The following is a 451,116-nucleotide window of genomic DNA, read 5'->3' as shown; positions in this document are numbered from 1 at the left end:
TGCGCGTAGTTTAATGTGTTCGTCCTTACGCAGCACGAAGAATGGGATAATGCAGGTGCCGACCAGCAAGACAACAAGTGTCAGAAAACTCGGTCCGAATTGTTCAACCCGTACCATGGCGATGAGAACGGAGACCGTTGTCGCAGAAGCAAGCACATCCATGATCATGTGCAAGGCACCGCGCAGGCCAGCGCTGTAGCTGTGATGCGGTTGAAGAGTCTTCAGTGTCATCTTGGGGTGCCCAATCAATCTGTGTTGTTTCGCAAAGACTTGCCCGTGGGTTCTGCGCAGCGGGGACTTCGCACTCAAAGCTCCGCCAAAAGTCATAGGCAGCGCAGCATACCTGGGTGAGGCAAATGTCCTGATTTTCCCTAAGCTCGCAAAAGCGAGGCTGGATATACGCCCATGATCTCGTTGGCGCAAACACCTTTGGGTTGTTGGGTTGGGGTATACAGGGAAGACTTTGTCGAACGGGGCGAAGATGGCGAAAATTCGCCAAGAGTACCGCGCGCGACTTCTGTTAATCTTTATTACCCGAGGCATTTGTTAACGAATGAAGGGGCTGGAATGACTCAGGCCGTGACTGCGCCTCTTGACACTGCATCTTTCAAGTGTAGTGAGCGCCTTTGTTTTGTCGGGTGGACATAAGATGCGGTTATATATTGCCGACGATAATGCTGATTTTGCGGAGTTCTGCTCTGAAGTCGCCATTTTGGAAGGGTGGTCTGTGACCATTTGCCAAAATGGGGTGGAACTGCTTGCAAAAGTCCGGGAAGAGCGCGGCCCTGCGCTGCTTTTGGTGGATATCCAGATGCCGGTGATGGACGGTATCGAAGTTATTCAGTCGCTCAACAAAATCGATCGCGATTTGCGTATTCGCTTCATTACGGGTGGGCCGAGTGCTTCCGCGCATGCCGCTCAGTTGATTGCTGGCGCGCGCGCCTTGAACGTGGGCGAAGTCCTCAGCAAGCCGCTGTCTTTGCAGGACTTGCGAGGCGTGCTGAAGACCGAGATCGAAGATCAAAACGGTATCTTTGCAAAGGCGTCTTAAGAGTACCGCTCCGCTAAAGTTCTTTAACTGCGATAGACCAGCACTGAGCAGGCAGCATGGCGCACCACCCGCGCCGCGGTTGATCCAAGCAAATAATCCGAGAAATCAGGCTTGTGAGAGGCCATGACAATGCAGCCGATTTCATTGTCTGCCGCATATTCCACAATCGTACGGTAGCTGTGCCCGGTCACAATCACGGGTTTCACCTCTGGATGTGCTGCGGTCTTTTCTTCAAGCAGGGTTTTGGCGGTGTCAAAACCCTGTTGCAGCATCTTCTCTCCCAATGCGGCTTTGGCCATGCTGTGGGGCGCTTCGTAGACATGAAGCGCAATGATCTCACCACCCGGTTTGCTGAGCGCCTTCGCTGCGGTCAGAGTTTCCGGCGAAATGTCGTGGTTGAGTGCCATGGGCACGAGGATTTTGTCGTACATCGTCATCTCCTTTGCGCTGCCCCAAAAGACTGGCGTAGGTGCCTAATCCCAGGGAGCCAGTATCACTTTTGGCGCGGCGACGCGTCCGGTGTGTAACGCTTCAAAGGTGACTGGGCCGCTTTCCAGTGGCCGTTCCTCAAACCATTCCAACGCGCCGAGTTCGCCAGCAAAAAGAGCCTGTGCTGTGTCGCGGAAATCCTGCATGGAATAGGTGTAGGTCCCGATGAATGTCACTTCCTGAAGCGTCATGCGCCGGATGTCCAATCCGCCTGCATCGTCTCCTAATCCGATATGCGTGATGACCCCGCCGGGTTCAACGTGGGTTGATGCCGCAGCCCGCGTGGCCGCGATGCCAACTGCGTCCACCACGAGGGGTGCGGTCCGATCTGGTTTTGCGAGTATGCGTGCATCGCAGTGTGCGCTCAGGAATTCTGCGCGCTCGGGGTTGGGCTCGATAATGTCCACCGTAGGTAGCCCTTGGGCGCGCAGGCATAGGCAGCTCGCCAAGCCAATCGCACCGCCGCCAAGCACAAGAGCGCGTGGCTCCATTGCCGGATGAAGGGCTTCGAGCCCCAACCGCGCGGCGTGCCAGCCCACCGCCAAAGGCTCTGCCAGAGAGGCCTTTGGCAAAGCAATGTCATCCGGCACGGTGACAAGATTGCTCGGCGGGATGGCGACAAATTGAGCGAAGGCCCCCTCACGCGGGGGCATTGAGATGATCTGCCGCTGAGGGCAGAGGTTTTCCCGGCCGGTGTGGCACGCGGCACAGTCGCCACATGACACTAGCGGATTGATTGTGACCCTCCGACCTTTCTCAGGCCCTTCTTCAATCACGCCTGCTGCCTCATGGCCAAGTATCAGCGGGGCTGGGCGGCGGCTGTCATGGCCAAGGAATGCGTGCATGTCAGAGCCGCAGATCCCGACGGCTTCCACACGGACCAGCACATCCCTTTCCTGCATCGCGGGCATGGGGACGTCTTGAAAGCGGAGGGTGTGGGGCGCGTCGTAGATCAGGGCTTTCATTTTGCGGTATATCCTCCGTCGACCATCAGGACCTGTCCGGTAGTATAGGCGGAAGCGTCTGAGCAAAGAAACAAAAGCGGGCCGTCGATGTCAGTGAGCTTGCCGTTACGACCGATGCAGGTTTGAGCGGCGTTGCGGGCTGCGCGGTCGGGATCGTCAAACACCGGCTGAGTGAGCTCCGTGGGGAAGAAGCCAGGGCCGATGGCATTGGCGGTGATACCGTGGGGCGACCAGGCCTCCGCCATGGCGCGCGTAAGCTGGGCGATACCTGCTTTGCTTGCGCCATAGGCGATCCCACCGGGGAAGGCGCGGGTGGTCTGTAAGGAGGCAAAGGTGACGATGCGCCCCCAGCCCTTGGCTTTCATGGCAGGCGCAAAGGTCTGGCTGAGGAAGAAAGGGGCGGTAAGGTTTAGGTTCAGCGTGACGTCCCAGCCTTCCGGGGTCACCTCGTCTGCGGGCTGGCGCGTGTTGATCCCTGCGGCGTGTATGAGGATGTCAGGCGGCCCGAAGGGGGCTGAAACGGCTGTTCTGAGTTTGGAGAGATTGTTCCGGTTTGTGATGTCAAAGGCGACAAACCCAGCTTGTTCTCCGATCTCTTCTACCAATGTCAGCAGCTCTGTTTTACGACGGGCAACACCAATCACGTTTGCCCCTGCAGCTGCGAGGGCAAGTGCTACGCGGCGGCCAAGGCCGGAGCTGGCGCCCGTGATGCAGGCGGTTTTGCCTGTCAAATCAAAGAGCGCGCGCGGGTCATCCATTGGCAGAGAGGTCGAAGTTCTCACCGGGGAAGTATTTGGCAAGGCGGGCGTCTGCGGCACGGGCGTGACCTTCCATGCCTTCAAGGCGGGAAATGCGCGCGGTGGCTTCTGCCACTGGCCGCGACCCCTCGCGGGTGGCGCGCTGCCAAGTCACGATCTTCATATATTTGTGCACAGAGAGTCCGCCGGTGTAGCTGGCGGCGCGGGACGTGGGCAGCACATGGTTGGTGCCTGCGGCCTTGTCACCGTAAGAAACGGTGGTTTCTTCGCCTAAGAACAGCGAGCCGTAGCAGGTCAGGCGGTCGAGCCACCAATCGGGGTCAGCGGCCTGCACGGTGAGGTGCTCGGGGGCGTATTCATCCGAGGTTGCGGCCATGTCTTCGCGATTTTCACAGAGGATAACTTCAGCATAGTCGCGCCATGCCGCTGTGGCGTTGTCGCGGTTCACCTCGGGTAGGGTGGCGATCAGATCGGGCACACGGGTGAGCACCTCTTCGGCCAAGGTGCGGTCATCGGTGACCAGCCAGACCGGAGAGTTGTAGCCATGCTCTGCCTGGCTGACGAGATCCGTGGCGACGATATGAGGATCAGCGGTGCCATCCGCGAGGATGAGGCTGTCGGTGGGGCCTGCGATCATGTCGATGCCAACGCGGCCAAAGAGTATGCGTTTGGCTTCGGCCACAAACTGGTTGCCGGGGCCGACGAGGATATTGGCTTTGGGCAGGCCAAATAGGCCAAAGGTCATCGCCGCCACCCCCTGCACGCCACCCATGGCAAGAATGCGGTCTGCGCCGCAGATATAGGCCGCATAGGCAATGGCTGGAGCAACACCGACCCCGGGCTGGGGCGGGGAGCAGGCGGTGATGTGACGGCAACCGGCGACTTTGGCAGTGGTGACTGTCATGATGGCGCTGGCGATATGGCTGTAGCGCCCGCCGGGCACGTAGCACCCTGCGGCGTCGACGGGGATGGCTTTTTGACCGGTGATGAAGCCAGGGATCAGCTCCGTTTCAAAATTTTGCACCGTGCCTTTCTGCATCTCAGCAAAGCGGCGCACGTTGTCATAGGCAAAGAGGATGTCATCCTTGAGTTTGTCCGGCACCAGTTCTGCTGCTTGGTCTATGTCATCTTGAGTCATCAGAGTTGGGCCGTCGTATTGATCAAACTTGGCCGCATACTCCAGCGCCTTTGCATCGCCGCCGGCCTCAATATCATTCAGGATCGTTTTCACGGTTTCATGCACGTCAGAGGCATCGGATTTGGGGGTCAGCGTTGCTTTCTTCAGATAGGTGCGAGCCATTGATGGGATCCTCATGAGCGGGAAAGTTCGTTGTTTTCGCGTTGGTTGTGTCTGATGGAGGAGAAGAGCGCCAAGCCGATCATCATCACCCCGACGCCGCCGGTGATCATCTCGGGAACATGCCAGAGCGATTGCATGAACATGATCAGGGCGAGAGCGAAGATGGAGTAAAAGGCGCCGTGTTCGAGGTAGCGGAAGTGCTGCAGAGTGCCTTTCTCCACGAGCATGATCGTCATGGAGCGCACATACATCGCGCCGATGCCAAGGCCGATGGCGATCAGGATGATGTTGGAGGTCAGCGCAAAGGCCCCGATCACGCCGTCAAAGGAGAAGCTCGCGTCGAGGACCTCAAGGTACATGAACGCGCCAAAGCCGCCTTTTGCTCCGGCGTTGATCATGGCTTTGTTGGAGTTGTCGAGGAATGTGCCGAGCCCGTCCACCATGGTGAAGACCAAGAGGCCCATGATGGCGGAAAAGAGGAAGTTTGTGCGTTTGTATTCCGGCAGAGCCATGGAGATCGAAACGACGATCACCAGAACCAGCGCGATTTCAAAGCCGCGGACGGAGCCGCATTTTTTGAGGCGACATTCCAGACCTTTGAGCCAGTCCACGGATTTGTCCTCATCCACGAAAAACGTGAGGGACACCATCATCAAGAATGTCCCGCCAAAGGCCGCGATAGAGCTGTGGGACTGATGCATGATGTGGCTGTATTGCTCTGGTGCGATCAGGGCGAGGCGCAGGGCTTCGAGGGGCGTGAGCCAGGCAAAAACGGTGACGATCAGGAGCGGGAAGACGATCCGCATGCCGAAGACGGCGATGAGGATGCCCCAAGTGAGGAAGCGGCGCTGCCAAACCGGGGTCATGTCTTCTAGCTTGTTTGCGTTGACGATGGCGTTGTCAAACGAGAGCGCGATTTCCAAAGCTGCGAGCACAGCACCGATCAACAGGAAAGAGATTATCCCGTTGATGGTGCCCTCGGTTTCCCAGCCCAGCCATGCGGAGAGGAACAAGCCCACTACGGTGACAATCAGCGCCCACTTCAGATAAGCCAAAGGAGATTTCTGTGCCTGCATGGTTATTGCCCGTAAATGAAGTTGGGCAGCCAGAGGGCGATTTGCGGGAAGAGGAAGATCAGGGTGAGGCCAATCAGCTGGATCACCATGAACTGCATCATGCCGAAGTAGATGTCCCGCAGGTCCCACTCCGGAACGACGCCTTTGAGGAAGTAGGCCGAGAGCGCCACGGGTGGACTGAGCCAGGCGGTTTGCAGGTTCACGGCGACGAGGATGGCGAACCAGACCAGTAGGTCATTGGTGTTTTCAAAACCGAGGTCCAGTGAGGTGACCGTGGGGATCAGGATCGGCACGATGATAAGCACGATAGGCACCCATTCCAGAGGCCAGCCCAGCAGGAAGATCAGCGCCATGATCAGCATCAGGATCAGAACAGGGCTCATGTCGAGGGACAGGAGCAGCTCGGTCAGCATCTTGGGGGTGCCAAGGTTGGAGAACACCGCGCCAAAGAAGTTGGAGGCTGCCACGAGGAACATGATGAGCACGGTGATCTCAAGACTTTTGAGCAGCGCATCGTAAAGTCCCGGAAGGGTGAATTTGCGATAGAGCACGGAGAGCACGATGGCCCCAAAGGCCCCACAGGCGGATGCTTCGGCAGGGGTGGCCCAGCCCGCCAGAATGGAGCCAAGCGCAAAGGCGATCAGCACCGTAGGCGGCACAAGACCCATGAAGAATTCATACCAAAGCTCTGAAAAGTAAAAGCCACCGGGGCGTGCTTTGTTGAGCCAGCCATAGACGGCGAACATCACGCCGACCCAAGCGCAGGGCACCACAAGCGCGCCAAGCGGGAAACCGAAACCTTCAATCAGCCCGCGCGTGATGAGCCAGATCAGGAAGACCAGTGAGGCCATCACCAACACCACTTCAAGCAGGTAGTAGGGTGAGGTTTCCGGCTGTTCTTCGGGCGGCAGAATAGGGCCGAGATCTGGGTTGAGCCAGCAACGACCCAAGGAATAAAGGAGATACAGTCCGGCGAGCATGATCCCGGGTATGATGGCTGCGCGGAAGAGGTCTGTGACCGGCACTTCGAGCACCGGCCCCATCACGATCAGCATGATGGACGGGGGGATCAGAATGCCAAGCGTGCCGCCTGCGGTGATGGTGCCTGCTGCAAGGCGCACGTCGTAGCCGGATTTGTTCATCGTGCGCGCCGCCATAATGCCGAGAATGGTGACCGAGGCACCAACGATGCCGGTGGCTGCGGCAAAGATGGTGGAGACAAACAGGACGGCGATGAAGAGCGCGCCGCGGGTGCGGCTCATCATCATCTGAACCGCTTGGAACAGGCGCTCCATCAGACCGGCTTGCTCCATTACGATGCCCATGAAGATGAAGAGCGGTACTGCGACCAGTTGATCAGACAGCATCACGGAGTTGGTTTGCAGCGTCATCAGGAAGGTCGCGAGTTTGAAATTCGCGCCCCATGTGCCGAAGACAAAACCGAGGAAGATCAGGGTAAATGAAATTGGAAAGCCCACGAAGATCGCAAACAGCATCACTGCGAGCATGATCAGACCAATGGTGGGTTTTGCGATGCCGGGACCTTTGCCAAACACGCTTTCCCAAACATCGCCGAGTGGCAGGACATCGGGAAAGAACACGCCCACGGTGACTGTTGCGAGGGCGATGACGTAGAAGGGTAGGATGCGCAGGAAGGCGCGCTCCCGCTCTTTGCCCATCTGGTGAAACGCGCGGAAGAGTTCGGGGAAACCTTGCAAAAATAGAAGCGCGGCACCGACGGGCATGGCAAGGCGTGCAGGCCAGAGAATGGGAGCCCATGTGCTGTCCGCTGCGGTCTCGTTCACGAGGAAGGCCTTGAGCCAATACTCGGTCGACACCCATGTGAAGAACAACATCGCAGGCAGGTAGAACGCCATGTAGAGCGTCGCGTCGACGGTGGCCTGTGTCTTGGGAGACCATGTGCGGTAAAGAAAATCAGCGCGGATATGTACCCCACGCAGGAGGGCGTAACCCGCGGCGGCCATGAAGAGCACCCCACCGATCATGCGGCTGATGTCATACACCCAAAGCGTTGGACCAAGGCCCCAGGCGGTGGCGACGTCGTGCATGCCATTTTGGGTGAGGATCGCGAACATATTGCGCGAGAAAACCTCAAACACGATGGCCAGGATCAGCGGTATCATCAGCAGACAAATCAGACGGCCCGCCCACATGTTGAGAATGTCAATGGCGGCTGTGATCGGCCTTTGCCATGGGGTCATGTCTTCGGGTGTTTCGCCCGGCTGCTCTGTTCGTCTTTCGGCAATCAACTCGTCTGTGATGTCGAGTTCGTCCGGAATCACCTCTTCGGCCATGAGACCCGCCCTTGTTGGAAGTTCTGGATTTCTGAATGCTGTGGAAAGCCCCGAGCGTGGTCAGGGCTTTCCGGTCGCGTGTGGCCAGCCTTACTTCAGGCTGTCAGCAAAGGCCTTGCCGAGGTTCGCATTGGAGGTCTGTGCCCCCGCCCAGAATGGGACGGCGATTTCTGCAAAGTCCTTTTGGGACTGCCAGACTTCTGCGAAGAACTCATTTTCCGCAGCAGCCGCTTCCAGAGAGGCTTGGGCGGCGTTCATGTATTCGGTGAAGTAATCTGTTGGCGTGTCGTGCAGCTGCACGCCGTGGTTTTCGGTCAGATCCTTCAGCGCCTTGCCGTTTTCATAGATGCGGTAGGACATCGCTTTGGAGAGTGAGGCGTTAGCCGCAACTTCCAGCGCTTTCTTTTCGCCATCAGTCAGCCCGTCATAGACGTCGCCGTTGATGTAAAGGTCGGCGTTCACAACAACCTGGTGCAGACCTTGCAGGTAGTAGTGCTTCAGCACCTTCTGGAAGCCAAAGACGGAGTCAGGCTTGGGGCAGCACCATTCGGCCGCATCAATTGTGCCTTTCTCAAGGGCAGGCAGGATGTCCCCGCCGCCCATCGCCACGGCGGCAACGCCAATGTCGCTATAGGCTTTGCCAACCATGCCGGGAGGCGCGCGGAAGCGCAGTTTGCGGAAGTCGTCCATGGAGGCAATCGGCTCGGGGAACCATCCCAGTGCTTCTGGTCCAACCGGCTGAAGCATGAAGCCCTTCACATTCACGCCCATCTCGTCCCACAGGCGGTCATAGAGCTCTTTGCCCCCGCCGTATTGGAACCAGGACATGAAGGCGATGTTATCAAGGCCGACACCAGCGCCCGCGATGGGAGCACCAAAGAGGTTGGCCGCAGGGTGCTTGCCGCCCCAGTAGTGGGTCCAGGCAAATCCGCCTTCGATCAGGCCGCTGTCAACCGCATCCAGTGTTTCACGCACGCCAACCACGGCGCCTGCAGGCAATACTTCGATTTTGACCGATCCATCGGTCAGCGCGGCGACATCTGCGGCAAATTCATTCAGCATATGCACTTCATCCGCCTGCGCCGGGATCACGGATTGGACCCGGATCACGGTTTCAGCGACCGCCGCCGAGGCGGTTAGGGCGAGGGTAGCGACCCCCACCGCAACGGATTTCAACTTGAACATCATGTTTCCTCCCTAGATGTGTGCCTTCTGGACGTGTTTTTGTCTCACCAGGGCCGAAGGCACTAACCTGGTGTTGTCTTTGGTGGCATGTTGCCCTTCCTCTTCCGAATTCTGGTCATGGGGCAGCGTCCTCCAAAATGAGGTCGCTGGCTTTCTCGCCAATCATGATGGCGGGCGCATTGGTGTTGCCGCTGACAATGCGGGGCATGATGGAGGCGTCTGCAACGCGCAGGCCGTCGACCCCAATCACCCGCAGACGCGCGTCAACCACGGCCATGGGGTCCGTGCCCATTTTGCAGGTGCCTGTGGGGTGATAAATTGTGACGGCGGTGTTGCGCGCCCAATCCAATGTGCCGGCCTCATCGTCATATGCAATTTCGCGGCCCGGTGCGTATTCTTCGGTAATTTGCGATTTCAGCGGCTCGGTCTGCGCTATTTTGCGTGCGATCTGAATGCCCTTTACGATGGTGTGGCAATCGGTGTCGGTCGCAAGGTAGTTCGGATGGATCTCGGGGTGATCATCGATATTGGCGGATTTCAGTTCCAGATGTCCGGCACTTTCCGGGCGCAGTTGCAGCACCGAGGCTGTGAAGGCGGAGAACTTGTGAGCACCCGCGGCGGGGCTGTCTGCGCTAAACGGTTGAATGTGAAACTGGATGTCCGGCGTCTCAAGATGTTCAGCGGTTTTGAGAAACCCCGTGCCAAGGCTTGCGGCCATGGTCATCGGGCCGCGCTGGGTGGCTGCGTATTGCAGGGCGATGGCGGCTTGCTTGAGGATATTGCTGGTCTCAACATTGATGGTGCTGAGGCGGGTTTTGAAGACGGGGCGTGCCTGCAGATGATCCTGCAGGTTTTTGCCGACCCCTTTCAGCGCAGCTTCGGGCGAGATGCCGTGGGGTGCGAGCGCATCCGGGTCTCCAATACCGGAAAGCATCAGTATCTGGGGTGAGCCAATGGCCCCAGCGCTGAGGATGACCTCGCCGCGCGCGGTTATGTCTTGCGGCTTGCCCTTCAGGCGCGCCCGCACGCCGGTGGCGCGGCCATTTTGAACGAGGATCTTTTCGGTCTGTGCCTCGGTGAGTATCTCGAGGTTGTGTCGGTGGCGCGCAGGCGCGAGGTAGGCAACTGCCGAGGAGCACCGTCGCCCACCTCGCATAGTGAGCTGAAAGTAGCCCACACCTTCTTGATCTGAGCCGTTGTAGTCGGGGTTGCGCCGATAGCCTGCAGCTTCCGCCGCATCGACCCAAAGATCGACAACCTCCCGTGTGAGGCGGGAGTTTTGCACAGACAGAGGCCCGTTTGTGCCGCGCAGGCCGGAGCAATCTTCACCTTCCCAGCGCTCGGAGCGTTTAAAATAGGGCAGCACATCATCCCATGCCCAACCGGTGCAGCCGAGCTGCGCCCATCCGTCATAGTCCTGCGCCTGACCGCGAACATAGAGCAATCCGTTGATGGAGCTGGAGCCACCCAGCACCCGTCCGCGCGGCCATGGAATGGAGCGTCCCGCGATGCCGGGATCGGGTTGTGTCTGATAACGCCAGTCGGTGTATGGGTTCCCCATGGTGCGGAAATAACCGACGGGGATATGGATCCATGGGTTGCTGTCGCGCGGGCCAGCCTCCAGCAGCGCGACGGTGTACCGTCCATCTGCTGACAGCCTGTTGGCAAGGACACATCCGGCCGAGCCGGCGCCCACTACAACGTAGTCAAACTCCAATTTTCCTCCCAAAATTCAAAAAATGAGACTTTTTGTCTTGTTTTTTGCTCAATTGTTGACGCTACAGTGATTCACTCATAAATCAAAACCTTTCTTACCCAAGGGAAAGATGACCGAGACTGACCGCATACCGACCAATCTGCGCACGCTGATGATCCTCGAGATCCTCGGGCGTAGCGATCAGGCGATGACTGCGACGGAGATCAATGCCGCGCTTGGCCTGCCCAAGCAGACTGTGCATCGCCTTTGTGCAACGCTGGAGCAGAACGGATTTCTAACCCGCCAAGGCAACTCGCGCCGCTTTCAGGTGGCGCGCCGATTGCGCGAGCTTGGGGCAGGGTTGCTCTATAATTCTCGCGACCACATCGCCCGGCGGCAGATCCTTTTGGATGTGGCGCATCAGATCGGTGAGACGGTGAACTATGTGGTGCCGGAAGATGCGGGTATGAGCTATCTGGATCGCGTGGAAACCGATTGGGCGTTTCGCATTCAGCTGCCGATTGGCACCCATGTGCCATTTCACTGCACCGCAAGTGGGAAAAGCTTTCTGGCGAGTCTGGCCCCTGCTGCCCGCAAGAGATTTGTTGCGACGCTGACCTTGGAAGGCATGACTGAGGCAACACATACGTCGCAGGAAAGTCTGCTCGAGGAACTCGCATTGATCGCGCGGCAGGGCTACGCACTGGATCAAGAAGAGTTTTTGGAAGGTATGGTGGCATTGGCCGTGCCGGTGAAAGATCCGGCTGGACGGTTTGTCTCCGCCCTAGCATTTCATGGGCCGACGCAGCGGGTCAAACTTTCGGAAGCTGTGGAGCGGGTTGATGTGCTGCACGCTGCGGCCAAGCGGCTGAGCGCAGCGCTTTTTGAGCAATCGTAATTTTCCGGCGTGCTGTCTCAGCGGCGACCGCTCAATCGTTGGCGTTGGTGGCTGGATCTGTGGGCGTGTTTTGAGCGAACTTTTGAATGATTGGTTTCCACCCTTCCGGCACCGCGGCATTGCCTGACAGAACATCAGAGAGTTCTCCTGTCTGGGCTTCCAATTCTGCGGCGAGGGCTTCGAGATCTTTCTCTCCATTGTCCAATAGCGCCTGCAGAACCTTGGTGTAGCTCTGGTCGGAAACAAGATTACCATTCTGGAGTGGGGCAGGAGGTTCAACCTCTTGGTTCGGATGTGGACGCAGATCGGTGAATAAAGTCTCGACCGGGCGGCGCAGCGCTGCTGCGATGAGTGTCTGATGTTCCGGCGTTGCCGGGCTTTCCCCGCTCAGGATGTTTTGCAGATCTGAAGGATGGATGCCGAGGATGGAGGACAGGTCATCAGGGCTGAGACCTTCGCTCTGCGCGATGGCGTCCAGCCCAATTCCCCAGCGGGTGATGTCATCAGAAGCTTCAAAGAAGCGATGACCAATCTGGGCCATGCGCGCATAGGCGCTTTCGGAGAGAAGACCGGAGATGATGCCCAGAAAGGAAATGAAAAACGGATTGAGTGATCCCGGGTCGATCCCCGTTGAGAGCGTGATTTGCCCCGCTTTGGCAAACACAAGGATGACGAAGGCGCTCATACAGCCAACCAGAGGCAACATGGCAAGGCTGCGTATGCTCAGTTTGTCGCTGCCAAGCAGTTTCCAGGTCATGGTAATGACGCTGCCCAAAATGCCCATCGACATGGTCAAAACCATCACCATGACCGGGCGTGGCAGGTAGATCAGATAGGTGTAGCCCCAGCGGTAAAAGAACCCGACTGCCGTGATGTGCTGGCTGAGCGGGTGCTCGTTTCGGATTGTCGTGGCTTTTTTGTAGAGGTTTTCGCGATATGCCATGAGATCGGAGGTCTCTATGTCGAGCCGCATGCCATAGAGGCGATCATTCTGTTCATCGAGATTTTCGATTTCCCGGCAGAACCTATTGGTGATTGAGTTCGCATCTTTGCCGTCTCTCTGGCACTCGGCTTGGGCCATGTGGAACAGGTCAGTCTCAACAAACTCCCAAAGCGCGAGTGAGGCGTAGTAGTCGATGGATTGCGGAGAGGTTGCGCTATGAAAATCGATATATGAGACCCAATCATCAGAAGTCGCGAAATTCGCTGACCTTTGGTTGGCGTTAAATTCAAGGTTTTCGTAGTGATCCACCTCATCCAGCTGTCGCCAGATCGTTTCCTGCTGCATGACGACCTGCTGTTCGGCCAAGGCGATATCCTGAAAGGTGCCTTCAATCCCTGCGGCGACAAATTCATCATGAAGTAGGATTGTGCTGAGGCTGCCCACGACCATCCAAATGGTGAAAGCATAGAGCACGAGAAGCCAAGTGATCGCGAGGCAGGTCCCGATAAAGGCACGCGCCATTTCCGCGATATTCAGGACGCCTTCTTGGGAAGGTGTTATCCGCCGCAACACATTGGCAAATCCACTCATAAGAGAACCGCAACAAACCAATCAACAAAACGATCCCGTCAATATAGCACAAACGCCGCAATCTCACGACTGATCTATTTAACTGTAGGTTTGCGCCGTCTCGAGAGGGTGTGCCGAGAAGCGTTGCGCCCTCTCGAAGGTAGGTGTTGCGTGGAGTGGTCTCGAACAAAATAGGGGCCCGCCATCTCAGGCGAGCCCCTATATTGCCAAACGGTTTGACCCAGCGCTCAGGCGCCGACCATGCCGACAATCTCATATGTTTTCTTCAGGATCGGTGCGGCGAGCTCGCGGGCTTGGCCTGCGCCGTGGGCAAGGATTTTGTCGATCTCTGCTTGATCCTGCATGAGACGCGCCATCTCGGTGGAGATCGGAGCGAGCTTCTCAACAGCCAGTTCTGAAAGCATCGGTTTAAACTCCGAGAACTGCTTGCCGCCGACCTCTGCGAGCACCTGTGCAACGGACTGTTCTGACAGGGCAGCGTAGATGTTCACAAGGTTGCGGGCCTCTGGACGATCCTCCAGACCTTCGGCTTCAGAAGGCAGGCCTTCCGGATCGGTTTTGGCCTTGCGGATCTTTTTGGCGATGGTGTCCGCGTCATCGGTCATGTTGATGCGGGAGGCATCTGACGGGTCAGATTTGGACATCTTTTTGGAGCCATCGCGCAGAGACATGACGCGGGTAGCCGCGCCTTCGATCACTGGTTCAGTGACCGGGAAGAAGTCCACGCCATAGTCGTGGTTGAACTTGATCGCCACATCACGGGTCAGCTCAAGGTGCTGCTTCTGATCTTCGCCCACCGGTACGTGGGTGGCGTGGTAGATCAGAATGTCCGCCGCCATCAGGGCAGGGTAGGCAAACAGGCCCAGCGAGGCGTTCTGCTGGTTTTTGCCTGCCTTGTCTTTCCACTGCGTCATGCGCTGCATCCAGCCCATACGGGCGACGCAGTTGAAGACCCAGGCAAGCTGTGCGTGCTCAGGTGCGGCCGACTGATTGAACAGAATGGATTTCTGTGGGTCGATGCCGGCGGCGATAAAGCCTGCACAGAGCTCGCGGGTCGCATGGCGCAGCTTCTCAGGATCTTGCCAGACGGTGATCGCGTGTAGGTCAACCATGCAGTAGACGGTCTCATGCGTACCGGCCTCTTGCATGTCGACAAAGCGCTTCATCGCGCCAAGATAATTGCCCAGCGTCAGGCCGCCCGAGGGTTGGATCCCGGAAAAGACGCGTGGGGTAAAGGTGGAGGACGTTTGGACCGCCTCGTTCATAGGAATACTCCGTCTGGATTTGTTAACGCGCTTGGCTTACCTACGAGGTCAAACCCCGTCAAGAATTACGGGCAAGGAGTACAGGCATGTCACATCCCGACGATCAAAGCCCCATCAACCCGCTGCCGCCAGTTGTGACGGCATTGTTCCTCATTCTGGCGGGGGTGGAGGCCGTGTTGTGGCTGGGCTCGCAAGGGATTGTGGGCGGGCCAACGGCGGTGGGGTGGCGTCTGGAAACGATCCAGCGCTATGCGTTTTCGGCTGAAATCTTCGATTGGATGATGAACATTGGTAACTGGCCACTGGAGCATGTTGTGCGCTTTGTCAGCTATCTGTTTGTGCATGGCAACTTCACCCATGCGCTGTTTGGCGGTGTGTTGCTGCTGGCTATGGGAAAGATGGTCGGCGAGGTGTTTTCTGGCTGGGCGACCTTAGCAATTTTTGTGATCTCCGGGGCCGTGGGCGCGCTGGGCTACGCGGTGATTTTGGACAGTTCAGTCCCTTTGCTTGGTAGCTATCCCGGTGTTTATGGCCTGATCGGAGCGTTCACATTCTTGATGTGGACACGGCTTGGTGCTGTGGGTGCGCCGCAGGCTCGTGCCTTTTCCCTGATCGGCATGTTGGTGGCGATCCAGCTGGTGTTCGGGCTGATTTTTGGCGGTGCCCCCGACTGGGTTGCGGATGTGATCGGATTTGGTGCGGGATTCACGATGTCTTTTGCGCTGACGCCGGGGGGCTGGCAGCGGATAGTTGAGAAAATCCGCCGCCAGTGAAACTCTTTTAGGTTGCGCTTTCGTTTTCCAAATTGCGCACGGCTAGGCCGAGCGCAATGGCGCTGATCCCGTTGGACAGCATTTCGACAGCCAGAAGCAGGCCCAGCAGCACAGATGCGGTTTGCGGGAAGTTGTTGAGCACCATCAGGCCCAGTACCATCGAGATGGCGCCTGACAGAACCAGTGCCAGCCGGGCGTTGCCCTGGAAACTCACCAGCCCAAAGACCAGTTTGAAGGCGCCTGAAACGAGAAACAGGATGCCCGCGATCAGGGTCAGCGACAGCAGCCCGCGCAAGGGCTCACCAACGATGTGCACACCCACAGCAGCCGCTACAACACCAAGCAGCCCCCCGACTATTTTTGCGCCCGTTGAGTCTGCGCGAAAAGCTGCAAATATTTGCAACAATCCCATCAGGACAAAGCTCCAACCCACAAACAGGGTGGCTGTCAGTGAGGCAGCAAAAGGATATGCCAGCGCGACAATGCCAAGAACAATGGCCAGCGCGCCAACGATCATCAAAAGGATCGACGTCTTCATTTCGCTCTCCATAAATTAATCAATGGAGCGATCTAAAGGCGAGTGGTGCGGTTTAAGCAACCGTTAATCGTTAGTTTTGATGCCTGTTGCGGCGGGAAGCATTTCGCAGATCCTTGAGATCGAAGGCTCCAATCACACGGCCGATCAGGAAATAGACCAGAGATCCGAGCAGGATCAGGGTCAATAGCGCAAGATAGCGCCAGCCAGCGGTGCCAAGCCAAGGCGAGAGCACAACAGCCAGCCACCAGAGGGCGCCGCCCATAGCAGCAGATGCAGCGCATATGCGCCAGAGCCGCCGCCTTAGGCGGGTGTCAAAGCGTGCCACGCCGCCAAAGCTGCGCGCGCCCAGGGCCAGTTGCAGAACCATGATCCATGAGGCGACCGTGGTTGCAATCGCGGGTGCGAGCCACTGCAGGTAGGGCGCCAAACCGATTGCGATGCCCGCGTTGATGACCATGGCCCAAACCGCATAGTGGAAGGGGCGCTTGGTGTCTTCACGGGCAAAAAACAGGGGCTGCAGAAGCTTTTGCAGAACAAAAGCGGGAAGACCAACGGCGTAGATGGCAAGAGCGGTTGCGATGGCTGCGCTGTCGTCCGCGCTTGTCGCCCCGCGTTCAAAAAGGACCGACACCAGCGGCAGTGGCACCACCAGAAACGCCACCGCGCAAGGGATTGTCAGGAACATGGAGAATTCGCCTGCGCGGGAAAACGCGTTGCGGGCGCCATCGGAATCGTTGGCTTTCAGGCGGCGGGATAGGTCGGGCAACAAGACGATGCCCACCGCAATGCCGATCACGCCAAGAGGGAGCTGATAAAGCCGATCTGCGGCATAGAGCCAGCCCACCGAACCGGTGAAATCAGACGCAACGCGCTGTCCCACCAGAAGATTGATTTGAACCACTCCGCTGGCCAAGGCGGCGGGGACTGCCACCCGCACCATTTCCGACATCTCCGGTGTGTAGCGCGGAAGTTTGAGGCGAATGTTGAAGCCAGCCTTGCGAGAGGCGATCCAGACCAAGCCCAGCTGCAAAATACCGCCAGCCGGGATCGACCAGATCAGCCAGTTGATCACCGGACCGCCGACCCAATGCCCGATCACAAGCGCCGGGATCATCACTATGTTGAGCAGCGCAGGCGCAGCCGCGGCGGCGGCAAAGCGGCCTGAGGCGTTCAGAACGCCGGAAAACAAAGCGGCAAGCGACAGGCACACAATGTAAGGAAAGACGATGCGACCGTAGCCCACGGTGAGGTCAAAACGCTCATCGCCAGAAAACCCATCGGCGGTCAGCCATACCATTGCGGGCATGAAAATCATGGCTGTGGCCGTCAGAGTGAGGACAGCCGTGCTCAGCAGGCTCAGCGCGTCGCTGGCAAAACCTTCGGGATCCTCGCCGCCTTCGTAGCGCTTGGAGAACATCGGCACAAACGCGGCGTTGAACGCGCCTTCGGCAAAGAAGCGGCGAAACATATTGGGCAGACGAAAGGCTGCCACAAAGGCGTCCATCACCGGACCGGGGCCGATGTAGCTGAGCAGGAGAATTTCACGGGCAAACCCCAAAATGCGGCTTGCCAAGGTCCAGAACCCGACGGTCAGAAACCCGCGCAGGAGGCGGATCGGCTTCATGCGTTGGCCCTCTCAGCGCCTTTTTTGATGGCGTCTCGCAACTTCTTCTCAAGACCCTTCTGTTTGCCATCCGTGTGGAACTTCAGACCAAACATGTCTTTGACATAGAAGGTGTCGACGACCTGCTCGCCATAGGTCGCAATGACAGCTGAGGCAATGTAGACGTTGGCGTTGGCCAAGGTGCGGGTGAGATCAAACAAAAGGCCAGCACGGTCGCGCGTGTCGACCTCGATAATCGTATAGATCTCAGAGCCTTCGTTGTCGAAGTTAATTGTTGTTGGGACGTTGAAGGCGCGCTCGCGTTTCTTGATGACGTCACGCGATTTGATGGCTTCTGTTGTGACCACTTCACCGGCCAGAGTCTTTTCGATCATCTGCCGCAGACGTGGCAAACGGCCTGCTTCGTAGGGCTTGTCTTCAGCGTCCTGAATCCAGAACGCAGCAGTGGCGTAGCCGTCTTTAGAGGTGAAGGTGCGGGCATCCACGATGTTGGCGCCCACAAGCGCCAGTGCGCCACACATGCGGGAGAAAATCCCCGGGTGATCCGCCATGGCAAAGCAAACGCGAGTGGCGTCGCGGTCCTCATCAGGGTGCAGGTCTATGCGGACTTCATCATCCGGAATGTCGCGCAGCAGCTCTGCGAAGACTTTATGCGCGGTGATGTGCAGGCCCTGCCAATACGGTTCGTAGTGACGGCCGGTTTCTTTCTTAAGCTCCTTGGATGGCCAATCCGCCAGCTCCTGCCGCAGCAGCTTCTTCGCTTGCGCGCCGCGGTTTTCGCGTGTGATGGATTCCATGCCGTCCTCAAGAACAAGCTTGGTCTGCCCATAAAGCGCGCGGATCAGCACCGCCTTCCAGTTGTTCCATGTGTCCGGGCCAACACCACGGATGTCACAGACCGTCAGGACAGTCAGCAGGTTCAGCCGGTCGACGGTCTTCACGGCCTTGGCAAAATCACGAACGGTACGTGGATCGGCGATGTCGCGTTTTTGGGCCATATCCGACATCAACAGGTGATAGCGCACCAGCCATTCGACGGTTTCGCTTTCCGCCTTGTTGAGGCCCAGCCCCGGAGCCACTTTGCGCGCAATTTGTGCACCCAGTACTGAATGGTCGATGTCACGGCCTTTGCCGATGTCATGCAGCAGCATGGCGACCATCAGAACCTTGCGGTTGATGCCGGTTTTCAGGATTTCGGAGCTGAGCGGCAGCTCCTGTTGCAGCTCTTCGCGTTCGATCTCGGCGAAGTTTGAGATCACCTGAATGGTGTGCTCATCCACGGTATAGGAGTGATACATGTTGAACTGCATCATCGCTACGATGGGTTCGAACTCCGGAATGAAAGCAGACAGAACGCCAAGCTCGTTCATCCGGCGCAGCGCGCGCTCCGGATTGCCGTGCTTGAGCAGCAGGCCGAGGAAAATTCGCTGTGCTTCCTTGTCTGAACGGACTTTATCATCAATCAGGTGCAGATTGGCTGTGACCAGCCGCATCGCGTCCGGATGGATCAACATGCCGGTCCGCAATCCTTCCTCAAAGATCCGCAGCAAATTCAGCGGATCTGCAAGAAAGGCTTTCTCATCAGGCACATCCAGACGGTTGTGGGTCACGACATACCCCGCCTTCACGCGAGGGCGGCGGCGGAAAATGCGCTCCAGAAGCGGTTCGCCCTTGGCGTGAATCGCTTCCAGTTTGGTCAGCAGAATGCGGGTGAGATCGCCGACCGAAGTGGTGTGGCGGAAATAGTCCTGCATGAAATGCTCAACCGCTCGTCGACCACCTTTGTCCTGATAGCCCATGAACTCCGCGACCTCTACCTGAATGTCGAAGGTGAGTTGCTCCACCGGGCGCCCTGCGAGAAGGTGGAGATGCCCGCGCACGGCCCAAAGGAAATCATCTGCGGCAACAAAGCGCTTCAGCTCATCTTTGCGCAGAACATCCTTGGCCACGAGTTCGGAGACATCGGTGATGCGGTAGACGTATTTCACGATCCAGAACAGCGATTGCAGGTCGCGCAGACCGCCTTTGCCTTCTTTGACGTTGGGCTCCACCACATAGCGCTGGCCTTGCTTCACATGGCGGGCATCCCGTTCATCCAGCTTGGCTTCGATGAATTCTCGTTCGGTGCCTTTGAAGAGCTCCTCTTCAAGGCGTGTGTTGAGTTCTTGTGAAAGCGGCTCGTAGCCGCGCAGGAAGCGGTTCTCCAAAAGCGCCGTGCGGATTGTGAAATCTTCACGTCCCAAGCGGAGACAGTCTTTCACAGTGCGGGAGCTGTGGCCGACTTTCAGGCGCAAATCCCATAGGATGTAGAGCATCGACTCGATCACGCTCTCCGCCCAAGGCGTGATCTTGTAGGGCGTCAAAAACAGCAGATCGACGTCTGATTGGGGGGCCATTTCACCGCGCCCATAGCCGCCCACGGCAAAGAGCGCGATACGCTCTGCTTCGGTTGGGGTGGCAAGGGGGTGAAAGCGTTTTGTGGCCGCGTGAAAGGCCGCTGCCACAAGGCAATCTGTGAGCCAAGTGTAGGAGCGGGTCATCGCCCGCGCAGCGCGCGGACTTGCACGGAAAGCCGTCGCGATCTGTGCCATGGCAGCTTTGCGGCGGGCCATCAGAAGGCCCACCAGCTCTTTGCGCAGCTCTGTTTCCTTGCCTTCCTGTTTCAGGATGTCGGCAAGAGCCTCAGCAACTTCGGAGCGATTGAAGATTTCATCTGCGTCGCAGATCAGCCCCGCCTCTGGCGGAGCTGGAAAGATGTCGCTGACGTCAGAGGCCAGCGCCTGCAAATCTTGTTGGGGCAGGGTCAATGATTACCACCTTTTTGTCGCGGATTGTGGCCACTGCCAGCCCGCGTTCGTTTGTTCCGTCTGTCCGCAGGCGGAAGATGCCGTTCACACCTTGAAAGCCTGCGCCCTGCGTAAGGGCTGAGGAGGTTAGCGCATTGGCATTGCCGGATTTGACCAGCGCACCAATGGCTGCGATGCCGTCATAGGCAAGCCCGCCAATCGGATGGGGCAGCCCGCCATAGGCCTGTGCATAACGGCTCTGGAACTGGTCTGTCAAAGCAGGATCGGGCAGGGCAAACCAACCGCCTTGCACACCCGGCAGTTCAAGCGTTTGCGCGGGGATGTCCCAGCGGGTGAGGCCGATGAATTGCGTGGTTTCTGAGCTCAAGCCGGATTCGGGCAAAAGCTGTGTGAGCAGAGGCAAGGCGCCGGAGGTGTTTGATGTCAAAAACAGCGCATCCGCCAGATTTTGCTCTGCAGTGAGTTTGATTTGGCTCACAGCAGCGATCACGCCTTCCTGAGAAAACTCATAACCAACAGCACCAGCAGAGCGCGCGCCCTGTGCGGCGATGGCGTTGCTGATGGCGGTATTGCCAAGCTGTCCCGCGCTGTTTTGGGAATAGACGGACATGATGCCGTCTTTGCCATTTGCGCGCGCGAAAGCCACGAGGCGATTGGCGGTGTTGTCAAAAGTCGGGCCCAACACGAAGAGGTTGCCACCCGCGATGGTGGTGTTGTTGGAGAACGACAGAACGTTGATGTTCTGTGACGCAACGGCGGTCGCAGCGGCGTTCGCGGCTTCACCAAAGACCGGGCCAAGAATAATTTTGGCACCTTCGTCGACGGCTTTGAGTGCGGAAGCCTGCGCAGTGGCAGGATCACCCGCAGTCTGATAGACACGCAGGTCGATTTGCACGCCTTCCAAATCCGCGATTGCCAGCTTCGCTGCGTTTTCAAGGCTTTGTGCCAAAAGCGCATCGCCAGAGTTGCTGGACCCTGCAGGCACGAGCAGAGCCACCGGAACCGGAGCCGTGGTCGAAATGCGTTGGCCGGTGTTCAGGCTGGATGGATCACATGCTGCCACAGCAAGAACCGCTGCACTGAGCGCGGCCCCTTTCACAAAGCGCGTGGCAGGTTTAAGAAAAGACAAAATCGGCAAAGCTCCACTCCCGTTGGGGTCGCGCCCGTGATTGCGCCCGGGCGGCGTTGGTGCGAATAATAAACGAGTGGAAAGGCGGGTCTACCCATGAAATTTCAATCGGTTAAATTGCAGCCGGGGTTGTACTTTGTCGCCACACCTATCGGGGCGGCACGCGACATCACCCTGCGCGCGCTGGATATTCTGGCCTCTGCGGATGTGATCGCTGCAGAAGACACAAGGTCGATGAAAAAGCTCTTGGAAATTCACGGGGTGGCGCTGAATGGGCGTCCGCTTTTGTCTTATCACGATCACTCGGGCGAGGGCGCACGCGCCAAGCTTCTGGCGCATCTGGAGGCAGGCCGGTCTGTGGCTTATGCCTCCGAGGCGGGTACGCCGCTTATTGCCGATCCGGGCTATCACTTGTCTGTGGCGGCGGCCGAGGCCGGGCATCTGGTGACCAGTGCGCCGGGACCGAGCGCCATCATCACAGCTCTCTCTCTCGCAGGGTTGCCGACAGATTCGTTCTTCTTCGCCGGTTTTTTGCCCAACGCCAAGAAAGCGCGGCAGACCGCCTTGGAGGCCCTGCGCGAGGTGCCCGGCACATTGGTGTTCTACGAATCTCCCAAACGTGTCGCTGCAATGGTAGCCGATGCAGCCGAAGTTTTGGGCGGGACGCGGCCCGCGGCCGTGGCGCGGGAGTTGACCAAAAAGTTCGAAGAGGTGCTGCGCGGCAGCCTGTCAGACTTGTCCTCTGATTTGCCTGAGCGACAGATCAAGGGCGAGATTGTCGTTTTGATTGATCGCCAACGTGGGGAAGCGGCCAGCGAGGACGATGTTGAAAGCGCGCTCAAAGATGCGCTTGAGGCCATGTCTGTGCGCGATGCGGCGGATACAGTCGCCAAAGCCTATGGCATCAATCGGCGTAAAGTTTACCAATTGGCGTTGAAGCTGCAGAAAGCTGAGTAAAAATAGATGTGACCTAGCGGTTTGGGCGCATGAGGTTTGGTATGAGTGATGGGCATAGAGAAGATGCCGGACGCCGCAACTATCTGGCGGGGCAAGCAGCAGAAGACGTGGTCTCTCGCCATTATCTTTCGCTCGGAGTGACCTTAGTGGAACATCGCTGGCGGGGAAAAGCTGGCGAGATTGACCTGATCTTTCGCGACGGCGATGCGCTTGTTTTTGTGGAGGTCAAGAAAAGTCATTCGTTTGATGCTGCGGCAGCGCGCCTTTTGCCAACCCAAGTTCGACGCTTGAGGACGGCGGCGGAAGAGTTTGCGGGAAGAGAACCGGCTGGCCTATTGACCGAGATGCGCTTTGACGTTGCGCTCGTGGATGGCCAGGGGGATGTTCACATCCTTGAAAATGCGCTGTGGGAGATGTGAGCCCCCATTGCAAGCCGCCGGTGCATGGGCCATGTAGTTTGGGCAAATCAAGAGGTCTTTGACATGAAAATTGCCTTCCAGATGGATCCGATCACCGGCGTGGATATCAATGCGGACAGCTCTTTCCGTATCGCTGAAGAAGCGCAGGCGCGCGGTCATGAGCTGTTTTACTACTCCCCTGATCATCTGGCCTATGAAGAAGGCGAAATTACAGCGCGCGGACATTCGATGGTGGTGCGCCGCGAAGAGGGCAATCATGTGGATCTCGGCCCGTTTGAACGCGTAAATCTGGCAGATTTCGATGTGGTCTGGCTGCGTCAGGATCCGCCGTTTGACATGCATTACATCACCAGCACCCATCTGCTGGATCGGCTGGCGGGCAAAGCTTTGGTGGTGAATGATCCCTTCTGGGTGCGCAACTATCCAGAGAAGCTGCTGGTGCTGGACTTCCCAGTGCTGACACCCCCCACGACAATTGCTCGGGATCTGGAAACCATTAAGGAATTCAAAGCCAAGCATGGCGATGTGATCCTGAAGCCGCTTTATGGCAATGGCGGTGCAGGGGTGTTCCGCCTGGACGCCAACGACCGCAATCTCACGTCGCTGCATGAGCTGTTCACCGGGTTTAGTCGGGAACCTCTGATCGTTCAGAAGTTCCTGCCTGACGTGAGCAATGGCGACAAACGTGTGATCCTTGTGAACGGGGAACCTGTCGGTGCCATCAACCGCGTGCCGGCTGCGGGGGAAACCCGCTCCAATATGCATGTGGGCGGGCGGCCAGAGAAGATTGGTCTGACTGAGCGTGATTTGGAAATCTGCGCCGCGATTGGTCCACTCCTGCGCGAAAAAGGGCAGATTTTTGTCGGGATCGATGTGATTGGGGACTACCTCACAGAGATCAACGTCACCTCGCCAACGGGTATTCAGGAGTTGGAGCGCTTTGACGGGGTGAACATTGCCGAGAAGATCTGGGAAGCGATTGAAGGCAAATTGGCCTAGACTCACAGAATGGGCGCGCTTCTCTTGGCTTTGATGGAGAGGTATCAGCTCAGCCACAGAATTTGATCTTTGCGAGGCTCAGCGACTGCTGGGCCTTGTTTCTTTGATCAGCTGTCAGGCGCGGTTGACAGGCGGAAGCTTATAGCCTCTGCGAGGTGCGGGCGCCTTATGGTGTCGCAGCTGTCGAGATCGGCAATGGTGCGCGCCACCCGCAAGACCCTATGGTAGCCGCGGGCCGAAAGGCCAAAGCGCTCCGCCACTTGAGAGAGCAATTGCCGCCCTTCCGCATCCAGAGTGGCGATCTCTTCGAGCTGTTGACCGTGAATATCGGCGTTTGCACGGATGGTGCTATCCTCACCAAAACGATGAATTTGTCGCTCTCTGGCTTGTGCAACACGCGCGGCCACAGTTTGCGAGGTGTCGCCGTCTGCGGGCAGGTCAAGATCGCGGTAAGCCACAGGCGGCACTTCGATCCTCAGATCCAACCGGTCCAGCAACGGGCCGGACAGACGCCCCAGATAATCCTGTCCGCAATCGGGCACGCGTGCGCAGGCTTGGGAAGGATCAAACATATGACCACAGCGGCAAGGATTGGCCGCCGCAATCAGCATGAATTTGCAAGGGTATGTCACATGAGCGTTTGCGCGGGCGATCATGACTTGCCCGGTTTCTATCGGCTGGCGCAGGGTTTCGAGTACGGCACGGGAGAATTCCGGCATCTCATCCATGAACAAAACGCCATTGTGGGCGAGCGAGATTTCTCCGGGGCTGGCGCGGCGCCCACCGCCGACAATGGCCGCCATGGAGGCAGTGTGATGCGGCTCGCGGAACGGGCGGCTGCGTGAAATGCCCCCCTGATCCAGCAGGCCCGCGATGGAATGAATCATCGAGGTTTCCAAAGCCTCTGCCGGACTGAGCGGAGGCAAAATCGTGGGCAAGCGCGCAGCCAGCATGGATTTTCCGGACCCCGGCGCGCCCACCATAAAGAGATGGTGGCGTCCCGCCGCTGCGATTTCCAAAGCGCGTTTCGCGCGTTCCTGCCCTTTGACATCCCTAAGGTCGAGGGAGCTTTGGGGGGCATGCACTTCACCAGGCTCTGAGGGCTGAAGCGGCGACTGCCCGCTATAGTGCCGCACAACATCTGCAAGTGTCGCGGCCCCAATGACCTGCGTCGCGGCAACCCAAGCGGCTTCCGGGCTGGAAGCAGCTGGGCAGAGCAGGGTGCGATCATCCTCGGCGGCGCTCATCGCAGCCGGCAGCGCGCCTGTGACCCCGACGAGCGAGCCGTCCAGCGACAGCTCTCCCAAGCTGACAGTGCTTTCGGAGGCGTCTTCTGGGATGATCCCGAGCGCCGCAAGTAATGCCACCGCGATCGGCAGGTCAAAATGGCTGCCTTCTTTGGGTAGATCGGCGGGAGAAAGATTGATGGTGATGCGCTTTGACGGCAAAGCAATTGCCATGGCGGCAAGTGCAGAGCGGACCCGGTCTCGCGCTTCAGATACCGCCTTGTCCGGCAACCCGACAATTGAGAAGGCTGGAAGCCCCGGCGTGAGGGCGCATTGCACCTCGACCTGATGGGCGTCAACCCCTTCAAACGCCACCGTATATGCGCGCGCAACCATGGCACACCCCGCCACCAAAACAATAAACGAAACCTAAAGAATTGGTAGCGGGGGATGGTTAGCGAAAGGTTAATTGCCCTCTAAAGCAGGGCCATGAAGGCGGGCCACGCCTCTGGGTCGGCGACAGTTTTGTCGCGGCAGAAGGCGTTGCAGAAGCCAAAGATGCGGCCTTCCATTTCCATGAAATGGGTGACGGGTTTGCCGGAATAGGGGCAGTTGGCATTCTCAGCACTAGTGGCTGCCACAGCCACAGCCTTGCGGGGCGCTGGGCCGGGCCAAGGGCGGGGTGGGTAGTCTTTGGCATACCAAGGCAGCGTTTGCCCGTGCACGAGCCCCATGGCGCGCCACCGGCGGAATGCGGGATCGGAGAGATGGGCAGCAACATAGGCCTGCGCCGCGTCGCCAACGGGGAGATTGTAGCCTGCAATGCGCCCGGCAACCGGCGCAAAGAACGCATCCGCTGCACTATAGCTGCCGCAGAGCCATGGGCCGTCTTCTCCGTATGATGTGCGAGCGTGTTCCCAGATGGTTTCAAGGCGCGCAAGATCTGCCAGGACCGCTTCTGAGGGGCGGGCATCTTCATAGGAAATGCGCAGGTTCATCGGGCAGTCGTTGCGCAAGGGGAAGAAACCGGAGTGCATCTCTGCGGCCAAATTGCGTGCCGTCGCGCGCGCACCGGGGTCGGTGGGCCAGATCCTGGCGTCCGGATGTCGGGTTGCCAGTTCCTCGGCGATAGCAAGGCTGTCTGAGACGACCGCACCTTCGGGGAATTTGACCGCTGGTACCGTGCGCGCCGGGGCGATTTTAGTGAGCTGCTCAGCCACCGATTGGTTGGAAAAGTCCACAAGCGTAGTGTTGCGGGCGATGCCGAATTTTTCGAACAGAAGCCAGCCGCGCAGGGACCACGAGGAATAGGCGTAATCGCCAAGATAAAGATCATACGTCATGGCGGTAGGCTAGCAATTGGTGATTAATCGTCAAAGCGAAACATTTTGACGATATCCATCACAGTAATTGATTTATTTGCTGCGTGGCCCAGCCGGTGTCTGCGATTTTGAAAGAGGTGACGGAGAGATTGTCGATCCGATGGGCAAAGGCCTCTTCGGCTGTCAGGAGCTCTGCACGCTGCACTTGGGTGAGGATCACGCCAAAGTGCACAACCACAATCAGCTTGCCACCGCGATGCGTGTCGATCAAGTGGTCTATGGCGGGATTTACACGCGCGCAGACCTCGTTCCAGCTTTCGCCATTTGGCGGTCGCACATCGCCAGGGTTTTCCCAATAGGCGCGGGCGAGGGCGGCATCCTCGGCTTCGATCTCTTTGAAATTCTTGAGTTCCCAGTCGCCAAAGTGGATTTCTCGCAGCTTCGGGTCATGTGGAAGGCGGGTGCGACTGCCCTGAATGGCGTCTGCTGTGGCAACGCACCGCTGCAGATCAGAGCTGATCACCAGACCGTCTTCGGGCAGGTGGTTTGAGAGCCGGGAAAGAGCGTCGGTATCGGAAAGATCTGCGGGCAGGTCTGACCAGCCCACCATGGATTTCGCATGGGTTGGTCCATGGCGCACAAGATGCAATTCGGTCATGGCAATTTCCCCTTCAAGACCATGGGCAGTCCGGCCACCACCAGAACCGCAAGGTCTGCCTGTCGTGCAAGTGCTTGATTGAGCGAGCCTTGGGCGTTGCGAAATTGGCGCGCGAGTTTGTTTTCCGGGACCACATCAAGGCCCACTTCGTTAGAGACCACCACCACCCGTGCAGCACAGTCTGTGAGCGCATTCAGGAGTTTGCCTTGCTCCGCCACAAGATCGCTTTCTGCCAGCAAGTGATTGGAGAGCCACATGGTCGCGCAATCCAGAAGCACGACAGACTCCGCTGGCAGGTCTTTAAGCGCTTCGGCTGTTTCATGAGGCGCTTCAATGGTTTGCCAGTCAGGGCCGCGCTGAAGCAGATGTTTTTCAACCTTGGCTTCCATCTCTCCATCAAATGCCTGCGCCGTGGCGAGATAGATACGGGGCTGCCCGGTATCCATTACCAATTGTTCTGCAAAGACAGATTTTCCTGACGCTGCGCCGCCAAGAATAAGGCTCAGTTTGGGCAGCATTAATGGTCCTTTCGACTGGTTGGCGCGCACCCTGCGGGAAACAGCGGGCGAGGGCAAGTCGGAAAGCGGATGAGGCAAAACCACACAGCCAAGATCGCTTGCATCCCCGGATCAGAGGCGTATTGGTTAATCTATGAAGTATATGGTGAAAGCGGGTGCTCTGGCGTTTGCGTTGGCAGGTGCTGCAGCAGAGGCGGAACAGCTGGATCTCAGCCTCCTCAAAGGGGTTGATGTGGTGTTCCTTGGCGAAGTGCATGACAATCCGGTGCATCATGGCACCCAAGCGCAGGCCACATTGTCGATTGGCCCCAAGGCGATTGTGTTTGAAATGCTGACGCCATTTCAGGCTGCCGTGGTGGCGCCGGATCTCTTGGACAATGCTGAGGCGCTGGAAGAGGCCTTGGGGTGGGATGAGAGCGGTTGGCCCGATTTTTCAATGTACTACCCGATATTTGCGGTTTCTGAAGGGGCGCGCATCTATGGCGCGCAAGTACCGCGAGAGGTGGTGCGCCGGGTGTTGTCTGACGGTGATTTCAGCGCTGCAGTGGGCGGTGAGGCCGACCTTTATGGCCTGACAGCCCCCTTGCCAGAGGCGCAGCAGGCAGAACGCGAAAAGATGCAGATGGCGGCGCATTGTGATGCTTTGCCGGAAGAGATGTTGCCGATCATGGTGACCGCGCAGCGGGTGCGGGATGCGCGACTTGCGCAAGCGACCACGCAGGCACTCCGAGACACCGGTGGGCCGGTTGTGGTGATCAGCGGCAATGGCCATGTGCGCAACGACTGGGGGGCACCTTCGCTGATGGATCCGAGCATTTCCGTGGTGACCTTTGGGCAGCTTGAGGCGGAGCCTGAGGGTGTACCGCCCTATGATGCCTGGATTGTCACCGAAGCGGCGGAGCGCGAAGATCCCTGTGCGGCCTTCAAATGAGCTTGCTGCGCTATTCGGCGGCTTGAGTCTGTGAGCGCGGCGGCCTAACTTGAGCCAACCCGGCATCAGAAAGGCCTGCTAAATGCTGACAGACAAACGTATTCTTCTGATCATCGCAGGTGGAATCGCGGCTTATAAATCGCTTGAGCTGATCCGGCGGCTGCGTGAGCGCGGGGCTTGGGTGACCCCGGTGCTCACCCGCGCCGCAGAAGAATTTGTGACGCCATTGTCGGTGTCCTCACTGGCAGGAGAGAAGGCCTATCGGGATCTTTTTGATCTGACCGATGAAGCGGACATGGGGCATATACAACTGTCCCGCTCGGCAGATCTGATCGTGGTCGCACCCGGCACAGCCGATCTGATGGCAAAAATGGCGCAGGGTATGGCCAATGATCTGGCCTCCACGCTGCTGCTCGCGACAGACACGCCGGTGCTTGTCGCACCCGCGATGAATGTCCGGATGTGGGATCACCCGGCGACACAACGCAATCTGAGGCAGCTGAAGGCTGATGGGATTGCCTTTGTCGGCCCCAATGACGGGGATATGGCCTGTGGGGAGTTTGGCCCCGGCCGCATGGCTGAGCCGATGGAAATTGTGCAGGCAGTTCAGGAGGTTCTGGCCGAGGGGCCGCTGCAGGGACGGCGTATTTTGGTGACCTCAGGGCCGACGCATGAGCCGATTGATCCGGTGCGCTACATTGCGAACCGCTCGTCTGGTGCGCAGGGCAGTGCGATCGCGCAGGCGCTCATAAAATTGGGGGCGGAGGTGATCTTTGTCACCGGCCCGGCGGATGCGGCGCGGCCAGAAGGCGCGACGTTGATCGAGGTTGAAACGGCGCAGGAGATGCTGGCGGCTGTGCAGAAAAACCTGTCGGTTGATGCGGCCGTATTCTGTGCGGCGGTGGCGGATTGGCGGGTGGCAAGCGCTTCTGACAGCAAGATAAAAAAGACCAAAGGCGGATTGCCTGTGCTGGAGTTCGCGGAGAACCCGGACATTCTCGCAACCGTCAGCCAAATGGGCGACGGGCGGCCACCGTTGGTAGTGGGGTTTGCGGCGGAAACCGATGATGTGATCGAAAACGCCACCGCCAAACGTATCCGAAAGGGATGTGACTGGATTGTCGCCAATGACGTGAGCCCAGCGACCGGGATTATGGGCGGCAGCGAAAATGCTGTGACCTTGATTTCTGATGTGGGATCAGAGGCTTGGCCGCGTATGGGTAAAGTTGAGGTGGCCGAGAAACTGGCTGCTCGGATAGCGGAAACACTGGTTGGCTGAGGCGCGGCCTCCGGCGGGGATATTTGAAGAATGAGAAGAGCATGGGACGCGTGAACATTAAGCTGAAGTGGCTTGAGGGGGCGGATCAATCTGTTGGCCTGCCGTCTTATGAAACTGCTGGGGCGGCCGGTGCGGATGTGCGGGCGAACTTTCCGCCTGAACAACGCGCAGGGCTGCGGCTTGCACCGGGATTGCGTGCTCTGATTCCAACGGGGCTTTCTCTCGAAATACCAGAGGGTTATGAGGTGCAGATGCGGCCGCGATCCGGACTTGCGCTGAAGCAGGGCCTGACATTGCCAAACTCGCCTGGAACAATTGACAGTGACTATCGCGGCCCGCTTGGGGTGATCGTGCTGAACGCTGGGCTGGAAACCATTGAGATCAGCCATGGCATGCGCATTGCGCAGATGGTGGTCGCGCCGGTGGTTGTTGCGGATTTTGAATTAGATCAAGAGCTTAGTGAGACTGAGCGCGGCACGGGTGGCTTTGGCTCCACCGGGGTGAGCTGATGCTGCTGGTTCTGGCGATGGCGGCGGTGCTTTGGGGGATTGGCCTTTTGATGGGTGCTCCGAAGTCTGCCCGTTGGAGCATGATTTTTGTTTTATATCTGGCGGTTATTGGCGTGCAGGTGGTGTTCCCAGCTGACCATCCGCTCGCGATTGCCACCGGTGGCAGCCTTGCCATGTGGTTGATGATCGGCGGTGCGGTGGCGCTGGTGCTGGCCTATTCCACAATGTTGCAAAAACTGCGCGCGAAAGCCGAGGCTCGGGCTACCGAGACAGCACAGGAAGAAGCGGCGCAGGAGCTGTTTTCCGACACTGAACTCAACCGCTATGCGCGCCATATTGTGCTGCGCGAAATTGGTGGGCTGGGGCAGAAAAAACTCAAAGATGCCAAGATCTTGGTGATTGGGGCGGGAGGGCTTGGATCGCCGGTTCTGCTGTATCTTGCAGCGGCGGGCGTGGGGCGTATTGGGGTGGTGGATGACGATGTGGTCGATAACTCCAATCTGCAGCGACAGGTGATCCACAAGGATGAGGCCATTGGTACGCCCAAGGTGCTATCGGCAGCGGAGGCGATGGTGGCGCAAAACCCCTTTGTGCAGGTGGTGCCTTATCCGCGCAGGCTGAGCGTTGACGATGCGGAGGAGATCATCGGCGAGTATGATCTTGTCTTGGATGGCACGGACAATTTTGACACCCGTTATCTGGTGAATGAAGTCTGTGTGGAGCAGGGCAAGCCTCTGATTTCCGGAGCTTTGTCGCAGTGGGAAGGGCAGCTCAGCGTGTTTGATACAGCCCGGAAAACGCCGTGCTATCAGTGCATTTTCCCAGAAGCGCCTGCACCGGAGCTGGCACCGAGCTGCGCCGAAGCGGGGGTGATTGGTCCGCTGCCCGGGGTGGTGGGCACCATGATGGCAGCGGAGGCGATCAAGGTCATTACCGGAGCGGGAGCGGCGTTGCGCGGTGAGATGATGATCTATGATGCGCTGTGGGGAGAGACCCGCAAAATCACCCTCAATCGCCGCGCGGATTGCCCGACTTGCGGGGCGCGTTAACCTTTGAAATCCACGTCGGTATCGCGTCTGTATCACGGCAATAACGCGTCGGTGTCATTTTCGGCACAAAATCAGCGTTAACCATTGTGGCAAACGGCCTGTGTGCCAGCCGTGGCGGGAGATTGCGGCCCCGGCATGCGGTGCTAAGATCGCGACCAAAGGAGATTCCCATATGACCAATCCGCTGTTGTCCACCTGGGACACACCATTTGCGCTCGCGCCGTTTGACAAGATTTCCGACGCTGATTTTGCGCCCGCCTTTGAGGAGGCTTTGCTGGCGCATAAAGCTGACGTGGCGGCGATTGCCGATAACGCCGAGGTGCCGACATTTGCCAATACGATTGAGGCGATGGAAGCCGCGGGCGAAGGGCTTGATAAGGTGCTCTCTGTGTTCTTCACTGTGGCGGGTGCGGACAGCAATCCAGCGCGCGAGGCTTTGCAGCGGGAGTTCTCGCCAAAACTGGCGGCGCATAGTGCGGAGATTTCCGCAAACAAGGCGCTCTTTGGTCGGATCAAGACAATCTGGGAAGCGCGCGACACGCTGGACCTCACAGAGGAGCAGCAGCGGGTGTTGATGCTGACCCATCGCGGCTTTGTGCGGGGTGGTGCAGCGCTTGAGGGCGCTGAGGATGCGCGCATGAAAGAGATCAAATCTCGATTGGCTGTTCTGGGGACAGAGTTCACCCAGAACCTGTTGGCGGATGAGCGCGAGTGGTTCATGTCGTTGGCCGAAGCGGATCTGGAAGGGCTGCCCGACTTTGTGGTGGATGCGGCGCGCGCGGCTGGCGAGGAGAAAGAGGTAGGCGGGCCCGTTGTGACGCTGTCGCGTTCGTTGATTGTGCCGTTCCTGCAGTTTTCACCGCGCCGCGATCTTCGGGAGAAAGCCTTTGAGGCCTGGGCTGCGCGCGGGGCCAATGGCGGTGCAACTGACAACCGTGAGATTGCTGCGGAGATCCTGTCGCTGCGTGAGGAACGCGCCAAGCTTTTGGGCTACGCGAGCTTTGCGGATTATAAGCTTGAGACCGAGATGGCAAAGACGCCCGGTGCGGTGCGGGATCTGTTGATGGCGGTTTGGGAGCCAGCCAAGGCGCGCGCGGAGGCGGATGCGGCTGTGCTGACAGAGATGATGCATGCGGATGGTGTGAATGGTGATCTGGCTCCTTGGGACTGGCGCTACTATGCGGAGAAGCGGCGCAAGGCGGAGCATGATCTGGATGAGGCGGCGCTCAAGCCCTACCTGCAGCTTGATCGGATGATCGAGGCAAGCTTTGCCTGTGCAACCCGCCTGTTTGGGTTGGAGTTCAAAGAGCTGGATGTGCCGCTTTATCACGAAGACTGCCGGGCCTGGGATGTGACACGAGACGGCGAACATGTGGCGGTGTTCATCGGCGATTACTTTGCGCGCGGGAGCAAACGCTCCGGGGCCTGGTGTTCTGCGATGCGGGCGCAGGCGAAATTCCCCGAGGTACAGGCGCCTGTGGTGATCAATGTCTGCAATTTTGCAAAGGGTGATCCGGCGCTCCTGAGCTATGATGATGCGCGCACGCTGTTCCATGAGTTCGGCCATGCGCTGCACCAGATGCTGTCCAATGTGACCTATGAGAGCATTTCAGGCACCTCCGTGGCTCGGGATTTTGTGGAGTTGCCCAGCCAGCTTTACGAACATTGGCTCGAGGTGCCAGAGGTGCTGGCGGAATATGCCACGCATGCAGAGACCGGTGCAGCGATGCCCAAAGAGATGCTGGAAAAAGTGTTGGGGGCGGCGAATTTCGATCAGGGGTTTGCCACGGTGGAATATGTCGCCTCGGCCCTGGTGGATCTGGCGTTCCACGAGGGGGCTGCGCCAAAGGATCCGATGGCCAAGCAATCCGAGGTTCTGGCAGAGCTGGGCATGCCCGCGGCGATCACCATGCGCCACGCCACACCACATTTCGCCCATGTCTTCGCCGGGGACGGCTACAGCTCCGGGTATTATAGTTACATGTGGTCAGAGGTGATGGATGCGGATGCGTTTGAAGCCTTTGAGGAGGCCGGAAGCGCCTTTGATTCTGACACAGCCAAAGCGCTGGAAACGCATATCCTTTCCACCGGGGGATCGGTGGATGCGGGACAGCTTTATGAGCGGTTCCGGGGGCGTTTGCCTGGCGTCGAAGCTCTTTTGAAAGGGCGCGGGCTCACCGCCTAAGGCCATTTAATAAAAGCAAAAAGACCCGCGCTGGCAGAGGCTGGCGCGGGTCTTTTTATTGGCGAGGTAAGCCAAGTTGGAGACACTAGCCAATCACGCTGTGGCCGCGATTTTGCATACAGCGGATCAGTACGTCACGGCGGGTGTGGTCGCGCTCCGAAGCGGCTTCGGCAGAGCCGACAAGACCGCCCACGGCGGCGCCAACCACGGCACCTTCGAGTGCATCATCCGCATCAGCCGCGCCGATCAGCCCGCCGACAACTGCGCCGGTGGCGGCATATTCCGTGCCGGTGCCGTCTTTGAATGTCGCGGCCTGGGTGTGGCATTCTGCGTAGTCGTCATTGAAATTTGCGTTGCGGGTGCCGTCCACGGTCAGAGGACGGTCCACTGGCGCCGTGCAGGCGCCAAGCGCCATGGCAGAGCACAGGCAGGCGATCAATGCATTGTGGGACAGTTTGCGGTTGGTCATCATTCATTCCTTTTTTGAAAATCGGTTCGTCTTGATGGCGGCTACCTAAGAGGAGTCGTTTTTCAATTCAAGAGGAAAGTTTTATGTTTTACGTAAAAGATTGCATGTTTAGCTTAATTGAATTACTGAGGGGCAATAACTTTGGGAGCAAAACATGAAATTAGTCGCCCGCCTCGCCATGCTGATCACCCTTGTTTACTTCACCTTCGGGTGGTCGGTTTTGTGGATCGGCGCCTTTATGGGGCATGCAGAGATGCTGGCGGACACGTTTGATCTGCCGCTTGATATGGCGGTGCCGCCGCATTGGGCGCTGATTGTGGGAATGACGATGATGTGGCCTGCGCTGTTCAGCCTTGGGTTGGGGTTTTGGGCGCTGGACCGGATTTTGATGCTGCGCGATCCGCAGGATTTCGCCCGCATGGGGCAACATCTGCGGTTGTGTGCCTGGGCGTTTTTGGGGTTCTGGTTGCTCAACGCGCTTAATGTCGCGATGCAACCCGTGGTTTTGAGCGCCCATCTGGCAGCGGCGCTGCGGCCTGAGATTGAGTATATCGACATTGATATCGACGTGGTTTTCCTGGTGCTTGCGGCGGTTTTCTTTGCGATCAGCCGATCTCTCAATCAGGCGCAAGAAATTGCTGACGAGAACAGCCAGTTCCTGTAGGAGGCCGCATGCCCATACGCATCAACCTCGATCTTGAACTGGTCAAACGCAAAATGACCTCGCGCGAACTGGCGCAAGCAATTGGTTTGACGGAAACCAACCTGAGCCTGCTGAAATCGGGCAAGGTGAAGGGCATCCGGTTTAATACGCTGGAGGCGATCTGCGCGCATCTGGGCTGCCAGCCTGGCGATATTCTGGAGTATGTGCCTGAGGATGAGTAGGGGCCTTAGGGGCGCTGCCCTCGCCCCAACGGGTTGGGGCTTCACCCCGGATATTTGACGAATGAGAAAAGCCCGGGCGGTGTAGCCCGGGCTTTCTGTTTTATTGGTGATGCTTAGCAGATGCGCGTCAGATGCTCTGGTCGTAGTCGCCAACACCGGGCTCGGTGCGGATCACCGCGTCGATGTCGGCAAAGATGGCGCGCATTTCTGCTTCGCTTTCGGCGCTTTCAATCACCACCACAAGGTTCGGGGTATTTGAAGAGGCGCGCACAAGGCCCCAGCTGCCGTTGTCGAGAATGACGCGGGCGCCGTTGACGGTGACCACCTCTTTGATGGCGCGGCCAGCGACGGTTTCACCAGCCTCATGTTTGGCAACAAGCTTCTCCACCAGACGTTCAAGAATGTCGTATTTCTCGGTGTCAGCCGCATAGGGCGACATGGTGGGGGTGGACCAGGTTTTGGGCAGGGCCTTGCGCAGGTCAGACATCTTCATATCCGGGTTGCGGTCGAGCATTTTGCAAACCTCAACGGCGACGCGCATGCCGCAGTCATAGCCACGGCCAATTGGCTCGGCGAGGAAGTAGTGGCCGGATTTTTCAAAGCCCGCAAGCGCGCCGAGTTCATGTACACGGCGTTTCATGTGGCTGTGGCCGGTTTTCCAGTAGTCGGTTTTGGCACCGGTGGCGAGCAGATCAGGGTCCGCCGCGTAAAGGCCGGTGGATTTTACGTCAGCCACAAAGGTTGCGTTGGGATAGATCTTGCCCAGATCTTTGGCCATGATCACGCCAACCTTGTCGGCAAAGATCTCTTCGCCTTCGTCATCCACCACCCCGCAGCGGTCGCCGTCGCCGTCAAAACCTAGCGCCAGATCTGCGCCGGAGGCTTTCACGCTGTCTGACATGTCGTGCAGCATCAGCATGGCTTCGGGGTTGGGATTGTAGTTGGGGAAGGTGTAGTCAAGCTCACAATGGCTTTCGACCACTTCAACGCCGATGCGTTTGAAGATTTCCGGCGCAAAGGCGGCGGCGGTGCCGTTGCCGGTCGCGCAGACCACTTTCAGTGGGCGGGACATTTTGAAATCGCCCACCAGATCGTCGATATAGGCCTCGCGCACACCGTCCACGACCTCATGTTTGCCGCCCTCATGGGCGTCAAAATCACCATTGAGTACGATGTCGCGCAGCTCGGCCATCTCATCCGGGCCATGGGTCAGAGGCTTTTCAAAGCCCATTTTCACGCCGGTCCAGCCATTGGGGTTGTGGGAGGCGGTCACCATCGCGACGGCAGGTGTGTTCAGATGAAACTGCGCAAAATAGGCCATGGGCGAAAGCGCGGGGCCGATGTCTTTGACATGGATGCCTGCTTTCATGAGGCCCACGATCAGCGCCATTTTGATGGCCACGGAGTAGTCGCGATAGTCGTTGCCCACAGCGATCACCGGCTCGATCCCGCGACGGCGCATTTGGGTGCCCAGACCAAAGCCAAGCGCGGTCATGCCGGGCAGGTTGATCTCCTCGGGGAATTGCCAGCGCGCGTCATATTCGCGAAAGCCGGTGGGCTTGATCATCGGGTCGCGCAGAAATTCCCAAGTGTTGGGGCGCACATCGGCAATCGGTTTCATCATTTCAAAGTCTCTCTAACAAAATGTGGTCCGTGGTCGTCAAAAAGGGGCGATCATACGATCAGATCGAGATCGGGTTGGCCTTTGCCAAAGCATCAAATTGCATCAGGGAGGTGACAAGCGCGCCCATTTGATCCAGCGGGATCATATTGGGGCCGTCAGAAGGGGCGGTGTCCGGATTTTCATGCGTTTCGATGAAAACAGCAGCGGTTCCGATACTCACTGCGGCGCGGGCCATCACCGGTGCGAACTCACGCTGGCCGCCGGAGCTGCCGCCCTGACCGCCGGGTTGTTGCACGGAGTGGGTGGCATCCATCACCACGGGATAGCCGGTTTTGGCCATCTGCGGCAGCGAGCGCATGTCGGCCACAAGGGTGTTGTAGCCAAAGGAGGTGCCGCGTTCGGTCAGCAGGATGTTTGTGTTTCCGGTGCTCTCGATCTTGGTGACAATGTTGCCCATTTCCCAAGGGGCGAGGAACTGGCCCTTTTTGACATTGACGGCCGCACCGGTGTTGCCCGCTGCCAGTAGCATGTCTGTTTGGCGGCAGAGAAACGCGGGAATTTGCAGAATGTCCACGGCCTCAGCCGCGATGGCGCATTGTTCCTCGGTGTGAACATCGGTCAGCACGGGCACGCCAAAATCCTTGCGGATGCCATCCAGCACGGCGAGGCCTGCCTCAATGCCCATGCCGCGAATGCCGGAAAGGGAGGTGCGGTTGGCCTTGTCGTAGCTGGCCTTGAAGACATACTGCGCGCCGGCAGCTTCGCAGGCTTCTTTCATAGTGCCGGCGATCATCTCAGCGTGGTCTTTGCTCTCCAGCTGGCAGGGGCCTGCGATGACGGTCAGCGGGAGATCATTGCCGATGGTGAGATTGCCGACGTTTACATGTTTCATCACGAAGATACCTGTTCTCTGAGGATGGACGCTGTGAGCGAGATCATCAGATAGATGCCTGAAAAGATCAGGAAGGCCAAGATCGTGTTTTCAAACTTGCGTGGATAAGACGGGTCCTCTGAGGCGACAGGTACAACAGATGTGGTGAGGTAGCGCACCTGGCGGTTTGCCTCGAGCTCCGTCTGCTTGAGAGTTTGCAGCGCGGATTGCATCAATAGGTCGGCGGTGGCCAGATCAGCCTGCGCCATCTGGATTTGCGCGGTCTGCTGGGCCAGAGAGCTTTCGCCTTGTGTGGCCTCGGTCATCTCGCTTTGCAGCCGTGCCAAAAGCGCATTGAGGCGGCGGATGTCACCGCGCACACCGTCGACACGTGCCTGATTGGGGCGGGCATTGTCTTCAAGAGCGGCGAGTTGCAGCTCTTTTTCCTGCAGCTGGATCTGCACGTTGGAGATTTGCTGGCGCAGGGAGGCGATCACCCCTTCGGGGTCAAGGATGGTGGTTTCCTGCAGGCCAACCATGGCCGCCTGAGCCTCGCGCCGTTCGGCTTTGGCCTGCTCAAGGCTGGCGCGGGCATCGCGCAACTGGTCTTCGCGCTTGCGCTGGGAAAGGTCATCAACCCGTTGTTCCGCATAACCAATCAGCGCTTCGGCAAAGCGGGCGGAGGTTTGCGGATCAGGGGTGGCGATCTCCATGCGGATCACGCCCTCGGTGGGGTCGTAGCCGATTTTGACGTATTTTTTGTAGAGCTTATACGCTTCCTCATTGGAGGCGTCTGTGTCCAACCGTTGGATCGGATCGACATTTTGCTCGCTGAAGGTGGCCTTGAAGCCTTCATCGGCATCCAGCCGCAGCATCGCGTCTTTGGAGGCGAGGTAGCTTTGTGTGGCGATGCTGTCCTGATTGGTGGCAAATTGCGTGCCTGACAGCAGCCCGCCAATACCGCCTGAGCCGCCTGCGGCGTCGGCCTGCAAAATCAGGAACTCGGATTTGGTGGAATACATCGGTGTTGCCACCGAATAGAAATACCAGCCAGCAAACAGCGTTGGCAGAAACACAAAAGCGGAAAGGCGCGCCAGCAAGAGCAGCATACGCTTGCGGCGACGGCGCGCGATGTCTTTCTGGATTTCCCCAATTTCCAGCGCCCGCATTTCTGAGGGCGACATGGTTTCGGTGGAAGGCAGATTGGATTTGCCGACAGGCATGGTTTGCGGGAGCTGAACACGGCCACCGGCAGGAGCTTTCTCGCCCTTGGAGGTGGGCATCAGATCGAGCATGTTGGTGCGCTGGAACGGATCAATGCCAGCGTTGCGCAACACACGCACGGCGTCATAATCCGAGGTGGCGGGCAATTCGTTCTTTTGCGCCATACGGCGGGCCATGCGCAACTGACGGCCTGTCAGACCTTCGCGTTTGATGGCGTCGATTTCTGCTTCTGCGCCCTGTGGCGTGGGCTGCTCGGGCGCGGCTTGTGATGTGGGGACGGCGGCGCCGTTGTCGGGGGCGGATTGTGCGGCGCCTGCCGGATGCATTCCCTTTTTCACCACCTGAACCGGCGGGCGCGTGGGGGCAGCCCCCGGCGCGGCGTTGTGCGGGGCGCCACCTGCTGCGGGGACATCCAGGGACTCTGACCGGCGGATGCGGAATTTCTTAGCCTTGGGTTTGGTAGTCATAGAGCTGTTTTGCCTCTTCCAAGGTGTCGAACATATAGAGCTTGCCATTCAGCAGCACGGCGGCTGAGCGTGCAAATTTTTCCAGCACCTGGGGCTGGTGTGACACGATCACAATTGTGGTGGTGCGCAGGCGTTCGCGCAGCACATCACCGGCTTTCTTGTTGAATTCCACATCGGTTGACGAGGGCATGCCCTCGTCGATCAGATACATATCAAAATCCAGCGCGAGCATCAGCGCGAATGTGAAGCGCGAGCGCATGCCGGAGGAGTAGGTCCCCAGCGGTTGGTCAAAATACTCACCCAGATTGCAGAGCCAGCGGCAGAAGGCCTCCACATAGTCCGGATCAAGACCGTAAAGGCGCGCGATATAGCGGCTGTTTTCCACGGCGGTGTGTTTGTTGACCACGCCGCCCATAAACCCAAGTGGGAAGGAGATGCGGCATTCGCGGCGGATCACACCCTCATCGGGTTTCTCCAAACCGGCCATCATATTGATCAGAGTGGTTTTGCCGGTGCCATTGGGCGCGAGAATGCCGAGAGAATTGCCCAACTCCACGCGAAAAGACACCTGCTCAAGGATGACCTTGCGCTGCGTGCCCGTCCAAAAGGACTTACTCACGTTGTCGAACTCGAGCATCGACTGCTCCCGGTACTGCTCAAATGTGCGTATACTTGGGTAAGTGTAGCGCATGATTGTTAACGCTCTGTCGGCGATTTGCTCCAATATGGAGGATTGTGATGTCTATTAGCAACTATCTGCGGCAAGAATTGGGCAATAAACACATAAAACTGCAGCGGATTTCGCACAGTTGTGAAGGCACGCCAGCGTGGGCCGACAGCAGGATGAAAAAATACCGGCGCCGCGAGGGGCAGCGCCGGTAGATCGTCTTGATGGAAGCGGGCTTTAGGCGACCGCTTGCCAGATGGAGCCTGCTATCAGCGCGCCAAGCATGGCATAGCCGAAATAGGCGGCAAAGACGCGGGGTTTGACCAACGCCCAGACGGCAATGGCGGCAGGGATGCAGCTGACGCCGCCCGCAATCACAAAGGACATCGCCGCTCCGTTGGACATGCCTTGCTCCACCAAACCGGCGACCAGCGGCACGGCGGCGTAGCCGTTGAGGTAAGCCGGTGCGCCGACCAGAGCGCCGAGAAGGATTGGCATGAAACCCTCGCCGCCCAGAATGCCTGCGATCCATTCCGCCGGGACATAGTGGATCATCAACGCCTCAATCACATAGGCCAGCAGCAGCCATTTCAGCAAAAAGAGGCCGTTTTTAAGCGTGGTTTCACGAAAGGTCACACGGCGGTCGGCGTCTTGCCAGAACTTCCACTCGGGCTTTCCGGAGAAGGGCTTTTGTACGCCACAACAGCCACCTACCTGAGGCTTTTCGCGCAGAGGATCTGTAAACACGGGCGTGGATTTTAACACCATGGTGCCAAAGCCGCCCAGCAGCCCGAGCCCAATGGCTGAGAGCGCTTTGGCTATGGCAAATTCATAGCCCAGCGTGCCGGAGGTGATGGCAAACATGGCCGGATCCATCAGCGGGGAGGCCAGCCAGAAGGCCATAACGGCAGACAGCGGCGCGCCAACGGCCAAGAGCGCTGCGATGAAGGGGATCACCTCACAAGAGCAGAAAGGCGACAGGCCTCCGAGCAGGGCTGCGAAGAAAATCATGCGGGTCTCGCGCCCTTCAAAGGCTTTGGCGAGAAGGTTCTCCGCCCCGGTTGCCTTCAGATAGCCAATGGCAAATACCGCAAACAGAATGAAAGGCGCGGTGTGCAGCAGCGCATCCTTGGTGAAGGTCACTGTTGGCAGGAATTGCGGCCAATCCAAGAGAGCAACCAAGAGCAGGATCATCGCGCTGGCGGCCCAGGCGGCGTCGATCCGCGCCAACTGGCGCCGCAGCGGAGAGGGTGTTTGCGTGAGGTCAGCCATGGGGGTGGTCCTTATCTGGGCTGGGGCTGTCGGCGCAGCATTCTTTCAGAAGGAACGCCGAAAGATCGCGCACCGCGTCATAGGCGACAGCGGCACAAATGATTGAACGGCCTTGCTTTTCCTGGGTCACAAGCCCGGCTTGGGCGAGGATTTTCATATGATGGGTCAGGGTGGAGCCGGTGACGCCGGTGCGTTTGCCAAGCTCGCCAATGGACAGGCCATCCGTGCCTGCGCGCACCAAGCAGCGCAGAACGGCCAGCCGTTGCTCAGAGCCAAGGGCGGCAAAGGTGGAGGCGGCAATCTCTAGAGAGATATCGGAGGGATCAGTGTGTTTCATATTTCTAAAAATATCGAAATAAAACCTTCGTGCAAGGTTTATTTCGAATATTGTCGAAATAAATCGCAACGGTTATCCCTAAACCTATGCAATTGATTGAAGATATTCGGGCCTGCCAAATCTGCGCAGAACGCTTTGCCAAGACTGCCACCGCGCATGAGCCGCGCCCGGTGGCCTGGTTTCAGCCCGGCGCACGCATTTTGGTTGTCGGTCAGGCTCCGGGGGCGCGGGTCCATGAAAGTGGCAAGCCCTTTACCGATCCCTCAGGTGATCGCCTGCGCGACTGGATGGGGATTGGGGCGGACGTTTTTTACGACCAATCAAAGGTGGCGATTGTGCCGATGGCGTTCTGCTTTCCAGGCTACAACGCCAAAGGCAGCGATCTGCCGCCACCGCCCATATGCGCGAAAACATGGCGGCAACAGGTGATGGATGCGCTGGGAGAGGTGCCGCTGACGCTGGTGATCGGCGGCTATGCGCAGAAGTGGCATCTGGGTGTGAAAACCGGCGTGACCGACACGGTGACGCAGTGGCGCGACCATGCGCCGGACGTCTACCCCTTGCCTCATCCCTCCTGGCGCAATACGGCATGGCTGAAGAAACATCCGTGGTTTGCTGAGGAGCTGTTGCCCAGCCTGCAGGCCCGTATCAAGGAGGCTCTGGCGTGAGCGACATGACCCCACTGGATCAGGCCCACATGGCCATGGAAGCGGCCCCGCAGGATGACGGGGCGCGGCTGAGGTTCTATGAACGGCTGGCGGATGCAGAGCTGTTCCTCCTTTTGGAAAAAGAGCCTGAAGGGGACCGCATCGCTCCGGAAATCTTTGAAACCTCGGATGCGCGCTTTGTGCTGGTGTTTGACACCGAAGAGCGTCTGGCGGAATTTGTTGGCCGCGTGGCCCCTTATGCGGCGCTCTCAGGTCGGATCATTGCAACAATGCTGGCAGATCAAGGCATTGGACTGGCCGTGAACCCGGAGGTGGCGCCGTCGTCCATCTTGATTCCGGGAGAGGCGCTTGGCTGGTTGTCTGACACGTTGACCCATGCGCCGGATGAGGTGGAGGCCAAAGTGGAGAGCTTTGCGCCGCCAGCAGGCTTGCCGGAACATCTGATCACCGCTTTGGACATGAAGCTGTCCACGGCTGCGGGGCTCGCCAAAATGGCCTATTTGGTTGGCACCACCTATGAGAATGGCAGCCGATCCCACATGCTTGGGTTTGTGGACACGCTGCCCGGCTCAGAAGGGGCGTTGGCCAAAGCTGTGAATGAAGCGCTGACGTTCTCTGGTATCGAAGCCGGATCGCTGGATGTGGGCTTTTTTGCCGCCAAAGACCCTGTGGCGGCACAGCTCGCCAAATCCGGTCTGCGGTTTGATTTGCCCGAACCGCCAAAAGCGCAGGAATATAAACCGGTTGCGCCGGGAAGCGACCCGGACGCGCCGCCACGCCTGCGCTAAACGCGCCTTTCCTCTTGCCGAAAGTATCCCGGGGTGAATGCCACAGCTTGCTGTGGCAGAGGGGCTGGCCCCTTTACCGCCGGTATAAATCTGCGCTCAGTACCCGGCTGCGCGATCCACGAGGTGCAGAAACGGCTCGCCAGCTTCGCCGCGCCGAATGTTTTCCACCACCACCTGACTGGCGGTTTCCGTGCGGGTTTCTGAGGCAATGTGGGGAGTGACCGTCACATTGGGATGGGCCCAATAGGGGTGATCCGCGGGCAGGGGTTCTATGCGAAAAACATCGAGGGTGGCGTGAGCGATATGGCCGCTATGGAGGGCGGCCAGCAGGGCCTCGTCGTCAATCAGTTGGCCGCGCCCGGGGTTCACGATCATCGCGCCTGCGGGCATTTGCGCGAGACGTTTGGCGTCCAACAGATTTTCCGTGGCAGGAGTCTTGGGCAGAAGCAGCACAAGAATCTCGGCGCGGGAAAGCGCTGCGGAAAGGCCATCCTCACCTGCGAGACATGTCACGCCTTTCACGTCCTTGGGGCGGCGGCTCCAGCCAGCGACATCAAAGCCCAATTGGCTGAGCGTGCTGGCGCAGGCGCTGCCCAATTCCCCTAAGCCCAAGACCGCTACACGACGGTTTTGCGCCAGCGGGGGAATGTGCGGCTCCCAGGTGCCGTCTTGGCCAAGAATGTTGCGATCCATGCCAAGATGATAGCGCATCACATGGCCAACGACCCATTCGACCATGCCCTGTGTCATGCCCGGATCCACCATGCGGGCGAGGGGCGCTTTGAGTGTGGGGTTGCCCACCACGTTTTCGACACCCGCCCAGAGATTCAGCACGGCCTTCAGCCGCGTGTAAGGTGTGAAATCCTGCACCGCGCTGTTGGGGGCATAAATGATGTAGTCGACCTCTTCTGGCGGAAATTCCGTGCGCAGATCGGCTTTGATGCCAGCGGCCGCGAGCCCGGACTTGAGGTGGGGCTCATAGGCCGCCCAACGGTCAGCTTTGGCAGCGAAGAGAACGTTGATCATGTGGCAAACACTCCGGACATGTCGGCAAAACCTTTGATTTCGATCGGGTTGCCGAACGGATCGGTGAAGAACATGGTGCTCTGTTCCCCCGGCTCTCCGGCAAAACGGGTGAAGGGCGCCAGCACAAAATCGACGCCCGCCTCGGTCAGTTTGGTGGCCAATGTATCCCACTCGGCTTTGGGCAGAATCACACCGAGGTGGGGCATGGGCACGAGATGCTCGCCCACATGGCCCGTGGCCGCCGTGGCAAAGGGTTCGCCAAGATGCAGCGAGAGCTGATGGCCAAAGAAGTTATAGTCCACCCAGGTTTCGGTGCTGCGTCCTTCTGCACAGCCGAGCAGACTGCCATAGAAAGCGCGCGCCTGATCAAGGTCGCGGACGTTATAGGCCAGATGAAAAATGCTCATTTGAGGCGCTCCTTTGCGCAAAAGAATAGGGATCTGGCCTCTGGGTAAAAGATGAAAGAGGCTTAGGGTAGCTTGTTTTTCTTTCTTCAGACATAAGGTTTTCTATGGATGTTAGATTTGTGGAAACCTTGCTTGCGGCTGTGGAAGAAGGCTCGCTTGCGGGGGCGGCGCGGCGGCTTGGGATCACGGCGGCGGCTGTGTCACAAAGGGTGGCCGCGCTTGAGGCTGAGCTGTCGGTACCTTTGTTGGTGCGGGCGGGGCGGCAGATGGCACCGACGCCGGATTGTGAGGCGTTGCTGGCGGATCTACGCCAGATGGTGGCGCTGCATGCTGGTTTGGCGGGGAAGCTGAATGCCGAGCAGCTGCGTGGCACGTTGCGGCTCGGGGCGGTGTCCACAGCGCTGAGTGATTTTGGCCCGCAGCTTGTCAGCGCGTTGGAAGTGCAGGCGCCGGAGGTGGCGCTGTCGCTGATCCCGGCGCCATCAGATGAAATTTACGGGAAGTTTGTCGAGGGGCATCTGGATGCGGCGCTGATCGTAGCACCGCCCTTCGCGTTGCCCAAAACCATGACGTTTGAGCGGCTTGCGCGCCAACCTGTCGGGCTTTTGCAGCCGCGCGATGCGCAAAAACCACTGCCCTATGTTCTTTATAAGCGCTCGGCTTGGGGTGGTGCCTTGTGTTGGCAGGCGCTGCAAGCCCATGATCCGGCTCCGCGCATTCTGTGCGAAATGGATGCGGTCGAGATCATCGCGCAGATGGTGGCGGATGGGTTGGGGCAGGCGGTTTTGCCAAAATGGGCTGGGCTTGCCCGCTATCAGGAGGAGCTGGCTTTTGTGCCGTTGGGGGCGGTTTACCGTGACGTTGGCCTGTTGACATGGCGCAGAGATGCACGCCGCCCGGTGATCGCCCTCATGCGCGATATTTTGCGGCAGAAGCCTTAGACTTGGGGGCGGAGTGTTAGCGCGGGCGGTGGACGTGGGCGCTTTGGATCAGGCCAAAGCCCACCATCAAAACCAGCATCGCAGAGCCGCCATAGCTCACCAGAGGCAGCGGCACGCCTACAACAGGTGCAAGGCCCATGACCATGGACATATTCACCGCGAAGAACAGGAAGAATGCCCCGGCGATGCCAAGCGTCAGAAGGGCGGCGTAGCGGTCGCGGTTGGAAATGGCGGAGGCAATGCAGAAGACAATGATCAACCCATAGATCGACAGTAGGGTGACCGCGCCGACATAGCCGAACTCTTCGGCCAGCGTTGTAAAGATAAAGTCCGTGTGCTTTTCCGGCAGGAAGTTCAGGCGGCTCTGGGTGCCTTGCATAAAGCCGCGTCCAGTCCAGCCGCCGGAGCCTAGGGCAATTTTGGATTGGGTGATGTGATAGCCAGCCCCCAAAGGGTCCTGAGATGGGTCTAGAAACGTGTCAATGCGGCGGTATTGGTAGTCTTTCAAAAGTTGCCAAGGGGTGCCGCGGGATTGGAAGACGGCCACAACCACCCCCACAGCCATGCCGATCACGGTGACAAAATAGCCCCAATGCACACCGGCAAGGAACATCACTATGGCGCCGCCGGTGATCAGCAGCAGTGAGGTGCCAAGGTCTGGTTGGCGCAGAACAAACGCCGTGGGTAACAGGATCAGGAACACCGGCAGGATTACCCAGATCAGGCGTGAGGTCTTTTCGGTGGGTAGCCAGTCATAGTAGGCGGCAAGACACATCACGAGGGTGATTTTCATAAGTTCGGAGGGCTGAAGTCGCATAAAACCAAGGTCGATCCAGCGCTGGGCGCCCATGCCGACGCTGCCCATCACCTCCACCGCGACCAGAAGGATCAGGCTGACAAGATAGGCAAATCCGGACACGGACCGCCAGAACCAGATCGGCACCATGGCGACGGTGAACATCACCGCAACGCCGAGCACATAGCGTTTCATCTGAGGTTCTGCCCATGGGTGGAAAGAGCCTCCAGCCACGGAATAAAGCATCAGAAAACCTGCGCCCGCGACGGTGGTCACAAGCAGGAACAGCGCCCAGTTCAGATGCAGAATCTTGCGAAACCCGGTGGGCACATGTTTGACGTTATACTCTAGATAGCTCATGTCCGTGCGCGTTCCTGATCAGGCCCGATTGCGGCGGGTGATTTCCCGACCTGGTGCGAGTTTTTGCAGCTTTTCCTGCTGCGCTTCGATCTTATCGCGGTCTTTTGCCGGATAAGCGGCGAGCGGCGGGGTGCCATTATAGAGCGCCTGCAGGGTGATGTCGCGCGCGATGGGGGCTGCGGCTTTGGACCCGCCTCCGCCGTGTTCAACCACCACCGCCACGGCAATGCGTGGGTTCTCATAAGGCGCAAAGTTCACAAACAGCGCATGGTCGCGGCGGTTCCACGGCAGGTCTTCGTTGCGGGTCACGCCGCGGGCCCGTTCGGCTGCGGTGATGTTGCGGACCTGCGAGGTGCCGGTCTTGCCTGCCATGCGATATTGATCTTCGATGATGCGGCTGCCGTAAGCGGTGCCGCGGCGGTTGTTTGAAACCGCATACATGCCGCGCTGCACCTCTTTGAGGTGTACGGGATTTACCTCAATGTCTGGCGCCTCAGCCGCGGGTTGCTCCACACCGTTCACGGATTTCACCAGACGGGGCGAGAGCGCCTTGCCGGTGGCCAGACGGGAGGTCATCACAGCAAGCTGTAGCGGTGATGTCAGCACAAAGCCCTGACCGATTGAGGCGTTGACCGTGTCGCCGACCACCCAATCCGCGCCGCGCACAGAGGACTTCCAGTCGCGGGTCGGGTTGAGGCCGCGCGCCACACCGGAGAGGGGCAGATCATATTTCTCCCCCAATCCGAATTTGGCGGCGACTTCAGAAATCTTGTCGATGCCGACCTGAACGGCGAGGTCATAGAAATAGACGTCACAGCTTTCGCGCAGCGCTTGGGAGAGGTTCACGTGCCCGTGGCCTGCGCGTTTCCAGCAGTGGAAGCGCCGGTTGGAGACAGACAAATGCCCGGGGCACCAGACGGTTTCTTCCGGCCCGACGATGCCCGCTTCCAGAGCGGCCAGCGCCGTGATCATCTTGAAGGTGGAGCCGGGCGGGTAGGTGCCTTGCACGGATTTAGCCGCCAGCGGGCGGTATTCGTTGTTGGTGAGCAGGCCATAGTCGGCCACCGAAATACCCTGCACGAAGAGATTGGGGTCAAACGTTGGGGCCGAGGCAACCGCCAGCAGATCACCGGTCTGGCAGTCCATCACCACCGCAGCTGCGCTTTCTTCGCCAAGGCGGGCCTGAGCATAGGACTGCAGATCCTGATCGATGGTCAGCTGGACGTCGTCACCCTGTTCGCCTTCGCGCCGGTCCAACTCGCGCATGACGCGGCCCACGGCGTTGACTTCGACCCGCTTTGTTCCGGCAGCGCCACGCAGATCGTCCTCCATGCGGCCTTCAAGGCCGACCTTGCCAATCTGAAAGCGCGGGATGCGCAGGAGTTGGTCCGGGTTGTCGATCTTGGAAAGGTCATAGTCCGAGATCGGGCCAACATATCCGAGCACATGGGCCAGATCGCCTTTTAGCGGGTAGTAGCGCGACAAACCCACCTCTGGCGTGATGCCGGGCAGGGCGGGTGTGTTGACGGCGACGCGGGACAGCTCTTCCCAGCTGACGCGATCGGCAATCGTGACCGGCAGGAAGGGCGGGGAGCGGCGCATTTCGGTCATGGCGCGGTCAAGCTCGTCCGGATCGAGCTCCACCAGCGTGGCCAATTTGGCGATCACGCGGTCCACGTCGTCTGTGTCTTCTGGCACGAGGATGATACGATAGGAGGGCTCGTTTCGGGCCAGCAGGATGCCGTTGCGGTCAAAGATCTCGCCGCGTGCAGGTGGGATCAGGCGGATGTTGATGCGGTTTTCTTCGGCGAGCAGACGGTATTCATCAGCCTGATCAAGTTGCAAATGGCGCATGCGGAAGCCAAGGCCGGTCATGAAGGCGGCCATGCTGCCGCCCAAAAGCAGGGAGCGGCGGGAAAACCGGGTGTGGACTTCGTTGATCTCGGTTGGCGTTTTGCGCATCAGTTTGCCCCTAATCCGCCATCCTGCGCATGGGTGCGTCGGATGCCGAAGAGAAAGTGCGAGAGCACCACAATAACGGGATATACGGCGATGTTCATGATCACCTGCATGAGCATAAGTCCGAGTGAAGGCTGCGGCAACAGCATGACCGCCCCGATCACGCGATATCCAACAGCGATCAGCAACATAAAGGCGGCCGCCGTGAGCCACTCATAGGCAAAGGTGGCCTCGCGCAGGCGGAAGGCGCGGCTGCGCTGCGCTTCGACGGTCAGAACCATAATTGCGGCCGCAAGCCCCGGGGGGCGTAGCAGCAGGAAGTCCGCGAGCAAAAACACCAGCGCCACAAGCCATGTGGGGGTGTAATCGGGCTGGCGCACAGACCAGACGAGGGTGAGCACAACCAGAAAGTCAGGACCTGCCCAGCGGCGCGGTGTGGTTTCAAGAGGCAGGAGCTGTGCAAAGATCAGGGTCAGGCACAACAGCGCAAAGACACCGCGCATCACCCATTTGCGGGATTGCGCGGCATCAGCCATCGGTCTCCTCCACGAAGACTTCCGGCGTCAGCGGAGAGATGAGCGTGCCAGTGGTGTCCGGCGTTTCCTGACCGTGGTGGCGCAGCACCCGCAGGAATTCGAGCCGCTCATAATCTGCCGCAAGCCGCACACGCAGGCGACCGCTTGGATCTGTTGCCACCTGTCCAATCAGCAGACCCCCGGGAAAGACCCCGCCATCGCCGGAAGTCACAACCCGGTCGCCGGGGCGCACCAGATCAGGGGTTTCCAGAAAATCCACATGTGGTGCAACGGAGTTGTCACCCACGATCAGGGCGGTTTGGCCTGAAGGCTGGATGCGGGCGGGGATGCGGCTGGAGCTGTCGGTCAAAAGCATCACGCGGGAGGACGACCGCCCCACACCGGAGATGCGGCCCACAAGGCCAATCCCGTCCATTGCGGCCCAGCCATCTACGATGCCGTCCCGTGCGCCGATGTTCAGAAGGACGGACTGCCGAAATGGCGAGCCGCTGTCGGCCAGCACGACGCCGGTCACATAGGTGAGCTGAGGATCAAGGCGCACGTTGTTGAGATCCAACAAGCGCGCGTTTTCCTGACGCAGCTGGATGGCGGCTTCTTTCCAGGCTTTCATCTGCTGAAGTTCGCGCCGCAGTTCGCGGTTTTGCTCTGCAATGCGCTGATAGCTCTGGAAGTTGCGCAGCAGGTTCACGGTGCCGGTGACAGGGGCCATAGCCCAGTCGAAATTGGGTACAACAGCATCGGTGATTTGTGCGCGGAAACGCTCTACGCGCGGGCTGTCGATGCGCCAGACCAGAAAGATGCCCAGCAGGAGCAGCAGGATGACACCCAGAATGAGCCGCCGAAGCGGTGCGGAAAAATCCTCGCCCTGATTGCGGTCTCTGGCCAAGATGCCTCCGATGCCTTGGGATCAGCCCTATGCTACACCGCCGGTCGGCATAGGCCAAACCGGCAGATGCTTTGCAAAAGATCAGCTGTCGTAGTCGATCGCGTGGCGCAGCTGTTTTTCGTATTCCAGCGCTTTGCCGGTGCCCATGGCCACACAGTTGAGGCTTTCATCGGCGATGGACACGGCCAGGCCGGTTTGTTCGCGCAGTGCAAGATCCAGGTCCCCCAGCAGCGCGCCGCCGCCGGTGAGCATAACGCCACGGTCCACAATGTCGGCTGCGAGATCAGGCGGGGTGGCTTCGAGAGCGGTCATGACTGCCTCGCAGATTTGCTGTACCGGTTCAGCCAAGGCCTCAGCAACCTGTGCCTGACTGATTTCGGTCTCTTTTGGGACGCCGTTGAGAAGGTCACGGCCCCGAATTTGCATGGACGCACCGCGGCCATCGTCAGGCATACGCGCTGTGCCGATGGAGGTTTTGATGCGTTCTGCTGTGCTTTCACCGATCAGCAGGTTCTGCTGGCGGCGCAGGTAGTTGATGATGGCTTCGTCCATGCGGTCACCACCCACGCGCACGGAGCGCGCGTAAACGATGTCGCCCAGCGACAGAACGGCCACCTCGGTGGTGCCGCCGCCGATGTCGACGACCATGTTGCCGGTTGGATCGGTGATCGGCATGCCCGCACCAATCGCTGCGGCAATTGGCTCTGCAATCAGGCCGGCGCGGCGCGCGCCTGCGGAGAGCACGGATTGACGGATCGCGCGCTTTTCAACCGGAGTGGCGCCATGTGGCACGCAGACGATGATCTTGGGCTTGGAGAAGGTGGAACGGCGATGCACCTTGCGGATGAAGTGCTTGATCATCTCTTCGGCGGTGTCAAAATCTGCAATCACACCGTCACGCATCGGGCGGATGGCCTCAATGCTGCCTGGCGTGCGGCCCAGCATCAGCTTGGCATCTTCACCCACGGCGAGGACTTTCTTCACGCCGTCCTTGACGTGATAGGCCACCACAGAGGGTTCACTGAGAATGACGCCTTTTCCTTTGACATAGACCAGCGTGTTCGCCGTCCCAAGGTCGATAGCCATGTCAGATGTAAACAGGCCGCCCAAATTTCCCAGCATATGATTTCGTTCCCCAGAAATTCCCTTCGTGCGCGACTCTCTTACGGAGCGCAGGCGCCTTCTTATAGGAAGTGGTTACGCTTTATTAAAGGCCTCGGTTGAAGCAAAGGCGACATTCTGCCGTGGAAGCGGGCCGTGTGCCGGTCTGATTGGCAGGGGTGGCCGAGATTTGCGACTCGGGTTTCAGGGTTCGGGGCTCTGGCTGGCGGCAAGGAAGGCCCTGCCGCCAGATGAGAGGATGCGCCCTATGGTGTGGCTTCTGCGCCTTGGTGGGCCTCATAGCCCGCTTCGAGCTCGCTCCTCAGAAAGTCCCCGAAATTGAGCGACTCAAATTTGGCGGGACCTGTACCGGGAAGCGGTGCGATGTTGGTGGATACATGCGGGTCAAAGAAGAAGGGCACCGAGTAGCGCTCGCGGCCTGAGGTGTTGATCACCCGGTGGGGCGTGGACAGGAGTTTGCCGTTTGACATCCGGTGCAGCATATCTCCGACATTGACCACAAAGGCGTTTTCCATCGGCGGGGCGTCGACCCAGTTTCCTGCAGGTGTCTGGACCTGCAAGCCCCCCACATCGTCCTGCGCCAGAAGGGTCAGGCAGCCGAAGTCTTTATGCGGGGCAGAGCCATATAGATCCTCTGGCGCCTGCGGTGGTTGTGGAGGGTAATGCAAGAGGCGCAGCCATAGAGTTGGGGTATCAAAGGCCGCGAGAATCCTGCGATCTGTCACGCCGATGGCCTCCAGTGTCAGCGCCATGAGTTTCTGGCCAAGGGCCGTCATCGCGGCGGCATAGGCTTCACAAGCCTCGCGAAAACCTGCGAGCTCCGGCCATTGGTTCGGGCCGGACAGGTAGACGTCCGGATCAGCCTCAGCATCTTCGCGCATCATCATGAAAGACGCCGATTGATTGGGTTTTGTCACCTCGGCCAGATCGGAATTGACATCGGTGGATGTGTTGATCGCGATATAGCCGCGATGGCTGTGGTTCAGCGTAATGGCCTGTTTTTGCGCCTCAGGCAGCGCGTGAAACCGCTCTGAAGCGGCAAAAACAGCGGCGCGCAACACGGGATCAATGCCATGGTTGATCACATAGCCAAAGCCGGTTTCGCCGTAAGCTTTGGCAAAATCGGCAGCAAGTTTGCGCGTGTCACCACCGGCGACCAATGGCGCAAGATCAAGGACGGGAATTTCCGTGAATTCAGTCATCTGAAAGCTCCATTCTGTTGTGTTTTAAGACATGAGAATGGGGCGCAGCTATCCGGCAAAGCGCTTTCTGCGGTGGGCGCTGTGCCGTTCCAGAACGACGAGATGAAGAAATTCAGACATGCGGGGACTACCCCTGAGACCTGGAACAATCAAGCGGTGTTGTTGGTGGGGTTGCCTGCGCTGGAACAGGTCGCTTTGGTTGTAACGCAAAGACCTGCCGGAGTGGGGCTCCGGCAGGTGAGGGGCGCGCAAAAGGCACCTTGCGGCTAAGGAAAAGGCGTTCTCAGCAGAACATGCCGTAGACATCCAGATCGGGGGTGTCGGTGACGCCGGTTAGGGTCAGCGTGTTGCCTGCGCCAAAGTCAATCACAGCGTTACCGTCTTCGATTGTGACGTTGTTTGCGAAGGCTGACAGTGGGTTTTCTCCGCTTCTCCAGAGACTGGCGCTGAGCACGAGCGTGTCTTCACCGACGGTGAAGTCGCTGATGGTGTCGTCGCCTTTGGCAAATATGAAGACATCGGCACCTGTGCCTCCTGTCATCACGTCATCACCAGCACCGCCAACCAGATAGTCGCGACCGGATCCGCCATCCAGATTGTCATCGCCGCGACCGCCCATCAGGAAGTCATTCCCGCCGCCGCCAAGCAGCATGTCATCGCCTTTACCGCCGTTGAGGTAGTCAAAGCCATCCTGCCCGATTACCGTGTCATCGCCGCGACCGGTGAAGACCATGTTCCAAGACCCGGTTGTTGTGAGGGTGTCGTCACCTCTTGTGCCATAGGCGAAGCCGGATACGGCGACTGCCGGTGCAGGCTCTGGAATTGGTTCCGGTTCTGGCACAGGTTCAGGCTGCGGCTCTGGTGTCGGCTGTGGCGCAGGTTCCGGCGCAGGTTCCGGAGCTGGCTCAGGCGCGGGTTCAGGTTCGGGCGCTGGCTCAGGCGTTGGTTCCGGTTCCGGCACAGGTTCAGGAGTGGGCTCCGGCTGCGGTTCTGGTTCCGGAGAAGGTTCTGGCGTGGGCTCGGGTGTGGGTTCCGGTTTAGGCGCAGGAGTTGGTTCTGGGGTAGGTTCGGGTGCGGGAGTGGTCTCTGGCTCGACGGATCCCGATGTGTCGCCGTCCGTGCGGGCAAAATTCTGTGTCACGACCACAGCGTCATAGCCGCGAAAATTACCGCGTTCGATGCCGATGCCGATTTCGGTGAAGTCCGGATTCATAATATTTGCGCGGTGCCCCGGGCTGTTCATCAGCCCCTCGTGAACCTGCCGCACATCATCCTCGATACTTGGGGCGCCGCGTTCGGATTGCCAGCCGATGTTCTCTGCTGTCCCCCAAGTGCCTTCCAGAGGGTATCCTGTTGCATCGATGCGATCCGTGACGTTGGACCCATTTTCACCTGCGTGCGAAAACGTACCTGTCTCCATCATCCATTTCGTATGATCTTCGCTGGATTCATTTAGTAGCGTGTTCAGACGCAACGGATTCAATCCGGCTTTTGCGCGTTCCTCGTTGATCAGTTCGAGCATTTGTCGCTCAAAGCTACTTGCCTGTCCCATGTGCAGTCCTTTCTCTTTGCATGGTTCTGGCGAGAGGTGACTGGCAGAGATGCATTGGCGCAACTTCAAGCAAAAAAGCGCTTATATTTCAGTGTGTTTTTGCCAAATTTCGGTGTTTTGTGTGCAAGAAAATGCTGAGAGCGGAAGTTCTCTCAAATTGAAGGAATTTGGCTGGTTGTCAGAGTGATTGCTGGCCGCTTTTATGATCGCCTGCCTTGCGACAGCTGGCTTTGAGGCATTGCTGAGGGCTGTCTCTGGGCAAAGCCTGGCGCGTCGTCTAAAGAGGGCGTCATGCTGTCTTACCAACATATTTACCACGCCGGAAATCTGGCAGATGTGCAAAAGCACGCGCTGCTGGCTGCGATGCTCGACTATATGGGGCAAAAGCCAAAACCCATGAGCTATCTGGAAACCCATGCGGGGCGCGGGGTCTATCAACTTAACGCTGAGGCGGCGGTGAAGACCGGAGAAGCCGAAGCCGGGATCGGACGCGCGGAAGACTGGTTTGGCGCAGATCATCCCTACATGCGGGCGCTGGCGGCAGTTCGGGCCAAGCATGGCGCGCAGGCGTATCCCGGCTCGCCCGCACTGGCAGCAGCACTGACACGGGCAGAGGATACGCTGCAGTTTTGCGAGCTGCATCCTCAGGAAGCCGAGGCCCTGCGCGGTGCGATGCGCGGCAGCGGTGCGAAGGTGCATCAAAAGGACGGCTATGAGACCGTCATCGGGATTTGCCCGCCGACACCCCGTCGCGGCGTTCTTTTGATTGATCCCAGTTATGAGATCAAAAGCGATTACAAGACCTTACCCAATATGGTCGCGCATGTGCACCGGAAGTGGAACGTGGGCGTGATCGCGCTCTGGTATCCGATTTTGCGCGACGGTTTGCACAAGCCGATGATCACAGCGCTCAAAGGCAAGAACTTTCCCAAGGTCCTGCATCACGAAGTCAGCTTTCCGGCGGCGCGCGAGGGACACCGGATGATTGGGTCTGGTATGTTCATTTTGAACGCGCCCTATGGTCTTGAGCAAGAAGCCGCCCATTTGACGGCGCGTTTTGCCGAGATCAATTCGTAAGAATCTACAAGCCGACAGCCTCTTCTGCGTCAAGTAATACAACTATTTGGCGTGCGTTTCTTGTGGTTTGGTTGATTTGGTGGGCGAAAATATGCGTCTAGTGGTTGTATTCCTTACCTCAGCCTCCAGATAATTCGTTTGACAATCAGAAGCTTATCAACGACTCTCCCGCGCGTTGCACCTGCCTGATTTTTTTGAACTTTTTCTTGAAATCTCCGTTTCTTGGTTTGCGGGTGCGTTTTATTTAGGGAGTTCAGAGCGATGCCATTATCGCCGCTTAAGACCGTCAGGGCGCTATCGACGGTCGCAGCAGTTCTAACAACAGTTGCAACAGCTGTATCAGCGCAAGATAAACCTAATATTCTGGTCATCTGGGGTGACGATATCGGTCAGTCCAATATCTCCGCCTATACCATGGGCATGATGGGCTACCGCACGCCCAACATCGACCGTGTGGCGAACGAAGGTATGATCTTCACAGACTACTATGGCGAGCAATCCTGTACCGCCGGTCGTGCGTCCTACATCATGGGCCAATCCGTGTTCCGCACCGGTTTGTCCAAAGTTGGCCTGCCGGGCGCCGAGCTTGGCATGCAGGAAGAAGATCCAACCATTGCGGGCCTGCTGAAATCTGAGGGTTACCTGACCGGTCAGTTCGGCAAGAACCACCTTGGCGACAAGGATGAGCACCTGCCGACAAACCACGGGTTTGATGAGTTTTTTGGCAACCTCTACCACCTGAATGCCGAAGAAGAGCCTGAGAACGTCGACTATCCGGGCGACACCGTGCTGCCGGACGGCCGCACTTTCCGCGAAGCCTTTGGCCCGCGTGGTGTGATCAAGTCCTCTGCGGATGGCGAAATTGAAGACACCGGCCCGCTGACCAAGAAGCGTATGGAAACCGTTGATGAGGAAACGCTGGCGGCTGCCATCGACTTCATCAAGCGCGCCAATGATCAGGGCAAACCTTTCTACGTTTGGTGGAACGGTACACGTATGCACTTCCGCACACACGTGCAGGACACCATGCGCGAGAAAGCCAACCAGATCACCGGTAAAACGCTGGATGAATATTCTGCTGGCATGATCGAACACGACATGCATGTTGGCCAACTGCTGGACCTGCTGGACGAGCTGGGCATCGCAGACAACACCATCGTGCATTACTCCACCGACAACGGCCCACACTACAACACCTGGCCGGATGCAGCCTCCACTCCGTTCTTTGGTGAGAAAAACACCAACTATGAAGGTGGCTGGCGTGTGCCATCCATGGTGCGTTGGCCTGGCAAAATCGAAGCGGGTTCTGTGAGCAACGAAATCGTGCACCACATGGACTGGTTCCCAACCCTGCTGGCGGCCGCTGGTCGTCCGGACATCAAGGAAGAGCTGAAAGCCGGCGGCGTTCAGGCGATTGGTCGTGAGTACAAGGTGCATCTGGATGGCTACAACATCCTGCCGATGCTGACCGGTGAAACCACCGAAAGCCCACGTAACGAGATCTTCTATTTCTCTGACGATGGTGACCTAACCGCGCTGCGCTATCAGGACTGGAAGTTCATCTTCATGGAGCAGAAAGAGTACAAGACCCTGCGTGCATGGATCGAACCTTTCACTGTGCTGCGTCTGCCGCTGATCATGAACCTGCGTCGTGATCCATATGAGCGCGCGTATCAGACTTCCAACACCTACTATGACTGGCTGCTGGACCGTGCGTATTTCCTCGTGCCTGCGCAGCAGTATGTGGCTCAGTTCCTGGCCACCTTCCAGGAGTTCCCGCCACGTCAGAAAGCGGCGAGCTTCAGTCTGGATCAGGTGATGGAAAAAATGTCCTCGCCAATCGGCGACTGATCCTGAGGTGATCAGAGTTTGACAAACCGCCATCCCGCCCTTGCGGGGTGGCACCATGATTATCACTAATTTTTCGTTGGAGTGATTGGGTAATGCGACAGCTTGCGCATATGGCCGCCTTTGTTGTGAGTGGCGTTGGAGTAACCTCTGGAATGGCGCTGGCAGATCCTTTGCCGTCGTGGAACGACACCGACGCCAAGGCGCGCATTATTTCCTTTGTTGAGGCCGTGACGGATCCGGCTTCCGAAGAGTATGTCACGCCGGCAGACCGCATTGCGACCTTTGACAATGACGGCACGCTTTGGGCGGAACAGCCGGTTTATTTCCAGCTGATCTTTGCTGTTGATCAGGTGGCCAAGCTTGCAGAGCAAGACCCCTCTATTCTCACGACTGATGCGCTGCGTGCGGCGGCGGCAGGTGATTATAAGGCGCTGGCGGCCACGGGCAAAGAAGGCCTTTTGGAGGTGCTGGCTGCGTCTCATTCCGAAGTGTCGCTTTATCAGTTCAAGCAGGATGTGGCTGCCTGGTTGGAAGAGGCGCGCCATCCAAAGACCGGCTTGCGCTATGATCAGATGACCTATCAGCCGATGGTGGAGCTGCTGCGCTATCTGCGCGATGAGGGGTTTGCCACATATATTGTGTCCGGCGGCGGTATCCAGTTCATGCGGGTCTTTGCCGAAGACGCTTATGGCATCCCTCCACAGCAGGTTATCGGCAGCTCCATCACCTCGACATACGAGGTTGTTGATGGCGTCCCACTGATCATGAAGGGCGCGGATCTGTTCTTCAATGATGACAAGGCAGGCAAGCCGGTCGGCATCAGCCATCATATTGGCAAGCAGCCCATTCTCGCAGGGGGCAATTCGGACGGCGATTTTGAGATGCTGGAGTTCACCACGGCGGGCGAGGGCGCGCGGCTGGGGCTTTATGTGCATCACACCGATGCGGAGCGTGAATGGGCTTATGACCGTGAGGGGCACATCGGGGTTCTGAACCGTGGGCTGGATGAAGGCCCAGAGCGCGGCTGGCTGATCGTGGACATGGCGCAGGACTGGTCCAGAATTTTCACAGCAACCCCGGCTGAGTGAGAAACCCCATGACCCCAAGAGAGCAGATTGAGCGCCTTGCCGCCCAGATGGGTGAAAGCATCATCGGGCAGCGTGATGTGATTGACCGGTTGTTGATTGGCCTTCTGGCCAACGGCAACCTGTTGCTGGAAGGCCTGCCGGGGCTCGCAAAAACGCGCGCGGTCAAGGCTTTGGCGAAGAACTTGGAATGCGACTATGCACGTATCCAGTTCACGCCAGACCTGTTGCCCGCGGATGTGACCGGCACAGAGATGTATTTCCAAAGCGAAGGCGGTGGGCAGTTCAAATTCCAGCCCGGGCCGATTTTTGCCAATCTGGTGCTGGCGGATGAGATCAACCGCGCCCCGGCAAAGGTGCAGGCCGCGCTCTTGGAAGCCATGGAAGAGCGACAGGTGACGGTTGCGGGCACAAGCCATAAGATGGCACCGCTGTTCATGGTTCTGGCGACCCAGAACCCTGTGGAGCAGGAGGGGACATATCCGCTCCCGGAAGCGCAGATGGACCGTTTCCTGATGCATGTGCGCATTGATTACCCTCCGCTGGAGGATGAGGTGCAGGTGATCCGCCTTGTGCGTGCCGAAGAGCAGGCGGCATTGGCTGAAACTCAGGCAGAAAAGACCGCAACTGCGATCGAGCCGATGTCGCAAGAGGTGGTCTTTGCCGCACGCCGAGAGATTGCAACGCTGCACTGTGCCGAGGCCATGGAAACCTATATGGCGACCATCGTGCAGGCCACACGGATGCCTGCAGATTTTGATGGCGACCTCGCGAAGTGGATCGACATCGGTGCGAGCCCGCGGGCCTCGCTGGCGCTGGACCGCTGCGCGCGGGTGCATGCCTGGCTCGCAGGTCGGGACTATGTTGATCCCGAAGATGTGCGTGCGATTGCCCCGGATGTGCTGCGCCACCGTTTGGCGCTGAGCTATGAGGCGCAGGGCAACGGGATTTCCGCCGATCAGGTGAGTGCACGGGTGCTGTCTGTGGTGGCTTTGCCATGACGGGGGCGCACCGCCAATGAACCGCCGCGCCAGCATATCACGTATGGGGCTTGCACCCGCAGCTGCTCCATCAACCGACAGCTGGGATTTGCGGGTGCATGTGACCTTGCCACATTTGCAGGGCTTTCGCGAAGCCGCACGGGCGATTTCTTTCCTGCCCAGACAGCCTGCGCGCTCAGCCCTGCAGGGGCGGCATCGGGCGCGCATCCGGGGGAGGGGGCTCGATTTTGAGGAATTGCGCAACTACCTGCCCGGTGATGATGTGCGTGCCATTGACTGGAAGGTCACAGCGCGGGCTGGCGCACCCTATGTGCGGGTTTACAATGAGGAGCGCGACCGTCCGACGCTGATTGTGGTGGATCAGCGCATGTCGATGTTTTTTGGCACGGTGCGGAACACCAAATCCGTCACCGCGGCGGAGACCGCGGCGATTGTGGCCCATCGCGTGATCTCGCAAGGAGACCGGCTGGGCGGCATTGTGTTTGGCGATCAATGTGTTGAAGAGCTGCGCCCGGGACGAGGAGCGTCGGCGCTCACCCGGTTTTTAAGCGTGCTCACACATGCCAACCAGCGTTTGCGCGCGGATGCGGCCAAAGTGCAGCCCATGGCCATGAACGCTGTTCTGCGGGCCGCCGCAAAGCTTGCAACACGCGATCATCTGGTGATTGTGATCAGCGATTTTGATGCGGCGGATGCCGAGACCGAGCGTCACCTTGGCGCAATTGCACGGCACAATGATGTTGTTCTGGCGCTGGTGACAGACCCGACCGCCGATAAGCTGCCCGAGCAGGGCGCCGTGACCGGCACAGACGGGCAGCAGCAGGCGCGATTGGATATGGCGGCTGCGGATGTGCGCGCCGGTGTCCTGTCTGTGGCGGCGGACCGGACAGAGCTTGTGGAAAGTTGGCAGCGCAAGATGAAGCTTTCTGTGCTTCCGGTGACGACGGAACATGAAACCCTGCCTCAGATCGTTTACCTCATGGGAGGCACGCGGCCATGAGCGAGAACGCGGAGGCCAACACGCCGGTGCAGGCGGACGGCCTTGTGGGATTGATCAATCAGTTGGCGGAGGTGCCTGAGCCTGCCCCGGTTTCGATGATCCCGCAAACGGTCGGTTGGGCCGTGCTGGCAGGCGCGTTGGGGCTTGCCTTGCTGGGGTGGGGCTGGCGGGTCTGGCGACGCTATCAGGCCAATGCTTACCGACGTGAGGCGCTCGCAGCTTTGGACGCTGCGGCCACTGACGCGGCAGCGATCTCAACGATTTTGAAACGTGCTGCGCTGACCGCCTATGGGCGCGCACCTGTGGCGGCCCTGAGCGGGGATGACTGGCTGCGCTTTCTGGACAAAACCGGGGGTGCTGCCGAAGACGGGTTTGCCGAAGGGGCCGGGCGTATTTTGGCGGCTGCCGCATATCGTCCCGAGCCGGTGGCCGCAGGTCCTGATCTACAGGCCTTGGCGCGGCACTGGATACGGAACCACCCCACAGCAGAGGCGTTGGGAGGGGACCATGTTTGAGCTGGCCCATCCATTTGCCCTTCTGCTTTGGCCATTGCCGCTATTGGTGCGTTGGCTGGCTGCGCCGTATCATCAGCGGGAGTCTGCTGTGCGCCTGCCTTTCTTTGAGGCTTTGGCGCGGGCGGCAGGTGTGTCCCTGCGTGACGGGGCCATGGTTGTGGCCCATAAGCGTTGGGCCTTGGTTGCGGGCTTTGTGATGTGGACCCTCGTCGTAGGGGCGTTGAGCGGACCGATGCGGCTTGGCCCGCCGCAGGAAATCACCAAAGCCACGCGCGATGTGATCCTGGCCATTGATATCTCCGGCTCTATGGACACGGTTGATTTTCCCGGCGAAGAAGGTGCGGCGCAGCAAAGGTTTGCTGCAGTGCAGGATGTGGTTGGCGCGTTTTTGGAAGGGCGTGAGGGCGACCGCGTGGCGTTGATCGTGTTTGGCTCGCGCGCCTATGTGCAGGCACCTTTGACCGAAGATTTGGCGACTGTTTCTGCAATGCTGGCGCAAACTGAGGTGGGGATGGCAGGGCCTCACACGGCGCTGGGCGATGCCATCGGGCTGGCGATACGCACCTTTGAGGCCAGCGAAATTGAGGAACGCCTGCTTATTCTCTTGTCTGACGGGAATGACACCGCAAGCCGGATGAGCCCGGTCAACGCAGCGGAGATCGCCAAGGAGAACGGCGTGCGCATGTTCGCCATCGGTGTGGGAGATCCCGACGCCAGCGGTGAGGATCAACTCGATATGGGCCAGCTCTCCGATCTGGCGGAGCGCACTGGCGGACAGGCGTTTTTTGCTTCGGATGCTGAAGCGCTTGATCAGATTTATGCGGAAATTGACGCGCTCACGCCTCGTGAAGAAGACAGGATCAGCTGGCGGCAAAAGGAGCCTCTGGCACATTACCTGCTGCTGGCTGCGGTCTGCGTGGGGCTGGCGTTGTTGATGTCGGCAGCGATGCGGATGCCGCGAAAGGATGCGGCATGAGTGGATCGGTGTTCTGGGTCTATCTAGAGGCGTTTCATTTTCTGCGCGGCTGGGTGTTTGTGGCGGCTGTGCCTGTTCTGTGGATCTGGTGTCAGATGCGGCGCAGGCAAGGGACAAATGCAAATGATGCGGGCTGGATAGCGCCCCATTTGGCGCAAGCGCTGACTGTGCCCGGCACAACGCGTCGAGGAGTGCAGCCCATTGATGTGATTGCACTGGTGATGCTGCTGTTGATCACGGCGGCGGCCGGGCCAAGCTGGACACGCGCTCCAGCGCCATTTGCCGCGCAGACCGCTCCGTTGGTGATTGCCTTGCAAGTGTCACCGTCAATGGAAGCGACGGATGTGGCACCTGACCGGCTTGAGCGTGCCAAACAGAAAGCACGGGATTTGCTGGAGCTGCGGGCCGGCGCACGCACGGCTTTGGTGGCCTTTGGTGGCAGCGCCCATGTGGTGGTACCCATGAGCGAGGACCCCGGTGTGATGCAGCCATATCTTGAAGGGCTGCGACCGGATGTGATGCCAATTGAAGGGCAGGATGTGCTGGCGGGCTTTGACGTGGCGCAGAAGCTTTTGGCGCGGGAGGCCGCGGCTGGCGGGGTTGTGTTCCTGTTGGATGCGCTGTCCGCAGCAGATGCCGCCAGCCTTGAGGAGGCATGGCGCGCGGGTGGTGCGGCAGAGCAGGCGGATGCGGATGCGGGCGCAACGGTAGCGTCAATGAGTTTTCTCTATCTGCTCCCAGATGGAAGCAGTTTGCCGGTCGGGCCGGACGGCAGTTTTGCCCAAGGAGTGACCCCAGACGGGCGCGATGTGGCGGCGATTGAGCGCTCTCTGGCGTCTGCCTACCAGCGCGCGCAGCTAAGCAATGCTGCGCAGCCTTGGGAAGATCGCGGACCTTGGCTTGCCTGGCCCGCAGCGCTGTTGCTTCTGGTCTGGTTCCGGCGGGGGATGGCCGTGCGCTGGGCGGCACAGATGGTGCTGGCCTTGTGGTTTGTTATGCCAACAGAGGCGCAGGCGGAAGGCTGGCGTGACTGGTTCTTAACAGCGGATCAGCAGGGCTGGATCGCATATCAGCGCAAGGACTATGAAACGGCCGCATCGCGGTTTGCAGATCCCTACATGCGCGGAGTGGCACTCTATCGCGGCGGGCAATATGAAACCGCTGCGCAGGAGATGGCCCGAATTGAGACGGCGGATGCCGCTTTCATCGAAGGCATGGCGCGGCTTAAGTCGCGGGGATACCGCGATGGGGTGCGTGCCTTTGAGCGGGCTTTGCAGATTGATCCGGACCACGCGGGCGCACAGCAAAACTTGCCGATCGCCAAGGACATCGTGGCCTATGTGGAAACCGCACAGGCGCAATCGGACACCGGTGAGGAGTCCGGCATCGGCGCAGATGATGTGGTCTTTGACAACGAAAGCGGGCAGGGCGCTGAGACCCAGATTGAGGCCTCAGAAGAGGAGGCCGCAGGCGGGCATCTGTCAGCCGAGCAATGGATGCGCACGGTGGACACGCGCACCGAGGACTTTCTACGACAGCGGTTTCGTCTCGAAGCTGCGCAACGAACTGGAGACTAGAAACAGTGCGGTTTTGGGGATGCGTTATTGGGATTTGGGTGGCTTTGGCAGGGGCAGGACTGACGCAGGACAAACCTCAGCTCGATGTGGTGTTTGACGACACAGAAGCGATCCCCGGACAACCGCTGACCCTCAGGCTGACCGTTCTGGTGCCGACTTTCATGCCGGAGCCTCCTGTCTGGCCGGATTTGGAAAGCCCGAACTTGATGGTGCGGCTGCCGGAGAAAGCGAGCTCTCCCACCAGCAAAACGGTGAACGGAGAGACCTGGTCCGGCATTTCGCGGCGCTATCAGATCACTCCCATGGTGCCGGGCAGTTTCCGGATTGCGCCGGGCACGGTGCAGGTGACCTACCGCGATGAGACTGGCGGCGAGCTGTTGCAGGAAGTGCTGCCGGTGCCGGAAATCTCGGTCGTGGGCATCTTGCCTGAAGGGGCCGAAGGGCTTGATCCGTTTATTGCAGCTCAGGAGCTGAGCCTCACCCAAACCATTTATGGGGAAACCGAAGGCCTTGACGCTGGGGCGAGCTTTAGTCGTGTTCTGACGGCCAAAATCAAGGGTGTGTCTCCGATTTTTGTGCCGCCACTGACGTCGCAAGAAGCACCAGACGGGCTGCGGGCCTATCCGGAGAATCCTGTGGTGGAAGACAAAGAAGATCGCGGCATCCTCTCAGGAACGCGCAGTGAGAAGACCGTCTATGTTGCGGAGAACGCGGTCGATGGGATGCTGCCTGAGATCACTATTCGGTGGTATAATCTGGCATCCAACACCATCGAGGAAGCAACGGTGCCAGCTGTTAACGTGCAGGCAGATGCGCCTGCAGGAAGTGTGAATGTCCTTGGCGAAGATGCACGCGCCAACGTTGACCCGCGCGTGTTGGTGGGGGCAGGTCTCCTCATGGTGGTTCTCGCGATGCTATGGTTTTCGCGCGGCTGGATTGCGGCAAAGCGCGCGGGGTTGATTGCCCGCTGGCAGGTCTCTGAAGCCTATGCTTGGAAGCGGTTGCTCTTCGCGGTGCATGCCCGAGATCTTGGCGCTGCTCGTCGGGCCTTTGACATCTGGCGGGTGCGGGCAGGTACGGGCGCACATGAGCTGGACAGCCCGGTGGAGACGGCGTTTTTGGGTTTGGGCAGCGGGTTCTTTGGTCAGCAGGCCTCCGCTGAGCTGGGGCCGCAGTGGCGCGCCTTGGAGACAGACCTGAAACAACTGAGACGCGCGTTGCATGGGCAACGTCCTTTAAAGTACCAAGCTTTGGCAGCACTTAATCCGGTGTCTGCAGCCAGGAAGTAAAGAGAACTCTATGATCTATTGGCTCCGGGCGCTGCGCGCCTTGTGCACCGATATGGCCGCCATCTGTGTGGCTTACCTCGTTCTGAGCTCTGCGGGGCTTGCGCAGCAGGGGGATAGCTCTGCGGCGGAGGGTGCCTATGCACCAGCCTATGTCGGCTCGCAGCGTTGTGTTTCCTGTCATGAGGATGAGGCTGAGGCCTGGCGCAAGTCTCACCATGCGCAAGCCTGGCGGATGCCGAGCGATGAGGTGTTGATCGGGGCCTTTCAGGGCGAAGTGTTTGAACATGACGGAATGCGCGCCCAGTTTGACACCAAAGACGGCGCGCGGGTTGTCACGGTGGTTGAGAAAGACGGGGTGGAAACCGTCTACACGCTACATTCGGTGGGCGGCACGGAGCCATTGCAGCATCTGATCCTCGAGACCGGTCGCGGGCGGCTGCAGAGTTTTGACGTGGTTTGGGATGTCGAGGTGCAACGCTGGTACCACCTTTACCCCGATCAGGATTTGCCCCCCAAAGACGCGTATCACTGGTCCGGGGCTTACAAGAACTGGAACGCACGCTGCGCGGAATGCCACGCCACCGGATTTGAAAAGAACTACGACTTTCAGCGCAAACGCTATGCGTCCACGCAAATCGAGATTGGTGTCGGCTGTGAGGCTTGTCATGGCCCCGGCCAAGCGCATCTGGATCTTGTGGCAAACCAGCCGACGCAGGACTACGCGGTGGCTTTGACGGATTGGGGCTTTACCGCAGATATGGCCGTGCCGGAGCAGGCGATGGAGCAATGCGCCGGGTGCCACTCACGTCGCGAAGCCTTTGGCGACGGCAATCCATTGCCGGGCACAGCTTTTGCCGATGCCTACAATCTCGCGCTGTTGCGGCCCGGATTGTATCACGCAGACGGCCAAATTCAGGATGAAGTCTACGTCTACGGCTCCTTCTTGCAGTCTAAGATGCATCAGAAGGGGGTGACCTGCGCGAATTGTCATGCGCCCCATGATGCAGAGGTGATCGCAGAGGGGGACGCGGTGTGTACGCAGTGCCATTCCGAGGCAGGAAATCCGGATTTTCCAAGCCTGCGTTTGGCGGCCTATGACACAGCAGAGCACACCCACCATCCGGAAGGCAGCGCAGGCGCGCAATGTGTCAATTGCCACATGATGGATCAGGTTTATATGGGCAATGACTGGCGGCGGGATCATAACTTCCGCGTACCGCGCCCGGATGTGTCCGCACGCCTCGGGACGCCGGATGTCTGCACAAGATGCCATGAAGAACAGGAGCCCGCGTGGGCAGCGGCGCAGATCGAAGCGTGGTTCCCGGAAGGCCGCTGGCGTGAGGTGCATTACGGTGACATTCTGGCCAGCGGACGGGCCGATCCGCGCGCGGCGGCCGATGATCTCTTGGCCTTGGCGCAGGATGCGACGCAGGCTGATCTGGTGCGCGCAACGGCGCTTTGGCTTTTGGGACCTGGAGCCACAAGCCTGAAGCTGCAGGATATTGCCGCCTTTATGGGGGATGATGACCCGCAGGTGCGCATCGGCGCGCTTGAGGCGCTGAAATCCCGCGCGGCGGTGGCGGCGGCGCCGTATCTGATCCAAGGCTTGCAGGATGAGGTGCAGGCGGTGCGGGTGGCTGCGGCACGCGCAATCATGAGCCAGCCTGCACATCGCTTGCCAGACAGCCTGCGGAGCCATATGCGCCAAGCATTCCAAACCTTTGGCGCCATGATCCGCAATCAGATGGATTTTGCAGAGGCGCATTTGCAAATGGCCGGATACGCGATGGTTGCGGGGGACATGCGGTCTGCCGCGGGGGCATTGACCGAAGCGGTGCGGATCAATCCGCAGAACATTCAGGCGTGGCAGACTTTGGTGCGTTTGACCGCTGAGCTGCAGGGACGCGCGGCGGCCAAATCCACGCTGGACCGCGCCTTGGAGTGGAACCCGGGAGACCTCACCTTGTTGTCTTTCGCGAAGCAATTCTGAGCAGGTTTTTTGCATCTGTCTGCCCGACAGTAGAAATCAACAGGTTTTCAGCGGGTTATTTATGTGCTCCCATTGTTTCGTGACGCTCGGATGATTATCAATGTCTGTTAACGAACGGGAGGGCAGTAATGCACGACGGCAGTGTGCTGGCGATCATCGCCATTTTACCTTTTCTGGGCGCTTTGCTGCCCGGGGTGATGATCCGGGCCGGGCGCAATGCATGCGCCAGTTTTGCTGCGGTGCCCACGGCCTTTGCGCTTCTTCTGCTTCTGACCCAAGCGCCTGCTGTGATGCGCGGCGAGGTGGTGACAACCTCCATTGAGTGGCTGCCGCAGCTGGGTCTGTCGGCGTCGTTCTTTCTGGATGGGTTGGGCCTGCTGTTTGCAATGATGATCCTCGGGGTCGGGCTGTTGATCACGCTCTATGCGCGGTTCTATCTGTCCGGCGATGATCCGATGGGGCAGTTTTACACCTATCTGCTGTTGTTTCAGGGCGCGATGCTGGGCATCGTTTTGTCTGACAACATCTTGCTTTTGCTGGTTTTCTGGGAGCTGACGAGCCTCTCTTCCTTCTTGCTCATTGGGTATTGGAAACATCTGCCCGAAGGCCGTCAGGGCGCGCGCATGGCGCTCACCGTTACCGGGGCAGGCGGGTTGGCGATGATTGGCGGCATGCTGATCCTCGGAAATATTGCGGGCAGCTTCAATCTCACCGACATTCTGGCGCAGGGGGATGCGATCAAGGCGAGCGAATGGTATCTGCCCGCTCTGATCCTGATCCTGATTGGCGCGTTTACAAAATCAGCCCAGTTCCCGTTCCACTTCTGGCTGCCACACGCGATGGCCGCGCCTACGCCGGTTTCGGCATATCTGCACAGCGCGACGATGGTAAAGGCCGGTGTGTTCCTGATGGCGCGCATGTGGCCTGCGCTGGCAGGAACCGAGGCTTGGTTCTACATCGTGGCGACCACGGGTTTGATCACCATGGTGCTTGGCGCGCTGATTGCGCTTTTCAAAGACGATCTGAAGGCGCTTTTGGCGTTTTCGACCGTGAGCCACCTTGGCCTTTTGACCATGCTTTTGGGCTTTGGCACCAAAGCTGCGGCGATTGCGGCCGTGTTTCACATCATCAACCATCTGACCTTCAAAGCCGCATTGTTTATGACAGCGGGTATCGTGGACCATGAGGCCCATACCCGTGACATCAAGCGCTTGGGCGGTTTGGCAAAGCTGATGCCAATCACCGCAGTCATTGGCACCATCACCGCGCTCTCTATGGCGGGGCTGATCCCTCTGAATGGCTTCATCTCCAAAGAGATGATGCTGGAAGAAGCGGCACACACGAAGTGGTTTGAGAACCCCTGGCTTGTGCCTGTGCTGGCAACGGTTGGGGCTTGCCTGTCGGTGGCCTATTCCTTCCGCTTTGTCTTTCACGTGTTTGGTGGGCCGGTGCGGGATGATTATCCTGCGAAACCACATGATCCGCCTTTCGGGCTCTACGCCTCTCCAGCATTGCTGACGGTTCTGGTGGTGGCGCTGGGGCTGATGCCACATCTTGCCGAACCACTGGTGACCGTGGCGGCCAATGCGGTCACGGGCTATGACACCCATCCTCATCTGAAGCTCTGGCACGGCGTGACGCCTGCGCTTTACATGTCGGCCATTGCCTTTGTGGTTGGGGCGATCCTACTCTACCTGCATGGCGGGTTGGAGCGGATCTGGAACGCGATGCCACGGCCTGAAGCGAAGGTGATATTTGACCGGCTGCTGGCGGGCGCTGTTCGGATTGCCCAAGCGGTTGTCTTCAGCATGCACAATGGCGCCATGAGCCGCTATCTGGCGATCATGGTCGTTGTGACCATTGGGCTTGGGTACCACGCATATGCCACTGGGGGCATGTTGCCGCCGACGCGTGACATGCTGCCTGTGCCACCTCTGGTGTTTGTCGCCTGGGCTGGCTTGGTCGTGGCGACCTTCCTCGTGGTCACTCAACACCATAACCGCTTCCGGGCGCTGGTGTTTATCTCGGTCATTGGTCTGTCGATTTCGTCCGGCTTCGTCTATCTCTCTGCACCTGATCTGGCGCTGACGCAGATTTCGGTGGAGACGGTGACCATCCTTCTTTTGTTGCTGGCGCTCTACTTCCTGCCCAAGGAAACCCCGCGTGAGAGCAGCGCGGCGCGCAAGCTGCGTGATGGCGCTATTGCGATCACCGGCGGGCTGGCAGTCGCCGCGCTGGCGATGGTCTATCTGACCCGCGATTTCAGCTCGATCTCAGCATATCATTTGGCCAATTCCTATAAGGGCGGGGGCGGCACCAATGTGGTGAACGTGATCCTTGTGGATTTCCGGGGGTATGACACCTATGGCGAGATCATCGTGCTGGGGATCGCCGGTCTGACGATCTACGCGCTGATGGACTCCCTGCTGCGGGGGCCAGCCGCCAAAAAGCTGCGCGACCGCGTGTTTGCACCGGATCGGTCGCGGGATCGCCACCCGCTGATGATGGTGGTGGCCACACGGGCGATGCTGCCGATTGCGATGATGGTCGGGATCTATATCTTCCTGCGCGGGCACAATCAGCCTGGTGGTGGCTTTATCGCCGGGCTCGTGATCTCCATTGCGCTTTTGATGCAGTATATGGCCTCAGGCTTTGCCTGGGCGCAAATGCGGCAGCGCACGGAATACCACACATTGATTGGCTGGGGCGTTCTGATTGCCGGTTTGACCGGTGCGGGGGCGTGGCTTGCGGGCAAACCCTTCCTGACAAGCGCATACGGCTATCTGCATTTCCCACCAATTGAGGAATTTGAATGGGCCACCGCCATTGCCTTTGACCTTGGGGTGTTCCTCGCCGTGCTCGGCGCGGTGATGCTGATGCTCTACAGCCTGTCGCGGATTGCGCGCTTTGCCGGTGAAACGGTGAACATCAACCCGATGGACCACGACCCATCCGCAGCACGGGTGGCCGAAAAAGCAGACCAAGAACCCGCAAAGGGAGGGCAGTGACATGGAGATGATCGTGGCCAGCACCATTGGTGTTTTGACCGCAGGCGGGATCTATTTGATTTTGCGCCTCCGCGCTTTTCCCGTGATCCTTGGCATTTCGCTGCTGTCTTATGCGGTGAATATCTTCCTGTTCTCAACGGGCCGCTTGGCAACCAACGCGCCGCCCATCCTCAACAAATACGGGGATGCAACTTATACCGATCCGCTGCCTCAAGCGCTGGTGCTGACCGCCATTGTGATCAGCTTTGGTATGACAGCGGTTTTGGTGATGATTGCCCTTGGAGCTTACTTGGAAGCGGACAGCGACGAGATGGCGCTGATCGACGAGGAGGCCCCGCCGGATGCCGAGTTTGAGGTGGAAGCTGCGGCTGCAGAGGCCGCTGCCAAGTCCAGTGCATTGGACCTGTCTGACGAGGAAGAACTAAAAGGGTTGGGCGTATGAACCACTGGATTATTGCGCCGGTCATCCTCCCTGCGTTGCTGGCCCCGATCATTGCGTTTGTGATGCGGCATGACATCGTGCTGGCGCGTAGTTTTTCCGCTGCCGGTGCGCTGGCGCTGTTGCTGATTTCCATTGGGCTGACGATGTTGGCCGCTGGCGGCGACACGCATGTCTACTATCTTGGCGATTGGCCCGCGCCGTTTGGCATTGTGCTTGTGCTTGACCAACTGTCCGCCCTGATGGTGCTGCTGACCAGCATTCTGGCGATCTGTGTGTTGGGGCATATGATGGCCACAGGTCGGGATCAGCGTGGTCGGCATTTCCATGCGCTGTTTCAGTTCCAGCTCATGGGGGTGTGCGGCGCGTTTCTGACAGGGGATGCCTTCAACCTCTTTGTGTTCTTTGAGGTTCTATTGATCGCCTCCTATGGGTTGATGATCCACGGCGGCGGGCGCGTGCGTTTGCGTGCGGGGCTGCAGTATGTGGTGATGAACCTTGCTGGCTCAACCCTGTTCCTCTTTGCTTTGGGCGCGCTTTATGCCGCGACTGGCACGCTGAACCTCGCCGACCTTGCGGTCAAAGTGCGCGAAATGCCCATCGAGGAAGCGGCCCTGCTGCGGGTTGCCGCCGTGCTGCTGCTCATGGTTTTTGCCATCAAAGCCGCGCTCTTTCCGGTGCATTTCTGGCTTCCGGGCACCTATTCGAACGCGCCTGCACCCGTGGCGGCGCTGTTTGCGATTATGACCAAAGTGGGCGCCTATGCGATTATCCGCATGTACACGCTGGTGTTCGGCCCTGACGTGGCCGCCACACAAGAGCTGATCACAAACCTGCTGGTGATCGCTGCGACGCTGACACTGGCAGTGGGGGCAATCGGCGCACTGGCGGCCAAACGCTTTATGCCGATGCTGTCCTTTGCGGTGATCGGCTCGATGGGGACGCTGACCTTTGCCATCGCAGGCATGACCCCGGAGGCCACCACCGCTGCGCTTTACTATCTGGTGCATTCGACGTTCTCCGCAGCCGCCTTGTTCCTGTTGGCAGATCTGGTGATCCGGCGGCGCGGCAATGATGCGCTGTCGCCGCAGTTTGCCACAGAGCGGCACGGGCTGTTCTCTGCCCTTTTCTTTGCAGGCGCCATTGCAATGACCGGCATGCCGCCGCTCAGCGGGTTCTTCGGGAAACTGCTGGTTCTGGATGCGGTGCGCGAGGCGCCTTGGATGACGGTGGCCTGGGTCGCGATCTTGGCCGGCTCGCTGGTGACCATCGTTGGTTTTGCCCGCGCGGGCAGCACGCTGTTCTGGAAGGCGCGCCAGCCCAAGGAAGGCGATGTGGCCCTTCATATGGCGGTGAGAAGCGACCAGTCTCCGCTCAATGCGCAGAAACTCACCTCGATCTTTGTGATGCTTCTGATGATGGGGCTGCTGGTCGCCACCTCCGGGCGGGTAGCAACCTATCTGGAGGGCGCGGCATCGCAACTTTATGACATGAACGGATATGTCGAAGCGGTGCTTCAGCCAAGCGAGGAGGTGCTGAAATGATGCGCAGACTGCTCCCCCACCCATTTTTCAGCCTGACGCTGGCCATCGTTTGGCTGATGCTGGTGAACAAGGTCACGGTGGGCAACTTGATCCTTGGCGGCTTCTTTGGCGTCGTGGTGCCAATCATCACCGCGCCTTATTGGCCGGGGCGCCCGGACATCCGCAAACCGTTCCATGTGACAGCCTATTTCGCCGTGGTGCTGTGGGACATTGTGGTGGCCAACTTTCAGGTGGCCTTCATCATTCTGTTCAAACGCGACAAAGACATTCATTCGCGCTGGGTCTGCGTGCCGCTGGATATGACCTCACCAGAGGCGATCACGGTTCTGGCTGGTACAATCACCATGACCCCAGGCACTGTATCCGCGATGCTGAGCGCGGACAGCAGCAGCCTGCTGGTGCATTGCCTTCACACGGATGATCCAGGCGCGGTGCGCGACCACATCAAACACCGCTATGAGCGTCGACTGAAGGAGATTTTCCGATGATCACAGCTGCGCTTTATTTCGCCTTTACCTGCTTTGGTCTGGGGCTGCTGCTTTGCCTCTGGCGCGTTGCACGTGGGCCGTCCGCGGCGGATCGCATCCTCGCGCTGGATACGATGGTGATCAACATGATCGCGGTCCTGATCCTTTACGGCATTCTGCGCGGAACCGCGATCTACTATGAGGCAGCGATGCTTGTGGCAATGGTTGGCTTTGTCTCCACCGTGGCCTACTGCCGCTTCGTGCTGCGCGGCGATATTATTGAGTGAGGAGAGAGCGAGATGTTGGCTGAAATTCTGGTATCCTTTTTCCTCGTTCTGGCAGGCTTCTTTGGTCTGGTGGGCAGCTTCGGTCTGATCAAACTGCGAGACAGCATGCAGCGGCTACATGCGCCCACAAAGGCGACGACATTGGGGGTGGGCGGTGTGCTCGTGGCCTCGATGCTCTACTTCCTTTTGGTGAAAGGGCAGGTGTCCTTTCATGAGCTGTTGATCACGCTCTTCCTATTCATAACAGCCCCGGTGGCGGCGCATTTTGTGGCGAAAGCCTATATTCAAGCATCCTTGAAACCCGAAGATTTGCCGGATTGCGACGGTGAATATGGTTGGGCGTTGTTTGATGATCCGCCCAGTGCCTTTGATCAGGACTGATATAGGCGCTCAGGCCATTCCCGGATGAAAGCAAGCGTGCAAGCTCTTTTGCACGCTTATTTTTTGCCGAACTCAACGGAACTCTTTTGAAAACCTTGCCCCTCGCGCAGGGGCGTGTTTCTATTGTTCGAATTCTGTTTCGATCAGCGTGCAACTGTAAATAGCGCTGCTCGCAATATCATTTTGGGAATATCACATGACCTTTCTACAGTTTTTGCGCACGGCATCCGTGGCTTTGCCGATGACTCTGGCTGCTTCTGCAACATTTGCGCAGGACGCCCCGGCCCCGAAAGTGGCCGTCGCGGCAGCCTACATTGAAGAGTTGGCAGATCAGGCGATTTTCATCGGCAAAGGGGAAGCGGTCGACAAGGTGGATCTGGTCGCGCGGGTCAGCGGCTTTGTCGACAAGATCCACGTGCGCGACGGCGATGAGGTCGCAGCTGGTGATCTCTTGTTTGAGATCGAGCCGGAGGTCTATCAGGCGGCTTTGACAGCGCGGCAGGCGGATTTGGCGCAAGCTGAAGCGAATTTGCGCCTGTCTGAGGTTGAGCTTGTCCGGAAAACCGAACTGTTTGAGCGCGATGTGGGCACAGAAGCAGATCGTGACGTGGCGCTGGCCAACAATGAGGTGGCCAAAGCGCAGGTAGCGATTGCAAAGGCCGCGATTGAGCAGGCGCAGCTGGATGTGGATTACACCAAGGTTCACGCCCCGTTTGAAGGCCGTGTTGGCCGTGTGGCCGTCAGCGTGGGCGAATTGGTTGGTTCGGGGTCAGTGCCACTGATCAACATTGTGCGCACCGCGCCGATTTATGCGGAATTCTCTTTGACGGAGAAGCAACTGGTCAGCGTGATGGAGCGCCACGACGCTGAGGTCGCTGAGCTGGCGGATGAGGGCAAGGCACCGGATGTGTTTGCCATTCTGCCCAATGGTGACGAGTTGGACGAGGTCGGCCGGATTGTCTTTGCCGACAACCGGATTGACCCAACCACCGGCACCATCACTCTGCGGGCGAAGTTTGAGAACCAGCGCGGGCTGTTGCTTGACGGAGCCTTCCTCAATCTGCGCATTGCCAGCGCGGAACCTTCAAAGGTTCTGATGATCCCGCAAGCCGCTGTGCAGCGTGATCAACGCGGAGATTTTGTGTTGGTTGTTGGCCAACAGAAGACAGTTGAGCAGCGCTATCTCACGTTGGGACGTCAGGTCGAGGCTGCGGTTGTTGTCGAAGACGGAATGCGTGAAGGCGAAACCGTGATTGTCGAAGGTCTGCAGCGCGTGCGCCCCGGTGTCGAGGTCGATGCGGTTCTGGCGGGCCAGCCGACAGAGGAGCAATAAGCCGTGTTTTCAACGATCTTTATTAAGCGCCCCAAAATGGCGTTTGTGATCTCATTGGTCCTCACAATCATGGGGGCCATTGGGTATAGCGCGCTGCCGGTTGAACAGTTTCCCGACATCACGCCGCCGGTTGTGAATGTCTCGGCCAACTACACCGGCGCAAACTCCGAAACTGTGGAAAACACGGTTGCTGCGCCGATTGAGGCGCAGGTGAACGGTGTGGATGACATGATCTACATGTCCTCAGACAGCACCGACACCGGGTCTTACAACCTGGCGATCACCTTTGAGGTGGGCACCGATCCAGACATTGCCTCTGTGAACGTGCAAAACCGCGTGGCGCAGGCCACATCTCAGTTGCCGACCGAGGTGACAGACAGCGGCGTCGTGACCCAGAAATCCTCCACCAACATGCTGTTGATTGTGACGCTGAACTCACCCAACGGCACCTATGACGAGGTGTTTCTGTCCAACTATGCCTCCATCAACATTCGCGACGCGCTGGCCCGTGTGAAAGGTGTTGGCCGTGCAGATGTGATGACCAACTTTGAATATGCGATGCGGATGTGGATGGATCCAGACCGTATGGCAAGCCTTGGCCTGACACCTGCCGATCTGGTAGCGGCCATTCGCGAGCAGAACCTTGAGGTCTCCGCCGGTCAAATCGGCACGCCGCCGATCAGATCCGGGCAGCAGTTTCAATATACCATCAAATCCAAAGGCCGCCTGACCACGGTGAAGGAGTTTGAGGACATTGTGCTGCGCACCGGCGATGCTGGCAGCATCGTGCGCATCAAAGATGTTGCGGAAGTGGAGCTTGGGTCCAGCAACTACAACGCATCGGGCCGTGCAGACGGCAACCCGGCAACCGTTCTGGCGGTCTATCAGGCGCCGGGCGAAAACGCGCTGGCGGTGGCAGAGCAAGTGATTGCCGAAATGGATCGCCTGTCACGTGCCTTCCCGGATGATGTGACCTATGAGATCCCCTATGACAGTACGCTGTTTGTGGAGCAGTCTCTCAATGATGTGGTCTCCACGCTGATCCTCACCTTCATTCTTGTGATCTCCGTGGTGTTCATCTTCCTTGGCAACTTGCGGGCCACAATGATCCCTGCGATTGCCATCCCGGTGTCGCTGATTGGGGCTTTTGCCTTCCTTCTGGCCTTTGGCATGTCACTCAACACGATTTCGCTGTTTGCGCTGGTGCTGGCAATCGGGATCGTGGTGGACGACGCCATTGTGGTTGTCGAAAACGTCGAGCGCCTCATCGCCGAGGAAGGGCTGCCCGCGGCAGAAGCCACCCGCAAAGCCATGGGGCAGATCACCGGACCGGTGATTGCCACCACGCTGGTGCTGCTGGCGGTGTTTGTGCCGGTGACCTTCATGCCCGGCATTACCGGGCGCCTCTACACGCAGTTTGCTGTCACAATCTCTGTGGCCGTGGTGATCTCGTCAATCAACGCGTTGACGCTCTCTCCTGCGCTGTGTGCGCTGATCTTGAAGCCGCGTAATCCAGAAGGGCCCAAAGGGTTGCTGAAGGTCTTTGAGAGCGGTGTTGACGGTGCGCGCAACGGCTATGTCAGCATCGTTCGGCGGTTGGTGCGTATCCCGCTGATCGCGGTGGCGATCCTTGTGGCGCTTGGCCTGAGTTCTGGCACATTGATGAAGTCGCTGCCAGCCGGGTTTATCCCGCTGGAAGATAACGGCACCTTGTTTGTGGATGTTCAGCTGCCGGATGCGGCGTCGCTCGAACGCACAGAGAATGTGGCCTCTCGTCTCAATGAAAAGCTCATGGCGATCCCCGGCGTTGTCGGCTCTGTTCAGGTGAACGGCTTCAGCTTGCTGACCGGTTCTGGCTCCAATGGGGCGATGATCATTCTGAACCTCGCGCCTTGGGATGATCGCCAGACCGACGAGCTGAGTGCCGATGGGATTTTGCAGAAGGTCTACGGCATTGCCAATCAGGAGATCGCCGCAAGCGTGATCGCCTTCAACCCACCGCCGATTTCCGGCCTTGGCCTGAGCGCGGGTGTGGAGATGAAGGTGCAGCAGACCGGTGGTGGCACCGCGCAGGACCTGGCCTCTGCGGTTGGCTCTCTGATCTATGCCGCCAACCAACGCGATGAAATGGCGCAGAGCTATTCGACGTTCCGTGCCAATGTGCCCAAGGTCTATGTCGATCTGGACCGTGAAAAAGCCAAGTCTCTGAACGTGGCGATCTCGGATGTATTCATGACATTGCAGGGTTACATGGGGTCGATTTATGTGAATGACTTCAACCTCTTTGGTCGTGTCTACCGCGTGATGATCCAGGCGGATGGCGACTATCGCTCGCAGGTCGAAGACATCAATTCGCTTTATGTGCGCTCCCAAACTGGAGACATGGTGCCTATGGGCACGCTGGTCACGGTCAGAAACGAGCTCGGACCGGTTGCGCTGAACCGCTACAACATGTTCCGGGCGGCAACTGTTACGGGTGTGCCTAAAGAAGGCCTGTCGACCGGTGACGCGATCCGAGTTCTGGAAGAAGAGGCCAAGACGGCACTGCCCCCGGGGTATTCCTATGAATGGACCGGCACAGCGCAGCAGCAGCAATCGTCTGGTGGTCTGGTGATCCTGATCCTCATTATGGCGGTGGTGTTTGGATATCTCTTCCTTGTGGCCCAATACGAGAGTTGGACCATGCCGGTGGGCATTCTGCTCTCGGTCACGGTCGCCCTGTTTGGGGCTTTGGCTGCGGTGGCGGTCTCTGGTGGAGATGTGAACCTCTACACCCAGATCGGGATGATCATGCTGATCGGGATGGCCTCCAAAAACGCCATTCTGATCGTGGAGTTCGCCATGGAGCGGCGTGCCGCGGGGCTGACCATTCGGGAGGCGGCGATTGAAGCGGCCAGCCAGCGTTTCCGCGCGGTGATGATGACGGCGCTATCGTTCCTGCTGGGCGTTGTGCCTCTGCTTGCCGCAAGCGGGGCCGGGGCAGCCAGCCAGAAAGCCATCGGTGTGGCGGTCTTTGGCGGGATGCTGGCGGCCACGGTGATTGGCGTGGTGATCGTGCCGATCCTTTATGTGCTGCTGCAGGGCATGCGCGAATGGATCAAGGGGTTTGGCAAGAAGAGCGAGCCAAGCGAAGCCGCGTAAAACCCCCGTTTGGAAAGATCAAAGGGCCGGAGTTTTTCCGGCCCTTTTTTGTTTGAACTACGCGGCTTCGGCGCGCTTCAGATGACGTGAAACCAGGTCTTCATGCCTGCGGCCTGGTGTGAAAGCATGTGGCAGTGAAACAGCCATTTCCCCGGCGTTTCAGCGACAAAGGCGATTTCGCGAGTTTCACGGGGCTGCACCAGAAGCGTGTCTTTGTGCGGACCAAAGCCGCCGTCGGGCAAGACCTCTTGGAAATGGGTGCCGTGCAGGTGCATCGCGTGGGCAAAGGCGGTTTCGTTCACGATGGGGATGCGTATGAGCTCCCCTTGCCGCAACTCTGCGAGAGGGGCTGTGGGCATGCCCACAACGCCGTTGAACGCCCAGACCTTGCCTTGCTGCACCAAGTCGCGGGTGGACATTTCCTGGCCTTCCCAGGTGGCGCTTTCCATGCGGCCCATCGCGCCGCCGGACATGATCAGTGGGATCTCTCTCGCGCCTGAGAGATCTGTCAGATACCGCATTGGATTGGCTGGCAAAGGCTGGATGGGTGGCCTGGGATCTGATCTGCGGCCTGAAAGGGGAATGTCGTGCAGCAGGTATCCTGTGTCACGCTCGACAAAGACAATTTGAAGGGCCTGTGCCTCAGATGAGGTGATGTCCACAATCACGTCTGCGCGCTCTGCCGGGCCAAACACCAGCGTATCCAAATCCTCGGGCGCGCGCAGGGGCATGCCGTCTCTTGCCACGACTTTTCCGACGGCACCCTTCAAGGCGATGGTCATAATCCGGTCGGTGGCGACATTGACAAACCTCAGCCGTACACGCGCGTTTTCCTCCACAGAGGCGGGCGACGGTGTGAGGTGGGAATGCACATAATTCCCCATGCGGCCAGCGTGGGTCCAATCATGCATGGCGCCGAAATCTTCGGTGATCTGCGCGGTTTCATCCAGCCGCCAGTCGTCCAGAACCACCACGATGTCATGGTCCACATCGGGCGGGGTTTGCTCCTCAACAACAATCACGCCGTAAAGGCCGCGCGCGACCTGCACGGTGGAGTGATTGTGGGAGTGATACCAATAGGTTCCGGCGTCTTTCAGCGGGAAGGCATAGTCAAAGGTTTCGCCAGTTTGCACCGCTTGTTGCGTGAAGCCCGGCACACCATCCATGGCGTTGGGTAGGCGCAAACCATGCCAGTGAATGGAGGTCGGATCGGGCAGGCTGTTGCGCAGTGTTTGCTGCAGTGTGTCTCCCTGCTTAAAACGCAGCAGCGGGCCAGGGACAGTGCCGTCAAACCCCCAAACCTGCGTTTCCGGATAATCACCAAATTCAGCATCGATCAATTGCACCGAAGCGACCTTGGCTTCGAGTACGTTGACTGAGGCCTGCGCGAGGGTAGGAGCGAGGTAGAGCGCCGCTGTGCTTTTCAGGAAGTGCCGTCTTGTGAGTGTCATCGTCCGCTCCGCTGTTTGGGGGGGGCCGGTTCAGGCGTGTTTCAACCAGACTACGTGAAAGCGGGCCATCGGGGCCACAAAAAGGGCTGTGGGCTTGTGAGCGCTGCGGTTGGGGCGATGGTGGGCAAAGAGAAGGGCCGGAGATTTCTCCAGCCCTTCGTGTTGGTTTTGGTGCGTTTGCTTAGAGCAGGATGCGGAAGCGGGCGAAGCCGTCCGGGCCTTCTCCAGCGGCCTCAATAGAGACCCCTTCGACGCTGTCGCTGTACTCGGCAGCTTTCGGCCCGGTGTCAAACAGCACCGAGGTGTCAGGCAGGGGCGCGAAGGTCCAGTTGGCGTCGGCGCGGGGGCTGATGGTGCCTTTTTCGAGGATGTAGCGCACGATCACGTCGCGGTTGGTGTCGGGGCCTTCAAAAACGATGGTGTCACCCATCGCACCGGGGAATTTGCCGCCACCGCCTGCGCGGTAATTGTTGGTGGCGATGATGAATTCCGCATTCATATCAAGCGGTTTGCCGTCAAACATCAGATTCACGATGCGGTTGGCATCGGCGTTGATCAGCGTGCCTTTGGGATCAAACTTTGAGGGTTGGGACAGGTCGATCTGATAGGTGACGCCGTCCATCACATCAAAGTTGTAGGACGGGAAATCCGGGTTCAGAAGCACCTGATCGGCTTTGCCCGGTTCCACCTGATTGAAGATCCCGGCAGAGCGCTCAAGCCAATCTTTGACCTCCTTACCGGTTACTTTCACGGCGCGGGCGGTGTTGGGATAGAGGTAGAGGTCGGAGACGTTTTTGATCGCCACATCGCCCTTGGCCACGTCTGTGTAATACTCCGGGCCACCGCGGCCGCCAGCCTTGAAGGGCGCGGCGGCGGAGAGGATGGGAAGGCCCTCATATTCGGTGCCTTTCATCATCTGCTCGATGTACCAGAGCTGCGCGATCGAGACGATTTGCACCGAGGGATCATCGGCCACGAGCGCGAAGTAGCTGTGCAGCGGGGCATCTGTTTTACCAACCGCGCGGCGTACATAGGCGAGCGTTTCGTCATGCTCTTTTTGTACGGATTTCAATACGTTCTGCTGACTTTCCACCAACGCGGTGATGGAGCGGTCTTCGTTGCGTTTGGAGATCGGGCGGGCCTCGGTGCTGTGGCTGACGATGCGCCAAGAGCTGCCGTCGCGTTCCAGCATGAGGTCGATCAGACCGAGGTGGGAGCCCCAGAAACCACCCATGGCAGCGGGCTTGCCCATGAGGGTGCCGGCGGCGACGTCGACGCCTGCCATGCCCTCATAAGCCGAGGAGGGGAAGACGCGGTGGTGGTGGCCGGTGAGCACGGCGTCGATGCCATCAACGGCGGCCAGAGGGACGGAGGCGTTTTCCATTCCGTCAGAGTGATCAGCTGCGCCGATGCCGGAGTGGCTGAGGGCGATGATGATGTCGGCGCCTTCTTCTTTCATTTGCGGAACAAAGGCTTGCGCGGTTTCAACGATGTCGCGGGCCTGGACATTTCCCTCAAGATGACGGCGATCCCAGTTCATGACTTGGGGTGGGGTGAAGCCGATGACGCCAACTTTGATCTGGTGTTTCTCACCTGCGCCGTCGGTGATTTCGCGCTCCAGAATGGCGTAGGGTTTGAAGAGGGTTTTGTCCTCCCGGGCGGTCGCCCCTTGCTCCAGAGAGATGTTGGAAAGCACCGTTTCAAAGCCCGCGCCAGCCATGGATTTCATAAGGAAATCAATGCCGTAATTGAATTCATGGTTGCCGATTGTGGCGGCGTCAAACCCTACTGCGTTCATGGCGGTGATGATGGGGTGGCTGTCGCCTTCTTTCATGCCACGTTCATAGGCGATGTAGTCGCCCATGGGGTTGCCCTGCAGGAAATCGCCGTTGTCGATCAGGAGCGAATTGGTGGCCTCGTCGCGGATCTCTTTGATCAGGGAGGCGGTGCGCGCAAGGCCTACTGTGTCGCGCGGTTTGTCGGCGTAGTAGTCATAAGGGAAGACATGCACATGCAGGTCTGTGGTTTCCATGATCCGCAGATGTGCTTGATTTGTTGAGGCTTTTGCCGAGAACGGATGCAGCGCGATGAAGCCTGCAGTGGCACCGAGGAAATGACGGCGGGACAGGGTGAATTGAGACATGGGACCCTCGCTGTTGGAAATGAATCAGGCCCGCCGGTTGGCAGTGAAGGCGGGTTCGGAAGGCAATCAATGGGATGACTGTAACAGCAATTTGACCGGGTGGATAAACTTCTGCGACGGCGGCGGATGTCCGCGCGTTAACACTTAAATTTGCGGCGGATTCCACGTCGGTATCGCGTCGGTAATGCGGCTGTATTGCGGAGGTGCGATTTTCGGGCGGCGCAGATTAACGCGGCGTACGGCGCAACGGGGGCCGCACGCAACAAAAATGCGCCATGTGGGGAGGAGTTAAAAACGGACTTGTTGCGGGTGCTGAGCGCCGCCAAAGGCTGTCAAAACCCGCGAAATGATCCCCATGGTAGGGCGCGTGTTGGGCGGTGAGTTGTGAGAGAGCGCGGTCCAATGAAACAACAAGGCTTGCCTCCGGTCAAAGAGGCCAGCCCCCTCCCTTGGGGAGGGTCGGGGGCTGGTCGGCTTCGTCGTCCGTGAAAGGGTGGCGACCACGTGCTTCTGGTTTTCAGAAGGACGCTTTACAGTCTAGTTCACGTATTGCTGTTGCCGGTGAAGCGCGCGGCGTCGGCAGCGGCGCGGCGGATGGCGTTGGATTTGTGGACGGTCTCCATATATTCGGCCTCGGGGTCGCTGTCATAGACAACGCCGCCGCCAGCCTGAATGTAGAGCTTCTGATCTTTCACGATGGCGGTTCGCAGCGCGATACAGATGTCCATGTCGCCACCGGAGCTGAAGTAGCCCACACCGCCGCCATAGATGCCGCGTTTTTCCGGCTCCAGTTCGTCGATGATTTCCATGGCGCGCACCTTGGGGGCACCGGAGACGGTGCCTGCGGGCATGCCAGCAAAGAAAGCATCAAGGGCGTCTTTGTCCTCGGCCAGTTCGCCGACGACGTTGGAGACGATGTGCATCACGTGGCTGTATCGCTCGATGATGAATTTCTCGGTGGGGCGCACGGTGCCGACCTTGGCCACGCGGCCGGTGTCGTTGCGGCCCAGATCAAGCAGCATGAGGTGCTCGGCCAGCTCTTTCTTGTCGGCCAGCAGATCTTCCTCAAGCGCCTTGTCCTCTTCCGGTGTGGCGCCACGGGGGCGGGTGCCTGCGATCGGGCGGATGGTGACTTCGTCGCCAAAAACCCGCACGAGGATTTCGGGGCTCGCGCCGACCACCTGAAAACCGCCGAAGTTGAAGTAGAACATGAACGGCGACGGGTTGGTGCGACGCAGGGAGCGGTAGAGCGCAAAGGGTGGCTGCGGAAATTCCTGTGTCCAGCGTTGGGCCGGGACCACCTGAAAGATGTCGCCTGCGCGGATGTAGTCCTTGGCCTTCTCCACGGCGGCCATGTAGCCTTCTTTGGTGAAGTTGGAGACCGGGGGGGAGACCTCATGGGCATCGCCCAGATCGCGCGCGGCCTGTGGCATCGCACGTTCGAGATCACGTACCGCATCCATCACGCGTTCGGCGGCCTGTGCGTAGGCTGCTTTGGCGGATTGGCCATCGCTGACCCATGCGGGGGAGACCACGGTGACCTCGCCTTTCACGCCATCCAGCACGGCGACCACGGAGGGGCGCAGCATGCAGGCATCGGGCAGGCCAAGCGGATCAGGGTTGATGCTGGGCAGGTGCTCGACCAACCGGATCATATCGTAGCCGAGATAGCCAAAGAGACCGGCGGAGGCCTGTGGCAGGTCTTCGGGCAGGTCGATGCGGCTTTCCTCAATGAGGGCGCGCAGGTTGGTGAGCGGGTCACCCTCCTGCGGCGCAAAGCCATCGGGATCAAACCTCGCGCTGCGGTTGATGCGGCTTTCGGTGCCGTGGCACTGCCAGATTAGATCGGGTTTCATGCCGATGATGGAATAGCGCCCGCGCACTTCGCCGCCCGTGACCGACTCCAGCATAAAGGCGTCTTTATGCGCGCCGGTGAGTTTCAGCATCAGGGACACAGGGGTGTCCAGATCGGCGGCAAGCCGGGTGTAGACAACTTGATTTTTGCCCGCTTCATAGGCGGCGGCAAACTCGTCAAAGCTCGGGGTCAGGTCCACCTTGGCGGCCTTTCTTATTGGAACTGCGCGTGCACTGCGTTGAGTGCCTGCTGATTGATTTCTGCCGGGTACATCGCCTGCAGCGCTTCGGCATAGGCCTGGAACATGTCCTGGGACACGCCGCTGGCCAGCTGCTCGGTGATGCGCGCCTTGAGGGTGGCGATTTCAGGATCAGAGGTGTCTGGCATGGTGACGGCGTTCAGGCGCACGAGGATCACGCCGTTGGCGCTTTCCAGCGCGCGCAGCTCGCCGGGCTCCATCTCAAAGACATCATTGAGGAAGGTCGCCGGGGTGCCGGGAATGAAGCCGCCGCGATCCATACCGGTTTCCTCCACAGCGGTGAAGCCGAAGGAGGCAAATTCGGTGCCTTCAGACAGGCGTGGCATCAGGCGCTCCACCAGCGCGTTCAGCGCCTCGGCAGTGCGTTCGGCGACAACCGCAGCAGCGGCTTCGTCTTTCACGTCTGCCAGCGGGGCCGGGTGGGCCTCGGTTTCACCCTCAAGACGCAGGGCATAGATGCCGCCGTCCTCAAGCACTTCGACCTGTGGGAAATCGCTGTCGGTCACGGCCGCAGCGGTGGCGCGGAAGCCTTCATAGCCTGCGAGCGGGTGGTCAACAGCGGCGTGCCAGTCAACCGAGCCCAGTTGCATGTCGGTTTCATCGGCCACCTCTTCGAGGGTGGCGCCACCGGCCAGCAGGTCGTCGATGTCGCTGATTTGGGCGTCGATCAGGCGGCGGGCGCGGTCGGCGGCCAGCTCATCACGCAGCACGACGCTGGCCTCTTCAAAGCTGGTGCTTTGGGCGGGCAGGATGCCGTTGACGCGGAACAGGGCCGGGCCGAGGTCGGATTGCACTGGACCGGCGATGCCGCCTGCCGGGGTCAGGAACACGGCTTCGCCTGCGGCGCTGAGTTCGGCTTTGGTCACGTCGCCCAGATCCACATCAGAGAGCTGAAGGCCGCGGCCTTCGACCAGCGCCTCAAAGGTGGTGGTGCCTGCGGTGATCTCTGCCAGGGCGGCTTCGGCGGCGGCCTGATCGCCAAACGCCAGACGCTCCACCAGACGGCGCTCCGGGCGGTTGAACTCGGCGTCGCGCTCTTCATAGAGCGCCTGTAGCGCGGTTTCGTCGATTTCGACCTGATCGATGATCATGTCCGGGCTGAGCCATGCATAGGTGATCTGACGGGTGGCCGGGACCATGAAGCTGTCCTGGTTGGCGTCATAATAGGCGGCGATGTCGGCGTCTGCGGGTGTTTCGACCGGGCGGGTCAGGTTGTCACCGGTGAGCTGCGCCCATGTGAAGTCGCGCTCTTCGGCGATGTAGGTGATAACCGCATCAGCGTAGGCGTCAGACATGTTGAGGCCAGAGACAATCGCGCCTTGCAGCAGGCTGCGGGCGGTGTCTTCGCGCACGCTGTCTTCAAATTCGGACTCGCTCATGCCGGCCTGATCGATGGCGAAGGTGTAGGCGTCGCGGTCAAAAGAGCCGTCAAGGCCCTGAAACGCGGGGATGTTGAGCAGCTCGTCGCGTAGGTTCTCGTCGCCGATGGAGAGTCCGAGGCGGTCGTTTTCTGCATCCAGCGAGCGGGTGGTGGCGAGGCGGGAGAGCACGAGGCGGTCGATGCCGAAGGCCTGCGCCTGCACAAATGGCAGGGACTGGCCGGTCTGGGCCTCAAGCGCGCGCAGCTCTTCCTGCAGGGCGCGGGCGTAGTCATCGACAGAGATGTCTTTGTCGCCCACGGAGCCGACAGAATGCACGGTGCCCGTCAGGCTGGTTGCGCCAAAGCCACCCAAGCCCAGAATGAGCAGGCCCATGAGAATCCAGACCGCTGTTTTAGAGGTTTTGCTCTGCGCCATGTCGGTTGTCCGCCCTGTGATCGTTCAAGTTTCTGAGGGCAAGGTCTACGCGGTTGGGGCAGGGGGGGCAAGCCACATTGGCCTGCCCGGAGGTGCAGAGTGCGCGCTCAGTAGGCGACCGTGGCGAGGCGGTCAAAAAGCACGCCGATTTGGTCGCGATCGACATTGGCAAAGGCGATGCGCAGGGTGCGGGCGGCGTCTGGATCTTCCTCGGGCATGAACATGGTGCCGGGCAGCGTGAGGATGGCGTGATCGCGCACAAGTCTTTGGGCGAGCTCGTCACTAGCCAAATCGAACGGATGTTCGAAATAGGCAAAATATGCGCCCACTGCACGTAGTTTCCAGCCAATTTTGTCGATTTTTGGCAGGTTGTCGGTGATGGCGGCACGGCGATCAAGGATCTCCTCACGCTCTTCTGACAGCCAATCGGACAGGTTTTGCATGCCCCAGAGGGCCGCATGCTGGCCAAGCTGGTTGGGACAGATGGCAACGGTGTCGAGAAACTTCTCGGCCTCCGCCAAAAGTGGGGTGCTGCTGACCATAGCGCCCACACGATGGCCGGTGAGACGGTAGGCTTTGGAGAAAGAATAGAGGTGGATCAGCGTGTCCGCCCAATCGGGGTCAGAAAACAGATCATGCGGCGCGCCGTCACGAGAATCAAAGTCGCGATAGGTTTCATCCACGATCAGACGCAGCCCATGGGCCTTGGCGAGATCATACATCCCCCGCACTAGGGAAGCAGGATACTCCACGCCGCCCGGATTGTTGGGGGTGACCAGCACAATGGCGCGCGTGCGCGGTGTAATCAGCGGGGCGGCCTGTGCCACATCGGGGAGAAGATCTGCGCCTGTTTTGAGCGGCACAGCGGTGACGCCCTGCATGTCGAGCCACATTTTATGGTTGAAATACCAAGGGGTTGGAGTGATAACTTCATCCCCTTCGCTGGCAATTGCGGCGAGCGCTGCGCTGAAAGCCTGATTGCAGCCCGAGGTGATTGCCACCTGATCTGGTGCAATTACTGCGCCATAGGCCGCGCTCCACTGGCTGGCCACTTCTGCGCGCAACTCTGGCAGGCCCAGCACCGGGCCGTAGAGATGGGCCTCCGCCACGTTCAGTGCCGTATCGGCAATGTGGCGGCGCAGCGGCTCTGGCGGCGGGGCAACGGGCGCAGCCTGGCTGACGTTGATGAGCGGTTTGTCATCTGAGAAAACCACGCCCTCAAGCCAGCGACGGGCCTCCATAACGGGCGGGGCAAAGGTGGCGTTGGTGCGAGACACGGTCATGGCGGCATCCTGAAATCTGTGGTGAGGCCGACCTATGTGCGAGAGGCGGGAGGATCAGCGGCTTTCCTGCAGAAAAGCCGCCAATGCAATGATGTGCAAGCAGATGTTTGCCTGAGCGCGTGCGACAGTCAGTATCGGCAGCTTTATGGGCGAAGTGGCCTTCCTCTTGCCCAAAATATCCCGGGGGAGTCTCATCTGTGATGGGGCGGGGGCAGCGCCCCCTTTCACACGCCCCCCCAGACACAGGGCGGCAGATCCTCAAAGATCAGTCGGTGCCGCGATACGGCTCAACATATTGCAGGGCCATATCCCACGGGAAGAAGATCCATGTGTCCTGGCTGACACCGGTGATGAAAGTGTCGACCTGTGGCTCGCCCTGCGGCTTTGCATAAACAGTGGCGAAATGCGCCTTGGGGTAGGTTTCGCGCACCAACTCAAGGGTTTTGCCGGAATCCACCAGATCGTCGATGATCAGCACGCCTTCGCCGTCGCCCATCAACTCGGCATCTGGGGCTTTCAGGATTTCGGCCTCGCGGCGCTGGTCGGCTTTGCCGCCGCCGGAGTGGTAGGATTTCACGGAAATCGTGTCGACCACACGGATGTCGAGCTCGCGCGCCACAATCATTGCAGGCGCCATGCCACCACGGGTGATCGCGACAATTGCGCGCCATGCGCCATCATCAGGGCCTTTGCCGTCCAGACGCCACGCCAATGCCCGGCTGTCGCGGTGGATTTGATCCCAGCTGATGTGGAAACCTTTTTCGTGTGGCAGACGCTCGCTCATGGTGGACTCACCCCTTTGTCGCAGATTTCGGGTCTTCTAGCAGAAGCGCTTTGTTGCGCAAACTGTTTGATGGTGCGGGCTATGGCGTGACGACATAGCCGCCATTTTGCACGGAGATGCGCGGGGGCTGCGCGGTTTGGGCAAAGGCATGGTAGGCGGGGGCGAGGCTTTGCCAGTAGTCATGCCAGCGGTGGTTTTCGGTTTTTTGCATACGCGCCTCGGTGGGGCGGAAGGGAAAGGCGTGTACCGGCACAAAGGCTTGCCCGCCGTTCAAAGCGGCCTCCACGGTGACGTAGATTTCCTCGATCATCGGATCGGTCATGGCGTAGCAGCCGATGGAGACACAGTCGCCATGCACCATGAGGTAGCTGCCGGTGCGCCCCTGCGCGCGGTCATAGGTGTTGGGGAAGCCGAGGTTGAAGGAGAGGTGAAAACGGCTGTTCGGGTTGAGCGCGGCTTTGCCCACGCGGTAGAACCCTTCCGGCGATTGCCGATCACCTTCCTTGAGCTTGGGGCCAAGCGCGCCTGAGTGGTTGCAGATCGGGTAGGTTTTAAAGAGCTGATAGGGGCCGGCGTCTGATTGCAGCCAGAGTTCGAGCTCTTGTTCTTCTTTGAAGATGCGAATGTAGCTGGGCGCGCCCAGATGGCTTCCGGCCTCGGCCATGGCGGCAGCGAGGCGCGGCGTCTGGTAGCGGCGGATTTCGGAAATGCCGGAGCGGGGGGAGCGCAGATCCGGTTGACTGCCTGGCGCAGGTATCAGTGAGAGGATCTGGGGTTTGAAGTGCAGGGCAAGCAACGCAAGGGCGCTGCATGCCACAAAGATTGCAAGCAGGCGGCGCATCAGAGCGCTGCGATTTTCACGCCCAGGGCTGCGAGAAGCCCGCCAAAGATGCGGTCGATCCAGTGTTTCAGGCCGACATAGACTTCGCGGGTTTTGCGCAGTGAAAACAGGCGCGCCACCACGGTGTTCCAGAGGAATTCACCAAGGAAGATGCAGATCAGCAGAAGCACCATAGCCAGGGTGGTGGTGCCCGCAGGTACGGTGCCCACAAAGACCGCGCCGAAGAAGACGGCAGGCTTTGGGTTGGCAAGCTGGGTCCAGATGCCAAGACGGAAGGCTGACCAGAGCGTGGGCAAGGCGGCTGCGTCTTCGGTGTCTTCCAAAGGCACATCTGCAGTGCGCCACATCTTGATGGCGGTCCAGATCAGGAAGGCGGCGCCACCGATTTTCAGGGCGGTCAGCAGGAAGGGGGCGTATTCAAACAGAAGCGCCAGACCAAAGAGCGCGGCGCTGGCCCAGAAGACCGCGCCAAGGCCAATGCCTGCGGCCAGCGCGGCACCGGTTTTCAGACCGTCGCGCAGACCGACGCGGGCCGCCATGAGAACAGCGGGGCCGGGGCTGATGGCGGCCATGAGGCAGAGCGAGATGGTCGCGATAAAGGCAGTCAGGCTCATTTGCGGCCCACCACTGCGTCGATGTCAGGAGCGTCGACGGCCTTCATGCCAACCACATGATAGCCCGCATCCACGTGCAGGTTTTCACCGGTCACGCCGCTGCCCAGATCAGAGAGCAGATAAAGCGCGGAGTTGCCCACATCCTCAATGGAGACATTGCGGCGCAGGGGCGAGTTGAGCTCGTTCCATTTCAGGATGTAGCGGAAATCGCCAATGCCGGAGGCCGCGAGGGTTTTGATCGGCCCGGCAGAGATCGCGTTGACGCGGATGCCGTCTTTGCCGAGGTCTTCGGCGAGATATTTGACAGAGGCTTCCAGCGCGGCTTTGGCCACGCCCATGACGTTGTAGTGCGGCATCACCTGCTCAGCGCCATAATAGGTGAGGGTGAGGGCGGAGCCGCCCTCCTTCATGAGTTTCTCAGCGCGCTGCATCACCGAGGTGAAGGAGTAGACCGAGATGTCCATGGTCATCAGGAAGTTGTCTTTGGAGGTGTCGACATAGCGGCCGCGCAGCTCGTTTTTGTCCGAAAAGCCGATGGCGTGCACGATGAAGTCGAGCTTGCCCCATTTGGCTTCGATCTCGGCAAAGGCGGCATCGATGGAAGCCGCATCGGAGACGTCGCAATCAATCAGCGTGTCCACGCCCAGCTGTTCTGCCAGAGGGGCCACACGTTTTTTGAACGCGTCTCCCATGTAGGAAAAGGCCAGTTCCGCGCCTGCGTCGGCGCAGGCTTTGGCGATGCCCCAAGCGATGGATTTGTCGTTGGCCAGGCCCATTATCAGGCCACGTTTGCCCGCCATGAGGTGATTTGACATACCGCACTCCCAGTCCCAATTCGTTATTGCTGACCTTTAGGCGATTGCCCATGGTGCATCAAGAGCTTCACAAAGCATCTAATCGGCACCATATGCGGTGTGGCCCAAGGCGAGCGGAGAGGGAATATGACTGATCGTACCGGGATATTTGCGGGGGATGACCCGTTTGAGATTGCGCGGTCCTGGCTGAAAGAGGCCGAGAAGAGCGAGCCCAATGATCCGAATGCGATTGCGCTGTCGACGGTGGACGCCAGCGGGATGCCCAATGCGCGTATGGTGCTGCTCAAAGACATCGAGGATGCGGCCTTTGTGTTTTACACAAATTACGGCAGCGCCAAGGCGCAGGAAATCGACAGTGCGGGGGCGGCGGCCTTTGTGATGCACTGGAAATCCCTGCGCCGTCAGATTCGGGTCCGAGGACACGTATCGCGCGAAGAGGGGCCTCAGGCGGATGCCTACTTTGAGTCGCGCAGTATGAAGAGCCGACTGGGGGCCTGGGCCTCAAATCAATCCCAACCGCTCAATTCTCGCGCAGAATTGATGGCAAAAGTGGCAAAAGTGACCGCAACCCATGGTCCGAGCCCCAAACGCCCTGATTTTTGGGGTGGTTACCGCATCATACCGACCGAAATCGAGTTTTGGGCGGATGGGGCGTTTCGCCTGCATGATCGCTTCCGCTGGACCCGTGAAGCTCCTGAAAAACAGTGGGAAATTGCCCGTCTCAACCCGTGATGAATTTTTGCCGCATCTGGCAAGCGCATGAAATGCAAGATATTTTTGAGCTTGCCGATTTGGTCCTGATGCAGCAATGATGAACCTCATCATGGGGATGATACAAACTAAGGTTGAGGCATTGAGTACTCTAGAGAAAGACACCACACGTATCTTTGGCGTGGTGAAATGGTTCGATCCGGTAAAAGGATTCGGCTTTATCGTATCTGACGATGGTGGTCCGGATATTTTGCTTCATGCGAACGTTCTGCGCAATTTTGGTCAAAGCTCTGTCGCCGACAATTCGGTGATCGAAGTTTCGATTCAGGTCACCAACCGCGGCGCACAGGCCGTTGAGGTGCATAAGATCGAAGCCCCCGAAACCGAAACCCCCGTTGCCCTGGCAGATTTCGAAGGCATGGACCTGAGCGAGATTCGCTCCACGCCTCTGGAGCCGGCACGTGTGAAATGGTTCGACAAGGGCAAGGGCTTTGGGTTCGCCAATGTTTTTGGCAATTCTGAAGACATCTTTCTGCATATCGAGGTGCTGCGCCGCTCCGGCCTGGCAGACCTCCAGCCAGGTGAAGCCTTGGCGTTGCGGGTGATCGACGGTAAACGTGGTCGCATGGCAACCGAGGTATTGGCGTGGGAAAACGCAGCGTTAGAGCTCTCCTAAGACCAACTGGCGCCGGACGTAGGGTCGGCGCCGTTTTGATCGCATTGGCAGTGGCTGGCATGATGCCAGAGCGGGCCGATGCACAGAGTGCCTGTCGAGAAGACACCCTTTGGCTGAAAGGGGACTGGGGACAGGCGCGATTCTCCGTAGAAGTGGCAGATACGTTTGATGAACGTGCGGTGGGGCTGATGAATCGCCGCACCATGCCTGCGAGTGCGGGCATGATTTTCATTTATGAGCAGACCGGCCCGGTGGCGTTCTGGATGAAGAACACGCTGATTCCTCTCGATATGCTGTTTGCGGATGAGACAGGTGTCATTCAGCACATCCATCACGAGGCGATTCCTCTGGATGAGACCCCGATTCCGGGCGGAGAGGCCATTCGTTACGTCTTGGAAATCAATGGCGGAATGGCAAAATCTCTAGGAATTACAAAGGGAAGCGTGATGCGGCACCCAAATTTTTTACAAGAAATCGCAAAGTGGCGTTGTTAGGGGTTTTCATTCCCGAACAGTGGGGGTAAACGGTGCTCCACGGTCCGGGGCGTAGCGCAGTCTGGTAGCGCACCTGTTTTGGGTACAGGGGGTCGCAAGTTCGAATCTTGCCGTCCCGACCATGTTTCCTCTGAGAGGAAAAGAAAAAAGGCGTCACCTTCGGGTGGCGCCTTTTTCTATTTGAGGCCTGTGGGGACCGTGCTGCCTGTGGCCTGCAATCCCGGGCGCGAAGCCTGCTGTTGCCGCCCCTTGAAGCGCAGGGCGCTTTGCCTAAGCTCCGACACATGTCTGTTTCAGAGATTTTACCCGCGCTTTATTTTACCGCCTGTCTGGCGGTGATCGGATTTCAATTTGCGCTGCTCTTTGGCGCACCCTGGGGGCGGATCACACAGGGTGGTCAGCATGAGGGCGCTTTGCCTCTGTCCGGGCGGATTGCGGCGGCGGTCTCTGTGGTGATTCTGCTGGGGATGGCGGTGGCCATCACCTCCGCTGCGGGCTGGCGGCCCCAGTGGCCAATCTGGACAAGCTGGGTTGCGCTGGGCGTGCAGGGGCTTTCCTGTCTGGCCAATTGGATCACACCGTCCGCGCCAGAGCGGCGGCTTTGGGGACCAATCACCTCGGCGATGCTGGGGATGGCCGCCGTGATTGTGTGGATGCAGTAAAACCCGACAGATTTCATCTGTTGAGCATCAAAGCCGCTCCCAATGCGCCGAGTGCAACGGCGCTGAGACGATCCAGAGGCCGCTTGATGGCGGGGTAGCCGTCGCGCACCTTCTGGCGGCTGAGGCGCTTAGCGCGCCGTGCTGGCGGTGGACGCGGCGGCGTAAGGAGATCAAGCCGCACAGCGGCTGGCCGATGTTGTGATCTTTGCGCGCGTTGAGGCTCAGCTGCCCTCAGGTGGCACGGCGCGTTGGTAAAGGTGCCATGTGGTGTGGCCCAGGATCGGCAGGGTGACAATCAGGCCGAGAAAGGCTGGGAGCAGCGAGAGCAGCATGGTGGCGGAGATAAGGGCCGCCCATGTGAGCATCACAAGCGGATTTTCCGTGACTGTACGCACCGAGGTCAGCATGGCTGTGACAAAATTGGTCTCTCGGTCCAGCAGCATGGGCATGGCCACCACAGTGACAGCAAAGAGCGCGGCAGAGAGACCCGCGCCGACACAGGTGCCCACGGCCAGAAAGGTCCAGCCCTCCGGCGTGAAGAAGACCGTTGTCAGAAAGCCGTTGAGGTCTGAAAACGAGGCGTTTTTGAGGATGATCGCCAGCCACAGCCGCACCTGATAGACCCAGACCCAGAAGATGAAGAGGGTGACAAAGGCCATCCATCCCATCTCGCGTTTGCGCTGATGGGCCATGACGGTGAGGATGTCTGACCAGCCAAAGGGCTCACCCTTTTGCCGGCGGCGGGAGATCTCATAGAGGCCTGCGGCTGCGAAAGGCGCGACCAGCGGGAAGCCGACAATGGCGGGGATGATCAGCCAGATCTGGTTGAGCCAGAGCAGGCACCAGACCATCAGCAGGCCAAAGCACACGTAAAACAGCCCGAAGAAGCCGCTGAGGGCCGGGTGGGCGCAAAAATCGGCGTAGCCAGCTTTGAGCGCGGCGGTGATGTCGGCTGCGGTCACCTTGTTGACTTTGAGCACGCTCTGCGGGCGCGGTGCCAGATTGCCCGGCGGGGTGGGGCCTGCGGTTTTGGACGTCATGACACACTCCTCCCAAAGCTTGCCTTTGTGCCGGGTGATCTGGGGACCGCTCCGGCAGTGGCGCGGTGATCCTCCCAGTTGCGCGCCTATAGGACGAGTGTGCATGAGGGGGGCGTTTGGGGCAAGGGTTGGGGGAGGATAGTCACACACTCCCCCCATCCCCCAAAAACAAAAAAGGCGCTGCGGATGCAGCGCCTTTCTCACCATAACGTGGCAGCCTTAGAGCAGTGCCAGATCTACGGCGCTTTCGCGGCCGTCGCGGCCTGCGCGCAGCTCGTAGCTGACTTTCTGATTGTCAGCCAAACCGGTCAGCCCGGAACGCTCTACTGCAGAAATGTGCACGAACACATCTTTGCCGCCTTCGTCCGGTGCAATGAAGCCGAAGCCTTTGGTGGTGTTGAACCATTTGACGGTGCCTGTGGCCATCGTCGTCTCTCCTGATCTTATGCTGTCCACGGAATGCAACAGCGCGGCTTGGTCACATGATCGAATGACTGAGCCAGATAGCGGAGCAGAAGGTCGAAGATGAAAACTTAGCACGTCCATCTGAAGGGGGTATCGGCGTATTGCAAGGATTTTCGTGTAACAAGCCAATGAAAACAGGGTCTTTTTAGTGATATTTTGCCGCCTGTCGGCATCTTTGCGCTCAAAAGTAGGAAAATTTCCCTCATTGGTTGTGGGTCTGTATTTTGGGCGGCTGCGTAAAAAATGCACAAGCACTGGGGAGGTGCTGTATAAATTTGACCGCTCGGTAAAAAATGATTGATTGATAAAAAAGCCTGTGCCAGCCTGATTGCGTAGCCAAATAGGTGTCTGGGGAGGTTTTATGTCCAACACACTGTTCAGCAACGGCATCCAAGCAGGGCGTTTGAACTCTGCGGAATTGGCCGAAAATTTTGGGGATTTGCACCCCCGGTTTGACGATCACGAGGCGCTTGTCGCAGCGGATCGCTGTTATTTCTGTCACGACGCGCCCTGCATGACGGCCTGTCCGACAGACATCGATATTCCACTGTTCATTCGCCAGATCGCCACCGGCACGCCGGAAGCGGCGGCGAAGACGATTTTGGATCAGAACATTCTGGGCGGCATGTGCGCCCGTGTGTGCCCAACCGAAACGCTCTGCGAGCAGGTCTGTGTGCGCGAGACAGCGGAAGGCAACCCGGTGGAGATCGGCCGCCTGCAGCGGTATGCGACAGATGTGCTTGTGGATGCAGGTGTGCATCCGTTTGAGCGCGCAGCCTCTACAGGTAAGAAAGTGGCGGTTGTGGGCGCGGGGCCGGCGGGCCTGTCGGCGGCGCACCGTCTGGCGATGCATGGCCATGACGTGACCGTTTATGATGCGCGCAACAAAGCGGGTGGTCTGAACGAGTTTGGCATCGCGGCCTATAAGTCTGTCGACAGCTTTGCGGAGCGCGAAGTGGACTGGCTGCTGAAAATCGGTGGTATCACCATTGAAACCGGCAAGAAGCTGGGCGAGGGGCTGTCGCTGGAGGGTCTGAAGGCCGAGTTTGACGCGGTGTTCCTTGGCATTGGTCTGGGCGGCGTGAACGCGCTGGGTGTGGATGGCGAAGACAAAGACGGCGTGGATGATGCGGTCGACTTCATCGCGGAGCTGCGTCAGGCCAAAGACCTCACCCAGATGGAAATCGGGCGTGATGTTGTGGTGATCGGCGGCGGGATGACAGCGGTGGATGCAGCAGTGCAGGCCAAGCTGTTGGGTGCGCTGAACGTGAGCCTTGTCTATCGCCGTGGCAAAGACCGGATGAATGCCTCTGAATTTGAGCAGGATCTGGCGGCCTCCAAAGGCGTGCGGATCATCACCAATGCCTCGCCCAAAGCGGTGATCGGCAATGGTGCGGTGCGCGAGATCGAGTTTGAATACACCGACAATGACCTGAAGCCGACCGGCCAAAGCGTGCGACTGGTGGCGGATCAGGTGTTCAAGGCGATTGGTCAGACACTGGAAGGCGACGGCCTGCCAGCGCTGGAATGGGGTAAGATCAAAGTTGATGAGACCGGTCGGACCTCTGTTGAGGGCATCTGGGCCGGGGGCGACTGTGCCACGGGCGGCGATGACCTGACCGTGACCGCCGTAGCCGAGGGCCGCGATGCGGCCGAAGACATTCACGCTGCACTGTCGGCGTAAGGTAGGAGATAAGCGATATGGCCAATCTCGAAAGTGATTTTGTAGGGATCAAATCCCCAAACCCGTTCTGGCTCGCATCCGCGCCGCCAACGGATAAGGAATACAACGTGCGCCGCGCCTTTGAAGCGGGCTGGGGTGGCGTTGTCTGGAAGACGCTGGGGGCGGAAGGCCCGCCGGTGGTGAACGTCAACGGCCCGCGCTATGGCGCGATCCACGGTGCGGACCGCCGTCTGTTGGGGCTCAACAACATCGAGCTGATCACCGACCGTCCGCTGGAGGTGAACCTTGAGGAAATGGCGCGGGTGAAGCGGGACTATCCGGACCACGCGCTGATCGCGAGCGTGATGGTGCCGTGCGAGGAGGATGAGTGGAAGCGCATCCTGCCGATGATCGCGGAAACCGGCTGTGACGGCTTTGAGCTGAACTTTGGCTGCCCGCACGGGATGGCTGAGCGTGGCATGGGCTCCGCTGTGGGGCAGGTGCCGGACTACATCGAGATGGTGTCGCGCTGGTGTAAAGAGGCCACCGACCTGCCGGTGATTGTGAAGCTGACGCCCAACATCACCAATATTCTCTACCCGGCCGAAGCGGCGCTGCGCGGTGGGGCGGATGCGGTGAGCCTGATCAACACGATCAACTCCATCACCTCGGTGAACCTTGATGCGATGAGCCCGGAGCCGATGATTGACGGCAAAGGCACCCACGGCGGCTATTGCGGCCCGGCGGTGAAGCCGATTGCGCTCAATATGGTGGCAGAGATCGCCCGCAACCCTGAGACGGCAAAGCTGCCGATTTCCGGCATTGGCGGCGTGACCACATGGCGCGATGCGGCGGAGTTCATGGCGCTGGGCGCGGGCAACGTGCAGGTTTGTACGGCGGCGATGACCTATGGCTTTAAGATCGTTCAGGAAATGATCTCTGGTCTGTCCCAGTGGATGGATGAGAAGGGCTACACCTCCACCGCGGATTTTGTCGGCATGGCGACACCGAATGTCACCGACTGGCAGTATCTGAACCTCAATCACGTGACCAAAGCGGTGATCAATCAGGATGATTGTATCAAATGTGGTCGCTGCTATGCGGCCTGTGAAGACACCAGCCACCAGGCGATCGAGATGTCTGAGGACCGTGTGTTCACCGTGAAGGATGATGAATGCGTGGCCTGTAACCTTTGCGTCAACGTGTGTCCGGTGGAGAACTGCATCACCATGCGCACGCTGGATGCGGGTGAGATGGATGAGCGTACAAACACGCCGGTTGCTGCGGAGTATGGCAACTGGACCAGCCATCCGAACAACCCGACCGCGACGGCTGCTGAGTAAGGCGTCACGACCATATTAAAAAGAAGCGCCGCTGCAGGAGATGCAGCGGCGTTTTGCGTTTGGTGTGAAGGATTTGCGCGGGCGGCGTGCGGCCTCAGACCGAGAGGAGTTTGCGAAACATCTGGTCGAGGAAAGCGTCTGCGCCGTCGAGCACATTGGTTTCGCCTTCGGTCAGCACCCGCACCTGCGCGTCAAAATCGGCGTAGTGCTGCGTGGTGGCCCAGATCGAAAACAACAGGTGGCGCGGCTCGACCTGAGCCAGACGGCCCTCTGCCACCCATTTGCGGATCAGGGTGGTTTTGCTGTCAAAGAGCGGTTTCAGACCGGTTTGCAGATGCGGCGCCATACGCGGAGCGCCTTGCAGGATTTCATTGGCAAAGAGGCGGCTTTCCCGTGGGAATTCGCGGCTCATTTCCAGCTTGCGGTGGACGTAGCTCATGATCTCTTCGAGCGGGTCACCTTCGGCGTCCATATCCTCAAGCGGATCAAGCCAGGTTTCCATCAACTGGTTGAGCAGGGTGACGTGAATGTCTTCTTTGCCGCTGAAATAATAGAGAATATTGGGCTTTGACAGACCGGCCTCATCGGCAATCAGATCGAGCGTTGCGCCGCGATAGCCGTGGCTGGAGAACACTTCGAGCGCGGCATCGAGGATGCGTTTGCGATTGCGTTGCTGGATGCGGCTGGGTTTGCGCGTTTGGGCCTCAGGCATTCGTGATGTTCCATTGCTCTTTGCAAGTGAGGCTACTGGAGGGCGCGGGCGCGGTCCAGTAGCGCAAAGGTTTTGCCGTGCGATTGGTCAGGAAATGGTGCCGATACCGCGCAAAATGATGGCTTTTATGGTGTTTTTTGCCTCTTCCCATTGCGCGTCCGAGAGCGGCGCGCCGTGGTTGAGGGTTTCGATCTGATGGCCGAAGTCGGCATAATGCTGGGTTGTGGCCCAGAGCATATAGAGCAGTTGGCGCGGATCGATTGGCTGCATGCGCCCCTCGGCAATCCAGCGTTCAATCACCTTGATTCTGCCGTTGGTCCAGTCGGTGAGCGTGGTTTCCAGATAATCCTGAATAACTGGCGCGCCGTGCATCACTTCGCTGGCCCAGACCTTGGAGCCGTCCGGGTGGCGGCGGGAGATTTCCATCTTGGCATCAATATAGGCGCCAATGCCGTCTTCGGGCCCTTCGGCGTTGTCAAAGGAATCGGCCGCCTGAAGCCAGATTTCAAAGATGTTCTGAACCACCTGCCGATAGAGTAACTCCTTGGTAGGAAAGTAATAATGCAGGTTTGCCTTGGGCAGACCGGCCACATCGGCAATCAGCTGCATGGTGGCGCCGCCAAAACCCGCCTCGGCAAAGACTTTTTCTGCTGCTGATAAAATCAGCGTTTCCGCCTCTTTGCGACGCAGTTTTTTGCTGTTGGTTGTACGTGTGGAGGTCATGAATGGGGCCTTGAGAAATTTCTTGACCGAATGGTCAGGCTGTGGTGCTCTGAAATTGACCATACGGTCAGGATGGCAGTGAAAGCAAGAGCCCCGCCAGTGAGGGACCGACCCGCAAGGGTCAGGAACCCGGGCCGAAAATAGGGAGTGAAATCATGAGTGCACCCGGTGAAAACCTGAAGGTGAATGGCGACCGTCTTTGGGACAGTCTGATGGAAATGGCCAAGATTGGCCCCGGTGTGGCCGGGGGCAACAACCGCCAGACGCTGACCGATGAAGACGCCGAAGGCCGCGCGTTGTTCCAGACATGGTGTGAGGATGTGGGCTGCACCATGGGGCTTGATACCATGGGCAATATGTTTGCCACATACCCGGGCACGGATCCTGAGGCACTGCCGGTCTATGTGGGCAGTCACCTCGACACCCAGCCCACGGGGGGCAAATATGACGGTGTGCTTGGGGTGCTGGGCGGTCTGGAGCTGCTGCGCACGATGAAAGACCTTGGCATCAAGACCAAACACCCGATTGTTGTGACCAACTGGACCAATGAGGAAGGCACGCGGTTTGCGCCGGCGATGCTGTCGTCGGGCGTGTTTGCGGGCGTTCACACGCAGGACTGGGCTTACGACCGCGAAGATGCGGAAGGCAAGAAATTTGGCGATGAGCTGGCGCGGATCGGCTGGCGTGGCGATGAGGAAGTGGGCGCGCGCAAGATGCACGCGATGTTTGAGCTGCACATCGAGCAGGGGCCTATTCTGGAAGCCGAAGGCAAGGACATCGGGGTTGTCACCCATGGTCAGGGCCTGAGCTGGACCCAGGTGACGATTGAAGGCAAAGACGCGCACACCGGCTCCACCCCGATGCCGATGCGCAAGAACGCGGGCCTTGGCATGGCGCGGATTTTGGACAAGGTGGATGAGATCGCCTTTTCCTATGCGCCCCATGCGGTGGGCGCGGCAGGCCATATCGATGTCTACCCGAACTCGCGCAATGTGATCCCCGGCAAGGTGGTCTTTACCGTGGATTTCCGCAGCCCCGAGCTGTCGGTGATTGAGGACATGGAAGCCCGCCTGAAGGTGGAAGGCCAGAAAATTGCCGATGACATGGGCCTCACGATCTCCTTTGAGAAGGTGGGCGGCTTTGATCCGGTGAAGTTTGATGAGGGCTGCGTGACGGCTGTACGCAATGCGGCGGAGCGGCTGGGCTATAGCCATACCAATATTATCTCCGGTGCGGGCCATGATGCCTGCTGGATCAATCAGGTGGCGCCAACAGCCATGGTGATGTGCCCCTGTGTGGATGGTCTGAGCCACAATGAGGCCGAAGAGATCTCCAAAGACTGGGCGGCAGCGGGCGCGGATGTGCTGTTGCATGCAGTGCTCGAGACCGCGGAGATCGTGGAATAAGCACGGAAGTGCCGGGGGCGCTGTCTCCGGCCACCAAAAACGTGCGGGGGCACTCTCCGCACAGTGATTTGAGTGGGGGCCAGCCCCCACGCACAGGATAGGTGGGGGCCAGCCCCCACACCCCCGGGATATTTCCCGCAAGAGGAAGCCGGGGGGAATTGAGCGCATCATGCGCGGGTTATTCAGGGAGTGAAGACATGGCGACGAAAGTCATTAAAAACGGCACCGTTGTGACGGCGGATCTGTCTTACGAGGCGGATGTTCTGATTGAGAACGGCGTGATCATCGAGATTGGCAAAGGCCTCAAAGGCGACGAGGAGCTGGATGCGACCGGCTGCTACGTGATGCCGGGCGGGATTGACCCGCATGTGCATTTGGAAATGCCGTTTATGGGCACTTATTCCAGCGATGATTTTGAGAGCGGCACGCGCGCCGGTTTGGCAGGCGGTACCACGATGGTGGTGGATTTCTGTTTGCCCAATCAAGGCGAGAGCCTGCTGGACGCGATCAAACGCTGGGACAACAAATCCACCCGCGCGAACTGTGACTACTCTTTCCACATGGCGGTGACCTGGTGGGGCGAGCAGGTCTTCAATGACATGAAGACCGTGATCGAGCAGCGCGGCATCAACACCTTCAAGCACTTCCTCGCCTATAAAGGCGCGTTGATGGTGAATGACGATGAGCTGTTTGCCTCTTTCAACCGTCTAGCGGAGCTGGGCGGGATTGCCATGGTGCACGCCGAAAACGGCGATGTGGTGGCGGAGATGACCGCCAAGCTGCTGGCCGAAGGCAATGTGGGGCCGGAATGCCATGCCTATTCGCGCCCGACACAGGTCGAGGGCGAAGCCACTAACCGCGCGATCATGATTGCCGATATGGCCGGTGTGCCGCTTTATGTGGTGCACACCTCCTGTGAAGAGGCACATGAGGCGATCCGGCGCGCGCGGATGCAGGGCAAGCGTGTTTGGGGCGAGCCGCTCATTCAGCATCTGACGCTGGATGAGAGCGAATATTTCAACCCGGATTGGGACCATGCCGCACGTCGGGTGATGTCGCCTCCGTTCCGCAACCAAAAGCATCAGGACAGCCTCTGGGCCGGTCTGCAATCGGGCAGCCTGAGTGTGGTGGCCACCGACCATTGTGCCTTCACCACCGAGCAGAAACGCTATGGCGTGGGCGATTTCTCCAAGATCCCGAACGGCACCGGCGGGCTTGAGGACCGGATGCCGATGCTCTGGACACATGGTGTGGAAACCGGCCGCCTGACGCCAAATGAGTTTGTCGCCGTGACCTCTACCAATATTGCGAAAATCCTGAACTGCTATCCCAAGAAAGGCGCGGTTCTGGTGGGTGCGGATGCGGACCTTGTGGTCTGGGATCCGGCCAAGACCAAGACGATTTCCGCAAGCAGCCAGCAGAGCGCGATCGATTACAACGTCTTTGAAGGGCAAGAGGTCAAAGGTCTGCCGCGCTTTACCCTGACACGGGGCCATGTGGCGGTGCATGACGGCGAGATCCGCACGCAGGAAGGCCATGGCAAGTTTGTCGAGCGTGAAGCCAACACCACGGTCAACAAGGCGCTGAGCACCTGGAAAGAATTGAGCGCGCCGCGCCCGGTGGAGCGCAGCGGCATTCCGGCCACGGGCGTGTGATGCGCTTAGGCGGGCACCAGATCCTCAAGCTCGGGCAGGAGGCGCACGCTTTCCTGTTCGTGCGGGTCGGTGCGCGCGATGATGGCCACAGCCTCCACCGTGCCGGTGTTGATCGGCAGGTGGGGCACGCCCGCAGGGATATAGACCAGATCGCCCGGATCGGTTTCCATATAGTGCTCAAGCTTTTCGCCCCAGTACATCGCGGCAGAGCCTTCCATCACATAGATCGCCGTTTCATGGCTTTCATGCAGATGGGCTTTGGCGCGACCGCCGGGCGGGATGCGCAGGATGTGCATGCAGATGCCCTGAGCACCGGTGGTTTCGCGGGCAATGCCCTCAAAATAGCTGAACCCCTGTTTGCCGGCATAGGTGCCGCCTGGGCGCAGCTTTTGGCATTTGGTGGGCATGGAAGAAGATGTCATGGGGGCGTGCTCCCGAAAAAGGCAATAATGATATGACTATGACAGATGGGGAGAACGGTGTGTCAACCGTGATCAGCGCCAAGAACCTGAGCCTGACCTTTGAGACCAACGATGGTCCGGTGCATGCGCTCAAGGATGTGAACCTTGATATCAAAAAGGGGGATTTTGTCTCTTTCATCGGGCCTTCGGGCTGCGGGAAGACCACGTTTCTGCGCTGTATGGCCGATCTGGAACAGCCCACGGCGGGGGAGATCACCGTCAATGGGGTGAGCCCTGAAGAGGCGCGCAAGAGCCGCGCCTATGGCTATGTGTTCCAGCATGCGGGGCTTTATCCGTGGCGCACCATTGGCGGCAACATTCGCCTGCCGCTGGAGATCATGGGCGTGGACAAGGCCGAGCAGGACAAGTCCGTGAAAGAGGTGCTGGAGCTGGTGCATCTGGAGGGCTTTGAGAAGAAGTTCCCCTGGCAGCTCTCCGGCGGGATGCAGCAGCGGGCCAGCATTGCGCGCGCGCTGGCGTTTCACGCCGATATCCTGTTGATGGATGAGCCGTTTGGGGCGCTTGATGAGATTGTGCGCGATCACCTGAATGAGCAGCTTTTGGAGCTGTGGGCGCGTACCAATAAGACCATTGGTTTTGTGACGCACTCCATTCCTGAGGCGGTCTATCTGTCGACTAAGATTGTGGTGATGAGCCCGCGTCCGGGGCGCATTCATGATGTGATTGAGAGCACGTTGCCCAAAGAGCGGCCGCTCGACATTCGCGACAGCCCAGAGTTCATCGAGATTTCCCATCGTGTGCGCGATGGCCTGCGGGCGGGGCATGAAAATGACTGAGCTTCACATCAGACGGGCGACGCCTGAGGATGTCGGGGCCATGGCGCAGATTGTCTGTGACTGGGAGGCCGCGACGGAGTGGATGACCTCGCCTTACGGGCCGGAGGAAATCTCCGGGTTTATCCGTGAGGCCATGCCTGAGCGGGAGATGTGGGTCGCGGGGGAACCGATTGAGGGCTATCTCTCCTATGATCCCAAAGCCACCCGTGTCGGCGGGCTCTATTGCCGCAAGAGCGGGCAGGGGCTGGGCAAAGCGCTGATGGACAAGGTGAAAGAGGGGCGTGATTTCCTCTGGCTCACCACCCATGAGCCAAACCTGAAAGCGCAGAAGTTCTACAAACGCGAAGGGTTTGTCGAGGTGAGCCGCCATGATGCGGAGCCGCCAAACACGGTGCGCGAAGTGCGGATGGAGTGGCAGCGATGAGAAATCTTCTTCCGATTTTGACCGTACTGGCCGCGATTGTGGGCATCTGGTGGCTGGCGGTGGCGCCGATGAATGTGCGCCCGGCGCTGGATATTGCCGAACGGGGCGGCGCGGTTGTGGTGCCGGAAGGCTCGGTGGAACGCCGCGATGTGTCGGTCTTTAAGCTGATGCTCGACAACCCGTCGCTGGTGGCTGCGGGCTATGATCTGAAACGTCCACGACTGCCGACACCGGCGCAGGTGGGCAAGGAGCTGTGGAAGACCACAGGCGCGATGATGGCCAAAGGGCGGACCTGGTCCAAACGCTCGCTGATCTATCACGCCTGGGTCACCTTGCAGTCCACGCTCTGGGGCTTCCTACTGGGCACCACCGTGGGCATTCTAGGCGCAGTAGCAATTGTCTACAGCCGTGTGGTGGACATGAGCGTGATGCCTTGGGCGATCATCAGCCAGACCGTGCCGATTGTGGCGCTGGCGCCGATGATCATTGTGGTTTCCAATCAGGTTGGCATTGAAGGGCGCGGAGTGCCCAAGGCGATCATCTCGGCTTACCTGTGTTTCTTCCCGGTGCTGGTGTCCATGGTCAAAGGCTTGCGCTCTCCGACGGGCGAGCAGCTGGATCTCTTAAAAACCTATAACACCAGTGGGTTGCAGAGCTTTCTGAAGCTGCGCCTGCCGGCAAGTGTGCCTTATCTTTTCACCGCGCTGAAGGTAGGCATTGCCGCCGCTTTGGTGGGTACGATTGTGGGCGAGCTGCCAACCGGTGCGATCAGTGGGTTGGGTGCGCGCATCCTGATCGGGGATCAGTTTGGCACGCCGCTGGCGATCTGGTCGGCGCTGGTCTGTGCCGCTGTGCTGGCCGGTATTCTGGTCACCTTGATTGACATCACCCAGCGGGTCACGCTGCGCAAGATGGGGTTCAACTCATGATCTGGATTGTTGCAATGCTGGTGTTTTGGGCGGCTGCCTGGCGCACCAATGTTTGGCTCGCAAACTCGGCTTATGCAGGTATGACGGCGGTGCGCATCTCGGTGCCGGTGCTGTTTGGGATCACCATTCTGGTGCTCTGGGAATGCCTTGTGCGCGGCTTTGGGGTCAGCCAGGTGATCCTGCCGCCGCCCAGCCAGGTGATGGTGGTATTTGCCCAATCCACGGACCTTCTGTGGGTGGATTTTGTACAGACCGTTGTGAAAGGCGCTTTGCGTGGCTTTCTGATGGGGGCGGCGGCGGCCTTTGTTGCGGCGCTGCTGATTGACCGGAGCGCGTTTCTGACCCGTGGTCTGCTGCCGATCGGCAATTTTGTCGCCGCTTTGCCGATTGTTGGCGTGGCCCCAATTCTGGTGAACTGGTTCGGCTTTGACTGGCACTCCAAAGCGGCCGTTGTGGTGGTGATGGTGTTCTTTCCCATTCTGGTGAACACCGTGCAGGGCTTGCGCGCCACGGACGCGATGCAGCGGGATCTGATGCGCACCTATGCGGCGGGTTATTTCCAGACGTTACTGAAGCTGCGTATTCCTGCCGCACTGCCTTTTATTTTCAATGGGTTGAAGATTGCCACAACCCTTGCTTTGATCGGTGCCATTGTTGCGGAGTATTTTGGTTCGCCCACGCGGGGCATGGGGTTTCGTATCTCGACCGGCGTTGGCAGTCTTTCAATAGATTTGGTCTGGGCTGAGATTTTTGTCTCAGCACTTGTGGGCAGCGCCTTTTACGGGGTTGTCGCATGGATCGAAAAACGGGTGACCTTCTGGCACCCATCACAAAGAGGTTGAACAACAACCCAAATGATATTCAACAAGGAGAAACTTGCATGAAACTCTCGACTTCCTCTCTTACGGCTGCGGCCTTTTCCCTGCTGGGGTCTGCCGCACTGGCCGCAGATGATGTGACCCTTCAGCTGAAATGGGTGACCCAATCCCAATTTGCGGGCTACTATGTGGCGCTGGAAAACGGGTTTTACTCGGACGAAGACCTGAATGTGACCATCAAGCCGGGTGGCCCGGACATTGCGCCAACACAGGTACTGGCCGGTGGCGGCGCGGACGTGACCGTGGAGTGGATGCCTGCGGCGCTGGCGGCCCGTGAAAAAGGCTTGCCGATGGTGAACATCGCGCAGCCGTTCAAATCCTCGGGTATGATGCTGACCTGCCGCAAGGATGCGGGCGTGGCGACCACCGATGATTTTGCCGGCAAGACGCTGGGCGTTTGGTTCTTTGGCAACGAGTTCCCCTTCCTGAGCTGGATGTCGCAGCTGGAGCTGAGCACCGATGGCGGCGACGCCGGTGTTGAGGTGCTCAAGCAGGGCTTTAACGTGGATCCGATCCTGAACGGTCAGGCGGCCTGTGTGTCCACCATGACCTACAATGAATACTGGCAGGTGATTGATGCGGGCCTGACCCCGGATGATCTGACCACGTTCAAATACGAAGATCAGGGTGTGGCGACGCTGGAAGACGGGCTTTATGCGCTGGAAGAGAACCTTGCCGATCCGGCCTTTGAGGACAAGATGGTGCGTTTTGTGCGCGCGTCCATGAAGGGCTGGAAGTGGGCCGAGGAGAATCCTGAAGACGCGGCGATGATCGTGCTGGAGTATGACGAAACCGGTGCACAGACCGAAGAGCATCAGGTGCGTATGATGGGCGAGATTGCCAAGCTGACCGCGGGCTCCAACGGCGCGCTTGATCCGGCGGACTATGAGCGCACGGTGGCAAGTCTGATGTCTGGTGGCTCTGATCCGGTGATCACCGCGACCCCAGAAGGCGCCTGGACCCACGCCATCACCGACAAAGCGCTGAAGTGATTGATTCCAGAGCGTTGTGAATGAGGAAGGCCGGGGTGACCCCGGCCTTTTTTGCGTTTTATGGGATCGTCCTGAAAGTCTGAAGCGCTTGGTCTCCGCCTAGGCGCAGGAGGCGAAGCCGACCAGCCCCACCTCATCTTTACGGGCCCTCCCCAAGGGAGGGGGCTTCACCCCCACCCAGGGTCGGGGGCTGGTCTATGTGACCCGTTACAGTCGTTGTAGAGTTGTGGGGCGATGATCTAGCGGATGCGTCTGAGCAGATATTTGGGCAGGCGGAGCAGCAGACGGCGGGCGAGCTCGGGGTATTCCACCTGACCGGCCAGCAGCTGCATATACATCATCCGCATGGTGCCGGAGCGGCGGAAGCTGGCCATAAGCGTCTTCTGCCAGCGTGGGCCAAAGATCACATGGCGCAGGGCGCGGGCGATGCGCAGGTTGCGGTGCATGTCCTTGAGCGCTTTTTTATAGCGGACCAGTGCGGTGTCCGGCACCTGTGCCGCAAGAGCGTCGCAGGCGGCCTGTGCAGCGAGTTGGCCGCTTTTCATGGCGAAAGCGATGCCCTCACCGGTGATCGGATCCACCAGCCCGGCGGCGTCTCCGGCCAGCAGCACAGAGGCGCGCCCGGGGTGGGGGCGAAAATCGCCAAAAGGCAGGTGGTGGCCTTTGACCTTCGCAGCATCGGTCGGCAGGCCCAAGGTGGTGAGATAGGCGGCCATCTGCGCCTTCATATCCGGGTTCTCAGCCCTCAGACCGCCGATGCCCACGGTGGTGGAGCCCTGTTTGGGGAAGGACCAGCCATAGCCCCACTGGGCGGCTGCAAAATCAATGCGCAGGGGCTGGGTTTGCGGGTCTTGCAACGCCAGCGGGGCCTCGATTTCAAGCCCAAAGCCGATGGTCTGGGTGTCAAAAGCCGCGCCAAAGAGGTGTTTGGCGACAATCGAGCTGACTCCATCCGCGCCGATCAGCACGCGGCAGGTCAGGGTCTCGCCATCGCGGAAGGTCACGGAGCTGTCGGTGAGCGTCGCCACAGGACGGCCGGTGAAATCCTGCGCGCCCGCAGCCAGCGCATGGCCAAACATCTGCGCGTCAATGTCCAGCCGCATGGTCAGATGCAGGGGCGGGATGCCTTCGAGCTTGGCCAGCTCTTTGCCCTCATACCAGAGGGCGCAGTTGTGGCGGGTGACCGCTTGGGACAGGTCAGGCTCTTGCCCAAAAATCTCGCGGAAATAGCTGCGGCTGCGCTCTGTGAAGAGGCCGCCACAGAGTTTGCTGCGTGGAAAACGCGACTTGTCCACCAAGGCCACCCGCAAGCCTTGTCCGGCAGCCCAAGCGGCCGCCGCACTGCCTGCCGGACCGGCACCAATGATGATGATGTCAAACTCTGTCATGCTTTATCCCTCGGTTTGCTTCTATCAGCTTTTCCCTCCGAGGCCAGATGGATACGGTGGCGCAGCAAGTGAAAGGACCAGCCCATGACCGAAGAGAAACAGCCCGCAGGCGAAGCGACATTGCGGGTGCTGGCGATGCCGGCGGATGTGAATGTGAATGGGGACATCTTTGGCGGCTGGGTGTTAAGCCAGATGGACATCGCGAGCGGGATCATCGCGGCGCAGCGGGCCAAGGGCCGTGTGACCACGGTGGCGGTGGATGCGATGAAATTTATCCGGCCGGTCGGGGTGGGGGATATCCTTTGTGTCTGGGCCTGGGTCGAGCGGGTTGGCCGCAGCTCTATGGCGATCAAGATTGAAGCCTGGGCGGTGCGTCACCGGCAGGGGATTTCGGAAAAGGTGACGGAGGCGGTCTTTACCTATGTGGCGATTGACGAGGATGGCAATCCACGGCCTGTGCCTGAAGAGGAGACATCTTGGCCGGGTGCCTGAGTGGCGCTTCCATCTGAGACATGGGCGTTTGCCGCGTGAAGGCGGGGTGGCAACGGGCGGCGCACGGTGGATTGGCCGCGCGTTAAAGGCTTGGCGCTGACATGGGCGCAAAGGAGAGCGCCATGTCAGAAGAGATCCGCCCGCCACATCGGCCCAGCCGCCGCGCCGCCCAAAGCGCGGTGATCAAAGGCACCAAGGCGCAGCGACAGGCGCGGGCGGCATTAGGGCGGAACCTCTTGATGCTGACCACGGAAAGCTGGGTCACCTCGGCCCTGCGGGAGGCGGTGCCGGAGGCGTGGCATCATCTGGAGCAGGATCTGGAGGTTCAGGAGCGCAAGGAAAAGGTGACGCTGTACCTCGATAAATCCGTGGCGCGGTTTTATCGGGCGATGGGCAAAGGCTATCAGGCGCGCATCAATCGGCTGTTGGCGACCTGGGCGCAGATGAAGATCGCCGAAGAGCTGCATATTGATGCGGCGATGGACGAGCAAAGCGGCAGTACAGAGGCGGTGCAAAGCCAGCTGTTGGGGCCGCAGTCAGCTGGGCCGGAAACGAACGCGCCGTGAGTGGTGGCGAAATCAGGCTTTGTGCAGCGTGATCTCTTCGCGTTCGTCTTCGGAGCGGCGCAGGGCACAGGCCAGATAGGTCAGGGCAAACACCGCCAGCGGGAAGCCCAGAGAAAAGCCGAAATAGGTGGCGATGCCGGTCCAGACACCTGCTCCCAGCACAAACACCTGGATCAGGCCAATAATGAAACCTGCGATACTTCCGGGTATGAAAACTGCGAGTGCCATGGGGTGTCCTATCACGGTGTGCCTCGTCATTATTTCGGTTAAATAGGGCGGAAGTAGGGCCTGGCAAGGGCTTTGATTTTTCCGGTCGGCGCAAATTTGCCCAAGTTTTAGGAGCGTCAGATTTTCCTTATTTTACGCAATGGGTTGGCGGATGAGCGGATTGTTGCAGCCCAGGTGTCGATCAGCGTGGCGGCGGCTGCAGTCAGGGTTGCGGCGGTAAAAAGGCCGGTGGCGATCCAGCCAAAATGCCAGAGCTGCCCGGCGAGTTGGTCTTCGGCATAAGAGGCCGCAAACTGGAGCTGACCGTATTTTGCGGCCCCAAAGGCAAGCGCTGTGGCGAGCAGGAAAGCGACAGTCAGCGGGAGCGTGTTGAGGCGCAGGCCCGCCAAGGTGGCCAGCAGCAGGCCAAGGGGCGCGCCAATCAGTAGGGTCTGCTGGCTCCACCACGGATGGGCGCCGAGCGGGCGGGCCACATCGACAAGGATGAGCACGGCCATGAGGAGGGTGGCGGCGAGGGCAGGGATCAGGTGGCGCATGGTGTGTCTCCAATGTTGGTATGGAGTTGGGGATGCGCGGGGATGCGGGGAAGGGTTGTTACAGAGGGATGGCGGGGGTGTGATGGGGTGTGTTTTGGGGCGCGGGCGCGTGGTGCGCAGTACCACCAGCCTTTTTTTAAATATTAAAAGTCATGATATGTTTGGCGAGTGGCTAGTTAAGAGTGATCTATTTTTATGGTTGATAGCAAGACGAATGAGCAAAAACTCGATGCGGACCGGCTAACTCAAGAAGAGATTGGACTGCGCAAGTACGAAGCTAAAATCAGCCTATTGAAGGTTGTTTGGGGCACTGCGGCGGTGGGGATTTTAAGTGTTTTGGTTCCCGGCGCAATTGAGTTTTGGAGCGTGAACCTTGAAAAACAACGGCTTAGAGCACAAGCTGAATTCGAAAGAGAAAAATTTCAATACGAGACACGACGCGCTTTCATGGACACGGCTCTCAATCAGGATATCGAGCTACGTTTGAGATTCGCAAGCTACCTTTCTAAGACTCTCAGTACAGGACAAAGTACGCCTTGGCATAGATATGAAGAGCACTTGGAGAAGCAGAGAAGTGAAAAAAAACTACAAATTCACGAACTGGAGAGGCAACTACGTAAGTTAATCGCCTTAGATGCCCTATCCGTTAGTCAGCAGATCGAGCTAGCGGAACTAGAGCGAAAGCTTGAATGGTCCCATAAAGAAATTGGATATGTTGAGCGAAATCGAAGTGTAGTGAAGTCAAAGGGGGAGCAAGAATCTGTAGAAACTAGTGGCTCTGGCAATTCCTCGATCCTTACACCAAAGTCGGAGAGCTGCCGGAAGAAATATTCAAAAGCAAATGCAATTTGGCACTGCATCGCTAGTGAGGAATTGGGTGTCAGAGAAGTCGCTGGCCCCCAAAATAACCCCAGAATAATGGGATACGCGCAATTTCTAGATTTGGATTACACCGGCGATGACATTCCATGGAGTGGGCTATTTGTTGCATGGGTCGTTGCTCAATCCGGCAAAGGGAAGTTACCCAACATCCCACTTGGAAATCGCAGCTGGCTTGAGTTTGGTAGTTCAACCGATGATCCGCAGGTTGGTGATATCGCCATTTTCTGGAGAGAAAATCGCCAAAGTTGGAAAGGTCATGTTGGGTTTTATGTGGGGCACGACGAGACACACTATCATATTCTTGGGGGAAACCAAAGTAATGGGGTTAATATAAGGCGTTACCCGCGGAGTCGTTTACTCGAATTCCGAGCCGTTCGAGATTGAGATTAAACCATTGTTCGTGCGGAGTATCGGTTACACAAATGAGTTTTAGACAGAATAGGGTGCGCGGTTGCCGCGCACCTTTGTTGTTTTTTGTTTTGGTCAATCAGCGTTTTTGTGCCGTCTCACCGGGGCGCGTACGGGTTATTGGCTGCGCCAAAACCCTGGCACGCGCTGTAAGTGTTTGACTGCGTCAAACACTTACCTTGTAAATTTCTTATGCTTGAGGCGCTTGGGTTCCAGGGCGTCTGGACCCAGACGGCGTTTTTTGTCTTCTTCGTAGTCTTCGAAGTTGCCTTCGAACCATTCCACGTGGGCGTCGCCTTCGAAGGCGAGGATGTGGGTACAGATGCGGTCGAGGAAGAAGCGGTCGTGGGAGATGACCACGGCGCAGCCGGCGAAATCTACCAGCGCGTCTTCGAGCGCGCGGAGGGTTTCCACGTCCAGGTCGTTGGTGGGTTCGTCGAGCAGAAGTACGTTGCCGCCTTCTTTCAAGAGACGCGCCATGTGCACACGGTTGCGTTCCCCACCGGACAGCAGGTTCAGGGGTTTCTGCTGATCGCCGCCTTTGAAGTTGAACGAGGAGCAATAGGCGCGGGAGTTGACCTGCGCATCACCAAGCTCGATGATTTCGGCGCCGCCGGAGATCGCTTCCCAGACGGTGTCTTTGTCGTTCAGATCATCGCGGGACTGGTCCACATAGCTGAGCTTCACGGTGTCACCGTATTCCACGGTGCCCTCATCTGGCTGTTCCTGACCGGTGAGCATCTTGAAGAGCGTGGATTTACCGGCGCCGTTAGGGCCGATCACGCCAACAATACCACCCGGAGGCAGGGAGAATTCGAGGTTTTCAATGAGCTGCTTGTCGCCAAAGTGCTTGGACAGCCCGTTGACCTCGATGACCTTGGAGCCAAGGCGCGGGCCGTTTGGAATGACGATCTGCGCACGGGTGATTTTCTCGCGCTCAGACTGGCTGGCCAGATCGTTATAAGCGGCGATACGCGCTTTGGATTTGGCCTGACGGGCTTTCTGGCCCTGACGCATCCACTCAAGTTCGCGCTCCAGCGTTTTCTGCTTGGATTTGTCTTCGCGGGCTTCCTGCTCCAGACGTTTGGCCTTTTGCTCCAGCCATGCGGAGTAGTTGCCCTCGTAAGGGATGCCGCGGCCACGGTCGAGTTCGAGGATCCAGCCGGTGATGTCATCCAGGAAGTAACGGTCGTGAGTGACGCAGAGGATGGTGCCTTTGTAGTCGATCAGGTGCTGTTGCAGCCAGGCGATGGTTTCCGCATCCAGGTGGTTGGTCGGTTCGTCCAAGAGCAGCATGTCGGGTGCTTCCAGCAGCAGTTTGCAGAGCGCGACACGGCGTTTCTCACCACCGGAGAGATCGGCGATATTGGCGTCATCGGGCGGGCAGCGCAGGGCCTCCATGGAGATGTCGACTTGGCTGTCCAGATCCCAGAGGTTTTCGCTGTCGATGGCGTCCTGAAGGACGGTCATCTCTTCCATCAGCTCGTCGGTGTAGTTTTCCGCCATTTCGATGGCGATGGCGTTGAACCGATCAACCTTGTCTTTCTTTTCCTTCACACCCAGCATGACGTTTTCACGCACGGAGAGGCTTTCATCCAGCTGCGGCTCCTGTGGCAGGTAGCCCACTTTGGCACCCTCGGCGGACCACGCCTCACCGGTGAAGTCTTTGTCGAGACCGGCCATGATCTTCATCAGGGTGGATTTACCGGCGCCGTTGACGCCGACCACACCGATTTTCACGCCCGGAAGGAAGGACAGGTGGATGTTTTCAAAACATTTTTTACCACCGGGGTAGGTCTTGGACACACCCTGCATGTGGTAGACATATTGATAAGATGCCATGGGAGCCGACTCCGTTCGCCAAAATCACGTTAGAGCGTGTGATAGCGGAGGGCGGGGGCGGGGGCAATCGCTAGTCATCGCCGAAAGGAACCACCTCAACTTCGCCGAGCTTATTCCGAGCTGTTTCAAGTACCACTGAGTGCATGCTGCCTCTGTTTAAGTCGTCGGGCATGAATTGTTTGTGGCGTTCATTCACCCACTCTTGGTCGGCCCGAAAGCCATCATTGAAGATGTAGTTCCAAAATTCACTAAGTAGTTGATGCCTTTCGACGCGGTGAGGATCTCTGTTGGGAAAAGAAAGTTTGTCGAAGCCTAGCGTCTCAAGAAGCCCTATTTGTCTTGTGTTCCCAAGACACAATGCTCGAAACTCTTTAGATGATTGATGCTTTAGAATAATTAGCCCCGCCAACATCCAGTTTGACAAGGCGCCACCCCAAGCTGTGTCGAAAGGGTGTAGTACTGAACAATGCGAATAGAGCCTTTCAATATCCCTAAGTGAGAGACTTTGGTTTAATCGAGGTAACTCCAGATAGACGTCAAGTGCTTCGGCCAATGGGTTGCCTGCTAAACCCATCTCTTCTTTTGCATTTTTCGAAAACTGCAATAAAGGTTTTAAACCAACGTGTTTATTGGCGTTGTTAAGGCGCATGCTGAGAGTGATGAATTTACCGAGATAACCTTCGGCATTCGAGCCAGAGCCATATCGTGACCTCACTGAATTTGCGAGTTCCAGTAGGTTGGTTCCCAAGACAAAATGCACACCATCTACGTTGAAGAAATGCTTGATTATTTCCAACACCGAGAGTGCGTAGTCGGGGCGACAGCGGTCTAATTCGTCAATGACGATGACCAGCTTTTGAGTTGGCGACCCTTGCTCATCAGGGGCAGTAAGCTGGACAAGCGCGCTCCGGAAAGCTTCCATTGCGGCGCGTTTGCCGTCTTCTTTTTTCCAAAAGTCATCCAGCGATTTGGCGATGTCGCCGCCTTCCTCTGAGAGCTTGTCGCCAATGTCATTGAGAGCGCCATCCTCGTCTCCGGTCAAAGAGATTGCTTTGCCCACAAGTGCAGCGGTGCCGAGCCGGAGCGCGGCTTTGCCTAGGAAAGGCGCGGCGTTCTTTGCGATGCGCCACGCTTTGGCTGATTTGCTTTCTGGGTCACGTTCGATGCGCTCCGAGATTGCGCTGGTCAATGCAATCAATGGATCATCGAGATAATCGTGTTGAAACGCATCAAAATAGACCGTCTGCGTGGTGTTGCCCTCGCGCTTGAGATGCTGACCAACCCAGCATTTCAGGAACACCGATTTGCCGGAGCCCCAAGCACCGTCCAGCGCGATGACCAGCGGGTCGTCTATGCGCTCGACAAGATCGGAGAGTTTGTCGCCCGTGGCCTTGCGACCAAGCTTATCGTGTTCTTCAAAGCCGTCTTCGTAAAGCTTGATCTTGGGTTCGGGAATGTAGAGGCGCGCCATGGGGAAATCCTTGGGGTAATCGCCTTATAGGTGCGTTTGGATTTCCCGATTGTCCAGCGTTATCCGCCTCTACTCAAACTCCACCAGCCGTTTGCTCTCGCCAGCGCTCATGTAAAAATACTCGGTCAGCGTGCGGCCGTCGGGCAGGCGTTCGTGCTCAACGGAGAGGCGCTCTGTGCCGTCAAAACGGGCGGCGGGGCCTGCGGGGCAGGTGGTGCGGAAGTTTTTCAGGGTAAAGCCGCCCTTGCGGTGGGTCTTGGTGGCCAGCGCAAAGGGGCCGATCTTGCCGCCACAGCTTTTCTGAACAAAGGCGATCACCTGTTTCACGCTGTAGCCCTCATGCAGCATCACACCGCGCACGTCCGGTGACTGCGTGGTGATCGTGTAGCCCACAAATTTCTTGTCCTGCGCCAGTGCCGGTGTGGCGGCGGCCAGAAGGGTGAGCGCGGCTAGGGCGGCTTTGGGTGTCATGCTGTGCCTCAGTTTTTTCGCCGACGTTAGTGGCTGTGCGCGGCCAGCGCAATACGGGGGGCTTCACGGAGGCGACAGGGGCGCGCGGGTGCGCCGGGCGGGCTTGACAGCCGGGGCGGGAAAAGGTCAGGAGGCGGGGTGCCTTACGGATTGCCATATGTCGCGCGCGGCCAGCGCATTGGCCTGCTGGGGGGATCGTTTGATCCGCCGCATGCGGGGCATGTGCATATCACGCTGGAGGCGATGAAACGCTTCGAGCTGGATCAGGTCTGGTGGCTGGTGAGCCCGGGAAACCCCTTGAAGGCGCGCGGCCCGGCAGGGCTTGGGCGGCGTTTGTTTGCGGCGCAGGCTCTGATGCAGCATCCACGGGTTTTTGTGAGCGATTTTGAGACGCAGGCGGGCACGCGCTACACAGCTGAAACCATTGCCAGATTGCAGCAGGCCGTGCCGCAGGCGCAGTTTGTCTGGCTGATGGGCGCGGATAATCTGGCACAGTTTCATCGCTGGAAAGACTGGCAGGAGATCATGGCGCGGGTGCCGGTGGGCGTGCTGGCGCGGCCCGGAGACCGGATTGAAGCGCGCACTGCCAAGGCGGCGCAGGTGTTTCGCAAGGCGCGCCTGAAGCCGCGTGAAAACCGGCTGTTGAGTCGTTCAGCGGCGCCGGCCTGGGGCTTTGCCAATGTGCCGATGCGCGCGATCAGCTCCACTGAACTGCGCAAAAATGGTGCTTGGCCAGAGGCTTAAGCGTTAGTTCAAAACCCATCTTTCTGCCCGAGCCTCTGTAAGCAACTGTTAACGCAACTTTCCTACGGTGAGCGCAACAGGACAGGGCTGTCTTGTGCTCAAAACCGTCTGATCCCTTGGTGCGCAAAAGCGCCGTGGCGCGCAGATGAGTGCGGTCACTCACCCGCCAAAAAGGCACAGATGCCCCCCTGAGACTATGGCAATGACCTCTCTGGCAGAGGCAAACTGGGGGCCGCTTAGCGGATCGAGGCAATGGCCTATTTGGTAAACTTTCTGACGCGTCTGCTCGACCGTTTCTTGGGATTTTCGATCATGGGGCGGCTGCTGCTGCCCATTGTCGGCTGTATCGTGGTTTTCTTCACCAGCTCCACCGTGTGGTGGATGAATTTGCAAACCAGCACCTTGCAGCACGCGTTTGAAAGCGAAGTGGTGATGGCGCAGACCTTTGTTGCGCCACCTGTGGCTGCGGCAGTTTGGGATTTCAACACCGATGGCGCGGAAGGCGCAATCGCGGGCATCGTTGAGATTGAAGACGCGATGTTTGCCAAAGTCTTTGTCGATGGTGAGATCTTTGCGGAGATCGCCTTGGACGGGGCGGACACTTCCGGCTGGGACGAGGGCGTTGCCGAGGTTCTGGCGCTGGAAGCAGAAAGCGCCCGCCTGTCTGTTGGGGACGTTGAATACATCAAATTCCCGGTGCACCACAGCGATGGCACGCTGGTGGGCGAAATGGTGATGGGCTTTGACCACAGCCGGGTCGTGGCCGTTGTGAACCAGCTCTACATGCAGTCGCTGGTTGTGGGGCTCGCCATGGTACTGGTGATGGCCTTTATCGTTTACATCATCGCGGCCAGTGTGACTCTGCCGCTGGGTGGCATCATCGAGCGCATCGACAGCCTGCGGGAAGGCGACACCGAGGGCGAGGTGCCGAGCGATCGACGCAAGGATGAGCTGGGCCGTCTGGCGCGTGCGGTGGTGGAATTTGTGCAGACCATCAAGGCGAACAAGACCCTGGAAGAGCAATCCCGCAACACCGCACGGGAGCAGACCGAGGTGGTTGGCGAGTTGGCGGATGGTCTGAACCATCTGGCGCAGGGCCTGCTGAGTCACCGGATCACGGCGGAAGTTGGCGAAGATTATGAAATGCTGCGCGCGGATTTCAACAAAACCGCGGAAGCGCTGGATGATGTGATTGGCCGGGTTCTGGCAACGATCTCCCAGATCGAGGAAGAGACCGGCTCGATGGCGGAGGGCACGCACAACCTCTCCAAACGCACGGAGAGCCAGGCGGCGACGCTTGAGGAAACCGCGGCGGCGATCAGCCAGATCACCGAAAGCGTGCAGAACGCCACCAACCAGACCAAATCGGTTGAGGCCACGGTGGATGCCACCAAAGCCGAAGCGCTGCGCGGCGGAGACATTGTGAAACGTGCGGTTGACGCGATGCAGGACATCGAAGATTCCGCAGGCAAGATCTCCGAAATCAACCGCGTGATCGAAGACATCTCCTTCCAGACCAACCTGCTGGCGTTGAACGCCGGCGTGGAGGCGGCACGTGCCGGGGACAGTGGCCGTGGCTTTGCGGTTGTGGCCTCAGAGGTGCGCTCGCTGGCGCTGCGTTCGGCCACCAGTGCGAATGAAATCAAGGAGCTGATCGACAACTCCACCGACAAGGTGCAGGTTGGTGTGGATCTCGTGGATGCGGCCGGTAAGGCGATTGAAGAGATCATCAAGAAGATCGAAGACGTGAGCAAACTGGCGGTGCAGATTGCCGAAGGCTCGCGGGATCAGTCCACCGCGATCACCGAGATCAACTCCGGTGTGATGGATCTGGATCGGGTGACCCAGCAGAATGCAAGCCTTGTGGAGCGCTCCAGCGCGCAGGGCCGGGCGCTGCAGGCGGCGGCCGGGGAATTGGCCGAGCTGGTTGCGAGCTTCCGCCCGTCCTCTATTGAGGCGCGGCAGGAAGCCTCTGACACGGACGACTGGGACGAAGATGAGAGCGACCTGAGCTTCCGCCAGTCCGCCTGATCGTTCAAAAAAATCAAAGACCGGAACGCGCCCATGTGTTCCGGTCTTTTTTTGCTCATTGCAGACAATTTCAAACAAATTAACCTCTCTGGGCGACTCTTATGGTAGCTTGGATTCGCGAGAGTCTTTTGGCCCCAAGGGGATGGGAGCGACGTCATGAGTAAGTCAGTTCAACACTTCTTTGCATTGGTTCTGCTGTCTGTGGTCGTGCTGAGTGCGACCAGTTGGTTGGGGGTTTGACCCCACCCACCTGCTTTACGGAAAAGCGCCCTTTTAAAAGGGTTTAGCGCATGGCGTTGAGGTCGCTGCGGCCTGTGTGAACGCTGGAAATCTGGGCCAAAGGGATAAACCGGATGTCGGTCACAAAGGCGGACGCCGTGGTTTGCGCCTTCGCCTCACCGGCCCAATCTTTCAGGCTTTTGTCGACCGCCCAGAGATTTGCAAAAAGGTAGCCAGCGACCTGAGGTAGCGGGGCGTCTTCTGCGGTGACCGCCAGCAACAGATGATCCCCCGCGAACCACCGCAGCCGGTCTGGATGCCACTCAAAGGCATAGCGCGCTGCGCGCTCTGCCGCATCAAACCCCAAAGGCACTTTGCGGTCATGGAGTTGGCCGTCCACAAACCACGCGAGATTGATGGTTGTGGTGTCCTGTCCCAGAAATTCGATGTCGATTTCGTCGTGGCGCGCGCCGCAGTAGGGGCCGGTGTAGGTGAAGAAGCCGGTCACGACACCGCCGCCCTTGGCAGGCCGGATGGTGGCCTCATAGCGCCCGTAGTGGCTGAGGGATGTGTGGCGGATGGAGCCGCCGGAAAAACGGTTTTCGCGGGCCGCTTGCGGCGTCAGCGTCAGATGAAGGCCCTTGTTAAAGGCGACATTTGCGCGGGACCAATCGGTGTCAAACATGGGATGTGAAAAGGCATAGTGCGCCACTTGCCAGTCGGGCGGCGCGGCGGCCTCAAAGCGGGCCTGAAACCCGTTGGCTGGGTCGCCCGGTGGCTCGGCTGCGTGTAGCGAGGTGGAGGCCAGCGACATCAGCAAGGCTCCGAGCGAAACAGAAGAGCAGGTGGCTCTGCGGGCTTGCAGGGAAGGCGTTGCGGTTGATGAGGCAGCATATGCGCCGCTGAGACGCGATGCGGCTTTGAGCCACGCATACAGTTGCCCCCAGATCCGCACCCCGTCTCCACCCCGCATTAAGGTTAATAATCGTTAACCTTAATATATCCGAGGGGGCGCCGGTGCTTGGCAAGGGAAATTTACATTTATGGTTAATTTGAGGGGGCAGGTTGAGGACGCGGTCGTGCAGCGTGTGCGATCGCAGCCGAAGGTTCAAGCCCGTGGCTGTGGTTGCCTTGTCAGCTTTCTGGTCGTCAAATAGGGGGTGAGCTACCTCGCGCTGCCTAGGACGACAGCGAGCAAGGGCAGGGGGACGTTACGGTCTATCCGTTTGACCCACCTGCATGCGCCTTAGGGGCATGTTTTGGCACGGATTTCCACACGCCGGTTCAGAGGGGAACTCCCCGGCAGGCTGTCCAGCGGTTGGCTTTCCCCCATTGAAATGACCTCTTTGATCCGGCTGCCATCCGCCATGGAGGCCCTGAGGGAGGCGGCCACCACCTCTGCGCGTTTGAGCGCCAAGGCCTGATTGGCGTTTGCGCCGCCGCTGGTGTCAGAATGGCCGATCAGGCGCAGACAGGCGGTTTGCATCGGCGCTGCATTGAGGACCGCGGCCAGGGCGGCCAGTTGCAAGCGCGCGTCACCATCCAGCGCGGTGCCTCCTTTTGCGAAGAAAATATGGCTCTCCAGAATGTCCGCTGACAGCTCTGTTGTCACAACGCGCTGCGGCTGCGCATCGGGCGCATCGGCGCATTGATCCGCACGCACACCATATTCCCGCATGATTTGTGCGCAAATCTCTGACTCACTCATCGCCAGAACAGGTGAGCAAAACCCAATCGCCGCCAACAGGCAGACATAACCAAACAACCGCATAACGAGCACTCCTTGGATAAATTGTCCCGACAAGTCGTTGAATTTTTGTAAATCCTCGAAATAGGTGCCGCATGCGGTGAAATTACATATGTTTATGTTTTGTTCACGCCTCTTGGGCAGTATGGACCCTGTTGTTTGTTTGTATGGGTGCGCTGCATGGTTGCAGAAGGTCAATTGGCCAACCGGCACACGTGGATTGACGCGATGCGTCTCTTTGCCGGGCTTTCAATGGTTGGATTACATGTCACGGCGGATGCCCATGGGCAGCCGTTTCCGGATGCGACGCCGTCAGAACGGGTTGCCCCGATGTTGATCCGTGCGGTGCTCTATACTGCGCGCACTGAGCTCTTTCTGATGATCTCGATCTTCCTGCTGTTGATGGCGCTTGAGTGCCGTCCGCGCGGCTATGGTGCGACCATAAAGGAACAGGCGCGCAGGCTGCTGGTGCCGTTCGTTTTCTGGACAGTCTTCTTTGCGTTTTATGGGCTGATCAAAGCTGACGCGCTGGGGTATTTTTCGCCCGAATGGGCGGAGCTTGCGGCCTGGCAAAGCTGGGTTGGTTTTCTGCTGCTGGGCAATGTGAAGTATCACATGCATTTCATCCCAACGCTGTTTGCGCTTTTGTTGTTTTACCCAGCCTACCGCGCGGCGGAAAAAGCACCGATTTTTGGCCTGTTCGCAGTGGTGTTTTTGCTGATGAAACAGGTGCTTGACCCGGTGATCTTCAAGATGTTCTGGGGCGCGGATATCCTGCCTTACATCGTGCGACTGGCCAAAGTGGCGACCTATACCGGCTATGGGCTTGCGGCGGCCGCGATTTTGGGGCTCTGGCGGCGGTCCGAAGCGCCTGAGCGCGAGGAGTGGCTTGGGCCGGTGCTGCTTTTTGCTGTGGGGCTTTTTGCGTTCAAACTGGTGGCGATTTCCGATGTTATCGTCACAGGGCAATGGGATTTTGCCTATGCGCCGGGCTTTTGGGCCGACTATCTGATGCCGATTGCGCTGCTGTTTATATGTATGTGCCTGGGGCACAGGGCTTGGCCAAGTTGGATTTCCAAGGTCGCGAAATACACCTTTGGCATCTACCTGTGTCACCCGATCTTTCTCGACCTCGCAGAAGTTGCATTGAAAGACAGCCACCTGCCACCCATCGCGTTGATCGGGGTGGAGTTCCTGTGGACCTTGCCGATGACTCTTGGGTTTGTCTGGCTGCTTGGCCGCTCCCGATGGCTGGGATGGACCATTGGTCTGGGTCGATTTCCCCAAATCTCGCGTGCTGCGCGCTCACAACCGATTTGATCAAGGAGGCAAACATGCTCACCACAAGCGAAGACCTTGGCATGATTTCCGTGATGAAAGTGGCCACAAGCCGTTTGACATCAGCCGATTTTGCCGCCCTGCGAAAGGCACAGATGGCGGCGGAAGAGCGCGGGCGTTTTGCCCATCTGGTGGATCTAAGCGGGGTGCGCCGCGCCGCTGTCTCCGGCCTCGCAGCGCTTTTGGAGTTTCAGAGCGCGACCAAATCCAACGGCAGCATTGCCTTTTTCGGCGCGCAACCCGCTGTGAAAGCCGAGATCCACAAGCTTGGCATTGCGCCACTTCTGAGCCTGTTTGACACGCGCAAGGAGGCCTTGGCCCATCCCGCGTTTCGTGCCTGCCAGTTGGCCGGTGTCAAATCGGTGCTGCTTGTTGCGGGCGCTGGCAGCCGGATGGCGCCAATTTCACATGACACGCCAAAACCGCTGGTGGATCTGCTTGGGCAGCCGGTGATTGAACATGTGATGCGGCATTTGGAGAGTTTTGGCCTGCGGGATTTTATCCTCAACCCGGGTCATCTGGGGCCGCAGTTTCATACCCGTTTCAAAACCACTGCCCACCGCAGCATCCAGTTCTTTAACGAGGGGCAGTTTGTCAATCGGCGCTGGCAGCCTGCGCCGCTCGGTTCTGCTGGCACACTTTTGGCGTTGCAGGCGCAATGCGCTGCATTTGAAGAGGATTTCTTTGTTTTCTGCGGGGATGCGATCATCAATATTGATCTTGCAGAGATGATGGCGCAGCACCGCGCAAGCGGGGCGGAGGTCACGGTGGCGGCCACGTCTGTGCCGCATGAGGAGGTGCATAAATACGGGATCATTGAAGCAGATGCGCGCGGGCGCATCACGCATTTTGTGGAAAAGCCTGCGTCGGAGCAAACGCAATCACGGCTGGCAAGCACTGGCATCTATGTCATGAAACCCAGCGCGCTGCGCCATCTCAGCTCCCGTTTTACCTTACCTGATGCGTCTATGCAGGGGCTTGATATCGCGCAGCATCTTTTGCCGGAAATCTTGAAATCAGGCGCAGCGCTGCAGGTGTATGAGGCCCCATTTGACTGGGTCGATATCGGCTGCCCCAAGGACTATTTCGCCGCTGTCTCCAAAGCGTTGCGCGGCTTGATCGCGGGCGTCTCTCCTGAGGCCCAAGAGGTGCGGCGCCATGTCTGGCTGGCGCCGGGGGCGGAGCTGTCTGCGCGCGCGGTGGTGGTGGGGCCTTGTTATATCGGCCCCGGTGCAAAGGTTTTGGCAGGCGCGAAACTTGACGGGCCCACGGTGGTCGGCGCGGGCGCCAGGGTCGCTCCCCGCGCGCTGGTACAGCGCTCGATCCTGATGCCGAACACTGCCGTCGCCCTGGGGACCTGGCTCAGCGACATGATTGTTTCGGCCGATTGGGCCATCGACCACCGCTTTGCAGATGGCGGCACAACAAGCGCTGTGCCGATGGAAGGGGTTACCCACGCCGAAGTCGCGCAAGCCCCTGTCGACTTGCCGCGTGTCGGGAGCTTGTGATGAGACTGTGGTCCGGTTCGGTCTTATGCGCCGCGGTGCTGAGTTGTCTCTTGTGGGGCGCATTTGCGCAGCCCGCCAGCGCGCAGTCAGGCGTAGGTGTCTCAAATCCAGCACTCACGCAGGATCGGTTCTGGCTGTTGTGGGAGAGGGTCAAATTTGCTGGACGCCATTGTCCGAACGGTGCGCAATGCGTTGAACTCAAAAGCTATTCCAGCCGCCCCCTGACCACCAACAACACCGGCTTCATTTACCGGTTGTTCGGATTGCAAGGTGGCCTGCACAAAGCTGCCGAGCTGCCAAAAGATCACGCCGAGGCTCCCAACATATGTCGCAAAAATCAGATCGAGGCGGCGCTTGGATTTGATCCCATGGCCTTGCCCAAATCTGAGAAGGGCGAGGTTTTGCGCGGCGTTGACGCGCTGCATCTTGATTTGACCGGGCTGAAAGCCCCCCCCGGGTTTTCGGCAGACTTCGGGCCTTCGCTGCACACGACGTTTGTGCGCAAGCTGCAGGCCGCGGGGATAGAGGTGGTCGATAAAGACGCGCTTCCTTCGCTTGACGGGCAGCCCACACTGAACCTCTATTTCTCGTTTTCTGATCCGGAGGACCTGTGTGACTACCAATACTCGGTGTTTGCCTCTCTTTCTCAGGATGTTCTGCTGACCCGCGATCCGCGCATCAAGGTCGCCGCTGGCGTCTGGTCCTTTTCCACAGGCTCCTCCGCGCGTGATCACAGCGGCACTGAACGGGATGCCATTTTGCGCGTGGCAGAGGCCTTTGTGCGCGACCATCAGAAGGTCAATGGCCGCTGAGCCCCAAGAGACGATGCACAAAGCTGCATCCAGTCGCTTGCGCCAAACAAAATGATCCAAATGAAGGTGTAAGGCCCTGATGACGCGCCCGTATTTCACAGCTTTTGAGAGGCGCAAACCGCCAGCGTTTGCCCCGATGTCCGCCCGCCAGCGCGCGATCTGGCATTTTTTGGCAGGCTGCGCTGTTGCCGCCGGAGCCTATTATCTGCAGTGGCGCTGGAGCGCGTCTTTAAACGCGGATGCGCTGGGGTTCTCGGTGCTGGTGGTCGCGGCCGAAACACTGTTTTTTCTGGGAACCCTGCTGTTTTATTTTGATTTCTGGGACGAAGGGGACACGCCCGCTCGGCCCTATGATAGTGCGGCGTTTGAGGCGGCATCAGGTGCTCCTGCGCCGCAAAGCGTGGATATCTTCATCACGACCTATGATGAGGATGTGGCCGTTGTGGCCCCATCGATATCGGATGCAAAGGCGGTCGTCGCGCCCGAGGATATACGCGTGCAGGTCTGGTTGCTGGACGATGGGGATCGGGCCGACATGGCGCAATTGGCCAAGCACCACGGCATCGGGTATTTTTCGCGACGTGAAAATCTGGGATTCAAAGCGGGCAACCTGCGCAATGGGCTGCTGCGCACATCGGGCGACTTTGTGGTCATCTGCGATGCGGACACGCGGCTGTTGCCGGGCTTTCTTCAAAACACGCTGGGCTATTTTTCTGATCCGCAGGTCGCCTGGGTGCAGACGCCTCATTGGTTTTATGATGTGCCGCCGGGGGAGAGCTGGTCTGACTGGATTGTCAGGCGCATAGGAGGCTCCCCTGCACATCGCTTGGTCACGCTGGCCGCAGCTGTGCTGACCTGGATCACCGGGCGCGGCCGGATTGGGGCAGACCCTTTCCTCGCAGATCCCACTGTGTTTTTTGACGTCATTCAACGCAGGCGCAACCGGAACAACGCCGCATTTTGTTGCGGGGCAGCCTCAATCCACCGGCGCGAAGCGGTTTTTGCCGGGGCGATAAAGCGCAAATCGGCTGCGGTGGGGCGGTTGCAAACACGTTTGATGCAGCCCGTGGCGACATGCCTGCGCGCGCTGCCTTTACAGCCATACCGGTTTCACGTGTCAGAGGACCTTTATACCTCGATCCTGCTGCATGAGGATGCGGCGGCAGGGTGGAAAAGTGTTTACCACCCGCAGGTTGAGGCGCGGATGTTGTCGCCCATGAGCCTGACCGCCTGGGCCGCGCAGCGCCTGAAATATGCGGGCGGCACTTTTGATATTGCGGCGCATGACAACCCGATTTTCCGGCGTGGCCTGAGCTGGCGTCAGAAGCTGCACTACGGTGCGACCTTCTGGTCCTACCTCAATGTCCTCTGGGCGCCGATACTCCTGCTTGCGCCGATGGTTTCCCTGACCACCGCTGTGACGCCGGTGAAAGCCTATTCCCTTGACTTTTTTATGCATTTCCTGCCCGCGGTGGTGCTGGGGGAACTGGCGATGTTGGCGGCCTGCAAAGGGTACCCTGTCGGGCCCGGGCGGGTGCTTGGCGTTGCCACGCTCCCTGTGCATTGGCATGCGCTCATTTGCGTGCTGCACGGGCAAAAGCCGCGATTTGCACCCACGCCCAAATTGCCGCTGGTTGGCGGCGGGCTGCGGCATGTTTTGCCCCATCTCGTGCTGCTTGCCCTGATGAGCGGGGCCGCGGCTGTTGGTATTGTGCGCACCGCGCTCGGCCACACGGGCTTCAGCGCGCCGCTGTTGTGGGTCAACCTGTTTTGGCTGGGGGTCAATATGATGTTGATTGCGCGACTGGTGCCGATGGCCTGGTGGACCCCGCCAGCGGCGCGCCACGCCGAAGAAACGCAGATAGAACCGGAGGCCGCCCATGGCGCATGTCAGCTTGCAACCTGAGAAGACCCGCAATTCCAACCGTATGAGCTGGGCCTTTGTGGTCGGGCTCTTGGCCACGGCGGCGCTTGCGGTTGGGACCGATGGCTGGGGGCAGGTGATGCGGCAGAACACGCTCGCCACGCTGTCAGAGGAACTGCGCCATGTGCCGCAGCCGGCCCGCGGGTTGACCGCACAGGACTGGCAGGATGCTGAAACCGCTTGGCGGTATTTTCAAGCCAATTTCCGCGCAGAAACCGGATTTGTCGATGCGGTTGACGGCCACCCCAATGCGACGATGTGGGATCAGGGATCTCATTTGCTGGCGCTGATGGCGGCAGAGGGGCTTGGGCTGCTCTCACGGGAGGATTTCCTGACGCGCAGTGAGGCCTTGATGGCAGGGCTTGAGCGATTGCCGCTGTTTGAGGGCCGTTTGCCCAACAAGGCTTATGACACGCGCAGCCTGGTGATGGTGGATTACGCCAATACCCCGGTGGCGGAGGGTGTCGGCTGGTCGGCGTTGGATGTGGCGCGCATGTTGATGGCCCTGCGGGTGTTTGAAATCAGCGAGCCGGCTTATGGGCCGCGCATTCGAGCACTGCTGGCGCAATGGGATTTGAACGCGATGACGGTTGATGGGCGACTTTGGGGTGCCACCCGAGAGGAGGGCGTGACGCAATACACGCAGGAGGGGCGCATCGGTTATGAGCAATATGGCGCGCGTGCGGCGGCGCTTTGGGGATTGGATGCGCTTGAAGCCAGCACAGCCCGCCCGATCCTGACCTGGGAAACGGTCAGCGGGGTGGAGGTTGCGGCAGACAGGCGGCGCGCAACCAGCTTTGGCGCGATCACGCCGGTTCTGAGTGAACCCTATCTTTTGCAAGCGTTCGAGGTCGGGCTGAACAGTGAATCACGCCTGCTGGCGAGCCTGGTCTATGCCGCTCAGGAAGCGCGCCATGCGCAGACGGGGGCGGCGACGATGGTGTCAGAAGATCACATCGATCAGGAGCCACATTTTCTCTATGGCGCGGTTTATGGCAACGGGCGTGATTGGGCTGTGGTTGCAGAAGACGGCAGCCTGCATGACGATCTGCGCACCGTGAGCCTGAAGGCGACCATTGGCTGGGATGCGCTTTATGGCACGGCTTACACGGAGAACCTGAGGGATGAGTTGTCGGATCTGGCCGGGCCAACGGGCTGGATGGCGGGCCGATATGAAGCTGATGGGCGCGTCAACACTACTTTGACACTCAACACCAATGCCGTGGTTCTGGAAGCGCTTCACTATAAGTTCAAGGGGCCTCTGCTGCGTTGAGGGCCGCGGGCAGGGGCGAAATGGTCGGTGTCTAGGCTGACAAAAGGCCCCGATTTGAGAGGGAGCATACCCTCATAGAGGTGGGGCGCAGCTTTGCGCGTCGCCAGATATAGCTGGTGTGCAGGCGGTGAGCGTGCAGGCGTGATCCCTCGAACTGTGCTACGGTGATCAGAGGTTTGCTTTGGCTTTTGCTCCTGCCCGTCAGAAGCTCTGAAGGACTGTCTTTGCCGATCCCGACAGAATGTCAGTGAATGAGCGCTCCGGCACTGTCACCTCGATCGCGGCGTGGGTGCCGCTGGGCAGGTCTTCCAATGTGCTTTGAAGCAAATGGTCGGTTTTCTGCGGGCGCAGTTCCAGTTCCACTTGTGCCAGCGTGGCGGCGTCTTGCACGGGCGTGATCTGCTTGATCTGACCCGATATTTGCGCCTGGAGTTTCCCCATGTCCAGCAGGCGGACGGGCAGATGGTCGCCCGCTTTCAACTGAGCAGCCTGTTCTTCCGGGAGCGTGATTGCCGCATGAAATACCTTGTTTTGCGGCTGGTGAATTTGCGCGAGCGTCAACGCGGTGTCTGAGGCCTTTTCTGGTGACAGCTGTCGCAGACGCAGCAGCTGGCCGGTGCCGGGAGAAATCAGCCAAGGTGCGTCGATCAGGGCGGACAGCGCGGTCAGCTCCGCTTCGATTGTCAGCGCGTCCTGCTCCAGACGCTGCACCTCATTTAAAACAGTTTTTCTTTGGGTTTCCTGCAGGAGGGCCAGATCAAACTCCAATTCACGAATGGAGGCCTCAAGCGCTTCTTTCTCAATCGCGGCGCGCAGTTTGAGCACGCCTTGTGCCGACGGTTTGGCCAGGGCTGCGCGGGCCAGCAGCTCCTGCACCGCCAAGGCACTTTTGCGGCGCAGGCTATCGCGGCGCTGTTGCAGCTTGTCCCGGGCCAGACGGTTGAGGCGATGGGTGTTGTGACACCGTGCCAAAGCGCTTTCCTTGCGCAGATCCAGAGGCAGATCAGCCTCCGCTGAAAGCGCCTCCGTGGATGTGGCGGGTGCTTCGGAGACGGGCGTGCCGGTATTTTCCTGAAGCAAGCACCAGCGGTGCTGTCGGTTCAGCGCCAGTTGATTTGAGAGCTCTATACTATGCTGGGCCATTGCGTCCCGATCATATCGGGCAAGCTTTTGCCCCTTGGAGACGTCATCGCCATCCTGTGCCAACACGCTTTGCAGGACGGCGCCTGCGGGCAGGACCACCGGGAGCGTGCGGGCCTGGCTGACAAAGGTGCCAGTGTAGCGCTGTGTCGGCGTGATGGTGATGTGCTGGGAGAGGGACCAGGCACTGACCCCGAGCAGGGCGCAGGAGGCCGTGGCCCAGCCCAGCCAGACCAGCGGCATCCGGTGAAAACGGCGCGGCGGTTTGAGATCAACGCTGGCGGGGCGCATCTTGGCTCACCTTGCGAGAGGACAGCAGTCGCGGATCATAGGTTTTGATGGCCACAAGCAGGATGCCGCCGCCATCAGAGGCGCTGCTTTCCACATCGAGCGAGTCGCGCATGATCTTGGCCAGCGGGGACAGGCGCTCCCCGTCCACCGAGGTGTCTGCGGCGGTTTTGGCTTTCTGGATCGCACCAGAAGAAAGCGCGAGGCGGCTGTCGATCATCCGGATCTGGCATTTGCCCACGAAATGTTTGAACTCAAAGGATAAGCTGTCTGCCTCTGTATGTGTCTCAATCCCTGATTGGCAGGCCAGACTGAGCATTTCATTGGCCACCATACAGACAGCGCGGCGGTTGGCCTCGTCCCCCTCGCGGCGGAAATGGCTGCAGATCCAGCCATCCAGCGCCTCTTCGCTTTCAAGGCTGCGGGGGGTGACAAAGCGGTGCCAGCCGGAGGCCTGCCTTTCGCGAATGTCTGAGGTGGCGGCAAATTCGATGATCCGCCCGTTTTGCATCATCAAGAGCTGGTCACATTGTTCCAGCAATTGCCGGTTTTCGGTGATCATCAGCGTGATATGGCCAAGGCGCGCATCAGATTTCAGGCGCTGGCCCAAGGCCACCAACAGGCTTTCGCTGGCGCCATCTTCGGGGCGGTCGAGCAGATAGAGGCCGGGCCGCAGCGCCAGCGCGCGCGCAAGTGCCAGCGCCTTTTGTTCGGTGCAGGACAGCTGTGTGACGTCGCTGGCGTTTTGGATGCGATCCACAGTATCGGCGGTGAAGACCAGATTTTGCAGCGCTTTTCGCGCGCGCTGCAACTGCAGATCGCCAATGAAACAGCTGAGATTGTTCGCGCCGCCGCCGGGGACCGAAAGCGGTATTGGCCCCACCAAGGCAGAGGATAGGGCACGAGCCTCTGTCTGGCGCGCCCAAAGCCCTGTGCCCTGTAACGCGACATGGCCTTCCACCAAGAGCCCCTCAAGATCATGAGGGGCATGCAGCGCGCGCAGCAGCAGGGATTTGCCGGAAAAACTGTCCCCAGACAGGCCAATGATCGTGCCCGGCTCTGCGCGGAAGGAGACGTCGGACAAAAGGGGCGTGCCATCCGGCGTGCGCACAGAGAGATGGCTGACGATCAAAGCTGTGTCGTCTCCTTCAGCGTCTGCGGAATAGGGCGCAGGCAATTGGCGCACCTCGGCCGCGCGGTGCTGCAACTCGGGATCGGCGCGGGATATCTGGCGAAAGAAAGCGGCGAAAGCGTCCGCTGACCAGCAGGTTACGAGGGCGATGGTGGCGATTGCCGCGACGTTGAGCACATCTTGGGCCACAAGCCAGGAGGCCATGGCAAAGCCACCGATCAGGCCGCACAACGCGAGCGCGCTTTGTGTGGCGTCCAGAAAGGCGCTGTCTCCCCGCGCGGCATTGGCGAGATCAACCGCGCGCTGATCACGCCCGGACAGAAAGGCGACCGCCTCCTGCGGTAGAAATTCCCACATCGACTCAGAGCGCATTTTTTGCGCAACGACCCCGCAGAACAGCCAACTGAGCGCGGCAGTCAGCACAAAAGGCACCGCCAAATAGGGGGAAAACACAGCAAAGATGGCGCAGGCAAACAGCCCGACAACCGCCCGCCCGGTCACGGCATGGCGCAGCCGCATATAGCGGTATCCGGCCAAGGCGCGGCTGTGACCCACTTCAAAGATGATCATCCCCAAAAGCGGCACGACAGCCCCCACGGCCAGCAGGGCCGCCAGAAGTGTCTGCCCGTTCAGTGCAACCTGCTCATAAAAAAACACCACAAAGATCGCGACCGAGAGCAAACACAGGCCGCTGCCCAGAGAAAACAGGATGGAGATCGCCGTGGCCCACATCGGGGTGGCGCGATCCTGAAAAGGCACCGGCTGCGCATCGGTGGGGCCAGCAGACCGTCTGGACGCTTCCATAGCGTTTTGAGGGGGGGAGATATCGGACATAACCAAGGAAACCTTCACAACACGTCTTTGTTTTAGCGCGCAGAAGTTAACAAAAGCATTGCATGGTAAGGTGTTTTCAATTTTATGTTCTTATTTTGTTCAAATTGGTAATTGGCGGTGTTGGTTGCCAATTGTTAATAGCTTTGTCGTTTCATGGTTGCATTCCGTTTGGAGTGTGTTTGATGAAGAGTGCTGTTGGTTCTGGCAAGCGGTCGCCGCTACGGGGCGTTGTTATATTCTTTGCTGCCGTGCTTGTGCTGAGCGGGGCCGGATATTCGGTTGGGATATCTGCGCGCAAGGTGTTTCTGGCGCAGGAAGAAGAGATCATTCCGATCATTGCCGGCGGTGAGCTGGATGACATTCCTGCGCTGATGCGGGGGAACTTGCCAAGCGTGACAAGCAGCATGCTCACGGATGTGCCACGTCGCACAAAACCGCCCCGAATGTGTGAAATGCCCGCGGATTATTTTGACACTTTGGAGCGCGGCCTGAACGTGCCGCATGGCTATGATAAACACAACGCATATGTGCGTAAGTATCGGGCAAGGCGTGGTTTTCTGAATGAACGGGAGCTACGCGCGGCGCGCGTGGCCTGGCACTATTTTGAGAAATTCACACAGGAGACCACGGGGCTTGCCAATTCGGTTGGCAACTACCCTTCCACCACACTTTGGGACACGGCCTCTTACATGGCGGGATTGGTGTCTGCCTATGAGCTGTGCCTGATTGAGAAGCCGGAGTTTGATCGCCGGATCACCCAGCTTCTGACAACGGTGAAGGGGCTCGAGCTGTTTCGCAAAGAGCTGCCCAATAAAGTGTATCATACCAAGACCGGCGCGAAGGTGGATTATACGAATAAGCCGGGTGAAATCGGGTTTTCTGCCTTGGATATAGGGCGGTTTCTTGTGTGGCTTCGTATTTGCAAGAATCGCTATCCTTATTTGGCAAATACAATTGATTCCGTATTGCTGAAATGGGATTTTCGTAATGCCATTGACTCTGAAGGGTTAATGTTTGGCGCTTATATCGATAAGGAAACCGATGAGACGGTGTATGCCCAAGAAGGGCGCCTTGGTTATGAGGAATATGCGGCCAAGGGATTTGCGCTCTGGGGGTTTCAGCCGCGTCTGGCCCATCGGGCGGAGCCGTTTCTGACAGCCTCGATTTTTGGCATTCAGGTGCCCTATGACGGGCGTGACCCGCGGGTGTTTCATTCCCAAAACTATGTGGTGACGGAATCCTACCTGCAAGACGGGCTGGAGCTGGGGTTTGACATGCCCCATGACGACAGCAGCCCGGAATGGGTGCACACGGATGGCTGGCGGGCGGAGTTTGCCGACCGGATCTATCAGGTGCAGGAAAACCGCTGGCGGCAGACCGGGTTTATGACGGCGCGCTCTGAGCACAATGTCAAAGGCCCGCCGTATTTCACCTATGATACCATCTTCTCGGATGGCTACCCATGGAACACGGTGACGCCGCGCGGCGACTATGTGCCGGATCACTCCGCCGTGGCCGCAAAGGCGGCGCTGGGCCTCTGGGCGTTGTGGGAAACCGAATATACCGATGTGCTCTATGAGGCGATCATCGAGCTCTATGATCCGGAAAACGGCATGTATGAAGGGCTTTATGAGCGTGGGCAGGGGCGTGTGGCGATCTATACGGCCAACAACAACGGCATCATTCTCACCTCCCTGCTGCACAAGGTGCAGGGCACCATTCTGACCCCTTACACCGGCGACACCGAGGTCTGGTACACTGCGTTCCGCGATCAGGACATCCGGCTGTTGCGGAATTACCCGGACCCTCCACAGAAAGACGACTGGCTCCCGGTGCTGCGTCATTCCGTTCAAGAGAAGGCTGATTACTGATGCGATATTTTGTTCAAACCCTCGCCGCAGCGGTTGGCGCTGCGCTCTTGGCGGCCACATCAGTGGGCGCACAGACGGTTGGCGTGCCTGAGCGTGGAGAGGAGGCCTTTGCCTCGGAAAATGCGATCTTGGATACCTCCATTCCCTTTGCCATTGGCGCGCGGGAGGCGCGGCAGGCTTTGCGCGGGGCGTTTGGCTGGCCCAGCTTTCAGGAAGGCTTGGTGGAAGGGGTCTATTTCCGGTTTGATCCGGATGGCTACGCCCGGTTTGCGCCAACGCCCCGACTGGATGTGGATGTCTTTGAGGTGATTTGCCGCCCGCGCACCTATGCCTGCGCGGCGCGAAAAGAGGGGCTTGAGGCCTTTCTGACGGATCGCGGGCAGCTGCAGGTCAAGCTTGAGAACGCGCTGGCCGGAGATCAGTTTTTTGTTTCAGAAGGGGTGTCTGAAATTCAGGTGCCTGAGCGGATTTTGCAGCCCTTGGATGTCCCGCTTGAGTTGCTTTTGGGATCGGGCGGCGAGCTGATCGTGCGCCGCGGGGGATCTGAGGTGTCGCGTGTGTCACTCAAAGGGTTTTCGGCGGTCACCGCCTATCTGCGCTGGATCGCGGCGCAGCAGGATTATTCTGTTTTGCCAAGGGGCTGGCCGGTGCCAAATGCCGACGGGGCAGGGGGCGCGGGGTCGATGACACAACCTGCCGCCTGGAATTCACCCATGCCGCAGCCACAGATGCTTGCGCCCGAATATGCCAGTGCGCTTGCTGCTGGAATTGCCCCTGCGACTACGGCGAGCCCGGTGACGTTGGCTGCGCCCAACGCCACGACCCAGCCACAAGCCACGTCTGCTCCGATGGCCGACACGGTCAGCGGGCAAGAGCTGCGCACGGAGCTTGAAACGCTCAAACAGATCATTTTGCAGGCGCAGCTTGGGCGGGCAGCAGAGGTGCCTGATGCGACCTCGCTACCGGCATTCCCACCGCAGGCTGCGATGCCCGTGAGTGGGGCAGGGGGCAAGCAAGCAGAGCCCAGTCTGGCGCAACTGCTTGCGGCGGTTGAGGGGCTGCAGACCCAATTGGATGGGCTGCAACAAGAGCCGTCTCTTCCGGTTACTGGGGGGGGAGCTGGTACTGGGGCGCCAGCCTCTCCAGTGCTGAGCGCGCAGCCTGAGGTGATGCCGCAAAGCCCTGCCGTTCCGCCTCAGTCTGACAATCGGGCGGATACGGTGAAAAAGTTGGACTATCTGATTTCCGATCTGGGACTGGATCCGCAAGCCGCGTTGCGGGTGCTGCAGATGGCGGCCAAAGACACGGCTCAAGGCGTAGGAGCGCATCCGACCACTCCGGTTGCTGCTGAAACGCTCAGCACCCCCGCGCCGCTGACGCCGGAGCCTGCTGGCAAACCGGTGCTCTACCAGAATGAGTTGGTGGATCAGATACTTGCTGAACTTGAAACAGATATGATGGCCGCGACCGGTGGTGGCGAACCTGCGGAACCATCCGTCAGTCAAGTGACTGTAGAGGACTACATTTTGCTTTCGCGCTACTTCAAATCAGCGGTTCTGCCGGAACTTGAAGTCATGGCCGCGCAGCAAAACCCCTAGGGGGAGCGCAGTGACGCAGAGCACGACAGGATGGGCTGTGAGGCGTTGAGGGCATCGCGCTCAAATCCGGCGGCGGTTTGATAGGCGCGCATAAAATCGGCGCGCTCCTTGGGAGAGATCACTGTGTCGATGTCATCAAACTGCCCGCCGCATAGCTGGTCGATATGTTTGAGGAGTCCAAAGGGGCCGTCTGCGCGGTTGCGCAAAACCAGCTTGGTCACGGGATCACAAAGTTTGTTGTTGTAGTCGGCAAGCGCGGCGGGGGTGACGCCGAGATTGCACAGGCTTTTGCCAAGTTCTCGCGCGTCGATGATGGCCTGCGTCGCCCCGTTTGAGCCGGTCGGATACATCGCGTGGGCCGCGTCGCCCAAAAGTGCCACGCGATTTTGGTGCCAATGCGGCAAGGGATTGCGATCTATCATCGGGTTCTCAAAGGCGGTGGGCGCGGCAGCGATCAGGGCAGGGACATCCAGCCAATCATATTTCCAGTCTGCAAAATGCTCCAAAAATTGCGCCGGGGACACCGGCGAAAACCAGCTGTCTTTGGGCCAGTTCGCATCGCCATCAAGGGTGATTTCAGCGATCCAACTCATCTCGGCCAGCCCGGTTTGCGCATCCGCTGCGGAGATCGGATAGAGCACAACCCGTTTGTCGTGTTTCCCCAGCCCGATGAAGGAGGCCTTTGTGCGCAAGGGCTTTGCCAGACTGGTGCCCCGCCACATGAGAACACCGCCCCATTGAACCCCACCGTCCTCGGGATGCATTTGCGCGCGGACCTTGGAATGGATGCCGTCAGCACCGATCAAAAGCGCAGCTTTGGTCTCGCCCGTAAATCCGCTGCGAGTCTGCCACTGGGCCGTAACATCTTCTTCTGATTGGGAATATCCGAGCACGCGGCGATCGGTGATCAAGGCCCCAGGCCCTGCCTTGGCCAGAAAGGCGTCGCGCAGCATCATATGAAACCGTCCGCGATGTACTGCATATTGCGGCCAGAGATAACCCGCAGCCTCGCCGCGGGGTTCGCTGTAAATGTCTTTGCCGTTCAGACCCACCAAGGCCCATTCGGTGATGCGCAGGCCAATGGCGTCAAGATCGCGCAGTATAAAGCCGAGCTCAAGCAACTCGCGCACGGCGTTGGGTTGCAGATTGATGCCAACGCCCAGCGGGCGGATGGTCTCCACCGCTTCGAGCACCACCACCGGCTGGCCGATCTTATGCAGGGTCAAGGCGGTGACCAGTCCGCCGATGCCGCCGCCGGCGATGACAATTGGTAGATCAGAGGCTGTTGGCATGGCGCTTCCCGATTGTTTGCGCCACAGTAGCAGCGGGGCGGTGTCTGACAAATCCCAAAGACCTTGCCTTGCGGGGGGCGCATTCGGTATCCCCATGAAAAGACGGTGAATTGTCAATGGAACCCCATGCGGCGTAACGCTCTGCTTTCTGGTGTCAAACACGCTGCCTGCGCGGCGATTCTGGCGCTTACGCCTGCCGGGGCGCAGGCCGGAGAGGTCTCAGTCTTTGCGGCCGCCAGTTTAGCGGAGGTCTTGAAAGACCTGGGGGATGCCTTTGAAGCTGTGAGCGGACATGAGGTGGTTTTGACGCTGGCAGGGTCTTCGGCGCTGGCGCGGCAGATTGAGTATGGGGCGCCTGCGGATGTGTTCGTCTCCGCCAATGCGGCTTGGGTGACGCATTTGGAGGACCGCGCTGTGTTGGTGCAGGGGCAGACAAAAACATTATTTGGCAATGACTTGGCTTTGGTTGTTGCTGCGGATGATCCGGTCGCGCCGGTTGAAATATCTGACGTCGACTTTGACGCTTTGCTGGCGGACGGGCGGTTGGCGATGGCCTTGGTGGAGGCTGTGCCTGCCGGGATATATGGGCGCCAAGCGCTTGAAAACATGGGGCTTTGGTGGGATGTGGCACCGAAGGTGGCGCAGGTGGATAATGTGCGTTCGTCCCTTGCGTTGGTGGCGCTGGGCGAGGCGCGGGCTGGGGTTGTCTATGTGACGGACGCTTTGGCGGAAGAGCGGGTCCGCGTTTTGTCGGTCTTTCCGTCGGAATTACATGATCCGATTGTGTATCCTGCGGCTGTTGTGGCGGGGCAGGATCGTCCTGAAGTGATTGAATTTATGGAGTTTTGGCAAGGCGAAGCCGCGAAAGCCGCCTTTGTCGAGCGGGGCTTTCGGGTGCTGGAGGGCGGTGAGTGACGGAGTGGCTGGGGCCAGAGGAGTGGGCTGCGGTGGCGCTGTCGCTGAAAGTGGCGTTTTGGGCCACGTTGGGCGCGCTGATTCCCGGTGTTTTTGTGGCCTATGCGCTGGCGCGCTGGCAATTTTACGGCAAGCAATTACTCAATGTTTTTGTACACTTACCGCTTGTCCTCCCACCTGTTGCAACAGGGTATCTGTTGCTTGTGACCTTTGGCACCCAAGGGGCCTTGGGCGCGGCGCTCAAAGAGGTCGGGATCGTCTTTGCCTTCCGTTGGACCGGGGCGGCGCTGGCTGCGGCAGTTATGGCGTTTCCGTTACTGGTGCGTTCGATCCGGCTGTCGATTGAGGCGGTGGACCCGAAATTGGAGCAGGCCGCCGCCACGTTGGGCGCAAACCGTTTCTGGGTGTTCACAACTGTGACATTGCCGTTGATTTTGCCGGGCATATTGGCTGGGATGGTGCTGGCCTTTGCCAAAGCCATGGGCGAGTTCGGCGCGACCATCACCTTTGTCTCCAATATCCCCGGACAAACCCGCACCGTGCCCTCGGCAATCTATGCGTTCCTGCAGGTGCCGGGCGGAGAAACGGCGGCGATCCGGCTGGTTATTGTGGCCATTGTGGTGGCCATGGGCGCATTGATCCTGTCGGAAGTTCTGGCGCGGCGGATTGCGCGGAAAGTGGGGCAGGCATGAGCCTATCTGTGGAGATAAAACAGCACTTTCAGGGGTTTGACCTCGACGTGCAGTTTGAGGCCCCGCCGGGTTTGACGGTGCTGTTTGGCAGCTCAGGATCGGGCAAAACATCGGTGATCAATGCGGTGGCTGGGCTGAGTCGCCCAAGCCATGCGCGCATCACGGCTGCGGGGCGCAGGCTGGTGGACAGCGACGCAGGCCTGTGGACGCCACCGCACAAACGCGCCGTGGGTTACGTCTTTCAAGAGGGGCGTTTGTTCCCGCATCTGAATGTCCGCAGCAATCTGCTGTACGGGGCGGGCTATGCCAAAGAGCGGGCCGAGGTGGCGGGTTTTGATCAGGTGGTGGAGATCCTTGGGATCGGGTCGCTTTTGGAGCGGCGTCCTGCGGCGCTTTCCGGGGGGGAAAAACAGCGGGTGGCGATTGGCCGGGCGCTGTTGGCGCGCCCTGAAATGATCCTCGCAGATGAGCCGCTGGCCGCTTTGGATGAGCCACGCAAAGCGGAGATCCTGCCGTATTTTGAAGGACTGCGCGACGAATTTTCGCTGCCAATACTGTATGTTAGCCACTCCATTGCGGAGGTTGCGCGGCTGGCGACAACGGTGATTGCGATGGAGCAGGGGCGCGTTGTGCGGGTTGGACCTGCGGCGGAGGTGCTGTCGGATCCGAGCTTTACGCCGTTGGGCGTGCGGGCCGTGGGGGCTGTGCTGGAAGCAGAGGTTGCAGTCCATCATGCGGACGGGTTGACGGAACTCAGCGCCAATGGGGTGCCATTGCTGTTGCCAAAGGTAGCGCATCCGGTGGGGCATTCGGTGCGCGTGCGGGTTGCTGCACATGATGTGATCCTGTCGCGAGAGGAACCTAAAGGCTTGTCTGCGCTCAATATTATCGCGGGAACCGTGCAATCTGTGCGGGCCGGAGGCGGGCCGGGGGCCATTGTCTCGGTGGACACAAAAGCCGGGCGTGTGCTGGCGCGCATCACCCGCCGCTCTGCCGAGGCGCTGGCGTTGCGCGAAGGTGTTGCGTGCTATGCGGTGATCAAGTCGGTCTCGGTCGCGCCACAGGACATTGGCACGCGGTAACCCGGTTTTTTCGGCTTTTGAGTCGCTTTCTTAACGTGGACCCCCTGACCAAAAAGCGCCTTCGGTATCGCGTCGGTATCCCTACGGTATTGCGTCGGTGTTAAGAGGCGTCACACAGCCAGAGCGTGTGGTTAACGCGGCGCACGGCAACCGTGCCTTAAAGCACGCCGATTTCGGCCAAGGCGCGGTTTAAGTCGTCAGGCAGCACGTCGTCGTTTTCCCGGCCTTCCGGCAGATCGGCTGGGGCGTCTTCGGGCTTCAGATAGCGCCAGCCCTGAAACGGGCGTTTGAGTGCGGCCTGCGTGAGGTGGACCTGCGGGTCCAGCACAATGGCGCAGCGGCGGATGCCATCTGATCCAATCACTTCGTCCAGCCGTATGATCTTCTGACGGCACTGGATCGCCCCTTTGATCACCCAATAAATTGATCCGCCGTTGAGGATTTCAGCCTCCCGTTTAGGCCACATGCGGGTGACGTGACGGGGCAGCCCATCGGGAAAACGATGCGCATTTGCCTCTTGCCAAGCGGCCAGAGTTTCGGGAGTTTCCGACCCGACGGATAGTTTTACAAGATGGACTGATTTATCCACAGCTTTCCCACAGGGTTATGCACGGAGCCTACATTATATAGTGGGTTCATTAACCTTCAACCCCAAAATCATGTGGCTTTTCTTTGCTTGGGACTCTATTTGCCCGTTGCCACCATACACGGGTTTGTTATAGGTTAAGAAACCCTGAACATCATAGCAGAACAGTCGAGGACGCCACGATGAGCCGTTTCGCCGCCCCTATTGCCGAGCAAATCTGGGATATGAAGTATCGTTTCAAAGAGGCGGATGGCACGCCGATTGATTTGTCGGTGGAGGACAGCTGGCGGCGGATCGCGCGTGACCTTGCGCGCGTGGAAAAAGACCCGGCCAAGTGGGAAGACAAATTTTACGCTGCGCTGGAAGACTTTAAGTATCTGCCAGCTGGCCGCATCACCGCAGGAGCAGGCACCGCGCGTCAGGTGACACTGTTCAACTGCTTTGTGATGGGCACGGTTCCTGACAGCATGTCCGGCATCTTTGATATGCTCAAAGAGGCGGCGCTGACAATGCAGCAGGGCGGCGGCATCGGCTATGACTTCTCCACCATCCGTCCGCGCGGCGCGGATGTGAAAGGCGTGGCGGCGGATGCTTCTGGCCCGCTGTCCTTCATGGATGTTTGGGATGCGATGTGCCGCACCATCATGAGCGCGGGCAGCCGCCGCGGCGCGATGATGGCGACCATGCGCTGTGACCACCCTGATATTGAGCATTTCATCACCGCGAAGTCCGATCCGGCGCGTCTGCGGATGTTCAACATGTCCGTGCTGGTGACCGATGCGTTTATGGAAGCGGTGAAGGCGGATGGTCCCTGGGAGCTGGTCTTCAAAGACCGCGTGTATCACACGGTTCAGGCGCGTGATCTGTGGAACAAGATCATGCAGAGCACCTATGATTATGCCGAGCCGGGCGTGATCTTCATCGACCGCATCAACCAGCGCAACAACCTGAGCTATGTGGAAGAGATCGCGGCGACCAACCCGTGCGGGGAGCAGCCGCTGCCGCCTTATGGGGCGTGCCTTCTGGGCTCGATCAACCTTGCGCGTCTGGTGACCGATCCGTTTGAGAAGGCGGCCGAGCTGAATGAGGCGGCGCTGACCGAGCTGGTGGCGACCGCTGTGCGGATGATGGACAATGTGGTGGATGCTTCCAAGTTCCCGCTGGAGCAGCAGGCGCAGGAAGCCCAAGCCAAGCGCCGCATTGGCCTTGGCGTGACCGGTTTGGCAGATGCGCTTTTGATGCTGGGTTTGAAATACGGTACCGAAGAAGCCGCAGCTCAGACCGAAGCCTGGATGAAAGCGATTGCGCGGGCGTCCTATCTGGCCTCTGTGGAGCTGGCAAAAGAGAAGGGGGCCTTCCCGCTCTTTGACAAAGAGAAATACCTCGCCGGCGGCATGGTGCAGGATTTGGACGAGGATGTGAAAGCGGCGATTGCAGAGCATGGCATCCGCAACGCACTGCTGACCTCGATTGCGCCGACCGGCACCATCAGCCTTTATGCGGGCAACGTCAGCTCGGGCATCGAGCCGGTGTTTGCCTATGCCTACACCCGCAAAGTTCTGCAGAAAGACGGCTCCCGCACCGAGGAAGAAGTTGTTGATTATGCTGTGCAATTGTGGCGCGACAAGTTTGGCGACAAAGAGCTGCCGGACTACTTCGTGAACGCGCAAACTCTGGAGCCAGCGGCGCATGTGCGCATGCAGGCGGCGGCGCAGAAGTGGATCGACAGCTCGATCTCCAAGACCATCAACTGCCCCGAAGACATCAGCTTTGATGCGTTCAAAGACGTCTACATGCAGGCGTGGGACACCGGCTGTAAGGGCTGCACCACGTATCGTCCGAACGATGTGACCGGCTCGGTTCTGACTGTATCAGAAAGCGACGAGAAAGCACCGGGCGAACAGCCTGCCGATCACGTGGCCGACAGCGGTGAAGTGATCTATATGAGCGAGCCGCTGGAGCGTCCGCAGAGCCTTGAAGGCGCGACCTACAAGCTCAAGTGGCCCGATAGCGAGCACGCGATTTACCTGACCGTGAACGATGTGATCATCAACGGCCACCGCCGCCCGTTTGAGGTGTTCATCAACTCCAAGAACATGGAGCACTACGCCTGGACCCTGGCGCTGACCCGGATGATTTCAGCGGTGTTCCGTCGCGGTGGCGATGTGTCCTTCGTCGTCGAAGAGCTCAAAGCGGTGTTTGATCCGCGCGGCGGCGCCTGGATGGAAGGCAAATACATCCCCTCCATTCTCGCAGCCATCGGCGGCGTGCTGGAACGCCACATGATCGCGATCGGCTTCATCGAAGGCGAAGGCATGGGACTGAAGTCTGACCCGAAGGCCGAGGTTGTGGCGGTGGGCGAAACCCCACGCGGCAAGGCTTGCCCGAGCTGCGGAGACTTCTCGCTACAGATGGTAGAAGGCTGCATGACCTGCACCAGCTGCGGGTACAGCAAGTGCGGGTGAGGGCGCTGGGGTAGAGGTTTCACCGCCTCCGTGATCCCAAAGTTTAAGGCGGCGCGTATTGCGCCGCCTTTCTTTTTGCCTATTCGATTTTCCCGTTCTGAGGCAGAAGCATGTCAGTTAGACAAAATCAAAATTGTAGATCTCAAAGCTGTCGATTTCCCCATCCAGATAGGATCTCAGAAGTGTGGCGCTGTCATTGGCGCTGCGGACCTGACTGGCACCCAATGTGAAGGGTTCGTTGTTGTTCATCAGACCCACTGGATCGTCATTGAGGATCGGCTCCTCGTTGAAGCCGAGGAACACAAAGTCATCGCCGTTTTTCTCAAACAGGGTCATGCCGTTCACGTCGCTGACCTGATAGACCAGCGTGAAGGCCTCACCAGCGGTCACGGTTCCGGCAGCTGTTTCAATGAGATAGCTCTCTGTGGCGCTTTGATGCCGGATCAGGATCGAACCGTCGCCATCCACCAGCGCTGTCAGGTGGTCACCGTTGTCAAACCCGCGAGAATCGCGCGAGAAGAGCGCCTGCCAAGAGGCGTCGTTCACATTGGTTCCGCTGTCCGTTCCATCCAGCGCGTCAATCGTAAAGGTGATCTGGATCTGGGCGGTTTTGACCAGATAGGGCGCGATATTGGCAATTTCGACGTAGTCGTTGACGCCGTCCAGTTGCACCGCTCCCATTTCAACCTGCGCCCCGCGCTGCAGCAGTGCTGTATTGGCATTGGCAGATCCGTCAAACCCCGGCAGGTTTTCATCGTCAAACAGCCATTGGCCGAGCAGGGACGCCGGGGGCGGGGCCTGGGTCACATCGATTGTCACAGTGGCGGTGTCGCTGCCACCGTTGCCGTCTGAGACGCGGTAAACAAAGCTGTCCTGACCAAAGAAGTTGTCATCAGGCACATAGGTGAACCGTCCGTCGGACTGCAGCACAAGAACGCCGTTGCTGACATCGGTTTCAAGGCCGACCGACAGCGGGTCGTCCTCCGCGTCACTGTCAGCACCCGCGCCATTGTCCTCAAGCACGTTGCCCTGCACGGATTGATCTTCCTCCGTTTCAAAACTGTCGTCCGCAGCCACGGGTGCCGTGTTGAGCGCGGCGAGACCGTCAAAAATTTCAAACCGGTCAATGGCGCCCTCAAAGAAGTTCAGCAGCGGATCAGCGGTGCTATCGCCACTGATCACTTGGCTTGCGCCCAGGGTCCAAGGCTCTTCATTGCCGATCAGGCCCACCGGATCGCCCCTTTTCACTGGGTCGGTGTTGGTCGCAACCAAGCTTGGGGTCGCGCCGTCGACGCCGACCAGAAGCTGCAAGCCTTCGGTGGGATCAAAGATATAGGCGATGGAAGCGGCGACGCCCGCAGTGATCGTGCCTGCTTCGGTTTGCAGATAATAGCTTTGTGACCCGCTTTGGTGGCGGACAAGCAGAGAGCCATCACCGTCCACCAGCGCGGTGATGTGCCCGCCTCCGTTAAATCCGCTAGAGTCGCGGGAAAAGAGCGTCTGATAGCTGGTGTCTTTGATGCGGCGGCCGCTGTCTTCCCCGTCCAAAGCGCTGACGGTGAAGTCCATTTCTATTCGGCCGGAACTGAGGGTTTCATAAGGCAGAATACTCTCGATTTCCACGTAGTCACCAACACCATCCAACAAAGCCGCGCCAGCAGGGGCGGACACGTCATCGCGCAATTGCGCCGTGTTGTTGTTGACGGTGCTGTCCAGGCCCTCGTTGCTTGGGTCATCAAACAGCCACCGCCCGATTGATCCCCCGCCAGAAGAGGGCGGCTGAACAGTGACCGTGACGGTTGCTGCGTCTGTGCCGCCGTTGCCGTCGTCTATGGTGTAGGTGAAACTGTCTGATCCGCTGAAGCCGTCGTTGGGGGTGTAGCGGATGGTGCCGTCGCTGTTGATCTCGGTGGTGCCGTTGGCTGCGTCGCCCACCTCGGAGATGGTCAGCGTGTCGCCCTCCACATCGCTGTCGTTGTCGCGCACGGCGATGTCGATGGCGGCGGCTGCGCCGGTGCTGGCGCTGTCATCTGCGGCCACAGGCGCATCATTCACGCCGGTCACGGAGATGGTGACGGTGGCGGTATCTGTGCCGCCATTGCCGTCTGAGACGGTGTAGGCGAAGCTGTCGGTGGCGCTGTCGCCCACGCCAAGGCTTTCAAAGGCGCCGTTTGGATCATAGTCAAAGGTGCCGTCGCCGTTATCGGTGACCGCACCGAGAGTGCCTGTGGTGTCAAGCGCGCTCACGGTGAGCGTATCACCATCCACATCGGCGTCATTGCCGAGAACGGAGGCGGTGACAAAGCCCGTGTCCTCATTGGTCTCAAACCCGGCCCCGCTGTCATCGGTGGCAACCGGCTGATCGTTGGCGCCAGTGATGGTGAGGGTTGCGGTGTTGGCGGTGCTGTCGCTGCCGTCGGAGACGTCATAGGCGACGGTGACCTCAAAGCTCTCATCCTGTGCGAGGTCTTCGAACTGGCCGTCATCCAGGGTGAGCTTGCCGCTGTCCGGATCGAGGCTGGTGCCGAGCACGCGGCCGTCTTCGGTGGTGATCAGGACATTCTCCACCGTCAGCGGATCGCCATTGGGATCGGAGACAAAGGCCGGATCGAGCAGATCGACCATGCGGCCGGTCTCATCTTCGCCAAAGCCGGCGGTGATCGCGGCGACCTGCGGCGGCTGCTGGGGATCGGGGGCGACAGTGACCGCGACGGTTGCTGTGTCTGTGCCGCCGTTGCCGTCGTCTATGGTGTAGGTGAAACTGTCTGATCCGCTGAAGCCGTCGTTGGGGGTGTAGCGGATGGTGCCGTCGCTGTTGATCTCGGTGGTGCCGTTGGCTGCGTCGCCCACCTCGGAGATGGTCAGCGTGTCGCCCTCCACATCGCTGTCGTTGTCGCGCACGGCGATGTCGATGGCGGCGGCTGCGCCGGTGCTGGCGCTGTCATCTGCGGCCACAGGCGCATCATTCACGCCGGTCACGGAGATGGTGACGGTGGCGGTATCTGTGCCGCCATTGCCGTCTGAGACGGTGTAGGCGAAGCTGTCGGTGGCGCTGTCGCCCACGCCAAGGCTTTCAAAGGCGCCGTTTGGATCATAGTCAAAGGTGCCGTCGCCGTTATCGGTGACCGCACCGAGAGTGCCTGTGGTGTCAAGCGCGCTCACGGTGAGCGTATCACCATCCACATCGGCGTCATTGCCGAGAACGGAGGCGGTGACAAAGCCCGTGTCCTCATTGGTCTCAAACCCGGCCCCGCTGTCATCATTTGAGGTCGGCGCCAGATTCGCGTCTCCAAAGACAATGTCATCCAAGATGATGCCATCCCCGTCGCCGCCCGCATTCAGAACCACGATCCGCGCAATCGGGACGTCAGAGGAGAGGCCGCAGAAAATGCGATTGTTTGCGCCTGATCCGATGATCCCATCAGACGCCTGTGTAACGGTGTCTTCAAACAGCACTATTCCTGATGCTGACAGAAATTGGATGGTGGTCGGCGTGGTTGGGTCGTTGTTGCTGGCCCCCAGATTGCCAATCCAAAGCCCTGCGACTTCGGTAGGTTCGTCAAACACGATTTCGAAATTGTCATCACCGTTGTCAAAGCCGATGGCGCTGGAGGAGGTCTGGAAGATTGAGGCGGAAATGCCGTTGGGCGCTGAGTTGACGTTTACGCTTCCGGTGACCAGTCCGAGAGATGTCGGGTCGATCACGTTGATGTCGCGCGCGACAATGGTCACCCCGTCAAATTCGGTTCCGCTCAGGGTGTCCTGCGCATTAAACTCATCAAAGGTGAGCGTGGTTGCGTTGCCGATGTTCATTTGGAATTCGGCAAAATCGCGGAATGCTTGCTGGTCTCCGACCTCGACGGAAACAGTGGCTGTGTCTGTGCCGCCGTTGCCGTCTGACACGGTGTAGGTGAAGCTGTCGGTCCCCGTGAAACTGTCATTGGGTGTATAACGAATGGTGCCGTCTGGGGTGAGTTCGGTGGTGCCATTGCTGGCGTTGCCGACCCCAGAGACTGTCAGTGCGTCACCATCAATGTCTGCGTCATTGCCCAGCACATCAAGTTCGACAGCCGCGCCTGTGCCGGTTTGGGCGGTGTCGTTTGCAGCAAGCGGGGCATCGTTTGCTCCTGTGATGGTGATGGTGGCGGAGTTGCCAACTGTGTCACCGCCATCGGTCACATCGTAGGACACCGAAATGTCAAACGTTTCTCCCTGTGCAAGGTCCTCAAACTGCCCGTCGCCCAGCACCAGCAAGCCGGTTTCCGGATTGACACTGTTGCCGACGGTGCGCCCATCCTCTGTGGTGATCTGAACATTCTCCACGTCCAGATCGTCGCCATTGGGATCAGAGACAAAAGCCGGGTCGAGCAAATCGACCAGACGCCCGGTCTCGTCCTCACCAAAACTCGCGGTGATCGGTGCGGCGACAGGCGGCTCCGGTGGGGGCGGCCCGTTTTCAATGATTGTCGCCGTTCCGACGGTCCCCGCGTTTCCGCTGGCGAGATCAGCGGTTGGCGTGATGGCCAATGTGAAGGTTTCATCCAGTTCGTCGATCAGATCCGCCACAATCGGCACACTCACAAAGGCGCGGGTTTGGCCTTCGGTGAAGGAAATCACGCCGTTTTGTGGGGCGTAGTCCGCATTCGCTGTGGCGGTGTCAGCGTTGGTCTGAAACGCGAAGCTCAGATCTTTGTCGGCCGGGCGTGACAAGGAGATATCAAACACCGCAATGGCGCCGCCCGGAAGGTTTTCGATGACCTCAGGAGAAGACACAAACAGCGCGAGGTTGTTGCCGGTGCCGTCGTCATCGAGGATCCAGCCTGTGGTGCGGATCACCGGCGCGTCGCCTGCGAGCGCGGCGCCGCTGGGGTCAAAGAGCTCGAGCACCACGGCTTCATCGGTCTCATCCACCGCATCCGCATCGATGCGGTAGCTGATGGTTTTGGAGGTCTCGCCGGGGGCAAATGTGAGGGTGTTTTCCAGGGAGCCGTAGGCATCGGTCTGCCCGGTGCTGGAGCCGCTGGAGCCAACCCCGCCGGTGCCCGCCAGCAGTCGGAAATCCACGGTGACCTCATCAGCCGAGGGCCCGTCCAGAGAGACGGTCCAGCTCAGGAAGTTGGGGTCCACGCCGGAGGTGGCTTCAAAATTGGAGGCCGCGCTGACGTTGATGGTGGGGGCGCTGCCGCCCGCATCATCGTCAAAGATCTCCGCAGACCCGAGGGAGACATTGGCCACCGGGGCGGGCTTGGTGAAGTCCAGGGTGAAGAGCTCGGACGGCTCGATCTTGGTGTCGCCAAAGACCGGCACGGTGACCGAGGCGGAGGTCTGCCCGGCGGCAAAGGTGAGGGTGCCGGAGGTGGCGGCGTAATCCTCACCGGCCAGGGCGGAGCCGTCGATTGTGGTGTAATCAACGGTGAAGCTTTCCGGCGCCGGGCGCGACAGGGAGATGTCAAAGGAGGCTTGCGTCTGGCCGCTGTCCCCTTCGAGCACCACCGGGCGAGAGACAAACAGCGCGAGGTTGTTGCCGGTGCCGTCGTCATCAAGGATCCAGCCTGTGGTGCGGATCACCGGCGCGTCGCCTGCGAGCGCGGCGCCGCTGGGGTCAAAGAGCTCGAGCACCACGGCTTCATCGGTCTCATCCACCGCATCCGCATCGATGCGGTAGCTGATGGTTTTGGAGGTCTCGCCGGGGGCAAATGTGAGGGTGTTTTCCAGGGAGCCGTAGGCATCGGTCTGCCCGGTGCTGGAGCCGCTGGAGCCAACCCCGCCGGTGCCCGCCAGCAGTCGGAAATCCACGGTGACCTCATCAGCAGAGGGCCCGTCCAGAGAGACAGTCCAATTGAGAAAATTAGGATCAACACCAGATGTTTCCTCAAGGTTGGAAACAGCTTCAACCGAAATAAACATTTCGAAATACCCTGAAATACAAATTAACCAAAACTAAGCTGAAGGTTGTGGTCAGGTTGCCGTATCGTCAAGGGGGTGTTTTTTGTTGGGTGGGTAGCTGTTTGATTTTAATGAAATATTAATAAATGACCAAGAGGCCCGACTAATTGAATGGCAGTCAAATGCTGAAAATACAGGCGAATTCGTTGAGCGGCTTTTGATGAATGGCAATAGTTTCAATAGGTAAGGGTGTTTTCTTTTTGAGAATCACATTGCCTGTTTCCATCAAATTGCTCTCTCTCTCAGTGTTTTCTTTTCTCCAATTCGAAAATTGCAGAATTAACCAATTCGTTAAAGCAAAAAGAGCCGCAGGTTCTCTGCGGCCCTTTGTGTGGACGGTCTGCTTTAACCCGTCTGCAAATCTCAGGCGGTTGCGGTTTGCTCGTCGGATTGATGCAGGCCGACCACCAGCAGCACGGTCAGGCCGAGGACGGTGTAGTACCAGAACTCAAGGCCGGTGAAGCCCAGCAGCATGGGGGCGGCGACAAAGACCACGCCGACAAGGCCGTCGACGGCGAGGTGGACGCTGTAGGGCAGCACGCGGATGAGGCCGAGGTGGTGGTCGGTCAGAACGGTCAGAACAAAGGCGGCGATGCCGGTCAGGACCGAAAGCCAGAAGGCCAGCGGGGCGGTCTCGCCCAAGCCAAACAGAAACGGCATGGCGATCAGGCCGAAGGCCACAGGGTAGTCGAGATATGCATGGATGTTTTTGGTGATGAAGCGTGGAAACATGGGTATGTCTTTCTCTCTTTTTGGCGCTGATCATCAGCGGCGATAAGGAGAGGTTAGACGCAGATTTCAGCCTGATGAATGCTCGGAAGTTCGTCTGTATGTGCAGATCGTTCAAGCATGCGAATGATCTGCTCTTTCCGTTCGGCGGAACTCGGCCGGGGTGACGCCGATCTCCTTTTTGAAGGCGCGGGTGAAGGCTGAGTCCGAGGCATAGCCTGCGCTTTCGGCGGCGTCGGTCAGTGAGGCGTCGCCCTGTTTGAGCACGTTTTTGGCAATTTCCATGCGCCAGCCGGTGACATACTCCATGGGCGGCATCTGCATCTGCTCGCGAAATTGCACGGCAAAGCCGGTGCGGGACATGCCTGCGGCATGGGCGAGTGTCTCGACGGTCCAACTGTCTGCGGGGGCTTTGTGGAAGGCATCCAGCGCCTTGCTCAGATGTTTGTCGGAAAAGCCTCCCAGCGCGGAGTCCTGTGCGGCATCGCTTTCAAGATAGCTGCGCACAGCCTGCGCCCAAATGGCCTCCGACATTTTGAGGGCAATCAGATCGCCGCCCATCTTGTGTCCGCCGGCTTCCTCGCCGATTACCCGCAGGGTGGCCTCCATGAACCGCCCGGCGGTTTCGCCATAGTTGGTGAGGTGAATGTAGGGGGGCAGCCGCTCCATCAGGATGTGGCGGGATTTGGGATCAAAGGCGAAGTGGCCGCAGATCAGCTGGGTCTCGCTTTGCGGCTCCTCGCCGCCGTAGACCAGAACGCCCGATCCATCAAAGCCGGAGCGCTCCAGCACCGTATCGAGCGGCATGACCGTGTGCTCGGGATCGTGCCCGCAGTAGAGATCATGTGATGCGCCATGGGGGATGATGACCAGATCCCCCTGATTGAGGGCGATGGGCTCCGCGACACCGTTGACCCGCACGAGACAGGCGCCGCGATGGGCAAAGTGAAACCGGGCCACGTTTTCATAGCTTGGCACGGCCACGCCCCAGGGCTTGGTGAAGGAGGTGCGGAAGTAGAGCGTTCCGCGCATGGAGAGTTTGTTGAGGATGTCACTGAGCAGATCAAGCATGTGTCCACCATAGAGGTGCCAGCGCTTCTGTACAGACAACTGAACGATCTGCATGAAACTTAGGACGTTCAAGCATATATCGCGCAGCTTGCTTCCGATTACTCCTGTTTTATCGCAACACCCTATGGAGTTCTCAAGATGAAGAAACTGATTTCCGCACTCGCCGTGGCTCTGGCCATGACCGGGGTTCAAGCCGCTGCGCAGGACGTTGCCGAGATGAGCGACCTGGAATATGCGCATGTTGCCTATACGGCGGACAACATCGACATTCGCTATGCCCATCTGGCGCTGGCGCTGTCGACCAACCCTGAGATCCACGAATTTGCAAACACCATGATCCGCGACCATACGGCGGTGAATGAAGCAGCGCTGGGGCTGCTGGACAAGCTTGGTGCAACGGCGCAGGACAATGCCTTCAGCCAGACTTTGAATGCCAATGCCGAAGAGATCATCGCCGGCTTTGTGAAGTTGCGCGGGGCTGAATTTGACGCGGCTTATGCGGCCAATGAGCTGGCTTACCACAAGGCGGTGAACGAGCTGGTGGAGAACACCATGATCCCCAATATCGACAATGCCGAGGTGAAGGCGCTGTTTGAGCAGGGGCTTGAGATCTTCAAGGCGCATGAGGTGCATGCGGAGATGATGGTGAAGGCGCTGCGGTGATGGGACGTGCGTTGTCACGCCGCGCCTTGATGGGAGGAGCGGTCGCGTCAGCGGCCGCTCTGACGTTCCTCCGTGCAAAGACCACGGCGGCCAAACCCATGGTCCATGAGGTGCGGATCACCTCCTTTACCTTTGAGCCGGAGCATCTGGAGGTGTCGGTGGGCGACATCATCCGCTGGACCAACGAAGATTTGGCACCGCATACGGCAACCGCGCTGGAGTTTGGCTGGGACACCGCCGAAATTGAGAAAGGCGCATCCGCGCAGGTGACCGTGACGGAGGGGATGGAGACCGCCTATTTCTGCGTCTTTCATCCGCATATGACCGGCACACTTTCAATTTCCTGATCCGCTGCCAAGGCGCTCGCCTGAGGCGCAAAAGAAAGCCCGCGCCGAAGGAGGTCTCCGGCGCGGGTTTGTTTTTCGTTTCAGACCCTTATCAGGCGAAGTAGACGCCGGATTCTGCCATTGGCAGCTCTGCGATCAGCTGACTGTCATCTGTTAGAGCGGCAATCGCATTGGCCAGCGCTGGTGCGGAGGGCGGGGTGCCCGGCTCACCAATGCCGGTCGGCGCTTCGGCTGAGGCGATGATGTGGGTTTCAATCGCCTTGATGTCGGAAATCCGCAGGGGCTCGTAATCCGGGAAGTTGGATTGCTCCACCGCGCCGCCATCCAGCGTGATCTGGTCGCGCATGGCGTGGCCGATGCCGTAGCCGATGCCGCCTTCGATCTGCGCGCGCACGGTGTCCGGGTTGACGGCGATGCCGCAATCCACGGCGGCGGTGACTTTCTCGATCACGATGCCGTCGTCGTTGTTGCCCGAAATTTCCACCACTTCTGCCACGTAGGAGCCGAAGGATTTGTGCACGGCGATGCCCTGGGTGCGACCGGCAGGCGCATTGCCCCAGCCCGCTTTTTCCGCCGCCAGTTTCAGCACAGCCGCCTTGCGGGCAGCGTCGCCTTCACCGGTCAGATAGGACAGGCGGAAGTCGACCGGATCCTGACCGGCGGCTTTCGCTGCCAGATCCATCATCACTTCCATCACATAGGCCGTGTGGGTGTGGCCCACAGAGCGCCACCACAGAACGCTGGTCGCCTTTTGGGTGTCGGTCAGGCCGACAAACTGGCCGGGGATGGTGTAGGGGCTGTCTGCCACGCCCTCAACCGAGGAGTGGTCGATGCCGTCATGCACCAGCGCCGCTTCAAAGGCGGTGCCTTTGATGACCGACTGGCCTGCGATCTGGTGATCCCAGCCAACAATTGTCCCGGCATCGTCCAGACCCACGCGCACTTTGTGGCCAAAGGCCGGGCGGTAGTAGCCGCTGCGGATGTCGTCTTCACGGTCCCAAACCAGTTTCAACGGGCGGGAGCGATCGGTCATCACAAACGACAGGCCTGCTTCGACCTGATAGTCGGCATCAGGGGTCGCGCGACGGCCAAAGGAGCCACCGGCCAGCATGCTGTTGATCTCGATCTGCTCAGGTGGCAGTTGGAAGATCTGCTGATAGGCCATGTGGGTGCCTGTTGGCATTTGTGCGCCGTCATGCAGCACGATTTTGCCCTCAGAGGTCTGCTCGATGGTGCAGTTCAGCGGCTCCATCGGGGCATGGGCCAGAAGCGGGAAGTAGAAGGTTTTCTCTACCACCGTGGCCGCGCCATCAACGGCGGCTTGCACCGCAGAGCGTTTGGCTTTGTTGACGTTGTAGGTTGGCTCAGCATCGAGCGCCGCCATGATCTCGTCTTTGATTTCCGCAGAGGAGCGGCTCTCAGCGGCGGAATTGTCCCACTCCACCTCGATGGCGTTGCGGGCCTGCATGGCCGCCCAGGTGTTTTCGGCATAGACCGCGACACCGTGTTTGGTGGGAAGGGCCTGCGCCATGATGAAGCCTTTGACGTCTTTGGCTGCGCTGTCATCAAAGCTTGCCACAACACCGCCTTTTTGCGGGGTGCGTTTGATCATCACAACCATCTGGTTGTCCAGATGCACGTCCATGGCGAATTGGGCCTGACCGTTGACCTTGATCGGGCTGTCCAGACGGCGGGTTGCGTCATTGCCGATGAGTTTCCACTCAGAAGCGTCGCGCAGGCGTGGCTTTGCTGGCACGTCCATTTCGGCAGCAGCGGCCACAAAATCGCCCATGGAGGCGGAGTTGCCACCACCGGTCACCATGCCATCCACGATGTCCAGAGAGGCGCCATCCACACCCCATTCTTTGGCGGCGGCGGAGATCAGCATCTCGCGCGCAGCGGCACCGGCGTTGCGGTATTGCATCCAGGAGTTGGCCATGGCGGTGGAGCCGCCGGTGCCCTGGAAGGGGCCGAACAGCAGGTTGTTGTAGACCTGCGGATCAGAGGGCGCGAATTCATAGGTGATCTGATCCATGGTCACGCCAAGCTCTTCGGCGATCAGGGTGGTCAGACCGGTGGCCGGGCCTTGGCCAAATTCGACGTGTTTGATGAGCGCGATTGCGCGGCCATCGGCGCCGATTTTCACAAACGGGTTGAGCGCCGCGTCCGCAGAGCTGGAAGCGGCCATAACGCCTTTTGCATTGGCACCGATGTAAAGTGCTGCGCCTGCGGCGGCGGCGGATTTCAGAAAGCCGCGACGAGAAAGATGAGCAGTCATTGTCTTATGCCTCCAGAATTTCGGCTGCACGCTGCACACCGGCGCGGATGCGCTGGTAGGTGGCACAGCGGCAGGCGTTGCCATACATGTAATCGTCGATCTCTTCGGCGGTGGGCTTGGCGTTTTCGCGCAGAAGGCCCACGGCGTTCATGATCTGGCCGGATTGGCAGTAGCCGCATTGCACAACGTCAAGTTCCAGCCATGCCTGCTGCACAGCCGCGCCAACTTTGTCTTCTTCCATCTTTTCGATGGTGGTGATTTCGGCGTCTTCCACATCTTCGATGTAGGTCTGGCAGGAGCGCACAGGCTCGCCGTTCATGTGCACGGTGCAGGCGCCGCAGGAGGCCACGCCGCAGCCAAATTTGGTGCCGGTCAGTTTCAGCTCATCGCGGATCACCCACAGCAGCGGAGTGCCCGGTTCGGCTTCGACCTCATGGGTCTTGCCGTTCAATTTCAGTGAGATTGCCATAGCTATCAGGTCTCCCTCTGGCTCAGTTATCAGTCTTTTGGTTGTTCAAACTCTGCAAATAGCTCTGCATAGTCCGGGTGCCACCGCGACAGGGCGGTTTTCAAGGATGTCCCCCAAGGCCCAGGTCACGCGGCGCATGTCGCGTGCATGGGATACGTCGTTGTCCGGGCAAAGGATGTAAAAATCCCCTACCGTCATGCGCGTTATCAAATGATCTACGGTTTGCTCAGATGTCCAAGCGCCGGCCGGTTTTTCGGGGATATGGCGCGAAATCATGCCGGTGTAGGTGAAGCCGGGCACAAACAGATGGGCAGAAATCGGCGCACCGGCTTCGCGCAGCTCATGGGCGAGGCTTTCGGTGGCAACTTTCACGCCCGCCTTGGAGACGTTGTAGGCAGGGTTGCCCGGTGGTGTGGTGATGCCCTGTTTGGAGCCTGTGTTGATCACAACAGCGGGGCGGTTTGCGGCCACCATGCGGGGCAGGAAGGCCTGCACGCCGTTGATCACCCCAAAGAGGTTGACCTCCAGCGTTTTGCGCCAGGCCTCGGCGTGATCCCAACTGCTGCTTGGCAGGCCGATGCCTGCGTTGTTCATCAAGACAGCCACGTCGCCGAGCGCAAAGGCCGCGTCTGCAAGGGCCTGCACGGCGGTTGCATCGCTCACGTCTGTGGGCAGGGTGGTGACCTCGGCGCCTTCGGCTAGCAGATCGCCGATGGCTTCCGCCGCCTGAGAGAGCGCCTCGCCCGGCAGGTCCGCCAACAGCACGCTCAGGCCATCCCGCGCAAAGCGCTCCGCAGCGGCGAAGCCGACGCCGCTTGCGCCACCGGTGACAACGGCCCAGCCGCCTGCCTGAAGTGCGTCTTGATACATGGTGTCTCTCGTTCCTGCGTCAGAGCTGCGATAAAAGGCGCTGAAGTGGCATGAGTTTCGTGAGCGGGAAAAGTGATGTTCGCGCTCACAAGATAGCACAGGGCGGGGCAAAGAGGTTGCCTGTTTCTCCAAATGATCTGCCTAATCCTCCAGAGCGGCGGCTTTTGTGTATTTTTCTGCAGCGTGACAGCCCTATATTTGTGGGGCAAAGGAGGCCCCGATGATCACAAAAGATTTTGTGCAGGACGTTTTTGACCATGTGGCGGAACAGGGCGCATTGGGCGTTGGCTGTGTCACCGGGGTGGACGGGCTGTTTGCCTTTGCGGACCCGAATGTGAGCGATTGTACGCCGGGATTTTATGAGCCGATCATGTGTCTGGTGTTGCAGGGCACCAAGGAAGCGCAGATTGGCGGGCGGGTGATCCGCTACACCGCGGGGGACACGCTGGTGGTCAGCCATGCGGTGCATGTGGAGTCTGCGGTGATACAGGCCAGTGCCGAGGCGCCTTATGTGGCGCTGGCACTGAAGCTCGATCTGGCGCTGGCGCGCAGTCTTTATGATGAGATTGGCGGGATCGGGGAACCGAGCAAAGAGCTGCATTCGATGAATGTGGACAAGGGCGATGGGGCGCTGGTGGATGCGGTGGTCCGGCTTTATCAGCTGTCGCGTGATCCGGTCGAGGCGCGGGCATTGGCGCCACTGGTGCTGAAAGAAATCCACTTCCGCCTGCTGCGGGCCCGGCATGGCGCGATGCTGCGCCAGCTGTTGCGCCATGAAAGCGCGGCGAGCCGGATTTCCAAGACCATTGCCTATATCCGCGCAAACTTCAAAACCCAGATCCCGGTGGCGGATCTGGCGGCGGAATCCGGCATGAGCGCATCGGCGTTTCATGAGCATTTCAAGGCCGTCACTTCGACCACGCCGCTGCAGTACCAAAAAGAGCTGCGCCTGATGGAGGCGCGGCGTCTGCTGTCGATCGGCAGTCTGTCGGTGGCGGCGACCGCTTATGATGTGGGGTATGAAAGCCCGACACAGTTTAGTCGCGAATACTCCCGCAAGTTTGGCATCTCCCCAAGTGATCAGCGCAGTTCAGCAGCGGTGGCGGTCTGAGGCGGCTTTCAGCGGCCACAGGTCTTTGAAAAACCTGAAAAACACGCAGTTCGTGTCGGAAAAGCGCTTGCGGTGGCGGTTTTGCTTTCCCACTCTCCACGTAGAGGTTGAGGAGAGGGAGCCACAGGATGAAGACGCGGACCAAGGTTGTTGTGATTGGGGGCGGCATTGCGGGCTGCTCGACGCTCTATCACCTCACGCAGGAGGGCTGGAGCGATGTGATGCTTCTGGAGCGCGATGAGCTGACCTCCGGCACCACATGGCACTCTGCCGCGCAGGTCACCAATTTTGGCATGACGCAGACCATGGTCGGCCTGAAGAGCCATTCGATACGGCTTTATCAGGAGCTGGCCAATGACCCTGAGTATCCGATCAACTATCACCACGGCGACGGTGGCATCCGGCTGGCCAACACTGAAGCGCAGATGGAGGGATACCGCCATTTTGCCTCCATGGCGCGGGGAATGGATGTCGATTTTGAGGTGATTGATGCGGAGGAATGCGCGCGGCGGCATCCGCTGATTTCCACAGACAACCTGCTGGGCGGGCTTTGGGACCCGATGGACGGGGACATTGATCCAGCGCAGCTCTGTCAGGCGCTGGCGCGACGGGCGCGGCTTGCCGGGGCAGAGGTGCATCGGCACACGCCTGTAACCGCGCTGCGGCAGCTCAAAGATGACACCTGGGAGGTGGAGACCCCCAAGGGCACGATCCACGCCGACATTGTGGTGAACGCCTGTGGCTACCGCGTGAATGAGGTGGGCGCGATGATGGGGGTGCACCATCCGGTGGCCTCCATGGAGCATCAGTATTTCTTGACCGAGGAGATCCCGGCCATTCGGGATGCGGGGCACCGGATGCCGCTGCTGCGCTGCCCGATCAGCGATTATTACTGCCGTCAGGAAAAGAACGGCCTGTTGCTCGGATTTTATGAGCAGGACTGCAAGACCTGGGGCATGGATGGGATTGATCCGAATTTCACCAACGCCCTGTGTCCGGATGATCTCGACCGGGTGACGGACGTGTTGGAGGGCGCCTTTGCGCGGATGCCTGCGCTTATGGAGGCGGGGATCCATACGGTGATCAACGGGCCGATCACCTATACGATTGATGGCGCGCCGCTGGTGGGGCCGATCCCGGGCAAGCGCAACGCCTATTGCATCATTGGCCTGCGGGCCGGGCTGGGCGAGGGCGGTGGCCATGGCTGGCTGCTGGCACAGCAGATCGTGCATGGAGAAGCCTGCTATGACACCTGGGTGATCGATCCGCGCCGGTTCACGGGGCACGGTAATGTGGAGCTTACCGCGCTGAAGGCGATTGAGGATTACCAGAACGAGTTCCGCTTTCACTTCCCCCATGAACATCGCCCGGCGGGGCGGCCGATCAAGACCACGCCTTTGACGCCGGTGCTGGCCGCAGAGGGGGCTGAATTTGGCGTGGTGAACGGCTGGGAGCGGGTGGACTACATCAAGCCGACGTCGGATTTTGAGGAAAGCCACAGCTTTGGGTTTTCCGAGGTCGAGCCGCTTGTGGCCAAGGAGGTGGCGGCTGTGGCAAGCGGCGTCGGCCTGACCGAGGTGAGCGGGTTCAACCGGTTTGAGATCACCGGGGCGGATGCGCAGAGCTTTCTGGACCGGATGATCTGTGGCCGTCTGCCGCGCAAAGAGGGGCGTGTCGGGCTGGGCTATCTGCTGAACGACAAGGGCATGCTGAAGAGCGAGGCCACGGTGGCCAATCTGCCTGCGAGCGCCACGGGGCCTGCGCGGATCTGGTATGGCTCTGCGGCGGCGGCGGAGTATCACGATATGGACTGGTTACGCAGCCATATCGGCGCTGATGAGGATGTACAGATCCGCTCGCTGACCAATGATTTCACCATCCTTGTGTTGGCAGGCCCCAAGGCGCGGGACGTGCTTGCGGCGGCGGCGCGCGGCGATTGGTCAGCGGAAGGCTTCCCGTGGTTATCTGTGCGCGAGACCTTTGTGGGCATCGCGCCTGCGGTGGTGATGTCTGTGAGCTTTTCCGGGGAGTTGGCCTATGAACTTCATGTGCCAAACAATCAGCTTTATGCGGCCTATCTGGCGCTGCGCAAAGCAGGCGAGGCGCATGGGCTGAGCCTGTTTGGCAGCCGCGCGGTGGAGGCGATGCGGCTTGAGAAAGGCTATCTGCATTGGAAGGCGGAGATCCTCACCGAGTTTGATCCCTTTGAGGCCGGTCTGGCGCGGTTTGTGACTTTGGACAAAGGGGCGTTTGTGGGGCGTGACGCCTTGGTGGCGCGACAGGCGGAGGGGCCGCAGCGGCGGTTGGTGACATTGAAGATCGACACAGATGCGCTGCCTGCCCATGGCGGGGCGTCACTGATGGCCGAAGGCAAAGTTGTTGGCACTGTCACCTCTGGCGCATGGGGGCACCGCGTGGGGATGAACCTTGCCATGGCCTATGTGCTGCCGGAGCTGGCGGAGGTTGGTACGCGGATGCAAGCGGACCTTTGCGGTGGGCTTTACGACGCCGAAGTGATCACGCCGTCCCCCTATGATCCGGAGCTGACCAAGGTGCGCAGTTGAGGCGTCAGCCGCTGTTTTTGAGCACATCAGCGGCGCGCAGCAAAAGGTCCTGATTGCCGGAGACAATGTCGCGCCGTGTGGTGAGATGCAGAAAGTCAGGGCGTGCGCCGAGGCCTTCAAGTGGGAGGCCGTCATTGTCGCCCACCCGCAGCGCCCGGCGCACGGCGATATTGGCCTCCACACCGGCAGCAAGCGGCGGCATGGGCGACGCACCCGCAGCCTGCGCGAAGCGGTCGATTTGGTCCAGTGACCAGACATTGGCCCCACCCGCGCCCGTGGTGGGATCAAGGCCGATGATCTTGCCGATCTTGTTGTCCTCAAACCCGGCGGCAAAATAATCGGTGGTAGAGTAGCTGAGCGCGTCGATGATGGCGACCACGGGGCCGGTGTAGCTGCCTTCCAAGCCCTGCCAGTGGGCGTCTTCGACGAGCTGGAAGCCTTGCGAAAACATCTGACCTGTTTCCAGAACCATGTCGAGCGAGCGTTTCCAGCGGTGGAAAAACTCTGCGCCGCCTGAGAGTTTGCGGGTCGCGGGCGTGGCGAGGAAGGTGTTGCGGCTGAAGCTGACAGGTTTGTCGGTGAGCAGGCGCAGGAGCGCTTCGCCTGCGGGGATGGTGCCGCCGGGGTTGGCACGGACATCCACGATCAGGCCGGATTGCGGCATCTGTGCCAGTATGTTGGCCATATTCTCCACAAAGGCGCGGATGTTGTTTGTGTGAAACGAAAAAATCCGCAGCACACCGTAGCTCTCCCCACTAGGCAGGGTGAGGATGGAGGGACGGATGCCGGGGGCGGCCTGCGTGGCCCCCTGCAGCTCATCCACGCGCAGGCCGGTGTCTGCGGCGGTCAGGCCCAACACCTGACTGCGGGCGCGCAGCGGGCGGGAGAAGAGCGCCTGAAGCCCCTGGTTGATCACATCGGTGCCTGCGTCGAGCCCCAGCAGGGGCGCGCCACCCGCGGTGGCCCCTTCTGCCACGCCGCCTTGTGCGCCCGCACCCCCCGCAGGCGCGCTTGGGGCGATGACCACTTGCCACTGAAAGGTGGCGTTGCGCTGTGCGCCGGTGCCGTCGATGAATGTGAGCGTGACCCAATCCTCATCGGGCGGTTGGGCATAGGCCATAGGGCGCAGGGTGAGCGCGCGCAGGGCAAGCGCGATGCGGGCCCAGGGGTTGGAGCCATTGGTCTGCCAGGAGAAATTCTCGATGAACGTGCGGATCGGGACGCCGTTCCAATGGGTGATCTCGACACCGATGTTGAAGTGGGGATCATCTGGCGCATTGATCAACTTGGTGACAATCAGCTTGCGCCGCTGATCCTCATAGCAGCTTTCCAGCACAAAGGGCAGGAAGGCGATCATCTGGTTCCATGGGGCGGGCATGCGCACGGTGGTGTGGCGGTCCCGCAGGCTGGTGAAGATGCTCAGCAGACGGCGGAAGAAAGCGTGGGAAGAGAAATAGGCATCGGCATCATCTGCGAGCAGTTCAAGCTCGCGCACGGGGTTGATCGCCATGGAGCCGACCTTTTGCGGCAGATGCACGTAGTAGTCGCCCAAAACCTCGCGTAGGCGGTTGGCAATGTCACGGCGCTCATCGGCGGGGATAGGCGTGTCCTGATTGCGGATGGCCCAGAGGGCAAGGGGCGGATTGTCAGAGGGTTGTGGCATCAGGCGTCTCCCGGACCGGACAGGGCGAACTCGCCGATGGAGCCTTCCACATGGGGGTCCTGACCGGTGAGTTGCGCAAAAAGCGCGGCGTTGCCAAGGCCGAGGCCGCAGGGTGAGAGGCCCATGGCGGTGGCGGCGAGGTAGAAGGCCATATAAGCCGCGCCGGTGGTTTTGAGCTGTGTGGCGTAGGCCATGCCGGAATATTTCCACTGCATGCGCTGAAAGCGGCTGCCAAAGGTCAGCACTGCATCTGGGGCAGAGGTCATGGCCATGGCGGTGAGCGCATCATTGGCCAGCGCAGCGCAAGAGGCGTCCCAGTCGCGCAGCAAGAGGAGCTCGTGGCTGGCTGCCGCATAAAAGTAGAACCCGGGGCGCAGGCCGGCGACGTTTTGTGCGGTGATGTAGATTTCAGACTCATAGGCGCCACCACCGGAAGGATAGGGGCGGGAGGTGAAGCTGCCGAGGTCGGTTTCAAAATGTGATCGGATGCGGGCGGTGCGGTAGAGAAAGACGCCGAGTTCCGCCAACGTCAGAGCGCGGCGCATGCGTGGGCGGCGCGAGCTGCGCAGCTCCATCGCTTGTGCCAGCGGCAGGTCGGTGGCTGAAAGCGTGGCCAGATCCGCTGCCATCAGCGGAACGCGGCCAAGGTTTTCCGGCTCCGGATGCAGGGCAGGCTGGGCGTAGATGTCGTCTTTGAACTGGAAGGTTGCGCCGATGGGATCATGGGTAAACCCCATGCGAGAGCGGGCGTGAAAGGCGAGATCCTGCGGCTCCCACTGGCGCAGAGTGTCGTCGTGATCCTCCGCCAGTTTGCCATCCTCATCCACCGCGCCGATGATGCCCGCGACAGACAACATCGCGCAGATGGTGTCGCGCTGGCCGGTCGGGATGCGCCCCTGAGACAGGCCTGCGGCGGTTGCGCCTTCGGTGAAGAGGGCGAGGAGTTTGGAGCCGGTGACGGTGTCGGTGCGCAGGCTGGCGCGATAGCCTGAGAGCGGGCGCTCCAAGATCAGAGTGTCGCCTTCGCGCCGGATGTTTGTGAAACGCGACAGCCGGTAGGGGGTCTCCGGATCCGGTTCAGGCTGCAGCGGGGGAAGCACATATTGCTGGATCGGCCAGATGGTGATGACGGCCTCGTCGCGCTCCTCTGAGCCGTAGCGCAGACATCCCATAGCGCCGAGGGTCAGGAGCGCGCTTTGCAGCACGTCCTCGGCCATGGATTGACCTGCGCCACGCGCCTCAATGCTGGCCTTGGCGATCGCCGCTGTTGGCGTGCCATCCGGATCTGACAGCAGTGCGCGCAGGGTCTCCACGAAGTCGGGCGCATTCACCAAGTGCGGCGTAAGCGCAGTGTCCAGCAGCGTCGCTAAGTCTTGATCCTGAGGGGGATCTAACCAGAGGTGCATGGCGGCTTCCTTTCTTAGAGGAACATCGCAATGGGGTTGAGCTGCTCTTCGGTCAAAGCGCGCTCCATCCGGCCCATTTTGACCGGCACGTCATAAAGACGACCGGGGGCGTAGCGCGCCCAGAAATGGCGCAGGCCGGGGGCGAAGACACGCACCACCGGAAGGCCAATATCGGCGCGGGTTTGGTTGATCACCAAGACCTCATGGCCCGCATGTTCGACACGTGAGATGGCGTCGCGCAGCGTGTCGGTGATGCGGGGGGCGGAGATCTGTGGATAGTCTGCGAGCTTGCGCGCTGCGCCGGTCGGCACGAGGTACGGCTGGTTTTCATAGGTGGCGGTTTGCCACCAGTTCAGGCTGTCGGGATCGTCAAAGGCATAATGCGTGCGCCCGTCCACGCCGACGCTGAGCACGGCGGGCATGAACTGGTTCATTTCGGTGAGCGCGCGCAGGATACCCACGCGGGCGTCCAGATGTGCACCAAAGCCCATGACAATGTCCTCCGTCGGCCCGCCGACGCGGCGGTTGATGGCGACAAATGAGGGGATGCCAAGGTCGGTGGTGATGTCGAGCACATGGAACTCGCGCTTGTGCTGGGCGTAAAAGGCGCGGTTCTCGGCCACAAAGGCATCATCCAGACCGGTAAGATCAACCTCGGCCATGGGCAGGCGGTTGTACCACCAGATGGCCACGGAATCCCGCTCAACAAGCTCCATCAGCCCCTGAAGAAAAGCATCCTCATAGCTGGAACCCGCCGCCGCGCCGTTGCTGTCCGCCCAAGAGGTGAAACGGTTATTGGGCGCGGGGTAGGAGTAAAACAACATCGAGGTGGGCAGGTATTTCATGCGCTCCTCGGTGACGGACCAGACCGGGGTCCAGTCGACCACCTCATTTGCGGTTTGCTTTTCCGGGACGATCTGGAACTGGCTGCCGCGGGCGTTCCATTCCGCGCGATCCTGATACTGCTTGTCGGAATAGAGCATCAGATCATTGGGGTGCAGCGCACTGTCGCCAAGCATTTCAAGGGAGGCAGGCACGCGCAGTTCCTCCCCGCGATACTTGCCGGAGTAGCGCTCCAGTGCCTCACAGAGCGCGGAGGTGCGGGCCTGCTGATCGGTGCGCCCTTTGCCGGAGGACACCGAGCGCAGGTTCTGTTTGAGACCCCAGAGACCGTTGGGTTTGACCGCCAGATTGTTGCCCGCAGAATAGGTGCGCAGCGGGGTGACGCCATTGTAGGGGGAGGGGGTGAGCTCTTTGATGACGCCGGTGAGCGGGCTGATGTGGATGGCGTATCTCTCGAACGTTTGCGCGGCACTGGCGGCGCGTTCACCATTCTCGACCCCATCGGCGGCGTCACGGTCCTCAAACTGTTGCGGAGCGCCGCCCACCAACCCAAGGCTGGGGGTGCCGCAACAAGCACATTGCGGACGTTTGAGCAGGCGGTGCGGTTTGCGCTCCAGCGTGAGCGGCATAAGCTGGTTGAGTACGCCTGCAACTTCGGGGTTCTGACCGGACACGATGTAGCGCATCAGCTGGGTCGTGGCCGAGGCAAGCGCTTGTGCATAAAAGGCATCTGACTGCACCACAGGGCGCGGAGGCGCGCCTTTGATGGCCATGCGGCCCGCGAGCATCATCTCGACATCGCGGTTTTCCAGAAGGCGGCTTTCAAGACATTCCCAACATCCTGTTGTGCCAGGGATGAAGAGCGGCCCGACAAGCGGCGTCAACCCCCATGGGCGCACCAGAAGCCAGGGTTGACCGCTGGCCTGAAGCCGCGCGTTGAGCGGGCGCAGGGTTTCGTCGAGGTAGTCTTCGACCACAACAAGCGTGATGCGCCCGGCCTCCTGATCCACGGAAAGGCCCGCGGATTGCGCCCAGGCGATGGCATTGGCCTGCTCGCTGGCATTGGGGGCCACAACCGTGACCGGGAATTGCGCGAGCTGTGCGCGTGCGGCCTGACTGTTCATGCCAAGGGACGACCAGAAAAGCGCCTCCTCGGGGCTGGCCTCAGGGTCGGCTTCGCGCAGATGGCCGGCCTGTGTGAGATAATCCAGCGCGGCGTAGACTTCCTCAGGGGTGGCGATGGAGGCGAGCAGCGCGGCAATGTCCTCGCGGCTGTTCTGTCCGTTCAGAAGTGGAAGCAGATGGGAGAGGATATGCCCCTCAAGCGCAAAACTGTCGGAATCTGAGAGCAGTACATGGCCTTCGCCATAGACGGTATAGGCTTGGTAATTTTCCTTCAGAATTGGGCGGATGAGCATGAGAGACCTCAGGGATTGTGGACAAAGTGCTGAAATAAAATGAAAGCGTGGCATCGCCCGCGAAATGTGTGCGGGCGATGCAGAGGGCTAAACCGGGGTGGGCTTAGCCATCGGGGTAGGTGGCCACGGTGGCGCCACAGCCATAGCTGGCCGCGCCGCCCATTGGTTGCAGCTCCATCGCCGAGCGCAGCGTGGAGACAGTTGCGCGGCTCATGGCGGCGGGGTTGAGCTCCATGGTGAGCGAGTCCCCCGCGCAGCCGTAGCAGGCGGCGCTGCCCACGGTGCCTGCAGTGCCACCAAAGGAGCCAGCGCTGCCGATTGTGCCTGCGCTGCCCCAGCAACCGCCCATCATCGGATCCTGCAGATCCCCCATATCCGCGACACAGCCGCAATAGGTGGCAAAAGACCCCATGGTGGCTCCGGAAAGACGGGTTGAGCTGATGTCAGCCATATTGGCCTTAAAGGTCCCTTGAGCGGTGGCCGTGGTCATCGTTGTTGGCTGACATGGGCCAAAGGGGATCATATTGGCGCGTTCGGTTTGCAGATCGGCGACAATGCCTGCGGACCCATAGGTGCCTACGGTGCCTGCGCTGCCTGCTGTGCCGCCGACGGAGCCAAGGCATCCGACGGTGCCGAAGGTGCCATTGCAGCCGCCTGCCATGGGCTCTGCGGAAAGGGGCGCAGGTTGTGAGACCAGCGAGCCGATGGTTTTTAGCGACGCGGTGGTCTGATGCGTGGCGACGGTTGGCTTGATTGACGCTTGCGTGAGGCGGGAGGCCACGGTTTGCAGCGTCGCTATGGTTGGTTTGACCGACGCGATGGTGGGCTGTGTCACCATGCTGCCGGTGCAGGGATCCACGGGGGTGAGCTTGGCGTCATCCCTGGCACTGCCGTAGCAGGCTCCCGTGCCGACGGTGCCAGCGGTGCCGCCAAAGGTGCCAGCGCTGCCGATGGTGCCGGCGCTGCCCCAGCAGCCGCCCATCATCGGATCGCCATAGGTGCTGCCGGAGAGGCGGGTGGAGGAAATGGGGGGCGGCTGGCTCACCAGACTGGCCTGGGATTGCAGAGAGGCGATGGTGGGCTTGGTCGTCGCATCGGTTGGCTGCGTCGGGATGCACGGCTGGGTGGACACGCAGGGCTTTGTCAGGATGCAAGGCGGCTGGCTTGGCAATGTGGGAACGCACGGTTGCGTAGGGACGCAGGGCTGTGAGGGCTGCGTTGGGACGCAAGGTTGCGTGGGTTGTGTTGGAATGCAGGGCTGTGTCGGGCGCGTGGCGACAGTGGGCTGCGTCGGGACACAGGGGCGGCTGACCAGCGAGCCAATGGTGGGTTTGATGCTTGCGATGGTTGGCTGGGTTTGAATTGTCGGCTGGGTCGGCTTTGTGAAGGCGGTGGCGGCGGGGCCTTCGGGATCGGGTATCCCGGCTGAGCCGTAGGAGCCGACAGTGGCTGCAGAGCCCGCCGTGCCGCCAATGGATCCAAGTGAGCCAGCGGTTCCGAAGGAGCCTACGCAACCGCCCATATAGGTGGCCGTGGTGCCTGATTGATCGGTGTACATTTGGGGTCCTCCTTGAAAATCACTTTGGTCTGAACTGTCTTGAGATGCGTTGCCCTGATCCGGGCTTTCGGTGGTATCGACGGCGGTTTGTTGGCAATGGCTCGCTTGGTCAGCGGGGGCGGTGGCATAGGTGCCGTAGGAATAGCCGTAGGCCACCATGCCCTGCGCCGCCTGTTCCTGCGCTTTGAGATTGAGCGCACCGTTGACCATGCGCTGGGCGTCCGGCAGGGCGGGGACAAGATCCTTGTCCATATCGACCCCGGAGATGTCCTCAATGCCGATGTCTTTGAAGGCGGAAGCCAGATCCGCGAAGGCGCTTTGGGCGTAATTGGCGTCCTGTGAGGCGGTGGAAATGATTTGCGCCCAGGCGAGCTGTATATCGGGCGCAGGTCGGGATGTATCGGGGGGCGGGGTCTCTGCACCCTCGGCGGATTCAGCGGAGTCGCCTTTGGGTGATGAGTCTGGTTTCTTGGCCATCTCAACTCCATCAATTTGAAATTTAAAATTTGCGGCGCCCGTATTGGTGAAATTGAATGGGTATTCAGGCGCGGTATTTTTGGAATGCTCTTTTTATATCACTTTATGGTGATGTGCATAAGTCAGATATCCACGACTTTGCGTGGATTTGAGGTCTGTTAATTTTAACTGATACACGTAATTGGATATTCTTGATTTGGTTTATAATGTTGATTTTATGTATTTATTTTAAGTTTCAATTGCCGATTTTGGTGTGAGTTGTTTTGTCTAAAAACTTTTGAATAAAGTCCGCATCGGCATTAATTTGCGTTGTGTGGGCTTATTTGGGCGATAATTCGCGCAGTATCGGGCGCTTTGGCGTGTCCATAAAAAAGAGCCCCGCCTTTTGCGGAGCTCTTTGTTTTGAATGTGCGTTTTTTATTTGGGGGCGTTTTTACCGCGCTTCTTTCTCAGTTGCGCGATTTTTTTGCGTTCCCATTCTGCGCCGTGGCTTTCCACATGTTCTTGCGCAATTTGCAGAGCGCCCAGCCCCTTGCGGTTACGGAAGAAGAAATCGATGCCCAATTCGGCAAGCTCTTCCATATGGCGGATCAGGGCGGCTGGTTTGATGTTCTGATCTTCGGCGATCAGATGGGCGACGGTTTCGCCGAGGCCTGTGCGCCAGTTGATGTCGCAGCCTTTTTCCAGCAGCACCTGAATGAGCGCCATGCGGCGGGATTTGCCCATTGAGGCCACGTGCAGCGCATTGTGGTTGTCCGCGTTGCGGGCGTCCTTGTTGGCGCCAAGCTCGCAGAGCTCGGCCAAGGCCTCTTTTTTCTCGGCTTTGGCTGCGAGGTGCAGGGGCGTGTTGTTGTTTGGATCAGTCACATTCACGCGCGCGCCGAGCTTCACAAGGGCACGGATGTTGGAGGCGTGGCCAGAGGCGGCGGCATAGTGCAGCGGGGTGAGGCCGTTGCTGTCGATTTCGTTGACCTCAGCGCCCATGCCCACCAGCGCCTTGATGGCTTTGGTGCCTTCAGAGCGGCTTGAGCCGGCGGCCAGATGCAGCGGGGTGACGCCTTCGCGGTCTTTGGCAACAGGGCTGAGGCCCATGTCATAAAGCGCGTTGATGCCCGGCATGTTCTTGGCGTCGGCAGCAGAGTGCATGGCGGTGCGCCCGCGATCATCCTCAGCCTCGATTTCCGCCCCCAGCAGGCTGAGGATATCCAGCTTTTTCTTGGCCAGCGGAGAGCGGGCGGCGTAGTGGAATGCGCCTTCGCCGATTTCGGAGGTGGCGTTTACGTCCACGCCTTCCTCGATCACCTTCTCAAAGATCTCAAGGTCCGAGCAGCGCGCGGAGGAGTGAATCAGACCTTCGCCAAACCGGTTCAGTGTCTTGGTGTTTGCGCCAAGCTGGGAGAGGGTGGCGAAGGATTTGCGGCCCAGAGCCTCCATGGTGGAGTTGATCGGGGTTTCGCCCTGTTTGTTCTCCATCTCGAGATCAGCGCCGAACTCATGCAGCTTTTTGATCACCTCGATATGGCCGAACTTGGCCGCGAAGTGCAGCGGGGTTTCTTCGAACTCGTTTTTGCAGTTCACGTCGACACCGCTTTCCAGCAGGGTCTGCAGAATTTCCATGCGCCCCCAACGTGCCGCATCATGCAGCAGGCTGGTGCCGTAGCTGCGGTGTTTGGAGAGATCCGCGCCCAGTTTTTCGAGTGCGCGGAAGGAGGCGGGGTTTTCGGCGTTGATGGTGAGGAAGATCGGGGTTTCCTGACGGCCGTTGGTGGCCTCCAGATCCGCGCCTAGGCTTTGCAGTTTGCGCATGGCCACAAGCTGGCTGGCGGCAGAAGCCGCGTGCAGTGCGGTGTTGCCTTTGTTGTCGCGGTCCTCAAGGCCGATGCCGAGGCCCACAAGGCGGTCAAACAGGCGCACATCGCCCAGAGCCGCAGCCTTGTGCAGAATGGTGCCACCATCAAAGCGGCGGGCATCCGGTTTGGCGCCCATTTTGATCAGCGCGTCAAAAATCTGTCCGCCGTCGCGGGACGAGACATAAAAGAGCGGGGTTTCACCACGGTTGTCGGTCACTTCGAGATCGGCACCGGCGGCGATGAGGGCCTCAACTGTGTGGAGCTGGCCGGATGTGACGGCCATATGCATTGGTGTCATGCCGCTGTCGCCGGGGGAGGCGAGGTCCAGCCCGAATGCTGCGAGCTTGGTGATCGCGGCCACATTGCCTGCGCGGGCGGCGACATGCATGGGCGTCAGTTTCTGCGGGCTTGGCAGGATGAAGTTGAACCCAAAGCCGACGAGACGGTCGAGTTTGGCCTCGGGCGCATCAGAGCGCACCGCGCCTTCGAGCGCTTGGAAGAAAATCATGTGGCTGCGGTCATCAAAGGCCAGCGCGGCTTTGATCACATGGGTCATGGTGGCGAGGCTGCCGTAGCGGGCCGCCCATGTGACGGCGGAGGCCTCAGCGGTCAGTGCGAGGTCGATGCGCGCGCCGCTGTCGATCAGGAAGGCAAACACATCGGGGCGTTGCAGGGTGGCCGCAAAGAGCAGGGGGCTTGTGCCGTAAGCACCTTGAAAGTTCACACCGCTGCCGACACGGGCATTTTCACGCACGGTGGCAAAATCGTCGGTGGCAATGGAGATCATCAGTTCCGAGATGTCGCCATCGCGCAGAAGATCAGCAACCGGGCCGCTGGGGTCATCTGCCGGAATCGTCTTAATAAGGGCAAAGATGTCTTCGGCTGTTTCAGCCTTCACGCGTTGATCCAATTTTCGGCTCCCATCGGTTGATGGCTTATTCGAGTAGAGGCTAGAAGTTGACGGTTTCTGAAAATCAAACAGAGGTTCGATAAAATGCCGGGTATCTGGCGCGTGGTGACGTTGCGGGACAGGGCTTGAGAGCGGCGCAGCGGTCTTCTGAGGGGGCTCATGCGCGCTGTGAAACGGATTTTGGGGGGCGCTTTGGCCGAATTCTCCAGAAAAATAGCGCGGTGCTGGAAAAACTAGGCCAAAATTACACCTTTGATGGCCGAATTTATCAGAGTTTCGTAAAAACAAATACTTATGCGGAAAATTGCTTAGAATTTTAGGCGTCAGTGGCGCAGGAAACGCCCCGGTTTAAGAGGCGCTCTTCACATTTTTGAGAGCGCTGGCCGGAACTGTCAGCGAGTTGTCCGGCGCGAACATGTTGGGCTTATGCAAAGTTACCCATATTGGCCTCACAGGGCGGGCCGCAGGGTTCGTCAAATCCGAAATACCAAGCCCGAAACCACAGAGCTTTAGGAGGATGCGATGACTGAGTTCACAGTGACAACACCGTCGAATTTGCACGCTGCCGTTTGCCCAAAGCCTGCGATGGCGGGGTTGGCCAGTTCTCTTGTTTTCCAGTTGCGACGGGACTCCTTACTTTAAGCCGCAACTGAAATCCCCGGTCGTCTGCGTAACCCCCTCTCCCTCCTCCCCCCCAAAACGCAGATGATCGGGGCCCCTATTTTCAAAGACCACCGCTCACCCAAAACCGCGCCGGTCGCGTGCTGCCTGTCTGGCTGAAATTGCCAAAACCACCACTCACGCTCTCTCAGACACAGGCAGCCAACGACCGGCGAAAGGTGTGCAGATGATGCGCGCGACAGGAGATTTTGCGGGGCAGGCACAATGTATCTGGCGGCCAAGCGGGGGCAGATCAGGCCAGACTATCGTTAAGGTGTGTCCGAAAGTGTCAGCGGGTTGTCCGGCGACGACATTTGGAAAACGCTTGAGATGTTGCATTAAGGTGGGGAGCGAAAGCACTTAGCTTTGCAATACCAATCTACCTCAGCGCCTTAGGAGGATGCGATGAACGCAAAAGACGTTATGGAAACCGACAGCATTGGGACAACCCTGCGTGCGTCTCTGGAAAAAGTCCGCGCAGCCTATACCCGTTCTCCGGCGCCGACACGGGAAGAGCGCAAAGACCGCCTGAACCGGTTGCACAAAGGTGTCATCGAATACAAAGACCGCCTCGTGGCCGCGGTGGACAAAGACTTTGACGGGCGCGCGCCGGCAGAGACCATGTTGGCGGAAATCCTGCCTGTTCTGGAAGGTATTCACTACAACAAGAAGAATCTTCGCAAGTGGATGCGCCAATCCCGTCGCGATGTGCCATTGACGCTGTTGGGTTCCAAGACCAAGGTGCATTATCAGCCACTGGGCGTTTTGGGCATTGTGGTGCCGTGGAACTTCCCGATTTTCCTTGGTCTCTCTCCATTGGTTGGGGCCCTCGCGGCTGGCAACCGGGCGATGATCAAGACCTCGGAGTTCGCCCCAGAAACAGGCAAAGTTCTCACTGAAATGGTGAGTAAGTATTTCTCTGAAGAGGAAGTGGTTGTTGTCGGTGGCGGCGTGGAAGTTGCCACAGAGTTCACAAGACTGCCGTTTGACCACCTTGTTTTTACCGGCTCTACGCAGGTTGGCAAGATCGTGATGCGCGCGGCTGCCGAGAACCTCACTCCTGTGACGCTGGAGCTGGGTGGTAAATCGCCTGCGATCATTCACGACAGTTTCCCGGTGGAAGAAGCGGCCAAACGGATCGCGTTTGGCAAAGGTCTGAACGCAGGTCAGATTTGTGTGGCGCCAGACTATATTATGGTGCCGCGCAGCAAGGTGAACGCCTTTGTGGAGGCCTTCAGTGAGGCAATTGCGAAGCACTACCCAACGCTGGCTTCCAACACGGATTATACCTCCATCATCACCGAGCGTCAGCGCGACCGGCTGGTGGAAAATATCCGTGACGCCGAAGAAAAAGGCGCGACCATCAAGGTGATCAACCCAAGCAACGACAGCTTTGAAGGCACCCGCAAGCTGCCGATGCATGTGATCACCGATGTGTCTGACGATATGCGAGTGATGCAGGAAGAGATCTTTGGTCCGCTGTTGCCGGTGGTCGCTTATGACACGCTCGATGAGGCCATTGAGTATGTGAACGACCGGGACCGTCCGCTGGCGCTTTACTACTTTGACTGGGACAATGCGCGTGGCGAAAAGATCCTTAACGAGACCCACTCGGGCGGCGTGTGCATCAACGAAGTGATCACGCATGTAGGGGTGGATGACATGCCCTTTGGCGGGGTCGGCCCATCTGGGATGGGGCACTACCACGGCAAAGAGGGGTTCCTGAACTTTTCAAAAGCCAAGGGTGTCGTGCGCAAAGGGCGCTTCAACGCCACAGCTTTGGTTGCTGCACCATGGAACAACAAGTTCTTCAACATCATGGTCAAATTCCAGCTGTGGCGCTTCAAAAAGCCCTAAGCTGATCAGGCTCAGGCCTCTGGGATCATCTGAACATTGCGTTTCCTCCCCGCACAGATGATCCCGCATAGAACACACCGAAGCGCGACGTGCGCGCGCTTCGGCTCTTTACCTCTCCCAGCGCCCTTGATGACGGCTGGGCCCATGCCTTTCTCCGAGATTGACAGATGATGAGCTCCCCGATCACCTATGCCCTGCGCGCGCTGTCCACGTTTTTTCCGCCACAAAAGCCGCTGATTTTCTCAGGGCAGGGGGCTGTGTTGAAGCTGGCGGATTTGATGGTGATCAGCGGGCAGAAACGCCCTTTGCTGGTGACCGATGGCTTCTTGCTGAAGAATGGGATGCTCGATGAGCTGATCGCCTTTCTCGAAGAGGCGGGCTGCACGGTCACGGTGTTTGACGGCATCATCCCGAACCCGACCTTTGCCGTCGTGGAGGCCGGATTGGCCGCAAGCCGCGCGGGGCAATGTGATGCGGTTTTTGCGGTGGGCGGCGGCTCTGCGATTGATGCGGCCAAAGTGATTGCGGCGGCCAGCACCAGCAAAAAGTCCCTGGCGCAGCTGACCGGCATTTTGAAGGTAAAACAGCCGCCGCTGCCGTTTTATGTGGCGCCAACAACCTCCGGCACCGGCTCTGAGGTGACCAGTGCTGCGGTGATTTCGGACACGGAAACCCACAAGAAGACGTTTTTTGTGGATCCCAAGTATATTCCCATCGCAACGGCGTTTGACACGGGCTTGCTGAAGTCTTTGCCCGGCCCGATGACGGCCGCGACCGGAATGGATGCGCTGACCCATGCGATTGAGGCCTATACCTCGCGCAACCGCTTTGCTGACACAGACCGGGATGCCGCCATGGCGATCAAGCTGATCGTCAAATTCCTGCCGGTGGCCTATGAGAACGGGGCGGATGAACACGCCCGGGAAATGGTTGCGCTGGGCTCCTTTCTGGCGGGCTATGCCTTCAGCAAGGCGAGCCTTGGCTATGTGCATGCGATTTCCCATCAGATCAGCGCGCACTACAACACGCCGCATGGGCTCGCGAATGCTATCCTGCTGCCGCGGGTGCTGCGGTTTAACAAGACCGCCTCGGCACAAAGATATGCCAAGCTGGAGCGGATGCTGATCGGCACTGAGGGCGATGCTTTTGCGCCCGAACAGGTGGATCAGTTCATCGACCGTGTTGATGCGTTGGCGGAGCGTGTGGGCATCCCTGTGAACCTGAAAGATGTGCAGCCTGCGGATTTTGACGCGATTGCAAGAGAGGCACTGGCTGAGGCGCGCAGCTCTTATGCGGTGCCGCGAGTGATGCGCAAAGCGGATGTGGTTGCGATCCTGAAGTCTGTGGAAAGCGGCGACCGGTCCGTGCATTTTGTGTGAAGGTATCTGCCTTCAAATGAGGAATTGATAAATGATTTCAGTCATGTGTGTGGTTCAGGAAGGGCAGATCTCAACAGAGGTTCAATTCGCCTTAAGAGCAGCCATCAGTGCCTTCACGCAGCGGGCCTTTGCTGCGGCAGCAGATATCGACTGGATCGTGGTGCCAAAGGGTAGCGGGTTTACCGCCGCTGCGCCCTCCACCGCGATGATTGCTTCCATGCATGCAAACCGTCGCTTGAAAAGCGGAGAGCGCACGGCGCTGCTGCGAGAGCTTGGAGACATCTGCATGGAAAAGACCGGATTGTCGCCCAATGAGATTGTGACCTCAATTCGCGACCCGCAGTCGACCGAGAGCTTGTGATCCCTTTGGGGGGGCGCGTTTTAACGTAGAATAATACCGCGGATGGGGGGCAGAAACATATTTCCCCTTTGGATCACGCTTTGGGAAGGAAGATCAAATGCCTCTCTATATGTGCAATGCTGTTCATGGCACTATTTCTGCACACGCCAAAAGGCGCATCGCCGAAGACATTACGGACATTCACTGCGACGTCACCGGTGCCCCGCGTGAGTTTGTGCATGCGTTCTTTTTTGAAGATGCGCCGCAGTTGCCGATTGGTGGAAAGGCCGTGTTCCTTTTTGCCAGTATTCGCGAGGGACGCACCGAAGCGCAGAAGACTGCGCTTGTGAGCCGGATCACCGCGTCGATCCATGCCCATGTTGGGATCGATATGAGTCAGATTATGATGGACATCACGGATGTGCCGGCAAGCTGGGTTATGGAAGGCGGAGAAATTCTGCCGGAACCGGGAGAGGAAGACGACTGGATCAAACGACATCATCCGGTTGGGGTCTGATCGTGGCAGGCTCACCCTCTCAGAAAAACCAATAAGCCCCGCAGGCGCGCAACCAGACGGGGCTTTTGATATGTTGTGAAGCGCATGGCGCCTGCTATGCAACGCGCCGCACGTTGGAGCGGCGCACCTCACCCGGTGTCTGGCCAAACTTCTTGGAGAAGGCGCGGGCAAAGCTTGCAGGCTCAGAATAGCCCACCCGCCAGGCCACGGTCTCCACGTTGAGGCCCGCCGTTTGCAGCAGCTCATGGGCCAGTGCCATGCGCACATCGGCATAAAGCTCGCGGAAGCTGGTGCCTTCTTCGGTGAGGCGGCGGCGCAGGGTGCGCTCTGTCACGGTGAGACGTTCTGAGATCTCCTCGATCTTATGCTCGCTGGAGATATTGTCCATAATCGCGTCGCGCACTTTCTGCGACCAGGGCGGCAGGATGTCTGCCGCGTTCTGGGAGAGGGCTTCGCATTGCTCCAGACAGAAGCGCAGCGAGACCGGATCGGATTTTGCCAGCGGCTGATCCAGCAGGGCTGACGGGAACGACAGCGCATAGGCGGGCTGGCCGGTCTGAACCGGCAGATTGCTGATCATGGAGAGATCAAGACCATAGCTTGCCTCGGGCTCAGGGGTTTCGATCGTAAACCCGACCTGACCCGGCGCCAGCAGGATTTCCTGAATGAAGTTGACCGAAATGGCGCAGTGGCGCTCCAGAATGAACCGCTGTGCGGTGTCGGGGATGCCATCCATGTTGATGGTCAGCTGCGCGCGCTCGCCAAATTCCTCAAGCCTGTAGTCGGCAATCGAGGAGGAGAGGTTGATGTAGTCAAGCGAGGTCTCAATGGCAGAGCGCAAGGTGGGACTGGTGAGAATCGCAAAACCCCAAATGCCAAAGGCATGCACATGCATGTCGCGCCCGACAATCCAGCCAAGGCCCACGCTGCGTGGCGCAAGCCGCATGAAGTTCATGATGATCTGCAGCTCTTGCTCGGTGTTGTGCAGGGCTTGCGGATCGGACACCTCGTCCTGGCTGATGCCGGAACCTTCCAGACAGGCATCCACATCGACGCCAAGCTTTTCGGCGTGCTCGCAAATGACCTTCAGAATGGTCGCGGATCGAGTGTTGGCTCTGACTATCATGAGACCGAAAATAGAGGCTTGTCCGAAAAAATCAAACTCCCCTGAGTGTAAAACTCATGTGATGAAATTCACCATGAGGCGTGGGGGATGGGCAGCTTTACAGGCGATGGGGTAGGGGTGAGCGTGGCATGCGTTGTCGTGCGAGAGGCAGGGCGCAGAGGACGCGAGTCAAATGCAGGCGATATCCAACATGTGTTGGCTGTGTGCTGTATCATGATCTCAGAGAAAAGTGGCTGGGGTGGTAGGATTCGAACCTACGGTGCGCGGTACCAAAAACCGGTGCCTTACCACTTGGCTACACCCCAACTGTGTGGCGGTATTTACTTAGAGCGGCTGGGAGGTGCAAGACCCGAAATGAGCTTTTTGGCGAAAAAATTGCCACTCGGTACAAAAAATTTTCGCGAAAGAATGCGCGCCCAATAAACACTGGGTTTTTGAAGACCTCGCGTCATTTCGCAGCGCCTGTCGTGGACAAAGGGGGAGGCGCGACGACATGGTGGGGCAAAGCGATAGAGAGGAGAGAGCCAATGTTCCTGGGAATGCGGCCGGAGAATGAGGCCCTGTTGGCGCAGGTCAAAGAGATGATCCGTGATGAGGTCATGCCTTTGGAGGAGGAGTACCATGCGGAGATCGGCAAAGAGGACCGTTGGGCCTATACCGCGCGGCAGGCGGAGATTTTGGAAGGGTTAAAAGCCAAGGCCAAAGAGCGCGGGCTGTGGAATTTCTGGCTGACGGATTCGGACAAGGGATTCGGACTCTCCACCGTGGAATATGCGTTTTTTGCCGAGGAGATGGGCAAGACGCCGCTGGGTGCTGAGGTGTTCAACTGCTCGGCACCGGATACCGGCAATATGGAGGTGTTTGAGCGCTATGGCACCGAGGCCATGAAGGACAGCTGGCTGAAGCCGCTGCTGAATGGGGAGATTCGCTCTGCTTATTTGATGACAGAGCCGGATGTGGCGAGTTCGGATGCCACCAATGTGTCCATGTCCTGTGTGCGCGATGGCGATGATTATGTGCTCAACGGTGAGAAATATTGGGCCTCCGGGGCGGGGGATCCGCGCTGTAAGGTCTATATCGTGATGGTGAAAACCGGAGGCGAGGAACTGCCGGTGCATAAGCGGCAGTCGATGATTGTGGTGCCTGCGGGCACCGAGGGCATCGAGATTCTGCGCCCCATGATGGTCTATGGGCAGGATGATGCACCACACGGGCATATGCACATCAAATTCACCAATGTGCGCGTGCCAGCGGAGAATCTGCTACTGGGCGAGGGCCGGGGCTTTGAGATCGCGCAGGGCCGGCTTGGGCCGGGGCGCATTCACCACTGTATGCGTGCGATCGGGCAGGCTGAGGTGGCGCTGGAGCGTATGTGTAAGCGCGCACTAAGCCGGGAAGCCTTTGGCAAGCCGCTGGCGCATCTGGGGGCGAACTACGACATCATTGCCGAGTGCCGGATGGAGATCGAGCAGGCGCGGCTGCTGTGCCTGAAAACCGCCTGGATGATGGATCAGGGGGATGCCCGTGCGGCGGCGCCCTGGATCAGTCAGATCAAGGTGGTGGCCCCGAATGTGGCGCTGAAGGTGATTGATGAAGCGGTGCAGATGCACGGCGGCACCGGGATTTCACAGGACACGCCGCTGGCGCAGGCCTGGACACATGTGCGCACATTGCGGCTGGCTGACGGTCCGGATGCGGTGCACCGCCGTCAGGTGGCGCGCAAAGAGCTACGTCAGTACACGCAGGAAAAGGTGTGACACCGCGTTTCTGTATCAGACCTGTGGTTGCATGACGGCGGTGTCTGATCGGAGGGAATTTGGAAGGCGCGGCCCGGGAGGCTGCGCCTTTTTCATTGCGTTGCGGGTGTTTGGGGAGGGGAGGGCGATTTAACCGTGCCCTTGGCGCTGGTGAGGTGGACGTGGGGTTTCCACTTTGGTTTGATTTGGGGGCCAGCCCCCAAGCCCCCGGGATATTTGACGAATGAGAAGCATGCATTGTGATGATCTCGTACCGACTCAGAATGGGGAAGCGTTGGGATCAAAGAGCAGGAGGGCTTCGGCTTCTGCGTAGGGCGCGCGCATTTGGGGCGTTTCCAGATGGGTCATAAAAAGCCGGGTCACCGGGACGTGCTGTGTGAGCAGGGCGCTGTAGGCCTTGGTGGCGCCGTCTTTCAAAAAGCGCTCTGCAACCGCGAGGCTGAAGGTGGCAGACACAAAGCCGGTGTTGCGCGGGGCGGTGAGCGGGCTGTCTGAGTAGATGGTGCGGTACAGAAGCACATGGGACGTGCCGAGATGTGTGAAAGCGGCGCGCAGGTAAGCAAGGCGGGCGAGGATGTGGCGCATGCGATGTGGGAGCGCTTTGTCGCCGGAGAGCTCCTCAGCATCGCGCAAGATGCGGCCCTCATAGGGGCAAAGGCCAAGCTCTGCCAGCGCGAGGCGGTGGGCCTTGATGGTTTCGCCCGCGTGAGGATTGCTGACGTATCGGGTGGCGATGTCTTGTTCCATCGAAAGGGCGTCGTGATGGCGGAGCCAGTTGCTCAGCGCGTTGGGGTTGGTGAAGGCCGAGAAATTTTCTGGTGTGGAGTTGGTGGCGGGGGCGTGGCCGTTGGCGGACAGCCAGTCGCTGGCTTCTGCGGTAAGGCGCTGCAGCCGATTATCGGTTGTGGCGCGCTTGGCTGTGTCAATCGGGATGTGCAGCGGTTGATTGAGGCGGGTGCATGCGGCTTCAAGTTCGTCGATGTGAGCCTGCGGCAGTTTGGGTGAGGTTGGCGCGCAGAGGAATTTCTCTGCCTGCCAGAGCGGAAAGGTCCAGCGCGCGCCGGTGTCTTCGAAGGCGCGAACTTCCACCGTGAAGCTTGCGATGTCCGCGCGGACGCTGATGAGCCGAACGGGCGTGCGGCGCGGATCACGCATCCAGAGGGGCGTGCCGGGGCGGAGCATGGCGAGATGGGCGACCGATGCGTCTGATGGCGGGGCGCTGGGCATATGGCCAGCTTTGGCGCTTTCTCGCTTAGGTCAAGAGCTTACTGGGAGGGGGAGGCTGGTGCGTCGGTTTGCTAAGCCCTGTTCAGCCGCGCAGTTCAGTGGCCCGCGCTAGCCCGTCTGCCACGGCGGTGAAGACCTCGGCGAACGTGTGTTCTGCGTCTGGAAACACGGTTTTCATGGTGCCGGAGACCACTGTCAGAAGGCTTGAGCCGCCAACGTAAATCACGCGGCCGATGTCTGCTGGAGTGCAATTCGCCATTGCGAGGGTGTCTTCAGCGGCCACGTGCAGCTGTTTGGCGTGATCGGACAGGAGCGCGGTGAGAATTTCGCCGCTCACCGGCTGCTCAAGACCACGCTCGATTTCTGACAGGCTGATCCTGGCGTTGGCATCGCCGTTGTTGGCGGCGATTTTGCCGCGTTCCACATCAAAGGCCAGCTCATGGCCGAGCTCGTCACGCAGCACGGTTTCAAGGCGGGTGAGCTTTTCGGGCTCTTCCGCCTGGCGCAGCATATCCTCCACGGTGCGGCGGGTGCGGGCGTTGTAGAGGAAGGGGATTTTCTCCCAGGTGGCGAGATCGTGGAAGATGGCGTTGGGGGCAGGCAGGGTGCCTTTGCCAAAAGTGTCGCGCAGGGGCGAGCCTTTGCCGAGCAGCGGCATGACATGGTGAAAGCTCAGCGCGCGGTCAAAATCGGTGCCGCCGATGCGGATGCCGTGGTTGGCGAGGATTTCCACACCGGTGTCGGTGGTGCGGAACACAGAGAAATCCGAGGTGCCGCCGCCGATGTCGACAATCAGGCCGGTTTCACCGCGATGTTCATGGGCGCCACAGGCGATGGCGGCGGCTTCGGGTTCAGAGAGGAAGGTGACCTCGGAAAAACCGGCAGCGAGGTAGCAGGCGCGCAGGTCGTCTTCGGCCTGTTGCTCGCGCGGATCGTCACTGCCGTGAAAGACCACTGGGCGGCCTGATATGGCGTGGGTGAAGGTGAGGCCGGCCTGGGCTTCGGCCTGTTGTTTGATATGGCGCAGGAAGCGGGCGATGATCTCCACAAAGGTCACGCGCTCGTTCAGGATCTGGCGCTTTTCATGCATGAGCGTGGTGCCGAGCACCCGTTTGAGCGCGCGCATGAAGCGGCCTTCTTCGCCCTCAAGGAGCGCATCATTAGCGGGTTGGCCCAGAAGCGTGGCGCGGCTGTCGTAGTCAAAGAAGAAGGTGGTGGGCAGGGTGGTCTGGCCGGCCTCAAAGGTGATGAGGCGCGGGGCACCTTCCACCATCAGCCCCGCGGCGGAGTTTGAGGTGCCAAAATCGATGCCCAAAGTGTGTGGTTTGGTGCTCATGGTCCGGTCTCCGCGCGGCAGGGAAAGGCGCGGGTTTTAGGGAGCGGGCAGGGGCCTGTCAAGGCAAAGAAAAAGGCAGCCAAATGGCCGCCCTTTTGGAGAATGTTTGAGGTGGAGGCGCCGCTCACCCCTGCAGCGAACGCACTTCCAGGTCGCCTTCTTCGCGGGCTTTCATGGCCCGTGCTGCCGCGTTGGAGGCGGCGGCAGTGGTGAAGTAGGGGATCTTGTCAAACAGCGCCACGGAGCGGATCTCGCGGCTGTCGTTGACGGCTTGCGCGCCTTCGGTGGTGTTCATCACCAAAGAGATGTCGCCGTCTTTGAGGTGGTCCACGATGTTTGGTCGGCCCTCATAGACTTTGTTCACCTTGGTGCAGTCCACGCCTTGCTGGCTCAGCCATGCGGCGGTGCCTGCGGTTGCGACCACAGAGAAGCCCAGCTCGATCAGGATGTTGGCTGCCTCGACCATGGCGTCGGTCTTGTCGTCGTCTTTGACCGAGATGAAGGCCTTGCCGGAGGTGGGCAGCTCCATGCCTGCGCCGAGCTGTGCCTTCAGGAAGGCGCGTGCAAAGCTGCGGTCCCAGCCCATGACTTCGCCGGTGGAGCGCATTTCTGGGCCGAGGATGGTGTCAACGCCGGGGAAGCGCGCAAATGGCAGCACGGCCTCTTTCACGGAGAACCAAGGCATGTTCGGGTCCGCCAGCGTCATCTGATCCGCAATCGGCTGATCCTTGGTGGCGTCAAGTTCCACGTAGGGGGCACGTTTGGGGAAGTCCGCGAGTTTCTCACCTGCCATGATGCGCGCGGCGATGGAGGCAATCGCGCTGTCGGTGGATTTCGCGACAAACGGCACGGTGCGGGAGGCACGTGGGTTCACCTCGATGAGGTAGATTTCGCCGTCTTTCACAGCGAACTGTACGTTCATCAGGCCAACCACGTTGAGGGCCAGCGCAAGGGCGCGGGTCTGATGCTCGATTTCCGCGATGGTCTCTTTGGAGAGCGAGTAGGGCGGCAGCGAGCAGGCGGAGTCGCCGGAGTGAACGCCGGCTTCTTCGATGTGCTGCATGATGCCGGAGATATGCACGTCTTTGCCGTCACAAAGCGCGTCCACGTCCAGCTCGGTTGCGCCGGAGAGGTAGCTGTCGAGCAGAACAGGGCTGTCGCCAGAGACCACAACCGCCTCAGCGATGTAGCGCTCCAGCTGGCCCATATCGCGTACGATTTCCATGGCGCGGCCACCCAGAACGTAGGAGGGGCGGATCACCAGCGGGAAGCCGATTTCATCTGCAATCGCAAGCGCTTCGGCGTCGGTGGAGGCGATGCCGTTCTTCGGCTGTTTCAGCTTCAGCTCATTGACCAGCGCCTGGAACCGCTCGCGGTCTTCGGCAAGGTCGATGGCGTCCGGCGTGGTGCCGAGGATCGGGATGCCTTCTTCTTCGAGCGCGTTTGCCAGTTTCAGCGGGGTCTGGCCGCCGAACTGTACGATAACGCCGTGCAGGGTGCCGTTCTCCTGCTCAACGCGCAGGATTTCCATCACGTGCTCAAAGGTGAGCGGCTCAAAATACAGACGGTCAGAGGTGTCATAGTCGGTGGACACGGTCTCTGGGTTGCAGTTTATCATGATGGTTTCATAACCCTGCTCGGTCAGCGCGTAGCAGGCGTGACAGCAGCAGTAGTCAAACTCGATGCCCTGACCGATACGGTTTGGACCACCACCAAGTATCACAACTTTCTTGCGCTCTGACGGGCGCGCCTCACATTCCACTTCGCCCATCATTGGGGTTTCGTAGGTGGAGTACATGTAAGGGGTCTGCGCCTCAAACTCGGCGGCGCAGGTGTCGATGCGCTTGAACACGGCGGTCACGCCGAGGTTCTGACGGGCGCGGCGCACGTTGTCTTCATCGCGGCCGGAGAGCTTGGCGAGACGTGCGTCGGTGAAGCCGAGCATTTTGAGCGCGCGCAGCTCTTTTTCGGTGACCGGCAGGCCGTTTTTGCGCACGCCTTCTTCGGCGTCCACGATTTCGCGGATGCGATCTAGGAACCATGGGTCAAACATGGTGACGCCGTGGATTTCATCGTTGGTCAGACCGTGGCGCATGGCTTGCGCGATGGTGCGCAGGCGATCCGGGGTGGCGACGCTGATCGCCTTGATCACAGCGGCTTTGCCTTCTGCGGTGTCATCCGCGCCTTCGATTTCGACCTCATCAAAACCGGTCAGACCGCTTTCCATGGAAGCCAGCGCTTTTTGCATGGATTCGTGGATGGTGCGGCCAATGGACATGGTTTCGCCCACGGATTTCATCGCGGTGGTCAGATGCGGCTCAGAGCCCGGGAATTTCTCGAAAGCGAATTTCGGGATCTTGGTGACAACATAGTCGATGGTTGGCTCAAAGGACGCAGGTGTCACTTTGGTGATGTCGTTGTCGAGCTCATCCAGCGTGTAGCCCACAGCCAGTTTCGCCGCGATCTTGGCGATCGGGAAGCCGGTCGCTTTGGAGGCCAGCGCGGAGGAGCGGGACACGCGTGGGTTCATTTCGATCACAACCATGCGCCCATCGGCTGGGTTCACCGCCCATTGCACGTTGGAGCCGCCGGTTTCCACGCCGATCTCACGCAGCACGTTGATCGAGTGGTTGCGCATGATCTGGTATTCTTTGTCCGTCAGCGTGAGCGCAGGGGCCACAGTGATGGAGTCGCCGGTGTGCACGCCCATCGGGTCGACGTTTTCGATGGCGCAGACGATGATGGCGTTGTCGGCTTTGTCGCGCACCACTTCCATCTCGTATTCTTTCCAGCCCAGCAGGCTTTCATCCACGAGGATCTGGTTCACCGGGGAGGCGTCCATGCCGGTGCGGCAGAAGTGGATGTAGTCTTCGCGGTTGTAGGCCACACCGCCGCCGGTGCCGCCCAAGGTGAAGGCAGGACGGATGATGGCAGGCAGGCCGATGCTTTCCAGCTCTTCCAGTGCAAGGCGGATGCCTTCGTCCAGATCAGCGGAGCCGTCTTCTTTCTTGGGTGCGGTCACGATGGAGGCGCGGGGGTTTTCGATGCCCAGACGGTCCATGGCTTCGCGGAAGAGTTTGCGATCTTCGGCCATTTCGATGGCGTCGCGTTTTGCGCCGATCATCTCGACGCCGAATTTGTCGAGCACACCCATTTCTTCAAGCGCAAGCGAGGTGTTGAGGCCGGTCTGACCGCCCATGGTGGGCAGGAGCGCGTCGGGGCGCTCTTTCTCGATGATCTTGGCGACAACTTCCGGCGTGATCGGCTCGATGTAGGTGGCATCCGCCAGACCGGGGTCGGTCATGATGGTTGCCGGGTTGGAGTTCACCAGAATAACGCGGTAGCCCTCTTCGCGCAGCGCTTTACACGCTTGCGCCCCCGAGTAGTCAAATTCGCAGGCCTGACCAATCACAATGGGGCCGGCCCCGATGATCATGATCGAGGAGATGTCGGTTCTTTTTGGCATGATAAACCTCGGGCTAGAAGGGCGTGGTGGGAGACGCCGAATGCGCAAATTGTCGTGGGTTATACGCATCAGGCGGCAACGTGCAAGAGGGATCACCGGGGGAGCGGGATTTTGTCATGATCTGCCGCTTTCACCACTGTCATTTGCCAAAATGCGCCGTATATGACCAAAAGACAACTTTCGCCGACAGGGGATACAGGTGCAGATTCGCTTTGATCACGGGCCAAACGGGCATGCGACGCTGTTTGATGCGGCGGAGCATGTGATTTCGGTGACGGAGCCACATGAGGTGGATCTGGCCTTTGATGTGCTGAGACAGGCGCAGGCGGCAGGGTTCTGGCTTGCAGGATATGTGAGCTATGAGCTTGGCTATGTGCTGGAGTCACGTCTGCGCCGGATGCTGCCCAAGGCGCGGCGACTGCCTTTGATGCAGTTTGGTGTGTTTCGCGCGCCAACGGCGGCCAAGGCGCTTTCCACAGATGCGCGGTTTGATTTGGGCGCATTTGCGCCGCGCTGGAGTGCGGCCACCTACCGTGCGGCGTTTGACCGGGTGCATGGCTACATCGGTGCTGGCGATATCTATCAGGCGAATCTGACGTTTCCGATGGATGCAGCTGTGTCCGGGGATGCCGAGGCGCTTTATGCCGCGCTCGCGGCGCGTCAGCCGGTTGGGCATGGGGCGCTGATCAAACAGGCGGGTCTGCCGACAATCCTGTCGCGTTCGCCGGAGCTGTTTTTCCGCACCGATGCGGCGGGCCGGATTGAGACACGCCCGATGAAGGGCACGCAGCCGCGCAGTGAAGACGCGGCAGAGGATGCACGTCGTAAGGCGTGGCTGGCGCAGGACGAGAAGAACCGCGCCGAGAACCTGATGATCGTGGATCTTTTGCGCAATGACATCAGCCGTGTGGCGCAGCCGGGCAGCGTGAAGGTGCCGCAGCTTTTTGAGGTGGAGAGCTATGCGACCGTGCATCAGATGACCTCCACCGTTGAGGCGCAGTTGCAGGAAGACGCGCAGCTTGCCGATATTTTGCAGGCGCTGTTCCCTTGCGGATCAATCACCGGCGCACCAAAGCTGCGCTCGATGGAGATTCTGCGTAATCTGGAGCCGTGGCCCCGTGAGATCTACTGTGGTGCAATTGGCTGGGCAGCGCCGGACGGCAGCTCTGAGTTCAGCGTGGCGATCCGCACGATGCTGCTTGAAGGCGGGCAAGCTGTGTTGAACGTGGGCGGCGGTGTTGTCTGGGACAGCAAGGCGCCTGATGAATATGAGGAAGCGCTGTGGAAAGCCCGCTTTGCCAAGACGTTCCAGCCGGAACCCGCCTGATTGAGACCTTTCGCTTTGTGCCGGGGGCGGGCGTGGCGCGGCTGCACCTGCATCTGGCGCGGCTGAAACACTCGGCGCAGGCGCTGGGCTTTGCCTTTTCTGAAACAGATGTTCTGCGCGCGGTTGAGGCTCTGGAGGCGACCACCGATTTGCGCTGCCGTCTGACATTGGGTGCGGCCGGGGATGTGGAGATCACCACCGCAGAGATGCCGGCGGCGGCGACAAAGCCTTGGGTGTGCCGGATACATCCGGACCGTTTGTCCTCCGCGGATCAGCTTTTGCAGCACAAGACCACGCGGCGTGCGTTTTATGATGCAGCGCGGGCGGAGTTGCCTGAGGGTGTGCAGGAGTGGCTGTTTTTCAATGAGCGCGGCGAGCTGTGTGAGGGCACCATCACCAATCTGGTGTTGACCATGGAGGACGGTGTTCGGCTGACGCCGCCGGTTGCGTCGGGTTGTTTGCCGGGCGTGTATCGGCAGAGTTTGATTGAGGCGGGGGCGCTGCGCGAAGCGGTGCTGAGTGAGGCGGATTTGTTCTCGGCGCAAGCGCTGCATCTGACAAATGCGCTGCGCGGGGAAATCCCGGCGGTGGTCAAATAGGCGCGGGCCTGAGGCTTGCGGCGGCGATGCCAGCCCTCATGCTGTCTTGAAATTGAAACGTGCGCGCGCAACTCTCCGGACAAAACCAATTGAGGACAGCAGTTTGCCCGTACAAAACACCAACCGGCTTTGGGCCGAGTTTCTGATCCTGTTTGTTCTTGCGCCGGTGCTGATTGCCACGTTGCTGCCGGCCACGGTGATGTTCTCCGCGCTTTTTGCGCTCACCGCGCTTGGGATCCTTCTATTGCATCTGACGCCGGGCTTTCGCTGGCGGGCGCTGCGCGAGGGGATGGCGGAGATCAAGCTGCGGCAGATGCTGATCTATACGGCCCTGATGTTTGCGGCCTGTTTTGCGGTGACGATGCTGTTTGCACCGGAGGCCTTGTTCTTTCTCATAAGGAACGAGCCGCAATTGATGGTGGTGATCCTGATCTTCTATCCCTTTGTGTCCGCACTGCCGCAAGAGCTGGTGTTTCGCCCGCTGTTCTTTCGCCGCTATAAAGCGATCCTGCCAAACGGTTGGGCGGCGATCTGGCTGAATGCGGGGCTCTTTGCGCTGGCGCATCTGATGTATTGGAGCTGGGTCGTGGCCATCATGACCTTTGTGGGCGGGGTGATTTTTGCCCATGCCTACAAAGAGCGTGCCTCTTTTCCTCTGGCGGTGCTGATGCATGCGATTGCGGGCAACATCATCTTTCTCATGGGGCTGGGTGTGTTTTTCTACTCCGGCAACGTTGTGCGGCCGTTTTAGCGCCATTTCGCGCGGCGCGGACCTTGACTTTATGGCCTCAAAAAGGTGTATCGGCGCGACCATTGTTTTTCACCCTGAAAGAGGGGCCGCACATGCACGCCTATCGCAGCCATACCTGCGCCGACCTGAACAAATCCAACGTGGGCGAGACCGTCCGCCTGTCTGGCTGGGTGCACCGCATCCGTGACCACGGCGGTATTCTGTTTGTCGACCTGCGCGATCACTTTGGCATCACGCAGGTGCTTTGCGATCCGGACAGCCCGGTTTTCTCTCAAATGGAGAAGGTGCGCAGCGAGTGGTGTATCCGCATTGATGGCAACGTCAAAGCGCGTGACGCAGACCTGATCAACGACAAGATCCCGACCGGTGAGGTTGAGGTGTTTGTGCGCGATCTGGAGATCCTCGGCGCGGCAGACGAGCTGCCTTTGATGGTGTTTGGCGATCAGGAGTATCCTGAGGAGACCCGCCTGAAATACCGCTTCCTCGACCTGCGTCGTGAGCAGATGCAGCAAAACATGGTGCTGCGCTCTGATGTGGTTTCCTCCATGCGCAAGCGCATGTGGGACAAGGGCTTCCGCGAGTATCAGACCCCGATCATTACAGCGTCTTCGCCAGAAGGTGCGCGCGACTTCCTCGTGCCGTCCCGTCTGCATCCGGGCAAGTTCTACGCGCTGCCGCAGGCGCCACAGCAGTTCAAACAGCTGATGATGGTTGCGGGCTTTGATAAGTATTTCCAGATCGCGCCGTGCTTCCGTGACGAAGACCCGCGCGCTGACCGCTCCCCGACCGACTTCTACCAGCTCGACATGGAGATGTCCTTTGTGGAGCAGCAGGACGTCTTTGACACCATCGCGCCTGTTCTGGCCGGTGTGTTTGAAGAGTTCGGCGGTGGCCGCAAGGTGGACGCGCCAGAGAGCTGGCCGCAGATCCCTTATGCGGAAGCGGCGCTGAAATACGGCTCTGACAAGCCTGACCTGCGCAACCCGATTGAGATGCAGGTGGTATCCGAGCACTTCGCAGGCTCCGGCTTTGCGATCTTTGCCAAACTGCTGGAGCAGGAAGGCACCGAAGTGCGCGCCATTCCGGCGCCAACCGGTGGTGGCCGCAAGTTCTGTGACCGTATGAACAAATTTGCCCAAGGCGAAGGCCTGCCGGGCATGGGCTATATCTTCTGGCGCGACAAGACTGCAGACAGCGTGGCGCAGGAGCTGGGCATTTCGGTGAAAGAGGCGCAAGCCAAGCTGAAATCTGGCGAAGTGGAAGGTGGCATGGAAGCCGCTGGCCCGCTGGCCAAGAACATCGGCCCTGAGCGCACCGAGGCGATCCGCCAGCAGCTGGGTCTGGGCGTGGGCGACGCGGCCTTCTTCCTCGGCGGTAAGCCAAAGGCCTTTGAAAAGATTGCGGGCCGTGCGCGTGACGTGATTGGCAAAGAGCTGGGTCTGATCGACGAAGATCGCTTTGCATTTGCTTGGATCGTGGACTTCCCGATCTATGAAGCAGACGAAGAGACCGGCAAGATCGACTTTGAACACAACCCGTTCTCCATGCCGCAGGGCGGTCTGGATGCGCTGAACGGCGATCCGCTGGCGGTCAAAGGCTATCAGTACGATCTGGCGTGTAACGGCTATGAGCTGGTTTCTGGTGCGATCCGGAACCACCAGCCGGAAATCATGCTGAAGGCGTTTGAGATTGCCGGTTACGGCGAAGAGGAAGTGAAAGAGCGCTTTGGTGCGCTTTACAAAGCCTTCTCCTACGGCGCACCACCCCACGGTGGTTGTGCGGCTGGTGTGGACCGCATCGTGATGTTGCTGGCAGATCAGCAGAACATCCGCGAAGTCATGATGTTCCCGATGAACCAGCGCGCCGAAGACCTGATGATGAACGCGCCCAACGATCCTTCCAGCGATCAGCTTATGGAGCTGGGTCTGCGGGTGATCCCGCAGGAGTGATCCGCGCTATAGACTTGCAAAGGGCCGCTTTCACGAAGGTGAGGGCGGCCTTTTCTTTTGTGGCCTCAGTCGTCTGGCATGTGAACAAAGGCTTGGCCAAGTCTGGGCGCTGTGCCACTACTTCGGGAAACGAAGGAATGCCAAATGACTGAGCCAAGACCTGTTGGATTCGCCGTGCCGGATTGGCAGGCGCCACCCCGCCCAACAGGGGCAGTCTTGGAGGGGCGTTATGTGCGGCTGGAGCCGTTGAATGCGGAGGCGCATGCGGCGTTACTGTATCGGTCCTATCAGTCTGATGACTGGGTTTGGGATTACATGCCGTATGGGCCGTTTCATTCCTCAGCCCAGTATCATCGCTGGGTGCGGGAGACGGTCGCGAACCCCGATCATTTCTTCTATGCGATCTACAGCAAAGCGGATCGGACGTTCACAGGTGTTGCCTCTTATCTGCGGATCGCACCGGAAGCGGGGTCCATTGAGGTGGGCAATATCAACTTCGCACCAATGATGCAGGGCACGCCTGCGGCGACGGAGGCGATGTTTCTGATGATGCAATGGGCCTTTGAGGCCGGATATCGACGGTATGAATGGAAATGTGACGCGCTGAATGCGCCTTCGCGGCGCGCAGCGCAGCGGCTGGGTTTCAGCTATGAAGGCGTGTTTCGTCAGGCGCTGGTCTACAAAGGGCGCAACCGGGACACCGCGTGGTTTGCCGCCATCGATCAGGAATGGCCCGCGCTTAAGGCGACGTTTGATGTCTGGCTCTCTCCGAGCAACTTTGATGCGGCAGGGCAGCAGAAAGAGCGTCTGAGCGATCTGACACGACTTGTTCGTGCGAGCGGAGACCCGACGCTGGGATAACCTCCCAGATCGTCTGGGCAAGGCATTGTCGCAATGACACTTTCATGCGCCGCTGGCGTTTTGGGTTTAACGCGCGGTGGCGGGAGATCAGATGGTGGCGGTTTGCGCCAGCCGGTCCTGCACCACGCCGGTGAGATGGGCCACATCTGCGGTTGGCATCTGACCCGCCTTGCGGGCACGTTCCACCGCTTGTACGGCGCTCAGCAGGGACGCATCCTCTGAGCTGCGCGCGATGCCGCCCAAGAATTGCGCCACATAGTCCACAACACCGTCTTTAAGAGCCTCTTCGGGTGTTTCCTGAAGGGTGTCGGCCGCGTGCATCAGATCATCGCGCAGCGCGACCGGATCGGGCTGGATGGCCTCATTGTCAGCGATGCGGGCGATGGTGGGGCGATAGCCTTCGGTCAGCCGTGACAGGATGGCCTGCTGGAAAGAGGACAGGCTGCCGTAAGGCTTGGCGATAAATCCGTCTGCCCCTGCGGCCAATGCACTGTCTTCGGCAAAATCATCGCCTGACGTTCCGAGGATCAGCTCGACCCGTGGGGAGGCATGGTGCAGTTCTTCGATCAGTTCCGCGCCAGAGCCGTCCGGCAGGCCCATATCCACAATGATCACCGTGGGCAGATGGATTTGCAGGTGGCGGCGGGCGGAGGTCAGGCAGTCTGCGCGGCGGATGCGCGCGCCGGAGCGGACACACATGAGCCGCAGAGCATCAGAAGCGAAGCGGCTGTCTTCGACCACAAGCACGGTCATACCCAGAAGCGGCCGCGCGGCTGATGGCGAGGTCAATGGGGAGAATGGGGACTGGTCATTCATGGCTGAAATCCTCAACGAAGCAAACTAACTGAAACATTCACATGGACTCAGGCTAGCCAGCACATGACTAACGAAGCGTTAATCGCCACCGCGACGCCCTGCCGCTTGCGCGCGCGCGATGCAAATCCCATAACAGCGGTGAGCGGGACCAAAGCGATCCATGGAGGACAAAAATGATTGGACGACTGAACCACGTGGCGATTGCTGTGCCCGATTTGGAGGCTGCGAGCGCGCAATACCGTGATGCGCTTGGCGCCAAGGTAGGCGCGCCGCAGGACGAACCGGATCACGGGGTGACGGTGGTGTTCATCGAGCTGCCAAACACCAAGATCGAACTGCTTTATCCGCTGGGAGAAGACAGTCCTATCAATGGCTTCCTTGAAAAGAACCCGTCAGGCGGCATTCACCATGTCTGCTATGAGGTCGATGATATTCTGGCGGCGCGTGACCATCTGAAAGAGACAGGTGCACGGGTTTTGGGCAGTGGAGAGCCCAAGATCGGGGCGCATGGCAAGCCGGTGCTGTTTTTGCACCCGAAGGACTTCAACGGCTGCCTTGTCGAGCTTGAACAGGTCTAAACAAACCACATATTTGGGTAGGAAAGCGGGCAGTTTTGCCCGCTGACTTTTTTGGAGGGCACACAATGGGGATCACCTCAGCCATCGTTTTATACGCGGTCATCTGGTTTATGACCTTTCTGATTGTGATCCCGATTCGCCTGCAAACCCAGGGGGATTTGGGCGATGTGGTGCCCGGCACCCACGCGGGAGCACCGGAGCATCATTATCTGAAGGCCAAAGCAAAGATCACCACCCTTGTGTCGGCGGTGATCTGGGCAATTGCTTTCTGGATCATCACATCCGGTATGATCACCGTGCGTGATCTCGACATGTTCAACCGGATGGGGGATGCGCCCGTCTCGGCTCCAGTTGATGGAACAGATGGGTAAACGTCGCAGCCCCCAGGATTGGGATCAGCAGGTTCACCAGCGGGATTGAGAGCGGCATCGCCATCAAGATCCCTGCAAGCCAGATTGTGCCGCCATGTTTGCGGCGCAGTTTCTTCGCTTCCGCCCGGCCCACGCGGCGCATGGCGGTGAGCTGAAAATATTCACGCCCCAGCAGGAAGCCGTTCAAAGCCCAGAAGATAAACAGGGCAAACGGCGTGAAGATCGCATAGACGATCAGCGCCAGCAGGTTCGCGGCGATCAGCACGCCGAGAAAGTTCACCGAATCCTTCAGCCCTTCGCCAAAGGACACCGCAGGCACATCAGGCAGGTGGGGGTAATGGCGATCTTCGACCGCATCTGCCACCTCATCCAGAAACAGGGATGTGATGGCCGAAGCGACCGGCACCATCAGAAAGACCGACAGAAAGATCATCAGGAACAGGGAAGCGGCGGTGAAAAGATCGCCGACCCAGGAAATATTGCCCAGAAGTTCCTGCACCCAAGCGGCAGCGCCCAGCCAGTTTAAAAACATCAGGAACAGCGTGTAACCCGCGATGAGCAGGGCAAATGTCAGGCCAATACCTTTAAAGAGCACCCGGCGAAAACGCGGGTCTCCCAATTGGCCGAGGGTTTTGCCAAAGGATGAGAGGATCAATCCAACAGCCATGTGACCTTTGTCTCCATATTGGGGCGGGGGCGCTCTGGAGGCGCGACTTTTTCGGTGCCGATGTGGATGAAGCCTGCGACCTTTTCATGGGGCGTGAGGCCAAGGCCTTTTTCCACAAAGTCGCGATCATGGCTGGCCCAACCGGAAAGCCAGTTGGCGCCCCATCCGGCAGCCAAGGATGCATTCAGAAGTTGCAAGCACACGCAGGCGGCGGAGTAAGATTGCTCAATCGCCGGGACTTTCTCGCTCAGCACGGGAGATTCAATCACCACGACTGCGAGATCTGCCTTGGCGAATTGATCCTGACCTTTGGTGATCTTGTCGGGTTCGATGCCCAATGCAGCGCCGCGCTCGGGGATGAGATCCGCCAATTTTTGCAAGGCTTTGCGTTCCAAGACGATGAGCCGCCAAGGCTCAAGTTTGCCGTGGTCCGGGCTGCGCAAAGCGGCCTCCAGCAAAGGTTCCAGTTCGGCGCGTGATGGCGCAGGGCCGACCAGCGTTTTGGCGGGGCGTGAGCGGCGGCTGAGCAGGAAATCCAGCGCGGCTTGGTTTGGTTGTGGCATGTCCTCTCCCTTGGGAGTTGAGTAGGTATGTTGGCGTGGCCCGGTGTGATTTCAACCGGGCGGGCTTGCGAATGTGGCGGCCATCTCATCAATGAGCGTGGCAAAGAAGGCTTCAACCCGGGCGTTGGGCTGGCGGATTTCAAGTGAGGCGGCCATCGGGTCTTCGGCGCGGATGTCAGAGCCGGCAAGCTCTTCGATCACCGCATGGCCGCAGAATGGCACATAGGCTTCAGAATAGCCGCCCTCATGTACCAACACGAGTTTGCCTTCACATAGCGTTTCGGCGGCGGCCATGACCTGTTTGGTCATCTGGCGGAAAGTGTCGGCGGTGGCGAGCATGCGCGAGAGCGGACCAAAGGCGGCGGCGTCAAAGCCGCAGGCCACGATGATGAGGTCGGGTTTAAAGCTGTGCAGCGCGGGGAGAACGATCTGCTGCATGGCATGAAGGTAGCTGTTGTGGCCCGCGCCGGGCGGCAGGGGCACGTTGATGTTGGTGCCAAGGCCCGCACCTTTGCCGCGATCTGCCGCGTCGCCGGTGTCGAGCGGGTAGTTCTTTTCCTGATGCAGCGAGATGGTGAGCACATCGCTGCGCTCATAATAGATGGCCTCGGTGCCATTGCCGTGGTGCACATCCCAGTCGAGCACGGCGACGCGCTGGGCAAGCCCCTGCGCCTGTGCGGCTTCAATGGCGACCGCGATATTGGCGAGCAGGCAGAAGCCATTGGGCCAGTCGGGTAAGCAGTGGTGGCCCGGTGGGCGCGACAGGGCGTAGGCGTTTTGCAACTCTCCTGCGGCAACGGCGCGGACAGCTTCGCTGGCGAGCCCTGCGGAGAGCGCTGCGATCTCATAGCCGCCTTTGCCGAAAGGTGTGCGCAAACCTATTTCACCACCGCCCGCATCAGAGACCGATTTGAACTTGCCAAGGAAGTCGCCGGGATGCACGCGGGCCAGCATTTCTGTGGTGGCTCCGGGGGCGCTGCGCACCTCAAGATCTGCGGTTAAGCCTGTGACATCCATGAGGTTTTTGAGGCGGCGTTTGGTTTCGGGGCTTTCAGGAAGGCCGCCTGCGGCAAGCGGTTGCACCAGATCGCCAACGGGCAGGGTCAGCGCATAGTTGCCACCTGCATGCCAGAAGCACTTTTCATCAAAAAAGAACCCGGTTTTGTTGCGTGCGGCCATTCAGCTTCCCCCGTTTCATTGCGAGGGCTACCCTATGCGGGGCATTTGTGGAATGTAAATCATTGTTCGCCCAACGGTTTTGCATTGGAGATCGAGAGAATGGCAAAGGCCCCTGAGATGTCCCTCACGCCGGGTGCGGAAATCGCGGTGCGCGTCACACCAAAAGCTTCGCGCAACGCGGTGGTGCAGGATGGCGATGTGTTGCGGGTCTATGTTACGGTTGTGCCGGAGGGCGGCAAAGCCAATGCGGCCGTTGCCAAATTGCTGGCAAAGACCTTGGGTGTTGCCAAATCCCGGCTGACCCTTGTGCGCGGGCAGACGTCACGCGAAAAGGTCTTTAGGCTGGACTAGCTCACGTTTTGTCGGGGTCTCGCTTGAGCATGTAAACACCCTCAGGCAAGTCCAGCGCGGCGGTGAGATCCTGCACCTGTGCTGTGGAAAGAGTGATTTTCTGCATGCTGTCGGTGCGCGGATCATATTGCTCGATGGTGACGCATTCTTCAAACATGTGGATCACCACATCTTCTCCCAGAGGGGCGGCGCCTTCATCGACAAGCGTGACAACGGTGGAGTCAAATTCGTGCTCGATGCTGAACATATGGTGAGCCTAGCGCATCGGGGACCGGGTGCAAGCATTTCCCTCTGGTCTCGGCCACAGGGGAGGCGTAAATTCGAGAAGACGGCATATTTGTGAGCGCCTTAGAAGATTAGGGCGCTGGGAAGGACGACGGATGCAGGGGCTGAAATCTGGACAAAGACCGTGGCGTGCGATGGTGCTGGCCACTGTGGCAGGGGCGGCGTTGACGGCCTGTGAAGTCACAACCACAACAGCGCCGCAACAGCGCAGCGCGCCGCAGCCCAAGGCCCCGAAAATCAGCGTGTCTCAGGCCGAGGCGCGGCTTGCACCGATCATTGCGCAGATGGAGCCTGTGGCTGAGCGGGAGTGTCGCGCAAGAGCGCCACGCGGCACCGATTGCGATTATAAAATCTCTGTCGATCCGCGCACCGATATTCCCGCGAACGCCTTTCAGACCGTTGATAAGAACGGCCGCCCGCTGATCATTTTCACCGCGCCGTTGATCGCGGAGACGCGCAACCAGCATGAGCTGGCCTTTGTGATGGGCCATGAGGCGGCACACCATATTGCGGGGCATCTGACTCGGTCACAGGCAGATGCGCTGACGGGGGCCGCATTGGGCGCCATTCTGGTGGGCCTTGCCGGGGGCAGCGCAAGCTCTGTGGACGCGGCGGCAAACCTCGGTGCCTCTGTTGGCTCACGGTCGTTCTCCAAAGAATATGAGCTGGAAGCGGACAGCCTCGGCACAGTTTTGACCAAGAAAGCGGGCTATGATCCGCTGATCGGGGTGGGCTTTTTTGAGCGCACACCAGATCCTGGCAACCAGTTTCTGGGCACACACCCGCCCAACGCCTCACGTGTGGCGATTGTGAAGCGCACGGCGGCAGGTCTGTAGGCCATGTTGCAGCTGACCAATGTGGTCACCGATCGGGGCAGCAAATATGCGGTGTCCGGCGGCGCGGTGACGGATCGCGCAGAGGCGGATCGGTTTCTCAAGGATCTGAAGCGGAACAAGAAATTCGCCAAAGCCACCCACAACACCTGGGCGGCGCTGTTGAGTGACGGCACGCCACTGAAAGGCGATGACGGCGAAAGCGGTGCGGGATTGGTGATTTTGCGGATGTTGGAGCGCGAGGGGATCACGGATCACATCGTGGTTGTCACACGCTGGTATGGCGGTGTGAAACTGGGCGGAGATCGCTTTCGTCGGGTGCAGGATTGCGTGAACGCCTATCTGGATGCGCAAAAAAGCTGAGATTGATGCACATCAAGGGACCATGCGGCGAAGCCTGTTAGCTTGTTTGCAAGCGAAACAGGAGTTTTTCGTATGGATCGGCTGGAAAAGATCAAGCGCCACTCGGCTTTGTTTGACGATATGGCGTCCCACGTTGGGGTGGATTTGCAGGAGGCCGCGATCAAAGGCGCGTTGAGCTGTGACGAGATCTCGGACGCGGTGATCCGTTGCTCAGGATGTTTGCAGCCCGCGCGCTGTGCGCTGCGCATGAAATCGGCTGAGGCTCAGGATGATGGCGCGCCGATCTATTGTCGGAATGCCGAGCTGCTAAAGCGCTTGGAGGCGCAGGTTTGATGGGCGTTGTTGTGCCTTTGGGTGACCCGGCGACGCATTTCTGGCTGACCCGGAGCATGGGCCGCAAGATGGGGGTCTCCCTCAGCGAAATGATGGCTGAGGGGCGTTTGAGTGTGCAGGAGTACACAGGGATGGTCACGCGCTGCCGAACCTGTGCGCATGTGGCTGAGTGCCAATCCTGGTTGGGGGAAGCGGGACAGCATAAGACACCGCCAGAGTTCTGCTGCCACGCAGCGCTGATGGCGCGTTTGGCACCGCATTAGGCTTTCTGGCTGCGCTTGAGATGCTTGCGATAGAGCCAAGGCGCAAGGATACGCTCATAAATCCCGTTGGACAGCTGCCAGATGCCCGGCAGACGCACAATTTTGGCCATCCAGCGGTAGCGCGGCATTTCTGACCAGAGGGCGACGAAGGCGGCGACACCGACGTATAGCGCGCCTTCTTTCACAACGTGCAGGCGCCGTGCGGCGGTGTCCGGGTCGACCTTCCAATCTGACAGCGCGTCTGAGTTCAGATCGTCATAGGCCACGTTAAGGCCGCGCGCCTTTGTATAGGTGCGGTAGTGGCAGATTTCGGCGTTGCAGATCGGGCAGTCCGCGTTGAAAAGGACCCGCGTTTCGTCGCTCATGGGCGCTCCGGTCTTGTGGAGCGCCTGAGTGGGCTGCGCGGTGGTCAGCTTTGCTTCAGGCAACCCCAGAGGTCGTATTCCCCGGCTTCATCCACCTCCACCGTGACAATCTGTCCGACAGAAAGCCCCTCAGTGCCTTCGTCAATGAACAGGTTGCCGTCGATTTCCGGGGCGTCGGCTTTGGTGCGGCAGGTGGCGATGCCATCTGCGTCAATGTCATCTACGATCACATCCATCACCTGGCCCACTTTTGCCGCGAGTTTGGCCTCAGAAATCGCCTGGGCCTTCTCCATGAAGCGTTCCCAGCGCTCTTGCTTCAGCTCCGGTGCAACATGGTCAGGCAGATCGTTGGAGCGGGCGCCGTCGACATTTTCATACTGGAAGCAGCCGACGCGATCGAGTTGTGCCTCATCCATCCAGTCCAGCAGATGCTGGAACTCTTCTTCGGTTTCGCCGGGGTAGCCGACAATGAAGGTGGAGCGCAGGGTGATGTCCGGGCAGATGTCACGCCATGCGGCGATTTCTGTCAGGGTTTTGGAGGTATGCGCGGGCCGCGCCATGCGTTTGAGCGTGTCCGGGTGGCTGTGTTGGAACGGGATATCCAGATAGGGCAGGATCAGACCGTCTGCCATCAGCGGGATCAGCTCGCGCACATGCGGGTAGGGGTAGACATAATGCAGGCGCACCCAAGCGTCCAATTGGCCCAATTCGCGCGCCAGATCGGTGATGTGGCTACGCACCTCGCGGTCTTTCCACGGGTGGGTCGAATACTTGCGGTCAAGGCCGTAGGCGGAGGTGTCTTGAGAAATCACCAAGAGCTCGTTCACGCCATTTTCGACCAGCTTTTCCGCTTCGCGCAGCACTGCGTGCACCGGACGGGAGGCCAGTTTTCCACGCATGTCCGGGATGATGCAGAACTTGCACTTGTGGTTACAACCCTCTGAAATCTTGAGGTAACTGTAGTGGCGCGGCGTCAGGGAGACGTTCTTGGCAGGCAGTAGGTCGATGAACGGATCGGGGCTGGGTGGCACGGCACCATGCACGGCATCAAGCACCTGCTCATATTGGTGGGGACCGGTCACCGCGAGCACTTTGGGGTGCGTGCCGGTGATATACTCCGGCTCAGCGCCAAGACAGCCGGTCACGATGACCTTGCCGTTTTCCTGAATGGCCTCTCCAATCGCCTCAAGGCTCTCGGCCTTTGCGCTGTCCAGAAAACCGCAGGTGTTGACGATCACCGCGTCAGCGCCGGAATAGTCGGGCGAAATGCCGTACCCTTCGGCCCGCAGGCGCGTCAGGATGCGCTCGCTGTCGACCAGCGCTTTGGGGCAGCCAAGCGACACCATCCCGATGGTGGGCTGGCCGGGACGTGCGTCCCCGGTGAGGGTTGCGCGGGCGAGGTCGGGGCGGAGATCGGGCGGATTGCTGGACATGGCGTGCATATAGGGCAGCGCCGCGGGTTTGGCAAAGGGAGATCGGGGGCAGCTCAGCGGCAGAAAGCTCAGGCGTGCTTGGGGGATTGGGAACTTGGAAGCTCCGCGCCTGGCGGCTGTGTCGCGTTCTTCCCACGTTGGTTTGAAGAAATTTGGGCTTGTGGCGCAGGAAGGGCCGTTGCTTGCCTGTTTTGAGCGCTCTAGGCTGGTTGTAGAGCAGTAGGGAGAGGTCTTCTGATGAAGGTGATCCGAGGGATTTTGGCGGCGGTGGTCCTGTTGGCGGTTGCTGCAGTGGTGCTGGTGGTGGCGCTACCGGGCGAGAAGATCGCCAAATTGGCGGCAGATCAGGTGAAAGCGCAGACCGGACGGGAGCTGGCATTTGAGGGCGAGGTTGGCATCAGCTGGTTTCCAGTGCTTGGCGTGCGCACGGAGGCCGTGACATTCGCCAATGCCGATTGGTCTGAGCAAGGGCCGATGTTTCAAGCCGAGAGCGCTGTGATCGGCGTGGATGTGATGGCCGCAATTGGCGGGGACATTCGCATCAAGACCGTGGAGCTCGTGGCCCCAGATGTGATTTTGGAAGTGGCGCAAGACGGGCGCGCGAACTGGGAATTGGACGCGGGTAGGGGCGCTGCGAGCGCTGAGCCAACGGAGCCAGCGGCGGAAGCATCGTCTTCTGAGACCTCTAGCGCGCTCACCCGGATCACGCTGGAACGTCTGGCTCTGAGTGAGGCGCGCGTGCGCTATGTGGAAAATGGCGCCTTGGTTCAGGATATTGCCGGGCTGGCCCTGGAGTTGCGCTGGCCTGAGGTGACTGCACCTGCACAGCTTTCTGTAAGCGCGGCACCTTTCGGAGAGGAGATTGCTGCTGAAGCGACGGTGAACGACCCGCTGCGGCTTTTTCAGGGAGCGAACACCCGTGTTTCACTCGCATTGGACGCGGCTGGAGGGCGCGCGGGATTTGAAGGCCAGTTTGGGCTGGCACCGGAAGCCAGCGGGCGGCTGGAGGTTGAGGCAAGCGACGGGGCTGCCTTTCTGGCGGCTCTGGGAGCGGGGGGCATTGAAGGGCCGTTGGCGGCCTCAGGTGATGTGACGCTGACCCGGGAGCGGCTGTTTTCGCTGCGCGGGGGGAGCCTTGAGGCGCTGGGCAATGCGCTGACGCTGCAAGCGGATGTGGACCTGAACGGCGTGCGCCCCAAAGTGGCGGCGCAGGTGGCCACAAGGCGGCTGCAACTGGCCAGCAGCGCGCAACCGGCAGAGACATCCTCTGCTGGAGGCGGAACTGAGACCGGCGGGTGGTCAAAGGATCCGATTGATGCAAGTGCGTTGAACTTTGTGGATGGCACAATCAGCTTTGCGGCGGAAGAGATGGACCTTGGCGGGATCGTGTTTGGCAAGACCCGTGCGACGGTGGAGATCGAAAACGCGCGTGCGGTGGCAACGATCAGTGAAATGGCCGCTTTTGGTGGCACGGTGCAGGGCACCTTTGTGGCCAACAACCGCAATGGTCTTTCGGTGCGCGGTGATCTGACTGCGGCCCATATCGGGCTGAAGCCATTCCTGTCCGCCACTGCGGATATTGACAGGTTCACCGGATCAGCAGATGCGCGGGGCACGTTTTTGAGCTCTGGCAACACTCTGGACGCGCTGATGAATGCCATGAGCGGGGAGGGCAACCTCTCTGTCGGGCGCGGCACCATCGACGGGATTGATCTGGACCGTCTGCTGCGCGGGGATGTGACCGGCGGCACCACGGTGTTTGACAATATGGCGGCGAGCTGGACGATTTCAGAAGGCGTGCTCAGCAATCAGGACTTGGTCATGGGGCTGCCGCGATTGGCGGCGACAGGGGCAGGCACGGTTGGGCTTGGGCTGCAGACGATTGATTATCTGTTCACCCCACAGGTGCGCGGCCAAGATGGGCCTGCGTTGATGGTGCCGGTGAAAATCCATGGCAGTTGGCGCAATCCGAGCATTGTGCCGGATCTCGAAGCCGCCATCAAAAGCGGGTTTCAGGCGGATTTGGATGCCATTGAGGACAGTGTGAAAGAGGCTGTGCAAGGTGAGCTTGGGCTGCAGGCCGAAGAGGGCCAATCCACTGAAGATACGATTAAAGACAAGCTGGAGAATGAGGCCAAGAAAGGGCTGCTGAACCTTCTGGGTGGGAACTGACTGGCGTGACGGATGATCTGGGACGTAGCCCGCCACATCTGAACACATTGGTGCTGTTGACGGCCATGTCGGTGCTGTCGCTCAATATGTTCCTGCCCTCTATGGCGGCCATCGCCGCGGAGTTTGACGTGGACTACGCGGTTGCCAACCTCTCGCTGGGGGGCTTTCTGGCCATAACAGTGATTTTGCAGGTGGTGATCGGGCCGCTGTCAGATCGCTACGGGCGCCGACCGGTGATGCTGTGGGGGCTGGCGATTTTTACCTTCGGATCGGCGGGGTGTCTTTGGGCGGCAAGCATCGAAGGGTTCCTCTTCTGGCGGATGTTGCAGACCGCGGGGGTGGTCGGCATCGCGCTGAGCCGGGCGGTGGTGCGCGATATGCACGGGCCGCAGGAGGCCGCCAGCAAGTTGGGCTATATCTCTATGGTCATGGCCATTGCGCCGATGTTGGGGCCAACGGTCGGCGGACTGCTGCATGAGAGTTTTGGTTGGCGCGCGAGCTTCGTGGTTTATCTGGTCATGGGATTTGGATTGCTCGCGTTGTGCTGGCGTGATCTGGGCGAGACCAACACCGACCGCGCTGCCACCATGGGCGAGCAGTTTGCCACCTATCCCGCGCTGCTGAAATCCCGGCGCTTCTGGGGCTATGCCCTCTGCAGCGGCTTTTCTGTGGGAGCGTTTTACGTGCATATCACCGGCTCCGTTTTGGTCGGGGCCGAGGTGTTTGGTCTTAGTCCTTCTTCTGTTGGAATGTCGGTTGGCGCGATTGCGATCGGGTTTTCCTTTGGCTCATACCTGTCAGGAAAACTGGCGCAGCGTTTGCCATTGTGGATCCTCATTCTCTCCGGTCGGGTGGTTGGCCTGTTTGGTCTGCTGCTGGGGCTAGCGATTGTTCTGGCCGGATTTGTGCATCCGGTAACCTTCACCAGCGCGGTGATATTTGTGGGCATTGGCAACGGCTTAACCCTGCCATCGACCAACAGCGGTGCGATGTCGGTGCGCCCGAAACTGGCGGGCAGCGCTTCTGGGTTGTCTGGCGCGATGAGCGTGGCGATTGGCGCGGTCATGACCAGCGTGACAGGCGCTGTGCTGACACCGCAGAATGGCGTTTTGTTGCTCTATGGGCTGATGATCGGCTGTGTGGCGATTTCGCTTCTATGTGCGATTTACGTGCGTTGGCTTGATATCAAAGAGCCGCTTGAGGAGACCTCAGAAGCGGCTTGACCGGGCAATTTCCCTGTGGCACGAAGCAGACATGAACACTGAAGGCATTTTTTTTGGCATCTATTATCCCCTGACCACATAGTGGCGGGGTATTTAGCATTTTCATCCGCCGCGTTTGCCGGGGATGAAGCCAAAAAACCTTCCAACACATGAGATCCCGGACAGGCGTGGCCCGATAGACAAGGGGTTCGGTCATGGGACATGAACTCAAACTTTTGAATGGCGCCAATCTGGGCGCGCAGGCGCAGCTCCGCGTGGGGCTGGTGGGCTTTGGCGGCTTTGGCCGGTTGGTGGCGCGTGAGTTGGCAGGGCAGTGTGCGCTGACGATCTGTGATCCGGCGTACAGCCGCGCCGTGCTGCCGGATGGGCGGCGGCTGGCACTGCAGGGGCTGGCGGAGGTGGCTCAGTGTGACGTGGTGATCCTAGCGGTGCCGGTGGCGCGCATGGCGCATGTATGCCGGGCGCTGGCCCCGCATCTGAAACCGGGCACGGTGGTGATGGATGTGGGCTCCGTCAAAGTGGCTCCCATGGCGGATATGCAGGCGCATCTGCCGCCGCATGTGGAGATTTTAGGAACTCATCCGCTGTTTGGACCGCAAAGTGCGAAGGAAAGCGTGAAAGGACGGAAGATCGCGCTGTGTCCGGTACGTGGCACCCGCTGGCGTCGGATTGCCGCTTTTCTGCGCCAACGGGGTTTGAATGTGATTGTGACCACAGCAGAGGATCATGACCGCGAGTTGGCGATGGTGCAGGGGCTGACGCACCTGATCGGCAAGGTGATGACGGATCTCGGGCCGCTGCCAGAGCGCCTGACCACGGCGAGCTTTGATTTGCTGCGGGAGGCTGTGGGCATGGTGCAGGACGATCCGCCCACGGTTTTGCACGCGATTGAGGTGGCCAATCCTTATGCCAAAGAGGTGCGCGCGGCGTTCTTCCAAAAGGCCGAAGTGCTGCGCGATCAATTTGAACAGGCCACCCTGCTTGTTCAGGGACAGAGCGTGTCACCTGCTGCGTAGACCGCAACAACAGCGATCATGCGCAAACCCTGAAGAGAAAGGCCCGCGCATCCAGAGTTTGAATTTCTTTGGATGCGTTTTGAGGCATAGGCCCGGAGGCCTTGCGGCTTCAACGCTAGGGAGCGCTCAAAAAGAAAAGCCCCGGCGATAGGGATCGACGGGGCTGTTACTTGTTTGATTGTGAGACGCCTTAGCGTTTGCGGTCGCGGCGCGAGCTCATCGGCTGGAAGGCGACGCCGACATGGGCCTCACAGTAAGGTTTGCCAGCTTGCACAGGCAGGCCGCAGAACCAGAAATCCTCGGTTGCCGGATCGCCGACAGGCCACTTACAGGTGCGCTCGGTCAGCTCCATCAGAGAGAGCTTCTTGGCGGTTTTCTCCACCTCATTGACCTTGGCCAGCGCCTCTGGGCTGATTTCATTGGCGGATGGCTGCGGCGGTAGCGGCTGACCTGCGGGGATGATGGCCTTGCGCAGCGGCTGTGGCGGACGCGCGGCAACCGCAGGTTCGGTCTTGGGTTCCGGCTTTGCCTCTTCCGCTTTAGGCTCTGCCTTTGGCTTTGGCGCAGCCTTGGGTTTGGGCGCTGCCTTTGGCTTGGCCTCTGCCTTTGGTTTGCTCTCGGCTTTCGCGGTGCTGCCGGTGGTGCGGTTGGACAGGCCCAGACGATGGACTTTGCCAATCACGGCATTGCGGGTCACGCCGCCGAGCTCCTTGGCAATCTGGCTGGCCGATTGGCCTTCGCCCCACATTTTTTTCAACAGCTCTACGCGCTCGTCGGTCCAGGACATTCGTCACTTCCTCAGCTAAAAAGCGGCCCGCCTAAGGCCGCCTCTGCATTTCTTGGTCAGGGGCCTATTCTAGCCACCCCAGCCCGAGTTACAAGGCGAAGAATCACTTCGCGCCCGGACAATCGCGGACAATGGCGCAGCAGGCACAACTCAGTGAGGGCAGAGAGACATGGCAAAGAGCGATCAACCGTTGCAAATGGGTGTGCGCCGCTTTGGGCGCGTAAATTGGCTGGGGCTGCAGACCCTCGCGCAGCGGGAGATTCTGCGGTTTATGTCCGTCTGGACGCAGACCCTTCTGGCGCCTCTGGTGACCGCGGGTTTGTTCCTGCTGATTTTTTCCATCGCGATCGGGCCAAGCCGCAGCGATGTGATGGGCGTGCCGTTTCTGACATTTCTGATCCCCGGTATCATGATGATGACGGTGATCCAGAACGCATTTGCCAATACCTCCTCCTCAATCGTGATCTCCAAAGTGCAGGGCAATATTGTCGACACGCTGATGCCGCCGCTCGCTCCGCTGGAAATGGTGCTTGGCTATCTTGCTGGCGCGGTGGCACGGGGGCTGTTTGTGGCGGTGGCCATGAGCCTCGTTGTGGGGCTGGTTTTGGGGCAGGGGGTTGCACACCCGCTCTGGGCGCTGCTGTTTGTTGCCCTTGGTGGCGCGATGATGGGTGCGGTTGGCATCGTGGCTGGCATTTTTGCGCAGAAGTTCGATCAGATGGCGGCGATCACAAACTTCATCGTGACCCCTTTGGCCTTTCTTTCCGGCACATTCTATTCTGTTGAGGCCTTGCCGCCTGTGCTTCAGAGCTTCACCCGCGTGAACCCGATCTTCTATCTGATTGATGGCACACGTTACGGCGTGATCGGGGTATCTGACGGCGCGCCGGTGCTGGGGCTGGTGGTTGTGGCAACGGTCACCGCAGCGCTCTGCACCATTGCGTGGTGGATGCTGAAAACCGGCTATCGGCTCAAGAGCTGACCGACGTCAAATGATCGAGATTGCTTGGGGGCTGTTTTCGGAAACGAGAGCAGCCCTTTTTTCCGCTAGACAGTTCCGGCTAGCGCCAGAAGGCGACCCATTCGATCAGTTCAAAGAACTTTTTGGCCAAAAGCAGTGAGGCGGCGCTGTCGTTAAACAGCATGTCCAAACCCAAACCCGTCAGAAAGAGTAAGACGAGAAAAACAGCGATGGGATTGGTCATGAAGCACTGCGCCCCCGGATGATATTGGTCAGAGCAGATATGCCTGACCCCATCCGAGGGCGCAAGATTTAGTATGGGTTTGGGTTAGATGCGGCCCATTTTGGCTGCAACATCCGCCATACGCGCGGAGAAGCCCCATTCGTTGTCATACCATGCCAGCACACGCACAAGACGGCCGCCGAGCACTTTGGTTTGCTCTGCTGCGAAGGTGGCGCTTTCAGTGGTGTGGTTGAAATCAACCGAAACCAGCGGCAATTCTGAGTAGCCCAGAACGCCTTTCATCTCACCGGCAGCTGCTTCGGCCATCACGGCGTTCACATCTTCGGCGGTGACGTCTTTGGATGCGGTGAAGGTCAGATCCACGGCAGAGACATTTGGGGTTGGCACGCGGATTGCGGACCCATCGAGCTTGCCTTTGAGTTCAGGCAGCACTTCACCCAGCGCCTTGGCGGCACCGGTGGAGGTCGGGATCATGGACATACCAGCGGCACGGGCGCGGTAGAGATCGTTGTGGCGGCGGTCCAGGGTTGGCTGGTCGCCGGTGTAGGCGTGGATCGTGGTCATGATGCCGCTTTCAATGCCGAAAGCGTTGTTCAGGACTTTGGCCACAGGCGCCAGACAGTTGGTGGTGCAGGAGCCGTTGGAGATCATGTTGTCGTTGGCTTCGAGCTGATGATCGTTCACACCGAAGACGATGGTCTTCTGCACGTTTTTCGCAGGAGCAGAGATCAGCACTTTCTTCGCGCCGCGCTCTAGGTGCTTTTTGGCTTTCTCACCGTCGTTGAAGTTGCCGGTGCATTCCAGAACGATGTCCACACCGTCCCAGTCCAGCTCGTCCATGTCGTAGGTGGAGTACATGCGCATCGGGCCCATGCCCACATCCATGGTGCCGTTGCCAGCCACAACTTCGTTGCGGAAGCGGCCGTGTACGGAGTCATAACGGATCAGGTGAGCTGCGGTGTCCAGCGGGCCGGTGGCGTTCACTTTGACAACGCGCACATCTTCGCGGGCTTCCTCTGCGATGTGCATCAAAGTGCAACGTCCAATACGGCCAAAACCATTGATGCCGACGGTAACAGTCATGAGGCGCTCCTGTAGCTGCGCGGATAAATAGGGATTGGGTATTGCTATAGTCGCCGCGTTGTCTTTGCGGAAGGTGAAATACCGTGAATTATGAGTGTGTTAGCGATAAACTGCACCGATGCCGCTATCGGTTGCGGTATCGGTGCCGCTCACGGTATCGCTAACATTCTCAGGCTGTTCGTAAAGAGTTGGTTAACAAGGTGGGGGCTGGCGCAATTCTCCGATTGTGCCGAATCAGCGAGTTGCAGCGGGCGCACGCAGGTCCGTTGGGCACCTGCGGGAAGTCGGTCGGATGAGGGTATCACAAGCGATTGACCCAGCGTCTTTGAGATTTGGCACGATCTGCGAGTGATTTTTTATGAAGCTGCGTTATCTGGAGGCTAACGCGAACGGTTCCAACGAACGGGAGACAGCTTATGCAATTGATCGTGGATGGAAAAAAACATGAGGTGGATGTCGAAGACGACATGCCGCTTCTGTGGGTGCTCAGAGATGAGCTGAACATCAAAGGTGTGAAATACGGCTGCGGCGTTGCCGCATGTGGCGCCTGCACTGTGCATATTGATGGGGTTGCGGTGCGCTCCTGCCAAACGCCTGTGGCGGATGTGGATGGCGAAGTGACCACGATCAACGGTCTGGGGCAGCCCGGTGCCTTGCATGCGGTGCAAGAAGCCTGGGTGGAGCATCAGGTGGCGCAATGTGGCTACTGCCAGTCGGGGCAGATCATGCAGGCGGCCTCTCTATTGTCTGATATCCCGAACCCAACGGATGAAGACATTGATGACGCCATGAGCGGCAATCTGTGCCGCTGTGGCACCTATCCGCGTATCCGTGCAGCGGTGAAAACCGCAGCCTCCAAGTTGCAGGAGGTGTAAGCCATGGGAACTGTTGGAAAGATCGCCCGCCGTTCGTTTTTGCTTGGCGCTGCCGCTGTTGTGGGCGGGGTGGCCTTTGGCGTTTATCGTGTGAAGACACCTTATGAAAACCCGTTGAAAGAAGGGCTGGCCGATGGGGCCGCGACCTTCAATCCGTGGGTGATCATCGACAGCGAGAAAGTCACGCTGATCGGGCCGCACGGGGACAAGGGGCAGGGGATTGCCCATGTGCAAGCGGCGTTGATTGCCGAAGAGCTGGATATCGAGTTGGATCAGGTCGAGACCAGCTTCGGCAAGCCTGACAAGGCCTACTGGAACCGGGCGCTTTCGGCTGATGGCGTGCCGTTTCAATCGGGTGACACAAGTTTTGTCGCAGAAAGCGCGCGGACCATGATGTCAGGGTTTGCCAAGCTGTTGGGCTTGCAGATCACGGGCGGCTCCAGCGGGGTGCCCGATAGCTATGTGAAGCTGCGCGAAGCGGGGGCTGTTGCGCGCGAAACGCTCAAGCTGGCAGCGTCCAACGTCAGCGGGGTGCCGGTTGCGCAGCTGAAGACGGCCAATGGTGCGGTGCAGCTGCCGGACGGAAGCGCGCTGAAATACACCGAGCTGGCCGCTGAGGCAGCAAAGCTCGCGCCGGTGATGGACATCACGCTGCGTGATCCAAGCGAATGGCGTCTGCTGGGCAAACCTATGCAGCGGCTGGACATTCTGGCGAAGTCGACCGGCACTTTGGAATATGGCATCGATGTTGAGGTCGAAGGCGCTGTGCACGCGACTGTTGTTTGCAATCCGCGCAAGGGCGGTGGCCTGAAGGGCTATGATGCAAGCGCCGCCAAAGAGATGCGTGGCGTTCAGAAGATTGTCGAGGTCACCGGTGGTGTCGCGGTTGTGGCCGACAATACCTGGCGCGCCATTCAGGCCGCGCAAGCCATTGATTTTGATTGGGATGAAGCGCCTTATCCAGCGCGGCAGGATGATCATTGGCATATGGTCGCTGAGTCCTTTAGCGGCGACCGGCTCGACAAGGTTTGGCGTGATGAAGGCGACGTCTACGAGGCCAAGAAAGCGCACGGCAAGGCTTTGGATGTGGAATATCGCGTGCCCTATGTGGCGCATCAGCCGTTGGAGCCGCTGAACGCCACGGTTTTGGTGGAAGATGACAAAGTGACGGTTTGGACCGGGCACCAAGTGCAGATCATGTTGCAACAGCAGGTGGCTGCGATCACCGGGCATGAGCCCGCTCAGGTGGATTTGACCAACTGCTACATGGGCGGCAGCTTTGGCCACAGGTTGGAGCTGGAACATGTCAAAATGGCTGCGGAGATCGCCAATAAAATGCGGGGCACGCCGGTCAAGTTGACCTACAGCCGCGAAGAAGACTTTGCCCATGACTTTACACGCCACATTGGGATGGCACGGGCCTCTGGCGCGGTGAAAAACGGCCAAGTCGTGGCTGCAGATTTGCAGATCGCCATGCCTTCGGTGGTGGCCTCGCAGATGGGGCGGTTGGGCATAAGCATTCCGGGGCCGGATACGCAGATTGCCGCCGGGGCCTGGGATGCACCCTACAGCTTTGACAACTACCGGATGCGGGCCTATCGCGTGCCGGAGTTGGCCCCCACATCGAGCTGGCGCTCGGTTGGGGCCTCTGCCGGCGGCTTCTTCTTCGACTGTATGTTGGATGAGTTGATCCATGAAGCGGGGGCTGATCCGCTGAAGGAGCGCATTCGTTTGATCAACAACCCAGTGGCGCGCAAGGTTCTGGAAACCGTTGGTGAGATGTCCAACTGGGGCAGCCCGCTGGCTGAGGGCAAAGGTCGAGGCGTCGCCTTTGTGGAGAGCTTTGGGGTGCCAACCGCCGAGGTGATTGAGGTGACAAACACTGAGGATGGGATCACCATCGACAAGGTCTGGGTCGCTGCGGATGTTGGCCGTGTGCTCGATCCGGTGAACTTTGAAAACCTCGTTCAGGGTGGTGTAGTCTTTGCGCTTGGTCACGCGATCAACAGTGAAATCACCTACGACGATGGTATGGTGGAGCAGGCCAACTATTGGGATGCTGAAGGCATGCGGATGTATCAATGTCCGGAGATCTTTGTGAAAGGTCTTGAGAACGGAGAGAAGATCCGTGGCGTCGGTGAACCTCCGGTGCCGCCTGCAGCCCCTGCCTTGGCCAATGCGATCTTTGCTGCGACGGGGCAACGCATTCGGGAGCTGCCGCTCTACCATCACATTGATTTTGTGTGATCGGAACGACCTGAAACGTAAGAACCCGCCGATATACTCGGCGGGTTTTTCTTTTGTCAGTCGGGGATGAACCGTGGAGGCCGCTTCTCAAAGAAAGCAGCGCGCCCTTCTTTGGCATTGTCGCTGCCGAGCAGGCGTGGCTGCACATCGCGCTCATAATCGATCGCGCTGTCCAGTCGCCCGGAGCTGAAAGCTTTGATCGCGCGCAGAGCTTCCGGCCCAAGTGTTTCCACATGCTGTGCCAGGCTGAGCGCCGCCTTAAGGGTGTCTCCATCCTCCACCATGTCATCTGCCATGCCCCAACTGAGCGCCGTGGGAGCATCAACAGGACGGGCATAGAGCATCACCTGACGCGCGCGCGCCTGGCCGATGCGGGCGGGCAGGGATGCGAGCAGGCCGTAATCCGGCATCAGACCGATCTTTGGGAAGGCCGAGAGGAAACGGGCCGATTTTGCCGCAATCACCGTGTCACACATCATCGCCAGAGAAAGGCCAGCGCCAGCGGCCCAGCCTTCAACGGCCGCGATCACCGGAACAGACGCGCCGGTGATTTGATTGGCCAGGCGTTTGACCTGTTCAAAGTTGATCCGCTTCTGCCGCATCGGCGCGTCCATCGCTGCGATATCGCCGCCCGAGCAAAAATGGCCACCGGCCCCCTTGAGGATGACCGCGCGGATGCTTGTGTCGGCCTCAATCTCTTCGAGAGCTTCCGACAAAGCCGCGCGCAAAGGCGCCCCGATCGGGTTTCGCCGGGCCGGGTCATTGAGGGTCAGCACCATTGCGCTGCCGATGCGCTCTTTCAAAAGGGGGGGCGTGGCCATGACATCTCCTATGCGGACGCGAATGCTCTCAGGCTGCGGTAAAATTGGGCATCGCTCAAGTTGGGTGCTCATTGGCTACGCCGCGTCATGAATTGGCTGCTGTCATCGGGTAAAACTGTGGAGGCTTTTCTCAAAGCGCTTCAGAGGATAGGGTAGCCAGCGTGGTGATGGTAATGGGGTATTGGGGTGGCTGCGGATGACGGAGCTTCGCAAAATTCTACATGTCGAGGATGATCCCGATATTCGGGAGATTACACTTCTCGCGTTGGTGGAACTCGGAGGGTTTGAAGTGTTGCAATGTGCCAGCGGCGAAGATGCGCTTGCACAGGCGGTGGCTTTTGCGCCCGACTTGATGGTGCTTGATGTGATGATGCCGGGCCTGAGCGGCGTGGAAACGTTGGCTGCGATGCGTGCTTTGCCGGAGCTTGCGCAGACCCCAGCGGTGTTCATGACATCAAAAGACATCGCCTCCAAAGATGAAGACGAGATCCGGGAGGGCGCGATTGGTGCCATTCAAAAGCCGTTTGACCCGGTGGCCTTGCCAGATCAGCTGCGCCAGCTGATCGCAGCGCAACAGATCCGCTGAGTAGCCTCCTCAGGCGGTTGCAATCACCTCGCCCAGCTCCTCGCTGAGAATGTCCGTGGCGACCAGAATGCTTTCGAGTTCGTGGGGTGTCGGGAGCCTGAGGCGCACGGGCTCAAGCAATTGTTCCACCTCTTCCGCCAGATCGCCGAGTTTTCTGAGGCCGTAGGTGCCGCTGATGCCGGCGAGTTTGTGTGTTGCGAGATAAAGCTCTTCAAGTGTTTTGGGGGACGCGCCGTGTTCCAGCAGTGTGGCGGTGAGATCTTCGATTTCCGCTTCCCGCGCGGGCAGGCCAGAGAGAAATCGGCGGCGCAATCCGGCAAACTTCCTTTGATATTTGGACGGAAACATGGTTGTGGTCTCAGGCGTCTTGCTGTGCAGGGGATTGGGGGAGTTCAATGCTGATGTCCTGCTCTGTGTCGCAAAGCGGGAAGATCGCAAAGAAGCGGCTGCCTTCGCCCAATGTGCTTTCAAAGTCGATGGCGGCGCCATGGTCTTCGATGATCTGCTGGGCGATGGAGAGACCAAGCCCGGAGCCGTCAAATTTGCGGCTGTCAGACGTGTCCACCTGTTGGAATTTGTCAAAAATCAGGTGGCTGCTTTCCGGCGGAACCCCGATGCCGTAGTCGCGCACCTCCAGTATGGCGCACCCGCCTTCCAGACGAGCGCCAAGCTCAATATAGCCGCCGGAATGGGAGAACTTCACGGCGTTAGACAACAGGTTGTCGAGCACCTGCATCAGGCGCTCGTTGTCGCCGCGCACCGTGAGAGGTTGAGGCGGCGGCGCTGTGCGCACCACGATCTCAAATTGATCTGCGTAAGGCGTGATGGATTGCGCTGCGTCATGTATCAGTTGGCCGAGATCTACAGGGGCGAAGTGGTAGACCATCTTGCGCGCTTCCATTTTCTGGATGTCGAGCAGATCGTTGATCAGCTTGCTGAGGCGCTTACTGTTCTTGTGCGCGATTTCAAGCATGCGGCTGGCGCTGTCTGGATTTTTGGCCAGATCGGTTTCACGCAACAGAGTGAGGGAGCCGGTGATGGAGGTCAGAGGGGTGCGCAGCTCGTGGCTGACAACCGAAACAAATTGCGATTTGAGCTCATAGCCTTCGCGTGCCTTGTCCCGCTCGGCGCGCAGCTCATCCATCTGGTCCAGCGTGCGTTGATACATGCGCAGAAAAATCGTGGAGCACTCAAGCACGAAATAGAGCACAAACAGGGCGGTCGCAAAGTGGAGCCAGAGCTTGGAGTCAAAGGACGCACCTTGGGCCAGGATGTCTGACACGGGGATGTAGATAAATATCACACCGTAAGTGATCAACCGAAGGCCCAGAATTTGCGTCAGCTGGTGATTGTTCACGGCGGCAAAAAGGCCAGCGGCGAACAGGAAGAACAGCGACATAAAGTGCTGGCCGGGGCCTTCGAGGCGCGCCAGCAGCAGAATGAAGGTGGCGATTGAGGCGGCGGAAAGCGCGTTTGACAGGGATAAACCACGGAGCAGGCGCTGGCTGTGGCGCAAAGAATGGTCCGTGCGGTTGATCACCTTGTAGCAGATCGAGTTGTCAAACAGATCGGTGGCCTGAATGAACAGGTAGCAAAACGCAGCAAGGCTCCAGGAGAAATAGAAGCCACAGAGAAAACCAGCACCGACGTAGATGCCTTGGCGCTGCCAAAAGAGGGTTATGCCGCCAAGCGCAAAATCGTGAATTTCCTGATGCAGGCGGCGGGTATCCTCAACCGGATGGGCCGCAATAGGAAACAAACCGCGCAAAGGTTTGCCAAACAGGCGGGTCATTCGTGTGGATCGCGCCGTCTTTTCAGGTTGTTCAATGTGCATTCTGCAACATCCAAGTGAGAGTGACCGACGCGGTGCGTTCAATCTGTTTGGCGCGATGACCCAAGCATCTGTAGGATGCGCAATCTTGGGGGGAGGCCAGCGGCCACGCGGGTTTAATGCGCAGGGGCGCTGTGATCGGTTTTGAAGACGCGACCGTTGTGCTGAAGCTCCATCTCCGGGCGGGAGATCTCAAAATCGAGCAATTCAAAGGTCGTGTCGATATGCCCTTTGTGATGGGGCACATAGCCGGACTGATCAAACGTGCCGGTGGCTTCGATCACGTCTCCGGGGGAGACAGTGTTGCGGAACCGCTCGATAAGTGCCTTGTCGCGTACTGTGAAGCTCACGCGGCGCGGGTAGCGAAATCCGGGGGCGTCGGACTCGGTGGCTGTTTGTGCGGAGATGTCGACCATAAGCTTTGGCTCCGGCTCAGAGAGCAGCAGCGTATGCGCGATTTCACCTTTGATGTGAAAATTCAAAAAATAGGTCTGCATGGCATCCTCCGAACTGACGACCCCTTGGATGGGGTGTTTGCCGAATCTCACTTTGGAAAACGGCATTTTGATGGTCTTGCCGGGGAGAATTTACGAAGTCATTTCTGGTCCCCACCTATCCTGTAAATCGGACCAAAAGCTTTACGAATGGTAAATTTAATACATAAAATTGCACTAAAATTAGAAAAACTGTGTTCACATTACAGAAACACTCAACAAACTTCACCTAGTGAACTTTTTCACTAGATGTTTAACTAAATTTGTGCCTCAATCGTGCTATGGGTGTTTGGGGGAGCGCTTTTTTTAGGTGGTAAACTCTGGTGGGTTATGAGTTAAGTCACTATTTTGTATGGATATAGTTCGTTTTTCTGTTCCGAACTTTTGTCTGCCGTACTCTTTGTCTAAGCGTGAACTTTCTACCTATGGGTGATGCGATGATTGGTCGGTTGCGTGTGTTTTGCATCCGAAAATCGGCGTTGTTGTGAGTGAATACAATTTTTTAGGATTTGTCAGTGTACACGGTTGGGAAGGGGCAAAGAGGTATCCGGAGAGAGAATGGATATGCTGACGACGACCCTCTCGTTCGAGAACATGCACAAGCATGGCGAACTGATGGTCAACCTACTAAGGGCTCGCAAACAGTCCTTCATTGTACAGAATAAATGGGACCTGCCAGAAGTGGCGGGTATGGAATACGATCAGTACGACACGCCAGCAAGCAGCTGGATTGCGGTTCATGAAGGCGAGCGCGTGCTTGCCGGGGTGCGTTTGACACCGACCACCGCAAGATGTGGCATGTACTCTTATATGGTGCGGGACGCGCAGAAGGGCATGTTGGAGTCAATCCCCAGCAACCTGCTGTTTGACGAAGCGCCCATTGATCCGAGAGTATTTGACGCCAGCCGGGTTTTTGTGGCGCGGGATGTGCCAGCTGAGCAGCGCATGGAAGTGCAGACGCAGCTGATGCAAAAGCTGATCACCACAGCGCGGTCCATGGACGCCAAGCATGTTCTTGGTCTGGTGCCCGCAGTTTGGCCGCGTTGGATCAGACGTCTTGGTCTGGTAGCAGAAGCGGCAGGGCCGATTATGCTGGTGGACGGGCTTCCGGTGCAGGTCGCGCGTATGGATCTGTCAAACACCCACCGCCACTGAGGCGTTAGCTGAAAGCGGCTGCTGCGGGGCGCGTGTCGATGTCTTCACGCAAAGCGTCTTGGAGCAGATGCTCATAAGCGCGGCGTTCCATTTCGGTCTGGAACCCGCTGCCAGGATGATGGCGCATTGTCTTGCGCAAATATGCAAAGCTGCTGCGCTGGCTGGTGGCCCGTATTTCCGCATTGGCGACAGCACGCTGCAAAGCCAGAACCGCGCCTGCCCGGGTCAGGGTGCGCAGGGTTTGCGGCTCTCCGACCGTTGTTTTGCTCATCAAACCATCAATCTGCGTTGACGGAACGTAGCTTAGACGCTCGTTGAGCGCGGCTTCGACGCGCGTGTTTTCAAAGGATCGGCTGCGCGGGGCAACGCAAAGGAAAACGCCATTGCCGCGATAGGTCGCGATTGCGTCATTGTCTGCCACCACCGACATCAGCTCGCTGGAGACATCCGTAAGCATGCGCCGAAAGGCGACAGGCGAGAGCGCGGTATAGGCGCTTTGAATGGTGTCGACCTTAACCGCGAAGGCCATGCTGCGCAGCAGGGTGGAGCGAGGCAGGCCCATCAGGTGGTTTTCAAAAGCAACATATCCAACCATCTGCGTCACGCCGGTGAGCTCAATGGGCTCTTTGAGGCTGTGGGTGGTTGTTTCCAGGAGATCCCGCTTCAAGGCCGCCATTTCGCTGGCGGTCTCTGTAATGCGGTGTTGTTCGGAGATAATGCGGTGCGCCAGAGAGATGCGGCTGAAAAGCTCTAGAAAATCAAAAGGTTTGGTGACAAAATCCGTGGCACCTGCAGCGAAGGCTGCATCGATGTATTTCTTCTGAGACATCGCGGTCAGCATGATGATGGGCGTGCGGGCATAGCCTTTGGTCTTGCGGATTTTGCCTGCCAGCGTGATGCCATCAATCACGGGCATCTGGATGTCGAGCAGGAAGCAGTCAAAAGGCACTTTGGCTTTGGCAATCGCGCGGATAGCTTCGGGGCCCGAAGGCACCGTGACGATGGTGTGATCGGTTTTGGTCGCTACGGCCTCCGCCAGAAGCGCGCAAATGCTCTCGTCGTCATCGACGGCCAATATCTTCATGTCTCAGCCCTTTCTGTGGCTGCCTGTCTGATAAAGCGTGAAACGCAAACCAACAGTGCCGACGCGGCTTCTGCCCACCGGCCTTGGTCAGACAGTGCAAAGCGAATGCGTCCAGAAAGGGGCGAAAGATTGACTTGATTCGAAAAAATTAAGGATTTGTTAGGAAGTCTATCCGTGCAAAATCATAAGCTTAGGGGGGCTACGGGTGTTTGAGGTGCTCCATTGCCATAACTTCCACCCTGGGGTGAAATTGACAGCAGGTGCTCGCTCAGACAAATTTCCGGAAGATCTTTGTCTGGTCGAACATGTCTTCCAGCGTGCGCATGCGTTGTTCGGTCCGGCCCCAAGAGGCTTCCTGTACGGCGGCGATCAAGGTTTCGGACAAGAGCATCATGGCAATGGTGGAGTCCCAGGCCGAAGGAGCTTCGATCCGGCAATTCAGCGAAATCTCCGCGTATTGGCTGATCGGGCTTTGCCATTGGTCGGTGATAAGAACCACGCGCGCGCCCTGCGCCTTTGCGATTTCGGCAAGCCGCAAAGTGGAGTTCTCATACCGCCGGATGTCATAGATCAACACAATATCGCCTTCTGAAATATCCAGCAAGTCATGCGGCCATGCGTTTGAGGTGGATCGGATGTGGCGCACGCGTGCGCGAATGACCTGCATATGAAGGTGTAGATACTCGCTGAGCGCGTGGGTGATGCGACCACCGGTGATGTAAAGCGCATTGCTTTCATCAGCGAGCAGCGCGGCCAGCGCGTCAAATTGTGCGGGATCAACGCTTGCCAGAGTTTGGCGGATATTGCCGATTACAGCCTCGGTGAAACGGTTGAGGAGGTGCTCTTCGGGTGCGCTTTGCGCCCAGCTTTCATGTTTGGCAATGGGGTTGGAAAAGCGCGCTTCCACTTCCTGCCGCAAAGTGTCCTGAAATTCGGGAAACCCGGAATAGCCGAGTTTTTGCACCATACGCGCGACTGTTGGGGTGGAAACCGAAGCTTTCTCGGCAAGTCGCGTGATCGAGCCCATGCCGGACATAGGATAGTTTTCCAGAATCACGCCTGCGAGCTGCCGCTCTGCGCGCGTAAGGCTTTCATAAACCTTGTTAATCTTTTCCTGCGCGGTGTCTGCCAAGGGGGTGCCCCATCTCTCTGCTGTTTCTGTAAGCATAGTTTCAGAGTTTTTTCTAAAGAAGAAGAATTTTCAGAATAATTATTGACAGAAGACAAGCTCCTGAAGAAGTTTGTTCACAAAGGGGGCACCAATGACTTTAGAAGATGACGAAGTGGTACATGTTGAAGGGCCGGTCACGCCCGGTGATGTGCTGTTTGTCTGTGAGCACGCTTCCAACCATTTCCCCGATTGCTTTGGCACACTTGGGCTGAGCGATGACGTGCGCGAGAGCCATGTGGCTTGGGATCCGGGGGCGCTAGCGCTGACACGGCTGCTGGCGCAGCGCTTTGGCAGCACCTTGGTGGCCGGTGGCGTGTCGCGCCTGTTGTACGACTGCAATCGCCCGCCCGAAGCGGAGAGCGCGATCCCCCAGCGCAGTGAGGTTTTTGACATTCCCGGCAATGTTGATCTGTCAGCGGATGCGCGGGACGCGCGTGTGCAGCAGATCTATGTACCATTTCGGGCTGGGGTGGAGCAGGTCCTGGTTTTGATGGAACCCAAGGCGTTGGTCACCGTGCATTCGTTTACGCCAGTTTATCACGGCGCACCGCGCGCGGTGGAGATTGGCGTGTTGCACGACCGGGACACACGACTCGCGGATGGAATGCTGGAGGCGCTTTCGGACTCTGAGCATGATGTGCAGCGCAATGCGCCTTATGGGCCGGAAGATGGCGTGACCCACTCTCTGCAGCTTTATGGCCTGAAAAATAAGGTGGCAAATGTGATGCTTGAGGTGCGCAATGATCTTCTGCGCACTGAGGCGCAGATTGCGCATATGGCCGATGTGATCGAAGGCGCGCTGCGTGCTGGCCTTCACACACTCGCTGACAACTCTACGACGGAAGAGGGGCTGTAAATGCCAAAGCTTGTGCGGCTCTACATTCGCGGCATCGACGGATTTAACCGCCGGATCGGGCGGTTCATCATGTATGGGATTTTCGTCATGATGGCGATTTTGCTGTGGTCCTCCTTCTCAAAAACCTTTGCGACGCCTTCGCTCTGGACGCTGGAGATGGCGCAGTTTGCCATGGTGACCTACTACATCCTTGGCGGACCATATTCGATGCAGCTTGGATCGAACGTGCGGATGGACCTGTTTTACGGGGAATGGACGTTGCGCCAGCGCGCCACGGTGGACGCGATGACCGTGTTCTTCCTGATGTTTTATATCGCGATCCTCATTCATGGGGCGGTGGGATCCAGCGCCTATTCTCTGGGGCACTTTGGCGTCGAGCCTTATGCGTTCTATCGCGATCTGGTCTGGGCCTATGTCACCGGTGGCAAAGAGGCGGCCAGTGAAATCATCGGCTATATCGAGCGCAGCCCGACTGCGTGGCGGCCGGTTCTCTGGCCAATCAAGCTGATCATGCTTTTTGGCTTTATTCTGATGTTCTTACAGGCGGTCTCTGAACTGTTCAAAGACATCGCGCGGATGCGTGGAGTTGACTACTGATGTCTTATGAAATGATCGCCATTCTGATGTTCTCGACCATGATGCTGATGCTCATGACGGGGCAGAGGGTCTTTGGGGCCATTGGCTTTGTGGGTGTTCTGGCAGCGGTGCTGCTGTGGGGCACGGGGGGCAGTGATATTGGTTTCTCCGCCGCGATGAAGCTGATGAAATGGTATCCGCTGCTGACGTTGCCGATGTTCATTTTCATGGGCTATGTGCTGAGTGAATCCAAGATCGCCGACGATCTCTACAAGATGTTCCATGTCTGGATGGGGCCGGTGCGGGGCGGTCTGGCGATTGGCACCATCCTGTTGATGGTGCTGATCTCGGCGATGAACGGCCTCAGCGTTGCGGGCATGGCCATCGGGGCGACCATTGCGCTGCCGGAGCTGCTCAAACGCGGCTATGACAAGCGCATGGTGACCGGGGTTATCCAGGCCGGATCGAGCCTTGGTATTCTGGTGCCGCCTTCTGTGGTGCTCGTACTTTACGCCATGATTGCGCGCCAGCCGGTGGGGCAGCTGTGGTTGGCCGGTGTGTTCCCGGGCCTGATGATGGCGGCGATGTTCATCCTCTATGTGGTGATCCGCTGCCGCATTCAGCCGGAGCTGGGCCCGGCCTTGCCAGAAGCGGATCGCGATATTTCGCGCGCAGAAAAGCTGCGCCTGCTGCGGGCTGGTCTGCTGCCGATCGTGATCTTTGCCACCATGATGGTGCCTTTTGTGAACGGCTGGACCTCGCTGGTGGAAAGCTCGGCGATTGGTGCGATCACGGCCTTTGTGGCTGCCGTTCTGAAGGGACGTATGACACGGGAGGTGTTTGAAACCTCTGTGCGCAGCACGCTTGGCATTTCCTGCATGTTCATGTGGATCATTCTGGCCGCTCTGGGTTTTGGTGCGGTGTTTGACGGGCTGGGCGCGGTGAAAGCCATCGACAATCTGTTCACCGAGCAGCTGGGGCTTGATCCCTGGATGATCCTGATCCTGATGCAGCTGAGCTTCATCCTGATGGGCACATTTCTGGACGACACAGCGATGCTGGTCATCGTGGCGCCGCTTTATGTGCCACTGGTGAAGGCGCTTGGCTTTGATCTGATCTGGTACGGCGTGCTTTATACGATCACCACACAGATCGCCTATATGACACCGCCATTCGGCTATAACTTGTTCCTCATGCGGGCCATGGCACCAAGCGAAGTCACTCTGCGCGACATCTATCGCAGCATCGTGCCCTTCGTGTTTGTCATGGTTCTGGCACTCACACTTGTGATGATCTTCCCACAGATCGCGCTGTGGCTGCCGGAATATGTCTACGGAAAATAAAAAATCTACAGAGCGCCGAAAACGGGGCCAGATTCAACAAGGAGAGTAAGAGATGACGACAAGACGTAAGTTTCTTCAAGCCGCTGGCGCTGGCGCAGTTGCGGCACCGTTGGCGACACCGGCGATTGCGCAAAGCACCATCAAATGGCGCATGCAGACCTATGCCGGCCCCGCGCTGGCAGCACATGTGATCGATCCGGCGATTGAGATGTTCAACAAGATTGCGGGCGACCGTATGCAGATTGAACTCTTCTACGCTGACCAACTTGTGCCGACAGGTGAGCTGTTCCGTGCCATGCAGCGCGGCACCATTGATGCGGTGCAGTCTGACGATGACTCCATGGCGTCGCCGACTGAGGTGACCGTGTTTGGCGGCTACTTCCCGTTTGCCTCCCGCTACAGCCTCGATGTGCCTGTGCTGTTCAATCAGTACGGCCTGAACGAGATCTGGGACGAAGAGTATTCCAAAGTGGGTGTGAAGCACATCAGCGCCGGTGCATGGGATCCTTGCCACTTTGCCACCAAAGATCCGATCAACTCCCTGGCTGATCTGAAAGGCAAGCGCATCTTCACCTTCCCAACCGCAGGCCGCTTCCTCAGCCAATTCGGCGTGGTGCCTGTGACCCTGCCTTGGGAAGACATCGAAGTGGCTGTGCAGACCGGCGAGCTTGACGGCATCGCATGGTCGGGCATCACGGAGGACTACACCGTGGGTTGGGCCGATGTGACCAACTATTTCCTGACCAACAACATTTCCGGCGCATGGGCGGGCAGCTTCTTTGCCAACCAAGACCGGTGGAATGAGCTGCCAGAAGATCTGCAGACCCTGTTCCGCGTTTGCTGTGACCAGTCTCACTACTATCGTCAGTGGTGGTATTGGGGCGGCGAGGCCAACCTGCGTGTGAACGGCACCAAGATGCAGCTGACCTCTATTCCGGATGAAGAATGGGCACAGGTGGAAACCGCAGCTGTGAAATTCTGGGATGAGATCGCAGCGGAAAGCCCAACCAAGGCAAAAGTTGTGGAGATCTTCCGCAAGTACAACGCAGACATGCAGGCGGCGGGTCGCCCGTACCGTTACGGCTAAGTCTTTCGGCAATAACATCTTTCGAAGCCCCGTCCGTCGATGGGGCTTCGGCACTCAACAAAGAAGGCGCATTTGATGTCTGGCAATCTGACCCTTGATGAGCTGCGTGGCCTGAGCGCGAGCGGCGAAATTGACACTGTTCTGGCCTGTATCGTGGATATGCAGGGTCGCTTGATGGGCAAGCGGTTTGTGGCGCAGCACTTTGTGGACAGCGCGTGGGAGGAAACCCATTGCTGCAACTACCTGTTGGCGACCGATCTGGAGATGCACACGGTGGAAGGCTATGCCGCAACTAGCTGGGCGGCAGGCTATGGCGACTATTTGATGAAGCCGGACCTGAGCACTTTGCGCCGGGCGGCGTGGCTGGAAGGCACTGCGCTGGTGATCTGTGACGTGATGGATCACCACGGTCACCACGACATTGCGCATTCCCCACGCGCGATGCTGAAGAAACAGATCGCACGGCTTGCGGAGATGGGTTTTGAAGCGGTGTCGGCAACCGAACTTGAGTTCTTCATTTTTGAGCAGAGCTTTGAAGAGCTGGGCAAGACGGGCTATCGCGACCTGACCCCGATCAGCGCTTACAATGAGGATTATCACATCCTTCAGACCACCAAGGAAGAAGGTGTGATGCGCGCGTTGCGCAATGGGCTTTATGCCTCAGGCATTCCTGTGGAAGGGTCTAAAGGGGAGGCAGAAACCGGGCAGGAAGAGCTCAACATCCGCTATGGCAGCGCCATGGACGCAGCCGAAAACCATACGATTTCCAAACATGCGGCCAAGGAGATTGGCTGGCAGCAGGGCCATGCGGTGTCCTTCCTGCCAAAGTGGCACCATGACAAAGTGGGCAGCGCCAGCCATGTGCACCAGTCGCTTTGGATCAAAGACGGCGTGCCTGCGTTTTATGATGCGGACAAGGATCTGGGCATGTCTGACTTGGCGCGCAACTATCTGGGCGGCTTGCTGAAATACGCAGATGACATCACCGTGTTCCTTGCGCCTTATGTGAACAGCTACAAGCGCTTCCAGAAGGGCAGCTTTGCGCCGACCGCCAAGGTCTGGTCGGTTGACAACCGCACGGCCGCGTTCCGTTTGTGCGGTGATGGCAGCAAGGCTGTGCGCGTGGAATGTCGAGTGCCGGGGGCGGATATGAACCCCTATCTGGCCATCGCGGCGATGCTGGCAGCAGGCATCAAGGGCATCGAAGAGAAACTCGATCCGGGCACGCCTTTGACAGGCGATGCTTATGAGGCAGGCGACAATGTGATCCCGACAAACCTGCGTGATGCAACCGAGGCGCTGCGCGGCTCTGACATGTTGCGCGAGGCGATGGGCAGCGAAGTGGTTGACCATTATGTGCGGATGGCCGAATGGGAGCAGGAAGCCTTTGACGCGGTGGTAACCGATTGGGAAATTGCGCGCGGGTTTGAACGGGCGTAAGCCGGAAGAGGTGAGGGGCCAGCCCCTCACACTCCCCGGGATATTTGACGAATGAGAAAGCGGGGCGTTGTGCCCCTTATGGATGGAGTGTTGCCATGAGCGGCATGTTGACATGTATCTCTCCGATCGATGGGTCGGTTTTTGCAGAAAGGCCTGTACTGAGTGCTGATGAGGCCTTTGCTGCGGCCAAACGTGCAAAGGACGCGCAGAAAGCCTGGGCCGCGCGGCCTTTGCAGGAGCGGATTGATCTGGTGATGGCGGGTGTGGCCGCTGTGGGCGCGATGAACGATGAGATCGTGCCAGAGATTGCCAAGATGATGGGCCGGCCCGTGCGCTATGGCGGGGAGTTTGGCGGCTTTAATGAGCGCGCAAGCTATATGGCGGACATCGCTGCGGAGTCTCTGGCGGATATTCAGGTGGGCGAAGACGGGACGTTTAAGCGCTACATCAAGCGTCTGCCGCATGGCGTGGTCTTTGTGGTGGCACCCTGGAACTACCCTTACATGACCGCGATCAACACGGTGGCACCTGCGCTGATTGCGGGCAACACCGTTATGCTGAAACACGCGACGCAAACGCTTCTTGTGGGTGAGCGCATGGCGCAGGCCTTCCACAGCGCGGGTGTGCCGGAAGATGTGTTCCAGAATGTCTTCCTGAGCCATGACGTGACCAATGATCTGATTGCGGGCAATGCGTTTGATTTTGTGAACTTCACTGGCTCTGTCGTCGGCGGTCAGGCGATGGAGCGCGCGGCGGCGGGCACATTTACGGGCGTTGGCACAGAGCTTGGCGGCAAAGACCCGGGCTATGTCATGGAAGACGCGGATCTGGATGCGGCCGTGGATACGCTGATTGACGGGGCGATGTTCAATTCCGGTCAGTGCTGCTGTGGTATCGAGCGGATCTATGTGCATGAAAGCCTCTATGACGCTTTTGTGGAAAAGGCTGTGGCAGTTGTGAACGGCTACAAGCTAGGCAACCCGCTGGATGAAGAAACCACAATTGGCCCGATGGCCAACGTGCGTTTTGCTGATGAGGTGCGCGCGCAGATTGCGGAAGCCCTGGAAGCCGGGGCGACGGCGCATATTGAGACTTTTGCCGAGGATGATGGCGGGGCTTACCTCACACCGCAGATCCTGACCGATGTGACCCATGACATGCGCGTGATGCGTGATGAGAGCTTTGGCCCTGTTGTCGGCATCATGAAGGTCTCCTCTGACGAAGAGGCGATTGCCTTGATGAACGATAGCGAGTTTGGTCTGACCGCAAGCCTCTGGACCAAAGACGTCGCGCGCGCAGAGCGTGTGGGCAATGAGATCGAGACCGGTACAGTGTTCATGAACCGGGCGGATTACCTCGATCCGGGCCTGTGCTGGACCGGCTGCAAAAACACAGGGCGTGGCGGAGGGCTCTCGGTGATTGGCTTCCAGAACCTCACACGTCCAAAATCCTACCATCTGAAAAAGGTGACATCATGACACTTGTTGGCAACTGGTCTTACCCGACTGCAGTGAAATTTGGCGTTGGCCGTATCAAGGAGCTGGCAGATGCCTGTGCGGCTACCGGCATGAAGAAGCCGCTTCTGGTGACGGACAAAGGTCTCGCGGATCTGCCGATCACCACGGCGACACTGGATCTTCTGGAAGCTGCCGGGCTTGGGCGCGCGATGTTCTCCGAAGTTGATCCGAACCCCAATGAGAAGAACCTTGAGGCGGGTCTTGAGGTCTACCGCGCTGGTGGGCACGACGGGGTGATCGCCTTTGGTGGCGGCTCAGGCCTTGATCTGGGCAAGATGGTGGCCTTTATGTCTGGCCAGACCCGTCCGGTTTGGGATTTTGAGGACATTGGCGATTGGTGGACCCGCGCCGATCCTGACGGGATTGCGCCGATCATTGCTGTTCCAACCACAGCTGGCACGGGCTCTGAGGTGGGGCGCGCCAGCGTCATCACCAATTCCGTGAGCCATGAGAAGAAAATCATCTTCCACCCCAAGGTGCTGCCAGCCATTGTGATCTGTGATCCGGAGCTCACCGTGGGCATGCCGCAGTTCATCACCGCAGGCACCGGGCTTGATGCCTTTGCCCATTGTGTGGAGGCCTATTCCAGCCCGCATTATCATCCGATGAGCCAGGGCATCGCTCTGGAAGGCATGAAGCTTGTGATCGAGAACCTGCCGCGCGCCTATGCCGATGGCAAAGATCTGGAAGCCCGTGCGCATATGATGAGTGCGGCGATGATGGGCGCGACGGCATTCCAAAAAGGTCTTGGCGCCATCCATGCCATGAGCCATCCGGTGGGCGCGATGTTTAACACGCACCACGGCACCACCAATGCGGTCTGTATGCCGGCGGTTCTGGAGCTGAATGCGCCTGAAATTGCGGAGCGGTTTGATCGCGCTGCTGGTTATCTTGGTGTTGAAGGCGGCTTTGATGGGTTCCGCGCCTTTGTGCAGGGCTTCAACGACAGCTTTGCCATTCCGCGCAAGCTGTCTGACCTTGGCGTGAAAGCAGATGCCATCCCTGAGCTGGTCAAAGGCGCGCTGATTGATCCGAGCTGCGGTGGCAACCCGGTGGAACTGACTGAGGCGAACCTCACAGCGCTGTTTGAGGCGACGGTCTAAGCCGCTTTGCGCAGCAGATAGATATCCATAATCCAACCAATCTGGGCCCGTGCATCTGCGCGGGCCTTGATTATTTTGGCGGAGGTTTCTGCCAGCGGGCCTTCGATCAGGATTTGCTGATCCATGCCCACATAGCCGCCCCACCAGATGTGCAGATCTTCAGGATCGAGATGCTGGAAAGAGCAGCTGCCATCCAGCATCACGGCCAGGGTTGAAACACCTTCGGGCCAGCCGTCTTCGCGCAGCTTGCGCCCCGTGGTGATCTGGACCGGATCGCCCAAAGTGTTGAGCGGTATGGCGTGGGCGGCGGTGAGCATCTGCAGAGAGGTGATGCCGGGCACCACATTCACAGAGAGCGGGATGCCGCGTGCAATCAGGCGATCTGCGATGCGCAAGGTGCTGTCATAGAGCGACGGGTCGCCCCAGACCATCAGCGCCACATGGCCGTCAGAGGGAGCATGCGTGGCGATGAGATCTTGCCAGATCGCGGCAAGTGCATCGTGCCAAGTGTTCACCCCGTCGAGATATTTCGGCGTGTCCGCGTCGCGCACCGGATAGTCAAATTCGACGATTTTGGGCTCGGTGGTGAGGAGCTCTGCGGCGATCATGCGGCGCAGGTCAGCGAGTTCGGTTTTCTCATCGCCCTTGCGGGGCAGCAGGATGACATCTGCCGCCTCCAGCGTTTTGAGCGCCTGTCGGGTGAGGTGGTCCGGGTTGCCTGAGCCAATGCCAACGAGGGAAAGCGTGGTCATTTGGGATCTGCCAGTTCGCCAAAGAGGATGATGCCCGGTGCTGAGGAAATCTCTTCGGCCAACTGTTTGGCGAGCTCGTCCATCGTGGTACGGGTGAGCGTCTGTTCCGGGTGGGACACGCTTTCAGCCAAGAGCGCAGGGCAGTCGCGGCGCAGGCCCGTGGCAAAGAGCTTTTCGGCCAGTTCCGGGAAAGTGCGCTTGGGCATGAACAGCACGGTGGTGGCACCGGGGTCTGCGAGCGCCTGAAGGTTGAGATCGCCGGGCAGGGCGCCCGCCACATCGTGACCGGTGACAAATTGCACGCGACGGGCGACCAAACGACGGGTCAGTGGGATGCCAGCAGCAGCGGCGGCGGCGCTGGCCGACGTCACACCGGGGATGATTTCAAAATCAATGCCAGCCTCTTTGAGCGCGGTGATCTCTTCTTCCAAACGGCCAAAAATACCGCTGTCACCGGATTTCAGGCGCACCACATGGGCGCCGGATTGGGCGTAATCCACCAAAAGCTGGCTGACGTGGTGTTGCTTGGGCGACGGGCGGCCTGCGCGTTTGCCCACCCCAACAAGATCTGCCTCTTTGTTGGCGTGCTCCAGAATGGGGCCTGCGGAGAGGTCGTCAAACAGCACGGCCTCCGCCTTTTGCAGGCGGTCCACCGCCTTCAGGGTGAGCAATTCGGGATCACCCGGGCCGGAGCTTACGAAACTGACAAAGCCGGTCATGCGGAGGCCTCTGCAATCAGGTGAAAGAAGGTGCCGGTGGTGTTGCCTTTGATGGAGCCGGTTTCCGGCACCGGGTTGCCGTCTGCATCGCCAACTTGGGCGAGCGGGGCATCTGGTTCTTCCAGAATGGTGGAATAGTGGAATTCGTGGCCGCGCAGGCGTGCGCCGGTGTCAAAGCCCAGCATTGGGGCCTGCAACGTCGCTTGGCGGTAGCCGAGGTGGAACTTGCGTTTCTCATAAGAGGTCACAAGCCCCAGAAGGCCGGCCATTTCGTGGCGGTTGCCCTCTTTGTCGATCAGGGCTTGGCCCAGTGCCATGTAGCCGCCGCATTCGCCGTGCACCGGTTTGGTTTCAGCGTGTTTGCGCAAACCCGAAAGATAGGTCTGATTGGCGGCAAGCGTGCCTGCGTGCAGCTCTGGATAGCCGCCGGGCAGCCAAACCAGATCGGCGCTGGCATCAGGGGCTTCATCGGCAAGCGGAGAGAAGGGAAGGATCTCTGCACCCGCGTTGCGCCAACCGGTCAGAAGGTGCGGATAGGTGAAGTTAAAGGCCGCATCCCGTGCCAGAGCGATACGCTGGGCCGGGGGCTTGGGCAGCTGTCCTGTGCGCGCGGGGCCTGCTTTGGCTGCTGCTTTGATGGCTTCCAAATCCACGTGCTCGCGCAGGAAGGCTGCATAGCCGGTGATGGCTTCTTCGAGATCGGGATGTTCAATTGCCTGAATGAGGCCAAGGTGGCGCTCTGGCAGGGCAAGATCGCCGCGACGGGGGAGTACGCCAAGCACATTGATGCCGGCCTGATCCATGCCCAGCCGCGCGAGGCGCTCATGGCGCGGGGAGGCGCAGCGGTTGAGGATCACCCCGGCAAAGGGCAGATCGGGGTTGTAGGTTTTGAAGCCAAGCGCGGTGGCGGCGGCAGATTGGGCCTGACCACCCACGTCGATCACCAGAACCACAGGCCAGCCCATCATCAGCGCGGTTTCCGCAGAGCTGCCAAAGCCGTTTTCGCCACGTGTCGCAACGCCGTCAAACAGCCCCATGGAGCCTTCGGCAACAATGATGTCCGCGCCTTGCGCCTGTTCTGATATCCCGCCAGCAAGGGCCGGTGGCATGGCCCATGTGTCCAGATTGAACGCTGGACGGCGCGCGGCTGCGTGGTGGAATGCCGGGTCGATGTAGTCCGGGCCGGATTTGAAGGGCTGCACGTTCAGGCCATCTTCGGCCAGCGCACGCAGCAGGCCCAGCATCACGGTGGTCTTGCCAGTGCCGGAGGAGGGGGCGGAAATCAGGATGCCGGGGGGCATGGTGGTGGTCATGTCAGTCGTCTCCATGCTGCCAGCTTGACCACGGGCTGTCTGCGGTCTGCGGGCGATAACGGCGGTCATATTCGGTGGCGTAAAGGCAGCTTTCGTCAAAGCCTTCGCCTGCAAGCGCGGGACCAACGAGGATCAACGCTGTGCGGGTGATGTTTTCGGTCACATCGGCCTTCAGAGTGGCGAGCGTGGTGCGGATGATCTGCTGGTCAGGCCAGCTGGCGCGGTAGACCACGGCCACCGGGCAACCTGCGCCATAGGCGGGGGTCAGATCAGCGATCACGTGATCGAGGTTGCCGATGGACAGATGGATCGCAAGGGTCGCACCTGTGGCGGCGAAGTTATTGAGCGTTTCGCCTTCTGGCATGGAGGAGGCGCGCCCGGGGGTGCGGGTCAGAACAACAGATTGTGCAAGGCCCGGCAGGGTGAGCTCGGTTTCCAGCGCCGCAGCAGCGGCGGCAAAGCTTGGCACGCCGGGGGTGACAGAAACCGGGATGCCCTCAGCGCGCAGGCGGCGCAGCTGTTCCCCCATGGCGGACCACACCGACAGGTCACCGGAGTGCAGACGCGCCACATCCTGACCCTTCTCATGGGCCGCTTTGCATTCGGCCACGATGGCATCCAGATCCAGCGGCGCGGTGTTTATGATGCGCGCGTCTTGGGGGCAGTGGGACAGGATTTCATCCGGCACAAGAGAGCCCGCATAGAGGCAAACCGGGCAAGAGGCGATCAGATCGCGACCCCGTAAGGTCAAGAGATCGGCCGCACCGGGGCCTGCACCGATAAAGTGGACGGTCATGTGGTACTTCCTTCAGCAATGGCGCAGGTGGCCATACGGTCTTCTGAGATGACGCGGGGTTGCAGCAATGTGGCGGATGCGCCAGCGGCCACCAACGCGCAGGCTTCTGCCACCGAGCCGGTGCCGCGCTTTTCGCGTACTTTCGTGGAGTTGGTCACTGTGGAGGCTGCGTGCATATCCTGTGGTGACACGGGGATCACAGGTAGAGAGAGTGCATCGGCAAAGGTTGCAAATGCCTGCGCCTGTGCTTTGTCTTCCGGTGCGGCAAGCGCTGACACATCCACGGGCTGCGCGGCCTGCCAAGCGGCTTGCAGGCTTTCCAGCGTGGCGGATTGTCGGAAGCCAAAACCGGCAACTCTCATTTTGTGACGCTCCATTGCACAATGGGATAAGCGGATTTCCAGCCGCGTTTTCGGCCCAAGGGGTTGGCATGCGCAAGCTCGATGCGCAAGAGGTCGCCGCCGTTTTGTGACTGCCAATTGGCCAAAAGCACCTCGGCCTCCAGGGTTACGGCGTTGGCCACCAGACGCGCGCCTTCGGGCATTTGCTGCCAGACCGTTTGTAGCATCTCTTCGCTGATGCCACCGCCAATGAAAACGGCATCCGGAGCATCCAGACCGGCGAGGGCCTCCGGTGCGGCGCCGGTCACGACCTTCAAGCGATCGGCTCCGAGGGATGTGGCATTGGCCTTGATGCGCGCGGCGCGGTCCGCGTTGATCTCCACACTGGTGGCGCGGGTGCGCGGGTGGGCGAGCAGCCACTCAATGGCGATGGAGCCGGAGCCGCCGCCGATGTCCCAGAGGTGCTCGCCGGGCAAAGGGGCCAGAGCCGAGAGTGTCAGGGCGCGCACTGGGCGTTTGGTGATCTGACCGTCGTTGTCAAAAAACGCATCCGCGCGGCCTGAGGCGGTGGTGAGGGCGGGGCCGCCCTGTGCCTCAATCGCGACGGATACGGGATGTGTGATGTCACTGAAGGCCAGTTCTTGGGCGGCGGATTGGCGGATGCGTTGGCGGGGGCCGCCGATAGCCTCAAGCACATGCAAAGTGCTTTCGCCAAAACCGATGCCTGTGAGCCAAGCGGCAAAATCAGATACAGCGTCACCGTCGCGCAGGGTCACGATGGCGCGTGTGCCGTTGGCGAGATGCGGGCGCAGGCGTGCAAAAGGTGCGGCATGCAAGCCCATGGTGATAGTGCTTTCCAGCGGCCAGCCAAGCGTGGCAGCGGCCAGTGACATGGTGGAGGGGGCGGGCAAGCTGCGCCATTCACCCAGCTCCAGATGTTTGGTGAGGCTGCCGCCCGCGCCGTGCCAGAACGGGTCGCCGGAGGCGAGCACAACGGTTTGGCGGCCACGGTTTTCCAGCAAAAGCGTAAGGCCGTCAGCGAAGGGGATGGGCCATGTCACAGTCTCAGCGGTGATCTGTGGCAACAGAGACAGGTGGCGCGCCGCGCCCATGACAACTTCGGCGTCTTCAAGCGCTTTGCGGCTTGCAGGGGGAAGGCCATCTGGGCCATCTTCGCCGAGCCCGACGATGGTGAGCCAAGGATCAACTGACATGACAACCAAACTCCTTATTCTTGGCGGCACAACCGAGGCCAGTGCTTTGGCTCAAGCTGTGGCGCGCGCGGGTTTTGACGCGGTTTTCTCTTATGCGGGGCGTGTCGCCAAGCCCAAAGAGCAGCCCTTGCCCACGCGGGTGGGCGGATTTGGCGGTGTTGATGGGCTGGCCACCTATTTGCGGGACAATAGCATCACCCATGTGGTTGATGCGACACATCCTTTTGCCGCGCAGATGAGCTGGAACGCCTATCACGCCTGTGCGCAGGAGGGCGTTGAGCTGATCGCTTTGACCCGTCCCGTCTGGCAGGCGCAGGTGGGGGATGACTGGCGCCATGTGGCGGATATTGAGGGAGCTGTGGCAGCACTGGATGGGGCCGAAAAGCGCGTGCTGCTGGCGCTGGGCAAGCTCAATCTGCCTGCCTTTGCGGCGCAACCGCAGCATCACTATATCCTGCGCCTTGTGGATCAGCCGGAGACCCCGCCCGCCGTGCCGCATCACACCGTGGTTGTGGCACGGGGACCGTTTGATGTGGCTGGGGACCGGGCCTTGATGGAGCAGCACGGCGTCGAGGCGGTGGTTTGCAAAAACGCGGGGGGCATCGGGGCGGAGGCCAAGCTGCACGCGGCGCGGGCGTTGAACATTCCGGTGATTATGATCGATCGCCCTAAGCTGCCGCCGAGGGCGGCGGTTGCCACTTCGGAAGAGATTCTGGCTTGGGCTAAAAACTGAAGTTTGGCCCGGCGTAGACGGGCCGCGCCCGACCCTCCCCACGGGAGGGCACTTTGCTTCCTCCCAGGATCGGTCGCGGCCCTTTTGGCGAGGGGCCATGACTGACATTTAGCCAGCCACCGACCGAGGCGTGTAGACAATCGGCGCGCCGTCGCGCGTGATGATGCGGGTCTGGCTGGAGCCAAGCAGCACCACGGTGCGCATGTCTGCCATATCTGGCGTGGTGTCTTGAAGTGGCACGATCTTGATCGTCTGGTCCGGGCGGGACACATTGCGGGCAAAGATCATCGGGCGGTTGTCACTACAGGTGTCTTTTAGGGTTTTAAGTGCCTTTTCAAAGCCTTCTGGGCGGGACTTGGAGCGCGGGTTGTAGAAAGCCATGGCGAAATCTGCCTCAGCGGCCAGACGCAGGCGTTTGTCGATCAGCTCCCAAGGTTTAAGATTGTCGCTGAGATTGATGGCGCAGAAATCATGGCCAAGCGGCGCGCCACATGCCGCAGAGGCCGCCAGCATTGCTGTGATGCCGGGCAGCACGCGGATGTCGAGATCGCGCCATGCGGCCTCGCCATGTTCCACCGCTTCAAACACCGCAGCAGCCATGGCAAACACGCCCGGATCGCCGGAGGAGACCACAACCACACGTTTGCCCTCAGAGGCCATTTCCAGCGCATGGCGGGAGCGGTCGATTTCAACACGGTTGTCTGACGAGTGCAGGGTCAGGTTCGGGTTGGCTGCCACACGTTCCATATAGGGGATATAACCCACTGCGTCAGTGGCTTCGGCCAGCGCGGCCTGTACCTGTGGGGTCACCAGCGCTTCATCACCGGGGCCAATGCCCACGATCTGGACCCAGCCTTGTTCTGACGTACTCATGGGCGGCGCCCCTGACCGTGTACAACGATGATGGAAAAATAGGGGGTCACGTCGTCTGTCATTTCCGAAAGTTTTGTCACCGTCTGCTTGGGCATGGTGGCGTATTGCACGATCCAGGCATCCTCGTAGCGGCCTGCGGATTTGAGGGCGGCGATGGCCTTCTCAAAGTTGGTGCCGATTTTCATCACCACCAGCGAGTCGGTGCGCGCGATGTAGTCGCTCAGCGTGTCTTGCGGCAGGGTGCCGGTGAGCACGGTGAGCACGTCGTCACCCCAGGTGATCGGGGCGCCTGTGGCGGTCCACGCGCCGGACATACCGGTGATGGCGGGGACGACTTTTACGGGCACGACTTTGCGCACGCGCTCATAGATGTGCATGAAGGATCCGTAAAAGAACGGGTCGCCCTCACAAAGCACAACAACATCATCACCAGCCTGCGCGAGGCGGATCAGATGCTGTGTCACATCCTCGTAAAACTCTGACAGGATTTCATTGTAGCGCGGATCAGACAGCGGGATTTCGGTGGTGACCGGATACTCCATCGGAAATTCGATCACACCCTCGGGCAGAAGCCCTTCGACGATCTGGCGGGCTTGGCCTTTGCGGCCTGCCTTGCGGAAGAAGGCCACATGTTTGGCACCGGTCAAAAGACGGTGCGCGCGCACGCTCATGAGGTCGGGATCGCCGGGGCCGAGGCCAACGCCGTGGATTGTGCCGGGCGCGCTCATTCTTTGCGGCTCGCGATGGCGTTGATCGCTGCCACTGTCATGGCGGAGCCACCAAGGCGGCCTTCGACAATCATGCAGGGCACGGGCTGGTCCGCCCAAAGCGCGTCTTTGCTTTCCATCGCGCCGACAAAGCCCACGGGGCAGCCGATGATGGCGGCGGGGCGGGGACACTCGGGATCTTCGAGCATGTTCAGGAGGTGAAACAGCGCGGTTGGCGCGTTGCCGATGGCCACAATAGCTCCGCCCAGACGGTCACGCCAATGTTCCAGCGCGGCCGCAGAGCGGGTGTTGCCCATCTCTTTGGCAAGATCGTGGATGCCTTCGGCGTGCAGGGTGCAGATCACATCATTGTCCGCAGGCAGGCGCGGGCGGGTCACGCCTTCGCTGACCATACGCGCATCACAGAAGATCGGCGCGCCGTCCTCCATGGCTTTGCGGGCGGCAGCCACCATCCCGGGGGTGAATTTCACATGCTGCTCCAGACCAACCATGCCGGCGGCGTGGATCATGCGCACAACAACCTGTTCTTCGTCTGCGTCAAAGCCGTCTAGTGCTGCCTCGCGGCGAATGGTGGCAAAGCTTTCATCATAGATCGCCTGACCATTCTTCTCATATTCGTAAGGCATCAAAATTCTCCCAAGGCGGTGGTCAGCTGGTCCGGCGTGAGGCCGGTTTTTGTGGGCGCATCCCATGGACGGCCGTTTTTGACAAGATCAAATGCGCCGTTGTTGCCCACAAGGGTGGTGGCGCAGGGGCGCGGGCGGGCGCAGCCTTTGGCGCAGCCGGAGACATGCAGTGCGCCGCGCGCGGTGGCGGCCAAGGCGCGGGCAAGCGGGCGGGTCTCAACGGAGGAGGAGGTGCACAATGGCGCGCCGGGGCAGGCATCAATGCTCAGCAGAGGATCACTGAATTCGGTGATGAAATCGGCGGTTTCAACCGGTTCCACCCCTTCGAGCAGGAAAAGCCGCCAAGGTGTCACGCGCATCGCATCGGCTTGTGTTGTCTGCACCAATGCGGCCAGCGCGGTGGCTTCGATCTGGCCAAAGGCCGCGCCAAAAACGGTGCCAAGGGCGGTTGCGCCGGGGCGCAGAGCCGCTGCGGGGGCGGTGGGCAAAGCGGCTTGCCAGTCGACGGGCAGGGGCGTCATGGCCACATGGGCGGCCATGCGGCGGCGGCTTGGGCCATCGGTTTTGACAAACCACTGCGCCATGTCAATCAGCGTATCCACTGCGGTGGCGGCGGTGACCGGACGCCCACGGGACGCGCCGTCTGCACGCAGGATCAACGCGCCCTCAGAGGTGCGCTCCAGCCGGAAATCGGCGGAGTTCTGTATGAATTGCGGTGCGCCGTCGATGTCGATGGCAAAGCCCATTTTGGCGGGCAGCTCGGGGAAGTCGCCCAGACGGGCCACCAGCGCGTTTGCGATCTGGTCGGTTTCGTCTCCGGCTTGCCAGAGCGGCGGGATCAGGATGTTGCGGCGGCTTTCCAGCAGGGGGTCATCGGGCAGCAGGCCGAGATCTGCAAGACGCGCCAGAACCGCCTCGTGATCGGCCTCCGCCACGCCACGGATTTGCAGGTTGGCGCGGCTGGTGAGGTCAATCAGGCCGGAGCCAAACTCAAGTGCGGTGGCGCAGAGGCCCAGCACCTGCGCCTGTGTGAGCCGCGCCAGCATCGGGCGCACGCGCACCACCAGACCGTCTCCGGACATCATCGGCTTATAGGCGCCGGGGCACCAGCCTTTGGCGCTGGGGCGGGTCATGCCAGACGTTCCAGCTCTGCGAGAATGGAATTGCGGCGGGTGATCCAGATACCGGCCTCATGCAGCGCGGCAAAGCGGTCACGCATGGCGGCCAGCGCCGGCGGGTTTTCCTTTTCAAGGAAGGTGACCACCTCTGCGTCGCCCAAAGTGGCGTCGTGATAGGCATCAAACAGCTGTGGCGGCACCGCGCCTGCGAGATTGGCAAAAGCGGCCATATGCTCCAGCGTGGCCGCGATTTCGGCACCGCCCCGGAAACCATGGCGCATCATGCCTGCTAGCCAATCCGGGTTGGTGGCGCGGGCATGTACCACCCGTGCGATTTCCTCGGTGAGGCTGCGGGCGCGGGGATTTTCCGGGTTGGTGTTGTCCACATGATAGAGGTTCGCGTTGCCGCCGGTGATCTTTTGCGCGGCGGCAAAGCCCGCCTCGTGGGTGGCATAATCGGACGCCAGCAGGAGGTCGGTTTCGGGCATGTCCTGCAAATGCACAAAGCTGTCAGCGGCGCCCACCAGCGCGCGGATGCCATCCGCGTCTTTGGTGATCTTGTCGCCGTCAAAGGCATAGGATGACGCGTTGAGCCAAGCCTCGCCTGCGGCTTTGCGGCCTTCTTCCGAGTAGTTTTCGATGTCGTGGCCCATGCCAAGGCCGTAGCTGCCGGGCGCGGGGCCGTAGACCCTTGGCGCGGTGATGCGGCCCGCGAAGGGATTCCAATCGGCGGCTTCGTCGCGTTCTGCCAGAGCTTTGACCGCCTGACCAAAGAGTGTGCTCAGCGTTGGGAAGACATCGCGGAACAGGCCGGAGACACGCAGGGTGACGTCAATGCGGGGGCGGTCCAGCAGCGCGATGGGCAGGATTTCAACGCCGGAGACGCGCTCGCTGCCTTCGTCCCAAACAGGTTTTGCGCCCAAAAGGTGCAGCGCCATGGCAAATTCTTCGCCTGCGGTGCGCATGGTGGCGCTGCCCCAGAGATCGACGATCAGTTTTTTGGGATAGTCGCCCTCTTCCTGAAGGTGGCGGCGCACCAGCTCTTCGGCCAGTTTCACGCCTTGGGCGTAGGCGGAGCGTGAGGGCACGGAACGCGGATCGGTGGTGAAAAGATTGCGGCCTGTGGGCAGCACGTCTTTGCGCCCTCGATACGGCGATCCGGAGGGGCCTGCCTCGATGCGTTTGCCAGCCAGCGCGCGGGTCAGGGATGCGCGTTCGGCATCAGCCGAGGCGCTGGCGTCAAACGCGTCTGCGATGGTGGGGGCGCGGCCAAACACATGCAGGCCGTCGCCAAATTGGCTTTCCTTGATGTCGCAGACAAAGGTGTCGATGCGGGTGATCACCTCTGCCAGAGAGGTGGCGTCATCCAGCCCAAGTTCTGATTGCAAACCAAGCGCCTCGGCTTCGTCTTTGATGTCCGATTGCAGCCGGTCGCGCCGTTTGGGATCAAGGCCGTCAGCGTTGGAGAACTCGTCCAGCAGGGTTTCAAGCCGCGCAAACCGCTGTGGTGTGGCGCTGGCTTTCAGCGGGGGCGGCACGTGGCCAAGGGTGAGCGCGTTGATGCGACGCTTGGCCTGCGCCGCCTCGCCGGGGTCGTTCACGATAAACGGGTAGATCACCGGCACGTCGCCAATAAGCGCCTCGGGCCAGCAGGCCTCGGAGAGGGCCACGGATTTGCCGGGCAGCCATTCCAGTGTGCCATGGGCGCCGATGTGCAACAGCGCATCGGTGGCCTGAGTTTGACGGAGCCAGAGGTAGAAGGCCACGTAGGAATGGCGCGGAACGCGGGAGAGATCGTGGTATTCGTCTTCGCGGATCAGATCGGTGCCCCGTTCCGGCTGTAGCGCGATCAGGATATTGCCGCGTTTTGTAGCCTTGAAGGTGAACGCACCATCCGCAACGGTTGGATCATCCTCCGGTGCGCCCCAAGCCTCTGCGAGATCTGCCTGCAGCGTTTCTGGCAGGGAGGTCAGTGCAGTTTTGTAATCGGCCAGCGACCAAGAGATCGTTTCGCCGAGCAGTGCGTCTGCAAGAGGCGCTGCCTCGCCGTTTCCGGTGTCAAAGCCGTCATCGGCAAAATCAGACAGGATCGCCTCAACACTGGCAAGCGGGTCGAGCCCGACGGCGTGCGCCATGTTCCAGTCTTTGCCCGGATAGGTCGACAGCACACAGGCCAGGTGTTTGTCTGCATTGGATTTCTGTGCCAGCCGCACCCAGCCTTCGACCTTATCCGCAATGGCGGTGATGCGGTCAGGCAACGGGCGGTGGGCAAAGCGGGAATACTCCAGCGCTTCGTCTTTTTTACCGGGTTCCTTGAAGGAGCTCACGCCGGCAAAGAGACGGCCGTCGACCTCTGGCAACACAACGTGCATGGCGAGATCGGAAGGGGCAAGGCCGCGCTCTGCCTCTGCCCAGGCTTTCGTGCGGGAGGTGGCCAGCGCCACCTGAAAGACCGGTGCTTCGGTGGCGTCCAGAGGCGAGGTGCCATCCGCGCCCTTGCCGGAGAAAGAGGTGGCGTTCACAATCGCGGCGGGTTTCAGATCGCGGAGGGTGTCGGCCAGCCAAGCGGCGGAGGCGTGCACTTTGAGGGAGGGGGCAAACAGCCCCACAACATCAAAGCCACGTCCGCGAAATTCTTCAAACAGCGCCTCAATCGGGGCGGTGTCCGCGGCGCTAACGTAGGCGCGATAGAACGTCAGGGCAATCAGAGGCTTTGCAGTATCACGCCCGGTGAGCGGGTCAGACAGGCCCGTCTCAGGCGTCCAACCGCCGTGATCGGGCAGCGCTTTGGAGCCCATGACCGGCTTTGCATAGAGCCCTGCGGCCAATGCCAGCTGCGCCAGTGCGGCCTGCGCGGCAACCGCGCCACCAGTGTCACAGAGATGGGTCAGGCGGTGCAGGGTGGACACCGGAAGGGTGGAGACTTCATCCAGCCGTGTATCGGGCCGCCCGTCTGCGGGCAGTACGGCAAGGGCGATGCCTTTTTCCGCAGCCAATGCCTGCACCTGCTGGATTCCATATTGCCAATAGGAAATGCCGCCAATCAGGCGGATCAGGATGGCTTTGGCGCCAGACAGTGTTTGGTCAATATAGGTGTCGACCGACAGCGGGTGTTTCAAGGCTGTCAGATTGGCAAGGCGCAGCGTGGGCAGATCGCCATTGCTGCGATGCCAGCCTGCCGCGAAAGCCCCCAGATCGCTGTCGGAAAACGACAGCACCACAAGGTCAGCCGGTGACTGACCCAGATCCATTGGGGTTTCGGCCTCATCAAGACCGTGGCTTTCGCGAAAGACTACATGCATGGGCGTTTAGTCTACCAGAGCGGCGCGGATCGCATCCACATTTACGTCATCATGTTCCGCAATCACGACCATGCGGCCCTGACGGCCTTCTTCAGGCTTCCATGGGCGGTCAAACTGATGGCGCACGCGTGCGCCCACAGCCTGCACCAGCAGACGCATGGGTTTGCCTTCAACGGCGGCATAACCTTTGACGCGCAGGATGTTGAGATCTTTTGCCATTTTCTCGATCTTGGCGGCAAAAGCTGCGGGATCGCTCTGCTCTGGCACGTCGATCACAACGCTTTCGAAATCGTCATGTTCGTGGTCGTGGTGCCCATCGTGATGGGAGGGGCGAGCCTCCAGATCGTCTTCGGCGGCGGCTTCCAGACCGAGGATCACGCGTGGATCCACTTCGCCTTCGGCCACTTCGACCACAGGCAGGGGACGCGGCGCTTCGGCCAGCACGATTTCTTTGGCTTTGGCCACACCTTCGGGGCCTGCAAGATCCGGTTTGGTCAGAAGAACGATGTCCGCGCAGCTGATCTGATCTTCGAAAACCTCGGATAGCGGGGTTTCGTGATCCAGACCTTCGTCGGCCTCGCGCTGGGCATCCACTGCGGCCACATCAGGGGCAAAACGGCCATCGGCAACCGCTTCGGCATCGGCCAGCGCGATCACGCCGTCCACGGTGATTTTGGAACGGATATCGGGCCAGTCAAAGGCTTTCAGCAGCGGCTTTGGCAGGGCCAGGCCGGAGGTTTCAATCAGAATGTGCTCGGGGCGCGGCTCAAGCTGCATAAGGGCTTCGATGGTGGGGATAAAATCATCCGCCACGGTGCAGCAGATGCAGCCGTTGGCCAGCTCCATGATGTTTTCCGCCGGGCAATCCGGGATGGCGCAGGATTTCAGGATCTCGCCGTCCACACCGACATCGCCAAATTCATTGACGATCACCGCAAGGCGTTTGCCCTGTGGTTTGGTCATCAGGTTGCGCACCAGTGTCGTTTTGCCTGATCCCAGAAAACCGGTGATCACGGTGACGGGAAGTTTTTCAAGAGTGCTCATTCGGGGATCTCCAGTGGGGGAATGCGGGCGATGCAGTTTTTGCGGAAATGGGTGGAGCGTTCGCGCCATGGAACCAGCCCGTCAGCGGTGGCGGCATATTTGCTCACGCCGTCCGCAACCAGTTCCGCGTCTTCTGCACCGGTGAAATTGCCATAGACATAGGTCCAGCGCTCATCGCCGCCACGCACGGTGATCGAGCAGCCAAAATCGCAGTTGGAAAAGCACTCAACACCTTTCACGGTCACGTTTTCCGGCAGGTCTGAGGCGGTGAGCGCATCAAACAATTGCGTGCCGGGGCGCGGCCCTTCGACGTCGGTTGGCTGGCCGGCACGGCAAGTGGTGCAGACAAGCAATTCGACTGGAGCATTTGCATCAGCCATCAGATCTGGTCCCTTTTCAGGGACGGGGCAAACACGGGACATCTGTGGAGAGCCCGACACCGAAACACCCCGTCCGGTTTATGTCATTTGCGCTGGCAGGTCTCCCGGCTTGCGGATCTCAGAGCTTTGGCTCTGGTGGTCCTCCTGCCTTCCCGGATCTCTCCAGTGGCTGTGGCGGACCTCTCCGGTCACGGTCGCGGGGGCGGCTGCGCTTTGGGCCTTGACGTTGGACCCGTTTCACATTCCCTTTTCACCTGCTCAAATCGAGCAGAAACCAGCGACAACCCGAATGGGCAATGATTGCGGCTAAGTCAAGCGCGAACGGAGGGGCAGGAATGTCTGAAAACACGGATCAGAACGAACGCCACAAGGCCAAGATGGCCAAAATCAAAGCGGCGCGAGACAGGATGATGGCCACAAAGACCGAAGAAAAAGGTCTGATCATCGTGCACACCGGGCCGGGCAAAGGCAAAAGCTCCTCCGGATTTGGCATGATTATGCGCTGCATTGCACATGGCATGCCGGTGGCTGTGGTGCAGTTCATCAAAGGCGCGATGGCCACGGGGGAGCGGGCCTTTCTGGAAGAGCATTTCCCAGAAGAAGTGCAATTTCATGTGTCAGGGGAAGGGTTTACCTGGGAGACGCAGGACCGAGAGCGTGACATTGCCAAAGCAGAAGCAGGCTGGGAACTGGCCAAGGAGCTGATCCGCAACCCTGAGAACCGCTTTGTGATGCTGGATGAAATCAACATCGCGCTGCGCAATGACTATCTCAACATCGACGACGTGGTCGATTTTCTGCTGAGCGAAAAGCCGGAGATGACTCACGTTCTTTTGACTGGCCGCAATGCCAAGCCGGAGCTGATCGAGGCCGCTGATCTGGTGACAGAGATGACTCTGCTGAAACATCCGTTCCGCGATGGCATCAAGGCGCAGGCGGGGGTGGAATTTTAAAGCATGTTCATCGGGCACCTTCCTGCTGGATATCTCCTCGCGAAGTCGCCTGTGTTTGCGCGTGCGTCGCGCACGGTTTTCTGGGGTGTTTTGCTTGGGAGTGTGGTGCCCGATTTGGATATGTTGTGGTTCTACTTCGTCGATCAGGGCAGTACACATCATCACGACTATCTGACACATCGCCCGATTTTATGGGCCGCTGTACTTCTTATCGGGGCGCTTTTTAAGGCGGGGTTTCTGATCGGACTTGCAGCCGGCGGGCTTTTGCATCTCGCGCTCGACAGCATCGCTGGGAAGGTGACCTGGGGCTGGCCCTTTTCTGAGGTTTCGATGACGCTTGTGACTGTGCAAGCAACCCATGATCACTGGATAAAATCGTTCTTGTCCCATTGGACTTTCAAGGTAGAGCTTGTTTTGGTTGCCGTAGCCTTGATCGTCTTTGTCCGTTCAAATTTCAAAGGAAGATCTGAATGATCAAACGTCTGCTCACCGAATTTGGCATGGGCTCTTCGCTCAGACGCCAGGATTACACCGAGGCGGCAAGCCGGGCTGTGAAAGACGCGCTGTGGCACAATTCGATCAATCTCGCGGAGCTTTTTGGCAAAGACAAATCAGAGATGATCATCACCGTTGAGGTGGCAGTGCAGCAGCCAGACAAGATTGACACAGCAGTGATCGCGGCGATCTTCCCGTATGGGCAGGTCACGGTTGTGCCGATCAAAGGCGGGCTGGACGTGCCGCGCAATGATGGCGGCAACCCGACAGTGATGGCCAATGTGGCGATTTCGGTGGCTTTGGATGTGGAGGTCGCGGCATGAGCGAGCAGCGATTCATCATCGAAATGGGCATGGGCAACGATCAATACGGGCAGGACTATACCAAGGCCGCTGCCCGTGCGATTGAAGACGCGATCCGGCATTCTGCCATCCCGATGTTTGCCGCTTTAGGTAAAGATCCCAAAGAGATGCGGGTGCAAGTAACCGTGGGGGTGCAGGAGCCCGAGAAGGTCGATTGTGACGCTTTGGCAGAACGTTTGCCGCGAGGACGTGCCGAAGTGAAAGCGGTCTTTGGCGGGATGAATGTGACCAATCCTGATGACGGAAACGTGCTGGTCATCGCCTCAGCGGCGGTGGAGGCCTTCCTCCCAAAACAGGGCTGAGTCATGGGCAAGGCGATTATGATACAAGGCACCGGCTCCAACGTCGGCAAGTCGATGCTGGTGGCGGGGTTGTGCCGGGCGGCGGCGCGACGGGGGCTGTCTGTGGCACCGTTTAAGCCGCAGAACATGTCCAACAACGCGGCGGTGACCTCTGACGGGGGCGAGATCGGGCGGGCGCAGGCGTTGCAGGCACTGGCCTGCGGCAAGGCGCTGACCGTGGATATGAACCCGGTGCTGTTGAAACCGGAGACTGATGTGGGCTCGCAGGTGGTGGTGCAGGGCAAGCGGCTGACCACGGTGAAGGCGCGGGAATATGCCAAACTCAAGCCGCAGCTGCTTGAGGCGGTGCTTGAGAGCTTTAACCGTTTGAAATCGAATAGTGATCTGGTGATCGTTGAGGGCGCGGGCAGCCCGGCGGAGGTCAATCTGAGGGCCGGAGACATCGCCAATATGGGCTTTGCGCAGGCCGCAGATGTGCCTGTGGTGTTGGCCGGAGACATCGATCGGGGCGGCGTGATTGCGCAGGTTGTCGGGACGCAGGCGGTGATATCGGAAGAGGACGCGGCGCTGGTAGTGGGCTTCTTGATTAACAAGTTTCGCGGTGATCCGAGCTTATTTGATGATGGGTATGATCTGATTAAAGCAACGACCGGTTGGGACGGCTTTGGGGTGTTGCCCTATTTCGGCGAAGCGTGGAAATTGCCTGCCGAGGACGCGCTGGAGATCAAGAATGCCGAGCGTGAGGGCGGCTTGAACGTGGTCTGTCTGGGGCTGTCGCGGATTGCGAATTTTGACGATCTGGACCCGCTGGCGCAGGAGCCGGGCGTGTCGCTGACCATGTTGCGGGCGGGGGAGCCGATCCCCGGTGATGCGGATGTGGTGATCCTTCCGGGCAGCAAGTCGACTCGCGGTGATCTGGCGTTTCTGCGGGAGCAGGGCTGGGATGTGGATCTGGCGGCTCATGTGCGGCGTGGTGGCCATGTGCTTGGGATTTGTGGCGGATATCAGATGCTTGGTGCGGTTGTGAAAGATCCTGAGGGCATCGAAGGGCCTGCTGGAGAGACCGAAGGGCTTGGGCTTTTGGATGTGGAAACCGAGATGACACCGGACAAACGTCTGACGGAAACCGAAGCGGTGCACGTGGCTTCCGGTGAGGCCTTCCGGGGCTATGAAATCCACATCGGGCGCACGGATGGGCCAGATCGGGCGCGGCCTTTTGCACAGGTGGCCGGGCGCGATGAGGGGGCTGTTTCAGCTGGGGGGCAGGTGTCAGGGAGCTATCTGCACGGTATGTTCCGCGATGACGGGTTCCGCCGGGCCTGGCTGACGGCGCTGGGTGCGCAGGTGGGCAACGCGGGCTATGACGCCACCGTACAGGCTGTGCTGGATCGTCTGGCAGATCATGTGGAAACACATCTGGATGTGGATGGCATCTTGGCAGCTGCGCGCTAAAACTTCGATGCCTCCGGCGGGAGTATTTTTAGCAGAATGAAGGGCTTAGCTCCGGCTGCGGCGCAGGTCGCGGACGGATTTGCCGTGGGCGTTTTTGAAGGCGCGGGCGAAGCTGGTGGGGCTGTTGAAGCCTGTTGCAAGGGCGATGTCGCGCACCGTCAGGCGGGTGTCTGTGGCGAGGCGCAGGGCTTCTTCGAGGCGCAGATGCAGATATGTGGCCTGTGGCGAGCTGTTCAGATGCGCGGCAAAGCGCATTTCCAGCGTGCGGGTGGAGGTGCCGATGATGGAGGCAATGGCTGGGATGGAGAGCGGCGTGTCAAGCGCGCGGGCCATGACATCCAGCGCGCGGCCAACCTGCGGGTGCTGGCGCATCTGGCGCGGGGTTGAGGTGGGACTTTGTGCCTGAGAAGGCATGGGATCATAGAGAAAAGCACTGCCGACGCGGCGCGCGAGATCGGGGCTGAAGCGGGTGGCAATCAGGTGCAGCATCATATCGATGCAGGGGCTGGCCCCGCCCGAGGTGGCAATGCGCCCTGACAGACAAAACCGGTCCTGAAGCGTTTTAACCTGCGGGAATTGTTGGGAGAATTTTTCGAGGTCTTCCCAGTGGGTGGTGGCCTCATGACCATCCAGAAGCCCCGCGCGCGCGAGTAGCCACGGGCCGCCGTCGATGGCGGCGAGCGAGGCGCCGGTGCTGTTTATACGACGCAGCGAGGCGCTCAGACGCGGGGTGGATTGTTCCTCCAGACGAAAGCCCGCCACCACAAACAATAGATCACATCTGTCCAGCTCAGACAGCGCAGGGCCGGTGATTTCAAGGCCACTGGTGAGGGCAGCAGGCGTGCCCTCTGCGGTGAAAAACTGCCATTTGAAGAGCGTTTTTCCGGCGCGGCGGTTGGCGGCGCGCATGGGATCGACGGTGGCGGCAAAGCTCAGCGTGTTGCACTCATCCAGCACCAGAATGGCGGTGTTGAGCGGGGCGGGGTTAGGGCGAAAAACGCTGATTTCTGCGGATTCAGTCATATAATTTTCGTAAAATGAAAAGTGTTGCGCTGCAAGAGCAGTACGGTTGGGCAAGGAGCAAGAAAGGAATCGCCATGCCGCTGCAAATGAATCGTGAGGTTTTCATCACCTGTGCCGTGACCGGATCGGGTGGGACGCAGGATCGCAGCCCGCATGTGCCGCGCAGCCCGAAGCAGATTGCCGACAGCGCGATTGCGGCGGCCAAGGCGGGCGCGGCGGTGGTGCATTGCCATGTGCGTGACCCAGAAACCGGCGCGCCGAGCCGTGATCTGGGGCTTTATCGCGAGGTGACCGACCGCATTCGCGACAGTGAGGTCGACATGGTGCTAAACCTGACCGCTGGCATGGGCGGCGATATGGTGTTTGGCGGCGTGGAGACCCCGCTGCCGACTGTGGCGGGCACCGATATGGTGGGGGCCACGGAGCGGGTGGCGCATGTGGCGGAATGCCTGCCGGAGATTTGCACATTGGATTGCGGCACGATGAACTTTGCCGAAGCCGATTATGTGATGACCAACACGCCGGGCATGCTGACGGCGATGGGGAAAATGATGACAGATCTGGGGGTTAAGCCCGAGATCGAAGCCTTTGACACCGGGCATCTGTGGTATGCCAAACAGCTTGTGAAAGATGGCGTGCTGGAGCCCAATGCGCTTGTTCAGCTCTGTATGGGCGTGCCGTGGGGCGCGCCGGATGACCTCAACACCTTTATGGCGATGGTCAACAATGTGCCCGATGAGTGGACGTTCAGCGCGTTTTCTCTGGGCCGCAATCAGATGGCCTATGTGGCTGCAGCGGTGCTGGTCGGGGGCAATGTACGTGTGGGGCTGGAGGACAACCTGTGGCTCGACAAAGGTGTGCTGGCGGAAAACTGGCAGCTTGTGGAGCGCGCGGGCACGATCATTGAGAACATGGGTGCGCGGGTGATTGGCCCGGGAGAAGTGCGCGAAAAGCTTGGCTTGGTGAAACGCGCGCCGAAGGACTGAGGCCTTGCGGGAGGGCGGCGCAACAGCTGCGCGCGGCGGGGTAAGCTTTGCAGGCTTTTGTGCCCACCGCGCGCTGTTTGGCCAAAAACACAACATGTCGGTATCGCGTCGGTATCCCTACGGTATTGCGTCGGTGCCAAAAACGGCCTTTGAGTCGGCGGTGCAATGGTTAAGAAAGGCCGTTGCGCGGCCTTTTGTGCGCGCGGCAGAGCGACGGGTTTCAGGCGGGTTTGATCCGGCACAGGAAGCAGTTGTTAGACGCGCTGCGCACATCGACAAAAGCGATGTCGTCCCGCGCCAGCAGGCTGGCGGCATAGGTGCTGATCTCTGCCGTTGGGGTGACCTGGCCGGTGCCGTAGACAATGCGCTCGTCAGAACTGTAGCCGCGCACAATATGGCGCGGCGCGCTGAGGATCGCCGGAAGGTCGGCGCTTGGCGGGGTGCCTGCGCAACTTTCACAAAGATAGATCGGGCCGGTTTCGGTGAAGGGGTTTTGGCCTTCAAAGGGGCGGTGCGCCAGCGTGAAGAACGGCTGCCCGGCGGCGGTTTCTGTCAGGCAGGCACGGCAGGGATGACCGGGGCCTTCGCAAATCGCACGTTCCACGGGGTTGCCATAGGCGTCGATGCCGCTCGCGCGGATTGCGGCCACCTCGGCGGCGGGCAGCGGATGAAAATGAACAGACATAGGCGGTCTCCTTTTTTGAGGGAGACTAGGGCGCGCTCAGAGGTGCAGCGACCCGTATCATGCGGAAAGGACACGGGATGACAAAGACAGCAGCGATTATTGGCGGCGGGGTGATTGGCGGCGGATGGGCGGCGCGGTTTCTGCTCAATGGCTGGGATGTGCGGGTGTTTGATCCGGATCCGGAAGCGGAGCGCAAGATTGGCGAGGTGATTGCCAATGCGCGGGTGAGCTTGCCGGGGCTGAGTGACACGGCTTTGCCTGCCGAGGGGGCGCTGAGTTTTCATGAGACCATGTCTGAAGCTGTGGACGGCGCGGCTTGGATTCAGGAGAGCGTGCCGGAGCGGCTGGAGCTGAAGCGGAAGGTCTATCAGACGCTGCAGGAGCATTGCGCCGAGGATGCCATCATTGGCAGCTCCACCAGTGGCTTTAAACCGAGCGAATTGCAGGGTTGCGCGACGCGGCCTGCGCAGATTGTGGTGACCCATCCGTTTAATCCGGTTTACCTGATGCCGCTGGTCGAGGTGGTGCCCACCGAGAAGAACCCACCGGAGATGGTGGCGCGGGTCAAAGAGATCCTGACCGGGGTGGGGATGTTCCCGCTGCATGTGCGCAAGGAGATTGATGCCCATATTGCGGACCGCTTTCTAGAGGCGGTGTGGCGTGAGGCGCTTTGGCTGGTGAAAGACGGGGTGGCCACCACCGAGGAAATTGATGAGGCGATCCGCATGGGCTTTGGCATTCGCTGGGCGCAGATGGGGCTGTTTGACACCTATCGTGTGGCGGGCGGTGAGGCCGGGATGAAGCATTTTATGGCGCAGTTTGGCCCTGCGCTGGAATGGCCCTGGACCAAGCTGATGGATGTGCCGGAGTTCACTGAGGAGCTGGTGGATCTGATTGCGGGGCAGTCTGACGCACAATCCGGCCATATGAGCATTCGTGAGATGGAGCGCATTCGCGACAACAATCTTGTGTCGATGATGCGGGCCTTGAAGGCGCAGGATTTTGCCTCCGGTGCGGTGCTGAACAAACATGACGCCAAGCTCTCTGCCGAGGCGGGCATGGTGCGCACAGCCCGCGAGATTGTAGACCCAAGCCAGCCGATTGTGACGGTGCGCCGGGCGGTGCCGATCGACTGGCTGGATTACAACGGGCATATGACCGAGAGCCGCTATCTGCATGCCTTTGCCGATGCGACTGACCGGCTGATGGAGATCATTGGTTGTGATCAGGCCTATATCGCCACAGGCGGGAGCTTCTTCACTGCGGAGACCCATATCCGGCATATTGACGAGACCCATTTGGGCAGCGTGATCGAAGTGCGTACCCGCGTGTTGATGGGCGAAGGCAAGAAGATGCATGTTTGGCATGAGATGTATGCGGGTGAGAAACTGTTGGCGACGGGGGAGCATATCCTGATCCATGTGAGCCTTGAGACCCGCCGGCCTGCGCCGTTTAGTGAAGAGATTGCCGCCAATCTGAAGATGATCTGTGACGCGCAGGCGGATCTGCCTGCTCCAGAAGGCGCCGGGCGCTATGTGGGGCAGCCGCGATGAGCAGGCGGGTTCTGATCACGGCGGGCGGCTCTGGCATTGGTCGCGCGATGGCGGAGGCTTTTGCGCGCGAGGGCTGGCAGGTCTGGGTGGCGGATCTGGATGGCGCGGCTTTGGCGGATGCGCCTGAGAGCTGGCGCAGCACGCAGCTTGATGTGACCGATGAGGCAGGCGTGGCTGCGCTGTTTTCGGAGGTGCAGGCTGCGTGGGGCGGGCTCGATGCGCTTTGCGCAAATGCCGGAGTTGCCGGGCCGACTGCGGCTGTGGAGGATATAAAACTGCAAGACTGGCAGGCCTGCGTGGCGGTCAATCTGGAAGGCGCGTTTCTGGCGGCGAAATACGCCGCGCCGATGATGAAGGCTGCCGGGCAGGGGGCGATTGTGGTGACCAGCTCCACAGCGGGGCAATATGGTTACCCTTACCGTGCGCCTTACGCGGCCGCCAAATGGGCGGTGATTGGGCTGACCAAAACTCTGGCGATGGAGCTCGGGGGCTATGGCGTGCGGGCCAATGTAATCTGCCCCGGCGCGGTGGAAGGGCCGCGGATGGAGGGGGTGCTGGCGCGGGAGGCGGCCGCCAAGGGAATGAGCCGCGATGACGTCTATGAGGGCTATGCCAGTGGCACGGCGCTGGGGGCCTTTGTGGAGGCGCGTGATGTGGCGGATATGGCGGTGTTTCTCTGTTCAGAGAAAGCCCGGATGGTCAGCGGGCAGGTGATTGCCGTGGACGGGTTTACGGTGAATCCGGATCCGAAGGCTTAGGGGCTTTGCCCTGCCACCGCAAGCGGCGGCCACCCCAGGATATTGGGAGAATGAGAAGCTAGGGCGGCTTATAGCGTGGCCTTGAGGCTTTCCAGATGGGCGGGGATGTCGCGGGCGCTGATGTCGGCCTGACGTACCAGATTGTCAAAGTGCTCGGTGAAGGAAGTCACGCGCTCTGTGTCGCGAAAGGCGAGGTAGTTGCGGCCCAGATAGAGCACGGCGAGCAGGGGGCCGAAGACGGTGATCGGGCTGGAGTAGAGGCGGCGGGCGTCAAAGAGGTAGAGGCGCAGGCGCGGGTAGAGCTGTTCTGTAAGGGTTGCGAAATGGGCGAGTTGCCGGGCGCGGATGTCGGCGGGCAGGCCGCGATGGTAGCCCTCGCCATTGGCAAAGGATTCCATATCGTGGCGCGGCAGGGCGATTTCATAATCCGATTGTGAGGCGCGCATCAGATCCAGCCGGTCGCGGGAGGCGTTGATGGCCTGCTCAGCAGTGCGGCCCAGATGCGGCGAATATTCCCAGTTCAGCATCTCATCGGTTTTGAGCATGTCCGGCAGCGCTGCGGGGACGTGACGGATCTTGTAGCCTGCGGCCTCTTGGTGCCAGGCGAAGATCTGTTCATCCACCAGCGCGCGGGGGGCCTTGGTGACGGTGAGCGCATTGGCGAGAATATCGGCGGTGTTTTCAGGGCGGTCGGTGAGCGAGAGCAGCCAGTCGGCAGAGACCCCAAGCGCCGCCGCGCATTCACCGACAACCTGCGCATTGGGGAGCCGCGCGCCCTCGTCTTTGAGGAGTTGGCTAATGGTGGAGCGGTCTACGCCGATGGTGCGCGCGAGCGCGGCCTGAGACATGGCGCTGGTCTGCATGGCGGTGGCAAGGCGCTGGCGGAAGCGGTCGGCGCGGAGCCGTTTGTCGATATTTTCGATCATGTGGTGATTAATATCACCTATGACGATTTTTGTTAATCATATTCGGAATTCTGAAACGCACCGCGGCGCGATAGCTCTGGTTGTGCTCACAAAACCGTGAGCCTGACTAAGACGAAGAAAAGGCACGGCGATGGAAACTCCCAAACGCTCGATTGTGAAAGCGGTGATCTGGAATGTGATTGGGCTGATGTCCATGGCATTGGTGGGGCTTTGGGCGACGGGCTCTTTGGCGATGGGCGGCAAGATGGCGGCGATCAACACAGCCATCGGTTTGAGCTGCTATGTGATCTACGAGCGGGTCTGGGCGCGGGTGTCCTGGGGGCGTGTGCGTGGATAGGGTGCAGCCCAAGAAGGTGCGGGTGGAATGGCCCACCCTTGGGTTGCTTCTTTTGTGTTATGCGCTGTTTGCGCTGGGCACTGTCTGGGGCGCGGCGTTGTGGTTGCCTTTGGGCATGGGGCTGACGGTTGTGGCCATGGCGCTGCACAGCTCGCTGAGCCATGAGGCCTTGCATGGACATCCGTTTGAAAACAAAGTGTTGAATGCCGCTTTCGTGTTTCCGGCGCTGGGGCTGTTTGTGCCTTATCTGCGGTTTCGCGACACCCATCTGGCGCATCATTTGGACAGCCGTCTGACCGATCCATATGACGATCCGGAGAGCAATTACCTCTATCAAGAGGACTGGGCGGCGCTGCCCAAATGGCGTCAGCGGGTGCTGAATTGGAATAATACGCTCGCCGGGAGGCTGTTGGTTGGACCGCTGGTGGGGCAGATCTGTTTCATGGCTGCAGATTGGCGAGCGGTGCGCGCAGGGGACATGGCGGTGTTGCGCGGCTGGCTGTGGCATGGGCCTGCGGTGGCAGTTGTGCTCTGGTGGTTGGCGGCTGTTGGGCAGATGCAGGGGTGGGCGTTTGGGTGCTGTGCCTATGGGGCAATGGCGATTTTGAAGATCCGCACCTTTCTGGAGCATCAGGCGCATGAGCGCGCGCGGGGCCGCACGGTGATCATTGAGGATCGCGGGCCTTTGTCCTGGGTCTTTCTCAACAACAATCTGCATGTGGTGCATCATATGCATCCCAAAGTGGCCTGGTATCAGCTGCCCAAACTGTTTCGCAGCCATCGGGCGCGTTATCTGTCGCGCAACGAGGGTTATTATTTTGCCTCCTACAGCGAGGTGTTCCGGCGCTATTTCTGGCAGAGCAAAGACCCGGTGGCGCATCCGCTGTGGCGCAAAGGCGGGTGAGACCTGCCGCGGGTGGCTATTCCACAGTGACAACAGCGTCTTAGGTGTGCATCAAGAGCGTCATGGAACTTTGGATCATTGCCTCCGTCGCCGCAGCCGCCTTTCAGACCGTGCGCTTTATGCTGCAAAAACACCTCGCGCAGGTGAAGCTCTCTGCCGCTGGGGCCACATTTGCGCGGTTTGTGTATTCCGCGCCGATTGCCGCGACCATTCTGCTGACGCTTGTCGCCTTGGGGCAGGTGAAGCTGCCTGCGTTGTCCTGGGCCTTCTGGGGATATGGCATTGTGGGCGGCGCGGCGCAGATCACCGCGACCGTGTGTACGGTGATGTTGTTTGGGCGGCGCAATTTTGCGGTGGGCATGGCTTTCATTAAAACCGAGGTGCTGCTGACGGTGCTGATTGGCATTCTGGTGCTGGGCGAGGCGGTCTCTGCTCTTGGGATGGCGGCGATCTTCATCGGTTTGGCCGGGGTTTTGGTGCTGTCGGGGCCGATTGAGGCCAACCAACAGGGCTGGCGGCGGTTTCTTAGCCCCTCGGCGGCGCTGGGCCTTTTGGCCGGAGCGCTCTTTGGCGTGTCGGCGGTCTGTTACCGCGGAGCCTCTTTGCAGGTGGCGCTGGATGCGCCGATGCAGCGGGCGCTGGTGACTTTGGCGGCGGTGACGGCGATGCAGATGGCAGGCATGTGGGGCTGGCTGAAGCTGCGCGAGCCCGGCGAGGTGGCCAAGGTGCTGGGCGCCTGGCGCAGTGCGGGCTTCATCGGGCTGACCAGCATGGGCGGAACCTTCTGCTGGTTCACGGCCTTCACGCTGCAAAACGCGGCTTATGTGAAAACCGTGGGACAGATCGAGCTGGTGTTTGGCATTCTGGGCACGGTGCTGATCTTCCGTGAGACGATCAGCCGGCGGGAATACCTTGGCATGGCACTTTTGGCGGCGTCGATTGTGGGGCTGATCCTGCTGGCCTAGGCTCAGCGATCTTGTTCGTGGCCGTAGAGCCTGAGAAAGAGGCTGGATTCGTCGTTGTTTTTGAAGAAGGGCACGGCGGCAGGTGGGTTGCGGTCGGTCACGCGGGCCTCGATTTCGGCGAGCACAACCTCGGTGATGAAGGGCAGGTCAAAGGCGCGCACGTCTTTCAGCGGGATCCACTGAAGGTGGGACAGCTCTTCGCAAGCGGCTGAGAAATCATCCAGATCGGTGGCGATTTCATCGGCGTCCAGAAGAAAGAAGCGCGCATCAAAGCGGCGCGGGCGACCCGGAGGCGTGATGGCGCGGAAGACAAATTGCAGCGCTTCGGCGGTGGGGACATGACCGGTTGCGGCAAAGCTTTCCCAATCCGGCGCTGGCGGCTCTGACCAGCTGCCTTTCTGCCCGAGGATCAGCCCGGTTTCTTCCCACAGCTCGCGAATGGCGGCCACGCAGAGCGCATGAGACAGATCGTGCGCGCTGTCTTCGCGCAGACGGTCGGCGCAGAAATCAGGTATCTGCGTTGCAAGGGCGATGTCCGCATCACCCGCGTCCACCGCACCGCCGGGAAAGACCACCTTGTTGGGCATGAAGGCCGCTTTGGCGCCGCGCTGTCCCATCAGAATGCGGGGATCGGTGTCCCGATCCCGCAGAACGATGACCGTTGCGGCGTCTCGAATGGCGGTTTTGTCGATCGTCATGCCCGTATGCTCCCCTCAGCTTGAGGGGTCTTGGGACGGATCACTAAAACCCGTGCATGCGGCGCGCCCATTGAAACGCGACCACGCCCCCCTTCAGTCGAGGAAGAAGGTAGAGCGAGAGCGCGACGCAGCCAACCGCAAAAATTGTAAAGAGGATAAGAGGTTCTGGTCGCCAGTGCACAAAGGCCACGTGCAGGAGCGGGGCCATGAGGTGGCCGACGATCAGAATGGTCAGATAGGCGGGGCCATCATCTGCGCGGTGGTGATGCAGCTCTTGTTTGCAGACCGGGCAATGGTCGCGCACCTTCAGATAGCCCTTCAGCATAGGGCCATTGCCACAATTTGGGCATTTGCGGCGCCAGCCGCGCATCAGGGCAGGTTTTAAGGGTCTGTCTTCCAATGCTGCCGTTGTCTCGCTCATCACATGTCCTCGCGTTCGATCCGGTCAAAATGATGTAGCGGGCGCACAGATTAAAGAGGTCAAAATGCCTTGCGGCGGGATGTCGCAAAGGAAGGGCTTGCGGGGGCACTTGCCGGAGCTGTGGAAGGCCAAAGAAAGGCACGCGCAAAAAAATCGAAAAAAGTTGCGACGGAATGGCGGGGGCGGCGCGTTCTATCTGCACCAAACAGGCAATGAGCCACATTGGACGATGCCTAAAGAGGAGAGATCGAGATGCAAAGCAAACTGATGATCGGCGCGGTTGTGATCGCAGCATTGGGGGTGACGGCGGTTGGGGCTTCTGCCAAAGAAGGAGGCAAGGAGCGCCATCATCGCGGCCATCACATGCCCGCTTTTGAAATGCTGGACACCAATGGCGACGGTGTGGTGACCCGCGCGGAGCTTGAGGCACAGGCGCAGGCGCGTTTTGACGGGGTGGATGCCAATGATGATGATCTGATCTCCCGCGATGAGATGCGGGCCCATGCGGAGGCGTCGGGCAATGCGCGCATGGCCAAAGGTGTGGACCGGATGTTTGACCGGCTGGATGCCAATGAGGACGGTCAGCTCTCCGCCGAGGAAATGAAACCCAAGGGCGACCGGATCGGCAAGATGCTGGAGCGGTTGGACAGCGACGCGGATGGTCAGATCAGCAAGGCGGAATATGACGCCATGAAGGAAAAGCACGCCGGCAAGCGTGCAGAGCGTAAGGCTAAGATGTTCAAGGCGCTTGATACCGACGGTGACGGCAGCATCAGTCAGGAAGAGTGGGACGCGGCCAAGGAAGCGCGTGGCACAGTCAAACGGGGTGAGGCAGCGACGCAGGACAACTGATCCGGCCGAGCTGATCGGGGCGGTGGGAGATGTCCCCTCCGACCGTCCCGGCCTGAGCCTGCTGCGCATCGCTTATCCGGCTTTACCACCGGAGCGATTGCGCAGCATCGGCGCAGCGGGTAGCCCTTGAGACGATGACGATGCCTTACGATCAACAGGACGAGATGCCGGATGACGCTTTGTTGGTGTTATATGCCAACGGAGACAGCCCTGCGGCGCGCAGTCTGACGCTGCGGTTGACGCCGCGGGCGTTTGCGCAGGCGTTTCGCATGCTGGGGGATCGGGCCGAGGCCGAAGATGTGGCGCAGGAGGCGATGATCCGCCTTTTCAAACAAGCGCCGGATTGGCGCCAAGGCGAGGCCAAGGTGACCACATGGCTGTATCGTGTGGTGGCCAATCTCTGCACCGACCGGCTGCGCAAGACGCGGGGCGTGGCGCTGGACGCTGTGCCGGAGCCGGAAGATGACGCCAAATCGGCGGCGCAGCAGATGCAGGATCAGGCGCGCAATGACGCTTTGCAAGCCGCGCTCAACGGCCTGCCGGAGCGGCAGCGACTGGCGGTGGTGTTGCGTCACATAGAAGGGTTGGGCAATCCTGAGATTGCCGAGATCATGGAGATCAGCGTAGAGGCGGTGGAAAGCCTGACCTCGCGCGGAAAACGGGCGCTGGCACAGGCACTGGCCGGTCAGCGCGAAGCACTGGGGTATACAGATGGCTGATAAGTTTGATGACAAGATGTTTGACGACGACATGCTTGAGGATCTGTTTGCCTCCGCCAAGAGCGATGCGCGGGCAGAGCCGTCGCCTGACCTGATGGCGCGGGTGCTGGAGAGTGCCCAGGCCGTTCAGGCAGACCAGCAGGCGGCACAGCAAGCCACACAGGGCGCCTCGCAAAGCCCGCTACGCGAAGAGGGCGGCTGGTGGCGGGCGCTCTTGCAGGCGCTGGGCGGATGGCCCTCGCTCAGCGGGGTGGCCGTTGCGGGGCTGGCCGGGGTGTGGATTGGTGTTTCGTCAGGCACGGCTCTGATGCAGAACACTTTGGGCCTCGATCTCTATGGGGAAGTTGCGCAAACTTACCTTTCTGATCTGGATGTGAGCTACGCCCTGAACCTGGGCGTGGAGGAAGAATGATGACACAAGACACTGGTGCAAACGGCGCAACCGATGGGCCGCCGCCAAAGGGCAAAAAGCGCCGCGCGTTGCGAGTGCTGTTGATCGGGTCCGTGACCCTAAATGTGCTGATCATCGGGTTGGTCGGTGGCGCGATCTTCAGTTTCAAGCGTCACGACGGCCCCCCAGTGGCCGGGGACCGGTTCACCGCGCCCTTTGTGCGGGCGATGAGCTTTGAGGACAAACGCGCCGTTGGTCGGGAGATCCGCCGCAGCTACCGGTCTGCCTCTGTGGATCGGCACGCTGATCAGGCGCGCTATCTTGAGGCGCTGAGCTTGCTGCGTCAGAGCCCGTTTGATGGCGAAGCGCTTAAGGCAACCGTGGTGGCGCTGGATGAAGCGGGGGTGAACCGGCGGACGCTCGCGCGGGAGAGCTTTCTGAAGCGGATCAGCGAAATGAGTGATGCGGAGCGCGCCGCGTATGCCGATCGTCTGGAAGAAGAGCTGAAACATGGTCGCAAAGGCAAACACGGCGATGGCCACAAGGACGGCAAGCATAAAAACTGACCTTGTGGGGCAGGCGGCTCAGGTCTGAGAGAGGCGAGCTGGCCTGACTTTAGGGGGATGCCTGAGGGCAGAGAGGCGCTTTGTTTTTGAAGCGCTTTTTGTTGGCGTAGGCGGCTGTGTCAGGCTGCGGAGCAGGACAGGGTGACCTTATCCCGACCTTCGGCTTTCGCGCCGTAAAGTGCCTGATCTGCGCGGTCCAGCAGGGCAGAGGCAATGCCGTCATGGGCGGCAAGGCGCAGGTGCTGTGTGGATTTGCAGTCAGGAGACTTGGCCTTGATCAGGTCGCTGCCCATGGCCACGCCAATGCTGACGGTCACGGGGATCTGAATGTCGCGGCCGCGCAGGTAGACAGGCTCGCTGCGCACCACATCGCAGAGGCGCTGGGCGACCTGCTCGGCGGCGGTCACATCCTCAACCGGCACCACAATCATGAACTCTTCGCCCCCCATGCGGGCAATCAGATCCGCCTGAGACAGGCAGCGGCGCATCCGGCGGGCGATCTCGGCCAGAACAATGTCGCCAGCGGCGTGGCCATAACGGTCGTTGACCTCTTTGAAGTGGTCCAGATCGGCCAGCATCACGGCAAAATCGCCGCGCTGGCTGTGGGCACGCTGCGCCAGTTTGGTGAGATGCGGCATCGCATAGCGGCGGTTGAACAGACCGGTGAGCGGATCGGTGACCGCAGCGGTGAGGCCATCCTCAACGCGTTTGCGCAGCCGGTCGGTCAGGCGCTTGCGGGCAATCATCGCATCGAGCCGCAGGGCGGCCTCTTCGGCATCAAAACCGTCGATCAGCACATCGTTGGCGCCCAGATCAAGCGCGTTGATGCGGGCGGTGTCGTCCTCGGCATCCAGCACCACAAGCACAGCGGCCTGACGGGTGGTGGCGCGGGCGCGCACCTCTGCCAGAAGGCGCAGGGACTCATCAGGCGTTGCGGTGCGCAGGGAGATCACGATGGCGTCCGGCGCGGCAAACTGTGACATGTCCTGCGCGATCTGGGAGATCTGTTGCTGACGCAGGCCGTAGGGCACGCAGGCTTGCAGTTGCGCATTCCACAGCAGCCCTTCGGCGGCGTTCCAGGAGGCGATCAGCACTTGTGCCGGACCTTCAAAGCCTGACATCTGCTCCGCGAGGCCAGGGATCTGGCCAGCTTGTTCGCGCAGGCGCAACTCTTCATAGGAACTGCGGGCGCGGATGATGCTGCGGATGCGCGCCAGAAGCGCATCGGTGCTGACAGACATGTCAAAAGCGTCGTCGGCGCCGGCGCGCAGGGCGTCGATCCGATCCGTGCGGGTGCCTTCGGTGTTGGCGATCAACACAGGCAGATGGGCAAAAGCCGGGTTCTCTTTAACGAGTTTGCAAAGTTTCAGTGCGCTCATGTCCACAAGGTCACCGCCCAGAACCAGCAGGTCCGGTGTTTCTGCGTGGAGCAGATCCAAAGCTTCCCCTGCGCTGGCGGCCTGCTCAACACGAGCAAAAACACCAGTCAGTTTGACTTTCAACAAGATGCGGTTCGCCGAGATACTGTCGACGATCAAGACATGAGCTGCCATAAGAAAACCTGAAAACTGTGAAAAACGGGACCTGTTCATTTTGGCTTATCATTGGTTAACAAACTCTTTCGAAAGTGGGAGCAAATGAGAGTTTCTCAAGAAGTGGCGGAAACCGTTGCTATTAAGGCTTTAGGCTGGTTGGTGACCCAAGATGAAGTGGTCGGAGTCTTCATGGGGGCTACTGGTGCCTCGGTTAACGACCTGCGCGAGCGGGCAGGTGATTCTGATTTCCTGGGGTCTGTGCTGGAGTTCTTAACGATGGACGACGCCTGGGTGGTCTCATTTTGTGATGCCAATGATCTCCCCTATGACGTGCCGCTGATGGCAGCGAATCTTCTTTTGGGTGAGTCGCGGGCCCACTGGACCTAAATAAAGGACGCCTCTTGCGCGCGGGGGCCGCACCGGTGCAGGGTGCGCGGGTGAGGCGCTTGGCGCGGGGCTAAGGAATAAAGGCGATAGGATGCGGGTAGACGGGCTTCTGTTTGATAAAGACGGCACGCTTTTTGATTTTGGGGCGACGTGGAACGGATGGGCGGCGCGGATGATCACGCGCTTTGCTGATGGGGATACGGCGCTGGCGGCGCAGATTGCGGGCGCGTTGCAGTTTGACCTGAGCGCGGAGGCCTTTCTGCCGGAGAGCTTTGTGATTGCGGGCACCAACCGCGAGGCGGCTGAGGCGGTGGCCAGCGTGGTGCCGGGCGGCGATGTGGACGCGATTGAGCACACGTTGATGCTTGAGGCGGCAGAGGCTTCGCTTGCACCGGCGGTGCCGCTTGGGCCGTTGATGGACGGGTTTATCGCGCAGGGTCTCAAGCTTGGCGTGATGACCAATGACACGGAATTTGCTGCGCGGGCGCATCTGCAGGAAGCCGGGGTTGTGGATCGTTTCAACTTCATCGCCGGGTTTGACAGCGGCTTTGGCGCGAAACCTGATCCGGACCCGCTGCTGGCCTTTGCCCGGCATGTGGCGCTTGATCCGGCGCGGGTGGCGATGGTTGGCGACAGCAGCCATGATCTGTTGGCAGGCCGGCGGGCAGGCATGCAGACCGTGGCCGTGCTGACCGGCGTGGCAGAAGAGGCGGAGCTGGCCCCGCTGGCGGATGTGGTGCTGCCCAACATTGGCCATTTGCCGGAGTGGCTGAGCGCCTGATCTGACCGGCAGATAGCACCATTTGAGAAAGTAAAAAGACCCCGCACCAAGAGGTGGCGGGGTTTTCTTTTGCGCTGCGCTCGGTCCCCAAGGCGCAAGCGGAGTTCAAAAGCGACAGGTTTTGTCGAAAAAGCGCAGGAATCTCGGGCGCGTCAGCGTTTCCTGAAAAGGACGCGGAGAAGGAGAGCGCCATGTCTGAAGCAGAAGAGACATCCCGCAGAGGCAAACGCAGCGGCGGACGGGCCGCGCGGCGTGGGCGTTCGGTTGGCCTTGAGCAGATGCCATGGCGCTTGCCGGTCAACACGGATCGGCCAACGGAGCCTTTGTCAGAGGACGGGGTGGCGCGCCTTCATGACGGGGCGATGCGGATCCTTGAGGAAATCGGCATTCAGTTCTTCAACGGCGAAGCGCTCCAGATCCTGAAAGCTGCAGGCTGTCGCGTGGTGGAGGACCGCGTGTTCATGGAGCGCAGCTTTGTCATGGAGATGGTGGCCAAAGCGCCGAGCAGCTGGACCCTGACCCCGCGCAATCCGGACCGGCAATTGGTGATGGGGGAAGGGCACATCCTGTTTGGCAATGTGTCGAGCCCGCCAAACTACTGGGATCTGGAGCTGGGCCGCAAAGTGCCGGGCACGCGGGCGCAATGCGCGGACCTGCTGCGGCTGACGCAGTTTTTCAACTGTATCCATTTCTCCGGCGGCTATCCGGTAGAGCCGCAGGACATTCATGCTTCGGTGCGCCATCTGGATGTGCTGTTTGACACGCTGACCCTGACCGATAAGGCGGTGCACACTTATTCGCTGGGGGCTGAGCGGGTGGAAGATGCCATGGAGATGGTGCGGATTGCCGCCGGATTGAGCCATGAGGCCTTTGAAGCGCGGCCCCATATCTTCACCAACATCAATTCCACCTCGCCGCTGAAACATGATGAGCCGATGATGGATGGCTGGATGCGGCTGGCGCGGCGCAATCAGGCGCTGGTGGTCACACCGTTCACGCTGGCGGGTGCGATGGCGCCGGTCACCATGGCGGGCGCGGTCGCGCAATCGCTGGCGGAGGCGTTGAGCGCGGTGGCACTGGCGCAGTATATCCGCCCCGGTGTGGCCTGCGCGATTGGCACCTTTACCTCAAATGTGGACATGAAATCCGGTGCGCCCGCCTTTGGCACGCCAGAATATATGCGCGCCACCCAGATGACCGGTCAGATGGCGCGGTTTTATGGTCTGCCGATGCGCGCCAGCGGCGTCTGCGCGGCCAATGTGCCGGACGGGCAGGCCATGTGGGAGACCTCCAACAGCCTGTGGAGTGCTGTGCAGTCGGGCACCAATATGGTCTATCACGCCGCCGGATGGCTGGAGGGCGGGCTGATCGCCAGCCCTGAGAAGTTCATCATGGATTGCGAAGTGGTGCAGATGATCCAGCGCTATCTGGAGCCGGATATCTGGGCCACGGGAGAGGCGGAGGTTGCGCTGGAGGCGATCCGCGAGGTGGGCTCTGACGGGCATTTCTTCGGGATCGATCACACGCAGGAGCGCTACACCACCGCGTTTTATCAGCCCTTTGCCTCGGACTGGCGCAACTTTGAAGCCTTTCAGGCGGCGGGCGGCACATGGACCGCGGAGCGCGCGCATCACATCTTCAAGGACGTGCTGAGCCAATATGAAGAGCCCCCCATGGACGCCGCGATCCGCGAGGAATTGGCCGAACTTGTAGAACGGCGCAAAGCCGAAGGCGGCGCGCCCACAGATTTCTGAGGCGTGGCACACAGTAGGGTTGCGGCGGGGCGGCGGCAGGCCGCCTCACTTCAAGGTAGGCTTATCAAGACGTTGTTTTTTATCGTCAACCCGATATAGAGAGTCCGCAAGTTTGGTTGGAGGTAGGCCATGCACAAGCGGGAAGGCTACGCGGCCGCAGGGCGTGCGGAAATGGCTGGTGTGGGCGGTTTGGCTGGATTGGCCATCTGGGCGCTGATTGAAAAAGCGCATGAGATTGTCAGCCATCCACTGGCTTATCTTACCCTAACGGGATTTGTTTCCGGCTTTTTTGCTGTTCTGATGGGGCTGAGCGGCCCGCATCGCATTGTCCGTGCAGCTTTGCCTGCGCTTGGTCTGTCTGCGCTGGCGGCGGCCCTGCTGACATGGTCGGGGCTGCGCTTTGACACGCTGGACGCTTTTGGCGCAGCGCAGCATCCGATCATTGCCTGGGCGCTGTTTCTGCTGATTGGCACGCCCTTTGCCGCAGCGACGCTGCGGGATCGTCATAGCCTGCGGGATTATGGCCATCTGTTTGATGTGAGCTGGGGCATCCTTGTGCGCTACTCTGCGGCCTGGCTGTTTGTAGCGCTGATCTGGGCGGTGATCTTCTTGAGCAATGCGCTGTTGGAGATTGTGGGTCTCACCATCATTGAGGATCTCCTGGACATTGAGGGCGCGGCCTTTGTGATCTCCGGCGCGGCGCTGGGCGTTGGTCTCTCTGTGGTGCATGAGCTGCGCGACTATATCTCGCCCTTTCTGGTGATGCGTCTGCTGCGCCTTCTGGTGCCGGTGGTGCTGGTGGTGGTGCTTGTTTTTGTGGGCGCCGCCTTGATGCAGGCGCCGGGCGATCTGTTTGGCAATTTGAGCCGCGCGACGACCTTGCTTGCGGTGGCGCTGGCCATGATCACGCTGATCAGCGTGGCGCTCGACCGCAGCGATGTGGATGCGGTGCAAACCCCGTTGATGCGCGCGGCGACCTCGGCATTGGCATTGTTGTTGCCGGTTTTGACCGGGCTGGCGGGCTACGCGCTGTGGTTGCGCGTGGCGCAATACGGCTGGACACCGGCGCGGCTGGCGGCGGCCTGTACGGTGATGGTGGTGGGGCTGCATGCGGTGAGCTATGCGGTGGCGGTGGTGCTGCGCGGCGCGTGGATGGCGCGTATCCGCCAGGCCAATATCACCATCGCGGTGGGCATGCTGTTGCTGCTGGCACTCTGGCAGACGCCGGTGCTGAATGTGGAGCGCATTTCGACCCAGTCTCAGCTGGCGCGTATCGTTGCAGAGAAAGTGACGCCGCAGGATGCCGCGCTTTGGGAGATGCAGGCGGAATGGGGTCATGCAGGGCAGGCCGGATTGGCCGCTTTGAGCGCCGATTTTGCCGCCGGAAAACCCGAATGGCAGGCCGCGGTTGAGGCGGCACAATCGGCGGAGAGCCCTTGGGAATATGCGCAGGGCTTTCATGGCAATGCGCGAGTTGCACCTGCAGAAAGATTTGCCGCCAATCTGACGGTGCTGCCGCCGGAAGCGGTGGTGGAGGCGCGAGATATGAGCAATATTGCGCTCTATCGTTTGGAAGATTGGGCGGATATTTGCGAAAGCGCGCCGGATCCCGGATGCGTTTTGCTGTTTGGTGATTTTCACCCTACACACGCTGGGCGTGTGGGGATCCTATTTTTGCCAGTGGCGGCACGCAAAGTTGACGTATTTAGCGTGTATGAGGTCGGCAGGTCGCTCGCTGTGGGAGAAAAAATCGCCAGATCAGAAAGTGATCGGGTGACCCTCAGACAACTGAGGGATATAATGGACGGAAAGTTTGAGGTGGCTCCGAGCAGTCGTCAATCGCTGTGGATCGGTGATATGGAGCTTACACCAGAGTTTTAGTTTTGGGCGCGTTGGGGAAATCTTAACACCGCTCTGATTTTATGGGTCTTGGTAAGAAAGGTGAATGCATGCACGGCTTGATCAACAGAGCGATACAGTGCTTTGTCCGCGACAGCTATGGTCAGCCGCGGTGGGTTGAGGTGTGCCGACTTGCCGATGTGGACACCACCGATTTCGAAGCCATGCTGCACTACGAAGACAGCGTGACCGAAGACCTGATCAAAGCCGCGTCAGAGGTTATTGGTGCGCCGCTTGAAACGGTGCTTGAGGACATTGGCACCTATCTTGTGACACATCCGAATGTTGAAGCGCTCAGGCGATTGTTACGCTTTGGCGGCGTGGATTTTGTGGATTTCCTGCACTCGCTGGACGATTTGCCGGAACGCGCGAGATTGGCGGTGGATGACCTTATTCTGCCGAGTATGGAGCTTCGCGAGCATTCATCGGAATGCTATAGCCTGACCTGTCGACACCCCCAGCTGGGGTTTGGCCATGTGATGATTGGCATTTTGCGCACCATGGCGGATGACTATGGCGCGCTGGTGTTTCTGGAGCACAAGGGCGCGGAGCAGGATGCTGAGGTGGTTGATATCACACTGGTTGTGAATGCCTTTGCCAGTGGGCGTGAGTTTGAGTTGGGGGCGCGTGCCCAGTGAGCGAATTGGACCAGATCTGTGAGATGACGCAAATGCTGGACGTGATGTGTCCGATGCATGTGCAGCTCGACAAAGAGGGGCGCATCACCCATGCGGGCCCCACGCTGACCAAGATTTTCCCCGATCAGGCGCTGATCGGCGCGGGCTTCTTTGACGTTTTTGAACTGAACCGCCCACATGCCATCACCTCCATGTCGCGCCTGATGGCGTCGGCGGGCAAGAAACTGCACCTCAAGAAACGCTCTGATCCGCCCACCGGATTAAAAGGCGTGCTGATGCACGACGGCAAAGGGGGGGCGGTTGTGAACCTGAGCTTTGGGATTTCGATCCTGGATGCGGTGCGCGACTATGATCTGAATGCGGCGGATTTTGCGGCCACCGATCTGACGATTGAGATGCTCTATCTGGTGGAGGCCAAATCCGCCGCCATGGAGGCCAGCCGCAAGCTCAACCAGCGCCTGCAGGGCGCCAAGGTTGCCGCTGAGGAGCAGGCCTACACCGATACGCTGACCGGGCTGAAAAACCGCCGTGCGCTGGATCTGATCCTGCCGCGTCTGGTGGAGGCGCGTAAGCCCTTTGGCCTGCTGCATGTGGATCTGGACTTCTTCAAAGAGGTCAATGACACCAAGGGCCACGCGGCAGGTGATGTGGTGCTGCAGCATGTGGCGCGGGTGCTTGTGGAAAGCAGCCGGGATGCGGATGTGGTTGCCCGTGTGGGCGGCGATGAATTTGTGCTGGTGATCAAGGGCAACACCGATGAGGAGGTGCTGGGCCGGATTTCTGAGCGGATCATCAAAGAGGTCGAGGCACCGGTGCCTTATAAGGACGCGGTGTGCGAGGTCTCTGCGAGCGTGGGGATTTCGATCTACACCGGCACGGCGGACACCAGCGTTGAAGAGCTGATGGATGATGCGGATACGGCGCTTTATGCCTCCAAGCACGATGGGCGCGCGACCTTCACGCTTTATCGGCCGGAGCTGCGTGAAAACGGCCCGCTGGCGGTGGGGTCCTGAACTGCGCGCCTGAGCAGCGCCGATATGTCGAGATGACGGCCCTGCGTGTTGCGGGGCTTTTTCTTTTTAGTGCGCAGCTTTAGAGTGCGTAAAGATAAGGTTGCCAAAGCGTTAAGCGGAAGAGTTCACCCTCATTTTCTTGCTGAAAGAGGTGCTATAGCTGGGCGATGCGGTTGCGGCTTTCGGTGGCGATGTAATCGACGAACAGGCGCACTTTCGGATCTTGCAGCTTGCGGTGCGGATAGAGGCAACCAAAAGATGCAGGTAGCGGCGGGGTGTCAGGCAACACCTCAACGAGCGCGCCGCTGGCCAGATCGGCGGAGACGTCAAAGCGCGGTTTGTTGGCAATCCCGGCCCCTTCAAGCGCCCATTGGGTGAGCACATCCCCGTCATCCGCGTCAAACCGACCTTTGGCCTCTATTTTCTGCGGGCCTGCCTCGGTTTGCAGGGTCCAGAAATATTCCGGCGACCGCGGGAAGCGCAGCAAGAGGCAGTTGTGATTGGCGAGAAGATCTTCGGGGGTTTGCGGGGTTCCGGCGCGGGCGAGATAGTCCGGAGAGGCCACAAGCACGCGCTCACAATCGGCGATTTTGCGCAGCTTAAGATTGCTGTCTTTCAGCTCGCCAAGGACAAAGGCCACATCCAGACCGTCCTCAAACATGTCCACCGTGCGATCAGACAGGCGCAGGCGCACGTCCACATGCGGGTGCTGCTCGGTGAAGGCAGGGATAAGCGGCGCGATGATGCGGCGACCCACGCCCAAGGGCGCGGTGACCCGGATGGTGCCACGCGGATTGTCGGAGAACCCGGCCACCACGGCTTCGGCTTCTTCCAATGTGGTGATCACTTTGCGGGCATGTTCATAAAACACCTTGCCGACCTCGGTGGGCGAGAGGTTGCGGGTGGTGCGGTTGAACAAACGCACGCCCAAACGGGTCTCCAGCTCCTTCACCCGGTTTGAGGCCACGGCCGGGGTCAGCCGCAGATCCCGCCCACCAGAGGTGATCGAGCCCAGCTCCACAACACGCACAAAGACTCTCAGGCTTTCAAGATACGGCATTTCTCGCTCCATATGTGGCTGAGGGACAGTTTACTGCCGGAATGGTGGGCGATTTTCAATAAATCATTGAAATAGATTTTCTAAAACCCTCGTTTCATTGAAGACGAAAGAGCAGATAGAGTAGCTTGTGGCCACCTAAGTGCCGACTCCCAGCAAGAGGTCAGGATGCAGCACCGCAGCGAAATACGCTTTTTACTCAACGGCCGTGAGGTCTCTCTTTCCGATGTGGGAGCGGACGACACGCTTCTGGACTTTCTGCGGATTGATCAACGCCTTACGGGCAGCAAAGAAGGCTGTGCGGAGGGCGATTGTGGCGCCTGCACCGTGATGGTCGGGCGGCTGACACCGCAGGGGCTGCATTATGAGACAGTGAATGCCTGCATTCGCTTTCTGGCGACACTGGATGGCTGTCATGTGGTGACAATCGAATATCTCGGCGGTCCTAATGGACGTTTGTCGCCGGTTCAGCAGGCCATGGTGGAGCACCATGGCAGCCAGTGTGGCTTCTGCACACCGGGGATTGTGATGTCGCTTTACGCGCTGTGGATGGCCCAAGCGCACCCAACAGTGAAGCAGGTGGAAACCGCGCTGCAGGGCAATCTGTGCCGCTGCACCGGCTATGCGCCGATCATTCGCGCTGCGCAGGCGGTGACAGAATATGGCACGGCCTCTGCGGAGCATCTGGCAACCGAGCGCGAGGCGGTGGCCGCAAAATTGAGCGCGTTGAAAGACGGCGCACGGGTGGAAGTGACCAAAGGCGAGAGCCGCGCCATCCTGCCTGCGGATGTGGATGATCTGGCCGCGGTTCTAGAAGCCGAGCCAGAGGCGACCATTGTGGCAGGCTCCACTGATGTGGGGCTTTGGGTGACCAAGTTTCTGAAACGCATTTCGCCTGCGGTTTTCATCGGCCAGCTTGACGGGCTGAAAAAAATTGCGGTGACGGAGAATGCGGTGACATTTGGCGCCGGTGTGACCTACACCGAGGCGCAGGATGTGATTGCGCAGCATTATCCGCATCTGGTGGATTACTGGGATCGCATCGCCGGCTGGCAGGTGCGCAATATGGGCACGATTGGCGGCAATATCGCCAATGGCAGCCCGATTGGGGACACGCCGCCGGTGCTGATTGCGCTTGGCGCGTCGATCACCCTGCGCAAGGGCGATGTACGGCGGGTGCTGCCGTTGGAAGAATTCTTCATCGCCTATGGCAAACAGGACCGCGCCGCTGGTGAGTTTGTGGAGAGCATCACCATTCCGCGCCTGTCAGCAGAGAATGTTGGGACGCATCATGCGGCCTATAAGATTTCCAAGCGACGCGAGGAAGACATCTCCTCTGTGGCGGTTGGGATGAATGTTGCCGTTGAAAATGGTATCATCACCCAAGCGGTGCTGGCCTTTGGCGGCATGGCGGCCACGCCCAAACGGGCGGCGGCGTCAGAGGCGGCTTTGGTTGGCCAGCCCTGGAGCGAGGCCAGCCTTATGGCGGCGGCAGCGAAACTGCCTGAGGATTTCCAACCGCTCAGCGATATGCGCGCAACAGCGGATTACCGGATGAAAGTGGCCCAGAACCTGTTCCGCCGGTTCTGGCTGGAACAGCAGGGCGAAGATGCCCGTCTGGCGAGCGCGTGAGGAGAGAATGATGAAACAGAATGTCTCTATCCGTGGTTCGGCGCACACCGACCTTATTCATGACAGCGCGATCAAACATGTCTCCGGCGGGGCGGATTACTGTGATGACATCGCCGAGCCCGTGGGCACGTTGCACGCCTATTTTGGCACGGCAAAAGTGGCCCATGCAAAGATCGTGTCGATGGATCTGAGCGCGGTGCGCGCGGCCCCCGGTGTGGTGGATGTGCTGACCGCTGAGGATGTGCCCGGCGTGAATGATGTGAGCCCCACGGGGCGGCATGATGAGCCGCTCTTTGCCACGGAGAAGGTGGAATTCTGGGGGCAGGTGCTCTTTGCCGTGGTGGCCGAAAGCCGCGACATTGCCCGCCGCGCGGTGGAGCTGGCGCAGATCGAGTATGCGCCGCTGGATCACGTGATTGAAGCGGATGAGGCGGTGGTCAAGGGCTATCCGCATGTGACTGATCCGATGACCTTGCAGCGCGGGGATGTGGCTGAGGGGCAGGCCAATGCGGCCCATCGCATCGCCGGGCAGATGCGCATTGGCGGGCAGGATCACATGTATCTGGAGGGGCACATTGCCTTTGCCATGCCGGGCGAAGATGACGATGTGATTGTGCATTCCTCCACCCAGCACCCCAGTGAGGCGCAGCATATGGTGGCCCATGTTCTGGGCGTGCCCAACAATGCGGTGGTGGTGAATGTGCGGCGCATGGGCGGCGGGTTTGGTGGCAAGGAAAGCCAGATGAACCAGTTTGCCGCCGTGGCGGCGCTGGCCGCAAAGAAGTGGAACCGTGCGGTGAAAATCCGGCCTGACCGCGATCAGGATATGGAGAGCACCGGCAAGCGCCATGATTTTGTGGTCGACTATGATGTGGCCTTTGATGATGCGGGCCGGATCGAGGCGGTGGACAATGTCTTTGCCGCGCGCTGTGGCTGGACCTCTGATCTCTCTGGTCCGGTGACCGACCGCGCGCTGTTTCACGCCGACAACGCCTATTTCTATCCGCATGTGAAACTGCAAAGCCGCCCGATGAAGACCAACACCGTCTCCAATACCGCGTTTCGCGGCTTTGGCGGGCCGCAGGGAGTTGTCGCGGCAGAACGGATGATCGAAGAGATTGCCTATAAGCTTGGCAAAGACCCGCTGGAGGTGCGCAAGGCAAACTTCTACGGCACCACGGATCGCAATGTGACGCCTTATCACCAGACGGTGGAGGACAATGTCATGCCGCGTCTGGTGGAAGAGCTGGAGCAGAGTTCCGACTATCAGGCGCGTCGCGCAGCGGTGCTGGCCCATAACGCCAGGGGTGGGATCATCCGCAAAGGGATCTCGCTGACGCCGGTGAAATTCGGGATCAGCTTTACCGCCACCTGGTACAATCAGGCCGGTGCGCTGGTGCATATCTACAATGACGGCTCGATCATGCTGAACCATGGCGGCACAGAGATGGGTCAAGGGCTGAACACCAAGATTGCGCAGGTGGTGGCTGAGGCGTTTCAGGTGGATATTGATCACATCAAGATCACCAAAACCACCACCGAGAAAGTACCCAACACCTCCGCCACGGCGGCAAGTTCCGGCACCGATCTGAACGGTATGGCGGCGCTGAACGCTTGTGATCAGATCAAGGAGCGGCTGATCCGCTGGGCCTGTGATCACTTCGGTGTGGATGCACTGCTTGTGAAGTTTGCGCCCAATGAGGTGCATGTGGGCGATCAGGTGTTCACCTTTGGGGAGTTCATCAAGCAGGCCTATATGGCGCGGGTGCAGCTTTGGGCGGCGGGGTTTTACAAAACGCCGAAGATCCATTGGGACCGCGAGAAGGGGCAGGGGCGTCCGTTCTATTACTATGCTTACGGCGCGGCGGTGGCCGAGGTTTCGGTGGATACGCTGACCGGCGAGTACACGGTGGATCGTGCCGATGTGCTGCATGATGTGGGCAAGTCGCTGAACCCCGTTCTGGACAAAGGGCAGGTTGAGGGCGCCTTTGTGCAGGGTATGGGCTGGCTCACCACCGAGGAGCTTTGGTGGGACCAGAAAGGCCAGCTGAAGACCCATGCGCCAAGCACCTATAAGATCCCGCTGGCCGGGGACATTCCGCGCGAATTCAACGTCAATCTGGCGGATTGGTCTGAAAACCGCGAGCTGACCATCAAACGCTCCAAAGCGGTGGGCGAGCCGCCGTTTATGCTGCCGATCTGTGTGTTTGAGGCCTTGGGCATGGCGGTGGCCTCGGTCGCGGACTACGCCGAATGCCCGCGTTTGGATGCGCCGGCAACGCCCGAGCGTGTGCTGATGGCGGTGGAGCGGATGCGCGGTTGAAAGCGGCTGACCTTATAGCGTTTCTGGACCGCGAACCCGCGGTGATGCGGGTGGAGATCACCCGCGTGCGGGGCAGTTCGCCCCGCGAAGAAGGCGCTGTGATGTTTGTCGCACCCCACGCCATGACAGGCACCATTGGGGGCGGGCAGCTTGAGTATATGGCGCTGGATGAGGCGCGCAAACTGCTGCGCCTTGGCACGGAGGCCGGTCACATGGATGTGCCGCTGGGGCCGGAGATCGGCCAGTGCTGCGGCGGGCGTGTGGAGCTGACATTGACAAGGATGGACGCGGCTGCGCGGGAAGAGGCAGTGGCGGAAGTCACACGCTCTGAGGCGGCGCTGCCCCATGTCTATGTCTTTGGCGCGGGCCATGTCGGGCGTGCCTTGGCGGATCAGTTTCAGCATCTACCCGTGCGCTGCGTGCTGGTGGACAGCCGCGCAGAGGAGCTTGACATGGCAGGCGCTTCTGTTGAAAAGCGCCTGACCGCATTGCCGGAAGCCGAGGTGCGCAGCGCGCCTCAAGGTAGTGCGTTCATCGTCCTGACGCATGATCACGCTTTGGATTTTCTGCTGACATCTGAAGCGCTTGCAAAAGGAAACGCATGTTGGGTGGGGATGATCGGGTCCGCCACCAAACGTGCAAAATTTGAGAGTTTTGCCCGCACGCACTGTGAGGGGCAAAGCACGGAAACACTGAATTGCCCCATCGGGATGGTCCCGGGGGTGCGCGGTAGCCGCGACAAGCGGCCGTCCGTGATTGCAGCCCTCGTTGTGGCAGATGTGATCGCGGCATTGACCTCTGAACCTGCCGCAGAACCGGTTGTCTCACCCACCATGTGAGGCGGCCTTAGAGAGGTCAAAGAATGGTGCAAAAACTGTTGCGCGGACGCGTGTTGAACTTTGTGGCAGAGCCGCAGTGGCCCGAAGATGTGGCGAGCTTTCAATATCTTGAGGATGGCGCGATCCTGATTTCGGATGGCCGGATCATCGCCATGGGCGCGCACGCCGATGTGGTGGCCAAGGCGCAGGGTGCGGAGGTGGTGGATCACCGTCCGCATCTGCTGATGCCGGGGTTCATTGATATGCATCTGCATTTCCCGCAGGTGCAGGTAATTGCCAGCTGGGGCTCACAGCTGCTGGATTGGCTGAACAACTACACATTCCCCGCCGAGTTGGGCTTTGCGGATGCCAACTATGCTGCGCGGATGGCGGCGGCGTTTTGTGATCAGCTGACCGGTCATGGCACCACAACCGCGATGGCGTTTTGTTCCGTGCATGAAACCTCTGCTGAGGCTTTCTTTGCCGAGGCCGCACGGCGCGACATGTGCATGATCGGCGGCAAAACCATGATGGACCGCAATGCGCCAGAGGGCCTGATGGACAGCGCGCAGGAGGGCTATGACGCGACCAAGCGGCTGATTGCCAAATGGCATGGTCAGGGCCGCGCGCGCTATGCCATCACGCCACGGTTTGCGATCACCTCGACCCCTGAACAGCTGGAAATGTCTGGCGCGCTGGTGGCGGAGCATCCGGACTGTTTTGTGCAGACGCATCTGAGCGAAAACAAAGCTGAGATCGCCTTCACAAAGGAGCTCTATCCGGAGGCGCGGGACTATCTGGATGTCTATCAGCGGGCCGGTTTGGTGACCGATAAGCTGTTTCTGGGCCATGCGATCCATCTGGAGCCGCGCGAGATCGATGCGCTGGCAGAGACCGGGGCGCATCCGGTGTTTTGCCCAACCTCCAACCTGTTTCTCGGCTCCGGCCTGTTTGATCAGGCAGGGCTGAAGGCGCGGGGCATTCAGAGCGGGATCGCCACTGATATTGGCGCGGGCACAAGCTACTCGATGCTGCAGACGTTGAATGAGGGCTACAAGGTGCTGCAACTTCAGGGGCAGGCGCTGCATCCTTATCAGGCGTTTCACTGGATCACGCGCGGCAATGCGCAGACGCTTGGCATGGCGGATGAGATTGGCACGCTTGAGGTGGGCAGTGCGGCGGATGTTGTGGTGCTCGATGCGCGTGCGACCTCTGCCATGGCGCTGCGGATGGAGGCTGCCGAAACGCTCGCTGAGGAGCTGTTTGTTCTGATGATGATGGGCGATGACCGCGCGGTGGCACAGACCTATGTGGCCGGTGCGGCGCAGAAGGCTCAAGGTTTGGCTGCGTGATAGGTGAAGGCCATGACGGCCATCTGGTGCAGGGCATCTTCAGGCAAGCTTGACGCAAGCGGGAGATGCACGGCGCGGGTGCCGTCATAGGTGAAGCGCGCGGCATACATATGACGCCAGCTTTCCACCAGAGTGGTCTGACAATGCACAAGAAAAGCGCAATGGTCCGGGGTTTTCTCGGACCATGACAGGCGCACGGGGGTGCCCAGTTTGCGGGGCGGGGCAAAGCTGGGCTGCCCCCATTTCAGGCTTTCGCTGAGCGGGATGTTTGCCGCCTGTGCCGCGCCATGAAGCAGCGCGCGCACCGCTGACAGCTGAGTGCGTGGGGCTTCGGGGAGCGTGGCGAAATAGGCGTCGACAGACATGCTCAGGGTGTGACCACGATATTGCCGGTGTGCTCTTTGGCGATGAAGGCAGATTGCGCCGCCTTAAGCTCTGAGAGCGGGTACGTGGCGGCAAGCGCTGGCTTGATTTCGCCAGCCTCAATATAGCGGATCAGGTTGGGCATGACCTCCAGATCGATCACGGTGGAGCCGGTGAAAGTGAGGTCGCGCAGGTAAAGCGTGCGCAGGTCCAGATCCACCATCGGCCCGGCAATGGCACCGGAGCAGGTGTAGCGCCCGCCGCGATCCAGAATGTCGATGAGCTTGGGCCAGTCGGGGCCGCCCACAACGTCTGCGACCACGGTGATTTTCTCAGCCCCCAAAGCGGCGCGCAGGTTCTCTGGCGCGCGGGGCAGGATACGGTCGGGGCCAAGTTCGGCTACAGCGGCGTGTTTGGCTTCGCTGGCCATGGCAATCACCCGCGCGCCGCGCCGCTTGGCCAGTTGGATCAATGCGCCGCCGACGCCGCCGGATGCGCCGGGCACAAGAATCGTGTCAGTGGCCGTGACCTGCGCGCGGGTCAACATGCCTTCGGCGGTGGAGTAGGAGCAGGAAAAGGTGGCAAGCTCGGCATCTGAGAGGTCCGAAACCACTTTGAGCGCATTACGCGCGGGCAGGACGCAGTATTCTGCAAACCCGCCATCAATCTCGGAGCCCACATAGCCGGTTTTGGTTTTGTCGGTGAGATCCTCCGGGTCGCGCACCCAGCAGTCGGTGATGATGCGCTCGCCAATGCGGTCAGTGTCGACACCATTGCCCACAGCCACCACTTCGCCGCAGATGTCTGCGCCTTGGATGCGGGGGAAGGCGAGCGGTTTGCCGCCCCAGCTGGGGTCTTCGCCGTCAGGTGTTTCCTCGATGGCACCTGACGTCGCGCCGGTGACCGCCTTGGAGTACCAGCCTGCGCGGGTGTTCACATCGGTGTTGTTCATGCCGCAGGCCCGCACACGCACAAGCACTTCGCCAGCGCCCGGCTGTGGCACGGGCCAGTTGGTGCGCCATTCATATTTGTCCATGTCTCCATGGCCGGTTAGGATCATGGCGGACATTGTGGCGGGCAGGGTCATGGCGTGTCCTTTGCGTTATGGGACCTTGATCGAACCATGGGCCTGCCCGCCGTGCAATGGATTTTCAGCAGCGGGGGCTCGGAAATCGCGCACAGGAGAAATCTTTAAGTTTGAAATTTCAAGCTTGAAGTAAATTCCGACTCACCCTAGCCTGATTGTGTGACGGGGCGTTTGGGCCTCGCGAAGGACGCATCAGGAGGGGTGTATGCGTATTGCGTGTTTGGGCGGTGGTCCCGCCGGGCTGTACTTTGCCATTTCCATGAAGCTGCGCGACCCGTCGCATGAGATCACGGTGTTTGAGCGCAACCGCGCCAATGACACCTTTGGCTGGGGCGTGGTGCTGTCAGATGACGCGCTGGAGAACCTCTCCCAGAATGATCCCAAAAGCGCGCAGATGATCCGCGATCACTTTGCCTATTGGGATGACATTGCGGTGGTGCATGACGGGGTGCGGACGGTCTCTGGCGGGCATGGGTTTGCCGGGATTGGCCGGCGGCAGATGCTGATCCTGCTGCAGGATCGTGCGCGGGAACTCGGGGTCGAGCTGCGCTTTGAGGCGGAGTTTGACGATGTGGAGGCGATCCGCGCAGAGTATGATCTGGTGGTGGGTTGTGATGGGTTGAACAGCCGGGTGCGGGAGGCCTATGCCGAACACTTCAAGCCGGAGATCGACGTGCGGGCCTGCAAGTTTGTCTGGCTGGGTACGCATCAGAAATTTGACGACGCCTTCACCTTCATCTTTGAGAAAACCGCGCACGGCTGGATCTGGGCGCATGTCTATCAGTTTGACGATGACACAGCGACCTTCATTGTGGAGTGCGGGCAGGACACCTGGGACAGCTTCGGGTTTGAAGACATGTCCAAAGAGGAGATTGTGGAGACCTGCCGTGTGGTCTTTGCCGATCACCTTGGCGGGCATGATCTGATGAGCAATGCGGCGCATTTGCGGGGCTCGGCGGTGTTCATGAACTTCCCGCGTGTGCTCTGTGAGACCTGGCATCATGAGAATGTGGTTCTGTTGGGCGATGCCTCTGCCACCGCGCATTTTTCCATTGGGTCTGGCACAAGGCTGGCCTTTGACAGTGCGATTGCGCTGGCGGAATTTTTGCATAGCGAGCCGACAATGGCGGCGGCGTTTGAGCGCTATCAGGACGAGCGGCGGCTCGATGTGCTGCGCCTGCAATCGGCGGCGCGCAATTCGCTGGAGTGGTTTGAGGAGGTGGAGCGCTATCTCGATCTGGACCCCGTGCAGTTCAACTATGCGCTGCTGACGCGCAGCCAGCGGATCAGCCATGAAAACCTGCGTCTGCGCGATGCAGATTGGCTTGAGAGCGCGGAGGCTTGGTTTCAGGCGCAGGCGGGCGTGTCAAAAGAGGCTCCCGTGCGAGCGCCGATGTTTGCGCCGTATAAATTGCGCGAGATGGACCTGCAAAACCGCATCGTGGTGTCGCCTATGGCGCAATATAAAGCGGTTGAGGGCTGCCCGACCGATTGGCATCTGATCCACTATGGCGAGCGCGGCAAAGGCGGGGCGGGGCTGGTGTTTACCGAGATGACTTGCGTGAGCGCCGAGGGGCGGATCACGCCGGGCTGTCCGGGTCTTTATGCGCCGGAGCATGAGGCGGCCTGGGCGCGGCTGACGGATTTTGTGCATCAGGAGACGGATGCGAAGATCTGCTGCCAGATAGGCCATTCGGGGCGCAAAGGCTCCACCCAAGTTGGCTGGGAAGAGATGGATGCACCGCTGAAGGAGGGCAATTGGGAGCTGATCTCTGCCTCTGCGATCCCATGGAGCGGGCGGAATGCGGTACCGCGCGAAGCCTCGCGAGCAGATATGGACATGATCCGCGATCAGTTTGTGGCGTCGGCGCAGATGGCGGACCGTGCGGGCTTTGACATGATCGAGTTGCACGCGGCCCATGGCTATCTGCTGTCGAGCTTCATCTCGCCGGTGAGCAATCAGCGCACAGATGCATACGGTGGTAGCTTGGAAAACCGGCTGCGCTATCCGTTGGAGGTGTTTGCCGCGATGCGGGCTGTCTGGCCCGCGGAAAAGCCGATGTCGGTGCGGATTTCGGCCAATGACTGGCTCGGCGATGACGGTGTGACCCCGCAGGAGGCAGTGGAGATCGCCAAAGCGTTCAAAGCGGCGGGCGCGGACATCATTGATGTGAGCGCGGGGCAGACCAGCACCGAGGCGCAGCCCGTATATGGCCGCATGTTCCAGACACCGTTTTCTGATCGCATCCGCAATGAGGCCGGCATCGCGACTATGGCGGTGGGCAATATCTATGAGGCCGATCATGCCAATTCGATCCTGATGGCAGGGCGGGCCGATCTGGTGGCGGTGGGACGCCCGCATCTGGCCGATCCTTACTGGACGCTGCATGAGGCGGCGCGGATTGGGGATCGTCATAGCGCCTGGTCGCTGCCTTATGAGGCTGGGCGCGATCAGGCGTGGCGTCTGGCGGACAGGGAAGCGGAGATGATCCGAGTATGAGTGTCGACGGCAAACATGTTTTGGTCACCGGCGGCGGCACCGGCGTCGGCGCGGCGATTGCCGAAGCGATGGCGCACGCCGGTGCCAGGGTCACCGTTGTGGGCAGACGCGAGGGGCCATTGCGCGAGGTAGCGGGCAAACACCGTTTCATCGGCTGGAAAGTCGCGGATGTGACCGACGCAGCCGCGCTCGGCACCGCAATGTCTGAGGCGCGTGCTTTGTCTGGCCCGATTGCGGTGGCCGTGGCCAATGCGGGCGCTGCTGAGAGCGTGCCCTTTGCCAAGATGCGGCCCGATCAGATGCGGGGCATGCTGGAGGTGAACCTGCTGGGCGTGATGAACAGCTGGCAGGCGGCGCTGGGCGATATGCAGAGCGCGGGCTGGGGGCGACTGATTGCGGTGGCCTCGACCGCAGGGCTGAAGGGCTACCCCTATGTGAGCGGCTATTGCGCGGCGAAACACGGGGTTTTGGGGCTGACGCGGTCGGTGGCGTTGGAGATGGCGGAGAGCGGGATCACAGTGAATGCGATCTGCCCGGGGTTTGTGGACACGCCGATGCTGCAGCGCTCGGTGGCCAATATCATGGAGAAGACCGGGATGGACGCGGACAAAGCGCGCGCCAGCCTCATGCGGGGCAATCCACAAAAACGATTTGTCGAGGTCGATGAGGTGGCGGGAGCGGCGATGTGGCTGTGCAGCGAGGCGGCGCGCTCGGTCAACGGAACGGCCATGAGCCTGTCAGGAGGCGAAATATGAGTGAGCTGAGCAAAGCGCGGCTGCGGTTGTGGCTGAAGCTTTTGAAGGCCTCGGGCATGATTGAAGACGAGGTGCGCCGCCGTCTGCGCCGGGAGTTTGACAGCACCCTGCCGCGCTTTGATGTGATGAGCGTTCTTGCGCGTTTTCCTGAAGGGAAAAAGATGAGTGAGATCAGCGATTTGCTGCGCGTTTCTAATGGCAATGTCACGGGCATTGTCGACAAGCTCTCAGACGAAGGTCTGGCACAGCGGGTGGCGGTTCCGGGGGATCGGCGGGCCGCTAAAGTAAAGCTGACCGAGAAAGGCATCGCGGCGTTTGCGGAGCATGCGGACACTCATGAGGGCTGGATTGACGAGATGCTGGGCGGGCTCAGCGGAGACGATGTGGACGGCATGGCCACGCGGCTTGAGCGGTTGATTGAGACGTTGGAAGACAGGGAGATCTGAGCGATGCGCACAGATGTGGAGCATTTTCTTTGCACGGTTGTGGATGGCATCGCGTCGGTGCAGCTGAACCGGCCGGAGCGGAAAAACCCGCTGACTTTTGAGAGCTACGCCGAGCTGCGCGATTGGTTTCGCGATCTGGCCTATGACGATGAGGTGAAGGCGGTGGTCTTTGCCCCCAATGGCGGCAATTTCAGCTCCGGCGGCGATGTGCATGAGATCATCGGGCCGCTGACTGAGATGAACATGAAGGAGCTGTTGGCCTTCACACGTATGACAGGCGATTTGGTGAAAGCCATGGTGAATTGTGGAAAGCCGATCATTGCGGCCGTGGATGGCGTTTGTGCCGGGGCCGGGGCGATCATCGCGATGGCGAGTGATCTGAGGATCGGTACGCCTGAAGTCAAGACAGCTTTTCTGTTCAATCGTGTGGGGCTTGCGGGTTGTGACATGGGCGCTTGTGCGATCCTACCGCGGATTATCGGGCAAGGGCGGGCTGCAGAGCTGCTGTATCTTGGCCGTGCGATGACGGCTGAGGAAGGCGAGCGCTGGGGGTTCTTCAATCGGCTCGTCGATGCTGATGCGTTGCTGAGTGAAGCTCATGCCATGGCGCGGCGCATCGCAGACGGGCCGGGTTTTGCCAATATGATGACTAAGACCATGCTGGCGCAGGAATGGGCCATGTCGATTGAGCAGGCGATTGAGGCTGAGGCGCAGGCGCAGGCGATTTGTATGCAGGGGCAGGATTTCCGGCGGGCATATGAGGCTTTTGTGGCTAAGGAACGGCCGGTTTTTGTGGGGGATTGACCTGAGCATAGGTTGATGTGGGGCCAGAGGAAGCAGAGGAGGCTTTGACTTGGCGGATCAGACGTTTTTGAACTGGCCTTTCTTTGAGGAGCGGCACCGCGTGCGGGCGCGTGAGGTGGAGGCCTGGGCGTCTGAGGCGCTTGGGTCGGTGGATCATGGCGATGTGGACCAGAGCTGTCGTGATTTGGTGGCGCAGATGGGGCAGGCGGGTTTGCTGAATGCCACGGCCTCGATGGATGGCGTGCTCGATGTGCGCAGCCTCTGTCTGAGCCGGGAAATTCTGGCGCGGCACGATGGTCTGGCGGATTTCGCCTTTGCCATGCAAGGGCTGGGCACGGGCGCGATTTCTCTTTTTGGCTCGGAGGCGCAGAAATCTGCTTGGCTGCCAAAGACACGGGCAGGGGAGGCGATTGCAGCCTTCGCGCTGACGGAGCCGCAGTCGGGATCGGATGTGGCCAACAGCACGATGACGGCAACGCGCGAGGGGGAATGGTTTGTTCTCGATGGCGAGAAGACCTGGATTTCCAATGGCGGGATTGCCGATGTCTACACCGTGTTTGCCCGCACCGGAGACGGCGAGGGCGCCAAGGGGCTGAGCGCCTTTGTGGTGCCCGCGGACACGCCGGGGCTGTCGGTGGTGGCGCGGCTGGAAACCATTGCGCCGCATCCGCTGGCCACTTTGCGTTTTGACAATTGCCGCGTTCCGGCAGAGGCCTTGATTGGCGCGCCGGGGCAGGGGTTTCGCATTGCGATGTCGGTGCTGGATGTATTCCGCTCGACAGTTGCCGCCGCAGCACTTGGCTTTGCGCGGCGGGCGCTGGATGAGGCATTGGCGCGGGTGCAGGCGCGTGAGGTGCAGGGCGCGCCGCTCAGTGAATTGCAGATGGTGCAGGGCCATATCGCGGATATGGCTTTGGACGTGGATGCCGCTGCCCTGCTGATCTACCGCGCGGCCTGGACCAAAGACAGCGGTGCGCCGCGGGTGACGCGGGAGGCCGCCATGGCCAAGCTCTTTGCCACCGATCAGGCGCAGCAGGTGATCGACAAGGCGGTGCAGCTGTTTGGCGGGGACGGGGTGAAATCCGGCGAGATGGTCGAGCGGCTTTATCGCGAGATCCGTGCGCTTCGGATCTATGAAGGGGCCAGCGATGTGCAGCGGGTGGTGATTGCGCGTCAGACATTGGCGGCGCATGCGGCAGGAGGTGTTTGAACATGTTGGGACCATCGGCACATCAGGACACATTCACGCGGGACAACTTGCCGGATCAGGCACATTGGCCGGAGCTTCTGCTGGCGGGATTTGACTATCCGGAACAGCTGAATGCGGGCTGGGAGTTGACCGATGGGATGGTGGTCAAGGGGTTTGGTGATCACACCGCGCTGATCGGGAACGGGCGCCGGCGGACCTATAAGGAGCTGACCGACTGGACCAACCGAATGGCGCATGTGCTGGTCGAAGATCTGGGGGTGAAACCCGGCAATCGTGTGCTGATCCGCTCTGCCAACAATCCGGCCATGGTGGCCTGCTGGCTGGCGGCGACCAAGGCGGGGGCGGTGGTGGTGAACACCATGCCCATGCTGCGCGCGGTGGAGCTGACCAAATATGTGCAGACCGCCGAGATCAGTCACGCGATTTGTGACACCCGCCTGATGGAAGAGATGGAGGCCTGTGCGGCGCAATGTGACGGGCTTCAGGTGATCGGCTTTGACGGCACGGCCAATCATGATGCGGAGTTGGATCGGTTGGCGCTGGAAAAACCTGTGATGTTTGAGACCGTCCCCACCAGCGCGGATGATGTGGCGCTGATCGGGTTTACTTCCGGCAGCACGGGACAGCCCAAAGGCACCATGCATTTTCACCGCGATCTGATGATCATTGCGGATGGCTATGCCCGTGAGGTGTTGGATGTGCAGCCAAGCGACGTGTTTGTTGGCTCCCCGCCGCTGGCCTTTACCTTCGGACTTGGCGGGCTGGCGATCTTTCCGCTGCGTTTTGGGGCGGCGGCAACGCTTCTGGAGCAGGCCACGCCGCCCAATATGATTGAGATCATCGAGACCTATAAGGCGACGGTGTGTTTCACTGCACCGACGGCCTATCGCGCGATGCTTGCGGCCATGGAAGAAGGCGCGGACCTGTCGAGCCTGCGCGCCGCTGTGAGTGCCGGGGAGACCTTGCCTGCGCCGGTCTATGAGGCCTGGATGGAGAAGACCGGCAAGCCGATGCTGGATGGCATCGGGGCGACGGAAATGCTGCATATCTTCCTCTCCAACCGGTTTGATGATCACCGCCCGGCCTGCACCGGCAAGCCTGTGACCGGCTATGAGGCGAAGGTGATCGGACCTGATGGCGCGACGCTGCCACGTGGGGAGGTTGGTCGGCTGGCGGTGCGCGGGCCAACCGGCTGCCGCTATCTGCGCGGGGATCGTCAGGCGGACTATGTGCAGGAGGGATGGAACATCACTGGCGATGCGTTTTGGCAGGACGAAGATGGCTATTTCCATTTTGCGGCGCGCAACGACGATATGATCATCTCCTCGGGCTACAATATCGCCGGGCCAGAGGTTGAGGCCGCTTTGCTTGGCCATGAGGCCGTGGCGGAATGCGCGGTGATTGGCGTGGCTGATGAGGCGCGCGGCGAGATTGTGCAGGCGCATGTGGTGTTGGCAGAAGGTTTTGCTGCAGATGCGGCTTTGGCTGAGGCGCTGCAGACCCATGTGAAGGCGGCAATTGCGCCTTACAAATATCCGCGCTCTGTGCTGTTCACCAAGGCGCTGCCCAAGACGGAAACCGGCAAAATTCAACGGTTCAGACTGAAAGAAAACACATGACACCAAAGGCTTACGATCCGGCAACGGATGGGGCGAAAATGGGATTTGCGGATGCGATGTCCTATGGGGACTATCTGCATCTGGATGGCATTCTGAGCCAGCAGCACCCCCAGAGCGATGCGCATGACGAGATGCTGTTCATCATTCAGCATCAGACCAGTGAGCTGTGGATGAAGCTCGCGTTGCATGAGCTGAGCGCTGCGCGAGAGGCGCTGCGGGCGCGCGATCTGGCGCCGATGTTCAAGATGCTGGCGCGGGTCAGCCGGATTTTTGAACAGCTCAATTCGGCATGGGATGTGCTGCGCACGATGACACCGGCGGATTACACCACGTTTCGCGAGGCGCTGGGGCCGTCCTCCGGGTTTCAGAGCCATCAATACCGGCTGATCGAATATGTGCTGGGCAACCGCAATCCGAATATGGTGAAGCCTCATGCACATGTGCCGGAGGCCAAAGCTGTGCTGGAGGCAGAGCTGGCGCAGCCGAGTTTTTATGACGAGGTGATCCGCTTTCTGTTTGAGGAACTGGACGGCGATGCCGCCAAGATGCCCGTGCCGCAATTGACCCAGCCGCATCAGGCCGAGGCAGAGGTGCAGGCGCGCTGGAAGATCGTCTATGAGGACGTGGACACCCATTGGCGGCTTTATGAGCTGGGCGAGAAACTGGTTGATCTGGAAGACTATTTTCGCCGATGGAGATTCAATCATGTTACCACCGTTGAGCGTGTGATTGGGTTCAAACGCGGCACGGGTGGCACCTCGGGCGTGCAGTATCTGCGCAGGATGCTGGAAGTGGAGCTGTTCCCGGAACTTTGGCATCTGCGCGGAGACTTATGACGATGGGCGTTTCGCTTACCAGAAAAGAGCTTTTTGATGTGCCTGAGGGCGTGATCTATTTGGATGGCAACTCGCTCGGCGTATTGCCCAAAGGGGCCGCAGAACGCGCGCAGAAGACCATCACCGAGGAGTGGGGCGCACAGCTCATTCGCGCGTGGAACTCGGCGGGCTGGATGGCTTTGCCCCAAGTGGTGGGGGATCAGATCGCCGGGCTGATCGGTGCGCCGGCAGGCTCTGTTGCCACCGGTGATACGCTGTCGATCAAAGTCTATCAGGCGCTGGCGGCGGCACTGACGATGCGGCCTGAGCGCAAAGTCATTTTGAGCGACAACGGCAACTTCCCCTCAGACCTTTATATGGCTGAAGGGCTGATCAAGACGCTGGATCAGGGCTACGCGCTGCGCACGCCTGCGCCGGAAGAGGTTATGGACGCGATCACCGAGGAGGTGGCTGTGGTCATGCTGACGCAGGTGGATTACCGCTCTGGCCGGATGCATGATATGGCGGCGATCACCAAGCGCGCGCACGAGGTTGGGGCGGTGATGATCTGGGATCTGGCGCATTCCGCCGGAGCCGTGCCGGTGGACATTGCGGCATCCGGTGCTGAATTTGCGGTGGGTTGCAGCTATAAATACCTGAACGGCGGGCCGGGCGCGCCTGCGTTCATCTATGTGCGCCCTGACATTGTCGACAGCATTGCGCCCGCGCTGTCCGGCTGGCTGGGCCATGATGCGCCCTTTGCCATGGAGCTGAACTACCGCCCCGCGAACGCCACGGAACGGATGCGGGTGGGCACACCGCCGATTTTGCAGCTAGCCGTGCTGCAGGAAGCGTTAAAGGCCTGGGAAGGTGTGGATATGGCGGATTTGCGCGCCGCGTCTGTGCGCCTGTCCGAGTTGTTCATCTCTGAGGTGGAAGCGCGCTGTCCGGAGCTGACTTTGGCCAGCCCGCGGGAGGCGGCGCTGCGCGGCTCGCAGGTGTCCTTTGCCTTTGAGCACGGCTATCCGGCCATGCAGGCGCTGATTGATCATGGTGTGATCGGGGATTTCCGCGCGCCCAACATCATGCGGTTTGGCTTCACGCCGCTCTATCTGGATGAGGCAGACATCATCGCGGCAGCTGAAGTGCTTGAAGATGTGATGTCTAACCAGCTGTGGAAAAATGAAAAATATCAAACGCGGTCGCGTGTGACCTGAGGGGGAAGGATGGCATTAAAGGAGATACATCCGGATGGCTGGGCCCCGGCGCTGGGCTATGCCAATGGCATGCTGGCAGAGGATGGCACGCTGCACATCGGCGGGCAGATTGGCTGGAACAGTCAGAAGGTCTTTGAATGTCACGATTTCATCGGCCAGATGACGCAGGTCTTGAGAAACATTCGCGCCGTTGTGGAGGCGGCGGGCGGTGCGCCAAGTGACATCGCGCGGCTCACCTGGTTTGTGAAAAGCAAGGCAGAGTATATGGCCCATCAAAAGGAGATCGGCGCGGCTTATCGTTCTGTGATGGGGCGCCATTTCCCGGCCATGTCACTGGTTGTGGTGGCGGATCTGCTGGAGGATGAGGCGCTGTTGGAGATCGAGGCCACGGCGCATATCGCGCAAGGCTGAGACAAAAAATCTGCGATAAATTTCGATTGGATGGGGTAAGTCTCTTGACCTCCCCAAATCGCTGAAATACATCAACCGGACCTCGGGCGGGTATGGTGAAATGGTATCATAAGAGCCTTCCAAGCTTAAGGTGCGGGTTCGATTCCCGCTACCCGCTCCAAGGTCAATCTCCCTCAGATGAAACACGCTCAAAACCACCCGCCGGTGGGCCGCTTTGCCGTGTTTCTTGGGGTGCTATTGTCGCGGTAGCGGTTTTGACCGCTTGACCCTTGGGCGCTCCTTGGTCACTAACGCTTAACACCTCAGCCAGAGTAAGGGCGACAGATGGCAAGACGGCCACAAGCCGCGGAAACTGACCAGGACCGCGCAAAAAGCAAGAACATTGGCGCGCTGCGCGGGTTGGGCCCGTTTTTGCGTCCCTATCGTGTGCTGGCGTTTCTGGCGCTCTGTGCGCTGTCGCTGACAGCCTCGGTCTCGCTCATGCTGCCGGTGGCGGTGCGTCGCGTGGTGGACAATTTTGGCACCGAAAGCGATGCGCTTTTGGACAAGTATTTCCTCGCCGCGCTTGGCTTTGCGTCGTTGCTCGCTGTGGGCACGGCGCTGCGCTATCTGCTGGTGACGCGCCTTGGCGAGCTGGTGGTGACCGACATCCGCAAGGCGGTTTTTGCCCGCGTTATCGGCATGAGCCCTGCGTTTTATGAGAACGTGATGACCGGCGAAGTGCTGAGCCGCATCACCACGGACACAACGGTTATTCAGTCGGTGATCGGCTCCTCGGTGTCCATCGCGCTGCGCAATATGCTGCTGTTCCTTGGTGGTCTGGTGCTGATGCTTTACACCTCCACCAAGCTCACATTGATGGTGCTTTTGGTGGTGCCGATGGTGATTGTGCCGATCCTCGTTCTGGGGCGGCGCCTGCGCAAGCTGAGCCGTGAGAACCAGGATTGGATTGCGGAGAGCTCCGGCAATGCCTCTGAGGCGTTGCTGTCGGTGCAGACCGTGCAAGCCTTCACCCACGAAGCCCAATCTCGTGACGCTTTTGACCGGGTGACCAACCTGTCGCTGGCAGCGGCGATGCGGCGGATCAACACCCGTGCGCTGTTGACCATGATCGTGATCTTTCTGATCTTCACCGGCGTTGTGATCGTGCTCTGGATGGGCGCGCGTGACGTGCGGGCCGGGGGCATGAGCGTCGGTGTGCTGGTGCAGTTTGTGATCTATTCCGTGATGGTGGCGGGCGCGGTGGGCGCGCTTTCTGAAATCTGGAGCGAGTTGCAGCGCGCGGCCGGGGCGACCGAACGTCTGGTGGAGCTGCTCTTTGCGCAGGACAGCGTAAACGACCCTGAGCAGCCCAAAGTGCTGGCCGCGCCGGTGCGCGGGGAGATCACTTTTGACAACGTGTCTTTCCAATATCCTTCCCGTCCGAATGTCTCAGCCCTTGATGGGGTTGATCTGACCATTGCTCCGGGCGAGACGGTGGCGCTGGTTGGCCCGTCTGGTGCCGGTAAGACCACGATCATTCAGATGATCCAGCGGTTTTATGACCCCAAAGAGGGGCAAGTGAAGCTTGACGGTATGCCGCTGGCTGAGCTGCAGCGGGATCAGTTCCGCCAGCACATGGCGCTGGTGCCGCAGGATCCGGTGATCTTTGCCAATAGCGCGCGGGAAAACATCCGCTTTGGCCGCCCTGATGCCACCGATGCTGAGGTGGAAGCCGCTGCCAAGGCGGCCGCGGCGCATGACTTCATCACAGCACTGCCTGAGGGCTATGACAGCCAGCTTGGCGAGCGTGGCGTGATGATTTCCGGTGGTCAGAAACAGCGCATCGCCATTGCGCGTGCCATTCTGCGTGATGCGCCTGTGCTGCTGCTGGATGAGGCAACATCGGCACTTGATGCAGAAAGCGAGCGTCTGGTGCAGGCGGCGGTGGATGAGTTGGCACAGAGCCGGACCACCATCATCGTGGCCCACCGTCTGGCAACCGTAAAGAAAGCCGATCGGATCATCGTAATGGAAGAGGGGCGCATTGTGGCGCAGGGACGCCATGATGATCTCGTTGCGGAGGGAGGGCTCTATGCCAAACTTGCGAGGCTTCAATTTACGGCCGGTGCAGCGTAGGCTGCATGCATGAGGCTGCGCTGCAAGGACTAACTCCGAAAAGTAGTTTGGTGGTGCTGTTCCAGTCGTATAGGGAGATCATGACGTAACGTTTCGGTTGCGGTTTACCTTACGTTCAACTGGCCTCATTGCGGGTGCTGAGTGTTTTTGTTGAGATCGCGAGGAAGGACCGCCACATGTGTGGGGCATGTGTGGCAAAACCCACAACAGGGGGGAGACAAGTACTATGAGCTTTGAGTCTTTGGCTGATCTGAAGGCAATTGAACAAGAACAGGCGTGGGAAGACCGCGACTTGCCAGTCACCATCTTTGAGATGCTGACGCGAACAAAGGATAAGTTCCCAAGCCGCCCTGCAGTGAGCTATCAGATTTTCTCTGGTCCCAAAGACAAAGCTGAGACGCTGACCTGGGCTGAACTGCACGCTAAGACGGCACAGGCGGCCAATATGTTCCGCGATCTGGGCGTCGGCGAAAAAGACACCGTGGCCTATGTGCTGCCCAACTGTAACGAAACACTGATCACCTTGCTGGGCGGCATGGTTGCCGGGATTGCAAACCCGATCAACCCGCTGCTGGAGCCGGAGCAGATCTCTGCGATCCTGCGGGAAACGGACGCCAAGGTTGTGGTGACGCTCAAAGGCTTCCCAAAGACCGATGTGGCTCAGAAAGTGGCCGAGGCCGTGCGCCACGCGCCGCATGTGCACACCGTTCTGGAAATTGATCTGGTCAAATATCTGACCCCGCCAAAGTCCTGGATTGTGCCTTTGATCCGTCCGAAGGTGAGCGGCCCGCACCATGCGGATTTCAAGGACTTCAACAAGGAACTGGCGAAATACAACACCACGCTGGACTTTGAAGACAGCAAGGTGGACCGCGTGGGCGCTTATTTCCACACTGGGGGCACCACTGGCATGCCCAAAGTGGCGCAGCACCTTTATTCCGGGATGGTCTACAATGGCTGGCTGGGCCATCGTCTTCTCTTTACCGAGAAAGACAACATCATGTGCCCGCTCCCGCTGTTCCACGTGTTTGCGGTGCATGTGATAATGCAGGCCGCCATCAGCTCTGGTGCGCATGTGGTCTTCCCGACGCCGCAGGGCTATCGCGGGGAAGGGGTGTTTGACAACTTCTGGAAGCTGATCGAGCGTTGGAAGATTTCCTTCATCATCACAGTGCCGACCGCCGTTTCCGCGCTGATGCAGCGCCCGGTGGATGCGGATATTTCCTCTGTGAAAACCGCTTTCTCCGGTTCTGCGCCGATGCCGATGGAGCTGTTCAAACGGTTTGAAAGCACCTGCGGTGTGGACATCGTGGAGGGCTATGGCCTGACCGAGGCGACCTGCCTGGTCTCTTGTAACCCTCCTACAGGGAATAAGAAGGTCGGCTCTGTAGGTGTGCCGTTCCCCTATACGGATGTACGCATCATCAAGAACACGCCGGAAGGGCCAGTGGATTGTGAAACGGATGAGGTCGGCGAGATTTGTATCTCCAATCCAGGTGTCTTTGCGGGGAACACCTATACGGAAGCCGATAAGAACGCCGACCTGTATCATCATGAAAAATATCTGCGCACGGGCGACTTGGGTCGGATTGACGAGGACGGCTATCTCTGGATCACCGGACGCGCCAAGGATCTGATCATCCGCGGCGGTCACAACATTGACCCGGCAGAGATCGAAGAGGCGCTGTTGGCGCACCATGACGTGGCCTTTGCGGGCGCGATTGGTCAGCCGGATGCCCATGCCGGTGAGGTGCCTTGCGTTTATGTGGAGCTGATTGAGGGGGCGAGCGTGACCAAGGACGCTCTGATGGAACATGCCAAGGTGCATGTGCACGAGCGCGCCGCCCACCCGAAATATGTGGAGATCATGCCGGAGCTGCCCAAGACGGCGGTGGGCAAGATCTTTAAGCCGGACCTGCGCAAGGCGGCGATCACCCGCGTCTATGATGCGGCGCTGACCAAAGCCGGCGTGCCTGCACATATCGACCACGTGATTGACGACAAAAAGCGCGGTCTGATCGCTCAAGTGAAGCGCACCGGAGACGCCTCTGACGAAGATGTCAGCAAAGTGCTCGGTGATTTCATCAACGCCTGGGAATGGCTGGGCGAAGACGCAGCATAACGGCTGAGTTTCTTGAAAAATCAAAAGGGTGCGGCGCGGGCTGCACCCTTTTTCTTTACGCCGCGGGCAAAAGCGGTCACGCTCCGGTGTAACAAGACAGAGGGAGCGGCAGATGGCGGGACACGGGTATGAGAGCGGGCGGCTGGATTTGCCGTTTGTGGGGATTTCGACCTTTGGCAAGCGGCCCTATGTCGCCGATTGGGACGCGCTGGACGCGGATGTGGCCATCCTTGGTGCGCCGTTTGATTTTGGCACGCAATGGCGCAGCGGCGCGCGGTTTGGCCCGCGTGCGGTGCGGGAGGCCTCGACGCTGTTCAGCTTTGGCCACGCGGGAGCTTATGACCATGAGGACGACGAGACCTATCTGCCAGCCAGCGTACGGATCGTCGACATGGGCGATGCGGACATCGTGCACACTGACACGTTCAAAAGCCATGCCAATATCGAAGCTGGGGTCCGCGCCGCTCTGAAGGCGGGGGCGCTGCCCGTAACCATCGGCGGGGATCACTCGATCAACATCCCCTGCATCAATGCCTTTGACGATCAGGGCGATATTCATGTGCTGCAGATTGATGCGCATCTGGATTTTGTGGACGAACGCCACGGGGTGCGCTTTGGCCACGGCAACCCGATGCGGCGCGCAGCGGAGAAACCTTATGTGACCGGGCTGACCCAAGTGGGCATTCGCAACGTGAGCTCCACCGCCAAGGAGGGTTATGCCGATGCGCGGGCCATGGGCAGCTCGATCCTGAGCGTGCGTCAGGCGCGCAGGCTCGGGCCGGAAGGCACCATAGCGCAGATCCCTGAGGGCGCGCGGGTTTACGTGACGATTGATATCGATGCGTTTTGCCCCTCCATTGCGCCGGGCACAGGCACGCCGAGCCATGGCGGTTTTCTCTACTATGACGTGCTTGAGATGTTGCAGGTGCTGGCCAAACGCTATGAGGTGGTGGGCATCGATCTGGTGGAAGTGGCCCCGGACTACGACCAGAGCGGATCGACTGCGATCTTGGCAGCACAGGTGCTGTTGAACCTGTTGGGCTTCGTGTTTGCAGCGCGTGATCAGGGTTGAATTGCAGTGGTCAAAGAGCGGGCCTTGAGGTTATGTTGCCCAAGGAAATATACTTATATATTATAGCTGAGCGCCGTTAGCGCTATACGATTTTACGCGCGCTTAGCGGGTTTTTGACGGGGCGCAGCGCGCGTCGGAAATCAGGCCGATTACCCACTAAAAAATTATCTAAGAGTCACATTAAACTATTTTCTTCCTCTCTTGATTGTCCTATGTGCGCCGCCCTGCGGATCGGTTTAGTGCGCCGGATTATTTGGCGAGGAGACACAATCAATGGAAGACTTCATTGCAAAGCAGAGCGACACTGCGGTTCTCGTTCAAATGCAAAAAGTCCAAATGCAGGCGATGGAGCAGGCCACGGGTGTTGGCTACTGGTGTCTTGACCTGCAGCGAGAGGCGCTTTGGTGGAGCGAGAAGACCAAGCAGATCCATGAGGTGGCCCCGGAATTTGAGCCGGATCTGAGCAAGGCAATTGAGTTTTACCTGCCGGAATATCGCGAGGGGGTGAAGAAGGCGCTTGATCTCGTGCTGTCGGTTGGGACGCCCTGGAACGGGACGCTGCAGATTGTCACCGCGCGGAACCGCAAACGGTGGGTTCAGGCGGTCTGTGCGCCGGTCCATTCTGGGGACAAGGTGATCGCGATTGCCGGATCATTCAGAGAGATATCCGAAGAACAGGAAGGTACTGAAGCGCCCCGGCATCTGAGCTCGCCGCAGGGGATGTCTGTTCTGGAGCTGCAGCACGCAAGCAGAGCCCTCAATGAGGCGGCGATTGTCGCCACGGCGGATCGGCGGGGCCGGATCACAAGCGTGAACCAGAAGCTGCTCGATATTTCGGGGTATTCCGAAGAGGAACTGATCGGGGCGGACCACCGCATTTTGAATTCCGGCGAACATGACAAAGACTTCTTTGTCGATCTGTGGAAGACCATTTCCAAAGGACAGATCTGGCGCGGCGAGATTTGCAACCGACGCAAAGACGGGCGGCTCTATTGGGTGGACACGCTGATCTATCCGATCCGCGGCGAAGACGACAAAGTGGAGAAATACCTCTCGATCCGCTTTGATGTGACCGAGCGTGTGGAAGCCTCCAAGCTGGTGTCAAACTTCTTTGACGTTTCCATGGCGCCGCATTGTATCTTTGATCAATCGGGGCGGATTCAGCAGGTGAACCATGCCTTCTGCCAGCTGGTGCACAAGAATGAAAAGGAGCTGATCGGGCGGGATATTCTGGAGTTTGTGCAGCCCGAAGATCACGGTGAGGTGCCGAATTTCCAGCAATCCCCACCTGATCCACATGTGCCAAATCCGGCGCGTCTGAGGCTGATCGACGGGCATGGCAATGTGCGCCATACCGAGTGGCAGAGCCGCGTATATGGAACGCTGATTATCGCCTCAGGCCACGATCTGACCGCAGAGGTGGAGCGGCGTGAGGCGCTGGATGAGGCCAAGCGCTCTGCCGAGGAAGCGAGCTTCTCCAAATCGGCGTTTCTGGCAAACATCAGCCATGAAATCAGAACGCCGTTAAATGCGATTGTTGGCGTTGCGGATGGGCTCTTGGATAAGCCGGGCCTGTCTGACGAGGACAAGAAACTCATCCAGATGATTTTTGACAGCGGCAAGGTGCTGGAGCGCCAGATGTCGGACATTCTGGATTTTTCAAAGATCGAAGCGGGCAAAAGCAAGCTGCTGAACCAGCCCTTTTCACCGGAGGACATGCTGCAGCGTGCGGTGGCGCCCCATGCGGAGGCGGCGCAGGCCAAAGGTGTGGCCTTTCATGTGGATATTGACCCGCAGGCCAGCATTCCGGTTTTGGGAGACGATATGCGGGTGCGTCAGATCGTGTCCAATCTGGCGTCAAATGCGGTCAAGTTTACGTCCGAGGGGGCGATCACGACGCGCCTGCGCTGTGTGGCGGATTGCGAAACCGCCTCTTTGGAGATCACCCTGAAAGACACCGGCGTGGGTTTTCCGACGCGCACCGAAACGGATGAGTTCGACCGGTTTGACCAAAAGGGCAGAAGCAGCACCGAGGGCTACGCGGGCACTGGGCTTGGCCTGTCGATCAGCTCCTCTCTTGCGCGCCAGATGGGTGGCCGCCTGTCGGTGGTGTCTGCGCCTGGAGAAGGCAGTGCCTTTCTTGTGGAGCTGCCGCTGCGGCGGGCGCAGCCAGCAGAACCCAAGTTGGTGGCATCAGCGCCAGCCAAGAAATTTGCTGGCAGCCTGAAGGGGCGCAGGGTTCTGATTGCCGAGGACATCAAGGCGAACCAGAAAATCGTCGCTTTGCTGTTGAAGGTCACAGGCTGTGAGACGGCCTTTGCGAACAACGGCAAAGAGGCGGTGGCGCTGTATCACTCCTGGAAGCCGGATGTGGTCCTGATGGATATGATGATGCCGGAGATGAACGGCCTTGAAGCAACACGGGAAATCCGGGTTCAGGAGAGAATACGCCGCCTGCCACGCATGCCGATCCTGATGCTGTCGGCCAATGCCATGCGTGAACATATCCAGCAGGCGGAGGATGCGGGTTGTGATGCGCATATTTCCAAGCCGGTGAATAAGAAGGCGTTGATCACTGCCATTCTGGAACGGGTCGAGAGCGACGCGGGCGACGCGCCTTTGGTGCAGCAAGGCAGCATCAGCGCCTAAGGGCGCGCAGCGCAGCAGAGTATGAGAGCACTTGCGGCAGGACGCGCGGCTTTTTAGCGCGTGCCTGCCGATGCGCTTTGCTGGAGCAGAAAGCCTGCGCCCCTTGAAACCCGCGCGCCAAGGCTTAATGTCGCGCCAACGCGATTTCCAACAGGATCCCCCCATGAAAATGAACCCGCTTGGCCGGACGGGCCGCTCTGTTTCTGAATATTGCCTTGGCACAATGACCTTCGGCACCCAGACCGACGAGGTTGACGCCCATGCGCAGATGGATATGGCGCTGGACCATGACATCAACTTCATTGACGCGGCCGAGCTGTACCCGGTGAACCCGATCAGCGCAGAGACACAGGGGCGCACCGAGGAAATTCTCGGCAGTTGGTTTGCGAAGACCGGACGCCGGGAGGCCTGGGTGCTGGCCACCAAACACGGCGGGGCAGGGGTGCAGCACATCCGCGATGGTGCGCCGATCACCGGCGCGTCGGTGCGCACGGCGGTGGAAGGATCGCTCAAGCGGCTGCAAACTGAGCATATCGACCTCTATCAGCTGCATTGGCCCAACCGTGGCTCTTATATGTTCCGCCAGAACTGGGAGTATGACCCGTCCGCCCAGAACAAAGCCGAGACTTTGGCGAACATGGAGGAGGTGCTGGACGCGCTGCAGGCGGAGGTGGACCGCGGCACCATCGGCGCCTTTGGTCTCTCCAATGAAAGCGCTTGGGGCACCGCGCAGTGGCTGCGCCTGTCTGAGGAAAAAGGCACCCCGCGTGTGGCCTCGATCCAGAATGAATACTCGCTGCTGTGCCGGATGTTTGACACGGATCTGGCGGAGCTGAGCCTGAACGAAGATGTGGGGCTGCTGGCGTTTTCGCCGCTGGCGACAGGTTTGCTGACCGGGAAGTATCAGAACGGCCAGACACCGGAAGGCTCGCGCAAAGCGATCAACGGGGATCTGGGCGGGCGCGTGAGCCCGCGGGTGTTTGATGCGGTGCAGGCTTATCTGGATATTGCGGCCAATCACGGGCTTGATCCGGTGCATATGGCGATGGCCTTTACCGTGCAGCGCCCGTTCATGTGCTCCTCTATTTTTGGGGCCACCACGCTGACGCAGCTGGAGCATCTGCTCAAAGGCGCGGAGGTGACGCTGAGCGATGAGGTTCTGGCAGAGATCAACGCGGCCAACCGCGCGCACCCGATGCCTTACTAAACACCAATTTTGAAACGCGGACCTCAGCACTCATGTCTTTTGGGGCTGCGTTTCTGACAAAGGATGACTGAGAAGATGCTTCCTCAAACTGATGAAACCGAAGTGCTGGCCACAATCCGAGCCTCCGGCCCGCGCCGGGTGTTTGGCATTGGCACATTGGCCCTGTTGGGCGGTTTGCTGGTGTATCTGGCGCTGGCCACGTCGCCTGCGCTGATCTGGCAGGTCTTCCTGCTGGTCTTGGGCGTGCTGTCTTTGTGGCTCGCGGAGAGCACACGGCGCGCAACAGAGAACACCATTCAACTCACCCGCGCAGGGATGGCGACCGACAGTGGCGAGGTGATTGCCCCTCTGGACGATATTGCAGCGGTGAAGCGCGGGATGTTTGATCTGAAACCGTCCAACGGGTTCACAGTGGTGCTGAAAACATCGCGCCCCCGCCGTTGGCAGCCGGGCCTTTGGTGGGCTCTGGGGAAGCGCGTTGGCATTGGTGGGGTCACCCCCGGCTCCGAAGCCAAGTCGATGGCACAGATTTTGGAAGCCCTGCTGGTAGAAAAAGGCGGCTCAGAGATCTGAGCCGCCGTTCAAATTGTTTTGCAATGAGCTGCCTGTGGATCAGGCGCCGTTCCAGGCGAGGTTGGCCACAAAGCGGGGGCGGGTGAACACAAAGGTGTTCATCGGGAAGCCGTCCCAATCATCGCCCCACCAGCGCTTCATGATCACCGGCGGTGCGTAGGTGCCAAAGGTTTGCACCACAATCAGGCTTTCGCCTGGCACCAGCGTTGGCAGGTTCTCACCAAGCTCGGGCAGATCCGCATCGGTCAGGGTGCGCGACGCCAAGGTGCTGTGCGACCACTCCAGATCGTGGGCGTTGGTGTTTGAGTCCCAAGACACCAAGCTCACGGTCATCTCCTGCTCGCCGCGCAGGGTGGAGATTTCCTCAAACAGGGTGTGCACACCGTCAATGTAGCTGGAGTCCACTGCCGCGGTTTCCCGTGACAGCATGTCAGACACCGCAAAGGCAGCTTTTTCCGTGGTGGAGCGCGCGCGGTAAGCGTCAAACAGCACGGCCATGGCCATCAGCGCGAGGAACAGGGCCGGCCACATGATCACGGTCTCCACCGCGACACTGCCGCGCGTGTCTTTGCGAAAATCTCGGATGAGCTGGAAAACAGATGGAATATTCATGGCTTAACGAGGCTCCTGAACAAAGGCGTTCATGACAACAAGCGCGTAGTCACCGGCGTCATCTTTGTGCAGCGCCGATCCGATCATCGACGTTGGGAAGATAGGTGTGACCTTGGCGCAGGCGCGCAGCACCATCAGATCGTTTTCGGCGCCATCTTCAAACCGAGTGACCGGTTGAGTTGCTTCGGAACGATCGGTGCAGATGGTGTTTTCATCCATCGACACATAGTTGCGCGGATCACGGGTCACCATTTCCAGTTTCATATTGCTTTCGCAGTTTGGAATGATGGAGGCCCGTTCACAGACCTGTGCAACCAGTTCGTCATGGCTTGGGGTGAACCCGGTGGAGAGGCGGATGTCGCGCACCGCCATATCCAGAGAGCGCTCTAGATAGGAGTAGCGCAGGGTCATCAGGCCAAGCTCCACAGAGGAGAGGAACAGACCGATGAAGAAGGGCACCATGATGACAAATTCAATTGTGGTGCTGCCGTCTTCGTCGCGACGGAACGCGCGGGGCAGATTTGCAAGTCTCCGGATCATTGGGTCAACCTCAACTGGCGAATAGATGTTGCGATGGTTGCGAAGGCATTGCGGATTTCCAGACCGTTCACATCAAAGTAGTGGCTGTCGGAGCTGGCGCAGTCTTTCAGCACGGCCTGACCGTTTGAAGGTGCTTCAAAGCCGATGGTGAAGACGATGATGCCCGCATCTTTGGCCGCCTGACAGACTTCGCGTGTCCGCGCATCTTTCTGGGACGTTTTGAAGGAGCTGCGCACACCGTAATGCCAGTCGTTGTAGGCCGCGTTGGAGCCCATGAAGGGGCGGTACAGATACTCGGCAATCCAGCGGCTGGTGGTGTAGGACCAGAGGTCAGGATATGTGATGACTTCTGCAGAGCCCGGCTCGTTCACGGTTACAGTGTTGGAAACCTGACGGTACCGGTAGCAGGAGCCGTTCCAATAGTAGGACTGACATTCCCAGCTGGTTTCGGTCTTGTCATAGACACCTTCACCGTAAGCCCAGTTCTTCCATTCATAGGTTGAAGGCCAGTAGAACAGCGGCTCTGAGGTGATGCCGTCGTAGTCCTGGTCGTTCACATCCTGGCCAACATAGACGGAGTAGAAATCCTCCTGTTCGTTGTACCAGACATTGGAGTCACCGGAGCGATACTGATCCCGGATGTAGTACTGGCTGGTGTTCTGACCGTCGGTCATGAGAACCACCACTTTCAGGGACTCGTTGGTGCCGTATTCATAAGGGCGATCTGCGAAACCACTGGAGATGTGGCTACCTTCGATCAGGTTGGCCGCAATCGGTTCAAAGGACGGATCCACCAGAGCGGTGCCCCATTTCATACCGACGTCGATAGAGGTGTTGCCGCGGGCGGTGAGAGCCGAGATGTAGTTTTTCAGCGTGGTGCGGTCGCTTTCCAGCACAATGGCTTCACGGCCGCTGTCAAACTCACAGACGGGCAAGTTATTCACCGGTGTCGGCGTCGCATCGCGGTTGTCATAGCGATACCACGGGTCAAAGTGCATGGTGCGCTGGTACGTGGCCGTCGGCGAGATTTCTGTATTGGCAAAGTCGCCGCTGGTGAAGTTCACGCAGTTGGAATAGGCGTTTTCACCCGTGGTGTTCAGCTCTGCCATGACTTCGTCAGGAATGGACACCTGCGTTGCGTAGGGCACGATGGAAACAGACAATGTGCCGTCTTCGGTGTTGTCATCCATTGTGTCGATGAACTCTTGAGCCGCGATCTTGAGGTTGGTCAGGCGGTTGTTGCTGTTCATCGAACCGGACACGTCGAGAACCATGGAGATTTCGATGTTTCCGATGCTTTCGATCGCGGTGCCGGTCGCAGAAACGGTGATTTCGCCGATATCCTGCGTGCTGCTGGTCGCGTCGGTGAGCTGATCAGCGGAGCCCTCTCCAGCCGAAGAGCCGCTGGCTTCGCCGTCGCCTTTCCATGCCCGTTTGAAGCGCGCGCCAACCTGGCTGTTGCGCAGGACCGTGGGCACGGTGGCCGAGGCGCTGACCTTGCGGTGGTTCAGCGTGATCTCTGAAGATGTCGAAACGCTGTCATATTCGACGCCAGATTTGTCAAAGTAGTCTTCGACCACCGCATCGGGTGCGCGTTCCTGATCCATGTCGGCGGCCGCCAGAACGGCGCGGTCCAGCGTGTGCTGCAGACGCGTGCGTTTCATTTCTGCCAACATGATGTCGGCGCCCAGGCCGCCAATCATCACCATCATGATGACCAGCACAACGGCGAATCCGACCATCACGCCGTCTTCCTCTTTGCGGAAACGGGTGATTATCCCCAGATTCCCGGCGCTTGGACCGGGACTTTTGGTGCGCCGTTTGCGGACTGTAAACTGTTTCATATTACTCACCTCGTATCGACGCATCAAAATGGAGTTCCCACCGAAGTTGCGGTTTGCGCCAAGGATCTTATCCAAGCAGATTGGGGCGGAATTGGGGCCTAAACGGGTGGTTAATGCGGCCTTGAGGCAGTTTTTTTTGTTTTTCAGTAAGGGTTTGGATACAGTCTTTGATTTGAACGGTGTTCTGTTTCCGAACTGAAAACATCCCTGACACGCAACTGTGACATGGATTCCTCTATCGTCACGGGCCGACTTATCGCCTAACTCTTGATTAAGTCGATTGGTGTGACGGTGAGTCGCAGTCGTTTGCTTGTCGGGAGGAAAAAGATGAGCACAATTCAAGAACCGAGTTTTCGGGAAAGTGTCGACCTGATGTTCAACAGAGCGGTTGCTCTGATGGACCTTCCGCCCGGCTTGGAAGAAAAGATCCGGGTCTGCAACGCGACCTATACGGTACGGTTTGGTGTCCGCCTGCGCGGCCAGATCCAGACGTTTACCGGCTACCGGTCGGTTCACAGCGAGCATATGGAACCCGTGAAGGGCGGTATCCGCTTTGCGATGGGTGTGAACCAGGATGAGGTTGAGGCGCTGGCGGCGCTGATGACCTATAAATGCGCGCTGGTGGAAGCACCGTTTGGCGGCTCCAAGGGCGGCCTGCGGATCGACCCGCGCAAATATGACGAACATGAGCTGGAGCAGATCACGCGCCGTTTTGCCTATGAGCTGGCCAAGCGTGACCTGATCCATCCCTCGCAGAACGTTCCGGCGCCGGATATGGGCACCGGGGAGCGCGAGATGGCCTGGATGGCGGACCAATATGCCCGCATGAACACCACAGACATCAACGCGCGCGCCTGTGTCACCGGTAAACCGCTCAACGCGGGCGGCATCTCCGGCCGGGTCGAGGCTACAGGACGTGGTGTGCAATATGCGCTGCGCGAGTTCTTCCGTGATCCGCTTGACGTGAAGAAAGCCGGTATGACCGGATCTCTGGATGGCAAGCGCGTGATTGTGCAGGGGCTTGGCAACGTGGGCTATCACGCCGCCAAATTCCTGAGCGAGGAAGATGGCGCCAAGATCATTGGCATCATCGAGCGCGACGGCGCTTTGCACAATCCGGATGGCATTGATGTGGATGCGGTGCAGCAGTGGCTGTCCAAGCACGGCGGTGTGTCCGGCTTCCCGGATGCGAGCTACACCCAGAACGGCGCGGCGATCCTTGAGGAAGACTGTGACATTCTGGTGCCTGCAGCGCTGGAAGGGGTCATCAACCTTGAGAACGCGGCCAACATCAAGGCACCGCTGATCATCGAGGCCGCCAACGGTCCGATCACTGCGGGGGCAGATGACATTCTGCGCAAGAAAGGCACCGTGATCATTCCGGATATGTATGCCAACGCCGGTGGTGTGACCGTGTCCTACTTTGAGTGGGTCAAAAACCTGAGCCACATCCGCTTTGGCCGGATGCAGCGTCGTCAGGAAGAGGCGCGTCACCAGCTTGTCGTGGATGAGTTGGAACAGATCAGCGCTGCGCTGGGCGGTCAGTATAAGCTCACCGATGGCTTCAAGCAGAAGTATCTGCGCGGGGCGGGTGAGCTGGAGCTGGTACGCTCTGGTCTGGATGACACCATGCGGATTGCCTATCAGTCCATGCGGGATGTCTGGCATTCTCGGGACGACGTGGAAGATCTGCGCACCGCCGCCTATCTTGTCTCGATCGAGAAAGTGGCCGCCAGCTACCGCGCCAAAGGTCTCTGAGCGCATGGCGCCCGTCGATCTGGATATCGGGTGCCGCTGCGGCCGGTTTGGTGCCGTACTCAAAGATGTGAGCCCGCGTATGGGCTCACATGTGCAATGTCACTGCACGGACTGCCAAACCGCCGCGCGCGTGCTGGGCGCAGAAGATCAGTTGTTGCCGCGCGGCGGCAGCGACATTTTCCAGACCACCCCTGCGCATTTGCAGATCACCAAGGGGGAAGAGCATCTGTCCTGTTTGCGGCTTTCGCCCAAAGGTCTGATGCGATGGTATGCGGGGTGTTGTGACACGCCGTTGTTCAATTGCCTGCCGCACACCAAGCTGGCCTTTGTCGGGATCTGGGTTCCGGCGATGCAGGGCGCTGAGGTTGCCAAGGCCATTGGCAAGGTGATTGCGGTGGTGCGCACGCAGGATGCGCCCATGGGTGCGGAGCGGTTGCGCGAATACGGGTTCAACCGTGCGGGGTTTCAGGTGCTGGCCCGCCACTTCAGCGCTTTGATGCGGGGGCAGGTGAAGCAGACGCCGCTGTTTGACACCGCCGGTGCGCCGGTGGTGACACCCCGTGTGCTGACCAAAGAAGAGCGCAAATCCGCCACGCCGTGAAGGCATACCCAAGGCACCGCTCGCTGTGTTCACGCAGGATTTAGCACTTTTATTAGTATTTTAGAGATACTGTGCTATCCTAAACCACGCAGACTGATCTTTCGTACTGAACCATGCGTAGAGCCTTTAAAGGGCTTATGGAGACTGTGACCTGAAATGATCCGAGCAACATGCACCATTGCCGTTTTGGCCTGTTTGGCGTCTCAGACGTTTGCGCAGGGCAATGAGGCCGCGCCGGAAGGTTGGGTGTTTCAGCTCGAAAGTGCTTATCTCTCACAAGGCGACTCTGATCTGTCCTCCGGCAGCGCGTTTTCGGCGGAGCGGGGATATCTGCGGCTTGGGTCGTTCAATCGGCGCGCCGACGGGTTGAGCGTTGGCCTGTCAGCCACGCTTGGGCAGACCGATTATGACTTTGACACAGCGGCCCCCTGGGGGCGCATCCGGGAGAACAGCCTGTCGCTGACCTTTGCGGGCCGCAACCGCAATGGCATGAACTGGTTTGTGGCGCCAACGCTGCGGGAGCGTGCAGAAACCGGTGCCGGATCGGATGACGGCGTGACGGCAGGGGCCTTTGCCGGTGTGAGCTGGTCCTTGAACGACCGGCTGACGATTGGCCCGGCCATCGGTGCCTTTGAAGGCGTGGGCAGTGAGGATGTCGATGTCTTTCCAGCTCTGCTGCTTGACTGGCAGATCTCTGACCGGTTCAGCCTCACGACCGGGCCGACGCTTGGAGCCTCGCAGGGGCCGGGGCTGTCTTTGCGCTATGCGCTGGATGACGACTGGGGGGTGACGCTTTCGGCGCGGCGGGAGAGCAGTCGCTTTGCGCTGTCAGATCGTGGCACGACACCCGGAGGCGCAGGCGAGGACACAAGCGTGCCGGTGGTGGTGAGTCTGAACTACAAACCGCGCCCTTCGATGAACTTTGCGGTCTTTGCCGGAGCGGAATTTGACGGGCAGCTGGAGGTGGAAAATGCCGCCGGCACCACGGTGCGCAAAGAGAGCTATGACACTGCGCCATTGCTGGGCATTGCTGTGTCGCTGGCGTTCTGAAACGTCGCAGTAAGGACATCCTTGATTGCAATCAAAAATCTTGCGCCGCATGGTATGCTCATGCGGGCTGAGGATGTGTGCGCAGAGACATGTCTTGGTCTGTAATGGCGGTTTTGTGCGCCAGAGAGATGTGACGAAACAGGGGGGCGGATCATGCGGTTTTCAGGGCTGAAAGTGCTCGCGGAAGGTTTGCGCGGCAATAAGGGCTGGCAGGCCCATTGGCGGGATGCAGAGCCCAAGCCGGAATATGATCTGGTGATCATCGGTGGCGGTGGGCACGGACTTTCCACTGCCTATTACCTCGCCAAGAACCATGGTCTGACCAATGTTGCCGTGCTTGAGAAAGGCTATCTCGGCGGTGGCAATGTGGGGCGCAACACCACGATTGTGCGCGCGAACTACTTCCTGCAGGGCAACAGCGAGTTTTATTCCCATTCCCTGAAGCTCTGGGAGGGGCTGGAAGAAGATCTGAACTACAATGTGATGCATTCCCAGCGCGGGCTGATCAATCTGTTCCACAGTGACGGGCAGCGCGATGCCTTTGTGCGGCGCGGTAATATGATGGTCAATCAGGGCGATGATGCGATCCTGCTGGACCGTGAAGGCGTGCGCAAACATCTGCCTTATCTGGATTTTAAACAGGCGCGGTTCCCGATCTACGGCGGGCTGTACCATCCGCGCGGCGGCACCGCGCGCCACGATGCGGTGGCCTGGGGCTATGCGCGGGGCGCATCAGACCGCGGGGTCGATCTGGTGCAGAATTGCGAAGTCACCGGCATTGATATCGAAGGCGGCGTTGTCAAAGGGGTGCAGACCACCCGTGGCGCGATCCGTGCCAAGAAGGTGGGGATCATTGTGGCGGGACGCTCTGGGCAGGTGGCGGCGATGGCGGGACGGCGTCTGCCGGTGGAAAGCCATGTGCTGCAGGCCTTTGTGACCGAAGGGCTGAAGCCGGTGATCAACCATGTGATCAGCTTTGGCATGGGGCATTTCTATATCAGTCAGTCTGACAAAGGCGGTTTGGTCTTTGGCGGGGATCTCGATTTTTACGCCTCTTATGCGGCGCGCGGCAATCTGCCAATGAAAGAGCATGTCATGGAGGCGGGCATGACGCTGATGCCGATGATCGGCAAAGCCAAGGTGTTGCGCAGCTGGGGTGGGATCATGGATATGACGCCGGATGGCTCTCCGATCATAGACAAGATGGAGGGCATCGAGGGGCTCTATATCGACTGCGGCTGGAACTACGGCGGCTTCAAGGCGGTGCCGGCCTCTGGCTGGTGTATGGCGCATCTGATGGCCACGGACCAGCACCATGAGGTGGCGGCAAAGTTCCGGCTCGATCGCTTCCGCACTGGTGTCGGGATCATGGATGAAGAGGGCACAGGCTCTCAGCACAATTTGCACTGAAATATTTTGAGACTGAGGGGGGCAGCAATGAAGACTGCAATGAAAACGATGGCCCTGACCACTGCGCTTTTGGCTGGACCTGCATTGGCGGATGGGTTGCCTGAGGGCTGTTATGTGCGGGACTATTCAGACGCGCATTTGGCATCTCAACCCCAGCAGGTTGTGGATTGGATGCAGCTTTGGGTTTACCAAAATCAGTTCGAAAACAAATCTGCCATGGTGCAGGTTGGGTTTGCCGCGCAAGGCCATGTGGCAGGCACACGCCATGCGGGGCAGGTGCTGAATCAATCGGCATTGTGCTATGAGTTTGAAGGTGGTCCGACCTGCGTGGTCGATTGTGACGGAGGCCGCTTTCAAGTCGTACGGGACACGGGCGACGCCATCACCATCCAGACAAATTACTTTATGGTTGGCCAAACCGGCAGCTGTGGTGGCGCGGCAGATTTGGCGGAGAAACCGGACCAAGCGGTCAAATACAAACTCTACCGCGCAGATGCGCGCCAATGTGCGGGCGTACGTGCCCTGCTGGTGCGTGACGGGGTGCCGCCGCAAGAGCGGCCAAGCGATACGGGGGACAGCAAATGAGATTGACATGTCCAGTGTGTGGCGCGCGTGACCGGCGCGAGTTTTACTATATGGGCGACGCGGTGGCGCTCCAGCGGCCGTCGCCGGAGGCCAGCGATGAGGTGTGGGATGACTATCTCCACAACCGCGACAACCCGGCGGGGGAGACCCGCGATCTGTGGCAGCATGAGGCGGGCTGTGGGGCGTGGCTTGTGGTGCGGCGCAACACCATCACCCATGAGATCTACGATGTGACGCTGGCCCGCGACGCCAAACAGGCGCTCCAAGAGGAGGCGGAAGCATGAGGATTGCGGGCAAGGGGCAGATCAACCGCGACAAGCCGGTAACTTTTCAGTTTGACGGCGCACCGGTCAGCGGCTTTGAAGGCGACACCGTGGCCTCGGCACTTTTGGCCAATGATATCAAGCTGGTGGCGCGCTCTTTTAAATATCACCGGCCGCGCGGGATTATGGGGGTAGGCTCTGAGGAGGCCAATGCACTGGTCACCTTGGGGCGTGGCTCCCGGCAGGAGCCCAACCTGCGCGCCACAATGATCCCGGCGCGGCAGGGGGTGGAGATTTTCAGCCAGAACCGCTGGCCGACGCTGGGGATGGATCTGCTCTCCGTGAATGATCTGGCCGCACCGTTTCTGGGCGCGGGGTTCTACTACAAGACCTTTATGTGGCCACGCGCCTTTTGGGAGCGGCTTTATGAGCCGATGATCCGTCGCGCGGCGGGGCTTGGCGCGCTGAGTGGGCGGAACTGTGAAGAGCGTTATGAGAAAGCCTATGCGTTCTGCGATGTGCTGGTGATTGGCGCGGGTCCTGCGGGGTTGATGGCGGCGCTGACCGCAGGGCGCTCGGGGGCCGATGTGATCCTCGCGGATGAAGATTTGCGCATGGGCGGGCGGCTCAACGGTGAGGACGAAGAGGTCGGCGGCATGCCGGGCGCGGATTGGGCTGCAGAGGCGGTGGCGGAGCTGGCGGCGATGCCCAATGTGCGGCTGATGACACGCACCACGGTGACGGGCGCTTATGACCAAGGCACATACGGCGCGTTGGAGCGGATCGTGGACGGGCCTGCACGCAGCGACAAACCCCGCGAATGTTTCTGGAGGATCGTGGCCAAAGGGGCCGTGCTTTGTGCCGGAGCGATTGAGCGGCCCATCGCCTTTCGCAACAATGACCGCCCCGGCATTATGGGCGCGGCGGCGGTGCGCACCTATCTGCACCGCTATGGCGTGGCGCCGGGCAAGGCGATCACCCTGTTCACCAACAACGACAATGGCCACCGCACCGCACGCGATCTGATCCGCGCCGGGGCACATGTGGCCGCGGTGCTGGACACGCGCCATGACGGGCCGGAAGGAGAGGGCTATCGCGTGATCCCGGGGGCTGAGGTCTGCAACGCGGGTGGTCGGCGGGCGCTGGAAAGCATCACCTATCGCACGGTGAGCGGTGAGGAAAAAATTCGCACCGATTGTCTGGCAGTGTCCGGTGGCTGGAACCCGACGCTGCATCTGACCTGTCACATGAACGGGCGGCCGGAATGGAGCCGTCAGATCGAGAGCTTTGTGCCGGTGCCCGGCGCAATCCCGGGATTGCGCACCGCGGGGGCCTGTCAGGGGACATTCTCGACCCATGGCGCGCTGACAGAGGGCGCGGCAGCGGCGCGTGATGTGCTGGCGGAACTTGGGCTTGATGCCTCTGAGGTGGCAACACCGGAGGCAGAAGATGCCCCCTATGCGCTGAAGGCCCATTGGGCCGTCGCAGGCAGCGGACGCGCCTGGCTCGATTTTCAGAACGATGTGACCGTGAAAGATGTGAAGCAGGCAGCGAAGGAGAATTTCCAGTCTGTTGAGCATATGAAGCGCTACACCACGCAGGGTATGGCACCTGATCAGGGCAAGAATTCCAACATCGGCGCACTTGCCATTCTGGCGGATGTGACCGGACGGGGCATTCCTGAAACCGGAACCACCACCTATCGTCCGCCGTTCGTGCCGGTGACGATTGCCGCCATGGGCGCAGGGGCGCAGGGCAAAGGCTTTGCGCCGGAGCGTTTCACCACCGGCTATGCGGCCAGCATCGCGGCCAAGGCGCCGATGATTGAGGCGGGGCTTTGGTACCGCCCAAGCTACTTCCCAACCGCCGGAGAGGTGAAGTGGCGCGAAAGCTGTGATCGCGAGGTCACCATGGTGCGCAACGCGGTGGGCATCTGTGATGTCTCCACATTGGGCAAGATCGACGTGCAAGGCCCTGATGCAGCTGCGTTTTTGGATTTTGTTTACACCAACACCATGAGCACATTGAAGCCGGGGCGCGTGCGCTATGGGCTGATGCTGCGGGAAGACGGCACGGTGATGGACGACGGCACCTGCGCGCGCATGGGGGAAAACCACTATGTGATCACCACCACGACCGCAGCTGCGGGCACGGTGATGCGCCATCTGGAATATGTGCATCAGTGTCTGCGGCCGGAGCTGGATCTCGCGATGATCAGCACCACAGAGCAATGGGCGCAGTTTGCGGTGGCCGGACCAAAGGCGCGCGCGCTGCTGGATGAGGTGCTGGATGCGCCGTTGGAGGAGAGCGATTTCCCCTTCATGGCCTGCGGTTCCGTGCCGATTGGCGGGATTGAGGCGCGACTGTTCCGGATCTCTTTCAGCGGGGAGCATGCCTATGAAATCGCCGTGCCAGCGCGCTATGGCGCCAGCCTGTTTGACGCGCTCCTGACCCAAGCCGAGGCGCTGGGCGGAGGGGCCTATGGCTTGGAAGCGCTGAATGTGCTGCGCATCGAAAAGGGCTTCATCACCCATGCGGAAATTCACGGGCGGGTCACGGCCTTTGACATCGGCATGGAGCGTATGGTCAGCCAGAAGAAAGACTGTATCGGCAAAACAATGAGCGAGCGGCCCGGGCTTTGGGGTGAGGAACGTGAGCAGTTGGTTGGCCTGATGCCGGTGGGGCCGGTGAAGCAGTTGACGGCGGGAGCGCATCTGTTTGCGCCTGAAGCGGAGCCTGTGCGCGAAAATGAGCAGGGCTACACCACCTCGGTGGGCTATTCGCCGACGCTGGAAAGTTTCCTCGGGTTGGCGTTTTTGCGCAATGGGCGCGCGCGTCATGGCGAGGAGGTGATGATGGTGGATCATCTGCGGGGCGTGACGGCGCGCTGTAAGGTCTGTGATCCGGTGTTTTTTGATGCTGACGGAGGACGGTTGCGTGATTGAATTGAAAGCAAAAACCGCCTGCGAAGGCCTGCTGCCCAAACGGGTTGGTGACATGCGCATTGAAGAGGCTGAGGCAGGGCAGATCACCTCGATTGCGCTACTGGAGGGGCAGGCGGCAGCAGTTGATGAGGCGCTTATGGTGACCCACAAGCTGAGCTTTCCCAAGCCAAACCGCAGCACGGGACGGGCTGGTGAGCGACTGATCTGGAGCGGACGCGGGCAGGCCTTTCTGATGGGGGCTGCGCTGGCGGCGGATCTCAGCGGGCTCGCGGCGATGACCGATCAGAGCGACGCCTGGGCGGTTGTGAGGCTCGAAGGAGAGCAGGGTGCAGATGTGCTGGCACGGCTTGTGCCGGTGGACCTGCGCCCCCAGAACTTTAAGCGCGGGCACACTGTGCGCACGCTTTTGGGGCATATGACCGTGTCGATCACGCGGGTGGGCGACAGCAGCTTTCAGATCATGGCGTTCCGCTCGATGGCCAAAACCCTGGTTCACGAGCTGATAACAGCGATGGAAAGCTTGGGAGCACGGGGGTAATCTCTCCGGATCAGAAGTGATTCAGGAGAGTGGGGATGGTCCGGTATATTTTGGCGTTTGCGGCGTTGGGCCCGATGATGGGAACGGCGGCCGTTGCGGCAGACAACAAAGAAGAGGTCTGCGGCTATCAGGGCGCGGTGATGACAGCCATTCAGAAGGCCCGCCTGGACCGCGTGAAGGAGCGCGACTTGCAGGAGCATCTGAAGGCCAACAACCCGAGCTGGCCAGAAAGCTACAATGTGGCGATCCCGCAGTTTGCCCCGATTGTGTATGAGGCGAAGCGGCGCGATCTCAAAAAGATCGATTTGGGCGCACAGATTGAGCAGCAGTGTCTGGACAATTGGGATCAGATACAGGAATTGCAGAAGTCCGTTTCCAACTGACCCTCTGTCTGATGTGATCTGACCCATGTCTTTGCCACCCGGATTCCTTGATGAACTGCGCAGCCGTACCTCCATCACGCAAGTGGTGGGGCGCAAGGTTATGTGGGATCAGCGCAAATCCAATCAGGGCAAGGGTGACATGTGGGCGCCGTGCCCATTTCACCATGAAAAAACGGCGTCTTTTCATGTGGATGACCGCAAAGGCTATTACTATTGCTTTGGCTGTCACGCCAAGGGTGACGCGCTGAAGTTTGTCACCGAGACGGAAAACGTCAGCTTTATGGAAGCGGTGGAAATTCTGGCCGAAGAGGCCGGGATGCAGATGCCCAAACGCGATCCGCAAGCCCAGCAAAAGGCGGATCGGCGCACGCAGCTTGCTGAGGTCATGGAGATGGCCACACAGCATTTCCGTCTGATGCTTAACACCGGCGCAGGCGGCGCGGCGCGGGCCTATCTGGATGGGCGCGGGCTGTCTCAGGAGGCGCGGGACCGGTTTGGCATCGGTTTTGCGCCGGAGGGCTGGCAGGGGCTGTGGGATCATCTGACCGGCAAAGGTGTCGCGCCGGATCTGATCCTTGGTGCCGGGCTTGCCAAACCCTCGACCAAGGGCGGCAAGCCTTATGACACCTTCCGCAATCGGATCATGTTTCCCATTCGGGACGCGCGCGGCAAATGTATCGCCTTTGGCGGCCGCGCGATGGACCCCAATGACAATGCCAAATATCTGAACTCGCCTGAGACCGAGCTGTTTGACAAGGGGCGCAGTCTCTACAACCACGGCCCCGCGCGCGAGGCCGCTGGCAAAGGGCAGGCGCTGATTGTGGCGGAAGGCTACATGGATGTGATCGCGCTCAGCGAGGCGGGATTTGGCGCGTCGGTTGCGCCGCTTGGCACCGCGGTGACCGAGAACCAGTTGCAGCTTTTGTGGCGCATCTCTGATGAGCCGATCATCGCGCTGGATGGCGACAAGGCGGGGCTGCGCGCCGCGATGCGGGTGATTGATCTGGCGCTGCCGCTGCTGGAGGCAGGTAAGAGCCTGCGATTTGCCATTATGCCTGAGGGGCAGGATCCGGATGATCTGATCCGCGCCAAAGGAGCGAGTGCGGTGCAGAAGGTGCTGGATGGGGCCATGCCCATGGTCAACCTGCTGTGGCAGCGCGAGATCGAAGGCAAGATTTTTGACAGCCCGGAGCGCAAGGCGGCGCTCGACAAGACCCTGCGCGAAAAGATCAAACTGATCCAGGACCCGTCGATCCGCAGCCATTACGGCGATGCGATCAAAGAGCTGCGCTTTCAGCTCTTCCGCCCTCAGCGTGGCGGCGGGGCAGGCGGCGGCAAGCGCGGCGGTTTTCAGCGCGGGCGCTGGAACGCGCAGCCGACGGTACAGGCGCGCACCAAAGTCTCGATGCTGGCCGCCAGCGAAGGCGCGGTGGAGCAACGTGTGCGCGAGGCCGTGGTGCTGGCGGTGGCCCTGATGACGCCCGAGATGCTGGATGATTTCGAATACGAGATCGAGAGCATGGATTGTTTGGATCAGGACAACGCCCGGATGCGCGATGCGCTGATGCAATTTGCCAATACGCCGGATCCGCGCGCCAATATTGAGGGATATCTGGGCCCGGAGGCGGTTGAAAACCTGCTGCGCCAACCCCATGTGGCGATTACCCCTGCAGTTCTTCGTGCCGGCGACACCGCGCTTGCGCGCAAAACCTTGAGAGAAGAACTCAACAAGTTGAAAGCTGAACGAGGCTTACGGCAGGAGATCGCAGAGGCGGAAGAAGAAGCGCATTCTTTGACAGATGAAACTGTAACGTGGCGATTGGGACAGGCCGCAGAGGACAGCAACAAGGCCAAAATCTCAAGTCAGGACGAAGAAGGCGGCGATTATGCGGTCGGAGCCAACGGCGCACCGATCGACAGAGAGGAACGCGCGGCGCTGGATGCGCTGGCTGAAAACATTGATTTTTCACGGGGCGGGAAGCCACCTCGACGCGGATAATTTCCGCGCGAGTCGGGTGTCGATTCTACCTTGTGAGCAACAGATGAAGAAAACGGGCTTTGTGGGGTTGCGAATCACCCCGTGTAACGGTTGATTCGACGCTAGCGAATCACCTTCAGCCCGAACTTGCAGGAGCACTTAATGGCCGCCAAGGACACCGACGACCAGAAGCCCGCCGATCAGGACGCCGAAATCTCGCTCGATATGAGCCAGGCCGCCGTCAAGAAGATGATCGCCGAGGCCCGGGAGAAGGGCTACATCACCTACGATCAGCTGAACCAGGTTCTGCCGCCCGATCAGGTGAGCTCTGAGCAGATCGAAGACGTGATGTCGATGCTGTCTGAAATGGGCATCAACATCATCGAGGATGAGGAAGCCGAAGAAGAAGAGGCGAAATCCACCGCTGTTGTGGACACCTCTTCGGCCAACCGTGGCGTGGCGCTTGCCAGTGGCGGCAACGAAAAGCTCGACCGCACGGACGACCCTGTCCGTATGTACCTGCGCGAGATGGGCTCTGTTGAGCTGCTGAGCCGCGAAGGCGAGATCGCGATTGCCAAGCGCATCGAGGCTGGCCGCAATACGATGATTGCCGGGCTTTGCGAAAGCCCGCTGACCTTCCAAGCGATCACCATCTGGCGCGACGAACTTCTGTCCGAAGACATTCTGCTGCGCGATGTGATCGATCTGGAAACCACCTTTGGCAACCAGATGGGCGACGATGACGACGAGGACGATGCCGCGCCCGTCGCTGAAGCCGCCAATGTGACCACCGCGCCGAAACAGGAAGCGGAGCAGGAGCTCGATGCGGACGGCAACCCGATTGCCAAAGACGATGATGATGACGAGGACGAACAGGCCAACATGTCGCTTGCGGCGATGGAAGCGGCCCTGAAGCCTCGCGTTTTGGAAACGCTGGACATCATCGCCCGTGACTTTGCCCAACTGAGCGACATGCAGGATGCGCGTATCTCCGCGACCCTGAACGAAGACGACTCGTTCTCTGAGGCGGACGAAGCCACCTATCAGAAGCTGCGTGCGGAAATCGTGCTGCTGGTGAACGAGCTTCACCTGCACAACAACCGTATTGAAGCGCTGATTGACCAGCTCTACGGCATCAACCGCCGTGTAATGCAGATCGACAGCTCCATGGTGAAGCTGGCCGACCAGGCGCGCATCAACCGCCGTGAGTTCATCGAAGCCTACCGTGGCCGCGAGCTTGATCCGACATGGCTTGAAGACATGTCCGAAAAGTCCGGCCGTGGCTGGCAGATGTTCATGGAGCGCTCCTCTGACAAGGTGATGGAGCTGCGCAACGACATGGCTCAGGTGGGTCAGTATGTTGGTTTGGATATCTCCGAATTTCGCCGCATCGTTCAGCAGGTGCAAAAAGGTGAGAAAGAGGCGCGTCAGGCCAAGAAAGAAATGGTCGAGGCAAACCTGCGTCTGGTGATCTCGATTGCCAAGAAATACACCAACCGTGGCCTGCAGTTCCTTGACCTCATTCAGGAAGGCAACATCGGCCTGATGAAGGCGGTGGACAAGTTCGAATACCGCCGCGGCTACAAGTTCTCGACTTATGCCACATGGTGGATCCGTCAGGCGATCACCCGCTCCATCGCGGATCAGGCGCGCACCATCCGTATTCCGGTGCATATGATCGAAACGATCAACAAGCTGGTGCGGACCTCCCGTCAGATGCTGCACGAGATTGGCCGCGAGCCTACTCCGGAAGAGCTGGCCGAGAAGCTACAGATGCCGCTTGAGAAGGTGCGCAAGGTGATGAAGATCGCCAAAGAGCCGATCTCTCTGGAAACCCCGATCGGGGATGAGGAAGACAGCCAGCTGGGTGATTTCATCGAGGACAAGAATGCCGTGCTGCCGCTGGACAGCGCCATTCAGGAGAACCTCAAGGAAACCACGACCCGCGTGCTGGCAAGCCTCACCCCACGTGAAGAACGTGTTCTGCGGATGCGCTTTGGCATCGGCATGAACACCGACCACACGCTGGAAGAAGTGGGCCAGCAATTCAGCGTGACCCGTGAGCGTATCCGTCAGATCGAGGCAAAGGCGCTGCGCAAGCTGAAGCACCCGAGCCGCTCGCGTAAGCTGCGCTCCTTCCTGGATCAGTAAGCCGTGTCGTTCTGGAAGACCCTGTTTGGCGGCGGTGGTGGGGCAAAGCCCGAAGAGCCGCCGCAACAGGTGGACTACAAAGGATTTGCGATCACGCCGCTGCCAATTGAAGAGGGCGGTCAGTACCGGATCTCTGCGCGTATCGACAAAACGGTGAACGGCGAAGCCAAGACGCACACGCTTATTCGAGCCGATGTGATCCGGGACCTCAATGAGGCGAAAGAGGCGTCTGTCAATAAGGCCAAGCAGATGATCGATCAGATGGGGGATCACCTGTTCTGACGATCTGTCCTTGGTCTTTGCGATTTTGTTCAATGAAGACTGAAAAAAATGATGTGACCGTCGGTGTTTGCCGGCGGTCTTTCAAGTTTTGGGGTTAACAACTAGATTGAAAGTGTCTGCCACAGAGGGTGGGCGTTGCACGTAGAGTTCGAAAATGAAACGTTTTTCTTTGGTTATGGTGGCCGCTTTGGCGGCATGTGAAGCAACAACGACCAGCAGCGATGGTGGTTTTGTGGTTTCCAACGGAGCCCGGGTTTATTCGGTGAACCAGGATGTGTTTGAGGTGACCGCGCGTCCGGGTAATGAGATCAACCAGTTCTGGTGCGGAGCGGGTGAATATGCCAGTCGTGTCTTGGGAGCTCCTGCGAATGCGCGCATTTATGTTGTTGGTGAGGCCGGCCCGGGCACCGTGGTCGAATCGCCTAATGCGATGCAGTTCTCGCTCCTGCCACCGGGGCAAGCCAGTGGCGCGACCGGACGTCAGAGCACCTGGGGGCCTGATCTCGGCGAGGATGAATTTGTTGGCGATGCGCGCTATCGCTGTGTCCGCCGAGTGGATTTCTTTTCAAATTAACCCTGGACAGAGCTTGGGGCCAGTTTGATTTGCCTGACAGTTTTGCAAGCACGCCTTCGGGGGGCGCCGCCAAAATAGACCTTGATGCACTTCATGCTTGCGCTAAGACGGGACTTAAGCTGCTCGAAAGGATGCTGGTATGGTAAAACGCTTTTTGGTGTCACTGATAATTTTGGCTGGATGTGCCGAATTGGGTGACGGTGGCTTTGTGACCGCTGGCGGCACACGCGTGAATCCGGTGAATAGGGATGTGTTTGAAGTCATCGCACGCCCCGGCAACGAGAAGAACCAACTCTGGTGCGGGGCCGGTGAATATGCCCACCGCGCGCTCGGTGCGCCGTCCAACGCCAAAGTCTATGTTGTCGGCGGCGCAGGGCAAGCGGTGACAATGAAGGCGCCGACTGCGGCGCAGTTTTCGCTTAAGCCTGCCGCGCAGGTGGAGAGTGCTACCGGTCGCGACACCCGTTGGGGGCCGAGGCTCGGCCAATCCCGATTTGTGGGAGATGCGCGTGGACGTTGTAACCGCACGCAGTTTGATGTTTCCTTCTAAAGGATGTGTCGTTTGAGAACGGCCCAAGCAGTGTGCGAAGGTGTGTGTGATGCGTGGTTTTAAGTTTGTGCTGCCGCTGGCGCTGATGGCCTGCGAAGGCACTGGCTCCAGCGCTTTTGTCACCCGTAATGGCGTGCGGGTGAATCCGGTCAATGAAGCCGTGTTTGAGGTGCTGGCGCGCCCGGCCGGGCGGGCGTCAGATTTTTGGTGCGGGGCTGGCAATTACGCGCGGCGCGCGCTGGATGCCCCTGACACGGCGCTGGTTTATGTGGTCGGTGGGGCAGGGCCGGGCGTCACTGCGAAATCACCGGATGCGGCTCAGTTTTCGCTCACACCACCTGCGCGGACAGAAGGCGCCACTGGACGCGCGGCCTCTTGGGGGCCAGAGCTTGGTGCCTCAGCGACTGTTGGGCGTGCCCGCCGGAGCTGCCGAGATCTGGCAACAAGCTCAGATGATTGAAGTTTGCCCGTGGGCGGGGCAATCTGCGTGTCACGCATAAGAGGGCTGAACATGCCGCAAACTGAGTTTCAGATCACAACCCGTGGCCCGGGACTTTATGAATTTACCCGCGATGTGACGCGCTGGGTTGCGGCACTTGGGGCTGAGGCAGAGCAAGGTCTTCTCACGCTTTTTGTGCGCCACACCTCCTGCAGTCTGCTCATACAGGAGAATGCCGATCCTGAGGTGCAGAGCGATCTGCAGGCGTTTTTTCACCGCCTCGTGCCTCCGACCAGCGATCCGTCGATGTCATATCTGACCCACACCTATGAGGGGCCGGATGATATGCCCGCGCATATCAAGGCGGCGATGATGCCGGTGTCGCTGACCATTCCTGTGAGTGGCGGGGCGCCCGCGTTGGGCACCTGGCAGGGGATCTATCTCTTTGAACATAGAAATGCGCCGCACAGCAGACGTGTGACGGCGCATTTCAGTGCATGATTGGATCAGCTCTCTTGCCTCAGGTCTCTGTATACCACAGTGACGTAAGAGATGCAGCGGGAAAGAAAAAAGCCTTTTCCCCCTATGGCCGATATTGGGGCGCGCTTTTGCCTCTACCCAAAGAATTGTAGCTCCCCTATAGTAGCTGTGGATAAGTTGAAAAAACGCCCTAGCGTCGGGACATGGCGCAAAGGTGAGGCCCAAAGCAGCTGATACAAGGGGAAGTCTATGCGCTGTCCGTTTTGTGGAAATATCGACACTCAGGTGAAGGATTCACGCCCAGCGGAGGACCATGTGTCGATCCGTCGGCGTCGCTTTTGCCCGGCTTGCGGGGGTCGGTTCACCACCTATGAGCGGGTGCAGCTGCGCGATCTGGTCGTGGTGAAATCCAACGGCCGCCGCGAAGATTTTGACCGCGACAAGTTGGAGCGTTCGATTCGCATCTCCATGCAGAAACGTCCGGTCGAGCCAGAGCGGATTGATCAGATGATTTCCGGCATTGTGCGGCGTCTGGAGAGCATGGGGGAGACGGATATCCCCTCCAAAACCATTGGCGAAATTGTCATGGAAGCGCTCGCCCGGATCGACACGGTGGCCTATGTGCGCTTTGCCAGCGTCTATAAGAACTTCCAGGCCGCAGACGACTTTGATAAATTTGTAAGCGAACTGCGTCCCGATCCTGCTCCTGAGGAATAATTGTGACTGATCGCCGTTACATGGCGCTGGCCCTGAGTTTGGGTCGGCGCGGTCAAGGTGTGTGCTGGCCCAACCCTGCGGTGGGCTGTGTCATTGTGAAGGACGGGCGTGTTGTGGGACGGGGCTGGACCCAGCCCGGTGGCCGCCCCCATGCGGAGCCTGTCGCGCTGGCGCAGGCGGGGGAGGCGGCCCGTGGCGCGACGGTCTATGTCACGCTGGAGCCGTGCTCTCATCATGGTCAGACCCCACCCTGTGCCGAGGCGCTGATTGCGGCGGGCGTGGCGCGGGTGGTGATTGCTGTGGAAGACAGCGATGCGCGTGTCTCCGGCCGTGGGATTGCCATGCTGCGGGAGGCGGGGATCGAGATCACCATGGGCGTGCTGGCCGATGAAGCGGCGCGCGACTTGCAGGGCTTTTTCCTCAAGACCGATCTGGGGCGTCCGTTCTTGACGCTGAAGCTTGCCACCACGCTGGATGGGCGCATTGCCACCGCATCAGGGGAGAGCAAGTGGATCACCGGTGCTGAAAGCCGTCGTGCCGTGCACGGGATGCGGATGCGCCATGATGCGGTGATGGTCGGTGGAGGCACGGCGCGGACGGATGATCCTTCGCTCACGGTGCGGGATCTTGGCGTCTCACACCAGCCTGTACGCGTGGTGGTTTCGCGCCGTCTGGACCTGCCGTTGATGAGCACCTTGGCCCGCACGGCCAAAGATATTCCGGTTTGGATTGCCCATGGCGAGGACGCTGATCCCGCGCTGATGCAGACTTGGCGTGATATTGGCGCGGAGCTACTGCCTTGCGCCCTTGAAGGCGTGCAGCTGTCGCCCACGGCGGTGCTTCAGGCATTGGGCAAGCGCGGCATCACGCGGGTGTTCTGTGAAGGCGGCGGCGCGCTGGCGGGCTCGCTGCTGGCCGCGGATATGGTGGATGAGTTGATCACCTTCTCTGCAGGCGCGGTAATCGGCGCTGAAGGTCATCCAGCGATTGGGGCCATGGGGCTGGCACGGCTCGCGGAGGCCCCGCGCTTTGATCTGGTGTCCCACCGTGCGGTCGGCCATGACATGATGTGCACCTGGCATCGTGTCGAGGCGCAGCGCAACCCGCGCTACAACCTCTGAGACTTTCTGCCTTTTAGCGCCGCCAAAGCGCCTGATAGCTGGCAAACCGCCCCTGCAGTTTTGACAGCAGCCGATTGCCCAAACCCGGATGCGGAATGTCTCCGCTTGAGAGACGCAGCAAGGCGGTTTCCGCGGTACAAGGCAGGCCGCTGACCGGGTCGCGATAGCGCGGATAGTCGATCAGCGCTGCATGAACCAGCCCTTCAAGGCTCGGCTCTGCGCGGCGGCGGGCAGGGGGGCTACCCAGATCGGTGGTCAGGCCCCATCCGGCATAAAACGGGCTGCCAAGAGTGGTGACCTTGCAGCCACGTAGGAGCGCCTCAAAGCCGGTGAGGGAGGTCATGGTCCAGATCTCCTGCACATTGTCCAGAAGATAGGCCATATCAGCTTGATCCAGCACCATATCGGCAAGGGCGGCGGCCTCTTCAGGATCCACACGCCCCGTACGCAAGCCGGCCTCCACATCAGGGTGGGGTTTGAAGAGGATCTGCGCCTCCGGATGGGCCGCGCGCGCGGCGCGCAACAGGTCGAGATTGCTGCGCACCTCGCCATTTGCCCCCTTGAGAATGGAGGCGTCGTCTTCGACCTGTCCGGGCACCAGAATGCGATGGCCTTCGGGCAGAGCGGGCTGTGCGCCGCCCAGATTGTATTTGCTCACCTGTGCAGAGCGTATGGTCTTGATCAGCGCCCGCGCGCGGCGCTCCTGATCCGGACGCAGGGTTTCCCGCGCGGTGATCAGGCGCTCAAGGCGGCTTTCCTGTGTGGGGTCGTAGTAGATGCCCAGATCGTCACAGACCAGCGAGAGCGGCGGCACCAGTTCAGCTCCCAACCCGCGGGAGCGCAGAAATCCGTCTTCCAGCCGCACCGCGCCCTCCGGCCCTTCCTTGCTGGCCCAGACCATATTGCGGGCCTCTGAGGATCTGCGCTCAAACACCATGGCTTTGTGCTGGCCAAAGAAGCGCTGCAGCGGTTTGCGTTTCCAAAGGCGCATCGCGTGGCCGTTCCAGCCCCGGCGGTCCTCCCGCCAGGCACGGGTTTGCGCTGCAAGCTGCTCCAGCGTGTCTTCCAGCTCGCAGAGTTCATCTGTGCAGGGATTGTACCAGGTGGGATAGAGGATCATGGCCGCCGCAAAGAGCTGTGCGCGGGTCAGGCGGCGCTGGCGGCGATAGAGCGGAAACTCATCGTCGGTCAGATCCCATCCGGCATAGAACGGCTGGCCAAAGACGCGCGGCCTGTGGCCCGCGAGGATGGCTTCAAAGCCCATCTGGGACGACACGGTGTAGACCGCAATCGCGCCATCCAGCAGGGACCACGGGCTATGGGCCGCGTCACAGAGGCTGACCCGATCGGTGATGTGATCCTGACTGTAGTATCCCGCCCGCGCGCCCTGTTTGGTTTCCGGATGGGTTTTGATCAGGATGCGCGCACCGGGGTTTTCCTCCTGCGCAAGGATGAGCATCTCCTGAAAGCGCGCCGCATTGGCACCGCTGGCCACCACAGCCGCGTCATCACGCGTCTGATCGATCACCAGCACATATCCGGGATCTGGGGGGCGCAGGGTATCGTCCACGGCAGCATATTTGGTGAGATGGCTTTCTTTTAGACGGGCGATCGCACCCCGCGCGCGGTCAAGCAGAACGGTGTCATCCAGCGGATGGTGTTTGAGCAGCTTTTCCAGATCAGACGGTTCGGAAGGGTCAAAATGCGGGACCGTTTTATCAATCAACAGGCCCATGGGCGGCTCTTTGGCGATGCGCCCGGGAAAGAGCGAGCGCAGGAAGGCATCCTCGACATAAAGACATGGCGCCCCGGTGCGTTCCGCCATGGCAAGGCCACGGTGGGCGGTCGGGCTGTTGCCCCAGATCGCGATGAGATCGTCTTCATTAGGGCGGCCCAGATGCAGGTTGTAGCCCGCAAGGCTCAGAATGCGGCGCAGGCGTTTTTGAAAGAAAAACCCGCCGTTGAATGCAAAAAGCCGCCGGGGTGTACTGCTCCCGGCGGCTTCGTTTTCATATGTGTTGCGCACAGTTAGCCGCCTAGGCTGCCAAGGCTGCTGAGCGTGTCAGCCGAAGACAGGGTGCCCGTGATCGCGGAAATGGTTTTGTCCCAAGTGGTGATCGGCGCTTCGGTGACATAGAGTGTGTCGCCGTCGCGGATGACAAAATCCCGTGCCATGAACATGCCGTTGGGCTTGGTCAGATCCAGCACGTAGACCATGCGCTGCGCACCGTTCAGATCCTGGCGGCCCAGCACGCTGTTGGCGATCACGTCTTCTTCGTTGCGGAAGACAAAGACGCCGGTGGGGTCACTGTTGGTCGGGGTGAGGCCGCCAACCTGCGCCAGCGCTTCGATGGCGGAAAGATCCTTGGAGAAGAAATTCACGCGGCTTTGTGTGCCGGTCGCGCCCAGAGCCGTGAAGGCGCGGGTGTCTTCTTCGACCAGAATGCGGTCGCCGCCGCGCAGGGCGATATCAAGGCTTGGATCATCATAAAGATCCTGGAACCAGATCTGCCCGCTGGCGCTGCCGCGCAGGATGGTGATCTGGGCAATTTCGGGCACGATGGTCACACCGCCGGCCTGCGCCAGCATGGTGGACAGCGTGCGGGTTGGGCGCTCGATCGGGTAAACACCCTGCGCCCCTACAGCGCCCACAAGGGAGACGGTAGCACCATCACCTGCGGCGCGGCGCACTTCGACCTGCGGATCCGGGGTCTGCTCTTCGAGCTTGGACGAGATGATGCGGCGGATGCCTTCAGGGGTGTTGCCCGCAGCGCGGATGCGACCGGCGTAGGGCACAAAGATGAAGCCTGCGCCGTCGACCTGCACCTCTTCGAGGATCGCAGCGACCTGACCTTCAGGGCCCAGAAGCGGTTTGTCGACGTTTTCCCAGATTGTCAGCGCCAGCACATCGCCGGGGCGGATAGTGTCAGAGCCAAGCCGGTCTGCGTTCTGGAAGCTGTCAGAGAATCCCAGCGCGGGAACAATCGCGGTTGCGCGGGACACACGGTCATTGACCTCAACGATGAAGGCGTCACCCTCACGCTGTACGGAACCGGCGAAGATTTCTTTCTTGTTTGGGCCGGACCGTGGCACCAAACTGCAAGAAGCCACAAGCGCCGCGACCGCGACCATTGTGGCGCATTTCCCCATACGGGTAGCAAAGACTTTCACTGCTCGGTCTCCTCGACCTTATATTTTTCTGCCTCAGGTTTTTTCGACAACTTATCGAAATAGAAACCAAAAATCCAGCGCTAGACTTAGTGGTTACTTCGTCACCAGCCGCAACTGTTGCCGCGGTGCCGCTGTGCCGGAGGCGAGCGCATTGTAGGGATCGTCAGGAGAAAGCATCATATCGACGACCTGCCGGAGCAGTTGCCGACGTGCGCGGGCAGAGTAAAATCCGCCGGGCACCTGACTGGTTTCCAGCAGGTAGCGGCGATAGGTTTTATAGGCGCGGTTGTCCGGGCGGCTGGCACCGGCGAAGAACTCGGTCAGAGGTTGTTTGCTGACAAACTCGGGCTGGTCATAGACCGCGCTGCCAAAGGCTTTGAGAGGAATGCCGCGCCAGAGCACCTGCTGCGCGGCTGTCGAATTCACGGTGACGGCAGAGCGCGCATCATTGAGCAGCTGGGCCAGTTTGCCGCCGCGCACATAATGCACGCGGTCCTCAACATTGTGCTGCCGGGCAAGTTTGCGAATCTCCCGCCGCAGGGGCACGCGGCCGTCTTCAAGCGGATGCGCCTTGAACACCAGATGATGGTGCTGCGGTGCGCCAGCGGCAAAATTCTCAATCACCAGCGACAGGAAGTCTGTCATGCTGTCAAACGGGGAATGGGACTGAAAGCTGCTGTCGTGTTCCAACTGCAGCAACGCGAGGTGATAGGGGAAGCCGCCAAAGCGGATGCGCAGCGTGGCGATGCGGCGCTCCAGCGCGTGGGCGGGCATCATCAGAAGGCGTTGAAGATAGAGGCGAAATTCCCGCGTGACCGGCAGCGCCCTATGCGGGCGGAAGTTGCGGTAACGCTGGTTCGTGAACATCACAAACCAATGATAGAGCGCGCCATAAAACACATGCTGGCGGGTGTCGCCCCAATGGGCCGGGGGCAGCGGGGCCTCCATATCCGACAGCTCCAGCGCGCGCTCCATCTCGGGGATGGTCATGTCCATCAGGCGCGAGTTGCCATTGGAGCCGCCACGCTCATAAGTCACCCAATAGGGGCGCAGATAGCCCTCTTCAAAGACATGCACCTGCACACCGGTGCGTTTGGCGATCTCCACCGCACGGGCATGGATGGGGCGGGTGTCCCCATAGAGCACAATATCGGTGATGCCTTTCTCCGCCAGCAGGCTCTCAAAGGTGTCCGGCCAGTTTTCCAGCGTGTCGCGATAGGGAATGTAGCTTTTGCGGGCGGGCCAGAAGGCATGATCCCCGGCGTTGAAGCCGACACGCCAGACCCGCGCACCGGACCGGCGCAGCATCCGCCCAAGCGCCGCAAAAAACGGGCCGTGCGGTCCCTGTAAGAACAGGAAAGTCCTATCTGTGCCGGTGGTATTCTTCATAGTCGCCAACCCTATACGCCGGAATTTAAGCAAATGTTACCCTTTCCGCGTGGCAAAATTATGGTCCAGAGGGGGCTGCTTGTGGCTCTGTTGGCCGTCCTGACGCCCGCCATGGCTTGTCTTGGCGCGCGCTGCGGCTTAGGTCTTACGCAAATCACCGGATTGTATTGGAGCGGCTCGTGTTTACCGGAATCATCACCGACGTTGGCAAAATTGCGGAATTGGAACAGCGGGGCGATCTGCGCGCGCGCGTCAGCACGGCCTATGACACAAGCAGCATCGAAATAGGCGCGTCTATTGCAAGCGACGGTGTGTGCCTGACAGTTATCGCCATGGGCGAAGGCTGGTATGATGTGGAAATCAGCGGTGAAACCGTCTCCAAGACCAATCTGGCGGCATGGGAAGCTGGGCGCCGTGTGAACCTTGAACGCGCGCTGAAGTTGGGCGACGAGCTTGGCGGGCATATTGTGTCTGGTCATGTGGATGGCGTGGCCAAGATCGTGAAGATGACCGACGAAGGCGACAGCACGCGGTTCACCTTTGAAGCGCCGGAAGCTTTGGCGAAGTTCATTGCCCCGAAAGGCTCTGTTGCGCTCAATGGCACCTCGCTGACCGTGAATGAGGTGGATGGCTGCACATTTGGTGTGAATATCATTCCGCACACCAAAGAGGTCACCACCTGGGGCGATGCGAAAGAGGGCGATCTGATCAACCTCGAAATCGACACGCTTGCACGCTATGTGGCGCGGCTGTCTGAGATGGGCGGCTGAGGCCTGATCCCGTCACCCCGACAGACAAGGCTGCGGTTGTCGTGCTTGGTTGTGGGGACTGAAGAGTTTGAGGCGTCGCAATGCTGCGGCGCCTTTTCTTTTGCACGCGAGCCTCTGAGCCGCAGCCTCACCACATATCGCCAACAGTGAAGCCGTTGGGGAACGGATCACTGGGGTCCAGCGTGTAATTTGCCGTGCCGTAAATCCAGCCCTGGCCAGACAGGCTCGGCACGATGGCTTTGTAAGGCCCAACCGTGGTTTCGCGCAGAATACGTCCGGTGAAGGTGGTGCCCAGCGGGCCCGCATTCACATAGTCCTGACCCACAGCAAGCTGGCCGCGCGCATGCATGACCGCCATCTTTGCGCAGGTGCCCGTGCCACAGGGGGAGCGGTCCAGAATGCCGCTGGCCGCTTGGGGCTGCGCGGGATCAAACGGGCCGGTGGAAATAGTGATTGCGCCGCGCCCGTGGGTGGCCGGATCAATCGGTGGCCCCCAGAGATTGGTGATGGTTGGGCCGGTGATCGCGGGGTTTTCCGGATGCACAACGGGGAGCTGCTCTGCGGTGGCATGCCGAATGGCTTCGCTGACGCGCAGGATTTCCCCACCATTGTCACCGGAGAGATCCACACCCAGTTTCGCGGCCTCCGCCAGAACAAAGAACATGCCACCCCAGGCCACATCGACAGTGACGGTGCCAAGGCCTGTAACTTCGACCTTTGCATCCAGATGCACGGCAAAGGCCGGCACGTTTTCAAAGCTGACCGAGGTGACTTTGCCCTCCTTGCAGGTGGCGGTGACTTTGATGAGGCCAGCGGGGGCTTCCAAGGTGAGTTCGGTCACAGGCTCCACCATCGGCAGGATGCCGGTTTCCAGAAGCACAGTGACCACACAGATCGTGTTGGAGCCGGACATCGGCGGGTATTCCTGCTGCTCCACGATGATGAACCCCATGTCGGCGTCTGGATGGCAGGGTGGTACGATCACATTGCAGCAGAGGCCCGGGTTGCCGCGCGGCTCGCGCAGCATCTTGAGGCGGATATCGTCGTGATGGGCCTGCATATAGCTCATGCGCTCAAACACGGTGTTGCCGGGAAAATGCGGTACGCCGCCGGTGATGACGCGCCCGGGCTCGCCTTCGGCATGGGCTTCAACAGCGGTGATCAGTCGGTTTATGCGCATGGTCTGTCCTCTTCTTAAGGGAGAGCCTATGCGTAAACCGGGGCAGGGGGCCAGCCCCCTCACTTGCGCAAAGCGCAAGCACACCCCCGGGATATTTTCTGCAATGAGAAGCTGTTGGGAGGCTTTCTTGGGCAAGCTCTGGGTACAAAGGAGGGCGATTTTGCACCCGGGGTGGCCGTTCCTGCACTTTCATTCAGAGCACGCATGGTCTATCTGGGCGGCAACAGTGCGGAGATGACAGATGTCTTTTGAACAGCCCGGCCCCGTTGAGCAAAGCCTGCGTGATGCGATCAGCCCGATTGAGGAGATCATTGCAGAGGCGCGCAATGGCAAGATGTATATCCTTGTGGACCATGAGGATCGTGAAAACGAAGGGGATCTGATCATCCCGGCCGAATTCGCCGATGCGGCGGCGGTCAACTTCATGGCCACCCATGGGCGCGGGCTGATCTGCCTTCCCATGACCGCTGAGCGGATTGACACTCTGGGCCTGCCGATGATGGCGGTGAACAACTCCTCGCGTCACGAGACCGCTTTCACCGTATCCATCGAGGCGCGTGAGGGGGTGAGCACCGGGATTTCCGCCGCAGACCGCGCGTTGACCATTGCCACTGCGATCAATGAGCAGAACACCATGGCGGCGATTGCCACGCCGGGGCATGTCTTCCCGCTGCGGGCTAAGCGTGGCGGTGTGCTGGTGCGCGCCGGTCACACCGAAGCCTCGGTGGATATTTCGCGCCTCGCAGGCTGTCACCCCAGCGCGGTGATATGTGAGATTATGAACGAAGACGGCACCATGTCCCGCCTGCCGGAACTGGTGGAATTTGCCAAAAAGCACGACCTGAAGATCGGCACGATCAGCGACCTGATTGCCTATCGTTCACGTGTGGACAATGAGGTGGTGGAAACCTCGCGCGAGACCGTGACCTCGGAATATGGCGGCGATTGGGAGATGCGCATCTTCACCGATCAGATCCATGGCATCGAGCATGTGGTGATGATCAAGGGCGATATCACCACACCAGAGCCGGTTCTGTCGCGCACCCATGCGCTGCATGAGGCGGGAGATGTGCTGGGCCTTGGGCCAAAATCGGTCAACGAGCTGCCCACCGCCATGCGCAAGATTGCCGAGGAAGGCCGCGGTGTGGTCTGCCTGTTCCGCGAAGTGCGCCACAGCCTTTACGCCGATGAAGACGAAGGCCCGCGCATTGTGAAACGCACAGGACTTGGCGCGCAGATCCTCTCCAACCTCGGTTGTAAAGAGCTGATCCTGCTGACCGATAGCCCGGAAACCAAATACCTCGGACTGGACGCCTATGGGCTGTCCATCGTGGGCACACGCCCCATTCTCTCGGAAGGATAAGACCATGGCAGGCGCAGAAAAACACTACATCATGCCGCGCGCAGAGTTCGACAAGCCGGTCAAGCTCGCCATCGTGATGTCACCTTACTACAAAGACATCGCCGACAATATGCTGGCGGGCGCTGTGGCGGAGATTGAGGCCGCAGGCGGCACCTATGAGGTGGTCGAAGTGCCCGGCGCGCTAGAGATCCCAACCGCGATTGGCATTGCCGAGCGCATGAGCAACTTTGATGGCTATGTGGCGCTGGGCTGTGTGATCCGTGGCGAGACCACGCATTATGAAACTGTCTGTAATGACAGCAGCCGCGCGATCCAGCTTCTGGGGCTGCAGGGGCTGTGCATCGGCAACGGCATCCTGACGGTGGAGAACCGCAAGCAGGCCGAAGTGCGCGCCGATCCGGAAGATCAGAACAAAGGTGGCGGTGCGGCCGCTGCGGCCTTGCATCTTGTGGCGTTGAGCCGTAAGTGGGGCGCTCAGCGCAAGGGAGTCGGCTTTTTGCCCGACACCGAAGAACTCAAGATCGCTGGTCAACTCAAGGACAATCCAACGGCATGACCCTTTCAGGTAACCAGAAACGTAAGATGAAATCCGCCTCCCGGCTCTATGCGGTGCAGGCGCTGTTTCAGATGGAAAGCTCACACCAAACCGTAGATCAGGTGCGGGTGGAGTTTCTGGACCACCGGTTTGGCGCCGAGGTGGATGATGGCACGGACATGATCGAGGGCGATGCGGAGCTGTTCCGCAAAACCCTTGAGGATGCGGTGAACTATCAGGCGCCAATTGACCAGATGACCGACCGCGCGCTGGTGGCAAAATGGCCGATTGACCGGATCGACCCGACGCTGCGCGCGCTGTTCCGTGCGGCAGGTGCGGAGATCCTGCAAAGTGAGACCCCACCCAAGGTGGTGATCACCGAATATGTCGGCATTGCCGCGGCCTTCTTCCCGGACGGCAAGGAATCCCGCTTTGTGAATGCGGTGCTGGATCACATGGCGCGTGAGGCCAAACCGGAGGCGTTCTAAGCGCCTCCTTGCTTTCTCCAACTCATTAATCGGCTGTTAACCTTCGCGCGCCAAGGTGATCCGCGACGCGCGCGGTGGCGTATGCTGTGTGACGTGTCGTAGGACAAATATGTCGCGCCGGATTGGCTTGCCGTTTCTGACAGGCTGTCGTTTAATGAGCGAAAGGAGGCACTGCCATGCCAAAGCTTATCTCTCTTTACATTCGTCAGGTCGCGATTGGGTTTGCCTTGTCCGCCGTGTTTGTCGGGATGTTGATGTATTTCAACGTGGCCAATCTCTGGCATCTGGTGAGCAGCAGCTCTGAAGGCGCGATTGCGCTGGTGGTGATGTGGGTGCTGAATGGCATCGTGTTCGCCGGCGTGCAGTTCGGTATCGCCATCATGCGACTGAAAGACGACGATCAGCCCGGTGGCGGCAAGCGCCAGATGCTGCCGGTGATGCTGGCAGAGCCGGTGCCGGTCAAAGTGGATCGCCGTACACCTCAACAGCGCCAGATCCGCCGCTGATCTCAGGCCGCAGTAAATCGCAGCGAAGCGCCCCTCCAAGGGCGCTTTTTTGTTGGGATCACTGCATGTCGTGCAGGTTGAGCAGGAAGCCGTGCCAGCCTTTGTCGAGCGCCAAGACGAGACCAAAGCCGTCCACATCCTTGGGCAGACCAGAGTGGGTGAGCGTAAGGCGCGTGCCACCGGGGGCGTCCTTCAGCTCCCATTCCACGGTACTCATCTGGCCTTCCATAGGCCCCACGGTGAAATCCCATTTCATGTAGTCATGCGGATGGGCTTCAACCACCTTGCCCCAGCACATGCGGTCGCCGTCTTTCTGGGAACGCAGCGTGTAGTCTTCTCCAACCGTGAGATCCGCATCGGAAGGGTGGAACCATTTGCCCAGCAGCTCCGATTTGGTGAGAAAGGCCCAAACACGGTCCCTGGGCACTGCGAGGAAGACGGATTTGCGAATGGTCGTGTCTTGGGAAAGTTCAGCCATTGTGCTGTCCAGCGTCATTGTCAGTCTCCTTTTGGATGTCGGTTTCGATGGCGGTCTTGAGTGCGGTGAGGCGCGCGTCCCAGAATTGGTCAAACCACCCCAGCCAATCCAAAGCAGGTTTGAGCGCCAAGGGATTGAGCGCATTTACTTTTTCGCGCCCACGCGGGGTCACTGTGATCAACCCGCCGTCTGAAAGCACAACAAGGTGCTTCTTCACGGCAGCGCGGGTCATGTCGAAGTGATCGGAGACTTCTGCGATGGTCATCGGTGTGTCCCCCAACATGCGCAGAATATCGCGACGGGTGGGGTCACCCAAAGCGCGGAAGACAGGTTGCAGGTGATCGGGCATGGGGCTCCCCCATTAATAATACCGTTTGGTACTATAAATATGTGGTACCTTTTGGTATTATGTCAAGCTTGAGTTGCATCGCCCGCTGTATTGGATATCGTCCGCAAGCAGAAAAAAACGCCGCATAGCGCATGCCATTTGAGAGAAAATTGATGCAGTGGTTGCTTCAAGACTTTGAAGACACAGAGAAGTTGGGCGAAGTTTTGCTCGCGATGGGACGCGACATTAGCTGGCACAAAATAGTGCCGTTTGTTGGCGACCTTACACCTGCGCCGGTGATCAAAGATCCGCGCTCTGTCGTCATGTTTGGCGCTTATAGTATGTGGAAGTACGCCGAAGCACAGGGCTTGCAACCGGGCGTCATTCGAATTGCTCCCTTCTTGGATCAAGAAGTGTGGCATCCATTCTTGTTAAACGGACCTGAGGCTCGGGTGATGCGCTTTGCGGATTGCCCTGCTTTCTTGTGCGATCCGGCGCAGTACTGGTTTTTGCGGCCTGTTGAGGACAGCAAAGAGATTCCCGGACGCGTTATGCAGGCTGGAGAAATTGCGCAGCTGGCGCATCGGGTTTCCAACCTGCCAGAAGAGCAACTTCCAATCGGTTCACTGCGACCGGATACAAATGTCATGTTCTCCGCGCCAAAGGAGATTGATACAGAGTGGCGTCTTTGGATCGTTGATGATCAGTTGGTGACGTATTCCCGTTACAAGCAAGCAGGTCGCGTGGGCTATGTGCATGACATCACAGAGGAGGCTCTACGTTTCGGGCGCGAGATGACACAGAAAAATGCGGGTTATGCATCCGCCTATGTCATGGATGTCTGCCAAATTGGCGACATGCACCATATCATCGAAACAAATAGCATAAACGCGGCAGGGTTTTATGCGGCAGACTTAACCAAGCTCGTTCACGCTATCGAGGCTCTTTTCACAGAGGCGTAAAGTGGCGGGCCCGCAAACGCAGCCGTGGGGTTATCTCATTCCCGAGGACCTGTATATACAGGTGGGCGCCAGGTAACCAGGCCAGGACCAGGACAGAGCCAGCTCCCTCGGAATTGCTTAAGGCCACCGGAATGCAACCGTATCACGAGAAGGGCAGCACCCGCCGCTGACCTATCTATGCCCGCACCCGCGCAAAGACAAGGGGTGGCCCGCCTGTGTCCCTTCAAATCAGAGCTTGAAATTATGTTCTCCATATGTTCACGCTGTGAGCATGGAAGAGAATTTGCAACCCGGACAGCGCCTCGCGCGCGGTGTCAGCCGCCATCTGCGCAGCCATGGCTTTGTCTCTGTTGAGGAATTTGTGCCCGCCCGCGGTCTGCGCGTGGATGTGATGGCCTTGGGACCTAAAGGCGAACTTTGGGTGATTGAGTGCAAATCCAGCCGCGAAGATTTTCAGACCGACAAGAAATGGCAGGGCTATCTTGAGTGGGGCGACCGCTATTTCTGGGCGGTGGACACGGATTTTCCCACCGAGCTTTTGCCCGAGGGCACGGGGCTGATCTTTGCGGATGCCTATGATGCGGAGATCATTCGCATGGGGCCCGAAGAAAAGCTGGCTCCGGCGCGGCGCAAAAAGATGATCCAGAAATTTGCCATGGATGCGGCGCGGCGCCTCCAGCGCTACCGCGATCCCAAGCTTTCGGCCTTGCCGGAGGAGGCGGAAGAGGAAGGCTGATCGCGCGTGCAGAGCGCGGCGACCGAAATGGGTTTTATGAGTTTGAGATCAAAGCCTTTGAACTCAAAGACCCGGGAGAGATCCTGAGCTGACCGCGCCTGAAGCCGCCCTGGCTTCTCATTCTTCAAATATCCCAGGGTATCAACATCGCAGATGTGGCAGGGGCTGCGCCCCTAACCAGCCTCACTTCACCTGACGCGCCGTGGCTGCGGCTGCGCGAATTTCTTCGGCGATTTCCTCGGCTTCCTCAGGGTCAAAATCCATCGGGATTTCCAAGCCACCGGCTTCGATGTAGATGCGCACAAAACCCTGATCGGTGGGGCCGATTTGCATGTTGGCTTCGATGTTGCTTTCGGTGTTGATGCCCATGGCGATCTCCTTGGGGTCAGTCTGATGGTCGGTCTTGGGGGTTCCATGTTGTGCCGATTGCGGTAGCGTGAACTTGCGCCAAAGGCAAGCTGTGCGCGGATCTGGCGGTTTGCGGTTGCGGTGGTGAGGCGCGTGGTGGAGAGGTCGGCTGTGGAGAGGTTGAAGGGGGGCAGGGCAGTGGATGACGGAATCACCTTCCGGAAGTTTGCCGCGCAGGATCTGGACTGGCTGGTGGAAAGCCACGCCACGCTCTATGCGCGCGAAGAAGGGTTTGATGACAGCTTTGGCCCTCTGGTGGCGGAGATCGCCCGCGGATTTCTTGTCTATCACGAGATCGGCAAAGAATCAGGCTGGATTGCCGAGCACGACGGGCACCGGCTGGGATGTATTTTCTGCGTGCGCGCAGACCGGGAGGGATTCGCAAAGCTGCGCCTGTTTCTGGTGCTGCCGGAGGCGCGCGGCTTTGGCTTGGGTCAACGGCTTTTGGACACCTGCATGGGGTTTGCGCGGGGCGTTGGCTATGAGGGCATGACGCTCTGGACCCACAAAAGCCATGAGGCAGCCTGCGCTTTATATGCCAAAAACGGCTGGCGCTGTGTGGCGGAACGACCGGTGCATAGCTTTGGATGCGATCTTGTCGAACAAACCTGGGAAATCGTGTTTTAGGTGCTTGCATCCCCCGAATGGTATCTGTAAACCGCCCCTCACAGTGCCGCCTTAGCTCAGTAGGTTAGAGCGCTGGATTGTGGATCCAGAGGTCCCCCGTTCGAGCCGGGGAGGCGGTACCATCAAAAAGCTCTCAGCTGTTATGGCTGGGAGCTTTTTTGTTTTTTGGCGTTCTTTGGGCTGTCAGGGCAGTACGGTTTGGGCTTTGAGTGTCTAGTCTTCGCCGACAGACGCGCCAAAACCCCCTGCGGACAGCGCGATCTCCTGGCGCAATGCACCTGTGATGCGGTCGTGAATCAAAATGCGGTTGTCGGTGGTCACAATGGCCACCCAGCCGTCTCCCATAGTGACCGCCTGCGCCTCTGCACCGCCGTCCAGCGTGAGGTTTTCCGGCAGGATCGGCCCATCGTCACGGAAGCGCATGACAATCAGCGCAACCACCGTTACAAGCCCCACCATCATCACCACAGTCAGGCCCGTGACCAGTAGGCGCAGAAAGCGCAGGTTGGTTGGCTCAATTGGTTCCGGAGACTCTTCCATGGCGGAAACCCTTGTAGAATTTGTGATCGCGGAAGACCCGCCCAAGCGTCTTGATAAGGCGCTTTCGCGTGATGTGCCAGTGGAAGCCAGCCTGAGCCGCACCCGGCTTGCCAAACTCATCGCTGAGGGCGGCGTGGCGCTCAATGGGGTTGCCGTGACCGACCCAAAGCACAAGGTGGCAGAGGGCGATGCGGTTGTCATCACCGTGCCTGTGGCTGAGGACAGCCACATCGGGCCAGAGGACATCCCGCTTGAGGTGATCTGGGAAGATGATGATCTCATTGTGATCAACAAACCTGCGGGCATGGTGGTGCATCCGGCACCGGGCACGCCCAATGGCACCTTGGTGAATGCGCTGCTGCATCATTGCGGCGACACGCTTTCCGGCGTGGGCGGCATGAAGCGCCCCGGTATTGTGCACCGCATCGACAAGGAAACCAGCGGCCTCTTGGTGGTGGCCAAGACCGACGCGGCCCATCAGGGGCTGGCGGCGCAGTTTGAGGCTCATACCGTGAAGCGCTATTACCGCGCGGTGTGCTACGGGGTGCCGGATGCCAATGACCCGCGCCTGCGCGGTGTGCGCGGCGTGAATTTTGAATCCGGAAACATCATGAAAATCACCACCCATCTGGCGCGTCACAAGACAGACCGACAGCGTCAGGCGGTGCTGTTTGAAGGCGGACGCCATGCGGTCACGCGGGTGCGGATCGTGCAGCCCTTTGGCAATCCGGCGGTGGCCTGTCTGGTGGAATGCTGGCTGGAAACTGGCCGCACCCACCAGATCCGCGTGCATATGGCCCATGCCGGCCATGGGCTGATCGGGGATCCGGTCTATGGCGGGCGTCGCAAGCTGGCCGAAAAGGCAATTGGCGTCAAAGGCGCAGCCGCTGCGCGCAGTTTTGACCGGCAGGCGCTGCACGCTGCTGTTCTCGGCTTTGAGCATCCGGTCACAGGGGACATGCTGCGGTTTGAAGCGCCCTTGCCTGAGGACATGGCGCAGTTGATTGAGGATCTCGGCGGGGTTTGAGCGACATTTTTCGCCAGCCATGCGTTTGAAACAAAGCGCAAATGCGTGTGAAACACTGGTCTAAAGCTGGTGCGGCCGCGTAGTAAACCCTACTCTGAGAGTCAGAAATTCACATCTGCCTATTGAAACACGCATTTGGCGACCTAGATCAATGTTAAGCAGATAAACATACGATTGGGAGGCAAGACTTATGGCAAATTATGCAAACCTGCCCGCACCGACACCAGAGGGCGGTCTGAACCGTTACTTGCAGGAAATTCGCAAATTCCCGCTCCTTGAGCCGGAAGAAGAATACATGCTGGCCAAGCGCTGGGTTGAGGAACAGGACGCGACAGCGGCCCATAAAATGGTGACCTCACACCTGCGTCTGGCGGCCAAGATCGCCATGGGCTATCGCGGCTACGGCCTGCCTCAGGCGGAGGTGATCTCCGAGGCCAATGTGGGCCTGATGCAGGCGGTCAAGAAGTTTGATCCGGAAAAAGGCTTCCGTCTGGCGACCTATGCCATGTGGTGGATCCGCGCGAGCATTCAGGAGTATGTGCTGCGCAGCTGGTCCATGGTGAAGCTCGGCACCACCAGCGCGCAGAAGAAGCTGTTCTTCAACCTGCGCAAAGCCAAGGCCCGCATCGGCGCGCTGGAAGAAGGCGATCTTCGTCCTGAAAACGTGGAGCGCATTGCCAATGATCTCGGGGTGACCGAAGAAGAGGTGATCTCGATGAACCGGCGCCTGTCGGGCGGGGATGCCTCCCTGAACGCACAGGTCGGCTCCGAGGGTGAAGGCACCATGGAGTGGCAGGATTGGCTGGAAGATGAAACCGCGGATCAGGCGGCGGATTATGAGGCCAAGGACGAGCTCGCCGCCCGCCGTGAGCTGTTGGTTGAAGCGATGGATGTGCTGAATGACCGCGAGAAGGACATTCTCACCCAGCGCCGTCTGGCCGAAAAAGCGGTGACGCTGGAAGACCTGAGTGGCCAGTATGACGTGAGCCGCGAACGCATCCGCCAAATCGAAGTGCGCGCCTTTGAAAAACTGCAAAAGCGCATGCGTGAGCTGGCCTCCAGCCGCGGGATGCTGGCAGCGAACTGAGCGCAGCCGCACCACACAGATAAGAGCGCCGGTCCTTTCAGGATCGGCGTTTTTCATTGCGGCCTACCTTGTCTCATGGATCTGTGATCTCTTAGATGACGCGGGCGGTTGCCTCTAGGGAAAGCGGAGACTAGGCTCTGCACGATCAGAGGGAGGGAGCGCTAACATGTCTGACAAAACCATTCGATGGGGTATTCTCGGGGCGGCAAATTTTGCCCTCATTCACATGGGGCCGGCGATCCATGCGGCCAAAGGCGCGCGGCTGGCGGCGGTGGCGAGTTCCAGCGCGGAGAAGGTGGCCGCTTTTGAGGCTTTCGCGCCGGGGATGCGTCACCACACAAGCTATGAGGCACTGCTCGCCGATCCGGAGATTGATGCGGTCTACATCCCGCTGCCCAACCATTTGCATGTGGAATGGGCGATCAAGACGCTTGAGGCCGGTAAGGCGGTGCTCTGCGAAAAGCCGATTGGCATGGATGTGGCAGAGATCGACCGTCTGATCGCCGCGCGGGACAAGGCCGGTATTCTGGCGGCAGAGGCCTTCATGATTGTGCATCACCCGCAGTGGCAGCGCGCCAAGGCACTGCTGGAGGAGGGGGCCATAGGCACGCTGCGCCATGTGAATGCGGTGTTTTCCTATTTCAATGATGATCCTGCCAACATCCGCAATCAGGCTGATATTGGCGGCGGCGGCTTGCGCGACATCGGCTGTTACGTGCTGGGCGGCGCGCGTTTTGTCACCGGAGAGGAGCCGGTCTCGCTGGATCACACGCGGGTGCAGATGGAAAACGGCATCGACCTCTTTGCCGATATGAGCTTCACTTTCCCCAGCTTCACCTATCAGGGCTACACCGCCATCCGCATGGCTCCGCGTCAGGAAGTGCATTTTCATGGCGACGCCGGGGTGATGAGCCTGACGTGTCCTTTCAATGCCGCCGTGTTTGATCAGGCGGAGCTGGTGCTGTCACGGCCCGATCAAAGCCGCCGCGTGGAGCGGTTCCCCGGTGTGAACCACTATGTGCTGCAGGTGGAGGCCTTTGGGCATGCGCTGCGGACAGGTGAGGCTTACCTTTGGCCGCTGGAGCAGGCCCGTGGCACGCAGGCCATGGTGGACCAGGTGCTTGCCACCGCTTAAGCGCAGCCACGCCTTTCAAATAAAAAAGCCCTCGGGGGAAAATTTCCGCCGAGGGCTTTTTTGATGTCTTTAACAGAGTTGGCTTATTCGGCCGCGTCGTTGCTCTCTGCTTCTGGCGCAGGTGCCTCTGCTGGGGCGTCCTCTGCCGCTGGGGCAGGGGCCTTCTTGCGCGGCGCGCGCTTGCGTGGCGCTTTCTTGGGCGCAGGCTTTGGCGCTTCCGGCTGCGTTTCCGGTGTTTCTACCAGAGCGCTTTCTTCGGCCACATCCACGATCAGATCAGGCTGTTCGGCCTCAGACGGGTCCACCGTTGGCATCGCTTCGTCCGCCTGCGGCTGGGCTTTGCCCTCGCCACCGTTGGCCTCACGTTCCTGGCGTTCCATACGTTCGCGGCGCTCGCGATCACGCTCTGCCTGGCGCTCACGGTTCTGGCGTTCTTGCTCTTCGCGGCGCGCCTCTTGCTCGCGCTGCGCTTCATTCAGCATGCGCTGGTAATGCTCTGCGTGCTGCTGGAAGTTCTCCGTCGCAACACGGTCATTGGAAAGCTGGCTGTCGCGGGCCAGCTGGTTGTATTTGTCGATCACCTGTTGTGGGGTGCCGCGTACTTTTCCTTCCGGGCCGGAACTGTCAAACACACGGTTGACGATATTGCCGGAGGGACGGTTGCGGTTTGACTTATTCCGCGAACGTGACTTCGAAGATCTCATGTTTTCAGCAATCCAGCCTTGGTCCATGGCGGTCGCTCATCCCGTTTCACGCCTCGTGCGCTCTGTCTTCCGGGGGCGACAATTTGTGGCTTGGTGTCCGATCGGGACGGCCCTGAAAATAGGGCATCCAGCAAAAGGACATGAACTTGATATGGCGCATTTGGTTCTCACACAAGAGGTTTTCTGTCTAGAATGCGCTCAATTGCAAAAATATCTCGTTATGTTGGGCGTTTTTGCCCGATCACCACGCGGTCACGCCCATCCAGATCCGGGAGCACGGCAACGTTGCGCAACCCGGCCTCCTCAAAAAGCGCGGCCACATCCGGCCCCTGCTGCCAGCCGATCTCCACCATCAACCAGCCCTGTGGCGCCAGATGGTCTGGCGCGCCTTTGGTGATGGCGCGGTAGGCGGTGAGCCCGTCCGCTTCATCCGTCAACGCGATGCGCGGCTCATAAGACAGCTCTGGTGCGAGGGCGTCCATTTCAACCAAAGCGATATAGGGCGGGTTGGAGACGATGAGGTCAAAGCTGCCGTCGACGGCGGCAAACCAATTGCTTTCTGTTAGCGTTATCCGGTCGGCCACGCCAATCGCATCTGCATTTTGGCGTGCGACCGCGAGCGCGTCGGCGGAAACATCGGTGGCGGTGCCGCGCGCATCGGGCCGCTCGGCCAACAGGGAAATGGCGATGGCACCGGTGCCTGTGCCGAGATCCAGCACGGATTTGAAGGGGCGTTTTAACGCCTCAAGCACCAAGGCCTCGGTTTCCGGGCGCGGGTCAAGCGTCGCCGCAGTGACCGCAAAGCTGTGATTGAAGAAGGCCCGTTTGCCCAGAATATGCGACAAAGGCTCGCGTGACAGGCGGCGGGCGACAAGGCCGAGCAGGGCGGTTTGCTGGGCCAGCGTCGCGTCGCTGCGCGCTTCAAGCGTGAGACGGTCGGCAGGTATGTCGACCGCTTTGGCCACCAGAAACCGTGCATCACGTGCGGCGCTGTCAATTGCGCCAGCGGTGAGAGAGTTCTGCGCCTGTTTGATCAGGTCAGCGATGGTCAGGCTCACCCTTCCATCTCCGCCAGTGCCGCCGCCTGTGCGTCTGCGGTGAGCGCATCGATGGTTTCATCCAGATCGCCCTGCATCACCTGATCCAGCTTATAAAGCGTGAGGTTGATGCGGTGGTCGGTCATGCGGCCCTGAGGGAAGTTGTAGGTGCGGATGCGTTCCGAGCGATCGCCCGAGCCCACCTGACCAGCCCGATCCGCGGCGCGCTCATCGGCAATGCGCTGACGCTCCAGATCAAACAGGCGGGTTTTCAGCACCTGCATGGCAATCTCTCGGTTGCGGTGCTGGGATTTTTCCGAGCTGGTCACGATGATGCCGGTGGGCAGGTGGGTGATCCGCACTGCCGAGTCGGTGGTGTTCACGTGCTGACCACCGGAGCCTGAGGCGCGCATGGTGTCGATGCGGATGTCATTCGCGTCGATCTGAATGTCCACGTCTTCGGCTTCCGGCAGCACAGCGACAGTGGCCGCCGAGGTATGGATGCGCCCGCCGCTTTCGGTGGTGGGCACCCGCTGCACACGGTGCACGCCGGATTCAAACTTCATCCGTGCAAAGACGTTTTCGCCTTTGATATGGGCGACCACTTCCTTGATGCCGCCAAGTTCGGTGGCGTTTTCCTCAAGGATTTCAAGCTTCCAGCCGCGTGCTTCGGCATAGCGCTGATACATGCGCAGCAGGTCACCTGCAAAAAGCGCGGCCTCATCGCCGCCGGTGCCGGGGCGGATTTCGAGAATGGCCGGGCGGGCGTCTGCTGCGTCCTTGGGCAAAAGCGCGAGCTGCAGGGCATGTTCTGCCTCGGGCACAGCCGCGCGCAGCTCCGGCAACTCTTCTTCTGCAAGCGCTTTCATATCGGGATCGCCGAGCATCTCTTCGGCTTCCTCAATGTCGGAAAGTAGGCGCTGATACGCTGCGATCTGCTCCACCACGGGCTTGAGATCGGCATATTCCTTGGCCAGCGCAGCAATGTCGCCGCCGCCTTCGGCCATCTGCGCCTCAAGGAACTCAAAACGCTGGGTGATCTGATGTAGTCGCTCTATCGGAACCATGTCGCTAAGTGGGACAATCTCGGGGTTTGGTCAAGGGCTGCCTTTTGGTGTAGCATGGCCTTATGAGACGGTTGTTTGTGATGATGATGCTCTTTGCGCCCCCCGCCTTGGCGGATGGGATGATCAACGGCGTGCCGGTGGATTGCTATTGCACCGACAAGCAGGGGCAGCGGATCGAGCTGGGCGAAACCATCTGTTTGCAGGTCGATGGGCGCATGTTCATGGCGCAATGTCAGATGTCGCTGAACGTACCGATGTGGCGCGAAATCTCGCCTGGCTGCCTCAGCTCCAACCTATCCCCGTTGCCCCAGAGCCGCGATCCAAGCCTCGATGCGTTTGGCATTCACACCGAAGTCCTTTTTCCCAAATCGTGAACGCGCGTTGATCTTGAGTGTGTCACCGACCTGTTGGGCGGTGGTGTAATCCGGATAAGACAGCAGTTTGGAGCGGGTCACATAGGTGATCATGCCGTCCTCTAGCGCGCCAGCGAGCACCGTTGTACGCGGTGTGCTCAGCGCTATTTCGTTTAACCGTGTGAGGCCGTCAGGGCCGGTGTCGACAATCCGGCGGGCGCTGTTTTCGCCGTCGCTGTTTTGATCAAATTGCGCCGCCACATGCCATTTTGTCGGATCACTTGGCGCCACACGCACATAGACCGCTAGAAGCGCCACCACCGCAAAAAATACCCAGATATAGCTCATCGTCGGTCTCCTGTGAGATGCGGTTTTTTGTTTGCGGGCAAGGTCTTCGCCCGCATCCTTCATGATACGCTGCCGCCTCTGTTGTGGATCAGGATCAAAGCAGATGCGGGGCGCGTCAAGCTTTCCGCAGCGTCCACCCCCACAGACAGATCAGCTCGAGCGCCACATGGGCCCCTGCCACGGCGGTTGCGCCGGTGGTGTCAAACGGCGGGGACACCTCAACCACATCGCCACCCACCATATTGATGCCAGCAATATCACGCAGGATGATGCTGGCCTGACCGCTGGAGAGACCACCCCAAACCGGGGTGCCGGTGCCGGGCGCAAAGGCCGGATCAAGCCCGTCGATGTCAAAGGTCAGATAGGTCGGGTGATCGCCCAGAATGCCTTTGATCTTTTCTGCCACCGCCACAGGGCCACTCACATGCACTTCGCGCGCATCAATGATGTTGAAGCCAAGCGTGTCAGGGTTCTCGGTGCGGATCCCCACCTGAACCGAGCGCGATGGGTCCACAAGCCCGTCTTTCACCGCTTTGTAAAGCATGGTGCCATGGTCGATCCGGTTCGGCTCATCATCGGCCCAAGTGTCTGTGTGGGCGTCAAATTGCAAAAGGCTCATGGGGCCGAACTTTTCGGCATAGGCCTTCAGGATCGGGTAGGTGATGTAGTGGTCCCCCCCCAGCGCAATGCTGGCGGTGTCGGTCTCCAGAATGCTGCGGATGTGGCTGGTCAGCGCGTCGGGGAACTCCATCACCCGCGCATAGTCAAAAGCCAGATCACCATAATCCACGATGCTGAGTTCGGTCATCGGATCATAGCCCCAGCCGTAAGGCGGATCAAAGGCCTGAATGGCGCTGGCTTCGCGGATGGCGCGTGGGCCAAGGCGGGTGCCGGGGCGGTTGGTCACCGCCATGTCAAACGGCACGCCCGTCACTGCGATGTCCACGCCTGTCAGATCTTTGGAGTAGCGGCGGCGCAGAAAGGACGTGGCCCCCCCAAAGGTGTTTTCAAAGCTCAATCCGTGCGGCGCTTTGCGCGTGAAGGCATTGTCGACCTGGGTTTTGGCATCTTCGAGCGCCATGGGGAGTCCTCATCTGAAAATTTGATCAAATTTCGTCTGTAGACACAAAAAGGTCAAGCCCTCCCGATTGCGGAAGGGCTTGTTGTGAGGCTGCTGCCTAAAATCTGGGGTGGATCAGCGTGGCTGTGCCGTTTCCACGAGCTTGGCAAAGAAAGACGCGCCAATCGGGCTGATCTCGTCGTTGAAGTCAAAGGCCGGGTGGTGCAACCCGGCGCCTTCGCCCGCACCAAGGAAGAGATAAGCCCCGGGGCGCGCTTCCAGCATGTAGGAGAAATCTTCCGCACCCATTTCCATCCACTGCTCAGCATCCACATTGGCCTCCCCGGCGATCTCGCGGGCGACGTCAGCGGCAAAATGGGTCTGCTTGGGGTGGTTGATGGTGGCTGGGTAATCCACATCCAGCTCCAGCGTCGCGTCCAGCCCGTAAGCGGCTGCGGTGCCTTTTGAAATCTCCTCAAGGCGGCGGTGGATCATCGCCTGCACATCCTTGTCAAAGGTGCGGATGGTGCCATTGATGAAGCCGCCATCGGGGATCACATTGTTGGCGCTGCCTGCATGGATCTGCGTCACCGAGACCACCGCCTGCTGACGGGTGTCATGGTTGCGGCTGACAATGGTCTGGATCGCATTGACCATGGCCACTGCAGCCACCACCGGATCAACCGTGTCCTGCGGGTAGGCCCCATGGCCGCCCTTGCCCTGAATGTGGATGGTGAAGGTATCCACTGCCGCCATGATCGGCCCCGGCGTGGTATGAAAGCTGCCCAGAGGCTGGCCCGGCACATTGTGCAGCGCATAGACCTCTTTGACTTCAAAGCGTTCCATCACGCCTTCCTGCACCATGATATTGCCGCCGCCGCCTTCTTCTTCGGCTGGTTGGAAGATCAATGCCACACGGCCGGAGAAATTGCGGGTCTCGGCAAGGTATTTGGCCGCCCCGAGCAGCATGGTGGTGTGCCCGTCATGACCACAGGCGTGCATTTTGCCTGCGACCTTGCTGGCGTAGTCCGCCCCGGTGATTTCATCCATGGGCAAGGCGTCCATATCCGCGCGCAGACCAATGGTTTCTCCGTTGCCCTCACCATTGATGATCGCGACCACGCCGGTTTTGGCGATGCCTTCGTGGATTTCATCCACGCCAAATTCTTTCAGACGCTCCACCACAAATGCCGCCGTTTCCACGCAGTCAAATTCCAACTCCGGGTGGGCGTGCAGGTGACGCCGCCATGTTTTCATCTCTTCCGCGTAATCTGCGATGCGATTCACGATTGGCATGTCTGGACTCCCCTCCATCAATTCGCTCAGATGCCTCCAAACCAAAGACTGGAGCGTAGCGCAATGGCCGAAGACCCCCTTATCCTTGATCCCAATGGCGGCATGCCGCGCCTTTTGGAGATTATGCGCCGTTTGCGGGATCCGGACCATGGCTGCCCTTGGGATATCGAGCAGGATTTCGCCACCATCGCGCCTTACACCATTGAGGAGGCCTATGAGGTGGCCGATGCGATTGAGCGTGAGGCCTGGGATGAGCTGAAAGGCGAGTTGGGCGATCTGCTGTTTCAATCGGTGTTTCACGCCCAGATGGCGGCTGAGAAGGGGCTTTTCACCTTTGATCAGGTGGCAGACACCATGTCTGACAAGATGGTCGCGCGGCATCCGCATGTCTTTGGCGATGAAAGCCGCGACAAATCCGCCGAGCAGCAGACCCGCGATTGGGAGACCGTGAAGGCCGCGGAGCGTGCCGGGAAGGCGCAGGAGGGCACGCTGGATGGTGTGGCTCTGGGCCTGCCTGCCTTGCTGCGCGCCGTGAAGCTGCAAAAACGCGCCGCACGTGTGGGATTTGACTGGCCGGATACCGAGCAAGTGGTTGATAAGATTGTGGAAGAGGCCGGTGAGCTTGCCGAGGCACGTGACCGGTTGACCCAAGATGAGATTGAGGAGGAGTTTGGCGACCTTCTCTTTGTGATGGCCAATCTCGCGCGGCATCTCAAGATTGATCCCGAAGCCGCCCTGCGCGCCACAAACGCCAAATTTGTGCGGCGTTTTGAAGGGGTTGAGGCCAAGCTCGCGGCCCAAGGCAAACGTCCGGAGCAGAGCGATCTGGCCGAGATGGATGCGCTCTGGGATGCGGTCAAGGCCGAAGAGAAAGCGGCCAAAGGGCAGGGGTAAAACCCGCGTCTGAGCGGGCGACTTGCCCCTGAAACCTGCGCCAAACAGGGGCGCAGGATTTGGCGCTGCGACGCCTCCGTTCACGCAAATATCAAACCTGAATAATTTGTTCAGGTATTGACCTGACTGAAAAACTCAAATTTAACGCAGCCCATCGAAACCATGACACCGTGAGGGATGACATGACCAAAGCGCTTTCCACCTCCATTTTTGCTTTTGCCGCAGCGGCCGTGGCTGCGCCGGCGATGGCTGATGAAGTCAACGTCTACTCCTACCGTCAGCCAGAGCTGATCAAGCCGCTGACCGATGCCTTTACCGAAGAAACCGGCATCAAGGTGAATGTGGCCTACCTCAAAAAAGGCATGGTGGAGCGTCTGCAGGCAGAGGGGGATCGCTCCCCTGCCGATCTGGTGCTGACCGTTGATATCTCCCGCCTGAACGCGGTGGTTGAGGCCGGTGTAACCCAGCCTGTGATCAGCGATGTGATCGCCGCCAATGTGCCGGAAGCTTACCGTGATCCGGAAGGCCACTGGTTTGGCCTGACCACCCGCGCACGGATTGTCTACGCTTCCAAAGACCGCGTCGCAGAGGGCGAAGTCACCACCTATGAGGATCTCGCAGACCCGAAATGGGAAGGCCGCATCTGCACCCGTTCCGGCACCCATGCCTATAACGTCGCTCTGACCTCCGCTGTGATCGAGCATCACGGCGAAGCCGAAGCCAAAACCTGGCTGGAAGGCGTGAAAAACAACCTCGCGCGCAAGCCGCAGGGCAACGACCGCGCGCAGGTCAAGGCGATCTGGGCCGGCGAATGTGACCTCGCTGTGGGCAACACCTACTACATGGGCAAAATGCTCAAAGACACAGAGCAGCAGGCTTGGGCCGACAGCGTGAACATCGTCTTCCCGACCTTTGAAGACGGCGGCACCCACGTGAACATCTCCGGCATTGCGCTGACCAAAGCTGCGCCCAACAAGGAAAACGCCATCAAGATGATGGAATTCCTGACCGGCTCCAAAGCACAGGAAGTCTATGCCTCCGCCAACTTCGAATACCCGATTGCACCGGGCATGGAAGCGGACCCATTGGTGCAGAGCTGGGGCGAATTCACGGCTGACGATGTGAACCTGATGACCCTCGCCGGTCACCGCGCCGAGGCGCTCAAGCTGGTTGAAGAAGTCGATTTTGACGGCTGAGGCCACGCGATAGCGCGATAGAATGCCAAAGGGCGGCCCCGAGAGGCCGCCCTTTTTTGTTGCGCTACAGCCTCTATCAGCCCAACCGTGCCTTGAGCACCCGCAGCATATTCTCTCCCATAACCTTGCGGATTTGCGCTTCGCTCAGACCTACCTCAATCAGCGCGTGGGTCAGCGCGACGAGCTGGGATGTGTCAAAGGCTGTGGCGACCGAGCCGTCATAATCGGAGCCCAGCGACACGTGGTCTTCCCCAAGCAGGTCCACCGCCGCTTTCACGGTTTTGGCCACCCCGGCAGGGCTGTCATCGCAGGTCACATCTGCCCAGTAGCCGATCCCCACAACGCCGCCGCCATCTGCTGCGCCATTGGCCACGATCGCCTGCATCAGCGCGTCTTCGTAGTTCCGTTTCACGGGGCAATTTCCGTAGATACCGGTGTGGCTGACGATCAGGGGAATGTCGGTCAACGCGATGACCTCTTCTGCCACCTTCGGGCTGGAGTGGGCGAGATCAAGCACCAGATTGCGCTCTGTGATGGCGCTGACCACCTCGCGGCCAAAGTCGGTCAGCCCTTTGTTGCCAATCCCGTGCAGGGAGCCACCCAGCGCGTTGTCAAAGAAGTGCTGCAGACCAATCACGCGGTAGCCTTCGTCCTGCAGTCTTTGCAGGTTGGCGATGTCGCCCTCCAAAGGGTGCGCCCCTTCGATGCCCAGCATACCGCCAACAACGGTCTGCCCCGCGTCGCGGTCCGCAAGCAGCGCGTCGATGTCGGCGCTGCTGCGCAGAATGCGCAATTGCCCGCCGGAGTCTGCCTCGGCCTTTTGCAGGCGCTCCGCCTGATAGACCGCGCGCTCAAAGATAGAATCCCAGGTGCGCGCAGGCCAGAGTTGTCCAACCGCCAACAGGGTGATGTTGTCGCGCGCATCTGCTGAGTTCTCTTCATAGTTCTGTCCGGCCGGAGATTTGGTCACGGCGGTGAACACCTGCAGCGCCACATTGCCCTCAATCAGGCGGGGCAGGTCCACATGGCCGCGATCCGCGCGGTCCAGAACATCGCGTTTCCAAAGCAGCGTGTCAGCATGCCAGTCGCCAATGAAGAGATCACCGTGCAATCTGCGCGCTACATCGCTGACCGGAAAGCCACCCTCGCTGGTGATCGCGTTGCGGGATCTTTCCACATGCCCCGGTGCCACGATCAGAAACGCAGCTACCGCCACAGCCAAAGTCAAAAGCAGCCTGCCCAACCATTTGCCAAATGTGCGCATATGTTCTCCCCCGATGCACCCTTGTCTTGTGCAGAGCCTAGGCTGGAAAGGGGGCAGTCTCAAAGCTTTACGTCGGGGCGGGGCGTTGCTCCTTGCCGGTGGTGTGCTTAGATTGGGGGATGGGCAAAGGAGGATCACATGGCTGGTGGTTGGGCAAAAGATGGCGCGGTGAGCGAACAGATCGAGGCCAGCATCAACGATGAGCTGGCCCGTCTTCAGGCGCAGCGTCAGCCGGTGGGTGAGAGCCTCAGGTTCTGTGCGGAATGCGAGGAGGAAATCCCCGAAGCACGCCGCCTTGCGCGGCCCGGCGTAAAGCTCTGTATTGAATGTCAGCAGGAGCGCGATAGCGCCTATCAAGCCCGTGGCGGCATCAACCGGCGTGGCTCCAAGGACAGCCAGTTGAAGTGAGACCCCTCTGATGAGCTTGCTGATTGTTTACCACTCCCGCACCGGAGGCAGTCGTCTGATGGCCGAAGCGGCCTTTGCCGCCGCGCAGGCGGAGGGCGCAGCGCGCTTGCTGCGGGCAGAAGACGCCCATCCGGAAGATCTGTTGACCGCAACAGGCTATCTTTTTTGCGCGCCGGAAAACCTCGCAACGCTTTCAGGCGCGATGAAAGAGTTCTTTGATCGCTGCTACTACCCAGTTCTGGGGCAGGTCGAGGGGCGGCCTTATGCGCAGATGATTTGTGCCGGATCAGACGGCGCAGGTGCCGCGCGGCAACTGGCACGCATTGCCACGGGCTGGCGGCTCAAGGAGGTGCAGCCCGCGCTGATTGTCTGCACCCATGCGCAGACGCCAGAGGCGATAATGGCGGAGAAAACCCTCTCTGAAACGGAGCTGGCCCCCTGCGGTGACCTTGGCGCCGCGCTTTCTGCCGGACTGGCGCTTGGCGTGTTCTGAGCCACACGACCGCTTGCGGCTCGGCATCGCTTTGCTGATGCTAATTTGGTGAAACGCGCGCGGCAGTGTACCATACCGCTTATTTGTTTATGGGATTTTGGGTATGTTTCTGTTGTATTTCCCCAAAAAGGCCGCGCTCTTTGCGCTTGCCTTACTTCTCGCCGCTTGCACCAACTACGCTGATTATTCGCTGCAAGCCTACACCTACGCCACCGAGGCCAAGGCCAAAACGCTCAAACTGGTGAGCAAAGCCAACGGCAGCTACAGCGCCAATCGGGCGGCCGCTGAGGCGTTGTTGCTGGATATGGACGTGGCGTATGAGTTTGCCAACGGCATTGAGAACAACGAAGAAGCCGCTGATATCTGGGATAAATTGCGCGATCCTGATGGCAATCTGGTGGGCGGTTTTCTCACCGCTTGGCGCACAGAGTTCCCCGGCGGCGTGAGTGCAGACAGTGCATTCATCAATGAGTTCAAAAAGAACATCACCTTCAGCTTCGATCGCCTGATCTGTTTGGAAGCGAACAAAGGCCAAGCCACCGCTTGTGCTGATATCGAACAGTAACGCCCGCGGGCAAGGAGAGAGATCATGGACACAGACGCGATATTAGACGCGATCCAGGACGGATTGGCGGACCTGGTCAAAAACGCGGCCAAGACCTTTGCCAATGAGGCGGAGCGGGATTTGAAAGCCTTTGTGAAAGAGTCCGAGGAAGACATCCGCCGCTATGCAAAACTCTTTGCGGAAGGGAAGCTCTCCGAGTTTGAGCTGAAGTTCCTGATGAAGATGAAAGCCGACAACGCAGAGCTCTTGGCCATCTCCGCCAAAGGCATCGCGCGGGCGCGGGTCAAACACCTGATGAACAGCATGAAAGACCTGATTGTCAGCACGATTTTGGCGGCGGTCTGAAACGAAAAAAAACCGGAGCGGGGGCTCCGGTTTCTCAGCGCGCTTTAGGGCTGCGCCTCGGGTGGGTTTGGGGCTCCGCCCGTTCGCAACACATTCGCTCCACTGGAGCGAATGCCGGGGCAAAGCCCCGGACCGCTTCTCACTCCATCGCTTCCAGCTCGTCGATCATGGATGAAATCATCGACAGGCCCTTGTCCCAGAACTTAGGATCAGAGGCATCCAGACCGAAAGGTGCCAGCAGCTCTTTGTGGTGTTTGGAGCCACCTGCCTTGAGCATGTCAAAATACTTGTCCTCAAAGCCTTCGTCCCCTTCTGCGTAAACCGCATAGAGCGCGTTTACGAGGCCGTCACCAAAGGCGTAGGCGTAGACATAGAAGGGCGAGTGCACAAAATGCGGGATATAGGCCCAGAAGGTCTCATAGCCTTCCATGAAGTCGAAGGCTTCGCCGAGGCTTTCCGCCTGCACCGACATCCAGATCGCGTTGATGTCTTCCGGGGTCAGCTCACTTTCACGGCGTGCGGCGTGCAGTTTGCATTCAAAGTCATAGAAGGCAATCTGGCGCACAACCGTGTTGATCATGTCCTCAACCTTGCCCGCCAGCAGGATCTTGCGCTGCTCCTGGGTTTCGGCCTTGTCCAGCATCGCGCGGAAGGTCAGCATTTCGCCAAAGACAGAAGCAGTTTCCGCCAGTGTCAGCGGGGTGGAGGAGAGCATCTCGCCCTGTTCCGCTGCCAGCACCTGGTGCACGCCATGGCCCAGCTCATGCGCCAGTGTCATCACGTCGCGCGGTTTGCCGAGGTAGTTCAGCATCACGTATGGGTGGACACTGGTTACGGTGGGATGCGCGAAAGCGCCCGGTGCCTTGCCCGGCTTCACGCCCGCATCAATCCAACCTTTGGTGAAGAACGGCTCTGCAATCTCGCCCATGCGCGGATCAAAAGCGTTATAGGCATCCATCACGGTTTTCTGTGCGGTGGCCCAATCCACGGTGGAGGGATCTTCCATCGGCAGCGGTGCGTTGCGGTCCCAGACCTGCATGCGGTCCAGACCCAGCCATTTGCGCTTCAGCTCGTAATAGCGGTGGCTGAGCTTGGGGTAGGCGGCCACAACCGCATCGCGCAGCGCTTCAACCACCTCGGGTTCCACATCGTTGGAGAGGTGGCGGCCGGTCTGCGCGCTTGGCATATTGCGCCAACGGTCGAGCACTTCTTTTTCCTTGGCGGCGGTGTTGTGCACGCGGGAGAAGATCTTGATGTTGTCGTTGAAAACCCGCGCCAGCTCATGGGCGGCGGCTTCCCGCTTTTCGCGATCCGGATCGGTCAGGCAGTTCAGCGTGCCTTCGATGTTGTACTCTTCACCAAGCACGTCAAAGGTCAGACCGGCAATTGTTTCGTCAAACAGGCGCTCCCAGGCGTCGCCCACGACCCCCAGATCGTGCAGGAATTTCTCCAGTTCATCAGAGAGCTGGTGCGGCTTCATTGCGCGAATGCGGCGGAAGACCGGCTCATAGCGCTCCAGCTCTTCGTTTTCTGCAAAGGCTGCGGCCAGGGTGTCATCTTCGATGCGGTTCAGTTCCAGCGTAAAGAACACCAGCGGGGTGGAGAAATTGGTCAGCTTCTCCTGCATATTCGCCATGAACTGCGCCCGTTCTGCATCGGTGGTCAGCTGATAGTAGCGCAGACCGGCGTAAGACATGATGCGGCCGGAGATTTGGGAGATCTTCTCGTTGCGCTGCACACAGGTGAGCAGGTCAGCCGCAGAAAGCCCGGCAAGCTTGCCCTCATAATCGGCGGCAAAGGCGGCACATTCGCCCTCAAGCCATTCCAGATCCGCGATCAGCTCCGGCGCGTCGTCCCCCGCGTAAAGATCGCTCAGATCCCATTCGGGCAGATCGCCGAATTCTTGCGTGCCAGAAGACGCATTGGCATCGCGGACGGGAAACGGAAGGTTCAGCATGAAAGCACCCTGTGTTGTGAATAACTGTTGTCGCTCAGATAGGCAGAGCGGCGGGGGAGGTTCAAGGGGCAGCAGCGATGGACGTGTGTTTACGACGCCTGCAAAGAGAGTGGGGGCAGCCCCTCTGCCACAGCGAGCTGTGCCATTCACCCCGGGATATTTTGCGAATGAGAAAAGGCTGGTTGGCGCTCAGCTGTGTTCGGCAAAGAAGGCGGCGCAGTCATCAAAGATGCGATTGCGGCTTTCCGGCACTTCCATCAACACCTCGTGTTCTCCGGCAGGCACGATATCCAGCGTGCCGTTGGGCCAGCGGCGCATGCGGTCGTGAATGGCGCTGGTGTCCACGATCTGTTCATCCGCTCCAAGGAAGGTGAGGCAGGGCGTGTCAGGAGAGGCTTTTTTCTCAAGCTTGCGGCATTCCATCAGCGCCTCATAGACCCAGCGCAGGCTGGGGCCGGCCAGGGAGAGATCAGGATGATCCGTCATCTGGCGCTGCATATAGGCGTACATGCCCGCGTCTTTGGTCAGGGCGTTGCCGTCAAAATCCTGATCCAGCACATAGGTTGTGTCGCTGGTGCCCGGTGAAATCATCTGGTCAAAGCCAAAGACTTTGGAAAGCGCGCTGGTGACCCAGGCGGTTGGGCGCATGGTGGGGGAAAGATGAATGCCCCACATCGGCCCAGAGAAGACCGCGGACCTCACCGGCAAGCCGTCATAGATCGCGCGCAGCCCGATGCAGCCACCCATGGAGTGGCCGACCAGATGGTAGGGTTTGGGAAGTTCCAGCGCCTCGACAGCTGCCATCACGGCGGCGACATCGCGCTGAAAATCATCAAAGTGGCCAACGTATCCGGCGATCGGATTTTTGATCAGGCGATCGGCCAGACCCTGACCGCGCCAGTCAATGGCGATCATTTCATAACCGCGCGCGCCAAAATCGGCGGCCGCGCGGCCATATTTTTCCACATATTCGGTGCGGCCCGGAAACAGCAGCACCGTGCCTTTGGTCGGGCCAGCGGCCGCTTCGCGCTGCCAATGGGCAAAGCGCAGGCGCACCCCGTCTTCTGCCTTGACCCAATAGGCATCTGCCTCAGGGCCGTCGGCTACGTCATGATAAAATGGGGCGCGCTGCAAACTCATCAGGACAGAACGCCGCCCAACTTCATGGCGGCACCCATGTCGCCGTCAATCGCCAGCTTGCCGGACATGAAAGCGGCGGTTGGGTTCAACTCACCTTCCAGGATGGCCTGGAATGTTTCCACATCCGCGGTCATGGTCACATCAGCGTCTTCGTCGCCTGCGCGCACGCCGTCTGCGTCGATGATGATGGCGCCTTCGCCTTCGATGGCAAATTTGGCGGAGCCGTCAAAGCTCTCACCGCCGAGTTTTTCGGTCAGGGCGGTCACTGCGGCAGTTACGATATCGCTCATCTGCTTGATCCTTCACTTTGTTGTGCACATCTTGGGAATCACATGTGCAAGGGCTACAATAATTTACGTTATGGTCAACTTACCGAGTCGTCTCAAACTTATCGTCGCGGCAATTCCTATCGCAATGGGGATTTTGCAACCCGTGATTGCCGCAGGACCGGCACAGGCGCAGGACGCGGCTGAAAGCGCAGCCGAACAGGCGGCGGACACGCAGGATGTGGGCGCTCTGCTGGCTGCCTTGGCCGATGCTGATCCCGGCGAGGCAGATCGTCTGGCGGGACAGATCCGCCACATCTGGGATGCCTCGGGTTCTGCCAGTGCCGATTATCTTTTGCGCCGCACCCGCAAAGCCATCGAGGTTGAGGATCTGCAGGCGGCTCTGGCCCATGCCACAGCGCTGACAGATCATGCGCCGGAATTCGCCCAAGGCTGGGCCGAGCGCGCGCGCACCTTCTATGCGCTGGATCTTTACGGGCCTGCGATCAGCGATCTGGAGCATGTTCTGGCGCTGAACCCGCAGCATTTTGATGCGATCATGGGGCTCGCGGTGATGCTGGATCAGATGGGCAAGCCGGAAGACGCCTATGAAGCCTATCTGCAGGTCAAGGCTATACATCCCCATCAGGCAGGCCTAACAGAGGCCTTAGAGCGACTCGAGCCGCAGGTGCGCGGCAAATCGCTCTAAGCAAGATCAGACGACCACGACCAAGAGCTAGGCAAAGATATGGCCGCAGATCGGCGGATCACCGCAGTGTTGGGTCCCACCAACACGGGCAAGACGCATTATGCGATCGAGCGCATGTTGGGCTATCGCACAGGCGTGATCGGCTTGCCTCTGCGCCTGCTGGCACGGGAGGTCTATGACCGGATCGTGGCTGCGCGCGGGCCCTCTGTGGTGGCGCTGGTCACCGGCGAAGAGCGGATCGTGCCGCCGCGCGCCCAATATTGGGTGGCCACGGTTGAGGCGATGCCGGAAGGTCTTGGTGCGGATTTTGTTGCGATCGACGAAATCCAGCTCTGCGCCGATCCGGAGCGGGGGCATGTCTTCACGGACCGGCTGCTCAGGATGCGCGGCACGCAGGAAACCCTGTTTCTGGGCAGCGACACCATGCGCAGCACCATCGCGGAGCTGGTGCCTGAGGCGCAGTTCAAGCGCCGTGAGCGCATGTCCACGCTCAGTTATTCCGGCAGCCGCAAGATCAGCCGGATGCAGCCGCGCTCCGCGATTGTCGGGTTTTCCGTAGATAGCGTCTATGCCATTGCCGAGCTGATCCGCCGTCAGAAAGGCGGGGCGGCTGTGGTGATGGGCGCGCTCAGCCCGCGCACGCGCAACGCGCAGGTGGCGCTCTATCAGAACGGTGATGTGGATTATCTGGTGGCGACCGATGCGATTGGTATGGGCCTCAATCTCGATATCGACCATGTGGCCTTTGCCTCCACCACCAAATTTGACGGCCGCCGGATGCGCCCTTTGGCGCCAAACGAGCTTGCGCAGATTGCCGGACGGGCAGGGCGGGGCATGAGCCACGGCACCTTTGGGGTGACCGGCGAAGCGCCACCTCTGGACGAAGGCGTGGCTGAGGCGATCATGGATCACCGCTTCACCCCTGTGCAGAAACTCAACTGGCGCAACGCGCGGCTGGAGTTTGGCAAGGTGGACGCGCTGATCCGCTCGCTCGAAGAGGCACCAGATGATCCGCTTTTGATGAAAGCGCGGGAGGCCGATGATCTCCGCGCGCTCAAAACCGTGGCCGCGGAGGCCGAAATTCAGGCCCGCGCCAGCGACGGCAAATCCGTGCGCCTGCTGTGGGACGTTTGCCGCATTCCGGATTTCCGCGGCATCAGCCACGCCGAACACGCTCAGATGATCGAGCGAATCTTCGGCTTCCTGCATGAGAGCGGGCGGGTGCCGGATGACTGGATGGCGCGACAGGTCAAACGGCTTGATCGCACCGATGGCGACATTGACGCGCTGTCAAAACGATTGGCGTTTATACGGACGTGGACTTATGTCGCACAGCGCAATAACTGGGTGAGTGATGAAAATCATTGGCGTGGCGAAACGCGCGCGGTAGAAGATCGCCTGTCGGATGCTTTACACGAGCGTTTGACGCAGAGATTTGTGGATCGGCGCACGTCAGTGCTTTTGCGCCGGCTCAAGCAGAAGGAGGCCCTTTTGGCCGAAGTGAATGACAAGGGTGAGGTGACCGTCGAAGGACAATTCGTCGGTCGTCTTGAAGGGTTCCGTTTCATCGCGGACAAAGAAGCCAGCGGGCAGGAAGCCAAGACGCTGAAACAGGCGAGCTTGCAAGCCCTCGCGCCGCAGTTCCATCTGCGCGCGGACCGCTTCTACAACGCGCCGGATACGGAAATCGACTTCACCGAGCAGGGTGGCCTCATGTGGGGCGAACAGGCTGTCGGTAAGTTGGTGGCCGGTGACGATCCGCTCAAGCCCGGTATTTCCGTGTTTGTGGATGACGAGGCCGGTGCCGAGGTTGCTCAGAAGGTTGAGCGCCGCCTGCAGCACTTCATCGATCGCAAGATCGCCGCGCTGTTTGAGCCGCTGTTGAACCTCAGCCGCGACGAAGAGCTGACAGGTCTGGCCCGTGGCTTTGCGTTCCGCATGGTCGAAGCGCTGGGCATCATCCCGCGCGGTGACGTGGCCACCGAAGTCAAAGAGCTGGATCAGGACGCCCGTGGCGCGCTGCGCAAGCACGGCATCCGCTTTGGTCAGTTCACCATCTTCATGCCGCTGCTGCTGAAGCCTGCGCCAACCCGTCTGCGTTTGGTGCTGTGGTCCTTGGCGCAAGGCCTGCAGGAGTTCCCCGAAGCACCGCCTCCGGGTCTCGTGACCGTGCCATCGGGCACCAGCCTGCCGCGTGGCTATCACGCCATGGCGGGCTACCGCGCCGCTGGTGAACGTGCGATCCGTATCGATATGCTGGAGCGTCTGGCAGATATGCTGCGCGCGGAAGACAGCCGTGGCGGCTTTGAAGCCAAGGCTGACATGCTGTCGATCACCGGCATGACGCTGGAGCAGTTTGCCGACCTTATGCAGGGTCTGGGCTATGCTGCCGAGAAAGGCGAGCGTGAAAAGGTGAAGGCCGCGCCAGAAGCTGCGCCAGCAGCCGAAGCTGACGCCAGCGAAGCACCGGCAGAGGAAGCCGCCGCTGAGGTACATGCGGAAGCGCCTACCGAAGACGCAGCCGGTGAGGCTGCCGCTGAAGTGGCCGTTGCGGACGCGCCGGAAGCGGAAGCCGCGGCTGCAGAGGCGCCTGCGCAAGACGCTGAGACTGCCGCTGATGCGGAAGCACAAGCGCCTGAGGTGGAAGTGTTTTACACCTTCACCTGGGCCGGTCGTCAGGGTGGCAACCGTGGTGGTCAGCGTCGCGGTGGCAACGCTCAAGGCGGCAACAAGCGCCGCAACGACACGCAGGGCGGTGACAAACCGCGCGGCAAAGGTGGCAAGCCAAAAGGCAAAGGCCCCCGTCGCGACAATGGCCCCAAACAGTTCCAATCCCGTCCTCCCAAAAAAGAGAAGGCGATTGATCCGGACAACCCCTTTGCCGCAGCGCTTATGGGGCTGAAGTCCAAGGACTGACGCGTGAGCGGGCCGTCCCCAAAACTGCGGGTCGACAAATGGCTCTGGCAGGCGCGGTTCTTTAAGACCCGCAGCCTGTCGGCCAAACTTGTCACCGGCGGGCATCTGCGGGTGAACGGCCAGAAAGTTGCCAAAGCGAGCCATGCGGTGAGCGTTGGTGACGTGCTGACCTTCCCACAGGCGCGGCGTGTGCGTGTGGTGAAGGTGGCAGCGCTTGGAGAACGGCGTGGCCCGGCACCTGAGGCGCAAACATTATACGATGATCTGACCCCGGAAGAGAAACCTGTTCCAAAGGCACCGGGTTCAGACGGAAAAGGGCGTCCCACCAAGAGGGATCGCCGCAATCTCGATCTTATGATATCTTCCCGCCTTGAAGATTAAGTCGTGCTGATTTAGTCAGGCACGTGATCTGACGATAAGTGAGCTAACCCAAAATGACCTATGTTGTGACCGACAATTGCATCGCATGCAAATATACGGACTGCGTAGAGGTATGCCCGGTAGATTGTTTTTACGAAGGTGAGAACACGCTGGTGATCCACCCGGACGAATGCATCGACTGTGGTGTGTGCGAACCGGAATGCCCGGCGGACGCCATCCGTCCGGACACGGAGCCGGATATGGAAAAATGGGTTGAGTTCAACCGCAAGTATTCTGAAATCTGGCCAGTGATTATCACCAAGAAAGATCCGCTGCCCGGTCACGAAGAAAAAGACGGCGAGACCGGCAAATTGGAGAAATATTTCTCCGAAGCACCGGGCGAAGGCGGTTAAGCTATCGGTGTCGAGGCGATTCGGTCTGCCCTGTGCATATTGGGATCGCCGCTCCGGCCTAAAAAGAGCGTAACGCTCTGAAGACGCTACGCAAAACACCTTTTTAAGCGGGCTGCGCTTTAAAGGGTCCGTTTTTTGTGTTATATATCCTTCACAGAGGACATAACTGCCTGAGAGCCATCCCCGCATTTGCTGAGGGTGGCTTTTTCTACCAGAGGACATTCCGTGTCGGGAAAGCGCCTTTCCCGAGCGAAATTTTTTGTCTGGCAGGACTGGGGCCCACAAAGGAAGCACTGCATGAGCAAAGCCAAGAAGAACGAGTTCAGCCCGAACGACTATGTTGTTTATCCCGCACATGGTGTTGGGCAGATCATTTCCATCGAAGAGCAGGAAGTTGCCGGCATGCAGCTGGAGCTTTTCGTGATCTCGTTTGAGAAAGACAAGATGACCCTGCGGGTTCCGACCAACAAAGCCACCCATTTTGGCATGCGCGGTCTGAGCTCCCCTGACGTGATTGATCAGGCGATGAAGACCCTGAAGGGCAAAGCCAAGGTCAAACGCGCCATGTGGTCGCGCCGCGCACAGGAATACGAACAGAAGATCAACTCCGGTGATCTGATCGCAATTGCCGAAGTGGTGCGCGACCTGCACCGCACCGATGATCAGCGCGAGCAGAGCTATTCCGAGCGTCAGCTTTACGAAGCCGCGCTGGAGCGTCTGACCCGCGAAGTGGCCGCTGTGGCCGGTGGTGATGAAGTCGCCGCAGCCAAGCAGGTCGACGACGTGCTGGTGTCGCGCGCCGCATAAGGCCAGCGCCCCATATCTTTCAGAAAAAGACTGCACTCTGGTGCGGTCTTTTTTATTTTTATACAGGGTCTTGCCTGTGATACCTGACCTTAGGTTCCGCCAGTCCAGGAGACAGAGATGCGCGATCTGAAAAAGTTTCTGACCGGGCTTTATACGGCGCACACGCCAGGAGCTGTGCGGTTTCGCTACGGGCTGGTCATCTTTGACGCGCTCACGGTGCTGTTCTTTTTCCTGACCGTGAACTTTGAGTATGGCTTTGCGCTGACGGTGCTCAGCCGGGTGGCGGGGGCGGCGATTCTGCTGGAGCTTCTGGCGCGGCTCTGGGTGTCAGAAGACCGCTGGTTTCTGCTCACACGCATCTACACGCTGGCCGACATCGTGGTGATCGCCAGCCTGTTTCTCGATCTCTTTGTGGCCGGAAACCTCGCCTTCCTCTGGGTGCTGCGCGGTCTGCGCCTGATCCAGTCTTACCACCTGCTCTATGACCTGCGCCGGGGCAGCGGCTGGTTTCGCAAACACGAAGACGCCATGGCGGCGGGCATCAACCTCTTTGTCTTTGTGATGCTGGCGGCTGCGACCACGCGGGCGTTCTTCATTGATGAAACCGTGACCGACACGCCCTATGTCGACGCGCTCTATTTCACGGTGGCCACGCTCTCAACCACGGGCTACGGCGACATCACGCTGGGCACGCCGCTCGGAAAACTCTTCTCCGTCTTTGTGATGGTGGTGGGGGTGACCCTGTTCGTGCGGCTCGCGCAGGCGATTTTTCAGCCCGAGAAGGTCAATTTTACCTGCCAGACCTGTGGTCTGATGCGTCATGACCCGGATGCCATCCACTGCAAACACTGCGGCAGCATCGTGCACATCAAGACGCGCGGGGCCTAAAGCCTCGTCCTGAAAACCTGAACGCGCGATTTCGACCATTTCTCAGGAGGCGAAGCCGACCAGCGCCCGACCCTCCCCAAGGGAGGGGGCTTCACCCCCACCCAGGATCGGGGGCTGGTCTGTGCGACTGGATGTAACCGTTGCCAATTTTCAGGACGAGGCTCTAGGCAGGCCCGCATAAGGCCTGCCAAATCTCTCTGGCTGGGTCGGTCAGACCGGCCAGTCAAACTGCGCGGCCGCCACCAACGTGAACAGCAGCGCAATCTCGGTGACCTGCTGCGTCGCGCCCAGTACATCGCCGGTTTGCCCGCCGATCTTGACCTTGGCGGTGGCGGAACAGAGCGCCGCCATCACAAAGGCCACGCCTCCCATCGCCACGCCGGGAATACCGGCGCAGCCAAAGGCCACCACTGCGGCCAGTGCAAAGCCGGTGATCGCACCACCGCGCGGCGCGCGGCCCTGAGAATGGCTCAGCCCGCTTGCGCGCGCATGGGGCAGGGCGGTCATCACCAGCACCATGGTGCTGCGCGAGAGCATGGCAATCGCCAACAGCCCGAAGAGCCAGACATCCGCCTCCAGCAACAGGGTCACCGCGCCCCAGCGCGCGGCAATCGACAGGCAGAGCGCAATCACGCCGTAAGCGCCGATGCGGCTGTCCTTCATGATCTCCAGCCGACGTGCTGGATCCCAGCCGCCCCAGAAGCCGTCTGCGGTGTCCGCCAAGCCGTCTTCATGCATCGCGCCGCTCATCACGATCATCGCGGTGAGCCAGATGATCGCCGCCAGCACAGGGGGCAGGCCAATCAGCAGAGCTGCGGCTGTGGGCAGGGCGGCCAGAAGCGCAAGCACAGCGCCGGCCAGCCCGTAGGCCCATGCGGCGCGGGCGCCCCGGCTGAAATCAGCGCGCACCGGCAATCGCGTCAGAAGTGCAATCGCGGTGTTGATATCGCGGGGGCGAAAGGGTGACGTGTCGGTAGCAGGCATGTCTGCGTCTTTTCCTGTATTGCCGGGGGCTGGCAATGAGCTAAACAGTGCTGACGATAAGAATTCAACAGGAGCCCCGCCGATGTCCGCAGAATTTTCCACTCTCGCCGCGTTTCAATCGCTTTTGGCGCAGGCCCCCGGCGTGGATCAGCAAGCCATGGGCGAAGCTGAGGCCCGCAATGGCCAGCTGACCAAGCCCCCCGGCGCGCTTGGACGCCTTGAGGATATGGCGATTTGGTATGCGGGCTGGCGCGGCAATCCACGCCCCTCCATCAAGGCACCGCAGGTGATCATCTTTGCGGGCAACCACGGCGTGACCGCGCAGGGCGTGTCTGCCTTTCCGGCGGAAGTGACCGAACAGATGGTGCTGAACTTTCAGCATGGCGGCGCTGCCATCAACCAATTGAGCCGTGCCGCCGGTGCCGATCTGGACGTGATTGCGCTGGATCTGGACACACCTACGGCAGACTTCACTCAAGGCCCCGCCATGAGCGAAGCCGAGGTGGTGGCCGCGCTGCAAGCAGGTTGGTCTGCGGTCAAAGAGGGCACCGATCTGCTGGTTGTGGGTGAAATGGGTATTGGCAACACCACCAGTGGCGCGGCGATTTCCCACGCGCTCTTTGGTGGGACCTCTGAGGATTGGGTGGGCCGCGGCACCGGTGTCGATGACGCAGGTCTCGCCAACAAAGCCCGTGTGGTGCGCGAAGGTGTGGCCGCCAATGGCACACCCAAAGGTCTTGAGGCGCTGCGCTGCCTTGGCGGGCGAGAGCTGGCAGGCATGGTCGGCGCGATTGCGCGTGCGCGCAGCCTGCGCATTCCGGTGATCCTGGATGGCTTTATTGCCTCTGCGGCGGCGGCCACGCTGGCGGACGCCCAAGACGGCGCATTGGATCACGTGATCTCAGGCCACGTCAGCGCCGAAGCAGCCCATGGCGCGGTGCTTGCACGGCTCGGCAAAGAGCCGATCCTGAGCCTCAACATGCGTCTGGGCGAAGGCTCCGGCGCGGCGGTGGCCATCAACATCCTGAAAGCGGCAGTGGTCTGCCACTCGGGCATGGCCACCTTTGCCGAAGCGGGGGTGACAGACGGCTGATCCCGCGCCCCCTGATCAGGCTTCCTCGCTTGGCTTCTCCTGAAGTTGCGCGAGGAGCACTGCCTCAAGTTCGCTTTCCAACTCTTTGGCACGCTTGATATATTCGGCGTTCTGCGCGCTTGGCACACCTTCGCGCCAGACCTGCGCAAGCTCCTGCACGGCATAGCGGTCGTGTTTGTAAAACGCCTGTTCGGCGCGGGCGGCCTCATATTCGCTGAGGCCAATGTTTTCCAGCACATAGCGGCCTGCGCGCAGCGAGCTGTCAAACATCTCCCGCACAATGTCATTCGCCCCGGCATTATAGAGCTGATAGACCGTGCCGCGGTTGTTGGCGCGCGCGATGATGTGCAGATCAGGGCGTTCGCGCCGCGCGTAATGCGTGAGCTTGATGGCCGCGGCCGGATCATCCAGCGCCACCACCAGCACGCTTGCCTCCTTCAGCCCGGCGGCATGCAGCATCTCAGGGCGGGTCGGATCGCCGAAGAACCCTTTGACGCCAAAATGGCGCATGGTCTCGATGGTTTGAATGTTGTGATCCAGCACAACCGTCTCAAAGCCCGAGGCGCGGACAAGGCGGTTTACGATCTGCCCGAACCGGCCAATGCCTGCGATGATCACCGGCCCTGTGCGGTCAATCGTGTCTGGCTCCTGCCGCTCTTCTTCCTTGTCGCCAAACCGTTTGGAGATCTGATCGTAAAGGATGAACAGCAGCGGCGTGATCAGCATGCTCAACGCAACAATCAGCAACAAACGCTCCGCCAGCGCAGGGGGCAGCACATTTTGCCCCATGGCGGTGGTGATCAGCACAAAGCCAAATTCCCCCGCCTGCGCGAGCCCAAGCGTGAACAGCCACAGCGCGCGGTGACGCAGGCCAAAGGCGCGGCCGATGCCATAGAGCACCATGGCTTTCAGCGCCATCACCGCAAGCGTCAGCCCAAGAATATCACCGGGCGCGGCAATAAACACATCCAGATCAATTTGTGCACCGACCGTAATGAAGAACAGCCCAAGCAGCAGGCCCTTGAAGGGGGCAATATCGCTCTCAAGCTCGTGTCGGAACTCGGAGTTAGCAAGCAGCACGCCAGCGAGAAAGGTGCCAAGCGCGGGGGACAGGCCGACCAGATGCATGAGAAAGGCAATGCCGACCACAATCAGCAGGGCCAGCGCCGTGTACATCTCTGGCAGGTGCGCAGCATGGATAAAGCGGAACACAGGCCGGGTCAGGTAGCGCCCGCCAATGACAATCGCCGCCACCACACCCAGCGTCACCAGCGCGATGCCCCAACCGGGGAGACCATCCACAAGAGACAGCCCATGCGCGGAGTCTTCATGGCTATGCGCGCCCACCGAAATAGATCCATCGGCCATCACCTGCGGCACCGCAGCACCCGCCAGCAGGGGCAGGATGATGAGCATCGGGATCACCGAGATGTCCTGCGTCAGAAGCACCGCAAAGGTTGATCGCCCGCCACCGGTCTGCATCAGGCCCTTTTCCGTAAGCGTTTGCAGCACAATCGCCGTGGAGGAGAGGGCAAAGATCATGCCGCAGGCAATCGCCACATTGATGGGCCGGTCCAGCGCCACGGCAAGGGCAAACACGGCCAGCCCGGTAAGCCCCACCTGCAATCCGCCCAAACCCACAAGCTTGTCACGCATCGCCCAAAGCGCGCGCGGGTCCAGCTCAAGCCCGATGATAAACAGCATCATGACCACGCCGAACTCGGCATAATGCAACAGCTCATCCGCCTCATGGGTACCCACCAGCCCGAAGATCGGGCCAATGAGAATGCCCGCAGCGAGATAGCCGAGCACCGATCCCAGCCCCAGCCGCGCGGAAATCGGCACGGCAATCACCGTTGTCATCAGAAAAATAGTGGCTGTGTAGAGGGCTTCTTCCATTCTGGTCGTCCGGGCCTTTCTGCTTGGGTTACGTTGGCAACGGGGCGTCGCGCTTGAGCTGATCCATCACGATCTGGCTTTGCACACGGCTCACTGCGGGATGCGGTAGCAACACTTCGTGTATCAAACGGTTAAGCGCTGTCAGGTCTTCGCAATAGGCGCGCAAAAGATAGTCCGCATCGCCGGTCAATGTCCAAGCGCTGACAATTTCGGGACGGGTGCTGATCAGCGTGGCAAAGCTCTGCGATTGCTCCGGCCCATGGGTGCCGAGCTGCACCTGCACAAAGGCCTGCACCGACAGCCCAAGATGGCCGGCACTCAGCCGCGCGATATAGCCCTCAATATAGCCCTCTGCCTCCAGCCGCTGACGTCGCCGCCCGGCCTGGCTTGGCGACAGATTCAGGATCTCGCCCAGCTCCTGCGCGGTGAGATGGGCGTCGCGCTGCAACGCGGTGAGCAGGCGCATGTCTGTGTCATCAAGCATATGCGGAATTCTTGCATGGATTTTGGTGTCTAAGAGGATTCTACGCGCTGAATGTAAATATTGCACGTCACTTTGCGGTGTTTGCGCGGCAATTGCGCCTTATTCTTGAATGTGAACAGGCAAATGCCATTTTGGCTTACCAAAGGAGGAGACGCACCATGGGCCCATTCCCCCACGATGCACCGCGCGCAGAGATTTCCGATTTCAACCCGGCAGGCACCGACGGATTTGAATTTGTCGAATTCGCCCATCCCGAGCCGCACGAGCTGCGCACGCTCTTTGCCAAAATGGGCTACACTCATGTAGCCAACCACAAGACCAAGGCGATTGAGCTGTGGCAGCAGGGGGATGTGACCTACATCCTCAACATGGAGCCCGGCAGCTTTGCTGCACGCTTTGTGGAAGAGCACGGTCCCTGTGCGCCGTCGATGGGCTGGCGTGTTGTTGATGCGCAGCAGGCCTATGAACATGCGGTCTCCAAAGGCGCAGAGCCTTATGACGCGGACGACAAGACCCTGAACTGGCCTGCGATCAAGGGCATTGGCGGCTCTCTGATCTATTTCACCGACCAGTATTATGACAGCTCGCCCTTCAACGAAGAATTCGACTGGCTGGTGACCTCCAAGCCTGAGGGCGATGGCTTCTTCTACCTCGATCACCTGACCCACAACGTTTTTAAGGGAAACATGGACAAGTGGTTCAAGTTCTACGGCGATCTCTTCAACTTCCGCGAAATCCGCTTCTTTGACATCGAAGGCAAATTCACCGGCCTGTTCTCCCGCGCGCTCACATCGCCTTGCGGAAAGATCCGTATCCCGATCAACGAGGACCGCGGCGAAACCGGCCAGATCGTAAGCTATCTGAAGAAATACAACGGGGAAGGCATTCAGCACATCGCGGTGGGCAGCGACGACATCTACGCCTCCACCGATGCGATTGCCGAAAAAGGCATCAAGTTCATGCCGGGGCCGAACGATGCTTACTATGAGCTGTCAAAAACCCGCGTGGCGGATCATGAAGAGCCGCTTGAACGCATGAAAAAGCATGGCATCCTGATTGACGGCGAAGGTGTGGTGAACGGTGGTGAGACCAAGATCCTGCTGCAGATCTTCTCTAAAACCGTGATCGGCCCGATCTTCTTTGAGTTCATCCAGCGCAAGGGTGACGATGGCTTTGGCGAGGGCAACTTCAAAGCGCTGTTCGAATCCATCGAACAGGAGCAGATCAACAACGGGGAAATTCAGGCGGCTGAGTAACAACCGCCGCCACGAGATCCGGCGAAGTCCGGGAGGGAGGGGAGCGCCGTTCCGCAGATATGCGGGCGGCGCGTTTTCCTTTTGCGCTTGTGCGCCGCGCTGTCAGAAAGGCTCAGCCGTCTTTCGGCATCTTCAGAACGAGGTTGCGGCCACTTTTGACATAGCGCAGCTCATCTTCGCCAATCGCCGCCACTTTGCCGCCGTCGATCCGGTCACCCACCTGCACCTTTTTGTAGCGTCCGCTTGGCAAACGCACCAAGGCGCGGCGGTTTGACGAGGTGCCATAGACCCCGATCAGGCTGGTTTTTCTCAGGTTGATTGCGTTGTTGATGGTGGCCTGACGGGCGACGGAAGCGGTCGACGGAATGGTCGGCACCACAGTGGCGGCTGGCGGTGCGGCAGCAACCGGCGTCGCTGTTTCCGCCTCATTCTGCGCGGCGCGGGCGGCCAGTTGGGCAATGTTGGCAGGTTTCTGGCGTGGGCGCAGGGAGGCTGTCACTGCGTATTGGGTCGGGGCACGATCCGCGACACCCACGTCTTGCGCGCTTTCTGGGCGCAACTGCGGGCGAATGCTGGCGAGTTCTGCGCGCGACAGGCCGCCAAAGGTAGCGCGCTCGTTTTGCTCCAGCAGATCACTTGGCCGCAGTTTCGGCCTGACGCTCGCCAGCCGCGCATCGCTTTGCAGGCGCAGGGCATCTGCCACGATGATCCGTTTGGGATAGGCCGCAGGCACCACAGGCGGCCGCCCTGCATAGACCATCACACCTTCCGCATTCAGTGCCCCTTCACGTGTGGCCACCACCAGACCGCGCGCGTCCACATCAAAGGCGACACTGGCGGCCAGCGGATTGACCTGTGTCGGCAGCACCTCATCTGTGGTCAGGGCGTCCACACCCGGCAGCGCCACTGCGTCCAAGCCAAATGTCAGGCGGTCAATGGAGGCCACATAGATTGTGTCGCTGCTGTCTTCGGTCAGTTCGGCCAGAGGCTCCGGTGCCAGTTGCCAAATGCCGGTCACCGCGTAACGCGCCTCAGCTTCTTCAGGGGTCAGCGCCGGGGCTTGCGCAACGATGGTGGCCGCTTCGCCGCCGTCCTCAACGCTCTCTGCCAGCTCTTCTGGCGCGAGGTCTTCAGGGGGCAGGGGCTCCAGCAATGCGGTTTGCGAGCCATTTGTCCCATCAGGCGTCAGCCCGTCCGGAACCGTGATCGCAATCACCTCTTCCGCCGCAGGCAGCGCGTCAGCGTCTGTCGCGTCTTCGGCCAGAACCGGCGTCTCTTCAGTCTCACCGCTTTCAGACGACGGTGCTGTCGCAACCTCAACCGCCTGTTCGCGACCGATCAGCCCCGCAATGCCGTTTTCCAGAAACAACGAGGCCCAGAGCGCCACAAGCCCCATAAACACAAGCAACAGCGTGGTCAGGATCAGCCCGAGATGGCGTGGCTTGCCGCCCACTTCGCCTCTGCGTGCGCCAAACATCGTAAGGTTCTGTTGGTCTGCATTTGCCGGTTTGGAGGCCTGTTTTTTGTTGCGGCGCGGCTTGGGATCATTGCGCGGCGTCTTTGGCGCTGGGCCGGCCACTTTGGTCTTGTTGCGCGCGCTGGCGAAGGTGCTGGTGTCGCCACCGCTGTCTGCATCACGCATCAGATCAGGGGCATCCTCCTCACCGCGATCTGCGGTCAGCCCGGCAACCGCCTTGGCCGGATCAAACCGGATGGCGGTCGCATCGCTGTCGCGGGGTACGGGGATGCTGGGGGCATTGGTGCCGGTCACATCGCGGGTGGCACCGCCCAAGGCGCGTTTGGGCGCGGCGTCCGGCGCATCCCGATGCGCGCGAACAGAGGCAAAACCTGCCGGAGTCTCAGGGGTGGTCGCTGAGGCTGAGGCGCTTTCGTCAGTGTCCTGATCTGTGGCCACATCATCGGGGGCAGAGACCTCAACTTCCGCTGGTGCCTCCACAGCCACCTCGGCTGGCGCTTCAATAACAGGCTCCTCGGGCGCGGTTTCAGGCAGCTCTGGCTCAGCTTCCACCTCGATATCTTCCGGGAGGCTCTCAGGGGCAGCGCTCTCAGGCACTGGCGCCTCGGCGACAGGCAGGGGGCCGGATCCGACCACCTCTATCGCGCTGCGATCAGCCACCAGCTGCAGGCCCGCGCGCTGTGCCGCGTCAGTCAGGCCAAAATCCGGTGCTCCGGCAAAGCTCCCCGCAGGCGGGATCGCCGTGAAACACACCGGATTGAAATCATGCTCCGTGGCAAAAGCCTCCGCCTCGGCCAGGGTCTCGCGCGCCACAGCTGCCACTTGCGGCGTGTCCCCTTGCAGCGACACATCAAACATCAGCTGATCGGCACGGTAAGGCGTGGCGCTCTCCAGCACCTCTTCGGTCTGCATCCGGCGACGGCTCTCGCTCATCTCACCTGCGGGCAGGTCCAGATATTTGATCTGGTCATTGGGGAGCACCAGCATCGTCTGAAACCCCACGCCGCCCAAAGCGGTCGCCATCTCGCGCAGCTCGGCCAGTTTGGCCGTGAGATCGTCAGACTCCAGCGACACCTCCCCCAGAAGATGCCAGCCGCCTTGAACGCGGGTGAGGAGGCTAATGCCTTGATAAGACAGGGTGAGCGCAAGATCCGGAGTCATGGAACAGCCCTAACATGGTGATGTGCAGGATGCCCGTGTTCCTGCGGAATTGCCGAATTTATAGCAAGTTATCGCCGAAGGGGAAGCAAACACTTGGTGTGATCCGCCCCTTGATGCCTGCCATTTGAGCCAAAGTTCCATCGCCATAGAAAAAACGCCCCGGCGGGTTTGCGCGGGGCGTTTTGAAAAGCTGTCGTCAGATCCGGCGCGCAGGCTTAGCCATGCGCCTTTCTCAGCGCCTGGTCGAGATCGGCAATCAGGTCTGCCGCCGCCTCGATGCCGATGGAAATCCGCACCACATTTGGCCCGGCTCCTGCCGCTTCCTGCTGCTCTGGTGTCAGCTGGCGGTGCGTGGTGGAAGCCGAATGGATCACAAGGCTGCGCGCATCGCCGAGGTTGGCCACATGCGAGAAAATCTCAAGGTTCTCGACAAATTTCACGCAGGCCGCGTAGCCGCCCTTGAGCGCCACAGTGAACAGGCCACCAGCGCCTTTCGGGCAAATCCTCTCCACACGATCGTGGTAGGGCGAGCTCTCAAGCCCCGCGTAGGTGACATAGTCCACCAGCTCATGGGTCTCGAGCCAGCCCGCGATCTCCTTGGCGTTTTGCACATGGCGCTCCATGCGCAGGCTGAGGGTTTCAATGCCCATCAACGTGTAATGCGCCGCCTGCGGGTTCATGGTCATGCCCAAATCACGCAGCCCCACCGCAATGCCGTGGAAGGTAAAGGCCAGCGGGCCAAAGGTCTCGTGGAACTTCAGCCCGTGATAGGCGGGCTCCGGCTGGCTCATGGAGGGGAATTTGTCGCTGGCGGACCAGTCAAATTTGCCGCTGTCCACAATACAGCCACCGGTGACGGTGCCATTGCCGGTCAGATACTTGGTGGTGGAGTGCACAACCAATGTGGCGCCAAGGCTGATCGGGTTGCAGAGGTACGGCGTGGCCGAGGTGTTGTCGACGATCAGCGGCACACCTGCCTCATCCGCGATAGCGGCAAGCGCTTCGATGTCGCTGATATAGCCGCCAGGGTTGGCCACAGATTCACAGAACACCGCGCGGGTGTTCTCATCCACGGCGGCTTTCACCGCGTCCAGATCATCGGTGTCGACAAATTTCGCGGACCAGCCAAAGCGTTTGATGGTCTGGCTGAACTGCGTGACGGTGCCGCCATAAAGCCGGTTGGAAGCCACCACATTACAGCCCGGCTGCATCAGCGGGAACAGCGCCATGATCTGGGCCGCGTGACCGGAAGAACAGCAGACCGCACCAACGCCCCCTTCAAGCGTGGCAATGCGCTCTTGCAGAACCGCCACGGTCGGGTTGGTCAGGCGGGAGTAGATGTAGCCCACTTCCTGCAGGTTGAAGAGCGCCGCCGCGTGTTCTGCATCGCGAAACACATAGGCGGTGGACTGATAGATCGGTGTCTGGCGTGCGCCGGTCGCCGGATCCGGCCGCGCGCCCGCATGAATTTGCAATGTGTCAAAACCGTAGGTGGGTCCGTCGGTCATGTTTTTTCTCCCTAAAAAGTCTTGCCAAAGTGATAGGGGGCTGTCGGCTACCGCGCAACAGAACAACGCACAACTTTGTGATGAAGTCCATTCGGCCCAGAGCAAAATTGGCCGTACATCAAGAATTCAGAAGGAGTGTTCTCTAAAGCAGTTCACTCTTGGATCATGTCGATGAATAAGCGTCAAAAAAGAGAACATAATCTTGGCAGCCTGGGTCGCGCTATGAGCTGTTAGAGGCGGCAATGCTACCTCGCCCCGTCGCCTTTCAAATGGCAAAGCTAGCGCAGCCAATATCCGTTCTTTTTCAGTGTGTTACGTATAGCTTGTTCACGTCGCGGCAGGTGTTCGCGATCAAACAGCGCCCGCGCTTTATGCCCGCGCTTTTGATAGATCATCCGCTTGAAGGGCTCATATTGTTTCAGCACCTTCTTGATCCGGTTGGGGGCGGCAATCTCTTCCAGCGCTGCGACCACATGATCGGCCTCCCGTGCATAAAGCAGTGGCATCAGCCGGTAGTGACAGCTCACCGACCCATCAAGTAGCCCCTCAGGCAGAGCATCCCGCCCGCCGCCAAGCCCGTGGATCACCAGCGGCAGCGCAATCTGATCAAGCCAGGGCCGCAATGTTTGGGAGGCCAGCGCGTCCGGCGGGTCGTTCTGAATGCTGGTGGCATATTTCAGAAAGCGCGCGCCAAACATCTTGGGGCATTTGTAGTAGAAGAACCCGGCGTTGAAATAGAGATAGCGCCGCCAGTATTCATCGGGCTGGCTCAGATCGAGGGAGCTTTCAAAGTCGAGCCCGAAGCGGTCATAAAGCGCTTTCCAGATCCCGTTGTAGCCCGGCCCATAAAGCGGCGGCTCCGGCCATGTGCCTTCCACCCGCAGGCTTGCGGAGGGGCGCTCAAAGTCAAACGGCACTTTGGTGATGTCATCAAGGATCAGCGTGTCACTGTCAAAGAAGACAAAAGGTTCCCCTTCAGGCAGCGCGCTCAGCAGCTCGATCTTATTGCCATAAGGATAGTCCTCGCCAAAGGCGCGGCTTTCAAACGGCAGGATCTCGGCCTCCAGCTCTTCCAGCAACTCACGCACCTGCGGGTTGCCGATGCGCCCGTCTTTTTCCCATCGCGGCCCGGGCTGCGGTTCAGCCACAAACAGGCGGCCTGCAAAATTGGGGGATTTGGCGCGCAACGAGGCCGCAAACAGCGCCGCCTCATATTGCAAGCGCCCGTTCTGCCCCACAACAACGATGTTGAAGCTCTGTGATTTCAAAGGCTTTTTTGCCATCTGCTCTGCTGCTCTGCGCGATTGTTTTTGCAACTATAGGCCTGCAGGCAGAGTTGCAAAAGCGCGCATTCGATTTTTTTGCAAACGCGGTCTTTCCGGTCACCGTGCCTGCGCAGCACTGGCCTCTATCCCCGCCGCGCAGAAGGTCACCAGCTCACTCAGGCGGCTTTGGGCATCCTTGCGGCTGTCGCCAAGTGCTTCCATCCGCCATTGCGCGGTCAAAAGCGCCAGCATTCCGGCAACGGAATAGACAAATCCGGTGGCCACCGCGGCACTGGCCTGAGGCGGGTAGAGCGCTGCGATTTCTTCCACAAACTGCATGGCGGTGGGGTCAAAACACACAGAAGCCAGCTCTTGCCAGCGGGTGTCGGAGGAGACAATCGCCACCAGCCGCGCATAGGCCAGCCACTGTGCATCGCCGCAGTCTGCCCGGGACAGATAGGGCTCAAAATAGCATGTGAGCGCGGCGTTGAGTGTGAACCCGCCTTCGGATTTGCAGGCCTCAAGCGCCTCGGTCCGCGCGGCGTTCAGGATGTCGGCACGGCGCGCCACCACCCGCCAGAACAGCTCTTCCTTACTGCCGCCATGGTGGTTCACCAGCGCGCCCTGAACCCCGGCCTCAGCGGCGATATCGCGAATCGATGCCGCATCGTAACCGTGGCGCGAGAACACCCTTTCCGCTGCGTCAAAGATCCGTGTCCGGGTCTCCAAAGCCTTCTTGGAAGGGGCCCTTTGTCTTTGTTTTTCTTGCAGGAAATCACGGCTCATAAAAACAGCTTGCCTTATATTTAACGACCGTTCAACTTAAATAACGTTCTCAAGGAGACCGGAATGTCAGAAACGCGCGAAAAATTCGCCCTCGTCGGGGCGGGGCCGATGGGTTTGGCCACGGCCAAGGTGCTGCGCGCGCAGGGCATCGCTTTTGATGGCTTTGAGCTGCACTCTGATGTGGGTGGGCTGTGGGACATCGAGGGGCCGCGCTCGACTATGTATGAAAGCGCGCATCTGATCTCCTCAAAGACCATGACGGAGTTTGCGGATTTTCCCATGGATGCGGAGGTGGCGGAGTACCCGTCTCACCGCGAGATGGCCCGCTATTTTCGCGACTTCGCAGAGCATTTTGATCTGCGTCCCCATTTTCGGTTTGGGGCGGAGATCACAGAGTTAACGCCGGAAGGGGACAACGGCGCGGGCTGGCGTGTCATTTGGCGACAGGGAGGGCAAACGCATAGCGCCGTCTATGCGGGCGTTTTGATCGCAAATGGCACGCTCAGTACCCCTAATATGCCCAAGTTTCCGGGGCAGTTTGACGGCGAGCTGCTGCATGCCGCCGCCTATCGCCACCCGGAGCAATTTGCCGGCAAACGTGTGCTGGTGGTGGGGGCAGGCAACTCGGGTTGCGACATCGCGGTGGATGCGGTGCATCACGCACAAAGCTGCGATCTGTCGATGCGGCGCGGCTATTATTTCGTGCCCAAATACGTCTTTGGCAAACCGGCTGACACCATAGGCGGCGCAATCAAGCTGCCGATGTGGCTCAAACGTCGGATCGATGGGCTGATCCTCAAGTGGTTTGTCGGCAATCCCCAGAAGTATGGTTTTCCCAAGCCCGACTACAAACTTTATGAAAGCCATCCAGTGGTGAATTCGCTGGTGCTCTATCACGCAGGCCACGGCGATCTGACCATCCGCGCGGATATTGCCGATATTTCCGGGAAAACGGTGACTTTCACGGACGGCGCGCAGGCCGACTATGATATGATCCTTGCTGCAACCGGCTACAAACTCGACTATCCGTTCATCGACCAAAAACTGCTCAACTGGCAAAAAGATGCACCACATCTCTATCTGAACGCCATGCATCCTGAGCGCGATGACCTCTTTGTGCTGGGCATGGTGGAGGCCACAGGGCTTGGCTGGCAGGGGCGGCACGAGCAGGCGGAAATGGTCGCGAGATACCTGCGGGGGCTGAGAAGCGGCAGTGCTGCGGCGAAAAAACTCCAGCGTGAGAAGCGGTCCGGCTTCACGCGCGCAACCGGTGGAATGTCTTACCTCGAACTGCCGCGCATGGCCTACTACGTTGACAAGGCCACATACCGTGGCGCTGTGACGCGCTGGATCAAAGCGCTAGAGGCGGAGCAACCCAAATGACTGAGGCCAGTCTGGATGCGGTTGTGCTGAACTTCAGCGCGACCTCATTGACCGTGCTTAATGCGGTTCTGGCGGTGGTGATGTTTGCCATTGCCATCGACCTGACACCTGCCGATTTCCGTCGGCTGGTCCAGGCGCCGCGCGCGCTGGTCACGGGATTGGTGTCGCAATTTTTATTGCTGCCTGCCGTGACCTTTGTGCTGGTTCTGCTCACCCAGCCGCAGCCCTCTATCGCTTTGGGCCTGATGCTGGTGGCGGCATGTCCGGGCGGCAATATCTCCAACTACATCACCCATCGTGCGGGCGGAAACGCGGCCCTTTCCGTGTCCATGACCGCATTTGCCACCGTCGGCGCCATCCTGATGACGCCGCTCAATATCGCGTTCTGGGGCGCGCTTTACGCGCCAACGCGCGCAATCCTGCAAGCCACGCAGATTGATCCTGTGACGGTTGCGATCACGGTGGGGCTGATGCTGATCCTACCTCTGGTGCTTGGCGTGTCGCTCAACAGCGCGCGCCCCGAGCTGACAACCCGCCTGCGCCGCCCGCTGCAGAATGTGGCCATGGCCATTTTCATCGCCTTTATTGTCTTGGCGCTGATTTCCAACTGGGACTACTTTTTGCAATTTGCGGCCGCTGTGGCGGCGCTGGTGCTCCTGCACAACGCTTTGGCCCTGACCACCGGCTTCAGCATCGCCAGCGTGATGGGGCTTTCTGCCTATGACCGGCGCGCGGTCACCATCGAAACCGGTATTCAGAACTCTGGCCTCGGCCTGATCCTTATTTTTGGCTTTTTTGGCGGGCTTGGCGGCATGGCCGTGGTGGCTGCGTTTTGGGGGATTTGGCATGCGATTACCGGCCTCGGTCTGGCCATGATCATGAACCGGACAGAGGCGGCACGATGACCCGTATCCTGATAACCGGGGCCGCTGGCATGGTCGGCTCAGCGCTTTTGGCAGAGCTCGCCAGAACCAGCCATGAGGTCATCGCCTGTGATGTGCAGGCCCCCGAAGAGCTGCCCGCCAATGCGCGGTTTCATCCCATGGATGTCACCACCGATGCCCCGCTGCGGGTGATTGCACGCTATCAGCCGGATGTGATTGTGCATCTGGCCTCCGTTGTGACGCCCCCCAAAGACAGCACGCGGGAGATGGCCTATGCGGTGGATGTGGTCGGGACCCGCTCCGTGGTCACCGCAGCCCTTGCAGCTGGCACCAAACGCTTGGTGATCACCTCTTCGGGCGCTGCTTACGGCTATCACGCCGACAACCCTGTGCCGCTGCGCGAAAGTGATGATATCCGGGGCAATGCGGAATTCGCCTACGCCCATCACAAACGTCTGGTCGAGGAGTTTCTGGCCGAGGTGCGCCACAACGCGCCGTTCCTCGAGCAGGTTGTGCTGCGGGTCGGCACGGTGCTTGGGCGTCGCACCGACAATCAGATCACCGATCTCTTCCACAAACCGCGCCTTCTGGCGGTGCAGGGCAGCGACAGCCCCTTTGTCTTTGTCTGGAACCGCGATCTCGCCCGTATCCTGCTGCGCGCGGCCACGGATGGGCCCGCAGGCATCTATAATGTCGCTGGCGACGGCGCGCTCAGCGTCGATGATCTCTCCGATATGATGGGCAAGCCCGTGTTGCGGCTGCCCGCCTGGCTGCTGCGCACTGCGCTCGCCGTAGCGCGCCCGCTTGGTCTGTCCCAATATGGTCCGGAACAGGTCAGCTTTCTGCAATACCGCCCCGTGCTCTCCAACACCGCTCTGAAACGAGATTTTGGCTACACACCGGAGAAGTCCAGCCGTGAGGTGTTTGAGTTCTGGCATCGGAACCAGCGCTCATGAGTAAGCTGCGCGGGGCAGGGCGCAAAACCGCCGTGATCTCCGGTGGCGGCGGTGGGCTCGGCTCTGCCCTGTCAAAACAGCTGCAAGGCCAAGGCTGGCAGGTGGTGCTGCTCGACCGGGAGGTCAGCGGGCTGCAAATCTCAGACACGCAATTGCCGATGAAATGTGATCTCACAGATCCCGCGCAGCTGGCCGCCTGTTGTGAGAAAATTCTTGCCTGCTTTGAGCAAATCGACCTGTTGGTCTATGCGGCGGGCGTCACCACGATTGGACCGGTGGCCAAACTCTCAGATCCCGCGCACCGGCATCTCTTTGAGGTCAACTATTTCGCCGCCGTCGCCATGGCGCAGGCGTTTCAGAATGCCCTGCGCCGAAGTCAGGGCGCCCATCTCGTGCTCACCTCCGTGGCAGGATTTGCGCCGCTTTACCAACGCGCGGCCTATGCCGCCTCCAAACACGCCATGGCCGGTTTTTTCGGCTCCCTCAGGGCAGAAGAGAAAGCCTTTGGCGTGCGGGTCTGTGTCGCCGCCCCGTCCTTTGTCGCAACCAACCCAGAGGGTGGCACCGATACGCTCGGCATCTCGCCGCCGGGCAGTGCGGCTGACGCGGTGGACGCCATGACACCGGAACAGGCCGCCACCGCAATTCTGCGCGGGTTCAGCCAAGGCAGGGATTTTGTGGCAGTGGGCCGCGTGTCCAAACTCGCCCATATGCTCAACCGCGTTTCGCCAGCCTTCTATCAATGGCTCATGGCGCGCACGATCAAAGGCGAAACGGGCGAGGCGACGGATCGCTGAGCGTGAAGCGCTAGATGAGCGCTAAATGTCTTAAGGGGCGACTGCTCAGTGCGAAGAGATCACCAAAGGTCTCAATAACGACGGCGATATGGCATGTCGCCACATCCAAAATGTGCTCTAAGTCACTGATAAGATGGAAAGTGGTGGGCGACCTTGGAAAGTCCACCACTCCTCTAAGTGACCGCAATAACTCAACAATCCAGCGCGGGTTAGCGGTTGTGTCTCACCTTTGTGTCTCACTTAGGGCGTTTAGGCAAGGCGTCACAGCGTAGGTGAGTGTGGTTGCCTAAGATTGAATGTCGTTGACCTTCTGTCGCTCGAGGGTAGAGTTTCCTAGATATGACTAAGCATTCGATCACAGAGCCGCTAAAGCGGTTTGTCGGAGGACCAATGGCTACAATTCAAGTGTTCACGCTATCTTCTTTCATTCGCCTTTGTCAGTTGGACACCGACCAGAAGATTGCCGCCATTGACAAGAAGATAAACGGTGGAGCGAGCTATAACTTCTATCAGAGCTTAACGCGAGCCATCCGGGCTCATCTTGCAGGTGAGAGTAGCGATGTAGTCGACGATATATTGCAATCGCCCACTAATGCAGTTGAGCGCGAGTACAACACAGCCGCGTACCAAGGATTTTCTGAGAGATATGCCAGCAAACGCAAGATCGAAGCCATTAAGAGGCCGCGCACATACGAAATTCCCGGACACAATATATCGATTGCCTGCGATCCGCTCTTCCTAACACTTGAGAAGGACACCAGCTGGGTGCATTCGATTTGGGCTGCAAGAACTCCACAGCTCCAAAGAAAGTACGCCGCTGTCGGCTGTTTATTGCTGCGCGAGTGCTACCGAAGCACCGCACTTGCCAACAGCACTTTCGCACTTGCTAACCTCACCAATGGAAGCAGAACCGGGGAGAAGTCTGTGTCCAATACTACACGGGCTATTCTGCGAAGCGACGCCAGCACCATTGCAAATTTGATAGCGGACGTAAGCTAATGACCCGTAAGACGTTGATCTTCGGCAATGGGCTGGGTATGGGCCTGTCGCCTGAGTTGTTTTCTCTCGACAATGCGCTTGCTAGTGTGTGGGAGGATGACATCCTTTCTGATGCTCAGAAAGGAATGATCCGCGCCTGTCTTCCCGAAGACACAGAGTATGAGAGACCCAGCAGCGAGGAGGACTTGTATGTCCTGCAGCGTGTTTTGGCTTCGTGCGATTTCCTAGATGGTATTGAGCTAGAGGACGATGCGCACTGGCTTTCAGAGCACGGTAGAGAGTTTCCGTCTTCGATCCGAAAGTTCGTGCATCAGGTTGCATGCTGCTTTCACGATACCGGAGAGGAATTGCCATATGAGTTTGTTGAGCCCCTCACTGATTTCATCCATGAAACGAAATCGCACGTGGCGACACTTAACTACGATCCTCTGCTATACGAAGCGTTTCTCGGTTCGCATGTTCTGCGTGGGTACAACGGTGACCTAATAGACGGTATGACACGGACCGGGTTCTCCAAAAACAACATGATGAGGAAAAACCCCGACAGGCTTGGTTGGTATCTACACCTGCATGGCTCACCTCTATTCTATGATGCACCAAACGGACGTATCAAAAAGTTTCGGAGGCACCAACTCATTGGCGAGCAGGTTGACAGCACCCACTTAGTTCTCACTCATGTAAGGCATAAGACCGCTATCATTTCTGCATCAAGTTTATTGTCAGAGTATTGGCGCTTCTTGGGTAAGGCTTTGAAGGAGAGCAGTGAGGTCGTGCTCTTTGGTTACTCTGGCTATGACACTCATCTCAACAATCAGCTAGCAAGTAGGTGCACAAACAAACATGTGCGTGTGGTGGAGTGGAGCGGGTCACAGCCCGACAATGACAGGTTGGCCTACTGGCGAGACAAACTCAAGAACGATGTCGAGGTCGTTCACTTGGATAGCATCCTTGACTTTGTCGACTGGTAGCAAGTTGTCGATTTAGATTTTTTGACAAATTTTTTCATGCCCCCATCTATGTGAGGCGACAGTCGAACGGCCCCCATACCCCTTCACTCGGTTGCATGAAGATTGCTGAGTGTATCATGCACAACCAACGTTGACGATTGCAACGTAGGTGCTTACCTTGACCTCTAAAGACAGGGTAGGGCCAACGGTCATGCAGCAATACATCATCTACAAGCGTGTCAGCACCAAGGAGCAGGGGCGCAGTGGCTTAGGCTTGGATGCCCAAGAGCGCGACATCGACTTGTACTTGGAGCGGTTCAGTCCGGCACCCTATGAAGTGGTAGGCACCTTTACCGATGTCCTGAGCGGTGCTGACAACACTAGACCAGAGCTAGATGCAGCCTTGACTTTGGCGCGACAGACCGGAGCCATTCTCCTCGTCAGTAAGTTGGATAGGCTGTCACGTAAGGTGTCTGTCATCGCCGCCCTCATGGAAGACAAGAAGGTCACCTTCCGAGTTGCCCAGATGCCCAATGCCGACAACTTTCAGCTTCACATCTATGCGGCATTGGCAGAGCAAGAGCGCGCCTTCATCTCAGAACGTACCAAGGCGGCACTGTCGGAGGCAAAAGCACGTGGCACAAAGCTGGGTGGTTTGAGAGACAAGACCATGAAGCGCAACGATGCCGTCAAGGCCAACGCAAGAGCCCGGGCAGAGAAGGTCGCAGGACTGATCATACCTTTGCGCGATGCTGGTAAGTCATTGAGAGAGATAGCAGAACACCTCAACACAGCAGGCGTTGTAACCGCTCGGGGCGGTCGATGGCAGGCGTCGCAGATCAAACGCACTTTGGACCGATTGGACGTGCCCCAAGAGCCTCTGTGAGCGCCCTCAGAGGTGCTCAGAGGCCGTTGGCGTGTCTGAGGCTGGAACGCGGTCAGAGCATCACTCTGCCGCCTCTCCGGCGCTTCCGGTTTCTTGTAGATCATCCGAGTGTTTGATGCGCGGCGCTGGGCGTTGCCATGCTTTGAGTTCTGATCCCACGGTGCCGTAGAAATCGGGCACGATGGCTTCAAGGTCAGCGATAAAGTTGCTCTGCTGTGTGAAGCGTCCACCCAGCCTCTTGCTGTGGAACACATGAAAGCCATGAGCAACGAGATGCTCCTTGCCCTCGTTGCACAGTTCCACATTCTCACTCAGGTCTGAGACGAGGTGTTGCGTTGGCTCGCTAGCTCCGGGCCATAACAATCTCACATGTAGGTCTGTCGTGTCCTCAGTCTTTATCTGACGTAGTAGCCAGTTCACCCGGGCCTTTGTGGTTTTCTTGTCATCCGGGGCGCGCAGGCTCATTCCCACCTCGACAGTGCGACGCATAAGGTCGGCTGTGACATCCACATTCGCAGCGGCGTCAGGCACGCTGAGTGAAACGGATAAGCGGCAGTTATCTTTAAGATCAGTGAGTTCATCCTTCTGCCTCAGTGCTGGATCGCTCTGGTGCTTCCGAGGAAGCTTTTCTAGCACAATGGTCTCCGTCATGCGGCTCAATATTAAGGTCAGGTCTCGCGTCTCTTGGTGCCAAGCATAGATCACTTCTTTGGCTTCGGGTGACCGTGCGGGAATGACCCCACCGCTGGAGACCAGCCTGTTGAGCTCTGTCCAAGCCTTCGGCATCTTATCGAAGCCTTTGACGCCTGCGCTCTCATGGCTCAGGAAGCGGTGAAGCTCATGCAGCAAGAATGTCTGGTCGTCGTCATCAACGCTTTCGGTATTCAACAGCAGATCGGCAGTGGTGAGGACATGCATCCAAGACCAATGGTAGACAGGTATCTTTGAGCGGCTCTTACGCACGTCTTCAATAGGGTGAGCATCAGGAGAGGTTGCGAATTGGTTTGATATGGTGATGACGCAGTCGATGCCATTCTCTTTTGCCAAAGTCCGATAGCGTTCTATCTGATCAGCATCGAGGTCTGAGTTTCCAACCTTGGCTTCTACCAAAGCCTTCCACTCTCGCGAGCCGACTTTGACAACGATGAGGCCGTCTGGTCTATCACCCGACTTGCCTGTCTGGCTCTTAAAAACGACTTCTGTATAAGTGCTGACCTTGGCCCTTGTGCCCAGCTTTTGTCCAACTCCGCCAAGAAGGGTCGCGCCAAACTCCCTAACCAAACTCAGGCAGGAAAGCACTATGGCCGTGGTGCGCCCTTCTTTCGACGTGGTTGCGAGAACCGGAAAGAGCCGAGCTTGGTCGCCTTGTACGACATTTTCGGGGAGATCAGTAATGGGCATGACAAATTCCACTTGGAAGAAATGCAGGTATTCAACGCTCTAGCCGCCAACTCTGTCAACCTTTAGGGGAATGTATGGATGATGCATCGCCTTGATGTTTGGGGGAGTATTCCGGCCGCGGGGCTGGCACTTGGGCTTTTTTGGGGGAAGCCGGAAGCCCGTTTCGCAGGGGGAAGCTAGGGCACCGTAGACGCGCTTGAGAGCATCTTCAGAGCCTCAGAGACCGAGACTTGCCGACAGAGCCTCTGAGCGGCGCTCCGGGGCGCGTCAATGGCTGCAGTCCGGGGTGGCCAATCCCAATATGGTCAATCCTCTGCGCCCGGTATCTGTCTGCTTTCGGTATTTGGGGACCGCCCGGCATCAGCCCCATTTTTGCCATGACGGACCACAGCGACGGGAACCATATGGGCCATGAACCTCGGTCCGAGGCTTATCCCTCCGTTCCTAGACAGAACCAGTTTCGGTATCTGTCTCAGCTAGTATAAATACTTAGGTCCAAAAAATGTTATCGCATGAAGATACCTATGTGAAAATTCAACAAGTGAACTTTACTACTTAAAATATTGATATTAATATATAATAATGAATTTCCTGTGGTCGAGTATACAGAGAATACTTCTAACCAATAGAACTCAAGAATACCTGAGGCGTTTATGTTGGACAGTGCTCCTTGGGTTGCTGTGGTATCATACAGTTAGCTCATAACCGGATTAATAGAGTGGATTATACTAATCCGGTATAGCTCGGAACTTATTGACCTCCGGGTATAACTGATCGGGCAGAAACCCAGCGGTGAAATAAGTGTCATACGTCATGCCGTTCTGCTTGTGACCAAGAATGGCTTTCTGAAGCTGCTCGGGAACATTTTTGCGGGCAAGCTGGGTATTCATAGTGTGCCGAAGGCTGTGGAACACTAAAGCTTCATCGTCGATCCCAAGACGCGGCAGGAAGCTATCGCCGAACCATCTCCCAACGTTGCGCCCGTAGCCATTCTTTGGGCAATAGGAGAGTGCTGGAAAAAGACGCACTGTACCTCGGGCACGGAGTTGCTCAACGAACTCCAAGAAACCCAATGCTATCAGATCGGCATGGATAGGTATGACACGTTTGGACGATGCGTTCTTGAGGCGCTTGTTGGGGCTACCTTCAGTTGTGATGTCGATACAGGCTATCCCGCTTAGGTCTTTGACATCGGACACGTCCAGTTGAGCAACTTCGTTGAGCCGCGCACCTGTGTACATCGCCACCAACGTCACCCACTTATGTTCTGGCTTCTTCACAAGCCCGTCTGGGTTGATGGTAAGATGATGGTGCAGGCGGCTCAGTTGCTCCTCGCTGAAGGCTTTTCTCGCGGGCTCCGAGGTCGCGTTCTTCAGCTTCAAGCGCAAGCCATCAAAAACATTCTCCTCAACGTAGCCATTCAGTTTCGCCCAGCCGAGAAGGGATTGGTAATGGCCGATGTAGACGTTCACCGTGCGCGCTGTGGGCGTCTCAATACCTTTCATGTCCAAGATGTCCCTGACAGGCTTACCGCGTGTCTGAGGGTTCTTGCTGCGGTTCTTGGGCATCCTTTGCAGGATGTCCTTGATCTCACGTGCGTCAGCCTTGGTCAGACTTGCCAGAGGCTTGCTGTCGGTGAGCTCAGCCAGCAGGTTGAGGGCTTCGGTTTTCTCGGAGCGCGTTTTTGCAGCCCATTCTTGAGAGCGATCTTTCTCCCGCATGTAGCGATCCACAACGTCCCAGAAAGGTTCAGCTGGGATTGTCGTTGGTGTCGGGACTGGAGGAGCAGGCACAGCCGCCACAGTGGTTGAGGGCGGGGCTTCGGTCTGTAGGCTGTCAAAGGACTGATTGTGGGCCACAGCCTGAGAAGTGAAGGCGCGCCACATCTTGTGCAACTCCTTCAACATGAGTGTTCGTGTCTTTTCAGTAAGATCGGGTTCAATGTCCCGGGCCTCACAGAGCGACCTAAGAGCGCGCTCAGCCCCTTCGGCACCGATGGTGTCACACCACTCCTCAAACGGCATCTCTGAGGCCCACAGGCTGTTCTGCAGAGCAGTTAGGTGCAGCCCCTCCATCGGCCCATCTTGACCAATGCCTTCCCTGAAGTTTGAGAGGGCGACTTTCAGATATTCTTGGACGTGGTGCCGGATTTCATCATAGCGCATGCCGCGAGCGGATGCCGCAGCCAGAGCGGATTGTCCAGAGACAGTGAGGAGGCGGGAAAGTGTCGCGGCCACTCTTGGTTCGCGGGTCGCCAAAGAGACCTTGAGATCGGTCCTACGACGCTCCGGATGGGCGGAACGGGGGATTGGAAGGCGGAGGTAGAAGACGCCGTGACGGGACGTGCTGAGGTAACTTGCAGGACGCATATGTGTCTCACCTGTGCGGCGCACCGGGGTAAAGCATATGCTAAGTCACTGATAAGATGGAAAGTGGTGGGCGACCTTGGAATCGAACCAAGCGTGCGTCTCCGCGAGGGAGTTACAGTCCCCTGCCACACCTTGCGGCCTGTCGCCCACTCTCCTGAGGCGCGCTAGCCTCGTTGGTGTGAGGGGGTGATTACTGTGATGCGCGGGGGGCGTCAACCAGAAAAGTGGTTGCGTGAGGCGCTTCTTTTGCCCATTGGTGAAACCCTCTTATTTTGAAGGTGCAGAGCGATGAAAAAACCCAAGTGGGTCGTGGAAAAAGAACAGGCCAAGCGCAAAGAGGCGTCAGAAACCGTCTGGTTGTTCGGTTTGCACGCGGTGCGGGACGCACTGGCGAATCCCGCGCGGGAAAAATTGCGCCTGATCGTGACCAAAAATGCGGCGGATAAATTGGATGAGGCCATCGCCGCTTCCGGCATCACACCCGAAGTGGTGGATCCGCGCAAATTCAAAGCTCCGATTGACCCGCAATCGGTGCATCAGGGCGCCGCGCTTGAGGTGAAACCGCTCAACTGGGGCCGCCTTTCCGATGTGGCGATTGCGTCTGATGACCGTCCACAGCGGCTGATTCTGCTTGATCGGGTGACCGACCCCCATAATGTGGGCGCGATTCTGCGCTCTGCGGAAGTGTTTGGCGCACTGGCCGTGATTGGCACGCGCCATCACTCCGCACCGGAAACCGGCGCACTGGCAAAAACCGCCAGCGGAGCTCTGGAGCGCCAGCCGTATCTGCGCGAGCGCAATCTGGCGGACACCATCACCGCCCTGCAGAACATGGGCTATCTGGTGCTGGGCATGGACGGCGAAGCGGAGCACACCATTGAGCAGGCGCTTGAGGGTAAACGCGACATGCCCATCGCGCTGGTTCTGGGCGCAGAAGGTCCGGGCCTGCGGCAGAAAACCAAAGAGACCGTGGACCAACTGGTGAAAATCAATTTTGCCGGGGCTTTTGGCTCGCTCAATGTCTCAAATGCTGCGGCGGTCGCGCTTTATGCCTCACTGCCGCAAAGCGCACAAAGCTGAGCGCGGCGCGATGCCTCTTCCTCTTGCCAAAAATATCCCCGCAGGAGGCTCCCAAGGGCGCGGCGCAGTGCTTAGGTAGAGGCAGAAACGCCAGAACGCGGAGGAGGGGCTCATCGCACACGCATCCAAAATCGCCACTTGCTGTTATTGCGGCACCCGCGCCGCCCTAGTGCTGCGCGGCGAGGCCCGGCATGAGCTCGCCTGTTCCAATTGCGGCGCGCCTCTGCATGATCTCAAACACCTGCGCGTGAGCGCGGTGCAGGAGGCAGCGCCCAGAAGCAAAGACAAGGGCGAGAAGCGGCGTAAAGCCAAATCGCCCGACTATGCTGCCTACAGCGCAAAATCGGCCAGCAAGCCGCCAAAGAATAAGAAACGCCCAAAGCGCAAAAAGAAATCCACGGTGGGTTGGTTTTTGAAAGAGGCGTTTGATGTGATTGAAGACATCTTTGATTGAGCCGTTGGCGCGGCTTACCGCATCGCCGCGCCAGCTTCTGCATCTGAAGATAGGCCGCTGTTTCAGGCCCCAAAACCGCTCCGCTAACCAGCTCAATAAGCGCAATTGTAAAGGTTTTGGTAACGCTATCTTCACATGAATCTGATCATCTCTTCACATCCAGTTCTGCGATCTTATGTAGAGTAACAGGAAACACAGCCATCGGAGCCGCTGTGTTTCGCTTCACTGTCCCTCGTTCCGAACCTGCGCCCAAGGTCCCCCCTTGGGCGTTTTTTTGTCTGACATCCGGATGTGCCTGCGCCCATGTGCTTTAGATGTGCTTTAAGCGCGGCGTTGCGAATAAGCGTTTTAAGTCTCACACAGGTGCTCTAGCCTGCCTCCATGAGCGACACAGACGATTTTCTCCGCAAGATTCTCAAACGCAGCAAGGTGATCGCCGTTGTAGGCGTCTCCATGAATACGGTGCGGCCCAGCTACTATGTGGCGCGGTATCTGTCGCTGAAAGGCTATCGGGTCATTCCGGTCAATCCGGGCCATGCGGGCAAAACGCTCTTTGGGGAAACCGTGGTGGCTGATTTGTCCGAAATTTCCGCGCCTGTGGATATGGTGGATATCTTTCGCCGCTCAGAAGCGGTGCCGCCAATTGTCGATCAGGCGCTTACCCATTTGCCCGCGCTCAAAACGATCTGGATGCAGATCGGTGTGGAACATGCCGAAGCGGCGGCCAAGGCAGAGGCGCAGGGGATTGATGTCATTCAAAACCGCTGTCCCAAGATCGAATATCAGCGCCTCTTTGGAGAGCTGCGCATGGGCGGTTTTGCCACCGGTGTGATTTCGTCCAAGCTTTAGCCTTTGAAACGGGGGCTGTGATCAGGCTGCGCTGACGTCCGTATTGCTGCGGTCCAACAGACGGGCCATGACTTTCACCAGCTCATCTTTGCGATAAGGTTTGCCCAGACAGGCATTCATACCCGCCTTCAGATAGGCGTTGGTCTGTTCGGGCAGGATGTTGGCTGATAGCGCCACAATCGGCGTGCGCTGGTTGGGGCCGGGGCCGCTGCGCAGGATCGCTGCCGCTTCCATACCGTCCATATCCAGAAGCTGGATGTCCATCAGGATCAGATCGTAGTGCCGCGTCGCGCAGAGCTGCAGGGCAGGGTGGCCATCATCGACCACATCCATGGTGATCTGCATGCTCTGCAGAAACCGACGCACGATCAGCTGGTTGGTCTTGTTGTCTTCCACCACCAGTACATGGGTGCCGGCAAAATCAGTGGCGGACGGCTCACCTGCGTCACCCACAGGGAGCGCAGACTGGCTCTCCCGTGTATCTGCTTCGATCAGCGGGAAGGTGAACCAGAAGGTGCTGCCTAGCAACGGGGTGCTGTTCACACCAATCCGGCCGCCCAGCAGCTCCACCAGCTCTTTGCAGATCGCAAGCCCCAACCCCGTGCCACCAAACTCGCGGCTGGTGGCGGTGCTGGCTTGCTCAAATTTGTTGAACACCCGGGTCTGGGCCTCCTCGGTGAGGCCAATGCCCCGGTCTGTAACAGAGACCCTGACAAAATCCCCATCCCGGATCATCTCGCAGCGAATGTCGCCCTCTTTGGAGAATTTGATCGCATTGCTCAGCAGATTGGTGATCACCTGATTGAGCCGCACCGGATCCCCGCGCAGGCAGCTTGGCAGGCGCGGGTCCTGATAGACTTTGAGCTCAAGGCCCGCCGCCGTGGCCGCCGCCTGCTGAGACTGAACCGCCGTGGTCAAAAGCGCATCGCGCGCAAAGGGGATCTGCTCAATGGTGATGCCATCCGCCGCGATCTTGGAATAATCCAGCACACCGTTGATCAGCCCCATCAGGTTCCGTCCGGAGCTGCGCCCTATCTGCACCAGCTCTTTCTGTTCCGGGGTCAAATCCGTTTCGTCGAGCAGCTGAAGAACGCCACTTAACCCATTGAGAGGGGTGCGGATTTCATGGCTCATCTTGGCCAGAAACTCAGATTTTTGTGCATCTGCCAGCTGCGCCTCATCGCGCAGCTCTTTGAGGTGGACCTCTTTTTTGTTCACCTCGGTGAAGTACATCGACAGCCCGGCCATCAACGTGCAGAGCGCTGCGGTCATCGCCAATGTGCCTTCTACAGGGAAGGCATCAAACACAATTGAAAGCACCAGAAAATTTGCCACCATCAGTGCCGTTGCAATGCGCGCGCTGAAACGTCCCACAAGGATGAGCAGGATAATGGGCGGCCCGATCAGAAACAGCTCCCGCCGCCAGATGTCAGAGCGATCCGCGATCAGCAGGTATTCCATATGGACCCAGAAGATCGCCACCAGCACAAAGGCAGCCAGACGCATGTTATGGGTCCTGTGCCAGATCGCGGGCACGGTAAAATAGGTCAGGCAAAACAAGTTGGAGATCAGGACCCCATGATCCGGCAGCGTGTCAGAGATATAGTAGACCGGAATGCTGTGCAGCAGGCCGATTGTCCCTACAATCAGGGAAAAGACACAGACCAAGCGTGTCCGGGCGTGGTCGAAATTGTCGTCGACCGCCATCTCCGGCCAAAAGTAGGCAAGGAATGCGCTGGAAATCGCCTTGAGTGGTTTGGTCATGCTCAATCGTACTCGTGATCACTGCCGCTGTAACCCAGCAAGCGTTAAAGCCTGCTGAATACATATAGCGGAACTCTGTTCCAAAATGCGTGAATTATCTATCTCAGGCCCTTGGCAGCAAAGACTTTGTTGCGTTCTTCCCAGACGTAACGCTCATCTTCCAAAACCGGCGCCCAATATAGGTATCCGCCGTACCGCCAGGGGTCGAGCACGATGCCCTCGCGCATGTTGTCGCCCTTAGCACTCACAATGACAGTACTGTGTTCGATGCGAATATTATCATGATTGGCGATGGCGCGGTGCAGCGTCAGACTTTGCAGGTCTTCCTGACGCAGGCGCGCCTCAAGGTCATCGGCCCAGTGCCAGCACAGCCCACGCGGCCTAAGCCCTTGATTGACCTTGGTGTTGTGGATCAGTGGGCCGTCGGTGACGTTATAGACCACGCGCAGCTCCAGCGGGTATTCATAGGCGATACGCGCCACGCGGTTTGCCTCATCGATGTCCACATCAGCATCAAGCGCGAGGATTTCCTGTGCCAGCCCTGCGGGATTCGGCCTCAAGGCCTCTTGGGGCACGCCACATGCTGTCAGAAACAGGGCCGCAATAAGCCCCCAAATCACCAATCCCAAACGTGTCATACCGCCTGCCTCAAATACCAGTTGGCCACCTATAGGAACCCTCCGGACTTGGCAATTGCGGCCCGTATCACGCTTTGGTGCGCGCCGCTTTTTCGGCAATGCCGCTCATGCCTTGCCGCCGCGCCAGCTCCGCCAGCACATCGTCCAGCGCCACATCGCGCGCCTCCAGCATCACCAGCAGGTGAAACAGCACATCCGCCGCCTCATAGGTCAGCTTTTCGCGATCCCCTTTCACGGCTTCAATCACCGCTTCAATGGCCTCTTCGCCAAATTTCTCGGCGCATTTCTCCGGACCCTTGGCCAACAGCTTGGCTGTCCAGCTGCTGTCCGGGTCCGCTTTGGCGCGCTCGGTAATGGTGGCCGCAAGATCGTTCAGAACACTCATGTCAGCCTCATCGGGATACCGGCGTCATGCATATATTGCTTGGCTTCCTGCACGGTGTATTCGCCAAAGTGGAAAATCGATGCGGCCAGCACTGCACTTGCGCCGCCTTTGGTCACGCCTTCCACCAGATGGTCCAGATTGCCGACGCCGCCCGACGCAATCACCGGCACGTTGACCGCATCGCTGATGGCGTTGGTCAGCGGCAGGTTGAAGCCCGCCTTGGTGCCGTCACGGTCCATCGAGGTCAGCAGGATTTCCCCGGCGCCTTTGGCCACCACCAGCTTGGCAAATTCCACCGCGTCAATCGGGTTGCCGTCCTGATCCAGCGCAGCTTTGCGGCCGCCATGGGTGAAGATGCCCCATTTGTTCGGCACGCCGTTCTCATCATGGCCAATGGTCTTGGCATCAATCGCGCAGACAATGCACTGGCTGCCAAATTGCGCTGAGGCTTCCGCAATCACATCGGGGTTGGCGACAGCGGCGGAGTTGAAGCTCACCTTATCGGCCCCCGCCAGCAACAGCCGCCGCACATCGGCCACGGTGCGCACGCCACCACCTACGGTCAGCGGCACAAAGCATTGCTCGGCACAGCGCTGCACCATGTCGATCATCACACCCCGGTTGTCATGGGTCGCATGGATGTCCAGAAAGCAGATTTCATCCGCGCCAGCGGCGTCATAGGCACGCGCGGCCTCCACCGGATCCCCCGCATCGCGCAGGCCAACAAAGTTCACTCCTTTGACCACACGGCCATCAGCGACATCCAGACAGGGAATGATGCGGGTTTTTAGCATTGGGCACCTCTTTGCGCTCTCATACCCGCTTATCTGCGGGACGCCAAGAGCGCGGTTTTTCCGCTTATCGAGAAAACGTGATTGGCAAATCGCGCTATGATGTCGTGACTGATCCCACGATCTCATTTTTGGAGCAGATCACCATGAAAAAAATTCTCATTGCAGGAGCCATTGCCTTGTCTTCCACCCTTCCGGCCCAAGCGGAGCTTTTGTCTGTCCCGTCCAACAAATCGGTCGCACAGACCGTTGATGCGCTGGCCGCCGCCGTGGAAAACGCCGGTGCCAAAGTCTTTGCGCGTGTGGATCACGCAGGCGGGGCCGCCAAAGTGGGCGCAGAGCTGTCGGATGCGGAGTTGCTGATTTTTGGCAATCCGAAGATTGGCACCCCCGCCATGCAGGCAGACATCAAGGCCGGGTTGTTCCTGCCGCTCAAAGTGCTGGCCTATGAGGACGCACAAGGGCAGGTCCACCTGACCTATGAGGACCCAGCGCAGATGTTCGCGGGTCTGGATATTGCCGAGGATGCCGCCTTCATCGCCACCATGCGCGGCGCTCTGGCCAAGCTGACCGCCGCAGCGGCGGGCGAGTAACGTCTCTTGGGGCTGCGGGCGTCAGCCCGCGACCCGACGAAGGGCATCTCGTATGATCAGCACGTGAAAGGGCATGATCGTCGCCAGATACAGGCGGCCTGTCAGATTGTGCCGATGCACCCATGTTGACAGATAGACATGCTCTCCGGTGCTGTAGATCGACACACGGAAATCCAGATGGTGATCGTTGAACCCGGCGATCACCTCCTGATCGTTCTGCGCTTCAATCGGGAAAATGCCAACATGATCCGCGCCCGCATGGGCCACCTCGACATCTGATGCACCTTTGAGGCCCAGCGGTGCCACGAGCTTATTGCGCAGCGCCACCAACACCTGGGCCCAGTCCGGAAAACGCGTGACTTCATCCGCCGCCACACGTGCGGGCAGGGCGCATTTTGCACGATAACAATCCAGAAAGTCGTCCTCTGCCACGCGACTCTGCAGCAGACTGTCCGCTGGCAGCTGCGCTGCGCTGACTTTGGTGAATACGCCCAACATTTTGCAGCTCCTTTTCGTCGCCTCACCTCAAAATCTGGGAGTGCGGGAGCTTTTAAGCCAGAGGACCAATCGTCACGCCTTGGGGGCTGCGCAGCGTCTCAGGTCGGCGGCAATCATCAGGATCAGGGCCAGCATCGCCACAAATCCGATCGGCAGCGTCAGCACAACAAGCCCCGCCTTGGAGTAGGCCGCGTTAAGCTGGCTGGCAATATTGACGCCCTCCACCCAGCAGCCGTTCTGCTGGAGCGCCAGCCCAAAGTCACAGCCGTGTTTTTCCGCCGTGCTTTGGGCCCAATACACATATGCCGCCGGGATCAGGGAGAGGGCCAATATCAGGCCCAGCCCGCCATAGGTGATCCGGCGGCGCAGGCTCATGCCTTCAGAACTTTCAGCGCCTCAGCCAGATCAATCGCCCCGTCATAGAGCGCCCGGCCCGAAATCGCCCCGTTCAGCGCGGCACCACAGTCCTTGAGCGCCTGCAGGTCTTCCAGAGAGCTCACACCACCAGAGGCAATCACCGGGATCGAAACAGCCTGCGCAAGCGCTGCGGTGGCCTCCACATTGGGGCCTTTCATTGCGCCATCGCGCATGATGTCGGTGTAGATGATCGCCGCCACACCTGCGTCTTCAAAGGATTTGGCCAGATCGGTGACCATCACGTCGGTCTCTTCCGCCCAGCCTTTGGTCGCCACTTTGCCGTTGCGCGCATCAATGCCCACAGCCACTTTGCCAGGGAACTCCTTGGCCGCTTCGCGCACCAGATCGGGGTTCTCAACCGCCACGGTGCCCAGGATCACGCGGCTCAGGCCTTTGTCGATCCAGCGCGCGATGGTGGCCATATCGCGGATGCCGCCGCCCAGCTGGGCCGGCACATTGGTCTGTTTCAGGATCTCTTCTACCGGCGCGGCATTCACCGGCTCTCCGGCAAAGGCGCCGTTCAGATCCACCAGATGCAGCCATTCACAGCCCGCGTTGACAAACTCCATCGCCTGCGCGGCGGGGTTTTCGTTGAACACGGTTTCTTTGTCCATGTCGCCATGCAGCAGGCGCACGGCATTGCCGTCTTTGAGGTCGATGGCCGGGTAGAGGATCATAAGCGGGCCCTGTTTTGTCTGAGTGATTGTTGGCCAAGCGTGTGGCACGGTCTTGCTCAAATTGCAACGCGGCTGGGCTTGGTCAATACCGCCGCGTGACCCAAAGTCAGTGTTGATCGGAATCGCCCGCTCGCGCAGTCTTTGCCCAACACGCATGGGAGGAAACTATGAAAAAGACTTTTTTGGCAGCGGCCATGGCGATTTCAGCCGCAACAACAGCCTTTGCAGAGCCTGTTGCAGGCACTTGGAAAACCCAACCCGGTGACACTGGCGGTTACCTGCACGTGAAAATTGCGCCCTGCGGCAATGCTGTTTGCGGAAATATTGACAAGGCCTTTGACGCCAGCGGCCAAGCCATTGCCAACTATGAACATCAGGGCAAAAAGATGCTCTGGGACATGAGCGCAGATGGTGGTGGGGCCTATTCTGGAGGCAAAATCTGGGCGCCGGATGCGGACAAAACTTACAAGTCCAAAATGACACTCAAAGGCAATACGCTCACAGTCAAAGGCTGTGTGGCCATTATCTGCCGCGGCCAAGACTGGACGCGTATCAACTGATCTTGGCTGAACCAGTTAGAGAAAGGCGCAGAGCAATCTGCGCCTTTTTTGTTTGCGGTTCAGGCTTGAGGACGCGCCCGTTTTTACAGCGCGCCTGTGTATTCGCCACGCGCCGGATAGTTGTTGGCAATCGCAAAATCCAACGCCCCCACCAGTTCCGAAAAATGCGGCCGCACAAATGGCATGGTCTGCACAGAACCGTAGTAAAGCGCCTGCTCAGGGCTCACCATAAACAGCCCGGGCTCGGAAAAAAGGGCCGGTTCTTCAATCCCGATTGACGTCTTGCCACGCGACGTGGAGATGTAGAGGCCCCATTCCTTGGCCTTGGTCAGCGGCAGATCGTAGGCAAACCGCAACCGTTTGGCCTCAATCTTCTCCACCATCTCTGCCGCGCGCTCCTCGCCATCGCTGCTGACCGCCACACAGGTCACCCCGCGCTCGGCAAAAGCATCAACCAGCTTTTCCAGCTCTTTCAGATAGTTGGCGCAAATCGGGCAATGCAGACCGCGGTAAAAACACACCACAGTGCCGCGCTCTGAGCCTTCACTGGCCAAATCAAACGTGCCGCCGCCCACAAGCGGCAATGTCAGGTCGGGGGTCTTCTGGCGGGGAATGAGCATGAGTAACTCCTGGTAACGGTTAAAAAAAACAGCATGCTTGTGTTATTGCAGTATTCTGGGCACATTAAATCCGAATAATCGTGCTGAAAATCCGAGGTGCCCTTGGACCGTTTAACCACATTAATGGATAAATTTCACCTAACGGTGCGCAGCGCCCCGCTTGAGCGCGCCAATCTGCTGGTCTTTGGCGATGACGACGGGGCTCCGCTCGACGTGGTGTTCTGGCCGCGGGGCCGCAAGGGACAGGTCGCGGACACGGCCGCGATCTTTGCTGCGGAGGTTGACTGGATGGGGCGCTCAAATCCGCTGATGGCGTCTTTGCCGGAAACGCTGCGTTATGATCTGCGCGATGAAGGGGACAGCCGCGCGCTGGTGCGGCTGATGGCCGAGGAAACCGCAGGCAACCGCTGCGGCGCGCAATCGGTGGTCAACCGGCTCGGTGAAGCATTGATGGTGCGGCTGCTGCGCGATCAGATTGCCAAAGGCAGCACCGAGGCCGGGTTGCTGGCCGGGCTGGCCGACCCGCGCCTGTCCCGCGCCATTGTGGCGATGCATGATCAGCCCAGCCACCTCTGGAGCAACGCGGATCTCGCCGCGCAGGCGGGGCTTTCCCTGTCGCGCTTCTCAGAGCTCTTTGCCGCCACGGTCGGGGAAACCCCGATGGGCTATCTGCGCCGTTGGCGTTTGATTCTGGCCCATCAGGATATTCTGCGCGGCGATCGTGTCGATGCCGTGGCGCGCCGCTATGCCTACGCCAGCCCGGAGAGCTTTACCCGCGCCTTTCGTAAAGCCCATGGCGCAGCGCCATCTTCCTTGCGCGCCGCCTGAGGCCCCTGCGGCCCCACACGCCCCTATCCAAGGCGGCGCTTACGGCGCCCACTTCAGGAAGTTGCCAATCATCCGCAAACCGATGTCCTGGCTCTTCTCCGGGTGGAACTGCATGCCCACCATCGTATCGCGCCCAATGATCGCGGTCACGTCGCCCCCATAGTCCACATGCGCCAGACGTTCCTCGGCCTTGGTCACGTGGAATTGGTAGGAGTGTACAAAATAGGTGTGATCGCCGCTCTTGATCCCATCTAGCAGCGCGTGCGGGTGGTCAATCACCAGATTGTTCCAACCCATATGCGGCACTTTTAGGGAACTGTCTTCTGGCGTGATGCGTTTCACATCGCCTTCGATCCAGCCCAGTCCCTCGGTCAGCTCATATTCATGGCCCCGGCTGGCCATCAGCTGCATGCCAACGCAGATGCCCAGAAACGGACGGCCTTTGGTTTCGACCGCTTCCACCATGGCGTCATAAATGCCTTTGTGTCCGCGCAGCTCTGCCGCACAGGCGGGAAAGGCTCCGTCACCGGGCAGTACAAGACGATCTGCCTTGGCTACCACATTCGCGTCAGAGGTCACCACAACCTCACCGCCATCCACCTCCGTCGCCATGCGCTGGAAGGCTTTCTCGGCAGAGTGCAGATTGCCGGATTCATAGTCGATGATCGCTGTCAGCATAAGCGAACCCTCTAAATGTCTTTTTTAGTCGTAGCTGTAGGGTGCGCTCTCAGAGCGCACCTTTGGTCGAAGGGATCGCATCCGCCTTGCGCGGGTCCACCTCAACCGCTTCGCGCAGCGCGCGTGCCACCGCTTTGAAGGCGGCTTCGGCGATATGGTGACTGTTGAACCCGTGGATCTGGTCCACATGCAGGGTGATGCCGCCATGGGTCGCAAACCCCTGGAAGAACTCGCGCACCAACTCGGTGTCAAAGGAACCGATCTTCTGGGTTGGCATCTCAAGGTTCCAGATCAGGAAAGGCCGCGCGGAGAGATCCAGCGCGGCCCGAACCTGCGCATCATCCATCGGCAGGTGGCAGGTGGCATAGCGGCGGATGCCTTTCTTGTCACCAAGCGCCTGCGTCAGCGCCTGACCCAGCGTGATGCCCACATCCTCAACGGTGTGGTGGTCATCAATGTGATAATCGCCCTCGGCGCGGATCGTCATGTCAATCAGGCTGTGGCGCGACAGCTGGTCCAGCATATGGTCAAAAAAGCCCACACCGGTTTTGTTGTCATAGGTGCCGCTGCCATCCAGATTGATGTCCACGGTGATTTTGGTTTCCGCGGTGGCGCGGGTCACGCTTGCCTTGCGCATGGGAGACGTCCTTCGCTCTCTGTATTGCCGCGCCCTTATAGGGGCGGGCAGGGGGCAGGCCAAGGGGGCGGATTTTCAGATTGTGAGGCAGGTGGCATTTGTGCCAGTTTGAGGCCAAATCAAATGAGGGCCTTCATGACCACCTGCGTCTTTATCCAGATCCGCTGCAAACCCGGCACCACCTACCGCGTCGCCGAAGAGATTGCGCTGAAGGAAATCCACTCCGAGCTGCATTCCACCAGCGGTGACTACGACCTCCTGATGAAGCTCTATATTCCGGAAGGCGAAGACGTGGGTAAGTTCATCAACAGCCACATGCTCGACATTCCCAACATCGAGCGCACGCTGACGACGCTGACGTTTAAGGCGTTTTGATCGCATAAGCCGCAGGGCACAGCGGAGGGTTGCCCCCATTGGAGGCCTTCGGCGAGAGTATTTTTGGCAGAATGAAGGCTCAGCCTAGGTGAGCTTTCCGCCAATCCAGGTTGCCGCAATCGCGCGGTCATCTCCCATCATGACGGTCGGGAAGAGCGCTTCCCAGAGATCCTCTGCCCGCGCGCTGCGTTGGGCAATCTCGGGTGTGCTGGCGAGGTTCAGCACCACAATGTCAGCCTCCATACCCGCCGCCAAATTGCCGATCTGATCGGCCATATGCAGGGTCTGCGCGGAGCCTTGGGTGGCCAGCCACATCAGCTCGGCCGCATGCAGCGGGTGGTGGCGCAGCTGTGCCACCTCATAGGCCGTCGCCAAGGTGCGCAGCGTGGAAAAGCTTGACCCGCCGCCGGTGTCGGAGGCAAGCCCGATCTTCTGCCCTTGGGCCATCAGCCCTTTGAGGTCAAACAGCCCCGAGCCAATAAACGTGTTGGAAGTGGGGCAATGGATCAAACCCGCGCCAACCTCGCGCAGCCGGTCTTTCTCTCGCGGCTCAAGGTGGATCGCATGACCATAAAGCCCGCGCGCATCCAGCAGGCCGAACTGCTCATAGGTATCAAGATAGTCCCGCGCCTCAGGGAACAGTTCGCCCACCCAGGCGATCTCATCGGTCTGCTCGCTCAGGTGGGTCTGCATCAGGCAATCGGGATGCTCGGCCCAGAGCGCGCCAAGCGCCTCTAGCTGCTCGGGCGTGGAGGTTGGCGAAAACCGCGGCGTGATCGCATAGCTGATCCTGCTTACACCGTGCCACCTCTCAATCAGCGCCTTGCTGTCGTCATAGGCGCTCTGCGGCGTGTCGCGCAGCCCGTCAGGCGCATGGCGGTCCATACAGGTCTTGCCCGCCACAACCCGTTGCCCCCGGCGCTGGGCCTCGCTGAAAAACGCCTCCACCGACTCCGGATGGCTGGTGCCATAGCTCGCCATCGTGGTGACACCGTGCCGGGCTGTCAGATCAAGATAGGTCTTGGCAATTTCATCCGCATAGGCGCGATCTTTGAACCGCATCTCTTCGGGGAAGGTGTAGCTGTTGAGCCAGTCAATCAGCCGCTTGCCCCAGCTCGCGATGATCCCGGTCTGGGGGTAATGCACATGGGCATCCACAAAGCCTGCACAGATCAGCTGATCGCCATACTCCACCACCTGTGCCTCCGGATGGGCGGCCTTCAGCGCTGCGCCATCCCCAACCGCGGCGATCTTGCCGCCCTGTATCAAAACGCCCCCATGGGTCAGGTGCCGCACCGCGCTCTCAATTGGCGTTTCAAACGGGCTCGCGTCAAAAGACAGGGTCTGACCAAGCAGCAAAACAGGAGGGGTCATCACGGCAAACTCCGCAGTATCGGGTATCATTTGATCACGGGGCGCAGGCCGCTCTTAGAGCGGGCCTTTTTTGGCGTCAAAACCGTCGCATCCCATTGAGTTCTCTCCCTGCTTTAAACTATGGTCCGGGCCAAGTCCAAGCCTTGCCAGAGGGCTGGGCGGATCAGAGCAAACGCCCCGCAGCCACCGATGACATTCGCGGCGCTCAAGCGGCAGAACGAGAGAGCAGGTGTCATGACCCAAGCCATCGATCAGACCGCCGAGATTACTGCTGAGACCGAAGAGCAGGACGACTACACCCTGAGCCCGAAACTGGTGGCCGGTGTGCTCTACGCCATTGAGGCGGGTGACCGTGCCACGCTGCTGGATCTGATGGAGCCGCTGCACGCGGCGGACATCGCCGACCTTCTGGAACAGATCAACGCCTTTGACCGCCGCCGCCTTGTGCAGCTTTACGGGGCGGAGTTTGACGGGGAGATCCTCTCCGAACTGGATGAAGGTCTGCGCGAAGAGGTGATGAACGTCCTGCGCCCGGATGTTCTGGCCGAAGCGGTGCGCGATCTGGAAAGCGATGACATCGTTGATCTGGTCGAAGATCTCGATGAGCCACAGCAGGAAGCCATTCTTGACCAGCTTGAGGATGCCGACCGTGTCGCGGTGGAACAGGCGCTCAGCTATCCGGAGAACACCGCCGGCCGTCTGATGCAGCGCGAGACCGTGTTTGCCCCGGAGCACTGGACGGTGGGGGAGACCATCGACTTCCTGCGCAACGCCGAAGAGCTGCCGGAGCAGTTTTACCATGTGATCCTTGTCGACCCGCGCATGAAGCCTGTGGGCAATGTCACGCTGGGCAAGCTCATGTCGGCGCGCCGCGAAGTGCTGATGGCGACATTGGTGGAAGAGGTCTTTCAGGTCATCCCGATCACACAGGACGAAGAAGACGTCGCCTATGCCTTCAACCAGTATCACCTGATCTCCGCCCCTGTGGTGGATGAGGACGAGCGTCTGGTGGGGGTGATCACCATTGATGACGCCATGGTGGTGCTGGATGAGGAACACGAAGAGGACATTCTGCGCCTCGCCGGTGTGAGCGATGAATCGAGCCTCTCAGACACGATCTTCAACGCCGCCAAGGGTCGTGCCACATGGCTGTTTGTGAACCTGCTGACCGCCATTTTGGCCTCAGGCGTGATCAACCTCTTTGCCGATACGGTGGATCAGATGGTGGCGCTTGCGGTGCTGATGCCGATTGTCGCCTCCATGGGCGGGAATGCCGGGACGCAAACCATGACGGTGACCGTGCGCGCGCTCGCCACCAAAGACCTCACCGCACAAAACGCCATGCGGGTAATCTGGCGGGAGCTTTCTGTGGGCGCGCTCAATGGGGCGCTCTTTGGCTTCATCATGGCGCTTGTGGCAGGCGCGTGGTTTGGCGTGCCGATGCTGGCTGTGGTGATTGGCGTGGCCATGCTGCTCACCCAGATTGCCGCCGCGCTGGGCGGCATCCTGATCCCCATGGCGCTCGACCGTATGAACATCGACCCGGCTCTGGCCTCCGGCCCTTTTGTCACCACGGTGACAGATGTTGTCGGCTTCTTCCTTTTCCTCGGGCTTGCCGCCCAGGTCCTTTTGTGAGTGACTGACCATGACCCCTGAAATGACATTGAACGATCAGAAAGCCGCCGCCCGCAAAGCCGCATTTGCCCGCCGCAAGGAGGCCTTTGCCATGGCAGGCCCCGGTCAGGCCGGGCATCTCTCTGAAGTGCTCGCAGGCCATCGTGGCGTGCCGCTGGCGGGCTATATGCCGATCCGCACAGAGATTTCGCCGCTGGCCGCCATGGCAGAGGCCGCGGCCCATGGCCCGGTCGGGGTGCCTGTCATTCAGGGCGAAGCCATGCCGCTCAAATTTTCCCGTTGGGAACCTGATGCGCCGCTGCGCGATGGACCGTTTGGGGCCAAGGTGCCAGAGGTGGATGATTATTTTGAGCCGGAAATCGTGATTGTCCCGCTGGTGGGCTTTGATCTCAAGGGCGGGCGTCTGGGCTATGGTGGCGGCTTTTATGACCGCACGCTGGAGCTGCTGCGCAGCCGCCGCGCCACATTGGCAATCGGCTTTGCCTTTGAAGAGCAAATGGCCGAGGCCCTGCCGCTGGAAGCCACCGATCAGCCACTGGATATGGTGATCACCCAAAGCCGGGTGATCGAGTTTTCTCGCTGATCAGGCACCGCCCGTCGTGCCACATCGCACGCGCTGGGCGATGTGATCGTAAGGATCAGGTTGCCCGTTTAAATCAGGTCGCCTGCGTGCGGAAGTATTCCCAGCCATCCACCGCCTGACCGCTTGGCAGGATGCAATAGCCCACGGCATTGCCCTCCGCATCTTGGCGGATCTCATACTGGTTGCCCTTGTCCACACAGAGCGTCGCCGCCGGATTGGCCAGATTGGTGGGATCATTGGGGTAAGGCTCGGTGCAGCCCGCAAGGGCGAGGGCACCAGCGGCGGCAGTCAGGGCTAGGATGGGTTTCATAATTCACCTGTGGTTGGAATGACTTGCCCCAAGATACCGCGTCAGGCGCATAGGGCAAGATTGGATGTGGTCTGGGTGGTCCGGCGCTGTTGTCGCTGGCAAAATGTGGCTTGCGCAGTCTTTCCGCAGTTCGCGCCAAATTCAGCCATAATTGGTTGTGATTAGTTCCCATACACGCATAGCGAGTTTGGAACTATGATCAAAGATCTGGCGCAGGCCCTTCAGGTTGTCCTTGTGTTTGACAATACACGACAGTTCAAGCGCCAGTTCAAAGCGCTTGAGCGCCTCAATCCACGCCTGCAGGACGCGCTTAAGGACCATGGTCCTTGGACCAGCTTGAAAGGCTATAACTCGCCTCATCATCTGGGGCTGGCGACGGATCAGGTGAACGTCACGCTGGAACGGTTTGACAAGCCTTTACCGCAAGAGGGGTTTTCTGCGGTGTTGTCCAACGCGCTTACAGCGGCGCTGCGCCCTGATCTGTTTCAGGCGGTCAAACAGCACAAGCGGGCCATCCTGATTGAGGTCGCTCCGGGCTCTGTGCCCGGCTTTGCCGCTGCACTGGCCAACAGTGGCGCGGACAGCGACTTCATTGCCAGTCTCGGCCCCATGTTGGGGGATGTTGCCAACACCGACAGCTTTGAGCGTCGGTTGCTGATTGCCCAGACCGTTGCCACGGCCTTGATAGGCGAGATGATGCCCTCTGCGGTGCACTGGTGTCAGTCCCATCAGCTGCTGGACGGGGCCACATTTGTGAAACTGGCCTCCGTCGGCTTTAATCCTGTGCTCTATGTCGCGCCCTTTCCCTTTGGGGCTGGGGCAGGGCCTGACGGCACCCAGAAGGTCGGCCTGCGCGCCATCGGGTCACAGCATTTTCTGGGAAAAGAGGTGATCTTTGCCCCGGACGCCACTGAACCGCAGCAGCTGTTTCAAAACCATCAGCATATTCTGGAGTTCCTGACCTATTGCCGCGCGCTGGGACGCATTCTGGGCGATATGGAAACCTTCAGCTATGATGAGCCGGGGGCTGATGTGATCGAGGTGCGCCACAATGCAGACAATCCCCAGTTTCCCAACGGCTACATAGAGCTGCGCAGACGGTTGCCCGACGCGCCCAAGCCCCGCAGTGTGGTGACCACACAAATGCTGAGCGAACAACAGCTCAGCGCGGCGGTGCGTGGTGACCGCAACGCCCTGCCGAAAAACACGCAGCAACCGGCAGAGGTCGGCCCCCAAAGCCTGCGCAGTAAGCTCCGATTCCTCTATGCCACCCTGCGTTATCACAGGGTTGGCCGCCTGCTTGCAGGGCTTGTGTTTCTCTACATCCTCTTCACCCAATTCCCCGCGCCAGAGTTTCTGGTCGCCTATGTGGAGGGCCGGTGACTGGGCCGCTGATTGGTGCGCTGATTGGTGTGCGGGGCCACAGGATGCGCAGGAATGCGCGCCGGTGGTGGTTCCTCCCTTGAGGTGAGCCGCGATCAGGGATAGGACCATCCCCCATGAAAATGCTCTTTCTAGGTGATGTGATGGGCCGCGCCGGACGCGCGGCTGTGGTGGAACGCCTTCCCAAGCTGCGGGAAGACTGGCAGCTCGATTTTGTCGTGGTGAACGGCGAAAACGCTTCCAACGGCATGGGGCTGTCTGGTGCCCACGCCAAGGCACTGCTCGATGCCGGGGCCGATTGCCTCACGCTTGGCGATCACGCTTTTGATCAGAAAGACATGCTGCAGTTCATCCAGTCAGAGCCGCGCATCATCCGCCCGCTGAACTACGCCCGTGGCGATGTGCCCGGCAAAGGGTTCCGCGTGTTTGAAGCGCGCGGCGGGCGCAAGGTGCTGGTCACTCAGGCGCTGGGGCAGGTCTTTATGAAGCAGCCATATTCCGATCCGTTTTCCGCCGTGGATCAAGTGCTTCGCGCCCATCCGCGCGGCGGTATGGTGCAGGCCGCCATCGTCGATATGCATTGTGAGGCCACTTCCGAGAAGATGGGCATGGGGCATTACTGCGATGGCCGCGTGAGCCTTGTGGTGGGCACCCACACCCATGTGCCAACAGCAGACACCCAGATCCTGCCCAAAGGTACGGCCTTTCAGGCAGATGCGGGCATGTGCGGTGATTACAACTCCGTCATTGGCATGGAGAAAGAAGAGCCCATGCGCCGCTTTGTCACCGGCATGCCCAAGGCGCGGTTCACACCCGCGCTGGGGGAGGCGACGCTCTCAGGGGTTTATGTGGAAACCGACGACCGCACCGGCGCCGCCACCCGCATCGAGATGGTGCGTCAGGGCGGCAGGCTCAGCCAGTCCGGCCCAAGCTGACGCCTTTAACAGCCCATGTCGCCCCTGCAGTTTAGCGCAATCCTGCTGGCCATTGGCACCGGTTGGGGGCTCACGCAGCCGCTGGCCAAAATCGCGGTGTCTGAGGGGTATCAACCGCTTGGGCTGATCTTCTGGCAAATGCTGATTGGCGCGGTGTTTCTGTTTCTGCTGCGGCTGCTCACCGGCAAATCCGTCGCCCTGCCACGCGACAAACTGTGGTTCTTCCTGCTAATCGCCGCGCTTGGCACATTGATCCCCAACAGCTTTTCCTACCGCGCGGCGGCAGAGCTGCCCTCCGGTGTCATGTCCATTGTGATCTCACTGGTGCCGATTGTCGCCTTTCCCATGGCGCTTCTCTTTGGGGTGGACAGGTTCAACTGGCCACGCTTGATTGGCTTGCTGGCAGGGCTTGCGGGCGTGGTGATCCTGTCAGAGCCCGCCGCCTTGCCAGATCCCGCCATGGCACTCTGGTCGCCCATCGCGGTCATTGCCCCGGTCTGCTACGCGCTGGAAGGCAATGTGGTGGCCAAATGGGGCATGCAAGGGCTGGGCGCTGGCCATGTGCTCTATGGCGCAAGCGTGGTGGGCGCCATACTGGCCCTGCCGCTGGCGCTGGCACCTGGCCAATTCATTGATCCGCGCACCGAGTGGACCGCGCCGGAGTTTGCGCTGGTGCTGTCGTCAATCATTCACGTCTGTGTCTACACCGCCTATGTCTGGTTGGTGTCCCGCGCAGGCGCGGTCTTTGCGGCGCAGGTCTCTTATGTGGTGACCGGCACAGGCGTGCTCTGGGCGATGCTCCTGCTGTCAGAGCGCTACTCGCTCTGGGTCTGGGCGGCGCTCGCGTTGATCCTGACCGGCATGACCCTCGTGCGTCCGCGACAGTCTTCCTGATCTGCAGAGGAGGGGGCTTTGCCCCCATCGCCGCCAGGCCGCGATCCCCCCAGAGTATTTTGGGCAGAATGAAGAGCGCTATGAAGCGTGGAACGCCATGACGTTGCTGTCAGACTGAGCAAAGCGCTCTATTCCTGCTGATTGGAAACGAAAACCGCTTGCCCGGCATCGGCGCCATGATAAAACTTGCCCGCTGATAAGGGCTGAGCACTATGGATCTTTTTGCGTTTTCTCAAACCACACAGGCGGTCTTGGCTCTGCTGACGGTGGCCAGCATGTTTGTGCTGTTCCTCAAGGAAGTCTACCCCACAGAGGTGGTTGCCATTGGTGGCGTGGCGGTTCTGCTGTTCCTCGGCGTGCTGCCTTATGAGGCCGCCTTGGGCGTGCTCTCCAACCCCGCACCATGGACAATTGCCGCAATGTTCATTGTCATGGGCGCTTTGGTGCGCACGGGGGCCTTGTCGACCTTCACGCAGCTTGCGGACGGGCAGGCCAAAAGAAACCCCGCGCTGGCGATTGTGATGCTTTTGGGTTTTGTGATCGTCGCCTCGGCCTTTGTGTCGAACACACCGGTGGTGGTGGTGATGATCCCGGTCTTCACCCAGCTTGCGCGCACATTGGGAACTTCGGCCTCTAAGTTGCTGATCCCGCTCAGTTATGCCGCCATCATGGGCGGGACATTGACCCTGATTGGCACCTCCACCAACCTGCTGGTGGACGGCGTGGCCCGCGATCAGGGGCTGGAGCCGTTTTCGATTTTTGAGGTCACACCGCTGGGCCTGATCATTGTGGCCTGGGGGATGCTCTACCTCTACGTCATCGGTCGCCGCCTGCTGCCGGAGCGCGCAAGCATGGCGGACCTGCTGTCCAACCGCAGCCAGATGAAATTCTTCACCGAGGCGGTGATCCCGCCGGAAAGCAACCTTGTGGGCCGGGAGGTCACCGGGGTGCAGCTTTTCAAGCGCGACGGCGTGCGCCTGATCGACGTGATCCGCGGAGACACCTCCCTGCGCCGCAACCTCAAAGATGTGACCCTGCAGGTCGGCGACCGCGTGGTTCTTCGCACCAAGATGACCGAGCTTCTGAGCCTGCAGCGCAACAAATCGCTGAAACGGCTGGATCAGGTCGGCGCGGTGGAAACCACCACAGTTGAGGCGCTGATCACACCGGGCTGCCGCATGGTGGGTCGCCGCCTCGGCTCCCTGCGTCTGCGCCGCCGCTATGGGGTCTATCCGCTGGCGGTGCATCGCCGGAACCAGAACATCGGCCAGCAGCTCGACCAGCTTGTGGTTCGGGTGGGCGACACGCTCCTGCTTGAAGGCGCGCCGGAAGACATCCAGCGCCTGTCGGCGGATATGGATATGGTGGATGTGTCCCAGCCCTCTGAGCGGGAATACCGCCGGGGCCATGCGCCGATTGCCTTGGGCGCCATGGCGGGCGTTGTGGTGCTTGCAGGCTTTGGCCTCGCGCCGATCCTGCTGCTGTCGCTGCTGGCGGTGGCGGTTGTTCTGCTGACCCGCTGCATTGATGCAGATGAGGCCTTTTCCTTTGTGGATGGGCGGCTTCTGTCGCTCATCTTTGCCATGTTGGCGATTGGGGCGGCCTTGTCCTCCTCAGGGGCGGTCTCTCTGATTGTCACCAGCCTTGCCCCGGCGCTTGAGAACCTGCCGCCCTTCCTGCTGGTCTGGGCGATCTATCTGCTGACCTCTGTGCTGACCGAGCTTGTCTCCAACAACGCTGTGGCGGTGGTAGTCACCCCCATCGCGGTGGGGCTGGCACAGGCTATTGGCGTGGATCCGCGCCCGCTGGTGGTGGCGGTGATGATCGCGGCCTCCGCAAGCTTTGCCACGCCAATCGGCTATCAGACCAACATGCTGGTGTTCGGCCCGGGCGGCTACAAGTTCACCGATTTCATGCGCGTGGGCATTCCGTTGAACCTGTCGATCGGGCTGTTGGCCTCTCTGTTGATCCCGGTCTTCTGGCCGCTCTAAGGGCAGGGCGACCGCGTGTTGCGCAGTGAGGTCTCTATGGCGGAGGCGACGTGCGCTCCGTTAAACTCTCGCCATACGTGCAATCCGCATACCAACACCGACGCAATACCGTAGGGATACCGACGCGATACCGAACCGCCTTTTTGGCGCACTGAGTCGGATTAACCTTTCCCAAAAGAAAAAGCGCGCCCTCAAGGAAGGCGCGCTTTGGCAGAAAACAGATGTTTTCTTATTTCTTTTTGCGGGGCGGCATCAGATCTGTGATCGTTCCCTCAAACATTTCCGCCGCGAAATTCACCGTCTCACTCAGGGTTGGGTGGGGGTGAATCGTGTGGCCCAGATCAACCGCATCTGCGCCCATTTCGATGGCCAGCGCCACCTCCGCGATCAGGTCACCAGCGTTGGGTCCAACGATTCCGGCGCCAATCACGCGCTCGGATTCTTCGTCGAAAATCAACTTGGTAAGCCCTTCAGAGCGGCCCAGGCTGAGGGAGCGACCAGACGCGGCCCATGGGAACACACCCTTGCCAACCTTCAGCCCTTCGGCCTTCGCTTGGGTCTCTGTGACGCCCACCCAGGCAACCTCAGGATCGGTGTAGGCCACAGACGGGATCACCCGCGCATCAAAGTGGCGTTTGTACCCTGCGGCCACCTCTGCAGCGACTTTGCCTTCATGCACAGCCTTGTGGGCGAGCATCGGCTGGCCAACCACATCGCCAATGGCAAAAATGTGAGGCACACCAGTGCGTTGCTGGCTGTCGACCGCGATAAAGCCGCGCTCATCCACAGCCACGCCAGCCGCAGCGGCATTGATTTTTGCCCCATTCGGACGGCGGCCCACCGCAACAAGAACTTTGTCAAAAGTATCAACCACTTCGCCCTTAGGACCTTCCATGGTGACCTCAAGACCAGCGTCCGTTGCATTAACCGCAGTGACTTTGGTCTTGGTTAGGATCGCCTCATAGCGCCCCTCAATCCGCTTGTGCAGCGGTTTGACCACATCCTTGTCAGCCCCGGGAATGATCTGATCCATGAACTCGACAATTGTCACTTTGGAGCCAAGCGCATCGTACACCGTGGCCATTTCCAGGCCGATGATGCCGCCACCCAGCACCAGCAGGCGCTCTGGCACGTCTTCCAGCTCCAGCGCGCCGGTGCTGTCGATCACGCGAGGATCGTCATGCGGGATGAAGGGGAGGGTGACGGGCTCAGACCCTGCTGCGATCACACATTGATCAAAGCTGACGGTGGATTTTGTGCCGTCGTTGTCCACCTGGATCATATTGGGGCCGGTGAAGGTGCCAAAGCCGTTCACAACCTGAACCTTGCGCGCCTTGGCCAATCCAGAAAGGCCGCCAGTCAATTGATTGACAACGCTTTCTTTCCAGCCGCGCAGCTTATCGAGATCGACCTCAGGTTTGGCAAAGCTGATGCCGTGATCGCCCATTTCCTCTGCTTCGGTGATGACTTTCGCCGAGTGCAGGAGCGCCTTGGAGGGGATACAGCCCACGTTGAGGCAGACACCACCAAGCGAGCTGTCTTTCTCAATCAGAACAACTTTCTTGCCCAGATCCGCCGCGCGGAAGGCTGCTGTGTAACCGCCGGGGCCAGAGCCCAGCACAACCACCTCGGCATGGACATCACCGGCACCGGTTGCAGTGCCAGTTGCGGTTACGGTTTGTGGTGCAGCAGGCGCTGCCGGAGCTGCCGCTTTGGGCGCTTCTTCCGCACCTTCAGCATCCAGAACGATGATCAGGCTGCCCTCAGAGACATTGTCGCCTTCGGCCACTTTGATCTCTTTCACCACGCCAGCGGCGGGGGAAGGCACTTCCATGGTGGCCTTGTCGCTTTCCAGCTCGATCAGCGGATCCTCTGCGGCGACAGTGTCGCCAACAGAAACCAGAATGGAAACCACAGGAACTTCGGAAAAGTCACCAATATCAGGTACTTTGACGTCCATAGTGAAGTCCTCCCTTAGAGCATCAAGCGACGCACGTCGCCCATCAGGTGCTTCAGCGTGGCGCAGAAACGCGCTGCCAGCGCACCGTCAATCGCGCGGTGGTCATAGCTCAGAGACAGCGGTTGCATGAGGCGTGGCTCAAACTCTTCACCGTTCCAGACCGGCGCCATTTTGGAGCGGGTCAGTCCGAGGATCGCCACTTCAGGTGCATTCACAATCGGGGTGAAAGACGTGCCGCCAATGCCGCCGAGACTCGAGATGGTGAAGGTCGCGCCGGACATGTCGTCGCCCTTCAGCTTGCCTTCACGCGCCTTGGCGGAAAGCTCCATCAGGTCTTTGGAGATTTCGATGATGCCTTTGCGATCCGCATCTTTGATCACCGGAACCACCAAACCATTGGGCGTGTCCGCCGCAAAGCCGATGTTGTAGAAATCCTTTTTGATCAGCTTGTCACCATCCGGATGCAGCGAGGAATTGACTTCCCAGTGCTGTTTGAGGGCAGAGACAGAGGCCTTGATAACAAAGGACAAAAGCGTGACGCGGTAGCCGTCTTGCTTGGCTTGCGCATCCAGCTCACGGCGATAACCATCCAGCTCAGAGATATCGGCTTCTTCGTTGTGGGTAACATGCGGAATGTTGAGCCAGCTGCGGTGAAGGGCCGGGCCGGAGATCTTTTTGATCCGGGGCATATCCACATCTTCGGTTGGACCGAATTTGGAGAAATCCACAGCCGGGATCGGTGGGATGCCCATGCCGCCCTGTGCCGCACCAGCAGGCGCTGCCGCTGTTGTGGTGGACTTCAGGAAGGCGGTGACGTCTTCGCGCAGGATGCGTCCTTTGCGGCCTGTGCCGTTGACCTTGGCCAGATCCACATCCAGCTGACGCGCAAAGGCGCGCACAGACGGGGACGCATGTGCTTTGCCAAATCCAGCGTCTGTCACAGCTGCCGGGGCAGGTGCGGCTGGCGCAGGTGCCGCAGCCGGGGCGGCCTCAGCTTTGGGTGCCGGTGCTGCGTCTGCGGCCTCTTCTGCTTCCAGAAGCAGAACCAGCGAACCTTCAGAGACATTGTCCCCTTCGGCCACTTTGATCTCAAGCACCTTGCCCGCAGCCGGGGAGGGCACTTCCATGGTGGCCTTGTCGCTTTCGATTTCGATCAGGGGATCTTCTGCCGCGATCACATCGCCTGCGCTGACCAAGACGGAAACCACTGGAACTTCAGTGAAATCACCGATGTCGGGAACTTTGACTTCAATTGCCATGTTTAAAATCTCCTCTCTTCCCGATCACACCAGGCGCGGGTTCGGCTTGGCGCCGTCGATGTCATATTTGGCCAATGCGGCCTCAAGGTCTTTCTTGGTCACAGCGCCTTCGCGGAACAGATCCACCATGGCGGCTGCGGCGATGTGGTTGGCATCCACCTCAAAGAAGCGGCGCAGGTTCACACGGCTGTCAGAGCGGCCAAAGCCGTCTGTGCCCAGAACCGTATAGCGGCCCGGCACACATGTGCGGATCTGCTCTGCGTAGTTCTTCATGTAGTCTGTCGCGGCGATCACCGGACCTTTTGCTTTGGCAAGTTGTTCCGCAACAAAGGACACTTTTGGCTCCGCCAGCGGGTTCAGGCGGTTGTGGCGGGCCACATCCTGACAATCCCGCGCCAGCTCGTTGAAGCTCGTGGCGGACCAGATTTCAGCGGTCACACCAAAGTCTTCCTTGAGCATGTCTGCGGCTTTCATGGCCTGAACAAGAATGGTGCCGGAGCCCATCAGCGTGACGTGCTTCTTGGTTGGTTTTTTGACTTCCTGAAAGCGGTAGAGGCCTTTGATGATCTCGTCTTCCACACCCATAGGCATGTCCGGATGGGCGTAGTTTTCGTTCATCAAGGTCAGGTAGAAGAACACATCTTCCTGATTTTCATACATTCTCTTGAGGCCATGCTGCACGATCACAGCAACTTCGTGCTGGAAGGTCGGGTCATAGCTGACGCAGTTTGGAATAGTGCCCGCGAGGATATGGCTGTGGCCGTCCTCATGCTGCAGCCCTTCGCCGTTCAGCGTGGTGCGCCCTGCGGTGCCACCCAGCATAAAGCCGCGCGCCCGGCTGTCGCCTGCCGCCCAAGCCAGATCGCCAATCCGCTGGAAGCCAAACATGGAGTAGTAGATGAAGAAGGGGATCATCGGCACGCCATGGTTGGAATAGGAGGTTGCTGCCGCAATCCAATCCGCCATGGCGCCCGCTTCGTTGATGCCTTCCTGCAGAACCTGACCAGAGGTCGATTCCTTGTAGTACATCATCTGATCGGCGTCTTCCGGCGTGTAGTTCTGCCCTTCTGGGTTATAGATCCCCACCGAGCGGAACAGGCCTTCCATCCCGAAAGTACGGCTTTCATCCGGCACGATTGGCACGACGTTTTTGCCGATCTGTTTGTCACGCAGCAGCGTGGTCAGGATGCGGACAAAGGCCATGGTGGTGGAAATTTCACGCTCGCCGGTGCCTTTCAGCTGCGCGGCAAATTTGTCGAGCGCTGGGATTTCCATCTTGGGTGATTGGCTCTCACGCTTGGGGAATTCCCCGCCAAGCGCTTTGCGGCGGTCAGCCAGATAGGCTTTCTGCGCGTTGTTGAGCTTCACAAATGGCGCTTTGGGCAGATCTTCGTCGCTCACTGGGATCTCAAAGCGATCCCGGAAGGCGCGCAATTGATCTTCGGCCATTTTCTTTTGCTGGTGGGTCGTGTTCTGACCTTCGCCAGCGCTGCCCATGCCATAACCTTTAACTGTTTTGATCAACAGGCAGGTTGGCATGCCCTTGGTGTCGGTTGCGCGTTTGAACGCGGTATAGACTTTCTGCGGATCGTGGCCGCCGCGGCGCAGTGCCCAGATCTGCTCGTCTGTCCAGTCTTTGACCAGTTCTGCGGTCTCCGGATACTTGCCGAAGAAATGCTCGCGAATGTAGGCGCCATCTTTGGACTTGAATGTCTGATAGTCGCCATCAACGGTTTCATCCATCAACTGGCGCAGCTTGCCAGAGGTGTCTTTCTCCAGCAGTTCGTCCCAGCCTTTGCCCCACAGGAGCTTGATGACATTCCAGCCCGCGCCGCGGAAGTCGCCTTCCAGTTCTTGCACGATCTTGTGGTTGCCGCGTACAGGACCATCCAGACGCTGCAGGTTGCAGTTTACCACGAAGATCAGGTTGTCGAGGCCTTCGCGCACGGCGAGGTCGATGGCACCACGGCTTTCCGGTTCGTCCATTTCCCCGTCACCAAGGAAGCACCAGACCTTGCGGTCTGCCATGTCGATGAGGCCGCGGTTATGCATGTATTTCATGAACCGCGCCTGATAGATCGCCATCAGCGGGCCAAGGCCCATGGATACGGTTGGGAACTGCCAGTAGTCGGGCATCAGCCATGGATGCGGATAGGAAGAAAGACCTTTGCCATTCACCTCGGAGCGGAAGTTCTCAAGCTGCTCCTCTGTCAGGCGACCTTCCATGAAGGAACGCGCATAGATGCCAGGGATCACGTGACCTTGGAAGAACACAAGGTCGCCGCCGTGGATCGCAGATTTGCTGCGCCAAAAATGGTTTAACCCTATATCATACATCACCGCGGAGGAGGCGAAGGAAGCGATGTGACCGCCATACTCGCTGCTCTCTTTGTTGCGGCGCACCACGGTCGCCATGGCATTCCAGCGGTTGATGGTGCGGATGCGCCATTCCATATCGAGATCGCCAGGGAAATCTTCCTGATCATCCGCCGGGATGGTGTTCTGGTATGGGGTGGTTGCCGAGAAGGGCAGTGTCGCACCGGCCGCACGGGCCTGTTGAACCGCTTTGTCCAGCAGGTAATGGGCTCTGTCTGGGCCGTCCCGTGCAATCACGTCTTCGATTGCATCTTGCCATTCTTGGGACTCGATTGGGTCGATGTCAGAAATCTCGTTCGCCATGCGGCGTCTCCTCCACTGAAATCCGCGTTTCAGACACTATAGTTTAACATTAAACAATCAAGCTAGTGGGGCGGTTGCATGGCTCCCATGCGCTCAGATCATGTCTGTTCCGGGGTATGGCGGAAGGGTTAAAGACGGGTGAGCAGACAAAGAAAAAGGGGCGCGAACGCCCCTTTTAGATCGGATTTGCAGAAGCTTAGCTTTCTTCTTGCGGCAGCACGAGGTTGAGAACAATGGCGCAAAGTGCAGTGGGGGCCACTGCGGATGTCATCAGCGTTTTTATAACACCTGGCAAATATTGCACGGCGGTTGGCACAAGGTTGAGGCCGAGACCTGCCGCGAGCGAGACCGCGATGATCACCATATTGCGGCGGTTCATGTTCACCTCGGTCAGCACGTTCAGACCTGCGGAGGCAACCATGCCAAACATCACGATCACACCGCCACCCAGCACCGGAAGCGGCATAGAGGCGATGACGGCGCCAATCTTGGGCAGCAAGCCGCAGACGATCAGAACGATGCCACCGATGGTCACCACATGGCGGCTCATCACACCTGTCATGCCGACAATGCCAACGTTTTGGCTGAAGGATGTGTTGGGCAGACCGCCAAACACGCCTGCCACGGCTGTGCCGAGGCCATCTGCGTAGGTCGCGCCCTGGATCTCTGCATCCGTTGCGTCGCGGCCAGCGCCCGCTTTCGCGGTCGCTGAGGCGTCGCCCACGGTTTCAATGGCAGACACGATGGAAACCAAGGTGACCGCGATGACAGCGCCCAAGCTGAATTCAAACCCGTAAGGGAGCGGTGTGATGCCTGTCACCCAAGAGGCTTTGCCGACGGCTGCGAAGTTTACCATTCCGAGAGCAAAAGCCAGAACGTAGCCCGCCAGCAGGCCCACGAGAATGGCCGCATTGGACAGGACGCCTTTGGTGTAGAACTTCAGCACCAAAGCGACGATCACAACGGTGAGGGCCACGGACCAGTGCTTCAGCGAGCCGAAGCTTTCGGCTTCCATTTGAAAGCTTGCCGCGCCACCTGCTGCATATTTGATGGCCACCGGGATCAGGTATAGGCCGATTGCAAGGATCACCAGACCGGTCACCAACGGCGGGAAGAGCCAGCGCAGTTTGCCGATCACGGATCCAAGCGCAAAGTGGATAACGCCGCCAATGATACAGGCGGTGAGCGCAACGCTCAAACCTTGGGTCGCGGCGACACCCGCGAGAACGCCCACAAAGGCGAAGCTGGTGCCTTGCATGATGGGCAGGCGCGCGCCAATGGGACCAATCCCAACAGTCTGAAAGAGCGTGGCGATGCCTGCAAAAAGCATGGCCATCTGAATGAGATAGACCTGTTCCGGCCCGCCAAAGGCCAGACCAGCCGCACCGGCGACGATGATTGAAGGGGTCACGTTGGAGGCGAACATCGCCAAGACGTGCTGGAAGCCAAGCGGAATTGCTTGGCCTAAAGGTGGCGTGACATTGGGGTCGGCATATTGCCCCAATGTCTGCGTGTTGTTAGCTGTGCTATCAGCCATTTTGCTTCTCCTGTCGGTCGTTACGCCCTGCCACTTCTAATATTGAGCAGCTTGAGGCAAGAGGGTCAGGTGAGGCCTGACCGGGGGATTTGGTCGGCCACCACGCGATAAGGTGTGTCGAACCAAAACTCTTCTAGGTTGGCGGTGTCTCCAATGCGATCTACCACGGCAAACAAGCCGGGTGCGCTCAGAGGGGTCAGCACTCCGTGCCATATGTTGCGATGAAAGTTGATGCCCTGGCCGGGTGCCGCGAGGAAAGCTTGGGGCACATCGGGGATGCCGCCTAAATCTTTGGCAACAATCACCAAAAACGCATGTTCCGTCATCGGAATGAAAGCCTGCGAGCCGTCTGGGTGCCGCTCGACCATGTCCAGTGTGTAAGGTAGCGTGCGCGGCGTGGCATTAAACAGCGATATGCCCGCGCGCCCCATTGGCCCAAAATCCATTTGGGCCAAGTCGTGATGCCGACCGCACATGCCTTGATTGATGATCTTATCAGGAGCGTCCCGCAGCGTGATGACATCGCCAAATGGCGCGAAGGCTTCTGCGGTCAATGGGAGTGCGTTGATATCGGTCAAGGCAGCAAATCCTGCAGCCGGAACTCGGCAATCCGCTCAACCTGTCGGCAGGCTTCTGCAAATTCGGTTGTGCTGTCGTTGCCGATCCGTCGTTCAAAGGCGGCCATGATGGAGGGTTTGTCGTGATCGCGCACCGCGATGATAAAAGGGAACCCGTGTTTCGCAACGTAATCTGTGTTGAGTTGCGTGAAACGTGCGCGCTCGTCATCGGTCAGCATGTCCAAACCTGCACCGGCCTGCTCTGAGGTGCTTTCAGCGGTCAAACGGCCCGCCGCTGCGAGTTTGCCGGCCAGATCAGGGTGGGCCTGAAGCACTTTTAGGCGCGCTTCTTTCGGCGCGCGTCGGAAAGCGCGGCAAAGCACATTGTGCACCCCGGCAGCGCAATCGTGCGCCGGACCTAGTTCCAAATCATGCGCTTGCTCGGCAACCCAGGGGGAGTGCTCAAAGATGCCGCCATAGCTTTCCACAAAGCGGGCTTTGTCCATCATGCTTGGACGTTCGATCCGCTGGTGCGGGTGATGGGTTTGCCAATGCTCGGCGATGTCGACCCGCCGGGGTGTCCAAACCCCTTCAAAGCTCTGGATGTAGTCCACAAACTGCTTGAGCGCCGCGAGTTTGCCCGGACGCCCGACCAAGCGGCAATGCAGTCCGATGGAAAGCATCTTTGGCGCGCCGTCGGTGCCCTCGGCGTAGAGCGTATCAAAGGCATCTTTGAGGTAGGTGTAGAAGTCCTGCCCAGTCACCCAGCCCGGTGCCGTAGCAAAGCGCATGTCATTGGCCTCAAGCGTGTAGGGAATGATCAGCTGATCACGCTCCTCCAGTTCCAGCCAATAGGGCAGGTCGTCGTCGTAAGTGTCTGAGATATAGTCAAAGCCACCTTCCTCAGCGACGAGCTGCACGGTGTTTTCGGAGCACCGGCCTGTATACCAGCCGCGCGGGCGCTCACCGACCACCTCGGTGTGCAGGCGGATTGCTTCCGCAATCGCGGCGCGCTCTTCATCCGCTGCCATATCTTTGTGCTCAACCCACTTGAGGCCGTGGCTGGCGATCTCCCAGCCTGCACTTTTCATGGCAGCGACCTGTTCGGGGCTGCGGGCAAGTGCGGTGGCGACGCCATAAATCGTGACGGGAATATCCGCGTCGGTGAAAAGGCGATGGAGGCGCCAGAAGCCGGCGCGCGCGCCATATTCGTAGATCGACTCCATGTTCCAGTGGCGTTGCCCGGGCCATTGCGCGGCACCTGGGATGTCTGACAGGAATGCCTCAGAGGCGGCGTCCCCGTGAAGAACGCAGTTTTCGCCGCCTTCTTCGTAGTTCAGCACAAATTGTACGGCGATTTTGGCATCATTCGGCCAAGCGGCGCGGGGTGGGTTTTGGCCATAGCCCCGCATGTTCCGGACGTAACGAGTCACGTTGTCGGCTCCCTCACATTTTTGTCATTATGTTCTAACGCGCGCGAATGCCCAAGACTTTCTCTTTATTCATGAAAGTGTTGTTGGCACTCTGGCTTTGCTTGGCAGAGCATCATCGGCGATAGACGATGCACAAGAAATGTGAGGGAATTTTATGGCTGGCTATCTGACAACCCATATTCTGGACACGGCGCGGGGCGTTCCGGCAAAAGGTATTCGTATTTCGCTGTATCGCGTCAGCGGCAATTCACACCGCAAAATTGCCGAGACTGTCACCAACGATGACGGCCGCACTGATGCGCCAATCTTGCCAGAAGGCGATTTTAAAACAGGCACTTACGAACTGATCTTCCATTGCGGTGACTACCTGCGCGAGACCGGTCAGGCGGGAGATGATCCGCTCTTTTTGGATGAGGTTCCGATCCGCTTTGGCATGGCTGACGCCGATGCGCACTACCATGTGCCGCTGTTGCTGTCCCCATTCGGGTATTCCACCTATCGCGGCAGTTAACCTTCGGAAACCGAAAGGTTTCCGGAGAGCGCAGCTTGCACGCGTGGGGTCATGAACTCGATCAAAAGCCGTGTTTTGGGGTCTTGGTGACGGCGGTGTGTGTAAAGCAGCGCCATCTGGATCGGTATCGGGGGCGTATCTTGCAGGACGGGCACCAGAGCGCCTGAGTTGAGATGTTCTGCGATCTCAAACACCGGCTTGAGGGTGATGCCAAAGCCCTCAAGCGCCCAGTCTGTCAGAACGTCTCCATCGTCGGACTCAAACGGCCCTTTCACTGCAAAACGCTGTGTTCCGTTCGATGTTTCCAGAGGCCATTGGAATTCCGGCGCGCCGGGGTAGCGCAAGTTGAGGCAATCATGAGTTCCATCCGTAAGGGCCTCAGGCGTCTCCGGCGTGCCACGCTGTGCGAGGTAGCTCGGGGATGCACAAAGAACACGCGGGCAATCCGCAATCTTTCGGATGCGTAGAGTGCTGTCTTCCGGCACACCTAAGAAAAAGGCGACATCCAAGCCCTCCGCGGTGAGGTCCAGCTTCCGGTCGGACAGACGAAGTCTCAGATCGACCAGTGGATATTCTTTTTTGAATTCTGGCACCAAGGGCGCGATCAGCCGCCGGCCAACACCCAAGGGGGCGGCGATGTGGAGCAAGCCACGTGGGCTTTGCGTGATGGAATTCACTGCGGCTTCGGCGTCTTCTATCGCTTCCAGAACCTTACATGCGCCATCATAGAAAGTGTTGCCCTGCTCAGTGGGATTAAGCTGCCGCGTTGTGCGGTGAAAGAGACGCACGCTAAGATATTCTTCCAATTGAGAAATCCGCGAGGATGCCACAGCCGCAGATATCCTCTGATCACGGGCCGCGGCGGACATGCTGCCCAGTTCATAGACACGTACAAAGGTTCGGATGTTGTCGATGTAGGACATGAATTTTCAGGATTTTCTTGAAATAAGTCAGGGTTCTTCATGTTAGTGAAGAAAACCAGAATGCACCAGCATGTCGCGGCGACAGATTTGCAGAAACCGCTCTCCAGATTGGTTTCGGGCAGATTGAATGCCCTTTGGCCAACGAATTGGAGCTAGTCTGCAGTTGTCATCAAAGCACGTGGGTAGAGCGCGCCCATGCGCTTGCCTTTGTCCTCAAAGATTGTTTCTGTGCGCCGAAAGTTTTGGGAGCAATAATGATGATCAAGGCAGTGGTATTCGATTTGGACGGCACTTTGGTGGACAGCGCGCCGGATATTCAGGCCTCAATCAACCTGATTCTCACCGAAGAAGGTTTCGAACCCCTCGATCTTGCGACGACAATTTCGTTTGTGGGCAATGGTTTGCCCAAGCTTGTTGAACGCGTGATGGCCGCGCGGGGCATGCCGGTGGAAGAGTTTAACCGCGTACACGCGCGGGTGTTGGCAATCTACAATGCATCAAATTCCGACAAGACCGTGGTGTATGACGGCGTGTTGGACGTACTGCGGTTGCTCAAGGAAAAGGGGATGTTTCTCGCGGTGTGTACCAACAAACCGGAAGAGCCCGCGCGGCATGTGTTGGCCGGGTTGGGTCTTGAAGGTTTTTTTGATGTTGTTATCGGCGGGGATACCTTGCCGGTGCGCAAGCCTGATCCGCAGCCGCTGTATGAGGCGATGGGCAGCTTCTCCGCCGCGGAGGTTCTGTATGTGGGCGACAGCGAAGTGGATGCCGGAACCGCAGAGAATGCGGAGGTGAGATTTGCCTTGTATACGGAGGGCTACCGCAAGTCTCCGGTCGAGGAAATCGCGCATGATGTTCGGTTTTCGCATTGGAACGACTTCCTGCGTGCGGCGGAGCTGAGTGCCATAGCCTGACGCGCGACTGGTTACTTATTCTGTCGCTGAACTGTGACTTGCCCCGCGGGTGTCAAAGATTCTAGGCTGCGATAGAAGAATGCGACACCAGGGAGGTTGCACAGTGAAGTCTTTTATTTTCAGTGCGTTGGCGACAGTTTCTGTTATGTTTTCTAACGCGCTTTCTGCGCAGGTGATTGAGTTGACACCTGCAGATCCACAACCCAAAGGTCTTAAGACCGGGCTTGCAGTTGTATATGCGGTCAATGACCGGAGTGTGCGCAACTTGCATCCGGCGCAGCGCCGGATTGAGCGCTTTGGTGAGCCGGGAACGCCGCTGCCGGGTTTGAATTTTCCAGACAAGGGCAAGGGCGCGCCGGTGATGACGTCAGGCCGTGCAGAGTTGGTTGGCGCAGAGGTGACCGGCTACATCAAATTTCCGTCTGCTGGGGTCTATGGTGTTGAATTCTATACAAATGATGGCGCGCAGATCTGGATCAGCGGGCAGACCGTGGGCAAGATTGACGGCATCACCGCCTGTGCCAGCGCAGGGCGGCCGCAGGTGAATGTGCCTAAGGCAGGCTGGTATGACATTAAGGTGCTGTATTTCCAGAAAGAAGGCACGGCCTGCTTTGAGAGCGAGTGGACACCGCCGGGCGGCAAGCGACAACTGATCCCGGACAGCGCCTTCGGATACAAATAGGCGCAGGAACACAGAAGGGGGCCTTGGCCTCCTTCTTTGTGGGCAGGTCCACATATGTATCGCGTCGGTATTGCGGCTGTAACGCGGTGGTACCACGGCTGTGGACCGTAAGTGCAAATACCGACTGGTTTAGCGGCAAATGCCTTCTAGTTCCGCCCCTTCCCAAGGCAGGATCACGGACTCCAGACGGGGCAGATCATCGACGGGGAAGTGATCATCCAGCAGGGAGCGAAGGCGCGCGGTGCGGGGGGCTTCCGGATCCAGGATCGCGCAACAAAGGTATTCTTCGACCACAGAGGCCTGCTGTTCATAGCCGTAATCCAGGAAGGTCTCCGCCGAGGCGGTTTCAAACTGATAGGGATCTACGCCGCGTTTGTGCTCGCTCGCGGCGCGGCGGGGTGAATATCCGGTGACGTCGCGGTTTTGCCATTGCCAGACGTGGGTCATTTCGTGGGCAAAGAACAGCGCGGCACTCATGTGCACCTTCTCGGGATAGTCCGGCAGATAGTTCGGGACAGACCAGTCTTCGGTGGTGAAGAGGCGATTGAAGAGCACCACACCCGCGGGGGAGGCGGTGATGACCTCTTCTTTGGGTTCGGGATTGATGCGTTCCCGACAGGCCAGACGCGGGCGCTTTTTGTATTCAAAAGTGGCCACGCCCAGAGGCACATCGCGCGTGATACGCACGCGGCTGGTGTCCAGACTGTCGCCATGCACATCGCGCGCAAAGGCGGTCTCGGTCTCCGTGAGGGGACGGGTGCAGGAAATCAGCGTCAGGGAGAGAAGGCAAAGCAGGCGGCGCATGAAAGAAGAGTAGCAAAGGCCGCAGATCGGACAAGGCGCAAATCGATCACGTCACAGTCAGATCAGTCCGTCGATGGTGCGGCCCAGCCGGAAGGGCGCGGCAAAGGCCACCAGGCAGATGGCGACAAATTGCAGGATCAGAAGGGCGCGGCCTGATTGCAGCACCTCCCAGGCCTCGCGCAGAACGCTGACATCTTCGATCAGCGCGTCATAGGTCAGCGCCAGAACACGGTAGTCGGCAGCAACCTCCGGACGGGTGGGGGCGATGTCTTTGAGCGCCATAACCGTGGGCACATCGCGGGTGTCAAAGGCGAGAAACTCCGCCTCTTCCAGTTGGGCGGCGGCTTTCTCCATGGTGTCCATGTCGTCGCGGTTTTTGAACAGTAGCGTGAAACCTTCGAGCGGCGCGCGGCGCTCAGTCACCGAGACAAAGAGCGGCAAGGCAGTGTTGCTGGCGGAACTGGCGGAAAGATATTCAACTTTCTCACAGAGCTTTTGCAGCTCCTCTTCGGACACATCGTTACAATAGCGCAGGCGGAAGCGGGCGGCGTCGGTGTCAAAGGCGCGCGACGCGGTATAGGCGACGGTGACCTGACGGTTCAGCGCCGTGCTGTCCTCCTGATAGATGCCCACAGCTATGGCGACTACAGCACCCAAACCGCCGAGCGCCACCCAGATCACATCGGCCAATTCCCATGCCTTTGAGCGGTGCGCGAATTTGAACAACAACAGCGCGCCGGCACTGCCGATCATGAAGAAAAGCAGGATCAGAGGCAGTTGATAGATGTGAATGAAGTCAGCCATGGGGCGAGCATAGCGGGTTCCCGTTGAAACAGGGTTCACAGGTGGGTCAGGGGTGTTTCAACAGCTGATTGGCTTATTTCGGGGTGGGGACAAGGCGCCCACCCGTGCGGCATTCCTGAAAGTGGAAGCTGTAAAATTCCTGATCCTGCGCGCGGCCTTCAGACGCCCCAAGAGCTGCGCCGATCATGCCAAAAGCCTCGGCCTGTTTGCGGTCGCGTGTTCCGATGTAGCCGAGACCCTGGCCAAGATTGGTGCCGGTGCGGCTGCCTTGCTCAGTGCCGCGCATACCGGTGGCGGCGCGGGCGTATTGGTCACAGAAGAGCTCTGTGCGGGGTTCATCTTGCGGCCATTGAGAGAGGTCTGAGTCCTGCGATTTGGGTGCCGCGGTTGGGGACAAGTGATTGTTTTGATAGCGTTCGCTGTCCGCGCGGGCTTGGGCGAGGGCCGAATTTGGGATCAGGAGGGCGAGGAGGAGGATCTGGCGCATGGGGCAGAGTGTGGCAGTGCCACCGCGCAGGGGCAAGCCGTAGGGTGCGCATTAATGCGCACCGATTTGGCGGTGTTGTGTATCGAAAGGGTGGTGCGCAGTGAATGCGCACCCTACGGCGTGTGATTTACAATCCAATGCGGAATGCTTTGCATTCCGCCGCGCCCGACCCTCCCCAATGGGAGGGCGCATTCTGCACCCACCCTAGGGTCGGGCGCTTAGGATTTATCGCTTCTTCCATGCATCCAAGTTGACATCGCTTTTGCAAGGTCGTCGGCCACTTCGGATCTTGGCGCCTTTCTTATTTCGCCAAGAGCTACTGGCAGTTCTCGTATTGGAAAAAACTGAGACTGTCTGTCTGCAAAACCTTGGACGGCCATCAAAAAACCGGCTTGGAGAAAGGCTGTCGCGACTACGATATCATATAGCCCGCAGACTTGAGCTGGCTCATCTAAAGAGCACACTTTCATAAAAATGAAGGAGCGGCGCTCGAAGAGTTCCACACGATCAAAATCAGTAAAACGAATATTGCTGATGGCAGCATGGCCGATGGTCGCGCGCACCGGCGTTCATTTTCGTTCAGTTTCTCCAGAAGTTTAGCATCTGATTTCCACTCAGCGTATTTTCTGACAATAGAAGAGTGTACAAACTGTTGCCGTCGAGAAAATGCGAAACTTACCTTAGCAATGCGAGAGCGCCTAAACGGCCAGGTTACCAACCTGTAGGCAAAAAGTTTAAGCTCCAAGAACAAAAATACAATGGCAGAAAAACAGGAAAAGCCACCATGGAGCAAATGACTGCATAGTAACCTAGGTTTAGAGGGCGCGCCTGAAACAACTCGTTCGCTGTCAAATAGGCGGGCGATTTGCCGATTGTGAACAGTGAAAACAGTTCAATCACTAGAAAAATGGCAACTATGCGCGCCGTAGGGAGCGAAACTTTTTGAGCAATTTGTGATGTATCCATTTACACTTTTGGGTACCTTGCCTCAAACATCCAGCTCCTCCACAAACCGCGCGTTCTCCTGAATGTACTGGAAGCGTTTCTCCGGTTTTTTACCCATCAGATCGCCCACCAGCGCGTCGGTTTCGCCGGGTTCGTCCTCGTCAATCGTCACGCGGATCAGCTTGCGGGAATTGGGGTCCATCGTGGTCTCTTTGAGGTCTTTGGCGTCCATTTCACCAAGACCTTTGAAGCGGCTGACGTCGATTTTGCCTTTGCCGCCAAGACCTTTGGCGAGCCATTCGTCTTTTTCCGCTTCGTCCACGCAATAGACACGTTTGGCGCCCTGAGTGAGGCGGAAGAGAGGGGGGCAGGCCATGTAGAGGTGGCCCGCGTCGATCATCGGGCGCATCTGGGTATAAAAGAAGGTCATCAGCAGCGCGGCGATGTGGGCGCCGTCCACATCCGCGTCGGTCATGATGATGATCTTGTCATAGCGCAGATCGTCCACATTGAATTTGGTGCCAAGCCCGACGCCGAGTGCTTGGGTCAGGTCGTTGATTTCCTGGTTGGTGCCGATCTTGGAGCTGGCTGCGCCAAGCACGTTGAGGATCTTACCACGCAGGGGCAGCAGGGCCTGTTTCTTACGATCCCGTGCCATTTTGGCAGAGCCGCCCGCGGAGTCACCCTCAACAATGAAAAGCTCGGTGCCTTCCCGGTTGGTGGCGGAGCAATCCACCAGCTTGCCCGGCAGGCGGAGCTTTTTGGTGGCGGTTTTGCGGGCGGTTTCTTTTTCCTGACGGCGGCGCAGACGCTCTTCGGCGCGCAGCACGAGGAAATCAAGGATCGCGCCGGCGGATTTGGTGTCGGCGGCCAGCCAGTTGTCAAAGTGGTCGCGCACGGCGTTTTCCACCAGACGCTGGGCCTCAACGGTGGCGAGGCGGTCTTTGGTCTGGCCGACAAATTCCGGCTCGCGAATGAAGCAGGAGACCAGCGCGCAGCCGCCAGTGATCAGATCGTCGCGGGTGATCTGGGCGGCCTTTTTGTTGTTCACCAGCTCGCCGTAAGCCTTGATGCCTTTGAGCACGGCGGCCCAGAAGCCGGAAACGTGCGTGCCGCCTTCCGGTGTGGGGACGGTGTTACAGTAGGACTGAATGAAACCGTCACGGCTTGGGGTCCAGTTGATGGCCCATTCGACCTTGCCCGGCGTGTTGAAACGCTCCTGAAAGTCCACGGTGCCCGCAAAGGGCTGTTCGGCGTAGGTGGTGGCGCCGTTCATGGTTTCTTTGAGGTAATCGGACAGACCGCCGGGGAAGTGGAAGGTGGCTTCCGTTGGGGTTTCGCCGTCATCAATCGCGGTTTTCCAGCGGATTTCGACACCGGAGAAGAGGTAGGCTTTTGAGCGGATGGATTTGAAGAGGCGTGCCGGTTTGAAGCGGTGGGAGCCAAAGATCTGTTCATCGGCGTGGAAGGTCACGGTTGTGCCACGGCGGTTTGGCGCGGCGCCGATTTTCTCGACCTTGCCCTGCGGAATGCCGCGGGAGAACCGCTGCTCATAGAGCTCTTTGTTGCGCGCAACCTGCACAACCATCAAATCCGAAAGCGCATTCACAACCGAGGCACCCACGCCGTGCAGACCACCCGAGGTCTGATAGGCTTTGCCCGAGAATTTGCCGCCCGCGTGCAATGTGCAGAGGATCACCTCGAGCGCGGATTTGTCCGGAAACTTGGGGTGGGGATCTACAGGGATGCCGCGCCCGTTGTCGCGTACGGTCAGGGAATAATCCTCATGCAGCTCCACTTCGATGCGGTTGGCGTGGCCTGCCACCGCTTCGTCCATGGAGTTGTCGAGGATCTCGGCGACCATGTGGTGCAGCGCGCGCTCATCCGTGCCACCGATATACATGCCCGGACGCTTGCGGACAGGTTCAAGCCCCTCAAGGACTTCAATCGAGGAGGCGTCATAATCGGTCGGCTGGGCTTCGGCCAGAAGGTCGTTGGGCATTCGCGGGCTGCTCTTGTTCATGTTGCTTGGTAAGCATTATGGCAGGAGCGCGCGGCAGGGGGAAGAGGAAGAACGCGCAGATACGCCATCAGAGTTGCTCTCTCTATGGTCACGGAAAATTCTATGGCTCGGGCCCACGCGGATGCCTATCTTTGAGACATCTGAGGGAGAGCCGGTAATGTGGCGCAGTATCTTGTTTTTCATTCTGTTCGCGACAGGTGGGGCGGCGCAGGAAAGGCCGCAGGGTTTGCTTTGGAACAAGACGGGGCTGCCCACCACAATCCCGTTGCAAATCAAGACAACGGCGGAGGCGGATTATGTGCTGCGGCTGCGCGCATATGAAACCGGGGAGATGGCGCTGGCTGCCTATATACGCGGCGGAGAGTTCTTCCGCGTCTTGGTGCCGCCTGGGTTTTATGAGTTGCTGTTTGCCTCCGGGCAAGATTGGCAAGGCGAGCCGGAGCTGTTCGGGCCTGAGACACGAGAGTTCCGGTTGGACCCACCGCTGATTTTCAACAGCACGGCAACGCGTCGGGAAGGCTACCTGATTGATTTGCAGGATCAGGAGGCGATCACGATCCGCCTGTTGGCGACATGTGATCGACGTGCATTGGACCCTGACAGCTTGCGTGGGACACGCGATCCGGAAGATCGGGTGATTGGCCGCCCACAGACCTTTGACAGGCCGGAACGTCCGGACAAAATTCCCTTTGCTCGCTACGAGGTGCAGGGCCGGTTCTGTGATTAAAATGCGCAGCAGGTTGGCGGCGCCTTCTGCATGCGCAGGGCGCTCGCCGCACCAACAACAGGTTACATAGACAGGTAGTTGTTGCCCAATGTGTCACGATATTTGTCGACCCATTTGGCGTTGATGGCGGTGATGGTCCCGTCCGCCTCAAGCTCTGCAAAGCAGCGATCAAAATCGGCGGCCAGCGCGGCATCGCGGAAATTCATCGCATAATTGGACGGCTCAAAAATGGCGCGGAACTCAAGCGGTTGGGACGCATCAATGCCAGCGCTGGAGCCTGCGTCCCGCAGAGAGGCGGTATAGGCCGCAAACAGCATGCCATCGCCCAGAATGCCGTCCACGCGCCCGCCAAAGAGGAGCTTGGATTGAGTTTCCTGATCGGTCATCTCCCGATAAGAGGCGAAGGTGTCGGAGGCCTCTGCAAGTCCGGGCAGGATGTTGGACGCGCCTTGGAATGCGGCAACGCTGAGACCTGCAAGATCGCTGAGCGCGCCATAGTCGCTGCCAGAACCGGCCAGGAAGGACACGCCGTTCTGATAGGCAATATAGGCAGCGCCTTGGGTGCCTTCCATTGGCATCCCCACGGGTACGGTCATCACAGCGTCCCCCTTGCCCGCCTCAAATGAGGCCCAGTGGCGTGTGAACGGCTGCACCTCAAAAGCCACTTCGTGACCGCAGTGGCCCATCACAGCGGTCACGATCTCTGCTTCGCGGCCTGTGCCGTCGGCGTAGACCATCGGCGGCAAATCGGCTGCCATGATGGTGAGCGTTTCAGCAAAGACGGGCGCGGTAAGCGTGAGGGATGTTGTGGCCAAAGCGGCGGCAAAAAGTTTCATGATCTTAGGGTCCTCTTAAGTGTGAGGAGAGCCTAGGGGCGCGAATCTTAACGGAACGCTACTGGCTGTGACGACTATTCAATATTTTCAATAGCTTTCGCTTCCTTCTTCGCGTTGTTTTGTGGTGGATTTAATATGGATTTGAGAGGTCGATATCTGAGGGCTTCAATCTTCCATAGAAGGGTACGATCGGCGTACTCCTCAGATAGAGGTGCGCCCTCCCAGTTGCCGACATGTTTTCGGTGCAGAGATCAGCGCAATAAATTCACTGACTATTTCTCTGGAAATTGACGTGTGTCAAAGCGCGAAATTGCAACCTTTGCTATATGTCTGTCGAATTTATCAGGACAGGGATTAGCTTATGGAAAAACAACTTGAACAGCGTGTTGTTGAAGAGGAACTGGTGCTGGACGTCGCTGCGGAACCTGCTGAAATTGCAGAGGCTCCAAAGGTAGAGAGCGAAGCCGAGCCCGCGCCAGTTGCAGAGGACGCTGCGGCTCCAGCGGCACCTGCCGTTGCCAATAAGGAGTCCGTGGATGAGATGCGCCGCGCCTTTGAACGCGGCGAGTACCCTTATCCGAAAAAGATGTCGCGTCGTGCTTATGAGACGCAAAAGGCCAAGCTGCAGTCCGAGCTGCTGAAAGTTCAGCTCTGGGCGCAGGAGACCGGCCAGAAATTTGTGATGCTTTTTGAGGGGCGCGATGCGGCCGGTAAGGGCGGGACCATCAAGCGGTTTACCGAGCACCTCAACCCGCGGACTGCACGTGTGGTGGCGCTGAATAAGCCCACTGATCAAGAACGCGGCCAATGGTATTTTCAGCGCTATATCGAGCACCTGCCGACTGCCGGTGAAATCGTGCTCTATGACCGCAGCTGGTACAATCGCGCGGGTGTTGAGCGGGTGATGGGGTTCTGTGAACCCGGAGAATATCTTGAATTTATGCGCCAGACCCCTGATCTGGAGCAGATGCTGGTGCGGTCAGGCATTCGGCTTTATAAATATTGGTTCTCAGTCACCCAAGATGAACAGAAGCGCCGCTTTGAAAGCCGCGAAACCGATCCGCTCAAACAGTGGAAGCTCAGCCCGATTGACAAAGCATCGCTGAACAAATGGGAAGACTATACAGAAGCCAAAGAGGCGATGTTCTTCTACACCGACACGGCTGATGCGCCTTGGACCGTGATCAAATCCAACGACAAGAAGCGGGCGCGTCTGAACTGTATGCGTCACTTCCTGAGCACGCTGGACTATCCGGGCAAGGATCCGAAGATTGCGCAACCCGCTGATCCGCTGATTGCGAACACCGCAAGCCATGTGATCCACAACTCAGATCATATTCTGGGTACGGCGTTGCATCCGGACAGCCGAAAAGACCGCTGAGGTTCAGATCTCAAACAGGATCCGGTTGAGTGGATCAAATGTGTGGAATGCGGAGGCGATCTCGGAAACGAGGTCGCCTTTTGACGCTTCCTCCTCCGTCACCTCAAACCACATGGCCAGGCCTTTGCGACGCAACAGGGCTTCCTGAGGGTGATCTTTGCCATAAGGTGCAGGCACGCGCTTGAGCGCAGGTTCATCCAGACGCGCTCCCCATCCCAGCAGGCGATCCACCTCTGCGGCGATCTCCTCTCCTTTGGGGCCGTCCACAGCTGCACGCCAGCGGGTCAGCATGTCTTTGTCAAATCCCATGATGCCAGCACCTGCGGAGATGTAGTCCTGTCCGATACCAAAGAACCAGCCGGTTGGCGCCGTGGACCAGGACATGTGCAGATGCAGGTGATAAGGCGTCTTGTCCTTTGAGAAGCGGACATCGCGATTGGGTCGAAACAGCTTTGTGGTGGGCACTTGGCCCGTCTGTTTTTGCAAATGGGCGGCGACCTTATCCAGCAATTCAAGCGCGGGCGCTTTGAGCGCTTTATCATAGGTCTCCTTGTGGGCCAAGAACCAGTCGCGAGTGTTGTTTTCGGCCAGCTCACCAAGGAACTGTCGGGTGTCTGGAATTAGACCGTCTAACGCTGCTGTGGACATTTGCTGCTCCAATGCGGATCGCATGTATTGATGGTGTCAGAGCCGCGAGAAGCGATCAACTGCAACTGGCGGCTTGCTCTGCACAAACAACGGGCATATGGCTGAGAGATGAGCGAGACAACCAGAACTTCTGTAAAATCTTCCATGGCCACGCGGGATCACATCCGGGCCCTTGCGCGCTTGGGCTTGCCGCTGATTGGCGGCCATGTGGCGCAATTTGCCATCGGTCTGACCGACACAATCATGTTGGGCTGGTACTCGGTAGAGGCGCTGGCATCGGTTGTGCTTGGACACACGTTTTTCTTCGTGATTTTTATCCTCGGGTCAGGCTTTGCCATTGCGGTGATGCCGCTGGTGGCTGAGGCCGACGCTGAAGGCAATGAAGCTGCGCTGCGTCGCATCACGCGCATGGGGCTTTGGCTGTCAGTCACCTACGGGCTGGTGGTTCTGCCGCTCTTTTTCCTGTCCGGAGCGTTGCTGCTGGGATTGCAGCAGGGGCCGGAAGTGGCCGATTTGGCGCAGGCCTATTTGCGCATCGCCGGATTTGGGCTGATGCCCGCGCTGCTGGTGATGGTGCTTAAGTCGTATCTGGCCGCATTGGAGCACACGCGCGTGGTGTTCTGGGTTACGGTTGTTGCGGTGCCGGTGAATGCGCTTGTCAACTATGGCCTGATTTTTGGCAATTGGGGACTGCCGGAGCTTGGCGTGCGCGGGGCGGCGATTGCCTCAATCATTGTGCAGTTTGTCTCGCTGCTTGGCGTGATCCTCTATGCGGTGCGTGCTCTGCCGCAACATGAGCTGTTTGCCCGCATCTGGCGCCCGGATTGGGATGTGTTTGCGCAGGTCTTTAAGCTGGGGCTGCCGATTGGCCTCACCAACCTCGCAGAGGTCGGGCTGTTTTCCGCCTCTTCTGTCATGATGGGCTGGCTTGGCACCGTGGCGCTTGCGGCTCATGGCATTGCGTTGCAGCTCGCAAGCCTTGCCTTCATGTTGCATCTGGGGCTGTCAAACGCCGCCACAGTGCGCGTTGGCAATGCGATGGGCCGCAAAGATGCGGATCATATGGCTAGGGGCGCGCTGGTGGCGATTGTCATGTCGCTTGCGGTCTCTCTTATCACGGTCGCCGTCTTTCTTGCGTTCCCGCAGCAGCTTCTGGGGATGTTCATCGACCCAGAGGAGCCCCAGCGCGTGGCAATCCTCGCGACAGGCGTGAGCCTGCTCTATGTGGCCGCGCTCTTTCAGGTCGTGGATGGCGCGCAGGTCATGGCGCTGGGGCTGCTGCGCGGTGTGCAGGATACGCGCGGCCCGATGGTGATCGCAGCAATCAGCTACTGGTTGCTTGGTGTCACCTGTGCCTATGTGTTGGGCTTTAAGGCTGAGCTGGGCGGCGTGGGCGTTTGGCTGGGTTTGGTTCTAGGGCTGACGGCTGCAGCGGTGTTGCTGATGTATCGTTTCTGGCGCACCGATCTCAGTCGTCTGCGGGAAAAGTTTGCCCAGGCCTGAAGCTTGCACGTGCAGCTCTTCTCATTCGCAAAATATCCCGGGGTGGCCACCGCTTGCGTGGCAGGGGCAGCGCCCCTAAAAAACTAAATCCAAAAAAATGGGTGCTCACTGAGAAGAGTGCCGCAGCTACTACTTTCCCTTGAGCAGTCGGTCGGCTTTTTTGCGCACCAGCACCGAGCGTAGATCATGCATGGTCAGCAAAAGCGTGTCGGTGATCTCTTCAAGCTGCTCAGGCGTGGCCTTGGATTGGGCCCATTGGGTGGTCAGGTTCAAATGATCCACCGTGCGCAGGATGTCGTCGATGTCGCGCTCTGCAAGCAAGGCGCGGCGCTCTTCCATCCAAGCCTCAATCGCGGCTTTGTCTTCTTTGGAAAGTGTGCGTTCCCCGTGCGGTTTGACCTCTCCATTCCGGATGTTGAGAACGGCGATCTGATCCATCTCGATCCGGCGATGGCGATTTTCTGTGTCCACACGAAACACCGCCGCGCCATTTTCGCGCACGCGAAAATAATAGTCTGGAAGATCGCCGCTCATCTGTCCTCTCCGGATGCCCCCGGTTGTCCGGTGTTTATGTCAGAGAAGCACAGAACGCCTGAATGCGCTGGCAGGCTTTGGTCAGTGCCTCGTCAGAGGTAGCGTAGCTGACGCGGAAGTTTGGCGAAAGCCCGAAGGCAGCTCCAAACACTACGGCAACGTCTGCCTCTTCAAGCAGGGCGTTGGCGAAGGCTTCGTCGTTTTCTATCACGGTGCCTTTGGGCGTGGTCTTGCCAATCAGTCCGGCAATCGACGGATAGACATAGAAGGCGCCCTCTGGCGTGGGGCAGGAAATCCCTTCGATCTCGCTCAGCATGGAGATCACCAGATCGCGGCGACGTTTGAAGGCCTCATTGTTGGGAGCGAGAAAGTCCTGCGTGCCGTTCAGCGCTTCCACAGCGGCCCATTGGCTGACGGAGCAGGGGTTTGATGTGCTCTGGCTTTGGATTTTGCGCATTGCGGCGATGAGCTGCACGGGGCCCGCAGCATAGCCGATACGCCAGCCGGTCATGGCATAGGCTTTGGACACGCCATTGCAGGTCAGGGTGCGCTCATAAAGCCCCGGCTCAACCTGCGCCGGGGTGCAGAATTCAAACCCGTCATAAGCAAGATGCTCATACATATCGTCGCTCATCACCCAGACGTGGGGATGGCGCATCAGCACATCGGTGAGTTCCTTGAGCTCCTGTCGCGAGTAGCCCGCGCCGGTCGGGTTGGAGGGCGAGTTGAAGATGAACCACTTGGTTTTTGGCGTGATCGCGGCTTCCAGCTGATCTGCTGTCAGTTTGAAATTGGTCTGCAGCGATGTTTCAGCCACCACAGGTGTGCCGCCCGCGAGCAGCACCATATCGGGATAGCTCACCCAATAGGGCGCAGGGATGATCACTTCATCGCCGGGGTTCAGCGTTGCCATCAGCGCATTATAGAGCGTCTGTTTGCCGCCGGTGCCGACGGAGATCTGCGCAGGTGTGTATTCCAGCCCGTGATCCCGCATCATTTTGGCGCAGACCGCCTGCTTCAGTTCCGGGATCCCATCAGGCGCGGTGTATTTGGTTTTTCCCGCCGCTATGGCCGCCACAGCGGCGTCCTTGATGTTTTGCGGGGTGTCAAAGTCCGGTTCACCCGCGCTCAGGCCAATAACGTCACGTCCGGCGGCCTTCAATTCTGCGGTCTTTGCTGTCATAGCGATGGTCGGGGACGGTTTGACACGCGATAGGGTCTCAGACAGGAAAGACATGGCTTGGCCTCTTTTTGTAATCTCTGGTCCCATGTCTTAGGGTGCCCACCAAGGCCATTCAAGGTCGAAGCGCTAAGGAGTAAACTATGCCACAAGATCAACTGGAAGTGATGCCTGAAGACGACTGGTATGGTGAGGAGGTTGCCACCTTCGGCGATCGCCTGGCAGCCGCCAGAGAGGCTGGAGGCCTGAAGCGCGGCGAGTTTGCCAAACGTCTTGGCGTCAAGAAGTCGACCATCGCGGCCTGGGAAGACGATCTCGGGGAGCCACGCGCCAATCGCCTGTCGATGATGGCCGGATTGCTGAATGTTTCGGTCGGTTGGTTGCTGACCGGGGAGGGCGACGGCGTTGACATGAGCGAGGAGGGCGAGAGCGTAGAAGCAGATCTGCTTGCCATTCTGAAAGAGATCCGCGATATCCGCGCGCGCATGAAAAATGATCTGGATCGGCTGGCACGGCTTGAAAAAACTCTGCGCAAAAAGATCTGAGCAAAAGGTGTGATGATGTCTGACGCCCCAAAAGAGGCCGCAAATTTCGGCGAGGAAACATATGAGAATCGTCTCAAGCGCATGAAAATGCGCTCCATGCGGCGGGGCATCAAAGAGATGGACATCATCCTTGAGCGGTTTGCAGATGAGAATCTGGCGCAGATGGATACCGCTGCGCTGGATCTTTATGACGCTCTGCTCTGTGAGAATGACCAGGATTTATATCAATGGGTTACGGGGCAAAAACCAACGCCTGAACCTTTCAAAGCCCTTATTTCTCGCATTGCGACCACCATCAGCGGTGCAAATTGACGCGAATTTGTCATGTCTTTTGGACGGTTTAACCTCTTGTTGGGCTTTTTCCGTCACTCTGGCTGCTAGATAAGCTGACGGAGACTAAGAATGAGCTTTCATTCATCGATGCCCAGCGGGACAGAACAGAGCTTTATGGCCGACTATCTGGACTCGCTGGCGCTTGTAGAGCGGTTGCACCGGCTGTTGCTGGATGTGATCAAGGACGAATTTGAGCGTGTGGGCGTGATTGAGATCAACGCTGTGCAGGCGTTGCTGCTGTTCAACATTGGCGACAATGAGGTGACAGCCGGCGAACTCAAAAGCCGCGGGTACTATCAGGGCTCAAACGTGAGTTACAACCTGAAAAAACTCGTTGATGCAGGCTATATGCATCACCAGCGTTGCGAGATTGACCGCCGTTCGGTGCGCGTGCGCCTGACCGAAAAGGGTCGTGAAATTCGCGATGTGATTTCTGCCCTGTTTGCGCGCCATGCAGAAGGTCTGCAGTCCAAAGGTGTGCTGGGCGATGATGGCATCGAACAGATCACCCACGCGCTGCGTCGTGTGGAACGCTATTGGACGGATCAGATCCGCTACATCTACTGACATAGCCGGCAGCCCCAGAATGGGGACTCCGTAGCTTTTTGCGCGCCTGCCCCAGAATGGGGCGCGGCGTGCGTTTGCTTATGTGCTCCAGATTTGCGTGAGGGTTGCACTGCAAACTATTGAAAAATATAAGTCAGTTTGATTTTTCGGATACGCGAGACCAAGCTTGACCGATCACAGTAACAGACAGTTCGCGTGACAGCTTACGTCGCATGGCGTTCTCGAAGTCTTCAAACCCTTTGGCCGTTTCCACAAAGGCATCAGGCCCTTTGATCAGCTCACGCCGATAGTAGTCCGTCATATCACCGGGACGGGCTGCAAAATCGGCCGCTTTGACACCAAATGTCTCAATCGCCAGCGCGTTGACGATCACCCCGTCCAGCGGAAAGGCCGCATAGGCCTGTTTGGGTGTGAAACCATCGTTGTTTTCCCCGTCTCCGCTCACATCCAGCACCTGAACATCACACGCGGGTGCCTGACGAAAGAGCGTGGCGGCATGGCCGACCGCATGGCCAAGGGCTGTGGGAAATTCAGAGGTGCCGCGCTTTGAAAGCCCAAGTTTGGCGGCGCTTTCATTGAGGATCTGGCGTGTTTCGATCAGGGTCCAGTCCAGCAGGGTTTTCTGTTTGTGACGCCCGCTCCATTCATAGACTGCAAGCGCCACCGGGCGTGCATCGCTCAGGAAACCTGCCTGAATTTCGGGAGCACTCAGAGCAGCGGCGAGGCCGAGGCGCTGAAGCGCGTCTTCATCGCTGTCCACGGAGGAGCTCACATCCAATGCCAGCAAAAGCGCCATGCGGCAGTCCGAAGCGAGGGTGGGGGTGGCCACAAGAGCCACCCCAATTGCGGCGATATGCGCCGTCGCTCTTACCAATGGCCGGTGCTTTCCATGCTGGCCCATGGTTCCGCAGGCGCGAGCGCTTCGCCCTGCTGCAGCAACTCAATGGAGATGTTGTCCGGTGAGCGAACAAAGGCCATGCGCCCGTCGCGGGGCGGGCGGTTGATCACCACGCCATTGTCCGCCAGATGCTGGCACATTTCGTAGATATTGCCGACCTCATAGGCGAGATGCCCGAAGTGGCGGCTGTCAGAGGGCAGGCCTTCGTCGCCGTCCCAGTTGTGGGTCAGTTCCAGTGGTGCGTCGTGATCGCCATCTGCGGCCAGATAGACAAGCGTGAAGCGGCCCTGTTCGCTGTCATAGCGCTTGATCTGTTTGAGACCAAAGAGCGCGTAAAAAGCCATGGAAGCCTCCAGATCAGAGACACGCACCATGGTGTGCAGGTATTTCACATGCATATGGGATTCCTTTGAATGGGGTTTGGAGATATTGAACACGCAACTGTCCGGATTGGCCAGCCTGTTTGCAGTTGGGAGGCAATCACGGATGCGGGAAGTGGTGCGCTGAATTTGCCTGTGGATGGATCAATCCTCGCGGTTTCCAGCTTGAGACCCACAAGATATAGTTCAGAGAACGCGACAACTGTGAGTCGTTGCTCCAAATGGGTGCCGGTGCAAATGGCATTCCAGATGGGGTGACACTGAGGAGAAACGAGGCAGGCCGTGCAACAATATCATGATGCATTGAAGACCATTTTGGAGTTTGGCGAAGACACGGGCGACCGGACAGGCACGGGCACGCGTTCTTATTTCGGGATGCAGATGCGCTATGGCCTCGCAGATGGCTTTCCTTTGGTGACCACCAAGAAGCTTTACCTGCGCGGGATCATTCATGAATTGCTGTGGTTTCTCGCAGGCGACACCAACATCAAGTACTTGCAAGACAATCGGGTCACCATCTGGGACGAATGGGCCGATGAAAACGGGGATCTTGGACCGGTTTACGGCAAGCAGTGGCGCGATTTTGGCGGCGTAGATCAGATTGAAACGCTGGTTGAGATGATCAAAACCTCGCCTGACAGCCGCCGTTTGATAGTCTCTGCCTGGAACCCGCAGGATGTGCCCGATATGGCGCTGCCGCCGTGCCACACCATGTGGCAGGTGCGGGTGCTGAATGGCAAATTGCACCTGCAACTTTATCAGCGCTCTGCCGACATGTTCCTGGGCGTGCCGTTCAACATCGCCTCCTACGCGCTGCTGCAGCATATGCTGGCGCATGTGACCGGTTATGAGGTTGGGGATTTTGTGCATTCCGTTGGCGATGCCCACATCTATTCCAATCACATGGAGCAGGTAAATCTGCAGCTGACACGCACACCAAAGGCGCTGCCGAAATTGGTGATTAAGCGGGATGTGAAGTCGATCTTTGACTTTACCTTCGAGGATTTTGAAATTGTTGGATATGAGCCGGACGCGGCCATTTCCGCACCAGTGGCGGTGTAAACTATGATCACACTTGTTGTTGCACGGGCCCAAAACGGTGCGATTGGGCGGGATGGGGACATACCATGGCGCATTCCACAGGACTTTAAACTGTTTCAGCGCGAGACCACCGGAGGCGCCCTGATTATGGGACGCAACACCTGGGACAGTCTGCCGGTAAAGCCGCTGTCAAATCGGCTGAATATTGTGGTGGCTTCACAGCCGGATGCGGCGGACATTGTGGTGCCCTCGATTGATGCTGCTGTCGACTATGCCACAGCGCAAGGCTATGATCGGATCTACGGCATAGGCGGCGCGGGCATTTACAAGGAAATGCTCAATGTCGCGCATCGTCTGCTGATCACGGATGTCGAGACCGAGATTAATGACGCGGACACCTTCTTTCCGGAGTTTGATCCTGCGAAGTGGCAGCTCATCACAAGCCGACCGCTTGAGGGCGCCACACCGAGCTGTACGGTGCGTGAGTATTTGCGTGTTTCTAAAACTGCCGCAGCGTGAGTGACTGGCTTTCAAAATCACAGTGGCGCGTGTCTGCGAATTTGACAGTTTTCAAACGCGTGCAGTAGCTTAGCCAAAGCTATCTATGTTTCTAACAACAATTGGAGCCTGTGTTTTATGAAATGCCTTTCGCTTGCCACTGGAGTTGCATTGATGTTTGCCGCGCCGCTTTCGGCACAGAGCTGGAGCAGCAATGCTCCGGTCATTGGGCCGGTCAATCAGCCTGAAGGGGTGCTGATCCATCCCTATCCGACCTATACAAATTACTGCCCGAGTGGGCTCCAGCCAGTGACATTGGGTGGCGTGATTTGTTGTGGTACGCCTAACACCACCGAGCGTTTTGTCAATGCGAGCACGGGCCACAGGGGCTACAGAGCATCAAGCTGTCCACCTGGTGCGAAGGGCTGTTCATAGCAGATTTTTGAAGGAGGGGATTTGCGCGCGGAGCGCAGGGCGGATGGGGCGCTAATGGCGCCCCAATCCATTAAAGCAGTTTGAGTTCGCCCGCCATGTCGCGGCCGTCCCGTCCTTGCGTCATTTCAAATTCAACTTTCTGGTTGTCGGACAGACCTTTAAGTCCGGACCGTTCGACAACGGAAATATGGACAAAGACATCTTTGCCGCCTTCTTCAGGTTCGATGAACCCGAAGCCTTTGGTGGTGTTGAACCACTTTACGGTACCGCGTGGCATACCGTTCTCCTCTTTATTCACTTTTAGTCAATTACGGCAAAATGCCGGAGCAACAGAAATCCCAAATTCCGAGTGCACGATTACGGAAGATTGAAACAAATGCGCCTGCCTGAGGATTGCATGGTGATGACAAAAATCAAGCAAAACCAACGTGAAACCCGAAATGAACTGGATTATACGGTCATTATGGCCATGCAAAGAGGGTGACATGACAACTGTCTACGGTTTGAAAAATTGCGATACCTGTCGTAAGGCAATGAAAACATTGGGGGATGTTGCCTTTGTCGATGTTCGTCAGGATGGGGTTCCTGATGTGGTGTTAGAAATAGCACACACACAATTTAAAGATGATCTAGTGAATAAGAAATCGACCACATGGAGAAATTTGAGCGAAGACGAACGCTCAGAAGATCCGATTGCGCTTTTGAAAGCGCATCCCACCCTGATGAAACGTCCGCTTATAGAGCGCGGCGGAAGCTATTACCTCGGTTGGGGAAAAGACGTGCAGGCCGAACTTAGCTAAGGGCGCGAATATCGAGCTCAATTTCTCTCGGTGCCTTAGTCTTTTCAGTCGGGACAAATTGAGTTTCGTTAGGGTGCCAGAGCAGATCAAAAAAGCCCGCGATTGTCTCGCGGGCTTTTGTTTTTTGTATGTAAGTGGCCGCCCGGATCAGTCTCTGGAAGGCTTGCGGAACAGGGCGTCAATCGAGATTGGGCCAGCGCCTTTGAAGACCAGCACCACAAAGAGCAGGATCCACATCACACGCTGGTCGATCAGACCCTGAGCGCTGTCAAACAGACCGCCAAGGGCAACACCGTGGCCCGTCACGTCCACCAGCGTTTGAACAATGATGAAGCCGATCATGCCAGCTGCGGCGAGGCGGGTCAGCAGACCAAAAACGATCAGCAGAGGAAGAACAAACTCAGCAATCGTGCCAGCAAGGATCACAATGCGCTGTAAGAAGTTCATTTGAGTGACGTCCCAGAGCACGGCTTCGGCTGCTTTTGGGAAAATCTGCCCGAATGCACCGGAAGACGGGGAGAAGATCGAACCGTCGATCTTCAGCATTGCCGAGTTCCAGAAATAGAAGAACAGCACTGCCAGAAAGCTCAGGCGGGCCAGCGTGGGAACGAGCCAATCCAGACGGTCAAGCCGGTCAAGAAGGTCGGTGTATTGGTCCAGTATACGTGTCATGCGATCCTCGGATTAGGATGGTAAATCAATAGAAATCAGGGCGTTGCCCGTTAGGAGTAGGCCGAGCGTGGCGCTCAGGTCAAATTCAGCCACTTCGTCGGTTGCGACAGCAGCCGCGGCGCCCAGTGTGCCGCCCGCGGTGAGCGCGGTGATAAATTCATAGGCTCCGGGTGCCAAAGCGTGGGGGACCGGATCATATTCAGGGCGCAGGATGATAACATCCTGGCCTCCGGCTTCAGGCTTTGGGCCATCTTGCATATTGAATGCCCAAATGGCGTGGATCGGCCAGGGAGAGCGCAGGAGTTTAACCGAGGGGGCGAAGGTCATTACCAGTTCGGTGAGGCGCTCAGGCGGGTGGGCCGCTAGGGCTTCGGGGTTCACCGCTTCTGCGTCCGCTGCGTGGTAGGAGCGGCGCATCGCCATCTCAAGGCGTGCGACATCTGCGAGGTAGCCGAGATGTGCCAGAGGCTCAAAGCCCGCCAGAAAATCCGGAAAGTCTTCGCCATAATGCATCATCATCGGCGAGGACGGTGGCGATTGGCGCAGAAACACGCCTGCAATCGCATTGAAGTTCTCACTGCCAATGAGTTTGGCGATGGTCGGAAAACCGGTGGCAAGCGCTTCTGTCAGAGAGACGGCCACATTGTTGCGATAGACGTCAAACCGCCGCCCGGCAGGCTGACCTTTGGCATCGGACAGGCCTTCAGGCCGCGCGCGTCCGCCATCAAAGATCGCGCCGCGAAATTCGTTCTGGGAGACGTTCATGCCGCAACACCGGTGGTAAGCTTGGCAAGGGCTGCATCTGCGCGCAGCGCTTCGTCATGCAGGATCGGCCATCCCGGCACATCGGTGTCCCACTCGATCAGGATCGGTTTGGGGCCAGACAAGGAAAGGGTGTGGTCAAGCAGCGCCCATACAGGATCAACAATAGGTGCGCCGTGGCTGTCGATAAGCAGTGGCTTGCCGTGATCATCTTCGTCTTCATCATGGCCGCCGAGGTGAATTTCACCGACCATGTCGAGCGGATAATCTGCAATGTAGGCGCGGGGATCGTAGTCCAGGTTGGTTGCGGACACAAAAACGTTGTTCACATCCAGCAGCAATCCACATCCTGTGCGCTTGGCAACTTCCCGCAGAAAATCAGGTTCCGACCAGGTGCTTTCATCGAACGCCAAATAGCTGGACGGGTTCTCCAGCATCATCTGGCGATTGATGGTGTCTTGCAGCTGGTTGATGTGGTCGCACACGCGCTGGAGCGTGGCGTCGGTGTAGGGCAAGGGCAACAGATCGTTCAAAAACGCGCCATCATGGGTGCTCCAAGCCAAGTGTTCAGAAAAAACGGTTGGGTTTAGCCAGTCAACAAGGTGCTTGAGGCGCGCAAGGTGGTCGGCGTCAAGTGCGCCTTCGCCACCGATTGACAAACCAACGCCATGGACGGAAATCGGAAAACGCTCAGACAACTGGCGGAGTTGCGCGATGGGGCGACCGCCATCCCCCATATAGTTCTCAGCGTGAATTTCGAGCCAGCCCACGGTGCCGGGATCTTGGATCAGATCGGCGTAGTGCTGCGGCTTGTAGCCGACGCCGGGGCGGTTGGGCAATTTGCGGGGCGTTTGTTGTGCGTCAAACATCGCGTCACCTTGTTCTTGTGGCAGGTGTTGGGGGCAGGTTCTTTTGGAGTGGTGGCTTTTGGGCTCTGTAGAATTTCACTGGGTAATTTCACTGGCGGCTGGCGCGGAAATTTTCAAATAAGAATGCCTGGCATGATGCGCCATCGTGCTTGATCCTTTATACCACGCTGGGCTGCTGAGTGCTGCCCGTTGAGCGTAGTATGACAGTTCTTGGTCCCTTGCGCCAATATGGCAGGGGAAATGCGAAGCCCCATGTGGGGCGGGGCTTCGCAAGAAGGCCTTAGCTCTTCGGCAGGTCGCGATCCAGCGCTTCCAGGGAGCCGACACGTGGGGTGCCGTCTGCCAGTGCTGGCAGTTCCATGTCTACGCAGGTGCCTGCGTCAACCAGTTTCCATGCGTTGCCCTGGTAATCAACGGTGGAGGTGCCTGCGCAGGTGGTGCCAGGACCGGCGGCGCAGTCATTGGCGCCTGCCAGAGACACACCGTAGCATTTCTCTTTGCCTGCGGCGGATGCGGTGGTTGCGTGCGCGGTCAGGGCTGCTGCGACGGCGCCGGCAACGGCGAGAGTTTTTACGGTTGTGGACATTGTATCTCTTCCCTCTTGATACAGTTAAATTCGGCCAGACGCGGCGTTTGCGCCTTAGCATGACTACAACATAGGTCGCCGCGCAGGTCACTTACCAATCACACGACTGTGTGCCACGGCGATGTTATCTCATGTAACACTGTGGTCGGGAAGCTGGCAAAGATCTGCAACTGTTGGTGAATCTCTTGTGAATGCTGGGGGACTTTCCGGGTAAAACTGCGGGGATTTTGGCGCTTGCGCAGGGTTTCGCCGACCAGCAGTTGCGAGGTCTCGCCGAAAATCACTGGCAATTGTTACAATTTTCGGTGGCAGGCAAAGCCTTACGACCCCCAAAATAGTGCAATGGCTTGCAAATGTTTCAGCTTTTGTCGCCTTGGACTGCGCCTTAAATGAAAAATGCGGCGCTCAGAGCGCCGCATTTAAGAACTTGTCGTGTGGAGCAATCACTGCATGTCGGGCGGGGTTGCTTCGACCGACAGCTGCGCCACGATTTCATCCAAGCTTTGCACCTTGCTTTGTTTCTCACCCAGGCGGCGGGTGGATACGGTGCGCTCTTCGACTTCTTTTTTCCCGATGGCCAAAATCACCGGAACCTTGCCGACGGAGTGCTCGCGAACTTTGTAGTTGATCTTCTCGTTGCGCAGGTCAGCTTCTGCCCGCACGCCAGCGGCTTTGAGCGCCTCGACAACTTCTAGGCAATAGTCATCCGCATCAGATACAATCGCCGCAACAACCACCTGACGCGGTGCAAGCCAGAACGGCAGTTTGCCAGCGTGCTCTTCGATCAGAATGCCGATGAAGCGCTCAAATGAGCCCAGTGTCGCGCGGTGCAGCATGATAGGGCGGTGCTTCTCACCGTCCGCACCAATGTAGGTCGCATCTAGACGTTCCGGCAGGTTGGGGTCCACCTGAAGGGTGCCGCATTGCCAGTTCCGGCCGATGGCATCTGTCAGGGTGAATTCCAGCTTGGGGCCATAAAACGCGCCTTCGCCTTCCAGGATCTCAAACTCGTGGCCAGCCGCGTTGCAGGCATCGCCAAGCGCCTTTTCAGCGTAGTCCCAGCTTTCGTCAGAGCCGATACGCTTTTCCGGGCGGGTGGAGAGCTTGATGGTCCAGTTGTCAAAGCCGAGATCGGAATAGACCTCTGACAGGAAGTCGATGAACTTCTTGGTTTCCGAAGTGATCTCATCCTCAGCACAGAAGATGTGGCCATCGTCCTGCGTAAAGCCGCGCACACGCATGATCCCGTGCAGAGCACCGGAAGGCTCGTAACGCGCACAGGAGCCGAATTCAGCAATCCGCAAAGGCAGATCGCGGTAGGATTTCAGACCCTGATTAAAGATCTGCACGTGGCAGGGGCAGTTCATCGGCTTCAGCGCGTTCACGGCCTTTTCTCGGGCATGATCCTCGTCCACTTCGACGATGAACATGTTTTCCTGATACTTGTCCCAGTGACCGGAGGCTTCCCAGAGCTTACGGTCCACCACTTGCGGGGTGTTCACCTCTACATAGCCACCGCGCTTTTGTTTGCGGCGCATGTAGTCTTGCAGCTCGGTGTAAACTGTCCAGCCATTGGGGTGCCAGAAGATCTGTCCGGGCGCCTCTTCCTGCATATGGAACAGGTTCATCTCGCGGCCCAAGCGGCGATGATCGCGTTTTTCAGCCTCTTCCAGCATATGCAGGTGAGCTTTGAGGTCTTCTTTGTTTTTGAAGGCCACGCCATAGATACGCTGCAACATCGCGCGATCGGAATCGCCGCGCCAGTAGGCACCGGCCACGCTCATCAGCTTGAATGCATCCGCGGGGATCTGGCCGGTATGCTGCAGGTGCGGGCCGCGGCAGAGATCCTGCCAGTGGCCGTGCCAGTACATACGCAGGGGCTCGTCACCGGGGATGGCTTCGATCAGCTCCACTTTATAAGGCTCGTTGTTGGCCTGATAATGTTTTACCGCACGCTCGCGTTCCCAGACCTCGGTGGTCACAGGCTCGCGTTTGTTGATGATCTCTTTCATCTTCTTTTCGATGAGGCCGAGATCTTCCGGTGTGAAGGGCTCTTCACGGTCAAAGTCATAGTACCAGCCGTGCTCGATCACCGGGCCGATGGTGACTTTTACATCGGGCCAGATTTCTTGAACCGCGCGGGCCATCACGTGTGCGCAGTCGTGGCGGATCAGTTCGAGCGCCTCGGCGTCGCTGTCTTTGATTGTGTTGATTGCGATGCTGGCATCGGCCTCAATCGGCCATTGCAGATCCCAGTGTTTGCCATCGACAGTGGCAGAGATCGCTTTTTTGCCAAGCGAGGTGGAGATGGAGCTTGCGACTTCGGCAGGGGTCACTCCTGCTGCGAAAGAACGCGTGTTACCATCAGGAAATGTAAGGGAAATATCAGCCATAGGCGTCTAGCTCCTCGTCAGTTTGGCGCCCACGGAACGCCCGGTTGCGGGTATATGGTTCGTCGCTTAAATGAACCGTGCTGCCCCTCAAGTCAAGCGGGGTTAACAGATGCGACTTGCACCGATAAAATTTGAAAAAATCTTAAGAGGATCCCCATGAGCGCCACCCAGTTCTTTGACAGCCCGCAAGGCCGCCGCATTGCCTATCACAAGACCGATGGGGCGGGGCCGACCGTCGTGTTTCTTGGTGGCCTGAAATCGGATATGGAAGGCACCAAGGCGGTGCATCTGGAGGCTTGGGCCAAAGCGCGCGGACAGAGCTTTCTGCGGTTTGACTATTCCGGTCATGGGGAAAGCGGTGGCACCTTTGAAGAGGGCTGTATCGGCGATTGGCATGAGGACACTTTGGCCACGCTGGATGCGCTGACAGATGGCGCTTTGGTGGTTGTTGGGTCCTCCATGGGCGGCTGGCAGGCGCTTTTGGCAGCCAAGGCCGTGCCGCAGCGCATTCATGGGCTAGTGACAATCGCTGCCGCACCGGATTTTACCGAAGACAGCTATTGGGCGGGCTTTTCCGACGAACAAAAAGCAGAGCTTGACCGCGAAGGACAAGTGGCGCTGCCTTCGGACTATATGGAGCCTTATATCATCACCAAACGCATGATCGAAGACGGGCGGACCCGACTTGTGCTGCGCGATCCGCTGTCGCTGCCATTCCCGGTACGCTTCTTGCAGGGCACAGAGGATACGGCGGTAAGCTCTGAAGTGGCCTATCGATTGCTGGACCACGCTGAGGGGGAGGACATCCAGCTGTTGATGGTGAAGGGCAAAGATCACCGCTTTTCGGATGATGAGTGTCTGAGGTTGATCGAAACCAAAGTGGAAGAGGTGCTTGCGGCACCAGTTCAGAACTGATGCGCGCCTTTGGGAGGATTTTGGGGCGTGTGCTACTCGGGGTGATCCTGCTTGGTGCGGCACTGTATGTTTTGGGCCCCTATGAGAAGGTTTCTTTAGCGCCGAGTGCCTCTGCCAGCGACATTGGCGCAGATGTGGATGTTCATTTTGCTGGCCGCGAAGCTGCGTTTGATGATCTCACGCCCGGCGTGGCGAAACGTGTGGTTTGGCACAGGGAAGCGGGCCAACGCACGCCTCTGTCGATACTATACGTACACGGATTTTCAGCGACCTCAGAAGAAATTCGTCCAGTGCCGGATCTTGTTGCTGCAGCCCTTGGCGCCAATCTGGTTTACACACGCTTGCAAGGACATGGCCGTGACGGTGCCGCACTGAATGAAGCTACAGTGCAAGGCTGGGCCGATGACCTTTCTGAAGCGCTAGAGGTGGCCCGGCGTGTTGGTGATGAAGTGGTGGTGATTTCCACTTCGACCGGTAGCACATTGGTCGCAGGCATGGCCGATCAGAATGCGACCATGAGGGGTGTCAAAGGATTGATCTTTGTGTCGCCGAATTTCGGCATCAATAATCCTGCGGCAGCTCTGCTTACCTGGCCTGCGGCACGCTGTTGGGTATCGCTGGTGGCGGGGGCAGAGCGCTCGTTTGAACCCAGTAATGAGGCGCATGACACTTATTGGACAACGCGTTACCCAACAACTGCTGTGTTGCAAATGGCCGCCTTGGTGAAAGACGTCTTTGCTATGGACCATTCCAAGAGTACTCTGCCAGCGCTGTTTTGGTTTTCAGAGGATGACAAAGTGGTGGACGCGAGCAAGACAAAAGAGGTCGCCGCTCGCTGGGGCGGTGTAGCAACTGTCGCAATCCAGAATCTGGGGCCAGATGCAGATCCAGGCGCGCATGTGATTGCCGGAGATATTATGTCGCCTGGAGAGACGCAGAAGGCCGTGGAAGGTTTCGTGAATTTTATCAAAAGTTTATAGGGTGCAGCTATGACCAAGGTACAAATGGAACCGCGGGTAAGTCTAATCACTCTGGCCGTGAAAGACATTGCGGCATCGGCGGCCTTCTATGAGGCGCTTGGCTGGGAGCGGGAGCCGGGGAACGAAGGCGTGGTGGCCTTCAATCTGCTGGGGCAGACCCTTGGTCTCTATTCCAGAGCCGGGCTGGCTGAAGATCTGGGCATTCCCGAAGAAGCGATTGGCGGCTTTTCCGGCATAACGTTGGCGCATAATGTGCGCACAGCGGAAGAGGTCGCCCCTCTGCTTGCGGCGGCCGAAGAGGCCGGCGGGCGCATTTTGAGACCGGCAGGGGAGGTCTTCTGGGGCGGGTTCATTGGCTATTTTGCTGATCTGGACGGACATGTCTGGGAAGTGGCCCACAATCCGTTCTCCGAACTCTCCAAAGAGGGCGCTTTTCGCTGGGGCGGCTATTGACCGCTTGACCTAAGCGAGCGCTATGGCACAGTTGCGCACAACAAAAAGAAGAACAGGGGGCAGTTATGCAAGAGCCGATTGTGCTGTTGCCGGGAATGATGTGCGATGCACGTTTGTTTGCGCATCAGGTAACGGATTTGTCCAAAGATCACGCGGTGATGGTTGCGCCGGTCACTCAAGGAGAGCGGATCAGCGAGATAGCTTCTGCCTTGCTGCCGATCCTGCCGCCAAAGTTTGCACTGGCCGGTCTGAGCATGGGCGGGATTGTCGCGATGGACATCCTGCGCAAAGCGCCGGAGCGGGTGACCCGTATCGCCTTGATGGACACCAATCCACTGGCGGAATCTCCAACCAGCGCAGCAGCATATGAGCCTTGGATTGTGGGGGCGCGGGCAGGGCGCCTTGATGAAGTGCTCAGCGATTTTATGCGGCCGGAATATCTTGCGCCAAGCGTCGCGCGCGCAGACATCCTCAATCAAGTGCGTGACATGGGCATGGCGCTTGGTCCGGAGGTGTTTGTGCGACAGGCGCGTGCATTGCAACGCCGCCGTGATCAGCAGAGCGTTTTGCGCAAATGCAAATGCCCCGCGTTGGTGCTGTGCGGCGAGCATGATGCGCTGACGCCGGTAAAGCGGCACAGCTTCATGGCGGAGCTGATCCCCTATGCCAAGCTTGAGGTGATCCCCGACGCCGGGCATCTGCCGGTTCTTGAGAATCCAGATGCGGTCACGGCCGCCTTGCGCACGTGGATGCGCCAGCCCTTTGTGCTGAAGTGATCAGGCTGCGAGGGGCGTCAGCTCTTGCATGACGTCCGCAGCAATTTTGAATGATTTCAGGCGGGCCTCAGGGTCGTGGATCATATTGGTGATGATCACCTCGTCTGGTTTAAGACGGGCGATCAGCTCCGAAATCTGGTGGCGAACCGTGTCAAGCGTGCCCACAGCCGTGACACGCAAAGCGTGGTTGACCATATGCGCTTCCACACGGTTGGCGACCTGATCAAAGCTGTCCACAGGCGCAGGCAGCGGGCCGGGTCTGCCGCGGCGCAGGTTCAGGAACCCTTGCTGCATAGAGGTGCGTAGCCGGATCGCATCGGCGTCGGTATCGGCGGCAAAGACATTCACCGCCATCATAAACCGGGGCTCTTGCGTGATTCCGGGCGTGAAGCGGTGGCGGTAGATCGCAGCCGCCTCTTCCAGGGCGTCAGGGGCAAAGTGGGAGGCGAAGGCGTAGGGCAGGCCAAGCTGCGCGGCGAGCTGCGCGCCAAACAGGCTGGAGCCCAAAATCCACACCGGCACATGGGTGCCTGTCCCAGGCACGGCTTTCACCGGTTGATCCGGTGTGGCCTCGCCCAAGAACCCCATCAGTTCAATCACATCCTGCGGGAATTGATCTGGCCCGTTCAGGCCACGGCGCAATGCGGCGGCGGTGTTGGGATCGGTGCCCGGGGCACGGCCCAGGCCGAGGTCAACACGGTTCGGATAGAGCGTTGCCAATGTGCCAAATTGCTCGGCCACCTGAAGCGGGCTGTGGTTGGGCATCATGATGCCGCCGGACCCAACGCGGATGGTTGAGGTTGCGGCGAGCACTTGGCCGATCAATACCGCAGTGGCAGAGGAGGCAATCCCACCGGAGTTGTGGTGCTCGGCCAGCCAGAACCGCCCGTATCCCCAGGTTTCCGCGTGTTGGGCAAGGCTGATTGTGTGCTGCAAGGCTTCCGCAACAGAAGCCCCTTCCGGGATGGGGGACAAATCAAGGAGTGAAAAAGCTGTCATTGGAGCAATCCGGCCTGAGGCATTGGGAGGGATATAGGTGCGGTTGCCGCACGTACCAATGGAGGCAAGGCTTTGGCCAAAAGAAAAGAGCGGACGTTGCGGCCCGCTCTTCTTAATTGGCATCAATAGACCTGGTTACGTGCCATAGGCGCGCAGTTTGCCCATCACATCCTGCGCAGCACCGGTGAGTGCCTCCGCAATCACGTCGAGCTCTTCTTTCTTCAGGCGCGCAGGCAGGCGAACGTCACAGGCTGACATCAGCATCGCGCGCGTTTTTGGCAGCTCGGGCATCTCGGGCATGAATTGCCAGTTCCAATATGCGCGTGCGTTGTCGGTCGACTGACCAAAGACCTGGACCTTCACGCCATGGGCGTTGGCGGCCTCTTGGAAGGCGAGGATCTCTTCGTTGTTCATGCCTTCGAGGTTGAACTGGATTGAATCCGGTGCGCGCTCCTCTGGCGCAAGCTTTTCAGGTACTTGCAGCCAAGGAGAGGCGTTCAAGAGACCGGCCACATAATCATGGTTTGCGCGGCCATCGCGCACGCGGCGCGCCACTTCACCCAGCTGCGGGCGAATGATTGCTGCGGCCAGATTGGACAGGCGAAGGTTATAGAGCGGCAGTTGGTTCTGCCAGCGGCCAAAGGCCTCGGCCAGTTCGCCGGTGTTGTCCCCTTCGCGCGCTTTGTGCTTCTTCCAGTTGTGCTCATAGGCGCCAGACATGATCACAGCACGAGCGATCAGATCAGCGTCGTCAGAGACCATGATTCCACCTTCGCCGGAATTCACGAGCTTATAGGACTGGAAGGAAAAACAACCGACGCGGCCAAGGGTGCCGATATTGCGGCCATGCCATGTGGTGCCAAGGCTGTGGGCCGCGTCTTCGATCACCGGGACGTTGCGCGCCTCACAAAGCGCCATGATCGCGTCCATATCAGAGGTGTGGCCGCGCATGTGGCTGATGATGACGGCAGAGATGCTATCGTCGAGTTTGGCCTCAAAGTCAGCGAGGTCGATGCGATAGTTGTCGCCCACTTCACACAGCACGGGGATGCAATCTGCGTGCACGACCGAAGAAGGCACAGCTGCAAAGGTGAAGCCAGGCAGGAGCACACGGGCGTCGCGGGGCAGATCAAGCGCCTTCAAAGACAGGAACAGCGCTGCGGAACAGGAAGAGACCGCCAGTGCATATTTGCTGCCCAGCAGCCCGGCGAATTCCGCTTCCAGCAAAGAAACAGGGGCGTTTTCGGCAGCCGTGTAACGGAAGAGGTCGCCGGTTTGAAGAAGGTGTTCGATTTCCTCGCGTGCAGAATTCGGGATCGGCTCGGCGGCATATACATTGGGAGGCAATGTCATAGTTTTCAACTTTCTTAAGTTGGGTTTTCAAAAATATAAAACAATGCGCCGCGCCAAGCCAGCGAAATCACCCCGAGGGATGTGATGATTTCATGACATGTTGTCTCAGGGTGAAGAGGGATCAGATGCCGAGGCGGTCGCGCAGGGCGTACCAGGTCATCGCAAGTGCAAGCAGCGGGCTGCGCAGGCGCTGGCCGCCCGGGAAGGGCAAAGCCGGCACGCGGGCCATGGTGTCAAACCCGTCACTTTGCCCCGCCAGTGCCAGTGCGATCAGCTGGCCTGCGTGCGTGGCGGTGCCGACGCCATGCCCGCTATAGCCGGACGCGGTAAGAATATTGGGCGCAAGTCGGCGCAGATAGGGCATACGCTTCATGGTGATTGCCAATGTGCCGCCCCAGGCGTAGTCGATGCGTATGTCTTTGAGATGGGGGAAGATTTCCGTCATCGGTTTGCGCACAGTGGTGGCGATGTCCGCAGGAAAGCGGTAGCCATAGCTTTCGCCGCCACCAAAGAGCAGCCGCTTGTTGTGGCTGAGCCGGAAGTAGTTGATCACAAATTTGCTGTCGGCCACTGCGACGTCTTGAGTCAGCACACGCGCCGCGTCAGCGCCCAACGGTTCTGTGGCCGCGATAAAATTGTTGATCGGCATGACGCGGCTCGCAACTTTGGGCTCAAGATCCCCGAGATATCCGTTACACGCCAGAACCAATTGATCTGCCGAGACTTTTCCATCTGAGGTATGGACGGCGATCTTAGTGCCACGTTCGATCTTTGTGACTTCGCTGGTTTCATGGATCACTGCGCCTGCCGCCGCCGCAGCGCGCGCAAGGCCAAGTGCATAGGCCAGAGGATGCAGGTGTCCTGCGCCCATATCCAGTGAGCCACCGACATATTTGGGAGACGGGCACAGCGCTTGCATGGCGTCGCGATCCAGCGGAGAAATCTCTGTGTAGCTGTATTGTTCCTGCAGATGCGCTGCGTAGCTGTGTTCCTCAGCAACTTCCTTTACCGAGAAACAGGCGTGGGCGACCCCGGGTTTGTAGTGGCAGGCGATGTCATGCTGTTGGATGCGGGATTTGACGAGGGTCTTGGCGTCCTCTGCCAAGGCCCAGAGCTTGGCTGCATCCTCAGGACCCATCAGGCTTTCCAGTCCGTCTTGCTCCATGCGCTGGCCGCTGCCGAGCTGACCGCCATTGCGCCCGGATGCCCCGAAGCCCACACGGTGGGCCTCCAGCAGCACAACTTTGCGCCCAGCCTCGGCGAGATGAAGCGCGGTTGATAGGCCGGTGAAACCGCCGCCAATCACGCAGACATCTGCGCGGGTGTCCCCTTTGAGAGGTGCAAATGGGGGGAGTGGCGTGACCGTGGCGGCGTACCAACTCTCGGGATATGTGCCTTTGCGATCATTGGCGTAGAGCAGGTTCATCGACATGGTGTGTCTGTTTCCTCTTGCCTTTAAATATCCCCGCCGGAGGCAAAGCCGCCTGTCAGGCGGCTTTTAAAATCAAACGTTTAGCAGAAGGTGCTCACGTTCCCAGGGGGAGATCACGGCGAGGAATTCTTCGTATTCGGCCCGTTTCACAATGGAGTAGACACGGGCGAATTCTGGGCCGAGGACCTCGTGGAGGGCGGTGGCCTGATCGAAGAGATCGAGGGCGCCGCCGAGGATGCGGGGGATGGCTTCTTCGCCGTCATAGGCGTCGCCCTTGAATTGCTTGTCCGGGCGCTCCTGCTCGATCAACCCTAGGTAGCCGCAGGCGAGGGAGGCGGCGATGCCGAGATAGGGGTTGCAGTCCATGCCCGCGATGCGGTTTTCGACGCGGCGGGCCTGCGGGCTGGAGAGGGGCACGCGGATGCCGGTGGTGCGATTATCACGCGCCCATTCCAGATTGATCGGCGCCGCATGGTCGCGCACGTAGCGGCGATAGGAGTTCACATAAGGCGCAAGCACGGCAATGGCGGCGGGCAGGTGGTTCTGCATGCCCGCGATAAAGTGAAAAAACGCATCCGTGTCGCCACCCTGAGGGCCGGAAAAGATGTTCTGGCCGGTCTCGATGTCGATCACCGAGTGGTGGATGTGCATCGCGCTGCCGGGCTCATCGGCGATCGGCTTGGCCATAAAGGTGGCGTAGCAATCATGGCGCAGGGCCGCTTCGCGGATCAGACGCTTGAAGTAAAACACCTCATCCGCCAGCTTGACCGGATCGCCATGCACCATGTTGATTTCGAGCTGGCCCGCGCCGCCTTCCTGGGTGATGCCGTCAATCTCAAAGCCTTGCGCTTCGGCAAAGTCGTAGATGTCGTCAATCACCGGGCCGAATTCATCAACCGCCGTCATGGAGTAGGCCTGACGGGCCGCAGCGGGGCGGCCGGAGCGGCCCATCATCGGCTTGATGCTTTGCGCGGGATCCGTATTCCGCGCGACCAGAAAGAACTCCATTTCCGGTGCGACCACCGGCTCCCAGCCTTTGGCACGGTAGAGATCTACCACGCGTTTCAATACGTTACGCGGACTGAAGGGCACAGGTGTGCCGTCGGTGTTGTAGGCGTCGTGAATGACCTGAAGCGTCCAGTCGCCGGTCCATGGCGCGGCGGTGGCCGTGTTCCAGTCCGGCCGCAGGATCATGTCTTTCTCGATGAAGCCTTCCTCGCCCGCAGCCTCGCCCCAATCGCCCGTAATTGTTTGATAAAACACGGAATCCGGCAGGTGGAAATAGTCCTGACGGGCAAATTTGGTGGCGGGAACCGCCTTGCCGCGCGCAATGCCGGGAAGATCAGAGATGATACATTCGACTTCGTCGAGCCGGTGGCCTTCGAGATAGGCACGTGCAGCATCAGGGGTTTTGGAAAGCCAGTCGGTCATCGGGGTCTCTCTTGGCGGAAGAAGTCAGCAAATTGGTCGGCAATGGTTTGGCTCGCGGTGGCCTCATCAAGCTCGTCGATGGCGGCTTCGAGCACCTCCTCAGGCACCACGCCACGGCCACGGGTGTTGATCAGACCATCCACAAAATCGGCTGAAAATTCAGGATGCGCCTGAACCGTCAGAGCGCGGTCGCCGTACAGAATGGCCGCGTGTTTGCAGAAGTCATTGGTGGCAATGGTCACAGCGCCGGGCGCAATCTCGACCACCTGATCCTGATGCCAGGCATTGAGCGCGATTTCGGTGCCCGCGAAGTCATAGGTCTGGCGGCCAACAGCCCAACCCCCCTCAAATTTCTCGACTTTGCCGCCAAGCGCCTGTGCGATGATCTGATGGCCGAAACACACGCCAACCATCGGGATATTAAGCGTCACCGCCTCGCGGATGAAATCCTCCAGCGGGGGAATCCAATCGTGATCCTCATAGACGCCGTGCTTGGATCCAGTGATCAGCCATCCGTCGCACTCTTCAATCGATGCGGGAAATTCACCATCGACCACCTTGTAGCCTGCGAACTCAAAATCCTGTCCGGAAAGCAGGGTTTTGAACATCTCGATGTAGTTGCCGTAGTGGGGTGCGAGCTCATCGGGAGTGTGTCCGGTGAGCAAAATGCCGATTTTCATGGGTCACCAAATTTGATCAAATTTACCGTAGCGCCGCCATGGGCGTCGCGCAAGCCTGTCATACACGTTCCAGATAGGTTTGCCAGTGTTGCTCTGTGGGGATGTCGGCGAGCTTGCGTAGTTCCTGACGCTTGGTCATCACCAGATTGCGGATCAGCTCGGCAGGCAGGCAGCGGGCGATGAAGGCATCGTGTTCAAAGAGGTCAATGGCTGTCTCCCAGCTTTCGGCCAACTGCGGTTGCTCCTGCGCATAAGCGTTGCCGACAACTGGGGCTGGCGGTGTCATGCGCTCCGCAATCCCGGTAAGGGCGGCGGAGAGCACCGAGGCCAGCATGAGGAAAGGGTTCACATCCCCGCCTGCAACGCGATGTTCGATGCGGCGCGCAGCCGGTGGGCCGCCGGGAATGCGCAGCGCGGCGGTGCGGTTTTCATAGCCCCAGCAGACCGATGTGGGCGCATGGGCACCCGGCGCAAAGCGGTCATAAGAGGGGCCGTGGGGCGCGAAGATCAGGGTTGAGGCGCGCATGGCGGCAAGGCATCCCGCAACCGCAAAGCGCAGCAAGTTGGAGCCCTCGGCCGTGCCATCGTCAAACACATTGGCGCCGGTTTCATCCACCACGGAGAAATGGACATGCATGCCATTGCCTGCATCATCCGCATAGGGTTTGGCCATGAAAGTGGCGGCAACCCCATGTTTTCTGGCGGTTGCGCGGATCAGCTGCTTGATCAACAAGGCATCCTGTGCGGCCTTCATGGCGGGCTGGTGGTTCAGCGTGATTTCAAACTGGCCGATGCCGCCTTCGCAGGTCATGGTCTGCAGCGGGATGCCCATATCGGAGGCGGCCTGATAGAGATCGCTGAACAGCGCGTCAAAACTGTCAAGCTCATCCAGCGACAGAATTTCGCTGGCGTCGAGGCGACGCCCGTCCCGTGGGCTGAGTGGCGGCCGCAGGGTTCTGCCGCTGTCATCCATCAGCGTGAATTCCATTTCGGTGGCGGCCATGACGGTCCAGCCACGGGCGGCGTAGCGGTCCAGGACGTGGGCCAGCGCCGCCATGGGATCGCCCAGATACGGCGTGCCGTCCTCTTGCAGCATTTGCATCAGCGTCAGGGAAGAGGCGGTGGAGAGCCATGGCATAGGCACGGCGCCGCGCGTGCTGGGGGTCAGGATGCCGTCCTGATCGCCGCTTTCAAACACCAGCGGGCTGTCCTCGATGTCACAGCCCCAGATGTCGAGATTGAGGGCGGAGATCGGCAGGCGCGCGCCGCCCTTGGAGAGCTTTGCCTGATGTTCCGAAGGGATGCGTTTGCCGCGCAATTGACCGTTCAGATCTACGGCGGCGATGCGAAGTGTCGGAGGGAGCGCGCTGTCCATGGAGTACCTACTTGGATAATTTGATCAAATTATCTTTGCCGTTGCGCGGCTTGTCCAGCAATTTCTCGTGATGTCGGTATCGCGTCGGTATTGCGGCTGTAACGCGACGGTGGAGAAAATACAGCAACGCCCGCCTTATAAGGGGCGGGCGCAACGTGATTTTTGCAAAAGGCGCGCGGGCGACTCAGCGAATGAGATTTGGCCGGATGCGCAGCTTTGGTGCCGCATTTTGAGGCAGATGCCGGTTCAGGCGGCGGTTCACAATTCCGAAGACCCAGATGATCACCAGAGTCAGAAGGATGAAATAGAGCGCCAGAATGGGGTAGGGCACGAAGGGGTTGTAGGTCTTATCCGCGAAGTAGTTCGCGTAATAGAGCGCATCGCCCTGTTGCCGCCATGCCGGGAAGCCTGAGAAGAACACCAGTGTTGTGGCATGGAACAGAAAGATTGCCTCGTTGGTGTAGGCAGGCCATGCCAGACGCATCATGGTTGGGAACATGATCCGGCGATAGCGATACCAGCCGGTGAAGCCATAGGCGTCTGCCGCCTCTACATCGCCTTTTGGGATCGAGCGCAATGCGCCGTAGAAGATCTCTGCCGAGTAGGCGGAGGTATTCAGGAACAGCACGATCAGCGCGCCCAGTGCCGCGGAGGACAGTGGGTTGAAGATCGGCGAGAGGCCCTTGAGCGACAGGAACAGGAAGTAGGCAAAGAAGAACTGGATGAACAGCGGGCTGCCGCGGAAGAGGAAGATGAACCACTCCGCCGGTTTGCGGGCCAGTCGGCTGTCAGAGTTCTTGGCCACCGCCAGAAGGTTGGCAAAGAGGAAACCTGTGAGCACGGCCAGAACGCCGTAGTAGACGTTCCAGATCATGCCGGAGCCGATCAGGGTGAAATGCTCACAGAGGGTGAATTCGCTGCGCGGCAGCAGGCGCTCGCCATAGCCCAGAGAGCGGAAGGCATAGGCCTGAATGGTCTCGATACAGCTCATGCGGCGCTCCCTGCTTTGCGTTGGGCTTCGCCATCCAATGTGGCCTGGCCGTGGGAGAGGCGTTTGGTGAGGCGGCCCAGGGCGATTTCAGAGACCCGTGTGAACAGGAGGTAGAAGATCAGTAGCGCGAGGAAATACCACATGCGCCAGTCGCCATGGGGGTAGTCTGTGAAGCGGGCGGTCTTGGAGGCTCCCAGATCGCGTGCCCAGTAGACGATGTCTTCGACACCGAGCAGGAACAGGAGCGGGGTGGCCTTGATCAGCACCATCCAGAGGTTGGACAGGCCGGGCAGGGCGTAGATCCACATTTGCGGCAGCAGGATGCGCCAGAAGGTCTGGCGCGGCGTCATGCCATAGGCCTCTGCAGTTTCCAGCTGTGGACGCGGCACGGCGTTCATGGCGCCAAAGAGCACATTGGCGGCAAAAGCACCAAAGACGATCGCAAAGGTGAAGACAGCAACCCAGAAGCCGTAGATCTCATGCACCCATTGCGGAGAGGTGCTGAGCGGCATTTTGGCGATGTCACAGACCAGGAACTCGTTTCCTTGGCGGATCGGTTCGGACCAGTCGGGGCATTTCACCTTGTGGCGCAGCCATTCGATGCCCTGATCGAGCGCAATCACGAAGAAGAGGAAGAAGGCGATGTCCGGCACGCCGCGCACGATGGCGATATAGGCTTTGCCGATCCAGCGCAGCAGGAAGAAGCGCGCGCGGGCAGCCATGGCGCCACCAAGGCCAAAGGCCAGCGCTGTGGGCGCGGTCACGGCTAGCAGCAGGAGCACGGTGCCAAAAGAGGCGTAAAAGGCCATGTGCTTCCCGGTGGTGAGATAGCAGCTGAGCCAAGGCAGACTGTCTAGGACAGAGGGATCTGAGCAATAGGCAAAAATGGCTGGCCTCATTTGGTTTTCGCGCAGCACAGGCTCAAATCAGCCTCGGCGCGGGATTGGAAAAGGGGGGCAAGCCGCCCCCCTTCGTGTTTGTGGATCAGCGAAGGGCTTAGAATTTGCCTTCGATTTCCCATTTGTCGAGCATCGCGTTGAGCGTGCCGTCTGCCTTCATGGAGGCGATGGCCGCGTCAAACTTGCCGCGCAGCTCGTCATCAGACTCACGGAACGCCATGCCGATGCCGCCGCCGAGGTAGACGTCTTCGATGAAGGTCAGCTCGGTTTCAGCCACGAAAGGTGCCAGGAAGTCTTTGTCGGCCATCACGGCGTCGACTTCGCCTGCGTTCACAGCGGCGATGGTTTCGTCAGGTGTGTTGAATTCCACAAGCGTTGCACCAGTGGTGGCCACATGATCGGACTGAATGGTGCCGGTTTGGGCCGCAACAACAGCGGATTTCACATCTACGTCCGCAGAGAGAGCGGCGTAGGCGGAAGGCGACGGACGCGTGTAGCCCTGTGTGAAGTCCATGGTTTCTTCGCGCTCATCGGTGATGGACATGCCCGCGATGATGGCGTCGTAGTTGCCGGACTGCAGGTTCGGGATGATGCTATCCCAATCGTTGGTGACCCATTCACAGGTCAGCTCGGCACGTGCGCAGAGCTCGTCGCCCAGCTCGCGCTCAAAACCGTCCACTTCACCAGAATCGTTGATGAAGTTGTATGGAGGGTAGGCGCCCTCGGTGCCGAGACGAACGGTGTCCGCCATGGCGAAACCTGCGGTCAACGCCAGTGCGGCGGTGCTCAGGATCAGTTTATTCATAGTGTTGCTCCCTATGGTTGGTAAATTATGTGACGGTTGATGACAGGAACTGTTTCAACCGTTCTGATTTTGGATTGCCAAAAAGTTCATCCGGCGCACCTTCTTCTTCGATCAGGCCTTGATGCAAAAACACAACGTGATCAGAAACATCACGTGCCATCTTCATGTCGTGCGTCACGATCATCATAGTGCGGCCTTCCTCAGCCAGCGCCTTGATCACGCGCACCACTTCCTGTTCAAGCTCGGGATCAAGCGCCGATGTGGGCTCGTCAAACAGCAGCGCCTCAGGCTCCATCGCGAGTGCGCGGGCAATTGCGGCACGTTGCTGCTGGCCGCCTGAAAGCTGTGCGGGGTAGGCATCGTGTTTGTCGGCAATGCCCACCTTGTTGAGATACATATGGGCGGCTTCCTCAATCTCGTCGCGGTCGCGACCCAGCACGGTGATGGGCGCTTCCATCACGTTTTGCAGGATGGTCATGTGGGACCAGAGATTGAACTGCTGAAACACCATCGACAGGTTGGTGCGGATACGCAGCACCTGTTTGGGGTCGGCAGGCTGGCGCGCATGGCCATTGCCTTTCCAACTGACGGGTTCGCCTTTGAACAGGATGTCGCCCTGCTGGCTGTGCTCCAGAAGGTTGGCGCAGCGCAGGATGGTGGATTTGCCGGAGCCGGACGAGCCGATCAGAGACACCACGTCGCCGCGATGGGCGGTGATATCCACGCCTTTGATCACTTCGAGATTGGCGTAGGCTTTGTGCAGGTCGCGGATTTGCAGAACGGGCGTGGCTTCGCTCACAGTGTCCCCATCAGTATCGGGTTGATCTTGGTGCCCCAATAGGGATGAAAATTTACCTAATTGCAACTTTCAAAAGGGCGGTTGAGACGCCAAGGCTGACGTTTTGATCCCCCCAATGACCAAATGGTCAGGGTTCGGGCGGATTTGGCACAGCCTCATAAGCGCTTTGGGGCATGTCCACCAGCCCCTTGAGGATCAATTCTGACCGCTCAGACGGCAAAAGCGCTGTTATTGCTGCACTTAAGGCAGCCTGAATGGGCGCGGGATCGCGGTAAATCGCGGAGATATAGGGCAAAGCTGGCGTCGGCGCGGTGCGCTCTATCTCGACAAGATCACGGGCAAAGCCATCGTGACGTTGCATCAACATCCAGCTCACCACATCCAGAGCGGCAAAATCTGTGCTGCCTTCGGCCACCAATTGTGCGGAGCGGCGGTGCGCACCGCTTTGAACACGTGGGCCGATTCGCAAGTTGCGGCTGTCAAAATGGTGCCAAGGTGCGGCCCAGCCTGATTGCGACAGCGGCTCGTTATAGGCCATGGTTGCACCCTCAAGCGGGACAAGGGGCTGGTCTGCCTGCGCGGCAGGATGGGATTTATGGACCACAATCACCGAACAATAGTGCCCGGCGGGCAGATCCGGCAGGCCATGGTCCGGCGCGCCGATCAGAGCGACTTTGCCAATCAGCCGCGTGCGAAACGGAAAGCCACAGGTCTGGGCCAGCAACAGATCGGGGCTTTGCCAGAGCGCCCAGAGATCCTCAGGGGTACTGCGCCGCGATGGCCCATCGCCATAGGCCTCCACAAAGAGCTGGCACAGCCGATCATGAGCCGCCGCGGTTTCCGGGCGGTCATACATCGGCAGGGCAACCCTCATCCGTGGGCGATCACACGTTGGCGGGCGCGGGCGCTTTCCACATCTGAGATGCCCAAGAGATTGGCCGCCAGTCGCAGCAGCGCGTCTTCGCGGCTGTCGCGTTCGCCATCGACCATCACCACCTGCCACATGGCCTCAATCACAGAGACCCGTTCTTCCAGTGGCACGGCGTCTTTGATGGCGCGGGTGAAGCGCACCGTGTCCGGGGCCTCGGATTCCAGCGTCTCGGCTTCTTTGCGCAACGAGGTGGCCTCAAACGGGGACAGGCTGTAGCGGCCGGCGATGATGCGTTCGATGCGCGCGGCCTCATCCGGATCATAGCTGCCGTCTGCGCGGGCAATGCGCACCAACAGCGCGCTCAGCGCCAGTCGGGCATCCATATCGGACAGGGGCTCAGGGGCGGGCGCCGTCAGGCGTTTCAGAAAATCTGCAAACATAGGCGAAGATGTAAGACCGTGCGGCGGGGGCGGCAAGTTCTGTTTCTCATTCGTCAAATATCCTGGGGTGGCCACCGCTTGCGGTGGCAGGGGCAAAGCCCCTGACCGGTCTGCGCCCCAAAATCCCGTTTGCAGTTTTCTCTGCATGCACTAGCGTGCCTGCCACTGTCTTTCAGCTGTCCCTCATGAGCCCAATACCATGGCCCGCCTGTCTCTGATCCTGTCTCTCATCGCGACGCTCTGCGTCGGCTTTGTGGTGCAACGCGTGGCGCTGGGGCTGTTTTTGTCAGAGGAGCTTGAAAAATCTGAAGGGCAGCTTTCGCTTTACCGCAGCACGGTTGTGGCGGAGCTGGAGCGGCACAGCCACCTGACCCATGTGCTGGCGCAGGACAGTTTTGTTTTGGACGCTTTGGCAGGTGAAGACACCGGCGCGCTCAATGCCCGGCTTGCGGATTTTGCCAGCAAGGCGGGCTTGGATGCGATTTATCTGATGGATGCCACGGGCGGCACCATCTCTGCCTCAAACCACAATACGCCGCGCTCCTTTGTTGGGCAAAGCTATGCGTTTCGGCCCTATTTTCAGGAGGCTTTGTCCGGCGGGCAGGGGCGGTTTTATGCGATTGGCACCACCACGGGGGAGCCGGGGTATTTCATAGCCGATCCGGTGCAGGGGTCTTCGGTGCTAGGTTCAGACGCGCAGGTGTCTGGTGTCATTGCGCTGAAGAAGAGCTTTGGCGATCTGGAAGAAAGCTGGGCCAATGCGGGGGAGCAGGTGATCCTTGCCAATCGGGACGGGGTTGTCCTTCTGGCGTCTGATCCGTCGTGGCGCTATCGCGCGTTGTCGCCGTTGAGCGCGGCACAGAAGGACGAGATTGTCGCGGCGCGGCAGTTCCCCGGGCAGGCATTGGATCCGCTGGACTGGGCGCCGAAAGGCGAAAATCAGGCGGATATTGCGGGCGAGCTGCGGCTGCATCTGGTGGCGCAGGATCTGCCGGATGGCTGGGAGCTGCACTATTTTGCCAGTGATGACCGGGCGGTGGCGCGGGCCTGGCTGGCGACGGCTGTGGTGGTTTTGCTGGCGGGATCGGCTTTGATCCTGTTTCAGGTGCAGCGCGCGCGGCGGATCGGGCGGGCACTCAGGCGGGCGGAGCAGGAAGAGGCGCAGCTGCGTCAGGCCAATGCATTGCTGGCGGTGGAGATTTCAGAGCGCAAGACCGCGCAGACCCAGCTTCAGGCGGCGCAGAAGGAGCTGTCGCAAGCCAGCCGTCTGGCGGCATTGGGTCAGCTTTCCGCCTCTGTGACCCATGAGCTGGGGCAGCCGATTGCCGCGATGCGCAACCATCTGGCAGCGGCGGAGCTGAACCCGAAGGGGGCTGCGGGGCTGGGGGCGGATCTGGGTGGTTTGGTGGCGCGCATGGAGGGCATCACACGCCAGCTCAAGTTCTTTGCCACCAGCGGCAAAGAAGGGTTTGAGGTTTTTGCGCTGCAATCTGCGATGGAGGCGGCGCTGACCCTTGTGGCCCCCAATCTGGAGGCGGGGGAGGTCACGGTTGCGCGGGATCTGGCGGAGGCGCCGATTTTGGTGCGCGGCAATCGGCTGCGCATTGAGCAGGTGATGACCAATATTCTGCGCAACGCCTGTGACGCCATGGAAGAGGAACCGCAGGCGGCGGTGCTGACCGTGCGGCTGTGGCAGAGCGACGGTTTTGCGGTGTTTGAGGTCACGGACACGGGGCACGGGTTGGCGGCGGCGAACTTGCAGGACCTGCAGGAACCTTTTGTTACCACAAGAGAAAGTGGGCGCGGCATGGGGCTTGGACTGGCCATTTCCGCCACCATCGTGAAAGATCACGGCGGCCGGATGGAAGCTGAAGACCGCGTGAGCAAGGATGCCTCAGAACACAGCGGTGGCGCGGTGTTTCGGGTGTCGCTGCCGCTTGCGGGAGCAGGCACCGGGCTGACGGAGAGCGGCCCGCTTGCGGCGCAATGAAGGAGAGGCGCAGATGAACGACGGGCCGACATACAGCCTGCTGATTGTGGATGATGACAAGGCGATGCGGCATTCGCTGCTGGCCTTGATGGAGGCGGCGGGCTGGCAGGCGGAGGCGGTGGCGCGCGGCGAAAAGGCTTTGGAGCGGCTGGCAACATTTGCGCCGGATGTGATCCTTTCAGATGTGCGTATGCCGGGGATGACCGGGATGGAACTGTTGGCCGCATTGGATACCGAACTGTCCCCGCCGTTGGTTCTGATTTCCGCCCATGGGGATATTCCCATGGCGGTGGAGGCGATGCAGGCCGGTGCCTACAGCTTCGTAGAGAAACCTTATGAGCCGCGCCGTCTGCTGACCATTCTGACCCATGCGGCCGAACAGCGCCGGATGCGGGCCAGCAACCAGCGGCTTAAGGCGCGGCTTTATGAACTGTCGGGACTGGATCGGGTGCTTTTGGGGCAAACGCAGGCCGTGGCCAATCTGCGCGAAGAGGTGCTGGACCTTGCGCCCATGGAGGGCGCGGTGCTGATCCAGGGCGAGACGGGGACCGGCAAGGAATTGGTGGCGCGGGCGCTGCATGATTTGGGGCCGCGCGCTGAGCAGCCGTTTCTCGCCATCAACTGCGCGGCGCTGAGCCCGGAGCGTTTTGAAGCGGAGATGTTTGGCACCGCGGAGGGTGGCAAGGGGCGTCTGCAGGCGGCGACCGGCGGGACACTGTTTCTGGATGAGATCGGGGCTTGCCCACCCGCCGTTCAGGCAAAGCTGTTGCGGGTGATCGAAGACCAGCAGGTGTTTCCCGTGGGCGCGGCCACGCCGGATGCGGTGGATCTGCGGATCATTTCAGCCACCAATGAGGACGTGGAACAAGCTGTCGCGGATGGCCGGCTTCGGCAGGATTTTCTGTTTCGGATCAATACCTTCGTGATGCAACTTCCACCGCTGCGCCAGCGGCGGGACGATGTGACCCTGCTGGCGGCGCATTTCCTTGATGACTATGCAAGGGTGCATGAGATTGCTGCGCCGGAGCTGGATCATGAGGATGTGGCCACGCTGATGGCGCATGATTGGCCGGGCAATGTACGCGAGCTGCGCAACGTCTGTGCGCGCCGTGTGATGCAGGCGCGTCGGGGTGGGGGCACCATGGCGGCGGCCTTGACCCAGACGGGCGGGCTTGAGGATGTGCCGGAAACCCTACGGGAGGCCGTTGCCGCCTTTGAGCGGGAACTGATCGGAAAGGCCATCAAGGGGCATGAGGGGCGGATGGACGCCGCTGCGGAGGCGCTGGGAATCGGACGGCGGACGCTGAACGAAAAGATTGTGAAGCTGGGTCTGAAGAAAGAAGCGCTGCTTTGACGGGTTGCGCGTAGAGACGCACAGCCAAAAAGTTTGCTGCGGCGGATGCGCGCAATCTGGTGTTGAATGCGCGGCTTAAAGCGCTGAAACCTCAAAGAAATTGATGATTTTCTTGCCCTGCGGAAATCCGCAGGGCTGACGTCGTGTCCTGCGCAAAATCCTTCATTGGCAATCTGATGCGCGTTGCGGCATGCTTTGGACATAAGCACTTACGCAATCGGGAGGAAATCATGCGTAAATTGATGAGCCGGACCGCCGTGGCGGCCCTGTCTATGGCCTTTGTCACCGAAGCAATGGCCACCGAGTGGAATGTCTCTGTCTGGGGCAAACGCCGCGCCTTCACCGAGCATGTTGAGAAACTGGCGGAGCTGGTGAGCGAAAAGACCGGCGGCGAGTTCACTATGAACATCAGCTATGGCGGTCTGTCCAAGAACCGTGAAAACCTAGATGGGATCTCCATCGGCGCGTTTGAAATGGCGCAATTCTGTGCAGGCTATCACCGTGACAAGAACCGCGTGATCACTGTGCTGGAGCTGCCATTCCTCGGCGTGGCGAACCTGCAGGAAGAGATGGCGGTGTCTGCGGCTGTTTACGGCCACCCGGCCGCAGCGGAAGAAATGGAGCAGTGGAACGCAAAGCTGCTGATGACCTCGCCCATGCCGCAGTACAACCTTGTTGGCACCGGCGATCCACGTGACTCGCTGGCCGACTTTGACGGCATGCGCGTGCGCGCCACCGGCGGTCTGGGCAAAGCCTTTGAAGCCGTGGGCGGCGTGCCGACCTCTGTGACCGCGACCGAAGCCTATCAGGCGATGGAAAGCGGTGTGGTGGACACGGTGGCCTTTGCGCAGCACGCGCACCTGTCTTTTGGCACCATCAACCAAGCGGACTGGTGGACAGCCAACCTGAACCCCGGCACCGTGAACTGCCCGGTTGTGGTGAACATCGACGCTTATGAAGACCTGTCAGATGAGCACCGCGCGGCGCTGGACAGCTCTGTTCAGGAATCGCTGGATCACTATGTGGCGAACTACGGCACGCTTCTGGAGAGGTGGGACAGCGTTCTGGAAGAGAAGGGCGTGGCCAAGGTTGAGATCGACGATGCTGTGATCGCGGAGTTCCGCGCCAAAGCGGCAGACCCGATCCGCGATGCCTGGATCAAAGACATGGAAGCGCAGGGCATTCCTGGTCAGGAGCTCTATGATCTGGTTGTGAAAACTCTCGAAGATCACCGCGCAACCAACTGATAAAAATAATTAAAATTGCGGCCTCGGTGAGTTCCGGGGCCGTTTTGTATCTGACGTGTGTCAGGTAGAAGGGGGAAGGATATGGCCGGTGCCTCTGCCGTGCTTGAAGACAACAGTGTGCTCAGCAGACTGGATCGTCACCTGCTCAAGCTGGAACAGTTTTTTGCATTGCTGAGCGGCCTTGCCGTGTTCAGCCTGATGTTTTTGGCCGCTTATTCGGTGGGTGGGCGCAAGTTCTTTGCGTCGCCGCTGTCGGGATATGTGGATTATATCGAGGCGCTGATGCCGTTGATTGCGGTGATGGGGATCGCTTATGTGCAGCGCGATGGCAGCCACATCCGCATGGATATGGTGATTGGCAAGCTCAAGGGCCGTGCGCTCTGGGGGGCAGAGCTGCTGTCTGTGATCCTGATCCTTGGGTTGATGATTGCGCTGACCATGGGCAGCTGGGCGCATTTTGAGCGCTCTTTTGATTGCGCGCGACCGCTGTGTTCGCGCGACAGTTCGATTGATATTGGCCTGCCGATCTGGCCCTCCAAGCTGATTGTGCCGGTGGCATTTTCGGTGATGTGTCTGCGGCTGGCGCTGCAGGTCTGGGGCTATGGGCGCGCGTTTTTGCTGAACCTACCAAGCCCGGTGGCGGTGCCGCTGGTGCAGTCGATCGAAGAACAGGCCCGTGCAGAGGTCGATCAGCTTGGGGATGCTGACAATGGATAACATTACGATTGGCCTGTGGGTCACGGGCGGGATGCTCCTGCTTGTGGTGCTGGGGATGCGGGTGGCCTTTGCCGCTGCGCTGGCTGGCTTTGTCGGGATCGTCTGGATTTTCTGGGCCAAGTCCGGCTATGCGCCGGAAAAACTGCTCTACTGGAATGAGCGGCGGGAGATCTGGGACGGGGCGTTGGGCAAATCCATCGCGATTGCCGGATCGGTGCCGCATTCCAAAGTGTCCTCACAGGCGTTGAGCCTCATTCCGACCTTCATTCTGATTGGCTATCTGGCCTATTACGCCAAGCTGACAACGGCGCTGTTTGATGCGGCCAAGAAGTGGATCGCCTGGGTGCCGGGCGGGCTGGCGGTGTCAACCGTGTTTGCGACCGCAGGCTTTGCGGCGGTGTCCGGTGCGTCGGTGGCGACAGCGGCGGTGTTTGCGCGGATTGCGATCCCGGAGATGTTGAAGGTGGGCTACAACAAGCAGTTTGCCGCAGGCGTTGTGGCGGCCGGGGGCACTTTGGCCTCGCTGATCCCGCCCTCTGCGATCCTTGTGATCTATGCCATCATCGTGGAGCAGGATGTGGGCAAGCTGCTGCTGGCGGGCTTTATCCCTGGTGCGTTCTCCGCAGTGGTCTATGGTGCGATGATTGTGGGCATTGCCATGATCTTCAAGACCGTCGGCCCGCCGGTGAGCGGCTTTACATGGCGTGAGCGTTTTGCCGCGCTGCCGCCGGCTTTGCCGATTGTGGCGGTGGTCGTGATCATCATCTTCTTTGTCTACAACCCCTTCGGCGATGCCTGGGGCACACCGACCGAGGGCGGGGCCGTGGGGGCGTTCATTGTCTTCCTGCTGGCGCTGGTGCGCGGGATGCGCTGGCCGGAGCTGAAATCTGCGCTGTTGGATACGGCCAAGCTGACGGTGATGATTTTCACCATCATCTGGGGGGTGCTGATCTATGTGCGCTTCCTTGGGTTTGCGGATCTGCCGGGGGCGTTTTCGGATTGGATCACCAGCCTTGAGATGTCGCCGTGGCTGATCCTGATCTGCATTCTGCTGGCCTATGCGGTGCTGGGCATGTTCATGGACGCCATTGGCATGCTGCTGCTGACTTTGCCGGTGGTGTACCCTGCGGTGATGGCGCTGAACGGCGGCGAGGCCGTGGCGGCGGCGGACAGCACCTTTGGCATGAGCGGTACGATGTGCGCGATCTGGTTTGGCATTCTGGTGGTGAAGATGGCGGAGTTCTGTCTGATCACCCCGCCGATTGGCCTCAACTGCTTTGTGGTGGCTGGTGTGCGCGATGATCTGTCTGTGCAGGATGTGTTCAAAGGTGTGACACCGTTCTTCATCGCGGATGCCGTGACCATCGCATTGCTGGTGGCCTTCCCGTCGATTGTGCTCTGGTTGCCCAGTTTGGCCTGACACGGTTTGGCCTGAGTGCAGATATTCGGCCCGAGCTGATGGGCCGGATATAAACAAAAGAGAGGGCGTCGATCACATCAAGATCGACGCCCTAAATTTTTAAGATCATTTGATTTAATTTAAATTACCCGACAGGGCTGTCTTCGGGTTTGATGCCCAGCATCGCCTCGATTTCATGCAGGCTGGCGTCTTCTTCGGGCGCGTGTTCGCCGTCGGCTTCGATCACTGAAACGAGCTTTTGCACCACTTCCAAACGATGCGGATAATCCACGGTTTCGCGGATCAGGGTGGCAAAGTCTGGTGTGCCGGGGGCGGCGTGTTCGAGCTTTTCGCAGGTGGCGCGCAGTTTGGCGGCCTCAATCGGGTTCAGATCGAAGGACGCGGCAAGGATCTTGTCGATCGCGCCGATCTCTTCCACGTCATAGTGGTTGTCTGATTTGGCCACCCGCACCAGCAACGCGCCAAGAGCGAGCTTTTCATCAGGTTCCGGCAGCGGCGGGGTGTCTGGTGTTCCACGCAGGCGGTGGAGAAGCTGGTCCCAGATCATCCGTCGTAACCCTCCACAATGACAATGTCGCCGGTGCTGACCGGGTCGCGCAGGGATTTGGCGTATTGGTAGTCTTCGGAGTGGTAACAGGCCAGCGCCGCCTCGTAGGAGGGAAACTCAATCACCACATTGCGGCTGCGCGCGCTGCCTTCGGGGTTTTCAAACTGCCCACCGCGGATCAGGAAACGCGCGCCGTGATCCGCAAAGGGTTTGGCATTGGCCTCGATGTATTTCTTATAGCCTTCGGGGTCATCCACATCGACGCGCCCGATCCAATATCCTTTGGCCATTCTGCCCTCCCTGTTCGCGGTATTTCTGAGAGTGAGCGTGCCAAGCGCGCACGGGAATGGCAAGTCAGGTTTGCATCAAATACCTGCGGGTTGTTTGCGCAAATACCGCCAGAGGCGGCCATCCAGCACGAGAAGCCCCAACGCCAGAAGGGCAAAGCCTGCAAATGCGCGTGGGTGCAAGGTTTCTCCCAGGAACAGGGTGCCTAGCAGGATCGCAAACGGCGGCACAAGCAGCGTGACCAGAAGCAGGTTGCCGCTGCCTGCGGTGGCAAGCAGGCGGTAGTAGAGCAAATAGGCCGCAGCGGTGCCCAGAGCCGCACCATAGGCGATGGAGGCCCATGCGGGCGCGGAAAGCGACAGGGTGATTGGACCTTCGACAAAATGCGCCAGCGGCAGCGACATCAGCGCGGAGCAGGTGAGCATGCCTGCGGCGGCCACTGTGGGTGAGCATCCGGCGAGATGTTTGCGCCCCCAGATACTCGCCAATCCATAAGACAGTGTGGCCAGAAGGGCGGCGATCTGCGCAATGGAGCGATGATCAAAACTGGTAAGGTGGGTTAGGCCAATAGCCGTGGCCACGCCGAGAAAACCAATAAAGACCCCAAGCGCCTTGGGAAGAGTGAGAGGTTCGTCCGGCAGAAAAAAGGCTGCGAGCAATACGCCGAAAAAGGCTGTCGCTGCGTTGAAAATCGACGTTAAGCCACTTTCGATGGTGAGCTGGGCAAAGTTCAACAGGCTGAAAGGGATCAGATTGTTGAGCAGCCCCATGATGAGAAACGCCCCCCAAAGCCGCATGCTTTTGGGAACAGGCATTCCGCGCAGCAGGACAAGCGCCCAGAGAAACAAAGCGGCCCACAAAGTCCGGTGCGCCACCAGTGTGATGGGACCGATTTCATAAAGGGCAATGCGGTTGGTGAAGAGAACGCCGCCCCAAAGTGCCGCGAGCAGGAACAGTTCGGCCCAAGATCGGGCAGAGAGCGTTTTTTGAACAGTGGTCGTCATGGGCGCACCTTACTGTGGGTACGTATGCACTGCACTCCGAAAGTTGCGCAAAAGAAAAGCCCCGCCGGAGGGCGGGGCTTTGTATTTGTAAGTCCGACTGATGGTATCAGAAGTGGTAGCCGATACGAATGCCTGCAACCACGGCCGAGTTGTCGTTAAACTGCAGGTCTGGTGCCGCGCCACTTTGCACCTGAACGTTCTGATCGCCGGGAATGACATACTCAAGACCACCAGAGAAAACCCAGTTTTTGTTGGTGTCGTATGTCGCCGCAATACCGATGCTCTTAGAACCGGTTGTCGGTGCCAGTGCCGTGGTGGACGGGCGTGTGCCAGAGCTTTCATAGCCAGCGACAAGCGCTAGGGACAAAGAGTCGTTGATCTGACGGCCGACACCAAGACGATAGGTGTAGGTATCATCCGCGAAGTTCACCCACTCGATGTCACCGGCAAGGCCGGAAGTTGTGAGGTTGAAACCTTCCCAGCCGACCCAGCGAACAGAACCGAACAGCAGGGTTTTGGGCGCGATGCCGGTTTGGAAATCCAAGTTCACACTTTCAGGGAATTCCACGGTGAAGTCCGTTGCTCTGGACGGTGCAAGTGTGCCTGCGCCTATAAGCTGTTCGATGTCGCCGTCAAAACCCACGTCGATGGCGGATGCGTATGTCAGTGCGACCCGCAGCGCGATTTCGGGCTTCTCATAGGCAACACCCAGAACGCCACCCCAGTCGTAGTCGCTGTCTGCGTTAAGACGTCCGTCGCCGGACTCGATGATGCCGTTCACTGAGAGCGCGCGCGCACCACCGTGGATGCTAAACCCGTTGCCAAGATTGTATTGGGCCAAGAAAGTCAACGCGCGGCTGTCGATATCGGCCTGCGCATCAAAGGGAAGCGCTCCACCACTGCCCGCGTTGCTGAAAGGGCCATCAGCGTAAAGCACATGTGCACCAAACGGCTGATCTGCAATGATGGCAGCTGACCATTTTTCGTTGAATTCGTGCTTGTAGCCGAAAGACAACTGATTGAAGCTTTGAGCAACATTATTTGCGTTGGCAAATGCGCCAGCAACCGCAGGTGTGCCAGTTACGTTTGGATTGATCCGGGCGAAGGTGAATTGTGCATAGTCTCCCTCTTCGAACAGGATGTTGACGCCTTGTCCGGAACGGTCGATGCCGCCAGCGTAAGATGCTCCTCCAACCATCGCGAGTGCGGTGGCTCCCATAAGCATTTTTTTCATAAGATAGATGTCCCGTTTAGTCCCTGAGTTATTTTATTACTTGAGCAAAGCTATTCGCGCAGCTTTGCCCAAGTCAACTTAGCCAATTGGATAAAACTTCATTACTTTGCGTCACCTCGTCGCAGTAGTACTGCGGATCTGCGACAGTATGTTTAAGTAATTGCCCGCAAAAATTATGGTGGCCCCGACCAGAACCCATATGTCCAGTGGTTCACCATATAGTGTCATTCCTACAACAGCTATCAGCGGCAGGCGGATGAAGTCGATTGGCATGACTGCAGCGGCAGGGGCGAGGCTAAGCGCGGTGGTCAGGCAGAAGTGCGCCACCAGCCCGGCGCAGCTGATCAGGATGATCCAGGGGAGGCTCTCCCATGACGGGAGTGCGATGTCGCCGTCAAAGCCCGCAAACAGAAGGCCGAGACCCGCTTGCATGACCGCTAAATAAAATAGAATGCAGGTGATGCTTTCCGTGCGTGTGAGCTTGCGGGTGAAGATTGCTGACAGCGCGAAGCCGATGGCTGCGGTGGCGGCGGCGATCTGGCCTATGTCGACGGATTGCGGGGTCGGGCGTGCGACAATCAGAATGCCGATGAAGCCAATGAGCGCTGCCAAAAGGCCGATGGGGCGCAGGCGTTCTCCGAGCAGGAGAGGGGAGAGCAGAATGGCCCAGATGGGGGAGGTGAACTCCAGTGCAAAGACCTGTGCCAAGGGGATGGCGGTGATGGCGAAGAACCAGAGGTTTTGCCCGGCGAAATGGCTGATGTTGCGGATCAGATGCAGACCGAGATTGCGGCTGGTGATCTCGCGCAGGGTGCCCGCCATGGTTGCAACGCCGACCACAAGAACGATGCCGATGAAGCTGCGGTACATCATGATCTCAAAGGTGTCGAGCTCCAGTGAGACGGCGCGCCCGGCGATGGCCATGGAGGTGAAAGAGAGGATGGCACCGCTCATCCAGATGGCGGCTTTGAGGGTGTCGTTCACGCGGGCACCTCGCTGATCTGGTAATGTCGTGGTATTCCAGCTGTGACCGTGGCCCAATCGGAGGCGCTTGTACGGGCCTGATGGGCGTCAAAGGCGGCCTGATCCACGAAGAGTTCCGAGACAGTGTAGCGAGCCGCAATGGCGGGATCTTGGGTCACGTCAAAAGAGAGGCAGCTCGGTTCTGCGCGGGTGAGCGCGATGTGGGTGGGCAGTGCCGCTGCGACGGCCTCTTGGCGGTTTGAAGGGACATCGATGTGGCCGGTGAGGCGGATCATTGGGGCGGTCATAGGGTGCTTATTCCGCGATGGTACAGCAGCCGTGGGTCAGCTGTTCGTTGGTGAGAAGCACAAAAGAAAGCGGGAACTCTCCGCCTGAAGCGGCGCAGGCCGCTTCTTGTACGATGATGGTGGCTTGCGTGCCGGTGATGCTCAGCGCCCAAGCGGAGGGGAAGCCGTCGTGATCCTGCTTGAGTTTGACCGCGACACCCTGAATGCGGCTGTCGTCTCTGCCCCATATTTGCACGGAGGGGCCTGCAATGCCGAGGAACATGTCGCCGGTCGTCCCTTCACAGGCCATTGGCGCGTTCTGCGCCATAGCGGTGAATGGGCAGAGCAAAGCGCTGGCGACAATTGCGGTTGTTAACTTCATAACCGTTCCTCCCTGCGAAGTTGTTGCGCAGCTTGGGCGGACATGGAAGTGGAAACTTGGTGAGGGCAAAAGAAAACGCCGCCCCGGGTAGGAGCGGCGTAGGCTATTGAAGACATGAGGCGGCGTGCCTCACTCCCACTCAATTGTGCCCGGAGGCTTCGACGTGATGTCGTAGGTGCAGCGGTTGATGCCTTTGACCTCGTTGATGATCCGTGTGGCGGTTTCGCCGAGGAACTCGTGGGTGAAAGGGTAGTAGTCCGCTGTCATGCCGTCCACCGAGGTCACTGCGCGCAGGGCACAGGCGTAGTCGTAGGTGCGGCCGTCGCCCATCACACCAACGGTGCGCACAGGCAGGATGGCCACGAAGGCTTGCCAGATCTCGTCGTAGAGACCGTGCTTGCGGATCTGGTCGATATAGACCGCATCGGCCTCGCGCAGAATGTCGAGTTTCTCGCGGGTGATTTCGCCGGGGCAGCGGATGGCGAGGCCCGGCCCCGGGAAGGGGTGGCGGCCAATGAAGCTTTGCGGCAGGCCAAGTTCGCGGCCCAGAGCGCGGACTTCGTCTTTGAAGAGCTCGCGCAGCGGCTCCACCAGTTTTAGGCCCATTTTCTCTGGCAGGCCGCCCACATTGTGGTGGCTCTTGATGGTCACAGAAGGACCGCCGGAGAAGCTGACGCTTTCGATCACATCAGGATAGAGCGTGCCCTGAGCCAGGAACTCGGCGCCGTCGATGGTGTCGGCGTGTTTCTGGAACACGTCGATGAAGAGCTTGCCGATGATCTTGCGCTTGGTTTCCGGATCGGACTGGCCGTCGAGTTCACCAAGGAAGAGCTCCTGCTCGTCGGCGTGGATGAGCTGCATGTTGTAGTTGTCACGGAACATGGTGACAACTTCCTCGGCCTCGCCTTTGCGCAGCAGGCCGTGGTCGACAAACACACAGGTGAGCTGATCGCCGATGGCTTCGTGGATCAGGACCGCAGCAACGGAGCTGTCCACACCGCCGGACAGGCCACAGATGACTTTCTTGTCGCCAACCTGCGCGCGGATCGCCTCAACCATTTGCTCGCGGTAGGCGCCCATGGTCCAGTCGCCGGAGAAGCCAGCGATTTTCACGAAGTTCTCATAGAGTTTCGCGCCATTGGGGGTGTGGTGCACTTCGGGGTGGAACTGCACCGCGTAGAAATGGCGAGAGGTGTCCGCTGTGATCGCAAATGGCGCGTTGGGCGAGGTGCCATAGACCTCAAAGCCTGGAGCGATTTCGCTCACGTGGTCACCGTGGCTCATCCAGACCTGCTCGTCGCCCTCGGCAAACCAGCCATCCAGAATGTCGAGCTTGTTTTGCGGGGTCACATAGGCGCGGCCAAATTCGGCGGTGCCATGGCCGCTTTCCACTTTGCCGCCCAGCTGGGTCATCATGGTCTGCTGACCGTAGCAGATGCCAAGGATCGGCACGCCGTAGTCAAAGATCTCCTGTGGCGCGCGGGGGGAGCCTTCGCGGGTCACGCTGTCTGGGCCACCGGAGAAGATCACGGCCTTGGGCGCAAAGCTGCGCACGAAGTCCATATCGACGTTCTGGTAGGGATGGATTTCGCAATAGACATTGAGCTCGCGCAGGCGGCGGGCGATCAGCTGTGTCACCTGGCTGCCGAAGTCAATAATGAGGAGGCGGTCATGAGAAATATCGGACATGTGCGCCGCATAGGCTATGGCGGCGTTTCGCGCAAGTCCCTGTGCGCGTTGTGGCGCAGCCAGAGGGCCAGGGGCTGCGTGTTTTTGCATCTGTCTGCCCGTATTTTGGCTTGCGTTGCATCCGTGCCTCGTGCTTCAACTCGAAAAAACGTATATTGAAGGTATATACATGGATGAGCTGATTGATGCTGGGCTGATTGATGCTGGGCTGTTTGATGCCGCGCTGTTTGATGGCACCTTGCGTGTGGCCGCGCTGAACCTTGCGCTGGCAGTCTTCTGTGGGGCGTTGATCGGATCGGAGCGTCAGGTGCGCCAGCGTATGGCGGGTTTGCGCACCAATGCGTTGGTGGCGCTGGGGGCGGCGAGCTATGTGGTGTTTTCATCGCTCTTTCCTGATGAGGTGAGCCCGACCCGTGTGGCGGCGCAGGTGGTCTCTGGCATCGGTTTTCTGGGAGCGGGCATCATTTTTCGGCAGGGGTTCACGGTGCATGGCCTCAACACAGCCGCGACGCTTTGGTGCTCGGCGGCAGTGGGGCTAATGGCGGGGGCGGGGGCGCCGGCCTTTGCAGCACTGGCCACGGGGTTGGTGGTTTTTGTGAACCTCGGCCTGCGCCCTTTGGTGAAGTGGCTAAAGCGTAAGACCCGCGCCGGGGTTCCGCTCAATCAGGAATATGAGGTGCAGATCCAATATGCTGCGCAGAACGACCAACATGTGCGGGCCTTAGCGCTGAAGGCGTTGACCCAGATGGGCGTGATCGTCACGGAAATGGCGCGCAGTGACAGCGGCGGGGAGACTGCCGTTCTGGATGTGCTGTTGACCATCGAGGAGCGCAGCAATGCGGAGGTTAGCACATTGCTGCGTCCGCTGATGCTGGATGAGCGGATCACCAAAGTGGCCTGGGAAGCGGGTGACGGGAATTAGAGGGTTGGACTGAGGATGCCGGACCAAAGTGTCTGGGCTGCATCGCGCCAATCACTGCCAAATTCGGGGCATCATGTCGCATTTTTGCGTCAAAGGCCGTTAATCAGCCGCTTGTGGGGGCGGGCACGGGCTACAAAAATGGAGACAGACCAAAAGCCTGTGAGGATGAGACATGGCAGAAGCAGCGACACGGCGGCGTGGACGTGGGGGCGGCGGAGCCGCACGGCGCGCAGAGCGTACCGGCGTAAAAATCGAAACCGCAAAGTTCATTGAGCGCAATATTCCGCTGTTTGAAGTGCTGAATGAAGAAGCGCTTCAGATCATTGAAACCAATGCTGACATCCTTCTTGAAGAAGTGGGCGTTAACTTTGTGAACAACAAAGCGGCGCTGGACATCTGGAAAGAAGCAGGCGCGGATGTGGATTACGACGCCGAGCGCGTGCGCATTCCACGCGGCATGGCGCGCGAGCTGTGCAAGACGGCACCGTCCCGCATCACCCAGCACGCCCGTAACCCTGAGCGCAACGTTGAAATCGGTGGCAACACGCTGGTGTGTGCGCCGGTTTACGGACCTCCCTTTGTGCGTGACGCAGAAGGTGGCCGCCGTTATGCGACCATGGCGGATTTTGAGAAATTCGTGAAGCTGGGCTATATGTCCAAGTGGCTGCACCACTCCGGCGGCACCGTATGTGAGCCAACCGATGTGGCGGTGAACAAGCGTCACCTCGACATGCTGCTGGCGCATATGACCCTGAGCGACAAGCCGTTTATGGGCTCTGTGACCGAGCCAAGCCGGGCGCAGGACAGCGTTGAAATGTGCGAAATCCTCTTTGGTAAGGAGTTTGTGCAGGAAAACACCGTGATGACCTCGCTCATCAACATTAACTCCCCGATGACGTTTGACGACATCATGATGGGCGCGCTGGAAGTATACGCAAAGAACAACCAGGCCTGCATCATTTCGCCGTTCATCGTGGGCGGTGCGATGGCGCCTGTAAGCGTGGTTGGCACACTGACGCAGGTTCTGGCCGAAGTGATGGCCGGTATCGCGTTCAGCCAGCTGATCCGCAAAGGGGCGCCGGTGATCTTCGGGGCCTTTGTGACCTCGATCGACATGAACTCCGGTGCGCCGACCTTTGGTACGCCTGAAGCGAGCCAAATCCTCTCTGGTGCGGGCCAGCTGGCGCGCCGTCTGGGCCTGCCGTTCCGTTCCGGTGGTGGTCTTTGTGGCTCCAAACTGCCTGACGCGCAGGCGGCATATGAGACCGCACACACCCACAATGCGGCGCTGACCGGTGGTGTGAACTTCATGCTGCACAGCTGTGGTTGGCTGGAAGGTGGTCTGGTGTCGAGCTTTGAGAAGTTCGTGATGGACGCAGACCAGCTCGGCACCCTGCACAAGATGGCTGAAGGCGTGGCCTATGACGAGAACGCCCAAGCCATGGACGCGGTGCGCGAAGTGGGGCCGGGTGGTCACTATCTTGGCTGTGCCCACACGCAGGCCAACTTCAAATCCGCTTTCTGGCGCTCTGAACTGCTTGACTACAAGCCGTTTGAAACCTGGGCGGATGAAGGGTCGCGCGACACCCAAGCGCTGGCCTCGGCACGTGTGGAAGAGCTGCTGGGGGCTTATCAGCAACCGGCGCTTGATCCGGAGATCGAAGCCAAGCTGCGCGCCTATGTGGCCGAGAAGAAAGCCTCCATGCCGGACGCTTTTGTCTAAGATGTGTTAATTTTGGCGGGAGGCCTGCAACAGCTGGGCCTCCCCCATCATGGCGATCAATAGGTCGACATGTTCGATCAGGGAATAGGACGCAGCGCCGGTTTTCCTGGCTTCATTCAGGGCGCTTTCCAGCGCGATCAGGCGGGTGAGAGCCTCGCCATGACGCGGATGCTTCCCACTTCCAAACAATCGTCTAAGATGTTGGTCTCGCACGTATTCTATGCATCCGGCTCGTGCGGCGCGGATCAAAAGACGTGGGCGGCGCAGCTCTGACAATCGGCGTAAAACATCCTGCATAGAATCAACCTTTCTCTCTGAACACGGGCAGCAGATCACACCCTTTTCGGGTGTTGCGCGTGTTGGGAAACAGCGTGCGGGCGCGCATGTTGTCGTTCACGATTTGGAAACAATCCTAGCCAAGGGACGGTCGTCCAGTGCGACCTGCACGGCGTACTCAGGCTGTGTAAAACTGTTGGATAAGGCCGTGGATAACAACGGCAGGCAGTGTGACGTAAGTGACTTGGTAAGGAGAGTAACAATGCCGAAAGATCAATTGATCC

428 protein-coding genes, 5 tRNA genes, 1 pseudogene and 1 riboswitch (2 of these 435 cut by a window edge) are annotated in these 451,116 nt (G+C 59.3%); of the genes and pseudogenes, 231 read left to right on the top strand and 203 right to left on the bottom strand.

The window, feature by feature from the left end:
• Positions 1–231, bottom strand: partial view of an ATP-binding protein gene (locus J7400_RS07250; RefSeq protein ID WP_209061379.1) — the start only. It extends 1,920 nt beyond the left edge of the window; the window shows 231 of its 2,151 coding nt (coding positions 1–231); the start codon lies at positions 229–231; its stop codon lies off the left edge, out of view.
• 361 nt (positions 232–592) lie between these two features.
• Here J7400_RS07250 and J7400_RS07245 point away from each other — a divergent pair, with 361 nt between their 5' ends.
• Positions 593–1,051, top strand: coding sequence for a response regulator (locus J7400_RS07245; RefSeq protein WP_209061376.1), 459 nt, complete (start codon positions 593–595; stop codon positions 1,049–1,051).
• Between the two features lie 23 nt (positions 1,052–1,074).
• Here J7400_RS07245 and J7400_RS07240 read toward each other — a convergent pair whose 3' ends face one another.
• From J7400_RS07240 to J7400_RS07205, 8 genes are all read right to left on the bottom strand, one after another.
• The gene (locus tag J7400_RS07240) at positions 1,075–1,482 is read right to left on the bottom strand and encodes a universal stress protein (protein ID WP_209061374.1); all 408 of its coding nucleotides are present in this window, start codon (positions 1,480–1,482) and stop codon (positions 1,075–1,077) included.
• 42 nt (positions 1,483–1,524) lie between these two features.
• A complete protein-coding gene (locus J7400_RS07235) occupies positions 1,525–2,505 on the bottom strand; it encodes an alcohol dehydrogenase catalytic domain-containing protein (RefSeq protein WP_209061371.1) in 981 nt (326 codons plus the stop codon).
• Positions 2,502–3,263, bottom strand: coding sequence for an SDR family oxidoreductase (locus J7400_RS07230; RefSeq protein WP_209061356.1), 762 nt, complete (start codon positions 3,261–3,263; stop codon positions 2,502–2,504). The genes J7400_RS07235 and J7400_RS07230 overlap by 4 nt, the downstream gene beginning before the upstream one ends.
• Positions 3,256–4,563: a histidinol dehydrogenase gene (gene hisD, locus J7400_RS07225; RefSeq protein ID WP_209061354.1), complete on the bottom strand. Its 1,308-nt coding sequence runs from the start codon at positions 4,561–4,563 to the stop codon at positions 3,256–3,258. The genes J7400_RS07230 and hisD overlap by 8 nt, the downstream gene beginning before the upstream one ends.
• A gap of 11 nt (positions 4,564–4,574) precedes the next feature.
• Positions 4,575–5,645, bottom strand: a complete 1,071-nt coding sequence (locus J7400_RS07220) for a DUF475 domain-containing protein (RefSeq protein WP_348540148.1) — start codon at positions 5,643–5,645, stop codon at positions 4,575–4,577.
• Positions 5,642–7,954, bottom strand: coding sequence for a TRAP transporter large permease subunit (locus J7400_RS07215; protein WP_209061350.1), 2,313 nt, complete (start codon positions 7,952–7,954; stop codon positions 5,642–5,644). Before J7400_RS07215 ends, J7400_RS07220 begins: the two co-directional genes overlap by 4 nt.
• Positions 7,955–8,044: 90 nt before the next feature.
• Entirely contained in the window at positions 8,045–9,142 is a 1,098-nt protein-coding gene (locus J7400_RS07210; protein ID WP_247738659.1) for a TRAP transporter substrate-binding protein, read from the bottom strand.
• A 112-nt stretch (positions 9,143–9,254) separates the two neighbouring features.
• Positions 9,255–10,856, bottom strand: a complete 1,602-nt coding sequence (locus J7400_RS07205) for a GMC family oxidoreductase N-terminal domain-containing protein (RefSeq protein ID WP_209061347.1) — start codon at positions 10,854–10,856, stop codon at positions 9,255–9,257.
• A 109-nt stretch (positions 10,857–10,965) separates the two neighbouring features.
• On the opposite strand from J7400_RS07205, the gene J7400_RS07200 reads away from it, so the two are divergent.
• A complete protein-coding gene (locus J7400_RS07200) occupies positions 10,966–11,733 on the top strand; it encodes an IclR family transcriptional regulator (RefSeq protein ID WP_209061345.1) in 768 nt (255 codons plus the stop codon).
• 31 nt (positions 11,734–11,764) lie between these two features.
• Here J7400_RS07200 and J7400_RS07195 read toward each other — a convergent pair whose 3' ends face one another.
• Together J7400_RS07195 and trpS are read right to left on the bottom strand one after the other, a co-directional pair.
• Positions 11,765–13,267: a helix-turn-helix transcriptional regulator gene (locus tag J7400_RS07195; RefSeq protein ID WP_209061343.1), complete on the bottom strand. Its 1,503-nt coding sequence runs from the start codon at positions 13,265–13,267 to the stop codon at positions 11,765–11,767.
• A 227-nt stretch (positions 13,268–13,494) separates the two neighbouring features.
• Positions 13,495–14,532 (bottom strand): tryptophan--tRNA ligase, encoded by a 1,038-nt coding sequence (gene trpS, locus J7400_RS07190; protein ID WP_209061341.1) that lies wholly within the window; start codon positions 14,530–14,532, stop codon positions 13,495–13,497.
• A gap of 86 nt (positions 14,533–14,618) precedes the next feature.
• On the opposite strand from trpS, the gene J7400_RS07185 reads away from it, so the two are divergent.
• Positions 14,619–15,305 (top strand): rhomboid family intramembrane serine protease, encoded by a 687-nt coding sequence (locus J7400_RS07185; protein ID WP_209061339.1) that lies wholly within the window; start codon positions 14,619–14,621, stop codon positions 15,303–15,305.
• A 7-nt stretch (positions 15,306–15,312) separates the two neighbouring features.
• Here the strand turns inward: J7400_RS07185 and J7400_RS07180 are convergent, their stop codons facing one another.
• The 4 genes from J7400_RS07180 to J7400_RS07165 all read right to left on the bottom strand — a co-directional run bounded on the left by J7400_RS07180 (position 15,313) and on the right by J7400_RS07165 (position 21,373).
• Positions 15,313–15,843, bottom strand: a complete 531-nt coding sequence (locus J7400_RS07180) for a DUF308 domain-containing protein (protein WP_209061337.1) — start codon at positions 15,841–15,843, stop codon at positions 15,313–15,315.
• A gap of 70 nt (positions 15,844–15,913) precedes the next feature.
• Positions 15,914–17,467 carry a murein biosynthesis integral membrane protein MurJ gene (gene murJ, locus J7400_RS07175; RefSeq protein WP_209061334.1) on the bottom strand — a complete coding sequence of 518 codons (1,554 nt, stop codon included), beginning with the start codon at positions 17,465–17,467 and terminating at the stop codon, positions 15,914–15,916.
• A complete protein-coding gene (locus tag J7400_RS07170; RefSeq protein ID WP_247738700.1) occupies positions 17,464–20,253 on the bottom strand; it encodes a [protein-PII] uridylyltransferase in 2,790 nt (929 codons plus the stop codon). The genes murJ and J7400_RS07170 overlap by 4 nt, the downstream gene beginning before the upstream one ends.
• Positions 20,234–21,373 carry a penicillin-binding protein activator gene (locus J7400_RS07165; protein ID WP_348540147.1) on the bottom strand — a complete coding sequence of 380 codons (1,140 nt, stop codon included), beginning with the start codon at positions 21,371–21,373 and terminating at the stop codon, positions 20,234–20,236. Before J7400_RS07165 ends, J7400_RS07170 begins: the two co-directional genes overlap by 20 nt.
• A 126-nt stretch (positions 21,374–21,499) precedes the next feature.
• Here J7400_RS07165 and rsmI point away from each other — a divergent pair, with 126 nt between their 5' ends.
• The 3 genes from rsmI to gshB all read left to right on the top strand — a co-directional run bounded on the left by rsmI (position 21,500) and on the right by gshB (position 23,778).
• A complete protein-coding gene (rsmI, locus tag J7400_RS07160) occupies positions 21,500–22,360 on the top strand; it encodes a 16S rRNA (cytidine(1402)-2'-O)-methyltransferase (RefSeq protein WP_209061326.1) in 861 nt (286 codons plus the stop codon).
• A gap of 41 nt (positions 22,361–22,401) precedes the next feature.
• Positions 22,402–22,779, top strand: coding sequence for a YraN family protein (locus J7400_RS07155; RefSeq protein WP_247738657.1), 378 nt, complete (start codon positions 22,402–22,404; stop codon positions 22,777–22,779).
• Between the two features lie 63 nt (positions 22,780–22,842).
• The gene (gene gshB, locus J7400_RS07150) at positions 22,843–23,778 is read left to right on the top strand and encodes a glutathione synthase (RefSeq protein ID WP_209061322.1); all 936 of its coding nucleotides are present in this window, start codon (positions 22,843–22,845) and stop codon (positions 23,776–23,778) included.
• Between the two features lie 107 nt (positions 23,779–23,885).
• On the opposite strand, the gene J7400_RS07145 is transcribed toward gshB, so the two are convergent.
• From J7400_RS07145 to cobU, 4 genes are all read right to left on the bottom strand, one after another.
• Positions 23,886–25,400 (bottom strand): YifB family Mg chelatase-like AAA ATPase, encoded by a 1,515-nt coding sequence (locus J7400_RS07145; protein WP_209061320.1) that lies wholly within the window; start codon positions 25,398–25,400, stop codon positions 23,886–23,888.
• 80 nt (positions 25,401–25,480) lie between these two features.
• Entirely contained in the window at positions 25,481–26,347 is an 867-nt protein-coding gene (locus J7400_RS07140) for a glutathione S-transferase (RefSeq protein ID WP_209061318.1), read from the bottom strand.
• Between the two features lie 58 nt (positions 26,348–26,405).
• On the bottom strand, positions 26,406–26,984 hold the full coding sequence (locus tag J7400_RS07135) for a histidine phosphatase family protein (RefSeq protein WP_209061309.1): 579 nt from the start codon (positions 26,982–26,984) through the stop codon (positions 26,406–26,408).
• Positions 26,981–27,502, bottom strand: a complete 522-nt coding sequence (gene cobU, locus J7400_RS07130; protein WP_209061307.1) for a bifunctional adenosylcobinamide kinase/adenosylcobinamide-phosphate guanylyltransferase — start codon at positions 27,500–27,502, stop codon at positions 26,981–26,983. Before cobU ends, J7400_RS07135 begins: the two co-directional genes overlap by 4 nt.
• Positions 27,503–27,635: 133 nt before the next feature.
• On the opposite strand from cobU, the gene J7400_RS07125 reads away from it, so the two are divergent.
• The 5 genes from J7400_RS07125 to J7400_RS07105 all read left to right on the top strand — a co-directional run bounded on the left by J7400_RS07125 (position 27,636) and on the right by J7400_RS07105 (position 33,455).
• Positions 27,636–28,433: a ChaN family lipoprotein gene (locus J7400_RS07125; RefSeq protein WP_247738656.1), complete on the top strand. Its 798-nt coding sequence runs from the start codon at positions 27,636–27,638 to the stop codon at positions 28,431–28,433.
• Between the two features lie 82 nt (positions 28,434–28,515).
• A complete protein-coding gene (gene coaBC, locus J7400_RS07120; protein ID WP_209061305.1) occupies positions 28,516–29,712 on the top strand; it encodes a bifunctional phosphopantothenoylcysteine decarboxylase/phosphopantothenate--cysteine ligase CoaBC in 1,197 nt (398 codons plus the stop codon).
• Between the two features lie 41 nt (positions 29,713–29,753).
• A complete protein-coding gene (gene dut / locus J7400_RS07115; protein ID WP_209061303.1) occupies positions 29,754–30,221 on the top strand; it encodes a dUTP diphosphatase in 468 nt (155 codons plus the stop codon).
• The gene (locus J7400_RS07110) at positions 30,221–31,270 is read left to right on the top strand and encodes a HesA/MoeB/ThiF family protein (protein ID WP_209061302.1); all 1,050 of its coding nucleotides are present in this window, start codon (positions 30,221–30,223) and stop codon (positions 31,268–31,270) included. The genes dut and J7400_RS07110 overlap by 1 nt, the downstream gene beginning before the upstream one ends.
• A gap of 172 nt (positions 31,271–31,442) precedes the next feature.
• Positions 31,443–33,455, top strand: a complete 2,013-nt coding sequence (locus J7400_RS07105) for a M3 family metallopeptidase (protein WP_209061299.1) — start codon at positions 31,443–31,445, stop codon at positions 33,453–33,455.
• 85 nt (positions 33,456–33,540) lie between these two features.
• Here the strand turns inward: J7400_RS07105 and J7400_RS07100 are convergent, their stop codons facing one another.
• A complete protein-coding gene (locus J7400_RS07100) occupies positions 33,541–33,924 on the bottom strand; it encodes a glycine zipper 2TM domain-containing protein (RefSeq protein ID WP_209061297.1) in 384 nt (127 codons plus the stop codon).
• A gap of 154 nt (positions 33,925–34,078) precedes the next feature.
• Here J7400_RS07100 and J7400_RS07095 point away from each other — a divergent pair, with 154 nt between their 5' ends.
• Entirely contained in the window at positions 34,079–34,588 is a 510-nt protein-coding gene (locus tag J7400_RS07095) for a hypothetical protein (RefSeq protein WP_209061295.1), read from the top strand.
• 8 nt (positions 34,589–34,596) lie between these two features.
• On the top strand, positions 34,597–34,809 hold the full coding sequence (locus J7400_RS07090; RefSeq protein WP_209061293.1) for a helix-turn-helix transcriptional regulator: 213 nt from the start codon (positions 34,597–34,599) through the stop codon (positions 34,807–34,809).
• Between the two features lie 127 nt (positions 34,810–34,936).
• On the opposite strand, the gene J7400_RS07085 is transcribed toward J7400_RS07090, so the two are convergent.
• The 6 genes from J7400_RS07085 to J7400_RS07060 all read right to left on the bottom strand — a co-directional run bounded on the left by J7400_RS07085 (position 34,937) and on the right by J7400_RS07060 (position 41,271).
• Positions 34,937–36,433 (bottom strand): phosphomannomutase/phosphoglucomutase, encoded by a 1,497-nt coding sequence (locus tag J7400_RS07085; RefSeq protein WP_209061291.1) that lies wholly within the window; start codon positions 36,431–36,433, stop codon positions 34,937–34,939.
• A gap of 58 nt (positions 36,434–36,491) precedes the next feature.
• On the bottom strand, positions 36,492–37,325 hold the full coding sequence (gene kdsA, locus J7400_RS07080; RefSeq protein WP_209061289.1) for a 3-deoxy-8-phosphooctulonate synthase: 834 nt from the start codon (positions 37,323–37,325) through the stop codon (positions 36,492–36,494).
• Positions 37,325–38,995: a capsule biosynthesis protein gene (locus J7400_RS07075; protein ID WP_209061269.1), complete on the bottom strand. Its 1,671-nt coding sequence runs from the start codon at positions 38,993–38,995 to the stop codon at positions 37,325–37,327. Before J7400_RS07075 ends, kdsA begins: the two co-directional genes overlap by 1 nt.
• Positions 38,973–39,632: an ATP-binding cassette domain-containing protein gene (locus tag J7400_RS07070; protein ID WP_209061267.1), complete on the bottom strand. Its 660-nt coding sequence runs from the start codon at positions 39,630–39,632 to the stop codon at positions 38,973–38,975. The genes J7400_RS07075 and J7400_RS07070 overlap by 23 nt, the downstream gene beginning before the upstream one ends.
• Before the next feature lie 267 nt (positions 39,633–39,899).
• Positions 39,900–40,934, bottom strand: coding sequence for a permease (locus J7400_RS07065; RefSeq protein WP_209061265.1), 1,035 nt, complete (start codon positions 40,932–40,934; stop codon positions 39,900–39,902).
• Positions 40,927–41,271, bottom strand: a complete 345-nt coding sequence (locus tag J7400_RS07060; protein WP_209061263.1) for a metalloregulator ArsR/SmtB family transcription factor — start codon at positions 41,269–41,271, stop codon at positions 40,927–40,929. The genes J7400_RS07065 and J7400_RS07060 overlap by 8 nt, the downstream gene beginning before the upstream one ends.
• Before the next feature lie 86 nt (positions 41,272–41,357).
• On the opposite strand from J7400_RS07060, the gene J7400_RS07055 reads away from it, so the two are divergent.
• Positions 41,358–41,939 (top strand): uracil-DNA glycosylase family protein, encoded by a 582-nt coding sequence (locus J7400_RS07055; protein ID WP_209061261.1) that lies wholly within the window; start codon positions 41,358–41,360, stop codon positions 41,937–41,939.
• On the top strand, positions 41,936–42,727 hold the full coding sequence (locus J7400_RS07050; protein WP_209061260.1) for an SseB family protein: 792 nt from the start codon (positions 41,936–41,938) through the stop codon (positions 42,725–42,727). Before J7400_RS07055 ends, J7400_RS07050 begins: the two co-directional genes overlap by 4 nt.
• A 96-nt stretch (positions 42,728–42,823) precedes the next feature.
• On the opposite strand, the gene J7400_RS07045 is transcribed toward J7400_RS07050, so the two are convergent.
• Complete coding sequence (locus J7400_RS07045) at positions 42,824–43,753, bottom strand: glyoxylate/hydroxypyruvate reductase A (protein ID WP_209061251.1); 930 nt, start codon at positions 43,751–43,753, stop codon at positions 42,824–42,826.
• Complete coding sequence (locus J7400_RS07040; RefSeq protein WP_209061249.1) at positions 43,750–44,160, bottom strand: VOC family protein; 411 nt, start codon at positions 44,158–44,160, stop codon at positions 43,750–43,752. The genes J7400_RS07045 and J7400_RS07040 overlap by 4 nt, the downstream gene beginning before the upstream one ends.
• A 104-nt stretch (positions 44,161–44,264) precedes the next feature.
• Here J7400_RS07040 and J7400_RS07035 point away from each other — a divergent pair, with 104 nt between their 5' ends.
• Positions 44,265–45,101 carry a LysR family transcriptional regulator gene (locus J7400_RS07035; RefSeq protein ID WP_209061240.1) on the top strand — a complete coding sequence of 279 codons (837 nt, stop codon included), beginning with the start codon at positions 44,265–44,267 and terminating at the stop codon, positions 45,099–45,101.
• A gap of 16 nt (positions 45,102–45,117) precedes the next feature.
• On the opposite strand, the gene rodA is transcribed toward J7400_RS07035, so the two are convergent.
• The 7 genes from rodA to J7400_RS07000 form a co-directional block, all read right to left on the bottom strand.
• Positions 45,118–46,257: a rod shape-determining protein RodA gene (gene rodA / locus J7400_RS07030; protein WP_209061238.1), complete on the bottom strand. Its 1,140-nt coding sequence runs from the start codon at positions 46,255–46,257 to the stop codon at positions 45,118–45,120.
• 18 nt (positions 46,258–46,275) lie between these two features.
• On the bottom strand, positions 46,276–48,219 hold the full coding sequence (gene mrdA, locus J7400_RS07025) for a penicillin-binding protein 2 (RefSeq protein WP_209061235.1): 1,944 nt from the start codon (positions 48,217–48,219) through the stop codon (positions 46,276–46,278).
• Entirely contained in the window at positions 48,219–48,752 is a 534-nt protein-coding gene (locus tag J7400_RS07020) for a rod shape-determining protein MreD (protein WP_209061233.1), read from the bottom strand. The genes mrdA and J7400_RS07020 overlap by 1 nt, the downstream gene beginning before the upstream one ends.
• Positions 48,745–49,638 carry a rod shape-determining protein MreC gene (mreC, locus tag J7400_RS07015; protein WP_209061231.1) on the bottom strand — a complete coding sequence of 298 codons (894 nt, stop codon included), beginning with the start codon at positions 49,636–49,638 and terminating at the stop codon, positions 48,745–48,747. Before mreC ends, J7400_RS07020 begins: the two co-directional genes overlap by 8 nt.
• A gap of 81 nt (positions 49,639–49,719) precedes the next feature.
• Positions 49,720–50,760, bottom strand: a complete 1,041-nt coding sequence (locus tag J7400_RS07010; RefSeq protein WP_209061229.1) for a rod shape-determining protein — start codon at positions 50,758–50,760, stop codon at positions 49,720–49,722.
• Between the two features lie 245 nt (positions 50,761–51,005).
• Positions 51,006–51,962: an isopenicillin N synthase family oxygenase gene (locus tag J7400_RS07005; protein WP_209061227.1), complete on the bottom strand. Its 957-nt coding sequence runs from the start codon at positions 51,960–51,962 to the stop codon at positions 51,006–51,008.
• A 283-nt stretch (positions 51,963–52,245) separates the two neighbouring features.
• Positions 52,246–53,514: a CAP domain-containing protein gene (locus tag J7400_RS07000; RefSeq protein WP_209061225.1), complete on the bottom strand. Its 1,269-nt coding sequence runs from the start codon at positions 53,512–53,514 to the stop codon at positions 52,246–52,248.
• 291 nt (positions 53,515–53,805) lie between these two features.
• On the opposite strand from J7400_RS07000, the gene rlmJ reads away from it, so the two are divergent.
• The 18 genes and pseudogenes from rlmJ to J7400_RS06910 all read left to right on the top strand — a co-directional run bounded on the left by rlmJ (position 53,806) and on the right by J7400_RS06910 (position 76,475).
• Positions 53,806–54,591: a 23S rRNA (adenine(2030)-N(6))-methyltransferase RlmJ gene (gene rlmJ, locus J7400_RS06995; RefSeq protein WP_209061223.1), complete on the top strand. Its 786-nt coding sequence runs from the start codon at positions 53,806–53,808 to the stop codon at positions 54,589–54,591.
• A gap of 261 nt (positions 54,592–54,852) precedes the next feature.
• Positions 54,853–56,442 carry an arylsulfatase gene (locus J7400_RS06990; protein WP_209061221.1) on the top strand — a complete coding sequence of 530 codons (1,590 nt, stop codon included), beginning with the start codon at positions 54,853–54,855 and terminating at the stop codon, positions 56,440–56,442.
• A gap of 110 nt (positions 56,443–56,552) precedes the next feature.
• A complete protein-coding gene (locus tag J7400_RS06985; RefSeq protein ID WP_209062046.1) occupies positions 56,553–57,530 on the top strand; it encodes an HAD family hydrolase in 978 nt (325 codons plus the stop codon).
• An 8-nt stretch (positions 57,531–57,538) separates the two neighbouring features.
• Complete coding sequence (locus tag J7400_RS06980) at positions 57,539–58,528, top strand: MoxR family ATPase (RefSeq protein ID WP_209061219.1); 990 nt, start codon at positions 57,539–57,541, stop codon at positions 58,526–58,528.
• Between the two features lie 16 nt (positions 58,529–58,544).
• Positions 58,545–59,528: a DUF58 domain-containing protein gene (locus tag J7400_RS06975; protein ID WP_209061211.1), complete on the top strand. Its 984-nt coding sequence runs from the start codon at positions 58,545–58,547 to the stop codon at positions 59,526–59,528.
• The gene (locus tag J7400_RS06970; RefSeq protein WP_209061209.1) at positions 59,525–60,043 is read left to right on the top strand and encodes a DUF4381 domain-containing protein; all 519 of its coding nucleotides are present in this window, start codon (positions 59,525–59,527) and stop codon (positions 60,041–60,043) included. Before J7400_RS06975 ends, J7400_RS06970 begins: the two co-directional genes overlap by 4 nt.
• Positions 60,036–61,019: a VWA domain-containing protein gene (locus J7400_RS06965; RefSeq protein WP_209061207.1), complete on the top strand. Its 984-nt coding sequence runs from the start codon at positions 60,036–60,038 to the stop codon at positions 61,017–61,019. The genes J7400_RS06970 and J7400_RS06965 overlap by 8 nt, the downstream gene beginning before the upstream one ends.
• Entirely contained in the window at positions 61,016–62,596 is a 1,581-nt protein-coding gene (locus tag J7400_RS06960; protein ID WP_209061204.1) for a VWA domain-containing protein, read from the top strand. The genes J7400_RS06965 and J7400_RS06960 overlap by 4 nt, the downstream gene beginning before the upstream one ends.
• A 38-nt stretch (positions 62,597–62,634) precedes the next feature.
• Positions 62,635–63,885 carry a BatD family protein gene (locus tag J7400_RS06955; RefSeq protein WP_209061195.1) on the top strand — a complete coding sequence of 417 codons (1,251 nt, stop codon included), beginning with the start codon at positions 62,635–62,637 and terminating at the stop codon, positions 63,883–63,885.
• Between the two features lie 10 nt (positions 63,886–63,895).
• A complete protein-coding gene (locus J7400_RS06950; RefSeq protein ID WP_247738655.1) occupies positions 63,896–65,875 on the top strand; it encodes a multiheme c-type cytochrome in 1,980 nt (659 codons plus the stop codon).
• Between the two features lie 128 nt (positions 65,876–66,003).
• On the top strand, positions 66,004–68,883 hold the full coding sequence (locus J7400_RS06945; RefSeq protein ID WP_209061193.1) for a monovalent cation/H+ antiporter subunit A: 2,880 nt from the start codon (positions 66,004–66,006) through the stop codon (positions 68,881–68,883).
• A gap of 1 nt (position 68,884) precedes the next feature.
• A pseudogene (locus J7400_RS06940) lies at positions 68,885–69,196 on the top strand (Na+/H+ antiporter subunit C); the annotation flags it as partial.
• Positions 69,197–69,321: 125 nt separating this feature from the next.
• Positions 69,322–70,866 (top strand): monovalent cation/H+ antiporter subunit D, encoded by a 1,545-nt coding sequence (locus tag J7400_RS06935; protein ID WP_209061176.1) that lies wholly within the window; start codon positions 69,322–69,324, stop codon positions 70,864–70,866.
• Entirely contained in the window at positions 70,863–71,354 is a 492-nt protein-coding gene (locus tag J7400_RS06930; protein WP_209061174.1) for a Na+/H+ antiporter subunit E, read from the top strand. Before J7400_RS06935 ends, J7400_RS06930 begins: the two co-directional genes overlap by 4 nt.
• Entirely contained in the window at positions 71,351–71,620 is a 270-nt protein-coding gene (locus J7400_RS06925; protein ID WP_209061172.1) for a K+/H+ antiporter subunit F, read from the top strand. Before J7400_RS06930 ends, J7400_RS06925 begins: the two co-directional genes overlap by 4 nt.
• Before the next feature lie 12 nt (positions 71,621–71,632).
• Complete coding sequence (locus tag J7400_RS06920; RefSeq protein ID WP_209061170.1) at positions 71,633–72,001, top strand: Na+/H+ antiporter subunit G; 369 nt, start codon at positions 71,633–71,635, stop codon at positions 71,999–72,001.
• Between the two features lie 196 nt (positions 72,002–72,197).
• Positions 72,198–73,334: an efflux RND transporter periplasmic adaptor subunit gene (locus J7400_RS06915; protein WP_209061168.1), complete on the top strand. Its 1,137-nt coding sequence runs from the start codon at positions 72,198–72,200 to the stop codon at positions 73,332–73,334.
• 3 nt (positions 73,335–73,337) lie between these two features.
• Positions 73,338–76,475: a multidrug efflux RND transporter permease subunit gene (locus J7400_RS06910; protein WP_209061165.1), complete on the top strand. Its 3,138-nt coding sequence runs from the start codon at positions 73,338–73,340 to the stop codon at positions 76,473–76,475.
• Positions 76,476–76,552: 77 nt separating this feature from the next.
• Here J7400_RS06910 and J7400_RS06905 read toward each other — a convergent pair whose 3' ends face one another.
• The 9 genes from J7400_RS06905 to fabI all read right to left on the bottom strand — a co-directional run bounded on the left by J7400_RS06905 (position 76,553) and on the right by fabI (position 88,316).
• The gene (locus J7400_RS06905; RefSeq protein WP_209061163.1) at positions 76,553–77,926 is read right to left on the bottom strand and encodes a multicopper oxidase family protein; all 1,374 of its coding nucleotides are present in this window, start codon (positions 77,924–77,926) and stop codon (positions 76,553–76,555) included.
• 181 nt (positions 77,927–78,107) lie between these two features.
• On the bottom strand, positions 78,108–80,069 hold the full coding sequence (locus J7400_RS06900; protein ID WP_209061161.1) for a bifunctional 2',3'-cyclic-nucleotide 2'-phosphodiesterase/3'-nucleotidase: 1,962 nt from the start codon (positions 80,067–80,069) through the stop codon (positions 78,108–78,110).
• A 542-nt stretch (positions 80,070–80,611) separates the two neighbouring features.
• Positions 80,612–82,123, bottom strand: a complete 1,512-nt coding sequence (gene trpE, locus J7400_RS06895) for an anthranilate synthase component I (RefSeq protein WP_209061159.1) — start codon at positions 82,121–82,123, stop codon at positions 80,612–80,614.
• A 14-nt stretch (positions 82,124–82,137) separates the two neighbouring features.
• Positions 82,138–83,979 (bottom strand): peptidylprolyl isomerase, encoded by a 1,842-nt coding sequence (locus J7400_RS06890; protein ID WP_209061157.1) that lies wholly within the window; start codon positions 83,977–83,979, stop codon positions 82,138–82,140.
• Positions 83,980–84,086: 107 nt separating this feature from the next.
• Positions 84,087–85,262: an aminotransferase gene (locus J7400_RS06885; protein WP_209061155.1), complete on the bottom strand. Its 1,176-nt coding sequence runs from the start codon at positions 85,260–85,262 to the stop codon at positions 84,087–84,089.
• Between the two features lie 265 nt (positions 85,263–85,527).
• Positions 85,528–86,046, bottom strand: coding sequence for a xanthine phosphoribosyltransferase (gene gpt, locus J7400_RS06880; RefSeq protein WP_209061153.1), 519 nt, complete (start codon positions 86,044–86,046; stop codon positions 85,528–85,530).
• Between the two features lie 79 nt (positions 86,047–86,125).
• Positions 86,126–86,887, bottom strand: coding sequence for a murein L,D-transpeptidase family protein (locus J7400_RS06875; RefSeq protein ID WP_209061151.1), 762 nt, complete (start codon positions 86,885–86,887; stop codon positions 86,126–86,128).
• On the bottom strand, positions 86,887–87,501 hold the full coding sequence (locus J7400_RS06870) for a LysE family transporter (RefSeq protein ID WP_209061149.1): 615 nt from the start codon (positions 87,499–87,501) through the stop codon (positions 86,887–86,889). The genes J7400_RS06875 and J7400_RS06870 overlap by 1 nt, the downstream gene beginning before the upstream one ends.
• A complete protein-coding gene (gene fabI / locus J7400_RS06865) occupies positions 87,498–88,316 on the bottom strand; it encodes an enoyl-ACP reductase FabI (protein ID WP_209061147.1) in 819 nt (272 codons plus the stop codon). Before fabI ends, J7400_RS06870 begins: the two co-directional genes overlap by 4 nt.
• A gap of 126 nt (positions 88,317–88,442) precedes the next feature.
• Here fabI and pdxH point away from each other — a divergent pair, with 126 nt between their 5' ends.
• The 5 genes from pdxH (at position 88,443) to J7400_RS06840 (ending at position 90,859) form a co-directional block, all read left to right on the top strand.
• Positions 88,443–89,048 (top strand): pyridoxamine 5'-phosphate oxidase, encoded by a 606-nt coding sequence (gene pdxH / locus J7400_RS06860; protein ID WP_209061138.1) that lies wholly within the window; start codon positions 88,443–88,445, stop codon positions 89,046–89,048.
• A 97-nt stretch (positions 89,049–89,145) separates the two neighbouring features.
• Entirely contained in the window at positions 89,146–89,703 is a 558-nt protein-coding gene (locus J7400_RS06855) for a cold shock domain-containing protein (RefSeq protein ID WP_209062042.1), read from the top strand.
• Positions 89,704–89,762: 59 nt separating this feature from the next.
• On the top strand, positions 89,763–90,197 hold the full coding sequence (locus tag J7400_RS06850) for a DUF192 domain-containing protein (protein WP_209061136.1): 435 nt from the start codon (positions 89,763–89,765) through the stop codon (positions 90,195–90,197).
• Positions 90,198–90,242: 45 nt separating this feature from the next.
• A tRNA-Pro gene (locus J7400_RS06845) sits at positions 90,243–90,319 on the top strand.
• Positions 90,320–90,481: 162 nt separating this feature from the next.
• Entirely contained in the window at positions 90,482–90,859 is a 378-nt protein-coding gene (locus tag J7400_RS06840) for a hypothetical protein (RefSeq protein WP_209061134.1), read from the top strand.
• A 221-nt stretch (positions 90,860–91,080) separates the two neighbouring features.
• On the opposite strand, the gene J7400_RS06835 is transcribed toward J7400_RS06840, so the two are convergent.
• Both J7400_RS06835 and J7400_RS06830 read right to left on the bottom strand, forming a co-directional pair.
• Positions 91,081–91,899, bottom strand: a complete 819-nt coding sequence (locus J7400_RS06835) for a DUF2189 domain-containing protein (protein ID WP_209061131.1) — start codon at positions 91,897–91,899, stop codon at positions 91,081–91,083.
• Between the two features lie 219 nt (positions 91,900–92,118).
• Complete coding sequence (locus tag J7400_RS06830) at positions 92,119–92,325, bottom strand: cold-shock protein (protein WP_209061130.1); 207 nt, start codon at positions 92,323–92,325, stop codon at positions 92,119–92,121.
• Positions 92,326–92,725: 400 nt separating this feature from the next.
• Here J7400_RS06830 and J7400_RS06825 point away from each other — a divergent pair, with 400 nt between their 5' ends.
• Positions 92,726–94,048, top strand: a complete 1,323-nt coding sequence (locus tag J7400_RS06825; protein ID WP_209061128.1) for an NAD(P)-dependent oxidoreductase — start codon at positions 92,726–92,728, stop codon at positions 94,046–94,048.
• A gap of 17 nt (positions 94,049–94,065) precedes the next feature.
• On the top strand, positions 94,066–95,370 hold the full coding sequence (gene preA / locus J7400_RS06820) for an NAD-dependent dihydropyrimidine dehydrogenase subunit PreA (RefSeq protein ID WP_209061125.1): 1,305 nt from the start codon (positions 94,066–94,068) through the stop codon (positions 95,368–95,370).
• A gap of 94 nt (positions 95,371–95,464) precedes the next feature.
• Here the strand turns inward: preA and J7400_RS06815 are convergent, their stop codons facing one another.
• Together J7400_RS06815 and J7400_RS06810 are read right to left on the bottom strand one after the other, a co-directional pair.
• Positions 95,465–96,082, bottom strand: a complete 618-nt coding sequence (locus J7400_RS06815; RefSeq protein ID WP_209061123.1) for a TetR family transcriptional regulator C-terminal domain-containing protein — start codon at positions 96,080–96,082, stop codon at positions 95,465–95,467.
• A gap of 87 nt (positions 96,083–96,169) precedes the next feature.
• Positions 96,170–96,805, bottom strand: a complete 636-nt coding sequence (locus J7400_RS06810) for a TetR/AcrR family transcriptional regulator (protein WP_209061121.1) — start codon at positions 96,803–96,805, stop codon at positions 96,170–96,172.
• Positions 96,806–96,960: 155 nt separating this feature from the next.
• Here J7400_RS06810 and J7400_RS06805 point away from each other — a divergent pair, with 155 nt between their 5' ends.
• Positions 96,961–98,211, top strand: a complete 1,251-nt coding sequence (locus J7400_RS06805; RefSeq protein WP_209061119.1) for a Zn-dependent hydrolase — start codon at positions 96,961–96,963, stop codon at positions 98,209–98,211.
• Positions 98,212–98,408: 197 nt separating this feature from the next.
• On the top strand, positions 98,409–99,866 hold the full coding sequence (gene hydA / locus J7400_RS06800) for a dihydropyrimidinase (protein WP_209061116.1): 1,458 nt from the start codon (positions 98,409–98,411) through the stop codon (positions 99,864–99,866).
• A 5-nt stretch (positions 99,867–99,871) separates the two neighbouring features.
• Here the strand turns inward: hydA and J7400_RS06795 are convergent, their stop codons facing one another.
• Positions 99,872–100,288, bottom strand: a complete 417-nt coding sequence (locus J7400_RS06795) for a cupin domain-containing protein (RefSeq protein WP_247738653.1) — start codon at positions 100,286–100,288, stop codon at positions 99,872–99,874.
• A gap of 32 nt (positions 100,289–100,320) precedes the next feature.
• Here J7400_RS06795 and J7400_RS06790 point away from each other — a divergent pair, with 32 nt between their 5' ends.
• Genes J7400_RS06790 through J7400_RS06770 form a run of 5 tightly spaced genes read left to right on the top strand, consistent with a single transcriptional unit; the run spans position 100,321 to position 104,347 of the window.
• The gene (locus J7400_RS06790; RefSeq protein WP_247738652.1) at positions 100,321–101,124 is read left to right on the top strand and encodes an ABC transporter ATP-binding protein; all 804 of its coding nucleotides are present in this window, start codon (positions 100,321–100,323) and stop codon (positions 101,122–101,124) included.
• Positions 101,117–101,548: a GNAT family N-acetyltransferase gene (locus J7400_RS06785; RefSeq protein ID WP_209061114.1), complete on the top strand. Its 432-nt coding sequence runs from the start codon at positions 101,117–101,119 to the stop codon at positions 101,546–101,548. The genes J7400_RS06790 and J7400_RS06785 overlap by 8 nt, the downstream gene beginning before the upstream one ends.
• Positions 101,545–102,477 (top strand): ABC transporter permease subunit, encoded by a 933-nt coding sequence (locus J7400_RS06780; RefSeq protein WP_209061111.1) that lies wholly within the window; start codon positions 101,545–101,547, stop codon positions 102,475–102,477. The genes J7400_RS06785 and J7400_RS06780 overlap by 4 nt, the downstream gene beginning before the upstream one ends.
• Positions 102,474–103,319, top strand: a complete 846-nt coding sequence (locus J7400_RS06775) for an ABC transporter permease (protein ID WP_209061109.1) — start codon at positions 102,474–102,476, stop codon at positions 103,317–103,319. The genes J7400_RS06780 and J7400_RS06775 overlap by 4 nt, the downstream gene beginning before the upstream one ends.
• Positions 103,320–103,357: 38 nt before the next feature.
• The gene (locus tag J7400_RS06770; protein ID WP_209061106.1) at positions 103,358–104,347 is read left to right on the top strand and encodes an ABC transporter substrate-binding protein; all 990 of its coding nucleotides are present in this window, start codon (positions 103,358–103,360) and stop codon (positions 104,345–104,347) included.
• A 239-nt stretch (positions 104,348–104,586) separates the two neighbouring features.
• On the opposite strand, the gene J7400_RS06765 is transcribed toward J7400_RS06770, so the two are convergent.
• Positions 104,587–105,735: a geranylgeranyl reductase family protein gene (locus tag J7400_RS06765; protein WP_209061104.1), complete on the bottom strand. Its 1,149-nt coding sequence runs from the start codon at positions 105,733–105,735 to the stop codon at positions 104,587–104,589.
• Between the two features lie 84 nt (positions 105,736–105,819).
• On the opposite strand from J7400_RS06765, the gene J7400_RS06760 reads away from it, so the two are divergent.
• Positions 105,820–106,227, top strand: a complete 408-nt coding sequence (locus J7400_RS06760) for an acyl-CoA thioesterase (RefSeq protein WP_209061102.1) — start codon at positions 105,820–105,822, stop codon at positions 106,225–106,227.
• Positions 106,228–106,349: 122 nt separating this feature from the next.
• On the top strand, positions 106,350–106,793 hold the full coding sequence (locus J7400_RS06755; protein WP_209061100.1) for a BrnA antitoxin family protein: 444 nt from the start codon (positions 106,350–106,352) through the stop codon (positions 106,791–106,793).
• Positions 106,794–106,805: 12 nt separating this feature from the next.
• Here the strand turns inward: J7400_RS06755 and J7400_RS06750 are convergent, their stop codons facing one another.
• Positions 106,806–107,021 (bottom strand): hypothetical protein, encoded by a 216-nt coding sequence (locus J7400_RS06750; RefSeq protein WP_209061097.1) that lies wholly within the window; start codon positions 107,019–107,021, stop codon positions 106,806–106,808.
• A gap of 116 nt (positions 107,022–107,137) precedes the next feature.
• Positions 107,138–107,557, bottom strand: a complete 420-nt coding sequence (locus J7400_RS06745; protein WP_209061096.1) for a hypothetical protein — start codon at positions 107,555–107,557, stop codon at positions 107,138–107,140.
• A 195-nt stretch (positions 107,558–107,752) separates the two neighbouring features.
• On the opposite strand from J7400_RS06745, the gene J7400_RS06740 reads away from it, so the two are divergent.
• Positions 107,753–108,823: a TIGR02594 family protein gene (locus J7400_RS06740; protein WP_209061094.1), complete on the top strand. Its 1,071-nt coding sequence runs from the start codon at positions 107,753–107,755 to the stop codon at positions 108,821–108,823.
• 198 nt (positions 108,824–109,021) lie between these two features.
• On the opposite strand, the gene ettA is transcribed toward J7400_RS06740, so the two are convergent.
• The 3 genes from ettA to J7400_RS06725 form a co-directional block, all read right to left on the bottom strand.
• Entirely contained in the window at positions 109,022–110,689 is a 1,668-nt protein-coding gene (gene ettA, locus J7400_RS06735; protein WP_209061092.1) for an energy-dependent translational throttle protein EttA, read from the bottom strand.
• Positions 110,690–110,759: 70 nt separating this feature from the next.
• On the bottom strand, positions 110,760–112,160 hold the full coding sequence (locus J7400_RS06730; protein ID WP_209061089.1) for a P-loop NTPase fold protein: 1,401 nt from the start codon (positions 112,158–112,160) through the stop codon (positions 110,760–110,762).
• 69 nt (positions 112,161–112,229) lie between these two features.
• Positions 112,230–112,631, bottom strand: coding sequence for a hypothetical protein (locus tag J7400_RS06725; RefSeq protein ID WP_209061081.1), 402 nt, complete (start codon positions 112,629–112,631; stop codon positions 112,230–112,232).
• Between the two features lie 138 nt (positions 112,632–112,769).
• On the opposite strand from J7400_RS06725, the gene J7400_RS06720 reads away from it, so the two are divergent.
• Positions 112,770–113,375 carry a nicotinate-nucleotide adenylyltransferase gene (locus tag J7400_RS06720; RefSeq protein WP_348540129.1) on the top strand — a complete coding sequence of 202 codons (606 nt, stop codon included), beginning with the start codon at positions 112,770–112,772 and terminating at the stop codon, positions 113,373–113,375.
• 252 nt (positions 113,376–113,627) lie between these two features.
• Positions 113,628–115,406: a methyl-accepting chemotaxis protein gene (locus tag J7400_RS06715; RefSeq protein ID WP_209061079.1), complete on the top strand. Its 1,779-nt coding sequence runs from the start codon at positions 113,628–113,630 to the stop codon at positions 115,404–115,406.
• 283 nt (positions 115,407–115,689) lie between these two features.
• Here the strand turns inward: J7400_RS06715 and J7400_RS06710 are convergent, their stop codons facing one another.
• Together J7400_RS06710 and J7400_RS06705 are read right to left on the bottom strand one after the other, a co-directional pair.
• A complete protein-coding gene (locus J7400_RS06710; RefSeq protein ID WP_209061076.1) occupies positions 115,690–116,439 on the bottom strand; it encodes a family 16 glycosylhydrolase in 750 nt (249 codons plus the stop codon).
• A 432-nt stretch (positions 116,440–116,871) separates the two neighbouring features.
• Complete coding sequence (locus J7400_RS06705) at positions 116,872–117,396, bottom strand: OmpA family protein (RefSeq protein WP_209061074.1); 525 nt, start codon at positions 117,394–117,396, stop codon at positions 116,872–116,874.
• Between the two features lie 156 nt (positions 117,397–117,552).
• On the opposite strand from J7400_RS06705, the gene J7400_RS06700 reads away from it, so the two are divergent.
• From J7400_RS06700 to J7400_RS06680, 5 genes are all read left to right on the top strand, one after another.
• Complete coding sequence (locus J7400_RS06700) at positions 117,553–118,692, top strand: acyltransferase (protein WP_209061072.1); 1,140 nt, start codon at positions 117,553–117,555, stop codon at positions 118,690–118,692.
• A 14-nt stretch (positions 118,693–118,706) separates the two neighbouring features.
• Positions 118,707–120,218, top strand: coding sequence for a sugar phosphate nucleotidyltransferase (locus J7400_RS06695; protein WP_209061064.1), 1,512 nt, complete (start codon positions 118,707–118,709; stop codon positions 120,216–120,218).
• On the top strand, positions 120,218–121,030 hold the full coding sequence (locus J7400_RS06690; RefSeq protein ID WP_209061062.1) for a hypothetical protein: 813 nt from the start codon (positions 120,218–120,220) through the stop codon (positions 121,028–121,030). The genes J7400_RS06695 and J7400_RS06690 overlap by 1 nt, the downstream gene beginning before the upstream one ends.
• A 79-nt stretch (positions 121,031–121,109) precedes the next feature.
• Positions 121,110–122,936 carry a cellulose synthase catalytic subunit gene (locus tag J7400_RS06685; RefSeq protein ID WP_209061061.1) on the top strand — a complete coding sequence of 609 codons (1,827 nt, stop codon included), beginning with the start codon at positions 121,110–121,112 and terminating at the stop codon, positions 122,934–122,936.
• Entirely contained in the window at positions 122,911–124,227 is a 1,317-nt protein-coding gene (locus J7400_RS06680) for a DUF3131 domain-containing protein (protein WP_209061060.1), read from the top strand. Before J7400_RS06685 ends, J7400_RS06680 begins: the two co-directional genes overlap by 26 nt.
• 201 nt (positions 124,228–124,428) lie before the next feature.
• Here J7400_RS06680 and J7400_RS06675 read toward each other — a convergent pair whose 3' ends face one another.
• Complete coding sequence (locus tag J7400_RS06675) at positions 124,429–125,658, bottom strand: hypothetical protein (protein WP_209061059.1); 1,230 nt, start codon at positions 125,656–125,658, stop codon at positions 124,429–124,431.
• Positions 125,639–127,621, bottom strand: coding sequence for an ATP-binding cassette domain-containing protein (locus tag J7400_RS06670; protein WP_209061057.1), 1,983 nt, complete (start codon positions 127,619–127,621; stop codon positions 125,639–125,641). Before J7400_RS06670 ends, J7400_RS06675 begins: the two co-directional genes overlap by 20 nt.
• Positions 127,622–127,803: 182 nt before the next feature.
• Between J7400_RS06670 and J7400_RS06665 the strand changes: the two genes are divergently transcribed.
• Together J7400_RS06665 and J7400_RS06660 are read left to right on the top strand one after the other, a co-directional pair.
• The gene (locus J7400_RS06665; RefSeq protein ID WP_209061055.1) at positions 127,804–129,492 is read left to right on the top strand and encodes a DUF3131 domain-containing protein; all 1,689 of its coding nucleotides are present in this window, start codon (positions 127,804–127,806) and stop codon (positions 129,490–129,492) included.
• A complete protein-coding gene (locus tag J7400_RS06660; RefSeq protein ID WP_209061053.1) occupies positions 129,492–131,090 on the top strand; it encodes a hypothetical protein in 1,599 nt (532 codons plus the stop codon). Before J7400_RS06665 ends, J7400_RS06660 begins: the two co-directional genes overlap by 1 nt.
• Here J7400_RS06660 and J7400_RS06655 read toward each other — a convergent pair.
• On the bottom strand, positions 131,087–132,382 hold the full coding sequence (locus J7400_RS06655; RefSeq protein ID WP_209061052.1) for a flavin-dependent oxidoreductase: 1,296 nt from the start codon (positions 132,380–132,382) through the stop codon (positions 131,087–131,089). The genes J7400_RS06660 and J7400_RS06655 overlap by 4 nt on opposite strands.
• Before the next feature lie 126 nt (positions 132,383–132,508).
• Between J7400_RS06655 and modA the strand changes: the two genes are divergently transcribed.
• The 3 genes from modA to modC are packed head-to-tail and all read left to right on the top strand — an operon-like array spanning position 132,509 to position 135,071.
• Entirely contained in the window at positions 132,509–133,297 is a 789-nt protein-coding gene (modA, locus tag J7400_RS06650) for a molybdate ABC transporter substrate-binding protein (protein WP_209061051.1), read from the top strand.
• Positions 133,294–133,989: a molybdate ABC transporter permease subunit gene (gene modB, locus J7400_RS06645; protein WP_209061050.1), complete on the top strand. Its 696-nt coding sequence runs from the start codon at positions 133,294–133,296 to the stop codon at positions 133,987–133,989. Before modA ends, modB begins: the two co-directional genes overlap by 4 nt.
• Complete coding sequence (modC, locus tag J7400_RS06640; RefSeq protein ID WP_209061049.1) at positions 133,986–135,071, top strand: molybdenum ABC transporter ATP-binding protein; 1,086 nt, start codon at positions 133,986–133,988, stop codon at positions 135,069–135,071. The genes modB and modC overlap by 4 nt, the downstream gene beginning before the upstream one ends.
• Before the next feature lie 157 nt (positions 135,072–135,228).
• Here modC and J7400_RS06635 read toward each other — a convergent pair whose 3' ends face one another.
• Complete coding sequence (locus J7400_RS06635; RefSeq protein WP_209061048.1) at positions 135,229–135,660, bottom strand: DUF1489 domain-containing protein; 432 nt, start codon at positions 135,658–135,660, stop codon at positions 135,229–135,231.
• A gap of 179 nt (positions 135,661–135,839) precedes the next feature.
• On the opposite strand from J7400_RS06635, the gene J7400_RS06630 reads away from it, so the two are divergent.
• Positions 135,840–138,122 carry an adenosylcobalamin-dependent ribonucleoside-diphosphate reductase gene (locus tag J7400_RS06630; RefSeq protein ID WP_209061046.1) on the top strand — a complete coding sequence of 761 codons (2,283 nt, stop codon included), beginning with the start codon at positions 135,840–135,842 and terminating at the stop codon, positions 138,120–138,122.
• A 117-nt stretch (positions 138,123–138,239) separates the two neighbouring features.
• Here the strand turns inward: J7400_RS06630 and J7400_RS06625 are convergent, their stop codons facing one another.
• The 3 genes from J7400_RS06625 to J7400_RS06615 form a co-directional block, all read right to left on the bottom strand.
• Positions 138,240–144,029 (bottom strand): Ig-like domain-containing protein, encoded by a 5,790-nt coding sequence (locus tag J7400_RS06625; RefSeq protein ID WP_209061044.1) that lies wholly within the window; start codon positions 144,027–144,029, stop codon positions 138,240–138,242.
• A 402-nt stretch (positions 144,030–144,431) separates the two neighbouring features.
• Entirely contained in the window at positions 144,432–144,800 is a 369-nt protein-coding gene (locus J7400_RS06620; protein ID WP_209061042.1) for a hypothetical protein, read from the bottom strand.
• A 111-nt stretch (positions 144,801–144,911) separates the two neighbouring features.
• On the bottom strand, positions 144,912–145,868 hold the full coding sequence (locus tag J7400_RS06615; protein ID WP_209061040.1) for an AraC family transcriptional regulator: 957 nt from the start codon (positions 145,866–145,868) through the stop codon (positions 144,912–144,914).
• Positions 145,869–146,006: 138 nt separating this feature from the next.
• Between J7400_RS06615 and J7400_RS06610 the strand changes: the two genes are divergently transcribed.
• Positions 146,007–146,531, top strand: a complete 525-nt coding sequence (locus J7400_RS06610; protein ID WP_209061038.1) for a DUF4142 domain-containing protein — start codon at positions 146,007–146,009, stop codon at positions 146,529–146,531.
• Positions 146,531–146,878 (top strand): cupredoxin domain-containing protein, encoded by a 348-nt coding sequence (locus J7400_RS06605; RefSeq protein WP_209061036.1) that lies wholly within the window; start codon positions 146,531–146,533, stop codon positions 146,876–146,878. The genes J7400_RS06610 and J7400_RS06605 overlap by 1 nt, the downstream gene beginning before the upstream one ends.
• A gap of 91 nt (positions 146,879–146,969) precedes the next feature.
• On the opposite strand, the gene J7400_RS06600 is transcribed toward J7400_RS06605, so the two are convergent.
• Genes J7400_RS06600 through J7400_RS06590 form a run of 3 tightly spaced genes read right to left on the bottom strand, consistent with a single transcriptional unit; the run spans position 146,970 to position 150,495 of the window.
• Positions 146,970–149,156 (bottom strand): molybdopterin cofactor-binding domain-containing protein, encoded by a 2,187-nt coding sequence (locus J7400_RS06600; RefSeq protein ID WP_209061026.1) that lies wholly within the window; start codon positions 149,154–149,156, stop codon positions 146,970–146,972.
• Positions 149,157–149,160: 4 nt separating this feature from the next.
• Positions 149,161–149,625 (bottom strand): (2Fe-2S)-binding protein, encoded by a 465-nt coding sequence (locus J7400_RS06595; RefSeq protein ID WP_209061024.1) that lies wholly within the window; start codon positions 149,623–149,625, stop codon positions 149,161–149,163.
• Between the two features lie 45 nt (positions 149,626–149,670).
• Positions 149,671–150,495: an SDR family NAD(P)-dependent oxidoreductase gene (locus tag J7400_RS06590; RefSeq protein WP_247738651.1), complete on the bottom strand. Its 825-nt coding sequence runs from the start codon at positions 150,493–150,495 to the stop codon at positions 149,671–149,673.
• Positions 150,496–150,715: 220 nt separating this feature from the next.
• Between J7400_RS06590 and J7400_RS06585 the strand changes: the two genes are divergently transcribed.
• Together J7400_RS06585 and J7400_RS06580 are read left to right on the top strand one after the other, a co-directional pair.
• Complete coding sequence (locus J7400_RS06585; protein ID WP_209061022.1) at positions 150,716–151,606, top strand: AraC family transcriptional regulator; 891 nt, start codon at positions 150,716–150,718, stop codon at positions 151,604–151,606.
• A 128-nt stretch (positions 151,607–151,734) separates the two neighbouring features.
• On the top strand, positions 151,735–154,170 hold the full coding sequence (locus J7400_RS06580) for an FAD-dependent oxidoreductase (RefSeq protein WP_209061021.1): 2,436 nt from the start codon (positions 151,735–151,737) through the stop codon (positions 154,168–154,170).
• 4 nt (positions 154,171–154,174) lie between these two features.
• Here the strand turns inward: J7400_RS06580 and J7400_RS06575 are convergent, their stop codons facing one another.
• The 5 genes from J7400_RS06575 to J7400_RS06555 all read right to left on the bottom strand — a co-directional run bounded on the left by J7400_RS06575 (position 154,175) and on the right by J7400_RS06555 (position 164,295).
• On the bottom strand, positions 154,175–155,833 hold the full coding sequence (locus J7400_RS06575; RefSeq protein WP_209061019.1) for a S41 family peptidase: 1,659 nt from the start codon (positions 155,831–155,833) through the stop codon (positions 154,175–154,177).
• Positions 155,833–157,239 (bottom strand): SagB family peptide dehydrogenase, encoded by a 1,407-nt coding sequence (locus J7400_RS06570; RefSeq protein ID WP_209061017.1) that lies wholly within the window; start codon positions 157,237–157,239, stop codon positions 155,833–155,835. Before J7400_RS06570 ends, J7400_RS06575 begins: the two co-directional genes overlap by 1 nt.
• A 14-nt stretch (positions 157,240–157,253) precedes the next feature.
• Positions 157,254–159,500, bottom strand: coding sequence for a TOMM precursor leader peptide-binding protein (locus tag J7400_RS06565; protein ID WP_209061009.1), 2,247 nt, complete (start codon positions 159,498–159,500; stop codon positions 157,254–157,256).
• 103 nt (positions 159,501–159,603) lie between these two features.
• On the bottom strand, positions 159,604–161,535 hold the full coding sequence (locus J7400_RS06560) for a thiocillin family RiPP (RefSeq protein WP_209061005.1): 1,932 nt from the start codon (positions 161,533–161,535) through the stop codon (positions 159,604–159,606).
• A 417-nt stretch (positions 161,536–161,952) separates the two neighbouring features.
• Positions 161,953–164,295 carry an ankyrin repeat domain-containing protein gene (locus tag J7400_RS06555; RefSeq protein ID WP_209061002.1) on the bottom strand — a complete coding sequence of 781 codons (2,343 nt, stop codon included), beginning with the start codon at positions 164,293–164,295 and terminating at the stop codon, positions 161,953–161,955.
• A 1,065-nt stretch (positions 164,296–165,360) separates the two neighbouring features.
• Here J7400_RS06555 and J7400_RS06550 point away from each other — a divergent pair.
• The 4 genes from J7400_RS06550 (at position 165,361) to J7400_RS06535 (ending at position 169,048) form a co-directional block, all read left to right on the top strand.
• A complete protein-coding gene (locus J7400_RS06550; RefSeq protein ID WP_209061001.1) occupies positions 165,361–166,812 on the top strand; it encodes a coniferyl aldehyde dehydrogenase in 1,452 nt (483 codons plus the stop codon).
• 167 nt (positions 166,813–166,979) lie between these two features.
• A complete protein-coding gene (locus J7400_RS06545) occupies positions 166,980–168,191 on the top strand; it encodes an iron-containing alcohol dehydrogenase (RefSeq protein WP_209060999.1) in 1,212 nt (403 codons plus the stop codon).
• A gap of 31 nt (positions 168,192–168,222) precedes the next feature.
• A complete protein-coding gene (locus J7400_RS06540) occupies positions 168,223–168,552 on the top strand; it encodes a hypothetical protein (RefSeq protein ID WP_209060997.1) in 330 nt (109 codons plus the stop codon).
• 97 nt (positions 168,553–168,649) lie between these two features.
• Positions 168,650–169,048 carry a tautomerase family protein gene (locus J7400_RS06535; RefSeq protein ID WP_209060995.1) on the top strand — a complete coding sequence of 133 codons (399 nt, stop codon included), beginning with the start codon at positions 168,650–168,652 and terminating at the stop codon, positions 169,046–169,048.
• Positions 169,049–169,142: 94 nt separating this feature from the next.
• On the opposite strand, the gene J7400_RS06530 is transcribed toward J7400_RS06535, so the two are convergent.
• Both J7400_RS06530 and J7400_RS06525 read right to left on the bottom strand, forming a co-directional pair.
• On the bottom strand, positions 169,143–170,174 hold the full coding sequence (locus J7400_RS06530; RefSeq protein WP_209060993.1) for an AraC family transcriptional regulator: 1,032 nt from the start codon (positions 170,172–170,174) through the stop codon (positions 169,143–169,145).
• Between the two features lie 230 nt (positions 170,175–170,404).
• Positions 170,405–170,479: transfer RNA gene (locus J7400_RS06525), tRNA-Gln, on the bottom strand.
• A gap of 222 nt (positions 170,480–170,701) precedes the next feature.
• Between J7400_RS06525 and J7400_RS06520 the strand changes: the two genes are divergently transcribed.
• Entirely contained in the window at positions 170,702–171,931 is a 1,230-nt protein-coding gene (locus J7400_RS06520; protein WP_209060992.1) for an acyl-CoA dehydrogenase family protein, read from the top strand.
• Between the two features lie 258 nt (positions 171,932–172,189).
• On the opposite strand, the gene J7400_RS06515 is transcribed toward J7400_RS06520, so the two are convergent.
• The 3 genes from J7400_RS06515 to carB all read right to left on the bottom strand — a co-directional run bounded on the left by J7400_RS06515 (position 172,190) and on the right by carB (position 177,960).
• The gene (locus J7400_RS06515; protein ID WP_209060986.1) at positions 172,190–173,158 is read right to left on the bottom strand and encodes a hypothetical protein; all 969 of its coding nucleotides are present in this window, start codon (positions 173,156–173,158) and stop codon (positions 172,190–172,192) included.
• 82 nt (positions 173,159–173,240) lie between these two features.
• Positions 173,241–174,494: an Hsp70 family protein gene (locus tag J7400_RS06510; RefSeq protein ID WP_209060984.1), complete on the bottom strand. Its 1,254-nt coding sequence runs from the start codon at positions 174,492–174,494 to the stop codon at positions 173,241–173,243.
• 124 nt (positions 174,495–174,618) lie between these two features.
• Positions 174,619–177,960, bottom strand: a complete 3,342-nt coding sequence (gene carB, locus J7400_RS06505; RefSeq protein WP_209060982.1) for a carbamoyl-phosphate synthase large subunit — start codon at positions 177,958–177,960, stop codon at positions 174,619–174,621.
• 199 nt (positions 177,961–178,159) lie between these two features.
• Here carB and J7400_RS06500 point away from each other — a divergent pair, with 199 nt between their 5' ends.
• The 5 genes from J7400_RS06500 (at position 178,160) to J7400_RS06480 (ending at position 183,447) form a co-directional block, all read left to right on the top strand.
• Entirely contained in the window at positions 178,160–179,287 is a 1,128-nt protein-coding gene (locus tag J7400_RS06500) for an aminodeoxychorismate synthase component I (protein ID WP_209060977.1), read from the top strand.
• Complete coding sequence (locus J7400_RS06495) at positions 179,242–179,886, top strand: aminotransferase class IV family protein (protein ID WP_348539419.1); 645 nt, start codon at positions 179,242–179,244, stop codon at positions 179,884–179,886. Before J7400_RS06500 ends, J7400_RS06495 begins: the two co-directional genes overlap by 46 nt.
• A gap of 103 nt (positions 179,887–179,989) precedes the next feature.
• Positions 179,990–180,637 carry a CPBP family intramembrane glutamic endopeptidase gene (locus J7400_RS06490; protein WP_247738650.1) on the top strand — a complete coding sequence of 216 codons (648 nt, stop codon included), beginning with the start codon at positions 179,990–179,992 and terminating at the stop codon, positions 180,635–180,637.
• 92 nt (positions 180,638–180,729) lie between these two features.
• Positions 180,730–182,586 (top strand): aspartate--tRNA ligase, encoded by a 1,857-nt coding sequence (gene aspS / locus J7400_RS06485; RefSeq protein ID WP_209060975.1) that lies wholly within the window; start codon positions 180,730–180,732, stop codon positions 182,584–182,586.
• Between the two features lie 144 nt (positions 182,587–182,730).
• The gene (locus J7400_RS06480) at positions 182,731–183,447 is read left to right on the top strand and encodes a GNAT family protein (RefSeq protein WP_209060974.1); all 717 of its coding nucleotides are present in this window, start codon (positions 182,731–182,733) and stop codon (positions 183,445–183,447) included.
• A gap of 87 nt (positions 183,448–183,534) precedes the next feature.
• On the opposite strand, the gene J7400_RS06475 is transcribed toward J7400_RS06480, so the two are convergent.
• Positions 183,535–184,263 (bottom strand): response regulator, encoded by a 729-nt coding sequence (locus J7400_RS06475; protein ID WP_209060972.1) that lies wholly within the window; start codon positions 184,261–184,263, stop codon positions 183,535–183,537.
• A gap of 173 nt (positions 184,264–184,436) precedes the next feature.
• Here J7400_RS06475 and mce point away from each other — a divergent pair, with 173 nt between their 5' ends.
• Entirely contained in the window at positions 184,437–184,841 is a 405-nt protein-coding gene (mce, locus tag J7400_RS06470; RefSeq protein WP_209060970.1) for a methylmalonyl-CoA epimerase, read from the top strand.
• Between the two features lie 65 nt (positions 184,842–184,906).
• Positions 184,907–185,212: a DUF1467 family protein gene (locus J7400_RS06465; RefSeq protein ID WP_209060969.1), complete on the top strand. Its 306-nt coding sequence runs from the start codon at positions 184,907–184,909 to the stop codon at positions 185,210–185,212.
• On the opposite strand, the gene J7400_RS06460 is transcribed toward J7400_RS06465, so the two are convergent.
• From J7400_RS06460 to J7400_RS06450, 3 genes are read right to left on the bottom strand one after another with little or no spacing between them, the layout of a single operon-like run.
• Positions 185,157–185,867 carry an EI24 domain-containing protein gene (locus J7400_RS06460; RefSeq protein WP_209062031.1) on the bottom strand — a complete coding sequence of 237 codons (711 nt, stop codon included), beginning with the start codon at positions 185,865–185,867 and terminating at the stop codon, positions 185,157–185,159. The two genes, J7400_RS06465 and J7400_RS06460, sit on opposite strands and share 56 nt — an antisense overlap.
• A complete protein-coding gene (locus J7400_RS06455) occupies positions 185,864–186,442 on the bottom strand; it encodes a nitroreductase (RefSeq protein ID WP_209060968.1) in 579 nt (192 codons plus the stop codon). Before J7400_RS06455 ends, J7400_RS06460 begins: the two co-directional genes overlap by 4 nt.
• 51 nt (positions 186,443–186,493) lie before the next feature.
• Positions 186,494–187,621 carry a class II histone deacetylase gene (locus tag J7400_RS06450; RefSeq protein ID WP_209060966.1) on the bottom strand — a complete coding sequence of 376 codons (1,128 nt, stop codon included), beginning with the start codon at positions 187,619–187,621 and terminating at the stop codon, positions 186,494–186,496.
• A gap of 99 nt (positions 187,622–187,720) precedes the next feature.
• Here J7400_RS06450 and J7400_RS06445 point away from each other — a divergent pair, with 99 nt between their 5' ends.
• Entirely contained in the window at positions 187,721–187,972 is a 252-nt protein-coding gene (locus J7400_RS06445) for a DUF167 domain-containing protein (protein WP_209060964.1), read from the top strand.
• Position 187,973: 1 nt separating this feature from the next.
• On the opposite strand, the gene J7400_RS06440 is transcribed toward J7400_RS06445, so the two are convergent.
• Positions 187,974–188,219, bottom strand: coding sequence for a hypothetical protein (locus J7400_RS06440; RefSeq protein ID WP_209060962.1), 246 nt, complete (start codon positions 188,217–188,219; stop codon positions 187,974–187,976).
• 133 nt (positions 188,220–188,352) lie between these two features.
• Between J7400_RS06440 and J7400_RS06435 the strand changes: the two genes are divergently transcribed.
• The 4 genes from J7400_RS06435 to J7400_RS06420 all read left to right on the top strand — a co-directional run bounded on the left by J7400_RS06435 (position 188,353) and on the right by J7400_RS06420 (position 190,049).
• Positions 188,353–189,093: a M48 family metallopeptidase gene (locus J7400_RS06435; RefSeq protein WP_247738649.1), complete on the top strand. Its 741-nt coding sequence runs from the start codon at positions 188,353–188,355 to the stop codon at positions 189,091–189,093.
• Positions 189,094–189,096: 3 nt separating this feature from the next.
• The gene (locus tag J7400_RS06430) at positions 189,097–189,453 is read left to right on the top strand and encodes a YigZ family protein (protein ID WP_209060960.1); all 357 of its coding nucleotides are present in this window, start codon (positions 189,097–189,099) and stop codon (positions 189,451–189,453) included.
• Positions 189,454–189,525: 72 nt separating this feature from the next.
• A complete protein-coding gene (locus J7400_RS06425) occupies positions 189,526–189,786 on the top strand; it encodes a DUF6455 family protein (protein ID WP_209060955.1) in 261 nt (86 codons plus the stop codon).
• Positions 189,786–190,049 (top strand): DUF6455 family protein, encoded by a 264-nt coding sequence (locus J7400_RS06420; protein ID WP_209060953.1) that lies wholly within the window; start codon positions 189,786–189,788, stop codon positions 190,047–190,049. The genes J7400_RS06425 and J7400_RS06420 overlap by 1 nt, the downstream gene beginning before the upstream one ends.
• Here the strand turns inward: J7400_RS06420 and J7400_RS06415 are convergent.
• Positions 190,046–190,414, bottom strand: coding sequence for a DUF393 domain-containing protein (locus J7400_RS06415; RefSeq protein ID WP_209060951.1), 369 nt, complete (start codon positions 190,412–190,414; stop codon positions 190,046–190,048). The two genes, J7400_RS06420 and J7400_RS06415, sit on opposite strands and share 4 nt — an antisense overlap.
• A gap of 44 nt (positions 190,415–190,458) precedes the next feature.
• Entirely contained in the window at positions 190,459–191,847 is a 1,389-nt protein-coding gene (gene rimO / locus J7400_RS06410) for a 30S ribosomal protein S12 methylthiotransferase RimO (RefSeq protein ID WP_209060948.1), read from the bottom strand.
• Between the two features lie 237 nt (positions 191,848–192,084).
• On the opposite strand from rimO, the gene J7400_RS06405 reads away from it, so the two are divergent.
• The 3 genes from J7400_RS06405 (at position 192,085) to J7400_RS06395 (ending at position 196,258) form a co-directional block, all read left to right on the top strand.
• Positions 192,085–194,019, top strand: coding sequence for an AsmA family protein (locus tag J7400_RS06405; protein WP_209060942.1), 1,935 nt, complete (start codon positions 192,085–192,087; stop codon positions 194,017–194,019).
• A 5-nt stretch (positions 194,020–194,024) separates the two neighbouring features.
• Positions 194,025–195,242, top strand: a complete 1,218-nt coding sequence (locus tag J7400_RS06400; RefSeq protein ID WP_348540125.1) for a multidrug effflux MFS transporter — start codon at positions 194,025–194,027, stop codon at positions 195,240–195,242.
• A 194-nt stretch (positions 195,243–195,436) separates the two neighbouring features.
• Complete coding sequence (locus J7400_RS06395) at positions 195,437–196,258, top strand: prephenate dehydrogenase/arogenate dehydrogenase family protein (RefSeq protein WP_209060940.1); 822 nt, start codon at positions 195,437–195,439, stop codon at positions 196,256–196,258.
• Positions 196,259–196,448: 190 nt separating this feature from the next.
• Here the strand turns inward: J7400_RS06395 and J7400_RS06390 are convergent, their stop codons facing one another.
• Positions 196,449–197,045: a GcrA family cell cycle regulator gene (locus tag J7400_RS06390; protein WP_209060939.1), complete on the bottom strand. Its 597-nt coding sequence runs from the start codon at positions 197,043–197,045 to the stop codon at positions 196,449–196,451.
• 169 nt (positions 197,046–197,214) lie between these two features.
• On the opposite strand from J7400_RS06390, the gene J7400_RS06385 reads away from it, so the two are divergent.
• Positions 197,215–198,027 carry an ABC transporter permease gene (locus J7400_RS06385; protein WP_247738648.1) on the top strand — a complete coding sequence of 271 codons (813 nt, stop codon included), beginning with the start codon at positions 197,215–197,217 and terminating at the stop codon, positions 198,025–198,027.
• A gap of 79 nt (positions 198,028–198,106) precedes the next feature.
• On the opposite strand, the gene J7400_RS06380 is transcribed toward J7400_RS06385, so the two are convergent.
• Together J7400_RS06380 and gap are read right to left on the bottom strand one after the other, a co-directional pair.
• The gene (locus J7400_RS06380) at positions 198,107–198,250 is read right to left on the bottom strand and encodes a hypothetical protein (RefSeq protein ID WP_209060938.1); all 144 of its coding nucleotides are present in this window, start codon (positions 198,248–198,250) and stop codon (positions 198,107–198,109) included.
• A gap of 84 nt (positions 198,251–198,334) precedes the next feature.
• Positions 198,335–199,333, bottom strand: coding sequence for a type I glyceraldehyde-3-phosphate dehydrogenase (gene gap, locus J7400_RS06375; protein WP_209060937.1), 999 nt, complete (start codon positions 199,331–199,333; stop codon positions 198,335–198,337).
• 416 nt (positions 199,334–199,749) lie between these two features.
• On the opposite strand from gap, the gene J7400_RS06370 reads away from it, so the two are divergent.
• A complete protein-coding gene (locus J7400_RS06370; protein ID WP_209060935.1) occupies positions 199,750–200,208 on the top strand; it encodes a (2Fe-2S)-binding protein in 459 nt (152 codons plus the stop codon).
• Between the two features lie 3 nt (positions 200,209–200,211).
• Positions 200,212–202,455 (top strand): molybdopterin cofactor-binding domain-containing protein, encoded by a 2,244-nt coding sequence (locus J7400_RS06365; RefSeq protein ID WP_209060934.1) that lies wholly within the window; start codon positions 200,212–200,214, stop codon positions 202,453–202,455.
• A gap of 56 nt (positions 202,456–202,511) precedes the next feature.
• On the opposite strand, the gene J7400_RS06360 is transcribed toward J7400_RS06365, so the two are convergent.
• Positions 202,512–203,276 carry an enoyl-CoA hydratase-related protein gene (locus J7400_RS06360; protein WP_209060932.1) on the bottom strand — a complete coding sequence of 255 codons (765 nt, stop codon included), beginning with the start codon at positions 203,274–203,276 and terminating at the stop codon, positions 202,512–202,514.
• Between the two features lie 196 nt (positions 203,277–203,472).
• Here J7400_RS06360 and J7400_RS06355 point away from each other — a divergent pair, with 196 nt between their 5' ends.
• The gene (locus J7400_RS06355) at positions 203,473–203,862 is read left to right on the top strand and encodes a response regulator (protein ID WP_209060931.1); all 390 of its coding nucleotides are present in this window, start codon (positions 203,473–203,475) and stop codon (positions 203,860–203,862) included.
• A gap of 9 nt (positions 203,863–203,871) precedes the next feature.
• Here J7400_RS06355 and J7400_RS06350 read toward each other — a convergent pair whose 3' ends face one another.
• The 3 genes from J7400_RS06350 to J7400_RS06340 all read right to left on the bottom strand — a co-directional run bounded on the left by J7400_RS06350 (position 203,872) and on the right by J7400_RS06340 (position 206,190).
• Positions 203,872–204,210: an Hpt domain-containing protein gene (locus J7400_RS06350; RefSeq protein WP_209060930.1), complete on the bottom strand. Its 339-nt coding sequence runs from the start codon at positions 204,208–204,210 to the stop codon at positions 203,872–203,874.
• 10 nt (positions 204,211–204,220) lie between these two features.
• Positions 204,221–205,696, bottom strand: a complete 1,476-nt coding sequence (locus J7400_RS06345) for a HAMP domain-containing sensor histidine kinase (protein ID WP_209060929.1) — start codon at positions 205,694–205,696, stop codon at positions 204,221–204,223.
• A 113-nt stretch (positions 205,697–205,809) separates the two neighbouring features.
• Positions 205,810–206,190, bottom strand: a complete 381-nt coding sequence (locus J7400_RS06340; protein ID WP_209060928.1) for a hypothetical protein — start codon at positions 206,188–206,190, stop codon at positions 205,810–205,812.
• Positions 206,191–206,751: 561 nt separating this feature from the next.
• Here J7400_RS06340 and J7400_RS06335 point away from each other — a divergent pair.
• Positions 206,752–207,342, top strand: a complete 591-nt coding sequence (locus J7400_RS06335; protein WP_209060927.1) for an acyl-homoserine-lactone synthase — start codon at positions 206,752–206,754, stop codon at positions 207,340–207,342.
• A gap of 4 nt (positions 207,343–207,346) precedes the next feature.
• On the opposite strand, the gene J7400_RS06330 is transcribed toward J7400_RS06335, so the two are convergent.
• Positions 207,347–208,426, bottom strand: a complete 1,080-nt coding sequence (locus J7400_RS06330) for a response regulator (protein ID WP_209060925.1) — start codon at positions 208,424–208,426, stop codon at positions 207,347–207,349.
• Between the two features lie 268 nt (positions 208,427–208,694).
• Positions 208,695–209,558: a MurR/RpiR family transcriptional regulator gene (locus J7400_RS06325; RefSeq protein WP_247738647.1), complete on the bottom strand. Its 864-nt coding sequence runs from the start codon at positions 209,556–209,558 to the stop codon at positions 208,695–208,697.
• A 130-nt stretch (positions 209,559–209,688) separates the two neighbouring features.
• On the opposite strand from J7400_RS06325, the gene J7400_RS06320 reads away from it, so the two are divergent.
• The 7 genes from J7400_RS06320 to J7400_RS06290 all read left to right on the top strand — a co-directional run bounded on the left by J7400_RS06320 (position 209,689) and on the right by J7400_RS06290 (position 217,519).
• On the top strand, positions 209,689–210,453 hold the full coding sequence (locus J7400_RS06320; protein WP_209060917.1) for an N-formylglutamate amidohydrolase: 765 nt from the start codon (positions 209,689–209,691) through the stop codon (positions 210,451–210,453).
• Entirely contained in the window at positions 210,454–211,050 is a 597-nt protein-coding gene (locus J7400_RS06315; protein WP_209060914.1) for a TRAP transporter small permease subunit, read from the top strand.
• Positions 211,050–212,372, top strand: coding sequence for a TRAP transporter large permease subunit (locus tag J7400_RS06310; RefSeq protein WP_209060912.1), 1,323 nt, complete (start codon positions 211,050–211,052; stop codon positions 212,370–212,372). Before J7400_RS06315 ends, J7400_RS06310 begins: the two co-directional genes overlap by 1 nt.
• A gap of 52 nt (positions 212,373–212,424) precedes the next feature.
• A complete protein-coding gene (locus J7400_RS06305; RefSeq protein ID WP_209060911.1) occupies positions 212,425–213,459 on the top strand; it encodes a TRAP transporter substrate-binding protein in 1,035 nt (344 codons plus the stop codon).
• Positions 213,460–213,534: 75 nt separating this feature from the next.
• Entirely contained in the window at positions 213,535–214,899 is a 1,365-nt protein-coding gene (locus tag J7400_RS06300; RefSeq protein WP_209060910.1) for a glutamine synthetase family protein, read from the top strand.
• 95 nt (positions 214,900–214,994) lie between these two features.
• On the top strand, positions 214,995–216,377 hold the full coding sequence (locus tag J7400_RS06295) for an aldehyde dehydrogenase family protein (RefSeq protein WP_209060908.1): 1,383 nt from the start codon (positions 214,995–214,997) through the stop codon (positions 216,375–216,377).
• The gene (locus J7400_RS06290; protein ID WP_209060906.1) at positions 216,374–217,519 is read left to right on the top strand and encodes an iron-containing alcohol dehydrogenase; all 1,146 of its coding nucleotides are present in this window, start codon (positions 216,374–216,376) and stop codon (positions 217,517–217,519) included. Before J7400_RS06295 ends, J7400_RS06290 begins: the two co-directional genes overlap by 4 nt.
• On the opposite strand, the gene cobF is transcribed toward J7400_RS06290, so the two are convergent.
• The 6 genes from cobF to cbiE are packed head-to-tail and all read right to left on the bottom strand — an operon-like array spanning position 217,516 to position 222,654.
• Complete coding sequence (gene cobF / locus J7400_RS06285; protein WP_209060904.1) at positions 217,516–218,271, bottom strand: precorrin-6A synthase (deacetylating); 756 nt, start codon at positions 218,269–218,271, stop codon at positions 217,516–217,518. The genes J7400_RS06290 and cobF overlap by 4 nt on opposite strands.
• Complete coding sequence (cobA, locus tag J7400_RS06280; protein ID WP_209060902.1) at positions 218,268–218,990, bottom strand: uroporphyrinogen-III C-methyltransferase; 723 nt, start codon at positions 218,988–218,990, stop codon at positions 218,268–218,270. Before cobA ends, cobF begins: the two co-directional genes overlap by 4 nt.
• Positions 218,987–220,303 (bottom strand): cobyrinate a,c-diamide synthase, encoded by a 1,317-nt coding sequence (locus J7400_RS06275; protein WP_209060900.1) that lies wholly within the window; start codon positions 220,301–220,303, stop codon positions 218,987–218,989. The genes cobA and J7400_RS06275 overlap by 4 nt, the downstream gene beginning before the upstream one ends.
• Position 220,304: 1 nt before the next feature.
• A complete protein-coding gene (cobM, locus tag J7400_RS06270; RefSeq protein WP_209060895.1) occupies positions 220,305–221,099 on the bottom strand; it encodes a precorrin-4 C(11)-methyltransferase in 795 nt (264 codons plus the stop codon).
• A complete protein-coding gene (locus tag J7400_RS06265) occupies positions 221,096–221,461 on the bottom strand; it encodes a cobalamin biosynthesis protein (RefSeq protein ID WP_209060894.1) in 366 nt (121 codons plus the stop codon). The genes cobM and J7400_RS06265 overlap by 4 nt, the downstream gene beginning before the upstream one ends.
• A complete protein-coding gene (cbiE, locus tag J7400_RS06260) occupies positions 221,458–222,654 on the bottom strand; it encodes a precorrin-6y C5,15-methyltransferase (decarboxylating) subunit CbiE (RefSeq protein WP_209060893.1) in 1,197 nt (398 codons plus the stop codon). The genes J7400_RS06265 and cbiE overlap by 4 nt, the downstream gene beginning before the upstream one ends.
• Here cbiE and J7400_RS06255 point away from each other — a divergent pair.
• The gene (locus J7400_RS06255) at positions 222,653–223,387 is read left to right on the top strand and encodes a cobalt-precorrin-6A reductase (RefSeq protein WP_209060891.1); all 735 of its coding nucleotides are present in this window, start codon (positions 222,653–222,655) and stop codon (positions 223,385–223,387) included. The two genes, cbiE and J7400_RS06255, sit on opposite strands and share 2 nt — an antisense overlap.
• 108 nt (positions 223,388–223,495) lie before the next feature.
• Here J7400_RS06255 and cobJ read toward each other — a convergent pair whose 3' ends face one another.
• The 7 genes from cobJ to J7400_RS06220 are packed head-to-tail and all read right to left on the bottom strand — an operon-like array spanning position 223,496 to position 231,458.
• The gene (gene cobJ, locus J7400_RS06250) at positions 223,496–224,260 is read right to left on the bottom strand and encodes a precorrin-3B C(17)-methyltransferase (RefSeq protein ID WP_209060890.1); all 765 of its coding nucleotides are present in this window, start codon (positions 224,258–224,260) and stop codon (positions 223,496–223,498) included.
• Positions 224,257–224,988 (bottom strand): precorrin-2 C(20)-methyltransferase, encoded by a 732-nt coding sequence (cobI, locus tag J7400_RS06245; RefSeq protein ID WP_209060885.1) that lies wholly within the window; start codon positions 224,986–224,988, stop codon positions 224,257–224,259. The genes cobJ and cobI overlap by 4 nt, the downstream gene beginning before the upstream one ends.
• Positions 224,985–225,614, bottom strand: a complete 630-nt coding sequence (locus J7400_RS06240) for a precorrin-8X methylmutase (RefSeq protein ID WP_209060882.1) — start codon at positions 225,612–225,614, stop codon at positions 224,985–224,987. The genes cobI and J7400_RS06240 overlap by 4 nt, the downstream gene beginning before the upstream one ends.
• Positions 225,614–226,747: a cobalamin biosynthesis protein CobG gene (locus J7400_RS06235; protein ID WP_247738646.1), complete on the bottom strand. Its 1,134-nt coding sequence runs from the start codon at positions 226,745–226,747 to the stop codon at positions 225,614–225,616. Before J7400_RS06235 ends, J7400_RS06240 begins: the two co-directional genes overlap by 1 nt.
• Positions 226,744–230,034, bottom strand: coding sequence for a cobaltochelatase subunit CobN (cobN, locus tag J7400_RS06230; RefSeq protein ID WP_209060879.1), 3,291 nt, complete (start codon positions 230,032–230,034; stop codon positions 226,744–226,746). The genes J7400_RS06235 and cobN overlap by 4 nt, the downstream gene beginning before the upstream one ends.
• Positions 230,035–230,040: 6 nt before the next feature.
• Entirely contained in the window at positions 230,041–231,078 is a 1,038-nt protein-coding gene (gene cobW / locus J7400_RS06225) for a cobalamin biosynthesis protein CobW (protein ID WP_209060878.1), read from the bottom strand.
• On the bottom strand, positions 231,075–231,458 hold the full coding sequence (locus J7400_RS06220) for a DUF1636 domain-containing protein (protein ID WP_209060876.1): 384 nt from the start codon (positions 231,456–231,458) through the stop codon (positions 231,075–231,077). The genes cobW and J7400_RS06220 overlap by 4 nt, the downstream gene beginning before the upstream one ends.
• A 76-nt stretch (positions 231,459–231,534) precedes the next feature.
• Positions 231,535–231,752, bottom strand: a riboswitch (cobalamin riboswitch).
• A gap of 41 nt (positions 231,753–231,793) precedes the next feature.
• Between J7400_RS06220 and cobO the strand changes: the two genes are divergently transcribed.
• Genes cobO through J7400_RS06195 form a run of 5 tightly spaced genes read left to right on the top strand, consistent with a single transcriptional unit; the run spans position 231,794 to position 235,022 of the window.
• Positions 231,794–232,411, top strand: a complete 618-nt coding sequence (gene cobO / locus J7400_RS06215) for a cob(I)yrinic acid a,c-diamide adenosyltransferase (protein WP_209060874.1) — start codon at positions 231,794–231,796, stop codon at positions 232,409–232,411.
• A gap of 3 nt (positions 232,412–232,414) precedes the next feature.
• On the top strand, positions 232,415–232,885 hold the full coding sequence (locus J7400_RS06210) for a metal-dependent hydrolase (protein ID WP_209060873.1): 471 nt from the start codon (positions 232,415–232,417) through the stop codon (positions 232,883–232,885).
• Positions 232,882–233,229 (top strand): Lin0512 family protein, encoded by a 348-nt coding sequence (locus tag J7400_RS06205; protein ID WP_209060872.1) that lies wholly within the window; start codon positions 232,882–232,884, stop codon positions 233,227–233,229. Before J7400_RS06210 ends, J7400_RS06205 begins: the two co-directional genes overlap by 4 nt.
• Positions 233,226–233,570 carry a Lin0512 family protein gene (locus J7400_RS06200; protein ID WP_209060871.1) on the top strand — a complete coding sequence of 115 codons (345 nt, stop codon included), beginning with the start codon at positions 233,226–233,228 and terminating at the stop codon, positions 233,568–233,570. Before J7400_RS06205 ends, J7400_RS06200 begins: the two co-directional genes overlap by 4 nt.
• Positions 233,571–233,573: 3 nt before the next feature.
• The gene (locus J7400_RS06195) at positions 233,574–235,022 is read left to right on the top strand and encodes a cobyric acid synthase (RefSeq protein WP_209060869.1); all 1,449 of its coding nucleotides are present in this window, start codon (positions 233,574–233,576) and stop codon (positions 235,020–235,022) included.
• Between the two features lie 45 nt (positions 235,023–235,067).
• Here the strand turns inward: J7400_RS06195 and J7400_RS06190 are convergent, their stop codons facing one another.
• Positions 235,068–236,045 (bottom strand): GlxA family transcriptional regulator, encoded by a 978-nt coding sequence (locus tag J7400_RS06190; protein ID WP_209060867.1) that lies wholly within the window; start codon positions 236,043–236,045, stop codon positions 235,068–235,070.
• Positions 236,046–236,119: 74 nt separating this feature from the next.
• Here J7400_RS06190 and J7400_RS06185 point away from each other — a divergent pair, with 74 nt between their 5' ends.
• The gene (locus J7400_RS06185) at positions 236,120–237,031 is read left to right on the top strand and encodes a 3-keto-5-aminohexanoate cleavage protein (RefSeq protein WP_209060864.1); all 912 of its coding nucleotides are present in this window, start codon (positions 236,120–236,122) and stop codon (positions 237,029–237,031) included.
• 220 nt (positions 237,032–237,251) lie between these two features.
• On the opposite strand, the gene J7400_RS06180 is transcribed toward J7400_RS06185, so the two are convergent.
• Positions 237,252–237,716 carry a DUF1203 domain-containing protein gene (locus J7400_RS06180; protein ID WP_209060862.1) on the bottom strand — a complete coding sequence of 155 codons (465 nt, stop codon included), beginning with the start codon at positions 237,714–237,716 and terminating at the stop codon, positions 237,252–237,254.
• Between the two features lie 77 nt (positions 237,717–237,793).
• On the opposite strand from J7400_RS06180, the gene J7400_RS06175 reads away from it, so the two are divergent.
• On the top strand, positions 237,794–239,269 hold the full coding sequence (locus J7400_RS06175) for a carnitine 3-dehydrogenase (protein WP_209060860.1): 1,476 nt from the start codon (positions 237,794–237,796) through the stop codon (positions 239,267–239,269).
• Complete coding sequence (locus J7400_RS06170; RefSeq protein WP_209060859.1) at positions 239,266–240,027, top strand: SDR family NAD(P)-dependent oxidoreductase; 762 nt, start codon at positions 239,266–239,268, stop codon at positions 240,025–240,027. Before J7400_RS06175 ends, J7400_RS06170 begins: the two co-directional genes overlap by 4 nt.
• A 68-nt stretch (positions 240,028–240,095) precedes the next feature.
• On the opposite strand, the gene J7400_RS06165 is transcribed toward J7400_RS06170, so the two are convergent.
• Positions 240,096–240,953 (bottom strand): helix-turn-helix transcriptional regulator, encoded by an 858-nt coding sequence (locus J7400_RS06165; RefSeq protein WP_209060858.1) that lies wholly within the window; start codon positions 240,951–240,953, stop codon positions 240,096–240,098.
• A gap of 130 nt (positions 240,954–241,083) precedes the next feature.
• On the opposite strand from J7400_RS06165, the gene J7400_RS06160 reads away from it, so the two are divergent.
• The 3 genes from J7400_RS06160 to J7400_RS06150 all read left to right on the top strand — a co-directional run bounded on the left by J7400_RS06160 (position 241,084) and on the right by J7400_RS06150 (position 243,159).
• Positions 241,084–241,290: a DUF2061 domain-containing protein gene (locus tag J7400_RS06160; protein WP_209060855.1), complete on the top strand. Its 207-nt coding sequence runs from the start codon at positions 241,084–241,086 to the stop codon at positions 241,288–241,290.
• A complete protein-coding gene (locus J7400_RS06155; protein ID WP_209060853.1) occupies positions 241,283–242,194 on the top strand; it encodes a fatty acid desaturase in 912 nt (303 codons plus the stop codon). Before J7400_RS06160 ends, J7400_RS06155 begins: the two co-directional genes overlap by 8 nt.
• Positions 242,195–242,256: 62 nt before the next feature.
• A complete protein-coding gene (locus J7400_RS06150; RefSeq protein ID WP_209060851.1) occupies positions 242,257–243,159 on the top strand; it encodes a DMT family transporter in 903 nt (300 codons plus the stop codon).
• A 2-nt stretch (positions 243,160–243,161) separates the two neighbouring features.
• Here J7400_RS06150 and J7400_RS06145 read toward each other — a convergent pair whose 3' ends face one another.
• Together J7400_RS06145 and J7400_RS06140 are read right to left on the bottom strand one after the other, a co-directional pair.
• Positions 243,162–243,857, bottom strand: a complete 696-nt coding sequence (locus tag J7400_RS06145) for an NUDIX domain-containing protein (protein ID WP_209060849.1) — start codon at positions 243,855–243,857, stop codon at positions 243,162–243,164.
• A gap of 43 nt (positions 243,858–243,900) precedes the next feature.
• Positions 243,901–244,278 carry a DUF983 domain-containing protein gene (locus J7400_RS06140; RefSeq protein WP_209060847.1) on the bottom strand — a complete coding sequence of 126 codons (378 nt, stop codon included), beginning with the start codon at positions 244,276–244,278 and terminating at the stop codon, positions 243,901–243,903.
• 252 nt (positions 244,279–244,530) lie between these two features.
• Here J7400_RS06140 and J7400_RS06135 point away from each other — a divergent pair, with 252 nt between their 5' ends.
• From J7400_RS06135 to J7400_RS06120, 4 genes are all read left to right on the top strand, one after another.
• On the top strand, positions 244,531–245,130 hold the full coding sequence (locus tag J7400_RS06135) for an EF-hand domain-containing protein (protein WP_209060846.1): 600 nt from the start codon (positions 244,531–244,533) through the stop codon (positions 245,128–245,130).
• Positions 245,131–245,264: 134 nt separating this feature from the next.
• Positions 245,265–245,849 carry an RNA polymerase sigma factor gene (locus J7400_RS06130; RefSeq protein ID WP_209060844.1) on the top strand — a complete coding sequence of 195 codons (585 nt, stop codon included), beginning with the start codon at positions 245,265–245,267 and terminating at the stop codon, positions 245,847–245,849.
• Positions 245,842–246,261, top strand: a complete 420-nt coding sequence (locus J7400_RS06125; protein ID WP_209060843.1) for a hypothetical protein — start codon at positions 245,842–245,844, stop codon at positions 246,259–246,261. Before J7400_RS06130 ends, J7400_RS06125 begins: the two co-directional genes overlap by 8 nt.
• Entirely contained in the window at positions 246,261–246,806 is a 546-nt protein-coding gene (locus J7400_RS06120; protein ID WP_209060842.1) for a periplasmic heavy metal sensor, read from the top strand. Before J7400_RS06125 ends, J7400_RS06120 begins: the two co-directional genes overlap by 1 nt.
• Positions 246,807–246,925: 119 nt before the next feature.
• Here J7400_RS06120 and J7400_RS06115 read toward each other — a convergent pair whose 3' ends face one another.
• On the bottom strand, positions 246,926–248,359 hold the full coding sequence (locus tag J7400_RS06115; protein WP_209060841.1) for a diguanylate cyclase: 1,434 nt from the start codon (positions 248,357–248,359) through the stop codon (positions 246,926–246,928).
• An 84-nt stretch (positions 248,360–248,443) separates the two neighbouring features.
• Between J7400_RS06115 and J7400_RS06110 the strand changes: the two genes are divergently transcribed.
• The 6 genes from J7400_RS06110 to J7400_RS06085 all read left to right on the top strand — a co-directional run bounded on the left by J7400_RS06110 (position 248,444) and on the right by J7400_RS06085 (position 254,813).
• Positions 248,444–248,728, top strand: coding sequence for a DUF3572 domain-containing protein (locus J7400_RS06110; RefSeq protein ID WP_209060839.1), 285 nt, complete (start codon positions 248,444–248,446; stop codon positions 248,726–248,728).
• Between the two features lie 91 nt (positions 248,729–248,819).
• Positions 248,820–249,509 carry an HAD family hydrolase gene (locus tag J7400_RS06105; protein ID WP_209060837.1) on the top strand — a complete coding sequence of 230 codons (690 nt, stop codon included), beginning with the start codon at positions 248,820–248,822 and terminating at the stop codon, positions 249,507–249,509.
• 191 nt (positions 249,510–249,700) lie between these two features.
• Complete coding sequence (locus J7400_RS06100) at positions 249,701–251,263, top strand: trimethylamine methyltransferase family protein (RefSeq protein WP_209060835.1); 1,563 nt, start codon at positions 249,701–249,703, stop codon at positions 251,261–251,263.
• Between the two features lie 129 nt (positions 251,264–251,392).
• Positions 251,393–253,144, top strand: a complete 1,752-nt coding sequence (locus J7400_RS06095) for a DUF4153 domain-containing protein (RefSeq protein ID WP_209060833.1) — start codon at positions 251,393–251,395, stop codon at positions 253,142–253,144.
• Between the two features lie 68 nt (positions 253,145–253,212).
• Positions 253,213–253,800, top strand: coding sequence for a heme NO-binding domain-containing protein (locus tag J7400_RS06090; RefSeq protein ID WP_209060831.1), 588 nt, complete (start codon positions 253,213–253,215; stop codon positions 253,798–253,800).
• Positions 253,797–254,813, top strand: a complete 1,017-nt coding sequence (locus J7400_RS06085) for a diguanylate cyclase (protein WP_348540122.1) — start codon at positions 253,797–253,799, stop codon at positions 254,811–254,813. Before J7400_RS06090 ends, J7400_RS06085 begins: the two co-directional genes overlap by 4 nt.
• Positions 254,814–254,967: 154 nt before the next feature.
• On the opposite strand, the gene J7400_RS06080 is transcribed toward J7400_RS06085, so the two are convergent.
• Positions 254,968–255,873, bottom strand: a complete 906-nt coding sequence (locus tag J7400_RS06080; RefSeq protein WP_209060829.1) for a LysR family transcriptional regulator — start codon at positions 255,871–255,873, stop codon at positions 254,968–254,970.
• A gap of 165 nt (positions 255,874–256,038) precedes the next feature.
• Between J7400_RS06080 and xdhA the strand changes: the two genes are divergently transcribed.
• The 4 genes from xdhA to guaD (J7400_RS06060) are packed head-to-tail and all read left to right on the top strand — an operon-like array spanning position 256,039 to position 261,995.
• Complete coding sequence (gene xdhA, locus J7400_RS06075) at positions 256,039–257,502, top strand: xanthine dehydrogenase small subunit (protein WP_209060827.1); 1,464 nt, start codon at positions 256,039–256,041, stop codon at positions 257,500–257,502.
• 10 nt (positions 257,503–257,512) lie between these two features.
• The gene (gene xdhB, locus J7400_RS06070) at positions 257,513–259,825 is read left to right on the top strand and encodes a xanthine dehydrogenase molybdopterin binding subunit (protein WP_209060824.1); all 2,313 of its coding nucleotides are present in this window, start codon (positions 257,513–257,515) and stop codon (positions 259,823–259,825) included.
• Positions 259,822–260,664: a xanthine dehydrogenase accessory protein XdhC gene (xdhC, locus tag J7400_RS06065; protein WP_247738645.1), complete on the top strand. Its 843-nt coding sequence runs from the start codon at positions 259,822–259,824 to the stop codon at positions 260,662–260,664. Before xdhB ends, xdhC begins: the two co-directional genes overlap by 4 nt.
• Before the next feature lie 23 nt (positions 260,665–260,687).
• Positions 260,688–261,995, top strand: coding sequence for a guanine deaminase (guaD, locus tag J7400_RS06060; protein ID WP_209060820.1), 1,308 nt, complete (start codon positions 260,688–260,690; stop codon positions 261,993–261,995).
• On the opposite strand, the gene J7400_RS06055 is transcribed toward guaD (J7400_RS06060), so the two are convergent.
• On the bottom strand, positions 261,977–262,360 hold the full coding sequence (locus J7400_RS06055) for a DUF1801 domain-containing protein (RefSeq protein WP_209060815.1): 384 nt from the start codon (positions 262,358–262,360) through the stop codon (positions 261,977–261,979). The two genes, guaD (J7400_RS06060) and J7400_RS06055, sit on opposite strands and share 19 nt — an antisense overlap.
• Positions 262,361–262,362: 2 nt before the next feature.
• Entirely contained in the window at positions 262,363–263,445 is a 1,083-nt protein-coding gene (locus J7400_RS06050; protein ID WP_247738644.1) for an alcohol dehydrogenase family protein, read from the bottom strand.
• Between the two features lie 205 nt (positions 263,446–263,650).
• Here J7400_RS06050 and J7400_RS06045 point away from each other — a divergent pair, with 205 nt between their 5' ends.
• From J7400_RS06045 to J7400_RS05970, 16 genes are all read left to right on the top strand, one after another.
• On the top strand, positions 263,651–265,945 hold the full coding sequence (locus tag J7400_RS06045) for a bifunctional salicylyl-CoA 5-hydroxylase/oxidoreductase (RefSeq protein ID WP_209060813.1): 2,295 nt from the start codon (positions 263,651–263,653) through the stop codon (positions 265,943–265,945).
• The gene (locus tag J7400_RS06040) at positions 265,942–266,700 is read left to right on the top strand and encodes an SDR family NAD(P)-dependent oxidoreductase (protein ID WP_209060810.1); all 759 of its coding nucleotides are present in this window, start codon (positions 265,942–265,944) and stop codon (positions 266,698–266,700) included. Before J7400_RS06045 ends, J7400_RS06040 begins: the two co-directional genes overlap by 4 nt.
• Complete coding sequence (locus J7400_RS06035) at positions 266,697–267,146, top strand: MarR family transcriptional regulator (protein ID WP_209060808.1); 450 nt, start codon at positions 266,697–266,699, stop codon at positions 267,144–267,146. The genes J7400_RS06040 and J7400_RS06035 overlap by 4 nt, the downstream gene beginning before the upstream one ends.
• Before the next feature lie 3 nt (positions 267,147–267,149).
• A complete protein-coding gene (locus tag J7400_RS06030; protein ID WP_209060806.1) occupies positions 267,150–267,950 on the top strand; it encodes an enoyl-CoA hydratase family protein in 801 nt (266 codons plus the stop codon).
• A gap of 49 nt (positions 267,951–267,999) precedes the next feature.
• The gene (locus J7400_RS06025) at positions 268,000–269,160 is read left to right on the top strand and encodes an acyl-CoA dehydrogenase family protein (RefSeq protein WP_209060803.1); all 1,161 of its coding nucleotides are present in this window, start codon (positions 268,000–268,002) and stop codon (positions 269,158–269,160) included.
• Positions 269,161–269,162: 2 nt separating this feature from the next.
• Positions 269,163–270,779, top strand: coding sequence for an AMP-binding protein (locus J7400_RS06020; protein WP_209060801.1), 1,617 nt, complete (start codon positions 269,163–269,165; stop codon positions 270,777–270,779).
• The gene (locus J7400_RS06015; RefSeq protein WP_209060799.1) at positions 270,776–271,615 is read left to right on the top strand and encodes a tryptophan 2,3-dioxygenase family protein; all 840 of its coding nucleotides are present in this window, start codon (positions 270,776–270,778) and stop codon (positions 271,613–271,615) included. The genes J7400_RS06020 and J7400_RS06015 overlap by 4 nt, the downstream gene beginning before the upstream one ends.
• Positions 271,612–272,811, top strand: a complete 1,200-nt coding sequence (kynU, locus tag J7400_RS06010) for a kynureninase (RefSeq protein WP_209060797.1) — start codon at positions 271,612–271,614, stop codon at positions 272,809–272,811. The genes J7400_RS06015 and kynU overlap by 4 nt, the downstream gene beginning before the upstream one ends.
• A gap of 9 nt (positions 272,812–272,820) precedes the next feature.
• Complete coding sequence (locus tag J7400_RS06005; RefSeq protein ID WP_209060795.1) at positions 272,821–273,222, top strand: RidA family protein; 402 nt, start codon at positions 272,821–272,823, stop codon at positions 273,220–273,222.
• Positions 273,223–273,308: 86 nt separating this feature from the next.
• Positions 273,309–273,382: transfer RNA gene (locus tag J7400_RS06000), tRNA-Gly, on the top strand.
• 164 nt (positions 273,383–273,546) lie between these two features.
• A complete protein-coding gene (locus tag J7400_RS05995; RefSeq protein ID WP_209060793.1) occupies positions 273,547–275,340 on the top strand; it encodes an ABC transporter transmembrane domain-containing protein in 1,794 nt (597 codons plus the stop codon).
• Between the two features lie 226 nt (positions 275,341–275,566).
• On the top strand, positions 275,567–277,462 hold the full coding sequence (locus J7400_RS05990) for an acyl-CoA synthetase (protein ID WP_209060791.1): 1,896 nt from the start codon (positions 275,567–275,569) through the stop codon (positions 277,460–277,462).
• Positions 277,463–277,574: 112 nt separating this feature from the next.
• A complete protein-coding gene (speB, locus tag J7400_RS05985; protein ID WP_209060789.1) occupies positions 277,575–278,534 on the top strand; it encodes an agmatinase in 960 nt (319 codons plus the stop codon).
• A 273-nt stretch (positions 278,535–278,807) separates the two neighbouring features.
• The gene (locus tag J7400_RS05980; RefSeq protein ID WP_209060782.1) at positions 278,808–281,183 is read left to right on the top strand and encodes a PAS domain S-box protein; all 2,376 of its coding nucleotides are present in this window, start codon (positions 278,808–278,810) and stop codon (positions 281,181–281,183) included.
• Between the two features lie 163 nt (positions 281,184–281,346).
• On the top strand, positions 281,347–282,390 hold the full coding sequence (locus tag J7400_RS05975) for an aldo/keto reductase (RefSeq protein ID WP_209060780.1): 1,044 nt from the start codon (positions 281,347–281,349) through the stop codon (positions 282,388–282,390).
• Positions 282,391–282,465: 75 nt separating this feature from the next.
• Complete coding sequence (locus tag J7400_RS05970; protein WP_209060778.1) at positions 282,466–282,963, top strand: hypothetical protein; 498 nt, start codon at positions 282,466–282,468, stop codon at positions 282,961–282,963.
• Between the two features lie 39 nt (positions 282,964–283,002).
• Here J7400_RS05970 and J7400_RS05965 read toward each other — a convergent pair whose 3' ends face one another.
• The 3 genes from J7400_RS05965 to J7400_RS05955 are packed head-to-tail and all read right to left on the bottom strand — an operon-like array spanning position 283,003 to position 285,959.
• Entirely contained in the window at positions 283,003–283,575 is a 573-nt protein-coding gene (locus tag J7400_RS05965) for a TadE/TadG family type IV pilus assembly protein (protein ID WP_209060777.1), read from the bottom strand.
• Positions 283,576–283,578: 3 nt separating this feature from the next.
• Entirely contained in the window at positions 283,579–284,115 is a 537-nt protein-coding gene (locus J7400_RS05960) for a TadE/TadG family type IV pilus assembly protein (protein ID WP_209060773.1), read from the bottom strand.
• Positions 284,112–285,959, bottom strand: a complete 1,848-nt coding sequence (locus tag J7400_RS05955) for a pilus assembly protein TadG-related protein (RefSeq protein WP_247738643.1) — start codon at positions 285,957–285,959, stop codon at positions 284,112–284,114. The genes J7400_RS05960 and J7400_RS05955 overlap by 4 nt, the downstream gene beginning before the upstream one ends.
• Before the next feature lie 327 nt (positions 285,960–286,286).
• Between J7400_RS05955 and J7400_RS05950 the strand changes: the two genes are divergently transcribed.
• From J7400_RS05950 to ribD, 18 genes are all read left to right on the top strand, one after another.
• A complete protein-coding gene (locus J7400_RS05950) occupies positions 286,287–287,717 on the top strand; it encodes a Glu/Leu/Phe/Val dehydrogenase (RefSeq protein WP_209060771.1) in 1,431 nt (476 codons plus the stop codon).
• 4 nt (positions 287,718–287,721) lie between these two features.
• Entirely contained in the window at positions 287,722–288,318 is a 597-nt protein-coding gene (locus J7400_RS05945) for a DUF6151 family protein (protein ID WP_209060769.1), read from the top strand.
• A gap of 156 nt (positions 288,319–288,474) precedes the next feature.
• On the top strand, positions 288,475–289,368 hold the full coding sequence (locus tag J7400_RS05940; protein WP_209060767.1) for a hypothetical protein: 894 nt from the start codon (positions 288,475–288,477) through the stop codon (positions 289,366–289,368).
• Between the two features lie 153 nt (positions 289,369–289,521).
• A complete protein-coding gene (locus J7400_RS05935) occupies positions 289,522–290,778 on the top strand; it encodes a sarcosine oxidase subunit beta family protein (protein ID WP_209060765.1) in 1,257 nt (418 codons plus the stop codon).
• 39 nt (positions 290,779–290,817) lie between these two features.
• Positions 290,818–291,363, top strand: a complete 546-nt coding sequence (locus J7400_RS05930; RefSeq protein ID WP_209060762.1) for a hypothetical protein — start codon at positions 290,818–290,820, stop codon at positions 291,361–291,363.
• Complete coding sequence (locus J7400_RS05925; RefSeq protein ID WP_209060760.1) at positions 291,360–291,647, top strand: sarcosine oxidase subunit delta; 288 nt, start codon at positions 291,360–291,362, stop codon at positions 291,645–291,647. The genes J7400_RS05930 and J7400_RS05925 overlap by 4 nt, the downstream gene beginning before the upstream one ends.
• Positions 291,644–294,571 (top strand): sarcosine oxidase subunit alpha family protein, encoded by a 2,928-nt coding sequence (locus tag J7400_RS05920; protein ID WP_209060758.1) that lies wholly within the window; start codon positions 291,644–291,646, stop codon positions 294,569–294,571. Before J7400_RS05925 ends, J7400_RS05920 begins: the two co-directional genes overlap by 4 nt.
• On the top strand, positions 294,564–295,109 hold the full coding sequence (locus tag J7400_RS05915) for a sarcosine oxidase subunit gamma (protein WP_209060756.1): 546 nt from the start codon (positions 294,564–294,566) through the stop codon (positions 295,107–295,109). Before J7400_RS05920 ends, J7400_RS05915 begins: the two co-directional genes overlap by 8 nt.
• Before the next feature lie 35 nt (positions 295,110–295,144).
• Positions 295,145–295,492, top strand: coding sequence for a hypothetical protein (locus J7400_RS05910; RefSeq protein ID WP_209060747.1), 348 nt, complete (start codon positions 295,145–295,147; stop codon positions 295,490–295,492).
• Positions 295,493–295,517: 25 nt separating this feature from the next.
• Positions 295,518–297,491, top strand: a complete 1,974-nt coding sequence (gene dnaG / locus J7400_RS05905) for a DNA primase (protein ID WP_209060746.1) — start codon at positions 295,518–295,520, stop codon at positions 297,489–297,491.
• A 141-nt stretch (positions 297,492–297,632) separates the two neighbouring features.
• Positions 297,633–299,621: an RNA polymerase sigma factor RpoD gene (gene rpoD / locus J7400_RS05900; RefSeq protein ID WP_209060744.1), complete on the top strand. Its 1,989-nt coding sequence runs from the start codon at positions 297,633–297,635 to the stop codon at positions 299,619–299,621.
• Between the two features lie 3 nt (positions 299,622–299,624).
• On the top strand, positions 299,625–299,903 hold the full coding sequence (locus J7400_RS05895; protein WP_209060742.1) for an HlyU family transcriptional regulator: 279 nt from the start codon (positions 299,625–299,627) through the stop codon (positions 299,901–299,903).
• Positions 299,904–300,057: 154 nt separating this feature from the next.
• A complete protein-coding gene (locus J7400_RS05890) occupies positions 300,058–300,477 on the top strand; it encodes a hypothetical protein (protein ID WP_209060740.1) in 420 nt (139 codons plus the stop codon).
• Between the two features lie 139 nt (positions 300,478–300,616).
• Positions 300,617–301,027: a hypothetical protein gene (locus tag J7400_RS05885; protein WP_209060738.1), complete on the top strand. Its 411-nt coding sequence runs from the start codon at positions 300,617–300,619 to the stop codon at positions 301,025–301,027.
• A gap of 49 nt (positions 301,028–301,076) precedes the next feature.
• On the top strand, positions 301,077–301,487 hold the full coding sequence (locus J7400_RS05880) for a hypothetical protein (RefSeq protein ID WP_209060737.1): 411 nt from the start codon (positions 301,077–301,079) through the stop codon (positions 301,485–301,487).
• A gap of 51 nt (positions 301,488–301,538) precedes the next feature.
• Positions 301,539–301,967, top strand: coding sequence for a secondary thiamine-phosphate synthase enzyme YjbQ (locus tag J7400_RS05875; RefSeq protein ID WP_209060736.1), 429 nt, complete (start codon positions 301,539–301,541; stop codon positions 301,965–301,967).
• A 228-nt stretch (positions 301,968–302,195) separates the two neighbouring features.
• Positions 302,196–302,663, top strand: coding sequence for a transcriptional regulator NrdR (nrdR, locus tag J7400_RS05870; protein WP_058240424.1), 468 nt, complete (start codon positions 302,196–302,198; stop codon positions 302,661–302,663).
• Positions 302,660–303,784 carry a bifunctional diaminohydroxyphosphoribosylaminopyrimidine deaminase/5-amino-6-(5-phosphoribosylamino)uracil reductase RibD gene (gene ribD, locus J7400_RS05865; protein WP_348540146.1) on the top strand — a complete coding sequence of 375 codons (1,125 nt, stop codon included), beginning with the start codon at positions 302,660–302,662 and terminating at the stop codon, positions 303,782–303,784. The genes nrdR and ribD overlap by 4 nt, the downstream gene beginning before the upstream one ends.
• Before the next feature lie 13 nt (positions 303,785–303,797).
• Here ribD and J7400_RS05860 read toward each other — a convergent pair whose 3' ends face one another.
• The 3 genes from J7400_RS05860 to J7400_RS05850 form a co-directional block, all read right to left on the bottom strand.
• Entirely contained in the window at positions 303,798–305,810 is a 2,013-nt protein-coding gene (locus tag J7400_RS05860; RefSeq protein WP_348540120.1) for a capsular polysaccharide biosynthesis protein, read from the bottom strand.
• Between the two features lie 2 nt (positions 305,811–305,812).
• On the bottom strand, positions 305,813–306,916 hold the full coding sequence (locus J7400_RS05855; protein WP_209062011.1) for a polysaccharide biosynthesis/export family protein: 1,104 nt from the start codon (positions 306,914–306,916) through the stop codon (positions 305,813–305,815).
• A 132-nt stretch (positions 306,917–307,048) separates the two neighbouring features.
• Positions 307,049–308,344 (bottom strand): capsular biosynthesis protein, encoded by a 1,296-nt coding sequence (locus J7400_RS05850; protein WP_209060731.1) that lies wholly within the window; start codon positions 308,342–308,344, stop codon positions 307,049–307,051.
• A 179-nt stretch (positions 308,345–308,523) separates the two neighbouring features.
• Here J7400_RS05850 and J7400_RS05845 point away from each other — a divergent pair, with 179 nt between their 5' ends.
• Positions 308,524–309,114, top strand: a complete 591-nt coding sequence (locus tag J7400_RS05845) for a riboflavin synthase (protein ID WP_209060729.1) — start codon at positions 308,524–308,526, stop codon at positions 309,112–309,114.
• A gap of 127 nt (positions 309,115–309,241) precedes the next feature.
• Here J7400_RS05845 and J7400_RS05840 read toward each other — a convergent pair whose 3' ends face one another.
• Positions 309,242–310,294: a proline racemase family protein gene (locus tag J7400_RS05840; RefSeq protein ID WP_209060727.1), complete on the bottom strand. Its 1,053-nt coding sequence runs from the start codon at positions 310,292–310,294 to the stop codon at positions 309,242–309,244.
• 241 nt (positions 310,295–310,535) lie between these two features.
• Between J7400_RS05840 and ribB the strand changes: the two genes are divergently transcribed.
• From ribB to J7400_RS05820, 4 genes are all read left to right on the top strand, one after another.
• Complete coding sequence (ribB, locus tag J7400_RS05835; RefSeq protein WP_209060725.1) at positions 310,536–311,657, top strand: 3,4-dihydroxy-2-butanone-4-phosphate synthase; 1,122 nt, start codon at positions 310,536–310,538, stop codon at positions 311,655–311,657.
• A 4-nt stretch (positions 311,658–311,661) separates the two neighbouring features.
• Positions 311,662–312,213: a 6,7-dimethyl-8-ribityllumazine synthase gene (locus tag J7400_RS05830; RefSeq protein WP_209060723.1), complete on the top strand. Its 552-nt coding sequence runs from the start codon at positions 311,662–311,664 to the stop codon at positions 312,211–312,213.
• Positions 312,210–312,680 carry a transcription antitermination factor NusB gene (nusB, locus tag J7400_RS05825; protein WP_209060722.1) on the top strand — a complete coding sequence of 157 codons (471 nt, stop codon included), beginning with the start codon at positions 312,210–312,212 and terminating at the stop codon, positions 312,678–312,680. The genes J7400_RS05830 and nusB overlap by 4 nt, the downstream gene beginning before the upstream one ends.
• 176 nt (positions 312,681–312,856) lie before the next feature.
• Positions 312,857–313,186 (top strand): hypothetical protein, encoded by a 330-nt coding sequence (locus J7400_RS05820; RefSeq protein ID WP_209060719.1) that lies wholly within the window; start codon positions 312,857–312,859, stop codon positions 313,184–313,186.
• Positions 313,187–313,244: 58 nt separating this feature from the next.
• Here J7400_RS05820 and J7400_RS05815 read toward each other — a convergent pair whose 3' ends face one another.
• Entirely contained in the window at positions 313,245–313,682 is a 438-nt protein-coding gene (locus tag J7400_RS05815; RefSeq protein ID WP_209060717.1) for an SRPBCC domain-containing protein, read from the bottom strand.
• Positions 313,657–314,013: a metalloregulator ArsR/SmtB family transcription factor gene (locus J7400_RS05810; RefSeq protein WP_209060714.1), complete on the bottom strand. Its 357-nt coding sequence runs from the start codon at positions 314,011–314,013 to the stop codon at positions 313,657–313,659. Before J7400_RS05810 ends, J7400_RS05815 begins: the two co-directional genes overlap by 26 nt.
• A gap of 152 nt (positions 314,014–314,165) precedes the next feature.
• Between J7400_RS05810 and J7400_RS05805 the strand changes: the two genes are divergently transcribed.
• Positions 314,166–314,954 (top strand): ATP-grasp domain-containing protein, encoded by a 789-nt coding sequence (locus tag J7400_RS05805; protein WP_209060712.1) that lies wholly within the window; start codon positions 314,166–314,168, stop codon positions 314,952–314,954.
• Positions 314,955–315,225: 271 nt separating this feature from the next.
• Positions 315,226–315,690, top strand: coding sequence for an MmcB family DNA repair protein (locus tag J7400_RS05800; RefSeq protein ID WP_209060710.1), 465 nt, complete (start codon positions 315,226–315,228; stop codon positions 315,688–315,690).
• Between the two features lie 183 nt (positions 315,691–315,873).
• On the opposite strand, the gene J7400_RS05795 is transcribed toward J7400_RS05800, so the two are convergent.
• Positions 315,874–316,059: a DUF6324 family protein gene (locus tag J7400_RS05795; protein WP_209060708.1), complete on the bottom strand. Its 186-nt coding sequence runs from the start codon at positions 316,057–316,059 to the stop codon at positions 315,874–315,876.
• A gap of 177 nt (positions 316,060–316,236) precedes the next feature.
• Between J7400_RS05795 and J7400_RS05790 the strand changes: the two genes are divergently transcribed.
• Both J7400_RS05790 and J7400_RS05785 read left to right on the top strand, forming a co-directional pair.
• Positions 316,237–316,725, top strand: coding sequence for a GNAT family N-acetyltransferase (locus tag J7400_RS05790; RefSeq protein WP_348540119.1), 489 nt, complete (start codon positions 316,237–316,239; stop codon positions 316,723–316,725).
• Positions 316,726–316,770: 45 nt separating this feature from the next.
• A tRNA-His gene (locus tag J7400_RS05785) sits at positions 316,771–316,847 on the top strand.
• A gap of 91 nt (positions 316,848–316,938) precedes the next feature.
• Here the strand turns inward: J7400_RS05785 and J7400_RS05780 are convergent.
• Positions 316,939–317,265: a DUF6476 family protein gene (locus tag J7400_RS05780; protein WP_209060706.1), complete on the bottom strand. Its 327-nt coding sequence runs from the start codon at positions 317,263–317,265 to the stop codon at positions 316,939–316,941.
• Between J7400_RS05780 and J7400_RS05775 the strand changes: the two genes are divergently transcribed.
• From J7400_RS05775 to J7400_RS05765, 3 genes are all read left to right on the top strand, one after another.
• Positions 317,264–318,292 carry an RluA family pseudouridine synthase gene (locus J7400_RS05775; RefSeq protein ID WP_209060703.1) on the top strand — a complete coding sequence of 343 codons (1,029 nt, stop codon included), beginning with the start codon at positions 317,264–317,266 and terminating at the stop codon, positions 318,290–318,292. The genes J7400_RS05780 and J7400_RS05775 overlap by 2 nt on opposite strands.
• A gap of 190 nt (positions 318,293–318,482) precedes the next feature.
• Positions 318,483–319,379: an RNA polymerase sigma factor RpoH gene (gene rpoH / locus J7400_RS05770; RefSeq protein WP_209060701.1), complete on the top strand. Its 897-nt coding sequence runs from the start codon at positions 318,483–318,485 to the stop codon at positions 319,377–319,379.
• Between the two features lie 166 nt (positions 319,380–319,545).
• Positions 319,546–320,514 (top strand): Gfo/Idh/MocA family oxidoreductase, encoded by a 969-nt coding sequence (locus J7400_RS05765; RefSeq protein ID WP_209060699.1) that lies wholly within the window; start codon positions 319,546–319,548, stop codon positions 320,512–320,514.
• A gap of 83 nt (positions 320,515–320,597) precedes the next feature.
• On the opposite strand, the gene J7400_RS05760 is transcribed toward J7400_RS05765, so the two are convergent.
• The 3 genes from J7400_RS05760 to prfA all read right to left on the bottom strand — a co-directional run bounded on the left by J7400_RS05760 (position 320,598) and on the right by prfA (position 323,322).
• Positions 320,598–321,218 (bottom strand): DUF4167 domain-containing protein, encoded by a 621-nt coding sequence (locus tag J7400_RS05760; RefSeq protein ID WP_209062007.1) that lies wholly within the window; start codon positions 321,216–321,218, stop codon positions 320,598–320,600.
• A gap of 218 nt (positions 321,219–321,436) precedes the next feature.
• Positions 321,437–322,276: a peptide chain release factor N(5)-glutamine methyltransferase gene (prmC, locus tag J7400_RS05755; protein ID WP_348540118.1), complete on the bottom strand. Its 840-nt coding sequence runs from the start codon at positions 322,274–322,276 to the stop codon at positions 321,437–321,439.
• Positions 322,273–323,322, bottom strand: a complete 1,050-nt coding sequence (gene prfA / locus J7400_RS05750; protein ID WP_209060697.1) for a peptide chain release factor 1 — start codon at positions 323,320–323,322, stop codon at positions 322,273–322,275. The genes prmC and prfA overlap by 4 nt, the downstream gene beginning before the upstream one ends.
• A gap of 86 nt (positions 323,323–323,408) precedes the next feature.
• On the opposite strand from prfA, the gene J7400_RS05745 reads away from it, so the two are divergent.
• Positions 323,409–323,696, top strand: a complete 288-nt coding sequence (locus tag J7400_RS05745; protein WP_247738689.1) for a hypothetical protein — start codon at positions 323,409–323,411, stop codon at positions 323,694–323,696.
• On the opposite strand, the gene J7400_RS05740 is transcribed toward J7400_RS05745, so the two are convergent.
• From J7400_RS05740 to J7400_RS05730, 3 genes are all read right to left on the bottom strand, one after another.
• A complete protein-coding gene (locus tag J7400_RS05740; RefSeq protein WP_209060693.1) occupies positions 323,616–324,023 on the bottom strand; it encodes a DUF1499 domain-containing protein in 408 nt (135 codons plus the stop codon). The two genes, J7400_RS05745 and J7400_RS05740, sit on opposite strands and share 81 nt — an antisense overlap.
• 115 nt (positions 324,024–324,138) lie before the next feature.
• Positions 324,139–325,104 carry an agmatinase gene (speB, locus tag J7400_RS05735; protein ID WP_209060690.1) on the bottom strand — a complete coding sequence of 322 codons (966 nt, stop codon included), beginning with the start codon at positions 325,102–325,104 and terminating at the stop codon, positions 324,139–324,141.
• Between the two features lie 114 nt (positions 325,105–325,218).
• Complete coding sequence (locus J7400_RS05730; RefSeq protein WP_209060689.1) at positions 325,219–326,379, bottom strand: M20 aminoacylase family protein; 1,161 nt, start codon at positions 326,377–326,379, stop codon at positions 325,219–325,221.
• Between the two features lie 63 nt (positions 326,380–326,442).
• Here J7400_RS05730 and mazG point away from each other — a divergent pair, with 63 nt between their 5' ends.
• Both mazG and J7400_RS05720 read left to right on the top strand, forming a co-directional pair.
• Entirely contained in the window at positions 326,443–327,273 is an 831-nt protein-coding gene (mazG, locus tag J7400_RS05725) for a nucleoside triphosphate pyrophosphohydrolase (RefSeq protein ID WP_209060688.1), read from the top strand.
• A gap of 182 nt (positions 327,274–327,455) precedes the next feature.
• Entirely contained in the window at positions 327,456–328,469 is a 1,014-nt protein-coding gene (locus J7400_RS05720) for a Fe(3+) ABC transporter substrate-binding protein (protein WP_209060686.1), read from the top strand.
• 76 nt (positions 328,470–328,545) lie between these two features.
• Here J7400_RS05720 and J7400_RS05715 read toward each other — a convergent pair whose 3' ends face one another.
• Positions 328,546–329,733, bottom strand: coding sequence for a membrane dipeptidase (locus tag J7400_RS05715; protein ID WP_209060682.1), 1,188 nt, complete (start codon positions 329,731–329,733; stop codon positions 328,546–328,548).
• A 138-nt stretch (positions 329,734–329,871) separates the two neighbouring features.
• Between J7400_RS05715 and J7400_RS05710 the strand changes: the two genes are divergently transcribed.
• The 4 genes from J7400_RS05710 (at position 329,872) to J7400_RS05695 (ending at position 331,544) form a co-directional block, all read left to right on the top strand.
• Positions 329,872–330,141 (top strand): DksA/TraR family C4-type zinc finger protein, encoded by a 270-nt coding sequence (locus J7400_RS05710; RefSeq protein WP_209060680.1) that lies wholly within the window; start codon positions 329,872–329,874, stop codon positions 330,139–330,141.
• Positions 330,142–330,148: 7 nt separating this feature from the next.
• Positions 330,149–330,634 (top strand): NAD(P)H-dependent oxidoreductase, encoded by a 486-nt coding sequence (locus J7400_RS05705; RefSeq protein ID WP_209062003.1) that lies wholly within the window; start codon positions 330,149–330,151, stop codon positions 330,632–330,634.
• A gap of 103 nt (positions 330,635–330,737) precedes the next feature.
• Complete coding sequence (locus J7400_RS05700; protein ID WP_209060678.1) at positions 330,738–331,199, top strand: hypothetical protein; 462 nt, start codon at positions 330,738–330,740, stop codon at positions 331,197–331,199.
• A 24-nt stretch (positions 331,200–331,223) separates the two neighbouring features.
• Positions 331,224–331,544 (top strand): hypothetical protein, encoded by a 321-nt coding sequence (locus J7400_RS05695; RefSeq protein ID WP_209060677.1) that lies wholly within the window; start codon positions 331,224–331,226, stop codon positions 331,542–331,544.
• 139 nt (positions 331,545–331,683) lie between these two features.
• Here J7400_RS05695 and J7400_RS05690 read toward each other — a convergent pair whose 3' ends face one another.
• From J7400_RS05690 to J7400_RS05680, 3 genes are all read right to left on the bottom strand, one after another.
• Positions 331,684–333,501, bottom strand: a complete 1,818-nt coding sequence (locus J7400_RS05690) for a M3 family oligoendopeptidase (protein WP_209060676.1) — start codon at positions 333,499–333,501, stop codon at positions 331,684–331,686.
• Positions 333,502–333,690: 189 nt separating this feature from the next.
• Entirely contained in the window at positions 333,691–334,641 is a 951-nt protein-coding gene (locus J7400_RS05685; protein ID WP_209060675.1) for an alpha/beta hydrolase, read from the bottom strand.
• Entirely contained in the window at positions 334,641–334,931 is a 291-nt protein-coding gene (locus J7400_RS05680) for an SCP2 sterol-binding domain-containing protein (RefSeq protein ID WP_209060674.1), read from the bottom strand. The genes J7400_RS05685 and J7400_RS05680 overlap by 1 nt, the downstream gene beginning before the upstream one ends.
• A gap of 124 nt (positions 334,932–335,055) precedes the next feature.
• Between J7400_RS05680 and J7400_RS05675 the strand changes: the two genes are divergently transcribed.
• The 6 genes from J7400_RS05675 (at position 335,056) to J7400_RS05650 (ending at position 341,000) form a co-directional block, all read left to right on the top strand.
• Positions 335,056–335,616, top strand: coding sequence for a tetratricopeptide repeat protein (locus J7400_RS05675; protein WP_247738642.1), 561 nt, complete (start codon positions 335,056–335,058; stop codon positions 335,614–335,616).
• 39 nt (positions 335,617–335,655) lie between these two features.
• On the top strand, positions 335,656–338,532 hold the full coding sequence (locus J7400_RS05670; RefSeq protein WP_209060671.1) for a helicase-related protein: 2,877 nt from the start codon (positions 335,656–335,658) through the stop codon (positions 338,530–338,532).
• Positions 338,533–338,535: 3 nt separating this feature from the next.
• Positions 338,536–338,913, top strand: coding sequence for an RNA-binding S4 domain-containing protein (locus J7400_RS05665; protein ID WP_209060668.1), 378 nt, complete (start codon positions 338,536–338,538; stop codon positions 338,911–338,913).
• Between the two features lie 53 nt (positions 338,914–338,966).
• Entirely contained in the window at positions 338,967–339,305 is a 339-nt protein-coding gene (gene fdxA, locus J7400_RS05660; RefSeq protein ID WP_209060666.1) for a ferredoxin FdxA, read from the top strand.
• A 297-nt stretch (positions 339,306–339,602) separates the two neighbouring features.
• On the top strand, positions 339,603–340,112 hold the full coding sequence (locus J7400_RS05655) for a CarD family transcriptional regulator (RefSeq protein WP_209060663.1): 510 nt from the start codon (positions 339,603–339,605) through the stop codon (positions 340,110–340,112).
• A gap of 117 nt (positions 340,113–340,229) precedes the next feature.
• Entirely contained in the window at positions 340,230–341,000 is a 771-nt protein-coding gene (locus J7400_RS05650; protein ID WP_209060661.1) for a potassium channel family protein, read from the top strand.
• 210 nt (positions 341,001–341,210) lie between these two features.
• Here J7400_RS05650 and cobS read toward each other — a convergent pair whose 3' ends face one another.
• The gene (gene cobS / locus J7400_RS05645; protein ID WP_209060659.1) at positions 341,211–341,984 is read right to left on the bottom strand and encodes an adenosylcobinamide-GDP ribazoletransferase; all 774 of its coding nucleotides are present in this window, start codon (positions 341,982–341,984) and stop codon (positions 341,211–341,213) included.
• An 82-nt stretch (positions 341,985–342,066) separates the two neighbouring features.
• Here cobS and cobT point away from each other — a divergent pair, with 82 nt between their 5' ends.
• Positions 342,067–343,077 (top strand): nicotinate-nucleotide--dimethylbenzimidazole phosphoribosyltransferase, encoded by a 1,011-nt coding sequence (cobT, locus tag J7400_RS05640; RefSeq protein WP_209060658.1) that lies wholly within the window; start codon positions 342,067–342,069, stop codon positions 343,075–343,077.
• Positions 343,078–343,092: 15 nt separating this feature from the next.
• Here cobT and J7400_RS05635 read toward each other — a convergent pair whose 3' ends face one another.
• Together J7400_RS05635 and J7400_RS05630 are read right to left on the bottom strand one after the other, a co-directional pair.
• Positions 343,093–344,976, bottom strand: coding sequence for a cation:proton antiporter (locus J7400_RS05635; protein ID WP_209060657.1), 1,884 nt, complete (start codon positions 344,974–344,976; stop codon positions 343,093–343,095).
• A 28-nt stretch (positions 344,977–345,004) separates the two neighbouring features.
• A complete protein-coding gene (locus J7400_RS05630; protein WP_209060652.1) occupies positions 345,005–345,460 on the bottom strand; it encodes an Lrp/AsnC family transcriptional regulator in 456 nt (151 codons plus the stop codon).
• 158 nt (positions 345,461–345,618) lie between these two features.
• Between J7400_RS05630 and hppD the strand changes: the two genes are divergently transcribed.
• Positions 345,619–346,716, top strand: coding sequence for a 4-hydroxyphenylpyruvate dioxygenase (gene hppD / locus J7400_RS05625; protein WP_209060650.1), 1,098 nt, complete (start codon positions 345,619–345,621; stop codon positions 346,714–346,716).
• 112 nt (positions 346,717–346,828) lie between these two features.
• Here the strand turns inward: hppD and J7400_RS05620 are convergent, their stop codons facing one another.
• From J7400_RS05620 to J7400_RS05605, 4 genes are all read right to left on the bottom strand, one after another.
• Entirely contained in the window at positions 346,829–349,354 is a 2,526-nt protein-coding gene (locus J7400_RS05620) for a hypothetical protein (RefSeq protein WP_209060648.1), read from the bottom strand.
• A gap of 215 nt (positions 349,355–349,569) precedes the next feature.
• The gene (locus tag J7400_RS05615) at positions 349,570–350,862 is read right to left on the bottom strand and encodes an O-acetylhomoserine aminocarboxypropyltransferase/cysteine synthase family protein (RefSeq protein ID WP_209060646.1); all 1,293 of its coding nucleotides are present in this window, start codon (positions 350,860–350,862) and stop codon (positions 349,570–349,572) included.
• Positions 350,863–351,140: 278 nt separating this feature from the next.
• Entirely contained in the window at positions 351,141–352,145 is a 1,005-nt protein-coding gene (locus J7400_RS05610) for a hypothetical protein (protein ID WP_209060644.1), read from the bottom strand.
• A 99-nt stretch (positions 352,146–352,244) separates the two neighbouring features.
• Positions 352,245–352,913: a TetR/AcrR family transcriptional regulator gene (locus J7400_RS05605; RefSeq protein ID WP_209060642.1), complete on the bottom strand. Its 669-nt coding sequence runs from the start codon at positions 352,911–352,913 to the stop codon at positions 352,245–352,247.
• Between the two features lie 63 nt (positions 352,914–352,976).
• On the opposite strand from J7400_RS05605, the gene J7400_RS05600 reads away from it, so the two are divergent.
• From J7400_RS05600 to J7400_RS05570, 7 genes are all read left to right on the top strand, one after another.
• Positions 352,977–354,296: an NAD(P)-binding domain-containing protein gene (locus tag J7400_RS05600; protein ID WP_209060640.1), complete on the top strand. Its 1,320-nt coding sequence runs from the start codon at positions 352,977–352,979 to the stop codon at positions 354,294–354,296.
• Positions 354,293–355,201 carry a bile acid:sodium symporter gene (locus J7400_RS05595; protein WP_209060638.1) on the top strand — a complete coding sequence of 303 codons (909 nt, stop codon included), beginning with the start codon at positions 354,293–354,295 and terminating at the stop codon, positions 355,199–355,201. Before J7400_RS05600 ends, J7400_RS05595 begins: the two co-directional genes overlap by 4 nt.
• Positions 355,198–356,136 (top strand): SDR family oxidoreductase, encoded by a 939-nt coding sequence (locus tag J7400_RS05590; RefSeq protein WP_209060635.1) that lies wholly within the window; start codon positions 355,198–355,200, stop codon positions 356,134–356,136. The genes J7400_RS05595 and J7400_RS05590 overlap by 4 nt, the downstream gene beginning before the upstream one ends.
• The gene (locus J7400_RS05585; RefSeq protein WP_209060631.1) at positions 356,133–356,933 is read left to right on the top strand and encodes an SDR family NAD(P)-dependent oxidoreductase; all 801 of its coding nucleotides are present in this window, start codon (positions 356,133–356,135) and stop codon (positions 356,931–356,933) included. The genes J7400_RS05590 and J7400_RS05585 overlap by 4 nt, the downstream gene beginning before the upstream one ends.
• A gap of 390 nt (positions 356,934–357,323) precedes the next feature.
• On the top strand, positions 357,324–357,932 hold the full coding sequence (locus J7400_RS05580; RefSeq protein WP_209060628.1) for a hypothetical protein: 609 nt from the start codon (positions 357,324–357,326) through the stop codon (positions 357,930–357,932).
• Positions 357,932–358,900, top strand: coding sequence for an SIR2 family protein (locus J7400_RS05575; RefSeq protein WP_209060626.1), 969 nt, complete (start codon positions 357,932–357,934; stop codon positions 358,898–358,900). Before J7400_RS05580 ends, J7400_RS05575 begins: the two co-directional genes overlap by 1 nt.
• Before the next feature lie 190 nt (positions 358,901–359,090).
• Positions 359,091–359,765 carry a recombinase family protein gene (locus J7400_RS05570; RefSeq protein ID WP_209060624.1) on the top strand — a complete coding sequence of 225 codons (675 nt, stop codon included), beginning with the start codon at positions 359,091–359,093 and terminating at the stop codon, positions 359,763–359,765.
• A 60-nt stretch (positions 359,766–359,825) separates the two neighbouring features.
• Here the strand turns inward: J7400_RS05570 and J7400_RS05565 are convergent, their stop codons facing one another.
• The 3 genes from J7400_RS05565 to J7400_RS05555 all read right to left on the bottom strand — a co-directional run bounded on the left by J7400_RS05565 (position 359,826) and on the right by J7400_RS05555 (position 363,683).
• On the bottom strand, positions 359,826–361,166 hold the full coding sequence (locus tag J7400_RS05565) for a hypothetical protein (protein ID WP_209060622.1): 1,341 nt from the start codon (positions 361,164–361,166) through the stop codon (positions 359,826–359,828).
• A 728-nt stretch (positions 361,167–361,894) separates the two neighbouring features.
• Positions 361,895–363,535 (bottom strand): site-specific integrase, encoded by a 1,641-nt coding sequence (locus J7400_RS05560; protein WP_209060619.1) that lies wholly within the window; start codon positions 363,533–363,535, stop codon positions 361,895–361,897.
• A gap of 64 nt (positions 363,536–363,599) precedes the next feature.
• Positions 363,600–363,683: transfer RNA gene (locus J7400_RS05555), tRNA-Tyr, on the bottom strand.
• 140 nt (positions 363,684–363,823) lie between these two features.
• On the opposite strand from J7400_RS05555, the gene rlmB reads away from it, so the two are divergent.
• From rlmB to J7400_RS05540, 3 genes are all read left to right on the top strand, one after another.
• Complete coding sequence (gene rlmB / locus J7400_RS05550) at positions 363,824–364,615, top strand: 23S rRNA (guanosine(2251)-2'-O)-methyltransferase RlmB (protein WP_209060617.1); 792 nt, start codon at positions 363,824–363,826, stop codon at positions 364,613–364,615.
• A gap of 112 nt (positions 364,616–364,727) precedes the next feature.
• Entirely contained in the window at positions 364,728–365,069 is a 342-nt protein-coding gene (locus J7400_RS21165) for a hypothetical protein (RefSeq protein ID WP_348539437.1), read from the top strand.
• 381 nt (positions 365,070–365,450) lie between these two features.
• Positions 365,451–365,918 (top strand): CoA-binding protein, encoded by a 468-nt coding sequence (locus tag J7400_RS05540; RefSeq protein WP_209060610.1) that lies wholly within the window; start codon positions 365,451–365,453, stop codon positions 365,916–365,918.
• A gap of 21 nt (positions 365,919–365,939) precedes the next feature.
• Here the strand turns inward: J7400_RS05540 and J7400_RS05535 are convergent, their stop codons facing one another.
• The 4 genes from J7400_RS05535 to hisF all read right to left on the bottom strand — a co-directional run bounded on the left by J7400_RS05535 (position 365,940) and on the right by hisF (position 369,499).
• The gene (locus J7400_RS05535) at positions 365,940–367,682 is read right to left on the bottom strand and encodes an ATP-binding protein (RefSeq protein ID WP_209060609.1); all 1,743 of its coding nucleotides are present in this window, start codon (positions 367,680–367,682) and stop codon (positions 365,940–365,942) included.
• A 98-nt stretch (positions 367,683–367,780) separates the two neighbouring features.
• The gene (locus J7400_RS05530; protein WP_209060608.1) at positions 367,781–368,320 is read right to left on the bottom strand and encodes a hypothetical protein; all 540 of its coding nucleotides are present in this window, start codon (positions 368,318–368,320) and stop codon (positions 367,781–367,783) included.
• 67 nt (positions 368,321–368,387) lie between these two features.
• A complete protein-coding gene (locus J7400_RS05525; protein WP_209060607.1) occupies positions 368,388–368,705 on the bottom strand; it encodes a phosphoribosyl-ATP diphosphatase in 318 nt (105 codons plus the stop codon).
• Complete coding sequence (gene hisF / locus J7400_RS05520; RefSeq protein ID WP_209060606.1) at positions 368,702–369,499, bottom strand: imidazole glycerol phosphate synthase subunit HisF; 798 nt, start codon at positions 369,497–369,499, stop codon at positions 368,702–368,704. The genes J7400_RS05525 and hisF overlap by 4 nt, the downstream gene beginning before the upstream one ends.
• A 143-nt stretch (positions 369,500–369,642) precedes the next feature.
• On the opposite strand from hisF, the gene J7400_RS05515 reads away from it, so the two are divergent.
• Entirely contained in the window at positions 369,643–370,089 is a 447-nt protein-coding gene (locus J7400_RS05515) for a DUF302 domain-containing protein (RefSeq protein WP_209060603.1), read from the top strand.
• A 21-nt stretch (positions 370,090–370,110) separates the two neighbouring features.
• Here the strand turns inward: J7400_RS05515 and J7400_RS05510 are convergent, their stop codons facing one another.
• The 3 genes from J7400_RS05510 to hisA form a co-directional block, all read right to left on the bottom strand.
• Entirely contained in the window at positions 370,111–370,587 is a 477-nt protein-coding gene (locus J7400_RS05510; protein WP_209060601.1) for a DUF2867 domain-containing protein, read from the bottom strand.
• Positions 370,588–370,659: 72 nt separating this feature from the next.
• A complete protein-coding gene (locus J7400_RS05505) occupies positions 370,660–370,962 on the bottom strand; it encodes a hypothetical protein (RefSeq protein ID WP_209060599.1) in 303 nt (100 codons plus the stop codon).
• Positions 370,959–371,681: a 1-(5-phosphoribosyl)-5-[(5-phosphoribosylamino)methylideneamino]imidazole-4-carboxamide isomerase gene (gene hisA, locus J7400_RS05500; RefSeq protein ID WP_209060597.1), complete on the bottom strand. Its 723-nt coding sequence runs from the start codon at positions 371,679–371,681 to the stop codon at positions 370,959–370,961. Before hisA ends, J7400_RS05505 begins: the two co-directional genes overlap by 4 nt.
• Before the next feature lie 167 nt (positions 371,682–371,848).
• Between hisA and J7400_RS05495 the strand changes: the two genes are divergently transcribed.
• The gene (locus J7400_RS05495; RefSeq protein ID WP_209060595.1) at positions 371,849–372,241 is read left to right on the top strand and encodes a DUF2147 domain-containing protein; all 393 of its coding nucleotides are present in this window, start codon (positions 371,849–371,851) and stop codon (positions 372,239–372,241) included.
• An 83-nt stretch (positions 372,242–372,324) separates the two neighbouring features.
• On the opposite strand, the gene J7400_RS05490 is transcribed toward J7400_RS05495, so the two are convergent.
• On the bottom strand, positions 372,325–372,861 hold the full coding sequence (locus J7400_RS05490; protein WP_209060594.1) for a peroxiredoxin-like family protein: 537 nt from the start codon (positions 372,859–372,861) through the stop codon (positions 372,325–372,327).
• A 123-nt stretch (positions 372,862–372,984) separates the two neighbouring features.
• Between J7400_RS05490 and J7400_RS05485 the strand changes: the two genes are divergently transcribed.
• On the top strand, positions 372,985–373,689 hold the full coding sequence (locus tag J7400_RS05485; protein WP_247738641.1) for an AraC family transcriptional regulator: 705 nt from the start codon (positions 372,985–372,987) through the stop codon (positions 373,687–373,689).
• A gap of 39 nt (positions 373,690–373,728) precedes the next feature.
• Here J7400_RS05485 and hisH read toward each other — a convergent pair whose 3' ends face one another.
• Entirely contained in the window at positions 373,729–374,367 is a 639-nt protein-coding gene (hisH, locus tag J7400_RS05480) for an imidazole glycerol phosphate synthase subunit HisH (protein ID WP_209060592.1), read from the bottom strand.
• A 49-nt stretch (positions 374,368–374,416) separates the two neighbouring features.
• Complete coding sequence (hisB, locus tag J7400_RS05475; protein WP_209060591.1) at positions 374,417–375,004, bottom strand: imidazoleglycerol-phosphate dehydratase HisB; 588 nt, start codon at positions 375,002–375,004, stop codon at positions 374,417–374,419.
• 135 nt (positions 375,005–375,139) lie between these two features.
• Between hisB and J7400_RS05470 the strand changes: the two genes are divergently transcribed.
• A complete protein-coding gene (locus tag J7400_RS05470; RefSeq protein ID WP_209060590.1) occupies positions 375,140–375,379 on the top strand; it encodes an Lrp/AsnC ligand binding domain-containing protein in 240 nt (79 codons plus the stop codon).
• Between the two features lie 84 nt (positions 375,380–375,463).
• Here the strand turns inward: J7400_RS05470 and guaD (J7400_RS05465) are convergent, their stop codons facing one another.
• A complete protein-coding gene (gene guaD / locus J7400_RS05465; protein WP_209060589.1) occupies positions 375,464–376,753 on the bottom strand; it encodes a guanine deaminase in 1,290 nt (429 codons plus the stop codon).
• A gap of 234 nt (positions 376,754–376,987) precedes the next feature.
• Here guaD (J7400_RS05465) and mgtE point away from each other — a divergent pair, with 234 nt between their 5' ends.
• Positions 376,988–378,388, top strand: a complete 1,401-nt coding sequence (mgtE, locus tag J7400_RS05460; RefSeq protein WP_209060588.1) for a magnesium transporter — start codon at positions 376,988–376,990, stop codon at positions 378,386–378,388.
• Positions 378,389–378,410: 22 nt separating this feature from the next.
• Complete coding sequence (locus J7400_RS05455; protein WP_209062000.1) at positions 378,411–378,971, top strand: 5-formyltetrahydrofolate cyclo-ligase; 561 nt, start codon at positions 378,411–378,413, stop codon at positions 378,969–378,971.
• A gap of 73 nt (positions 378,972–379,044) precedes the next feature.
• Here the strand turns inward: J7400_RS05455 and J7400_RS05450 are convergent, their stop codons facing one another.
• The gene (locus J7400_RS05450; RefSeq protein ID WP_209060586.1) at positions 379,045–379,281 is read right to left on the bottom strand and encodes a DUF333 domain-containing protein; all 237 of its coding nucleotides are present in this window, start codon (positions 379,279–379,281) and stop codon (positions 379,045–379,047) included.
• Positions 379,282–379,476: 195 nt separating this feature from the next.
• On the opposite strand from J7400_RS05450, the gene J7400_RS05445 reads away from it, so the two are divergent.
• The 4 genes from J7400_RS05445 (at position 379,477) to J7400_RS05430 (ending at position 384,484) form a co-directional block, all read left to right on the top strand.
• Positions 379,477–380,664 carry a hypothetical protein gene (locus J7400_RS05445; protein ID WP_209060584.1) on the top strand — a complete coding sequence of 396 codons (1,188 nt, stop codon included), beginning with the start codon at positions 379,477–379,479 and terminating at the stop codon, positions 380,662–380,664.
• Positions 380,665–380,780: 116 nt separating this feature from the next.
• Positions 380,781–381,599, top strand: coding sequence for a TIGR00282 family metallophosphoesterase (locus J7400_RS05440; RefSeq protein WP_209060582.1), 819 nt, complete (start codon positions 380,781–380,783; stop codon positions 381,597–381,599).
• A gap of 15 nt (positions 381,600–381,614) precedes the next feature.
• Positions 381,615–382,493 (top strand): DMT family transporter, encoded by an 879-nt coding sequence (locus J7400_RS05435; RefSeq protein ID WP_209060580.1) that lies wholly within the window; start codon positions 381,615–381,617, stop codon positions 382,491–382,493.
• 212 nt (positions 382,494–382,705) lie between these two features.
• On the top strand, positions 382,706–384,484 hold the full coding sequence (locus tag J7400_RS05430) for an SLC13 family permease (protein WP_209060578.1): 1,779 nt from the start codon (positions 382,706–382,708) through the stop codon (positions 384,482–384,484).
• A 229-nt stretch (positions 384,485–384,713) separates the two neighbouring features.
• Here the strand turns inward: J7400_RS05430 and lpdA are convergent, their stop codons facing one another.
• From lpdA to puuE, 6 genes are all read right to left on the bottom strand, one after another.
• Positions 384,714–386,444 (bottom strand): dihydrolipoyl dehydrogenase, encoded by a 1,731-nt coding sequence (lpdA, locus tag J7400_RS05425; RefSeq protein WP_209060577.1) that lies wholly within the window; start codon positions 386,442–386,444, stop codon positions 384,714–384,716.
• A 14-nt stretch (positions 386,445–386,458) separates the two neighbouring features.
• Positions 386,459–387,703, bottom strand: a complete 1,245-nt coding sequence (locus J7400_RS05420) for a 2-oxo acid dehydrogenase subunit E2 (protein ID WP_209060576.1) — start codon at positions 387,701–387,703, stop codon at positions 386,459–386,461.
• Positions 387,704–387,727: 24 nt separating this feature from the next.
• Positions 387,728–390,382: a pyruvate dehydrogenase (acetyl-transferring), homodimeric type gene (gene aceE, locus J7400_RS05415; protein ID WP_209060575.1), complete on the bottom strand. Its 2,655-nt coding sequence runs from the start codon at positions 390,380–390,382 to the stop codon at positions 387,728–387,730.
• 196 nt (positions 390,383–390,578) lie between these two features.
• A complete protein-coding gene (locus J7400_RS05410) occupies positions 390,579–391,919 on the bottom strand; it encodes a nucleobase:cation symporter-2 family protein (RefSeq protein ID WP_209060574.1) in 1,341 nt (446 codons plus the stop codon).
• A gap of 65 nt (positions 391,920–391,984) precedes the next feature.
• Positions 391,985–392,497: an ureidoglycolate lyase gene (locus J7400_RS05405; RefSeq protein WP_209060573.1), complete on the bottom strand. Its 513-nt coding sequence runs from the start codon at positions 392,495–392,497 to the stop codon at positions 391,985–391,987.
• Positions 392,494–393,909: an allantoinase PuuE gene (gene puuE, locus J7400_RS05400; protein WP_209060571.1), complete on the bottom strand. Its 1,416-nt coding sequence runs from the start codon at positions 393,907–393,909 to the stop codon at positions 392,494–392,496. Before puuE ends, J7400_RS05405 begins: the two co-directional genes overlap by 4 nt.
• A gap of 154 nt (positions 393,910–394,063) precedes the next feature.
• Between puuE and uraH the strand changes: the two genes are divergently transcribed.
• Positions 394,064–394,420, top strand: coding sequence for a hydroxyisourate hydrolase (gene uraH / locus J7400_RS05395; protein WP_209060566.1), 357 nt, complete (start codon positions 394,064–394,066; stop codon positions 394,418–394,420).
• On the opposite strand, the gene J7400_RS05390 is transcribed toward uraH, so the two are convergent.
• Positions 394,417–395,343 (bottom strand): LysR family transcriptional regulator, encoded by a 927-nt coding sequence (locus J7400_RS05390; RefSeq protein WP_209060562.1) that lies wholly within the window; start codon positions 395,341–395,343, stop codon positions 394,417–394,419. The genes uraH and J7400_RS05390 overlap by 4 nt on opposite strands.
• 260 nt (positions 395,344–395,603) lie before the next feature.
• Here J7400_RS05390 and gph point away from each other — a divergent pair, with 260 nt between their 5' ends.
• Both gph and J7400_RS21395 read left to right on the top strand, forming a co-directional pair.
• The gene (gene gph / locus J7400_RS05385; RefSeq protein ID WP_209061998.1) at positions 395,604–396,257 is read left to right on the top strand and encodes a phosphoglycolate phosphatase; all 654 of its coding nucleotides are present in this window, start codon (positions 395,604–395,606) and stop codon (positions 396,255–396,257) included.
• Between the two features lie 103 nt (positions 396,258–396,360).
• A complete protein-coding gene (locus J7400_RS21395) occupies positions 396,361–396,939 on the top strand; it encodes a PA14 domain-containing protein (RefSeq protein WP_209060561.1) in 579 nt (192 codons plus the stop codon).
• A gap of 129 nt (positions 396,940–397,068) precedes the next feature.
• Here the strand turns inward: J7400_RS21395 and J7400_RS05375 are convergent, their stop codons facing one another.
• The 5 genes from J7400_RS05375 to parE all read right to left on the bottom strand — a co-directional run bounded on the left by J7400_RS05375 (position 397,069) and on the right by parE (position 401,981).
• A complete protein-coding gene (locus J7400_RS05375; protein WP_209060555.1) occupies positions 397,069–397,743 on the bottom strand; it encodes a hypothetical protein in 675 nt (224 codons plus the stop codon).
• Between the two features lie 57 nt (positions 397,744–397,800).
• Positions 397,801–398,547, bottom strand: coding sequence for a hypothetical protein (locus J7400_RS05370; RefSeq protein WP_209060553.1), 747 nt, complete (start codon positions 398,545–398,547; stop codon positions 397,801–397,803).
• 73 nt (positions 398,548–398,620) lie between these two features.
• Entirely contained in the window at positions 398,621–399,034 is a 414-nt protein-coding gene (locus J7400_RS05365) for a hypothetical protein (protein ID WP_209060552.1), read from the bottom strand.
• Between the two features lie 218 nt (positions 399,035–399,252).
• Positions 399,253–399,597 carry a hypothetical protein gene (locus J7400_RS05360; RefSeq protein ID WP_209060551.1) on the bottom strand — a complete coding sequence of 115 codons (345 nt, stop codon included), beginning with the start codon at positions 399,595–399,597 and terminating at the stop codon, positions 399,253–399,255.
• A 425-nt stretch (positions 399,598–400,022) separates the two neighbouring features.
• Positions 400,023–401,981, bottom strand: coding sequence for a DNA topoisomerase IV subunit B (gene parE / locus J7400_RS05355; protein WP_209060550.1), 1,959 nt, complete (start codon positions 401,979–401,981; stop codon positions 400,023–400,025).
• A 178-nt stretch (positions 401,982–402,159) separates the two neighbouring features.
• Here parE and J7400_RS05350 point away from each other — a divergent pair, with 178 nt between their 5' ends.
• Positions 402,160–402,729: a hypothetical protein gene (locus J7400_RS05350; RefSeq protein ID WP_209060549.1), complete on the top strand. Its 570-nt coding sequence runs from the start codon at positions 402,160–402,162 to the stop codon at positions 402,727–402,729.
• A 62-nt stretch (positions 402,730–402,791) separates the two neighbouring features.
• Here the strand turns inward: J7400_RS05350 and J7400_RS05345 are convergent, their stop codons facing one another.
• Entirely contained in the window at positions 402,792–403,565 is a 774-nt protein-coding gene (locus tag J7400_RS05345; RefSeq protein ID WP_209060547.1) for a transporter substrate-binding domain-containing protein, read from the bottom strand.
• Between the two features lie 361 nt (positions 403,566–403,926).
• Here J7400_RS05345 and ppk2 point away from each other — a divergent pair, with 361 nt between their 5' ends.
• On the top strand, positions 403,927–404,946 hold the full coding sequence (gene ppk2 / locus J7400_RS05340) for a polyphosphate kinase 2 (RefSeq protein ID WP_209060544.1): 1,020 nt from the start codon (positions 403,927–403,929) through the stop codon (positions 404,944–404,946).
• Between the two features lie 3 nt (positions 404,947–404,949).
• Here ppk2 and J7400_RS05335 read toward each other — a convergent pair whose 3' ends face one another.
• The gene (locus tag J7400_RS05335; protein ID WP_209060542.1) at positions 404,950–405,594 is read right to left on the bottom strand and encodes a DUF2461 domain-containing protein; all 645 of its coding nucleotides are present in this window, start codon (positions 405,592–405,594) and stop codon (positions 404,950–404,952) included.
• Positions 405,595–405,702: 108 nt separating this feature from the next.
• Between J7400_RS05335 and J7400_RS05330 the strand changes: the two genes are divergently transcribed.
• Positions 405,703–407,097 carry an MATE family efflux transporter gene (locus J7400_RS05330; protein ID WP_209060539.1) on the top strand — a complete coding sequence of 465 codons (1,395 nt, stop codon included), beginning with the start codon at positions 405,703–405,705 and terminating at the stop codon, positions 407,095–407,097.
• 129 nt (positions 407,098–407,226) lie between these two features.
• Here J7400_RS05330 and J7400_RS05325 read toward each other — a convergent pair whose 3' ends face one another.
• Positions 407,227–407,631: a hypothetical protein gene (locus tag J7400_RS05325; RefSeq protein ID WP_209060538.1), complete on the bottom strand. Its 405-nt coding sequence runs from the start codon at positions 407,629–407,631 to the stop codon at positions 407,227–407,229.
• Between the two features lie 34 nt (positions 407,632–407,665).
• On the bottom strand, positions 407,666–408,868 hold the full coding sequence (locus tag J7400_RS05320; protein WP_209060535.1) for a pyridoxal phosphate-dependent aminotransferase: 1,203 nt from the start codon (positions 408,866–408,868) through the stop codon (positions 407,666–407,668).
• Positions 408,869–408,954: 86 nt separating this feature from the next.
• Between J7400_RS05320 and J7400_RS05315 the strand changes: the two genes are divergently transcribed.
• From J7400_RS05315 to J7400_RS05305, 3 genes are all read left to right on the top strand, one after another.
• The gene (locus tag J7400_RS05315; RefSeq protein ID WP_247738639.1) at positions 408,955–409,356 is read left to right on the top strand and encodes a helix-turn-helix transcriptional regulator; all 402 of its coding nucleotides are present in this window, start codon (positions 408,955–408,957) and stop codon (positions 409,354–409,356) included.
• A gap of 15 nt (positions 409,357–409,371) precedes the next feature.
• Entirely contained in the window at positions 409,372–409,668 is a 297-nt protein-coding gene (locus tag J7400_RS05310) for a succinate dehydrogenase assembly factor 2 (protein ID WP_209060534.1), read from the top strand.
• 90 nt (positions 409,669–409,758) lie between these two features.
• Positions 409,759–410,256 (top strand): winged helix DNA-binding protein, encoded by a 498-nt coding sequence (locus J7400_RS05305; protein ID WP_209060533.1) that lies wholly within the window; start codon positions 409,759–409,761, stop codon positions 410,254–410,256.
• A 133-nt stretch (positions 410,257–410,389) separates the two neighbouring features.
• On the opposite strand, the gene J7400_RS05300 is transcribed toward J7400_RS05305, so the two are convergent.
• Positions 410,390–411,130: a DUF1194 domain-containing protein gene (locus J7400_RS05300; protein ID WP_247738638.1), complete on the bottom strand. Its 741-nt coding sequence runs from the start codon at positions 411,128–411,130 to the stop codon at positions 410,390–410,392.
• Positions 411,124–411,552, bottom strand: coding sequence for a VOC family protein (locus tag J7400_RS05295; RefSeq protein ID WP_209060531.1), 429 nt, complete (start codon positions 411,550–411,552; stop codon positions 411,124–411,126). The genes J7400_RS05300 and J7400_RS05295 overlap by 7 nt, the downstream gene beginning before the upstream one ends.
• Before the next feature lie 264 nt (positions 411,553–411,816).
• Here J7400_RS05295 and J7400_RS05290 point away from each other — a divergent pair, with 264 nt between their 5' ends.
• A complete protein-coding gene (locus J7400_RS05290; protein ID WP_209060529.1) occupies positions 411,817–412,596 on the top strand; it encodes a thymidylate synthase in 780 nt (259 codons plus the stop codon).
• A gap of 3 nt (positions 412,597–412,599) precedes the next feature.
• Positions 412,600–413,094 (top strand): dihydrofolate reductase, encoded by a 495-nt coding sequence (locus tag J7400_RS05285; protein ID WP_209060527.1) that lies wholly within the window; start codon positions 412,600–412,602, stop codon positions 413,092–413,094.
• A gap of 484 nt (positions 413,095–413,578) precedes the next feature.
• Here the strand turns inward: J7400_RS05285 and J7400_RS05280 are convergent, their stop codons facing one another.
• Complete coding sequence (locus J7400_RS05280) at positions 413,579–413,785, bottom strand: cold-shock protein (RefSeq protein WP_058240518.1); 207 nt, start codon at positions 413,783–413,785, stop codon at positions 413,579–413,581.
• Between the two features lie 208 nt (positions 413,786–413,993).
• On the opposite strand from J7400_RS05280, the gene J7400_RS05275 reads away from it, so the two are divergent.
• Positions 413,994–414,308 carry an ArsC/Spx/MgsR family protein gene (locus J7400_RS05275; protein WP_209060525.1) on the top strand — a complete coding sequence of 105 codons (315 nt, stop codon included), beginning with the start codon at positions 413,994–413,996 and terminating at the stop codon, positions 414,306–414,308.
• Between the two features lie 147 nt (positions 414,309–414,455).
• Here J7400_RS05275 and J7400_RS05270 read toward each other — a convergent pair whose 3' ends face one another.
• The 5 genes from J7400_RS05270 to thrS form a co-directional block, all read right to left on the bottom strand.
• A complete protein-coding gene (locus tag J7400_RS05270) occupies positions 414,456–414,980 on the bottom strand; it encodes a DoxX family protein (protein ID WP_209060522.1) in 525 nt (174 codons plus the stop codon).
• Between the two features lie 12 nt (positions 414,981–414,992).
• Positions 414,993–415,745 carry a DNA-binding domain-containing protein gene (locus J7400_RS05265; RefSeq protein ID WP_209060521.1) on the bottom strand — a complete coding sequence of 251 codons (753 nt, stop codon included), beginning with the start codon at positions 415,743–415,745 and terminating at the stop codon, positions 414,993–414,995.
• Positions 415,742–416,611 carry a DUF692 domain-containing protein gene (locus J7400_RS05260; protein WP_209060520.1) on the bottom strand — a complete coding sequence of 290 codons (870 nt, stop codon included), beginning with the start codon at positions 416,609–416,611 and terminating at the stop codon, positions 415,742–415,744. The genes J7400_RS05265 and J7400_RS05260 overlap by 4 nt, the downstream gene beginning before the upstream one ends.
• A 280-nt stretch (positions 416,612–416,891) precedes the next feature.
• Entirely contained in the window at positions 416,892–417,197 is a 306-nt protein-coding gene (locus J7400_RS05255; RefSeq protein ID WP_209060517.1) for a DUF2282 domain-containing protein, read from the bottom strand.
• 443 nt (positions 417,198–417,640) lie between these two features.
• On the bottom strand, positions 417,641–419,590 hold the full coding sequence (thrS, locus tag J7400_RS05250; RefSeq protein WP_209060516.1) for a threonine--tRNA ligase: 1,950 nt from the start codon (positions 419,588–419,590) through the stop codon (positions 417,641–417,643).
• Between the two features lie 156 nt (positions 419,591–419,746).
• Here thrS and J7400_RS05245 point away from each other — a divergent pair, with 156 nt between their 5' ends.
• The 4 genes from J7400_RS05245 (at position 419,747) to J7400_RS05230 (ending at position 422,714) form a co-directional block, all read left to right on the top strand.
• Entirely contained in the window at positions 419,747–420,505 is a 759-nt protein-coding gene (locus J7400_RS05245; protein ID WP_209060514.1) for an alpha/beta hydrolase, read from the top strand.
• Positions 420,506–420,546: 41 nt separating this feature from the next.
• Entirely contained in the window at positions 420,547–421,485 is a 939-nt protein-coding gene (locus J7400_RS05240) for an alpha/beta hydrolase (protein ID WP_348540116.1), read from the top strand.
• Between the two features lie 24 nt (positions 421,486–421,509).
• The gene (locus tag J7400_RS05235) at positions 421,510–421,938 is read left to right on the top strand and encodes a VOC family protein (protein ID WP_209061994.1); all 429 of its coding nucleotides are present in this window, start codon (positions 421,510–421,512) and stop codon (positions 421,936–421,938) included.
• 65 nt (positions 421,939–422,003) lie between these two features.
• On the top strand, positions 422,004–422,714 hold the full coding sequence (locus tag J7400_RS05230; protein ID WP_209060512.1) for an alpha/beta hydrolase: 711 nt from the start codon (positions 422,004–422,006) through the stop codon (positions 422,712–422,714).
• On the opposite strand, the gene J7400_RS05225 is transcribed toward J7400_RS05230, so the two are convergent.
• The 12 genes from J7400_RS05225 to J7400_RS05170 all read right to left on the bottom strand — a co-directional run bounded on the left by J7400_RS05225 (position 422,715) and on the right by J7400_RS05170 (position 434,789).
• Positions 422,715–423,713 (bottom strand): LLM class flavin-dependent oxidoreductase, encoded by a 999-nt coding sequence (locus J7400_RS05225; protein WP_209060510.1) that lies wholly within the window; start codon positions 423,711–423,713, stop codon positions 422,715–422,717. It lies immediately after the preceding gene.
• A gap of 135 nt (positions 423,714–423,848) precedes the next feature.
• Positions 423,849–425,066 (bottom strand): aminotransferase class I/II-fold pyridoxal phosphate-dependent enzyme, encoded by a 1,218-nt coding sequence (locus J7400_RS05220; RefSeq protein WP_209060507.1) that lies wholly within the window; start codon positions 425,064–425,066, stop codon positions 423,849–423,851.
• Positions 425,067–425,187: 121 nt separating this feature from the next.
• Complete coding sequence (locus J7400_RS05215; protein ID WP_209060500.1) at positions 425,188–426,498, bottom strand: FAD-binding oxidoreductase; 1,311 nt, start codon at positions 426,496–426,498, stop codon at positions 425,188–425,190.
• 72 nt (positions 426,499–426,570) lie between these two features.
• Positions 426,571–427,929 carry a glutamine synthetase family protein gene (locus tag J7400_RS05210; RefSeq protein ID WP_209060498.1) on the bottom strand — a complete coding sequence of 453 codons (1,359 nt, stop codon included), beginning with the start codon at positions 427,927–427,929 and terminating at the stop codon, positions 426,571–426,573.
• On the bottom strand, positions 427,926–428,609 hold the full coding sequence (locus tag J7400_RS05205; protein ID WP_209060496.1) for a type 1 glutamine amidotransferase: 684 nt from the start codon (positions 428,607–428,609) through the stop codon (positions 427,926–427,928). Before J7400_RS05205 ends, J7400_RS05210 begins: the two co-directional genes overlap by 4 nt.
• Before the next feature lie 58 nt (positions 428,610–428,667).
• The gene (locus tag J7400_RS05200) at positions 428,668–429,984 is read right to left on the bottom strand and encodes a glutamine synthetase family protein (protein ID WP_209060494.1); all 1,317 of its coding nucleotides are present in this window, start codon (positions 429,982–429,984) and stop codon (positions 428,668–428,670) included.
• A 184-nt stretch (positions 429,985–430,168) separates the two neighbouring features.
• Entirely contained in the window at positions 430,169–430,975 is an 807-nt protein-coding gene (locus J7400_RS05195) for an ABC transporter permease subunit (protein ID WP_209060492.1), read from the bottom strand.
• Positions 430,972–431,862: an ABC transporter permease subunit gene (locus J7400_RS05190; RefSeq protein WP_209061992.1), complete on the bottom strand. Its 891-nt coding sequence runs from the start codon at positions 431,860–431,862 to the stop codon at positions 430,972–430,974. Before J7400_RS05190 ends, J7400_RS05195 begins: the two co-directional genes overlap by 4 nt.
• A gap of 109 nt (positions 431,863–431,971) precedes the next feature.
• Complete coding sequence (locus J7400_RS05185; RefSeq protein WP_209060491.1) at positions 431,972–432,679, bottom strand: transporter substrate-binding domain-containing protein; 708 nt, start codon at positions 432,677–432,679, stop codon at positions 431,972–431,974.
• A gap of 25 nt (positions 432,680–432,704) precedes the next feature.
• Positions 432,705–433,478 carry an ATP-binding cassette domain-containing protein gene (locus tag J7400_RS05180; RefSeq protein ID WP_209060488.1) on the bottom strand — a complete coding sequence of 258 codons (774 nt, stop codon included), beginning with the start codon at positions 433,476–433,478 and terminating at the stop codon, positions 432,705–432,707.
• Positions 433,479–433,605: 127 nt separating this feature from the next.
• Positions 433,606–434,352 carry a PhnD/SsuA/transferrin family substrate-binding protein gene (locus J7400_RS05175; RefSeq protein ID WP_209060487.1) on the bottom strand — a complete coding sequence of 249 codons (747 nt, stop codon included), beginning with the start codon at positions 434,350–434,352 and terminating at the stop codon, positions 433,606–433,608.
• Positions 434,349–434,789: a TerB family tellurite resistance protein gene (locus J7400_RS05170; RefSeq protein WP_209060485.1), complete on the bottom strand. Its 441-nt coding sequence runs from the start codon at positions 434,787–434,789 to the stop codon at positions 434,349–434,351. Before J7400_RS05170 ends, J7400_RS05175 begins: the two co-directional genes overlap by 4 nt.
• A 199-nt stretch (positions 434,790–434,988) precedes the next feature.
• Between J7400_RS05170 and J7400_RS05165 the strand changes: the two genes are divergently transcribed.
• The 5 genes from J7400_RS05165 to J7400_RS05145 all read left to right on the top strand — a co-directional run bounded on the left by J7400_RS05165 (position 434,989) and on the right by J7400_RS05145 (position 441,517).
• Positions 434,989–436,779 carry an ATP-binding protein gene (locus J7400_RS05165; protein ID WP_209060484.1) on the top strand — a complete coding sequence of 597 codons (1,791 nt, stop codon included), beginning with the start codon at positions 434,989–434,991 and terminating at the stop codon, positions 436,777–436,779.
• Between the two features lie 13 nt (positions 436,780–436,792).
• On the top strand, positions 436,793–438,133 hold the full coding sequence (locus J7400_RS05160) for a sigma-54 dependent transcriptional regulator (protein WP_209060483.1): 1,341 nt from the start codon (positions 436,793–436,795) through the stop codon (positions 438,131–438,133).
• Positions 438,134–438,363: 230 nt separating this feature from the next.
• The gene (locus tag J7400_RS05155) at positions 438,364–439,380 is read left to right on the top strand and encodes a C4-dicarboxylate TRAP transporter substrate-binding protein (RefSeq protein WP_209060482.1); all 1,017 of its coding nucleotides are present in this window, start codon (positions 438,364–438,366) and stop codon (positions 439,378–439,380) included.
• A gap of 81 nt (positions 439,381–439,461) precedes the next feature.
• Positions 439,462–440,097 (top strand): TRAP transporter small permease, encoded by a 636-nt coding sequence (locus J7400_RS05150; protein WP_209060480.1) that lies wholly within the window; start codon positions 439,462–439,464, stop codon positions 440,095–440,097.
• Complete coding sequence (locus tag J7400_RS05145) at positions 440,090–441,517, top strand: TRAP transporter large permease (RefSeq protein WP_209060477.1); 1,428 nt, start codon at positions 440,090–440,092, stop codon at positions 441,515–441,517. Before J7400_RS05150 ends, J7400_RS05145 begins: the two co-directional genes overlap by 8 nt.
• 124 nt (positions 441,518–441,641) lie before the next feature.
• Here J7400_RS05145 and J7400_RS05140 read toward each other — a convergent pair whose 3' ends face one another.
• The 8 genes from J7400_RS05140 to guaA form a co-directional block, all read right to left on the bottom strand.
• A complete protein-coding gene (locus J7400_RS05140) occupies positions 441,642–442,064 on the bottom strand; it encodes a TerB family tellurite resistance protein (protein WP_209060476.1) in 423 nt (140 codons plus the stop codon).
• Positions 442,061–442,354 carry a DUF1330 domain-containing protein gene (locus tag J7400_RS05135; RefSeq protein WP_209060475.1) on the bottom strand — a complete coding sequence of 98 codons (294 nt, stop codon included), beginning with the start codon at positions 442,352–442,354 and terminating at the stop codon, positions 442,061–442,063. The genes J7400_RS05140 and J7400_RS05135 overlap by 4 nt, the downstream gene beginning before the upstream one ends.
• 75 nt (positions 442,355–442,429) lie before the next feature.
• A complete protein-coding gene (locus tag J7400_RS05130; protein ID WP_209060472.1) occupies positions 442,430–443,356 on the bottom strand; it encodes a DMT family transporter in 927 nt (308 codons plus the stop codon).
• A gap of 106 nt (positions 443,357–443,462) precedes the next feature.
• Positions 443,463–444,590, bottom strand: a complete 1,128-nt coding sequence (locus J7400_RS05125; RefSeq protein WP_209060470.1) for an outer membrane protein transport protein — start codon at positions 444,588–444,590, stop codon at positions 443,463–443,465.
• Between the two features lie 111 nt (positions 444,591–444,701).
• Positions 444,702–445,574 carry a DMT family transporter gene (locus tag J7400_RS05120; RefSeq protein ID WP_209060466.1) on the bottom strand — a complete coding sequence of 291 codons (873 nt, stop codon included), beginning with the start codon at positions 445,572–445,574 and terminating at the stop codon, positions 444,702–444,704.
• Positions 445,571–445,861, bottom strand: coding sequence for an antibiotic biosynthesis monooxygenase (locus J7400_RS05115; RefSeq protein ID WP_247738636.1), 291 nt, complete (start codon positions 445,859–445,861; stop codon positions 445,571–445,573). Before J7400_RS05115 ends, J7400_RS05120 begins: the two co-directional genes overlap by 4 nt.
• Before the next feature lie 7 nt (positions 445,862–445,868).
• Entirely contained in the window at positions 445,869–446,222 is a 354-nt protein-coding gene (locus J7400_RS05110) for a hypothetical protein (RefSeq protein WP_209060465.1), read from the bottom strand.
• A gap of 129 nt (positions 446,223–446,351) precedes the next feature.
• On the bottom strand, positions 446,352–447,911 hold the full coding sequence (guaA, locus tag J7400_RS05105; RefSeq protein WP_209060464.1) for a glutamine-hydrolyzing GMP synthase: 1,560 nt from the start codon (positions 447,909–447,911) through the stop codon (positions 446,352–446,354).
• Positions 447,912–448,080: 169 nt separating this feature from the next.
• Between guaA and J7400_RS05100 the strand changes: the two genes are divergently transcribed.
• Complete coding sequence (locus J7400_RS05100) at positions 448,081–448,833, top strand: MgtC/SapB family protein (protein WP_209060463.1); 753 nt, start codon at positions 448,081–448,083, stop codon at positions 448,831–448,833.
• Positions 448,834–449,005: 172 nt separating this feature from the next.
• A complete protein-coding gene (locus tag J7400_RS05095; RefSeq protein WP_209060462.1) occupies positions 449,006–450,556 on the top strand; it encodes a trimethylamine methyltransferase family protein in 1,551 nt (516 codons plus the stop codon).
• 6 nt (positions 450,557–450,562) lie between these two features.
• Here J7400_RS05095 and J7400_RS05090 read toward each other — a convergent pair whose 3' ends face one another.
• Positions 450,563–450,853, bottom strand: a complete 291-nt coding sequence (locus J7400_RS05090) for a DUF6477 family protein (RefSeq protein ID WP_209060461.1) — start codon at positions 450,851–450,853, stop codon at positions 450,563–450,565.
• Between the two features lie 241 nt (positions 450,854–451,094).
• Here J7400_RS05090 and J7400_RS05085 point away from each other — a divergent pair, with 241 nt between their 5' ends.
• Positions 451,095–451,116: the 5' end (the start) of a DUF6456 domain-containing protein gene (locus J7400_RS05085; protein ID WP_209060460.1), read on the top strand. The gene runs 1,061 nt beyond the window's last position; the window shows 22 of its 1,083 coding nt (coding positions 1–22); its start codon is at positions 451,095–451,097; its stop codon lies off the right edge, out of view.

The organism is Shimia sp. R9_2, from assembly GCF_017743735.1.
GTDB lineage: Bacteria > Pseudomonadota > Alphaproteobacteria > Rhodobacterales > Rhodobacteraceae > Shimia.
Note: the sequence above shows the minus strand (reverse complement) of the source record. Positions and strands in the feature narration are given on the sequence as shown.

What these genes read in the sequence shown, in the direction of transcription:
- J7400_RS07240 (WP_209061374.1), bottom strand. Translation starts at nt 1,482, where the DNA reads ATGTACGACAAAATCCTCGTGCCCATGGCACTCAACCACGACATTTCG.
- J7400_RS07235 (WP_209061371.1), bottom strand. Translation starts at nt 2,505, where the DNA reads ATGAAAGCCCTGATCTACGACGCGCCCCACACCCTCCGCTTTCAAGAC.
- J7400_RS07230 (WP_209061356.1), bottom strand. Translation starts at nt 3,263, where the DNA reads ATGGATGACCCGCGCGCGCTCTTTGATTTGACAGGCAAAACCGCCTGC.
- hisD (WP_209061354.1), bottom strand. Translation starts at nt 4,563, where the DNA reads ATGGCTCGCACCTATCTGAAGAAAGCAACGCTGACCCCCAAATCCGAT.
- J7400_RS07215 (WP_209061350.1), bottom strand. Translation starts at nt 7,954, where the DNA reads ATGGCCGAAGAGGTGATTCCGGACGAACTCGACATCACAGACGAGTTG.
- J7400_RS07210 (WP_247738659.1), bottom strand. Translation starts at nt 9,142, where the DNA reads ATGATGTTCAAGTTGAAATCCGTTGCGGTGGGGGTCGCTACCCTCGCC.
- J7400_RS07200 (WP_209061345.1), top strand. Translation starts at nt 10,966, where the DNA reads ATGACCGAGACTGACCGCATACCGACCAATCTGCGCACGCTGATGATC.
- J7400_RS07195 (WP_209061343.1), bottom strand. Translation starts at nt 13,267, where the DNA reads ATGAGTGGATTTGCCAATGTGTTGCGGCGGATAACACCTTCCCAAGAA.
- trpS (WP_209061341.1), bottom strand. Translation starts at nt 14,532, where the DNA reads ATGAACGAGGCGGTCCAAACGTCCTCCACCTTTACCCCACGCGTCTTT.
- J7400_RS07185 (WP_209061339.1), top strand. Translation starts at nt 14,619, where the DNA reads ATGTCACATCCCGACGATCAAAGCCCCATCAACCCGCTGCCGCCAGTT.
- J7400_RS07180 (WP_209061337.1), bottom strand. Translation starts at nt 15,843, where the DNA reads ATGAAGACGTCGATCCTTTTGATGATCGTTGGCGCGCTGGCCATTGTT.
- murJ (WP_209061334.1), bottom strand. Translation starts at nt 17,467, where the DNA reads ATGAAGCCGATCCGCCTCCTGCGCGGGTTTCTGACCGTCGGGTTCTGG.
- rsmI (WP_209061326.1), top strand. Translation starts at nt 21,500, where the DNA reads ATGAAATTTCAATCGGTTAAATTGCAGCCGGGGTTGTACTTTGTCGCC.
- J7400_RS07155 (WP_247738657.1), top strand. Translation starts at nt 22,402, where the DNA reads ATGAGTGATGGGCATAGAGAAGATGCCGGACGCCGCAACTATCTGGCG.
- gshB (WP_209061322.1), top strand. Translation starts at nt 22,843, where the DNA reads ATGAAAATTGCCTTCCAGATGGATCCGATCACCGGCGTGGATATCAAT.
- J7400_RS07145 (WP_209061320.1), bottom strand. Translation starts at nt 25,400, where the DNA reads ATGGTTGCGCGCGCATATACGGTGGCGTTTGAAGGGGTTGACGCCCAT.
- J7400_RS07140 (WP_209061318.1), bottom strand. Translation starts at nt 26,347, where the DNA reads ATGACGTATGATCTTTATCTTGGCGATTACGCCTATTCCTCGTGGTCC.
- J7400_RS07135 (WP_209061309.1), bottom strand. Translation starts at nt 26,984, where the DNA reads ATGACCGAATTGCATCTTGTGCGCCATGGACCAACCCATGCGAAATCC.
- cobU (WP_209061307.1), bottom strand. Translation starts at nt 27,502, where the DNA reads ATGCTGCCCAAACTGAGCCTTATTCTTGGCGGCGCAGCGTCAGGAAAA.
- J7400_RS07125 (WP_247738656.1), top strand. Translation starts at nt 27,636, where the DNA reads ATGAAGTATATGGTGAAAGCGGGTGCTCTGGCGTTTGCGTTGGCAGGT.
- coaBC (WP_209061305.1), top strand. Translation starts at nt 28,516, where the DNA reads ATGCTGACAGACAAACGTATTCTTCTGATCATCGCAGGTGGAATCGCG.
- dut (WP_209061303.1), top strand. Translation starts at nt 29,754, where the DNA reads ATGGGACGCGTGAACATTAAGCTGAAGTGGCTTGAGGGGGCGGATCAA.
- J7400_RS07110 (WP_209061302.1), top strand. Translation starts at nt 30,221, where the DNA reads ATGCTGCTGGTTCTGGCGATGGCGGCGGTGCTTTGGGGGATTGGCCTT.
- J7400_RS07105 (WP_209061299.1), top strand. Translation starts at nt 31,443, where the DNA reads ATGACCAATCCGCTGTTGTCCACCTGGGACACACCATTTGCGCTCGCG.
- J7400_RS07100 (WP_209061297.1), bottom strand. Translation starts at nt 33,924, where the DNA reads ATGACCAACCGCAAACTGTCCCACAATGCATTGATCGCCTGCCTGTGC.
- J7400_RS07095 (WP_209061295.1), top strand. Translation starts at nt 34,079, where the DNA reads ATGAAATTAGTCGCCCGCCTCGCCATGCTGATCACCCTTGTTTACTTC.
- J7400_RS07090 (WP_209061293.1), top strand. Translation starts at nt 34,597, where the DNA reads ATGCCCATACGCATCAACCTCGATCTTGAACTGGTCAAACGCAAAATG.
- J7400_RS07085 (WP_209061291.1), bottom strand. Translation starts at nt 36,433, where the DNA reads ATGATGAAACCGATTGCCGATGTGCGCCCCAACACTTGGGAATTTCTG.
- kdsA (WP_209061289.1), bottom strand. Translation starts at nt 37,325, where the DNA reads ATGAAACATGTAAACGTCGGCAATCTCACCATCGGCAATGATCTCCCG.
- J7400_RS07075 (WP_209061269.1), bottom strand. Translation starts at nt 38,995, where the DNA reads ATGACTACCAAACCCAAGGCTAAGAAATTCCGCATCCGCCGGTCAGAG.
- J7400_RS07070 (WP_209061267.1), bottom strand. Translation starts at nt 39,632, where the DNA reads ATGCTCGAGTTCGACAACGTGAGTAAGTCCTTTTGGACGGGCACGCAG.
- J7400_RS07065 (WP_209061265.1), bottom strand. Translation starts at nt 40,934, where the DNA reads ATGGCTGACCTCACGCAAACACCCTCTCCGCTGCGGCGCCAGTTGGCG.
- J7400_RS07060 (WP_209061263.1), bottom strand. Translation starts at nt 41,271, where the DNA reads ATGAAACACACTGATCCCTCCGATATCTCTCTAGAGATTGCCGCCTCC.
- J7400_RS07055 (WP_209061261.1), top strand. Translation starts at nt 41,358, where the DNA reads ATGCAATTGATTGAAGATATTCGGGCCTGCCAAATCTGCGCAGAACGC.
- J7400_RS07045 (WP_209061251.1), bottom strand. Translation starts at nt 43,753, where the DNA reads ATGATCAACGTTCTCTTCGCTGCCAAAGCTGACCGTTGGGCGGCCTAT.
- J7400_RS07040 (WP_209061249.1), bottom strand. Translation starts at nt 44,160, where the DNA reads ATGAGCATTTTTCATCTGGCCTATAACGTCCGCGACCTTGATCAGGCG.
- J7400_RS07035 (WP_209061240.1), top strand. Translation starts at nt 44,265, where the DNA reads ATGGATGTTAGATTTGTGGAAACCTTGCTTGCGGCTGTGGAAGAAGGC.
- rodA (WP_209061238.1), bottom strand. Translation starts at nt 46,257, where the DNA reads ATGAGCTATCTAGAGTATAACGTCAAACATGTGCCCACCGGGTTTCGC.
- mrdA (WP_209061235.1), bottom strand. Translation starts at nt 48,219, where the DNA reads ATGCGCAAAACGCCAACCGAGATCAACGAAGTCCACACCCGGTTTTCC.
- J7400_RS07020 (WP_209061233.1), bottom strand. Translation starts at nt 48,752, where the DNA reads ATGGCTGATGCCGCGCAATCCCGCAAATGGGTGATGCGCGGTGTCTTT.
- J7400_RS07010 (WP_209061229.1), bottom strand. Translation starts at nt 50,760, where the DNA reads ATGCTGGGAAATTTGGGCGGCCTGTTTACATCTGACATGGCTATCGAC.
- J7400_RS07005 (WP_209061227.1), bottom strand. Translation starts at nt 51,962, where the DNA reads ATGACTGAATTCACGGAAATTCCCGTCCTTGATCTTGCGCCATTGGTC.
- J7400_RS07000 (WP_209061225.1), bottom strand. Translation starts at nt 53,514, where the DNA reads ATGGGACAGGCAAGTAGCTTTGAGCGACAAATGCTCGAACTGATCAAC.
- rlmJ (WP_209061223.1), top strand. Translation starts at nt 53,806, where the DNA reads ATGCTGTCTTACCAACATATTTACCACGCCGGAAATCTGGCAGATGTG.
- J7400_RS06990 (WP_209061221.1), top strand. Translation starts at nt 54,853, where the DNA reads ATGCCATTATCGCCGCTTAAGACCGTCAGGGCGCTATCGACGGTCGCA.
- J7400_RS06985 (WP_209062046.1), top strand. Translation starts at nt 56,553, where the DNA reads ATGGCCGCCTTTGTTGTGAGTGGCGTTGGAGTAACCTCTGGAATGGCG.
- J7400_RS06980 (WP_209061219.1), top strand. Translation starts at nt 57,539, where the DNA reads ATGACCCCAAGAGAGCAGATTGAGCGCCTTGCCGCCCAGATGGGTGAA.
- J7400_RS06975 (WP_209061211.1), top strand. Translation starts at nt 58,545, where the DNA reads ATGAACCGCCGCGCCAGCATATCACGTATGGGGCTTGCACCCGCAGCT.
- J7400_RS06970 (WP_209061209.1), top strand. Translation starts at nt 59,525, where the DNA reads ATGAGCGAGAACGCGGAGGCCAACACGCCGGTGCAGGCGGACGGCCTT.
- J7400_RS06965 (WP_209061207.1), top strand. Translation starts at nt 60,036, where the DNA reads ATGTTTGAGCTGGCCCATCCATTTGCCCTTCTGCTTTGGCCATTGCCG.
- J7400_RS06960 (WP_209061204.1), top strand. Translation starts at nt 61,016, where the DNA reads ATGAGTGGATCGGTGTTCTGGGTCTATCTAGAGGCGTTTCATTTTCTG.
- J7400_RS06950 (WP_247738655.1), top strand. Translation starts at nt 63,896, where the DNA reads ATGATCTATTGGCTCCGGGCGCTGCGCGCCTTGTGCACCGATATGGCC.
- J7400_RS06945 (WP_209061193.1), top strand. Translation starts at nt 66,004, where the DNA reads ATGCACGACGGCAGTGTGCTGGCGATCATCGCCATTTTACCTTTTCTG.
- J7400_RS06935 (WP_209061176.1), top strand. Translation starts at nt 69,322, where the DNA reads ATGAACCACTGGATTATTGCGCCGGTCATCCTCCCTGCGTTGCTGGCC.
- J7400_RS06930 (WP_209061174.1), top strand. Translation starts at nt 70,863, where the DNA reads ATGATGCGCAGACTGCTCCCCCACCCATTTTTCAGCCTGACGCTGGCC.
- J7400_RS06925 (WP_209061172.1), top strand. Translation starts at nt 71,351, where the DNA reads ATGATCACAGCTGCGCTTTATTTCGCCTTTACCTGCTTTGGTCTGGGG.
- J7400_RS06920 (WP_209061170.1), top strand. Translation starts at nt 71,633, where the DNA reads ATGTTGGCTGAAATTCTGGTATCCTTTTTCCTCGTTCTGGCAGGCTTC.
- J7400_RS06915 (WP_209061168.1), top strand. Translation starts at nt 72,198, where the DNA reads ATGACCTTTCTACAGTTTTTGCGCACGGCATCCGTGGCTTTGCCGATG.
- J7400_RS06905 (WP_209061163.1), bottom strand. Translation starts at nt 77,926, where the DNA reads ATGACACTCACAAGACGGCACTTCCTGAAAAGCACAGCGGCGCTCTAC.
- J7400_RS06900 (WP_209061161.1), bottom strand. Translation starts at nt 80,069, where the DNA reads ATGTCTCAATTCACCCTGTCCCGCCGTCATTTCCTCGGTGCCACTGCA.
- J7400_RS06890 (WP_209061157.1), bottom strand. Translation starts at nt 83,979, where the DNA reads ATGGCGCAGAGCAAAACCTCTAAAACAGCGGTCTGGATTCTCATGGGC.
- J7400_RS06885 (WP_209061155.1), bottom strand. Translation starts at nt 85,262, where the DNA reads ATGACCGTGTCTCGCACCAACGCCACCTTTGCCCCGCCCGTTATGGAG.
- gpt (WP_209061153.1), bottom strand. Translation starts at nt 86,046, where the DNA reads ATGAGCGAGCGTCTGCCACACGAAAAAGGTTTCCACATCAGCTGGGAT.
- J7400_RS06875 (WP_209061151.1), bottom strand. Translation starts at nt 86,887, where the DNA reads ATGCGCCGCCTGCTTGCAATCTTTGTGGCATGCAGCGCCCTTGCGTTG.
- J7400_RS06870 (WP_209061149.1), bottom strand. Translation starts at nt 87,501, where the DNA reads ATGAGCCTGACTGCCTTTATCGCGACCATCTCGCTCTGCCTCATGGCC.
- fabI (WP_209061147.1), bottom strand. Translation starts at nt 88,316, where the DNA reads ATGTCAAATCACCTCATGGCGGGCAAACGTGGCCTGATAATGGGCCTG.
- pdxH (WP_209061138.1), top strand. Translation starts at nt 88,443, where the DNA reads ATGACTGATCGTACCGGGATATTTGCGGGGGATGACCCGTTTGAGATT.
- J7400_RS06855 (WP_209062042.1), top strand. Translation starts at nt 89,146, where the DNA reads ATGATACAAACTAAGGTTGAGGCATTGAGTACTCTAGAGAAAGACACC.
- J7400_RS06850 (WP_209061136.1), top strand. Translation starts at nt 89,763, where the DNA reads ATGATGCCAGAGCGGGCCGATGCACAGAGTGCCTGTCGAGAAGACACC.
- J7400_RS06840 (WP_209061134.1), top strand. Translation starts at nt 90,482, where the DNA reads ATGTCTGTTTCAGAGATTTTACCCGCGCTTTATTTTACCGCCTGTCTG.
- J7400_RS06835 (WP_209061131.1), bottom strand. Translation starts at nt 91,899, where the DNA reads ATGACGTCCAAAACCGCAGGCCCCACCCCGCCGGGCAATCTGGCACCG.
- J7400_RS06830 (WP_209061130.1), bottom strand. Translation starts at nt 92,325, where the DNA reads ATGGCCACAGGCACCGTCAAATGGTTCAACACCACCAAAGGCTTCGGC.
- J7400_RS06825 (WP_209061128.1), top strand. Translation starts at nt 92,726, where the DNA reads ATGTCCAACACACTGTTCAGCAACGGCATCCAAGCAGGGCGTTTGAAC.
- preA (WP_209061125.1), top strand. Translation starts at nt 94,066, where the DNA reads ATGGCCAATCTCGAAAGTGATTTTGTAGGGATCAAATCCCCAAACCCG.
- J7400_RS06815 (WP_209061123.1), bottom strand. Translation starts at nt 96,082, where the DNA reads ATGCCTGAGGCCCAAACGCGCAAACCCAGCCGCATCCAGCAACGCAAT.
- J7400_RS06810 (WP_209061121.1), bottom strand. Translation starts at nt 96,805, where the DNA reads ATGACCTCCACACGTACAACCAACAGCAAAAAACTGCGTCGCAAAGAG.
- J7400_RS06805 (WP_209061119.1), top strand. Translation starts at nt 96,961, where the DNA reads ATGAGTGCACCCGGTGAAAACCTGAAGGTGAATGGCGACCGTCTTTGG.
- hydA (WP_209061116.1), top strand. Translation starts at nt 98,409, where the DNA reads ATGGCGACGAAAGTCATTAAAAACGGCACCGTTGTGACGGCGGATCTG.
- J7400_RS06795 (WP_247738653.1), bottom strand. Translation starts at nt 100,288, where the DNA reads ATGACATCTTCTTCCATGCCCACCAAATGCCAAAAGCTGCGCCCAGGC.
- J7400_RS06790 (WP_247738652.1), top strand. Translation starts at nt 100,321, where the DNA reads ATGACTATGACAGATGGGGAGAACGGTGTGTCAACCGTGATCAGCGCC.
- J7400_RS06785 (WP_209061114.1), top strand. Translation starts at nt 101,117, where the DNA reads ATGACTGAGCTTCACATCAGACGGGCGACGCCTGAGGATGTCGGGGCC.
- J7400_RS06780 (WP_209061111.1), top strand. Translation starts at nt 101,545, where the DNA reads ATGAGAAATCTTCTTCCGATTTTGACCGTACTGGCCGCGATTGTGGGC.
- J7400_RS06775 (WP_209061109.1), top strand. Translation starts at nt 102,474, where the DNA reads ATGATCTGGATTGTTGCAATGCTGGTGTTTTGGGCGGCTGCCTGGCGC.
- J7400_RS06770 (WP_209061106.1), top strand. Translation starts at nt 103,358, where the DNA reads ATGAAACTCTCGACTTCCTCTCTTACGGCTGCGGCCTTTTCCCTGCTG.
- J7400_RS06765 (WP_209061104.1), bottom strand. Translation starts at nt 105,735, where the DNA reads ATGACAGAGTTTGACATCATCATCATTGGTGCCGGTCCGGCAGGCAGT.
- J7400_RS06760 (WP_209061102.1), top strand. Translation starts at nt 105,820, where the DNA reads ATGACCGAAGAGAAACAGCCCGCAGGCGAAGCGACATTGCGGGTGCTG.
- J7400_RS06755 (WP_209061100.1), top strand. Translation starts at nt 106,350, where the DNA reads ATGTCAGAAGAGATCCGCCCGCCACATCGGCCCAGCCGCCGCGCCGCC.
- J7400_RS06750 (WP_209061097.1), bottom strand. Translation starts at nt 107,021, where the DNA reads ATGGCACTCGCAGTTTTCATACCCGGAAGTATCGCAGGTTTCATTATT.
- J7400_RS06745 (WP_209061096.1), bottom strand. Translation starts at nt 107,557, where the DNA reads ATGCGCCACCTGATCCCTGCCCTCGCCGCCACCCTCCTCATGGCCGTG.
- J7400_RS06740 (WP_209061094.1), top strand. Translation starts at nt 107,753, where the DNA reads ATGGTTGATAGCAAGACGAATGAGCAAAAACTCGATGCGGACCGGCTA.
- ettA (WP_209061092.1), bottom strand. Translation starts at nt 110,689, where the DNA reads ATGGCATCTTATCAATATGTCTACCACATGCAGGGTGTGTCCAAGACC.
- J7400_RS06730 (WP_209061089.1), bottom strand. Translation starts at nt 112,160, where the DNA reads ATGGCGCGCCTCTACATTCCCGAACCCAAGATCAAGCTTTACGAAGAC.
- J7400_RS06725 (WP_209061081.1), bottom strand. Translation starts at nt 112,631, where the DNA reads ATGACACCCAAAGCCGCCCTAGCCGCGCTCACCCTTCTGGCCGCCGCC.
- J7400_RS06715 (WP_209061079.1), top strand. Translation starts at nt 113,628, where the DNA reads ATGGCCTATTTGGTAAACTTTCTGACGCGTCTGCTCGACCGTTTCTTG.
- J7400_RS06710 (WP_209061076.1), bottom strand. Translation starts at nt 116,439, where the DNA reads ATGTCGCTGGCCTCCACCTCGCTACACGCAGCCGAGCCACCGGGCGAC.
- J7400_RS06705 (WP_209061074.1), bottom strand. Translation starts at nt 117,396, where the DNA reads ATGCGGTTGTTTGGTTATGTCTGCCTGTTGGCGGCGATTGGGTTTTGC.
- J7400_RS06700 (WP_209061072.1), top strand. Translation starts at nt 117,553, where the DNA reads ATGGTTGCAGAAGGTCAATTGGCCAACCGGCACACGTGGATTGACGCG.
- J7400_RS06695 (WP_209061064.1), top strand. Translation starts at nt 118,707, where the DNA reads ATGCTCACCACAAGCGAAGACCTTGGCATGATTTCCGTGATGAAAGTG.
- J7400_RS06690 (WP_209061062.1), top strand. Translation starts at nt 120,218, where the DNA reads ATGAGACTGTGGTCCGGTTCGGTCTTATGCGCCGCGGTGCTGAGTTGT.
- J7400_RS06685 (WP_209061061.1), top strand. Translation starts at nt 121,110, where the DNA reads ATGACGCGCCCGTATTTCACAGCTTTTGAGAGGCGCAAACCGCCAGCG.
- J7400_RS06680 (WP_209061060.1), top strand. Translation starts at nt 122,911, where the DNA reads ATGGCGCATGTCAGCTTGCAACCTGAGAAGACCCGCAATTCCAACCGT.
- J7400_RS06675 (WP_209061059.1), bottom strand. Translation starts at nt 125,658, where the DNA reads ATGCGCCCCGCCAGCGTTGATCTCAAACCGCCGCGCCGTTTTCACCGG.
- J7400_RS06670 (WP_209061057.1), bottom strand. Translation starts at nt 127,621, where the DNA reads ATGTCCGATATCTCCCCCCCTCAAAACGCTATGGAAGCGTCCAGACGG.
- J7400_RS06665 (WP_209061055.1), top strand. Translation starts at nt 127,804, where the DNA reads ATGAAGAGTGCTGTTGGTTCTGGCAAGCGGTCGCCGCTACGGGGCGTT.
- J7400_RS06660 (WP_209061053.1), top strand. Translation starts at nt 129,492, where the DNA reads ATGCGATATTTTGTTCAAACCCTCGCCGCAGCGGTTGGCGCTGCGCTC.
- J7400_RS06655 (WP_209061052.1), bottom strand. Translation starts at nt 132,382, where the DNA reads ATGCCAACAGCCTCTGATCTACCAATTGTCATCGCCGGCGGCGGCATC.
- modA (WP_209061051.1), top strand. Translation starts at nt 132,509, where the DNA reads ATGCGGCGTAACGCTCTGCTTTCTGGTGTCAAACACGCTGCCTGCGCG.
- modC (WP_209061049.1), top strand. Translation starts at nt 133,986, where the DNA reads ATGAGCCTATCTGTGGAGATAAAACAGCACTTTCAGGGGTTTGACCTC.
- J7400_RS06630 (WP_209061046.1), top strand. Translation starts at nt 135,840, where the DNA reads ATGAGCCGTTTCGCCGCCCCTATTGCCGAGCAAATCTGGGATATGAAG.
- J7400_RS06625 (WP_209061044.1), bottom strand. Translation starts at nt 144,029, where the DNA reads ATGTTTATTTCGGTTGAAGCTGTTTCCAACCTTGAGGAAACATCTGGT.
- J7400_RS06620 (WP_209061042.1), bottom strand. Translation starts at nt 144,800, where the DNA reads ATGTTTCCACGCTTCATCACCAAAAACATCCATGCATATCTCGACTAC.
- J7400_RS06615 (WP_209061040.1), bottom strand. Translation starts at nt 145,868, where the DNA reads ATGCTTGATCTGCTCAGTGACATCCTCAACAAACTCTCCATGCGCGGA.
- J7400_RS06610 (WP_209061038.1), top strand. Translation starts at nt 146,007, where the DNA reads ATGAAGAAACTGATTTCCGCACTCGCCGTGGCTCTGGCCATGACCGGG.
- J7400_RS06605 (WP_209061036.1), top strand. Translation starts at nt 146,531, where the DNA reads ATGGGACGTGCGTTGTCACGCCGCGCCTTGATGGGAGGAGCGGTCGCG.
- J7400_RS06600 (WP_209061026.1), bottom strand. Translation starts at nt 149,156, where the DNA reads ATGACTGCTCATCTTTCTCGTCGCGGCTTTCTGAAATCCGCCGCCGCC.
- J7400_RS06595 (WP_209061024.1), bottom strand. Translation starts at nt 149,625, where the DNA reads ATGGCAATCTCACTGAAATTGAACGGCAAGACCCATGAGGTCGAAGCC.
- J7400_RS06590 (WP_247738651.1), bottom strand. Translation starts at nt 150,495, where the DNA reads ATGTATCAAGACGCACTTCAGGCAGGCGGCTGGGCCGTTGTCACCGGT.
- J7400_RS06585 (WP_209061022.1), top strand. Translation starts at nt 150,716, where the DNA reads ATGATCACAAAAGATTTTGTGCAGGACGTTTTTGACCATGTGGCGGAA.
- J7400_RS06580 (WP_209061021.1), top strand. Translation starts at nt 151,735, where the DNA reads ATGAAGACGCGGACCAAGGTTGTTGTGATTGGGGGCGGCATTGCGGGC.
- J7400_RS06575 (WP_209061019.1), bottom strand. Translation starts at nt 155,833, where the DNA reads ATGCCACAACCCTCTGACAATCCGCCCCTTGCCCTCTGGGCCATCCGC.
- J7400_RS06570 (WP_209061017.1), bottom strand. Translation starts at nt 157,239, where the DNA reads ATGCACCTCTGGTTAGATCCCCCTCAGGATCAAGACTTAGCGACGCTG.
- J7400_RS06565 (WP_209061009.1), bottom strand. Translation starts at nt 159,500, where the DNA reads ATGCTCATCCGCCCAATTCTGAAGGAAAATTACCAAGCCTATACCGTC.
- J7400_RS06560 (WP_209061005.1), bottom strand. Translation starts at nt 161,535, where the DNA reads ATGGCCAAGAAACCAGACTCATCACCCAAAGGCGACTCCGCTGAATCC.
- J7400_RS06550 (WP_209061001.1), top strand. Translation starts at nt 165,361, where the DNA reads ATGAACGCAAAAGACGTTATGGAAACCGACAGCATTGGGACAACCCTG.
- J7400_RS06545 (WP_209060999.1), top strand. Translation starts at nt 166,980, where the DNA reads ATGATGAGCTCCCCGATCACCTATGCCCTGCGCGCGCTGTCCACGTTT.
- J7400_RS06540 (WP_209060997.1), top strand. Translation starts at nt 168,223, where the DNA reads ATGATTTCAGTCATGTGTGTGGTTCAGGAAGGGCAGATCTCAACAGAG.
- J7400_RS06535 (WP_209060995.1), top strand. Translation starts at nt 168,650, where the DNA reads ATGCCTCTCTATATGTGCAATGCTGTTCATGGCACTATTTCTGCACAC.
- J7400_RS06530 (WP_209060993.1), bottom strand. Translation starts at nt 170,174, where the DNA reads ATGATAGTCAGAGCCAACACTCGATCCGCGACCATTCTGAAGGTCATT.
- J7400_RS06520 (WP_209060992.1), top strand. Translation starts at nt 170,702, where the DNA reads ATGTTCCTGGGAATGCGGCCGGAGAATGAGGCCCTGTTGGCGCAGGTC.
- J7400_RS06515 (WP_209060986.1), bottom strand. Translation starts at nt 173,158, where the DNA reads ATGCCCAGCGCCCCGCCATCAGACGCATCGGTCGCCCATCTCGCCATG.
- J7400_RS06510 (WP_209060984.1), bottom strand. Translation starts at nt 174,494, where the DNA reads ATGAGCACCAAACCACACACTTTGGGCATCGATTTTGGCACCTCAAAC.
- carB (WP_209060982.1), bottom strand. Translation starts at nt 177,960, where the DNA reads ATGCCAAAAAGAACCGACATCTCCTCGATCATGATCATCGGGGCCGGC.
- aspS (WP_209060975.1), top strand. Translation starts at nt 180,730, where the DNA reads ATGCACGCCTATCGCAGCCATACCTGCGCCGACCTGAACAAATCCAAC.
- J7400_RS06480 (WP_209060974.1), top strand. Translation starts at nt 182,731, where the DNA reads ATGACTGAGCCAAGACCTGTTGGATTCGCCGTGCCGGATTGGCAGGCG.
- J7400_RS06475 (WP_209060972.1), bottom strand. Translation starts at nt 184,263, where the DNA reads ATGAATGACCAGTCCCCATTCTCCCCATTGACCTCGCCATCAGCCGCG.
- mce (WP_209060970.1), top strand. Translation starts at nt 184,437, where the DNA reads ATGATTGGACGACTGAACCACGTGGCGATTGCTGTGCCCGATTTGGAG.
- J7400_RS06465 (WP_209060969.1), top strand. Translation starts at nt 184,907, where the DNA reads ATGGGGATCACCTCAGCCATCGTTTTATACGCGGTCATCTGGTTTATG.
- J7400_RS06455 (WP_209060968.1), bottom strand. Translation starts at nt 186,442, where the DNA reads ATGCCACAACCAAACCAAGCCGCGCTGGATTTCCTGCTCAGCCGCCGC.
- J7400_RS06450 (WP_209060966.1), bottom strand. Translation starts at nt 187,621, where the DNA reads ATGGCCGCACGCAACAAAACCGGGTTCTTTTTTGATGAAAAGTGCTTC.
- J7400_RS06445 (WP_209060964.1), top strand. Translation starts at nt 187,721, where the DNA reads ATGGCAAAGGCCCCTGAGATGTCCCTCACGCCGGGTGCGGAAATCGCG.
- J7400_RS06440 (WP_209060962.1), bottom strand. Translation starts at nt 188,219, where the DNA reads ATGTTCAGCATCGAGCACGAATTTGACTCCACCGTTGTCACGCTTGTC.
- J7400_RS06435 (WP_247738649.1), top strand. Translation starts at nt 188,353, where the DNA reads ATGCAGGGGCTGAAATCTGGACAAAGACCGTGGCGTGCGATGGTGCTG.
- J7400_RS06430 (WP_209060960.1), top strand. Translation starts at nt 189,097, where the DNA reads ATGTTGCAGCTGACCAATGTGGTCACCGATCGGGGCAGCAAATATGCG.
- J7400_RS06425 (WP_209060955.1), top strand. Translation starts at nt 189,526, where the DNA reads ATGGATCGGCTGGAAAAGATCAAGCGCCACTCGGCTTTGTTTGACGAT.
- J7400_RS06420 (WP_209060953.1), top strand. Translation starts at nt 189,786, where the DNA reads ATGGGCGTTGTTGTGCCTTTGGGTGACCCGGCGACGCATTTCTGGCTG.
- J7400_RS06415 (WP_209060951.1), bottom strand. Translation starts at nt 190,414, where the DNA reads ATGAGCGACGAAACGCGGGTCCTTTTCAACGCGGACTGCCCGATCTGC.
- rimO (WP_209060948.1), bottom strand. Translation starts at nt 191,847, where the DNA reads ATGTCCAGCAATCCGCCCGATCTCCGCCCCGACCTCGCCCGCGCAACC.
- J7400_RS06405 (WP_209060942.1), top strand. Translation starts at nt 192,085, where the DNA reads ATGAAGGTGATCCGAGGGATTTTGGCGGCGGTGGTCCTGTTGGCGGTT.
- J7400_RS06395 (WP_209060940.1), top strand. Translation starts at nt 195,437, where the DNA reads ATGGGACATGAACTCAAACTTTTGAATGGCGCCAATCTGGGCGCGCAG.
- J7400_RS06390 (WP_209060939.1), bottom strand. Translation starts at nt 197,045, where the DNA reads ATGTCCTGGACCGACGAGCGCGTAGAGCTGTTGAAAAAAATGTGGGGC.
- J7400_RS06385 (WP_247738648.1), top strand. Translation starts at nt 197,215, where the DNA reads ATGGCAAAGAGCGATCAACCGTTGCAAATGGGTGTGCGCCGCTTTGGG.
- J7400_RS06380 (WP_209060938.1), bottom strand. Translation starts at nt 198,250, where the DNA reads ATGACCAATCCCATCGCTGTTTTTCTCGTCTTACTCTTTCTGACGGGT.
- gap (WP_209060937.1), bottom strand. Translation starts at nt 199,333, where the DNA reads ATGACTGTTACCGTCGGCATCAATGGTTTTGGCCGTATTGGACGTTGC.
- J7400_RS06370 (WP_209060935.1), top strand. Translation starts at nt 199,750, where the DNA reads ATGCAATTGATCGTGGATGGAAAAAAACATGAGGTGGATGTCGAAGAC.
- J7400_RS06365 (WP_209060934.1), top strand. Translation starts at nt 200,212, where the DNA reads ATGGGAACTGTTGGAAAGATCGCCCGCCGTTCGTTTTTGCTTGGCGCT.
- J7400_RS06360 (WP_209060932.1), bottom strand. Translation starts at nt 203,276, where the DNA reads ATGGCCACGCCCCCCCTTTTGAAAGAGCGCATCGGCAGCGCAATGGTG.
- J7400_RS06355 (WP_209060931.1), top strand. Translation starts at nt 203,473, where the DNA reads ATGACGGAGCTTCGCAAAATTCTACATGTCGAGGATGATCCCGATATT.
- J7400_RS06350 (WP_209060930.1), bottom strand. Translation starts at nt 204,210, where the DNA reads ATGTTTCCGTCCAAATATCAAAGGAAGTTTGCCGGATTGCGCCGCCGA.
- J7400_RS06345 (WP_209060929.1), bottom strand. Translation starts at nt 205,696, where the DNA reads ATGCACATTGAACAACCTGAAAAGACGGCGCGATCCACACGAATGACC.
- J7400_RS06340 (WP_209060928.1), bottom strand. Translation starts at nt 206,190, where the DNA reads ATGCAGACCTATTTTTTGAATTTTCACATCAAAGGTGAAATCGCGCAT.
- J7400_RS06335 (WP_209060927.1), top strand. Translation starts at nt 206,752, where the DNA reads ATGCTGACGACGACCCTCTCGTTCGAGAACATGCACAAGCATGGCGAA.
- J7400_RS06330 (WP_209060925.1), bottom strand. Translation starts at nt 208,426, where the DNA reads ATGAAGATATTGGCCGTCGATGACGACGAGAGCATTTGCGCGCTTCTG.
- J7400_RS06320 (WP_209060917.1), top strand. Translation starts at nt 209,689, where the DNA reads ATGACTTTAGAAGATGACGAAGTGGTACATGTTGAAGGGCCGGTCACG.
- J7400_RS06315 (WP_209060914.1), top strand. Translation starts at nt 210,454, where the DNA reads ATGCCAAAGCTTGTGCGGCTCTACATTCGCGGCATCGACGGATTTAAC.
- J7400_RS06310 (WP_209060912.1), top strand. Translation starts at nt 211,050, where the DNA reads ATGTCTTATGAAATGATCGCCATTCTGATGTTCTCGACCATGATGCTG.
- J7400_RS06305 (WP_209060911.1), top strand. Translation starts at nt 212,425, where the DNA reads ATGACGACAAGACGTAAGTTTCTTCAAGCCGCTGGCGCTGGCGCAGTT.
- J7400_RS06300 (WP_209060910.1), top strand. Translation starts at nt 213,535, where the DNA reads ATGTCTGGCAATCTGACCCTTGATGAGCTGCGTGGCCTGAGCGCGAGC.
- J7400_RS06295 (WP_209060908.1), top strand. Translation starts at nt 214,995, where the DNA reads ATGAGCGGCATGTTGACATGTATCTCTCCGATCGATGGGTCGGTTTTT.
- J7400_RS06290 (WP_209060906.1), top strand. Translation starts at nt 216,374, where the DNA reads ATGACACTTGTTGGCAACTGGTCTTACCCGACTGCAGTGAAATTTGGC.
- cobF (WP_209060904.1), bottom strand. Translation starts at nt 218,271, where the DNA reads ATGACCACGCTTTCCCTCGTTGGCATTGGCTCAGGCAACCCGGACCAC.
- cobA (WP_209060902.1), bottom strand. Translation starts at nt 218,990, where the DNA reads ATGACCGGCTTTGTCAGTTTCGTAAGCTCCGGCCCGGGTGATCCCGAA.
- J7400_RS06275 (WP_209060900.1), bottom strand. Translation starts at nt 220,303, where the DNA reads ATGACCACCACCATGCCCCCCGGCATCCTGATTTCCGCCCCCTCCTCC.
- cobM (WP_209060895.1), bottom strand. Translation starts at nt 221,099, where the DNA reads ATGACCGTCCACTTTATCGGTGCAGGCCCCGGTGCGGCCGATCTCTTG.
- J7400_RS06265 (WP_209060894.1), bottom strand. Translation starts at nt 221,461, where the DNA reads ATGAGAGTTGCCGGTTTTGGCTTCCGACAATCCGCCACGCTGGAAAGC.
- J7400_RS06255 (WP_209060891.1), top strand. Translation starts at nt 222,653, where the DNA reads ATGACAACCAAACTCCTTATTCTTGGCGGCACAACCGAGGCCAGTGCT.
- cbiE (WP_209060893.1), bottom strand. Translation starts at nt 222,654, where the DNA reads ATGTCAGTTGATCCTTGGCTCACCATCGTCGGGCTCGGCGAAGATGGC.
- cobJ (WP_209060890.1), bottom strand. Translation starts at nt 224,260, where the DNA reads ATGAGTACGTCAGAACAAGGCTGGGTCCAGATCGTGGGCATTGGCCCC.
- cobI (WP_209060885.1), bottom strand. Translation starts at nt 224,988, where the DNA reads ATGAGCGCGCCCGGCACAATCCACGGCGTTGGCCTCGGCCCCGGCGAT.
- J7400_RS06240 (WP_209060882.1), bottom strand. Translation starts at nt 225,614, where the DNA reads ATGCCTTACGAATATGAGAAGAATGGTCAGGCGATCTATGATGAAAGC.
- J7400_RS06235 (WP_247738646.1), bottom strand. Translation starts at nt 226,747, where the DNA reads ATGACCCGCCCCAGCGCCAAAGGCTGGTGCCCCGGCGCCTATAAGCCG.
- cobN (WP_209060879.1), bottom strand. Translation starts at nt 230,034, where the DNA reads ATGCATGTAGTCTTTCGCGAAAGCCACGGTCTTGATGAGGCCGAAACC.
- cobW (WP_209060878.1), bottom strand. Translation starts at nt 231,078, where the DNA reads ATGAGCACTCTTGAAAAACTTCCCGTCACCGTGATCACCGGTTTTCTG.
- J7400_RS06220 (WP_209060876.1), bottom strand. Translation starts at nt 231,458, where the DNA reads ATGGCTGATGCAAATGCTCCAGTCGAATTGCTTGTCTGCACCACTTGC.
- cobO (WP_209060874.1), top strand. Translation starts at nt 231,794, where the DNA reads ATGTCTGAAAACACGGATCAGAACGAACGCCACAAGGCCAAGATGGCC.
- J7400_RS06210 (WP_209060873.1), top strand. Translation starts at nt 232,415, where the DNA reads ATGTTCATCGGGCACCTTCCTGCTGGATATCTCCTCGCGAAGTCGCCT.
- J7400_RS06205 (WP_209060872.1), top strand. Translation starts at nt 232,882, where the DNA reads ATGATCAAACGTCTGCTCACCGAATTTGGCATGGGCTCTTCGCTCAGA.
- J7400_RS06200 (WP_209060871.1), top strand. Translation starts at nt 233,226, where the DNA reads ATGAGCGAGCAGCGATTCATCATCGAAATGGGCATGGGCAACGATCAA.
- J7400_RS06195 (WP_209060869.1), top strand. Translation starts at nt 233,574, where the DNA reads ATGGGCAAGGCGATTATGATACAAGGCACCGGCTCCAACGTCGGCAAG.
- J7400_RS06190 (WP_209060867.1), bottom strand. Translation starts at nt 236,045, where the DNA reads ATGACTGAATCCGCAGAAATCAGCGTTTTTCGCCCTAACCCCGCCCCG.
- J7400_RS06185 (WP_209060864.1), top strand. Translation starts at nt 236,120, where the DNA reads ATGCCGCTGCAAATGAATCGTGAGGTTTTCATCACCTGTGCCGTGACC.
- J7400_RS06180 (WP_209060862.1), bottom strand. Translation starts at nt 237,716, where the DNA reads ATGTCTGTTCATTTTCATCCGCTGCCCGCCGCCGAGGTGGCCGCAATC.
- J7400_RS06175 (WP_209060860.1), top strand. Translation starts at nt 237,794, where the DNA reads ATGACAAAGACAGCAGCGATTATTGGCGGCGGGGTGATTGGCGGCGGA.
- J7400_RS06170 (WP_209060859.1), top strand. Translation starts at nt 239,266, where the DNA reads ATGAGCAGGCGGGTTCTGATCACGGCGGGCGGCTCTGGCATTGGTCGC.
- J7400_RS06165 (WP_209060858.1), bottom strand. Translation starts at nt 240,953, where the DNA reads ATGATCGAAAATATCGACAAACGGCTCCGCGCCGACCGCTTCCGCCAG.
- J7400_RS06160 (WP_209060855.1), top strand. Translation starts at nt 241,084, where the DNA reads ATGGAAACTCCCAAACGCTCGATTGTGAAAGCGGTGATCTGGAATGTG.
- J7400_RS06150 (WP_209060851.1), top strand. Translation starts at nt 242,257, where the DNA reads ATGGAACTTTGGATCATTGCCTCCGTCGCCGCAGCCGCCTTTCAGACC.
- J7400_RS06145 (WP_209060849.1), bottom strand. Translation starts at nt 243,857, where the DNA reads ATGACGATCGACAAAACCGCCATTCGAGACGCCGCAACGGTCATCGTT.
- J7400_RS06140 (WP_209060847.1), bottom strand. Translation starts at nt 244,278, where the DNA reads ATGAGCGAGACAACGGCAGCATTGGAAGACAGACCCTTAAAACCTGCC.
- J7400_RS06135 (WP_209060846.1), top strand. Translation starts at nt 244,531, where the DNA reads ATGCAAAGCAAACTGATGATCGGCGCGGTTGTGATCGCAGCATTGGGG.
- J7400_RS06130 (WP_209060844.1), top strand. Translation starts at nt 245,265, where the DNA reads ATGACGATGCCTTACGATCAACAGGACGAGATGCCGGATGACGCTTTG.
- J7400_RS06125 (WP_209060843.1), top strand. Translation starts at nt 245,842, where the DNA reads ATGGCTGATAAGTTTGATGACAAGATGTTTGACGACGACATGCTTGAG.
- J7400_RS06120 (WP_209060842.1), top strand. Translation starts at nt 246,261, where the DNA reads ATGACACAAGACACTGGTGCAAACGGCGCAACCGATGGGCCGCCGCCA.
- J7400_RS06115 (WP_209060841.1), bottom strand. Translation starts at nt 248,359, where the DNA reads ATGGCAGCTCATGTCTTGATCGTCGACAGTATCTCGGCGAACCGCATC.
- J7400_RS06110 (WP_209060839.1), top strand. Translation starts at nt 248,444, where the DNA reads ATGAGAGTTTCTCAAGAAGTGGCGGAAACCGTTGCTATTAAGGCTTTA.
- J7400_RS06105 (WP_209060837.1), top strand. Translation starts at nt 248,820, where the DNA reads ATGCGGGTAGACGGGCTTCTGTTTGATAAAGACGGCACGCTTTTTGAT.
- J7400_RS06100 (WP_209060835.1), top strand. Translation starts at nt 249,701, where the DNA reads ATGTCTGAAGCAGAAGAGACATCCCGCAGAGGCAAACGCAGCGGCGGA.
- J7400_RS06095 (WP_209060833.1), top strand. Translation starts at nt 251,393, where the DNA reads ATGCACAAGCGGGAAGGCTACGCGGCCGCAGGGCGTGCGGAAATGGCT.
- J7400_RS06090 (WP_209060831.1), top strand. Translation starts at nt 253,213, where the DNA reads ATGCACGGCTTGATCAACAGAGCGATACAGTGCTTTGTCCGCGACAGC.
- J7400_RS06080 (WP_209060829.1), bottom strand. Translation starts at nt 255,873, where the DNA reads ATGCCGTATCTTGAAAGCCTGAGAGTCTTTGTGCGTGTTGTGGAGCTG.
- xdhA (WP_209060827.1), top strand. Translation starts at nt 256,039, where the DNA reads ATGCAGCACCGCAGCGAAATACGCTTTTTACTCAACGGCCGTGAGGTC.
- xdhB (WP_209060824.1), top strand. Translation starts at nt 257,513, where the DNA reads ATGAAACAGAATGTCTCTATCCGTGGTTCGGCGCACACCGACCTTATT.
- guaD (WP_209060820.1), top strand. Translation starts at nt 260,688, where the DNA reads ATGGTGCAAAAACTGTTGCGCGGACGCGTGTTGAACTTTGTGGCAGAG.
- J7400_RS06055 (WP_209060815.1), bottom strand. Translation starts at nt 262,360, where the DNA reads ATGTCTGTCGACGCCTATTTCGCCACGCTCCCCGAAGCCCCACGCACT.
- J7400_RS06050 (WP_247738644.1), bottom strand. Translation starts at nt 263,445, where the DNA reads ATGACCCTGCCCGCCACAATGTCCGCCATGATCCTAACCGGCCATGGA.
- J7400_RS06045 (WP_209060813.1), top strand. Translation starts at nt 263,651, where the DNA reads ATGCGTATTGCGTGTTTGGGCGGTGGTCCCGCCGGGCTGTACTTTGCC.
- J7400_RS06040 (WP_209060810.1), top strand. Translation starts at nt 265,942, where the DNA reads ATGAGTGTCGACGGCAAACATGTTTTGGTCACCGGCGGCGGCACCGGC.
- J7400_RS06035 (WP_209060808.1), top strand. Translation starts at nt 266,697, where the DNA reads ATGAGTGAGCTGAGCAAAGCGCGGCTGCGGTTGTGGCTGAAGCTTTTG.
- J7400_RS06030 (WP_209060806.1), top strand. Translation starts at nt 267,150, where the DNA reads ATGCGCACAGATGTGGAGCATTTTCTTTGCACGGTTGTGGATGGCATC.
- J7400_RS06020 (WP_209060801.1), top strand. Translation starts at nt 269,163, where the DNA reads ATGTTGGGACCATCGGCACATCAGGACACATTCACGCGGGACAACTTG.
- J7400_RS06015 (WP_209060799.1), top strand. Translation starts at nt 270,776, where the DNA reads ATGACACCAAAGGCTTACGATCCGGCAACGGATGGGGCGAAAATGGGA.
- kynU (WP_209060797.1), top strand. Translation starts at nt 271,612, where the DNA reads ATGACGATGGGCGTTTCGCTTACCAGAAAAGAGCTTTTTGATGTGCCT.
- J7400_RS06005 (WP_209060795.1), top strand. Translation starts at nt 272,821, where the DNA reads ATGGCATTAAAGGAGATACATCCGGATGGCTGGGCCCCGGCGCTGGGC.
- J7400_RS05995 (WP_209060793.1), top strand. Translation starts at nt 273,547, where the DNA reads ATGGCAAGACGGCCACAAGCCGCGGAAACTGACCAGGACCGCGCAAAA.
- J7400_RS05990 (WP_209060791.1), top strand. Translation starts at nt 275,567, where the DNA reads ATGAGCTTTGAGTCTTTGGCTGATCTGAAGGCAATTGAACAAGAACAG.
- speB (WP_209060789.1), top strand. Translation starts at nt 277,575, where the DNA reads ATGGCGGGACACGGGTATGAGAGCGGGCGGCTGGATTTGCCGTTTGTG.
- J7400_RS05980 (WP_209060782.1), top strand. Translation starts at nt 278,808, where the DNA reads ATGGAAGACTTCATTGCAAAGCAGAGCGACACTGCGGTTCTCGTTCAA.
- J7400_RS05975 (WP_209060780.1), top strand. Translation starts at nt 281,347, where the DNA reads ATGAAAATGAACCCGCTTGGCCGGACGGGCCGCTCTGTTTCTGAATAT.
- J7400_RS05970 (WP_209060778.1), top strand. Translation starts at nt 282,466, where the DNA reads ATGCTTCCTCAAACTGATGAAACCGAAGTGCTGGCCACAATCCGAGCC.
- J7400_RS05965 (WP_209060777.1), bottom strand. Translation starts at nt 283,575, where the DNA reads ATGAATATTCCATCTGTTTTCCAGCTCATCCGAGATTTTCGCAAAGAC.
- J7400_RS05960 (WP_209060773.1), bottom strand. Translation starts at nt 284,115, where the DNA reads ATGATCCGGAGACTTGCAAATCTGCCCCGCGCGTTCCGTCGCGACGAA.
- J7400_RS05955 (WP_247738643.1), bottom strand. Translation starts at nt 285,959, where the DNA reads ATGAAACAGTTTACAGTCCGCAAACGGCGCACCAAAAGTCCCGGTCCA.
- J7400_RS05950 (WP_209060771.1), top strand. Translation starts at nt 286,287, where the DNA reads ATGAGCACAATTCAAGAACCGAGTTTTCGGGAAAGTGTCGACCTGATG.
- J7400_RS05945 (WP_209060769.1), top strand. Translation starts at nt 287,722, where the DNA reads ATGGCGCCCGTCGATCTGGATATCGGGTGCCGCTGCGGCCGGTTTGGT.
- J7400_RS05940 (WP_209060767.1), top strand. Translation starts at nt 288,475, where the DNA reads ATGATCCGAGCAACATGCACCATTGCCGTTTTGGCCTGTTTGGCGTCT.
- J7400_RS05935 (WP_209060765.1), top strand. Translation starts at nt 289,522, where the DNA reads ATGCGGTTTTCAGGGCTGAAAGTGCTCGCGGAAGGTTTGCGCGGCAAT.
- J7400_RS05930 (WP_209060762.1), top strand. Translation starts at nt 290,818, where the DNA reads ATGAAAACGATGGCCCTGACCACTGCGCTTTTGGCTGGACCTGCATTG.
- J7400_RS05925 (WP_209060760.1), top strand. Translation starts at nt 291,360, where the DNA reads ATGAGATTGACATGTCCAGTGTGTGGCGCGCGTGACCGGCGCGAGTTT.
- J7400_RS05920 (WP_209060758.1), top strand. Translation starts at nt 291,644, where the DNA reads ATGAGGATTGCGGGCAAGGGGCAGATCAACCGCGACAAGCCGGTAACT.
- J7400_RS05910 (WP_209060747.1), top strand. Translation starts at nt 295,145, where the DNA reads ATGGTCCGGTATATTTTGGCGTTTGCGGCGTTGGGCCCGATGATGGGA.
- dnaG (WP_209060746.1), top strand. Translation starts at nt 295,518, where the DNA reads ATGTCTTTGCCACCCGGATTCCTTGATGAACTGCGCAGCCGTACCTCC.
- rpoD (WP_209060744.1), top strand. Translation starts at nt 297,633, where the DNA reads ATGGCCGCCAAGGACACCGACGACCAGAAGCCCGCCGATCAGGACGCC.
- J7400_RS05890 (WP_209060740.1), top strand. Translation starts at nt 300,058, where the DNA reads ATGAAACGTTTTTCTTTGGTTATGGTGGCCGCTTTGGCGGCATGTGAA.
- J7400_RS05885 (WP_209060738.1), top strand. Translation starts at nt 300,617, where the DNA reads ATGGTAAAACGCTTTTTGGTGTCACTGATAATTTTGGCTGGATGTGCC.
- J7400_RS05880 (WP_209060737.1), top strand. Translation starts at nt 301,077, where the DNA reads ATGCGTGGTTTTAAGTTTGTGCTGCCGCTGGCGCTGATGGCCTGCGAA.
- J7400_RS05875 (WP_209060736.1), top strand. Translation starts at nt 301,539, where the DNA reads ATGCCGCAAACTGAGTTTCAGATCACAACCCGTGGCCCGGGACTTTAT.
- nrdR (WP_058240424.1), top strand. Translation starts at nt 302,196, where the DNA reads ATGCGCTGTCCGTTTTGTGGAAATATCGACACTCAGGTGAAGGATTCA.
- J7400_RS05855 (WP_209062011.1), bottom strand. Translation starts at nt 306,916, where the DNA reads ATGGTCGCGGTCGCGGCGCTTGTGGCTTCTTGCAGTTTGGTGCCACGG.
- J7400_RS05850 (WP_209060731.1), bottom strand. Translation starts at nt 308,344, where the DNA reads ATGAAGAATACCACCGGCACAGATAGGACTTTCCTGTTCTTACAGGGA.
- J7400_RS05840 (WP_209060727.1), bottom strand. Translation starts at nt 310,294, where the DNA reads ATGCGCATAAACCGACTGATCACCGCTGTTGAAGCCCATGCCGAAGGC.
- ribB (WP_209060725.1), top strand. Translation starts at nt 310,536, where the DNA reads ATGTCTTTTGAACAGCCCGGCCCCGTTGAGCAAAGCCTGCGTGATGCG.
- J7400_RS05830 (WP_209060723.1), top strand. Translation starts at nt 311,662, where the DNA reads ATGGCAGGCGCAGAAAAACACTACATCATGCCGCGCGCAGAGTTCGAC.
- nusB (WP_209060722.1), top strand. Translation starts at nt 312,210, where the DNA reads ATGACCCTTTCAGGTAACCAGAAACGTAAGATGAAATCCGCCTCCCGG.
- J7400_RS05820 (WP_209060719.1), top strand. Translation starts at nt 312,857, where the DNA reads ATGCCAAAGCTTATCTCTCTTTACATTCGTCAGGTCGCGATTGGGTTT.
- J7400_RS05815 (WP_209060717.1), bottom strand. Translation starts at nt 313,682, where the DNA reads ATGACGCTGGACAGCACAATGGCTGAACTTTCCCAAGACACGACCATT.
- J7400_RS05810 (WP_209060714.1), bottom strand. Translation starts at nt 314,013, where the DNA reads ATGCCCGATCACCTGCAACCTGTCTTCCGCGCTTTGGGTGACCCCACC.
- J7400_RS05805 (WP_209060712.1), top strand. Translation starts at nt 314,166, where the DNA reads ATGCAGTGGTTGCTTCAAGACTTTGAAGACACAGAGAAGTTGGGCGAA.
- J7400_RS05800 (WP_209060710.1), top strand. Translation starts at nt 315,226, where the DNA reads ATGGAAGAGAATTTGCAACCCGGACAGCGCCTCGCGCGCGGTGTCAGC.
- J7400_RS05795 (WP_209060708.1), bottom strand. Translation starts at nt 316,059, where the DNA reads ATGGGCATCAACACCGAAAGCAACATCGAAGCCAACATGCAAATCGGC.
- J7400_RS05775 (WP_209060703.1), top strand. Translation starts at nt 317,264, where the DNA reads ATGGCGGAAACCCTTGTAGAATTTGTGATCGCGGAAGACCCGCCCAAG.
- J7400_RS05780 (WP_209060706.1), bottom strand. Translation starts at nt 317,265, where the DNA reads ATGGAAGAGTCTCCGGAACCAATTGAGCCAACCAACCTGCGCTTTCTG.
- rpoH (WP_209060701.1), top strand. Translation starts at nt 318,483, where the DNA reads ATGGCAAATTATGCAAACCTGCCCGCACCGACACCAGAGGGCGGTCTG.
- J7400_RS05765 (WP_209060699.1), top strand. Translation starts at nt 319,546, where the DNA reads ATGTCTGACAAAACCATTCGATGGGGTATTCTCGGGGCGGCAAATTTT.
- J7400_RS05760 (WP_209062007.1), bottom strand. Translation starts at nt 321,218, where the DNA reads ATGAGATCTTCGAAGTCACGTTCGCGGAATAAGTCAAACCGCAACCGT.
- prfA (WP_209060697.1), bottom strand. Translation starts at nt 323,322, where the DNA reads ATGGTTCCGATAGAGCGACTACATCAGATCACCCAGCGTTTTGAGTTC.
- J7400_RS05745 (WP_247738689.1), top strand. Translation starts at nt 323,409, where the DNA reads ATGCTCTTTGCGCCCCCCGCCTTGGCGGATGGGATGATCAACGGCGTG.
- J7400_RS05740 (WP_209060693.1), bottom strand. Translation starts at nt 324,023, where the DNA reads ATGAGCTATATCTGGGTATTTTTTGCGGTGGTGGCGCTTCTAGCGGTC.
- speB (WP_209060690.1), bottom strand. Translation starts at nt 325,104, where the DNA reads ATGGCGCTCGAAGATGCCAAAACCCAGGTCGACAATGCCTTCACGCGC.
- J7400_RS05730 (WP_209060689.1), bottom strand. Translation starts at nt 326,379, where the DNA reads ATGCCAATCGTGAATCGCATCGCAGATTACGCGGAAGAGATGAAAACA.
- mazG (WP_209060688.1), top strand. Translation starts at nt 326,443, where the DNA reads ATGGCCGAAGACCCCCTTATCCTTGATCCCAATGGCGGCATGCCGCGC.
- J7400_RS05720 (WP_209060686.1), top strand. Translation starts at nt 327,456, where the DNA reads ATGACCAAAGCGCTTTCCACCTCCATTTTTGCTTTTGCCGCAGCGGCC.
- J7400_RS05715 (WP_209060682.1), bottom strand. Translation starts at nt 329,733, where the DNA reads ATGCGCACATTTGGCAAATGGTTGGGCAGGCTGCTTTTGACTTTGGCT.
- J7400_RS05710 (WP_209060680.1), top strand. Translation starts at nt 329,872, where the DNA reads ATGGCTGGTGGTTGGGCAAAAGATGGCGCGGTGAGCGAACAGATCGAG.
- J7400_RS05700 (WP_209060678.1), top strand. Translation starts at nt 330,738, where the DNA reads ATGTTTCTGTTGTATTTCCCCAAAAAGGCCGCGCTCTTTGCGCTTGCC.
- J7400_RS05695 (WP_209060677.1), top strand. Translation starts at nt 331,224, where the DNA reads ATGGACACAGACGCGATATTAGACGCGATCCAGGACGGATTGGCGGAC.
- J7400_RS05690 (WP_209060676.1), bottom strand. Translation starts at nt 333,501, where the DNA reads ATGCTGAACCTTCCGTTTCCCGTCCGCGATGCCAATGCGTCTTCTGGC.
- J7400_RS05685 (WP_209060675.1), bottom strand. Translation starts at nt 334,641, where the DNA reads ATGAGTTTGCAGCGCGCCCCATTTTATCATGACGTAGCCGACGGCCCT.
- J7400_RS05680 (WP_209060674.1), bottom strand. Translation starts at nt 334,931, where the DNA reads ATGAGCGATATCGTAACTGCCGCAGTGACCGCCCTGACCGAAAAACTC.
- J7400_RS05675 (WP_247738642.1), top strand. Translation starts at nt 335,056, where the DNA reads ATGGGGATTTTGCAACCCGTGATTGCCGCAGGACCGGCACAGGCGCAG.
- J7400_RS05670 (WP_209060671.1), top strand. Translation starts at nt 335,656, where the DNA reads ATGGCCGCAGATCGGCGGATCACCGCAGTGTTGGGTCCCACCAACACG.
- fdxA (WP_209060666.1), top strand. Translation starts at nt 338,967, where the DNA reads ATGACCTATGTTGTGACCGACAATTGCATCGCATGCAAATATACGGAC.
- J7400_RS05655 (WP_209060663.1), top strand. Translation starts at nt 339,603, where the DNA reads ATGAGCAAAGCCAAGAAGAACGAGTTCAGCCCGAACGACTATGTTGTT.
- J7400_RS05650 (WP_209060661.1), top strand. Translation starts at nt 340,230, where the DNA reads ATGCGCGATCTGAAAAAGTTTCTGACCGGGCTTTATACGGCGCACACG.
- cobS (WP_209060659.1), bottom strand. Translation starts at nt 341,984, where the DNA reads ATGCCTGCTACCGACACGTCACCCTTTCGCCCCCGCGATATCAACACC.
- cobT (WP_209060658.1), top strand. Translation starts at nt 342,067, where the DNA reads ATGTCCGCAGAATTTTCCACTCTCGCCGCGTTTCAATCGCTTTTGGCG.
- J7400_RS05635 (WP_209060657.1), bottom strand. Translation starts at nt 344,976, where the DNA reads ATGGAAGAAGCCCTCTACACAGCCACTATTTTTCTGATGACAACGGTG.
- J7400_RS05630 (WP_209060652.1), bottom strand. Translation starts at nt 345,460, where the DNA reads ATGCTTGATGACACAGACATGCGCCTGCTCACCGCGTTGCAGCGCGAC.
- hppD (WP_209060650.1), top strand. Translation starts at nt 345,619, where the DNA reads ATGGGCCCATTCCCCCACGATGCACCGCGCGCAGAGATTTCCGATTTC.
- J7400_RS05620 (WP_209060648.1), bottom strand. Translation starts at nt 349,354, where the DNA reads ATGACTCCGGATCTTGCGCTCACCCTGTCTTATCAAGGCATTAGCCTC.
- J7400_RS05615 (WP_209060646.1), bottom strand. Translation starts at nt 350,862, where the DNA reads ATGACCGACGGACCCACCTACGGTTTTGACACATTGCAAATTCATGCG.
- J7400_RS05610 (WP_209060644.1), bottom strand. Translation starts at nt 352,145, where the DNA reads ATGGCAAAAAAGCCTTTGAAATCACAGAGCTTCAACATCGTTGTTGTG.
- J7400_RS05605 (WP_209060642.1), bottom strand. Translation starts at nt 352,913, where the DNA reads ATGAGCCGTGATTTCCTGCAAGAAAAACAAAGACAAAGGGCCCCTTCC.
- J7400_RS05600 (WP_209060640.1), top strand. Translation starts at nt 352,977, where the DNA reads ATGTCAGAAACGCGCGAAAAATTCGCCCTCGTCGGGGCGGGGCCGATG.
- J7400_RS05595 (WP_209060638.1), top strand. Translation starts at nt 354,293, where the DNA reads ATGACTGAGGCCAGTCTGGATGCGGTTGTGCTGAACTTCAGCGCGACC.
- J7400_RS05590 (WP_209060635.1), top strand. Translation starts at nt 355,198, where the DNA reads ATGACCCGTATCCTGATAACCGGGGCCGCTGGCATGGTCGGCTCAGCG.
- J7400_RS05585 (WP_209060631.1), top strand. Translation starts at nt 356,133, where the DNA reads ATGAGTAAGCTGCGCGGGGCAGGGCGCAAAACCGCCGTGATCTCCGGT.
- J7400_RS05580 (WP_209060628.1), top strand. Translation starts at nt 357,324, where the DNA reads ATGGCTACAATTCAAGTGTTCACGCTATCTTCTTTCATTCGCCTTTGT.
- J7400_RS05575 (WP_209060626.1), top strand. Translation starts at nt 357,932, where the DNA reads ATGACCCGTAAGACGTTGATCTTCGGCAATGGGCTGGGTATGGGCCTG.
- J7400_RS05570 (WP_209060624.1), top strand. Translation starts at nt 359,091, where the DNA reads ATGCAGCAATACATCATCTACAAGCGTGTCAGCACCAAGGAGCAGGGG.
- J7400_RS05565 (WP_209060622.1), bottom strand. Translation starts at nt 361,166, where the DNA reads ATGCCCATTACTGATCTCCCCGAAAATGTCGTACAAGGCGACCAAGCT.
- J7400_RS05560 (WP_209060619.1), bottom strand. Translation starts at nt 363,535, where the DNA reads ATGCGTCCTGCAAGTTACCTCAGCACGTCCCGTCACGGCGTCTTCTAC.
- rlmB (WP_209060617.1), top strand. Translation starts at nt 363,824, where the DNA reads ATGAAAAAACCCAAGTGGGTCGTGGAAAAAGAACAGGCCAAGCGCAAA.
- J7400_RS05540 (WP_209060610.1), top strand. Translation starts at nt 365,451, where the DNA reads ATGAGCGACACAGACGATTTTCTCCGCAAGATTCTCAAACGCAGCAAG.
- J7400_RS05535 (WP_209060609.1), bottom strand. Translation starts at nt 367,682, where the DNA reads ATGACCAAACCACTCAAGGCGATTTCCAGCGCATTCCTTGCCTACTTT.
- J7400_RS05530 (WP_209060608.1), bottom strand. Translation starts at nt 368,320, where the DNA reads ATGACACGTTTGGGATTGGTGATTTGGGGGCTTATTGCGGCCCTGTTT.
- J7400_RS05525 (WP_209060607.1), bottom strand. Translation starts at nt 368,705, where the DNA reads ATGAGTGTTCTGAACGATCTTGCGGCCACCATTACCGAGCGCGCCAAA.
- hisF (WP_209060606.1), bottom strand. Translation starts at nt 369,499, where the DNA reads ATGCTAAAAACCCGCATCATTCCCTGTCTGGATGTCGCTGATGGCCGT.
- J7400_RS05515 (WP_209060603.1), top strand. Translation starts at nt 369,643, where the DNA reads ATGAAAAAAATTCTCATTGCAGGAGCCATTGCCTTGTCTTCCACCCTT.
- J7400_RS05510 (WP_209060601.1), bottom strand. Translation starts at nt 370,587, where the DNA reads ATGTTGGGCGTATTCACCAAAGTCAGCGCAGCGCAGCTGCCAGCGGAC.
- J7400_RS05505 (WP_209060599.1), bottom strand. Translation starts at nt 370,962, where the DNA reads ATGAGCCTGCGCCGCCGGATCACCTATGGCGGGCTGGGCCTGATATTG.
- hisA (WP_209060597.1), bottom strand. Translation starts at nt 371,681, where the DNA reads ATGATCCTCTACCCGGCCATCGACCTCAAAGACGGCAATGCCGTGCGC.
- J7400_RS05495 (WP_209060595.1), top strand. Translation starts at nt 371,849, where the DNA reads ATGAAAAAGACTTTTTTGGCAGCGGCCATGGCGATTTCAGCCGCAACA.
- J7400_RS05490 (WP_209060594.1), bottom strand. Translation starts at nt 372,861, where the DNA reads ATGCTCATTCCCCGCCAGAAGACCCCCGACCTGACATTGCCGCTTGTG.
- J7400_RS05485 (WP_247738641.1), top strand. Translation starts at nt 372,985, where the DNA reads ATGGATAAATTTCACCTAACGGTGCGCAGCGCCCCGCTTGAGCGCGCC.
- hisH (WP_209060592.1), bottom strand. Translation starts at nt 374,367, where the DNA reads ATGCTGACAGCGATCATCGACTATGAATCCGGCAATCTGCACTCTGCC.
- hisB (WP_209060591.1), bottom strand. Translation starts at nt 375,004, where the DNA reads ATGCGCAAGGCAAGCGTGACCCGCGCCACCGCGGAAACCAAAATCACC.
- J7400_RS05470 (WP_209060590.1), top strand. Translation starts at nt 375,140, where the DNA reads ATGACCACCTGCGTCTTTATCCAGATCCGCTGCAAACCCGGCACCACC.
- guaD (WP_209060589.1), bottom strand. Translation starts at nt 376,753, where the DNA reads ATGACCCCTCCTGTTTTGCTGCTTGGTCAGACCCTGTCTTTTGACGCG.
- mgtE (WP_209060588.1), top strand. Translation starts at nt 376,988, where the DNA reads ATGACCCAAGCCATCGATCAGACCGCCGAGATTACTGCTGAGACCGAA.
- J7400_RS05455 (WP_209062000.1), top strand. Translation starts at nt 378,411, where the DNA reads ATGACATTGAACGATCAGAAAGCCGCCGCCCGCAAAGCCGCATTTGCC.
- J7400_RS05450 (WP_209060586.1), bottom strand. Translation starts at nt 379,281, where the DNA reads ATGAAACCCATCCTAGCCCTGACTGCCGCCGCTGGTGCCCTCGCCCTT.
- J7400_RS05445 (WP_209060584.1), top strand. Translation starts at nt 379,477, where the DNA reads ATGATCAAAGATCTGGCGCAGGCCCTTCAGGTTGTCCTTGTGTTTGAC.
- J7400_RS05440 (WP_209060582.1), top strand. Translation starts at nt 380,781, where the DNA reads ATGAAAATGCTCTTTCTAGGTGATGTGATGGGCCGCGCCGGACGCGCG.
- J7400_RS05435 (WP_209060580.1), top strand. Translation starts at nt 381,615, where the DNA reads ATGTCGCCCCTGCAGTTTAGCGCAATCCTGCTGGCCATTGGCACCGGT.
- J7400_RS05430 (WP_209060578.1), top strand. Translation starts at nt 382,706, where the DNA reads ATGGATCTTTTTGCGTTTTCTCAAACCACACAGGCGGTCTTGGCTCTG.
- lpdA (WP_209060577.1), bottom strand. Translation starts at nt 386,444, where the DNA reads ATGGACGTCAAAGTACCTGATATTGGTGACTTTTCCGAAGTTCCTGTG.
- J7400_RS05420 (WP_209060576.1), bottom strand. Translation starts at nt 387,703, where the DNA reads ATGGCAATTGAAGTCAAAGTTCCCGACATCGGTGATTTCACTGAAGTT.
- aceE (WP_209060575.1), bottom strand. Translation starts at nt 390,382, where the DNA reads ATGGCGAACGAGATTTCTGACATCGACCCAATCGAGTCCCAAGAATGG.
- J7400_RS05410 (WP_209060574.1), bottom strand. Translation starts at nt 391,919, where the DNA reads ATGGCTGATAGCACAGCTAACAACACGCAGACATTGGGGCAATATGCC.
- uraH (WP_209060566.1), top strand. Translation starts at nt 394,064, where the DNA reads ATGGCTGGCTATCTGACAACCCATATTCTGGACACGGCGCGGGGCGTT.
- J7400_RS05390 (WP_209060562.1), bottom strand. Translation starts at nt 395,343, where the DNA reads ATGTCCTACATCGACAACATCCGAACCTTTGTACGTGTCTATGAACTG.
- J7400_RS05375 (WP_209060555.1), bottom strand. Translation starts at nt 397,743, where the DNA reads ATGCGCCGCCTGCTTTGCCTTCTCTCCCTGACGCTGATTTCCTGCACC.
- J7400_RS05370 (WP_209060553.1), bottom strand. Translation starts at nt 398,547, where the DNA reads ATGGCTGACTTCATTCACATCTATCAACTGCCTCTGATCCTGCTTTTC.
- J7400_RS05365 (WP_209060552.1), bottom strand. Translation starts at nt 399,034, where the DNA reads ATGCGCCAGATCCTCCTCCTCGCCCTCCTGATCCCAAATTCGGCCCTC.
- parE (WP_209060550.1), bottom strand. Translation starts at nt 401,981, where the DNA reads ATGCCCAACGACCTTCTGGCCGAAGCCCAGCCGACCGATTATGACGCC.
- J7400_RS05350 (WP_209060549.1), top strand. Translation starts at nt 402,160, where the DNA reads ATGTGGCGCAGTATCTTGTTTTTCATTCTGTTCGCGACAGGTGGGGCG.
- J7400_RS05345 (WP_209060547.1), bottom strand. Translation starts at nt 403,565, where the DNA reads ATGAAACTTTTTGCCGCCGCTTTGGCCACAACATCCCTCACGCTTACC.
- ppk2 (WP_209060544.1), top strand. Translation starts at nt 403,927, where the DNA reads ATGGAAAAACAACTTGAACAGCGTGTTGTTGAAGAGGAACTGGTGCTG.
- J7400_RS05335 (WP_209060542.1), bottom strand. Translation starts at nt 405,594, where the DNA reads ATGTCCACAGCAGCGTTAGACGGTCTAATTCCAGACACCCGACAGTTC.
- J7400_RS05330 (WP_209060539.1), top strand. Translation starts at nt 405,703, where the DNA reads ATGAGCGAGACAACCAGAACTTCTGTAAAATCTTCCATGGCCACGCGG.
- J7400_RS05325 (WP_209060538.1), bottom strand. Translation starts at nt 407,631, where the DNA reads ATGAGCGGCGATCTTCCAGACTATTATTTTCGCGTGCGCGAAAATGGC.
- J7400_RS05320 (WP_209060535.1), bottom strand. Translation starts at nt 408,868, where the DNA reads ATGTCTTTCCTGTCTGAGACCCTATCGCGTGTCAAACCGTCCCCGACC.
- J7400_RS05315 (WP_247738639.1), top strand. Translation starts at nt 408,955, where the DNA reads ATGCCACAAGATCAACTGGAAGTGATGCCTGAAGACGACTGGTATGGT.
- J7400_RS05310 (WP_209060534.1), top strand. Translation starts at nt 409,372, where the DNA reads ATGTCTGACGCCCCAAAAGAGGCCGCAAATTTCGGCGAGGAAACATAT.
- J7400_RS05305 (WP_209060533.1), top strand. Translation starts at nt 409,759, where the DNA reads ATGAGCTTTCATTCATCGATGCCCAGCGGGACAGAACAGAGCTTTATG.
- J7400_RS05295 (WP_209060531.1), bottom strand. Translation starts at nt 411,552, where the DNA reads ATGCATGTGAAATACCTGCACACCATGGTGCGTGTCTCTGATCTGGAG.
- J7400_RS05285 (WP_209060527.1), top strand. Translation starts at nt 412,600, where the DNA reads ATGATCACACTTGTTGTTGCACGGGCCCAAAACGGTGCGATTGGGCGG.
- J7400_RS05280 (WP_058240518.1), bottom strand. Translation starts at nt 413,785, where the DNA reads ATGCCACGCGGTACCGTAAAGTGGTTCAACACCACCAAAGGCTTCGGG.
- J7400_RS05275 (WP_209060525.1), top strand. Translation starts at nt 413,994, where the DNA reads ATGACAACTGTCTACGGTTTGAAAAATTGCGATACCTGTCGTAAGGCA.
- J7400_RS05270 (WP_209060522.1), bottom strand. Translation starts at nt 414,980, where the DNA reads ATGACACGTATACTGGACCAATACACCGACCTTCTTGACCGGCTTGAC.
- J7400_RS05265 (WP_209060521.1), bottom strand. Translation starts at nt 415,745, where the DNA reads ATGAACGTCTCCCAGAACGAATTTCGCGGCGCGATCTTTGATGGCGGA.
- J7400_RS05260 (WP_209060520.1), bottom strand. Translation starts at nt 416,611, where the DNA reads ATGTTTGACGCACAACAAACGCCCCGCAAATTGCCCAACCGCCCCGGC.
- J7400_RS05255 (WP_209060517.1), bottom strand. Translation starts at nt 417,197, where the DNA reads ATGTCCACAACCGTAAAAACTCTCGCCGTTGCCGGCGCCGTCGCAGCA.
- thrS (WP_209060516.1), bottom strand. Translation starts at nt 419,590, where the DNA reads ATGGCTGATATTTCCCTTACATTTCCTGATGGTAACACGCGTTCTTTC.
- J7400_RS05245 (WP_209060514.1), top strand. Translation starts at nt 419,747, where the DNA reads ATGAGCGCCACCCAGTTCTTTGACAGCCCGCAAGGCCGCCGCATTGCC.
- J7400_RS05235 (WP_209061994.1), top strand. Translation starts at nt 421,510, where the DNA reads ATGGAACCGCGGGTAAGTCTAATCACTCTGGCCGTGAAAGACATTGCG.
- J7400_RS05230 (WP_209060512.1), top strand. Translation starts at nt 422,004, where the DNA reads ATGCAAGAGCCGATTGTGCTGTTGCCGGGAATGATGTGCGATGCACGT.
- J7400_RS05225 (WP_209060510.1), bottom strand. Translation starts at nt 423,713, where the DNA reads ATGACAGCTTTTTCACTCCTTGATTTGTCCCCCATCCCGGAAGGGGCT.
- J7400_RS05220 (WP_209060507.1), bottom strand. Translation starts at nt 425,066, where the DNA reads ATGACATTGCCTCCCAATGTATATGCCGCCGAGCCGATCCCGAATTCT.
- J7400_RS05215 (WP_209060500.1), bottom strand. Translation starts at nt 426,498, where the DNA reads ATGTCGATGAACCTGCTCTACGCCAATGATCGCAAAGGCACATATCCC.
- J7400_RS05210 (WP_209060498.1), bottom strand. Translation starts at nt 427,929, where the DNA reads ATGACCGACTGGCTTTCCAAAACCCCTGATGCTGCACGTGCCTATCTC.
- J7400_RS05205 (WP_209060496.1), bottom strand. Translation starts at nt 428,609, where the DNA reads ATGAAAATCGGCATTTTGCTCACCGGACACACTCCCGATGAGCTCGCA.
- J7400_RS05200 (WP_209060494.1), bottom strand. Translation starts at nt 429,984, where the DNA reads ATGGACAGCGCGCTCCCTCCGACACTTCGCATCGCCGCCGTAGATCTG.
- J7400_RS05195 (WP_209060492.1), bottom strand. Translation starts at nt 430,975, where the DNA reads ATGAGCTGTATCGAGACCATTCAGGCCTATGCCTTCCGCTCTCTGGGC.
- J7400_RS05185 (WP_209060491.1), bottom strand. Translation starts at nt 432,679, where the DNA reads ATGAATAAACTGATCCTGAGCACCGCCGCACTGGCGTTGACCGCAGGT.
- J7400_RS05175 (WP_209060487.1), bottom strand. Translation starts at nt 434,352, where the DNA reads ATGAGGGTTGCCCTGCCGATGTATGACCGCCCGGAAACCGCGGCGGCT.
- J7400_RS05170 (WP_209060485.1), bottom strand. Translation starts at nt 434,789, where the DNA reads ATGTTTGCAGATTTTCTGAAACGCCTGACGGCGCCCGCCCCTGAGCCC.
- J7400_RS05165 (WP_209060484.1), top strand. Translation starts at nt 434,989, where the DNA reads ATGGCCCGCCTGTCTCTGATCCTGTCTCTCATCGCGACGCTCTGCGTC.
- J7400_RS05160 (WP_209060483.1), top strand. Translation starts at nt 436,793, where the DNA reads ATGAACGACGGGCCGACATACAGCCTGCTGATTGTGGATGATGACAAG.
- J7400_RS05155 (WP_209060482.1), top strand. Translation starts at nt 438,364, where the DNA reads ATGCGTAAATTGATGAGCCGGACCGCCGTGGCGGCCCTGTCTATGGCC.
- J7400_RS05150 (WP_209060480.1), top strand. Translation starts at nt 439,462, where the DNA reads ATGGCCGGTGCCTCTGCCGTGCTTGAAGACAACAGTGTGCTCAGCAGA.
- J7400_RS05145 (WP_209060477.1), top strand. Translation starts at nt 440,090, where the DNA reads ATGGATAACATTACGATTGGCCTGTGGGTCACGGGCGGGATGCTCCTG.
- J7400_RS05140 (WP_209060476.1), bottom strand. Translation starts at nt 442,064, where the DNA reads ATGATCTGGGACCAGCTTCTCCACCGCCTGCGTGGAACACCAGACACC.
- J7400_RS05135 (WP_209060475.1), bottom strand. Translation starts at nt 442,354, where the DNA reads ATGGCCAAAGGATATTGGATCGGGCGCGTCGATGTGGATGACCCCGAA.
- J7400_RS05130 (WP_209060472.1), bottom strand. Translation starts at nt 443,356, where the DNA reads ATGACGACCACTGTTCAAAAAACGCTCTCTGCCCGATCTTGGGCCGAA.
- J7400_RS05125 (WP_209060470.1), bottom strand. Translation starts at nt 444,590, where the DNA reads ATGAAAAAAATGCTTATGGGAGCCACCGCACTCGCGATGGTTGGAGGA.
- J7400_RS05115 (WP_247738636.1), bottom strand. Translation starts at nt 445,861, where the DNA reads ATGACCGCCCCAATGATCCGCCTCACCGGCCACATCGATGTCCCTTCA.
- J7400_RS05110 (WP_209060465.1), bottom strand. Translation starts at nt 446,222, where the DNA reads ATGAAGTTAACAACCGCAATTGTCGCCAGCGCTTTGCTCTGCCCATTC.
- guaA (WP_209060464.1), bottom strand. Translation starts at nt 447,911, where the DNA reads ATGTCCGATATTTCTCATGACCGCCTCCTCATTATTGACTTCGGCAGC.
- J7400_RS05100 (WP_209060463.1), top strand. Translation starts at nt 448,081, where the DNA reads ATGGATGAGCTGATTGATGCTGGGCTGATTGATGCTGGGCTGTTTGAT.
- J7400_RS05095 (WP_209060462.1), top strand. Translation starts at nt 449,006, where the DNA reads ATGGCAGAAGCAGCGACACGGCGGCGTGGACGTGGGGGCGGCGGAGCC.
- J7400_RS05090 (WP_209060461.1), bottom strand. Translation starts at nt 450,853, where the DNA reads ATGCAGGATGTTTTACGCCGATTGTCAGAGCTGCGCCGCCCACGTCTT.